This window comes from Halopseudomonas sp. T1L2 (assembly GCF_055397385.1).
On record NZ_AP040865.1, the window covers coordinates 958553 to 1418009 of the forward strand.

A 459457-nucleotide genomic window follows, 5' to 3' on the forward strand; every position below is an offset into this window, starting at 1 on the left:
TGCCGTCCAATCCGACCCGCCCGCGCCTGATCCCGATCGTAGCTGCCTGATTGAGGTGTCCCGCCGCCGAGGTGTTGAGCTCTCGGCAGCGGGGGGCCTCAGCTCGCGCTCTGACTCTGGCTCTGATTGAGTTCCTGCTGGGCAAAGTAGGTCTGGCTGATTGCCGCGTGCAGGTCGTCGAAATCGATCTGGATTTCATCGACAAAGGCGTGCAACTGATCCGGTTCTGCAGCCAGCAGCGTTACGTCCGGCTTGCTCAGGTCCTGCCGGCAGGTTTCGACTTCCTTCAGTGCCAGTTCATGACGTGGCAAACCTTGCAGCGCTTCTGCCAGACGGTCCATGCAGCAGGCGACGCTGCGCGGGAATAGCTGGTCCTGCAGCAGAAAACTGAGCACGTCCGGCCCGCGGATACGCAGGCGTACATGCTGGCGGTACATCTGGTAGCCAGTCAGTGACTTGAGCACACTCATCCACTGCAAGGTCTCGAAGGGCTTGAGGTCTTCTGCGCTGCGCGGCAGCAGATTGGCCGAGCGCACATCAATGATGCGGGTGGTCATATCTGCCCGTTCGAGCTGTCGTCCGACGATCAGAAAGGAGCGCACCGGCGTATAGCTGAGCGTACCTTCAATGAGACCATTGACGGTCTGACAGCTGCGGATCACCCGGCCCAAAAATGCATCGCGCCGGCGCGGAGTGATACCTGAGCCAACCTGCTCCTTAACGCTCAGGTACAGCTGGTTGACCTCTTCCCAAATCTCCCGCGGGATGACGTCGCGGGTGGTGCGCAGGTTCTCCCGCGCGGCGGCCAGCGAGCTGAGGATCGAGCCGGGGTAGCGACGGTCGCCACACATGAACGACAGCACGCTGGCTTCGTCACGGGTGGGGTAGAACTCGTCGAACAATTCGTCATTGCCGGTAATGGCGATGATTTCGGACCAGCCGAGCTTGGTTGCGCGCGGCAGGTCCAGCAACAGGTGGCTGTTCACACTCAGCAGGCGAGCGGTATCTTCGGCGCGCTCCAGATAGCGGGCCATCCAGTAAACGTTTTCGGCAACTCGTGAAAGCATTGGTCAGTTCCCCGCCAGGTCTACGATCCAGGTGTCCTTGCTGCCGCCGCCCTGAGAGGAGTTGACGACCAGCGATCCCTTGGTAAGTGCGACCCGGGTCAGGCCGCCGGTGGTAACCCAGGTAGACTCCCCGGACAGGATGAACGGCCGCAGGTCGACGTGACGTGGCTCCATCTGGTTGTTGCCGCACAGGGTCGGCGAGGTCGAAAGACTGAGGGTTGGCTGCGCCATGTAGTTGCGCGGGTCTGCCTTGATCAGCTCGGCAAATTTGTCGCGTTCCTTCTTGCTGGCGTGCGGGCCGATCAGCATGCCGTAGCCGCCGGACTCGTTGGCGGGCTTGACCACCAGCTTGTCGAGGTTGTCGAGCACGTATTTGCGGTCGTCCTCGAACATGCACAGGTAGCTGGGTACATTCGGCAGCAGCGGCTGCTCGCCGAGGTAGTACTCGATGATCTTGGGCACGAAGGCGTAGATCACCTTGTCATCGGCCACGCCGGCGCCCGGCGCATTGGCCAGTGCCACGTTGCCCTTGCGCCAGGCGCGCATCAGGCCGTGCACGCCGAGCATGGACTCGGGGTTGAACACCTCGGGGTCGATGAACATGTCGTCGACCCGGCGGTAGATCACGTCGACCCGGGCCAGCCCGTCGATGCGGCGCATGTAGACGCAGTCGTCGTCGCCAACCACTAGATCCGTGCCCTCAACCAGCTGCACGCCCATCTGCTGGGCAAGGTAGGAGTGCTCGTAGTAGGCGGAGTTGTATATGCCGGGGGTCAGAATGACGATGCACGGGTCGTCGCCGGGACGGGGCGAGAGTGACGCGAGCATGTCGTACAACTGCGCGGTGTAGTCGTCGACCGGCTGAATCTGGCCGGTGGCGAACAGGTCGGGCATCACGCGCTTGGTGACGTTGCGGTTCTCGAGCATGTACGACACACCAGACGGCACACGCAAGTTGTCTTCCAGCACGTAGAGGGTGCCGTCCTTGTCGCGCACCAGGTCCGAGCCGCAGATATGTGCCCAGACGTTATGCGGCGTGGAGATGCCGACGCACTGCGGACGGAAGTTGACCGACTGGGCCAGCACTTCGCGCGGCACCACGCCGTCCCTGACGATCTTCTGGTCGTGGTAAAGGTCGTCGATAAACATGTTGAGCGCCTGTACCCGCTGCTTGAGTCCGGCGTCGGTCTTTTGCCATTCGGCCAGCGAGATGATGCGCGGCACGATGTCGAAGGGCCAGGCCCGGTCGATCATGTTGCCTTCGGTGTAGACAGTGAAGGTGATGCCCATCAGCTGGATGGCAACTTCGGCCGCCGTCTTGTGTTCGCTCAGCTCGCGGGCATCGAGGTTGGCGAGGTATTGGCACAGCAGTTCCGCCTCCGGTCGCGGCTGCCCTGGTGCCTTTATCAGTTCATCGTAGAAGCCTTTGGATGTGTAATCGTCCCAGTTTACTTTGCTCATTCAGCTACTCTGTCCGCCAGGGGAAGGGATACTCTGCAACTTGCAATTGCCATACCAGATGCACCGGATCAGGGCATGAGGCGCTGGGTGCACTCGAATAATTGTCACCCAACCGTGTTAACAAAATAGGACGCTCGCCGATTGGCACAGCCATTGCTTCGTTGATCGGCTGGATGGATTGACCGCATACATTGATGAGATAACGGAACATGACTATTCGCGTTGCACTCCGGCATGAAACCCACTACGAGTTCGACAAGCCGATTTCGGTTGCGCCCCATCTCATCCGCTTGCGTCCCGCACCGCACTGCCGCACGCCAGTTGATGCCTACAGCCTCAAGGTTAGCGGAGGTGAGTACTTCATCAACTGGCAGCAGGACCCGTTCGGCAACCATGTGGCGCGCCTTGTGTTTCCTGAAAAGATGACCAGCCTCTCTATTGAGGTGGAGCTGATCGCACCGATGACGGTGATCAATCCCTTTGATTTTTTTGTCGAGGAATACGCCGAGCAGTTCCCTTTCGACTACAGGGACGAGCTGAAAAAAGAGCTGGCGCCCTATCTGGAAACGCCAAAAGCGGGCCCGAAACTGGCTGACTGGATCGGCAAGGTTGACCGTGAAGAACGCTCGATTACGGATTTCCTGGTCTCGCTGAATCAGCGTCTGGCCAATGAAATTCAGTACATGATCCGGATGGAACCCGGCGTACAGACCCCGGAACAGACACTCACGCTGGGCAGCGGTTCGTGCCGTGACTCGGCCTGGCTGCTGGTGCATATCTGCCGTCATCTGGGGCTGGCAGCGCGCTTTGTTTCAGGCTATCTGATTCAACTGACGGCCGACGTCAAGGCGCTTGACGGTCCGTCCGGTACCGAAACCGATTTCACAGACCTGCACGCCTGGACCGAGGTGTTTGTGCCTGGAGCAGGCTGGATCGGGCTGGATCCAACCTCGGGCCTGTTGGCTGGCGAAGGGCATCTGCCGCTGGCCGCCACGGCAGAGCCTGCCAGCGCCGCGCCCATTAGCGGTGCAACCGAGCCCTGCGAGGTGACGTTTTCCTTCGATATGAGCGTCACCAGGGTGCACGAAGATCCCCGTGTAACCAAACCGTACACTGAAGATCAGTGGGCAGAGATTCTCGCGCTGGGTGAACAGGTAGATGCGCAGTTGCAGGCGCTGGACGTACGTTTGACCATGGGCGGCGAGCCAACCTTTGTCTCCATTGATGATATGGATGCACCAGAATGGACCATTGCTGCCCAGGGGCCAACCAAAAGAGGGCTTTCCGAGACCTTGCTACGGCGTCTGCGCCCGCATTTTGCGCCCCAGTCGCTTATTCATTATCAACAGGGAAAATGGTATCCGGGTGAGCCGCTGCCGCGATGGGCGCTGGCGTGTTACTGGCGCCGCGACGGTAAGCCCATGTGGCAGGACGACCGCTGGCTGGCCGACATGGATCGGGACTACGGCGTGGACGATGCCAAGGCGCTGCAGTTTGCGCAGGCGCTGACACGGCGCCTTGGCGTCTCGGACTCGCATCTGATCCCCTGTTTCGAGGATGCCTACTATTACCTCTGGCTGGAGCGCACGCAACCGATTGACGTCGATTTGCGCGGCGAAGACCTCAAGGACGATGACAACCGTCTGCGCCTGGCGCGGTTGCTGGAGCGCGGCCTGGATGCGACGGTCGGCTACACGCTGCCATTGGCGGCGACGCAGGGCGGCTGGCTTAGCGGCAGTTGGCCGTTGCGTCGCGAGCAGCTCTATCTGGTGCCCGGCGATTCACCGATGGGCCTGCGGTTGCCGCTGTCGGCGCTGCCGATCGCCCGCCGCGAGGAGCCGCAGCCGACGTCACTGTTCGAGGAGCAGGCGCCGCTGGCAGATCTGCATGGCGAAGTGGCCAGCCGCTACAGTGCAATGTTCGCCGACGGGGAGGGTTCGCTTCACCACGTTGCAGCCGGACAGGACTGGCAGGAACAGCGGCCGGAGCTGATCGACTGCGGCGTTATCGGCACCGCGCTGTGCATTGAGCCGCGTGACGGCAAGCTGTTTGTCTTCATGCCGCCACTGGCTCGGCTGGAGTCCTACCTGGAGCTGCTGGCTTCTGTTGAACACACCGCCGCCGAGCTGAATCTGCCGGTCTGCATCGAAGGCTACGCCCCCCCATCGGATAACCGCATCGAGAAATTCATGATCACTCCGGACCCAGGGGTGATTGAGGTGAACATCATGCCCGCGGCCAGCTGGCCTGAGCTGGTGCGCAATACCGAGACTCTCTACGAGGAAGCACGACTGACGCGGCTCGGTACCGAGAAGTTCATGCTCGATGGCCGCCACACCGGCACCGGGGGCGGCAACCACGTTACCCTCGGTGGTCGCACGCCTGCCGAGTCACCTTTCCTGCGCCGGCCGGACCTGCTGGCGAGCATGCTGACCTTCTGGCAGCACCATCCGAGCCTGTCTTACCTGTTTTCCGGCACGTTTATCGGCCCGACCAGTCAGGCACCACGGATTGACGAAGCCCGGCATGAGGCGCTGTATGAACTGGAGATTGCGCTGGCACAGATGCCGTCCGGCGAGGTGCCGCAGCCCTGGCTGGTTGACCGCCTGGTACGCAACCTGCTGACCGATATCACCGGCAACACCCACCGCGCCGAGTTCTGTGTTGACAAGCTGTATTCGCCCGACAGCGCGACCGGTCGGCTCGGGCTGCTGGAGTTGCGCGGGTTTGAAATGCCGCCGCATGCGCGCATGAGTCTGATGCAGCAGTTGCTGATTCGAGCGCTGGTCGCCCGCTTTTATGCCGAGCCTTACCGCCAGCCGCTGGCGCGTTGGGGCACAGCGCTGCATGACAAATGGATGATGCCGCATTATCTGTGGCGTGATCTGTGCGATGTACTGCGCGACCTGCGTGCCCACGGGTTCGATTTCCGTGACGAGTGGTTCGCGCCGTTTCTGGAGTTCCGCTTCCCGCATGCGGGTGAGGTCCAATACGGAGATACCCGCATCGAGCTGCGCCAGGCGATCGAACCCTGGCACGTGCTGGGGGAGGAGGTTGCCGGTGGTGGCACCGCCCGTTATGTGGATTCCTCGGTCGAACGGCTGGAGGTCAAGGTGCATGACTTCAATCCGGCTCGCTATCAGCTGACCTGCAACGGCTTCAAGGTGCCACTGCAGGCAACCGGCGTGCCGGGCGAACTGGTAGCCGCGGTGCGTTACCGCGCCTGGCAGCCACCGTCCGCGCTGCATCCGATGATCAGTGTCCAGGCGCCGCTGGTGTTTGACTTGATCGACAACTGGAACGGCCGCTCGGTTGGAGGCTGCACCTACCATGTGGTGCATCCGGCTGGCCGCAATTACGAGCATTTCCCGGTTAACGCCAATGAGGCTGAGGCGCGGCGCATGGCGCGGTTCTGGAGCTATGGTCATAGTCAGGGCAAGGCAGGGGAGGTGCGGCAGGCGCCGGGGCAGGAGTACCCCCATACCCTGGATTTGCGCCGCGCTGTCGTTGGCAGCTCTGGTTTATAATCGTCAGTCACCCAGCACACTCGGCTGACCTCAGCCTGAACCAGGAACCGCTCCATGCAACACCTCGCCAATCTGGACCCCGCAGTCAATGCCATTCTCGGGGACTATCCAGGGCATGACGGACATGACGAGTTGCTGAGCGACAACCAGCAGCCGCGTGCTCACTGGCAAGGCGTGCTGGATGATATTGTCCAGCTCGGGCCCGACGTGCTGGCTGCTCGCTCGGAAGAAGCGCAGAACCTGCTGCATGAAAACGGCGTCACCTTCAATCCTTACGAGGACGATCCGGGTCAGTTGCGGTCCTGGCAACTCGATTGCGTGCCCTGGGTCATTCCCACTCAGGAATGGGATGTGCTGGAGGCCGGGCTGAAACAACGCAGTCGCCTGCTGGAGCATATTCTTGACGACCTCTATGGTGCCCGGCGAATCATCAGTGAAGGCCTCTTGCCCCCCGAGTTGATCTACACCCATCCCGGGTTTCTGTTTTCCGCCGCCGACGATCCGCCGCAGGTGGAGCGACCGCTATTGATTTTCCACGGTACCGACATTATCCGAGATAGTCTGGGGCAGTGGCAGGTCCTGGCTGACTGGACCCAATCGCCGGGTGGCGCGGGTTACGCGCTGGAGAACCGCATCACATTGGCCCGCGCGCTGCCCAGTCTCTACCGCGATGCGCCGATCAAACGGCTGGCGGGCTTTCTGCAGGCTCAGCATCGCTGCCTGGCCAGCCTGGCCAGCACACACCGAGAGCAGCCGAATATCGTTCTGCTGTCGCCAGGCCCGGGTAGCCCCGGTTACTTTGAGCATGCCTGGCTGGCCAATTACATGAATTTCTCGCTGGTCGAGGGCGATGACCTGGTGGTGCGCGACGGCCAGGTTTCCATGCGCACCCTGGGTGGCCTGAAGCAGGTGGATGTCATCCTGCGGCAGATCAACGATCCGTGGTGTGACCCGCTTGAGCTGCGCCCCGACTCGTTGCTGGGGGTGCCGGGGCTGTTGCAGGCCGCACGCTGCGGTAACGTGCATATCGCCAACGCATTGGGTGCCGGCATTTTGGAGCATCCCGGCCTGCTGGCCTTTCTGCCGAGCCTGTGCCGTGAGCTGCTGGGGGAAGAGCTGCTGCTGCCATGCCGGGAAACCCTGTGGTGCGGAGATCCGGCCGCACTGGCGCAGGTACGCGCTGAACTCGATGGTTGGGTTCTGCGTGATATCAGCAAGCCGGGGCGACTCTATCGCGCTGACCAGATGGGGCTTGAGGCGTTGCGTGACCTGCGCATCAGCATGGAGCGCCATCCGTATCTGTTTACCGCCCAGCGACACATCGCACCTGCGGTAGCGCCGGGGTTCAATCCGCAGACCAAGACCTTCGAGCGCCAGAGCGCCACGCTGAGATTCTTCAGTCTGGTAGAGCCTGATGATCTGACCAAGCCGGTCAATGAACGCAATTATCGGGTGATGCCAGGTGGCCTTGCCTGGGTCGGGGAGCCAGGCGCGCCGCTGATGAAAAGCCGCCTGGTAAAGGATGTCTGGGTCACAGCACCGGTGCCGCAGCCGCACATCAGTCTGCTGAGGCAGGCGCTGGGTCCGATTGTCGTGACCCGTGATGGCAAGGACTTGCCTTGCCGTGTTGCCGAGAGTCTGTTCTGGATGGGGCGCTATGGCGAGCGGCTGGATATTCGCGGCCGTCTGCTGCGCGAAGCGCTCGCCCGGCTGCTGCAGGATGACCGGCAGGAGAGTGGCTCGCAACTGATGCCGGACCTGTTGCGGGCGCTGGATATTGCCGTCGATCCGGAAGCCTTTGCGGACGAAAGCCTGCCTGCCAACAGCCGCTTTCCGCGTGAATATATCGTAACGCGTGATCGTCTGCTGCAGTTGTTTGCTGATGACCTGCCCGACGGGTTGCCTGCCATCTTTGCCCACTTTGTGCGCAATAGCCGGGCGGTGCGCGATCATTTGGGCGACGACACCTGGCGCGCGATCAACAGCTTGCGGCAGCATTTTAATAGTATGTCGCGAACGCGAGGTGTCGTGGTAGGGCAGCGCCATCTGGAAGCGATGGTGCTGGATCTTGCTGCATTCTTCGGCCTGTGCAACGAAACCATGCCGCATCACTACGGCTGGCGTTTCCTCGACATTGGCCGCTTTATCGAGCGCACACTCGGGTCTCTGGAGCTGCTGAAGCTGGCCCTGCTGGATGCCGATGAACCGGGTATTCCGCTTTGGGAGGTGGTGCTGGCCACGACCGACAACCTGACGGTGTACCGGCGTCGCTATCGCTCGCAGTTGCACCCGCTGGCCATTCTCGACCTGCTGCTGTTTGATGAAACCAATCCGCGCTCGGTCGGCTACATGCTCAAGCGTCTGGGTCGACAGATTGCCAAGCTGCCCTCACCGGGTAGCTCGCCCTATCGCAATCTGGAGCAGCGGCTGATCATTCAGGCGACCAGTTGCCTGCACCTGGTCGATATTGAGACCCTGACCGACCTGGAAGGCTCGCCCGCTGCGCGGGAGGCCTTGAGCAACCTGCTGGATCAGTTGATAGAACCTATGTCTGAATTGTCCAACGCGCTCTCGCATAGCCACTTTAGTCATGTTGAAGCTCCCCGCCAGCTGGTAAGTATGCACTACACCGGCCAGCCCTGAATCGAGGTCTCCACGTTGAGATATCTGTTGCGGCATACCACGCATTATCAGTACAGCGGCGCTGTGACGCTAAGTCACAACGAGGCGCGCATCCTGCCCCGGGTATTGCCCTGGCAGGACTGCAGCAACACCCAACTGGTAATCACGCCTATCCCTGATCGGATGAGGGAGCGCATCGACTTCTTCGGCAATCGGGTGGTGTACTTCTCGATCGAGTCGCTGCACGAAAGCCTTGATGTAACGGTCACCAGTGAAATTGTTACCCATCCCAGGGCCAGCGCCGATATCTTTTCCAGTATCAGCTGGGAGCAGGCGGCCGAGGAGCTGAGACACGATCCGCGACAAACCAATCGCGATGCTCTGGATGCCCGCCTGTATGTGCTTGACTCACCGTTTATTTTTCAGAGTCCGGGATTGGCCGATTATGCACGCAGCAGCTTTACCCCGGGGCGCAATCTGGTCGATGCCGTACTGGAGCTGAATCAGCGCATCTTCAGTGAGTTCACCTATGATCCGGAGTTCACCACACTGGCAACGCCGCTTCAGGATGTGCTGGCAAGCAAGCGCGGTGTCTGTCAGGACTTTGCCCATTTGGGCATAGGTTGTCTGCGTTCCCTGGGGCTCGCAGCCAGGTATGTCAGCGGCTATATGGAAACGTTGCCGCCGCCTGGGCAGCAGAAGCTGCTGGGAGCCGATGCCACGCATGCCTGGCTGGCGGTATTTGTGCCCGGCTGGGGCTGGCTGGAGCTGGATCCGACCAACGGCTGCGTACCGGATGAGCGCTATATCATTCTCGGCTGGGGCCGGGATTTTGCGGATGTTACGCCGCTCAAGGGGGTCATGACCGGGGGCGGCGACCACAGCCTCAGTGTGGCGGTGGATGTATTGCCGCAAGAGGAGGGTGCGCAAGGTCAGGTGAGAGATCTTGTCTGACGTGCAACCGGCGACTTGATGTCCTGACTGGCTCTGCCAGATAACAAAAAACCGGCCAAAGCCGGTTTTTTGTTAGGTGCGGCTTGGTGCTTGCCGCTGCAGCGCTTGCGCGTTACATGTTCGGGTAGTTCGGGCCACCCGTGCCTTCCGGCGCGATCCAGTTGATGTTCTGGGACGGATCCTTGATGTCGCAGGTCTTGCAGTGTACGCAGTTCTGCGCATTGATCTGGAAGCGCTTGCTGCCATCGTCATTGCTGACAACTTCGTATACGCCAGCCGGGCAGTAACGCTGTGCCGGCTCGTCGTACAGGGGCAGGTTTTTCTCCAGCGGAATGCTCGGGTCTTTCAGCGTCAGGTGGATCGGCTGGTCTTCTTCATGGTTGGTGTTGGACATGAAGACCGAAGACAGCTTGTCGAAGCTCAGTACGCCATCCGGCTTCGGATAGTCGATCTTGGTCGCTTCGGAGGCTTTCTTCAGGCAGGCGTAATCCGGCTTGGTGTCGTGCAGGGTGACCGGAATCTTGCCACCGAACCAGTTCTGATCGATGTAGTTGAACGCACCACCGAACAGCGGGCCGAACTTGTGGATTGCCGGGCCGAAGTTACGCGCTGCGAACAGCTCTTCGTACAGCCAGCTGGACTTGAAGCTATCAACATAGTTGGTCAGCTCGTCACCGCCTTCGCGGCCAGCCTGCAGGGCCTCGACGATAGCGTCAGCCGCCAGCATGCCCGATTTCATGGCAGTGTGGCTGCCCTTGATCTTGGCGAAGTTCAGGGTCCCGAGGTCACAACCGATCAGAGCACCGCCCGGGAAGACCATCTTCGGCAGCGAGTTGATGCCGCCCTTGCAGATGGCGCGTGCACCGTAGGCAACGCGCTTGCCGCCTTCCAGGTACTGCTTGATGACCGGGTGATGCTTGTAGCGCTGGAATTCGTCGAACGGCGACAGGTGCGGGTTCGAGTAGGACAGATCGATGATCAGGCCAACGACTACCTGGTTGTTTTCCAGGTGATACAGGAAGGAACCACCGGTGTTTTCGGTACCGACGATGTCCAGCGGCCAGCCGGCGGTATGCACAACCAGACCTTGCTGGTGCTTGGCCGGATCGATGTCCCAGATTTCCTTGATGCCGATACCGTAATGCTGGGCGTCGGCTTCGGAATCCAGGTTGAAACGCTTGATCAGTTGCTTGCCGATGTGGCCGCGGCAGCCTTCTGCGAACAGGGTGTACTTGGCGCGCAGTTCCATGCCGGGGGTGTAGAACCCGTCTTTCGGGTTGCCTTCACGGTCAACGCCCAGGTCGCCGGTCAGGATGCCGCGAACAACGCCGTTCTCATCGATCAGGGCTTCCTGGGCAGCAAAGCCCGGATATACCTCTACGCCCAGGCCTTCGGCCTGTTCGGCCAGCCAGCGGCACAGGTTGCCGAGGGAGATAATATAGTTGCCATGGTTGTGCATGGTCTTGGGAACGAGCATGTCAGGCAGCTTGGTTGCCTTCTCTTCGCTGGTGAGCATATAGATGTCATCGCGAACGACGGCGGTGTTCAGCGGAGCGCCAAGCTCTTTCCAATCGGGGAACAGTTCTTCCAGGGCGCGCGGCTCGAATACGGCACCGGAGAGAATGTGGGCGCCGACTTCGGAACCTTTCTCTACGACACAGACGCTGATTTCCTGACCGGCTTCAGCAGCCTGTTTCTTGATTCGACATGCAGCTGCCAGGCCAGAGGGGCCGGCACCTACGATGACAACGTCAAACTCCATGAATTCGCGTTCCACTATCTCTCTCCTAACTCTAGGCCCGTCACATGTATCGATTCTTTGTTGATCTGCCATGATCGATTAAGCCGCGGAGTATAACAGCCCGTGTTTTGCGCTCCAACGCTAAGATGGCGTTTTGATCGTTTATTAGACCTTTAGTCGAATTGCTCCTATTGACCACCTGTGCGTGGAAAGTCATGATAGAGAGCTTTTGAACGTCGGGCTCCATCTGGTCTGATCGTGAACGATCCTCTTTTTATAGTCACGATTATGGCCGGCCCTGTTTTGGCTACACATTGAATGAGGCAATCATGAAGGTACTTGTAGCGGTTAAGCGGGTCGTTGACTACAACGTCAAGGTTCGCGTCAAGGCGGACAACTCCGGTGTTGACCTGGCCAACGTCAAGATGTCGATGAACCCCTTCTGCGAAATCGCCGTAGAAGAAGCAGTACGTCTGAAAGAAAAAGGCGTTGCTACCGAGATCGTCGCTGTCACTGTCGGCCCGACCGCCGCCCAGGAACAACTGCGTACCGCGCTGGCACTGGGTGCTGACCGCGCCGTTCTGGTCGAGTCCGCCGACGAGCTGAACTCGCTGGCCATCGCCAAGGCGTTGAAAGCCGTTGTCGACAAGGAGCAGCCGCAGCTGGTCATCCTCGGCAAGCAGGCAATCGACTCCGACAACAACCAGACCGGCCAGATGCTGGCTGCGCTGTCCGGCTACGCTCAGGGCACCTTCGCCTCTGAAGTGGCTGTTGAAGGCGACAGCGTCAAGGTCACCCGCGAAATCGACGGCGGTCTGCAGACCGTTGCACTGAAGCTGCCGGCCATCGTTACCACTGACCTGCGTCTGAACGAGCCGCGCTACGCGTCGCTGCCGAACATCATGAAGGCCAAGAAGAAGCCGCTGGAAGTCGTCAAGCCGGAAGATCTGGGCGTGAGCACCGCATCGACCGTGACCACCCTGAAGGTTGAAGCCCCGGCTGCCCGCAGCGCTGGCATCAAGGTCAAGAGCGTTGACGAGCTGGTCGACAAACTCAAGAACGAAGCCAAGGTGATCTGAACATGAGCATTCTGGTTATTGCTGAACACAACAACGCCGAGCTGAACGCGGCGACCCTGAACACCGTTGCAGCCGCCAAGGCCATCGGTGGCGACATCGACGTTCTGGTTGCCGGCGCAGGCTGTGCCGCTGTTGCCGACGCTGCTGCCAAGGTCGCTGGCGTCAACAAGGTCCTGCTGGCTGACAACGCTGCCTACGCGAACCTGCTGCCGGAAAACGTTTCCCTGCTGATCGCTGAACTGGGCAAGGGTTACAGCCACATTCTGGCTCCGGCCAGCACCAACGGCAAAAACTACCTGCCGCGCGTTGCTGCCCTGCTGGACGTTGATCAGATCTCCGAGATCATCGGCGTTGAAAGCGCTGACACCTTCAAGCGTCCGATCTACGCCGGCAACGCGATTGCCACCGTGCAATCCAATGCTGCGATCAAGGTCATCACCGTTCGCTCCACCGGTTTCGACGCCGTTGCAGCCGAAGGCGGCAGCGCTGCGGTTGAAGCGGTTGCTTCTGCCCACGACGCTGGCGTTTCCAGCTTCGTTGGTGAAGAGCTGGCCAAGTCCGACCGTCCGGAACTGGCTGGTGCCAAGATCGTCATCTCCGGTGGTCGCGGCATGCAGAACGGCGACAACTTCGAGATGCTGTACAAGGTCGCCGACAAGCTGGGCGCTGCTGTGGGTGCCTCGCGCGCCGCGGTTGACGCAGGCTTCGTACCGAACGACATGCAGGTGGGTCAGACCGGTAAGATCGTTGCGCCGCAGCTGTACGTTGCGGTCGGCATCTCCGGTGCCATCCAGCACCTGGCCGGTATGAAAGACTCCAAGGTGATCGTTGCGATCAACAAGGACGAAGAAGCGCCGATCTTCCAGGTGGCCGATTACGGCCTGGTTGCCGACCTGTTCGAGGCGGTACCGGAGCTGGAAGGTAAGCTCTAAGCCGACGGCCTGGAGCCAGCGGCAAGCTTCAAGCCGCAAGCTGCAAGAAAACCCCGGACTCGCGAGAGCCGGGGTTTTTTGTTGTCTGCTCGTTGTGAGTGGAGCATTTTTGCGTAGATACCGTCTTCCCGATCAGAGCGCTTGCACACTGGCCGGGAAGACGGTATCTACGACAGTGGAAACGACTCTAGGCGCTTGCCGTTCTCGTCTACCTCAAGTGCCCAGCCGGCCTTGTCCCAGTCGCCGAGTACAATGCGCTGCGCGGGCTTGCCATCGATCATCAGGTCGTGGATTGCCGGGCGGTGGGTGTGGCCGTGGATCAGGGTGAGCACGCCTTTGGCGCGCATGGTGTGGGCTACTGCGCCGAGGTTGACGTCGGTAATGTCGGCGGATTTCATTTGTGTGCGTGCCTGACTTTCGTCGCGTAGCTTGCGACCCAGCTTGTGGCGTGTGCCTTGCGGCAGGTTGCGCAGCACAAAGCGGCTGACCGGGTTGCGAAGCCAGCGGCGCATACGCATATAGCCAAGATCGTCGGTGCAGAGGCTGTCGCCGTGCATCAGCAGCACTCGCTCGCCATTAAGCTCGACGGTTGTAGGATCTTTAAGCAGGGTGCAGTTTGCTGCGCGGCAAAAACGGCTGCCGAGCAGGAAGTCCCGGTTGCCGTGCATCAGGTATACCTTGGTGCCATGCTTGGTCAGGCGGGCGAGGGCGTCGGCGACCTCGCGCCCGAGTTCGTCGATGGTGTCGTCACCCAGCCAGACTTCAAAAAAGTCACCCAGGATGTAAAGGGCATCGAATTGCGCGGCGCGGGTTTCGAGCAGACGCAAAAACGCCCGGGTAATATCCGGGCGTTTTGCTTCCAGATGCAGATCCGAAATAAACAGATATCGCATCGGCGGCGTGGTCTCAGTCGACCAGTTCGGCGCGCTCGATGATCACGTCCTCGGCCGGCACGTCCTGGTGGCCGGCACGGGAAGTGGTGCGCACCGCCTTGATTTTCTCAACCACATCCATGCCGTCGGTGACCTTGCCGAATACCGCGTAACCCCAGCCGTGCATGGTGGGCGCGGAGAAGTTCAGAAAATCATTGTCCGCTACGTTGATGAAGAACTGGGCGCTGGCGGAGTGCGGATCAGGGGTGCGGGCCATGGCGACGGTGCCGATCTTGTTGGCGACGCCGTTATCGGCTTCGTTCTTGATCGGGTCGCGGGTGTCTTTCTGCTGCATGCCGGGCTCGAAACCGCCGCCCTGGATCATGAAGTTGCTGATCACGCGATGGAAGATGGTGCCGTCGTAGTGGCCGTCGCGGACATATTGCTTGAAGTTCTCAACGGTCACCGGCGCCTTGTCGGCAAACAGTTCAAGGGTGATGACGCCATAGTTGGTGTGCAGTTTGACCATCGGATATTCCTCGGGCAGTCGAACAGGTTGGGTGTGATGCTGCCTGCATTGCTGCATTCAGGCACCTGCGAGTTTCGGGTATGATACGGGTTTTGGTCATGATGGCCTAGGGACGCGCGACTATTGCGATAGTCCGGGCTCCCGAGTAATCCCTGATGCCGAGCGCATCACCTGAGCGAGTTTTGCCGACCTTATGAACAAACCCGACGCCACGCCCCCAAGCCACTTTCTGCGCCAGATCGTCCAGGCTGATCTGGACAGCGGCAAGCACAGCAACATTGTTACCCGCTTTCCGCCGGAGCCCAACGGTTACCTGCACATTGGTCACGCCAAGTCGATCTGTCTTAACTTCGGTCTGGCCAGGGAGTTTGGCGGTGTCTGTCACCTGCGTTTTGACGACACCAACCCCGCGAAGGAAGAGCAGGAATACATTGATGCGATCAAGGCCGACGTCGAGTGGCTTGGCTTTGAATGGGGCGGCGATGTGCGCTACGCCTCCGATTACTTCGATCAGCTGCACGCCTGGGCCATCGAGCTGATCAAGGCAGGCAAGGCCTATGTTTGCGAGCTGACACCAGAGCAGGCGCGCGAGTACCGCGGCAGCCTGACCGAGCCGGGCAAGAACAGCCCGTTCCGCGAGCGCAGCGTTGAGGAAAACCTGGATCAGTTCCAGCGCATGACCGCCGGCGAGTTTGCCGACGGCGCAAAGGTGCTGCGTGCGAAGATCGACATGGCGGCGCCGAACATGAACCTGCGCGATCCGATTCTCTATCGTATCCGTCACGCCCATCACCACCAGACCGGTGACAAGTGGTGCGTGTACCCGAGCTACGACTTTACCCATGGCCAGTCGGATGCCATCGAGGGCATTACCCACTCGATTTGCACCCTGGAATTTGAAGATCACCGCCCGCTGTACGAGTGGTTCCTGGACAATCTGCCGGTGCCTGCGCATCCGCGTCAGTACGAATTTGCCCGCCTGAACCTGAACTACACCGTGACCAGCAAGCGCAAGCTCAAGCAACTGGTTGACGAGAAGCACGTGGATGGCTGGGATGATCCGCGGATGTCCACGCTGAGCGCTTTCCGTCGCCGCGGCTACACGCCGGCGGCGATTCGCGAGTTCTGCGAGCGCATTGGCGTAACCCGCTCTGATGGCGTGGTCGACATGGGCGTACTCGAGTTCTGTATCCGTGACGACCTGGATGCCAACGCGCCGCGTGCCATGTGCGTGCTCAAGCCGCTGAAAGTCACCATCACCAACTACCCGGAAGGTCAGACCGAAGAGCTGCGCCTGCCGCGTCACCCGAAGCAGGATATGGGCGAACGCGTGCTGCCGTTCGAGCGCGAGATCTACATTGATCGTGAAGACTTCATGATTGATCCGCCCAAGGGTTACAAGCGCCTGGAACCGGGCGGTGAAGTGCGTCTGCGTGGCAGCTACGTGATTCGCGCTAACGAAGCGGTAACTGATGCTGACGGCAACATCGTCGAGCTGTTGTGCAGCTACGATCCGGATACCCTCGGCAAGAACCCGGAAGGCCGCAAGGTCAAAGGCGTTATCCACTGGGTGCCGGCGAGCAGCAGCATCGAGTGCGAAGTGCGCCTGTATGACCGCCTGTTCAATGCCGCAAATCCGGACAAGGGCGAAGAGGGCACCACCTTCCTCGACAATATCAATCCGAATTCCCTGCAGGTACTGACCGGCTGCCGCGCCGAGCCGTCGCTGGCTGAGGCCACACTGGATGATCGCTTCCAGTTTGAACGTGAGGGCTACTTCTGCGTCGATTCGCGTGATTCTCGCCCCGATGCCATGGTCTTCAACCGCACTGTCACCCTGCGTGACTCCTGGGGGGGCTGATGGCGCTGGCACTCTACAATACCCTGACCAAGTCCAAGGAAGCGTTCAAGCCGCTGGTCGACAATCAGGTACGCATGTATGTCTGCGGCATGACCGTGTATGACTTCTGCCATATCGGTCATGCGCGCGTGATGGTTGCGTTTGACGTGGTGGCGCGCTGGTTCCGCCACCGAGGTTATGACCTGACCTACGTGCGCAACATCACCGACATCGACGACAAGATCATCAAGCGCGCCAATGAGAACGGTGAGACCTTTCAGCAACTGACCGAGCGCATGATTGCAGCAATGCATGAAGACGAAGCCCGTCTCAATGTGCTGCGCCCGGACCAGGAGCCGCGCGCCAGTCAGCATATCGATGGCATGTTTGCCATGATTCAGACGCTGATCGACAAGGGCTATGCCTACGCACCGGGTAACGGCGACGTGTATTACCGCGTCGGCAAGTTCGAAGGTTACGGCAAGTTGTCGCGCCGCAAGATCGAAGACCTGAAAATCGGCGCGCGCATCGAGGTTGACGAAGCCAAGCAGGATCCGCTGGACTTCGTGCTGTGGAAAGCCGCCAAGCCGGGTGAACCGAGCTGGAGTTCGCCCTGGGGCGAGGGTCGGCCGGGCTGGCACATCGAGTGCTCGGTGATGTCGACCTGTTGCCTGGGCAATACCTTTGACATCCACGGCGGTGGCCCGGATCTGGTATTTCCGCACCACGAGAACGAGATTGCTCAGAGCGAGGCAGCGACCGGCGAGTTGTACGCCGCCGCCTGGATGCACGCAGGTGCCGTTCGGGTTGACGGCGAGAAGATGTCCAAGAGTCTGGGCAACTTCTTCACCATTCGCGAGGTGCTGGAAAAGTACCATCCAGAGGTGGTTCGCTACCTGCTGGTTTCCAGCCATTACCGCAGCGCCATCAACTACTCCGAAGACAACCTCAAGGAAGCCAAGGGCGCGTTGGAGCGGTTCTACATCGCGCTCAAGGGGCTGCCCGAGGCGGCGCCTGCCGGCGGTGACGCTTTTGCCGAGCGGTTTGCTGCTGCAATGGATGACGACTTCAACACCCCGGAAGCCTGCGCCGTGCTGTTTGACATGGTGCGCGAGGTGAATCGGCTGAAGGACGCTGATGTTGCCGCAGCGGCCGGGTTGGCCGCGCGCTTGCGTCAGTTGGCCGAGGTGCTGGGCGTTCTGCAGCTGGATGCCGACGCCTTCCTGCAGGCCGGCGCCGCCGGCAAGGTCGACGCTGCAGAGGTCGAAGCCTTGATTGCGGCGCGCCTGCAGGCGCGTGCCGACAAGAACTGGGCCGAGTCCGATCGTATTCGCGACCAACTGACCGCCATGGGCGTCGTGCTGGAAGACGGCAAGGGTGGGACCACCTGGCGGCTGGCTGAGTGATGCCGCACGACATGACAAACCTCCGGGGCCGCGTGGCTCTGGTCACCGGCGCCGGCAGTGCTGACGGTATCGGTTTCGCTATCGCCCGCATGTTTCATGATGCGGGAGCGACGGTTGTGTTGACCTCGACGACCAACCGCATTTTTCAGCGGCAGAACGAGCTGGATCCGGAGCGGTTGCGGAGTTTGGCGGTGGTGGCTGATCTGACTCACCCGGAGCAGGCAGCGGAGTTGGTTGAACAGGTCATGGATCGCTTTGGGCGCGTTGATATTCTGGTTAACAACGCCGGCATGTCGCAGTCGGGGATTGAGGAGCCGATTGGTGATCTGTTTCACCGGATGGCATTTCAGCACTGGCAACGCGAGATAGATCTGAACCTGAATACCTGCGTACATGTCAGCCAGCCGGTGCTCAGACACATGCTGGCTGCCGGTTTTGGTCGGGTGATCAATATTGCCTCGGTGACCGGGCCACTGGTGACCTTTCCGGGTACCGCCGGCTACAGTGCTGCCAAATCGGCGATGGTCGGCCTGACCCGCTCGATTGCACACGAGGTGGCCGGGCAGGGCATCACGGTCAATGCCATCGCACCTGGCTGGATTCATACCCCCTCAAGCCTGCCTGCCGAACTGGAAGCGGGGCGTCATACACCCATCGGGCGACCCGGGCGGCCGGACGAAGTCGCACGGGTGGCGTTGTTCCTTGCCAGTGAGGGCTGCAGCTACATGACCGGTCAGATGCTGGTGGTGGATGGCGGTAATTCACTGCAGGAAATAAAAGGCTGAGTCACGGCTCGAGTTGCCTCGAGCCGTGACTGGGCTCAAGACCAGATGTCGTGGTCGATCTTGTGTTTCAGTTCCGGATACTCTTCTGCCTTGAAGTGCGGCACCAGGCCTTCCTTGCGCTGGGCGAGGTAGTCCTTGGTCAGCTTGGCGACGGTCCCTGACAGCAGCACGATACCGATCAGGTTAATGGTTGCCATCAACCCCATGGAGGCGTCGGCCGCATTGAATACCGTGCCTACCGCCTGATAGGCACCCCAGACCACCATCGCCAGTGCGGCGCAGCGCAGCGACAGCATACCCAGCTTGCCGCCGAGCCCCAGATAGATCATCGCGTTCTCCGCATAGGAGTAGTTGGCGACGATTGAGGTGAAGGCAAAGAACAGGATTGCAAAGGCAATAAAATAGCTTCCGGCACCGCCGATATGACTTTCCAGCGCCAACTGTGTGAGTTGCGTGCCGGTCACACCATTGCCGGGCTCCAGCACACCGGACAGCAGAATCATCACAGCGGTGGCAGTACAGATTACCAGAGTGTCGATAAAAACGCCGGTTGCCTGCACGAAGCCCTGGGAAGAGGGGTGGTGGGGTGTGGGTGTGGCCGTCGCGGCCACGTTCGGCGCCGATCCCATGCCCGCCTCATTGGAGAACAGGCCGCGCTTGATGCCGTTAAGCATGGCTGCAGTTACCGATCCGGCGACCCCGCCAGTGGCTTCTTCGAGGCCAAAGGCGCTCTTCACGATAGTCGCCAGCACCCCCGGGACGTCGCTGTAGTTCATGGCAAGCACCACCAACGCCATCAGTACGTAAACAGCCGCCATGAAGGGCACCACGAATTCCGCGAAGCGGGCGATGGACCGCAGGCCGCCAAAAATCACCAGGGCCGCGACCGCGGCGACAGCGATACCGACCATCAGCTTGTTGAAGCCGAAGGCGCCCTCCATCGCATCAGCAATAGAGTTGGCCTGAACGGCATTGAACACCAGGCCGAAGGAAAGGATCAGACAAACGGAAAAAATGCTGCCGGCCCATGGCGCTTTAAGTCCCTTTGCCAGATAGAAAGCCGGCCCCCCGCGATATTGCCCTTCACCGTCACGGACCTTGTAGAGCTGGGCCAGGGTACTTTCTGCGTAAGCGGTAGCCATGCCCACCAGTGCAACCATCCACATCCAGAAAATGGCTCCGGCTCCACCGAGATAGAGAGCTACCGCCACGCCAGCGATATTGCCGGTGCCAACCCGCGATGCAAGGCTGGTACACAGTGCCTGAAACGGTGAGATACCGGACTTGTCACTCTCACGAGCACCGAGCAGAGAGCGAACCATCTCGCCAAAGTGCAGAAACTGCAAGGCACCCAGACGTATGGTGAAAAAGACACCAACGGCGAGCAGGCCGTAGATCAGAATGTAACCCCAGAAAATCGTGTTGAGCCCGTCTATCAAGGCATTCATGACGTCCCCCGCTGTCGGTTGGCATGCGTGCAGAAACAGAATGTTACGTCTTACTGTAGCGTCTTGGCAGCTCATCGCCAGTTGAAAATGAGTGTTGTCAAATCGTCCGAATGGGTCGAAGATAGCCCGATCACGTTGATGTTGATGCAAAACCGATAACAACAATGCAGCGCATTAAGAGGTGAGCCATGACTGCCGTTACTCCGGATGATTTGACGATCAGCCCTCGTCGTATCGAATTCGAACTCCCTGATCCTCTGCCGCGGTACTGGCATGGCGGCGACCCATTCAAAACCCATTTCTTCAATGCCATGTCGTTGCTGTTCCCTGATGGCGAACGCTTTTTTATCGACTCGGTGCGCTACTTCCGCGACCGCGTTAAGGACCCCAGGCAGCAGCAATTGATAAAGGGTTTTATCGGTCAGGAAGGGCATCACAGCCGTGAACACATCGAATACAACCGCCGCCTTGAGGCGCAGGGATATGACGTTACTGCGCTGACCGAGCCGGTGCGACGCCGTATCCGCTATGCCAACGCCCACTTTTCCCCTGAACGCCGGCTCGCGGCCACGGTTGCCATGGAACACTTCACTGCCATCATGGCGGACGCGGTGTTGCGTGAAATGCGCTGGTTTGACGGCGCTATTGAGCCGATGCGGCAGGTCTGGCGGTGGCACGCCCTGGAGGAAACCGAGCACAAGGCGGTCGCATTTGATCTCTACATGCAGGTATCCGGTGACCGGGCCCAACTGCGCAGGGCCATGCGCTTGTCGACGTTCTTCTTCCTGCGTGATGTGACTCGAGGTGTCTGGCATATGATGCGCCGCGACGGGCGACTCACCGATGTGGGCAGCTGGTATCGGGGCATGCGCTGGTTATGGGGCCGTAACGGTTTCTTTTCAGGGCTCTGGTCGGCCTACCGGGACTTCTATCGTGAGGACTTTCATCCCTGGCAGCATGACAATTACCGGCTGATGCAAGAGACTCAGCATGAGTTTGATGCGATCAATATGCTTGGAACAAAGCCCTGAATCGTCTCGGTACTGATGCGCTTTCTGCTGCAAACTGTTGTATGCTTCGCGGGATTTTTTCCCAGGAGTGACCATGGCTATCAGTTTGTATGTTGCTAAAGAAACCCGGCGCCACGAAAAACGTGTCGCGCTGGTGCCTGCGGTCGTTGCCAAGTTGCAGAAGCTTGGCATCGAGCCTTGTGTCGAACCCGGTGCTGGTTTGCTGGCCCGGATTCCCGACAATGACTTCACTCAGGCCGGTGCGGCCGTGGCCCCGGCTCCGGCCGAGACCCGGCTGTTCTTCCGAGTGCAGCCACCGTCGCTGGAAGACATTCAGGAAATGCCGGAAGGCTCCATTCTGTGCTGCTTCATCTATGCACAGCGCGAGCCCGAAATCGTAAAAGCACTGCGTGACAAGCGTATTACCTGCTTTGCGATGGAGCTGATTCCGCGTATTACCCGCGCCCAGGCAATGGACGCGCTGTCTTCCCAGGCTGCTCTGGCTGGCTACTACGCTGCGCTGATGGCTGGTACTCACCTGCACCGCATTCTGCCGATGATGACCACAGCGGTGGGCTCCCTGCGTCCGGCCAAGATTCTGGTCATGGGCGCCGGTGTGGCCGGCCTCCAGGCGCTGGCAACCGCCAAGCGCCTCGGTGCTATGATCGAAGGCTACGACGTACGTCCTGAAGTCCGTGAACAGGTACAGTCGGTTGGCGGCAAGTTCGTCGACACCGGTGTATCTGCGGTAGGCGAGGGCGGTTACGCCCGTGAGCTGACGGCTGAAGAGCAGAAACAGGTCAATGATGTGCTGACCCGTCACGTTCAGCAGGCCGATGCAATCATCACCACTGCGTCCATCCCCGGCAAGCCAAGCCCCAAGATTCTGACCGAAGAGCAGATCATGGGCATGAAGAGCGGCTCGGTGATCATCGACCTCGCAGCGGAAGGCGGTGGCAACACCCCGCTGACTCAGCCTGGTGACACTGTGGAAGTTGGTCCGGTAACCATCGTTGCACCACTGAACATCGCCAGTCACCTCGCTGAGCATGCTTCTGAACTCTATTCCCGCAACCTGCTGGCTCTGGTTGGCCTGATGGTCAAGGACGGCGAGCTGTCGCTGGATTGGGAAGATGAGGTGCTGGCTCGCTCGGTACTGACCCACGACGGTGAAATCCGCAATGACGCAGCGCGCGCCGCTGTCGAACAGTTGGCCTGAGGACGGTTTGATGGAAATGACAACTACCATTACAGGCTTCGTTGCCCTGTATATCTTTTTGCTGGCCGCGTTTACCGGCTACGAAATCATCGGCCGGGTTCCGGCCATTCTGCACACCCCGCTGATGTCCGGCTCCAACTTCATCCACGGTATCGTGGTGGTGGGTGCCATGTGGGCCCTGCTGAACGCAGGCTCCACCCTTGAGCAGGTGATCGGTTTTGTTGGTGTTCTGCTGGGCGCAGGCAACGCGGCGGGTGGCTATGTGGTCACCGAGCGGATGCTTGAAATGTTCAAGCCGACCAATAAAGCCTCTGGTGCGGACAAGGAGTAAGTAGACCATGTTCAGTACGTTTTTGATTGACGCGGCCTACTTTGTCGCAGCATTTCTGTTTCTGTACGGCCTCAAGCGCATGGCCAGCCCGGTTACCGCGCGTTCGGGTATCGTTGTCGCCGGTGGCGGCATGGTGCTGGCGGTTGCTGCCGCCTTCCTGTACGGCTTTGACGTCAGCGCACGCGCCGAGCCGTATCTGACCACCAACGTGATCCTGCTGGTAATTGCGCTGGGTCTGGGTATCGGCTGGGCGTGGATTAGCGGCAAGCGTGTTGCCATGACCGATATGCCGCAGATGGTTGCCCTCTATAACGGCATGGGTGGCGGTGCTGCTGCCGCGATTGCTGCCACCGAGCTGCTGTCCGGCAACGCGCTGGCGCACGGCCCGGTTGTGACCGTGCTGGCAATCCTCGGCGGTCTGATTGGTGCGGTTGCACTGTCCGGCTCGCTGATTGCCTGGGCCAAGCTCGATGGCCGCATGAACAAGGCCTGGCGCCTGCCCAAGCACCAGTACGTCAACGCTGCACTGCTGTGTGGTGCACTGTTCATCGGTGCGGTTGTCACCGTCATGGCGGTTGTGGGGGCTGAAGAAACGCCGATTCTGCTGATTCTGGTGTTCTTTGCCGTTGCGCTGGCACTGGGCGTGCTGCTGACCACCCCGATCGGTGGTGCAGACATGCCGGTCGTGATCTCCCTGTACAACGCCTTCACCGGTCTGGCGGTTGCCTTTGAAGGGTTTGTACTGCAAAACCCGGCGATGATCATTGCCGGTACTGTGGTAGGTTCCGCTGGTACGCTGCTGACTCTGATGATGGCCAAGGCGATGAACCGCCAGGTCAGCAACATCATCTTCAGCGACTTCGGTGGTGAAGACGACGGTTCCGACGGTGAAATCCAGGGCACCATGAAGGCCTGTGACGCATCCGATGCGGCGATTTCCATGTTCTACGCGAACAAGGTCATCATCGTTCCGGGTTACGGTCTGGCGGTTGCTCAGGCGCAGCACAAGCTGTACGAATTCGTCAAACTGCTGCAGAAGCAGGGCGTTGAAGTCAGCTTCGCGATTCACCCGGTAGCCGGCCGTATGCCGGGTCACATGAACGTACTGCTGGCTGAAGCCGGTGTACCGTACGACATCATCCATGACCTGGAAGACATCAACGAAGAGTTTGCACAGGCCGATGTTGCCATCGTTCTGGGCGCCAACGACGTCGTCAACCCGGCCGCCCGTACCCGCAAGTCCAGCCCGATCTACGGCATGCCGATCCTCAACGTGGATCAGGCGCGTCAGGCCTACGTGGTCAAGCGTGGTCAGGGCAAGGGCTACTCCGGTGTCGAGAACGAACTGTTCTTCCTCGACAACACCTCGATGGTGTATGGCGATGCCCAGAAGGTGATGGTGCAGATGATCGAAGCGGTCAAGTCGCTCGGTTAATCGACTCCTATGCGGTAAGCGAAGCCCCTGTTCGAAAGAACAGGGGCTTTTTTGTGTTTGCTCGAGGACTGCGGGGGTAACCGTTTCCTTCGGTTTAGCGTTTTATTCATGCGCTGTTGCTAAGTCAGCCTTTCGCCTTCACGGCGAGCCAAGGGGGGCTGCTTGCCCAGCCCCCCTTGGCGATCCCCCCGGGCACCCGGCTACGCGGCCCTTCGGGTTCGCTGCGTTGCTCGGTCTGGCGGGGGCCGGCAGAACTCGTCGCTACGCTCCTCAAACAGGCTGCCGTCCTTTTTCCCGCCAGCCCTGCGCTACTCGCCCGCGTAAACGGGACGAACCCCAGTGCACACTCGATCCTCTGCGCATGCGGTTAATTGCCTCGAAAAGTCCCTTCTCGAATTTACCTTGATAATCCGCAAAGAGCCTTTTATGCGCCTGCGTGCGGAGTATGCTGAGCTATCTTGTAATACCAATAACCTAGGAGACTGTAATGAAACGAACGTTGACAACGCTGGTGTTGAGCGGTCTGGCCGGTATGGTACAGGCGGACATGACGGTGCAGACGGTGCCTTACGAAATCGACGGCCAGTCCTATGAAGGGTTGCTGGTCTTTGATGAGGCGGTCACCACGCCGCGCCCGGGGGTGCTGATGGTGCCCAACTGGATGGGGGTCACCGAGGCCGCGGCCGAGAAGGCGGCCAAGGTGGCCGGTTCTGAATATGTGGTGTTTGTAGCAGACATGTATGGCCGTGATATCCGTCCGCAGAATGCGGACGAAGCGGCTGCTGCGGCCACCACGGTCCGCAACGATCGGCCGATGATGCGGGCGCGAGCCAATGCCGCCCTGGATGTACTGCGTGCCCAACAGGGGGCGGTCCCGCTGGATATTGATAATCTGGCGGCCATCGGCTTCTGTTTTGGCGGCGGAACGGTACTTGAGCTTGCGCGTTCCGGTACGGAAATTCGCGGCGTCGTCTCCTTCCACGGTAACCTGGATACTCCCAACCCTGAGGACGCCAAGGCTATTCGCATGCCGGTTCTGGTTCTTCACGGTGCGGATGATCCCTTCGTGCCGGATCAGCAGGTTGCCGATTTCAGTGCGGAAATGCGTGCTGCCAATGTTGACTGGCAGTTGATCAGCTATGGTGGTGCTGTCCATTCGTTCAGCGACCCCTACGCGGCGATGCCGGGGAAGGCTGAGTACAATCCGGTTGTTGCCAAGCGTGCTTTCTCGGCCATGAAGCAATTCTTTGCTGAGGTGATGGACTGAAACGGGCAGCAGCGGAGTGCGTTCGCTACCGTTGCTGCTGTGTCTGGTTGGCGGATAAGCTGCGGCACGTTCGCTTCATCGACAACAGTGATGGTGACACCTTGGTCACCCGCCAGCCGCTCTGGCTGGCATAATCAGAGCAGGCCCACCGTCGGGTGAGCCAAATAAGAAGAACAATCAACAATACTGGAGATGGGTATGTCGCAACCTGAACAACCTGGTTGGCGCTGGGGGCCGTTTACCTTCCGCTTGCCGTTCTATCACTCCAAGCTGTGCTGGCCGGAGTTCTTTCAGGGCCTGCTGATCGCAGCCGCAACAGGCCTGTCGCTGGTCCCGCTGATGACCGGCTTTTTCGGTCTGAGCTTCGAAGAGGCCGTCGCCGTCTCGCTTATTCATTCGATTCTGATCACCTCGTCGATCATCGTCTTCGGCGAACCTTACGCACCGGGCTGGATTACGCCGGCCCTGCCGCTGGTACTTGCCTTTGTGCTTGGTGGCTACGAAACCCCGGATGAGCGCTTCCAGGCGATGACTGCATTATCTCTGGATTTTGCGCTGTTGCTGTTTTTGCTGGGTATCACCGGGCTTGGCAAACGTTTCATGCTCTGGCTACCCGACACGCTGAAAGCGGGGATCATCCTTGGTGCCGCTATCGCTGCGCTGAAAAGGGTGTTGGTCGATGACGCTGATCGTTTTCTGCTGCAACAGCCGATCGCAACGACCATCGCCTGCGCGGTTTGCCTGATCTTTGCTTTCAGCCTGCCCATGGCCAAACTGAAAGAAAAATACCGTTTCTTCGCGCTGCTTGGCGCACTCGGCCTGCTGCCAGGCTTTGTGCTGGCGGGCATTATCGGCCCGATGGTGGGTGAGGTGAGCTACGACATTCAGTGGGGCATCCTGATTCCGCCGCTGGGCGATGCCTGGGCCAAAGTGTCGCCGTTTGCCATTGGCTGGCCAAGCATGGAGATGTTCATTCAGGGTATGCCGCTGGCCCTGATCACCTACGTGATCCTGTTCGGCGATCTGGTGACCGGTAACGAAGTCATTCGTGAAGGCCTGCAAAATCGCCAGGATGAGCACATCGACATCAACCCGACCCGCTCGCACATCTCGCTGGCCATTCGTAACGCGCTTATGGGGATCAGCGCGCCGTTCTTCCCGACCCAGGGGGCACTGTGGACCGGCGTGCACGTGATCATCATGCAGCGCTGGAAACAGGGCAAGGAAGCGATGGGCAGCCTGCACAGCGGTCTGGCGTCCTATTACCTGATGGGTCTTCCGATCCTGTTCTTCCTGCTGCCGCTGCTGACCGGGCTGAAGCCGCTGCTTGGGATTGCGCTGTCGCTGACGCTGGTATTGACCGGGTTTGCCTGCGCCTATATCGCCATGGCGATTCCCAAGAACAACACCTCCCGCGGCGCGGTGGTGTTGATCGGTGCCGCACTGGCGTTCTTCGAGCCCTGGATAGGCCTGCTGATCGGTATCGCAACCACATTGCTGCTGGTCGGCTGGGACCGTAACCCGGACCCGATTCCGCACGAGGACTGAGCGCAGCTACGCCGCCCTACATGCGGTACACTTCTAGGGCCTGAACGCGGTTGCGTTCAGGCCCTTTGTGTTTTCAGCCTTTTTTTCTGCCGAGAGTTGCCGTGCGCCCACGCTCCGACAGCCAGTACGCCGGTGGCCCGGTCAACTGGCGCATCATCTTTGATCTGTTGCCCTATCTGCGCGAGTTTCGCGGACGAGTGGTGTTGGCCATGCTCTGCATGCTGGTTGCCAAGCTGGCCGGCGTGGCGGTGCCCTGGTTGCTCAAGCTGATTGTTGATCACTTTGAAAGCGCCGCTGACGCACTGGTACTGGTGCCCGCAGCGTTATTGCTGTTCTACGGTGTGCTGCGTTTCTCGTCGGTATTTTTCGGTGAACTGCGCGATGCGGTCTTTGCACGTGTTGCCGAGCGGGCGATGCGGCGCATCTCACTGCAGGTGTTTGAGCATCTGCACCGGCTTGACCTCGGTTTTCATCTGTCGCGGCGCACCGGCGGTCTGGCCCGTGACATCGAACGAGGTACGTCAGGCATCAGCTTTCTGTTGCGCTTTATGGTGTTCAACATTCTGCCAACGCTGATCGAGATTGGCCTGATCAGTGTGATTCTGCTGGCCAACTTCAGCGCGGTGTACGCGGCGGCCGTGCTGGTGGCGGTGCTGCTGTATGGCAGTTTCTCCATCTGGTGCACCGAGTGGCGCAACCGCTTCGTGCGCGAAAGCAATCAGATGGACAACCGCTCCAATACCCGCGCCATCGATAGCCTGCTGAATTTCGAAACGGTCAAATACTTCGGCAACGAGGCGTTTGAAGCCAGCGAGTACGACCGCAACCTGCAGGACTGGGAAGCGGCTCGGATGAAGAACCGCCTGTCGCTGGTGGCACTCAACTCGGGGCAGGCGCTGATTATCGCGGGGGCTGTCACCTTGATGATGGTGCTGGCGGCGCGCGAGGTCAGCGCCGGCAGCATGACCGTTGGTGAGCTGGTGATGATCAATGCCTACATGATTCAGCTGTTCATTCCGCTCAACTTCCTCGGTTTCGTCTACCGTGAGATCCGCGAGGCATTGACCAACATCGAGCGGCTGTTCACGCTGCTGCGCGCGCCGCTCAAGGTAGTGGACGCTGACAATGCCAAGGCGCTGCAACTGCATGGAGCATCAGTTCGGTTTCATGATGTGCACTATCGCTACGATCAGGGGCGTGAGGTGCTGAAAGGCATTACTCTCGATATCCCGGCGGGACAGACCCTGGCGATTGTCGGTGCCAGCGGTGCGGGTAAATCCACGCTGGCGCGGCTGCTGTTCCGTTTCTACGACGTAGACAGCGGCAGCATCAGCATCGACGGTCAGGACATTCGCAGCGTGACCCAGGATAGTTTGCGCCGCGCCATCGGCGTGGTGCCCCAGGACACGGTGCTGTTCAATGCCAGCATCGGCTACAACGTTGCTTATGGCGCACCGGGTGCCAGCGAGGACGAAATCTGGCGAGTGCTGGAGTTGGCGCAGTTGGATATCTTCGTGCGCAGCCTGCCGCAGAAACTGGATACCCCGGTGGGTGAACGTGGCCTGAAGCTCTCCGGCGGCGAAAAGCAGCGTATTGCCATCGCCCGCGTACTGCTCAAGAACCCGCCGATTCTGATTCTGGATGAAGCCACGGCATCGCTCGATACCCACGCTGAACGCCGCATTCTCGACGCCCTCAACCTGGTTGCCGAGCGTCGTACCACCCTGGCCATCGCCCACCGTCTCTCGACGATCGTCCACGCCGACAACATTGCAGTGATTGACCAGGGCGAGGTAGTGGAGCAGGGCACCCACGCCCAACTGCTGGCCAGGCAGGGTGCCTACGCACGGCTGTGGGCGGATCAGCAACGGGAGAGCGCAACTGCCTAGCCTACGATTGTGGAGTGTCATGTCATCGTAGTGGTCAGATAACTGGCCGATCTCTTAGTTCGTGTCGCCTAGATGATTCTGATATGTCGGTAAGTTAAATGGTTTGATATTTCCCATACCGGAATTAGAATAAAAAAACATCTGGGTAGCGCATGCTTGGTCGATGGTCGGTTATACCCTCTCACTGTCACCGTCACTGATCGGTTTCATGCGCCACCTGGATTTTTTTTTGATTTCATCTTGCTGGTATGAGCAGTCAAGACAGGGCATGGCTAGTTTTTAACAAAAAGTGATGGCTGAACATTATATTTTGAGGTGCTGGCAAAATCGCGATGATTTCGTCTGGCTGCGTCCAGACTGTAATAGACAGGGCAGTTGCTCCACAGCTGCGCTCTGCTGATTCCAAACTGTCCCTCCAGGTGACGAACAAATTCCGACTCCAGTGATGATGTGCTCTCATCTCTGGCCACAAAAAACACATCTGTCATATAGCGCCGTGGCGGAGAAGTTAAAACATTAATCTCATCTGCAATGCAGTAAATATATTTTAGGTCCTCTGCATGTGTGTAGGCGTTTATGGTGCTGGTAAAAACAAATACTAGTATGGCGATCGCAGTTTTTTTCATCATGTAACCTGATCTTTTTTGGGGTTTTGGGGGGCGGCGTATCAGTTGAACCCGGGAGATACATATATGCTTCTTCTGGGAATGTTGGCGCCTGTACCATTGTTACTTGGTGTATTGGAGCCGCTAGTTATTCTTTGCTCGCGTAATGTGTAATGAGTGGATACCTCGCAGTACCAAAGCTCTTCCATTTCATCGTCGATTGACTCGCAGTCGCAGGAGTTCGTGTTTTGATAGGAAACATTGTTAGGAACCCGCATTCTGGAGTTACTTCTGGCTTCGCTGCAGGCTTCTGCTCGGGATTCCGCTTCTGCGGCCCCAATACTCACCGCAGCTTCAATTGAGGCAAACGGCGCCAAGGTTATAAAAAGGACGAATAGTCGGGAACAGCTACGAATCATGTGTCATTCCCTTGAGATGGTTTTGGCGACAGAGTTAATTGAGATTAGCGTTAACTGGCCATCAGCCCAATAACTCAAAAAGACTAGCCCTCGTGATTTGGCAACCAGCGTCAACTGTGCTGGCTGAGACAGGAAGAATGATGTTTAAGTCCAGCTGACTATCTTGTTTACGGCTTGCTATCCGCTACTGAAGGGCAAATAACTGCCTTTCACGTCAAATCCGTTACCTTCCAATTCACCACCTGAATCTCCCTTGCCGCTGCTCGACAAAGCGGCCAACAATAGGCTTCACGCGGATAACAACAAGGAGGAGCAATGAGCAGTGTAATCGAGCGGTGGCATAAGGTTGTCGAGGCACAGGACCCGAGCGGGCTGGCGGATCTGCTGGCTGATGAGGTGGTGTTTCATTCGCCGGTGGTGCATACCCCGCAGGTTGGCAAGCCGATCACAACGCTGTATCTCTCCGCGGCGTTCAAGACATTGAACGAGCCCGGGCATTTCAAGTATTTGCGTGAAGTCGTTGATGGCAACAACGCGGTACTGGAATTTCAGACCGAGATTGACGGCATTACCATCAATGGCATCGACATGATCCAGTGGAATGACGAAGGCAAGATCGTTGACTTCAAGGTCATGGTCCGCCCACTTAAGGCGGTCAATGCGATTCACGCAGCCATGGGTCGCATGCTTGACGCGATCAAGCCCGCCAAAGCCTGATATACCGTGGACAAGGCCGCCGGGGATCTCTGGCCGGCCTTGATTGCCAGGTCTTGCGCTCCACAGTCATTGACCGATTATGGATGCGCCTGACCGACCGCATGTCTAAAAGGCGTGCCCTGCCGGCACCCAAAGGCACCCATGCGGTGCGCCAGCGGTGCCTGACACCGAAAAGTCCCGCCCAGGCCAGAATGCAGAGCGCGGCGAACAGCCACAGTCCAAGCTGATAGTCGCCACTGTGTTGCTTGATGGCTCCCAGGCCTGCGGCCAGGATAAAACCGCCAACGCCGCCGGCCATTCCTATCAATCCGGTCATCACACCCATTTCACGCGAAAAGCGTTGGGGTACCAGCTGAAACACAGCACCGTTACCCATCCCCAAACCCAGCATTGCGATAACAAACAGGCTCAGGGCTGCCCATGCATCGGACAGGTTGAGGCCAACGATAGCGATACAGCCAGAGGCAATCGCATACATCATCAGCAAAGCTCGAATGCCGCCAACGCGGTCGGCCAGCATACCGCCAACTGGCCGCATCAGGCTGCCGACCATCACGCAGGCCGCTGTGTAATAACCGGCGCGAACCGGATCAAGGTCGTATTCGTCGCTGAAGTACCCGGGTAGCGCACTGGCCAGGCCGATGAAGCCGCCGAAGGTAATGCTGTAGAAGAACATGAACCATGCACTGTCGACATCGCGCAGCGCCCGGGCGTAGTCGATCAGCGCGGCAGGCGCAGGACGGCTGGGCGCATTGCGTGCCAGCAGCAAAAACACAAGCAGGGTGATACTCAGCGGGATAAGCGCCAGCCCGAACACGTTCTGCCAGCCGAACAGATAGGCCAGCCCCGGTGCAAAAAGCGCGGCCAGGACTGTCCCGGAATTGCCGGCACCGGCTATGCCCAGGGCTGTTCCCTGGTGCTCGGGCGGATACCATTGTGACGCCAGCGGAAGGGCAACGGCAAAGGACGCGCCCGCAAAGCCTAGCCCCAACCCCAGCAGCAGCGTTTGTTCGTAGCTGTCGATACCAAGCAGCCAGGCGATCGACAGCGAGAGTATGACGATCAACTGGCCGATGACACCTGCCAGTTTCGGTGACAGGCGATCTGCCAAGAAGCCGAGCAGCAGCCGCAGGAGCGCGCCGGATAGAATCGAGGTGGCAACCATGATGCCCCGTTGCTGCGCGTCAAGCGCCAGATCGGTAGCGATTTGCACCGCCATTGGACCCAGCAGGTACCAGACCATGAAGCTGATATCAAGGTAGAGAAACGCTGAAAACAGCGTGGGGGTGTGGCCTGATTTCCAGAACGAGGTACTCATTCGATAGTCCTGTCGGTACTGCTAAGCGCTTTTAACTGTCTGTTGGCTGGTGTTCACACAGGCAAAAGCGCCTTTGCCAAGCCATCGCAATTGCGAGCCGGCAAAAACGCTATGTTGGAGGCTGGCAGCCCATATCGCACAGCAATATCGACGCAGATTCTGTGCCAGATGGGCTGGAGTATTAGCGGATAATCATCACGGACCGTTTTGACTGTTGCACGACGCGCAGTGCGTTGGTGCCAAGCAGGTAGTCTTCAAGCCGCTTGCGCTTGTGGGAAGCCATGACGATCAGATCAACATCCAGCTTGCGCGCGACTCGGAGGATAGCCTCATAGGCCTTGCCGTCGGCGACGATGCGCTGCACTTTAACGCCTTTGGGCACGTGCTCGGCAACAAAGGTCTTAAGCCCGTCACTGATGGTTTTCTTGGCCTGTTCGGCAAATTCGCGCGGAAAGAAGCCGCCGACCAGAGGCATGCCGAAGTCGGGAACAACGGTCACGATGTGCAAGGATGCCTGATAGGTCTGGCACAGGTTCAGAGCGGTTGGCAGCGCCTTTTCCCATGATTGCTTGTGGTTGAGGTCGATGGGCAACAGTATCTTGTCGTACATGATCATTTCCTTACGCATGGGCGCCGGCGGGGCGCCGACGCCATTGCAGTCCGAATACCAGCAGGAATACCCCAACGGCCGGAATCCACATCCATTCCTTGGCCCAGCGATCTACCGGAGCCAGAATTTCGACGATCTCCTGGTCGAACTCAAAGCCCAGATCCGCTGCGGGACTGCCATAGGTCACCATATCAACGATTGTCCGGTCGCCATCTTCCATAAGTAGCAAGCCCAGTTTGTCCAGGCGTTCAGCGCCATTGGCCCCTTCGGGAACCGGGACCAGCACAAAGAAAGTCCGTGGCTGGCCGATGTCATCTTCCCCGGCGACCTGAACACGCAGGTTGCTGCCCTTATCAAGTCGCTCAAGGGATTGCTCCAGCTGCGCGGGCGGAATTGAACGATAGGGGTCATGAACGATATCCATCCAGAAGCCCGGACGGAACAGCGTGAAGGCGACCAGCAGCAACAGCAGGCTTTCATACCATCGGCTCTTGACGACCAGCCAGCCCTGGGTGGCCGCTGCGAAGATCAGCATCGCGATGGTGGCCACCACGAAAATGATGATGCCGTGCAGCAGGTCCACGTCGATCAGCAGCAGATCAGTGTTGAAGATGAACAGGAAGGGCAGTGCGGCTGTGCGCAGGCTGTAATAGAAGGCCTGAAACCCGGTTCGGATAGGGTCGCCACCCGATACCGCAGCTGCAGCAAAGGAAGCCAGACCAACTGGCGGCGTCACATCGGCCATGATGCCGAAATAGAACACGAACAGATGCACTGTGATCAGGGGCACCAGCAGGCCGCTTTCCTGCCCCAGGGTCACGATGACCGGTGCCAGCAGGGCCGAAACTACGATGTAGTTGGCGGTAGTCGGCAGGCCCATACCAAGGATCAGGCTGAGCACCGCGGTCAGCATCAGCATCAGCATCAGGTTGCCCATTGACAGGATTTCGACCAGGTCAGCGAGCACCAGGCCAACGCCGGTTTGCGAGACCGCACCGACGATAATTCCTGCGGTCGCGGTGGCGATGCCGATACCAATCATGTTGCGCGCACCGGCTACCAGCCCCTGCCAGAGCTCTTCAAAGCCTTGACGTAGCGCGCTGCCGGTATCGCCATCTCCACGAAACGCCGCCATCAGCGGGCGTTGGGTGAGCATGATCACGATCATCAGGATCGTTGCCCAAAATGCCGACAACCCGGGGGAGAGGTGCTCAACCATCAGGCACCAGATCAGCACGATCACCGGCAGGATGAAATGCAACCCGGACATCACCGTCGGACGGGTCTGCGGCAGGTGAACCACCGGGGAGTTGGGGTCGTCCAGCTCCAGTTCCGGGTAGCGTGAACCGATTTTCAGCAGCCCGATATAAACGATGGCAAGGGCACCAGCGATCACCCACCCGGCGGCATCACCCAGCGCGGGCTTGAGCCAGCCCAGACCGTAATAGACCGCGAACGACAGTGCCATCAACAGCAGCAGGCCAGTGAGAAAGCCAATGATCTTGCGTAGCAGCGGACGGGGTGGATTGCTGCTCTGCAGGCCCTGCATGCCGGCCTTGACCGCTTCCAGATGAACGATATAAATCAGTGCGATATAGGAAATCAGCGCCGGCAAAAAGGCATGCTTGATGACGTCGACATAGGAAATGCCGACGTACTCGACCATCAGGAAGGCGGCAGCGCCCATCACCGGGGGCATGATCTGGCCGTTGACCGAGGAGGCAACCTCAACCGCGCCGGCCTTTTCCGCCGAGAACCCGACCCGTTTCATCATCGGGATGGTGAAGGTGCCGGTGGTAACAGTGTTGGCGATGGAGGAGCCCGAGATCAGGCCGGTCATGCCGGAGGCGACCACAGCAGCTTTAGCCGGTCCGCCTCGGTAATGCCCAAGCAGCGAGAAGGCAACCTTGATGAAGTAGTTGCCGGCGCCGGCCTTATCGAGCAGTGAACCAAACAGCACGAACAGGAAGACGAAGCTGGTCGATACGCCCAATGCAATGCCGAATACGCCCTGTGCGGTGAGCCACTGGTGGTTGGTCAGCGCTTCCAGGCTGACGCCACGGTGTGCGAGGATGCCGGGCATATAGGGGCCGGCCACCGAATAGATGATGAAGACCAGCGCAACGATCATCAGCGGCGGGCCGAGCGCTCTGCGCGTAGCTTCGAGCAGCAGGATCAGCCCCGTCACGGCAACCACGACATCCTGGGTTGTCGGCCTGCCGGGGCGCTCTGCCAGCTCGGCATAAAACAGATAAAGATACGCGGCGCAGAAAGCGGCGATCAGCGCCAGAATCCAGTCAATAGCCGGCACATACTCTCGCGGCGAGCGTTTGAACGCGGGGTAGGCCATAAAGCCGAGAAACACCGCAAAAGCCAGGTGTATCGAGCGCGCCTCGGTACTGTTGAATACACCAAAGCCGACCAGAAAAGGCAGCGGCGAGGCGATCCACAACTGGAACAGCGACCATATCGCTGCAATGCCCATCAGCAGATTTTTGGCCAGGCCGGTGGGCTTGCGGGCACCGGTATCACTGGTGGCGACCAGATCTTCCAGTTCAGTGTTGAGGTCGGTGGCGTCGCTTGGTTGGCTCATGGCTGCGCGCTTCTCCTGTGCATTTTGATTATGGTGCGGCAGTTGTCCTGCCGGTGCAGCATGCCTGTGGGCGCCGCGATAGGAACGAGATCTCGTGGACCCGCGTCCGGGGCTGCCGAAATGGCGGCAGCAAGGTAAATCGGGTAACCGAAAACAGCCGGGCCACCCCTGAGGATGGCCCGTTTGGTGTTACATCCAGCCGCGTTCCTTGTAGTAGCGGATGGCGCCTTCGTGCAGCGGTGCCGAGAGACCGTCCTTGATCATTTCCTCTTCCTTCAGGGTGGCAAAGGCCGGGTGCAGGCGCTTGAAGCGGTCGAAGTTCTCGAATACCGCCTTCACTGTCTGGTAGACAGTCTCGTCATCGGTAGCAGTAGAGGCTACCAGCGTTGCACGAACGCCGAAGGTCTCGGTGTCGGCGTCATTGCCACGATACAGGCCGCCCGGAATGATCGCCTTGGCGTAGTAGGGGCGCTCGCTGATCAACTGATCGATTTCCGGCCCGGATACCGATACCAGGTTGGCGTCGACAGTGGTGGTGGCCTCCTGAATGGAGCCGTTCGGATGACCGACGACATAAACCATGGCGTCGATGTTGTTGTCACCGAGTGCTGCTGCCTGCTCGGCTGCATCGAGCGCAGAGGCCAGGGCAAAGTCGTCAACTGTCCAGCCCAGCGCCTGCATAACAACGTCCATGGTATCGCGCTGACCGGAGCCCGGATTGCCGATGTTGACGCGCTTGCCCTTGAGGTCCTTAACGCCGGCGATGTTGGCGTCGTTGCGGGCTACGATAGTGAGCGGCTCACCATGCAGGGCGAACAGGGCACGCATGTCACTGAAGGGGCCTTCGGATTCAAAGCTCTGAATGCCTTCATAGGATTTGTACTGAATGTCCGATTGCACCACGCCCATGTTCATCTCGCCGCCACGGATAGCGTTGACGTTGGCGACCGAACCACCGCTGGAGGGAGCGTTGCAACGAATGCCGTGTTCGGCTGAATTGCGGTTGAGAAGGCGGCAGACCGATTGACCGACGACGTAATAAACACCGGTCTGACCACCGGTACCGATGGTGACAAAGGTTTCGGCTGCCGCGGTTGTTGCACCCAGTGAAGCGTATCCGATTGTGGCTGAGAACAGCAGGGCAAGCGATTTGCGCATCATGTGATGTAGCTCCTTTTTCTGATTGTCTGTGGCGACTGCAAGACAACAGCCCGCCAGCGTGCGAGGCCCGATCCTGTAACAGGGCCGAACACATTCACCTGTTCAGTGTAGTGGATGATTTGAAATCCATTAGGACCTTAACCGCAGCGCCGCGGTCGGGCAACCCTGATGGGGAAACGAGAACCCGGCCTGAAGCCGGGTTTTACGTGCGGATTACTCTACGGGTGGCCAGCCACCCATCTCGCGCCAGCGATTGACAATGGTGCAAAACAGGTCTGCTGTCTTCTCGGTGTCATAACGCGCCGAATGGGCCTCGCGGCCGTCGAAGTCGATACCGGCAGCGCTGCAGGCTTTCGCCAGCACTGTCTGACCGTAAGCCAGGCCGCCCAGCGTCGCAGTATCGAAGCAGGAGAACGGATGAAACGGATTACGCTTGATCTGTGTGCGCTCGACTGCGGCGTTGAGAAAGCCCAGATCGAAGAAAGCGTTGTGCCCAACCAGAACGGCTCGCTTGCAGCCGGCAGATTTAACGGCCTTTCGGATGTGCTTGAAAATCTCGGTCAATGCATGCTCTTCGCTAACCGCCTGGCGCAGCGGGTGATCCAGCTTGATGCCGGTAAACTCCAGTGCCGCCTGTTCAATGTTGGCACCCTCGAAGGGCTCGACACGAAAGAAGGTCGTGTGGTCCGGGTAGACCATGCCTTCTTCATCCATGTTGATGGTGGTGGCTGCGATTTCCAGAAGCGCATCGGTCGCTGCATTGAAACCGCCGGTTTCAACATCAATGACCACCGGGAGAAAGCCCCGGAAACGATAGGCCAGAGGGGATTTGGCCTTGCCGCTTGGCAAGACATCCTGTTCTTCACCTTCGAAGTCGAACTCGCTCACGAAATATCCTTTGCTGTGTCGATGTGGAAGGTCAGACCAGGCGCCAGCGAATCTGTTCGCCGGCACGCAGTGGAACAATACATTGATCGCCGAAGGGCAATTGATCGGCCACGGTCCAGCTGTCGCGTTCTAGGGTGATGGTGTCGGTGTTGCGTGGCAGACCGTAAAAATCGGGGCCGTGGAGGCTGGCAAAACCTTCCAGTTTCTCCAGGGCACCGAGTTCATCGAAGGCCTCTGCATACAGCTCAATGGCCGCGTGAGCGGTATAGCATCCGGCACAGCCACAGGCGGCTTCCTTGGCATGGCGGGCATGGGGAGCCGAATCGGTGCCGAGGAAGAATTTGCTGGAGCCGGATACGACTGCATCACACAGCGCCTGCTGGTGAGTCTGACGCTTGAGTACCGGCAGGCAGAACAGGTGCGGACGGATGCCGCCAACCAGCATGTGGTTGCGGTTAAACAGCAGGTGGTGCGCAGTAATGGTTGCGCCAACGTTGGCTGGAGCCTGATTGACAAAGCTCACCGCATCAGCGGTGGTAATGTGCTCGAACACCACACGCAGGGCCGGGAAGCGGTCCACCAGTTTGACAAGCTGCTGGTCGATAAAGGCTTTCTCACGGTCAAAAATATCGACCTCGGCATGGGTGACCTCACCATGTACCAGCAGCAGCATGCCGACCTCGGCCATTGCTTCCAGCGCCGGATAGATGTTCTCCAGCGCGGTAACGCCAGACTGCGAGTTCGTCGTGGCACCGGCCGGATAAAGCTTGGCGGCAACCACCAGGCCACTGGCGTGCGCCTGACGCACAATCTCCGGAGAGGTTTTGTCGGTCAGGTACAGGACCATTAGCGGTTCAAAACGGGAGCCGGCCGGGCGTGCAGCCAAAATGCGTTCGCGGTACCCGGCGGCTTCCTCAGCGTCACGTACCGGGGGTACCAGGTTCGGCATGATGATGGCGCGGCCGAAGGCGCGAGCTGCATCCGGTACGGTGTGCTGCAGTACTGCGCCATCGCGCAGGTGAATATGCCAGTCGTCCGGGCGAATTAGCGTCAGGCGGTCGGTCATGCGTGGGGTTCCAGTCCAGATCAATGGCGCAATGCTAACCCAATCAACCCGGCTTTGACACTCCGAGGGCGCCTGTGCGCAAGGTTAGCCGGCAGATCAGTCGCTATGGGTGCGCCGTGCAGGGCCAGAATTCCGATTGAGGTGACGCCCGGCATTTTTTTGATTTGCAGGATAAAGTTTTTCCCGCACGCGCCGATGACACAGGCAATAGAAGCAGGCGCCCCGGTTTTCAGGGGGCGGCAATCGGAGAACCGTGTGACACGAATCCCTCTGGTCGTTCTGGCAGCGCTAGCGTTTTCTGCCGAGGCAATGACCTTTCAGACCCGCATGGAAGACGTGCAATGGCAGGTCGAAGGGGATCAGTTTGCCTGCCGATTGACTCAGTCAGTCGCAGGATACGGTGAGGCGAGCTTTGTGCGGCGTGCCGGAGAGCATCCGCAATTCGAATTGAAAGCCTGGGATAACCCGATGCGCCCCGGCCCGGCCCAGGTATTCAACGATCCGCCCCCCTGGCGCCCGGGGACGGCCGCCCAGCCGGTCGGGCAAATTGTGGTAGGCGCGGGTACCTATACCATGATGGCGCCCTATGAGCAGGCTGGCCGCATGCTCGCCGGACTGGCCTCGGGCCTGCAGCCAACCATCATGCGTGGCAGCCAGGTAGGGGGCGATCCAGTCAGGGTGGTGGTTTCCAGTGTGGGCTATCAAAAGGCGCGGCTGGACTTTCAACAGTGCATCAGCGGCCTGCTGCCGATCAGTGCGTCGCAGGCAGCCCAGAGCATCATCAGCTTTGGTGCCGGAGGCAGCAATCTGAGCGCCGACGCCAAAACCAGGCTCGACGCCATCCTGCAGTACATAAATGCCGATGAAAGCCTCAGTGGTATCATTCTCGACGGCCACTCGGATAATCAGGGCAACCGCCTGGACAACCGGGAACTGTCGCGCCAGCGCGCACTTGCCGTGCGGGACTACCTGACCGAGCAGGGCGTTGACGAAAACCTGTTTACAATGCGTTTTCACGGCGACAGCTATCCGGTTGCCAGTAATCGCACCGCCGAAGGTCGTGCAGCCAATCGGCGGGTAATGGTGCGGCTGCAGCACGACTGACGCGCAGCCCTTGGATCTGCTTTGCTCAATCGGCACAAGACCCGAAAGTCGAAGACCTCTCCCCTGTGAATCCTGCTGCTCTGGCGCTAGAATAGACGCTTTCGCCCATTCCCTATGGGGTGGCGGTTCAGTCTTGCTTAAGGGAGCATGTAATGGCAGAAGTCAACAAAGTCGTCCTGGCCTATTCCGGCGGTCTGGATACCTCGGTCATCCTCAAATGGCTGCAGGAAACCTACAACTGCGAAGTGGTCACCTTCACCGCCGACCTCGGTCAGGGTGAGGAAGTGGAACCTGCACGCGCCAAGGCTCAGGCCATGGGCGTAAAGGAAATCTACATCGACGACCTGCGTGAAGAGTTTGTCCGCGACTTCGTGTTCCCGATGTTCCGTGCCAACACCGTCTATGAAGGCGAGTACCTGCTGGGTACCTCTATCGCCCGTCCGCTGATTGCCAAGCGGCTTATCGAAATTGCCAACGAAACCGGTGGTGACGCCATCTCCCACGGCGCTACCGGCAAAGGCAACGATCAGGTTCGTTTCGAGCTGGGTGCCTACGCGCTCAAGCCTGGCGTGAAAGTGATTGCTCCCTGGCGCGAATGGGATCTGCTGTCCCGCGAAAAATTGATGGATTATGCCGAGAAACACGGCATTCCGATCGAGCGCCATGGCAAGAAGAAGTCTCCCTACTCGATGGATGCCAACCTGCTGCACATCTCCTATGAAGGTGGCGTGCTGGAAGATACCTGGACCGAGCACGAGGAAGACATGTGGCGTTGGACTGTTTCCCCGGAGAACGCACCGGACCAGGCCACCTACATCGAACTGACCTACCGCAAGGGCGACATCGTCGCGATCGATGGCAAGGACATGACCCCGGCTGAGGTCCTGACCTACCTTAACAAGGTCGGTGGTGCCAATGGTATTGGTCGCCTGGATATCGTTGAGAACCGCTTCGTCGGCATGAAGTCCCGTGGCTGCTACGAGACCCCCGGCGGCACCATCATGCTGAAGGGCCACCGCGCTATCGAGTCCATCACGCTGGACCGTGAAGTTGCGCACCTGAAAGACAGCCTGATGCCGAAGTATGCCGAGCTGATCTACAACGGTTTCTGGTGGAGCCCCGAGCGTGTGATGCTGCAACAGATGATCGATGCGTCCCAGTTGAACGTAAACGGTGTGGTTCGCCTGAAGCTGTACAAGGGCAACATCATGGTTGTTGGTCGCAAGTCTGATGACTCTCTGTTCGACGCCAACATCGCTACATTTGAGGACGACGCCGGTGCTTACGACCAGGCCGACGCCGCCGGCTTCATCAAACTGAACGCGTTGCGCATGCGCATCGCAGCCGGTAAAGGTCGCAAGCTGATCTGATCAGCATTCATTGTGACGACAAAACGCCCGGCGGAAGCAATTTCGCCGGGCGTTTTCGTTTATATGTTGCTAGCAGTGGTGGTAAACCGGTAGCTTTGGCTGCATCGACACGCAAGGGTAGCGATCATGCGAATTCTGCACACCATGCTCCGGGTCGGAGATCTTGAAAAGTCCGTGGCCTTCTACACCGAGGTACTGGGTATGACCCTGTTAAGGCGCAAGGACTATCCAGAAGGACGCTTTACCAACGTGTTTGTCGGCTACGGAAACGAGGCGGACCACGCCGTGCTGGAACTGACCTGGAACTGGGACACCTCTTCCTACGATCTCGGATCCGGATACGGGCACATCGCGATTGAAGTTCAGGATGTCTATCTTGCCTGCGAGCAGATTCGGCAGGCTGGAGGCAAGATCGTGCGCGAGGCCGGGCCAATGAAACACGGTACTCGGGTACTGGCCTTCGTTGAAGACCCGGATGGTTACCGAATTGAACTTTTGTCTGCCGTGGCATGAACTCGGAAGCTGATCTGGCTTTCGGGGAGGAGTGAGAATGGGGGCGGTGCTTGCAGCGATAGTGGTGTTAGTGCTGGTCGGATGGGGCGTCAGCGTCCACTACAGGCGTCGCCGTGAGCGCAAGGCCCTACTCTCGGTCCTTGCCCAGATTCGTGTGCTGCGCCAGCTTGTCGAGCAGGTGCAACGTCACCGGGGACTCAGCTACGGGGTCATGTCCGGTGAGCGGAGCCTTGAAGCACGGCGCTGGTCGGTCCACCAGCAGGTCAATCAGTTGTTTGAAACCTGTCAACTCTATCAGCCCTCCCTCCACTGGCACGGCAGCTGGCACGATGCACTGGCGTGCTGGACTCAGCTCGAGGAGGGCAGGGAGGAGCAGGATCCGGAGTCGATGCTTCTCATCCACAACGAGATGATACGTAATCTGCTGGCAACGGTGCAGGGCTTGGCTGAACGCCATGATCTGGTATGCCTCGGCCGGCTTGCGCCGCAGGCCGACGGTCTGTGGCTGGAGTTATTGCGTAACACCGAGATCGTTGGTCAATCCCGGGCGATAGGTACCGGGATTGCCGCCAATCGCCAGAATCAGGCGGGCGCGCGGGCGAAGCTGGCGGCGCTGGCGGCGCAGCTTCGTGAGCAGTGCTATGCCGTGCTGGCACGGTTGGCCTCGGATCCGGAGCTGCGCTCATTGGTCGACCATCCGGTCAGGGCGGCGGAGGATGCGCTCGATGTACTGCTCGAACGCATCAGCGCTCTGCTTGACAGCCCTGAGCCGGGAATTGACTCAGCTGGCTACTTTCAGACGGCCACGCAGGCCTTGAGCGCGCAGTTATTACTGGTAGACATGCTACTTGCCCGGCTTGAAAGGCGAGCGCTCAGTTCCGACTGATACCGCGAATCTGGGCTGCCATATCGGCTGCATACAGATCGGTCATCCCGGCAATAAAATCCACTACCCGAAGATAGCTGCGATAGGGCGGCCAGTCCGCCTGCGGTATCGTGTGGCCCAGCAGATCGAGAATGCGTTGGTGCTTGAAGCTGAGGTTCTGACCGGCATGCAGCTCGTTGACTGCGCCGCAGAAGGCATCCAGCAGTGTTTCCAGTGTGCTGTAGGCGCCGATTTCGTGCAGCGTCTTGCGTTTGTCCTGGAAGATGCGCTTGCGTGCCATCTGCTTGGCGTCGAGTACGCAGCGCCGGGCCGCGCCATGCATGTGCTCGACCAGATCACCCTCCAGATCGCCCGCCAACAGCGCTGGTTGCTGCTCAATGAAGGCCTCCGCAGCAGCGTTGACCAGATGTTCTATCGCCTTGCCGCGCAGAATGGCCAGCCGGCGGCGCTGGGAGTCCTGGGGGCCGAGTAGCCGATAGGTTTCCGGCAGGTCGTCACCGACCAGATCGAGCAGAACTTGCTCAACTTCAGCGTAGGCAAGCAAATCCATTTCCAGCCCGTCTTCCAGGTCAATCAGGCCATAGCAGATATCGTCAGCGGCCTCGACCAGATACACCATGGGGTGGCGACTGAAGCGCTGATCTCCCTGGGCGGGTAGCCCGAGCTTTTCGGCAATCTGCTTGAGCAGCGGGTATTCGGCCTGATAACAGCCGAACTTGTTTTTCTTGTAGCCAAGCGTATCGGCATGCCGTGCCGTCCAGGGATACTTGAGATAGGCGCCCAGGGTTGCGTAGGTCAGGCGCATGCCGCCTTCGGCCTGGTGGTATTCGATCTGGGTCAGCACCCTGAATCCCTGGGCGTTGCCTTCGAAGTGCAGGAAGTCATTGCGCTCGGCATCACTCAAGGCATCGAGCAGACCTTGGTCGGCAGCTTGCCTGAACCAGTGGCGTATGGCGTCTTCGCCGGAATGGCCATAGGGCGGGTTGCCAATGTCATGGGCCAGACACGCGGCCTGAACGATGACACCCAGATCTGCAGGCTGGCACCATTCCGGCAACTGCCCGCGCAGCATCTCGCCGACCCGCATGCCGAGCGACCTGCCCACACAGCCAACTTCAAGGCTATGGGTCAGGCGGGTATGGATATGATCGTTGCTGGAGACCGGATGAACCTGGGTTTTCTTGCCTAGCCGGCGGAAAGCCCCGGAGAAGATGACGCGGTCGTGGTCCTTGTGGAAGGGGGTGCGGCCCAATTCCTCATCGCTGGTGAAGGTTTTACCCAGCCGCTCGCGGCACAGTAGTGTTTCCCAATCCATAGAACTCTCCATAGGCAGTGCCCTGAGTATGTTGGATGGCGGCATCGCTGCCAAGCGTGGTCGGCAGAGAAGGGCAAACAGGGTAGAATGCCGGCTTTTCAGTTTCTGTGTGCAGCCAATGATTCAGCTCAATCTTTACGGCACCGTGGGGTGCCACCTGTGTGATGCCGCTCTTGCCGAGCTGGCGCCGCTGATGACGGATGTGCAGGTCAATCAGGTAGATATCGTCGACAGCAACGAGCTGATGGAACGCTACCAGCTGCGCATTCCTGTGCTGCAGCGCGTAGATAGCGGCGCCGAACTGGATTGGCCGTTCGATCTGGCCAGCCTGATGGCCTGGCTGGGTGACAGTCTGCGTGAGGAGGGCTGAGCGATGGCGATGCGTGTTGAGCCGTTCTGGAAGCGCAAAACCCTGGAGCAGCTGGATCAGGACGAGTGGGAGTCGCTGTGCGATGGCTGCGGTCTGTGCTGCCTGCAGAAGCTGGAAGATGAAGACGAACCGCAGGCGATTTACTACACCCGCATTGCCTGCAAGCTGCTCGACCTCAAGACCTGCCGCTGCAGCGATTACCCGAACCGTCGCCAATTCGTGCCAGACTGCATTCAGCTGACGCCGGGCAAGGCGCAGGATTTTGCCTGGTTGCCACCCAGTTGCGGCTATCGCCTGGTAGCCGAAGGTGAGGACCTGCCGCCGTGGCACCATCTGGTGTGCGGTGATCGCAATGCCGTTCATAAAGCGGGAATCTCCCAGTCCGGTCAGATGCTGGCTGAGGGCAGCGTGCCGGACGACGACTGGGAAGAGCACATCATTTTCCGCGTCGGCTAGTTGTCGACCTCAAATTCACGCAACTTGGTATACAGGTAGCGTACCTGGTCGTATTCGAACGGACTGTCCAGCGCGCCATAGCGGAAGGGTGTCTGGTAACGCAGATCAATCGCCCAAATGCCCCAGGTCGCCTGATAGTCGTTCATAACGTCCCGGCTGTGCATGTAGTTGACGTAATCCTCCAGCACCCAGTCTGCGGTTCGTCCGGTACCGTCGCGCAGGCTGGATGGCCCCAAAAACGGAAGAACCAGATAGGGGCCCGGTGGCACGCCCCAGACGCCGAGTGTCTGGCCGAAGTCTTCCTTCTGCCGGGGCAGTCCCATTTTTCCGGCTACATCAAATATCCCGGCCAGCCCGAAAATACTGTTGAACAGCAGGCGAGCGGTGGTCTGCCCGCTGCGCTTGAACTTACCCTGCAATAAGCTGTTTCCGAGATTAGGAATCTCACCCAGGTTATTGAAAATATTGGATACGCCAGTTCGAACTGGCCGCGGAGTGGCCCATGCATAGGTGCGTACAACGGGCAAATACACATAGCGATCGAATTGTGCGTTGAAACGATAGATGCGGCGGTTCAAGCCCTCGATTGGATCCTGCACGTTGAGTGCACGCAGGCTGGAGCGTTCAAACTGGTAGCGATTTTCGCTTTCATCGATGTCCAGCTCCAGCAGCGGGTCACTGTACAGCGGCACTGTGTCGACCGGCTCGGCGGCGAGCGTTGGCGCGCTGATCAGGCAGGCCAGCAGGGGCAGATTGAGTAACGCCTTCATTGCGAGCCTCCCTGTAGAAACTGCAGATACCGTCGGGCTACCGGCGCATAGTCCAGATTGCCCCCGTGACCACCCGAGGGGTACAGAAAGGCGCGCTCGCCAAAGGTCTGCGCAAGGAAATGGTAATCGTCGCGGGTCAGAATCAGCTCACTGGCGTTACTGACCACGGCAATCTTCGCATTGCCGTGCAGAAACGCGCTCAGGTGTCTGAGGCTGGCCTGTTCCGCCATCTGTTGCAGGTCGCCGTCGGCGTTGCGGCTTTGCCAGGCCGGCAGCAATTGGGTTTCGACATAACAGCTGAAATCGCAGAACAGCGCGCGGCGAAGATAGGGTGTGAGTGATGTGCTGACCTTCAGACGTTGATCAGCCGGAGCATAGCGCCCGCCGCCATTGATCAGGTCGCTCATGAAGTTCAGATCGGCGGCTGCGAAACGAAATACGGCGCCAATCAGCATGGCCAGCTCCGCATCGGTCAGGGCTTGCGGTGAACTCTGAATTTCCTCGAAGAGACTGGCCTGAATATCGCTGTTGCCGCGGCTGGCAAAGTGACGGGACAGTTTCTGAAAGATATGTTCGTAAAAACTGTCGTTGTCGCTGACGCCGGCAATACGGGTATAGGACAGCGCATCCAGCCGCCGAATCGAGGCATACAGATCCACTGGCGGGTTGAGCAGCAATACCCGCTGAAAATCGAACTGGCCCAGGTGCTCGTCCAGCTCGGCGACGAAGGCCGCATGCAGTGCGCCCAGGCTGAAACCGGCAAGTCGGTAGCTGGTGATTTCCAGATCGAGTTCATTGCGCGCCTTTGCCAGGGCCATGCTCATGGCGGTATGCAGATCCCGCGCATCGTCTGCAGCAATGCCCGGCATGCCGCTTCGCGAGGCGGCGGCAATAAAGTCGTGATTGGTAGGCGAGGACAGTACGATGACATGCATGCCAGCCTGCCAAAATAGCCGTTTGAGGTAATCCATGCGGCTGCTGTCGTAGCCGGAGCCGGTGCCGGCAATCAGAAAGATCAGCGGGGCGGGCTTATCGTGCCAGGCTACTCGATAGTGCAGATCGCGATACTGGGACAGTGCCGGCGGCAGGTGGCGCTCGGGCAGCACGCGAACCTTGAGGTCGACCTGCTGTACGTCTACTTCCGGGGGGACTGCAGCCTGCAGCCGTTCAGGAGTGCCTGCAACGGTTGCCATAAAGGGGTTGGACACCGGGTAGGCATAGGGCTCGGCTTGCACCGACAGAGGCAGGCAGGCAAGCAGGGCAGTGCAAAGGGCACGAATTCCGGGAAAGCGTAGCAAGCGGGTTCTCTTCCTGAGGGATTCAGGAGATTTAACCGCAAATCGGGGATAAAGTTCCGCTTTTTTCGGCTCAGACAGAAAGCGGAATCGGCAAGCGCGCCCGGCGAACATGCCGGCGGCGCTCCAGCCGATTCCAGAGTTTTTCGTGAAAGTAGAACGCCACGGTATTGATGGCCGGCTCGATCAACGCGACCGCACCACCGATCATGATGCTGCCGGTCAGCAGGTACACCACACCGAAGGCGATGGAAAAGTGCATGCAGGCGAAGGTGATGGTCTTGGTCATGGCGGTATCCCTGAACACGCTTAACAAGAATCATTAGTAGTGTTGTCAGGGTAGTCAGGGCCAAGCGATTAATGAATCGAATTTGTTTAATTGCGCTGATAGATATGAGCGATAGCTCTTGGCGAAAAAAAGCGCAGGGCAGGGCCTGCGCTTTCAGGGATGTCAATCAAAATCGAAGTCGCTAAGCTCCCTTTGCAGACGTCGCTCTTCCAGATAGTTGTCGATCAAGCGGCGCTTGGTCAGGCTACTTTTGGAAATGGGTGCGCTGTCGGTATCGGGGGTGTCATCGTCTTCGATGAACTCGTCGTCGTCCAGTTCGATATCTGATTTGGCTTGGCTCATGACTCAACTCCACGCTGAACATGTCATTTGCGCACCTTATAAACGCAGATACGAATTTGCGGAAATAGATTTTTTCAATTGAATTTGACGAAGAAACGCAGTGTGTTTTCACAGCGTTTACGGAGGCGGGATCGCGCTTGGGATTCAGTCGGATGTCTTGTGCTTGTAGTCGCACAAATCCTCTATACGACAGCTGCCGCACTGCGGCGTTCGCGCCTTGCAGACATAGCGACCGTGCAGGATCAGCCAGTGATGGGCGTCTACCAGAAACTCCTTGGGCACGTGCTTGAGAAGCTTCTTTTCGACCTCAAGCACGTTCTTGCCAGGTGCAATGCCGGTGCGATTGCTGACGCGGAAAATATGCGTGTCCACCGCCATGGTCGGCTGGCCAAAAGCGGTGTTGAGCACCACGTTGGCGGTCTTGCGGCCGACGCCAGGCAGGGCTTCGAGTGCCTCGCGTGTCTGCGGCACCTGGCTGTCGTGCTCTTCGATCAGAATCTTGCAGGCGGCAATGACGTTGCGGGCTTTGCTGTTGTACAGGCCGATGGTCTTGATGTACTCGCTCAGGCCATCGACACCCAATGCATAGATGGCTTCCGGAGTATTGGCGACCGGGAACAGTTTGTCGGTCGCCTTGTTGACGCCAACGTCGGTCGCCTGCGCCGAAAGTGTTACCGCCACCAGCAACTCGAACGGCGTGCTGAATTTCAGCTCGGTAGTCGGATGAGGATTATCCTCGCGCAGCCGGCGGAAGATTTCGTAGCGCTTTTCCTTGTTCATCGCGTCGCCTGTTTCAGCTGATGGTGCCGGTGACACGCACCCGCTTGCTGCCTGCCGCGGCCGGTTTGGCTTCACGAGCTGCGGCGCGTTCCTTGACCTTGGCGTCGATCAGATTCTTCAGGGCGATCAGCAGGCCCATGAAGACGAACGCACCGGGCGGCAGGATGACGAACAGCACGTCCTTGTAGTTGGGGAATACCACCAGCTTCCAATCTGCGGCAGTCGGGCCGAGCAGCAGGTCCATGCCAGCAACCAGCGTGCCGTGGCCGACCAGCTCGCGCAGGCCGCCCAGCACGATTAGCACCAGGGTAAAGCCCAGGCCCATCATGAAACCGTCGACCAGCGAGGGCAGCAGCGGATTCTTCGAGGCGAAAGCGTCGGCACGACCAAGGATCACGCAGTTGGTGACGATCAACGGGATAAAAATGCCGAGGATCTGGTACAGCTCATAGGTAAAGGCCTGCATCAGCAGTTCGATACAGGTGGTCAGCGCGGCGATGATCATGACGAAGGCGGGCAGGCGCACAGCGTCGGTCACGGCGCTGCGAATCAGCGACACGGCAAGGTTGGAGCCGGCCAGCACCAGGATGGTCGCCAGACCCAGACCAAGTGCGTTGACCACCGAGCTGCTGACACCCAGCAGCGGGCAGAGACCGAGCAGTTGAACCAGACCGGGGTTGTTGTGCCAAAGACCGTCAGCGGTGATCTCGGAGAGCGTCTTGGTCGCCATGGATTACTCCTCGTCCAGCTGCAGAAGGCTGGCCCGGTGTGCGTCGAAATAGGTAAGTGCCTGATAGACCGCCTTGACGACGGCCCGCGGGGTAATGGTTGCGCCGGTAAACTGGTCAAACTCGCCGCCATCCTTCTTTACCGCCCATTGTTCGGGCACCGGCATGCTCAGACTCTTGCCGTTGAAGTCCAGCACCCACTGGCTTTTTGCGGTCTCAATCTTGTCTCCCAGACCGGGGGTTTCACGGTGATTGACACTGCGCACCCCGGCGATACTGCCATCGGCATTGATGCCGACCAGCAGGTCAATGCGGCCACTGTAGCCGTCAGGGGCGACGACCGGCAGGATCACGGCGCTGACTGCGCCGTCGTTGCGTGCGCGGTAGGCATCTTTCGCGGCGGTCAGACTCAGGTACTGACGGTCGTCGATGGCAAAATTGTCGGCCAGTAGATCGTTGTCGTGCCGGTCGTGGGGGATGATCTCGTTCAGCGCGCTGAGCTGAACCCGGCGCTGGGCTTCGTCAATGCGCTCCGCTGTGCCTTGCTGGGTGACCGCAATCATGCCCACGGTCGCCATGGCGAACAGGCCCAGAATCAGGCTGTTGCGCAGGATCGAGCTGCTGGTACTGGTAGGATTTTCCATGGCTCAGTCCGTCTTGCCCATACCGCGTTTGGCCTTGCTGTGGCCATAGGTGCGCGGCGTGCTGTAGTAGTCAATGGTCGGTGCAGCCAGATTCATCAGCAACACCGCAAACGCCACCGCGTCGGGGTAGCCGCCCCAGGCGCGAATCACGTAGACCAGAATACCCACGCCGGCACCGAAGATCAGGCGACCTTGCTTGCTGGTGGCACCGGAAACCGGATCGGTGATGATGAAGAAAGCGCCGAGCATGGTGGCACCGCTGAACAGATGGAACAGCGGCGAGCCGTTTGAGTCCGATCCGCTGCCATTCCAGAACAGCAGGCTCATCACCGCCAGTGCCGCCAGCATGCCAACCGGAGCATGCCAGCTGTAAATACGCTTGTAGAGCAGCACCAGCCCACCGAGCAGGTAGGCAAGGTTGACCCACTCCCAGCCGTAACCGGCAAACTGGCCGAACGCAGGGCTGGCGGCCTGCAACTCGGTCATGGTCAGACTGTTGTTGGTCTTGACCACATCCAGCGCGGTAGCCAGCGTCCAGCCGTCGATCTCGCTGCTGACCGGCAGGAAGATTCTGCTCAGGGCGTCCAGTAGACCAAGGGTGGCGTGAACGTCGGGCACCACTGCTTCAATGCCGCGCCAGGCCGGCCAGCTGGTCATCTCTACCGGGAAGGAGATCAGCACTACCACGTAGCCCAGCATCGCCGGGTTGAACGGGTTCTGACCCAGGCCGCCATAGAGCTGCTTGCCAAAAACGATCGCGAAACTGACCGCAATCAGGGTTAGCCACCAGGGAGCATAGGGCGGCAGCGCCAAGGCCAGCAGCCAGGCGGTTACCAGCGCACTGCCGTCACGCAGGTAAAACCCGATCGGTCGCTTGCGAATCGCCAGGACGAGTGATTCGACCAGCAGGGCGACTGCGCTGGCGTAGAGGATGTTGATCAGGGTGCCGAAACCGTAGAACCAGGTCAGCACCAGGATGCCGGGCAGCGTCGCACCCAGTACCCAGAGCATGATGGTCTGGGTGTGGTTGTTGCCCTTGGCGTGTGGCGAAGTCATGCGAACCAGCGCCATCAGTTGGTCTCCTTGCTGGCCATATAGTCGGCGAAGGCCTTGGCGGCGATGTCGAGCGCTGCCCGGCGGGTGGCCAGTTCCTGTTCAGCGGCTGCGGTATCAGCCCCCGCTTCGGTCGCGTCTTTGAGCTCACGTTCGGCGCGCTTGAAGTCGGCCTTGGTGGTGGCCAGATTGGTTTTCAGCTCACGCAGTTGCTCATCAACGGGCTTCTTGTCGACACGCTGGCGTTCTGGAGGCGGAATGGGGCTGCTGTTTTCCGCTTCATGCAGTGCTTTCTCAGCCGCACTGAGTGCCTGCTGCCGGGCAGCGAGCTGCGCTTGCAGGTCAGCATCCTCCGGCGACTCTGCGAGCGCGCGTTCGGTCTTCCTGGTGGCGGCGCGGGCCATGGCCAGATCGAGTTTGGCTTGCTTGAGCTTCTCATCGACCGGCTTATTTGCCGCCACAGTCGCCGGTACGCGTGCTTCGGCTGCCTCTGCCTGCTCGCGCAATTTGGCAATTTCGGCTTGCTGTTCGTCGCTGGGGCTGTCGCCAGCCGCACGTTCGGCCTTTTTGAGCGCGGCGCGCAGCATGGCGGCTTCGATCTTCAGTTTCTTGGCGTCGTCTTCACCGGCTGCCTGTGGCGCAGGCGCGGCTGGCTGGCTGCTGACTTCACCCTGAGCTTTGTCGAAGGCGTCCTGGGCGTCACGTGCCGCTTGCTCCAGTTGCGGGATCTGCGCTTGAAGATCGGCGTTATCCGGGTTGGCAGTCAGCTGCTTCTGGGCCTTCTTCAGCGCCATTTGCGCTGTTGCGGCAGCGATTTTCAACTGCTTCTGCTCCGGCGTGAGACCGCCGGCTTTAGGCGCAGGGGCGTCAGCTGCGGGGGCGGCCGTGCCAGCCTCGGCCTGTTTGGCCGCTTCTGCTTCTTTGGCGGCCTTGAGGCGGGCGGCTTTTTCGGCACGGGCGATACGGTCGCGTTCCTTCTGCTCGGCCTCGCGCTGCAGGCGTTCCTGGCGGTGCTCGAAGCGTTGACGTGAGTGGTCGGCCTTGTGCTGCTGAAGGTCGAGTGCGCGAATCTCTGACTTGGCCGCGCGGTAGTACTGCACCAGCGGAATACTGCTGGGGCAGACGTATGAGCAGGCGCCGCATTCGATACAGTCAAACAGGTTCTGGCGCTTGAGCTGGTCGTAGTCCTTGCCCAGGGCAAAGAAGTGCAGCTGTTGCGGCAGCAGGCTGGCCGGACAGGCTTCAGCACACAAGCCACAGCGGATGCACGGCTGGGCGGGTGGCGGTGGCGGCAGTTCAGCCTTGCTGCCGGCCAGCAGGCAGTTGGTGGTCTTGACGATGGGCGCGTCCATGCTCTGCAGGGTAAAGCCCATCATCGGCCCGCCCATGACCAGTCGATAGAGTTTTTCGGGCTGCAGGCCGGCAAAGGTCAGCAGGTCACGTATCGGCGTACCGATCAGCGCTTCAACATTGGTCGGGTGGCTCAGGGCATCGCCGGTCAGAGTGGTGATGCGCTTGATCAGTGGCTGGCCCAGAACTACCGCGTCGTGGATCGCCAGCAAGGTGCCGACGTTCTGGCAGACCATGCCGAGATCGGCTGGCAGGCCGCCACTGGGTACTTCCTTGCCGGTCAGGATCTGGATCAGCTGCTTTTCACCGCCGGACGGGTACTTAGTGGGAAAGACCACGACCTGCATGGGGCGCTCGCCAACGGCGGCGCGCATGGCTTCGATCGCCTCGGGCTTGTTGTCCTCGATGCCGATCAGAACCTGCTCCGGGCGCAGGATGTGCATCAGCACTTCGATGCCGCTGACGATCTGCTCGGCGCGGTAACGCATGGCGCTGTCGTCAGCGGTGATGTAGGGCTCGCACTCGGTGCCGTTGATAATCAGCGTGTGGATCTTCTGCTCGGGGCGTGCCTTGAGCTTTACGGCGGTCGGGAACCCGGCGCCGCCCAGGCCGCTGATACCCGCCGCGCGGATGATGTCGAGCAGCGCAGCGGGCTCAAGTGCCCGGAAGTCGCTGATCGGGTCCAGTTCGCACCAGCGGTCTTCGCCATCGGCTTCAATACGGATGGCCCATTCTTCGAGACCGGATGCGTGCGGGTAAGGGGCCGGCCCGATGGCGGTCACAGTACCGGAGGTGGGCGCATGCAGCGGGCAACTGACAAAGCCGCTGGCCTCTGCGATCAACTGGCCCTTGAGTACCTTCTCGCCAACGGCGACGCAGGGCTCGGCGCGGGCGCCAATGTGCTGCTGTAGCGGCACGATCAGCTCGCGCGGCAGCGGCGGGGTTTCGATGCCATGGCCGAGCGATTGCAGCTTGTTTTCTTGCGGGTGAATGCCGCCGGGGATGTCCCAGATTCGAATAGGGCTGGCTGCGGTCATCAGGCGGCCCCTCGGCTGGCGTCGGTAGCAATCAGGGCTGAACTGGGCAGTGGAAAATCCCACTTCCAGTTCTGCGGTGTGGTCGGCAGAGGCAGCATGTCGATACAGTCAACCGGGCAGGGTTCTACACAAAGGTCGCAGCCGGTGCACTCGTCAACAATCACGGTGTGCATCTGTTTGGCTGCGCCAAGAATGGCATCGACCGGGCAGGCCTGAATGCACTTGGTGCAGCCGATGCATTCGGCCTCGCGGATATAGGCAACCATGCGCGGCTTTTCTTCGCCGTGCTCGGCGTCCAGCGGCAGCGCCTCGACATCAAGCAGGTCAGCCAGCGCCTGAATGGTGGATTCGCCGCCGGGCGGGCACTTGTTGATCGGCTCGCCGTTGGCAATGCCTTCGGCGTAGGGGCGGCAACCCGGGTGGCCGCATTGGCCGCATTGGGTTTGTGGCAGCAGGTTGTTGATCTGGTCAACGATGGGGTCGCCGTCAACCTTGAAGCGAACGGCGGCAAAGCCGAGCACGGCACCGAAAATCAGCGCCAGCCCCAGCAGGACGACAATGGCAGTAATGATCATCGACATGCTTACAACCTTATCAAGCCGGTGAAGCCCATGAATGCCAGCGACATCAGGCCCGCGGTGATCATGCCGATGGCGGCACCGCGGAACGGCGTCGGGACGTCGGCAATGGCGATGCGCTCACGCAAACCGGCGAACAGGATCAGGATCAGCGAGAAGCCGATAGCCGCGCCCAGGCCGTAGGTAGCGGATTTCATGAAGGTCTGTTCGGCGCGGTTGGTGTTCAGCAGGGCGACGCCCAGTACCGCGCAGTTGGTGGTAATCAGCGGCAGGAAGATTCCCAGCACCCGGTACAGCAGCGGGCTGGTCTTGTGTACCACCATCTCGGTGAACTGCACGACTACGGCGATCACCAGGATAAACGAAATGGTACGCAGGAACTGCAGATCCAGTGGCACCAGAATGTACTGGAAGGTCAGATAACTGAGGATCGAGGCCAGCGTGAGCACGAAGGTGGTCGCGGCGGACATGCCGATCGCGGTTTCCAGCTTCCCGGAAACACCCATGAACGGACACAGCCCGAGGAACTGCACCAGAACGAAGTTATTGACCAGTATGGTACTGACCAGAATAAGGGCAAATTCAGCCATGTAACCCAACCCCATGTGTGGTCCGGCGTGGTGCAGCTCTTCTGGCTGCTCGGCCGGTCCCGGCTAATCGGGCGGCACAGCCGCCCGGCGATTGCTCTACCGCTTACTTGACCCGCTGGCCCGGCTTGGCGCCCTGATCCGGGCTGAGCAGGAAGATCTCTTCACCGCCCGGGCCTGCCGCCAGTACCATGCCTTCGGAAACGCCGAACTTCATCTTGCGCGGTGCCAGGTTGGCAACATAGAGGGTCAGGCGGCCTTCCAGCTTGCTCGGATCCGGGTAGGCGCTCTTGATGCCGGAGAATACGTTGCGTTTGGCATCGCCGATATCAAGGCTCAGGCGCAGTAGTTTGTCGGCACCTTCAACGAACTCGCACTTCTCGATCAACGCCACGCGCAGGTCGACGGCGGCAAAGGCGTCGAAGTTGATTTCCTCGGCCAGCGGCTCCTTGACCAGCTCGCCGTTACCCGCCGGGGCTGTGCTCTCGGCTGCGGCCAGATCTTCCCTGGAGGCATCGATCATGGCGTCGATCTTCGCCGGCTCGATACGGGCCAGCAGCGGCTTGAACGCGTTCAGCTGATGGTTGGTCAGCAGCGCCTTGTGATCGTCCCAGCGCAGTGGCGCAACATTGAGGAATGCCTCTGCGTCGGCCGCCAGCGTCGGCAACACCGGCTTGAGGAAGATCACCAGCTGGCGGAACAGGTTGATGCCCAGGGCGCAGATGGCCTGGACCTCGTCTTGTTTGCCTTCCTGCTTGTTCAATGCCCACGGTGCCTTGTCGGCAATCCAGGCGTTAGCCTTGTCGGCCAGCGCCATGATTTCGCGCATGGCGCGGGAGAAGTCACGCTTCTCGTAGGCGTCGGCGATGCTCGGTGCTGCGTCGACAAAGGCGCTGCTCAGCTCCGGAGCCGGGTTGGCCTCGACCATGACGCCGCCGTTGCCCTTGTGGATGAAGCCGGCGCAGCGGCTGGCGATGTTGACTACCTTGCCGACCAGGTCCGAGTTGACCTTCTGCACGAAGTCTTCCAGGTTCAGGTCGAGGTCTTCCACGCCACGGCCGAGTTTCGCCGCGTAGTAGTAGCGCAGATACTCGGGGTTCAGATGATCCAGATAGGTGCGCGCCTTGATAAAGGTGCCGCGCGACTTGGACATCTTCTGGCCGTTGACCGTCAGGTAGCCGTGTACGTTGACCGCAGTCGGCTTGCGGAAGCCTGCACCTTCCAGCATCGCCGGCCAGAACAGGGTGTGGAAGTTGACGATATCCTTGCCGATGAAGTGGTACAGCTCGGCGCTGGAGTCCGCATTCCAGAAACCATCGAAGCTCAGCTCGGGGCGGCGGCTGCAGAGGTTCTTGAAGCTGGCCATGTAACCGATTGGTGCGTCCAGCCAGACGTAGAAGTACTTGCCGGGCTCGCCTGGAATCTCGAAGCCGAAGTAGGGCGCGTCACGGCTGATGTCCCATTCCTGCAGGCCGCTGTCGAGCCATTCGGCGATCTTGTTGGCGACCGCGTCCTGCAGGGCACCGCTGCGGGTCCACTGCTTGAGCATGTCGGTGAAGTCCTGCAGGCGGAAGAAGAAATGCTTAGAGTCCTTCAGTACCGGGGTAGCGCCGGAAATGGCCGAGCGCGGGTCTTTCAGTTCGGTCGGCTCGTAGGTGGCGCCGCATTTTTCGCAGTTGTCGCCGTACTGATCCTCGGCCGCACACTTGGGACAGGTGCCCTTGATGAACCGGTCAGCCAGGAACATGCCCTTTTCCGGATCGTAGTACTGGGTCACCGAGCGGGTGCTGATGTGGCCAGCCTCTTTCAGGCGGGTGTAAATCAGCTCGGACAGCTCCCGATTCTCCTCCGAGTGGGTGGAGTAGAAGTTGTCGAAGTTGACCAGAAAGTCCGCGAAGTCGGCCGAGTGCTCGGCGTGGACGTTGGCGATCAGCTGTTCGGAGGTGATGCCTTCCTTCTCGGCGCGCAGCATGATGGCAGAGCCATGCGCGTCGTCAGCACAGACGTATACGGCCTGGTGACCGCGCAGCTTCTGGAAGCGAACCCAAATGTCGGTCTGAATGTACTCCAGCATGTGCCCAAGGTGGATTGAGCCGTTGGCATAGGGCAGGGCGCTGGTAACGAGGATCTGACGAGTCGCGGCGATATCGGACATGGGCGTTTGGGATACTTTGCGGTTGAACGTGAAAGGGCTGGGATGATAGCAGAAGGGGCGCAGTGAAGGGAGTCTCGACACGAACCCGGCAGCGCCTGTGCAGACTGCTGCGCCGTAATTTGCCGTTGCAACTGTATCTTGCCGAGACGATTGGCGCCGGCGTATAAGGTCGGCCTGCAAGGAGGCACCATGTCAAATACACCCGCTTCACCTTCTCCCGAGTATCCACGGGCTGGCCGCCGCGAGTGGCTCGGCCTTGCGGTACTTGTGCTTCCCACGTTGCTGCTGGCACTGGATATGACAGTGCTGCATCTGGCGGCTCCCCACCTGAGTGCCGATCTGGAGCCGTCCAGCTCCGAGCTGCTATGGATCCTCGATATTTACGGTTTCATGGTGGCAGGTTTCCTGATCACCATGGGAACACTGGGTGACCGGATCGGCCGGCGTCGCCTGTTGCTCATTGGCGCCACGGCGTTCGGGCTGGCCTCCCTGGCTGCAGCCTTTGCCCATAGTTCAATGATGCTGATCGCCACCCGTGCGCTGCTCGGTGTTGCCGGGGCGACGCTGATGCCATCAACCCTTGCCCTCATTCGCAACATGTTTCACGTCGAGCACGAACGCACCCTGGCGATAACCATCTGGATGACCGGCTTTATTGTCGGCAGTGCTATCGGCCCGCTGGTTGGGGGCGTCATGCTGGCGTTCTTCTGGTGGGGCTCGGTGTTTCTGCTGGCTGTACCGGTAATGGTGCTGTTGCTGCTGGTCGGTCCCTGGCTGTTGCCGGAGTTTCGTGACGAGCAGGCCGGGCGTCTGGATCTGACCAGCGCGTTGCTGTGCATCTGTGCGGTGTTGTTGTTGATTTTTGGCATCAAGGACAGCGCCCGTGATGGACTCAATCTGCTGGCCAGCAGCGCTCTGCTGGCCGGTTTGCTGGTTGGCACCCTGTTTGTTCGCCGTCAGCGTCGGCTTGCCGAGCCGATGTTCGACCTCGCGCTGTTTCGTCAACCCGCGTTCAGTGTGTCCGTCGCGGCAATGATGCTGTGCATTCTGGCGTTGTCCGGGGCCTGGCTGCTGATTTTCCAGTATCTGCAGGGGGCACTGGGCATGACGCCGCTGCAGGCAGGGCTGGTCATGCTGCCGTCGGCGCTGTTGCAGACCGCAGCATCCCTGCTGGTGCCGCGCATGGCCCGCTGGCTTGCTCCGCGGGTGCTGATCAGTGGTGGCTTGCTGGTTGCTGTTGCCGGGTTTGTTGCGTTGCTGCTGATCGGCCGCTATCCCGGGCCGGGACTGATGGTGCTGGCCACGGTGTTACTGGGCATCGGCATCATGCCGATGATGATTCTGGGGACCGATCTGGTGATCGGCTCGGCACCACCGGAGAAAACCGGCGCGGCTGCAGCAACCTCCGAAACCGCAACCGAGATGGGCATGGCGCTGGGTATCGCGGTGATCGGCAGCATTGGTGCGGCCGTATATCGTTACCGCATGCTGGAGTTGATGCCGCCTGGATTGAGCGACCACCAGCTTGAAGTCGCCAGCGATACGGTTGGCGGCGCGCTCGGGCTGGCCTCCCATTTGCCGGACGCGCTGGCCGCGGCGGTCATGTCTGCCGTGCAGGTCAGCTTCACCCAGGCACTGCAGACCAACGCATTGATAGGCGCCGTGGTAATGCTGGGCGCTGCGTGGTTGACGGGGCGTTATCTCGCGGCAGTAAGGCCCGGTCACTGAGCCTGTTGCGCAGGTAGCTGCGCAACAGGCCGGTGGAAATTGCCCAATTTCAGGATTGGAGCGCGGCCCTGATTCGAGAACCGTTGTGAGGTTTGCTTCATAAGGTAATGATATAAATCGATTTAAATTACCTGGCGTGACTTTTGTAGGTGTTCCTGAACCCGGCATCTCCGGGATCACTGACACACGCAAGGAGCACAGATGCCAACCCCAGCCTATCTCACCATTGAAGGCACCAAGCAGGGCCTGATCACCGCTGGCACGTTCACTGAAGATTCGGTCGGTAACATTTTTCAGGAAGGGCACGAAGATCAGGTGCTGGTGCAGGGCTTCAATCATCAGGTCATTATTCCGCGCGACCCGCAGTCGGGTCAGCCGACGGGGCAACGGGTGCACAAACCGCTGATGATTACCAAGGTGTTCGACAAGTCCTCACCGCTTATTTTCAGCGCCCTTACCTCGGGTGAACGGCTGTCTCGCTGCCGTCTAGAGTGGTATCGCACCTCGGCTACCGGCACCCAGGAGCACTATTTCACCATCGAACTGCAGGATGCAATCATCGTGGATGTGCAGTCGCACATGCCTAACTGCCAGGATCCGAGCAAAGCCCACTTCACTCACCTTGAGGATGTTTATTTCACCTATCGCAAGATTGTCTGGACCCATGAGGTGTCCGGTACGTCGGGGTCGGACGACTGGCGTAGCCCTCTCGCGGCGTGAATCCAGGCTGCCGCCTCTTCTGAAACGGGGGAGGCGGTATTGGCGAGACAAACTCCCATCTTGTCTGCCTTCTGTGACGCTGGCAGTATCCGTTGCAGGAAGAATGAACAATAAACCCGGGAGCCCCAATGAAATCTGCCTCAGCCTATCGCCTGTATGGTGCCTCGCATTCGCTGTATACCGGCAAGGCCCGTTGTTATCTGCGTAACCAGGGGCTGCCCTATATCGAGGTGCCAACCTGGCATCCCGACTTCGCAAACCGCATCCTGCCGCAAATAGGCAGAGGCATTATCCCGGTGCTGGAAACGCCTGATGGCGCGGTGATTCAGGACACCATTGATATCATCGATCATCTGGAGGCGCAGGGCGTGCCATGGCCGGCCTACCCGCAAACACCGCTGCAGCGCATTGTTGCGATTATCATCGAGTACTACGGTGGTCAGGCGATGCTCAAGCATGCGATGCACTATCGCTGGTCCTATCGGGCAGAGCAGGAGGCATTCCTGCGTTGTGCCTTTACGCTCGGTTCCGGGCCGAAAATGGCCGAGCAGATCATGGGGCGGATGAACTCATACCTGCCAAGACTGGGCGTCAACGCCGAAAGCATTCCGTTGATTGAAGCGTCGTTTCTGCAGCTGCTTGATCGCCTGGAGCAGCACTTTGCCGAATGGCCGTATCTGCTGGGCACACAACCGTCGATCGCCGATTACGGCCTGATCGGGCCTATGTTTGCGCACCTTGGCCGTGATCCGGTGCCGCTGGCCATCATGCAGCAGCGCGCTCCCAGAGTTCATCGCTGGGTCGAACGCATGACGGCGCCGGGGCTCGATGTCGTCGAGTATGCGCAAGCCGAACCGGGGTTTCCCGCCGGTGATGCATTACCGCCCACTCTGATCCCGGTGCTTGAACATATTGCCGAGGACATCTTCCCTGAGCTGACCGACAAACTGGCATACCTTGACGCCTGGGTTGCCGAACTGAAACCGGCCAGTGGCACGCCGGTGACGGAGAAGCCGCAGATCCGGCAAGTCGGCATGGTGCAAACCTGCTTTCGCGGGGCGCCGATAGAGGTCGGTGTAGAGCCATATCTGCTGTATGTACTGCAACGCGCGTCCGATACCTTGCGGGCACTGCCCTTAGCCGAACGCGGCGCTGTTCAGGCGCAGCTGGCGGAGCTGGGGCTGGCAGATGCGGTGAGTCTTGGTCGCACCTGGAGGGTAGGGCGGCGACGTAATATCGAGGTTTGGGAAGTGCCAGCGACAGTCTAGTGTGCTGTCGCCAGCCGATTGCGCACGCCGCGCAGTCGGCGCGGCTCGGGGTTTGCTTCGCGCCATTCCAGATAGGCGCTATCCAGCGCCTCGGCGATTTCCTCAGCCTGCGGATTGCGCTTTGAAATCACGTATACCAGTGGCCATTCATCCAGTTGATCACAGCGCGCACCATGCAGTGGATAGTCAGCCAGTGCTTCCTGCATTGGGTGGCCATAGCTGATCAGGTATTGAGCGCGGCCGCGCAGCAGAATTTCCATCGCTGCGGTGTGGTCCGGAGCAACAATCGGGTGGTAATGGTTTTCAGAGATCACCCGGTTGAGCTGCTCGCGATAGGTGTAACCGCGAATCAGCACCAGATCGTGGTTGGCAAGGTCCTGGTAGTGGCTGATCCGCGGCGTGCCCTGCAGTGCGAATGCGCAGAGTTTTACTCGCACCCCCAGAGAGCTGGATTCAACAGTGAAGTCCTGCAGGGCAGGCACCTGCGGTGAGCCGGGCCATAAGTCAATGTCGCCAGTGTCCAGGCTGCGGTAGATCCGATTGATCGGATAGGACTTCCAATCCACCCGATACCCGCTTGCCGCGGCCAACTCGTTGGTCAGCTCAATGATTGACCCCCGAGCATGCCCCTGTTCGTCGGTGTAGGCAATCGGCGGGAATTGGATGTAACCCGCTGTCAGTACCGGCAAGTCCTGGTCATTAGCAATGGCAGAGGTCGTAGGAGCGAGCAGCAGACTGGCAACAGCAATACGCATCCACAGACCGGGCGTTTTATGCATGTTCATTTTTATTGTCTTTTGTTGTCACAAACGCGCAGGTGTTGATGAAAGGTAACCAGTGAGGGCGCCACAGTCCAGTGATTAGCCCGAATGGGTTAGACGGCAGGCAGGGGGACATTGATAGCCCGGCAGTGTGAGCGCACCACCGGGCGTGCAGTCAGACAAGCGGCTTTACCGAGTCGAGGATAGAACTGAGGTACGGCTTGTTGGCGTCGATTTCAGCGCGACTCAGGCCGTTCATCTCGTAGGGGAACACCAGCCAGTCTTCGGTGGTGTGCAGGCAAAAGTCAGGTTGCAAGTCTGTTTTTGCGGCGCCGGCACGCTTATAAAGCGTTGCAATGCGGGTGTCGATTGGCATGTTGCGCTTGAGCTGGCCTTTCAGCTTGCCGATTACGGCTTGAACGCTGTGCCCGGTACCAAATGCATCATCAACGATCAGCAGGCGGTCTTCCCTGTTCAGGTTGTCGAGCAGATAGTGGGTGCCATGTACGCGGATTTCCGCTTCCGGTGCGGCGACCATCGCGTCGTAATGGTCCATGCCGCGGTAGGAGGTGCGCAGCGCAATGTGGTCGGTTTTTACCCCGAGCGTCTGCAGGCATTCCTGTACGTAGATGCCGACGGTGCTGCCACCGCGCCAGAGGCCAACGATGAAGTTGGGGCGAAAGCCGCTCTCAAATACCTGGACGCCCAGGCGAAAGGCGTCTTCGATGAGCTGGTTTTCATCAAGGAAACGGCGATTGCGCGGCCTTTGTTGCGTGGAATTGGATTGGTTCATGGCTTGCAAGGCGGCTCCCTCTGGTGTGATCATGTCGCGATTCTGGAGAAGCTTACGGTCTTATGGCTGAGAAACAATACCTTAGTGCACAAAGTCTGCTCGAAGACGCGTTCAGTCTGGCCGCGCAGATCCTCAATTCCGGCTTTCGTCCGACCTTCATGATAGCGGTCTGGCGAGGTGGCGTGCCTATGGGTATCGCTGTCCAGGAGTTCCTCGACTATCACGGCGTTCATACCGACAACATCGCGATTCGCACATCGTCCTATCATGGCATTGATCAGCAGAGCAAAGAGGTCCGGGTTCACGGCCTCAACTACCTGGTCAAGCATGTGACCCACGAGGATTCTTTGCTGATCGTTGATGACTTGTTTGATACCGGGCGCTCGCTCGAAGCGATAATCAACGAGCTGCGTAACAAGGCACGCTTGAACACGCCCAATGATATCCGTGTTGCTGTTCCGTACTACAAACCCAGCCGCAATGAGCTGGACTGGGAGCCGCATTACTATCTGCACAGCACTGACGCCTGGCTCAAGTACCCGCACTCGCTGGAAGGCTTGAGTGCTGAAGAGATCAAGACTAACCGTCCTGCCCTGTACGAAATTCTCCAGCCGCATCTGTCCTCGCTCTGAGGAACCTGTAACCAGCCGTCGCCGGCCCCATGGCGGCGCGGCTGATACATAGCCCAAAACATCTTCTTATTGCCTGTCTCCGGGTGCCGCGTAGCCCGGTGGCACGGTTTTGCCTGACCTTTTGCTCTATCTTGTATACATTGCGTATAACTTTTGGTAGCTTCTGTGTGTAGTGGCACTAGCACTCCCTGCCAAGACGCTCACCTAAAAATTCATCGTAGTGCTTTGTAATTGTTAATTTTTCCGCAATTTAATCGATTCCTGCCTATTTCTCATCCGCAGAGCCGTCTTGCATGTTTAACAGAAAACTTAAATATTTGTACAAGATTCAGAGCCGCGATCTGGCAGAGCAAAAAGCGCAAATCAGCGCATTGAAAACCCACATGGCTTGCCTTGAATGCACGCCGGATGGCCAGATTATTGATGCAAATACGGCAATGCTGACGTTACTGGGCTACTCCCGCGAACGTTTAATTGGTCAGTCACACGACCATTTGTGCGACGCCAAGGAGCGGTCTGACGGCGCGAGGCATGCGTTCTGGACTGCTCTGGCACAGGGCAGGTCCTGCGCCGGGACCTACCGTCGACTGGGTGTCCGAGGCCAGCCCCTCTGGCTCGAAGCCACCTATGTTCCGGTGCCGGATGCGAGCGGCACAATCAGCAAGATCGTTATTCTGGCAAGTGATGTGACGGCCGAACACGCAGCCCGACTGGAGCAGAGGGCGTTATTGACTGCGCTGGACAAGTCACTGGCGGTGATCGAATTTTCCCCAAATGGCGAGATCATCACCGCCAACCGCAACTTCCTGTCGGCAGTGGGTTATTCGCTGCAACAGATCATTGGAAAGCACCACCGGATGTTCTGCAATGAGGAGTTTATTCGTCAGCATCCGGAGTTCTGGGCGGAACTGGGGCGTGGCGAGTTCAAGTCGGGGCAGTTTGACCGGCTGGACAGTCAGGGTCGGACTATCTGGCTGGAAGCGACCTACAACCCCATTGTGGATGACCAGGGTAATGTCCTGAAGGTGGTCAAGTTTGCCACCGATATCACCGACAGGATCGAGCAGACTCAGGCCGTACGTCAGGCAGCAGAGGTTGCGAACAGTACCTCCGAGGAAACAGCCGCCATCGCGCAGCAGGGCATGGCATCGCTGCAGGCGGCGGTTGATACCTCGGCACGCATCGCCGCTCAGATGGCAGACGCCAGCGAGTTGATTGCGCACCTCAATGCGCAGTCCAAAAATATCGAAGAGATCGTGGCAACCATTTCGGCCATTGCCGACCAGACCAATCTCCTTGCGCTGAATGCCGCAATCGAGGCAGCTCGCGCTGGTGAGCAGGGGCGTGGTTTTGCGGTTGTGGCTGATGAAGTGCGTCAGCTGGCTGCGCGTACGAGCAAGTCCACTGCGGAAATTGCCGAGGTTGTTCAGCGTAATCGTGATCTGACTCGCAAGGTAACCGACACGATCGGCTCGGCAAGTATGACCGCAGAGGAAGGAAACGGGCGCATACAACAGGTCAGCTCAATCATGCAGGAAATCCGTCAGGGCGCCGAAAACGTCTGTCATACGACATCGGGCTTGTTAAACGCCCCTTAAGGATGGTCTGAAGTAGTTGTGTATTTCTGGCTGACTTCAGCCCCTGCCGATTTTAAAAGCGGCAAATCGATCAAAAACGCTCAGATCACCCGCTTATTTCTGTGTTTTTAGCCGCCGCGAGCACCTCGCGGCAGCCATTTTCCACATTACAGGCGCACCTCTCCTGCATTCGCCAGTAAATGTCGGCGCGCCATCCACAGGTTCGACAGAGCGAACAGTGTCACCAGTTGCGCCGTGTTTTTGGCCAAGCCGCGAAAGCGCACCTTGGTGTAACCGAACTGGCGCTTGATTACCCGGAACGGATGCTCGACCTTGGCGCGCACCTGAGCCTTGGCCTTTTCAATCTTGCGCTTGGCTTTGTACAGCACGCTGCGCTTATCGAGTTTTTTGTAGGTGCTGCGGCGTGCCGCCACCTGCCAGATAACTTCACGTCCTTCATGCTCGGGCCGCTTTTCGACACCGGTGTAGCCTGCATCTGTAGTGGTCTAATGAAACCGGACACCAACTAGGCGACAATACTCGCCATTGAGAGGTGTTCGATGACAAGAAAGCGACGTACTTTTACCCCTGAATTCAAACAGGAAGCAGCCAGCCTGGTGCTGGACCAAGGCTACAGCATTACTCAAGCCAGCCTATCGTTGGGTGTGGTTGAAAGTGTCCTGCGCAAATGGGTCAAACAGCTCACTGAGGAGCGGCAGGGTGTAACCCCTAAAGGCAAAGCCATGACGCCAGAGCAGCAGCGAATTCAGGAGTTGGAAGAGCGTTGCCGGCGGTTGGAGATGGAGAAGACCATCCTAAAAAAGGCTACCGCTCTCTTGATGTCGGACGACTGGAAACGTACACGCTGATTGACCAGTTGAGAGAGCAAGCCCCGGTTGACATGGTGTGCGCAGCCTTTGATATCAATCGTTCCTGTTATTACGAACACCGCCAGAAGGTCCAGCGTGTGGATGCTGAGCGTGTAGCCCTGAGGGCCCAGGTTAACGAGCTGTTCAACAAAAGCCGCAGCTCCGCAGGTAGCCGTACCATACAGGGTTTACTGAACGACCAGGGAGTCGGCATCGGTCGCTTCAAGGTGCGCCGGCTGATGAGCGAGCTGGGCTTGGTCTGCAAGCAGCCGGGGCCTCACGCGTACAAACGAGCAACAGTGGAGCGGCTGGATATCCCTAACCGACTGGATCGGGAGTTTGATGTGGCACAGCCTGATCAGGTTTGGTGTGGTGATATCACTTACATCTGGACGGGGCAGCGCTGGAGCTATCTGGCGGTAGTACTGGATCTGTATGCCCGTCGGGTGGTCGGCTGGGCTATGTCTGATACCGCCGATGCAGATCTGGTTGTTCAGGCTCTGGATCATGCCTGGGAACAGCGTGGGCGCCCCCACGGGGTTATGTTCCATTCGGATCAAGGGTCGCAGTATGCGAGTCGCAAGTTCCGGCAAAGGCTCTGGCGTTACCGCCTGGTACAGAGCATGAGCCGTCGTGGAAATTGCTGGGACAACGCCCCCATGGAGCGTCTGTTCCGCAGCCTGAAAACGGAATGGATACCGCCGATGGGCTACCACAGCCTGGCCGCTGCCCGGAAGGATATCAGCAGCTACCTGATGGGATATTACAATCAGGAGCGGCCCCATGCCTTCAATGGGGGGATCGCACCGGTAGTGGCAGAAGAAAAACTTAAAACAGTGTCCGGGATCAGTTGACCACTACAATCGGCGCAGACCACGTTTTCGTCGCCATGCAGCAATTTGTCCACCTGGGTGACATCCGCCACATTGGCCGCCGTGCCCACTACGCTGTGCACCAGACCCGATTCGTCATCGGCGCCGATGTGGGCCTTCATGCCAAAATAATACTGGTTTCCCTTCTTGGTCTGGTGCATTTCCGGGTCGCGCTTGCCGTCCTTGTTCTTGGTCGAACTGGGCGCATTGATCAGCGTTGCATCGACGATGGTGCCCTGGCGCAGCGACAGGCCGCGGTCGCCCAGATAGCCATTGATGACAGCGAGGATGCCGGCCGCCAGCTCGTGTTTCTCCAGCAAGCGGCGGAAGTTGAGAATGGTGGTTTCGTCGGGGATGCGCTCCAGGTTCAGCCCGGCAAACTGGCGCAGGATCGTGGTTTCGTACAGCGCTTCCTCCATCGCTGGATCGCTGTAGCCGAACCAGTTCTGCAGCAGATGCACACGCAGCATCGCCATCAACGGGTAGGCCGGACGGCCACCTTCACCCTTCGGATAATGTGGCTCGATCAAAGCAATCAAGCCCTTCCACGGCACCACCCGGTCCATCTCGATCAGGAACAACTCCTTGCGGGTTTGCTTGCGCTTGCCAGCGTACTCGGCGTCGGCGAAGGTCATCTGCTTCATCGGGAAACTCGGTGGGTGGGGTCGCGGTATTTTGCCAAATCAGAAAGTCTTTTTCAGAGTTTCCTTAATAGCCATCCCGACAGGCCTGGCGCCGCAGTAGCAAGGTTACTGATAAAGGCGCGAACGCACAGCTCTATCCGTGTCCGGTCTTGAAGTGACCGATAAGGCGTTCCAGTTGCTGCGCCGAGTCAGTCAGCTTTCGGGTGTTGAGCGCGGTGTCCTGCAGCTCGCTCAGCACCTTGTCGCCCAAGTTACTGAGCTGGCTCAGGCTTGCTGAGATCTCGGTACTGGTCCTTGATTGCTGTTCGGCAGCAGCAGCCACCTGGCTGGTCATATCGGTGATGGTATCGACCGATACAGCAATGGATTTCAGCGCAGAACGCGAGTTCTCGACCTGTTGTTGCATGTTTTCGGACTGCCGGTGACTGCTCTGCATAGAGCTGACGGCTTTGGCGGTGACGGCCTGCAATGAGTCGATGATGCTGCGAATCTCGTCGGTTGATGCCTGTGTTCTGCTGGCGAGCGTGCGCACCTCGTCTGCTACCACGGCAAAGCCCCGTCCCTGTTCACCAGCGCGTGCCGCCTCGATTGCCGCGTTCAGGGCCAGCAAGTTGGTTTGTTCTGCAACGGAGCGTATCACTTCAAGCACCGAGTCAATGGTATTCGATTGCGCGCTCAATTCATCCACGGCCGCACCGGCCTGGGCGAGATCGCCGGCAAGCATGCGCATGCTCTGCGAGGTGGTATCTGCTGTGCGTTGACTGTCCGCGGCGTGGCCGCTGGCTTGTCTGGCAGCCTCTGCGGAGTCAGACATGCGCTGAGCGACCTCGTCGGAGGTGGCGCTCATTTCCTCAACCGCCGATGCAATGGTGTCAAGTTCGCTGTTCTGCTGGTTATAAGAGGCCTCCGCCTTGCCCATTGCAAGGCCAACTTCATTAGCGATACGACGGTTGTTTGCTACCACCTCACGGAATTCGTCTATGACCTGCGCCAGCTTATCGGTAAAGGCATTGAACCCTGCCGCCAGTTCGCTGATTTCATCAAAGCCGCTGGCGTCCAGGCGGCGTGACAAGTCTCCGTCGCCGGTTGCAATGTCGTTCATTGCCGCCACTGCCTGGGCGAGTGGGCGGTTGACACTCAGGGCGATCAGGAGATTGATACCCACCAGCAACATCAGACCCAGCGCTGCAACCATAAGTTTGGGCAGCATATCGGCCCAGAAGGTCTCACTGATATCGTCAAGATAGATGCCCGACCCAAGGATCCAGCCCCAGGGTTCAAAGCCGGCGACGTAGGAGATTTTCGGTACTGGATCAGTAACGCCGGGTTTGGGCCACATATAGTCGACAAAGCCGGCTGATTGCGTGTTCACCACCGCAACCATTTCCCGAAACAGGTATTTTCCATCGGGGTCCTGGATGTCGGCGACGCTGTTACCTACCAGCTGCGTGCTGAAGGGATGCATGATCATCCGCAGGTCATCGGAATGTATCCAGAAATACTCATTGCCGTCGTAACGCATCCCTTGCAGAACGGCGGCGGCCTGCTGCTGCGCCTGTTGTTCGGTCAGCTCGCCGCCCAGTTGCCGTTGATGGAAATACTGGAGGACGCCCAGCCCGGACTCAACAAGGTGCTGGGTTTTTATTGCCCGACCATCAAGCAGCGTCTTGTGGTAGTCAACTGCGAAGGCCGTCACCAGCCCGAGCACTATGATCAACACCAGCAAGGTCACAGTAACCAGGCGTTGAAGTATGGAGAAACGGCGAAGCAGGTTCATAGCCAAAGCCCCCGGCGAGATGCGATTGGCACAACGGTGACGTTCAGGTGTGGCTTAACGATATTGCTTTCGTTTCTGTCAGCGTAGCAGTTGCCGGAGGAAACAGGGCAACGGAGTGGTGGGAAGGGCTAAAGCACTGGAAGGTGTGGTTGCCCGGTGTCAGCGCAGGTTGGGAAAGGAGCAGCAAAGGGCTGGCCAGCGACATCGGCCGTGCCTGCGCGGTTAATTGCTTTTCTCAATAAATCAAATAGATCTAATTCGTTTTTGGTATCGTGCGATATGACTCATGATGCCTCCCATGTTCGAAACAGCAAGCAAAGGAGCTACACCATGAGCATGATCAAACGCATCATCAGCCGTCGTGATTCAGTCCGTCCTGTTCAGGTTGCGCAAGCGCATCCGAACTTCTGGATGTACCAGTAACGGCATCAGGCCGCGCCGGACGCATCCAGTTCGGCGAGGGCCTCGGGGTTACTCTTGAAAGCCTTGGCGAAGACCTCGCGGTTGCGCGCCATGTAGATACTGATTTCTTCAGCCAGCTGCTCTCCCAGTTGCGGAACGGCACGCTGCAGTACCTCGCCCAGATTTTCGGCCAGCTCCAGCATCTTGTCATGACGGTCGGCTTGGGCTTTATCCATGAACAGTTGCTCCGGGTCTCTGCTGCTGCGATAAACAATTTCAACGGCCATGCGCACCTCTGGCTTGTTGGCGAGTGGAGTGACCGGCGTGGCCGGTTTTGCTGCTCATTCTACTGTATGTGCGTACAGTGTAAAGACCCATATATCTCCCATTAACAAACGCGCCTGTAGCCCGAGCGAGCCAGCTTGCACAAAGCGCTGCTCTGAGCACGCGATGGTGTTGGCAACACGTGAAGGTCCGGCGCTTCAGTAACTCCGGATAATGGCAGTCAGGCGGTCAGGACAGATCAGTCTGCCCGAAGATACCGGTTTTTCCGGGCATTGATGACGATCAGGCATACCCAGTAGCCGGTGCTTACCAGAGCCGGCAGGTATAGCCAGGCTGGATCGTCTATCGGGATCAGGCCCATGGCGGCCAGGGCTATGGCAATCAGGGCAACAAGGTGCAGCGGTCCAGGTACGAACAGACTGCTGTTGAGAATGCGCTCTTCCAGCTTTGTCAGGTTGTCACAATTGTTGGCAATACCGGCAGCGGCGAAAAACAGTACCAGACTACCGAACAGCATCATCAGATTGACCAACAGCGGGATCAGCACGTGCGCTCCTTGCAGACGGGGGAATGTACCTGTGCAGCATGACCCGAATTGCCTCGGCAGTTAAGCCAGTTTGTCCCGAAACATGAAGTAGACCGCAGCCAGCAGGCATAGACCTGCCCACAGGTAATCGAGTTTCAGCGGTTCCTTCAGATACATGACCGAGAAGGGGACGAACACCGAGAGGGTGATGACTTCCTGAATAATCTTCAACTGACCGACCGACAGCGCGGTATAACCGATGCGATTGGCGGGCACCTGCAGCAGGTACTCGAACAGGGCAATACCCCAACTGATCAGGGCCGCGATGATCCAGGGCTTGTTATTGAGTTCCTTGAGGTGGGCATACCAGGCGAATGTCATGAAAATATTGCTGCACACCAGCAGCGAAATGGAGATCAGCACAGGATGCATGACCGGCGCTCCGACAAGTAGGGATAGGCGGGCGCAGGCAGCGCCGAGTTGAATGCCGCGGCATATTCGCGCCTGGCAGGCGCCTTGGCAAGTCTGCGTCAACGTATCGGCTGTTGCTACCGCAGGTTACACCGTGCCATCGGCCGTGGCAGATATCTCACTGCGGCATGGCAGCCGGTGCGGAATCTCGCGCTGCCGTCCGTGCCAGCAATTGGTCTGCCGCTTCTTTGGCCGCATCGGCGTAGGGGATCAGCAACAGATCCACGCCAGCCTTTGCCAACACCTTGCTGTCGTGTCTAGCGGAACTGGCTATGGCCACCTGGCCACGATAGTTGCTCTGTTTCAGGCCATGCAACAGCATCAGGTTGACGCTGCGTTCACGGACAGTGCTCACAACCCAACTGGTGCTGCCCAGCGGCAGGGTGGCGATAAACTCCGGATCTTCAGCGTCGCCGTAACGCACCTGATAACCGTCACGCACATGCTGCTGAACCGCTGCTGGGTCAAAATCCACAGCGAGCAGCCTGCAGCCGCGGCGCCGAAGGTTATCAGCCAGCGCGGCACCGTAGCGCCCAAGACCAATCAAAAGCACGTCGACAGTATCCTGCTCGTCGGGCAAACCATCGCGCTCGCGGTAAGGTACCTTTCGTTCAAAAATTGATAACCAGGGCGCCAAACGCTCATATATCGCGTGGGAGTACAGAATCATATAAGTGGAGACGCTGATGGTAATCAAGCCGACCAGCGTTATCAGCCCGACAGTTTCCTGTTGCAAATGCCCAAGGCTGTAGCCAAGCGCCGCGAGAATCAATGAAAATTCACTGATCTGGGCGACTGTCAGCCCGGCAAGAAAGCCGGTCCGTTTGCGATACCCCATTGCGCCCATGATGATCATGACGATTATCGGGTTGCCAATCAGCACGAACAGCGAAAACACCACTGATGCGCCGATCTGCCCGCCGAGCATGCCGAGGTCCAGTGCAGCGCCCAGTTCAATGAAGAAGAACAGCAGCAAAAAATCCCTCAAGCTGACCAGTCTCGCCGCTATCTGTTCGCGAAATGCAGTAGAGGCGATCGATACACCGGCGAGGAAGGCGCCCACCTCTTTGCTGAACCCCAGCACGTCGCCTGCCACCGCGCCCAGCACCGCCCAGGCGATGGCAAACAGCATCAACAGTTCGGACGAGTGGGCCAGGCGTTGCAGCAGCGCGGGCAGCACATAGCGCATCAGCAAGGCGACCACGGCCAGCATTGCCATCCCCTTGAGCATAACCTGCAGCGCTTCCCAGCCAAGGCTTACCTGACTATCGGCCTTGCCGAATGCGGTAAGACCGATCATGACAAGCACCACCACGATATCCTGGACAATCAGAAAGCCGACCGCGATGCGGCCGTGCAAGGCATCAATCTCGCGCTTGTCGGAGAGCAACTTGACGATAATGATGGTGCTGGAAAAAGTCAGCGCTACCGCAACATAGATAGCCGCCACGTGCGACAGACCGAGCAGCAGGGCAAGCAGGTACCCTACAACAGAGGTAAAGACAACCTGACCGAGACCAGAAGCGAGTGCTACCGGCCCGACGGTTCGAATGATATGCAGGTCCAGTTTGAGGCCGACCACAAACAGCAGCAGGGCGATGCCGAGGCGGGCGAACAGCTCGATCTCGCTGCTCTGGGCAAACAGTTCCAGCCCGGAAGGGCCGACCAGAATGCCAACCGCAATGAAGGCGACGATCAGCGGCTGGCGCAGCAGTTGCGCCAGGGCGCCGCCGAGAACAGACAACCCCAGCAGAATGCCGATCTGTACGAAAATATTTCCGTCCATGCCTTACTCCCTGACTCCCTGATGCGGGCTGCCGACGCTGCTTTAAACAGCGTGCAGGCTAACCGGTCCGACGATGCTGTTGCCGATCAATATACTCGGCGCCGCGCCGGCAATGACTGATCGGGAGCAGTTTTACCGGGGCAGGGCGGAGCACGTCGCGGGGAATTTGCAACAGCACATTTCCGGTAGTGCCACCTGAACACTCACTTCGGGCGGGAAGCGAGACAGTCGCCACGCTGAATGCATCAGTGAGAGCACTCGGTAGGGCTAGCGCATTTCGAACAGCTCCTGGTGAAACCGTGCGCCAGGCAAGCCCTGACTGACAAAGTCGCGGCGCAGCGTTTGGCCGAACTCCGTCGGCCCACAGAACCAGACACTGGCCTGGCGCCATTCGGGAACCACGGTCCTGATCTGCTCCGCCGTAAGGTGCCCATCGCGGGAGGACAGGCGCAGATGCAGGCGGACACCGGCCGCAGCGGCATCCGCAGTGAGTTTGTCGAGTGCCATTTGGTCAACATCGCGGGTCACATGAAAGAAATCGACGTTATGCTCGCCGCCCTGCTGCGCGAGGGAGTGCATACGTGCGATGAAAGGCGTGACGCCAATACCCGCGCCGATCCACACCTGTCGCGGTGCCGGATCGGAAAAGTCGAAACAGCCGTAAGGCCCTTCAACGCTCACCCGCATGCCAACCTTGAGCCAGGTCTTTAGCTGCGAGGTCCAGTCGCCAAGCGCCTTTACCACGAAGGTGACTGTTGGCCTTGACGGGTTCCAGGCCGAGGCAATGGTATAAGGATGGGCGCCTTCACCGCTCTTGGACGTAACAAAGGCAAACTGCCCCGGAGCATGTCCGTGCCATCCTTCGCGCAGCGCGATCCTGGCTTCGATAACGTCCAGGCCCGGATAATGCGTCAGCTCCTCAATCTGCCCCACGACACGGTTACCCCTGCCCACGCGTCCGGTTATCACCATAATGGCCGAGACGCTGCCGGCGATCAGCAGTATGAGTGTCAACCAGCCAACCGGTTGGGTCCAGTAACTGAATTTCACGAGTATCAGGCTGTGCCAGGCCAGCGCCAGATAGCCAACCGCCAGCCAGTTATGGGTCTTCTTGAACCATCGGTAAGGGAACGTCTTGATGAGCGCCAGAATGATCAGGATGGCGGCCGCATAGAACGCCCATTCGCCGATCGACTCGGCCAGTCCGCGCTGGTCACGGAACCACTGTTCAATGGCAGGCAACACCTGTGCGGCGCCATCCTTCTTGCGCTCGGGGCGGGTTAGCCAGCCCCAGCCAACCATCCATTTGGTGCCCTTGGCAAACCACCAGTGCGCGGTGCTGGCGATCAGAGCACCAATGCCGAGCCATTTATGCAGGCGATACATCTTGTCGAGGCCGTTCAGATGGCGCTCCAGCCAGCGTGGGCGGGTAGCCAGAACCATTGCAACGCTCATCATCGCGATACCCAGCAGGCCGGAATACTGAACGAACACGCTGCGAAAGGTGAAATAGCCAAACGGGTCAGGCATCAGCGTGTCCGCGGCCAGCCAGGCTGCGGTAATGAGAGCCAGCAGGAACAAGAGCACAAGTTTGATTCGGTTCATCAGTTGGTCCAGCTTGATTGTCGACTCAAGGCGATCAAACAGTCTTCGGCGGTTGCCCTGATTGGTAGCCTGATAATGTAACGATCTAGTCTGACGTGCGCGACGGCGTGTCCGCGAAACAGACTCGATTTCGGCCGGCGTGCTTGGCTTGATAAAGTGCTTCGTCGGCACGTGACAAGCCTGATTGAATGCTGTCGTGGGCGGTATCCAGCTGCGTCACGCCCAGGCTGAGCGTGACATGCAGCGGAGCGTCAGTTCCAATGTCAAACCGGCTGCGTTCGACCTCCGAACGAATGCGCTCCGCGCACTGCAGAGCCTGATTGAGGTCAGCATCCGGCAGCAGGATGACAAACTCCTCGCCACCAAAGCGTACCGGCAGATCGCGGTTGCGACTGCAGGTTTTCAGAATCCGGGCGATGTGTTCGATCACCTTGTCGCCAGCCGCGTGGCCCCAGGTGTCGTTGACGGCCTTGAAATGATCGATATCGGCCATCACCATGGCCACAGGCTGCTGTTGAGCACGACACTGATTCAGCAGGGCCTCCGCCGTTGCAGCGAAATACCGGCGATTATGCAGCCGGGTCAGCGGATCCGTCGCGGCCTGACGTTTCAGCTCATCCTGCGAGGCGCGAATGCGCTCAAGTATCCTGATGCGGTGGGAAATAATGAACGCCAGCATCAGTGCTTCCAGCACGATACCAATGCCTACGCCATGACTGGCGACATAGTTCGGCTCAATCAGTCCCTTGTAGAACAGCACCGCCAGTGTGTTGAACAACACGAACAGCAGGTGTCCCAGAAGAAAATACTTGGCCAGCGGGTTGCCCTTGCGAAGCAGAGAGATACTGACCGACAGCGTGACGATCATCATCACCAGCGCCACGCTGCTGGCCGGCTTCAGCGCGGCGGAAATGTCAAACAACCCCCAGATGAACATGCCACACAGCGGTACCAGAACGAACTGCAGGCAGCGGTGCTCAAGCGGATAGTGCTGGCGAGTCTCAAAGATGGCCATCATGAACAGCAACAGGAAGATGGGCATGGTGATCAGCGACAGATTGAGCATAAACACAGCCTGACCATAGAGATCGAACAGGCTGGCAACCAGACCATATGACAGGGCAATCCAGACCAGACCGGAGATCAGGTAGCAGGAGTAGTAAATGTTTTCGATCTTGCTGGTGGCGAAGTAAAGCAGCAGATTGTAAAACACCAGCGCGAGCATCATTCCGACCATAAGGGCAATGTCGTTTGAGACGCCCACCAGCGCTCGTCGGGAATGCTCAAGGTCGTATATGTTCAGCGCAAACCATTGGTGCGAATAGGCGTGGCTGCGCACATATAGCGTCGTGCTGCTTGCCGCGGGCAGTGTGAGCTGATAGATGGCACTGCCGCGGAACATCAGCCCGGTATCTGCAGGCTGATCAAGGTTGAGCTTTTCACTGCGCACCAGCGTGCCATCACGTTCTTCATAAAACCGAATGGATTGCACATGGTAGGCATGGGGTAAATGCAGATTGAGATCTAACGTCTGGCTTGCCCGGTTTTCAAGCGACAGGCGATACCAGGCAACGCGTGCATTGGTGCCAAGGGACGTGCTACTGGCGGTTTCACTGAAGGTTTTGCCGCGGACCTCGGGATAATCCAGATTCTGCGAATCGTCGATGTAGTAGTCGATGCGGAAGTCGGTCAAATTGACCGGCAGTGCTTCGATTACGATTCGTGCCTCGGCAAAGCAAGCGAAGCAGCTCAGCAGCAGCCAGAAAACCATCTGCCGGGTACGAGTGAAAAGCACTAGGTCCGTCCTTGGTAAATGCCGGCGTATTGTGCCGCCTTTGCGCGAAATACTAACCCACAGCAGCGCTGTTACCAATGGCTCCGGCCGCAGGCGGCAGCGAAAATCGCAACAAGACGCGGAAGGGGCTTGTTGTCAGTCGGTGGCGCCATTGTGTTCGACAGCGCTGCCTGGCGAGAGAATTATTGGCGTTACGCGCGGGCTCTTGCCCATAAAGAAAGGATTGGGGCGAGCCTTGCCGGTCAGTTTCCACAACAGCATCCGCAACAGCAACTTGCGCATGTATACCTGGCCTGGCGCGGTCTTGACACTGTCTCTGGGGATCTCTGCCGTGGCACCCTTGAGGTTGACTCGTGCGCGCACGGGTCCGATCTTTTGCTCGGCAAAGGGGTCACTGATAAAACTGTGAATCAACCCGACCAGTGGAACCCCGGGTCCTAGCGTATTGCCGATTGGCGTGTTGCAGCAGCCAGCATACCAGCGGTACAGCCCCTTGGCGCTAAGACGCAGGCAGCGGATCTGGTCATGCCCCTGATGAATCTGCAGCCTCGCTGGCGGCAACTGATAAATATCCGTGCCGCCCTGGGCGTCCAGCACGCGCTCGGCAGCATTGAGTGCATGGGCAAATGCCTGACAGTCCCGGCAGTAACAGACCACACGGGTACCATCGACAGGGTAGACCCGAATTGCGCGGCCCCTGACGGTACCGCATTGACACTGTAGCGCCAGGTTATCCATAGGCCTTATTCCTCTGTTGTAAGCGCTACCCGCAGACCTGCCTGTCTAAACAAGCTGGGCGGCTTCTGTGATTTGGGCCTGAGCCCTAAGATATCGGGTCGCCTCGTTACCGGGCAGCGGCTTGCTGAACAGGTAGCCCTGAAACAGGTCACAGTCCATGGCTGCCAGAATCTGTTTTTGCTCTATGGTTTCTACGCCTTCGGCCACGACCGACAATCCGAGCTTGTGCGCCAGAGCAATAATGCCCGCACACAGATCAGCCTCACGAGGGTCAGTAGCAATCTGCTGGATGAAGCTGCGATCGAGTTTGATCCGGTTTACCGGTAAACGCTTGAGGTAGGCCATCGATGAATAACCTGTTCCAAAGTCATCAATCGAGAGAGTGATGCCCAGATTGCGCAGCCGCTGCAGGTGAACGATGGCCTCTTCCGGATCGTTGAGCATCATCGATTCGGTCACTTCCATGTGGATCATGTCCGCACCGATACGGTACCGCTCCGGGAATCCAGCCACACGATCGACCAGGGTCCTCTCGACCAGTTGTGCAGGAGGCAGATTTACCGCAATCGAGATTGCCAGCCCCTCGCGCGCCCAATTGGCAACCTGCTCGCATGCTCGATCAATAACCCAGTCTCCGATCTGAACAATCAAACCAAGTTGTTCGGCCAGCGGAATAAACCGGTCAGGTGCCATCATGCCGTAGCCAGGACGATCCCAGCGAATCAGTGCCTCTACACCGACGGTCTGACCATTGCGGGCCGATATTTTGGGCTGGTAGTAAAGTTCAAACTGATTGGCCGCGAGCGCCGCACGCAGGTCCCGCTCCAGATCCAGTCGCTCACTGACCGCAGCTCCCAGCGAGGATGAATACAAGCACCAGCGATCCCGGCCCAGCTCCTTGGCGTGATACATGGCCGATTCGGCGTTTGCCAGCAGCGCCTGAGCGTGATCAGCGTCTTCGGGATACAGGCTGACGCCCAGACTCGCCGTCAGGTGAAAGGGTTGGTTATTGAGCACATAGGGCATGCCGATCAGTAGCCGAATACGCTCGGCCATTGAGGCTGCGTCGCCGGCTCCGGCGGCCAGGTTCGGCAGGACCACGACAAAGGTGTTGCCCACCAGACGGGCCGGGTGTCCATTCAGCCAATTGGCCGTCTCCAGACGCTGTGCTGTCTGCCGCAGAATGTCGTCGCCGGCAGCGTGGCCAAGGGTGTTGTTCAGGTATTTGAACTGGTCCAGATTGAGCATGATCACGGCCAGGGTATTTGCGCGCTGGTCGGCAGCACTGATCTTGCGGTTCAAAATGTCTTCAAGTGCATCGCGATTGAACAGTCCGGTCAGCGGATCGATGGTTTTGGCCAGGGCGATATCCTGGCGCAACGTCAGCAATTCCGTGATGTCCGATGAAAAGCCTATCAATGCATTGGGGTGTCCCGGCAGACTGATTGGCATCTTGACCGACCAGAAGTGCCTGGCAGCGCCACTGGGGTCAAGCAACACTTCCTCTCTGGCCTGGCGTTGTTGCGAGTCGAGCACCCGGCGATCGAGCTTCATCAGCCGTTCGGCGACTTCAGGTCCGTGAATATCGATATCGTTCAAATCGATTACATCGTCGTTATTCTGCCCCTAGAGCGAGGAAACCTGCTGATTGGCATACAAGTAGGTGCCATCCGCTCCCTTGACATAAATATAGGCGTCGACGTTGGACAGAATGGTGTTTAGCAGTCGGTTGTGACGGATGGCGTCGGAGGTGTTGGCGTAGATATTGTCGAGTTCCGATGAAATGCCACTGAGCCCGATAATGTTGTTGCTGGCGTCGCGGATCGGAACCTTGATGGTCCAGAACGACCGCGGCCTGCTTTCATGCAGGAGAAGCATTTGCTCCTCCTCGTGAACTTCAGCCCCGTATTCGATTACATGGCGATCATTGCGAACCAGGCCCGCCGACAGAGATATATCCATGAAGGTGCTATCGTCATGACCCAAAATGTCTTCCAGGGGGCGCTGGTAAAGATCGCATACCGCCTTGTTGACATACAGGTATCGGCCGCTGCGGTCCTTGGCGTAAACATAGGCACCCACTGCATCGAACAGGGAGTGCAGCTTTATGGTGGTATCTTCACCAAGGCCAGATTCCGTTTCCAATCAAAATGGTTCAGGCCCCACGCCATATCAATATCCGGCTGGAGGAAATACCCTGCTGGCCTGGCGCCGCATGCATTGGCATAAAGCAGTTGACCATGATCAGTTTGTCGGTCATAGGTGCATATTAGAATGTACCAGTGACAGTCAGATAAAATGTCACGAGCAAACGTAGGGACCGGTCACAAGGGGGCTGATTTGCAGAGCAAGGATCGGATTGAGCGTAACGCACATGCATTGGCCAGTGTTGACCGCGGGGCGTTTGTCCTCGGTGATGGGGAGCATCGGGTATCCGGCAGGGGAATTCCGCCGGAAAAAACGGTCGCGCAGATTCTTGAGATATGTCATCTCGGCCCGGATGCCAGGGTACTGCATCTGGGCTCGGGTTCTGGCTATCTCACTGCGGTGCTGGCCATGCTGGCCAAAGAGGTCATAGCAGTTGAGCGGCTGCAGAAACTGGCGGACTTTTCTCGCCAGACGCTTGCTGCCCAGGGGCTGACGAACGTAACAATCCGTTGCGCCGATGCCAGCCTGGGGGCTGCGGATCTGGCCCCATTCGACCTGATCGTAGTTTCCACACCCAAGATTACCACTCGAGAACCGCTCTGGGACCAACTGGCATTACGCGGCGAATTCATCTGCGTCGAGATCGGTGACGCCTCACGCCAGATGCTGGTGAAATACATCAATCGCGGCAACAAGCGCATAGCGCGCAGCGAACATGGCTATGTCGAGTTTGTTACCAACGGCGATGACATTTACGTCGAACTGGGCTTTGTGTCGCCAGACATGCTGCGCGAGGCGCGAGCCCAGGCCGCCCGCAATCGTACCCTGTTGGTTGACGAGATCAGCCGCCTGCAGAATCTGGACGCGCAAAAACTGTATAGAGCGCTGTCGGAACGCTATGGCCTGCCACTGCTCAGTGCCAGTGAGGTCATGGCCCGGATTGATCCGCAACTGCATGCCAACATCTCACGCGCCTACCTGAGTCACGAGCACATCATTCCAATCAAGTCCGATGGCAAGACGGTAATAGTGGCTTGCCGTGACCCTAATGCGTCGATGGATGAAGTCCAGCAACTGTTCCCGGGGCTGAAGATTGACCGGGTTCTGGTCACGCCGGTTGATTACCGGCGCATCTGGGGAGCGCTTGAGCGCGGTGGCAAGACCCTCGACCGTATCGACGAAACGACAGTAAAGGGCGGCGACAGCGACCTGCTCGTCTCCCAAGGTGAGAACAGCGAAGCCAAACTGGTCAATCTGTATGAGGCATTACTGCTGGACGCCGTTGCAGACCGGGCCAGTGATATCCATCTGGAGCGATATGGCGCTGATATTCGTGTGCGGCTGCGTGTCGACGGCGAGTTGCGCGACCTTAATCACTACTACATCACGCCGACCGAGTATGCCGGGCTGATCAACGTGATCAAACTGCGCTCCGAGCTGAACATCGCCGAGCGGCGACTGCCGCAGGGCGGGCGTTCCCAGGCGCGGGTAGGTGACGCGCGCTTCGATCTGCGCGTTCAGGTTCAGCCGTCGCTGCATGGCGAGCACGTTGTAATCCGTCTGCTGCCACAGAACTCCTCGCTGATCAGCATCGAGAAACTGGGGATGCAGGAGCATATCGCCAACGCGTATCGCCGCCTGCTGCGTAACCCTGCCGGCCTGGTGCTGGTAGTCGGCCCGACCGGTTCGGGCAAGACCACGACCCTCAATGCCGGCCTGCAGTTGCTGGCTGAGGATACGACGCGCAAGGTAATCACGGTTGAGGATCCGATCGAGTACTCCATCGACCGCATTCAGCAAACCCGGGTACGCCCTGACATCGGCTTCAATTTCGCTGACGCCATGCGCTCGTTCGTGCGCCAGGACCCGGACGTCATTCTGGTCGGCGAGATTCGCGACCATGAAACCGCGCTTGAAGCTATTCGTGCATCCCAGACTGGCCACGTGGTGCTGTCGACCCTTCACTGTAACGACGCGGTAGATGCGGTGCAGCGCCTGTTCGATCTCAACGTCCATCCGAACTCGCTGGCCAGTGAGCTGCTGGCGGTTATTGCCCAACGACTGGCCAAACGGGTTTGCGAGCACTGCAAGATCGAGGATGACCCTGACCCGGAGATTCTCAAGGAGCTGTTTCCGAAGGCAATCCCCCGGAGTTTTCGCTGCTATCGCGGCAAGGGATGTCCACAGTGCAATGGCACCGGCACCCGTGGCCGGGTCGGGGTTATCGAGTATTTGCAGTTCAACGGTGAGTTGCGCAATGCGGTATCTCGCCATACGCCGGTCGGCGAATTGCGTGCGCTGGCCCTCGATTCGGGCCTGTACACGATGCGTGACAGCGCCCTGGATCACGTTATCCAGGGCAATATTCCGCTCAGCGAGTTGCCGCGTATCCTGCCACAGGAACGCATGGCACCGGAAAAACGCGGTCAATGGAAGGCCTGAGGAGAATGGACATGAAAGACAAGGCTATCCAGCGGCCGGCCGCCGAAGACCGCTTTCACGATCAATTGGTCATGCTGCAGCAGGAGGATCACGGGCCGGTCCCACCAGGCTGGCTGCTGTCGCCAACCGCCATCGAGCACTTTGTGCTCGGCAACGAGGCACTGGGTATCGAGCGCAAGTTTGTTGCGCCGCGCGAGATGGTCAGTCGGGTAATCGTGTCACTGGCCACCAACCGGGGCGCCATGCTGATCGGTGAGCCGGGTACCGCCAAGTCCTGGCTGTCGGAGCTGATCGCCTGCGGTGTCTCTGGCCAATCACGGCTGACCATTCAGGGCGGCACCATTTCCCACTATCGACAACTGATCTACGACTGGAATACCAGCTTGCTGGATAAGCTCGGGCCGTGTCGCGAGGCGCTGATTCCCGGCCCGCTGTTTATCGGTATGGAGCAGGGCAAGCTGGTTCGCTTCGAGGAGCTGGCCCGCTGCCCGCAGCTGGTTCAGGATGCACTGCTGTCGATTCTGTCCGAGCGTCAGCTGCAGATTCCTGAACTACAGGGCGAGGATGGCGTGCTCTATGCCCGGGAAGGGTTTAACGTCATTGCAACTTCAAACTCGCTGGACCGTGGCCTGTTTGATATGAGTGCGGCGCTCAAGCGCCGGCTGAACTTTGAAACCATTGAGCCGATTGACGATATCGACGCAGAAATGGATATCGTGCTGCGCGAGGCAACCATGCTGGCGCGCCAGTCGGGTGTAGATATGGCACCTGACCATTCCATTGTGGAGATGCTGGTTACCATCTTTCATGAACTGCGCAGTGGTCAGACGCTGAGCGGGCGCAGTACCGACCGGCTTGCGGCGGCGGTCATGTCAACGGCAGAAGCGGTAGCGGTAGCGCATGCGCTGATGGTCTACGCCTGGTACTACCGGGACGGCAAGATGGCGCCGGAAGACCTGTTGCACTTCATGATCGGTGCGGCGCTGAAAGACAACCCGCAGGATCGGCGCCGGGTCGGCCATTACTTCGATACCGAGGTCAGCAGCAAACCCGGCGAACATTGGCAGCAACTGTACCGGCACCGCCAGCTGCTAGCGTAATATCTTGGGCCACTACGCCGCAGGCAGGTGCAAAGCAGGCCTGCGGCGTAAGTGATCCTTCAGGCCAGCTGCGCCCAGAGGTCATACTCGTCGGCGTCGGTGACTACAACGCTGACGATATCGCCCGGCTTGAGGTCTTCGTCGGTGTCCAGGTACACGTTACCGTCGATCTCCGGCGCATCGGCCATCGAGCGGCCGATAGGGCCTTCGTCGTCAACTTCATCGATGATGACCTGTATGGTCTTGCCGATCTTCTGCTGCAAGCGTGCAGAGGAGATCGCCTGCTGGTGCGCCATGAAACGCTCCCAGCGATCCTGCTGCACATCCTCCGGAATCGCTTCCAGCCCCAGATCATTTGCCGGCGCGCCTTCGACCGGGGAGTACTTGAAGCAGCCAACGCGATCGAGCTGCGCTTCGGTCAGCCAGTCCAGCAGGTACTGGAAGTCTTCCTCGGTTTCGCCCGGGAAGCCAACGATAAAGGTTGAGCGGATAGTCAGCTCGGGGCAGATCTCGCGCCATTTCTTGATCCGCGCGAGGGTCTTGTCTTCAAATGCCGGGCGCTTCATGGCCTTGAGCACGGTCGGGCTGGCGTGCTGGAACGGGATGTCCAGATACGGCAGGATTTTGCCCTCGGCCATCAGCGGGATCAGCTCATCCACGTGCGGGTACGGGTAGACGTAGTGCAGACGCACCCAGATACCCAGTTCACTGAGCGCTTCGCACATTTCGGTCATGCGCGACTTGACCGGGCGACCGTTCCAGAAGCCGGTGCGGTACTTGATGTCGACACCATAGGCGCTGGTGTCCTGGGAGATGACCAGCACCTCCTTGACACCGGCGTTGGCCAGACGCTCGGCTTCGCTCAGCACTTCACCCACCGGACGGCTGACCAGCTTGCCGCGCATGGATGGGATGATGCAGAAGCTGCAGCTGTGGTTGCAGCCCTCGGAAATCTTCAGGTAGGCATAATGGCGGGGAGTCAGCTTGACGCCCTGTGGCGGTACCAGGTCGATCAGCGGATTGTGATCCTGTTTCGGTGGCACGACTTCATGCACCGCATTGACTACCTGCTCATACTGCTGAGGACCGGTGACGGCGAGCACACTCGGGTGCACGTCACGGATCGCGCTTTCTTCGACGCCCATGCAACCGGTGACGATAACGCGACCGTTCTCGGCGATGGCCTCGCCAATAGCGTCCAGCGATTCGGCCTTGGCGGTATCGATAAAACCGCAGGTGTTGACCACCACCACATCAGCGTCTTCGTAGGTGGGGACCACCTGATAACCTTCGGTGCGCAGCTGGGTCAGAATGCGCTCGGAATCGACCAATGCCTTCGGGCAGCCGAGTGAAACAAAGCCAACTTTGGGGGCGTTGGACGGGGTGGACATCAGGGACCTCACGGAAAACGTTGGCAGTAACTGCCTGTCGTTGGAAACCGCGTAGTTTATCCGCCCGAAAGTTAGGCTGCCAGCCTTGCGTTGATCTCAACCTGCTATAGCCGACGGGCTGCTTGGCGGCAGCTTCACTACCGCGACAGAGTTGGCCGGGCAATGTGCTGTGGCCTGCTCCCGTGGATCAAAGGGCCGGTGCTGGAGCAGCTTGGCAGGGTGCCGGGAGTCCTTGGTAAGGGGCATAGCATGAGCCCGCCGCGTCGACCCTCCAGCCTGGGGCGATTTTGCTGGAGGGCCTGGTGGAGCTATTTAGCGCGATCACCATCGTGACTCAGCGCTCGATGATCTCCTCGACATCCTGCTGCTGCATCTGCCGATCGCGATCGGTCGCATCTTCAAATTCGATCATGCCGGTTTCGTCGTCAATCTCCGGCTTGTCTTCAGCTTCCATGATCTGGCCATCAGTAGTGCGAACCAGATAGTCATTACCGCAACCGGCAAGAATGAACAGGCCCAGCAGGCCAAGGGTAAGCACTTTCCAGTGTTTCATCGGTGGTTCCTCCTTCAGTAAACACATTGGCTGTGACCGGGGGAGGTGCGAGGGGTTCAGAATGAACCTGGAGGCTGTGACCTGGATCACGGCGCCAGAACGGCGCCGCTTGCTGGAAAACGTCAGACGGCCTGCTGACGCTGAAGTTGGCGACGAATGAAATCGATCGTCGTGTCCGGCTGGGTGATTGGCAGCATGTGCCCACCGTCGATTAGCTCCAGCTCCACGATCGACAACCGGTCGGCCAGAGCCTGCCCCTGTTCCTGCGGGTCAAGAATGCGGTCGTGGCGGCCATACAGCACCCCGATGGGAAGACTCAGATCGTCATAGCGCATCTGCATCAGCGGCATCACACTTTCCAGCGCGTTCATATCGCTCGAGGCTGCGATGAAGTGGCTGGGACGCAGGCCGAGCAGGCCGCCACCGCGGATCGGGAAGTCCGCAGGAACGGCTTCGGGACCGAACACAATATCCATGACCTGCTCGCGTTTGCGGATGGACAAGGGCACGGCAAGCGTCCAGCCGACCAGCGCGCGCAGCCAGGGCTGGCGTATCGAAAACGCCGCAAAGGCAGCCGAAACCTTGCTTGGCATGTGGGTCAGCGGTGCGACCAGCGCCAGACCACTTACCTTGTCGGGATGACGCAGCGCCGTTGCCAGCGAAACAGCACCTCCCAGCGAGTGACCGACCAGCAAGGGCTTGCCCAGATGCAGCGCATCGATAACCCCGGCTACCACATCGGCCTGCACCGCAAGCGAGGCGGACGAGCGGGCAGGGCGGATCGAATAGCCACTACCCGGACGGTCAATGGCGATCACCCGGTGCGTTTTGGCCAGCTCGCTGATGACCCCATAACCGAAGTTTTGCGCCACGCCGCTGAGCCCGTGGATCAGCAAAATGGAGTCGGGACCACTGCCTTGCTCGATGTAATGGATCCGATTTCCCATCACGGTAATGAAACTGCCTTCTGGCGGCATCCCCAGCTCTACGCGCTTGGCAATGAACAGGGTGTAGAGGTACAGCCCGGCAATCCCCAGCAACAGCACGATCAGCACAATACTGAACAGATAATTCACGTTGATCTCCTCGTATGATCCGTCACGCGTCGCTGTCGGCCAGCCCTGGCAGCAGGCGCCAGTAGTTGACCGGCATAAGACGCTCCAGCCATGACAGGATGCGGGCGTCGTTACCAACAATAACCCGTGGCTTGTTGCGCTCGATGCCCCTGAGAATAATTTGTGCCGCCTTGGGCGGTGGCATGCGCAGCAGTCGGTTGGCACGCGCCAGTTTCCTCTGCTTCTCTGCGTCACTTTCACTGTCAGGAGAGCGGGCACTGGTCGCGATAGCAGTGGCGACGCCTCCCGGGTGCACCACGGTGACGCCAACATTGGTGTTGGTCAGCTCCAGTCTCAAGGCGTTGGAGAATCCGCGTACCGCAAACTTGCTCGCACAGTACGCGGTCTGGCCGGCGGGGGTAATGAGCCCGAACAGGCTGGAGATATTCACGATACGTGCCTCAGGCCGCTGTCGGAGCAGCGGCAGAAATGCCCGGCACAGGGTTACTACCGCGTCAAAATTGATCGACATCAGCCAGTCGAAGTTCTCCTCGCTGACCTGATCGAAGGTGCCGCCCAGGGCGACGCCGGCGTTATTGATCAGCAGATCAACACTGCCATGCTCTGCAACGACCGCTGACGGTAATGCGGCAACGGCTGACCGGTCCGATACATCTGTCGGATGCTCGCTGACCCTGGCACCAAGCGCCCGAGCCTGTGTCGCGGTTTCCGCCAGCGAATCGGGGTTGAGGTCCACGAGTGCCAGATGGCAACCACTACGGGCCAGCGCCACTGCCAGAGCCCGGCCGATGCCGCTGCCGGCGCCTGTCAGTACTGCTACACAATCCTTGATCTGCATGTTGTCTGTTTTCCTTGTTATTGAAACTGCATCACGCCGTCGTCGATACGGCCGTACTGAATGGTCAGCTTGTCTTTCAGGTAGCTCTGATGCACCTGCCAGGGCGCACGATCCCCCTGTTTGGGCAGCACATTGGCAGCGCGCTGAACGTAACCGGAAGTGAAGTCCAGGAAGGGTTGCTCCTGCACCGACGGGTCGCGGCGGACAACGGCGGTACGGTAGTGGTGCTTGTCCATATAGCGCAGCAGGCGGCAGGCGTAGTTGGCAGTCAGCTCGGCTTTCAGCGTCCAGGAAGCATTGGTGTAGCCAAAGGTCACTATCATATTGGGTACGTCACTGAGCATCATGCCCTTGTAGGACATGCGTTCATTGAAGCGCATCGGCTGCCCGTCAACACACACAGTCACATCGCCAAGGGCGTTCACCTTGAGCCCGGTCGCAGTCACGATGATGTCGGCCTCCAGCTCTTCACCAGAACTCAGGCGGATGCCATTCTCGGTGAAGCTGTCGATGGTATCGGTCACGACGCTGGCGCGACCGGCGCGCACGTCGCGGAACAGGTCGCCATCGGGTACCGCGCAGACACGTTGATCCCACGGCTTGTAATCCGGGGTGAAGTGCTTCATGTCGACGTCGCCAATCTGCGTCTTCACCATATGCAATACGCGCTCCTTGAACTGCTCAGGGCGATTGCGCGCAATCCGGTAGAAGAACTGGGTGAGGAACACGTTTTTCCAGCGGGTCAGCGAATGGGCCGCCTGCAGTGGCAGCCATTTCTGCAGCGTCTGAGCAACACCGTCGCGCTGCGGCCGGGCAACCACATAACTGGGAGTGCGCTGCAGCATGGTAACGTGTGCCGCAGTTCTGGTCATGGCCGGAACCAGCGTGACCGCGGTGGCACCACTACCGATAACCACCACACGCTTGCCAGTGTAATCAAGGTCTTCAGGCCAGAACTGCGGATGAATGATCTGCCCCTTGAATGCCCCTTCGTTTGGAAATGCAGGGCGGTAGCCTTCGTCGTAGCTGTAATAGCCGGAGCAAGAGAACAGGAAACGTGCCTGGTAATGCTCCTCTTGCTCATTACCCTCTGCGTCGGTAAGCAACGCGACCACATCCCACCGCCCATGTTCGCTGGACCAGTTGGCGGATACCACGCGACGCTGGAAGCGAATGTTATGAATGGCGCCCGAGTCTTCGGCAATTTCCTCGATATAGCGCTTGATGTCCGCGCCGTCGGCGATGGACTTGCGGTTGGCCCAGGGCTTGTAACTGTAGCTGAGGGTATACATGTCCGAATCGGAGCGGATGCCAGGGTAGCGGAACAGATCCCAGGTTCCGCCGATCGCCGCGCGGCGCTCCAGTATCAGATAGCGCTTGTCGGGGCATTGACTGCTCAGTGCATGTGCGGCGCCGATGCCCGACAGGCCCGCGCCGATGATAAGAACATCCAGTGGTACAGGTTCAAATGCATATTGTTCTTGTGTCATTGTGGTATCCCGTCACGTGGGTAGTGGTGACAATCTAGATTGTCATATACTCTTTGGCAATCTCCGTTGTCAGAATTCACCGAATGAATACAGCTACCTCAGTCAAACGCCGCTATCGTGGCTCCTCAACCGAAGAGCGCAGGGCGCAGCGCCGGCAGCAATTGATCGACGCCGCAACACGTATTTACGGCGAACACGGATACCGGCACTCCGGCGTCAAGCAGGTTTGTGACGCCGCAGGGTTGACCCAGCGCTATTTTTACGAGTCCTTCGGGCACAGTGACGAGTTGCTGATTGCCTGCTATGAACAGACCGCACGCAAGGTCCGCGAGCTGAATATGGCTGCAGCCGAAGCTGCCGGAGATGACCGTTCGGCCCGCAGCCGTGCAATGCTGCAGGCGTACTTCACCTATCTGAGGGATCATCCCCAGGAGGCACGCCTGTTACTGGTCGACATTCGGGGCATTAGCCCGTCAGTCGACGAAGCCATAGACCGCTCCCTCAGAGCCAGTAGCCAGGATATGACCCGCGCACTGGCACAGCCCGGTCAGCACTTCGACGAGATGCTGCAGGCCGGTATTCTTGGCGGGGTGATTCATATTGCTCTGTACTGGATGGAAAGCGGCTACCGGCATTCGGTGGAAGCGGTCACCGAGACAGCACTCAAGCTGGGAGCATCGCTGCTGGAGTAGGGTTCGCCGGTTTTGCGCACCCGAGGCGAAGGTGTCAACTTGAAAAGCTCCGCAATGCGCCGACAGCATTCCGGCCAGGGCAAGCGAAGCATCTGACTCTATCTTCTCATGCAGCCATCTGCCGAAAGTATCGGTACTGGCTGGGACACCGCGGAGACGCTGCTCTTACTCCGTCCCACAGGCTGACGCAGAGTTGTCGTAGGCCGGTAAGCCAACGATTTCTCCGCCAGGGCAGTATCGGAGTTCGGACAGATATTCTTCCGTATGCCCTGAGATTCTGCAAAATAAAAAAAACCCCGCACGAGGCGGGGTTTTTTACGAGGCAGCTATCAGAGCTGAGCGACCGGGATGGACGCAGCGGCTTTCTGGTAGGACTCGATTTCGTTGAAGTTCATGTAGCGGTATACGTCGGCAGCCATGCTGTCGATCTGCGCGGCGTATTCCATGTACTCTTCAACAGTCGGCAGTTTGCCCAGGATCGATGCAACCGAGGCCAGCTCGGCGGACGCCAGGAACACATCTGCACCATCACCCAGACGGTTCGGGAAGTTCCGTGTGGAGGTGGAAACAACGGTCGACTTGGCAGCAACACGTGCCTGGTTACCCATGCACAGCGAGCAGCCCGGCATTTCCATGCGCGCACCGGCCTTGCCGTAGATGCCGTAATAGCCTTCTTCGGTCAGCTGGTACTGGTCCATCTTGGTCGGCGGAGCCAGCCACAGACGGGTCGGGATAGCGCCCTTGTTCTTCTCGAGCAGCTTGCCGGCAGCGCGGAAGTGGCCGATGTTGGTCATGCAGGAACCGATGAAGACTTCATCGATTTTCTGGCCGGCAACCTCAGACAGCAGACGGGCATCGTCCGGGTCGTTCGGTGCACACAGTACCGGCTCCTTGATGTCGGCCAGATCGATTTCGATCACGGCGGCATACTCGGCGTCAGCATCGGCAGCCATCAGGCTCGGGTTGGCCAGCCACTCTTCCATTGCCTTGGCGCGACGCTCCAGGGTACGCGGATCCTGATAGCCGTTGGCAATCATCCAGCGCAGCAGGACGATGTTGGACTTCAGGTACTCGGCAACCGACTCTTCGCTCAGCTTGATGGTACAGCCGGCAGCAGAGCGCTCGGCAGACGCATCAGACAACTCGAACGCTTGCTCGGCAGTCAGGTGATCCAAGCCTTCGATCTCGAGAATACGGCCGGAGAAGATGTTCTTCTTGCCTTTCTTCTCGACAGTCAGCAGGCCTTGCTGAATGGCGTAGTAGGGGATGGCATGAACCAGGTCACGCAGGGTGATACCAGGCTGCATCTTGCCCTTGAAGCGAACCAGAATGGATTCCGGCATGTCCAGCGGCATTACGCCGGTGGCTGCTGCGAAGGCGACCAGACCGGAGCCGGCCGGGAAGGAGATGCCCATCGGGAAACGGGTGTGAGAGTCACCACCGGTACCAACGGTATCAGGCAGCAGCATGCGGTTCAGCCAGCTGTGGATGATGCCGTCACCCGGACGCAGCGCAACACCACCACGGTTGTGGATGAAGTCGGGCAGGGTGTGGTGAGTGGTTACGTCGATCGGCTTCGGATACGCCGCGGTGTGACAGAACGACTGCATGACCAGATCGGCAGAGAAGCCCAGGCACGCCAGGTCCTTCAGCTCGTCACGGGTCATCGGGCCAGTGGTGTCCTGGGAACCGACGGTGGTCATCTTCGGCTCGCAGTAGGTGCCGGGGCGAATGCCTTCAACGCCACAGGCCTTACCGACCATCTTCTGTGCCAGGGTGTAACCCTTGCCAGTGTCAGCCGGCTGATCGGGCTTGCGGAACAGGTCGGAAGCACCCAGGCCCAGTTCAGCACGGGCCTTTTCGGTCAGGCCGCGACCGATGATCAGCGGGATACGGCCGCCAGCGCGGACTTCATCCAGCAGTACCTGAGTCTTCAGCTCGAAGGTGGTGATGACGTCGTCAGTACCGTGCTTGCAAACCTTGCCTTCGTACGGGTAAACGTCGATGACGTCGCCCATGTTCAGGTTGGTGCAATCGAATTCGATCGGCAGCGCGCCGGCGTCTTCCATGGTGTTGTAGAAGATCGGAGCGATCTTGGTGCCGAAGCAGAAACCACCGCCGCGCTTGTTCGGCACGTAGGGGATGTCGTCACCGAAGAACCACAGCACGGAGTTGGTGGCGGACTTGCGAGAAGAACCGGTACCCACAACGTCGCCGACGTAGGCAACCGGGAAGCCTTTGGCTTTGGCTTCTTCGATCTGCTTCAGCGGGCCAACAACGCCCGGCTCGGTCGGCTCGATACCGTCACGGGCCATTTTCAGCATGGCCAGAGCGTGCAGCGGGATGTCGGGGCGGGACCAGGCATCCGGAGCCGGGGACAGGTCGTCGGTGTTGGTTTCGCCCGGCACCTTGAATACGGTGAGGGAAATCTTTTCGGCCACAGCAGGCTTGTTGACAAACCATTCGCCGTCAGCCCAGGACTGCAGTACCGCCTTGGCGTGAACGTTGCCAGCCTTGGCTTTTTCGGCAACGTCGTGGAAGGCGTCAAACATCAGCAGGGTGTGCTTGAGTTGTTCGGCAGCAGTGGCGGCCAGTGCTGCGTCGTCCAGCAGCTCCACCAGAGTGGCGATGTTGTAACCGCCCTGCATGGTGCCCAGCAGCTCAACTGCGCGCTCTTTGGTCAGCAGCGGCGAGGTGGCTTCGCCCTTGGCGATAGCGGAGAGGAAACCGGCCTTGACGTAGGCGGCTTCGTCTACGCCCGGCGGGACGCGATTGGTGAGCAGGTCAAGCAGAAACTCTTCTTCACCTGCCGGCGGGTTTTTCAGCAGATCAACCAGACCTGCAGTTTGTTCGGCGTTCAGCGGCTGAGGAACGACGCCCTGAGCAGCGCGCTCTTCAACGTGTTTGCGATAGGCTTCAAGCACAGTTATTACCCTCATCAGTCTGTTCCGATCGTGTCGGAACGGTCATCCTCTCGGACTCCGGGAAGCACTGAATAAGCATCTTGGACAAGGGAGTTATTCAGTGCTTCCCTAAAGTGTGGCGACAATAAGACTGCGACAGACGTCTACCCGTTCTGGTGGGGGGCAACCTGGGGTAACTGGTGGCAGATACGTAACGGGTTGCGGGCTGACGCCTGAAACACAGCCCTAACGGCGGGCCGATTCTACAGGATGCCGAACGTAAAGTTAAGTTGCAGCGCAGCTGTATCCCCACTGAGTCAATCAGCTGTTCCGGGTAGGGCCGGTCCTTTATCATGCGCATTTTAAGCGTTGGCAACTCGAGTCTATGGCGGATCAACCTCTTTACTACGAGAAAACACCCTGTATCGGTCTGTGTTCGACGGTATACGGCGATCAGGTGTGCCGGGGCTGCAAGCGATTCAGCCATGAGATTGTGGCCTGGAATCGATACGATGTGGCGGCGCGCAAGGCCGTCTGGCAGCGTCTTGAGCAGCTCCTTGATCAGGTTGTCTGGGCGCGGCTCGAGCTGGTCTCTACGCTTGAGCTGGATCAGGCGCTGGAGTGCTCCAGAGTGGCAGTGGATGCGGCGATGCCGCTCGGCGTCAAGGTGCAGCGTTGGCTGGCACGGGCGGGAGATCTGCCGCTTCAAACGGCTGGACTGAGACTGCGGGACCGGTGGGAAGGGCTCTCAACCCGGCAGCTCCGAGATGAGATAGATCAAACGTTTCTCGTCTTGTCGCAGGCCTATTACGACCGGCGTATGCCGCCGGTCGCATGATGCAGGGCTACTTTTCCAGCAACGCTTCCAGGTGCGCCAGAGTGTCTTCCGGCTTGAGCACCAGAATATCGCTGTCGAGCTGATCCAGCACCACTTCGGCAGTGTTGCCGATGAGCGCACCAGCCAGCCCCTTGCGGGCGATGGTGCCAATCACCGTAACGCTGGCACCCAGCTGGCCAGCAACCTGGGGGATGAGGAAGTCGGCCGGACCTTCTGCAATATGCAGGTGCGCCGAATCGATGCCGTACTGCGTTGTGTATTGGCCGGCCTTTTCCAGGTAGTCGGCGGCGATACGCTCCTTCAACTGGTAATCCGGATCTGCAGACGACAACATCGGGGCAGGGTGAGCGCTGACCAGATGCAGTTGGCCGCCGACCATCTCGGCAATGTCCGCTGCGTGACTGACGATGGTGTCGTGCAGCACGTGGTGCTGGTCGTCGTGATTACCGACATCGACCGCCGCCAGCACGTTGCCCTTCATCCAGCTGTCACCATTCTTGACCATCAGAACGGGGGCAGGGCAGTAGCGCAGAAGCTTCCAGTCATCCGGGGTCAGCAGCGCCTTGCGCAGCGGATTGTCGGGGCGGTGCTGCTTGACCACCAGATCGCAGCCCTCACGGGTAACCGCGCGACAAATGGTGTCGGTGAGGTTGTTGTGCCAGTCCTGGGTAACACTGCAGCGAATGCCCTTGGCATCCTGTTCCACTCGCAGGCGTGCCAGCAGATCGCTGTAGTCCTGGCGGTCCTCACAGACCAAAAGATGCAGTTCGCATTCAATAAAACCAGCGATGAGGCTGGCACGGGTCAGCGCAACCTGCTCCTGCTGGGATGGGTCGATAACTACTAGAATGCGTTTGACGGCTTGCATGCGGTTCTCCCTGTCTTGATTTTTTTAACGCGTTTGAACGTTGACTTAAATGTAGCCGCTTTTCACCTGGCTTGTGTTGATCCAAGTCTATTCGGGCTGCTGATAGAGTCTCTCAGCAGGTATACTGCCGGGCGTTAAGAACTGACCTGTGACGGACACCATGCTGCCCGAAGAATTGCTCGCGTTTCTGCCTTGCCGAACCCCGGATGCCTGGATCGAACAGGCACTTAACCATCCCGAAGAGCTGCTGATCGACCACGCCAACTGTGAGAAGAAGGCCGCCTCAACTGCGTTGATGCTGATGTTTCGCTACGTCGACAAACCGGATCTGCTGCAAAAAATGTCCCGACTTGCGCGTGAGGAGTTGCGCCATTTCGAGCAGGTTACCAGCATCATGAACAAGCGCGGCATCAGCTATCGAGGGCTGTCTGCCAGCCAATATGCCCAGCGTCTGCGCCAGCACGTGCGCACTACCGAGCCAGGCAGGCTGGTCGATACCCTGATTGTCGGTGCGTTTATCGAGGCGCGGTCCTGTGAACGCTTTGCCAAGCTGGCACCGCATCTGGATGAGGAGCTGGGTGATTTCTATCGTTCGCTGCTCAAGTCGGAGGCCCGCCACTATCAGGACTACCTGCGCCTGGCGAAAAACTACGCCGGCGAACCTATTGACGAACATATTGCCCGCTTTGCCGCGGTTGAGCGTGACGCCATTTTCGCTGATGATGCCGACTTTCGGTTCCACAGTGGTGTTGCAGCCTGATCACCGAACTCAGATTGCGACGAAGAGTCTGTCGTGGTACCACATCCATTTCGGAGCAAGGGAATGAGCATGTCGAGGTTGTCGAGCCTGCAGCAATTTACCCGTCTATGTGCGCTTGGCGCCGGATTGCTGATTGGCGGTGATACGCTGGCAGCAGTCGAGAACAGCTGCGAGCGCATCGTCGCTACTGGCAATCCCGACTACCCCCCACTGGTTTGGGCGCCCGAAGGTGAAAAGGCGCTGACCGGTGTCGCCATTGAAATGTTGCAACTGGCGCTCAAAGACTCGGGGATCCGCATCGAAGTACTGGACCTGGGGTCCCGAGCCAAGGCGCTGGAGGCGGTCGAGGCAGGGCAGGTTGACGTGATGGCTGGCCTGTACCTGTCGCGCGAGCGATTGCAGACCCTGGATTTCGTCTACCCGGCGATCATCGATGTGCCAAGCGTCATCTTCGTCCGGCGCGGCGCGGCGTTCCCCTACAGCGGCTGGCAAGACCTTCAGGGCCGCCGCGGGGCTGCGCAGCAGGGCAGCCGTTTCGGCCTGTCCTTCGACACCTATGCAGCAGATAATCTCGCGCTGGAGCGGTTGAGTACCGGTGAGGCGGCGTTGCGCAAGCTGCTGGACGGCAAGCTCGACTATGTAGTGCTTGAGCGTTATCAGGGGCTGGCTCTGGCCCAGCAGATGGGCGTTGATGCGCAGCTCGATACCCTTGAAGGCTCCTTTATCAACGCGCCGCTTTACCTCGCGGTCTCCCACAACTCGGTGTGCAATTCACCAGCTCTGCGCTCTGCACTGGCCCTGGGCATGCAGGAGCTGGCTCAGCGAAACGAGGCGGGCAGGCTGCTCGACAAGTATCGCCAGCTCTGGGCAGCCCCGTTTCGGCCGGCGACCGAAGCTGCGGACATACCTGTCGCGGAATAACCTCCGGGCCGCCCGCACACAGATGCTTGACGGCTGATCTGTACTGGTCAACTGTATTGTATCTGTAGCTTTTGCAGCGGCAGTGCTGCGAGTTAGTCTTCGCGCTCAGTCACCACTCTGTCGGAGGAAGCCAGCATGACCAGTCTGCTCTATCAAAAAATTGCGCGGCAGCTGGCAGAAGACATCCAGAAGGGCGTATACCGTCCCGGCGAACGAGTCCCCTCGGTACGCAAGCTGAGCACCCAGAAGGGTGTCAGCCACGCCACGGTGCTGCAGGCCTATGCAACCCTTGAGGATCAGGGGCTGATCCATGCTCGCCCACAATCCGGATACTACGTTCATCAGACTCCGGCACTGACCGCACCAACCCCTCAGATTGCCAGGGTTGAAGCGCCCTATGCGGTGACGCGCAGTAGCATCATTACCGAGATTCTGTCGCAGGCGCGTCGTGAAGGCGCCATTCCGCTTGGAGCGGCAGTACCGTCGAGTGAATACCTCCCACTGCGGGCGCTGCACCAGCAAATGAGCAAGGTGACGCGCTTCCACAGCCAGAAGGCCTTCAGCTACACCTTCAGTCCCGGATTTGAGCCGCTGCGGCGCCAGGTGGCCATACGCATGCGCGATGCCGGAGCGATGGTAGATCCGGCCAACGTCGTCATTACCAATGGTTGTGTGGAGGCGCTGCAACTGTCTTTGCGTGCAGTCACTCGGCCAGGCGATCTGATTGCAACCGAGTCCCCCAGTTATTACGGTCTGGTGCAACTGTGCCAGCTACTGGACCTTAAGGTCGTCGAGATCCCTACCGACCCCGACAGCGGACTAAGTCTGGAAGCGCTGCAACGTGCTCTGGACAAGTGGCCGATCAAGGCTCTGGTGATGACCGCAAGAGCGGGCAATCCGATGGGGGCTACCATGCCGGAGGCGCGCCAGCGCAAGCTGGTGGCAATGATGGCGCAGCGTCAGCTCACTATTATTGAAGATGACATCTATGGCGAGCTGATGTTTGATCATGGCCAGTCCAAGGCACTCAAGGCTTATGACTGCTCGGACACCGTGATTTACTGCTCCAGTTTCTCCAAGACCATTTCACCCGGAGTGCGCACCGGCTGGCTGGTTACGCGGCGCTATCAGGAGGCCATTGAGCAGCTGCAGACTTTTACTACGCTGTCGGCTTGCAGTGTCAGCCAGATGGCGGTTGCGGCCTATCTTGAGAACGGCGGTTACGACCGGCACCTGAGGCATATTCGTCAGGAATATTGCAAAAACCTTAGCCAGTTCCAGCTTGCGGTCCAGCAATATTTCCCCGAGGGTACTCAGATCACCAGGCCAAAGGGTGGCTTCATTCTCTGGGTCAGCCTGCCGGGCGGCGTAGACACGCTGACGCTGTTTAACCGTGCAATGGCCCACAACATCAGCATCGCCCCGGGAGTGGTCTTTAGCAACTCCGACCAGTTCAACCACTGCCTGCGCCTGAACTGCGGCATCCCATGGAATCGGGCGACAGAGCAGGCGGTCATGACGCTTGGCGTACTGGCACGTCAGTTGATTCTTGAAACAGAACAGTCCCGAGCAGAGAGTCCAATAAAAATAGCAATTTAAATCAAACAGTTAATGCATGTATTTAAAGTAAAAAAGCCTGCATGCGCAGGCTTTTCAGACTGCTGACGAACCCCGCATTTTCGCGGGGTTTCGTTTTTCTGGGACGCTTGCAATGATTTTCCCTGTGTTGACTGATTCAGCCTGCGAAGGCCCCAATTCCCTCCGAGTAGCTGCACTTTTGGCTTCGCAGCCAAGTGCCGCGTCTTATCCCGGATTGTAGGCGTAAAAGCATCGCCAGCAGGCGGGCAATCTTCTTCATGTTTTGGCAGGCGGCTGCCAGCAGGCACTGTTTCATTACCTTGCGCACTCCACGGAATCGGGCATAACGGTGCCCGTGCAGCTCCTTGGCGTCCGCAAAGCTGCGCTCAACGGTTTCCTTGCGCCTGGCATAGATGCGCTTGCCTTCAGGGGTAAGACGGTTCTGGTTAATCCGCTCCTTGGCGTCCTCCCAGACATGCCGCACGACAACCTTGACGTGGCTTCGACTGCGAGTGCATTGGTCTCGTAATGGACACTCTCGGCATTGCTGCGGGTCGGACTTGTACTCGCGATAACCGGCCCGATTAGTCGTGCTGTACGGCAGGAACTGATTGTTTGGGCACAGGTAACCGTCACGCTCTGCATCGTAGGTGAACTGGCGTTTATAGAAGTAACCTTGCTTGTGATTGGGGCGGCGGTAGCCAATCACGCCGAAGAGGTCTCGCTCCTCTAGCCCTTTGCAGATCGCTGCCGTGAAGTAGCCAGCATCCAGAGCAACGGCCAGCGGTGTCAGAGAAAAGCGCTCGCATTGGCGGTCCAGTCGTTCAAGGTAAGGTCGGCTGTCATGCACATTGCCGGGGGTAACAAAGGTGTCCGTGATAATGGCGTGTTTGCCGTCTACCGTGCGGTGGTCGAGATAGAAAAAACCTTGCGGCTTGTTGTCCCGCGTCATGAATCCGCTCTCAGGATCAGTGGTGCTGACCTTGGTTTCCTTGAACTCAGGCTCGCTGGCTTTGGGCTTTAGCGGTTGCTTGCCGTGCGCTTGGCGATCAGCGTCGATGGCCGCATTGAGCTCGGCCAGATAATCAACAGGACGCTGCTCAACCTGATGCACGCTGAAACGCTGCTTGTTGGCACTGGCTTTGAGGTGCGTGCTGTCGGTGTGCAATACCTCGCCACCAATCAGGCCCTTCTGCATCGCTTGCTCGACAATCCCATCAAAGATGACTTGCTCGATATCTGTATCGGCAAAGCGACGGCGGCGGTTCTGGCTCAGGGTCGAAGCATCGGGCACCTTGTCAGTCAGACTCAGATCCAGAAACCAGCGATAGGCAACGTTAACCTGAATCTCGCGCATCAACTGTCGTTCACTGCGCACGCCAAACAAGTATCCAATAAACAGCATCTTGAACAGCATAACCGGGTCAATCGCCGGACGACCGTTGTCAGCGCAATACAGGTGCTGCGTGGCAGGCCGAATAAACTCGAAATCGATATGGCGGGCGATCTTGCGCAGCAGATGATCGGCGGGCACCAGCTCTTCGAGGGTGACCATCTCCAGCGCGTGCTGTTTGGGTGAAGGGGGTTTGAGCATCGGGTTGGCCTGCAGTAAACGACAACCCATTAAACAAAAGCCCCCGCCTTTCGGCTAGGGGCTTTGTCAGCAGTCTGAAAAGCCTGCATGCGCAGGCTTTTTTGGTTCTGTCTGACGCTATTGGGCAGTGGCAGCGCTGGCACTTTCACGCAGCTTTTGGTGTTCCCGGGTCAGCTTCTGCGACAGTTCGATGATCTGCTCGCGCATCCAGCGGTTGGCGGGATCCTGATCAGTGCTCTCGTGCCAGAACAGGTGGGTTTCGATGGCAGGCACATCATCGATTGGCAGCGTCGTCCAGTGAAGGTTATGTCGCTGCGCGAACCGCTCATGTACCGTCATGATCAGGTCCGTTGACTCAAGCACCAGTGGCGCCATCTGATAATGCTGCGAACGCATGACAACGCGGCGCTGAATACCCATTTTGCCCAGGGCAAGATCCACATGACCCAGGCCGTTGCGACGGCTGGAGATATGTATGTGTGACTGGGCAAGATAATCGTCCAGAGTGATCTTGTCTTTCTTGGCCAGCGGATGCCCCTTGCGCATCACGCAGACATGGCGATCTTCGAACAACTTGACGTGACGAACCTGAGTATCAGTATTCAGCGGCGCATCAATGGCAAAATCCAGTCGCCCGGCGGCCAGCTCCTTGGTGGTTTCGCGGCGCTTGATCAGGAAACTGTCAATGTTGATGTTGGGCGCAGACCGGCGAATGCGAGAGGCCAGATGCGGCAGAATGACCGCCTCGGTGAGGTCCGTCATGCTGATGCGATAGGTTTTGGTTGCCTGCTCGGGAACGAAACTGCGACTTTCCTGCACCGACACCCGCAGCAGCTGAAGGGCGTTGCGAACAGGCGTGATGATATTTTGCGCCATTGGCGTCGGCACCATGCCCTGGGCCGTGCGCACGAACAGCGGATCGTTGAAGGTCTCGCGCAATCGAGCCAGCGCGTTACTGACCGCAGGTTGAGTGATGCCGACGATCTGGCCAGCCCTTGTCAGATTGGCTTCGGTGTAGATCGCGTCAAAGACAATGAACAGATTCAGGTCGACCTTACTGAGGTTCATCGCAACTTCCTTTAGTTAAATGACTCACGTCGAGACAAGGCAGTTCAGCACAAGGGCCAAGTATATATCGCTTATGAATGTTAATACACGGCAAAAATAGGTTAGATAAATCCATTAGCGTCATCTAGCATTTTGATCGTCGATACCAAACCAACCAAAGGCAACCACTATGGATTTCGGATACTCCCCCAAGGTTAAAGAGCTGCGCGAGCGCGTAGACAGCTTCATGCAGGAGCATGTGTTCCCGGCTGAACCCATCTTTCACCAGCAGGTAGCGGAAGGCGACCGCTGGCAGCCCACTGCCATCGTTGAGGAGCTGAAAGTCAAGGCGCGCGCAGCCGGACTGTGGAACCTGTTCCTGCCGGAGTCCGACCTTGGGGCAGGCCTCACCAACCTGGAATACGCACCGCTGGCCGAACTGATGGGCCGTTCCGGCCTGGCGTCTGAAGCCTTTAACTGCAGCGCTCCCGATACCGGCAACATGGAAACCATCGTTCGCTACGGTTCCGAAGAGCACAAGGAAAAGTGGCTCAAGCCCCTGCTGGCCGGTGAGATCCGCTCCTGCTTCGGTATGACCGAGCCGGGCGTTGCTTCCTCTGATGCCACCAACATGCAAGCCAATGCGCGCCGCGAAGGTGACGAGTGGGTCATCAACGGCCGCAAATGGTGGACTTCCGGTGCTTGCGACCCGCGCTGCAAGATCATGATCTTCATGGGTCTGACCAACCCTGATGCGCCGCGTCACCAGCAGCACTCCATGATTCTGGTGCCGATGGACTCCCCCGGCCTGAAAGTAATCCGCCCATTGCCAGTGTTTGGTTACGACGATGCGCCGCACGGTCATGCCGAAGTAGTGCTGGAAAACGTCCGCGTACCATACTCCAACGTACTGCTGGGCGAGGGTCGCGGTTTCGAGATCGCTCAAGGTCGCCTCGGCCCGGGCCGCATCCACCACTGCATGCGTTCCATTGGTGCGGCAGAGCGTGCGCTCGAGCTGATGTGCAAGCGTTCCGTCGAGCGTGAAGCCTTTGGCAAGCGCCTGGCTCAACTGGGTGGCAACATCGACCTGATCGCCCAATCGCGCATCGAGATCAATCAGGCTCGCCTGCTGACCCTGAACGCCGCTTACATGATGGATACCGTAGGCAACAAGGTCGCCAAGAGCGAAATCGCTCAGATCAAGGTGGTAGCACCGAACGTTGCGCTGAACGTCATTGATCGCGCCATTCAGATGCATGGCGGTGCGGGTGTTTCAGACGACTTCCCGCTGGCTCACATGTATGCCATGCAGCGCACGCTGCGCCTGGCAGACGGTCCGGACGAAGTTCACCGTGCAGCGATCGGCAAACTGGAAGTCGGCAAGTACATGCCGCGCTAAGCTTCCGGCTGTTAAAAAACCCGCTCTCGCAGCGGGTTTTTTAATGTCGGCTGATGCCTCACGGGGCACTATGGCGAATTGACCTGCGTGAGTCGGAAGCCGGTCGGGCATCGGGGTCTGATTTGGCGGGCGCAACAACGCACACCCGATTTGCTCGGATGAGACAGAGTCTGGGTGGCGTTGCGATCAGCCGGGCGAGGGCAGGGAGGCCCGGCAGGGGACTGCGACTATCAGCGGGCGCGGTAGGTAATGCGACCTTTGGTCAGGTCGTAGGGGGTCAGTTCAACGCGTACCTTGTCGCCAGTCAGGATGCGAATATAGTTCTTGCGCATCTTGCCTGAAATGTGGGCAGTCACGACATGGCCGTTTTCCAGTTCAACGCGGAACATGGTGTTCGGCAGGGTGTCGATGATGGTGCCTTCCATTTCAATGCTGTCTTCTTTTGCCATTAAGCAACGACCTCTCGGGGTGGATTCTGGGTGGGCTATTGGTTGGTTACCCACAAAAAAGGTGGCCAATTGTGCCTGAAAACCGCACTTGAGCCAAGTTTGGCTGGATATTTTTACTGTTTATGTCGTTTCAGGTCAGGCGAACCCATTGCTGATTCACCAGCATCTCGAGTGGTCGGTACTCGGTTTTATAGTTCATCTTTCGGCAATTTCGGATCCAGTAGCCGAGATAAACCGCTGCGAGCCCTTGTCTGCGAGTCTCCTCGACCTGCCAGAGGATGGCATAACGGCCGAGACTGCGACGGGTTTCATCCGGCTCAAAGAAGGTGTAGACGGCCGATAATCCGTTATTCAGTTGATCGGTAACCGCTACAGCCAGCAAGCGATCCTCTTGATCCCGGAACGCATAAAAGCGGCAGAACTCCCAATTCTTGGCAAGAAAGGAGGCGAACTGATCCTTACTGGGGGGATACATGTCGCCATCTGCATGACGCGCGCAAATGTAGCGCTCGTATAGCGCGTAGATCTCGTCGGTCAGCTCAGGCTTGAGCTCGAATACCTGCAAGTCACGATTTCGCTTGAGTATTCGCTTCTGGGCCGAGGTGGGAGTGAAGGCATCGACAGGAATACGCGCAGGAATGCAGGCGTTGCAGTCCTTGCAATGCGGACGATAGAGATGATCGCCGCTGCGCCGAAACCCGAGATCAGAGAGCTGGCTGTATGTTTCCAGGTTGATCGGCTGCTGCGGATCAAGGAACAACGTCGTCGCCCGCTGATCCGGCAGATAGCTGCAAGGATGAGGGTGCGTGGCGTAAAACTTGAGTTGCGACAGGTCGGTCATGGGGTCTTCCCGGACAGCACTGGCCCGAGTATACGGCGAGCCTCGCGCGGGTTCAAAGCGCGTGCTGTCGCCATGCGTCTGCTGCATCTGGAGGGCACAGCCTTGCCAGCTCATGCAAAAAGGCTGCTCGCGGCATGCTTTCGGCCCCCAGACTGAACAGGTGGTCCGTTGGCATCTGACAGTCGATCAACTCAAAGCCCCATTGCCCGAGTTGTTCAACCAGCGTTATGAACCCCAGCTTGGACGCATTGCTCGCTCGGCTGAACATGGATTCACCAAAAAACACCTTGCCCAGCGCAACGCCATACAAGCCACCAACCAAAAGACCGTCCTGCCAGACTTCTACCGAGTGGGCGATGCCCGCACGATGCAGATCGATGTAGGCCTGCTGCATCTGCGGAGTGATCCAGGTGCCGTCGGCGTAGTGCCGGGGCTCCGCGCAGGCGCGAATGACGGAGGAGAAGTCCTGGTCGAGGGTGACCCGCATACGCTGCTGGCTGATCAGCTTGCGCATGCTGCGCGAGACATGCAGGCCGTCCGGCCGCAGAACCGTTCTGGGATCAGGGCACCACCACAGGATCGGCTGGCCAGGGGCGTACCACGGGAAGATTCCATGCCGGTAGGCGGTGATCAGGCGTGGAACCGATAAATCGCCGCCGGCAGCCAGCAACCCGTTTGGTTCTTCCATCGCATGATCGGCAGACGGAAAGGCAAGGTCCTTTGCAGTTAACCAGGTCAGGTGCGCCATACGTGCTCCAGGTCGGCTTCAGTAATTCAAATGGTTTATCAGATTCGGGTTATAAGCTATTGTCCTGAATGAATAAAGCAGTACGCCGGGGCGGAACATTCAGAGCGCCTGACTGTCTGCTGTCCGATCAATGTGCCACGCGGTTATGAAATCGGCCTGATCAAGCCTTACAATACCCGCCTGAATCCAAATGGAAGCGTTGTTTTGAAGGAAACTGCAGCCCAGAAAATGTCGATGCCGTGGCGTGAGCAGCTGGCGTTGCGCCTGCGTGAGGGCGCCTTGCTGGCCATGATAGCCCTGTGCCTCTACCTGTGCATGGCGTTGTTTACCTTCGAGCCCAGCGATCCGGGCTGGACCCGCAGCAGCGGCAGTGCCGACGTACAGAATGCAGGGGGCGCCATGGGGGCCTGGATCGCCGACGTGCTGTTGCTGTCGCTCGGCTACCTGGCATTTCTGTTCCCGCTCATCGTCGCAGTAAAGGTGTACCAGATGTTCCGTCGGCGCCATGAGCCCATGATCTGGAACGGCTGGCTGTTTTCCTGGCGGCTGATCGGCTTTGTGCTGACGCTGTTTGCCGGTACGGCGCTGGCAGCGCTGCATGGCTCTCCGGGTGCCCACTTCCCCGAAGGCGCAGGCGCGGGAGGTGTGTTGGGCCAACTGTTGCGCGACCTGACTTACCCTGCGCTCAACATGCAGGGCAGCACCTTGCTGTATCTGACCCTGTTTCTGTTCGGGCTGACCGTTTTCACCAACCTGTCGTGGCTGCGGGTTATGGATATTACCGGGCGGCTGACGCTGGACCTGTTTGATCTGCTCAAGCGCGCCTGGGCCGGGTGGCGGGGCCGACGCGCGGCATCGTCTGTTGCGGTTGCTCCGGCGCGCGAGCCGCGCCCGGCACCCGGACCGCGCAAGGAGCCCTCATTCAGCGCGGAGGAACAGAAACGGGCGGACGCATCACGTGCTCAGCGCCAGGAAGCGCTGGCCAGGCATGTGGCGGCGCAGGAAAACCGCACTCCGCCGGAAATTGTCCCGCTGGATACCAAGCCGGTGGAGGCCAGCGTTCGCACCCAGAAGGAAAAACAGGTCCGCCTGTTTACCGACACAGCCGCCCCGGACTCATTGCCGCCCATTTCGCTGCTGGACCCGGCCAGCAAGAAAACCAAGGGCTTCTCTGCAGAGTCGCTGGAAGGGATGTCTCGCCTGCTTGAGATCAAGCTCAAGGACTTTGGCGTCGACGCGCAGGTTGAGAAGGTACAACCCGGACCGGTCATTACCCGGTTTGAAATTCAGCCTGCCCCGGGCGTGAAGGTCAGCAAGATTTCCAACCTGGCCAAGGATCTGGCTCGCTCGCTTGCCGTCATCAGTGTGCGTGTGGTTGAGGTCATTCCGGGCAAGACCACGGTGGGTATCGAGATTCCCAATGAGGATCGCGAGATCGTTCGCTTGTCCGAAGTGCTGGAAACCCGCGAGTTCGACGAAGCCCAGTCCCCGGTCACCCTGGCCCTTGGGCACGATATCGGCGGTCATCCGGTGATGGCGGACCTTGCCAAAATGCCCCACCTGCTGGTCGCAGGTACCACGGGCTCAGGTAAATCGGTTGGCGTTAACGCCATGCTGCTGAGCATCCTGTTCAAGGCCACGCCCTCGGAAGTGCGTCTGATCATGGTTGACCCAAAGATGCTCGAGCTGTCCATCTACGAGGGGATTCCGCACCTGCTGGCACCGGTCGTGACCGATATGAAGGAGGCCTCCAACGCGCTGCGCTGGTGTGTCGCCGAGATGGAGCGTCGCTACAAGCTGATGGCCGCAATGGGCGTGCGCAACCTGGCCGGGTTCAACCGCAAGGTTAAAGACGCGGCCAAGGCTGGCACACCGCTGACCGATCCGCTGTATCGCCGCGAAAGCATGGATGACCTGCCGCCGGAACTTGAGGCGCTGCCGGTGATCGTAGTGGTAATCGACGAATTTGCCGACATGATGATGATCGTCGGCAAGAAGGTCGAGGAACTGATTGCGCGTATTGCCCAAAAGGCGCGTGCTGCCGGCATTCACCTGATTCTGGCAACGCAGCGCCCATCGGTGGACGTGATCACCGGTCTTATCAAGGCAAATATTCCGACCCGTATGGCCTTCCAGGTATCCAGCAAGATCGACTCGCGCACCATCCTGGATCAGGGTGGGGCAGAGCAACTGCTGGGGCACGGTGACATGCTCTACATGCCTCCCGGCACCAGCCTGCCTGTGCGGGTGCACGGCGCCTTTGTCTCCGATGATGAGGTCCATCGCCTGGTAGATGCGTGGAAACAGCGTGGCGAGCCGGATTACATCCAGGACATTCTGGACGGTGCCGACGACTCCGCAACCAGCGGCAGCTATGATGGCGGCAGCGGCGGCGACGACAGCGAGGAGGACGCGCTGTACGACGAAGCCGTGCGCTTCGTTACCGAAAGCCGTCGGGCGTCCATCTCGGCAGTACAGCGCAAGCTCAAGATTGGCTATAACCGCGCCGCGCGCATGATCGAAGCCATGGAAATGGCCGGCGTGGTTACCTCAATGAATACCAATGGCTCGCGCGAGGTCATCGCACCGCCGCCGATCCGCGACTGAGTGGAGAAACGCACTATTATGTTGAATTTTCTGTCTGGCTGGCGTTGGCTGGGGCTGTGTGCGGCGCTGCTCGGTACGCCGGCACTGGCGCAGGACGATGCAGACGCAGCAGCGCAGCGCCTGAACGAGCTGCTCTCGGCAGCCAATACCCTGACCGCCAACTTTTCCCAGATGACGCTCAGCTCCAACGGCTCCAATTTGCAGGAAACCAGCGGCCAGGTCACCCTGCAGCGTCCCGGCAAGTTCCGCTGGCATACCGATCCGCCGCTGGAGCAGGTGCTGGTCTCCGACGGCCAACAGGTTTGGCTGTATGACCCGGACCTCATGCAGGTCACTATTCAGAAGCTGGATCAGCGCCTGACCCACACGCCGGCACTGCTGCTGTCGGGCGATGTCAGCACCCTCACGGACAATTTCAGCATCCGCTGGACCCAGGGTGGCAGCGTGGATGACTTTGTGCTGACGCCCAAGGCCAGTGACACCATGTTTGAGACTCTGAGGCTGTCTTTCCGTGACGGACTGATCAACGACATGCAGCTCAATGACCCGATAGGCCAGCGCACCAATATCCTGTTCCAGAACGTTGCGCTGAATGCACCGGTAGCCGGGTCACAGTTCACCTTCGAGGTACCGGACGGAGTCGACGTCATCAGTGAATAACCGCGGCCTGTTTGCGCCGCCGGCGCCGCGCGAGCCGCTGGCAGCGCGAATGCGTCCGCGCACGCTCGATGAATACGCTGGCCAGGAGCATCTGCTCGGGGCCGGTCGCCCGCTGCGCACCGCGCTTGAGCAGGGCGCTCTGCACTCGATGATCTTCTGGGGCCCGCCGGGCGTCGGCAAAACGACCCTGGCACGGCTGATCGCCACCGTGAGTGACGCCCACTTTGAGACCCTGTCTGCCGTACTGGCCGGGGTAAAGGACATTCGCCAGGCGGTGGACATTGCCCGCCAGAACTACGCCGCCAATGGCCGCCGAACTATCCTGTTTGTCGATGAGGTCCATCGTTTCAACAAGGCCCAGCAAGACGCCTTCCTGCCGTATGTTGAAGACGGTACGCTGTTGTTTATTGGCGCCACCACGGAAAACCCCTCTTTTGAACTGAATAATGCGCTGCTGTCCCGTGCCCGGGTGTATGTGCTCAAGGGGCTTGATGAAGACGCGCTGGGTGGTCTGCTTGATCGCGCCCTGACAGACAGCGAGCGTGGGCTCGGCGCACTGCAACTGCAATTGGCGCCGCAGGCCCGGCAGCTGCTGCTGGATGCATCCGATGGAGACGCCCGCCGATTGCTGAACCTGCTGGAGATCGCTGCCGATCTGGTGGAGCAGGGCGGCGTGATTGAAGCCGATCTGCTTGGCGAGCTGCTGAGTGATACCCGCCGCCGTTTCGACAAGGGCGGCGAAGCCTTTTATGATCAGATTTCCGCGCTGCACAAGTCGGTGCGAGGTTCCAATCCGGATGCCGCACTGTACTGGTTCGCGCGTATGCTCGATGGCGGCTGTGATCCCCTGTATATCGCCCGTCGCGTCGTGCGCATGGCCAGCGAGGACATTGGCAACGCCGACCCGCGCGCATTGACGCTGTGCCTCAACGCCTGGGATGTCCAGGAGCGCCTTGGCAGCCCGGAAGGCGAGCTGGCGGTGGCCCAGGCCATCACCTATCTGGCTTGTGCGCCGAAGAGCAACGCGGTGTATAACGCATTCAACACCGCCGTGCGTGATGTTGCCGGCCAGGGGTCGCTGGACGTGCCGATGCATTTACGTAATGCGCCGACCAAGCTGATGAAAGACCTGGGTTACAACGAGGGCTATCGCTACGCCCACGACGAGCCCGAAGCCTATGCCGCCGGTGAAGACTATTTCCCCGAGGCGCTTGAGCCTCGCCGCTATTACCAGCCGGTCCCGCGCGGACTTGAACTGAAAATCGCCCAGAAGCTGCAGCACTTGCGATCACTGGATGCGGCGAGCAGCAGGCAACGGAGGAAGGATGATTAAGCTGTATCTGGCTGTCATGCTGGGCGGCTCGCTGGGAGCGGCGGCACGTTATGGTGTGGCGCAGTGGTCAGCTGCCCACTGGCCCAAGTTGTTCCCGTTACCGACCTTGATCGTGAATCTGCTCGGATGCCTGCTGATCGGTGTACTATACGGCCTTTGGCTGGATCGCCCGGACCTGTCCCCCATGCTGCGCCAAACGCTGGTAGTGGGGTTCCTTGGTGCCTTTACCACCTTCTCGACCTTCTCGCTGGATACCCTCCGGATGCTGGAGAACGGTGAAGGTCTGCTGGCTCTGGCTTACATTCTGCTCAGTGTGTGCGTTGGTTTGTTCGCCACCTGGGCCGGCCTGTCGCTCGCGCGCTGACCGGCTGCCACCTGAAACTGTTGAAGATGATGACCCATGCTTGACGCAAAACTCGTTCGTACCCAACCGCAACTGCTCGCCGAGCGCCTTGCCACCCGCGGCTATGAGCTGGACCTCGCTCAGCTCGAGGCGCTGGAGTCCCGGCGCAAGGACGTTCAGACCCGCACCGAAAGTCTGCAGGCCGAACGCAACAGTCGCTCCAAGTCGATCGGGCAGGCCAAGGCGCGTGGCGAAGATATTCAGCCGCTGCTGGCTGACGTCGACCGCATGGGCAACGAGTTGGCTCAAGCCAAACAGGAGCTCGAGGCAATCCAGGTCGAGCTGGACGCCATGCTGCTGAGCATGCCCAACCTGCCGGCCGAGACAGTCCCGGTAGGCAAGGATGAAAACGAGAATGTCGAAGTGCGCCGCTGGGGAACGCCGCGTGCATTCGACTTCGAGGCCAAGGACCACGTCGCACTGGGCGAGCAGCACGGCTACCTGGATTTTGAAACGGCCGCCAAATTGTCTGGTGCCCGCTTTGCCCTGATGCGCGGCCCGATTGCCCGTCTGCACCGCGCGCTGGCCCAGTTCATGCTGGATCTGCATGTTAACGAGCATGGTTACGAAGAGGCCTACACACCGTATCTGGTGCAGGCCGAAGCCCTGCAAGGCACCGGTCAGCTGCCCAAGTTCGAAGAAGACCTGTTCAAGATCAAGCGCGGTGAAGACCAGCGCGACCTGTACCTGATCCCGACTGCCGAGGTCTCGCTGACCAATATCGTCAGCCAGAGCATCGTTGCCGCCGAGGAGCTGCCGATCAGGCTGACCGCACACACCCCCTGTTTCCGCAGTGAGGCCGGTTCCGCCGGTCGCGATACCCGCGGCATGATTCGTCAGCATCAGTTCGACAAGGTCGAGATGGTGCAGATCGTTCGCCCGGAAGACTCTGCTGCCGCGCTGGAAGAGCTCACAGGTCACGCTGAAGACGTACTCAAGCGTCTGGAGCTGCCGTACCGCACCATGGCCCTGTGCACCGGCGACATGGGCTTCAGCGCCCAGCAGACTTACGATCTTGAGGTATGGATTCCGAGTCAGGGCAAGTATCGCGAGATCTCCTCCTGCTCCAACTGTGGCGATTTCCAGGCCCGTCGCATGCAGGCGCGCTGGCGCAATCCGGAAACCGGCAAGCCGGAACTGGTGCATACCCTTAATGGCTCGGGGCTTGCGGTGGGCCGCACCCTGGTGGCCGTGCTGGAAAACTACCAGCAGGCAGATGGCAGCATTGAAGTGCCGCAGGCCCTGCGCAGCTACATGGGCGGACTGGAGCGCATCGGCTAAGCCGACGACTCCAGCCTCACCAACAGCGGGAGCCAATGGCTCCCGCTTTGCCTTTTAATGATGTATGCCGAGGAAGCGAGCATGGAATTCCTGCCCCTGTTTCATAATCTGACCGGCCGCCGCGTGCTGGTTGTTGGCGGTGGTGAAATTGCCCTGCGCAAGGCTCGCTTGCTCAGCGAAGCGGGTGCTGCGCTGTATGTGGTGGCGCCCGAGGTCGAGCCGGCGCTGCGCGAGCTGGTTGCCGGCAGCAATGGCTCGATACGTGAGGGTGGCTATCAGCCATCGGATCTGGACGCAGCCGTGCTGGCAATTGCCGCGACGGATGACGAAGCACTCAACGCCCGGGTGTCGGCAGATGCTCAGGCGCTGCGTATTCCGGTCAACGCAGTGGATGCCCCGCACCTGTGCACCGTGATCTTCCCGGCAATCGTCGACCGCTCGCCGCTGCTGATTGCGATCTCCAGCGGCAGTCACGCTCCTGTGCTGGCTCGCTTGTCCCGCGCCCGAATCGAGACTCTGTTCCCCGCTGCCTACGGTCGACTGGCCCAGTTGGCCAAACGCTTCCGCCAGCAGGTCAAGGAGGCATTGCCGACCATCAACCAGCGCCGCGCGTTCTGGGAAAACATCTTCCAGGGCGAGGTGGCAGAGCGCGTGTTTGCCGGGCAGGACGACGAGGCCGCGCAACTGCTGGAGGCCGAGCTGAGCGGTCAGCAGGGACAGGTGTATCGTGGCGAGGTATATCTGGTCGGCGCCGGCCCGGGCGACCCGGACCTGCTGACGTTCCGCGCTCTGCGGCTGATGCAGCAAGCCGACGTGGTACTGCATGATCGCCTGGTAGCACCGGCCATCATCGATCTGTGTCGTCGTGATGCCGACCGTATCTATGTCGGCAAGGCGCGCAGCGATCACGCTGTGCCGCAGGGAGAGATCAATCAGTTGCTGGTGCGACTGGCGAAGGAGGGCAAGCGCGTGCTGCGCCTCAAGGGCGGTGATCCGTTCATCTTCGGTCGCGGCGGCGAGGAGATCGAGGAGCTGGCAGCCCATGGCGTGCCATTTCAGGTCGTGCCGGGCATCACCGCAGCCAATGGTTGCTCGGCCTATGCCGGTATTCCGCTGACCCATCGCGATTACGCCCAGTCGGTGCGCTTCGTCACCGGACACCTGAAAGACGGCACCACCAATCTGCCCTGGAGTGAGCTGGTAGCCACTGGCCAGACGCTGGTGTTCTATATGGGGCTGGTCGGCCTGCCGGATATCTGCAGCCAGCTGATTGCCCATGGCCGCAGCGCCCAGACGCCCATCGCACTGGTTCAGCAGGGCACCACGAGCAATCAGAAGGTCCTGATCGGCACCCTGGCCGATATGCCCGAACGGGTTGCCGGCGAAACGATCAAGCCACCAACGCTGCTGATAGTCGGCGAAGTGGTATCGCTGCACGACAAGCTTAAATGGTTCAGGGCCGATGCATTGCCACCGGTGCAGGGTGTGCTGGGTACGGAACAAGGCTAAAACGCCAAATGCCGGACAGGCGCCGCCGGCGCTCTGGCGTCGGGTAAGCAATTAGGGCAGGGTTTACCCTCTGTTTCAGGAGTACATCATGACCGATTCTGCCAACCTTACCCCGTCAGAAGACCTGGAAGCCGACGCGCTGCCGGAAGAGCTGTCTCAGGCCGTTTACGGCTTCTTCAATCGGATTCCGTTCAATCGCCTGCTTGGAATCGAAATTGACGAAGTGCGACGCGACTGCGTAGCGATGAGTCTGGCGATGCGACCAGATCTGGTCGGCAACTTTACCCAGGGCATCCTCCACGGCGGTGCCATTTCCTCATTGATCGATGTCTGTGGCGGCGCCATGGCGCTGATCGGAGCCTTTGATCGTCACGCCCACCTCACTGTCCAGGAACGAATGGTGCGCCTGTCGAAGCTGGGCACTATCGACTTGCGTGTCGATTATCTGCGTCCGGGGCGCGGAAAACAGTTTGTTTGTACCTCAACCCTGTTGCGCTCGGGCAATAAGGTCGGGGTGGTACGCTCGGAGTTGCATGCCGACGACGGTACCCTGATTGCCGTCGGCACCGGCACCTATCTTTGCGGGTAACAGCCAGGACGTGGCTCAGGCGACCGGCTTGCCGGTCACCGAGGCGCGCTCCGACAGTTCAATCCAGACCCCATCCGGGTCGCGGATAAAGGCAATACGTGCGGTGCTGCCAAGGGTCACCGGTTCACGGGCTCCACTGGCACCATTGGCCAAAGCCCGCGCGTAGGCGAGATCACAGTCAAACACCTGCAGGGTCAGGTAGCGCAGCCCAAGCGCGGCAAGCGCCTGCTGATCGTCCGACGCGGGCGTATCTCCCTGTTCAAGCAGAATCCGTGCATCTGCGCAGCGAAGCATACCCGGGGCAAGCAGATCGCAGCCCAGCACGTCGGTGTAAAACCGTTGACTGCGATCAAGCTCAGCTACCCGCAGGCGCACTGCCAGCCCGGTAATGCCGTCGGTTCCGGCAGGCAGCAACGTGATGCGGTTGCCATCCGGGTCCTTCAGGGCGCGCTTTTGTGTCAGCCCGTCAATGCCAACCAGCATTTCGATGATGGGCATGGCAGCGGGTGAGGGCAGAGGGTCACGTGCGTCATTAAGTTTCAATACCGCTTCGCCAGCAGAGTAGCGGTGCTGAAGAATGCCACCACCCAGTTTCAGCGTATGGTCAAAGGGCAAGCCAACCTGCTCGCTCCAGAAGCGCTGCTGTGCATCGCGCTGATTGGTAAACAGACCGACATCAAAAAAGGCTTTGGCCAGACTCACGTCATTCTCCTTGGCAGACACGGGTGCCAACCCTAGCTCGCATCCCTTCCGGCTAGCGAGATGAAATCACACCCGGAATCGGCCACCATCGCTGCCGGTGATGGTGGCATCAGCGCCGACGGCGTTTCAGCAGCCAGCGCGCAGCCATTGCCACCAGCAACAGCAGAACCAGACCGGCCAATGCCAGAGCAACACGGTTCTTGGCAATAAACTGTTCACGGCCGTTACGCTTGACCTGTTCCCAGGCGCGATAGTCGGGCGGTACTTCGATCACCCCGTAGCGTTCGACGTAGTCGCGATAGGCCTGATAAAGCTCGGACACGATCTCTGGGTGCTGCTGCGCCAGATTGTGTCGCTCCAGCGGATCATTGGCGGTATCGAACAGCTGCGGCCCGATACGCGCCGGGATGGCGTTGGTGCTTGAGGTAACCAGTTTGTAATTGCCACGCCAGACGGCGATTCCACCAGCCAGTTCGTAGACGGTCGTGCGGCTGGCGTCGTGAACCTGTTCCTGCCGGCCTTCGAGCAGGGCGCGCATGCTTTCACCCATGATCGGATGAACAGGCCTGCCCCGGTAGCGCTCGCCGGGGGGCGTGACACCGGCAATGTCGAGCAGCGTTGGGGTGATGTCGGTCACATAGCCAAAGCTGTTGGTTCGAGTGCCGGCGGCGACTCGACCCGGCTGACTGACGATCAACGGCACGCGCATCCCACCGCTAAACGGCGACCCCTTGTAAGAGTAGAACGGAGTATTGGACGCATAGGCCCAGCCCGGGCCGTATTCGCTGTAGCTGCCGGGCGCGCCGAGCGCATCGATATCCGTGTCATAGCGCAGGCGGTAAAACAGCGGGGCGACCTCACGCAATACGGTCGACTCTCCCCCGTTATCGCTCATGAACAGGATCAGGGTATTGTCGTACTGACCGGTGTCCTTGAGATAGCTGAGCACCTTGCCGACGCTGGTATCCATCGCTTCAGCCATGCCGGCAAAGACCGCCATTTGCCGTGCCCGATATGCCTTCTCTTCATCACTCAGGCTGGCCCAGTCAATATGGCGACGAGCATAGAAGGTGCCCCAATCGTCGGTAACAGCGTTCTCACCGGTATCCGGCAACAACCCGCTCGCCAACTGGCGCTGGTAGCGCTGCTGGCGAATTGCATCCCAGCCCTGATCGTAGATATCGGCATAGCGCTGAACATAGTCTTCAGGAACCTGGTGGGGGGCATGCACGGCCTGAAACGCCAGATAGCCGAAGAACGGCTTGCCGTCCGTACGACCACTGTCGATGTAGTCGATCAGCTTGTCGGCATAGGTGAACGAGGAATAAAAGCCCTCGGGAAGGTTCACCGGTTTGCCGTCCTCAATCCAGGTGGCGCTGCCGCCCGGTAGATAATGCTTGGCCTCCCAGTTGTCTGCACCGCTTTCCATCAGTGCAAAGGAGCGCGTGAAGCCGCGCGCAACCGGCTGACTCTGCGGGCGGTCGCCCAAATGCCACTTGCCGGCCATGTAGGTGTTGTAACCTGCATCTTGCAGCAGGGTTGGCAAGGTCACAACGCTGTCGTTCAACCAGGTTTCGTAGCCCGGCTGACCTTTCTGGTTGTCCGCCATGATCTCCTTCATGTTACCCATGCCGACCAGGTGATTGGTCACGCCAGTCATCAGCATTGACCGGGTTGGCGAGCAGGTTGCGGCCACGTGAAAGTTGGTGAACTGGACCCCGCTGGCAGCCAGTTGGTCGATGTTGGGCGTGTGGATTTCCCCGCCGTACGCCCCCAGATCGCTGAAACCGAGATCATCGGCGACAATCAACAGAATGTTGGGACGCGAGTCCGCGCCGGCGGTATTGAGCGGCAGCAGGATACTCAAGCCAAGGGCTGGAAGCAGGCGAAGGAGCGGGCGGTGCATGATAAAGTCCCTGTTTTTGTGGTTATGTGCAACCGAGTATAGGGAGCGCTATCGCGGGCGCTGCGGCCGAGTGTAGCCAAACGACTGTCCCTAGCAGCCAATCCTGGCGCCGGGCAGCGCCTCGTTAATCGGGAACCTTATGGCCGCCGGGCTGTTTATAGACAAGTTTGGACGGACTTTGCAGCAAGGGGGACGGGCGAGTGCACGTGCATTATCTGCAACATGTGGAATTCGAAGGGCTGGGCCTGATCGAACAATGGCTGACCGCTCACGGTCATACGCTAAGCGGCAGCAGGCTGTATGCCGGTGACGCACTCCCCGAGCTCGAGTTGGTTGACCTGCTGATCATCATGGGAGGCCCCATGAGCGTGAACGACGAGCAGGCCCTGCCGTGGCTGCGGGAAGAAAAGGCGTTCATTCGACGTGCGCTGACCGCCGACAAGGCGATGCTGGGTATTTGTCTCGGTGCACAACTGATTGCCGCAGCGCTGGGCCAGCCGGTGTATGCCAATGCAGAACGCGAAATTGGCTGGTTCAGGGTAACGGGCAATACCCATCATAACGGCGCGGCCTTTCACTTCCCCGGTCAATTCCACGCACTGCACTGGCATGCTGAAACCTTTGATCTGCCTCCGGGCGCCATTTTGCTTGCGTCCAGCGATGCCTGCGAAAACCAGGCTTTCCAGCTGGGGCGTTCGGTTATCGGCCTGCAATTTCATCTGGAAGCCGATCGCGCATTGCTTGAACGCTTTGTCACCGCTGACGCACAGGCACTTTCTCCGGAACGCTGGGTCCAAACTGCCGGGCAGATTCTCAGTGTGGATGATATGACCCTGACCCGCAGCGCAGCACTGCTGGATCACGTACTGACCTATCTGACGGAGGTTGTATGAAACACCGCATTCACGGATTGCTTGCCCTTACCGGGCTGGCGCTGCTGGGGGGCTGTGTTCAACTCCCGGATGGCATTGAGCCGGTAACGCCGTTTCAGGCTGACCGATACCTCGGGCACTGGTATGAAATCGCGCGGCTGGATCACCGTTTTGAACGCGGGCTGAGTCAGGTCAGTGCCGAGTACTCGCGTGCAGATAGCAACGAGATCAAGGTAATCAACCGCGGCTGTGATGCACAAAGCGGATCCTGGAACCAGGCTGAGGGTCGTGCCCGCTTTGTCGACGACCCGAATACCGGGTTCCTGAAAGTATCATTCTTTGGGCCGTTTTACGGCACTTATGCCATCTTCGAGCTGGATCCCGAATATCAATATGCCTTTGTTTCCGGCCCCAATCGCGACTACCTTTGGTTCTTGTCGCGTGACCCCGAACCGGACGCAGCACTGCGCCAGCAGTTCGTGAAGCGGGCTGCGGAGCTTGGCTTTGCGGTCGACGAACTTATCTGGGTCAAGCAGGGCGACAGCCGCTGCAGCTAGACGTGTTCGAAAATATGCACGGTCTCGTAGCCTTTCGCGGCGGCACAGGATACTCTTTGGCTCCAAGAATAATTACAGGCTGAGGCCGTTGCGTGCTTGATCTGACGACGTTGATGCTGGTGCTGGCGCTAACCACGGCCACAGCGGTGATTTGCCTGCTGGTTGCCGCCGCACTGAATCCCAGGGTTCCGTCCATTCGCTTCTGGGCGATTGGCCTCAGCATGGTCGTTTTCGGGGCTCTTTTACAGTCGGCACGCGCCTACATACCGATCTGGTTCAGCGCCATCGTCATTACCCAGGGCTACTTTGTACTGTGGTGGGGAGCGCGCTGCCACCAGCAGGGGTGGGCTGCCCCCCATTTCTGGCCAACCATGGCGACTCTGCTAGCTCTGCAGGGTGCAGCCTTCTTCCTGCTCAGGGATTCCCTTCGTTTCAGCATCATGACCCACAGCGCGATTGTAGTCGTGGTCGCCGGTCTCATGGTCTACGAAATTATCCGGGTACGACCAAGACCCCGTACCCTGACCTACGCCTGGTGCGCCATCTGGCTTGTTCATGCAGGCCTGTATCTGCGTCGTCTCATGCTGTACGGGCTTGATCCAGCGTATGCAAACGTCACCACCTTTGAGCAAGGCGAATCGGTCGAAGCGCTGAATTACCTTGAAGGCATCGTATTCATCTATGCCTTCACCATGATTTGCATCATGTTCCTGCTGCGCAGCCTTCAGGACGAACTCAAGACTCAGGCCATGCACGACCCGCTGACCAACCTGTTCAACCGCAGGGCTTTTGAACAGGCGGCACTGCGGCATCTGGAAGGTAACCGCAGGACAGGGGAGAGCGCAGCGCTGCTGTTGCTTGACTTGGACGGTTTCAAGGCAATCAACGACCGCCATGGCCATGCCGCAGGCGATGCAGTGCTGGCCCGATTTGCAGAGTTATTGCAGGACTCTTCACAGACACGGGACCTGATCTGCCGTTTTGGCGGAGAAGAATTTCTCTTGATGGTGGACAACACGGATATGAACAAGGCAAGACAGCTTGCCGAACGGATTCGCGAAACCTGGCAACGTCAGCAGGTTCAGGTAGGCAGGCTGACGCTGAGCAATACCGTATCAATCGGGCTGACGCCGGTTCCGGCGGATTCCACATTGTCCCTGCACGAGCTGGTCGAACGAGCCGATCAGGCGCTGTACCAGGCCAAGCAGAGCGGGCGCAACCGCTGCTGCAGCTGGCCACTCACCGCTGACAACGCTGCCTGCCGAGAAGGCGAACAACGGAGTTTTGTTCAACTCGGCTCTCCGGAATAACCCAACAGGCATTGCCCCGGGCAATCTGCCCGCACCATTTTTCTTCATCATGTATTGCGTTTCCGAACTCTGTTCAATAGAGTGCTTTGCACAAGAATAAAACAAGCTGGATATGATGTATGCCGCCTTCACGCGAGGAAGCGGCGCAGGCCCTGCGCGAGATCAGCAATGTGCAGGCGCGTGTCGCCGGATTTCAGGACTATCGATTTGAAGCAAGCCAACTGATTCTCTGGGGGCTGCTCAATATCATCGGCTGCGTCGGCAGCGCTCTGTTCGCTGGCTACCTGCTTCCAATCTGGCTGGGTGTGGTGGTTGTCGGCCTGCTGCTCGGTGTATTCATGGCGGTCCACAGCGCCCCCCGAGTTCCCGGCGTAATCTGGCGCTATCTGCTGGTTATTCTCTCCATTTTGCTGTTTGACGTCATTCTGCACGTCATTTTCTGGCCTGTGTCTCCGCGCCAGGGCAGCATGATCGTCCCCCTGTTTGTTGCCACCATTTACATCGTTCGAGGCGCACAGTCACGGCCCCGTTACATCGCCGTTGGCGCCTTGCTGGCGGTGCTCAGCATGCTCAGCTTCCTGTTTGCAGGTGATGGCTACTGGTACTGGCTTGCACTCAGCTGGGGCGGCACCTTTGTGGTCTCGGGCCTCTGGCTGAGGAGGTGCTGATGCAGTCGCCAAACGACCTCATCCATCAGCCTGTGCGGCTCAAGATCATGGCCGCGCTCAACACGCTGGCATCCGATCAATGGCTGGAGTTTGTCTCGCTCAGGTCCATCGTCGATACCACCGATGGCAATCTTGGCGCACATCTCAATACCCTTGAAGCTGCCGAATACGTTCGAATCAAGAAGGATTTTGCAGGAAAGAAGCCGCGCACGCGGGTCTGCCTGAGCGCCAAGGGGCGTGTTGCATTCGGTCAGTATGTCGCCGAACTGCACGCCATTCTGGCGCCCCAGAACCTGGACACCTGATTCGGCATCGCACCTGACTCACTCATAACATCAACAATCTGGAGTTGGCATGCACACTCGTTCGTTTATCTCGACCTCGGCCCGCTGGCAACAGCGTCTGCGTACCCTGTCATTGCTGGTGCTGCTTGTCGCCGGTGGCGGCGCAACCGGGTTGGTACTGGCCCAGGCCGATAACCAGCCGCCTGACGCAACCGCAGCCAGCGCCGCAACAGCCGCTGTCAGTGAAACGGTACCGGCGATTCAGGCAGCAGCACCAGAAGCCCAGCCGGCAGTCGCGCACACCTCATTTGGCGTGCGTGAGATGTACCTGCAAGCCGATCCGCTGGTTAAATCGGTCATGATCCTGCTGGTGTTCTGTTCCGTGCTGACCTGGGCTGTGCTGCTCGAAAAGCTGTTCGTCTTCAGTGCGGCCAAACGCCGCAATAATCAGTTCCTCAAGGCCTATCGTGGCGGTCAGGCTGATCAGCTCGGAGAGCAGCTTGAGCGCAGCGCCATGGGTCGGATGTGGAAGGTGGCCCAGGCCGAACTGAGTCACTACCGCACGCTGCCCGCCGAGGGCAACGATGCCGACCGGCTCAACCGTCTGCTGCAACGCATTGCGCTGACCGCCGGCATTGTTCAGGAGCGCGATCTGGCCAGGATGGGAACCATGATGGGCGTACTGGCGACCATCGGCGCCACGGCTCCCTTTATCGGCCTGTTCGGTACCGTATGGGGGATCCTCAACAGCTTCGCCAGTATCGCCACCCTTAAATCTGCCAGCCTGGCCGTCGTTGCGCCCGGTATCGCTGAAGCACTGCTGGCAACGGCGCTGGGGCTGTTTGCAGCAATTCCCGCGGTGATGATCTTCAACAAGTTTGCCCGTGACATTAACGGCTTTGTCGGTTCGCTGGACAATTTCTCGGCAGAGATGATCGCCGGCGTCTCACGTCAGCTGGATGAAGGTCGCTGATATGGGCATCCAGCTGAACTCCGGGCCGCTGGTGAAGCGGCACAACTACCAGCAGAACGCCGAGATGAACATCACACCCTTTGTCGATGTGATGCTGGTTTTGCTGATTATCTTCATGGTCGCAGCGCCTCTGGCGACGGTGGACGTCCCGGTTGATTTGCCAAGCAACGCCGCAACACCGAATCCGCCACCGGACGAGCCGGTTTATGTCAGCGTGCAGGCCGACGGCATGCTGTTCGTGCAAGAGCAGCCGGTAGTACTGGTCGACCTTGCCGCCGGTGTCAACCAGCTGACCGGCGGGGATGTGCGAACGCGCCTGTTTCTGCGTGGTGACAAGGCGGTGGAATACGGAACCCTCATGCAGGTCATGAATACATTGCAGAAGGCCGGATACGGACAGATCAGTCTGGTCGCCTCGGAAGAACTGGAGCCCTGATGAGCGCCTACCGAGAACGCAGTAGCTGGCCGTTCCGGATACTGGTGGCAATCGTTGCCCTGGGCCTGCATATCGGACTGCTGGCGTGGTTGCAGAGCGCGGAGTTCCGCCACCAGGCACTGCCGGCCGGCCCGGATGTGGTGGCTGTTGATCTTTACGTGCCACCGCCGCCGGAGCCAGAACCTGAACCCGAGCCGGAACCCGAGCCCGAGCCACCAGCCCCCGAGCCGGAGCCGCAACCCGAGCCGCCAAAACCGACCGTTCGCAGGCCGCCCCCGGCGCCCGCAACACCGCCGACGCCCCGCGGCCCGCCGGTTCACAGCTTTGGTGCCAATCAGCAATGGGCAGCACCACCGACGCCGCCACCGGCAGCCACCAGCACACGCGGGAGAATGGCACCGTCCGGCTATGCCAACACGGTTAAGGGGCGAGTAACGGCCAACCTGCAGCGGCCCGAGGGCGCTGTTTACAAGCCGCCGCCAGGCTATCGGGGCGACCCCAACGACTTCAAGCGGCAATGCTACATCCCCTACGAAATCACGGTGGATGGTGCAGGCCAGATGGTCGGGTTCGAGATCGACCCCTGTGGCGATGCATTGCTGGATCAGGCTGCGCGTGAGGCCATCAGGCGTTCGGGTCCGTTTCCTCCACCACCCGCTGGCGGAGAAGGGCGCTACACCATTTACGGCACAGCCATCTTTTTGGACTGAATACGGAGTACTGGCATGTTTACCCCCACGCGTATTGTGTTGGTCTCAAGTGTGATCTTGCTGACGGCCTGTGCCAGTGCACCGGTGCCGCCGAAACCCAAACCGGATCTGACACCCCGCCTGTCAGCTTTGCCGGATGCCGGAAGGGCAGGCTTTGATTGCAGCGGTGCCTTGCCGGAAGTGCATCGGCAGATCTGCGCCAGCGACAGCCTGGCGGCCCGGGATCGGCAGTTGACCGAGTTGCTGCACCAGCGTGTAAACGCACTGGATCTTCCCGGTGCGCTGCTGCTGGAGGCCAATCATCGTCAGTGGCAACTGTCGCGTGCCGGAGCCTGTGGCCTGGGAACCGAGGCTGGCACCGCATTGCAACCAGATGCGACAGCGCAAGCGTGCCTGGACGCCCTGTATCGCCAGCGCATCAATGAGCTGCGTAACTGGCCAGCGCCACCTCAGGTTACGTCATCACAGCGCCATGCCTGGTCCACCTATGCCGAGTTCAGAGTGGCTGAGGAGCTCAGGCCCGGATTCTGCGGCGCCATCGGCGCGGCCCTTAACCGCTCGTTGGCAGCAAACGGCGAAGCAGACATTACCGTACTGTCCGGCGCCACCTTGCTGGCCGGCAGCCGCAATGGGGATCGCGAAGCCAGCGTCGGCGGCCACCGTTACCGGGTGGAACTCTACAACCCGGGTCTGTACGCCGGCTACCAGCAACGGGCACGGGGGCTGCTGATTGATGACCGGGTCGTCATGGATCATCGGACCATGCCCGCCTGGATTGCCAAGCAACCGGGTTACGGCGGTCGGGCCAACGCATCCTCGTCACAAACCGGGGATTACGGTAGCATCGACTTGTTCAGCTATCAGGGCGAGCCGCTGGCACTGGTCAATGAAACCTGGGGCTTCTACTCGCCGGCTGCGCGTGGTGAGTCGGCCTATGCCGGCGTTTACGCACTGGGTGGTGATATCAAGCCACTGTGCCTGTTCCAGAGCTATCTCACACCGCCGCGTACAGACAACCTGCGCGGATTACCCACCTACGCACAGCTCAACAGTGCGCTCGAGCAACTCGCAGATGACCCGCTGCCGGGCTATGCCCAGAGCGAACGCCGCGACCTGTTTCAGCGCTGGAAAGAGCGTCAGTGGACCCTTCTCAATCTGCCGTTGCTGGGTGTTGACGAATACCAGCGCAGTGGTCGCCAGGGCGCCATCGCTGCCCGCAACGATGCCGCAATGGAGAAGTTCTTCCTCTGGTCCGAGCGTAATATCGGCAACAAGCAACGCTACCGTCGGTTGATGCCGATGCTGGCTCCGGCGCATCAGGAGCTGCAGGCGATGTTTGTCGGTCAGGGACTGACGGCAGCAGAGGCCGGCATCGCCGCCGACCTGCTGTTCCACGAGACCTTTGCCCGCAGCATGGAGAACTTGGAACTGCCGGAGCAGGCGCCTGCGCTGCCAGCGGAACCTTTTGCACGCTATCAGGCGCGTTATGCGATCGCCCCTCAACCCGGCGCGCTTGAGCAAGGCAGGCAGTTTGCCACGCTGCACAGCGTCGTACTCAATGGTGCGCCGCTGAATGTGGTGTCCGATTTTATTGCCTATGAAACCGAGATGCTGGGCGAAAATCGGGGGATCGGTCCTGATGGTGACACCGCACTGATGGCTGCCGTTGCGACCCCGGATGCTGTATCGCTGTTGCTGCAGCGCGGATTTGACGTTAATGCACGCAACCAGTGGGGGCGAACCGCGCTGATGGCTGCAGCCCAGAACGGGCAGAGTGAATCGGTACGCAGATTGCTGGCAGCCGGGGCCGACCTGTATGCCGAAACACGCGCTGTAGAAAATGCCGGTGTTGGTGGTCCGGATCGACAAGAAGCGGCCACCGGTCGACAGACCGCATTGCTACTCGCCGCAGCCAGCGGCGACGAGGCGACCATCAGAGCGCTGATGGATGCCGGTGCCATGCGTCAGGCCTGGCGTGGTTACGACCAGGCCATCTGCCGGGCAGTATCAACCAACGAATCGCTGACAACCGTTCAGCGCGATAGCTTCAAGGCTTCCGAACTGTGCGCCTCGACTTACGCACCCCTGCCTGTCAGTGCCCAGAAGCCGATTGATATACGCGCCGGCGATGAACTGATTATCCGTGAAGACGGTCAGAGTTATCCGATCCAGCTGATTCGTCGACCTGCAATGACATTGTTCGGTAGACCGACTGAAATGCCGCCGGCGGATCTGACCGAAGACATCGGCCCTATGGCGATCAACGTTGCCACGACTGCAACCCGGCGTGCGAAGGTCCGGGTGACTGGACCGCTGAATCTGCTGTTCGACGATCTTGGCGGCAATTCGCCTGATCTGCTGCGCTTCCAGGTCAGTTTCCCTGTCAGCGGCTCGCCGGTACCTCAAGCGGGATATCGTGTCTCGCAACAACCGGAGCAGCAGGTATTGAGCCTGGATTTCGACCCGCAGCGTCATCAGGTCGAGGCTGCATGGCGGGCGCTCTACAGCGCGGCCTATACTCAGGGTCTGAATCCGGCCAAAACCGGCTATGTCGTGATCGATAACCGAGGCGTGCGCCGCGTCAGTTACCAACTGGTTGTAAGCGATCAGTACGAGGAGCAAAACCCCTAGCCGTGGGCCGGTACAGGGCAGGGCGGCTACATTGAACGGGATACCTTCATGTTACGACTGTTCTGCCTGATGATCACAGCCTGTCTGATGACAGGCTGTGCGACTGCCGGCATGTCTCACAGCGAGCTGCCGACCTATTATCTGCCCGCGGACACATCAACCAAGCTGGGTCGCTATCTGGCAAAGCAACGCTCTACGGACCCGACGCAGTCCGGATTCATCCTCCTGCATGACGGTGCAGATGCACTCGCTGCGCGGATTCGGCTGATTGACATGGCCGAGCACAGCCTGGATATCCAGTACTACATCTATAACACCGATATTACCGGAGGGCTGATCACTGAGCGGCTGATGGCCGCGGCTGATCGCGGTGTACGAGTACGTCTGCTGATAGATGACGTCGGTGCCAACGTCGATGATGTCGGTATTGCTACCGTGGGCCTGCATCCCAATATCGACGTGCGCCTGTACAACCCGGTCAGCCTGCGCAGCAACTGGATGAAGCTGCTGGGCAAGGTAATCGAGTTCGGCCGCATCAACTACCGCATGCACAACAAGCTGATGGTTGCCGATAGCACAGCGCTGATCACCGGCGGGCGCAATATCGGTGATGAGTACTTTTCTCTAACCGATATCGACTTTCAGGACGTCGATGTCATCGCCATCGGCCCGATCGCCGAAAGCGCAGCTGACAGTTTTGACAACTACTGGAACAGCGGTATCGCCATACCGATCACAATGATGACTGGCGAGCGCACGGCAGAGGAACTTGCCGGAATGCGCGCAAAGCTCGGATCAGCGACGCGCCAGGCTGCGCGCAATCCCTACATAAGGGCGGTTGCAGAGTCGCGTTTCCTCAGTGATCTCGGTGGCAACGCCCTCTCATGGCATTGGGGCCAAGCGAGCTGGCTTTACGATGACCCGTCCAAGTCAGATCCCCGCGGCGACGGCAAGGAGATTGCCTACCTTGGCGGCAGCCTGATCGAGCCGATCAGGCAAACCGAAGAGGAGCTGCTGCTGACGTCCGCCTATTTTATCCCACGCACAGGCGGAGAACGGCTGCTTCTGGGGCTGGTTGAGCGTGGCGTTGATGTCTCGGTACTGACCAACTCGCTGGCAACCACAGATGTACTGGCGGTACACAGTGGTTACGTCAAATCGCGTCGTCCGCTGCTCGAAGGTGGCGTCAGGCTCTGGGAGCTGAGACCGATTGCCGGACAGCAGGAAAGGGCCAGCCCATTCCTGGGTGAATCACTTGCCAGCCTGCACGCGAAAACCTTTGTGTTTGACCGCCAGGCAACTTTTATTGGCTCGGTGAACCTGGATCCGCGATCCATCAAAATCAATACCGAGGCAGGCGTCTACATCGAGAATCCCGAGTTGGCGCAGGAGATGGTCGAGCTGTTCGAGCGCTGGACCTCGGACGACTACGCCTTCAGGGTCGAACTGGATCGCCGGGGTGATCTGCGCTGGAGGGCCGAGGGACGAACCTGGGAAGCCGAACCTGATGCCAGCCGATTCCGTCGATTCATGAGCTGGAGCCTGGGCTGGCTGCCCTTGTCCGGACAGCTATAAGCAAGTCATGCGAGACCTGACAGCCAGCGCCGGGCAGCAGCAAGGTACAGACCTGCACAGCGCTTTACCTCGCTGGCATCACAGTGCTCTACCGCCCGATGCAGGGATTCCAGCGGGTCGGCAACCGGCGCAGCTGGAGAACCAAGTTGCAACAGATCGCTCTCCAGCTGATAACTGAGGTCCTCCAGGAGGCTGAGCGCGCTCTGGTCCAGCGGCTGCTCCAGCAATTGCTGTAGTGACAGGGTGTGCGCCTGGAGCTGCAAGACAGCAGGGTGACCGCTCGCGCCGGAAATCGTACCGGCGCCGGCCAGAGCTCCGGGCGCCATCATGCTGACCGTCAGACTTACTGGAACCAGATACATTTTCATGGCAAATCTCGCAAATGATATTCAATCTCATTTGGATTCTAGCCGGAATTTCCATGAAAGCAATAGCGCTGCAGCAGTTTCCTTGATTTAGAGCAAGGGGCTGAGGAAGAACATAAGGCGTTCCAGCACACGCGCCCCACGCGAACGCTGCCGCCATTGCGCCAATTCAAGCTCAACGCTATCCGATATATAGCCGTCCAGCAGGCGTTTGATGACAGCGCAACCTTCTGGCGAAAAAAGCGGGACTGTGAGTTCAAAGTTGAGTTGGAGGCTGCGGATGTCCAGATTCACGCTGCCAACCAGCGCAAGCTGGCCATCCATCAGCATTGCCTTGGTGTGAAGCAGCCCGCCGCGAAACAGATAAATTGATCCACCTGCTTCGAGAAAACGCTCATAGTAAGCGCGGCTGGCCCAGCCAACCAGATGCGAGTCATTGCGCTCGGGTACCAGCACCTTGACCCGCACACCACGCCGCGCAGCCTGGCAGAGCGCGTCAAATATCGCCTCTGATGGTACGAAGTAGGGCGTACTGATGGTGATACTTTCATTGGCGCGATAGATGCTGGACAGTACCGCCTGGGTGATCAGATCTTCGCCCATGCCCGGACCTGACGGCAGAATGGACAGCCATTTATAGCAGGTTGGCGGGCTGGGCGGCGCAGGGGCCAGACGACGGATACCGGTCTCGACCTCCCAGTCCCAGGCAAATACCTTGTCCAGACCTCGTGCTGCAGGGCCATCCAGCCGCAGCATGATATCGACCCACTGTCCTACATTGGCCTCCTTCTTGAAATGCGATGGGTCAGCCATATTCATCGAGCCGGTATAGGCAATATGCCCGTCGATGACAACCAGCTTGCGGTGCAGACGCAGGTCGACGCGCTGCGCCAGTGCCCGCCAGAGTCGCACCGGCAGGGCCGGCACCACTTCGATTCCGGCATCGATGAAACGCTTGCGCCAGCGCGAGCGAAAGAAAGGGCGACTGCCGGCGTGATCGATCAGCAGGGAAACCTGAACTCCGCGTCCGGCGGCGTCGATCAGCGCTTCGCTCAAGGTGTCGATGCGCCCTCCGGGAAACCAGATATAGGTTTCCAGGTGAATACTGCTTTTGGCCTCACGCACATCCTGACACAGGCGATCGAAGATCTGCTCGGGCGTCTCCAGCAAGTCCATTTGCTGGTAGCCCAGCGCGCCAATGCCGAGGCGTGTCTCGATCAGTTGGCGAATCCCCTGCACCAGCTGCCCGCCGGGCAAGGGGGCCTTTTGGGTTTTGAAGTCCTCTGCAATGCTGGCGAGAAAGGGTTCCAGCATCGCCTCGGCCCGACGCGCACGTTGACGGCCAAGGTTGAGTTCACCCAGCATCAGATAGAGCAGGGCGCCCACAAACGGCAGGATATAGATAACCAGCAGCCAGGATAGCGTCACGCTGACCGGATTGCGGCGGCCAATGACCCGAAAGGTGACCACGGCGGTAAAAAGCCAGTAGAGTACCGCCAGGGCGATGCCGATGATGTGTTCGATGTAGCTCATGCGGATTGAACAGAGTACCTGTCCAGACGTCCAATGCAGCAATCTAGCAGGATTTACCCGCACCGTTAAGAACAAGCCGCCGCGAGATCTTCACCGCATGTTGCCATTTTCCTTTGTTGACCGCCTGCGTTATCTGGTCGAACGTCAGTTCATCAAGGGCGCGCACTATCAGTTGCTGGTGGTCGCTGCCTTCATTGCCCTTATCTCCCTGATTGGCGGCTGGCTGGTCTGGCCAACCGGCGGGGAGGCCAGTCTTGCTGACTCGGTCTGGTGGGCATTTCTGCGGCTGACGGATCCGGGTTATCTCGGCGATGACGAGGGCACCTGGCGGCGCATCGTTTCCACGGTATTGACGCTCAGCGGCTATGTTGTCTTTCTCGGCGCGCTGGTGGCGATCATGACGCGCTGGCTGATTGCGATGATGGTGAAGCTTGAACAGGGACTCACGCCTGTCACCGTCAGCGGCCACATTGTCATCCTCGGTTGGACCAACCGCACCATCCCGCTCGTACAGGAGATCCTGGACGTTAATGGTGGGATTCAGCGCCTGCTCAAGGCGCGCCTGACCAAACGCCTTCGTCTGGTCATTTTGGCTGAGGACGTTACGGCAGAGCATGTCCATGAGCTGCGCGCAGTCCCGCTGATTCGCAAGCACATGGGCAACATCATTCTGCGCTCGGGCACCGCCCTGCAGCCTGAAGACCTGGATCGCGCCGCCTGCCTGCAAGCGGCGGTCGTCCTTATTCCCGGACGCAATCAGACCGCCGGCTCACTGGTCGGCAGCGATGTGGAGGCTATCAAGGCACTGCTTACCTTGCAGGCGCAGGCCCACCAGCGCGGAGTAACGCCACCCTACGTCGTTGCCGAGGTTGATGACAGTCGCAAGATGGCGGTCATGCAGCGCGCCTACTCCGGCCCGCTGGAGGTGCTCGCCAGCGAGGCTCTGGTCAGTCGCCTGTTTGCTCAATCGATCATTCATCCCGGGCTGCCGGAGGTGTTTGGCGAAGTGATGACGGTGCATGAGGGTAACGAGTTTTATATCCGGTCTACCGATAACTGCGTAGGACAGACCCTGGCCGACATAGGCAGCCGTACACCTGATGCCATCGTGTGCGGCCTCATGCGCCCGGATGGCGATCGCTGGCGAACCTGGCTGAACGCACCGACTGGAGAAACGATCAGGAGCGGAGACAAGCTGGTGATGCTGGCTCGCGCCTACGAGCATGCTGCGCCACAGGGGGAACAGGTCGAAGTCAGCATGCGCCCGTTGCAACGTCCGGCATCCGGTCCGTCACGTCCAGTCAGCACGGGTGGCATGCGCAGACTGCTGGTGCTCGGCTGGAACCGGCGTGTCCCGGCGTTGATCCACGAGCTTGCAGGGTATCGGGAGTATCGCTTCGATGTGCACAATGTTGCCGTGGTCAACGCAGACGAGCGGGCCGGCATGATCAGCAGCTACAGCCCAGCGACAGCCCGTGTCGACTGCCAGTTTACAGAGGCGGATTACATGGTCGAAGGGGCGCTGGATCAGTTGATGACGCAGCGTTTCGACAGCATCATCCTGGTGTCGTCCGATCGTCTGGACAGTGGAGAGGAAGCGGATGCCCGCGCCATGGTCGGTTATCTGATTGTCGACGAGCTGCTGCGCCAGCGTGCCATCCGTCCGCAGATTCTGCTCGAGTTGAGCGACCCGGCCAACGAAAGCCTGGTTGTGCGCAAGCGCGGCGAGACTATCGTCAGCCCCATGATTCTGAGTCACCTGATGGCACAGATAGCACAGCGCCGTGAGCTCGGGCTGATGTTCGAGGAGTTGCTGACCACCGGTGGCCCGGAGCTGGTGTTCCTCGATCCGCGGCATTATCCGATGCAGAGTGTTACCACCTTCGCTGACCTTGAAGCGATCGTCGCACTGCACGGGGATACTGCGCTGGGCGTGTTTCGCCTCAAGGCCGATGAGCAGGGCAGACGGCTGCAGCTGAATCCGCAGCGTGACAAGCCTCTGCGGCTGGCCGAAGGCGACCAGCTGGTAGTTTTGACCACCTTGCCCCCAGGCGACCTGGCAGGCCGCTGAACACCTGACGGCTAGAGGCAGTTTTCCGGTTTGGGCAGTCCGGCGATCTTGCTGCCCAACTTTGCCGGGCTGCCTGGAAACAGCGTCAGCAAATACATACTGTTGCCCTTGTCCTTACCCAGTTCCTGGCCAACAAACTTGACCAGCGGACGCATCGCCGGTGAGAGCTGAAAGGTCTGGTAAAAGCGGCGCAGCAGAAGGATGACTTCCATATGCGCGGGGGTCAGCTCAATACCTTCGCGCAGGGCCAGTTCATGTGCGACGGCTTCGGACCAATCGCCAAGCGATACCAGGAAGCCTTCCTTGTCGATCGCAATGTCGCGGCCATCTGCATGGATAGTCTGTGTCACCAGCTCAGTACCTTGTCATACCGGGTGCATAGCTCGACCATACCCGGATAGTCGATCAGACTCACTCGCTGCGGCAGGTCATCTATCGCCAGGCCGCGGGCCAGAACGTCGGACTCCAGAGCAAACAACCTGATGCTGGCCGGTAACAATTGCATGGCGTTAACCGCGCTGGTGCGAGGCAGCAGCGCATAGACAGCATCCTCGATCAGCAGCAACCCTTGCTCCGGCCCGATAACCCGCAGGCTGGTGGCAAAATGGGTGTCATCCTGGGAGGCATGGCGCAGCAGGTGCAGAAGTGTTGACCTCATAAGGCTACCACCTGGTCGTGATGCTCCAGCAAGGTCGCGATCTCGGCACTGTCAACGGCCTTGCAGTTGATGATGAATCGCCCCGGCTGCAGGCCGCGCTCGGCAAGCGAATGCTGGCACACGAACAGGTCTTCCACACCAAACATCGGTAAGGCCTGAAGGTTGGATGCAACCGGCTTTTGCTCAATCAGTGTGGACTCTTGCCCCGGCAGCAACTGCAGAACGCCGGCGTCCATGAACAACATGCTCACCGGCACGCCGAAAGCCGCAGCAGCAAGTGCCAGGTCCAATGCTTCCCGGGCGGCGATCGATGTCGGCGGCTGGCGACTGATGACCAGCAGGCTTTTCAGATCAGGTTCCAAAGGTCACCGCCCGGTCTGCCGTCTGCAGCGCATCGACCCATTGCCCCAACCCGGAAAGAACCCAGGGTTCTCCGGTATTCGCCGTTGGCCGCTCCCAGCGATCTGCTTCGGCGGCATCCAGTATCCCTCGACGCAGGGCGGCGGCGATGCAGACGACTGCATCGAGGCCATTCTCGTTGATAAAGGCCTTCCAGCGCCGCGCCAGATCGCACTCGTCCTGCGGCTGCACGCCTAGCGTGGAAGCAAGGTGTACCGCGTCACGGTAAAAAAACAGTCGACTGATCTGGTGGCCGCCGGCCAACACAGCCTCGGCAAACATCAGAGCACTGCGTGCGGCAGGATCCTGCGGACCAGCCAGCAAGGCAATCGCAAACTTCATGGTTTCACGCTCATAAACAAAATGGCCCGCCTTGAAGGCGGGCCATTGAGTATAACGCAGCGGGTTTGTTCAGTCGTCGCTGAAGATACCCAGCAACTGCAGCAGACTGAGGAACAGGTTGTAAATCGAGACGAACAGGGTAATGGTCGCCATGATGTAATTATCTTCACCACCATGAATGATGGAGCTGGTCTGATACAGGATGACCGCCGAAGAGAACAGGACGAACCCGGCGGAAATCGCCAGTTGCAGACCGCTGATCTGGATAAAGAAACTGGCAACCACTGCGCACATCAGAACGATACAGCCCGCCATGATGAAGCCTGACAGGAAACTGAAGTCCTTGCGGCTGAGGATCGCGTAGGCGGACAGGCCAAAGAAGACCACCGCAGTCATGCCCAGTGCCATGGATACCAGCTGGCCGCCATTCGGCAACGACAGATAGGCGTTCAGAATTGGACCAAGGGTATAGCCAAGGAAGCCGGTAAAGGCAAAGGTGCTGACCAGTCCCCAGCCGGAGTTACGCAGTTTGGTAGTCAGAAAGAGCAGGCCGTAGAAGCCGACCAGAGTCACAATGATGCCGGGGTACGGCAAATTGAGGCTCATGGACACGAAGGCCACCACGGCGCTGAACGCCAGCGTCATGGCCAGCAGCGAATAGGTGTTGCGGAACAGCTTGCTGACTTCCGCTTCGCTGACGCCAGCATGTTGAAGGGTCGTATTGTGTTCCTGCATGTTCATGTACAGCTCCTGTATCGGAAATCGAAAATCCGTTGGTAGACCCTGATCATACGGCTTGATCACAGCAAATCAAGCCGCCGAAAGCGTCCAACTATTACCATTCATGTGAAAATCGCCACAAACGGGGTATCCCTCACTTTGCCCTGGCGCGGTTCATGACGGCGTCCAGCATGCTCAGCAGTTTCTTTTCATCAACCGGCTTGTCGAGCCAGGCCAGGAACTCGTCAACCTGACTGTGCATCAGTCGTTGTCCCTCGTCGCAGTAGGCGGAAACAACCAGAATCGGCATGTGTGCCAGCGCTGCCTGCGCCCGAACCTCACGAATCAGGTTGAGGCCATGTCCGTCCTGCAAGCGTAAATCCGTCACCATTGCGTCGTAGTGCGTTTCCTGCAGTTGCTGTTGAGCGCCTTTCAACGTAACACTGGTTGTTGGCAGATAGCCGGCCTTTCGCAGTACCAGTGCAATGAAGTCTGCGATCATCGGGTCATCATCAACCACCAGAACGCTGGGTGTCTGCACCTGCGCAGTCGCCTCGGCCTGCGCCTCAGCCTGCGCCTCAATCGGCAAGCTCAACCAGAACGTGGCGCCGTTCGGTGGCTCAGAGTCAAAACCGACGCAGCCATCCATTTGCGCCATCAACTCTCGCGAGATGGCGAGCCCCAGGCCAGTACCTTCTTGTTTGCGCTTGTCTGAACCATCAGCCTGGGCGAACTTTGCAAACACCTGATCCCGGAACTCGGCCGGAATGCCTTCACCCTGATCGGTAACGCTTACCCGCACGGTATCCTGATCGGTTACTACATCGATCACGACCTGCGAACCCTGCGGAGAGAACTTGATGGCGTTGGACAGATAGATGTTCAGCACCTGGTGCAATCTCATGCTGTCGACCCGAACCAAAATGTCATGGCAGCCATGGGACACCAGATTTACTCCACGGCTTTGGGCATAGGCCTGATTGGCTGCAAGAGCCTCGTCTATCAGTTCTTTCAAACTGCAAGTGCGAAGCTCGAACTTCATTTTGCCTGCAGCGAGCTTCTCCATATCCAGCAGGTCGTTGATCAGGTGGTTCAGGCGCTGGCTATTGCTCTCTGCAATTTCCAGCATTTTACGCATGGGCGCAGGCACCTCACCGAGCGAGCCGCTGTTGACGATCGCCAGCGCACCAGAAATGGAGGTAAGCGGGGTACGCAGTTCGTGACTGACGGTGGAAACGAACTGGCTTTTCATCTGCTCGACCCGCTTCTGCTCGGTCATGTCCAGCATTGTTCCACTTGCGCGTACAGCCAAGCCGCTTTCATCTCTCTGGATCGCGCCACGGAGCAGGACCGGAACTCGATGGCCAGCTTGATGACTCAGTGAAGTTTCAATCGAGAACGCCGATTGGTCCGACTGCAATGCCTCACGCAACAGCTTTATCAGTTTGTGCCGCTCTTCCGGAGCCACCAGAGCCTGCCAGCGATGCAGCGACTGAAAATCGGAGGTAGGAGGGTAGCCGAGCATTTCCCAGGCGCGCTGGGAGGCAATGAAGCGCATGTCATTCAGATAGATATCCCACCAGCCATCATTACTGCCCTTGAGCACAAGGCGCTGGCGCTCCTCGCTTTGACGCAGCGCGGCATTACTGCTGCGCAGTTGCTGGGTCATTGCGTGAGCCAATAGCTCCGCCTGATCGCGGCGCAGGACGAGGAGGGTAGCCATCAGAAACAGCAACAGACTGATACCCAGCCCGGCAAAAGGTACCCAGCCACTGTTGTTGTAACGATCATCAAACTCGGGCGTACTCTCAAACTCCAATTGCCAGTCGCGCCCGTAGAGGCTCAGCTGCACGGTACGCGTCAGAGCGGGAGAGGTGGTCGTATCGTCGATATCGGAGAACAGGGTCGGGTTGTCGAGCCCGGCGGCGGTGTCGATCAGCCGGTAGCCAACCCCCGGCGTCAACGATCCGAGAATACCGGCGAGCAGGTCACCCATACGATACGGGCTGTAAACGAAGCCCCTCAATGCCGCCAGCCGCTCTTCGGTTGTCGAGACCGGCAAACCGCCATAATAGACCGGCACATACATCAGAATCCCGGCCTGAACGACGCCGTGGGTTTCCTGCAACAGCTTGACCGGCCCGGTTACCCAGGACTTCCCCGATTCTGCTGCTGCCTGCATGGCAGCCTGACGGGTGGGTTCGGAATACATGTCGTAGCCGAACGCGGCGAGATTCCGGCCCTCGAACGGCTCGAGGTACACGATAGAGGTATAAAGAGGGCGTTCCCCCTCAGGGTGAACGCGGAAGTCGGGAAAGCCCTCGGCACGAACTTGCCGTTCGAATGGCTCAAGCAGGCCGGGGCGTATGGCCTGAGCAAAACCCACCCCGAGAATACCCGGGTAATTGTCCGCCAGCTGGAGACGTTCGACCAGTATGCGCCACTTGTAGCGGTCGACCTCACCGGCAGCATCAAACAAGCCCGCGCCACCGAGCAGAATCTGCTCGTGATCAATCATGCGCTTATGTATCGCTGAGGTGATGTCGTCGGTAATCAGGACAAACTCACGATGCGCCGCACGCTCCTCACGGTCGACCAGATAGGACCAGATAAACAGGGTCGCAAGTACACCAATCCCGAGAACTAGCCACGACAGCGCATTCTGACGGCTGAAAGCAGCATTTGAGACGCCAACACGGGCTTGTTGTTGCTTGAGTTCAGTCATCCATGTATCCGGTGAAGAGTGGGACTCGCCCAATTTGGCTGTGCAAAGCATAATGGGTTAGATTCCTGCCTGCATAGCGTCAGGTCAGCCAAACCGCCTGAGACAAACCTTTCGGCAACATAGTCGCCACAAAGCGTGATAAATCGGCGCCTTTTTATTGGCGCCACACAACTTCCAAGAGTAGGTTATCACCTGAACCTCATCAGAGCGTTCAGCGTGACGGCATGTGCGCAAAATCAGCTCGCGGGTGCATTCACGCGCCCCCGCTAACCAGCAGCCTGGAGCTGCAGATCGGGAAACATTGACCATGGAAACGGCAGCTATAGAAAAAGGTGAAGGGGAGGCATTCTCTCTGCGCATGCGTGAACGCCAACACCGGCGACTGCGTCTGGTATCACATCTGGTCATCCTGATCTTGCTTGCAGTCGAAACTCGCGCGCTGTTGACTGGCGAATACGTCGCAGCAGCCCTGGTAGCGATCATCTTGAGCAGTATCCTGCTGACTCTCAGACTCAACGCAAAACCCGGCCCGGATTACGCTGCAGCCTTCGCACTGGTATCGCTTACCGCGCTGCTGGGATACTCGATGTGGTCCAACCAGGGCCTCTACAGCGGCGCGCTCATCGCCTTTCCGACCATCCTTGTCATTGCCGGCCTGATTACATCAGAACGTCTGTTCTGGGGCCTGCTGACGCTAATGCTGATCACCGTGGCGGTGATCAGCATAGCTGCAGCCCTCGGTTATCACTCTTTTCACCCCTTGCCGATGGGGCTCCAGCGCTGGATGGTGGTGAGCAGCATTCTGCTGCTGTCAGCCGGCACCATAGTCTGGCTGATGAGAGAGATGCGCTGTATGCAGCGCTCGCTGGAATCGGAGGTAAAGCGGCTGCGCTGCTCCCAGGCCAAGCTTACCCATCTGGCAGGCCACGACGCCCTGACCGGACTGAGCAACCGGGCATCGTTCAACAGTCACGTTGCACGGATGATCGAAATGGCCGGCCAGCGTAAAGGCTGCATTGCGGTGCTTTATCTGGACATCGACAACTTCAAGACCATCAGCGACTCACTTGGCCACTCAGCGGGGGACGAGCTGATACAGGCAATAGCCTCGCGCCTCCGGCAGGTAGTGCGGGATGCCGATGCCCTCAGCCGGCACGGCGCAGACGAGTTTGTCTCGGCGAGTGGGTACTCGGCCAAGCCTGTCAAGAAGCGGCACGCTGGCAGACCGAGGGGCTTAAAGGTCTGGGCGTATCAGTCAATCTGTCGGCGGTACAGCTGCGGCGGAACAACCTTGAGTCGGTTGTGGCCGACGCGCTGGCCAGCACCGGTCTGGGCGCAGCAATGCTGGAACTGGAGCTGACTGAATCCATGCTGCTGGAGAAGTCGGATCAATTCCTGCAGCTGCTGCGCAGCCTCAAGCAGATGGGCGTAAAGCTCGCCATTGACGACTTTGGCACCGGATATTCGAATCTGTCGTATCTGCAGCGCTTTCAGGTCGACCGGCTCAAGATCGACAAATCCTTTGTCAGTCATATTGGTAGCAACGAACAAAACCGCGCCATCGTTACAGCAGTGATCCAGATGGCGCACAGCCTCAAGCTGGAAGTAACTGCCGAGGGGATTGAGCATCAACTGGTGCAACGCATCCTCACGTCGCTGGGTTGTGATCATGCGCAGGGCTATCTGTTTTCAAGACCCGTGGAAGCGGACCGGTTTCTCGAATTTGCCAAGGCTCACAGCAGCATCGCCTAGGTTGGACGCCTGGAAGATTCGATGCTGGCAGTACTGGTAGCGCTCGCAATCATCACTTCGCATAATATATATTATGTTAAATAGCGTATTACGATTAACGCGTAATGAACGCGCTGGTCAGAATGCCCGCCACCCGCACCACTGTGCTCGACTTGTTCCGCGACCGACTTACCGAGCAACCAAACACAGATCGCCCTCTGGCGGCGTTGCAGTTTGAGCTTGCAGCAGCCTCCTGACTAGCACGATATTCTCCTGATTGTCGGGCTCATCGCGCATCGCAATGACCAGCGGCTCTTCGAATAGCATCCTGGCAACCCGCACATCATCTATTCCATGTCTGATAGCCAGATACTCCATCACTGTCGGGTCCGACACAGCCAGATGGAATCGCCCCATGCTCAACATCTTCAGCAATGACAGCTCACTGCTGGCTCCACGGTCAATGCTGTCAGGAAAACGCTGCAGCAATGATTGAAATCGCTCCGGATAGATGTAGCTTTTAACAATACCGATACGGTGGCTGGCAAAAGCCTCATCAATCTCGTCAACCTGGACATCGCTATCGGCCATCGCCATCAGCGCCAGATGTGATGGCGTTACCTCGCCTGAGGAAACGAAGCCATCTCCCACCTCTATCGGCCAGGCAGGGAAAAAACCGAGATAGCCTGGCTGATGCGCGATCTGCTGGGCCCGCCGCCAGGGATAAAACTCGACCTGCAGGTCAATGTTGCACTGGCCGAGAATGGTTCGCAGATGCTGGATGGCATTACCGCCATGGACCATAGAGGACCCGGTATAAGGCTCCCAATCAAGTGCGGTGATTTTAAGCGCGCGTTGCACCGCCGCCCGCTCATCTGCGGCGAGCACCGGTGATGAGGCCGTGACTGCCAGAATCAGCGGAATATAAAGCCAGGTGCGCAGGTTCAAGCGATAGCTCCAATATCAGCCGCTTACCAATATCTGCAGCATAGCAGCAGATGCGATATCAAGGATGGCTGGCCAACGCGTCTCGCAACCAGTTCCCGGCTGGCCCCAAGGGTCGCTTGCGAGACCAGACAACCTCCAGCGCCTGGAATCTTGGCCAGTCTGGCAGCGTCAACTCGACCAGCTTGTCGGCGGCATAGGCATCAACGAGCCACCGTGGCAGTACCGCCCAGCCAAAACCCATAACCGCAAGATCCAGCAAAATAAGATAGTTGGGGGCAGACCAGCTGCGAATCTGGCTGACTGGCTGCCACTCCGGCCCCTGGGCAGATCCGCTCAAGGTATTCAATCCAAGGTGTCGCCACTGCGCGAGCTGGCTCGATTCAATGTCCCCCTGCTGCACCAGCGGGTGCCCGGGGCTTGCATAAACGGCGAACTCGGCCCGTTCGGCGACCGGCGCGCGGCCTATTTCCGGCAGGAGCTGGCCCTCAACCGGCAACAGTCCCAACGTGGCACGGCCACTGCTTATGAGGCTGATAATGTCGGCATTTTCGGCAAATATGCATTCGAACTCCAGCTCTGGAAAGCGTTCGGCCAGCTGCATGATCCGACTCTTGAAATGCTCCGACTGATAGGCATCGGACAGTACCAGCGTCAGCCGTGACTCCAGCCCGCCGGCCAGCGCACTGGCAGTACGCTGCAGTCGGTCAGACGCCGACAGCACTTCCTCTACCCTGCCCAGTAAAGCCTGCCCTGCAGCGGACAGGACGGGCGACTTTCCGGTTCTGTCAAACAGGATCAGCCCCAGATCAATCTCCAGCCGTTAAATCGCTTCGCTGACAGTTGACTGGCTTTTGCCCAATTGGCGCGCGGCGGCACTGAAACTGCCAAGGCTGGCAGCGTGGGCGAAGGCTTCGAGTGATTCAGGAGACAGCTTCATATCGGATTCACCGATGGATTCTAACTTCGTCCATCAGGTTAAACCTATGAGAATGCATCTGTCGAATAACCGGAGAGTTTTCATGACCGCGAATGTTGCCGATGGTGGAATGTCTCTGCGCGAGCGCATGCTCCACGCAGGACTCTTTGAGCTGATTGCAGTCATGGTGTTTGCACCGCTGATAACCTGGGTAACGGGCAAGCCGCTGCACCAGGGCGGCGCGTTGACGCTGACGCTTTCATGCATCGCGATGTTGTGGAATATGGTATTTACCGCCGCGTTTCAACGCATCGAGCGCCAGCGCGGCTGGCGCCGAACCCTGAGGGTCCGGCTTCTGCATGCCGGCCTGTTTGAATGCGGCCTGGTAGTGGTGATGGTCCCGGTCATCGCACTTTGGCTGCAGGTCAGGCTGATGGAGGCGTTGCTGCTGGATATTGGCCTCATTCTGCTATTTCTGCCATACACCCTGGTGTTCAACTGGCTGTACGACCGGGCCAGAGCGCGGGTTTTGTCAGGCCGGCTCGGGCGCCTCAGCAGCCCATGAACCAAATGGGTCGCCAAGGGCCGCCCAATATGCCGGCTGTAGCTGCATTTCAGCATCGGACAACAGGCAACTGTCCAGATCCTGCCGCAACTGGCCGGCGTCCAGGCCTTGACCAATGAACACCAGCTCCTGTCGGCAGTCGCCGCTTTCTGGCCGCCATTGCTGCATGATCTCCTTGAGCAAGTCTGGATCGGTCGGCCAATGCTCGCGATCAACAAACCGCCACCAGCGTCCCGCCAGCCCATGCCGCATCAAGCTGCCCGCCTGGGACCAGCTGCCCGCCAGAGTCCACTTGCTGGCCAGCCAGAACAGCCCCTTGGAGCGCAGCAGCCTGCCGTTGCGCCACGGACTGCTTATGAAGCTGTAAAAACGTTGCGGATGAAACGGGCGGTTCGCTCGGTACACGGTAGAGCCAATACCGTATTCCTCCGTTTCCGGAATGTGCTCGCCGCGCAGTTCCTGCAGCCAACCCGGCGCTTCGGCAGCCCGCTCGAAATTGAACAGGCCGGTATTGAGTACCTCGCGCAACGGGACGTTACCCATCACCATTGGCAGGATGTTCGCGTGTCGGTTGAGGTTACGCAGGATAGACGTCAGCTCCGCGAGCGCGTCTCGGCTGATCAGATCACTCTTGCTGATCAGGATGACATCAGCGAACTCGACCTGCTCGACCAGCAGGTCGGTAATCGAACGCTCGTCGTCCTCACCCAGGGTTTCGCCGCGGCTGGCGAGACTGGCGGACTGTTCATAGTCGTTCAGGAAGTTGACCCCATCGACGACCGTAACCATCGTATCGAGTCGGGCCATATCAGCCAGAGCGGTGCCCTCCCCATCCCTGAAGGTAAAGGTCTCTGCGACCGGCAGCGGCTCGGATATGCCGGTGGACTCGATCAGCAGGTAGTCATATCGCCCCTCTTTCGCCAGCCGGCCGACTTCCTCCAGCAGGTCCTCACGCAGGGTGCAGCAGATACAGCCGTTGCTCATCTCAACCAGCCGTTCCTCCGCCCGATTCAGGGTGACATCCCGCTGGACCTCGCTGGCATCGATATTGATTTCACTCATGTCGTTGACGATCACCGCAACGCGCAGGCCGTCACGGTTTTTTAGAATGGCGTTAAGCAAGGTACTTTTTCCAGCACCCAGGAAGCCGGACAGGACAGTGACAGGTAGGTTTTCAGGCATGACGTTAATCTCGGATTTTAACATTGGTTATAACATAACATTTAATTCAAAAAAGTCACGCACCAGTCAGCCTGGGCATCAAGGCGTTGAATACGTCAGCATGTACTATGACGGTCGTGCTTGATTGTCTAGCCGATTAGGCGGTATTCAAGCCGCATGCCCTACTCTATATAAGGAAGAACAATGTACTGCCTGGACGATATCCGCTTCGAACAACAACAGATCAGCGGACTGAGCACCCGCATAGCTCGGGTGGGAACCGGCCCGGTTGCACTGTTTATTCACGGCTGGCCTGAGTGCTGGTACTCCTGGCGACAGCAGATGGTAGCGCTGGCCAATGCGGGCTACACCGCGGTCGCCCCTGACATGCCCGGCTTCGGCGAAACCGAGGCGCTAGCGCAAATTGATGATTACAACGTCACCCGCATTGCCGGCTTTATGCAGGAGCTGGTCGCGCACTACAGCCCGGACGCGCCGGTATTGTTGATCGGCCACGACTGGGGCGCGATCAACAGCTGGCAGTTTGTGCAGTTGCATCCGGAATGCGTCGAAAGGCTGATCATCATGAGCGTCCCGCTGCGCCCGGTTGCTGATGTACCGCCAATCGAGTTTTTGCGCGGCTATTTCAAAGATCAGTTCTTCTATCAGATCTACTTTCAGGACCCGGGTGTTGCCGAAGCCGAGTTTGACGCTGACCCGGAAGGCATTTTGCGCGCACTCTACTGCTCACCGGAGACCCCGCGCCACCCTCCTCTGCTGGGCAAGTCGCTTTCCGAAGGCGGTGGCTGGATCGACCGGCTCGGCGTACCGAAGGAGCAGCCAGCCTGGCTGAGCGACGAGATGCTCGCTTACTGTCTGAATGCCTATCGGCATAGTGGGTTTGCCGGCGGTATCAACTACTACCGCAATCTGGATGAGAACTGGCGCCGCTTGCTGCCATTGCGTGAGAGCAAGATAACCTGCCCGGTGCTATTTATTGCCGGAGAGGCCGACAGCGTTATTCAGGGCGCCGATGAGCCCGCGTTGCGTGCGATGATGGGAAAACGTATACCCAGCCTGCAGATTGAGTTGCTGCCGAAGATTGGCCACTGGCTTCAGAATGAGGCGCCCGAGGCTGTGAATGAGGCGATGCTGCGCTTTCTCCAGCAGCCTTAAGGCGGGGAAATGCGCCTGAGCATTAAGCTCAGGCGCATTCAATCAAAGACCGGCAAACAGCGTTGGCGATGGCATGACCCGAAAGTCGATCGACATCATCAGGCTCAGCGCCGTAATGGCGATGATCGAGAAGCCGAACAGTTTGCGTGCCCACACGCGGTCGTCTACTTCCTCGCGGTAGCCGGACAGCGCGATCAGCAGCCACCAGATGCTGACCAGCAGCGCGATGACCAGATAGCCGTAACCGGCAAAGCCAGACAACGTCAGCATCAGCGCCGCGGCCGCAAAGGCCAGGATGTACCGGACGATGTGCTGTTTGGTCACCCGAATGCCTTCTTTCACCGGCAGCACCGGAATGCCAGCTGCGCTGTAGTCATCAAAGCGGAAGATGGCAATCGCGTACGAGTGCGGCATCTGCCACAGACAGAAGATCAGCAGCAACAGCGCTGCCCCGGTATCGAACTGACCGGTCACGGCGCAGTAGCCCACCACCGGCGGCATGGCGCCTGACAGGCTGCCGACCAGCGTGCCGTAGACCGAACGGCGCTTCATCCAGAGGCTGTACACGCCCACATAGATAAAGAAGCCGAAGGCCGCCAGCGCCGTGGCCACCGGCGTGGTGTACCACCACAGCAGGCCAAAGCCTGCCAGGCCAAGTACCACACCGTGCGTCAATGCCGCCAGGACCGAAATCTGCCCGGTGACCAGCACCCTGCCCCGCGTGCGCTGCATATGCCGATCAATGTCGCGGTCGATGCAGTTGTTCATCACGCAGCCGCTGGCAACCACCAGCGACAACCCGGTCACGGTAGCCAGCAGCAGACCGAGATCGATCTGCCCCTGAGCGGCGAGGAAGTATCCCCCCGCCACCGCAATCAGGTTGCCAAAGATGATGCCGGGCTTGGTGACCAGCAGGTAGCGTTTGAGTTTCACTGGAACATCCAGGGCATCATCAGCATGTCGGCATTGACCATGATCCAGATGGCCAGACCAACCAGCATGACGATGATCAGTACGGTGAACAGGAAGGCCACCAGATTCCAGCGGCCCTCGGACGAGGTGTTCATGTGCAGGAAGCACACCAGGTGCACCACGACCTGAATCACACCCATGGTCAGCATGCTGATCAGGTTGACGCTCTGGCTGAACTGCCCGCTCATCACCATCCCGAACGGGATGGCAGTGAGGATCACGGACAGGATGAAACCGATAGCGTAAGAGCCGTAGCTGCCGTGGCCGGCGCCGGCGTCGGAATGCGCTTGACTCATCAGATAGTCCCCATCAGATAGACAATGGTGAACACGCAGATCCAGACGATGTCCAGGAAGTGCCAGAACAGGCTCAGGCACATCAGGCGTGTGTTGGTGCGGTCGGTCAGACCGCGCTTGCTGACTTGCAGCATCATGATGACCATCCACACCAGGCCGGCCGTCACGTGCAGACCGTGCATGCCGACCAGGGTGAAGAAGGACGACAGGAAGGCGCTCTTGTCCGGGCCAAAGCCTTCAGCGATCAGGTGATGGAACTCGTTGAGTTCCATCCCGATGAAGCCTGCGCCCAGCACAAAGGTCGCCGCCAGCCAGGCCAGCGTCTGGCCCTTGAAGCCGCGGTGCGCCGCAATCATGGCAAAGCCGTAGGTGCAGCTACTGACCAGCAGCAGCGCGGTTTCACCCAGCACATAGGGCAGCTCGAAGATGTCCCTGCCGCTGGGGCCACCGGCCGTGTGGTTGACCAGCACGGCGTAGGTGGCGAACACACAGGCGAACAGAATGCAGTCGGTCATCAGGTACAGCCAGAAGCCGAATACAGTGTTGCCGCCGGTGTCGTGGTGCTCGTGGTCGTCATGCGCCACGGCGTGGTTGGAGTGCATTACAGTGCTCGACATGTCAGATCTGCTCCGCAACGGGTTGAGTGTTCAGCGCCTGACGCGGCGCCTCAAAGTTGGCGTGATGCAGGTTCTCGATGCGCTCTACTTCGTCAGGCTGCACGTAGTAGTCGACGTCTTCGTTGTAGCTGCGCGCGATGAAGGTAGCGATCATGCCGATGAAGCTCACGGCCCCCAGCCACCAGATGTGCCAGACCAGCGCGAAACCGAATACCGCGCCCAGCAGACCGATGATCAGGCCGGCCGAGGTGTTCTTCGGCATGTGGATCGGCGCGTAATGATCGGGGCGCAGGTAGGCTTCGCCACGCTCTTTCATGTCCTGGAAGGCATCCAGTGCACGCACGCTCGGCGTAACGGCGAAGTTGTAGAACGGCGGCGGCGAACTGGTCGACCATTCCAGGGTACGACCGCCCCACGGGTCACCGGTCACGTCACGCAGCGATTCACGGTTGCGCAGACTGACCACCAGCTGTGCCAGCTGGAACAGAATGCCGCACAGAATCAGGCCGGCACCGAAGAAGGCAACGATCAGGTAAGGCTGCCACATCGGGTTGTCGTAATGATTCAGGCGACGGGTCATCCCCATGAAGCCGAGGATGTAGAGCGGCATAAAGGCCACGAAGAAGCCGGTGATCCAGCACCAGAAGGCCCCCTTGCCCAGACGCTCATCCAGTTTGAAACCGAAAGCCTTCGGGAACCAGAAGGTAAAGCCGGCCAAATAACCGAATACCGCACCACCGATGATGGTGTTGTGGAAGTGAGCGATCAAAAACAGGCTGTTGTGCAGCACGTAGTCCGCGCCCGGTACGGCCAGCAGAACGCCGGTCATGCCGCCCACGGTGAAGGTCACCATAAAGCCCAGGGTCCACAGCACCGGCGTGGTGAACTGCACGCGGCCGCGAAACATGGTGAACAACCAGTTGAACAGCTTCACCCCGGTTGGCACCGAAATGATCATGGTGGCCACGCCGAAGAACGCGTTGACGTTGGCACCCGAGCCCATGGTGAAGAAGTGATGCAGCCAGACCACGAAGCCCAGTACGGTGATCGCTCCGCTGGCCCAGATCATCGAGGTGTAGCCGAACAGTTTCTTGCCGGAGAAGGTCGAAATCACCTCAGAGAAGATACCGAACGCCGGCAGGATGAGGATGTACACCTCGGGGTGACCCCAGGCCCAGAACAGGTTGATGTACATCATGGCGTTACCGCCAAGCTCGTTGGTGAAAAAGTGCATGTCCAGATAACGGTCCAGACTCAGCAGCGCCAGGGTGGCGGTCAAAATCGGGAAGGACGCAATGATCAGGATGTTGGTGAAGGTGCAGGTCCAGGTGAACACCGGCATCTTCATCAGCGTCATGCCGGGTGCGCGCATCTTGAACACGGTCACCAGGAAGTTGACGCCGGTAAGCAGCGTCCCTAACCCCGATAACTGCAGCGCCCAGATGTAATAGTCGACCCCCACGCCCGGGCTGTAGCCCAGCTCGGCCAGCGGCGGGTAGGCAACCCAACCGGTGCGGGCGAACTCCCCTACCCCCAGCGACACGTTGACCAGAATCGCACCGGCCACGAACAGCCAGAAGCTCAACGAGTTGAGGAACGGGAAGGCAACGTCACGGGCGCCAATCTGCAGCGGCACCGCAATGTTCATCAGACCAACCATGAACGGCATGGCCATGAAGATGATCATGATTACGCCGTGTGCGGTGAAGATCTGGTCGTAGTGCTCGGGCGGCAGGTAGCCCTGCGAAGCGCCTTCGGCAATCGCCAGCTGGCCGCGCATCATGATGGCGTCGGCAAAACCGCGCAGCAGCATGATCAGGGCAACCAGGATGTACATCACACCGATTTTCTTGTGGTCAACCGAAGTCAGCCACTCGGTCCACAGGTAGCCCCACTTGCGGTAGTAGGTGATCGCGCCAAAGATCCCCAGGCCGGCAATCGCAACGACCGCCAGGGTGATCATGATAATGGGCTCGTGGAACGGCACGGCCTCGAGTGTCAGCTTGCCAAACATCAGTGGGTCTCCTCGGCAGCGTTCATGGGCATGCCAGCCATTTCTGCGCCTGCATGTGCCTCATGGCCTGCGTGACCCGCGTGGTCTTCGTGGCCGGCCGCGTGCTTACCGCCGTTGTGGTATTGCATGAGGATGGTGTCGTACAGGATCGGGCTGACGCTGCCGTAGTAGCGGACCGGATCGGCCTTGCTCGGCGCTGCCAGCGTCGGGTAGCTATCCAGGTCCAGCGTCTCGGTATTGGCTTTGACTTGGCTAACCCAGTCGTTGAAGCTCTGCTCATCGGTGGCGATGGCCTGAAACTTCATGTCGGAGAAGCCTTCGCCACTCAGGTTGGCGGAGAAACCGTCGTAGCTGCCTTCATGGTTGGCGATCAGATGCAGCTTGGTCTGCATCCCAGCCATCGAGTAGATCTGACTGCCCAGCGCCGGGATGAAGAAGGAATTCATCGCCGATTGGGAGGTAATCTTGAAGTTGACGGGGGTGTCGACCGGGAAGGCCAGTTCGTTGACGGTGGCGATGCCCTGCTCTGGGTAGATGAACAGCCATTTCCAGTCCAGCGATACCACCTGCACTTCAATCGGCTTTACGTCCGAGTCGAGCGGGCGGTATGGGTCCAGCTCATGGGTGGTCTTCCAGGTGATGGTGCCGAGGATGGCGACGATCACGCAGGGAATGATCCAGACCACCAGTTCAATCGCGGTGGAGTGGGACCAGTTGGGTCGATAGGTCGCCTTGGTGTTGCTTGCGCGGTACTTCCAGGCAAACACCAGGGTCAACACGATGACCGGAATTACCACGATCAGCATCAGCAGCGTGGCGGTGATGATCAGCGACTTTTCGTCGACGCCGACCTGCCCTTTCGGGTCCAGCAACACCATCTTGCAGCCGCCGAGCATCAGCAGCGGCAACCAGGCGAGCCGTTTCAGGATTGAAGTTATCTGCTTCGGGTTCATGTTGCAGCCTTAGTCGTTGAACAGGCCCTCGCGCCCGACAGGGAACGAGGTGCAACAGGCCCCAGTGATGTGCACCCACCAGCCGACCAATAGCCCACGCAACAGCACCCCGTGACGCTCCCGCATGAGCGTGTCAGGTGCTGCCGTGTGGTTTTTATGGGTCAGCGTAATGTCTTTGTGCAGACTGAGACGGCGTACAGCATCAATCGCCAAACTGGCCGCGGGAGCGGCGCCTTCCGTGGGGAACCAGAGCGACGCCTGGAACCTGTTGCGGAAAGTATTACAAAGTATTTCCGGAAGCCGCGCAATTGTAACAAGTAGTGACACAGGTCAATGCAGCACTTCATATTTGCGACTAAAGCATTCGCTGAAGACAAATGAGAAATGCTCGCAAGTCACGCATGGCGCGGGGTTCAAGCCTCAAGCGAGGTCCCCGCAACAGCTGTTGCAGGGGTGCGGCAATGTGCCGCGCTGGAAGACAGGTAAGCGCAGTGAGTGGCGTGCGGCGACAGGCCGCAGCACGGTTGCTGGAAAAAATGTGTCGAAGGCGTACCATCACGGCACTAACGCGAGGTGCTCAACATGACTCAATCCACGCCAGCTTATGGCACAGCAGATGCGTCCTATCAGGCCGCAGGCGAAATCGACGGCATACGTCGGCTGGTCGATGATTTCTACCAGGAGATGGACAGCTGGGAGGGGGCACAGGAACTGCGCGCTCTGCACGCGCCTGACCTGGCATCGGCTCGGGCCAAGTTGAGCGCATTTCTGTCAGGCTGGCTGGGCGGCCCGCGACTGTTTCAGCAGCAGTATGGCGGCATCAGCATTCCCGCCTTTCACGCCAAATGGGATGTAGGCCCGGAGCTGCGTGACCAGTGGCTGGAGTGCATGGCGCGGGCGATAGCAAAGCAGCCCTACTCTCCCGCATTTGCCAGCTATCTGCTGGAGCAACTGCGCGTGCCGGCCAACCGGGTGGTGCAGGCCAGTCAGGCGATGCGTCAGGCGCAGCAATAGCCGCTAGAGCGGCTTTTCCCAGAACATTGCCCGGCCCATTTCCGGCACCAACTGGTAACCCTCAAAGCCCAAACCCCGGTAGGAACGCTGTGCCGCCTTGTTGCCCTCCAGCACTTCCAGGGTGAGCTTGCAGCAACCTCGCTGGCGGGCAATGTCTTCGACCTGAGTCAGCATCTGCCTAGCAATGCCCTGCCCTCGCCAACGGCGTGACACAATCACGTCGTGGATATTGATGAGCGGCTTGCCCTTGAACGTGGAAAACCCCTCGAAGCAGTTGACCAGGCCAACATACTGGCCGTCGGCAACCGCGAGCACAAACAGGTAGTCCGTCCGTGAGGACAGCTTGCCCGGTAGTGATTCGAGCAACTCAGGGGCAAGCGCCGCAGCGCCACCCATAGGGTCAAGCGCATATTCAGCGAGCAACGACTTCAACGCCGTAGCATGTACTTCGTCGCCAAGATCGCCGACGATCACTTCCAAAGTCATTGCGTTGCATCCTTGTTCTGAAGCTGTTGCTGCAGTGTCAACAGGGTTTGGTTGGCAGGGGTCAAATCAAGCCCTTCGGCAATTAGCGCCAGGGCAGCGTCGCGCTGATCGGCACTGTCGAGCGCGACGGCCAGCACGTATCGATAGTGGGCATTCTGCGGGTCAAGCACAACTGCGCGGCGCAGCTCGATCAGGGCGTCGGCCATATTCTTGCTGCGCACCTTGAGCAGTCCCAGGCTGAAATGCAACGGGGCAGCCTCCGGCAACGCTTCCAACCCCTTGTTAAGCAGTGTTTCGGCCATAGGGTCGCGCATCGACGCGCGATACAGATCGGCCAGATTGATGTAGGCACCGATGAAATAGGGATCAAGCTCTAAGGCCCGCGCGTAGGCATCTTCCGCCAGCGCAAGCTGGTTACGCGCCTGATAGTACAGGCCGATGTTCAACTGTGCCGAAGGGTCATCGGCGATGGCTTGTTGCGCTTTGAGGTATTGCTGCTGCGCCTGGCGCAACTTTTCGATGTCATCACCCTGCATCTGCTCTGGCGGAATATCCAGCAACTGCGCGGCCGCCTGCAGCCTGACCACGCGTTCAGGCGCATCCAGCAGCGGGCTGGCAAGCTGCCAGCGGGTGACCGGCGGGTAACTGCCAATCGCCTCCAGCGCGCCCAGGCGAATCACCGGGTCCTTCGCACGCAGGGCAACAAACAGCGATTGGGCCACCTCCGGCCCCGGCCAGGCCTGCAGCAAACTGGCGGCCGTCGCGCGGGCGATCGCTGGCTGGCCTTCGTCGGCCAACAGCGTCAGCAGATCCTGCTGGGCGCCAACAGAGCCTGCTCGGCCCGCTGCCAGTGTGCGCGCATACTGCTGCAGCCCCTGCGGCACATGGCCATACCAGTGTTCGACGTGCTCTGCTGCCCACTCGGGGGGTTCGTCGCTGTGACACTGATTACAGGCGTTGGGCACGCCGAGGCTGACGCTCAGATCGGGGCGCGGGATACGCAGGCTGTGATCGCGCCGAGGATCCACTTCCATGTAGGTGGTGGTCGGCATATGGCAGTCCACGCAGGCGCTGCCCTGCACGCTGCTGTGAAAGTGGTGCTTCGGCGTCTGGTACTGGTCGGCCTGGTGACACTGCAGGCAGACACCATCGCCAGGGACCCTGAGCTCCAGCGAGTGCGGGTTGTGACAGTCACTGCAGGTCACGCCGGCCTGATACATTTTGCTCTGCAGGAACGAGCTATGCACAAACACCTCATCCTGAATCTGACCGTCCGGGTGATACAGCCCCTGATCAAGGGTTGCGAGCAGATAATTTTCCACCAGCAAACCGGCATCCTGCCGGTCATCAAACAGTTGCGCACGGCGGGAGTGGCAGGCAGCGCAGGCTTGAATTTCCTTCTCGCTGTCGCGCGGCTTGCTGCGGCTGGGCGTACCGTTGTCATCGTGCTGCCAAGTGACACCTTCGCGCTCATCAAAGCGCACCGCAAGCCCAAGGGTCGCGGCCATATCTGGATAAGCGTCAGGAGCAGCGGCCCACTTCAGGTGGTCTGAAGCCGGTCCGTGGCACGCCTCGCAGGACACGTCGATCTCGGCCCAGCGAGTGTCATAACGGTTGGTTGCGGCATTGAAGTTGCGTTCCAGATTGGTCGAGTGGCATTCGGCGCACATCAGGTTCCAGTTGAACTGACGCCCACTCCAGTGCAGCGCCTTGACCGGGTCGTCGCCATTGACATCAGGGTTGAGCTGGAACCAGCGCTGGCCACCCTCCCCAGCCGGCCGTGCATCCCAGGCAACACTGAACGCCTGATAACGGCCGCCCGGCATCGCCAGCAGATACTGCTGCAGCGGATAGACCCCAAAGGTGTACTCGGCAACATAGACCTGCTGGCGGCCATCCGGACCGAGTGTATTGACCAGAAACTGGCCGTCACGCTGGAAGAAGGTACTGGTTACGCCGCCGTAGCTGAAGCTGGCGTTATTGAAATCGCCAAGCACGGTATCGGCATTTGCTTCCTGCATGGCCTGATCGTGGTGCGACCCGACAAAGTCGGCGCTCTGCTCGACATGACAGGCGATACAGCTCTGACGGCCAACATAGTGCCGACTGCCGGCTGTGGTAACGTCAACGAAGGGCACATTTTGCTGCTCGGCGGTCAGAGCAGGCGCCTGCAAAGGGGGCTCGGCTTCCCCGGCAGTAAACCACCAGACAGCGACGGCCGAGAGAACAAGAACCAGCGGAAGCAGCAGGCGCCACAGCGGCGGTTCAGGGGCAAGGTGTCGGGCAGAGTGAGTCTTGTTACTGTCCATCGTCTGGCAACATCCCTATTGCAACAATGCGTCTTGCGGGCAACTCCGGTCGATGCAACGGTCTGACCCCGACAGCCTCAAGAGCCAATCTGTACCCAACCCTGATCCTCAATCCGGTTGCGACCCGTGCTTTTGGCTCGATAGGTTGCGATATCAGCGGTATTGAGCAGCAAATCCAGGCTGGCTTCACCGTTTTGCGACGCTGTAACCCCAAAACTGCAAGTAACCTGAATGGTCTCCTTACCGTGGCTCAACCTCAGCGCTTCGATCTTCGCTCTCAAGCGCTCCGCAAGCTCCCTCGCCTCATCCAGCCCCGTCGCCGGCAGAAGAATCGCAAACTCCTCTCCTCCGAGCCGAGCCGCAGCGTCAGCGGCCCGTGTATGCTGCTTCAGCACGCCGGCAAGCGCACGCAGAACAGCGTCACCGCCAGCATGGCCAAAACGATCATTGATTTGCTTGAAGTGATCGGCATCCAGCGAAATAAGCGCCACCGGGTGCCGTTGCCTGCGCGCCTGCTCAAGCGCCGCGTTGCCCAAAGCAAACAACGCTCGTCTGTTGGCCAGCCCAGTCAAGGCGTCCTCATTGGCGAGTTGTTCTGCCTGGCGCTGCGCTTGTGTGAGCTGGTCCTGCAAGTCCTTGATGTCGGAAATGTCGGTTGCGATTACGATTCTGACAAGACGCCCGTCCGGCCAGCGGGTTGCCTGATCACGGCACTGATACCAGCGGCCCGTGAGGGTGTTGCGGAATTCCCAGCGATGGACGCCGATTGGCACACCCTGTTCATCAACCAGCAATGGGTTGGTGCAAAATGCGCACGGCCCTGTCTGGCCCTTCTGCAGTACCTGCCAACATTTTCGCGCACCCGGCTCTCCCCATTTTTCACGCCCGTAGGCGTTGAGAAACAGAAGCTCGTGGGTATCCATATCGGCGACATAGACCAGCGCATCAAGACTGTCGAGCACGGTCTCGATGGCAAGCCTGTCCACATTCTGGTTGTCTGGCATTTTTTTTGTCTGCGGAGCTCCGGCCGGCAACGTCACCTGCACACTGTTGGCGGTGTTGCCATGAGTACGCGAATCGCGTCTGCTGGTCAGACTGTGTGCAATCCGATTATGCGGCAGCTTACGTGGTCTGGCCAATCTGTGACATCATCTTGCAGTTAAACATCTATCCCACTTTATTTGTCGCCAGGGGTGTCCGGTGCCATGCATCGGGCTGAGAACACGCCAAGCCCAGGCTGGCCAAACCCTGGAACCTGATCCGGATCATACCGGCGGAGGAAGCGCGACATGTTGTACCTGACGATTGCAGCCCTGGCTGCGGTTCTGCTTTTGTTTGTCTGGGTTGGTCTGCGAACCCGCCGAAACGAGGCTCTCGACGACTTTATTACGGCGCGCAATAGCCAGAACCGCTGGGCCATTGGCCTATCGTTTCTGGCCTCAGGCATGGGTGGCTGGATCCTCTTTGCTCCACCGGAAGTCGGCGTACTGGTCGGTCCCCTTGGTCTGGCCGGGTATGCGCTGGGCGCCGCCCTGCCCTTTATCGTGTTTGCCCTGTGTGGGCCCGCTATTCGTCGAAGACTGCCGGCAGGGCGAAGTATTGGCGAGTTCGCCGAGCACTGCTATGGCGGCGGCGTACGCCGCTGGGTCGGATTGATATCACTGTTGTACATGGCCTGTTTTCTGGTCGCGGAATTGACCGCCATCGGCGCCATTACCGCGATGCTGTCCGACATCAATGGCAGCCTGATTGTCATCGGCGTTGCCGTAACCACGCTGATCTATACGGCCTGGGGCGGTCTGCGGGCCAGCATGACAACCGACCGCTGGCAGGGATGGCTGCTGATTGCGCTGATGTTGCTGGTCGGCGGCGTTGCTGCGACGCGGCTGCCCGCCTTCAGCCCGGATACGGCGCTTCCCGGCATACCCGCGTCGGCCGCGCTCGGCGTTGCGCTAACCCTTGTCATTGCCGTCACTGCAGCCAACCTGTTCCATCAAGGCTACTGGCAGCGGCTCTGGGCCGCGCAGGACGAAAAGGCACTGGGCCAGGGCGCGCTGATCGGCGGTGTGGCGACCATTCTGGTTGTCGCGCTGGTTGGCGGCCTCGGTATCATGACGGTCATGAGCGGTGCAGATGTTGGCTCCCCACCCATTCCGTTCTTCGCGATGCTGCGTGATGCCCCCGGCTGGCTGGCGCTGCCGGCGCTGGTGCTGGCAATCACCCTGGTTGCCTCCTCGGTCGATACCTTGCAGAACGCTATCGTGTCGCTGGCGGTCACAGAGCGAAAAGGACTGAGTCTTGCCGCTGCTCGCTGGTTTACCTTTGTTCTGATGATTCCGGTGGTGATTATCGCCCTGCAGGGCATCTCGGTTCTGCGGCTGTTTCTGATTGCCGATCTGCTTTGCGCCACTGCGGTTGTGCCGGTCCTGCTAGGCCTGTGGCAACGGATGTCACCGGCAGCTGCGATAGCGGGTGCACTGGCAGGGCTGGTCGGCGCAGTGCTGCCCGGCTGGATTGCAACTGGCAGCGCGCTTCAGGGGCTGCTGCTTGCCAGCTTCCCGGACACCGTTCCGACCCTGCCGCCGTTTCTCGGTGCCCTGGCTGCCTCGGCACTGGTCAGTGTACTTTTCGCCCTCTTGCTGCCTGCCAGAAAGCCCGAACTCGCCGGCTAATCAACCGCGCAGCCGTGCCGCACGGCTGCGCACCTGCCTCCCTCTTTGGCACTAAATGCCGATTAATTTGCCGTTTTGAACCAGCCAGCCATGGGGCCTGGCTGGCAGTCTATAGTCGTCCGTACGCACCAAAAATAAAAAGAGAACAAGACGATGACCAATGAGCACTTCGATGTGCTGATTATCGGTGCCGGCCTCTCCGGTATCGGTACGGCTGTGCACATATCACAGGAATGCCCCGGCAAACGATTGGCAATCCTCGAACGCCGCCAGCGCGTTGGCGGTACATGGGACCTGTTCAGCTATCCCGGAATACGCTCCGATTCTGACATGTTCAGCTTCGGTTACGATTTCAGGCCGTGGAATGACCTGAATACACTCGCCGACGGCCAATCCATTCGTAGCTATATCAGTGAAACCGCCAGCGAGTATGGCGTCGACAAACTGATCCGCTTCGGGATCGAAACCGAGCAGGCTCAGTGGTGCAGCGAGCAGCAGCAATGGATCGTCAGCGCCCGGGATCTGGATACCGGTCTGGCCCGCCACTTCAGTTGCGACTTCCTTATCAGTTGCACCGGTTACTACGATCACAAAACCGGCTATCTGCCCGACTTTCCGGGCGTGGAGCAATTCCAGGGGCAATGCATTCACCCCCAGCACTGGCCGGCCGATCTCGACTATCGGGACAAGAGGGTCGTTGTCATCGGCAGCGGCGCCACTGCTGTCACAGTCGTGCCCGCCATGGCCGATCAGGCAGCCCACGTCACGATGCTGCAGCGCTCTCCATCCTACGTGATGACCGTACCGGCACGTGACAAGTTGACCGAAGTTCTGCGCAAGATCATGCCCGAGCGGTGGGCCAATGATCTGGCACGCAAGCGCAACATCCTGATCCAGCGCTGGCTGTTCAAGGCCGCCAAACGGTGGCCGGAGCGTATGCGCAGCTATCTGCTCAGACAGGTCGCCAAACAGTTGGATGATCAGGCCAACATGAAACACTTCACTCCCAGCTATATGCCCTGGGACCAGCGCCTGTGTGCGGTGCCGGACGGTGATCTGTTCAAGGCCATCAACAGCGGCAAGGCATCGGTGGTGACAGACCGCATTGACCGCTTTACCGAGCACGGCATCAGACTCGCCTCCGGCAAGGAGCTGGAAGCCGACATTGTCATCACCGCCACCGGACTGAAGCTGCAACTGCTGGGGGGCACGCAGCTTCTGATCGACGGCAAGCCGTTCGATCTGCAGCAGCAGATGACCTACAAGGGCGTGTTGCTGCAGAACGTACCGAATATGGCGTGGATTTTCGGTTATACCAACGCGCCCTGGACGCTGAAAGCCGATATTGCCGCGCGCTACGTCTGCCGATTGATCAACCACCTGCAGGCAACAGGAATGCAAGTGGTTACACCTCGGGACCATCAGGGCTGCGCAATTGCGGACATGTCGGTCATGGGCGCACTGGAGTCGGGCTACGTGCAGCGGGCGAATGCGATTCTGCCCCGCCAGGGTCGGAGCCTGCCATGGCGTCTGCTCAATGCCTATGAACAAGATCGTGTGATGTTGCTCGACGAGGTGCTTGAGGACGACAACCTCGAATTCCTGCCGCGCAACTCAGAATCCGGTAACAAGACAGCAGGCAGCAACAGCCGGGCAGCATAACAATGGGGATAATGCTTTGAACAACTCAATACAAAACCTGACAGTACTGGGCGCCGGCGTACTGGGCGGCCAGATCGCCTGGCACAGCGCATACAAGGGCAAACAGGTTGTGGTCTATGACCTGTTCGATGAAGGGCTGGAGCGCTGCAAGATCGCACATCAGCAGTATGCAGCCATTTACCAGAAAGACCTTGGCGCCACTGACGAGCAAATTGAACAGACTCGCGCCCGCTTGCGTTACAGCACTGATCTGGCAGATGCGGTCGGGGCTGCCGATCTGGTGATTGAAGCCGTGCCCGAGATTCCCGAGGTCAAGTCACAGGTCTATCGTGACATGGCTCCCCTGCTGCCCGCCGAGTGCCTCATTGCCACCAACTCATCAACGCTGCTGCCGAGCCAGTTTGCCGAGGATACCGGGCGGCCTGCCAACTACTGCGCGCTGCACTTCGCCAACCTGATCTGGTCGATCAACCTTGCCGAGATCATGGCTCACGCAGGGACAGGCGAGCATACCCTGCGCAGCATCACGCGCTTTGCCATTGAAATAGGGATGATTCCGGTGCCGGTACGCAAACCGCAGAACGGCTATGTCATCAACTCGCTGCTGGTGCCACTGCTCTCGGCCGCACAAACCCTGGTAACCAACGGCGTTGCCACACCGGAAACCGTCGACCGAACCTACATGGTGATGAACCGCGGAGCGAGCATGGGCCCGTTTGGCGTGATCGACGTCGTCGGCATGAAGACCGTCTACGACATCACCCAGTATTGGGGAAGCCTTAATCAAGACGAGCAGGCGCTCAAGAACGCGGATTACATCAAGCGCCACTTTCTCGATCAGGGCAAGCTAGGACTACAGACCGGCAGTGGCTACTATCAGTATCCAAACCCGGCCTACGCTGATCCGGACTTCCTCGTCGAGCCGGGGCTGGAGGTCATCGATGAGATCGTCAGGCTGACGCTTCCCTCATAAGCATTTCGGTGGCGAGGCCGTCTGGCCAAGCCACCAGGCCGTTATTGAGTTTGAACCTCGGTTTGGCAGGGTTTATCCGGATCAAAGACCAGCAACACGATCAGGGCCAACAGCGGCATTGCGCCGCCCAGCAGGGAGGCCACGAGCCAACCGCCGCTGACATAGGCCCACGCCCCCGCGGCGGAACCCACCGCTCCGCCAACAAAGAATGTCGCCATATAAATGGCATTCAATCGGCTGCGCTCGGCTTCACCCAGTGCGTAAATCGCACGCTGGCCAAGCACGACGTTACCGGATACTCCGAGATCAAGCAGCACCGCAGCGGCAACGAGTAACAGCAGTGACAGCGCTGAGCCGGGCGCGACGATATGCGTCATGGCAAAGGCAACCATCACGCAAAGCATCGCGCTGATCGTAGCCACACGGGTCAGCCCACGATCTGCCAGCCTGCCGGCAACAGGCGCAGATACCACGCCAGCGACGCCTGCCAGCGCGAACAGTGCTATACCTGACTGCGACATATCAAAGTCAGGCCCCGCCAGCAGCAGCGGAGTGGTTGTCCAGAACAGGCTGAAGGCGCCAAACATCATCGCCTGATAAAGCGCCCGACGCTGCAGTATCGGAGTATGTGCCGCCAGCGTTGCCATCGAGCGCAGCAGCGCCAGATACCCCATGCTGGCGGTCGGAATACGGCGCGGAATGAGGCGATGCATCACCAGTACCAGCAACACCATCAGAGCGGCCGAGATGAAGAACATCCAGCGCCAGGATGACAGATCGGCAACAAAGCTCGATATCGGTCGGGCCAGCATGATGCCGAACATCAGTCCGCCCATCACATTACCGACCACCTGCCCGCGTCGTTCCGGCGAAGCAAGGTGGGCCGCCAGCGGGACAATAATCTGCACCGCAACCGCGCCAATGCCGATTATCAGCGAACACAACAAAAACTCGAGTGCACTCTCGGATAACGCCGTACCAACCAGAGCCAAAGCCAGCAGCAACACCATTGCGCTGATCAGCGCCCGGTTTTCCAGACGATCGGCCAAAGGCACTACCAGCAGCAGGCCGACGACATAACCGATCTGGGTCAGCGTCACTATCAGGCCGCTAGCTTCAGGGCTCATGCCCAGCGACGCGCTGATGGGCCCCACTAAAGGCTGGGAATAATACAGGTTGGCGACGATAAGGCCGCAGCAGGCAGCCAGGAAGAACATCAGTCCACTGGCAATACCGCGGGTGTTGTCGGATAGGTCTGGCATGGCAACTCTCAATACCTGGGTGTGCAGGGGGAGCCATACTACGCCTATTTATTCGTATTTTGTCGAACTAAAGTCACGGACGTCGTGAACAGACTGTTGCAGCAATCAAACAACGCTCATTCATTAAGCAATTTGAGCATGCTGGCGCGCTGCTCATCGCTGAGCGCTTGCTGCTTCATTGCCTTGGCAAGACTGGCATAGGCCGTACTTAATGCAGAGGAAAGGCTGGCGAGCTGGCTGCGCAGCCCATCCATCAGGGTGCTGCGCTCCTCGTCCGGTAGCCCCTGCTGACGCGCCAACTCAGTGATTTGCTGCTGTACCTCGGCAATCTGCTGTTTGAGTTCGCGAATGTGCTTGAGCAGCCGCTTGATGACTTCAGGCAAATCACTGTCGTCGATATCCTGATTGCTGCTGCTTTTCAACGCCTTTTCAGCCCGCTCCGACAGCGCGACCTTGACGCTTTCTGCAATTTCCCGATTGCTTTGCGGCACAGCCTCCGGCGACCGCTCCGTAACGCCGCCCGTCCCGTTACTGCGGGTAGCAGGATCAGTCCAGGTGAGATCGCCGATACGCATGATTGCGCCCCTCGCAGTGATGGATATCCATTCATATCGGTCGTTTATCGAAGGACTTTAGCTACCACTGGCTTTGACCGGCGCGACAAGCTTCCCTATATTGTCCGCCGCCGCAGCCACTGCGGCATCGTTCTCGGGGCGGGGTGAAACTCCCCACCGGCGGTAACGGAGCCTGGCTCCGAAGCCCGCGAGCGCTCTGAAATGCAGAGGTCAGCAGATCTGGTGAGATGCCAGAGCCGACGGTTACAGTCCGGACAGGAGAGAACGCGACAGCACCCGCGTCGACGCGAGTTGACGTGGCGCTGCCCGTTCGCCCTGATTCAATCTCACAGGATTTATCCATGAATCAGAGCAAGACGATGACCCAATTCCTACCTTCGCAACAGCGCATTGCCTTCATTCACGCGTCCTGGCACACCGACATCGTACTGCGTTGTCTGGACGGATTCCGCGAGGAAATGGCAACGCGGGGCTACCATCCGGAACAGATTGATGTGATCGCCGTTCCCGGTGCCTACGAAATCCCCCTGCAAGCCAAGCTGCTGGCCAAAACCGGGCGCTACGGCGCGATCGCCTGTTCGGGGCTGGTGGTCGATGGCGGTATCTACCGCCACGACTTTGTCGCCAACGCAGTAATCAGCGGCCTGATGCAGGTTCAACTGGAAACCGAAGTGCCGGTACTGACCGCGGTCCTGACGCCTCACCACTTCCACGAACACGCCGAGCACCAGAGCTACTATCGCACTCATTTTGTTACCAAGGGCAAAGAGCTCGCTGCCGCTGCCGACAGGGCCATGGCGCTGCGCTGGCAGGTACTGAACAGCTGAACACCGGTCACACCGCCGGTGGCGTCAGCTGCCGGCAATCCTGAATCCGACCTGAAGAACCACCTGAAAATGCGCGACCTGATCGTTCGCAATATGGCCGCGGGTTTCCTTCACTTCAAACCACTCCATGTAGCGAATGGTCTTTGCGCACTCTGCAATCGCTACCCGAATGGCATCATCGATACTGTTTGGGGACGAGCCGACAACTTCCACCTTCTTGTAGACATGATGGTTGGACATGATTTACCTCCGCCTTCTTGTCATGGGTGCCCCCCCAGTATGGCAAAGGGTTGCCGGTCTCGCCCGCCAAGTCCCGCTGCATTGCAATATGCTGTCATCCGCATATAATCACAAATGCAAATCACTATCATTATTTGATTGATCGCAATCCAAAGGGAGCTTTACATGGCCGTGCGTTTTCCTCTGCAGGCGCTTGCGCTGGCAATTTCGACTACTTTCCTTCTAACCGCATGCAGCGACGACAAGCAAACCAGCGCTCCAGAAGCGAGCGCACCTGAAGCGCCGGTCGCTGAACAATCTCCTGCAAGTGCTACTGAATCTCCAGCCGTTGCCCCTGCCGCCATAGTCAATCATTACGCAGACCTGGCGCTGGCAACCTTCGAGGACGCACTGACAACCGCGAAAGCGCTGGACGCGGCCACCGACGCCCTGATTGCCGAGCCTACCGAAGAGAACCTGGCTGCCGCGCGGGCGGCCTGGTTGCAGTCGCGCGTCCCCTACCAGCAATCTGAGGTTTTCCGCTTCAGCAACGCCGTGGTTGACGATTGGGAAGGTCAGCTGAATGCATGGCCACTGGACGAGGGTCTGATCGACTACGTCAAGGCAGACGATTATCAGCATGCTCTGGGTAACGAAGGCGCCAACGCCAACATCATTGCCAGCACAGAGCTTAACGTCGGCGGTGAAACCCTGGACTTGACGACGATCACACCGGACTTGCTTGCCAGCCTGAACGAGGTTGGCGGTTCTGAGGCCAATGTTGCTACCGGCTACCACGCTATCGAGTTCCTGCTCTGGGGCCAGGATTTGAACGGCTTTGGCGCAGGCGCCGGCGAGCGCAAGGCAACCGATTACGCAACCGGAGAGGCCTGCACAAACGGCAACTGTGACCGCCGCGCAGCCTACCTCGATGCGGTCACCGATCTGCTTGTATCCGATCTGAGCTGGATGGTGGATCAATGGAAACCCGGAGTTGACAGTAACTACCGTGCCGAACTGACAGCACTGGAGCCTACAGCTGTCTATCAGAAAATGCTGTTCGGCATGGGCTCGCTGTCACTGGGTGAGCTGGCCGGTGAGCGCATGAAGGTCGCATTGGAAGCCAACTCCTATGAGGACGAGCACGACTGTTTCAGTGACAACACCCATAACTCCCACTACTACAACGCGCTCGGCATTCAGAATGTCTATACCGGCAACTACAAGCGGGTGGACGGTACCGAGCTGAGCGGCGCATCGCTGGCTGACCTGGTTGGCGAGATCAAACCTGAACTGAATCAGCAGCTGATCGGCCAGCTGGACGCCAGCGTTGCGGCACTGGGTCACATGAAGGAGATCGCCGAGGCAGCGGAAAACCCGGTTGCCTTTGATATGATGATTGCACCCGAAAACACCCAAGGTGCAGAGATTATCAACAACGCCATTAGTGCTCTGGTCGAACAAACCGGTTCGATTGAGCAGGTAGCGGCTGTTGTTGGCGTAGACGCTCTCGAACCCGACGATGCCGGCCACCAGTTCTGATTTGGCGTAGCTTCGGAGCCCGGCGGCTGGCCCGCCGGGCGTCCTGACAGAAACGATCCCTGCTGATACTTACTCCAGGCACAGTGAAACGCAATCCATGCTTCATTCTTTTCTGCGTGCCAGCGCCCTACTGGTACCTGCGGTACTCTTCTCCAACCTGATCCAGGCCACTGAAGCCCCCTACCCAATTCAGGACACCCCGCTCACCGGCGGTGCCGGCAGTGTTAGTCAACACGACCAGAACGCTTACTCGCTGCCGCTGGCAAACATGTCGATGACCAGGCGTTTGGACTTCAGCGTAGGCAACAGTTTTTTCCGCAACCCCTGGGTTGTTGCTCCGGCGAGCACCGATGCCCGCGACGGCCTCGGGCCGCTGTTCAACACCAACTCATGTCAGGGTTGCCACCTCAAGGATGGGCGTGGGCACGCACCCGCGTCCATCGATATGCCCTCGGTTTCGTTGTTCCTGCGCCTCTCCGTTCCGGCGGACCCGGCACAGGATGCAGACCTGCTGCGCGAACATGGCCTCAAACCTGCACCCGTGTATGGCGGCCAGCTGCAAACTTCAGCCATTCCCGGCATGAAGCCGGAAGCAGATATGATCGTTGAGTGGCAATCCGTCACCCAGACGCTTGGAGACGGCACAGAGATCGTCATGCGCAAGCCGGTTTACCATATCGAAAACCCCAACTACGGCCCGCTGCCGGACAACCTTCTGACCTCACCCAGGGTGGCATCGCCCATGATCGGGCTGGGCCTGGTCGAGGCGATTCCCGAGTCCGCCCTGCTGGCAAACGAAGATCCGAACGACGCTGACAGCGACGGTATTTCTGGACGCGCCAACCGGGTCTGGGACCGTACCAGCAAACAGACGGTTGTCGGCCGGTTTGGCTGGAAGGCCGGGCAACCCTCCATCCTGCAGCAAAGCATGGACGCCTTTGCCGGTGATATGGGTCTGACCTCCACCGTCGCCCCATCCACCGATTGCACCTCAGAGCAGGAATGCGAACGCTTCCCCGATGGCGGCCAGCCCGAGGTAACCGACAAAGTCGCCAGTTTTATCGAGTTTTACGCCAGCAGTCTGGCTGTCCCGACCCGCCGGGACATGGACGATCCGATCGTGAAGCAGGGTGCAAAACTGTTCAATGACCTGACATGCGCCGCCTGCCATACCCCAAGCCACACCACCGGTCAGGTCACGCGGCCGGAACTGAGCAACCAGATCATCTGGCCCTACTCCGACTTTCTTCTGCATGACATGGGGCCGGGGCTGGCAGATGGACGCCCGGAATTTCTCGCCGATGGTAACGAGTGGCGCACACCGCCGCTGTGGGGGCTTGGCCTGACCAAGGTGGTCAACCCGCAGGCCGGCTTTCTGCACGATGGCCGGGCGGAGACCATTGAACACGCTATTCTCTGGCACGACGGCGAGGCGCGCGCAGCCGCCGACGGCTACCGTCAACTGCCAAAGAATGAGCGTGACGCCTTGATTCGCTTCCTCAACTCCCTGTGAGGCAACACATGACCTTGACCCTTTCCCGGTTACTTCTGGCCACCACTGCCACCCTGGGCATTAGCGTCGCAGCGCAGGCGCAGGACACCTCCGCCCGAGCAGCCTGGCATGCCCAGATTGGGCATGGCTACCAACAGCTGGCAAGCCAGACTGAACAATTCGCCCAACGGGCAGACACATACTGCGCCGCGCCCGGCAGCGACGACCTCAATGAGGTCAAGGCCGCATGGAGCAGCGCCTTTGCAGCGTGGCAGTCGGTTCGCTTCGTGGATTTTGGCCCTATTGAGCAGAACACTCGTGCCTGGAAGTTCCAATTCTGGCCCGACCCCAAAAATCTGACCGCGAACAAGGCCCGCTACTGGCTCAAGCCCGAGCGTGGTGAAATTACCGAACAGGCGCTTGCCCGCGACAGCGTTGCCATCCAGGGCTTTCCGGCCGCCGAGTATCTGCTGTTCGATGCCCAGGTAGCCGATGGCGAGCAAGCGCTGCCAGATGCGCGCTCCTGTCAGTTACTGACGGCAATCGCGCACAACCTGCAAACCAACGCGAGCGGCCTCAGCAGTGACTGGCAACAGTTGCAGGCACGTTATCTGCAGGTCGCGGACTATGACAACGGCACCCTGACTGCAGCCATGCACGCCCTGGAGATCATGGCCGACTGGCGTCTGGCAGCGCCCCTGGGGGCACGAGGCAACGGCAAGCCCAATCCCTACCTGGCAGACGCCTGGCGCTCGGGGCAATCACTGGACATGATCCAGGCGTCACTGCAGGGGTTGGCCGATTATTTCGTTCCCGGGCTGAATGCCCTGATGGCCGAGAATGATGCCCTGCCTCTGGCCGAACAATTCAGTGCTCAATTGAACCGAACCCTGGCCCGATTCGACACTCTGCCTGCCGATATCACACCGCTGCTTGAAAGCGAGGAAGGTATCGCCAGTCTCAACGCGCTGCTGGCCGACGTCCGTACGACCGGCCAACTGTTGACCGGGCCGATCGCGGCCGAACTCAATGTGGTGCGCGGATTCAACTCCAGCGATGGAGACTGATCGATGCTTGATCGACGCCGCTTTCTCAAAGCGTCCCTGGCAGCCGGCTCATTCGCAGCACTGACAGCCTGCAGCACGCGCTGGCCGTCAAACAATGCGCCGCCGCTGACCCTGGTCAGTGCCGTAGACGATGAAGCCGGGCAGCACTATATCGGCGCCGTCGATGCTGCCGGCCAGGCTCGCTTGCAGATACCTGTTCCAGAGCGCTGTCACGGCGGATGTGCGCAGCCACACGGAGATCATGTCGTCGTTTTTGCCCGCCGGCCCGGACGACTGATGCATGTACTCAACACGCGCCGGGGCGAGCTGGAGCGCACCATTGAGGCAGGCGACGGCTACCACTACTACGGCCATGGTGTGTATAGCCAGGATGCACGTTACCTCTATGTCACCATGAACAATTACCACACCTCTGCGGGTCTGGTACGAGTCTACGATGCGTTTGACGGCTACAGCGCCGTAGCCGACTACGACCTCGCCGGCATCGGGCCGCACGAACTGCGCCTGCATCCCGATGGCGTTACGCTGGTTGTCGCCCTTGGCGGTATCGAAACCCACCCGGACTACGACCGCATCAAGCTGAACCTCGACCGAATGGCGCCCGCGCTGATACTGATGGACCGGCGAACCGGCGAAATCAGCGCACGCTACACCCCCTCACATCATCAACTCAGCTGCCGACATCTGGATGTGAGCCCTGATGGTATCGTCATCGCCGGCTATCAGTATGAAGGGCCGGAATGGGAGTCGCCCCCGCTGGTCGCACGCCTCGACACGGCCACCGGCGTCTTCAGCGAACTGGATTGGCCAGTAGAGGAACTGCTGCCACTCAGGAACTATACCGCCAGCATCGCAATCAGTCGGCAAAGCCCCTATGCCGTTGTCACGGCCCCTCTCGGTGGCCTGGCGCTGATCATTGACTACCACTCGGGCAAGGTCATTCAGCGCATACCGGTGACGGACGTTGCAGGTGCCCTGCCCCACGGCAAGAACGGATTTATCGTGTCTTCAGGGATGGGGGGGGTGTATCAGCTTTCGGCAGACAGCGATCAGGCACTGTTGCGTGGAACCTATCCCATGCGTTGGGACAATCACCTCACGCCGGGGCAGTACCTGGCAAGTTGACCAGAAGAAACCCGGTCGCCACCGCTCAGCGGCTGGCGACCATTTTGGATATACATTGCCGGGACTCCTCCGGCAGGTCGATAAAGTGCATACCGGTCCAGAACTGCTCGCCGTTGATGCTGACACGGTTCCACAGGCTTTCAGCATCAAGCAGAAATTCATTCACGCCATTAAGGGTCATCGGCAGATTGACCTGAAGAGAAAAGGCCCGGTTCAGATCAACCGGACGATTGCTGAGCAGCATCAGGCCCTCCTCATGAAGGTCTACCACACGACCAAGGTGGTCTCCGGTATCCAGGTCAAAAACCTCCAGACTGCTGCTCATCTGATGCCGTTCCAATCGCCTTCGCTCTGTCATGTCGTACTCAACTTCTCAGGGGAGACTGCCGGTGACAAGGTCACTTCAGCAAGCCCAGTTTGCGGGAAAAAAATAGTGGCGAAAAGCTATATCGACACCCATTTTATCTAACCAATCCACATTTCCATCATTGTTCCTGAAGAAGCCACCAGCGGCGCATTGTCACTTCATGCAACCTGCTGTTTCGGGGTATTGTTCTGATACCACACCCGTATACCAAGGAATCTGACATGCGATTCAATCGTTTCTCCTTGCTCCTGATCGGCTGCGCAATGGCCCAATTGGTAAATGCCCACGAGTTTGAAGCCGGATCGTTACACATTGACCACCCCTGGTCGCGCGCTCTGCCGCCTGTTGCACCAACCGGAGCCGCTTACCTGCAGATCAGCAATCAGGGAGAGCAAAGTGACGCGCTTCTGGGTGCCGATACCCCGGCCGCAGAAAAAGTGGAGATTCATGAACACGTCCACGCTGACGGACTGATGAAAATGCGGCGTGTTGATCGTCTGGAGCTTGCCCCCGGTCAGACCGTTCTCTTCAAGCCCGGCTCGTACCACCTGATGCTGTTCAATCTGAAGCAACCCTTGCAGGCAGGCGAGCAGTTTCCGTTAACCCTGCACTTTGATCGGGCCGGCGACGTACAAGTAATCGTGAATGTACAGGCAGAGGATGAGCCAGCATCCTCGAACGCCGACTCGGGTCACATGCATCACTGATCGGGGCGATCGCGATCAAGCAGATGAAACCGCGGCAGCTCCAGGTGCCAGCGGATGGCAGCCAGCCTGATCGTCAGCACCAGAGCAATGCAGATGGCGATGCCGAGGTCTTCGCGCAATCCCAATGACTGCAGGCCGATATAAGCCAGGGAACCGACAATACACGCAGTGGCGTATATTTCCTTTTGAAAGATCAGCGGGATTTCATTACAGATGATATCCCGCATGACCCCACCTGCGACCCCGGTCATTACCCCCATGATCACGGCAGCACTGACCGGCACGCCATAATTTAGCGCGACCTGAGTACCTATCACGGTAAATACTGCCAGGCCGAATGCATCTGCAACCAGCAGCCCCGTTTCATTGATGGGCCGGGTCAGTCGGACCCAGATCACCGTGCCGACAGCTGCCAGCGTGGCAACAAGGATGTATACGTCGTCGCGAATCCAGCTTACCGGGTGATTACCGAGTATGGCGTCACGCAGAGTGCCACCACCCAGGGCAGTGATGATCGCAATGACCAGCACGCCAAACAGATCCATCGACTTGCGCCCGGCCATCAGCGCGCCCGTAATGGCAAATACCGCTACACCAAACAGATCGAAGACGTAGAACCAGCTCATTCAGGCAGCACTCCGAAGTGGCCCTGATCAATCCTCTCGACTGGGAGTTCTCATGGTCACAAACTCCTCGGCTGCTGTGGGATGAATACCCAGCGTGGCATCGAACACCGCCTTGGTTGCGCCTGCCTTGATCGCGACCGCCAGCCCCTGCACGATCTCGCCCGCCTCGGGCCCGACCATATGCACCCCGAGCACCCGATCGGTGTCCTTGTCGACCACCAGTTTCATCAGACTCTGCTCGCTGCGGCCAGCCAGAGTGTTGCGCATGGCACGAAAACGGCTTTCATAGATACGCAGACGATGCCCATCGGCACGGGCTTGCTCTTCCGATAGACCAAGCGTCGCGATATTGGGAATGCAGAACACCGCAGTCGGAATGTCGTTATAGTCAACCGGTACATACTCCTCCGGCCGATACAACCGACGCGCCAGCGCCATGCCTTCCGCCAACGCCACCGGTGTTAACTGCACGGTGCCGGTCACATCCCCAATCGCCAGCACCGCCGGGTCGGTAGTCTGGTAGTGCTCATCCACCCGAATGTTGCCTTTATCGTCCAGCTCAACACCCGTGTGCTCCAGCCCCAGATCATCGGTGTGCGCGCGCCGCCCCGTGGCATAGAGCACCAGATCCGTTTCCATCTGCTCACCACTGGCGAGGGTCACGCTCAGTGACTGATCAGCATTACGCTCAATGCGGGCGACGTCGCCGTTGAACCGCAGCCTGACTCCCTTCTCGGCGAGCACAGAGGCCATGTGTTCCCGCACGCTGCGATCAAAGCCGCGCAGGAACAGCTCCCCACGATAGAGCTGGGTAGTTTCGCAACCAAGACCATGGAAAATGCCGGCAAACTCGATGGCAATATAGCCACCCCCAACGACCAGCACCCGTTTTGGCAGCTCATCGAGGAAGAACACCTCGTTGGAACTGATAACGTGCTCGTTGCCCGGGAAGTCCGGCACGTGCGGCCACCCTCCTGTTGCAATCAGAACACGCTCGGCACTGTAACGCCGACCATCTACCTCTACGTGATGCGAGTCGATGAATCTTGCCCGTCCTTCAATCAACTGCACGCCAGCGGATAGCAACAGGTTGCGGTAGATGCCGTTCAACCGACTGATCTCGGCATTCTTGTTGGCGACCAGACGCGGCCAATCGAAACCGGGGGCAGCAACATCCCAGCCATACCCGGCCGCGTCGGCAATGTCCTCGGCAAAATGTGCCGCATAGGAAAACAGCTTCTTCGGCACGCAGCCTACGTTGACGCAGGTCCCGCCCAGATAGCGATCCTCGGCTACAGCCACCCTGGCTCCGAATCCTGCTGCCATTCGACTGGCACGCACACCGCCGGAGCCGGCGCCAATAACGAAGAGATCAAAATCATACTGGGACATGGGCTGTATTCCTGCCTGGACTTGAGTAATTGCTCAAGCATACCCCAAAACAGGCATTGGCTCAGACTACCTTGCGCAGCAGTGGCGCAGGCGCGTCCACCGGCAAGCGGCCGACACCAAGATGACGAAAGCCGTGCGCTCCGACCACTGCCGGATCGTACTGGTTTCGGCCATCAATGATGACAGGTGCACGCATGAGTTGGGCCATGAGTGCGAAATCCGGCTGCCGAAACTGCTTCCACTCGGTCAACAGCGCCAACGCATCAGCTTGGTTTAGCGCGACATAGGGGTCGGAGAACAATTGCAGCTGACCCCTTGCAATAGCTGCCGGATAGGCTCGGGCGATGTTGTCACCGGCTACCGGATCAAACGCCTTCACCATCGTACCGGCGGCCAGCAACTCATCAATCAACTCGCGACTGGGCGCATCGCGAATATCATCAGTGCCAGGTTTGAACGACAGCCCCCAAACAGCGACGGTACAACCGGTCAAACGCTCACCATAGACCTTGCGCAACATGCGCAGCGGCCAGCCCTTCTGCGCCTGGTTTCGCTGTTCAACAGCGGTCAGAATCGGCAACTCCGTATCATGCTCCCGCGCCATGTGCAGCAGCGCGCGGATGTCCTTCGGGAAGCACGATCCGCCATAGCCACAACCGGCATAAATGAAATGGTGGCCGATACGCGGATCAGCACCAATCCCCTTGCGCACCTCCTCTACGTCGACACCAAGCAGCTCGCACAGGCTGGCCACTTCATTGATAAACGAAATCTTGGTCGCCAGGAAGGTATTGGCCACGTACTTGGTCATTTCCGCCGCACGCCGCGGCATGCAAAGAATGCGGTCATGGTTGCGGACAAACGGCTCATACAGTTGGCGCATGGTTCGCTCGGCGCCGGCATCCTCGGTACCGAGGATAATCCGGTCAGGACGCATGAAGTCGTCGATGGCGGCCCCCTCCTTGAGAAACTCCGGATTACTCACCACACGATGCTGCCAGCCCAACCCTCGGCGCTGGCAAAGCTGGTCTAGAATCGCTTGCACCCGGCAGGCCGTGCCAACCGGCGCCGTTGATTTGCAGACAACGATGGACGGGCTGTCCAGGAGCGCCCCGAGCTGCGCTGCCACCCCAAGAATTTGGGATATGTCGGCAGAGCCGTCCAGCGCCGGAGGTGTGCCAACCGCAATGAAGACAACGTCACTGTGGCTGAGCCCTGGGCCCAGTTGAGGGTGAAACGTCAGCCGTCCCGCACGCTGATTGGTCTGCAGCAACCCTTCTATTCCGGGTTCGTAGATCGGTGATACTCCACGCTGAAGCGCCGCAATACGCTCCTCATCAGCATCCACGCACGCAACCCGATTACCCATTTCGGCAAAACAGGCAGCCGTCACCAAACCAACATAGCCGCATCCAATAACCGTGATCTGCATGCCCGTCTCCTCAATGATGTGCAACGAGGATTGCGCCATGACGGCGTGACAGACGGATTACTCCAAGGTTAAGCCTTGATGACGTGCCAGCATTGTTACCACGACACGCCCTACCCCCATGGCAACGCGCAGGCTACAATCGGTGCAGGACACTCCACCAGCGGCAGACCCCATGAAAGGCACTACGCCGGAAAATTCGCACTGGATCGTGCAACTCAATTACCGCAATCGTACCGGCTCGTTCGCACTGCTGTTCGCGGCCATCGGAGTTCACTTTGCAGGGCTTGAGCATGGATGGCTCGCCTGGACACTGCTTGCTCTCCAGTTCCTGCTGTATCCACACCTGATGTACCTGCGAGCAAGGCGCTCTGACGCTCCCCTGGCAACAGAGCTGAATAGTCTGTTATGTGATTCTGTGCTGTTTGGAGTCTGGATAGGCTGGCTTGGCTTCCCCCTGTGGCTGAGCTACACCATGCTAATGGGCGTCACCATTAACCTTATGGTGTTTCGCGGGCCCAGAGGGCTATTGCAGTCGCTCTTCGCGCTAGCTTGCGGTATCGCCTTCTCGGCCTGGCTGCAGCCTTTGCACCTCACGCTGTACAGCAACTGGATATCCAACCTCCTCTGCATCACCGGTCTGAGTCTTTATCTGATGATGGTCGGTAACGTGGCATTTACGCGAAATCAGCGCATCCGCGAAGCACGCGATCAACTGCACGAAAGCCAGGAGACGTTGCAGCAGGTCAACCGGGCACTCCAGCAGCAACTGCAGGAGAACACCGAGTTGCAGAACCAGCTGCGCGAGCTCGCCGACCGGGACCCGCTCACCGGCACATACAACCGCCGCTACTTCGACGTCACCATTGCAAGAGAGTTGAGCTACTGCAGACGCCACGGAACCTCCCTGGCACTAAGTCTGATCGACATCGATCACTTCAAATCAGTCAACGACACCTACGGTCACCAGGCTGGCGATCAACTACTGATATCACTGGCTGACCTGCTCAAACGCAACTCTCGCGGCAGTGACATTATTTGCCGGTTTGGCGGGGAGGAATTTTTAATTGCACTGCCGGACACCGACTGTGCCACCGCAGCAGCTCGTGCCGAGGAATATGCCAGAGGGTTTTCCGACGCCGGCGCTCGGTGGCAAGGCCAGCAGATCAGCGCAACCTTGTCCGCCGGTGTCGCGAGCTTTCCCGAGCAGGCTGAGGATGCAGACAAATTGCTCAGGTGCGCAGATATCGCACTCTATCAGGCCAAAAAAAGCGGGCGTAACCGAGTGGTTGCCTATAGCGGGGAAATGCGCTTGCAGATCCCTGCGACCGATTAGAGCGCAACGCTTCGGGGAATATAGTAGAAAACCAGAGCCAGCATGCAGAGCGCACCACCCCAGATCAACGCCATGCCGGTCGGCGTTTGTGAGCGAGAGAAGCCGCCACCGATAAGCAGGACCCCCAACGTAAAGATGGCTACCGTGACCCAGAACTGTTCACCGCTCATGCACGCTCTCCTGCGTTGATTTGTTGGAAGTATATCGCAGGACAAACCCTGGCAATCCTGATTCACATCAGCTCACAGGAGGTTGTGCAAGCGCAATCTTGCGGAGAGCGCAAAGCGTGAAACGCAATGCGCTGAGAAAGGCCTTGGCAACGGGGGTAAAGCAGAGTGGCTAGCGTGCAAATGACCGATTAACTCGAACATGCGCAGATGAACACTCACGCAAACGAATCGACAAAGGGGCGCAATAGCGAGAACAGACAAGGAGGACAAACCATCAAGGACCGCAACCGGCTTGCAGATCAGAAGAGGCTTTTACGTATCATACAAGCCCGCATGGAAACTGGTGCCCGGAGCCGGGGTCGAACCGGCACGACCTAAAGGTCGAGGGATTTTAAGTCCCTTGCGTCTACCAATTTCGCCATCCGGGCGAAAGAAAAGTTGGAGGCCGAGGTCGGAATCGAACCGGCGTACACGGATTTGCAATCCGCTGCATGACCACTCTGCCACCCGGCCTCAAAAGAGATAAGCTGCGCTGTGGATGACGTCAGCGCAACAAAAACTGGAGCGGGAAACGAGACTCGAACTCGCGACCCCGACCTTGGCAAGGTCGTGCTCTACCAACTGAGCTATTCCCGCTTAAAAACCTTTACTACTTGACCATCTGGTCGCGAGACCTCGCGAAGCTACGCGCCCCGCCCCGCCCTCGGAAGGTCGTGCCCTAACATCTGAGCTGATCCCGCTAAATGCCTTGCAATGCCTTAACGCTTGCTGTCTGAGGTTGCCAGACTGCTCACTGCATCGGACGGCGCTCATTCTATCCATCTGCGCCGGCCTGTCAAGTTATTGATTCAAAAAAAGTTATTTGGAGGAATTTTGATCACTGTCCGGGCGCAGATGGGGCCATGCCGCGATCAGATAGACCACCATGGACCACAAGGTCAGCACCGCCGACATCGCCAGCAATATGTAGCCCACAATAACCCACAGCCTAAGCTCCGGGGGGTTGGCCAGCAACACAACCAGCGCCACCATCTGCAGCGCTGTTTTGTACTTCCCGAGCTTGGACACCGCGACATGGGCTCGCGCGCCCATTTCCGCCATCCACTCACGCAATGCAGAAATCACCAGTTCACGACCGATGATGATGGCGGCCGGAGCGGTAACCCAGAAGTTGGCATGGTGCTGAACCAGCAGGACCAACGCGATAACTACCATGAGCTTGTCAGCAACCGGGTCCAGAAAAGCCCCAAATGGTGTGCTTTGCTGCAGTTTTCGCGCGAGATAGCCATCCAGCCAATCGGTCACGCTGGCCATGGTAAAGACCAGTGCTGCCGCCAGGTAGCTCCAGTGAAACGGCATGTAAAACAGCAGGATAAAAATGGGTATCAGCGCGACCCGGAGCAGGGTCAGGATATTTGGAATGTTCATGGGTTCCGCAGCCTTGGACGAAAGGCCATTCTAATCGCTATGCAGAACAGCATAAATCTGTTCTGCGAGTTTTTTACTGATCCCCGGTACTTTGGCAATTTCGGCTGCGCTGGCGCGCTTCAACTCCTGAAGACCGCCGAAATGTTTAAGCAGCTCTCGTCTGCGCTTGGGGCCGACGCCCGCGATACCTTCAAGACTGGAACTGGTTCTGGCCTTACCCCGCCGTTGGCGGTGGCCAGTGATCGCAAAACGGTGCGCCTCGTCACGAATATGCTGGATCAGGTGCAGCGCAGGCGAGTGACCGGGCAATACCAGTTCATTGTCCGGGGTGTTGAGGAACAGGGTTTCCATGCCTGCCTTGCGCGTTACACCCTTGGCAACGCCAACCAGCGTCAGATCATGGATAGCCAGCTCCTGCAGCACATCACGCGCCATGTTCATCTGGCCCTTGCCGCCATCGACCAGCAGGATATCCGGCATCTTGCCCTCACCGTCCTTGATCCGCGAGAAACGGCGCATCAGAGCCTGATGCATTGCCGCATAGTCGTCGCCTGCGGTAACACCTTCGATATTGAAGCGGCGGTAGTCGCTCTTGATCGGCCCCTCGGGCCCAAACACCACACAGGAAGCGACCGTCGCCTCTCCGCTGGAGTGGCTGATGTCGTAGCACTCCAGCCGCGTCGGCATGTCGTCAAGCTGCAGCGCCTGCTGCAAGGCTTCAAATCGCTGCTGGACATGCTGACGGTTGCTCAGGAGGCTGGCCAGTGACTGCTCGGCATTACTGCTTGCCAACTCCTGCCAACGTCGCCGAGTACCACGTACCCGCGGACTGATGCTGACGTTGAAGCCGCGCGCCTCGCTCAACGCACGGGTAATGACAGCAAAGTCCTCGTGCTCGGCGTTAACGATAATTTCCGCCGGCACCTCGCGCTCGGCACTGCCCAGGTAATACTGCGGCAAAAACGCGGCGATCACCTCACCAGGCTGCTGCTCGATCGGTACCCGCGGGAAGTGGTTCTTGCTGCCAAGCACTCGACCGTTTCGCACCATGATGACGTGCACACAGGCGCCCCCCGGGGCGACCGCTGCGGCAACAATATCGGCGCTCCCCTGCTCGGTGTCGATGCTCTGCTGATCCTGCACCCGGCGCAGCAAGGCGATCTGGTCACGCAATTCAGCGGCCCGCTCAAAATCCAGTGCGGTGGCTGCCTTCTCCATCGCCGCGGTCAGCTCGTCGTTGAGCGCGTTGCTGCGTCCTTCCAGAAACATGACCGAATGGCGCACGTCCTCGGCATACTCCGCCGCATCGACCAGCCCAACGCACGGTGCCTTGCAACGTTTGATCTGATACTGCAGGCAGGGCCGCGTGCGGTTACGGTAATAACTGTCCTCGCATTGACGCACAAGAAAGGTTTTTTGCAGCAGGTTTAGGCTCTCGCGAATGGCACCGGCGCTCGGATACGGGCCGAAATAACGGCCCTTGGCGCGCTTGCTGCCACGGTGCAGGCCCAGCCGAGGGAAGTCATCGTTACTGGAGAGAAACACGTAAGGGTAGGATTTGTCGTCCCGCAGCAGAATATTGTAAGGCGGACGGTTAGCCTTGATCAGGCTCTGTTCCAGCAACAGCGCTTCGGTTTCATTACCTGTGATCGTGGTATCGATCTGCTGAATGCGGGCGACCAGCGCTTCGGTCTTGGGGCTGAGCCCGGTCTTGCGAAAATAGCTGGACAGGCGCTTTTTCAGATTGCCGGCCTTGCCGACATACAGAAGTTCGCCGTCGGCATCGAACATGCGATACACGCCGGGCTTGCTGCTGGCCGAGGCCAGAAAGGCCTTGGCATCGAATACGGGTGAGCTGCTCACTGTCGGGACGGATCAACCATGCCGTGGCGCACCGCCAGCAGGGTCAGCTCGACATCACTGGTGATGCCCAGCTTCTCGAAAATGCGATAGCGATAGGTGTTGACGGTTTTCGGACTGAGGCACAGCTTGTCGGAAATGCTTTGCACCTTCTCGCAATTGACAATCATCAAGGCGATCTGGATCTCGCGCTCGGAAAGGCAATCAAAGGGCGAATTGCCGCCCGGGTTGAACTGCTTCAGGGCAAGTTGTTGCGCAATATCGGGGCTGATGTAGCGCAGTCCGGCGTGAACCTGGCGTATTGCCGTCACCATTTCGTCCAGCGCTGCCCCCTTGGTAACGTAACCTGCTGCCCCAGCCTGCATCAGACGCGTCGGAAAGGGCTCTTCGTCGCAAACGGTTACGGCAATCACCTTTATGTGCTTGTCATGCTGGACCAGCTTGCGGGTAGCTTCAAGGCCACCGATACCCGGCATGCGCACGTCCATCAGAATGACGTCAGGCTTAAGCTCGCGGGCGCGAACCACGGCAGTCTCTCCGCTATCGGCCTCGCCTATGACAGACAGGCCCGGGACATCGCTCAGCATGCGACTGATGCCTGTGCGCACCAGGTCGTGGTCATCGACTACCAGTACCTTGATCAAGTCCTACCCCTTGAACAAACCGAACCGAGCTATCCCACCGGGAGCGGAGGCAGCATCCCGACACGCAGCCTTACTATAATGGGCGACCGCACCATCCTGCCCGACAGGGAAATGCTCTGTCAGGCAATGATCAGCGTGTTTTAGGCGCAACGATACCAAAACGACCAGCCAGATGAAATCACTTGTCCAGCTGCGCGAACTGCCGGTACCTGTCCAATGACTCAGCTACCATGGTCTGATGGACGTTATGGGTACTGCACGCAACACTGGCTGCAAACAACAGGCGCATAGCCCATGAACCAAAACGACAAGTTTACCCAGGCCGGCAAAACAGCGGTCATGCAGAACATTCAGGGCATCATCGGCTTTCTGCTTGGCTACCCGCCCTTTAATCTGATGGAGCAGGGTCATCTGGCTTGGCTGGTGGAGCACGCCCAGCTGCGTTTTTTTGCCGCTGGCGACCCCATTCTCCAGCCCCAGGATGGCCCCGTTCAACACTTCTTCATCGTCAAGCAGGGTTTGATTCGCGGTGAACGCGTAATCTCCGGCAACGACGAGCCCGATACCACATTTGAAATCGGTACCGGCGAGTGCTTTCCACTGGCAGCCCTTCTGGGGGAGCGGGCTACGCGCACCCTCCATCGCGCCGCAGAGGACAGTTTCTGTCTGACGATCAACCGTGACGACTTCGTTACCCTGTTCAGCCAGTCAATGCCGTTCAGGGACTTCGCCCTGCGCGGTGTCAGCAGCCTGCTTGAACATGTGAATCAGCAGGCCCAGAAACAGGCGAGTGAAACCCTCGGCGCGCATTACTCCCTGGACACCAGGCTGGACAGTCTGGTTGGGCGCGAACCCGTCTGCTGCTCACCGGAAACCAGTATCCGCAATGCGGTCAAGCAGATGCATGAAGCCGGCGTCGGCAGTATCGTCATCATTGATCCGCAGCAGACGCCGGCGGGTATTTTCACCCTGCGTGATCTGCGGGCGCTGATCGCCAATGATGCGGCCGACCTGAGCAACAGCATCGCGACCGTGATGACCCCGCGTCCAACCGCCCTGGCCTCCTCTGCCAGCGCGTTCGATGCAGCCATCGCGATGACCCGACGGCATATCGCGCACATCTGCCTGGTCGATAATGGCAAGCTGGTTGGCGTCGTTTCCGAGAGAGACCTGTTTTCGCTGCAACGGGTCAACCTGGTGCACCTGGCCCGCACGCTGCGTCAGGCCGAAAGCATCCAGCGGCTGCGTGACTTGCGCAGCGACATTCACCAGTTGGTCGACAGCATGCTGGCACACGGCGCATCCTCCGGGCAGATCACCCGCATCATCACCCTGTTCAACGATCACACGGTGTGTCGTGTCATCGAACTCAGCCTGGAGGAACACGGCGATCCGGGCATCCCGTTCAGTTGGCTGTGCTTTGGCAGCGAAGGACGCCAGGAGCAGACCCTGCATACCGATCAGGATAACGGCATGCTGTTCAGCGCAGCATCAGGCGCAGAGGCCGATGCGCACCGCGAACGTCTGCTGCCGCTGGCCCGCCATATCAATAATGCACTCGCCGAATGCGGCTTTACCCTGTGCAAGGGCAACATCATGGCCAGCAATCCGGAGCTGTGTCTGTCCGCCCAGGAATGGCGGGACAAGTTTTCACGTCTGGTACGCAGCACCACGCCGGCCAACCTCCTTAGCTCTTCGATTTATTTCGATTTCCGGGTCGTATGGGGCGATAAACGCGGCCCGGAACAGCTCTTTGCCGAAGTCTTGCGCCAGATCGGCGGCAACACGCTGTTCCAACAGCAGATGGCGCAAAACGCCCTGCTCAACCGGCCACCTATTGGCCGCCTGCGTGACTTTGTAGTGGCGCGCAGCGGCGCCGAGAAAGACACGCTGGATACCAAGGTGCAGGGGTTGAGTCCCTTTGTGGATGGCGCCCGACTGCTGGCACTGGCCAATGGTATCAGCGTCACAAACACCCTTGAGCGCCTGCAGCAACTGCGCGAACGCAGGGTGCTCGACCCCCAGGATGCCGACGCCTATATCGAGGGCTATCAGTTCATTCAGTTGATACGGATGCAGCAGCACCAGCAGCAGGAACGCGATGGCAAGACATTCAGCAACCGGCTGGACCCGGACACGCTCAACCAGCTCGACCGTCGCATTCTTCGTGAATCGTTCCGCCAGGCCAAGCGGCTGCAGGCCAGTCTGGCCTTGAGGTATAACCTGTGAACCCTCTCTCCTGGCTGGGCATTCGCCGCCGCGGGCTATCGCCAGCACAGCAGCAGCGGCTCGACGCACTGCCTGCCCCGCAACCACTGGATGATACCCCGCTGGATGATTGTCGCTTTGTGGTGGTGGATCTGGAGACCAGCGGGCTGAACGTCAACCGCGACCGTATTCTGTCGGTCGGCGCAGTGGTGATCGAACATGGCCTGATTGACCTGGGCAGCCAGTACGAATGCACCCTCTACCAGGAAAACCACCGTGTTACCGAGTCGGTACTGATTCACGGCATCGCCCCCAGTGCGGTGGCAGACGGCGTAGCGCCTGCTGACGCCCTGCTAGACTTCATGGACTTTGCCGGCACCTGCATCTTCGTGGCCTTCCATGCCGCCTTCGACCATCGCATGCTGCAGCGCGGCCTGCGTGACGAGCTGGGCCACCGGTTGCGACACCGCTTTGTTGATGTTGCCGAGCTGGCCCCCATGCTCTGCCCTGCCGGGGGGCGCAGGCAAAGCCTCGACGAGTGGCAACAGCACTTCAAGGTCGTCAATCAGCAACGTCATCATGCTGCTGCTGATGCACTGGCAACGGCCGAGTTGATGCTGATTCTGTTGTCACTGGCACGCCGGGAAAAACTTGAAACCCTGGCAGACCTGGATTCCCGCCTGCGTCACTGGCGCCGCTTGCGACAGGCTCGAATCGGCGCGATGTAGCGCGACAACCGGTATTTTGCGCCACCAAAACCGCTTTTATCGACAAGCAGCTCTGGCAAATGGCACTGATTCTTGATAGCGTGCGCGCCCTCACCGAATCACCCATCCCTATCCGGAGCATTCCATGAACAGACACGCCTGGCTGAAGTCATCTGTTGCCTTGGCCGTCACCCTCGCCGCCAGCAGCGTCAGCGCCAATGGCCTGAGCATCAACGAACAAAGCGCCAGCGGCATGGGAACTGGATTTGCAGGACGCTCATCCGCCGCCGAAGACGCCAGCACCCTGTTTGGTAACCCGGCCGGCATGTCCAGGCTGGACAGAACCGAGGTCAGTGGTGGCTTTGCTACCATTTTCGCTTCTACCGATATTGATGACGCTCAGGGTTTCGCCTCGGGCACCAATAAGGGCGACATGGTTCCGACGGCAACCATTCCGTTCGCCTACCTGGTAACCCCGCTGAACGACCACTGGCACGCCGGCATCGGCGTTTACGCCCCCTTCGGCGTGATCAGCGATTATGAGAAAGGCTTCCAGGGACGCTCGCATGGTCTGTATAGCATGGTTCAGGTCGTTACCCTGCAGCCCACTCTGAGCTACCAGGTCAACGACCGTGTATCCGTCGGCTTTGGCCCGACCATCAACCGTATCAGTGGCAAATTGACCAGCCAACCGCTTGCGGCGCTGGGCAGCGATGCCAAAGTCAACATCAAGGGTGATGACACCGGCTACGGCTTCAACGCTGGGGTGCTGGTGCAGGTTACCGATCAGGTGCGCTGGGGCCTGACTTACCACTCGGCCATCGACTTCGGCCTCGAAGGCCGCACTCGGTTCAGCGGCTTCAACCCGCAAATCGGGCCTGACGGCAGCTACGACGCCGCGCTGGACATCACCATGCCCGAATCGATCGACACCTCCATCACCTGGGAACTGGATGACCGTTGGACCGTTTACGCCGGCAGCACCTGGACCCGCTGGAGCCGTCTGGACAAGATCGTGGTTGAGAACAGCGGTTTGCTGGCACCCTACCAGCCTAACTTCGGCAGCATTGAAGAACAAATGAAGTGGGACGACATCGTCTCCTGGGCGGTTGGTGCATCCTACCAACTGAACCCGCAATGGGTTCTGCGTGCCGGCTTCACGTCCGATCCGTCACCAACCAACGACACCCACCGCACCGTGCGTATCCCGGTATCGGACCGCAAGGTCTTCTCGGTAGGCGCCGGCTGGGATGTTACATCAGACCTGACGCTGGATATCGCGTACTCCTACCTGCGTGAAGCCAAGGGTGAGATCAACACCGCGGACTACACCGCCGAGTTCCGCAACCAGGCACACGGCCTGGCAACTCAGGCCACCTGGCGCTTCTGATCGACAGGCAATAAAAAACGCCCCGCATCATGCGGGGCGTTTTTGTTTCAGTGCTGCTGATCAGTGATCAACCGCAGCGCCTGCTCCACGCGGGATACGAATATCCTCGATCAGGTGCTGGATCTTCTCCGGCGGCGCCTTGGTTACGGATGCAACCAGTACTGCAGCGACGAAGTTGAAGATCATACCCAGGGTACCGATACCTTCCGGAGAAATACCGAACCACCAGTCGTCTGCGGTCGCAGTCGGGTTGATGAACTTGTAGTAGACGATATAGCTGAAGGTGAAGGTCAGACCGACAATCATCCCCGCGATAGCGCCTTCCTTGTTCATCTTCTTCGAGAAAATACCCATGACGATGACCGGGAAGAACGAGGCCGCCGCCAGGCCGAACGCGAAGGCGACCACCTGCGCCACGAAGGCCGGTGGGTAGATCCCGAACAGACCGGCAATGGCGATGGCAACACCCGCCGCAACCCGGGCAGCAAGCAGCTCCTGCTTCTCGGTAATGTTTGGCGCCATGTTGCTCTTGAGCAGGTCATGGGAGACCGAGGTTGAAATCACCAGCAGCAGACCTGCTGCAGTAGACAGCGCCGCAGCCAGACCACCCGCAGCAATCAGCGCAACCACCCAACCGGGCAGATCGGCAATTTCCGGGTTGGCCAGAACCATGATGTCGCGGTCCACGTACAGCTCGGTGGCAGCAGCAGTCGGCTCGTTGCTGATCAGACGCTCACCGTTGGCACCACGCTCATCAGTAAACTTCGGCGCACCAACGAACGGCGCGCCCGGGCCGTACTGAATCACGCCATCGTTGTTCTTGTCCTGCCACGCGATCAGACCGGCATTTTCCCAGGTCTTGAGCCAGGTCGGCACCTGTTCGTAAGCGACGTTCGGCACCGAGGTCAGCAGATTGGTGCGAGCAAACGCAGCAACCGCCGGCGCAGTGGTGTAGAGAATCGCGATGAACAACAGAGCGTAACCGGCCGATTTACGGGCATCACGCACGGTCGGTGTGGTGAAGAAACGAACGATAACGTGGGGCAGACCGGCAGTACCAACCATCAGCGCCATGGTGATGAAGAACACGTCAATGGTCGACTTGGACCCGTCAGTGTATGCCCCAAAACCCAGCTCAGCGCCCAGACCGTTCAGGCGTTCCAGTACCGATTGCCCGGTTCCGGTAACCTCGCTGCCAAAGCCCAGTTGCGGGATCGGGTTGCCGGTAATCAGCATGGAGATGTAAATGGCGGGAACCATGTAGGCGAAGATCATCACGCAGTATTGCGCCACCTGGGTATAGGTGATGCCCTTCATGCCGCCGAGAACGGCGTAGAAGAACACGATGGCCATGCCGATCACGACGCCGGTGTTGATATCCACTTCCAGGTAACGGGAGAACACGATGCCAACACCGCGCATCTGGCCTGCCACGTAGGTAAAGGAAATGAAGATCACACAGATCACCGCCACCACCCGCGCGGTTTGTGAGTAGTACCGCTCGCCAACAAACTCCGGCACGGTAAACTTGCCGAACTTGCGCAGGTAGGGTGCCAGACACATAGCCAGCAGCACATAGCCACCGGTCCAGCCCATCAGGTAGACCGAGCCATCGAAGCCGGTGAAGGAAATGATACCGGCCATGGAGATGAAGGATGCCGCAGACATCCAGTCAGCCCCGGTAGCCATACCGTTGGCAATCGGGTGCACGCCCTTGCTCGCCACATAGTACTCGCTGGTGCTGCCCGCACGAGACCAGATGGCAATGGCGATATACAGCGCGAAGGTCGCGCCGACGAACAGATAGATCAGAGTTTGGGTATCCATCGCAGGGATCCTGTTCTTATTCTTCGTGGAAGTCGTACTTGCGATCGAGCTGGTTCATCTTCCAGACGTACACGAAGATGAGCACCACGAAGGCGTAGATGGAACCCTGCTGGGCAAACCAGAACCCCAGCGGGAAGCCGAAGAACTGGATGGCGTTGAGCTGGTCTACGAACAGCACGCCGGCACCGAAGGAAACCACAAACCAGACGACCAGCAGGGTCAGCATGAGTTTGAGGTTTTCACGCCAGTAACCGCGCGCTGCCTCTTCTTTTGACATGGACATTAGCGTCTCCATTGTTGTTGTTATTACGCCAGTAACGGTAGCACCGGGATGCGCTGGTGAAGAGTAAGACTTTGGTAGAACGGACGTTCAGGATCGCAAAACAAAACCTTGAAAACACATAAACTTATAAATATAAAGCACTGATTTTTATTGTATTTAATAAATAAAGAAATAAAAATGACCAACTTATTAGACTAAAGACACGCCCTGGGCAGTAAGCCTTGAATACACGGAAAACGCCCACACTGGCAGACATCGTCTAGAGTGAAGGAACACCACTGGAGCGGAGACAGCCATGAAACACGTTGCTTTGTTGCTCACCAGCCTGTTTCTTTCGGCTCAGGCCATGGCGTTGTCGCTGTCCGACCTTACCCAACAGGACACCGCAACCGCCATGAAGGAGGCGCTGACCCAAGGCGCGCAGCTGGCCGTCAGCGAACTTGGCAAGCCCGGCGGGTTCAGCAACAACCCGGATGTGCGCATCGAACTGCCCGGCAAGTTGGGTAGCGCTGCACGCACGCTGAAAATGATGGGAATGGGGAACCAGATCATCGCGCTGGAAAACAGCATGAATCAGGCCGCAGAGGCCGCGGTGCCCCAGGCGCAATCCATTCTGGTTAACGCCATCAGCCGGATGAGCCTGACAGACGCCAAGAGTGTCCTCACCGGCGGTAACGACTCGGCAACCCAGTATCTCGAACGCAGCAGCCGGGAAGAAATTCGCGCCCTGTTCCTTCCGGTGGTAAAGCAGGCCACCGACCAGGTTGGCGTAGCCCAGCAATACAACGCATTTGCCTCTCAGGCAGCAGGGTTTGGCGTTGTCGACGCCAACGCGACCAGCGTCGAGACCTACGTCACCGAAAAGGCGCTGGACGGCCTGTTCGAGATGATTGCCCAACAGGAAGCAACTATTCGCAGCAACCCGGCAGCGGCAGCCACCAGCATGGCACGCAAGGTATTCGGCGCTCTGTAATGCGCGGCAGCCGGGCGTCATACCCGATTGCCGCTTGTCCTATTCGGTAATCACGCACATGGCCTTCAGCTTGACGAATCTGCTGCCGGCAATGCCCTACCCGATAATGGATACGCAGACCGTAAAAGCTCCGTTCAATATCAGACCCGGCCACCAAGATGGCCTGCCAACCGCTGCATCGCAGCAGTGGTCATTTCGTAAGTGAACTCATTACTGGCAATCGGGTGTGAGGCGGTCCGAACAACGGTCAGCTCAACCGCTGGATTGATATGTATCAGTTGCCCATGCACCCCCATGGCTTCATACACGCCATCGGCGTTGTGACTGATCCACCACTGGTTGTGATAGGAATAGCCGTTCATGCCACGCCGGCCGAAATCGGCAAAGGCTTTACGATCGGCGCCGCGCTGCAAATCCTCAATGATTGCGGCGGGAATGATCTGCTGGCCGTTCCACTTTCCGCCGTTGCGCATCATCTCGCCGAACCGGGCGAGATCTCGCAAAGTCGCATTCAGCCCCGCACCAGCCCACTCGGTACCCGTCGGGTCGAGCAGCAACAGCGCGTCCTCCTCTGCCCCCAGTTTGCTCCAGATGCGCTCACCAATATGGGTCGCCACATCCTTGCCGCTGGCGCGGCGAATCAGCCAGCCCAGAACCTCGGTGTGAACCGTGCGATACGCGAAATAACGGCCGTGCTCGCGGGCTGCACCGATGGTCGGCAGGTAATCATAGAGACGGGTTGGCCCGGTCCATTGCGGTGACTGGGTAATGCCCGCGGCCAGGCCGTAGTACTTCACATCCGAGGTGCCGTCAGCGTAGACCTCGGAGTACTTGATGTCCGCTGTCATATCCAGCACCTGCTGAACGCTGGCACCACGCCAACCGGAACTGGCCAGTTCAGGAATCAGGTCAGTCACCTGGGCGTTCGGATCCATAACGTCCTCGGCGATCAGCATCGCCGCCACCAGACCGGTGAACGACTTGGTCACCGACCAGAGCATGTGCGGGCTGAGCGGATCGGGCTGATTGGGATACTGCTCATAGATCACCTTGCCGCGGTGCAGAATGATGCAGGCGTCCGCATAGCTGCACGAAAGAAACTCGCTAAAGTCGATTTCGCTGCCGTCATTCAATGTGATACTGAGCGCGTCGATCTGAGCGGTCAGATCGGCACCGCGAGGCAACTCACTGGTAGCACCACTGCCACGCCTGATCTGACGTGAGGGCACAAGCTCGCGCATATGCTGGAACGCCCAGCGCAGCTTCGGGTACTCGACCAGGTAGTTTTCGCGGGTAACCAGCTTCTCGGGGGCCGGCGGAAAGCCCTCCATGAAACCCAGCAGCTCATAGCGAACGGTATCCGGAGCGGGGAGATCGGGTGCCACATCGGCAGCGGCATGCAGGCGACGCCCCATACCCGGTTGAAAACCATGAAAGTGTGTCATTGGGCTGTCCTGTTTTTGTTGTTTGAGCAGCCCCTCACGTTAGGAGGTCGGTGTCAGTGCAGCAAGCATCCCCTGCTGAACACTATGTTCCATCATTCAGACATTGAACGTTGGCGGCCAGTGTGACTTGAATTCACCCACGCAGATGCGCACAATGCTGGACATTCAACCAGTATCCAATTCAAGCCATGCCCGCTTTGCTCGCGACCGACTTCTACTACCTGCGCAACTTCGAATTTGTTCTGGAGTGGGTGGGTGCGCGCTATGACGATCTGCTGAATGAGCAGGAGCGCCGGTTTGTTCAGCATTTTCCGACTCTGCCCGAGCGCTCACGGGCGCTGCTGGTGCGCTTGATCATGCGCAAGGGCGATCATTTCCGGGTCAGCCGGCTGTGCTATGACGAGATCGGCGATATTGAGTCCGCGGCGCAGCCTCTGCTGGAGCTGAGCTGGTTGTCCGCTGAAGACCCCATCGATGTATCCAGCCTCGCCAGGCTGCTGCTCAAGACGGAATTAGCGTCACTGGATCTGGGGGTTGAACAGGCCGGCAAGCTGGGCAAGCAGACGCTGATCGATGCATTGCTGGCCGGCAATCACGCACCAAGGCCCTGGCACGCCTGGCCAGGCATCCCGACAGACAATGTCTTGAGCCTGCAGATCAGCGATCTGTGCGACCGTTTAAGGTTGCTGTTTTTCGGCAATCTGGCGCAGGACTGGAGCGAGTTCGTGCTGACCGAACTCGGCCTCCAGCAGTACGAGTCGGTGCCGTTTCCGGCCCATTCGCGCAGTTTTCATCAGCCAGGCGATGTTGACCAGTACCTCTATCTCAGGCGCTGCCGGGAGGAGCTTGAGGCCGGCGGCGACGCCATGACGATTGTCGACCAGCTCTCGCATTTCACTACCAGCAACCCCTGGATCGAACGCCGGCATCAGCGTTTGCGCTTTCAGCTTGGCCAGCAGTTGGAACGCGAGCAGCAACTGGAGCAGGCGCTGGCACTCTACCTCCAGTGCAGCCACAGCGAGGCACGCCAGCGGGCAATCAGGCTGCACGAACGGCTGGAGCAATACAAACAGGCCTACGCGCTGGCAACCACGGCTCACGCGGCGCCGCACACTGCGAGCGAGCAGCAGTTGGTCGAGCGGGCACTGAAGCGGCTGGGGCGCAAACTCCAGCAACCGGTGCCCAAGCCCGTGCCGGAGCCCGAAACGAAAACCACGCAACTGATACTGCCGGGGCCGGACCCGCAGGGTGTTGAGCTGGCTGTTGCCGCCCATCTGGCTGCGCCGGATGCACCGGTGTTCTACGTCGAGAATGCGTTGATCGGCAGTCTGTTTGGCCTGCTCTGCTGGGAGGCGATTTTTGCGCCCCTGCCCGGCGCCTTCTTCCACCCGTTCCAGAGCGGGCCAGCCGATCTGTACGACGCCGACTTTGCCGACCGTCGCGCCGCGCTGTTCGATGCCGCGCTGGCCCGGCTGGACGATGGCAGTTACCGCGAGCATATTCGCGGCATCTGGCAGCAGAAACAGGGGCTGCAGTCGCCCTTTGTGTTCTGGGGGCTGCTCGATGAGACACTGCTGGAACTGGCTTTGCAGTGCATCCCTGCCCGCCACCTGCGGCTCTGGTGTGAACGCATGCTCAGAGACATCCGCGTCAACCGCGCCGGCATGCCCGACCTGATCCAGTTCTGGCCCGCCGAGCAGCGCTATTGCATGGTCGAGGTCAAAGGGCCCGGCGATCGCCTGCAAGACAACCAGCGCCGCTGGCTGGCGTTCTGTGCCGAGCACGCGATGCCGGTTGAGGTAGTACATGTGCAGTGGGAGACGCCGTGAGCTACCAAGTTGCCGTGCGCGCGCTGTGCGAATTTACCGCCAAACAGGGCGACCTGGACCTGCGCTTTACCCCTGCGCCCACCGCGCAGGAAGGCATCGCCGGACACCAGACCGTGGTCTCACGCCGCGGCGCAGGCTACCTCAGCGAGCTGACGCTCGCAGGCAGCTATCCCGGCTTGCTGGTAGCAGGACGGGCCGACGGCTATGACCCCGAGCAAAATCTGCTGGAAGAGATCAAGACCCACCGCGGCGACATCAGCCGCATCCCGGACAACCATCGGGTGCTGCACTGGGCGCAGGCCAAGGTCTACGGCTGGCTACTGTGTGCCGAGCTGGAATTGGAAGAGGTCGATCTGGCGGTGGTTTACTTCAACGTGGTCACCCAAAAGGAAACCGTCTTTCGTGAGACGTTTGCCGCCGACGCGCTACGCCAGTTCTTCGCCCAGCAGTGCGACCGCTTCATCGCCTGGGCCCGGCAGGAAACCCATCACCGTGGTGCCCGCGACCAGCAGCTGCAGCAACTGACCTTCCCCTACCCCAGTTTCCGTGCCGGCCAGCGCCAACTGGCCAAGGCGGTTTACCGCGCGGCGCGTGACGGCAAGACGCTGATGACCCAGGCTACCACCGGCATCGGCAAGACACTCGGCACCCTGTTCCCGCAGCTCAAGGCGATGCCGGAACAGCAGGTGGATCGGCTGTTTTTTCTCACTGCCAAGACGCCCGGTCGTCAGCTCGCGCTAGACGCCCTGCAAAGCCTGCGCGCGCACAGCGAGACACCACTGAACCTGCGCGTACTGGAGCACATCGCCCGCGACAAGGCCTGCGAGCACCCGGACAAGGCCTGCCACGGAGAATCCTGCCCGCTCGCCGAAGGCTTCTACGACCGCTTGCCGGCCGCCCGTGCCGAGGCCGTTGCCGAACACTGGCTCGATCAGACCGCCGTGCGCCGCATCGCCATGAAACACCGTATCTGCCCCTACTACCTCAGCCAGGAGCTGTGCCGCTGGTCTGATCTGGTGGTAGGCGACTACAACTACTATTTCGACATGACCGCCCTGCTCTACGGGCTGACAGTCCTCAATGACTGGCGCGTCACCGTACTGGTCGATGAAGCCCACAACCTGATTGATCGGGCCCGCGGCATGTATACCGCTGAACTGGATCAGGGCGTATTCAACACCCTGCGTAAACAGGCCCCGGCGACGCTGAAAGCACCGCTGGACCGGGTCGCCCGGCACTGGAATGCATTGCACCGCGATCAGACCGAGGACTATCAGATCTACCCGGCGATTGCCGACCTGTTCATTCTCAGCCTGCAGAAAGCCGTCAGCGCCATTACCGAACATCTGACAGACCAGCCCGATGGCAATGCCAACGCGCTGATTCTGTTCTACTTCGACGCCATGCTGTTCTGTCGTCTGGCCGAAGCCTACGGTCCGCACTCACTGTTCGACATCACCCGCCATGCCGGCGCCAGTGGCCGCCGCACCCTGTCGACCCTGTGTCTGCGCAACATGGTGCCGGCTCCGTTCCTGCAGCAGCGCTTCACCACCGCCCATAGCACCACGCTGTTTTCTGCGACCCTGAGCCCGGCCCATTACTACCGGGATCTGCTCGGGCTGCCCGAGGACAGCCAGTGGCTTGAAGTCGAGTCGCCGTTCCATGCCGATCAGCTCAGCGTCTCGGTCATCCGCAACCTGTCTACCCGCTATCAGCACCGCACTGCCAGCCTGCAACCGATCAGCGAACTGATGGCCGAGCAGTTTGCCCGCCAGCCCGGCAACTATCTGGCCTTCTTCAGCAGCTACGCCTACCTCGAACAGGTCGTGGAGAAGTTCCAGCACCTGTACCCGGATATCCCGGTCTGGACTCAGTCGCGCAGTATGAATGAGGGGGAGCGCAGCGCCTTCCTGGCGCGTTTCCATGAGCACGGCCAAGGCATCGGCTTCGCCGTGCTCGGCGGGGCCTTTGGCGAGGGCATCGACCTGCCGGGGCGTCGTTTGATCGGCGCCTTTATCGCGACCCTCGGGCTACCGCAGATCAACCCGGTCAACGAAGAAATGCGCGAGCGGCTGGAGGTCATGTTCAACGGCAGCGCTGGCAGCGGATACGAATACGCCTACCTGTATCCAGGGCTACAAAAGGTAGTGCAGGCGGCCGGACGAGTCATTCGTACAACGGAGGATCAGGGCGTGGTCTATCTGCTCGACGACCGCTTCGGCCAGCGTACGGTGCGCGAGCTGCTGCCGCGCTGGTGGAGGATCGGCACCCGCAGCCTCACATTGAACAAGATGAGTTAGAAAAAACCTCTAATTAATTGATTTAAATTTAAATACGGAAGAAATATCAGGCCATCATTCCCCCTTTAATTCGCCCGCACTGTCATGCCATTGCCACCAACGTAGCGGATTGAACGCGACACAGATGCAAGGTAACCGAGGCAGCCGCAGAGGTGTAAAAGTTGCAATTTTCTGCTCAAATCGGGTTTTCCATGGCAGGAGCCCGAGCCAATGCAGGCAAAACTTGAACAACGATCCTTTCTGCTGATGCTGGTCGTTGTAACCTTGCTGTTTCTCTATCTGCTCAAACCCTTTTTCGGCGCCGTCTTCTGGGCATGCGTGATCGCATTGCTGTTCCACCCATTGCAGCTGCGCTTGAGCAAGCGCTGGAGCGGCCGGGACAACATGGCAGCCCTGGCGACCCTGACGGTGTGCATGGCGTTGTGCATCCTGCCAGCGGTATTCGTTATCACCTCGTTTGTTCAGGAAGGCCATGCCCTTTATGAACGGGTACAGACCGGCAAGCTGGACCCGGCAGCGATCATGGAAAAGCTGAAGACCAGCTTCCCGTTGGTCGAAAGCCTGTTTCACCGTCTCAACATTGACCTGGAAGGCGTCAAGGCCCTTGCCACCAACGCCGCCGTTACCTCAAGCCGCTTCCTCGCCCAGAACGCGTTCCAGCTGGGCCAGGGCACATTGAGCTTTTTCGCCAGTCTGGCGCTGATGCTCTATCTGGCATTCTTCCTGCTGCGCGACGGTCCAGAGCTGGTACGCATGCTGGTTCGTGCCCTGCCGCTGGGTGACGAGCGCGAATACCAGCTATTCGGGAAGTTTGCCGAGGTCACCCGGGCGACGGTCAAGGGCAACCTCGTGGTCGCCGCAGTTCAGGGCGCACTGGGCGGGCTGATCTTCTGGGCTTTGGGCATCCCCGGTGCGCTGCTCTGGGGTGTGGTAATGATGATGTTGTCGCTGATCCCGGTGGTCGGCGCCAGCCTGATCTGGGGCCCCGTCGCGATCTATCTGTTGGCAATCGGGCACTGGACCCAGGGCATTATCCTGATCGCCTTCGGCGCGCTGGTAATCGGCCTGGTCGACAACCTGCTGCGCCCGCTGCTGGTTGGCCGTGATACCAAGCTGCCGGACTATCTGGTGCTGTTGTCTACCCTCGGCGGCTTCGCCCTGTTCGGCATCAACGGCTTTGTCATCGGGCCCTTGATTGCAGCGCTGTTTATTGCCTTCTGGCAGATCTTTGCCGAGGAGTTCAACCCGCTGGCCGATGCACCGGCACAGAAGCCGGCGCCGCAGGCCGATGACCCGCAGTAGCGGGAGCTCACTCGCTTCCGGTCGCCGTTCGGAACGGGCACTAGCTGCCCGTCTGAACGGGCGTCCATGGCACCACCCGATTACGCCCCTGCGCTTTGGCAAGGTAAAGCGCCCGATCCGCAAGATTGAACCAGTTATCAACATCGTGCAGACCATCAAAAAAGTCGCAGTAGCCGATGCTGACGGTAATGCCGATTTCGATGTCGTCGTCGAGCTGGATGCAGCACGCCTGCAGCGATAGCCGAAATCGCTCCAGCACATCGAGCGCATTTGTTTCTGACGTCTGGGTCAGCAACACCGCAAACTCCTCTCCCCCTACCCGCGCATGCACATCCGACCGCCGAACCGCATCGGATAGTGTCTGGGCAAATACCTGCAGAACCCTGTCTCCCGCCTGATGACCGAATTTATCGTTTACAGACTTGAAAAAATCGACATCCATGACCGCCAGCGAGACCTGCTGGCCATAGCGCAATGCCTGCTCGAACAGACTGTCGGCCATGCTGAAAAACAATTTGCGATTGGCCAGTCCTGTGAGGGCATCATGGGTTGCCTCACGCAACAGCGCAGCTTCGGCTAAATCGCGCTGCTCTTCCAGCTGGCGGGCGCGGATCATGGTGCCCAGCACGCTCGCGAACGGTGCCAGCAACTCAATCTGTTCGCCGCTGTAACCACCCTCCCGGTTGCCAACCGCAATCATCCCCACAGCCTCACCATTGAATCGCAGCGGAATGCCCAGGAAATTATCAATCGACGGATGCCCGGACGGCTGCCCCCGACTGGCCGGATGACGGCTGACCATATCGGTGCAGACCACTGTATTGTGGGTTACCACATGGCCAAACAGATTGTTGAGCGAGTGAAAGCGCAGGGACTGCCCCTCGGCCCGGTGGGAGGCATACCAGGCGCGACTGGCGTCATCCCAGCTGATATTGGAGATGCTGGGCACCTCCAGATACTGCGAACCGTCTTCGCTGTTACGCAGAATGCCGATAAAGCCGACCTGACTGTCCGTTATTGCCAGCAGCGGCTCAAACAATCGGTCGCAGGCCGCCACCAGACTCTGATCCACCAGAAAGGCCTGCTGAACCTCGGCCGCCAACGACATCAATTGCTGCTGGCGCAGATCCAATAGCTCAAGTCGTCTCAGTTCAGTCACATCCCGAATACTGCCGCACAGCCGTGCATACACCCCCTGTTCCTCCGCTGGCAGTGATGCTGCTGCAACCACGATCCAGCGGTAATTATCCCCACCGACGCTGACGCGCAGTTCTACTTCGTGAATTTCGCTGGTAGAGCGACTGAACGATCTGCTTCGCACCAGATCAATCAGTCGCTGCCGATCACCCTCATGCACCCGCGCCAGGCATGCGTCCAGTGACAGCTCGCAGGCATGTGCGCCCACCCCCAGCCACTGCGCAAGACGCTCGCACAGGGCTATGAACGAATCACCCGGATACCATTCCCACACCCCTATGCAGGCGGTTTCCAGTGCGGTCAGCAGACGCTGACCAGCTTCGTGCTCGGCGCGCTCTCCGTGCTTCAGTGGGGTAACGTCCTGCAAGTGCACCCGCACCAGTCCGGGCCCCGGACGCACACCGTCGAATGACAGCAGTATCCAGCGCTCGCCAATCAGAAAGATCATCTGGCGACGTCTGTTGCGACCTTTCGACAACTGGATAAGCAGCTCATCAAGACGCCGGGCAGACAGCGGTGAAACCAGCAGACCGAGCCCGGCCCCCTGCGTGATCCGCATCGCGGTGTCAGGCCCGACGACCGCATCCAGCGCGCCATCCCACTCGGCGAGCGAATAAGGTGAGGCAAGGTGGATGACCACCTCGGCGTCGTGGCGCAATTCTTCCTTGTTGCCGCTCATGTGCCTGGCCATTGCACACATCCCTCATTGACTCAAATCCGCTCTTTACAACGAGTCGGTGCACACACTGATCTCCGCGTCAGCACTGCTTGCGGAGGTCAAACTCGCTATGCCCTGGAATTATATTGCAGTTTCTTGAAGCATAGTTTTGATCAGTGATGGCGCAAGGCCGCTTGGATCAAGAGATGCCCCAGGTCTATGCGGAATGCGCGCCAGCCGTATAATGGCCACCTTGTTCAGGGTAACGGGCAGGTCAATGACAGAGCTGCAGCAATCAGGCAACGTGATAACAGCGCCAGCGGTCATACTCAACCGCGCACGCCTGCGCCCGCCGCCGTTACCCAAAGCCATGCTTGAACGCGACGCACTGATCCAGCGCCTGAGCGCATCAGGCAACCGTCTGACCCTGCTGACCAGCCCCCTCGGTTACGGCAAGACGACACTGATGGCAACCTGCGCCATCAACATGGACGAAGACTGGGGCTGGCTGCGATGCTGCAGCGCAGACAACCAGCCAGCGGTGTTTCTGCAGCATCTCGCTGCCCTGTTCGGCCTGCTGCCGTCGTCCCCTGAACAGGAGCAGACACTCGGCACCGCGTTGTTCAATGCACTCGAGGCCCGTTCCCGGCCTTTCACCCTGTTTCTCGATGACCTTCATCTGCTGCGCTCGTCCGGCACCCGACGGCTGCTTAATGAGCTGATTGGCTTCGCCGCACCCCAGCTAAGGATCGTCGCGGCAAGCGAAGGACTACCCGAACTGGAAATAGCGCACCTGCGCCGGGACCAGCAATTACAGCTGATCGGCACCAGTGAGCTGTCGCTCGACAACACCCAGATCGCACAACTGGCAAGTAAACGCGGCGCCCTGCTGGATAACGACAGCATCTACCAGCTGCGCACCAGCAGCGAAGGTTGGATCAGCGGCGTGCTGCTTGCGCTGGCAGCACGCGCCGACAACGCAGACGCCAGCGAATATATCGCCGACTACCTCAGCCAATCGCTGCTGCAGGGTCTGCCGCCCAAAATACAGTACTTTCTTCAGCAGACAGCGGTGGTCAGTGGGTTCAACCCGGAGCTGGCCGCCCTGCTAAGCGGGCACGAGCAGCCTGAGCGTTCCCTGCGCTGGCTAACTCGCCACGACCTGTTCATTCAGCCCAACCCCGATGATGTGCTGACCCACCGCTACCACCCCGCCCTGCGCAGCGCCTGCCTTCGTCACCTGCAACGCCGCGACTCAGCGTCACTGCGTGCTCTGCATCTGCAGGCTGCCGACTGGCTGCTGCAGCATCGCTGCTATGGCGAGGCGGTCTACCAGCTGGGGCGCGGCGGCGATTACAACCGCTTGCTGGCCGAGGTCGAACAGCACAGTTTTGACCTGCTGCGCGAGGGCAAGGTCGACTCCATCGTCGACTTCCTGATGGACTTGCCCGACCGTGACACCGATCACCTGACATTGGCGATCACCGAAGCGAGCACCGTAATCGCCACCAATGATATCGAGCGTGCGCGCCACTGCCTGCTGCTCCTGCAACGCCTGGTGCGTGAGGCGCAGGTACCCGCCGATCGCCCCGAGCGGCTGTTCCAGACCATTGCCTTTTTGCGCAGCAGACTTGCCGTACTGGGCGGCAACTACCGGCATGGTCTGCGTCTGACCGACAGCTGCATGCGTCACTGGCCCCAGCGCACTGCCGCCAGCGCTGTGCTGCTCTACAACCGCGCCAGTTGCCTGCTGGCGCTCGGCGACCTGGATTGCGCCGAGCAGGCGGCCCATGAGGCACTGGAGCAACTGACCCAGTTCGCCTTCCGCGGCTACACCCACAACCTGCACCTGCTGCTGACCCAGATCGATCTTGCCCGCGGCGATACCCTGCAGGCTGACCAGCGCCTGGAGAGCATGCTGCAGCACGACCCGGCAGCCACTTCCAACACCTTCTACGACCTGTTCCTCAACATTGGCCAGGCGCTGGTCCAGATGCAGCAAGGCAAATTCGAGGCAGCGCGCCAGCAGCTGGCCCAGGCCGAGGCAGCCGCGCTGGAGGTGGTGCACAGCGCAGCCCTGCCCTGGGTATTGCATCATCAGGCCTGTCTGTACGACGCCTGGGGTCAGCCCGAGCAGGCAATCAAGCTCTGGGATGAGTCGCGCAGACTGGCCTGGCAATACCGCTTGTACGGTATCTATCGCATTGCCGGCGCCTGGCGGGTGCGGCTGGCGGTGCGTCAGCAGAACGAGCCCGCCATTGCCCAGTGGCTGGATGAATGGGCCTGGTGTGAAGAGCACTACGGCGAGGCACTGCACTACGAAGAACGCCTGGCCCACGGCTGGGTGCTCTGCCATCAGGGGGAGACTCGAACGGCGCAGGCGCTAGCCCACCAGCTGCAGGAGCAGGCAAGCGCACAGGGCAACCGACTGCTCGCGTTGCAGGTGCATCTGCTCAACGCTCGGATCGCCCGAAACGGGCATCAGCATGCCGAACTGTACTCGGCGCTGGAGCAGGCTTTGCAGCTGAGCCTTGGCCACCGCTTGGGCCAGCTGCTTCAGCACGAAGGCACGGAACTGCGCAACGAGCTGCGTCAGTTGCTGTCACCTGCCTTCCGGCGCCAGCAAGGCTTGCCCGACCTGCCGACCAGCAAGCAACTGCTCAATCCACTGCAGGCCCTGCTTGCTGACGCCGATCCGCAGCAAACCCTGATCGATCCCTTGACCCGACGTGAGCAGGACGTGTTGCAGCGGATCGCCCGCGGCCAGGGAAATCAGCAGATTGCCGAGGGTCTCAACGTCAGCCTCAGCACGGTCAAGACCCACATCAACAACCTGTTCCGCAAACTCGGAGCCACCGAGCGGCAGCAGGCCATTCAGATTGCCCGCACACTGAATTTGCTGACCTGAATCTCCACCCGTCTCCACCCAAAATTCAACCTGCAAATCCACCCGTGGTTTGACGCAAACCCGCGTCCAGCTTGTTACAACGTCTGCCTGTGATCCACCCTGCCGACGAGGCCATCATGTCCGACAAACTGCTGAACGAACGCGAGCTGAATTTCCAGCTGTACGAAATGCTCGACACCGAGGCGCTGCTGCAACGCCCGCGCTACGCCGAGCACGACCGCGCCGTCTTCGACGCCACGCTGGAGACCGCCCGCGGCATCGCTGCCGAATTTCTTGCTCCGCACAACCAGAAAGGCGATGCCAACGAGCCGACCTTCGACGGCGAAAAGGTCACCCTGATTCCGGAAACCAAAGCCGCCTGGGATGCTCTGGCCGAAGCCGGCTTCCACGCCGCGCACCACGACGCCGAAGACGGCGGCCTGCAGCTGCCGGAAGTCATCCTGCGCAGCTGCGTTGCGTATTTCAGCGCCGCCAACATTTCTACTTCCGGCTACTCCTTCCTGACCATCGGCTCCGCCAACCTGGTCAAGAGCTTCGCCAGCGATGCGCTGCGCGAGCGTTTCCTGCCGCCGATGCTGGACGGCCGCTACAGCGGAACCATGGCCCTGACCGAGCCGGGTCAGGGCTCTGCCCTCGGCGACATCCGCACCACCGCGCGCCCGGCAGCAGATGGCAGCTACCGCGTATTCGGCCAGAAGATGTTCATCTCCGGCGGCGACCACGAGCTGACCGACAATATCGTACACATGGTGCTGGCTCGTATCGAAGGCGCACCGGCTGGCGTCAAGGGCATCTCACTGTTCCTGGTACCCAAGGTGTTGGTCAACGAGGATGGCAGCCTGGGCGCGCGAAATGACGTCGCATTGGCCGGTCTGCTGCATAAGATGGGTTACCGCAACACCACCTCCACCGTACTGAGCTTCGGTGAGCAGGACGGTGCGGTCGGCTATCTGGTCGGCGAGGCCAACAAGGGCCTGTCGTATATGTTCCAGATGATGAACGAAGCCCGTATCGGTGTTGCCCTCGGCGCCTCGGTTCTGGCGTATCAGAGCTACATTCACGCCCTGGACTACGCCCGCGAGCGCCCGCAAGGTCGCCTGCCGGGCAGCAAGGACCCGCTGTCGACGCAGGTACGCATCGTTCAGCACGCCGACGTGCGCCGCATGTTGCTGCAGCAGAAAGTCTATGCCGAGGGCAGCCTGAGCCTGTGCCTGTACGCCAGCAGCCTGTTCGAGGACTCGCACACCGCGCCGACCGAGGCCGAGCGTGAAGACGCAAACGAACTGCTCGATCTGCTGATTCCGATGGTCAAATCCTACCCGTCCAAGTACGGCGTGATCGCCTCCGATCTGGGCATCCAGATCCTCGGCGGCTCCGGCTACATTCGCGAATACCCGCTGGAACAGTACTACCGCGACAACCGCCTGAACCCGATCCACGAAGGCACCGAAGGCATCCATGGCCTCGACCTGCTGGGCCGTAAGCTGAGCCAGCGCGGCGGCAAGGGCTACCGCCTGTTCCTCGCCGCAGCGCGCGCCAGCGTTGCCGAAGGCGGCACCAGCAAGCAGTGCGCTGGCATGGCTGCGGCGCTGAACGACGCGGTTGGCATTCTGGACCAGGTGAGCAGCGATCTGCTGCAACAGGTCGCTGCTGACGTCGACCTAGGTCTGGCCAACGCCACCGCCTACCTCGACCTGTTTGGTCGCGTGGTTGTCGGCTGGATCTGGCTGCGTCAGGCACTGGTGGCCGAACGCGCGCTGGAGGCTGGCGCAGAAGGCAGCGAGGCCGACTTCTACCAGGGCAAGCTGCACGCTGCGCGCTACTTCATGGACTGGGAACTGGCCAGCCTCGCCAGCCAGGCTCGCCTGCTGAGCACCGGCAACCGCCTGACCTACGACATGCAGGACGCCTGGTTCTGAGTTTGGGCCTCAGGGCCTGAAATCGGAAAGGTTGCGGGCGGCTCCACGCCGCCGCCCGCGCCATCTGCTTTTCCCTCCTACACTCCCTCCCCTGTACCTCATCAAGCACAGAGTCCCCCAAGACGGTATCTTGTATGCAACCGGACGATCACATTCATGCAGCGAAACAAGCTCACCCACGTCGAATGCCCCATTGCCCGCAGCCTGGATCAGGTTCGCGAGTGGTGGAGTATTTTGCCGATGCGTGACGCCCTGCAAGGGCTGCGCCGGTTCGACCAGTTCTCTCAGAGTTTAGGCATTGCACCGAACATGCTGACCCGCCGTCTCAGCGCACTGGTCGAGGCCGGGATGCTGGAACGGGTGCCTTACAGCCAGCGGCCACTGCGCTACTAGAGCGTGCCGACGGCCAAGGGGGAAGATTTTGCCTTCGTTGACTGGGGCAATCGCCACTATGCCGCTGAGGGCGAAAGCGTGCAGGTGGCGGATCGTGACATCGGCAGGCGCTTGCAGTTGGCCTTTACCGACCCGGAGGATGGCCGCGTGCTCGCGCCGCAACAGTGCACACTGCAGCCGGGGCCGGCCGCCAGCGACGCGATGCGCGAGCGGCTTGGCTGTAAGCACGCTCGCCCAGTGTTGACCACCTGATTCAGTGCCCGCAGGCCTGATACCACTCCACACCGTGGGCATCGCGCTGCATTTCGACCTGGCCCTGCGCAATCAGGCAGTTGAGGTTGGCGCGGCTTTCACCGGTCGCCAGCGCCAGCACGATGCCGTCATCCATGCCAATCGGCCGACCAAACAGACACTCGAAAATATCGACACTGCGGCGGGGTTCGCGCAGTTCGGCATGCAGCCGCTCCAGCAGGCGCTGCTGACTGTCTACCAGATCATTGATTCGCGCGTGCAGGCCGCGGAAGCAATCGTTGTGGGAGGGCAGCACCAGCACGCGGTCCCTGACCCTGTCGCGAATCCGGCGCATTGAGACCATCCACTCGCCCAGCGGGTCGCCATCCGGCTCGCGGGCCTGCACCGATACGTTGGATGAAATCAGCGGCAATACCTGATCGCCGGAGATGAATAACCCAAGCTCGGCGCAATACAGGCAGGCATGCTCGGCGGTATGGCCCTGACCGACGATCACCTGCCAGTCGTGCTCGCCAATGCTCAGAACGTCGCCGTCACCGATACGGCGGAAGCGCTCGGGCAACGGGTGCACCATGCTGGAGATACCGCCGTAGTTGTCGCGCCAGTAAGCAAGCGCGCTGTCATTCCAGCCGGCACGACGGTAGAACGCCAGCTCCACCTCGGGGGCTTCCCGGCCCTGCAGCCGCGCCGCGTTGCAGGCGTGATATTCGATATGCGGCATCCACAGCTCGCAGCCAAAACGCTCGACCAGCCAGCCGGCCAGACCGGCATGATCGGCATGGCGGTGAGTACAAATCACGCGCGTCACCGGCAGGCCACCCAATACCTCATCAAACAGCTGTTCCCAGACGGCCATCGCCTGCTTTGTCCAGACGCCGGTATCGACCAGCGTCCAGCCATCTCGGTCACGCAGCGCCCAAAGGTTCACGTGATCCAGCCTGAACGGCAGCGGCATGCGAATCCACAGCACGCCCGGCTGCACCTCCAGCGTCGCGCCCAGTGCGGGTGTGGTAAGCGGATAAATCAGACCGTCTGTAGCCATAGCGTTACTGCTTCTTGATCAGGAGTGAGTGAGGAGTGGGTCAGCTGGGCTTGTCTTCCAGCAGCCGCCTGGGATGCATGCCGTTGACCATGCCCATGAACGGCGGGTGGATCGAATATCCCAGCATCCGCTGAATATGCGGACTGCATTCGCGGGCGCGCGGCAGCGGAACAGACAGGCTGAAGTTCTCCTGCTGACGTACCCAGGGCTCGCAGTACTGCGCGGTCACGGCAAGACGCGGTGCGGCGCTCTGGTTGGCGCCACCGCCATGCCAGAGGGTGCCGAGAAACAGCACCATCGAACCCTTGGGCATGATCACCGGGATCGACCTGGCGCAGTCGTCGGGCGTTGGCGCATGACCGTCCCAGGTATGGCTGCCGGGGATCACCACGGTTGCGCCGTTGTCGGCGGTAAAGTCGTCCATCGCGATAATGGTCGCCGCGCCGAAATGCGGACGTGGACGCGGCACCGGGTAGAAGGCATCGTCGTGATGCAGCGGTTGCGCCTGCTCGCCGGGCAGAATGTTGATCACCTGCAACTGCGACAGCAGATAATTCGGCGCCAGTACTCGATCCAGCAACCCCAGCACCAGCGGATGTTCCACCAGCGGGTTGCAGGCCAGGGTCTTGGTAATCACCGCGTAGAGCCGCTGGGTCAGCGTGCCCTCGAAATCGTTGCGCCCGCAGTGCGCGGGCAACAGGCTGCGCAACTCGGCGCTGATCTGCTCGACCTGTGCCTCGGGGACAATTCGCTCCAGAATCACATAGCCGTCGCGCAACAGTGCTGAATGCAGCCGCTCAAGCTCGGCGGCATCGACCGCCTCCTGACTGCCGGCAGTCGACTGGTAAGCCTTGGCGTAGCCGCTTTTAAGGTACTCACTGTCACCGGATAACACACGCTGACTCATGCCCGCCCCCTGTTGTCGTTGTTGGCCGACGCGCAGATGCGAGGCACCTGTCGGCATCGGTGGACGTGAACGATGCGATGACCGCGCCAAGCGCAGCGCGGCGATACCCCATTGTAGAGAGGCTGGCTCCCCTGATAAGGGGCACAAGGCGGACGATCCTGCCAATTACCGGACTGGTCAGTCTGCTGTTGAGGGGCTATTCAGAGAACAAATGATTGGGGCGCTACCGGCGGGCAGCGCCCCAGGGGGCACCAATCGCTCAGTTGCCGCGATAGGTTGAGAACCCATAGGGGCTGAGCAGCAGCGGGATGTGGTAATGGGGTACAGAGGCATCCACCTCGAAGATCACCGGCACTTCCGGGAAGAAGGTCTTGGCCTGCTGCTTCGCAAACCAGTCACCGGTTTTGAAGGTCACGCGGTAGGTGCCGTCCGTGAGCGTCTGATCGTCCGGATACAGCCCGGTAATGCGGCCCTGTGCGTTGGTCACACCTTCGCTGAGTGCCTGCCATTGCTCACCCTGCAGACGCTCCAGCGTTACCTGAACGTCCGGTGACGGCAAGCCGCTCTCAAGATTGAGTACGTGCACGCTGAGCGGGTTGTTCGCGGCGGCGGCCAGGCTGCTCATGGTTGCCAGCAGCACAGCGCCAGCGGTAACAAGGATACGATTCATCAACATAACTCCAGACAGTGAGATAAATGCGCGTTATTGCGCCGGGAATACCTGTGAAATAGCGCTCTGGGCGCAGGCCTGATCGGTTTCGGCGCCGCCAGCACCGGCCACGCCCACCGCGCCGATGACTGCGCCGTCGACCAGCACGGGCACACCCCCACCCAGCAGCAACAGCTCATCAAGGGTCGTGAGGTTGGCAGCATCAGCATTACTTCGGGCTCGCTCGGCGAGCAGCAGCGTTGGTGTCTTGGTCGACAGCGCGGTAAAGGCCTTGCGCTGGGCAGCAACGGTGTTGTGCGGACCTACGTTGTCGTCACGCTGCAGGCTGACCAGTTGGCCGGACCGGTCGACCACGGCCACCACAGCGGTTCGCTGCCGGGCGTGGCAGGCCGCGAGCGTGGCATCGGCCAGTTGATTGGCCAGTGACAGCGTGAGGTCGGGGCGGCTGGCAATGGCAACGGTGTCGGCCTGCACGGCACCGGCGCCAAGGCCGACGGCCAGCGCAAGGACTGGTTTGGATATGTGCATCTGCGGAATCTCCTGGGTTGCTCAAGCACAGCCGCATGCTGCAGCGCCCAGGCCATCGGTAGCATTGCCGGCAGATTACGCTTTTGTAATGGGCATCCGGCGCGCTTGGCTCTACTCTGTCAGCCTGAACGAGGAGAACACGATGCGCATTCTGGTGGCAGAAGATGAACCCAAGGCAGCCGAGTACCTGCAACGCGGACTGAGCGAGTCCGGCTTTCAGGTCGACATCGCGCTCAACGGCCTTGATGCGCGCCATCTGATGGAAGAAGACCGTTTTGATCTGGTGATACTCGACGTCATGCTGCCCGGTATGGACGGCTGGCAGTTGCTGCGTCTGATCCGCAGCCGCGCCGACACGCCAGTGCTGTTCCTGACCGCCCGCGACAGCGTTGAGGACCGGGTAAAGGGTCTGGAATTGGGGGCCGACGACTATCTGGTCAAACCGTTCTCCTACGCCGAACTGCTGGCCCGCGTGCGCAGCCTGCTGCGCCGGGCACCCCTGCGTGAGGTCGAGTTCTACCGGCTGGCGGACCTGCAGGTCGACCTTCTGCGGCGACAGGTACACCGCCAGGGCCAGCGCATTCATCTGACCAACCGCGAATTTGCACTGTTGCAGTTGCTGGTCAGCCACCCCGGTGAAGTCATGTCGCGCAGCCGCATCGCCTCGGAGGTCTGGAATATCAATTTCGAGAGCGACACCAATGTGGTTGACGTTGCCGTGCGCCGTCTGCGCGCCAAGCTTGATGACCCGTTTGATCTCAAGCTGATTCACACCGTACGCGGCATGGGTTACAAGCTGGACGAGGCCCCATGAACCGTTGGCGGCGCTCACTCAGCCTGCGCCTTGCGCTGGCCTTCGCACTGGTCAGCCTGCTGGTGCTCGGGGGCATCGGTCTGTATCTGTACCGCTCGCTGCAGCAGGAAATTGCCTGGCGCGATGACCAGACCCTGCTCGGACGGCTCGACCGCATGGCGAACCTGCTGCGCGACGCAGCGGATATACAGGCGTTGCGTGCACGACCCGAGCTGTACGCCAACATGCTCGGCAATACCGAACATTTCCTTTGGGTGCTCGATAGCAGCGGCACGGTACTGATCAGCATCAATCCCCGCGAACTGCCATTACCGGATCTGCACGCCGGCCCGGAGCCGCATTTTCACGAGGGCTCGGGTGAGCCATCCTATCGACTGGTTACCCAGCAAAGCCGTATCCACGGCCAGACGCTGACGCTGGTGGCCGGGCATCTGCTCAGCGAGCGCGAGAACATGCTGGCGGCCTACCGCAACAATCTGGTCATCGCCCTGCTCTGCGCGGGCCTGCTCAGCTTTGTGCTTGCCGCCCTGATCAGCCGTCGCGGTCTGCGCCCGCTGCGCCAACTCGCGGCACAGGCCGCCGAGCTGGATGCCGCTCGGCTGCACACCCGCCTGCACACCGGCAGTACCTACGCCGAACTCGATGGGCTTGAGCACAACCTGAATCAGGCGCTGACACGTATCGACGCTGCCTATCAACAGCTGATGCGCTTCTCGGCCGATCTGGCCCACGAGATGCGAACCCCGCTGAACAACCTGATAGGCCAGACCCAGCAGGTGCTGAGCAAGGCCCGTTCGGTCAACCGCTATGAGCAGGTGCTGGAGTCCAACCTGGAGGAGTTTGAACGCCTGGCGAGAATGATCGATAGCCTGCTGTTTCTGGCCCGCAGTGAGCACCCGACCACCGCAGTGCAACGTCAAACGGTCGATCTGCACGATCTGACTGCACGGCTGTGCGACTACTTCGAGGACATGGCCGAGGAGCACGGTCTGAGGCTGCAAAACCACTGTCAGGGAAGCCTGCAGGCCGACCCGGAGATGCTGACCAGGGCCCTTGCCAACCTGATTGCCAACGCCATCCGTCACGCCGATACCGGCAGCGACATTACCATCAGCAGCGCCCACAGCGAAGGCCAGTGTGTGCTTGCGGTAACCAACCGGGGCGCCCACATTGAACAGCCCCATCTGGCCCACCTGTTCGACCGCTTTTATCGGGCTGACCCTTCGCGCAGCGCGCCGGGCAGCACCGGCGGGCTGGGGCTGGCCATAGTGCAGGCAATCATGCGCCAGCATGGTGGCTACGCCAGCGTCACCAACGAGGACGACGGCGTACGGTTTGAACTGGTGTTCCCGCACACCACAACATGACAACACTGTAATCCCCGGGTCATCCGGCGGTTCCCGGCGGTGCCCTATCGTGGCCAGGCAATGCGGTGACGGTCACCGCGCACAGCCCGGAGAGAATCCCCGATGAAATACCTGATTGCCCTGACCTTGTCTGCCCTGTTCATGACCACCCTGTCTGCCCACGCCGAAGATGGCAGCGAACGTCTGCGCCAGATGCACGCCAAGCACCTCGAACGCCAGTAAGCCCTGTCGTTGCCACTCCCGACCGTCAGCCTCGCTGACGGTCACCCCGCTCCTCGCTTTCAGCTCGCTGCCAGGCCGTTGTACAACCTCGCCTCTACGGCTTTCCTGCCTTCACGCCATCCCCGGTAAAACAACCATCGCGCGGGTTTGTGCCGATAAAGGTACAGGTAAAAGTTATTCAAATACTGTACATCACAAATATTACGTATAGGATTTGTCGTTAGCGCCCGGTGCTCGTCCGGCCACGCCCTGGTGCGTTGGCGTAGTTAACGGTATCAGGCAATCTTGACCCGAATACGAGGTGGAACATGAAACGGCTTCTGGTGCTTTTTTGCTGTCTGTGGCTTGCCAGCTGCGGCAGCGTCACGGTGCAGGATTATGCAGGCGAACAACCGAAACTGGATCTGATCAGCTTCTTCGACCGGCCCGTCGAGGCCTGGGGCATCTTCCAGGACCGCAGCGGTCAGGTCATCAAGCGCTTCCATGTCGACATCACCAGCCAACGCGACGGCGATCGCCTGATTCTCGATGAGCGCTTTCTCTACAGCGACGGCACCACCCAGCAGCGGGTCTGGACCCTGACCCCGGATGGCACCGACCGCTGGCGCGGTACCGCCGATGACGTGGTCGGCGAAGCCATCGGTGAACTGGCGGGTAACGCCCTGCGTTGGCAATACCAGCTCAACCTGCCGGTCGACGACACTACCTATGTGGTGACCTTTGACGACTGGATGTACCTGATGGACGAAGATACCCTGATCAACCGATCAAGCATGCTGAAGTTCGGCGTCGAGCTGGGCCAGGTAACCCTGTTCTTCCGTCGCCAGAACTGATGACAGCGCTTAAATCATTCGGCAACGGGTATCGCGCACTGGTCATCGGCGCCAGCGGCGCGCTGGGTCAGGCCTTCTGTGATGCGCTTGAAGCTGATCCGGGGTGTGCGCTGGTGACGCGCTTGAGCCGCAACAGCGCGCCCCCGCTGGATTTGGAAGATGCAGCCTCCATTCCCCGGGCTGCTGAGGCCGTTGCACAGCACGCGCCGTACCACCTGATCATCGTCAGCAGCGGCTTGCTCCATCGCCCGGGCATCCGGCCGGAAAAGAGCCTGTCAGCACTGGATGCAGACGCCCTGCAGGCGGTTTTTCAGGTCAATACGCTGGGGCCGGCGCTGTTGCTGCGCGATTTCCTGCCGCTGCTGGATCCTCAGGGCGCCATGGCCTTGCTCTCTGCCAAAGTCGGCAGCATTGGTGATAACCGGCTGGGTGGCTGGTATGCCTATCGCGCGTCCAAGGCGGCGTTGAACATGCTGATCAAAACCGCCTCCATCGAGCTGGCTCGACGTGCGCCCAGGGCGCGGCTGCTGAGTCTGCATCCGGGCACCGTCCAGTCAGCGCTGTCCCAGCCGTTTCGTGGCGCCGCTGCAGCGCGTCCCGCCGCACAGGCGGCCCGGGAGCTGCTGGCCGTTATCGACAACGGCACGCCAGCCGATAGCGGCGGTTTTTTCACTTACAACGGCGAGCGCATCGAGTGGTAACCGGCAGTCGAGGGCTGCTGCATGGCTGGAGAGTCGGGTTTGCTGCGCACCTCCCTCTCGCTAGCCCTGGCGCACAGCCCCACCGCCACTGTCCTTGACCTTGTAGAGGGCATCGTCGGCCAGCTGCAGCAGCGCATAGCGATCAGGACAGTCCTGCGCCTGCTCGGGAATGCGACTTGCCAAACCGACGCTGGCTCTGACCTGAACCCCATCAGCGCAAACAAGGTGCAGACGATTAACCTCGTCAACGATTTTTCGCGCAACTGTCTCGGCCCCGGCGGCATCGGTATCCGGCATCACCAGCACGAATTCGTCGCCGCCAAAGCGCGCCGCCATATCTGTTTCCCGGCGCGCGCACGCCGCCAGCACTGCGCCGACTTTCACCAGTGCCTGATCTCCTTCAAGATGGCCCAGGCTGTCATTGAAAGACTTGAAGTTGTCCAGATCGATGATCAGCACGCTGATGGGGCTGATCGCACGCCGGGCACGACGCCACGCCTTGGCCAGGAAGGTCTGAAAACCGCGGCGGTTGGCCAGTGCGGTCAGAGGGTCGTGGTGAGCTGAGTGTTCGGCTGCCTGCTCGCTCAGCTTGCGACGGGTGATATTGTGATGACTGAGGACGACGTAAACCTTGCCTGAAAAAAGGGTACGTGCGCCCCTGAGAATGAACCACTGTTTCGCTTCAGGGGTATGGCACGGATATTCGTGATAGAAGGTCTCCGCGCGACCGGATATCAGATCTTCCAGTGCATCCGCGACGGATGAGGCATCGGCGTCTCCACAACGGATGGCCGAACGGCAGACACTGAGATAATTCTGCCCAGTCCAGTCAAACTCCGGAGCCACGCCATTGGACTGTGCCACAGTGCGCCAGGTGTGATTAACAAAAACGATTACGCCCAGTTCATTAAGCACGGCAATCTGGTCTTCCAGACCGTCCAGTACCGCACGAAAGAAGCCGTCAGTGGCACCTTCGCCTGCATTCCCTACTCGCTCGACTACTACTTCAGCGGCCATTATTCACCCCTAGAAACCGGCGAGTGCGCGTAACGCGAACCCAACCGGGCAAGCATATCAGCAACCCTGTTCTCCCGGGCATTTATGAATACGCCATTATCAGCCCCAGCTCTTCGCACAAGCGCCGCGCAAAGATCCGCTGACGCAGCCAAAGGCGTATAATGCCGAGCTTTCCGCCACCACAGACACGCTGCTCCAATGCCCCGAATTACCGAGAACCTCAACGACTGCGCTGCCCGGTTGCGCGCCGGCCAACTGGTCGCGATGCCCACCGAAACGGTCTACGGACTCGCCGCTGATGCCCGTCAGGACACGGCGGTGCAACAGGTATTCGCACTCAAGGGCCGCCCTGGCAACAATCCGTTAATCGTGCATCTGGAAAACGCCGCACAGGCCACTGAGTGGGCATCTGTCGTACCGACTGCAGCCAAAGAGCTGATGGCCGCGTGCTGGCCGGGACCGCTGACACTGGTCCTGCCCGCACGCGACGAGGTATCACGTCTGGTCACCGCCGGCCAGGACAGCGTCGCCCTGCGGGTTCCGGCTCATCCCACAGCACGGGCGCTGCTGAGCGCATTTGGCGGTGCTCTGGTTGCGCCGTCGGCCAACCGTTACATGTCCATCAGCCCGACCTGTGCAGCCCATGTGGCGCAGCAGTTTGCCGGCAGTGACCTGCTGATTCTCGACGGAGGAAGCTGCCAGGTAGGTCTGGAATCGACCATTGTCAGCGTTCTTCCGGGTGATAGCCCCCGCCTGCTGCGCACCGGCATGCTGGGCCAGTCTGCACTGGAAGCTGTTCTGGGTCAGCCGCTGGCAGACCGGGACGGTGGCCCTCGTGCACCGGGTCAGCACCACCGGCACTATGCACCGACAACCATCACGCTGACGTTCCGGGAGACGCCAACTGAAGCGCTTGGGTCGGCGGATTGTGGCTGGCTATGGTGCACAAACGCGCAACCCACCCATGGCCCGGCACTGGACCTCGGCGCAGATCCCCACGTTTATGCAGCCAACCTGTATGCAGCACTCTATGAGCTGGACGCGCTTGACCTGACGCGCCTGTATATTCAATTGCCGCCGTCGGACGCGGCCTGGGCTGCAGTGCACGACCGACTGGCGCGTGCCAGCCAGCGCCTGTACTGAGTGGCTATTACGGCAGAACTGGCGTATCGGATGGTATCTCGGCAAAACGGCTGAATGCCTGCGCGGCGGGAGACGGGTTCTTGGTTCGCCAGCGCACCAGGTACCAGCGATTCGGAATCGGAAACCCCTCCACCTCAAGCTCGACGAGATTGCCAGGCGCGGTATGAATAAGGGTATGGCGTGACAGAATGGCGATGCCCAACCCTGCGGCGACAGACTCCTTGATCGCCTCATTACTTTCGATCGTCATCTGCGGACGCACAGTCCAGCCAAAACGGGCAAAGTGCTCCTCGATAGCCAGCCTTGTGCCCGATCCGGGTTCTCGGCTGAGGAAGGGCTCATCAACAAGCTGCTCCCAGCGCAGGCGTTTGCCGGCATACCGATGCCCTGCAGGCGCAATAACTACCAGCGGGTTGTCAGCGAGGGGAATGACATCCAGATCAAGGTGTCTGGGTGGCTGGCTGAACACATACAGATCATCCAGATTGCGTTCGAGGCGGCGAATCACCTCGGAGCGGTTGGCGATATTCAACTCCACCTCGACCTGGGGATACTGACGGCAGAACGGTCCCAGCAGGCGCGGTACCAGATACTTTGCCGTGGTAACGGCGCCCAGACGCAACTGGCCTGCAGTCAGGCCGTTAAGGTGGGCCAGGCGCATATCCAGGTGATCCAGCGCGGCAAAAATCTGCCGGGCGCCAGCCTGCACTTCTTTACCGGCATCGGTCAGATGCAGGCGCTTGCCAATCTGCTCGAACAGCTTCAAACCGAGCGATTGTTCCAGTTTGGCAATCTGTGTCGATACCGACGGCTGGGCCAGATGCAGCACGCGTGCCGCCTCCGTTACGCTGAGACGCTCGGCAACCACCAAAAAGGTTTCCAGCTGTCTGAAGGTCGTTTGGCGCGTGTGGAAATGCTGTCTTTTCATAGCTTTTTGACTATGGTTTCCTGTCAAATAATCTATTTTTTACTATAGCCATTACTGTTCAAACTGCATGCAAGATCCCTGCAAGGAGACCTTGCTCATGAACATCACTTTCGCCCGTCCAGCGCATCAAGCGGCCCAATCTCCGGCGCATTGCGTCGCTTTCCTGACCTGCCACGACAAGGCGCATCTGGTCTCCGATGCCCTGGCTCCGCTGGGTCTGGATGTCCAGCCGATCAGCAGCTACGACACCGATAATTTCGGCACCTTCAGCCGGGAAATACCACGCCAGGGCAGTGCCCACGACACCGCACTTCGCAAGGCAAAACTGGCTTGTTCTCTGGCAGCAACGCGCTACGGTCTGGGCAGCGAAGGCAGCTTCGGCCCCGATCCGCATCTTGGCTGGATGCCATGGAATTACGAGATCCTTTGCCTGTGGGACAACGAACGCCAGTATGCCGTCTACGTCATGGCCAGCTCGGGGGCTACCAATTATGCGCAGGGCGAGATCGACAGCCTGCAGGCCGCAGAATCCTTCATGCAAAGGACCCGCTTCCCTTCACATGCACTGATTCTCGGGCGACCGGATGAACCCTGGTTCCAGAAAGGCATCCGCGACCGCGACTGGTTGCTGGACAAGATCGCTACCCTGCTCACTCAGCACCCAGCGGTCTGGCTCGAAACCGACATGCGGGCCCACCTCAACCCCCTGCGCCAGCAGATGATCCGCGAGGCAGGCGAGCAACTGGCAAAACAGCTGGGCAGTCTTTGTCCTCGCTGCAGTGCGCCGGGCTACGCCATCGCACGCAGCGAGCCTGGCCTGTCATGTGCCGATTGCGACCTGAGCACTCCCCTGGCGGCGGCCTATATCTGGGAATGCCCCGCGTGCGAGTACCAGGAACGCATCGCTACCAACCAACTCGCCGACCCCGGGCACTGCGAACGCTGCAATCCGTGACGACAATGGCCGACCGGCGCTCGGCCATACCCTTCCTGCATAAGCTGCAGCCAACATCATGTCGCACCCGGACAGATAACCAACTGCCCGAATTCCAGGCGCGCTGCACCGCTTGGCGGTACAGCGCGACCACCCACTCTATTCAAACCCGGGCAGCGGCTGCCAGCCCCCGGCCGTGCGACGCTCCAGCCGCAGCGGCGTGCCATCCATGCGCAGCAATTCAAGCCAGCCATTGTGGACGAGGTCACGCACCGCCTGATGAGTGGAGATCACCTCATCGATCATCGCCCGGGGCGCTTCAATCACGGCCTGCAGCCGCAGCGGCCGATGCATCCACTGCTTGCCATCGTGCAGCGATTGTTTGGCGAGGCCGATCCGCAGATCGCCGCCGTTCCCCTCGAACACGCCGATATGCCCCCCCACCACGTTGTGAAGCAGCTTGTTGCCACTGCCGAACCGCAGGTTGTCCGTAGTGGACGTGAAGTACTGAAGGTTGATCCAGTGGGCTACCACCATCGGCGCGGTCATGATCAGCTCCAGCACCCCGCCGCCTTCGTCCTGACGCCAGTCATAGTCATGCAAAAAGGCACGCCCCTGCAGATCGATACCACGGGTTCTGGAACGCGGCGCGGCAATAAATGCCGCATTGCCGGCCAGCCCCCACTCCGGCCGGGTCTGGGCCCAGTCGCGCGCACGCCGGCGCAGGCGGCTCAACAACCTGTCAGGCTGGTCCTGCAGTGCTTCCATTCCAAGTCCGGCGGCTCGCTGCTGACGCACCTTGGCTGTGGCCGTATCCAGCGCCTGACGCAATTGCTGCCAATTGGCCTGAAGGGCCGCCGGAATCGCCTCAGGATCGAAAATCCGAATTTCGTCCGTGGTTGTATTGTGCAACCCGGCCAGAGCATGAAACTGGGGTGGCAGGTCGACGCCCCGCTCGCGCAGCTGTGCCTGCACAGCCGGTTCGTTGAACAGTCTGGCCAGCAGACGCGCATTGACCTCGCCGCTTTGCCCGCAACAGGCGCCGCAATCCAGGCCCGCTGCCTGCGGGTTGTTACTGCTCTGACTGCCGTGTCCGAGTAACACAACCAGTGCCGGCACCGCTCCGTAAATCCCCATGGCCTTGAGAATACGCTCGGCCAGATCACCCTTCTGCGCTGCTGTCATGGCCGGTAGCTGCGGTGCCAGCTGGGCCCACTCGCGCAGCTGCAGGGCGCTGCGGTGCGGCTCAACGTCGTTGCCTGTTATCCCGAAGGTACGCCCCAGCAAGGCACCGGCGTATCCCAGTCCGATACTCTCAACCAGGGTAAAGGTTGAAGCGGGCAGTCGTTCGAACAGTCGCCAGCGGTCCCGGCGGGTCAAACGGCTCTGACGCAGCAGGGTCAGACGCTGATCCCTTGCCGCATCGCCACTGCTGTCACTGACCTGGAGCTGAGGCGCCAGCAGACCGGGTAGCTGCGGGCGTGTCGCTCCTGTTCCCAGCGGCGTGTAAGCAATCGGCAGCCCGAAAAAGCCGGCAAAGCCCGCCGTTTCGATTGCCGGACAGGTCTGCTCCAGCGCCCGCCGCATCGGCTCGGAACGCACGTCGATACAGAAGAACAGCTTGGCTACCGGAACCTCGGGCGTCGCTGACGGCTGCGTCTGACACAGCCGGTTATGCAACTGCTCCTGCCACGACAGTTCCTCGGCCCGCTGCCACAACTGCAAAGCGCGCCAGGCAGCCGATGGCGGCTGGTGCAGACGGGCCTGCCAGTCCGCACGCCACTGTTGCCAACGGCTGCCGTTGCCGCGCTGACGATCATCGACCAACGACTCCCAGGCCGCGCGGATTGCCAGCAGCGCCATGACGGAGTGATCGTCCTCCCCCTGCAATCGGGCCTGCCAGCGCAGATAGGCACACCAGGACGCCCAGCCCAGACTGCGCAACAGCAAACAATCGAACCACAGGTGCCACTCATCCGGCTTGAGCCCAAGACGCTCCACCGCAAACGCCAGCGCGGCAAGCGGTTCGCAAGGCAGCTCTTCAATACGCTGATGCAGTTGCGGGCAGGCACTGAGCACACTCAATCCCCTGTCCTCCAGCATGCTGGCGCGCCAGGCCTGGTAAAGACCGGCGCTTTCGCCTGGCCGCCAGTCTGCCTGTTCGTGGTCGAACCAGGCCGCACAGCACTGACCAATCTGCTGATTGATCAGTACCGGCCATCCCGGCAGCGTAATACCGGGATCGGCCATATCCTCCAGCAGCGGCAGCCCGTTGAGGTCGGCCGGCGACTCATCCAGCGCCCGCAACAATTGCTCGACGCTGAGTGATCCCCCCTGCTCGGTTTGCGCTTGCAGAAGATGACGTTCGGCAATGACCCCGTCATGCCAGGCCCTGCGGTAGTCGTCGGGCTTGAGGGTCAGGCTGATACCTGCGCGCTGCCAGAGCTGCTCGGCGACGCTATGCCACGCCTGCTCCCTGCGCTCCCAAAGCGGGTTGACGGCGATCATGCGGTCCAGCGGCCAGGTCGGCGCTATCTTCGCACAAGACTGACGAACGGCATCGTGCAGTGCGTCCCGGTCGAGGCCGGTGAAGGATTCAAACGCGGTCATTGGCGATCTCCATGAGTCGGGGCAACAGGGTGCAGCGGGCGCGGAGGCCATACCCGGAAGGTCAGGCGGGTGAAGTGTTCATCAAGGGAGAAACCGGCGAATGCCAGCGGATACAGACGCTTGGCCAAAGCACCCGCAGGATTGGCCAGAATCTGGGCCTGAATCAGATACAACGTCAGAAACAGCGCAACGGCGAAGATGTTCAATGCGGCAGGGGCCGGGCTCAACTGCTGCGCCAGTATCCATCCGGCGATCTCATGCCAGAGCAGATAAGTGCCAAGCAGCAGGCAAAACATCAGCAGGCCGTACCCGAGTTGGCCGCGACGCAGGCACCAGGGTGCGAGACCAACGGCCAGGATGGCCAACGCTACCAGGGGCAATTGATGTCCCGGCAACAGGTTCGTCACGAACGCCTGCAGTGCAATCAGCACGCCGCCAGCCAACACAATGGCCACAAGCAGGCTGCTCAGCGCTGGAACCGGAACTTTCGGATGCAGCGCGTGATGACGCGCATGAGCTACCGTTTCTCCGGCTGCCAGGAAGGCATAGGCTTTATAGAGCGAGTGGGCCAGCAAGTGCACCAGCGCCAGTTCCCACAGCCCAAGCCCGCATTCGAGCAGCATCAGCCCCATCTGCGCACAGGTGGACCAGGCCAGGCGTACCTTGATGCTTACCCGCGTCATCATGACCAGTGCCGCCAGCATTGCGGTTAAACCGCCGACCACTACCAGCAGGGTCTGCGCCGGTACCGTTACGGAAAACAGCGGTGCGAAGCGCAGCAGAAGAAAACCACCCAGATTGACTACGCCTGCATGCAGCAGAGCTGATACTGGCGTCGGCGCCTCCATTACCTGAATCAGCCAGCCATGCACCGGCAGCTGTGCCGACTTGAGAATCACCGCCATGGCAAGCAGCAAAGCGGCCAACTGCATGTCCCAGCCTGGCTGACCATCGGCCTGCAAGCGCACGTCAAGCACCTGCAGGATGACGGCGATATTGCTGTCGCCCGCTGCTCGCACAAGCAGAACAGTCGCCATCAGCATGCAAATATCGGCAAGCCGGCTGGCGAGAAATTTCTTGTGCGCGACCACAATTGCCTGTGGCCGATCGCGATAGCAGGTCAACAACTGATGCAGGCACAGACTGGACAGGATCCAGGCACCCACCAGCACATAAAGGTCGGTGCTGGTCACCACTGTAGCTACGCAGGCCAGGGTCCCCAGCAACGAGAGTACGTAGCGTCGCTGCCCTGCCTCACCCTCCAGGTAGCGATGGGAATACTCGACGATCACCATGGCCAGCAGACCAATCAGACCTGCCATCAATAACCCCAGGCGATCATTGCGTAGCCCTTCAGAGGCTGCCTCAAATCCGCCCATGACGACAAACAGCAGGGCCAGAAAAGCCGCAACGCGTGCAGGCAACCATAAAGCCCGCACGGAGCGTGCGAGGACAACCGGCAGCAGCGCCGCCGCATAGATCATCGGCAGCAACTGAAGCAGGGAAATGGACAAACTCGGCATGAAAGGCACTCCGCAACAACGTGACTGGCCAAGTGTCGGGGAGTGCTTGAAATAATAAAAATAGATAGATAAGAATGGATTATTAACTTAAAGAGAATGAACTTGATGCGTCGACTGAATTTCCACCACCTGCACTACTTTTGGGCCGTCGCCAAAGAAGGCAATCTGACACGTGCTGCCGAAAGCCTGCATGTATCCCAGTCAGCCCTGTCGACCCAGATCCGCGCGCTGGAAGATCAGTTGGGCCATGCACTCTTCCTGCGCGCCGGGCGGAGCCTGCAGCTCACCGAAGCAGGCCAGCTGGTGCTTGATTACGCCGAAAACATCTTTGCCCTTGGCAGCGAACTGCAAACCACACTGCAAAGCAGCCGGCAGGCCAGCAGGATATTGCGTATTGGTGCGGTGGCTACGCTGTCGCGGAACTTCCAGGAAAACCTGCTGCGACCCTTTCTCGGTCGTGACGATCTGCGCATCACGCTGGAATCCGGCAGCATCGATGACCTGCTCGAGCGCCTCACCGTGCATAAACTGGACGTCGTGCTTACCAACAAGGCGGTGAGCACAGATAGCCATCGCAACTGGCAATGTCGCCGGCTCGCCCGTCAGGCAGTGTGCCTGATCGGCCCGCCCCGCAAGCATGCAACCCCGTTTGATCTGCAGCGCGATCTGCAACGGGTGCGCTTGATCGTTCCAGGCCCCAGCAGCGATGTGCGCAGCCAATTCGAGGTGTACTGCAACAGCAACGGCCTCAAACCGACCATATGTGCAGAAGTGGATGACATGGCCATGCTGCGCCTGCTTGCCAGGGATTCCGGTGACGTTGCCCTGCTGCCGGCGGTCGTCGTGCAGGACGAACTGCGCAGCGGCGCGCTGCAACTCTACGCCGAGGTACCCGACGTTGCCGAGCAATTCTTTGCGGTCACCCTGGAGCGCCAATTCAGGCTGCGTATCCTGGACGAGCTGCTCCAGCAGGCAGCGCAGGAAGCGTGACCGGCCAAGGCTCTCCCATGCTCAGAAACACAAGAACCCGGCAAAGTCCCGCCCGGCTTCAGCAAAGTCGGGCGGGCGGCAGCTAATTGTGGCCACCGCGGCATCTCAGGCTGCGAGTCAGAACAAGCCGGACATACTCCGGCGCTAGAATACAGTGCTGATCAGATAGGTCGTGTAGGCCACATAGGCTGTCATTAACGCAGCCCCTTCCACACGGTTGATACGCCCGGCGCTACGAAACCCGTAGCCGATCACAAACAGCGATACGGTCAGCGCAATCATCACCAGCATGTCTCGGTTGAATACCTCCGGCCCGACAGACAATGGATGAATCATGCCTGCGATGCCAACCACAGCCAGGGTATTGAAGAGATTTGAGCCCAGAATGTTGCCGAGGGCGATATCGTGCTCGCCTTTGCGGGCCGCGATAACCGAAGACGCCAGCTCAGGCAGCGACGTGCCCACCGCAACAATTGTCAGGCCGATTATCAGGTCGCTCACGCCAAACACGTGCGCGATCTCGACGGCCCCCCAAACCAGGATCCGGGAGCTGACAATCAGCAGTACCAACCCCAGAATCAGCCAGTAAACCGCGCGGCGAATTGGCATGACGCTCTGGTCCAGCTCCTGCTGCATTTCGCTTCCCAGCGCGTCACTCTGCTTGCGCAGCCCCTGCCAGATGGTCCAGGCCATCAAGCCGGCAAACACGCACAGCAATATGACGGCGTCGAGTCGGGAGATATGACCATCCCATAACTGCCATGCAGCCAGCGCAGTCACCGCCGTCAGAATCGGCAACTCCTTGCGAAGCACCTGCGAATGGACGGCAATAGGACTGATCAATGCGGTCACACCGAGGATCAGGGCGATATTGGTTATGTTTGAGCCATACGCGTTGCCCAGTGCGATCCCCGGGTTTCCCTGGGAGGCAGCCAGCGCCGATACCACCATCTCAGGGGCCGATGTACCGAACCCCACGATCACCATGCCGATCAGAAGCGGCGGCATACCGAAATGGCGAGCGGTTGAAGCCGATCCTTCGACGAAACGATCAGCACTCCAGACAAGAAGAACCAAACCCAGAACAACAGCAATGATTGCCAGCGTCATATAGACATTTAACTCGCTGAGAAAATAGAGGGTTATCGACAACGAACAAAACTGCAGATCCTGCCAGCGTGCCACGTGCCTGCATCATCCGGCACACGAACGCCCGCTGGTCCACGCCAAGCTATCAGAAGACAGGAACAAATCACATACAGCGCCACCCATACCGTATCGAAATAACGGATAGGCAGATCTGGATACAACAAAGCCCCTGTATACGGGGCTTCAGGACGGAAGATGGCAAAGGTGGCAGAGGAACAGACCGGGTAATTCGGTGCACGATGCCCCCCACTGCGCGGCCGCCATGGCAGAGTAATAACGCTCCTCGCCTGCAACACGGAGTCGATCGTGCCAGATATCTCAGCGCGAACTCTCGTGAAAAACAAAAAACCCGGCACGAGGCCGGGTTCTTTGATTGTATGGCGGAGGGACAGTCCGTAGCTTTAGGCTCTCATCACATCTCGCACAATCCAAAATATAGACACAATCCATTGTTTTAAAACGATATTTATTAACACATCGTCTTTTGACGTCTCACCGCTTCCAGCGCTAAAGTATGGGCCAGAGTATGGGCCAGCAACGCCGTACCACATTAACGTCAGGAGTCCCCTTTGGGTAATCTCACAGCTAAAACCATTGAAAAGCTCGTCAAGGATGGCACCTCGAAAATGCACAACGACGGTGACGGTCTATACCTTCGTGTCAAATCACCGGGAAGCGCCAGCTGGCTGTACAGATACCGCACCAATGGCAAACTCCGTGATATGGGACTCGGGGCTTACCCTGCCGTCACACTCGCCGAAGCCCGAGATCTAGCGACAGATGCGCGCAAGCTCGCCAAGACAGGAACCGACCCGCTAGAAGCCCGCAAGCGTTCGCGGGCTGAGCTCGAAGCAGAACAACGCCGCGCTGCGGCCCTTGCAACCACGTTTGAAAGCGTCGCCCAGGATTACATTGACTCTCAAAGGGCTGGCTGGAAAAACGCCAAGCACGCCAGCCAGTGGAGCAATACGCTCGCAACCTATGCCTTTCCGGTAATTGGTAATTTGCCGCCCAACGAGATTACAACCGAGCATCTGCTCAAGATTCTCAGACCAATATGGACCCGAGTGCCAGAAACGGCATCGCGGGTACGAAACCGTATTGAGTTGGTTCTGGATGCAGCGAAGGCTGTTGGGCTCCGTGAAGGGGAAAACCCAGCCAGATGGCGAGGACACCTAGACAAGCTGTTCCCAAAACGCAGCAAAGTAAGCAAAGTGGTTCATCACCCTGCTCTACCTTGGCAAGAGGCTCCTGCGTTTATTGCCGAGCTCCGAAAACACAACAGCCTGTCGCATAGAGCATTGGAAATGACAATCCTAACTTGCTGCCGCACCAGCGAGGTACTCGAGGCCAGGTGGGATGAACTCGACCTCAATGAAGGTATTTGGACCATACCTGAGGAGCGAATGAAGGCAGGGAAATCTCACCGAGTCCCACTAACATGAATCACACCGGGTTTCGTGGAGGCCTCAACTCTTGAGAGAATGAGGCATGAAGAAATCCAATAGCTACTCCCCTGAAGTCCGTGAACGTGCTGTGCGCATGGTTCTGGAGAACTTGAAGGACTACCCATCCGAGTGGGCAGCCATCGAATCCATTGCACCCAAGATTGGTTGTGTTCCGCAGACACTGCATGGCTGGGTGCGCAAACACCAGACCGACAACGGCCAGCGACCCGGTCAGACGACTGAGGAACGGGATCGTATCAAGGCCTTGGAGCGCGAGAACCGTGAGCTGCGTAAAGCGAACGAGATCCTCCGCCTGGCCAGTGCTTATTTTGCCCAGGCGGAGCTCGACCGCCGCAACAAACCCTGAACGCCTTCGTTGACGAGTACCGTGACCGTTACGGGGTCGAGTCGATCTGCCGCGTGGTGCAGATCGCTCCGTCCGGTTACTACCTGCATGCAGCACGTGCTCGACAGCCTGAGCGGCGAAGCACTCGCGCCCAACAGGATGATCTGCTGTGTGAGGACATCAAGCGTGTATGGGAGGACAACATGCAGTGCTACGGCGTCGTGAAAGTCTGGAAGCAACTCAGGCGCGACAAGGTGCACGTTGCCCGTTGTACCGTTGCGCGGCTGATGCGCCGCTTGGGATTGCAGGGCGTCCGGCGCGGCCAGGTAGTTCGTACCACGGTGCCTGATGGCAAAGCCGTCTGTCCGCTCGACAAGGTTCAGCGCCAGTTCAATGCTGACCGTCCCAATCAGCTTTGGGTTTCAGACTTTACATACGTATCAACGTGGCAGGGCTGGCTCTATGTAGCTTTTGTTATCGATGTTTTCGCACGACGCATCGTCGGCTGGCGTGTGAGCAACAGCATGAAAACGGAATTCGTGCTCGATGCCCTGGAGCAAGCACTCTACGCCCGGCAGCCAAGCCACACGGACAGTCTGATCCACCATAGCGATAGGGGTAGTCAGTACGTCTCTATTCGTTATACGGAGCGTCTCGCTGAGGCTGGAATAGAGCCCTCTGTTGGTAGCAAAGGAGACAGCTACGACAACGCCTTGGCGGAAACCATCAATGGCTTGTACAAAGCGGAATTGATTTACCGGCAGTCCTGGCGGAGCCGCGAAGCCGTCGAAATCGCCACCTTGAAGTGGGTTCACTGGTACAACCACCAACGGCTACTGAGCTCGATTGGATATATACCGCCGGCAGAAGCTGAGGCAAACTTCTACCAGCAACACACCGGTCAGGCCATGGCCGCCTGACTTAAACGAAATGGTCTCCATGAAACCCGGTGTGATTCAACAAGCCCCCTGCGATCCTTGCTAGAAAGCTTGAACCGAATCGATGACAGCCCATTTCTGTTTCCTGGCCAGAAAGAGGGACAATCTCTTTCCAACATGTCCATGCTGATGACACTCAGGCGAATGGGCTACAAGCACATCACCGTACATGGCTTCAGATCCACATTCCGGGATTGGGCGGCCGAAAACACATCTCATCCCCGCGATGTCTGTGAGCAGGCTTTGGCTCACACGCTAGAAAGCTCAGTGGAGTCGGCGTATCGGCGCGGTGACATGTTCGAGAAACGGCGAAAGCTGATGGAGGACTGGGCGCAGTATCTTGAGCAATAGAGCCCAAGCCACCCGAAGGTAATATACGGTGATAGCATCAGCATACCGTGCATCCAGCACAAGGTGATCAGCAGCGTGACATTCTTGACGAGCTCTAAAATCATGTAGTCATCCAATGGCACGGTTGGGGCATATAAAGAACATAAGATTGCATAGTAGCAATTTACTGGCTCGAAAGAGTCGCTCTGGCTAATCGATGCCCCCCATACAGCGGTCGCCCTCACCACACGGAAAGCTTTATTTCGCAGCAGACGATTTATCTATACCTCAGGTTGAAATTCTAAAAATGGATACACCTAGAGTAAGGATGTGCAAATTTCATTTGCCACTGCACATGGATGCTTCGTCGAAAAGTGAAAGATTGATGTTGCAGGCAAACAGACTGCTTTTGGACGACGCCAGCCCGTTCGCACTCTGTTAGCACTACTGCAAAGCATCCATTCGATCCAAAAAAATCTCAACCACACATTACCGCAATGACATCAGCACCAAGGAGGATCTCCCAATGTCATTGCAGTGCCCTCGCTGTCATTCCCCCAAAGTCGCTTCTTTCCATCACGCCATGAAGGCCGCCGCGGCCATCGGCGCTGTCGGTGGCCTCGCACGAGGCGTTAGCGCTACTCTGGCAGGCGGCAAAGCCGGCGCAGCGCTCGGCGTAATTGCCAGCCCTGTCGGTATAACCCTGGGCTCGGTATCCGGCGCCATTCTCGGAGGTCTGGCCGGAGGCGTCAGCGGCTGTGCGCTCGGTGCCCAGCTCGGTGAGTCGCTCGACCGTCACGTCCTGGCTCACAACCTCTGCCTGCTCTGCGGTCACCGCTTCAACCTGCCGGCCTGATCCGGCCACCGCTCTCTTCTTCCTTACCCATCACTGATTGCCGGTGCTGCGCTCTGCGCGGCGCTTTATGCCGGCCTGCATCCAAAGGAAATTCGTCATGGCACATCAAATCGAACAAATGGCCTACGTCGGCGCTACTCCGTGGCACGGCTTGGGCAACAACCTGCCGCAGAAGCAGCCCATCGAAGTCTGGCAACGCGAAGCCGGCATGGATTGGCAGATCCTGGAAAGCCCCGTGCACTTTAAGTCGGACGCCATCGGCCACCTGGGCGCGATTCATTCGTTCCCGGAGCAGAAAGTGCTATATCGCTCGGACATCAAGGCCCCGCTTTCGGTGGTCTCCAAGCGTTATCACACCGTCCAGCCTCGCGAGGTGCTGGAGTTCTACCGTGATCTGACCGAGGTCTCCGGCTACGAGCTGGAAACCGCTGGCGTGCTCAAGGGCGGCCGTAAGTTCTGGGCGCTGGCACGAACCGGCCAAGGCGCTGCGCTCAAGGGCAACGACCAGGTGAATGGCTACCTGCTGCTGGCCACTTCCTGCGACGGCACTCTGGCCACCACCGCAACGCCCACCACCATTCGCGTGGTCTGCAACAACACGTTGACCATCGCCCTGGACGGCACCAGCCGTGCGATCAAGGTGCCGCACAGCACTCGATTCGATGGCGATCTAGCAGCCTGTTGAAATTCGCCGCGATGATTACGTCCACTGCTTCTGGCAGCAGCGGTCGCGCTCGTTTACTTCCCGTTTAGGGCGCCAATCGATGGAAATAGCCCGATTTGGCGTGCTCCAGGCGCACCTTCCCCGTCAACGCGCTCATGCCATTGAGCCTGTAGCCAGCAGCTTCGGCAGGCGCACCAGGTTGCTTGCCGCCATGGCCAGCTGGAACAGCGCGTCGACACGCTCAAGTCCGCGTTGCTTCACCTGGCGCAGGCCTGCCGCCGCCTTGAGCCAGCCGAAGTGGGTTTCGATCCAGGCGCGAATCTTCAGGCTCAGTCCATAGCCAGCATGGCGCGTGGTACGGCCGTCGATGGCGCTACGCCGGCCACTGGTGTTCTGTGCCACATGCGGTGTCACGCCGAGTGCCCGACAGGCGGCCACGAAGTCTGCCGTATCGTAGGCCTTGTCCGCAGCCAAGGTGCGGCGACGGCGACCACCCAGCTTGCTCAGCATCGCCAGCGCGGCTTCGCGTTCGCCACGGCCACCGGCCAGAGTCACATGAGCACTGCGCACCAGGCCACTGCGGTGTTCCATCAGCACATGCCCCATGTAACTCAGCTGCGCGCCGGTGTTGTGGCTCTTTCGGTACAGCCGGGCATCCGGATCGCTGGTCGAGGCGTGGGTGTCGTTGCTGCGCTTGTGCCCCTTGAAGTCCGGCGGGGCATTGCGTGGTCCGGGGCCTTGATCGTCTGGAGAGTCGTCCTTGGGCCGGAAACTCTTCTGAGAGGCCCAGGCTTGCAGCAATGTGCCGTCGACTGAGAAGTGCTCATCCGAGATCAGCCCCTGCTTCTCTGCCAGGCGCACCACCTCGCTCAGAAATTCGGTGGCCACGGCCTGGGCATTGAGACGGTCACGGTTCTTCGAGAAGACCGAGTGATCCCACACCGGATCATCGATGGCCAAGCCGACGAACCAGCGGAACAGCAGGTTGTAGCCCAGTTGCTCCATGAGCATCCGCTCGCTGCGCAGCGAGTAGAACAACTGCAGCAACTGTGCCCGCATCAGCTTCTCGGGGGCGATCGAGGCGCGACCGGTGTCGGCATACAAGGTGTCAAACAGGGCGCTCATCCGCTGCAGAGCGGTGTCTGCCAGCTTGCGGATGGCGCGCAGGGGGTGAGTCGCTGGCACGAAGTCATCGAGCTTGGCGACAGTGAACAAGGATTCCTGAGTGATATCGGCGCCACGCATGGAAATCGGGGTTCCCGGCAGATTGGAGCCGATATCGTAAACCTTACACTGCAAAGTCAGACAGACCGTAGGCGAATTTCAACAGGCTGCTAGTGAAGAAGCAGCTCGGCATCGCCGTCTCGCAATGGGATGAGTTTATGTACCGCATGCGCCACCTGGCTGAACGCAAAGTGCAGTGGCATGAGGCACTGGGCTTCTTTATGAACGTGATGTGCGAGACCAGCCCGACCGGTCCGCTTCCTGAACAGCTGCCGAACGAGCGCGCTCTGCGCAAAGTTCAGGAGCTGTACGAAGGCCGTGGCCGGGGCAGCCAGCTGGACTCAGCACGCGGCACTGCCTTGGGCCTGCTCAATGCCGTGACCGAGTACGTCGATCACGAACGCCGGGCGCGCAGCATTGAGTATCGATTGGACTCTGCCTGGTTCGGCCAGGGCGCGCAGATCAAGCAACGCGCGCTGGACGCAGCACTGCAGCTCGCCGCTTAAGCTGATGCGGCATAAACACAACCCCTGATCGTCACAAGGGTGATCAGGGGTTGTTCAGCTGCTCTGCATTGAATGATCGCCCTTAATCAGGGGTAGATCAAGCAGTCGTGTCACCAGCCGCCATTTCGATCACGGCAATGGCAGCCGGGCGTTCGCGTTCAAATTGTTCCGGTCTGGATGATGAGGCCGACTAACGTCTCGGATGGCGCGTGACATACGAGCGCTGTGACTCCTGCAGGGGCGACTCAACAGCCTGACCGGACGGCGAGCATCAGCCCTTCTCACGTATTCGTCATGTCAGCTTTGACACTGCGCACGCGACGGCACCCGACCGAGGCTGTGTGGAAACGCAATCGCAATGAATGCGAGCAGGTAGATTTCCGTCGGATGCGATAGGCGCGAGGATTTCCGGCCGAATGGGCGTGATCTGCGTCTGCAGGGCATCCTGCGAAACAGCACCCCAGCAGCGCTAAGCCATTTCCACCCGGTTTCGCCCCGATTGTTTGGCGCGGTACAGTGCAGCATCTGCGCGGGCCAGCCACGCATCCACCGATTCATCACGGCTGTACAGCGCCAAGCCAAAGCTGGCGGTGATTGCGATGGGAATACCGCCATCGTTTGGGGTTTGGCTATTTGCAATGGCTAGGCGCAGGCGTTCGGCCATGGTTTGGGCGTTTGGCAGCTCGGTGTTCTCCAAGGCCACCACGAACTCTTCACCGCCGAGCCGACCTAAAAAGTCACCCTTGCGCAGCAACTGGCGTATCGTGTTGGTGAAAGTTTTCAGTACCTCATCGCCCGCAGCGTGCCCATAGGTGTCGTTGACTTTCTTGAAAAAATCAATATCGCCCATCAACACGCAAGGTGGCATCTTTTGGTGTTCGACCATGTCTTGCAGACGCTCCATGATGGATCGACGGTTGAGTGCGCCGGTCAATGGATCAGTCGTGGCAAGCCGTGTCAAACGCTCCTCTCGGTCCACTGCGTCCCCTACGTCGGCAATCGTAACGATGGCTTTGCGCGCTTCACCCTCACCAAACGGACTCACACGCATGCTTACATTCAAGATTTCGCCAGACTTCGCCAGCAGTCGGTCACGATCATTGCGGTAACGCTGTCCTGTTTGAAGCGCCTGCAGCGTCGGACAGGGCCCGGAGTGCAGATCCTCCCCGTTCCGTATGTGGGTTCTTTCATGCAAGTTCGCACCAACCAACTCGTCGGTCTTCCAGCCCAATAGGCGTTCGGATTCAGGGTTAATCCAGCAGACGCGGCACTGATGGTCGACCATCAACAGGGCAAGGTCAGCTTCGCTAGTGATGAGTTCTAGCTGGGCGTTCGTCTCTCTAAGTCCACGCCGTAGTTCGCGCGCGTTCCAGCGGGACAACAGCCACAACACCAACAGCGGAACGGTGAAAGTCGACATTACCACCAGTTGCGTGGCCCACGTCTTAACTGCCGAAGCGGTCAAGTGTCCGCAGGCTTGACCGGCAGAGCGCTGAGCTACCAGCCAGCGCGGTGCCGGCCATTGCTGCTGCTTGAATTGGTACCAAGCGTAATAGTGGCATTCCCCACGATACTCAAATTGACCTGACGAACTGGCCTGGATTTTTTCCCACAGCGCGGGCTCTTGTGTGGATAGCAGAGCGTCCGGGGCATCAGGCTTTGCCGAAAACAGCAAGTCCTTCTCACCACCGCCCATGATCCAGCCGCCGCTGCTGTTGAGCACCACCGGTTGCGCCACCGCCGTTGGCAGTACCCTGCGCAACTGTTTTTCCAGTTCATCCGCATTGGCATTCAGCACCACCATGCCCGCAGGGCTGCCGTTGACCATGACCTTGGCCACCGAACGCAGCATGGGGCGGAAGGGGCGCTCGATCTGTCCGTATTCAATGTTCAGATCAATTTCCGAGAGATAGACGCCGCCAGCCGTGAGTGCCAAGCCTCTCTGAACGTAATCACGGTCAGATTTGTTTTGTAGCTCTGTGACCAGTTGAGGAGGCCCACCTCGGTGATTCACCCGAATCCGCTCCATGCCCTGCTGATCGATGTAGCGCAGTTGATCCAGAGAGGGACGCAGCGAAGCAAGAATCCGCAGAGCGTCCTGCGCGCGCGCCAGTGTTTCTGCCGAGGGGTTTTCAAGATACATGCGCAGGATGGGGGACTGCGCAATGAATTCTGCATCCAGTGCCAACCGTTCCAGATAGCCGTCAGCCCGCATATGCATCAACGACAGATTGCGATCAACCGTGGTTTCATGCGTCTCACGAGTGACCTTGTTGATGTCGTACTGGCGCAAGCCGAGACCCAGTCCCAGCAAAAGCACCAACGCTAACGAATAGAAGGCGAGAGTGGCAAATTTTCGTTTGCGCATGAACGTTGTCTTTCCGTAGATTTTGAGGCCTCACACAGGGCGTGTCCGAATTTTTGTGTAAACGGTTCGGACTTCAATTGACGCAGATACGGTCTCCGAAGTAAATGGTAAATCGGTTCAGCGCGGCCTTCCAATCCCGAATCGGCATGCTCCACTTCTGGCTGATGTTGCGCAAGGCCAGGTAAAACAGCTTGGTCAGTGCCTCATCGCTGGGCAACGAACCACGGTTCTTGCTCAGCTTGCGCAGACCCATGTTGACCGACTCGATGGCGTTGGTGGTGTAGATGACCTTGCGGATTTCTGGCGGGTAGTCAAAAAACGGTGTCAGCCGGCTCCAGTTCCTGCGCCAAGACTGGCCAATGGGCTGATAGTCTGCGTCCCACTTGGCCTCAAACTCGCCCAGGCGCAGTTCAGCCTCCTGGGCAGTGGCCGATTGGTAGATGCGCTTGAGGTCGGCGGCCACTTCTTTACGGCGTTTCCAGCACACGTAGTTCAGGCTGTGGCGCACCATGTGCACGATGCACAACTGCACCACCGCCTTGGGGAACACCGCCTCAATGGCCTCAGGAAAGCCCTTAAGCCCATCGACGCAGGCAATGAAGATGTCCTGCACACCGCGGTTGCGCAGTTCGGTGACGACCTGCAGCCAGAACTTGGCCCCCTCGGTCTGGGCCAGCCACAGGCCCAGCAACTCCTTCTCGCCCGCCATGGTGATGCCAATGGCCAGGTACACCGCCTTGACCCGCACCGCACCCTCGCGCACTTTTACATGGATGCAGTCGAGGTAAACGATGGGGTAGATTGGCTCCAGGGGTCGGGCCTGCCAGGCCTTGACCTCATCGGCCACGGCATCGGTCACCGAGGAAATCAGACTGGGTGAGACTTCGGTGCCATACATCTCTTCGAGGTGGGCCTGTATCTCGCGCACCGTCATGCCACGGGCGTACAGCGAGATGATTTTGTCGTCAAAGCCGGCCCAGCGGGTCTGGTGCTTGGGGATGAGCTGCGGCTCAAAGCTGCCGTGCCGGTCGCGGGGTACCTCGATGGGCAGTTCGCCGAAATCGCCCTTGAGGGTCTTCCTGCTCTTGCCGTTGCGGGTGTTGCCTGCGGGGTTGGCCACTGCTTCGTTGCGTTCATGGCCCAGGTGCTCAGTCAGCTCAGCGTCCAGGGCTCGCTCTACCAGCAGCTTGGTCAGTTGCTTGAGTAGGCCGTTCTCGCCGATGAGGTCTTCGGGCCTCTTGTAGTTGGCCAGCAGGCCAGACAGCAGTTCTTCGGGTACGTCGTGTTTTGTAGTGTTCATGGTGCTTACGGACGGGCCGACGCAAGTCGGCGGGGAATTATCCGTTTACACAAAATTCTGCACACCCTCGGAAGTGATGCAGGCACTCATCAAGAGCGCGGCCCTTACTGATCCCTGGATGATTCCGTTCATATACCGACTGGTAATACTGCCGGCAGCCCTCTCCCTTTTCAGTCATCCTACATCGCTCGCATCATCCTTAGGCTTCCAGTCTGAGCTTAAACTATCGGCAGGCCAAGACGCCATGGCGCATGACTTAATTGAACAGCAGCTCATCCCGCACCTCGCGCTCCGGCAAGGGCGAGCCACTAAACCGCACCAGAAATTGAAACAATGTTGTCAGTATCGGCCCCTGATTTCCTGCTTGCTTTTCCATTCAAATAAATTTCAACCCTACATAACTCCCACGAGCCAACCCCAAGCCAGTCCGCTCAACTGGCCTGTCTCGTGAGGAGTTCTCTATGTCTCGATCCTGTCCTCGCTGTCGCTCGCCGCGTGTGGTGTTCTGCAACTACGGCAAGCGTATAGGCGGCACCGTAGGCACCGTGGCCGGTGCATTCAGTGGTGCCGCTGCAAGTTCTGCATCCGGAGCCGCAGCCGGGTTACGTATTGGCATGCAGGTCGGTGCGTCTGGTGGCCCTGCTGGCATTGGTGCCGGCGCGGTGCTTGGCGCTATCACCGGTGCCTTGGCTGGCTGCATTGCAGGGCTACGGCTGGGCAAAGTGGTGGATGAGCAGTTGCTCTGCCGCTTTCGCTGCCTGGACTGCCACGCGCATTTCTGAGCCCCACCCTTCCCTCTGACCTGTCTCTTTTCGTCTCTTTCCCATTGTCTTTGACCGCCTGGGCTCTATGGCTCGGGCGGCTTATGCCGTTTTGGAGGTTTCCATGGCACACCAAGTTGAAACTATGGCCTACGTTGGCACCACACCCTGGCATGGCCTGGGTAGCAAACTGTCCCGTCATCAGCCGCTGGAGGTCTGGCAACATGAAGCCGGCATGAACTGGCACATTGAAGAGTCCCCGGTGCGTTTTCTGTCGGACTCGGCTGCGCACCTGGGCAGCATCCATACCTTCCCGGAGCAGAAGGTGCTCTACCGTTCGGACACCAAGGCCCCGCTGTCGGTAGTCTCTCAGCGCTACAAGGTGGTTCAGCCGTTTGACGTGCTGGAGTTCTACCGGGATCTGACCGAGTACGCCGGCTTTGAGCTGGAGACTGCCGGCGTACTCAAGGGTGGCCGCAAGTTCTGGGCGCTCGCCCGTACCGGTCAGGCCTCAGTGCTCAAAGGCAATGACCTGGTCAACGGCTACCTGCTGTTGGCCACGTCCTGCGATGGCACGCTGTCGACCGTGGCGACTCCCACGACCGTGCGGGTAGTCTGCAACAACACCCTAGCCATCGCGGTGGACGGCGCAGCCGAGTCAATCAAGGTGCCCCACAACACCGAGTTCAACGCCAAGGCGGTCAAACGCCAGCTGGGTATCTCGGTCGCTCAGTGGGATGACTTCATGTACCGCATGAAGCATTTGTCCCAGCGCAAGGTGAACACCGGTGAAGCGCTTGGCTACTTCCTGCGGGTGATCTGCGACACCGAGCAGGACGTGGAGGATCGCCGCGAGCTCACCCAGCACCGCGCCCTGCAGAAAGTGCAGGATCTGTACGCTGGCAAAGGACGTGGCTCTCAACTGGTATCAGCACAGGACACCGCGTGGGGTTTGCTGAATGCGGTGACCGAGTACGTCGATCACGAGAAACGTGCTCGCAGTATTGATCACCGACTGGACTCAGCCTGGTTTGGTCAAGGTGCCACCCTGAAGCAGAAAGCCCTGGATCACGCCCTGGAGCTGATCGCCTGATTTTCCCGTACGGGTTTTCCGTTTCCCTCAATTCCCTTTTCTACTTACTCGCCTGAGCCCGATCAGTGTCTTCTGGTCGGGCTTTTGTGCGTCTGGAGTTTGCTTATGAATACGCATCAAACCACACCGGCCACTGGCCCCAACAAAGCAGGCCGTGGCGTCCTGCGCCTGGTCAGCACCAAAGACCTCTCCCGTAACGACTGGCTGGACGTGCGCAAACGCGGTATCGGCAGTTCGGATGCAGCAGCCGCTATCGGTCTCAACCCCTACAAATCCCAGCTAGAGCTTTGGTTGGAGAAAACCAACCGTGACGTTGGCCTGGCTAAACCCAATCCGGATGACGACACCACCCCGGTGTTCTGGGGCGTGGTGCTGGAGCCGGTTGTCGCTTCCCAGTACCAACGCCGTACCGGCAACAAGGTACGCAAGGTCAATGCCGTACTGCAGCACCCTGACGAGCCCTGGATGCTGGCCAACATCGACCGCGAAGTCGTTGGCAGCAACGAGGTCCAGATCCTCGAATGCAAAACGGCTGGTCTGAATGGTGCCCGCCTGTGGCGTGACGGGGTACCCAAGTACATCGAGGTGCAGGTCATGCATCAGTTGGCTGTCACCGGTAAGCAGGCGGCGGATGTGGCTGTGTTGCTCGGCGGTCAGCAACTGGAGGTCTATCGCATCGAGCGTGACGAGGCGTTGATTAAGCAGTTGATCGCGCTGGAGCGGCAGTTCTGGCATTACGTTGAGACCGACACCCCGCCACCGGCAGATGGCTCAGAGTCCGCCGAAGCAGCGCTGCGTCTGCTCTACCCGGCTGACGATGGTGAGCAATTGGACTTCACCGAGGACGCCGCGTTGTCACATGCGTTCGATGAGCTGAAGCAGGTTCGGGGCTCTTTGACCAGCTTGGGCAAGCGCGAAGCCGAGCTCAAGCAGTCTCTGCAACAGGCCATGGGCAGTGCCAGCAAGGCGCTCTTTGCCAGCGGCAGCATCAGCTGGAAGAAGTCCAAGGACGGTACCGGTATCGACCTCGACGCCCTGTTCAAGGACCACCCTGCCCTCAAGGCGCAGTACCAGATCAGCAAGCCCGGTAGTCGGCGCTTTCTGGTCAGTTGATTTGTTTTATCTCCCATCACACCCCTTCAGGCCGACTGCCGCTATGGCGTCGGCCTTTTTGTTTCTGACAGGAGCATTCCCATGATCAAAGGCCTGGCAATCACCCCGCCCGTGCTCGGGCGTATCTCCATCGGTAAGGTGGTCGAGAAGAACGGCAAGCGACTGCCGGAGAAGGACGACCAGTTCACCATTACCTCTCAAGTCCAGACCCGTGATGGCTGGCTGGTTCACCCGCTTGATGAGCTGCTGCGCAAGGAGCAAGGCGGCAAGATCCGCAGCATTCCGGTGCGCCTGCTGTTCAACGACCCGGAGCTCAACTTCCGCGCTGAGTACAGTCTGTTTGACCGCACCAGTGGTCGACCGCTCTGTGTCGGTAACGGGGAGTCGTGCAAGCGCTCAACGGCAGAAGGCATTCAAAACCTGCCCTGCCCTTCACCGGATGGCTGTCCGCTAGCACCCGGAGGCAACTGCAAACCTTACGGTCGTTTGAACGTCGCCATTGGTGATGACGATCCGCTGGGGAGCTTTGTATTTCGTACTACCGGCTACAACAGCATCCGTACCCTGTCAGCGCGACTGAGTTACCTGCAGGCCTTGTCTGTAGATCGGCTGGCGTGCCTGCCGCTGGAGCTTCGTCTGCGAGGCAAGTCGACCCGCCAGAGTCACGGTGCACCGATCTACTACGTGGATCTGACCCTGCGTAGTGGCCTGAGCCTGGAAGAAGCCCTCTCGCAGGCGCGCCAGCTGGATCAATCACGGCGCGATGCGGGCTTTGATCAACAAGCACTGGACGCAGCCGCACGTATGGGGCTGGTCAATGGTGCTTTTGAAGAAAGCGAAGAAGACTCGCATCTGGTCCTTGAGGAGTTCTATCCAGAGCAATCGGTGGCTGAGTCAGCGCCAGCAACCACCACGCAAAAGCCCACGCCGCCCTACAGCAGCCGTCGGAGCCGAAACGGTATGCCGACCCTGCACGACCTGATTCTCGAACGTACCCACAACCTGCAACAAGCCAATCCACCCGCCAGCGCCTGAGCGGGTGGGTTTTCCTGTATCCGGAGATCACCATGAGCAAGCAAAAAACGTCGTCGGCGCTGGTGCCGACAGCGGGCATTGAGCTGTCCGAAACCGAAGTCCTGAGCTGGGCCCAGTCGATTCTGGAAGCCCGCTTTCATCGCAGCAACTACCTGACTAGCCCGAACCTGGTCCGTGACTACCTTGTGTCCCAACTGGCCCACGAGGAGCGAGAGGTGTTCGGCATCATCCTGCTGGACAGCCAGCATGGGGTGCTGCGGTTTGAGCGGCTGTTCTACGGCACCATCGACAGCGCCAGCGTCTATCCCCGAGAAGTCGTCAAAGCGGTACTCAATGCCAATGCCGCCGCCGTCATTCTCGCCCACAACCACCCAAGCGGTGTGCCTGAGCCCAGCCAGGCCGACCGCACCCTGACCACCCGCCTGCAAACCGCCCTGCAAACCATCGATGTACGTATGCTCGATCACCTGGTGATTGGTGGCACGACAGCGGTGAGTTTTGCTGAGCGCGGGTTGATCTGAACGCAGCCGTAAAGGAGATCCAGCAATGATGAAGACCTGCACCATCTGCAACAGCGCCACACTGGTTCATCGGCAGAACCTGCGCACCCTGGTCGTGATGGCCGGGGTGCTGGATGTGCTGTTGCGTACTCATGTTGAGCGCCAGCAGGACGCGCCGACCAACCACGTGCCATGGGAGCAGCTAGGAAAGCTGGTGGCACTGCTGGCAGAGCCAGCACCCTTGCTGACAGAAGGCACGGCTCAAGGCGAGGCACTGGCCGACAACGTGGCAAAGCACTGGCTGGGCACCTTCGACAGCCTGTGCCTGAACTGCGGATTCTTGCTGATGGATGAGCCCGACGACCCAGCGCCGGGGTGATGCCCGGTTATTTGGTTTTCAGGCGCTCTGTCAGCTGCGCCACCAGACGCAAGACCAGCTCCCGGTCAGAGGTGTCCAGCGGCTCCAGCATGCTGCGCAGGTTACGCACCTGATCGTCGACGTGCGGGCTCCCCTCTGTCAGCAGATCCACCGCTTCACAACCAAATAGCGCAGCCAACTCATAAAGGCGGGCAACCGATGGCATGGCAATGCCCCGCTCCATCCGCGAGACCGCCTCAATGCCGATACCCAACTTGCCGGCAACACCGTCCTGTGTCATCCCCGCATCACTGCGCTTTTGCGCAATCGCCCGACCGATGCTCGCGGTCAGGGCATTTTTTGGTTTGGCCATACCCCCTCCTATCCGACCTGAATGGTTGGGCATCGACCGATTGACATGAAGGACTTGAAGCGATGAGAATCAACTCCACAGGTAGATTTGACGCCAATTTCTACGCTTTGACTCCACTAATTAGAAAAGGAAAGGACGCCATGAAGCACTCTCTCCGCGCCAGCGCGCTGCTCAGCGTACTGGCTTTCACCAGTATTCCCGCCACGGCAGCCGAGTGGACCAGCGGCTACGGCATGGGCACGACCGAGTACACGGTCACCGATGAATCCGGGAACGAGCTGTACATCGCCTGCCCTGGCAGCGACGGTGAATATGTCCATGCCTACGCCAAGATCCACGGGCAGTCCTACAGCTCGAAGAACGATCCCGGTTTCAACGTCATCCTCGATGGCACCGAGTACGGCAACCCGTTCGACACCATGTGCCGCATCTGCGGTCAGGCTTTCCCGAGCTTCTGGGAGCACCTGCGAACAGCCCAAACCCTGCAGATCAGCCAGGACGGGCAAACCGTCACGCTGCCCACGACCGGCATCGACGTACTCAAGCCGCTCAACCACCCGGGAAACACCTGCCAGTCAGCCTGGTGATCAGGTGCACCTATTCCAATAACGCTCAAAAGGAGCCCGCTGTATGGAACAGAACAACCTCGACCGACGAGATCCCCAGAACGACGAGGACGATTACATCGACGACACCTTGCCAGTCCCAGTCAAAGTGCTCGGCTGGGCGCTGGCAGCCTTTGCCTTCGCCATCTTCGCTGTAACGTTCAACAACTCCGGCATGGTGCTGCGTGCTGGCTTTTTCGCCAAAGCCTTCGCGGTATTGGTAGGCACCTTGCTCGGCTGGGGTGGCGCCCTGCTGGGCGATGCCATCTGCCGCTTTGCGCGCCCGTCTGCCGTGTTCACAACCGGCGGTTTTTTCAGCCTGGTGTTCACCAAGCTGTTTTGGATCGCGGGTCCTCAGCTGATCGGCATGGGTATTGGCGTGATGCTGGGCATGTCCCAAGTCCTGTCCCGCATATAAGGAGCAAGGATGTGAAAAATAAACTACTGGCGGTATTGGCGCTGAGCGCACTGGCAGCGGGCTGCTCTAGCCCTGAAGACAAGATGCGTGGTGAATTCTTGTCAGGCTGTGCTCAAGGTGGTGCAGATAAAGAGGTATGTGGCTGCGTATTTGATAAGGTGATCGAGGAATTCGATATTTCCTACCTGGAACGCGTAAAGCGTACTGGTGTTCCGAGCCAAGAGTTCATCCAATTCAACGTGGAAGCCACCTTGCAGTGCAGCGGGGTCTACTGAACGAGAACACCCCAGCGGCCTGCGGGCCTGGCTGGGGTGTTTTTCTTTTTTGGGTAACGAACTACACAAGCGAAGCCTACCGCAACCAGCTATGACTCATCTTTACCATTGCAGTCAACGCTGGAGCGGAGGCTGCAGCAGATTTCTGTGTCCGGCACTCCTGATCGAGCAATGGAACAAATCTAGCAGTGGGCCAGCAGGCTGCCAAAACAAATCAAGCTACGAAAAAACAGCTTGAGACGGGCTGAGAAATTGAAACTGATTTCAAAGTGCTGCTAGCTGCATTCAGTGTTCGTCTCTGAATGCTTGGGCCAGCCGGGCAAGATGCCGCATTATCTTCGCTTCTCGCGCCTTTGCATGGGCATGCGGATATAACACACCAAGAATGCAGTACCTGTTTTCCTCAAGCTCACCACGAACGTAAACCAGCGCCGCGTCACGCTTCCTATCACAGGTTCGATCATATTGAGGCACATTCCTGGGGAACGTGTCCGGCGGCAGTTTCAAGTGAATGTGCATCAAGTGAGCCCGATATGCGGCGTAGGGCTCAACGTACGGGGCATCCCGCCCGAAGGTGGAAGGTAGGACGCCAGTCTCGATATAGGAAACAAAGTCCGCCATCAAATCTTCCGCCAACGAGGGAAAGTCTTTCAACGGCTCAGCGAAGAACTCATTAAAGGTGTCTGGGTGATACTCGACGATAACCGCCGACATCAAGCATTCGCCAGCTCGATCAGGCGCTGCGTGGAGCGCTCTGCCAAGGCCCGCATTGCGGAAGTACCCGCTCTTGCTTCGACGACATTCGGGATTGTGTGGGCCTGGCGAACCAGGCCGTAGAGCTCAGCCACCCTAGCACGCCCCTTAGCGATCGCCCTTCGCATCTCCATGTGGAGAGGGAGCAATTCTTCAGGCACTGAAGCGCTCTTGAGCCCGACCTCAACGCCGCGCAGACTATTGAGCAGGTCAGCTAAGGGCTGAATGCCGTCAGCCTCAAACTCGAGGCGAACATCATTTTTCAGCGATGCTTTGATAATGGCAGAGAACGTCTCTTCCATGCTCTTGGCATCTGCAATGGTTTTGTGAATCTCGTCGGCTAGGCGAAGAATTTCCTGGCTACATTCGTGCCGCGCCATCGGCTCAGCTGAACGGTCCGTGGAAGCCATTGCAGAGTCGTAGCCAGCCAAAAGCCCCAGTGCAGCTGTAATGACTGCTGGTATCGCATTGCTCATTGTCTGCCCTCCTGGTGACTTGTTCATGGTTACCCCTCTTTACCATAGGTATAGACGAGAAACAGAGGCTATTTACTAAACAGTAAAATCGCTGCGCAATTATGAGTATTGCCAGCGGTAATAACAACCACCGGTTGTAGGACCAAGGACGATCCTGGCGAGATTACCCTTTCCCGCGTCTAGACCGAGACTCAAGACGCTAGCAGGAAACCAACCTCCGCGCTGAAACAAATTAGCGCTTGAGCAGAGAGCCATAGCCGTAATACTGTATTTATATCCAGCTTATTGGTTCTCGGTATGTCAAACGCCACCTTTATCGCCACGCTCACACCCTCGACCAGCCTAATCAGCCATTTCGATACCTCGGTGCCGGCCGGCTTTCCCAGCCCTGCGCTCGACCACATGGAACAGAAGCTGTCTCTCGACACGCTGCTGGATGTGCATGCGCCACACACGTACCTGGTCAGGGTGTCAGGAAACAGCATGACGGGAGCCGGTATTCATGACGGGGACGTGCTAGTGGTCAGTCGTGCGCTGAATGCAGGTCATGGCGACATTGTGGTCGCGGCAGTGAATGGAGAAGTGTTCGTCAAACGCCTGCATCGCCAGCGCCATCAAATCATCCTGCTATCGGAAAACCCCGATTACGCCCCCCGCTACATTCTCGAGGGCGATGAACTGCTGATCTGGGGCGTGGTGCGCAACAGCATTCGCTGGTACAGCACCAGTGACAAGGCATGAATAAGAGCTACGCACTGATCGACTGCAACTCTTCTATGCCAGCTGTGAACGGGTATTTCGCCCTGACCTGGCCCGAACGCCTATTGTGGTGCTGAGCAACAACGATGGCTGCGTGATCGCTCGCAGCGCCGATGCAAAGCCCTACGTTGCCATGGGTGAGCCGTTTTTCAAGATAAAGGATACATTGCAGCAGTACGGCATCCTAGCATTCAGCAGCAACTATGCACTCTATGGTGACATGAGCGAACGCGTCATGAGCCTGCTGGAGTCGCGTTTGCCAACGGTTGAGGTCTACTCCATTGACGAGGCGTTTGCGGATCTGACCGGCCTACCAGAGCCATTGCTCCAAGTTGGACACGACGTGCGCGCGGATGTGCTGCAGAAGACTGGTATCCCGGTCGGTGTAGGTATCGCGGCTACCAAAACCCTTGCCAAACTCGCCAATGCAGCAGCCAAGCGCTGGCAACGCCAGACTGGTGGGGTCGTGGATATACGTGATCCACACAGGCGCGACCGCTTGCTGCAAGTCATGGCTGTGGGCGAAGTCTGGGGGATCGGGCGCCGGCTGCATGCGCATCTGGTGGATATGGGCATCAAGACAGCGTGGGATCTCGCCAAAGCTGATCCCCGTCTGCTGCGCAAGCGCTTCAGCGTGGTAGTGGAAAAGACAGCTCGCGAGCTTTTCGGTGTCGCCTGCTGTTCAACGATCCGGAGCTCAACTTTCGCGCCGAATACAGTCTGTTTGACCGCACCAGTGGTAGACCGCTCTGTGTCGGTAACGGGGAGTCGTGCAAACGCTCAACGGCAGAAGGCATTCAATCGCTGCCCTGCCCATCGCCTGACGGTTGCCCCTTGGCACCCGGTGGCAACTGCAAGCCGTATGGCCGGTTGAACGTCGCTATTGGTGATGACGATCCACTGGGCAGCTTTGTGTTTCGAACCACCGGCTACAACAGCATCCGCACCCTATCGGCCCGGTTGAGCTATCTGCAGGCCTTGTCCGGAGATCGGCTGGCGTGTCTGCCGCTGGAACTGCGCCTGCGTGGCAAGTCGACCCGCCAGAGTCACGGTGCACCGATCTACTACGTGGATCTGACCCTGCGTAGTGGCCTGAGCCTGGAAGAAGCCCTCTCGCAGGCGCGCCAGCTGGATCAATCACGGCGCGATGCGGGCTTTGATCAACAAGCACTGGACGCAGCCGCACGTATGGGGCTGGTCAATGGTGCTTTTGAAGAAAGCGAAGAAGACTCGCATCTGGTCCTTGAGGAGTTCTATCCAGAGCAATCGGTGGCTGAGTCAGCGCCAGCAACCACCACGCAAAAGCCCACGCCGCCCTACAGCAGCCGTCGGAGCCGAAACGGTATGCCGACCCTGCACGACCTGATTCTCGAACGTACCCACAACCTGCAACAAGCCAATCCACCCGCCAGCGCCTGAGCGGGTGGGTTTTCCTGTATCCGGAGATCACCATGAGCAAGCAAAAAACGTCGTCGGCGCTGGTGCCGACAGCGGGCATTGAGCTGTCCGAAACCGAAGTCCTGAGCTGGGCCCAGTCGATTCTGGAAGCCCGCTTTCATCGCAGCAACTACCTGACTAGCCCGAACCTGGTCCGTGACTACCTTGTGTCCCAACTGGCCCACGAGGAGCGAGAGGTGTTCGGCATCATCCTGCTGGACAGCCAGCATGGGGTGCTGCGGTTTGAGCGGCTGTTCTACGGCACCATCGACAGCGCCAGCGTCTATCCCCGAGAAGTCGTCAAAGCGGTACTCAATGCCAATGCCGCCGCCGTCATTCTCGCCCACAACCACCCAAGCGGTGTGCCTGAGCCCAGCCAGGCCGACCGCACCCTGACCACCCGCCTGCAAACCGCCCTGCAAACCATCGATGTACGTATGCTCGATCACCTGGTGATTGGTGGCACGACAGCGGTGAGTTTTGCTGAGCGCGGGTTGATCTGAACGCAGCCGTAAAGGAGATCCAGCAATGATGAAGACCTGCACCATCTGCAACAGCGCCACACTGGTTCATCGGCAGAACCTGCGCACCCTGGTCGTGATGGCCGGGGTGCTGGATGTGCTGTTGCGTACTCATGTTGAGCGCCAGCAGGACGCGCCGACCAACCACGTGCCATGGGAGCAGCTAGGAAAGCTGGTGGCACTGCTGGCAGAGCCAGCACCCTTGCTGACAGAAGGCACGGCTCAAGGCGAGGCACTGGCCGACAACGTGGCAAAGCACTGGCTGGGCACCTTCGACAGCCTGTGCCTGAACTGCGGATTCTTGCTGATGGATGAGCCCGACGACCCAGCGCCGGGGTGATGCCCGGTTATTTGGTTTTCAGGCGCTCTGTCAGCTGCGCCACCAGACGCAAGACCAGCTCCCGGTCAGAGGTGTCCAGCGGCTCCAGCATGCTGCGCAGGTTACGCACCTGATCGTCGACGTGCGGGCTCCCCTCTGTCAGCAGATCCACCGCTTCACAACCAAATAGCGCAGCCAACTCATAAAGGCGGGCAACCGATGGCATGGCAATGCCCCGCTCCATCCGCGAGACCGCCTCAATGCCGATACCCAACTTGCCGGCAACACCGTCCTGCGTCATCCCCGCATCACTGCGCTTTTGCGCGATCGCCCGACCGATGCTCGCGGTCAGGGCGTTTTTTGGTTTGGCCATACCCCCTCCTATCCGACCTGAATGGTTGGGCATCGACCGATTGACATGAAGGACTTGAAACGATGAGAATCAACTCCACAGGTAGATTTGACGCCAATTTCTACGCTTTGACTCCACTCATTAGAAAAGGAAAGGACGCCATGAAGCACTCTCTCCGCGCCAGCGCGCTGCTCAGCGTACTGGCTCTCACCAGTATTCCCGCCACGGCAGCCGAGTGGACCAGCGGGTTCGGCATGGGCACGACCGAGTACACGGTCACCGATGAGTCCGGTAACGAGCTGTACATCGCCTGCCCTGGCAGCGACGGTGAATATGTCCATGCCTACGCCAAGATCCAGGGGCAGTCCTACAGCTCGAAGAACGATCCCGGTTTCAACGTCATCCTCGATGGCACCGAGTACGGCAACCCGTTCGACACCATGTGCCGTATCTGCGGTCAGGCATTCCCAAGCTTCTGGGAGCACCTGCGCACCGCCCAAACGCTGCAGATCAGCCAGGACGGGCAAACCGTCACGCTGCCCACGACTGGCATCGACGTACTCAAGCCGCTCAACCACCCGGGAAACACCTGCCAGTCCGCCTGGTGATCAGGCGCCTATTCCAATAACGCTCACAAGGAGCCCGCTGTATGGAACAGAACAACCTCGACCGACGAGATCCCCAGGACGACGAAGACGATTACATCGACGACACCTTGCCGGTCCCCGTCAAAGTGCTCGGCTGGGCGCTGGCAGCCTTTGCCTTCGCCATCTTCATGGTGACGTTCAACAACTCTGGCATGGTGCTGCGTGCTGGCTTTTTCGCCAAAGCCTTCGCGGTGCTGGTGGGTACTCTGCTCGGTTGGGGCGGTGCCCTGCTGGGTGATGCCATCTGCCGCTTTGCGCGCCCGTCTGCCGTGTTCACCACTGGCGGTTTCTTCAGCCTGGTATTCACCAAGCTGTTCTGGATCGCGGGTCCACAGGTCATCGGCCTAGTCATCGGCGTAGCGCTGGGCGTGTCCCAGGTACTGTCCCGCATATAAGGAGCAAGGATGTGAAAAATAAACTACTGGCGGTATTGGCGCTGAGCGTGCTGGCAGCGGGCTGTTCTAGCCCGGAAGACAAGATGCGCGGGCAGTTCTTGTCAGGCTGTGCGCAGAGCGGTGCGGATCGCGAGTTCTGCAACTGCGTTTTCGAACAGGTCTTGCTGAAATTCGACGTTCCTTACCTGGAACGCATGAACCGTACCGGCGTTGTAAGCGATGAGTTCGTTCAAGCCAACGTGGAAGCGGGTCTGTGGTGTAATCGGATCTACTGAGCAAAAACACCCCAGCGGCCTGCCGGCCTGGCTGGGGTGTTTTTTTTTGTCTATCTCTGAATCTGCGTCCAGTGATCACAGGTAAGTCATTCGATAAGACCAAGCCACCTCATAAGCGACGCAGGGGACCTGATATCAGATTGCACAATAGTCGAGCATGCTGACGGATCATTAACTAGATTTCACTTGTAACCGTGCGCCTTTCGTTGCATCGTCAGTAGCGCGCCACGATGGCGCAATGAAATTATTTTGACATCACGTAGGAGATGGACCAATGAAAGTGAACCTCCCCCTCTCCAACGTCGAGCGAAGCTTTGACGCATCACAACGCCTAATCTCTGCAACGGATACGCACGGCAAAATCATCTATTCCAACGATGACTTCGAAAGCATCAGTGGATTTACCCGGGCTGAACTGATTGGCAGCCCCCACAACATCGTTCGGCATCCAGAAATGCCACCGGCGGTATACACCCACATGTGGCAGTGCCTGCAGGCTGGCAAAAGCTGGATGGGGATTGTCAAAAACCGCTGCAAAAACGGTGACCACTACTGGGTGGAAGCCTATGTGACACCGATCCTGGAAAATAGTCAGATCATTGGTTACGAGTCTGTTAGGACCAAACCCAGCCTTGAGAGAGTACGCCGGGCAAGTGAGCTTTACGCCAGGATGAACAAAGGCCAAGTGGCCACGAGCACTCTGCGAAACATACGTGACCTTTCAAAGCGACAGGTATTACCAACTACTATAGGCGTCCTCGGCGGTATAGCTGCCTGGCTGGCACTTGATGCACCGATAGCAGGCATCCTCACCGCCGTTACAGCCATTATCTCAGGCATCGCTAGCCAGAAACGGCTGGAGCGCAGAGTTAACGATGCGCTCACTGAAGCGCCAAATGCCTTCGATAGCGAGCTAGCAGCTCAGGCTTTCACAAACGATGACGGTGTTACTGCACGGCTGCGGATGGTACTGATCAGCGAGTCTGCGCGTATCCGAACGGCGCTGACCCGCCTAACAGACTACGCCGAACAAACCAGTGAAGGTGCAGCCGATGCACAGGTGCTTGCCAGTACAACGCGCCAGGCCCTGGCAGAGCAACGCGCTGAAACCGATATGGCCGCTACGGCGATGAATCAAATGGCAGCCTCAATCAACGAGGTTACGTCCAACATTCACAATACCGCAGACGAAGCGAAAAACGCATCCGAGTTGATGAATCAAGGCGCAGCAGTTGCAGAAACAACCCTTGAGGTCATTAGGGCCCTGTCTGTAACCGTTGACCATGTCACCTCTGCTGTCGAGGCCCTCGCTGAGGAGACTGACCATATCAACACAGCGGCCAACCTTATTCAGTCACTTGCTGACCAGACCAACCTGCTGGCGCTGAATGCTGCGATTGAAGCCGCCAGGGCGGGAGAACAAGGCCGTGGCTTCGCGGTGGTGGCCGACGAAGTACGCTCTCTTGCCAAAAAAACCAGAGCCTCGACCGAGTCGATCCACAGCGTCATCTCGTCGTTGCGCCATAGCGCCAAGAACGCTGTAGAGATTGCGCGCAAAGGTAATGACGACGCAGAACAAGGGGTGCGTTATGTCAGTGAAACCAAGCAGGCATTGGAAGGCATCAAGGAAGCCATGGAGCGTATTGCAGCCATGAGCCAGCAAATGGCATCGGCTGCAGAACAACAGTCGCATGTTGCTGAAGACATATCACGCCAGATTACACATATCGCCACCGCTTCAGACCAAAGCTTGGAGATGGCTTCCAAGACCAGCGACCGAGGTAAAGACCTGGAAATAATTGCCGCAGATCTGCACAACTTGACGGAGCGTTTCAATGCCTGAGAACACCATCGTTGCATCTGAGGCGGTACAGGGCATGGACGTCAATGAACTACGAACGGCCTTCAGTCTGCAGAATGCCCTTTTGGACGCCGCCGTTGATGGAATCATCGTGATCAGTAGCAAGGGCATTATTCAGATGTTCAATCGCGGAGCTGAAAGTCTGTTTGGCTACAAGGCTGAAGAGGTCATCGGCCGCAACGTCTCCTACCTCATGCCTGCGCCTTTCGCTAAAGAGCATGATCTCTACATGGCCAACTACCATGCCAGTGGCACACACAAAATCATTGGAATTGGTCGCGATGTCGAGGGTAAAAAGCGCAATGGAGACGTATTCCCGATGCACCTGTCTGTCGGTCAGGCAGAAACGCCCCTTGGCAGAATGTATATTGGCATCTGCCATGACCTGACCAATTACAAGAATGCCTTGCTGAAACTGCACTCGGCGGAACAGCGTTACCGGGAGATTGTTGAAAGTCAGACAGAGCTAATCATGCGACTTGATAGCAATATGCGCCTCACCTTCGTGAACCCTGCAATGTGCCAGTACTTCCACTGTGATAAGGGCCACTCGCTTCTGGGGACCAGCCTGATTGAGCACGTGCACGAGGATGACCGCATAGTGCTGACACGACAACTGCCAAACCTTACAGAGAACCCGGCACTGGAAACTCTACGAGTACGTATGCGTCGTCCCGACGGCGATACTCGCTGGGTTGAATGGCGGGTCCGTCCGGCTAGCGACAAGGACAAACTCGATTCTTGGGAACTGCAGGGGTTCGGTGTAGACATCACGGAAAAATTACAAGCCAAAGAACAGGTTGCGTTTTTGGTCAGCCATGATCAGCTTACCGGTTTATTGAATCGCAGAGGCCTCAAGGTCGCGCTAGATGAGCGCCTGAATCAGGGAGCCGACAAGTGCTCTATTCTTTCTATAAACCTCGACCGGTTCGATTTGATCAACGAAACCCAAAACTACGCCACTGGCGATACGATACTCAAAATGGCCGCAGAGCGAATCAGAAGCTCAGTTGCCAACCAGGATGTCTGTGCGCGACTGACGGCGGATGACTTCATGGTCATGCTTGAGGGTGTATCCACCGCCAAGGATGTGCACTCAATTGCTAACCGCTTGCAGCGGCGCTTGGCCGAGCCCTACCGCATCGAGGACAGAGAGTTTCACCTGACCGCCTGCATAGGAATCAGCATTTACCCTGAAAACGGTATTACTACCGAAAAATTAACCAGGGGAGCGCAAGCAGCACTACGGGAGGCCAAATCCAGAGGCAGACAGGAGCTCGCGTTCTTCTCTGAAGCACTGGAGCAGAGGCAAAAGTCGGATGCAGAACTTGAACTGGGCATTCGTCAGGCGCTGGACCATGGTCTCTTCGAACTGGTTTATCAACCAAAGTACCGCTTGATCGACAATACGCTTCAGGGATTTGAAGTGCTGCTACGCTGGTTCCACCCGGATTGGGGCCCTGTTAGCCCAGCCCGCTTCGTCCCGTTTGCGGAGCAACATGGGCTTATTGACCGTATAGGGCGCTGGGTGCTTGAAAGCGCTGCCAAACAATGGAGTTCCTGGACTCGTGCAGGGCTTATCGTGCCTCAGATGGCAATTAACATTTCCACCAAACAGCTGGAAGCAACGGACTTCAAAGCTCACCTGTTAGGAACCTTGGAAAAACACGACGTCCCCGCTGCAGCGATTGAGCTCGAAATAACGGAGGGAGCAGCCCTGAGTCAGACAGATCAGCAAATTGCCCTGATCGCGGACCTTCGACATGTAGGGTTCAGCATCGCTATCGATGACTTCGGCACTGGCTATTCATCACTCAGCCAGCTATCGAGCGTGCCTGCGACGACCCTGAAGATTGACCGTGCCTTTGTGAACAAGATTATGCCCGGAGCAACAAAGGAACCTGTTATTGAGGCAGTTATCGCACTCGGGCACTCCCTTGGCATGCAGATCGTGGCAGAAGGGGTGGAAACGCAAGCTCAACGTGAGTTCCTCCACCAGCATGGCTGCGATATTGCGCAGGGATTTCTGTACTCAAGGCCTCTGCCGGCAGCGAAGATGAAAGAACTGCTCTTCAATCAGACCACGGTTAATGCGGTGCCTCCAAGCTGACGCACACACAGAGTTGGGCTGCATCGTGATTTACCAAGTGCAGCCCTACGCTGATTCGAATAGTCAAAACCGGGAGACACCAGGCGCTCATATTGGAGAGCAGCCCGATACCACCATCTAACTCCCGAAAGTCCAGCCCTTTCACCTCACCAAGCTACAGTGGAGAGAGGAAGGCTGAATGCAATATTTTCTGAGGTCCGATCAAGTCACAGCCTGATTGACCACAGTGTTCTGCTGTTGATTGAGTGGGTGAGCCGCCATGAGCCAGAAGTCCTCCTATCAGTTGAAAATCTCGTCAAACGCTCTGGTCCTGGAGCAACTTACCCGTCCCCTACTGAGATTGCTCAGCCAAGTGACCGGAATGGAGTCTGCCTATCTGACCATCATCGATAGCGATCGTGGTCGCCAGTATGTGCAGTATGCGTTGAATGAAGATTCGATGATCATCCCTGAGGGGCTGAGCGTGCCTTGGGAAGATACATTGTGCACACGGGCTATCGACGAAAACCGTTTCTACTCAGACAACGTCTCTGAATATTGGGGCGACTCGGAAGCAGCCACAGCACTCGGCATCAAGACGTATGTAAGCATTCCTATCCGCTCAAAAACAGGGACGCTTCTCGGTACAGTCTGCGCCGCTAGCAGCCGGCAGATTCCTGCGAAGCCTGACGTAGAGGCATTGCTGCCCTTACTATCCGAGCTGCTGACCTACGCACTGGAACGAGAGCGCCTGATCGATGAATTGAGAGAAAGAAACGCCGCGCTAGCGAATTTTGCGTATTCCGGCGAACGTGACCGGTCATTCCGGGGATCGTGACCGATTTGCGCACGGCCTTCACGCTGGAACGGGTTTTGTACTCTGAGCGGTCACGATGGGTCAACCAGCACCGTGTTTTGAGCGTTGGCCTTTCTCAGTGATTCCCCCTTCAGATTGAGTCGATGGGCTCCGTGCAGCAGTCGGTCCAAGATGGCGTCGGCGAGCGTGGCGGAGCCGATGTAGTCGTGCCAGTGTTCGGTAGGTAGCTGGCTAGCAATGAGGGTTGAGCCTCGTTCGTGGCGATCCTCAATCACTTCCATCAGATCCTGTCGTTGCTGGGCATTGATCTTCTGCATACCCCAGTCATCAAGGATCAGCAGGTCGGTTTTCAACAACTGCGTCATCAGGCGGGCGTAGCTGCCATCACCGTGGGCGATCCGTACTTGCTCGAACAGCCGCGGCACCCGCAGGTAACGGACGGACAGTCCTTGGCGACAGGCTTGATTGCCGAGGGCGCAGGCCAGCCAGGTCTTGCCGCAGCCGGTGGGGCCGGTGATGCACAGGTTCAGCGATTGCCTGATCCAGTCACAGCTAGCCAGGCCCGCCATGCGCGAGCGCTCCAGACCGCGCGGGTGCCGGTAGTCGATGTCTTCGATGCAGGCTGGCACGCGCAAGCGGGCAGCCTTGAGCAGGCGGTCCAGCCGACGGTTTTCCCGGTGCAGCACTTCCCGGTCCACCAGCAGAGCCAGGCGCTCCTCGAACGCCAGATCGTGGGTCTCGGGCTGAGCCCGCTGTTGTTCCAGGGCGTCACACATGCCCGTCAGCTTGAGTTGGCGCAGCGTGTTGAGTGTGGTGTGGGTCAGCATAGATCTCTCCGGTATCAGTGGTAGTAATGCGGGCCGCGAACGTTGGTATGCGCAGGCAGGTCGGTCAGATCACGCTCTTCCTCAGCCAGTGGCAGGGGGAGCTGATCAAGTCCTTGTTTCAGGATTGAGGTGATGCTCTGGTAGCTGGCCGAGTTGATCGACAGCGCCCGAGCGCAGGCCTGCTCAAGGCGTTCACGGCTGTAACGCCGACTGAGGTTCAGCAACCCCAGACAGGCGCGATAGCCATGCTCAGGATGGGGGCGATCCTTGAGCTGGCCCTGCACCACCTGCAGGGATGCGGGACCGATGTCTTTGGCCCAATTGAGGAAGCGCTCCGGAGACCAGTCCTTGTGGGCCTGGTGCGCTTTGGGCATATGCTCGGTCAGGGTGACGAAGCGGCTCTTCCCGTGGCGGGGGTGCAAGGCAACGCGCTGGCCCTTGTGCATAACCTCCAGAGCGGTATCCGTTAGCCGCACGTCCAGCACCAGCCCCACCAGGGCGTGGGGCACGCTGTACAGCCGCTTGTCGATCTCAATGTGGTAGTCGATGCCCGGTCGAGCCTTGCGCCACTCGGCGTAGGTATAGGGCGTTGCTGGGAGCGGCCGCAGGGCTGGTCGGTCAATCGCGTCGTACAGGCTTTGACGGGTCTCGACCCGGCCTTGGAACGGGCGCTGGTTCAGTGCGGGTAGCAACGCAGCAATGGCGGTATTCAGTTCAGCCAGGGAGAAGAACGTCTGATGCCGTAAGCGGGCCAGGATCCAGCGCTCGACCAACAGCACCGACGTCTCGGCCTTCGCCTTGTCCTTGGGTTTGTAGGGCCGCGCAGGCAACACCGCTGTCTGGTAATGGCGGGCCAGCTCAGCGTAGGTCTCGTTGATCGTCGGGCTGTAGCGGTCCGCCTTGGTCACTGCTGCCTTGAGGTTGTCCGGAACCAGCAGTTCCGGTACCCCGCCGAAGAAGTTGAGCATCCTCTGGTGGGAGGCGACCCAGTCTGGAAGGCTCTGGCTCCAAGTGGCCTCGGCGAAGGTGTAACTGGAGGCGCCCAACACTGCCACAAAGACTTGTGCCTTGCGCACTTCACCGGTAGAGCGATTCACCACAGGCACGGTCGGGCCGCAGTAGTCGATAAAGATCTTCTCACCGGCACGGTGGACCTGGCGCATGCTACGGCGCTGCCGGCCACGCCAGAGCCGGTAGTGATGGCAGTGCTGGCTGTAGCGGTAGGCCTTGTCTCCGTGGCGCTCCACGTACTCGGCCCAGAGTAGTTGCAGGGTCACGCCTTTGGTCTTGAGTTCCTGGTGGACCTGGAAGTAATCAGGCTCTGCAAAGCGTGACGGGGGCGTCTTGCCCGGGAACAACAGCGCGTGCAGCCGGGCCTCGTCTAGGCCCTTCGGTAGTGGCCAAGTAACACCCTGGACTTGGGCCAGGCTGATGTATTTGCCGACCACGCCCTTGGAAAGGCCGCAAGCACGGGCAATGCGCTCGTGACTCAGACCGGCTTCGTACTTGAGGCGTAATATCTCGATGATCTGTCGCATGGAAATCCTCGCAGCCGGCATCCGCTCTTCCTCGAAAAAAAGGAAGGGGTATGCTGGATAAAGTTCAAGAATTCCAGTGCGTTGGCTGTGATTCCGGAGGAACGTGACCGATGATTCCGGCATCGTGACCGACGATTCCGGGCAAGCACCCAAAATCGGTCACGATGAAACGGAATAAGCGGTCACGATAGCCCAGAACAGGCGGTCACGTTCAAACGGAATGAGCGGTCACGATGGGCCGGAATATGCAAATTTGGCGTTGACCGACTCATTGACTGGCCTGCCAAATCACCGAGCCCTCCAAAGCGACCTGGAGCATCTGCTGGCATTGGCTGCCAGAGAACACAAATATGCGCTTTTGAGCGTTATCGATCTGGACGACTTCAAGCAGGTGAATGACACCTACGGACATCTCGCCGGAGATCACCTACTGAAAACGGTCGCGGAGAACCTTCAAAACAGTCTCAGGAGCAGCGATATCGTAGGGCGTGCCGGAGGAGACGAGTTCATCGTCATGGCATTGGGGCCAGCAATGAACCAGAACGACGTGGACAACGAAGTCCGTTCGGCATGCGAGGCCCTGCAGAACCGGCTCACATCGGCAACGCAAGGCCCCTTTACACTGGAGGACGGGGAGCGTATCCCCTATCCCGGAGCGAGCGTTGGCGTTGTAGCACTTACGCCGGACAGTACATCCGTTACCGAAGCGCTGGAGCAGGCAGATAGGGAGATGTACCGAGTAAAACACGCTCGTAGAGATCTGCTCACGGGTAGCACTGCAAACCCGTAGCAGATACCTGCATCGATCAGGGCCTGGAACAGCGCCACCCCATTCACTCGCGCTTGGCCATCACGCATAATTACTCGCTCCCCCCAAAAAGCCATTTGGACCTACCCACGTGACACTTCATCAACAGGTTCTGCTTGTTTACCCCGCTTCCCACGAAGCGCGGATGCCGGATATTCGCGCCTTTGCGGCAGAGCGCGGGATTTTGCTCCACGAATTTAACAAGGAGCGCTTTCTGACTGAGCCGGAACGAAGCCTGCAAAACGCCGAGCATGTTGTTGTCGTTGTTGAAGATGAGGACATCAGCGAGTACGTCAATCTGGCTAAACGCCTGAGTTTCTCGTTAGGCATCATACCGGCCAACCCTGGAAGCCGCCTGCACCGCTGGTTCGGCCTACCCTCGAAGCGCGATGAGGCTCTGGCACTGGCTTTTTCCATCAGTTCTAGTGCGTTGGATGTGGTGCGCTGCAATAACGAAATCGTGCTGGGCATGATGATGCTGGGTGCAACCCCATTTCTGGACCAGCGCAGCAAGAGATACCAGAACCGGAGGATCTCACCCTGGCAACATCTGCTGTACTGGCTGGCCCTGATCTGGAGCAGCCTGCGCAACCTGCTGGAAATCAAGCCGTTCCCGATTACCCTGACGACAGGCAAGGACGTCGTCCTGAAGACAGCCATCACAGGACTGGTCTCAATCGAGAATGAATTCAACAGCGCAGCAGCCAAGCTGATCAATACCAGTATCTCAGCGCAAGATCGCAAAATCTCGACCATCGTTATCGCGCCAAAGTCGGTGGTCGAGTATGTCGCCTTCCTGTTGATGGCCGTCATCAAAGGCGAGAAAGGAGTAAAACGCCTGCCAGCGGCAGTCAGCTACATAAAGAGCCAATACCTCAAACTGGAATCGCCACGGCCTTTCACATACTACATTGACGGCCGTAAGCGGCATGCTGACTCTGTAGAGCTGGAGCTGTATCCAGAAGCTGTACGCATCAATACAGGCCAGATCCTTCAAGCTAACCAGCCAAGCAGACAGGAAAGCAAAGACACGATGAGGGTCGATAACCTGCCGACCAATGAGAGTCGCTTGCAGATGATCGAACGCCACCTGCCATTGTTCACCCGAGCCCTGGAGGAGGATTTCAAGGACCTGTTCTTGCTACTGCGGGAAAACGCCCAAGCTCGCGCACATTACATCGCCCTGATGATTCTTAGCGTGGTAGTGGCAAGCTTCGGGCTCTTCCTCTCCAGCGCAGCGGTGATCATCGGGGCCATGGTACTGGCACCGTTGATGGCACCGATCATCTCACTGGCAATGGGGCTGCTACGCGGTGACCGCACCCTGCTCGATCGCTCACTACTGACCATCGGCATTGGGGTGCTGCTTGCTCTCGGAACAGCATCGCTGATTGCCCTACTTATACCCATTGATCGAATCACTCCCGAAATGTCTGGACGATTGCACCCCAACCTTCTGGATCTGGGAGTGGCAATCGCGTCCGGTATTGCCGGCGGCTATGCGCATGCGCGCGAAAATGTCATGAAAAGCCTGCCAGGGGTGGCAATTGCCGTTGCGCTGGTCCCACCACTGTCGGTCGCGGGCATCGGTATCGGCTGGTGGCAGTGGGAAGTTTTTAGCGGCGCACTGCTGTTGTTTATAACGAACCTGGTCGGCATTGCCCTAAGTGCCGCATTGACCTTTCTGGTACTGGGCTATGCACCACTGATACGCGCAAAGCGTGGGCTGGTAATTTCGACGGCGCTGTTACTCGTGGTATCGATTCCTCTGACATTGGCCTTTATCGACATGAACCGCCATTGGCAATTCGAGCGAGACTTGAGTCGCAATGGCCTGCTGATCAACAACAAGCCCATCAATTTTGGTAATTTGCAGATCAACCGTCAGGGCGGTAGCTTGCTGGTCCGCGGCGACCTTATCTCTGAGGAGTGGCTCCATCGCAGCGATCTTGAACGACTGCGTATTCAACTGGAAGATAAATGGGGGTTGCCGGTCTCACTGGAATTGGGCGCTCGCCTGAGTGTAGGAGACAAATCGAGTAGTCAATGAGCACGTAAGCACCACCACAGCGAACAAAGTGGGCTGAGATACGTGCTGATTGACTAATTAGCAGCCAGCCCCGGCTCACTCTCGCGCAGGATGTTGCTCGCTTGCTCTAGCCGCGGCCGAGAATGTAGCCTCAAGCCGATCCACGTATCCCGCTGCCAATCTGCATTCAGCAGTTCGGCATCCAAATTCAGTACGGCGTGAGCCCGCACAAACAAAACCTGCCCTCTCAACGCCCGACTCTGAGTGCTATTTAGCGCAGAAGACGCGAGCAGGAAGCCAACCGCCGCGCTGAAACAAATTAGCGCTTGAGCAGACGTCCAAAGCCGTAATACTGTATTTATATACAGTTACCAGGTTTCAGAATGTCAAACGCCACCTTCATCGCCACGCTCACACCATCAACCCACCTGATCAGTCGGTTCGACGCTTCGGTGCCGGCCGGCTTTCCCAGCCCTGCGCTCGACCACATGGAACAGAAGCTGTCTCTAGACACGCTGCTGGATGTGCATGCGCCACATACGTACCTGGTCCGGGTGTCAGGCAACAGCATGACTGGAGCCGGTATTCATGACGGGGACGTGCTGGTGGTCAGTCGTGCCCTGAATGCAGGTCATGGCGACATTGTGGTCGCAGCTGTGAATGGGGAGGTGTTCGTCAAACGCCTGCACCGCCAGCGCCATCAAATCATCCTGCTATCGGAAAACCCCGATTACGCCCCCCGCTACATTCTTGAGGGCGATGAACTGCTGATCTGGGGCGTGGTGCGCAACAGCATTCGCTGGTACAGCACCAGTGACAAGGCATGAATAAGAGCTACGCACTGATCGACTGCAACTCATCCGGACCCTTACTAACCGTTAGTACTGATTTTATTCTTACAATTCAATTCTTTACTGTTAGTAACTATTTATAGATTTTTCGAGTTCCGTATTCTACTGAATCCAGCCAATGGCAAGGATCTGCATGGCGCCACTCGAAATACTGCTTCCTTCATCGGCAGCAGTCGATGAAGGAAGCCGGCTGCGGCAGGCAGAAACCGGCCAGAAGCAGCCAATTCATTAGCTGAATAATCTAATTTGCCCCCCTTTTCACGGCGTCCTGAATGTTGCTTGGGTGCTTCACGTGTCGCCAGGAACGCGCTGCGGTTCTATTCCGGCATACCACATGCTGCGGGCTGATTTCAGCCGAGCGCGAAGCCAGACAGCACTCTGGGCATGTCAGCCCGGAGACCTATGTCCGGCGATCTACTGGGAATTGAGTCGATAAAGGCTTGGATGGCTGGGCAGTCCAGGCTTGACCGTGCATAGCGACAGCCATTGCCAGCCGCCCGATAGTTATTCTGCGGCTCATCGTGATCTCCTTTCGAGCGTTTCCTCTTGCGGCGTGCCTGCGTTGTGATAAGCTAGTAACTGATTACTTACTTCTGGAAGCGCAAGTGATGAGCGGACACCCTAAGCATCTACCAGCCGATGAGCGGCGTGTGGCCACCATCGAGGCAGTCGTCGACCTGGCTGCCGAACGGAATCCCAGCGACATCACAACCACTGCCATCGCGCAGCGCATGGGGCTAACCCAGGGCGCACTGTTTCGTCACTTCCCGAATAAGGACGCCATACTGCAGGCGGTGATGTCCTGGGTCACGGAGCGCCTGCTGGCTCGGGTGGACAAGGCCGCAGAAGGCGCTACGTCGCCGCTCGCAGCCCTTGAGGCGATCTTCAAGACGCACATTGACTTCGTGGCCGAACACCCGGGTGTGCCGAGGATGCTCTTCGGAGAATTGCAGCGACCGGGAGAGTCTCTACCCAAGAAAATGGTGCAGACATTGACCCGTCAATATGGCGAGCGGTTGCGTCGACTGCTCGAAGCCGGCAAGGCGCGAGGCGAGCTGTATTCAGAACTGGATGTGGACGCGGCCGCCGTCTTGTTCATCGGCACAATTCAAGGGCTGGTAATGCAGTCATTGCTTGCGGGCGATGTAGCGCGCATCCGCCGTGACGCAGCGGGCGTGTTCGCCATCTACCGCCGCGGTATCAGCCAACCGGAGGCCGGGCGATGAAGACCAACGGTTTTTCCAACAAAGCCAGACGTACGATCATCGTTGCAGCCCTCTTCGCGATTGCCGGCGGTTTCGCATTCTTCTGGCTGCAGCGCGCCGGTACTGCTGACAGTCAGTTGCTCTTGTATGGCAACGTCGACATCCGCGAGGTGCAACTGGCCTTCCGTCAGCCCGGGCGCGTGATGCAAATGGCTTTCGAAGAGGGCGATACCGTTCGCGCCGGCGAACGCATGGCGACGCTTGACGCGCAACCCTATCGGGAAGCCCTTGCGGCGGCGCAGGCCCAGGTACAGGTGGCGAAGGCGGAACTGGTCAAGCTGCGCCGCGGCCTGCGGCCGCAGGAGATCACCCAGGCGCGCGAGGCCCTAAGGCAGGCACAGGCGCTCGCCACCGAGACCGAGCGCAATTTCCAGCGCCAGAGTGGCCTGCTGGCATCGGGCGCCAGCAGCCAGCGTACGGTCGATGCCGCCCGCACGGCACGAGACCAGGCAGCCGCTGGCGTCGAAGCAGCCAAGGCGGCCCTGTCGCAAGCATCCGAAGGCTTTCGCAAGGAAGACATCGCCGCGGCAGAGGCTCGCCTTGCGGCTGCGCAGGCTGCCGTAGCGCAAGCCACAACAGCCCTGGCGGACACCGAATTGATGGCGCCCAGTAGCGGAACCGTCATCGCACGGGTGCGTGAGCCCGGCAGCATGGTTGCAAGCCAGAACGCGGTCTATAGCCTGAGTCTGGACAAGCCGGTTTACGTGCGCGCCTACGTGGGCGAGTCGGACTTGGGGCGCATCGCACCCGGCACTGTGGTGCGCGTCAAAAGCGATTCATCGGAGAAGGTCTATCGCGGCCAGATCGGCTTCATCTCGCCACGCGCCGAATTCACCCCCAAGACGGTGGAGACGACGGATTTGCGCACGGATCTGGTGTACCGCCTGCGCATCGTCATCGACGCTGCCGACAGCGACGGTGCCTTGCGGCAGGGTATGCCGGTGACGATCGAGGTCGATGCGAAAGCCAGTACTATTATCCCGGCGGGGGAGCGTTGAAATGCAGGCACGCCCCGCCATCGCCGCCGCGCCTGCTGATGCGGGCGAAGACGCAGCCGTCGTCATCGAAGGCGTGGACAAGCATTTCGGCGACGTAAAAGCCCTGCGGGGCTTGAACGCGCGCATCCACTATGGGCGGCTGACGGGGCTGGTCGGCCCCGACGGCGCCGGCAAGACGACGCTGATGCGGATTCTGACCGGCCTCTTGGTGCCGAACGCCGGCCACGTCACCTTGGCCGGCTATGACGTGGTGAAGAACAACGACGCCATTCACGTCGCCAGCGGCTACATGCCGCAACGCTTTGGTCTGTACGAAGACCTGTCGGTGATGGAGAACATGCGCCTGTATGCGCAGTTGCGCGGCATGGATGCCGATCGCAACGCCGATCTGTTTGCCGAGCTGTTGGAGTTCACGCGGCTAGGCCCCTTTACCAAGCGCTTGGCCGGCAAGCTCTCCGGCGGCATGAAGCAGAAGCTGGGCCTTGCCTGTGCGCTGATGGCGCGGCCCAAGGTGCTGCTGCTGGACGAGCCCGGCGTGGGTGTCGACCCGGTCAGCCGCCAGGATTTGTGGCGCATGGTGCAGGCGCTGACCGATGAGGGCATGGCCGTGGTCTGGTCCACCGCCTATCTCGACGAGGCCGAGCGCTGCGAGAGCGTGCTGTTGCTGAACCAGGGGCAGCTCCTGTTCGATGGTCCGCCGCAAGCACTGACCGCGCAGCTCGAAGGCCGCAGCTTCCGTCTGGAAGACGTCGGTGCTGAGCGTCGGAAGGTTCTGACCGAGGCACTCGACCTGCCCAGCGTGAGCGATGGCGTGATCCAGGGCGCCGGCGTACGCGTGGTGTTGCGCGAGGGCGCAGACACGGGACAGGTCCAAGCTCTTTCCGATCAGGCGCAGGTGCGGCTGGTGCAGGTGCCTGCGCGCTTCGAAGACGCCTTCATCGATCTGCTCGGTGGCGGCCCCGGCGGCACTTCGACGCTGGCCGAGCGTCTGTCGCCGGTTGAGCTGGGTTCCGACATTGCCGTGTCGTGCCGAAACCTCACCAAGCGCTTCGGCGAGTTCACCGCCACCGACAACGTCAGCTTCGAGGTTCAAAAGGGCGAAATCTTCGGCCTGCTCGGCCCCAACGGCGCCGGCAAGTCCACCACCTTCAAGATGCTGTGCGGCCTGTTAAAACCCTCTGCTGGCGAAGCGCATGTGGTGGGCCATGATCTGCGCCGCGCCACCGGCGCAGCCAAGAGCCGGCTCGGCTACATGGCGCAGAAGTTTTCGCTTTATGGACTGCTGTCGGTGCAACAGAACTTGGAGTTCTCGGCCGGGGTGTACCAGCTGGACGGGAGCACGCGGCGCGAGCGCATCGCCGAGATGATCGAAACCTTCGATTTGGGCAACTGGCTGTCAGCCACGCCCGATTCCCTGCCGCTGGGACATAAGCAGCGCCTGGCCTTGGCCTGCTCGCTCATGCACAGGCCCCCGGTGCTGTTTCTGGATGAACCCACTTCAGGGGTGGATCCCATCACCCGGCGCGAATTCTGGACCCACATCAATGGGCTGGCCCGCAAGGGCGTGACCATCATGGTCACCACCCATTTCATGGACGAGGCCGAATACTGCGATCGTGTGGCCATACTGTCGCGTGCGCAACTGATTGCGCTGGATACGCCCGACGCGCTCAAGCGTTCGGCGATCAGCCCAGAACGGCCAGACCCGACGATGGAGGACGCCTTCATTCATCTGGTGGAGTCGTCAGACCACGCGCTGGAGGCCGCCACATGAGCGGCACCACAAAGAACAAAGACGGGAATGGACCACTGCAGACCGACCTGCGCCATTTTGATTTGCGGCGCTTAATGGCCTTGGTCACCAAGGAAAGCTACCAGGCGCTGCGCGACCCCTCGACGCTTCTGATCGCGTTCGTGCTGCCGGTGGTGTTGTTGCTGTTGTTCGCCTATGCGGTGTCGCTGGATGCGAAGGATGTCCGCGTCGGAGTGGTGCTGGAGTCGCAGGGGGCGTCGGCCCAGGCGCTGGCGGCAGCCTTTTCCGCCACCGACTATCTCGATGCGAGCTTTGCCCATGATCGCCGGGAGGTGGCCGACAAGCTGGTGTCCGGCGAGTTGCGCGGCTATGTGGTCATCCCGCAGGATTTCGAGCAGCGCCTGGCCCAGCGTGGCAGCGAGCCGCTGGTACAGATCATCACCGATGGCTCTTACCCCAATACGGCCAATTATGTCGAAAATTACGCCCGCGGCGTGGTGCAGTCCTGGCGTGCCGGGCTGGACGTTGCAGCACCGGAGCAGTCCATCGTGCTGGAGCCGCGCTACTGGTTCAACCCCGAACTGGAAAGCCGCCGCGCACTGATTCCCGGCGCCATCGCCATCGTCATGACCATCATCGGCACCATGCTGACTGCACTGGTGGTGGCGCGCGAATGGGAGCGCGGCACCATGGAGGCGGTGCTGTCCACGCCCGCCTCGGTGGCCGAAATCCTGATCGGCAAGCTGCTGCCGTATTTCGTGCTCGGCATGCTATCCACACTGGGTGCGGCGGCGCTGGCGGTGTTCGTGTTCGGCGTGCCGATGCGAGGCTCGCTGGCGGCGCTGCTACTGCTGTCGGCGGTATTCATGGTACCGGCGCTGGGTCAGGGTCTGCTGATTTCCTCATTGGCACGCAACCAGTTCCTGGCCGCGCAGATCGCGCTGTTCACGGGTTTTCTGCCGGCTTTCATGCTGTCGGGCTTTCTATATGAGATCGACGCGATGCCCGCGCCAATCCAGGCCATCACCCGGCTGGTTCCGGCGCGTTACTTCGTCGATTCGCTGAAGACGGTGTTCCTGGCCGGCGACATCTGGGCCGTGTTCCTGCCCAACCTTGCGGCCATGGCGGCGATCGGGGTGCTGTTCTTCGTGATCGCCAAGCGCGCCACGCGCAAGAACCTGGAGTGACGCGATGTTGACTTCCGCATTCTCGTTCACCCGCCTGCGCGCCCAGTTCATCAAGGAAGTGCTCAGCGTCCTGCGCGACCCGCGCAGCCGCATGGTGGTGTTCGTGCCGCCGATCCTGCAGTTGCTGGTGTTCGCCTTTGCTGCGACGCTGGAAGTGCGCAACGTCGATATCGCCGTCTACGATCAGGATGCGGGGCGCTGGTCGCACGAGTTGGAACAGCGCCTGGACAGCGCGCGCTTCATCACCCACGTCCGGCATGTCGACAGCCAGCAGCAGCTGCACGAGCTGATCGACCGTGGCGAGGTGATCGCCGCGCTCGCCATCCCGGTGGATTTCTCGCGCTCCATCGCTGCCGGCGAAAGTGGCCGCGCCCAGGTACTGGTCGATGGCCGGCGCAGCAACTCGGGGCAGATCACCGTGGCCTATCTGTCTACCATCGCCGCTGATGTCGGCGCTGAGGTCGTGCCCGACGCCCAGGCACCGACGCCAGTGGTCGTGCGCCACTGGTTCAACCCGAATCTGGTCTACCGCTGGTTCATCGTGCCCGGCCTCACGGGCATCCTGGCGCTGTTCAGCGCGCTGCTCATCACCTCGCTGTCGATTGCACGCGAACGCGAGCTTGGCACCTTCGACCAATTGCTGGTGTCGCCCACTTCAACGCCGGAAATCATCATTTCCAAATCACTGCCGGCACTCGCAATTGGCACCGTGCTGGGCCTGTTCATGATCAGCGCAGGCGTATTCCTGTTCGGCATCCCGTTTACTGGCTCGTTTGCACTTCTGCTCGCCAGCCTGGTGCTGTTCATCCTGTCGGTGGTCGGCATCGGCCTGATGATTTCCGCGGTCAGCATGACCCAGCAGCAGGCCATCCTGGGTGCGTTCGCCATCGGCGTGCCGGCGGTGCTGATGTCCGGCTTTGCGACGCCTGTGGAAAACATGCCTGTCGTCCTGCAATGGCTGGCCCAGGCCATTCCGCTAACCCACTTCCTCATCATCGTCGAAGGCAGCTTTCTCAAGGCTATGCCGCCCGGTGACATTCTCGCCAGCCTGTGGCCGCTGGCGGTCATCGCCCTTGCCACGCTGACGATGGCCACCGTATTCGTCCGAGGACGCCTGCAATGAAATCCAAGACCCGCACTCCCTTTCTTCGCGCAACCGTCACCGGCCTGACCCCAGGGCGCGTGCGTCCGCTCGCGCTGGCCCTGTCCTGCGTGCTGCTGACTGCCTGTGCGACCGTGGGCCCCGACTACCGCGAGCCGCCGCCGGTCGACGTCGGCAGCGGCTGGACCTTGCCGTTGGCAAGCGAATCCCAGTCCGCAGACTTGAGCCACTGGTGGTCTGCACTGGACGATCCGATCCTCGACCGCCTGATGGCCACGGCGCTGGCACAGAACCTGGATCTGCGCCAGGCTGCGGCACGCATCGATGAGGCACGCGCCCTGCGCGATCGCGTGGCCGGCGAGGCATTGCCCACCGTCGGCGCTGGCACGAGCGTCAACCGGCGCCGTCAAAGCGAGAACGGCCCCTTGCCCATCGGCTCCATCCCCGGTCTTGACGCCACGCAGACCATCTACGATGCGGGCTTCGACGCGGCCTGGGAAGCCGATTTGTTTGGGGCCAAGCGGCGCGCCATGGAAGGCGCCAGCGCCCGCCTGGAGGCGACCGAAGCCGAGGCACAGGGCGTACGCATGCGCATCGTGGCCGAGGTCGCGCGCACCTGGTTCACCGCCGCCGGCGCCCGCTACGAGTTGCACACACAACAGGCCACGCTAGATACGCTGCAGCAGACCTTGGAATTGGTGCGCCTGCGGCATGCGCTGGGCGACGCGTCGGCCGCCGACGTGGAGGCGGCGTACGCCCAATGGACAGCAGCCAACGCGCTTATCCCGGATATCCAGGCGCGCCAGCGCGCCGCGGTGCTCAGCCTGGGCGTGCTGCTGGGCGCACCGCCGGAGCGGGAGCTGGCACTGCTTGATGGCCCCTTGACGCCGAGCACGCTGCGGGCGCTGCCGGTGGGCGAGCGCGCAGATATGCTGCGCCGACGCCCTGACGTGCTGGCTGCGGAACGTCGCCTGGCAGCGAATTCTGCCGACATCGGCGTGGCCACAGCCGAGTTGTTCCCCAAACTCTCCATCGGTGTCGGCGGCGGGTTCCAGGCGCTCAGTACGGGCAATTGGTTCGATGCATCCAGCTCGCGTTTTTCCATCCTGCCGCTGATTTCCTGGCGCCTGTTCGACGGTGGCCGCGTGCGAGCCGAAATTCGGGCACGCGAGGCAGCCGAGCGGCAGGCTGCGCTGGCCTACGAGCAGGCGGTGCTGGCGGCGCTGGGCGATGCCGAGCGCGCGCTGGGCGACTATCACGGCGGGCTGGACACACTGGAGCGCCGCGGCATGGCACTGGATGCCACGCGCGTGAGCTACGGCCACGCCAAGGCCCGCTACGCCGCGGGCGACATCGCCCTGGTCGAACTGCTGGCAGCCCAGCGCAGCCTGCACGAGGCCGAAACCGCAGCCGCGCGGGCGCATACCAACGCCGCCGTGCAATTGGTGGCGCTGTACAAGGCCCTTGGGGGTGGCTGGGGCGAGTCCATGGCTGTGCAGCAGCAAGTCAGCTGGCTCGCCACGGTGCCCGAGGATGGCTAAGCGCTGCGTTGGCTGGATTGTTTAGCGAATGGGCGATGAACATCTCAAGGATTTCGCGCCTCTCCACCATGCGCGAGTTGTCAACGTAGCGCCTTGCGTACGAAGACATCGAGCTTCCCAAGCCTGGATGCTTCTTGCACGAACATAGCAACCGTTCGTCAGACCCAAAGTCTTCATCAACAACATCAACGGAGAAACTCGTGAGTCAGCCCTTAAAACTAGGATCGTTCTTCGCCGTCTCGCTTTCCGTGATTTTGGCACCTTCGCCACGTCACTTGGTGCGCAGTCCGTAGAGACGGCAAAGCCAATGGGGCTTCGGACCATAATGAAAAGACTTGACCATGATATGCAAGCCGTCACGGGCGCGATCTCCAAAGAAGATTGGTCATTGGTTGCCGAGTTGGCACCAAGAATTGCCAAGCATGCCGAGCCACCTATTTCGGAAAAGATGCGCATTCTCGCCTGGCTTGGAGCAGAAGCCGGAAAGTTTCGAGGCTTTGATGGAAGGGTGCATGATGCCGCGACTGCCATGGGTGAAGCTGCTAAGCGGAGTGACGGCCAAGCAGTCATCGTGGCCTTCGCCAAAACACAGCAAAGCTGCCTAGCCTGCCACCAAAGTTTCCGTCCCTCGTTCGTTAAACATTTCTATGGGGAGCAGTAGCATGGGCGCACCTGTGCGGTCTGTAATAGCTTCGAGCCGGCGACGTGAGCCGCTATCCTCTGGCCGATCCCGGCCGGCGGACAGCGCATAATTGGCGGAGCCATTGGAGCATTATCAGTAGCGGGTTTAGAGCATGACTGCTGTCGGGATTACGTCAGAGTATGCACGGGACCAGATCGACCACCTTGGAGTCGCTCTGCTTTGCCTGTAGAACTCGGTTCTCGGCTATCAAAACCTCGTTGATAGAGGCGAGGCGGGCGACCTTGGCGCGCAGTTCCTCTATCTCCTTGCGAAGCGCGCGATTCTTCTCACGCTCCGCACGGAGATCTTGGTGCTTCACATCGCGTTGGGCGCGACTAGAGCGCCCCTGAGCATCGCGGATCGCCTCGGCGATTATGGGGTAGTGGTTGTGGATCAGCGCTGTCGAAACGCCCGCCTCGCGCGCCACAGCGGCGATAGTGACCTTGGTTTCCCCGGTATGTGCCCGACCACGCTGGATGCGGGCGAGCGCGAGTTGCAAATCCCGCTCGCGGGCGTCCGAGGGCTTGCGTATGGTCGTCATGCTACGTTCGCCTCCGGGTCGTATCCAAGCTGCACAAGCACGTCACGGCAGCGCCCCAGGTCGCGCAAGATGCGCTGGCGGCCACCGTCACCAATGTCGTTGCAATCCAGCAACCCCTTCAGGTTGTCGTAGAGACGCTGGTATATGCCAACGTGGCCGCGCCCAATCACGGCGTTGTTGCAGTCGCCGCAGCGCGTCCGCTCCAGGGTGTTGCCGACGCAACGGTCGTCGCTGGCGGTACACCAGGCGTGGCCATTGCTGCGGATCGTGGTGCTTTCGGCAATTGAGGTCACCATCGAGGCATGGCTCTTGAAGATGGCAAGGTTCGCCGGATCGCGCCGCCAGCGTTTGATCGAGCGACCGTAGCCTCCGGCCAGCGGTTCGTCCCCCATCCAGGTGTCAACGACGCCGAACTTGATGTCTTCGAGTTCTGCTTGGATGTCGTTGTACAACTCGATGTCGAGGTGCTGGCCCCAGTCCTGGTCCATGGCGTAGCCCAGCGTCATGTCCATGGACCAGTGCGCATAGTGCTCGCGCAGGTAGCGCAGGTCGCCGAACTGGCTGTGCGCCGCGTAGTTGGCGAATTTGCGGCGGAATTGATGGCTGGCGAGGTTCCAGTCCAGCCCGCCGCCCTGCGCGAACGCCTTGAGGGCATCGTTCCATGCGATGCCCGACAGGGTGCGAACCTGATTACCCTTTGCAGGGCTCACCCCGAGAAAGAGCGCATGCTGATGCTTATGCGCCTTGGCGATTTCTGGGTCGCGCGGGTTGACCCTTCGCCGCTCGGCGATCTCGGCGGCGATCATGGCCTGATACGGCTCGGCCCAGCGCTCCATCAGGCGTAACACGTGCACGGCGACCTCGGGGATCATCCAGTCGTGGACCCCAGTGTCGGTCTTATCCGACCTGGAACGCAGCCAGTGATAGATCGTGCCCTCGTCGTCCTCGGTGCGGTGGTGCGCACCCGACCGAACGTTGGCCAGTTCGTGGTTGCGGCAACCGGAGGTGCTGGCCAGCACGATGTAGCAGGCGGTTCGTAGATCAAGGATCGCCTGGTTGAACGCCCTCAGGCCGCCTTCCCAACCCAAAGCGGTGAGGTGGCGGTTTTTAGCCTCTATGACTGTTCTAGTAACCTGTCTTCTTCGCTCTGTGGCGACGGCATTGAGGGTGTCGCGCAAATCGAGTAGGGCCTTACCGTGCTGAACCTGCTCATAGGCCCTCTCGAACAGGGTGCAGAACACCTCATCCGGCATCAGAGGTGTTTTGCCGCCCTGCTTGCGGACCGCCCAGCTGCCGGCCATCGCATTCGCCGAGGTATCGGGCCAAGGATGCTGAGGGATCGGGTCGTGGGTGTACTGGCTCAGTTCATGAAGCGCCTCGACCGCCATGAAGCGACGCTCAAGGGCGCTCTGGGACAGCGGCTTGCCCCGGCTTCGGCGCGTCTGCCGGTGCGCTCGACACTCGGTAACGTAGTTCGCGCAAACCATGGGAGTCACCGCGCCGAAGTAGCTGAGTTTGAGCGCGTTTAGATGCCGTAGGAAGGGCAGCGCATTCTCAAAAAAATTGCGCAAAGTGCTCGCTTTGGGCCGCTTCTGCCCCGCGCGACCGCGCCGCAGGTAGCGGTACAGCAGGGCCTTCATCACCTCCTTAAACGCAGCGGGCACGCGACTGAAGTCTTGGTGCCGCAAGTTGTCTGGCACGTTGTTGGTAAAGCCGTCCAACTGCCAAATGTCGTCGCCATAGCGGCTGAGGATGACCCAGTGTCCATCGACTTGGATGGCGCTCACGATGAGCGCGTCGCGGTCGCTCTCGGGCAGCCCGCGTACATCCCCCGGCCGTGACTCGATGCTCGCCCAAGGCAGCATGACCACGTTGTTGTCGCTCATGCAAAGATCTCCAACTTCTCCACCACATCGGACGACCAGAACGGGTGCGGCTCGCGGTGCGCACGCTCTCGGGCAGCTTCGACGGCCGCCGGCTTGAAGGTCCCGCGTCGCAGCCCCTCTGCCACGATATAGTCGTCAATCAATCGAGGAATGTGCGCGTATTCCCGCGTCCAGCGCCGCTTATCCATGCGCGTACGCTCCGCGAATACGCGGAAGTAGAAGCTGAATAGGCGGTGCAAATCTTCCCCCGTCACCGCGTAATGCTTGCAGCGCAGACAGTTGAGGAACGAGAAACACGCTGTCCCTTCACGTTTCGGTGCGTACTGGCCGTTCACCGGGTCGCCACAGCGCCCCATTGGGGTGGTCTGGTAGGTCGCGCCGATGGTGCGGGTCAGTAGCTCTTGAACCAGTATCTCGCCCATAAATCGCCAGTTGCGCCTCGCGTCTCCGCTAGGTGCCAAATAATTTCGCTCGGCCACCTGGGGCGTGTTGCCAAGCGCGATGGCCGTGGTCACCAGGTCGCCCGCTAGTAACTCGAAAATTCGGTTGGCGAACGTTTTGCGTAGGCGAGAGACGTTGATGCGTAGCGGCTGGCCGTCGATATCGGTGAGCGCGTGGTCGGCCACGAGTTTCTTGATCGCCAACTTCAACGTCCCATCATTCAGTGCAATGACGCTGCCGCGCCCTGGGCCGCGGTGCACGCGATACAGCCACACACGCTCCTTGAGGTCGTCCGAGGCCTCCGCACGCAGCGGTTCGCTGTGGGCAAGGACGCGCCGAATCAGGCGCTCGACATTGGTCTTGACGGTTGGCGTGGACTCCAACAGGTGTGCAGCCGTGCTCTCGGCGCGCAGCGCCACCTTGTGGCTGGTGTGCCCACGGCGCTTCCAAAGGACCAGGAATACGCTATTATCCTTGGGATGAGCGCGCAGGCAATCGCGCTCCATCTCCAGCAGCGGCGTGGAATTGCGCCCGGTGTGCAGCGCTACGGTCAGCAGGGCATAAGCCAACAACTCGCCGGTTACCGGGGCGTCGTCGTGCCAGATCGGCATGACCGCTTGCCTGAGCGCGGTGGTGAACGCCTGCCGCTGACGCTTCGGCAGCGGCGTTTCGCCTTTACTCTTTCCGCTGCTGTTCGGGAACGGGTTTGGTGGAAAAGTCGCATCGTCCCCTGTGGTGACCAGAGAAATTAGCCCACGCTGGCCCAACGCGTGAAGGACGGACTTCGTGCTGGTGTAGTGGCTCCTCTGGCTAAGGGTGGTTATGCCCAGTCCGGCGAGGTGGCCAAGAAACCCGTCAATTACGGCGCGATCAATGTCGTCCAGGGTCAGCCCGCGCCTGAGCGCGGTTGCGCGCAGCACTATGTAGTTGAGGAAGTGACGTAAACCACCTTTACAGATGCTCGCTACGGAACTGGCCTCGAGCCCGCCGTCCTGCCGGGCCAGGAAGCGCTCAATCTGCCGCTGGCAGGCGTAGGTGATCGGATCGATGCCCGTGCCGTACCAGGGTGCGAAGTCGAAGCCCCGGGAGCGCGTGGCATTGCGCCCGAAGGCGACCGTAGTCGTGGCCGGCGGAATCGCCTCGGGGAGAACGACGACACGACCCGCCGAGTCGCGGCTGTGTTCGACCTGCGGGACGCTGAGGTCGGTCCTGTTGAATACCTTACGTTTGCCCATCAGACCGATCCCAACCCTTCGTTCAACTCATCGTCGTAGGCCAGCACCGCGTCGTCGGCCAGTTCGTTGACCAGGTGCAGGTACACCATCGTCGTCTGGATCGAGCTATGGCCGAGCTGCCGCTGCAAGAACACCAGCGGCTCCACGCTGCCTCGGTTGCGCTGAAGCGCGACCAGGGTATGGGTGGCGTAGGTGTGGCGCAGCATGTGCGTATGGACTCTGATACCGGCCCGCTTGCCGGTTTCCCGGACGATACGCTCAATGCGCTTGCCATCATCGGCGAAGGGTTCACCAAACTGGTTCAGGAACAGCGGCTCGTGCTGGGTGCGGTTCAATGAGGCCCGCTCACCGCGAACCTGCACTACGTAGCGATGCAAATCGGCGAGGAAGCGGCGACTTATGTAGATGTCGCGCGGCTTGCTGCCCTTGGTGCGCATGCCATGGCCATCGTGAGGATCGAGGTGAATCCGGATGTTGCGCTCGCGCCTACCGGCTTTATCCGGATCGAAGATGTAGGCAAGCGGGAAAGAGGCGATTTCCTCCAGGCGCATGACCTTGACTGGCGTGACGTGGACCGTGGCGAGGCCAAGAGTGTCGTAGCGGCCTACCGGGACTACTGCCTGGTGGAGTGCAAGTTGGCCCCATCAACAACCCGTCAACGGCTGCACTATGTGTGCAAGTTCTACGAGTATGCACAGCAGCAGGGATGGGTGAGCAGGCTGCCGTTTGGCTATGAGGAACGGACGGTCAAACGTGCCCCCGGCTTCCTTGCCCACGTCGATGCCAGCGGCGGCAAGGCCATGGTGAACGACATCATGCCGCGCAAGCATCGGGCGCTGCCGAAGTTTCTGAGCATGGATGAAATCAAGGCGTTGCTGGCGACGCAGGAAAATCCGCATCACCGAATGATGATTCGGCTCGGACTTCAGACTGGACTGCGCCGGGAGGAAACTGAAAAAGTCGTATAGCGCACGCCCCGAGCTTGGCCATGACTTCCGTGACCCAATAGCTCCACGCAACAGGTAGTGGCGAAAGAATTCATTGGCGGGGACGCAACTGTCCAGCGTGTCCCAAAGCAGGATCGGAAAGCCTGGATAAGGACGACCGGCAATCACCAAATCCTCGGTAGCCCACACAAGCTCCATCAACCTACCCCCAGCCTCTGACCTATCCCTATTGCTGCTAAAGCTATTTTTAAATCATTGTTTATAAAGCTACTTAATTTCTAACCTTTAGCAAGCCCCTGAACAACTCCTTCTATGCCAGCTGTGAACGGGTATTTCGCCCTGACCTGGCCCGAACGCCTATTGTGGTGCTGAGCAACAACGATGGCTGCGTGATCGCTCGAAGCGCCGACGCAAAGCCCTACGTTGCCATGGGTGAGCCGTTCTTCAAAATAAAGGATACATTGCAGCAACACGGCATCCTGGCCTTCAGCAGCAACTACGCTCTCTATGGTGACATGAGCGAGCGTGTCATGAGCCTGCTGGAGTCGCGGCTGCCGGCAGTTGAGGTGTACTCCATTGATGAGGCGTTTGCTGACCTGACCGGCCTGCCGGAACCGTTGCTCCAACTTGGACACGATGTCCGCGCCGAAGTACTGCAGAAGACTGGTATCCCGGTCGGTGTAGGTATCGCCCCCACTAAGACGCTCGCCAAACTCGCCAATGCCGCAGCAAAACGCTGGCAAAGACAGACTGGTGGGGTGGTAGATATACGGGAGCCGCATAGGCGTGATCGCTTGCTGCAGGTCATGGCTGTGGGTGAGGTCTGGGGAATCGGTCGCCGACTGCAGGCGCATCTGGCGGATATGGGCATCAAGACAGCGTGGGATCTCGCCAAAGCTGATCCCCGTCTGCTGCGCAAGCGCTTCAGCGTGGTAGTGGAAAAGACAGCTCGCGAGCTTTTCGGTGTCGCCTGCCTGGAAATGGAGCCTCAAGCACCAGCTAAACGAGAAATCTGCTGCAGCCGTTCCTTCGGTCATCGTGTCCACGCGCTGGATGAACTGCGGGAGGCCGTAGCCACTTACGCCACCCGAGCTGGAGAGAAACTCCGTCAGCAGCAGTCCCTCTGCAGCTTGCTGCACGTGGGCATCCGAACCGGCCTATTCAACACCAATGAGGAGCGCGTATCTCTGAGCGTGACTTGCCATCTGCCCTACCCAACAGATGATACCCGCCTGCTGGTTAAATCAGCCATCGCCGGCCTGGATCAGATCTACAAGGCAGGCCCAGCCTACGCCAAGGCATCCGTCATGCTCATGGACCTGTGCCAACGCCATGAATACACCCCTGACCTGTTCGCACCAACTCAGCCAACAGGTACCGACCAGTTGATGCAGGCGATGGATCAGATAAACCAACGCTGGGGAAAAGGCACTATCCGCCCTGGACGTGTTCCCACCAAGTCAGAATGGCAAATGCAACGCCAGCTCCTGAGCCCTGCATTCACCACCAGGCTTGATCAACTATGGACGGTACGGGCTGGCAGCTAGCGTATGCATCCCGTCCGATACGTTCTGGCACCAGCAGGCTTGATCCTGAGGTGCTGCCCTTTGTCCTTCACCAGGTAGGTCATCAGCTCCATGACTGCGTAGCGTCCTTTCTCATCACTGCGCTGAAACATGCCAGTGCCTCTATCCTCATCGCTACCGCCCCTTTTTACCCATTCCATGCCGCTGTCATGCCAGTACCCTCGACCCTTGGTAATCGCTTCCCATAGCTCACCGATACGCTCCGCTACGTGAAACTGACGAAAACGCTCTGACCCATTGAAGAAGAATGCTGCATGGATGTGAAACCCCCGATCCTCGCCCTGCTCTACCCGAAAGATGTAGCCCACCAGATGGTCAAAGGCGGGATGGGTCCTGCGAGCCCTGACCAGCTCGTTCATGTCAGCAAACACCTGCTCGACAGTGAGTCGCTGTCTAGCGGATTCCCGGTAGTAGAAGTTCAGCCTCAGCACCAACGTCCTGGCGTAACGAGCCATCACCTTGTTGACTAGCTCTCGCACCTCCTCACTCTGCCGCTTGGCCTGGTATCGACGGTCTGCACACCTGCGCTTGTACCGTTCACGCTTACTCAACTCACGGATACGATCTAGCAGCAGGTTCATGGTCTCTGGTTCTGACAGGTAGCTACCGCCAGCCTCGGGATCAGGGCATGTATATCGGTGCTCGTCGTACTCTAGCCTAATGTCTTGGCAAGCGTCGTAGAACAGTTCAAGGTTCTCGCTGTAGTCGTAATCCACTCGACCATCGAACAGAGCGAGCATTTGACTGAGGTAGTCCAGATCCGCCCCTAGCATCGTCTTGCGGTATGGCCTGTCTGGACGTGATTGTGGGATGTAGGCCGATTCACCTCTGCGTAGAGCATCGTCTACTAGCTGATCGATCTTGAAGCTGACTTCTGCTTGGGAAATGGTGGGTGTGTAGTCGTTGAATGTGTAGTGCATGGTATGTCTCCTGTTGAGGTACATACCACTGGTCACTTGTGTATTTTTTAACCTGATCCCTCTGTAGTAGCGGGTTGATCTCTTGGGTGTCTCTGTCCTGTATAGGGTGCTGTATTGGCATCGGATTTATTAGTATTGGTGATTAGATAATCAGAGCCTATAGGGTATATAAATAAATCCCGATTCAAGCTGCCGGCTGATGCCCAGCGTGGCAAGGACTTCCAGGAGAAACATTACGGCGAGGATTGGCAAAAAGCACTGGACGACCGCTGTAAGGTTAGCTGATGTGAAGGTGAGACCATCAAAACGGCATAGGAGCACCACGACCTTGCGCCGTGGTACTCCGGTTAGGTCAGGTCATACTTCTGATTTCGTGCTTCGATTCGCTGAGATATCCACTCACCCACTTCTGCCTCGATCCAGCCACAGCTTCGCGGCCCGAGCTCGATTGCCCTCGGAAATTGCTTCTTGGTCATGAGGCGGTAGATAGTCGCGCGCGACAACCCTGTCACAGCCAGGACCGTCGGAAGTCTGATGATTTTCATGATGCACCCTCTGAATGGCTCAGAGGATGGGCGCGCTAGGTAATTTATTACGTTTTGTAGCCAGTCACTCGCTTGGAGGGCGGGGACAACAAGCCGGCGCGGAGCCGTATCTCACAGTCAAATTCTTGCTCTTGAGCTAAGGGGAGTACATCACATTCGCCCTTTTTGTATGCACTAACCATCGTACAGTCTGTACACCCACCTGGTGCCTTGCTCAACAATACCGTGATCACTTCATTGAAGACGTTTTTCTTGACAGGCAGGAAGCACAGGCTCAATCCCTTGAAGGACGCAGTTTCCAGCAGCATCAAGCGGTCACGCGAATCGTTCGCTATCTTAATAATGACGCCTGAAAAATGGGCAAGAACCCTGAGCCATTCGACACTATCCCGAACATCCCCAGTACTGGGCACATGCTGAAGCTCAGACTTGAGAAGCCCGCTCAGATATGAAGTGGTCTCCACATCATGGGTAACCACTTCGAACCCACTTGACATCAGCAATTGGGCCGCGCCCCGATAAAAAATCTCGCGCAAGGCAGACATCGCACTGGGCCCTGCCCTGACCAAATAGCGAAGAACACCCTCAGGCGTAGCGTAGTTTTTAAAAGCCAGCTCAGGGCGCTTCAGGAGCGCGTGGGAGCGTTTACGCACACGCCTGACATCCTGTTCCAGCAAATCAAACGGACCTCGTGGCGGATCACCTGGCCAGAAAGAAATAAAGACCGCGTTATGCGCAATCCCCGCGTAGCCGGGATGATTCAGGTTCAGGTAGTAGCTGCTGGATCGCTTTGAGGTCTGGAAAATGGAACTGCTACATCCCGGCAACACGCAACGAATGAGTCCAAGAGCCACTAGACGCTGGATGCGGTGCTTTAGGCTATTAGCATCAAACCCCGTAAGGGCCTGGAGATCTTTGCTATCAAGACCAGACACATAACCAAACTCGTCGGCATGAGCCAGCAAGACGCCGAGAAGAACTCGATTGAGGAAACTCAACCGACCCTTTGGAGTGATCGGGGACACCCTCTTGTCGGAATCTGGCGACGATGCTCGCTCCCTTTGGGCAGGCAAGCCAGTCACCTCGACCAGAAACTCGGCTCCTGAAAACAACACCATCCGACGCTCAACGTGATTCCCGAGCGGCATCAAGCCTGATTGCAAATCAGCTAGCACCTGCGGCGATAACCTGTGCACTGAGCTAATGCCTTTTCCTTCCGGCAGTCTGACCTTCAAAACCTCCACAAGGTCGTGAACGACCAACTCACGCACCCCTGACCGAACATCACGCGCCTGCATTCGCAGACGCTTCGTGAGCCCCTGGATCGTGAGCTGGTCGTCAGCTAGCGGCTGTCCCTGCTCACTCAGAGCAAAGAACTCGAACATGAATATGGCCTTCGGTGAAAGGCTCGGCGAAATAGATTTTCTCATCAGTTCAGTATCGAAGGTTGGGCGCGCACTGGCAAGTAGCTGATTTTTACATACTGTATAATTTCACACTCTGTGACAGTAACATAACGCGTAACGAACATGTGTTTAAATAAAGACTGTCAACTAATTCGCCGTGGGGAGAGACCAGTAATGGGAGAAATACCAACCAGTCTTAAGTGGCTGCACAGTCAAGAGACCGAACTGAAGTGGGTGCTTCAATACATCGAAAAGACAGCATCAACAGAGCTGCGCAGAAGGTTCGAACACGAGCAAACTGATCGAGAACGCAACAGGTACCAAAATATCATCGCCGGCATTCACGCCATGGAAAGCACACAGGCAGGGCCGGCATATATCAGCCGCCTGAGGAACGCTCTCAGGCAGCGCAAGTACCGCACTGCCAGCAACGGCCGGAAAGCCTATACGTTCGCCCTATCCACCGAACTGGGAAGACGCCTGGATCAGCTCGCAAAAGGAGCTGGGTGGCGAAAGGGGGAGGTCGTTGAAGATATGATGGGTGAGCACGCTCGCCTTCAAGCTGAGCATCGGAGGACCATCGCCCTGCTCGGCCAACGCCAAAAAACTGATCTCGCTAATGCCGAAACAATCAGTCTCACCTGGCAAGAGCGCTACAAAGAAGCGATGAAACAGATTGAGCAGCTTGCCTACGAGGTAGCGAGACTTAGCCTACCCCAGAAATCATCGTCACCTAGTGACGTGGAAACGGAAGATGACCTGGTTAGCAAGGCAGCAAAGATAATCCTCAAAAAAGCAAAGCGAGCGATCGAAGAGGAGACGAAGCTGCTGGCATTCAGTTCGGGCATTGCGCCCGCAACCTTTGATCGATCCGAGCCACTCGATAGCCTTCCTATCGCCAACGAGCAGGAGCAGGAGCAGGAGCAGGAGCAGGAGCAGGAGCAGGAGCAGGAGCAGGAGCAGCCGAAGTATGGGCCAGAGTATGGGCCAGCAGCCCCTGAAAACAACAAAGCCCCGTAGAACGGGACTTTGAGGTCGAATAGTGGCGGAGGGACAGGGATTCGAACCCTGGGAAGGCTTTCACCTTCGCCGGTTTTCAAGACCGGTGCATTCAACCGCTCTGCCATCCCTCCACGGCCGGCAATGTTACTGGAAATCCCTGCTGAGTCAATGGGGTAGACGCACAGAGTTCAGATAATTCCATTGCCCGCCCGGCGCTTACAGCGCTGCCAGTGCGGCTTCGTAGTCTGGCTCCTGGCCAATTTCGCTGACCAGCTCGCTGTACAGTACGTTGTCGTCTTCATCCAGAACCACAACAGCGCGCGCGGTCAGGCCGGCCAGCGGACCATTTTCGATGTCGACGCCGTAGTTGCGGATAAACTCGCGACCACGCAGGGTGGACAGGTTGATGACGTTGTCCAGACCTTCGGCGCCGCAGAAACGCGCCTGCGCAAACGGCAGGTCAGCTGAGATGCACAGCACAACGGTGTTTTCCAGGCTGCTGACCTTGGCGTTGAAGGTGCGGATGGAGGTGGCGCAAACCGGGGTGTCGACGCTGGGGAAGATGTTGAGAATCTTGCGCTTGCCGGTCAGGCTGGACAGGCTGACGTCGGACAGGTCCTTGGCAACCAGCGTAAAGGCCGGAGCCTTGTCGCCCTTGACCGGGAAGGTGCCGCCGATGGAGATGGGATTACCGCGCAGAGTAACGCTGGACATAATGACTCCTTCAATGTGCCGTGGCACAGCATGGGTGTTCAAATGAACGGGCCGCTGAGCGCCACCCGCCCGGAAATCAGAAGTCGATACGATAGAAGAAATCCAGCGAGCTGGCAAAGCCGCTGACCGCTTCAAGGTATAACCGTCGTGACAGCTCATAGCGCAGCGCCAGATTGTTGGACGGCTCAAACACGCCCACACCATAGCGCACACTGAGCTTGTCGGTGAGACTGCCGCTGGCAACGACCTGGGTATCAACGCCCTGCCCTTCGGACTCGACAACAAAATCCTCCAGCCCCAGAGCGTCACCGATATGCCGGGTGATTGGCGCCGCGCCTGCAAGCCCAAGACCCAGAGCTGCCTGCCCCAGCATGTTGCTGTCCCCTTCCTGCCCCAATGGACGCCCCAGCATCAGATATGCCATGGCTTCCTGCTGTGACATGCCGGGCTCCGAGAATACCCGAGTGGTGGGCGCCCGGGCGTTACCAGTCACGCGCAGGCCGGCGATGACGTCGTCCACCCGGCGAATCGCTTCGATATTCAGATAGGGCTGACTGAGTGGCCCGGAGAACAGCAACAGTGCGCGACGCAGCCTGAGGTCCTGACCCAGGCGACGGAACTCGCCATCCAGTATCTGCAGATCACCATTGGCATTCAGGTTTTCCTGCACTTCCAGCTGACCTTTCAGACGACCCTTGAGGCCGAAGGCATTGAGCCTGAGCTGATCACCAATGATCAACCTGACCCTGGCGGTAATACCCAGCTCCTCGGTGACGGCGGGCGCTTGCTGGCCAACAATAACCGTATCAGGTGAAACCCGCACCGCGCTGGCTGGCAACTCGCGCACCACAATATCCCCCTCCGGAACCGCCAGCTCGCCGCCAACATGCAGATTGCCGCCACTCAGGCTGATGTCGAGCGCAGGAGCCACCAGCACGCGGGCATAGGGCTCAACGGTGACCGGCAGATCGTGCCCGTTCAACTGCAGGGCAACGTCCAGCGGTGCCCAGCCGACGGTCCCTTGCAGTGCCCCTTCGCCCTTCTCACCGCTGCGCCAGCGCCCGTCGATATTCAGCCGTTGCCCATCAATGGCTATGTCGGCCTCAAGCTGCTCCAGACTGATGGGCAGGTTCGGCCCGCTTACCAGCCCATCGCGCAGTGTCAGCAGACCAGTCGCCACCGGAGCGCGCAACACGCCGGACAGTTGGCCGTCACCATTGAGGGTCGCCCGCAATTGCTCGACATTCGGCAGGAAGGGGCGCAGAAAGTCGAGCTTCAGACCTTCTAGCTGATAGCGACCGCTCAACTGCTGGTTGCCCGCAGGGTCGCGCACGTCAGCGCCGATCGCCAGCCGGCCGATCACATCGCTGCGCAATTCGAATTGTGCAGTGGCAGTTTTTGCTTGCAGTTCGCTGGTCAGCTGCAGACGCTGGTAAGGAAAGGCCAGGGTCTCACGGCCATCATCAACGGTAATAACGCCGTCGTCCGAACCCAACCGAATATCCGCCACGGGCGCTCTGCCCGCGTTCTGCTGCAGCGTAAGCTGGCCGTCAAGCAGGCCCTCCCAGTCAAAGTCCTCCGGCAGCCAGGCGGCAAGATCCGCCAGATTGAACGCGCTCAACTCAACGTCCAGCTGGCGATCCGGCATCAGCGTCTGCTCGCCTCTGAAACAGAGCTCTGCATCGGACTGACGCCAGCAGTGCCCGGCCAGCTGAAGCCGCCCTGCGGCCAGTTGGTAGCGAAGCGCTGCTGGTGTTGCCTGCAACAGCTCAAGATGCTCGAAACGCAGCACACCCCGGCTCAACTCCCCCCGCCAGGCGACATCCGACAGGCTGCCCGACACTGACAGTTCAGCCTCGGCGACGCCGCCCAGCAGGCGTAGCTGCAACTCATGCCCGGCCCGCTCGCCACTCGCGGTCAGTTGCAGGTTGCCGAGCGCAGTATCAGCGCTGCGCAGTTGATCCGCCGACAGGTTCAGGGACAGCGGCAGGCGCTCGCTCAAGGTAGTGTCAGCCTGTACGGCAAGCCTGTCGACACGAAGGTCGTCATAGCCCAGCTGCTCGCCATTGACGGCTACCGTGATCTGCGGAGCATCACGACTGCCGGCAAGCTGCAACTCGCCCTTGGCCATGCCTCTCAGACCGGGCCAAAGTGTTTTCATCTCGTTGAGCTGCAGACTCAGCTGGCCATTGACCTCAGGGCCCCACTGTCCCTGGCCGGCTATCCGGTTGCTGCCCTGCGATAGACGCAGCCCGGAGATCGACCACACCTCCGCACGCTTGTTCAGGGCGCCGGCAAATTGCAGCGGCTCATTTCGCACCTCGCCCTGCACGCTCCAGTCTGACGCCAGTTGCAGCTGCTGGTTCTCAAGGGTGCCAGTGCTATTCAGTTGGCCGTTCAAGCGCCCTGGCAAGGCGGCAACAAAGATACCCGGGTCGATACCATCCAGCTCGAACCGACCGTTCCACCTGAGCACGGGCTGCAACCCCAGCTGCAGAGTCCCGGTAGCGTTGCCTGCAGCCGTCGACAGACTGAGCGGACTGATCTGCAGAGCCTGCTGATCCCCGCTGACCTGCGCCCCAACCATGACCTGCTGCCCGGCGACTCCGGTCAGCTCGCCGTCCAGCCGGGCATCAATTTTCCCCGAGCGCAGGCTGGCGGCAGCAGCCAACTGCTGAAGTACCACCTCGCCGGTGTCGACCGGGTAAAGCGATTGCCAGGGAAACCGGTCCAGCGCCAGCTTGACGTCTGCCTCAAGTTCATCGCGCCAGTTCGCTGTGCCGCTGAGGGAGAGTTGACGGGCCGGCTCGTCGGCAACCGCCAGCACCAGCGCCAGTTGATCGATACCGACGGTTGTCGCCAGTGCGCTCAGGGTCAGGTCAACCTCGCCGTTCGCGGCGGGCAAGCGGGCATCGGCCTGCAGCGCGTAACCGTTTTCCAGGCTGCCCTCCAGCTCAAGCGTGAGCCCCTGAAGCGTCAGCGTCTCCGGAAAGCTGCGCAGCGGCAGGAAGTCCTCGCCACGCCAGTGCAAGCGGACCGGATAACCTGCCTCAAACAGGTTTGCCTCGAGATTCAACTGACCCGCGAGATAGCCACGGCTATCGGCCTGCAACTGCAACTCACGCAGATCGCCGCCCGCCCTGAGCCGCATACGCCAGTCACGCTCATCGACCGCAGGCAGCGTCAGCTCCGCATTCAGCTCAAGCGGCCAGTCATCCTGCATCCGCACATACCCGTCCAGTCGCCAGCGCAGATCCGGCCCTTGACCGCTGAACGTCTGCACGACCAATTTGTCATCGCGTGCAAAGGCAACCAGGTCGAGATCCCGCAACAAGGCCGTCTCGCCATCCAGCGACAGGGTGCCCAGATGGAGCCGACCGACCTCCAGCGCGACAGGCAGCTGCACCTCGGGCAGGGTCAGAACGGACGCCCCCTCGGTCGCTTCACTGGCACGGGTTATGATGCTGACCTTGTCTGCAGACAGACTATCAATACACAGCGTCGCACCGAACAGGCAGGAGGGGCTCCATTGCATTGCCAGCCGATCAATGCCGATGTCGAGGCTATCGTCCTGCCAGCGCACGCTGCCGAACGACCAGCCACGCCAGAGGTTGCCCTGCTCGAAGGCCAGTGACAACTGTGGCAGCTGGTTGTCTGCCTGCTCGAACAGCCAGCGGTTTACCGAGTCACTGGCCAGCAGCAGGCCCAGCAGCAACGGCAGCGCCAGCAGGATAACCAGCCCGCGCAGCAAGGCCTTAAGCAGAAAGCGCATCACAACTCAGGCCCCATCGAAAAGTGAATCTTGAAACCCACGTCCGGGTCCGACAGTGAGCGTGCCAGATCGAAGCGGATGGGACCGATGGGCGACGCCCAGCGGATGCCGACACCCACGCTGGTTTTCAGCGGATCTGTCAGCGAATCGACCGCGTTGCCGTGGTCGACAAAGGTTGCCGCGCGCCAATTGTGGATGAACTCATACTGGTACTCGGCGCTGGAAGCCATCAGATAGCGCGCACCAATGGTTTCACCGGTGCTGTCGACCGGCGACAGGCTCTGGTAGTCATAGCCGCGAATGCTCTGGTCACCGCCGGCAAAAAATCGCAGTGACGGCGGGATACTGGCAAAGTCGTTGGTAGCAACAGCCCCAAGCGCGATCCGGCCCAGAAAGCGATGCCGCTCAAATGCCGTATGGAGCCCCTTGAGCTGGCCCATGACACGGGCGAAGTCCACGGTCGACAGCACCCCCTCCTTGGCCCCCTGAACATCCAGTAACATGCTGTAGCCGCTCTGCGGGTCCATCCCGCCGGTGGAGTGCGTGCGCTGCAGCACCAGACTGGGAATCAGCATGGTGGCGGTTCCGCTGTCATCACCTAGCGAGAAGACCTCCTGCTGCAAGCGCAGGCCGACACTGCGCTGCCAGCCGCTTTCAAGACGCTTGTTGACCTCGGCACCGAGCGCAAAGCTGTGGGTCTGAACGTCGTCAATATCTTCCTTCTGCCAGCCGACGAAATAGCGCAGCTGGTGGGTGATCGGGTCATCCAGCGGCACCTGGTAGAAGGCACTGAGCTCCTGACGCGGCAGCGACAGCTCCATGCTGGCCCCGCGACTGTGGCCCTGCGGGTTGATCCAGTGCTGGTCCCAGGTCATTCGCGCCCGGGCGCCGACATCCGTGGAATAACCGCCACCAAAGCCGAGCGAGTTGGGATCACGCTCGGTGATTTCCACCTCGACCGGTACCTGCTCGCCAACCGCCCGGTCGGCCGGGGCGGTCACCAGCACGCCCCTGAAGTAACCGCTGGAGAGCAAATCCTGATTCAGCTTGCCGACCAGATCCGCGTCATAAGGTGCGCCGGCCTCGAAGGGCACCATGCGCGCCAGCAGGTCGTCACTGAACTGGGTTTCGGAAAAGTGAACAGGCCCGAAGCTGTAACGCGGGCCAGTGTCGTAACGGATATCGACGTCTGCCTTGCCCTGCTCTGGGTCGACGCGAAGCTCGCGCTTGAGGTACTGCCCCTTGAAGTAACCGTAGCGCAGTGCACGATTGCTTATGCGTGTCTTGAGTGTTTCGTATTGCCCATGATTGAGCACCTGCCCTTCGCGCAGCAGATCACTGACACCCAGCGCAAAGGCCGGCGTTGAAGCACCAGCGCCGAGCACCTGAACATCCACCCGGTCCAGCCGCACCGGCTCGCCCGATTCGACGCGCACATTCAGCACGGGGTCGTCTTCGGGGCCGCTGATAGTCAACTCGTTACGGGTCTGATAGTAGCCCAGCGCCTGGGCTGCGAGTGTTGCCTGCTGATCGAGATAACGTAACTGGCGCGCCATTTCGGCATGGCTGTCGGCTTCAACCGGACCGATATAGGCTTCGATATTTTCACGCAGGGCCCTTTTTGCAGGCTCGACTGTGACCTTGACCCCGGCCTGCGCTGCAGACACGGCAAAGACAAGAGACAACAGTGAAAAGGCGCGACGCATGAGCTCCATCCCGGCAGGTTTTCGCAACCCGAATGCTAACATGCCAGGCCTATTGGCGGGTCCCAAATCCGCTCTGTTTAGGCTACCCTAGCGGCCACTGACTGCTCTGAAACCGAGCAGCCGATTACCGACTTGCCAGGACACGCCCATGAAGATCGTCTCGTTCAACATCAATGGCCTGCGGGCTCGACCGCACCAATTGCAGGAACTGGTGAGCCGCCACAACCCGGATGTCATCGGGCTGCAGGAAACCAAGGTTGACGATCCGCAGTTTCCGCTGGCCGATGTCGAAGCGCTGGGTTACCACGTTGCCTTTCACGGCCAGAAGGGGCACTACGGTGTTGCCCTGCTGACCCGCCAGAAACCGCTGTGGGTGCGCAAGGGGTTTCCAACTGATCAAGATGATGCCCAGCGCCGGATGATCAGCGCCGCCATCCCCTGCGCCGATGGCGAGCCACTGATTGTGCTCAATGGCTACTTCCCGCAAGGGGAAAGCCGCGATCATCCAGTCAAGTTTCCGGCCAAGGAGAAGTTCTACGCCGATCTGCAGAGCCACCTGGAGGGCGAGTTCACGCCGGATCAACGCATTGCCATCATCGGCGACATGAACATTTCCGATACCGACGCCGATATCGGCATTGGCCCGGACAACGCCAAGCGTTGGCTGCGTACCGGCAAATGCAGCTTCCTGCCGGAAGAGCGCGACTGGATGGCGCGCCTCAAGGGCTGGGGGCTGATCGACACCTTCCGCCACCTGAATCCCGAGTCGGATCGCTACAGCTGGTTCGACTATCGCAGCCGCGGCTTTGAAGACACGCCCAAGCGCGGCTTGCGCATTGATATGGTGCTGGCAAGCCGGGCGCTGGCCGAGCACTGCGTGGAAAGCGACATCGACTACGACATACGCGGCATGGAAAAACCCTCCGACCACGCACCAATCTGGGCTCGCTTCAGCGTCTGATCGAGACAAAAAAAGACCGGCACATGCCGGTCTCAGACTGCTGACGAACCCCGCATTTTCGCGGGGTTTCGTTTTTCTGGGACGCTTGCAATGATTTTCCCTGTGTTGACTGATTCAGCCTGCGAAGGCCCCAATTCCCTCCGAGTAGCTGCACTTTTGGCTTCGTAGCCAAGTGCCGCGTCTTATCCCGGACCGCAGGCGTAAAAGCACTGCCAGCAGGCGGGCAATCTTCTTCATGTTTTGGCAGGCGGCTGCCAGCAGGCACTGTTTCATTACCTTGCGCAGACCACGGAACCGGGCATAACGGTGCCCGTGCAGCTCCTTGGCGTCCGCAAAGCTGCGCTCGACGGTTTCTTTGCGCCTGGCATAGATACGCTTGCCTTCAGGGCTAAGACGATTCTGGTTAATCCGCTCCTTGGCGTCCTCCCAGACATGCCGCACGACAACCTTGACGTGGTTTCGACTGCGAGTGCATTGGTCTCGTAATGGACAATCTCGGCATTGCTGCGGGTCGGACTTGTACTCGCGATAACCGGCCCGGTTAGTCGTGCTGTAGGGCAGGAACTGATTGTTTGGGCACAGGTAACCGTCACGTTCTGCATCGTAGGTGAACTGACGTTTATAGAAGTAACCTTGCTTGTGATTGGGGCGTCGATAGCCCATCACGCCGAAGATGTCTCGTTCCTCCAGCCCCTTGCAGATCGCTGGCGTGAAGTAGCCGGCGTCCAGGGCAACGGCCAGCGGTGTCAGAGAAAAGCGCTCGCATTGGCGGTCCAGTCGTTCAAGGTAAGGTCGGCTGTCATGCACATTGCCGGGGGTAACAAAGGTATCGGTGATAATGCTGTGCTTCCCATCTACCGTGCGGTGATCAAGATAGAAGAAACCTTGCGGCTTGTTATCCCGCGTCATGAATCCACTATCAGGGTCGGTGGTGCTGACCTTGGTTTCCTTTACCTCGGGATCACTGTCTTTGGGCTTTAGCGGTTGCTTGCCGTGCGCTTGGCGGTCGGCATCGATTGCCGCATTAAGCTCGGCCAGATAATCAACAGGACGCTGCTCAACCTGATGCACAGCGAACCGCTGCTTGTTGGCGCTGGCCTTGAGGTGCGTGCTGTCGGTGTGTAATACCTCGCCCCCAATCAGGCCCTTGTGCAGCGCTTGCTCGACAATCCCATCAAAGATGACTTGCTCGATATCCGTATCGGCAAAGCGACGGCGACGGTTCTGACTCAGGGTCGAAGCATCGGGCACCTTGTCAGTCAGACTCAGATCCAGAAACCAGCGATAGGCAACGTTAACCTGAATCTCGCGCATCAACTGTCGTTCACTGCGCACGCCAAACAAGTATCCAATAAACAGCATCTTGAACAGCATAACCGGGTCAATCGCCGGACGACCGTTGTCAGCGCAATACAGGTGCTGCGTGGCAGGCCGAATAAACTCGAAATCGATATGACGGGCTATCTTGCGCAGCAGATGATCGGCGGGCACCAGCTCTTCGAGGGTGACCATCTCCAGCGCGTGCTGTTTGGGTGAAGGGGGTTTGAGCATCGGGTTGGCCTGCAGTAAACGACAACCCATTAAACAAAAGCCCCCGCCTTTCGGCTAGGGGCTTTGTCAGCAGTCTGAGACCGGCACATGCCGGTCTTTTTCATAGCGGATGCCTTCAGGCGACTTCCGCCTCCGGCACCTCGATTTCCAGCTCGCCGTCGCGCAGCGTGACATGCACCGTACCGCCCTGCTCGGCCAGTTCGCCAAACAGAATCTGCTCGGCCAGCGGACGCTTGATCTTGTCCTGAATCAAACGTGCCATCGGCCGCGCGCCCATCAGCGGGTCATAGCCATGCTCGGCCAGCCAGTTGCGGGCATCTTCGTCCACATCCAGCAGTACGTGCTTGTCTTCCAGCTGGGCCTGCAGTTCGGTGAGGAACTTGTCGACCACGAACTTGATACTTTCGTGGGTCAGGCGGCCAAACTGGATGATGGCATCCAGACGGTTACGAAACTCCGGTGTAAAGGCTTTCTTGATGATCTCCATGCCATCGGTGCTGTGATCCTGCTTGGTAAAGCCGATCGAGGCGCGCGACATGGTTTCGGCACCGGCGTTGGTGGTCATCACGATGATCACATTGCGGAAATCCGCCTTGCGCCCGTTGTTGTCGGTCAAGGTGCCGTGGTCCATCACCTGCAAAAGCAGGTTGAAGACTTCAGGATGCGCCTTCTCGATTTCATCAAGCAGCAATACGCAATGCGGGCTCTTGGTAACCGCCTCGGTCAGCAAACCGCCCTGGTCGAACCCGACATAGCCCGGAGGCGCGCCGATCAGACGGGAAACGGTATGCCGCTCCATGTACTCGGACATGTCAAAGCGCAGCAGTTCTACCCCAAGGCTCTTTGCCAGCTGACGGGTGACCTCGGTCTTGCCCACGCCGGTTGGACCAGCAAACAGGAAGGACCCGATCGGCTTGTCCGCCGACTTGAGCCCTGCCCGCGACAGCTTGATCGCGGTCGCCAGAGCATCGATAGCGCTGTCCTGACCGAATACCACCAGCTTGAGGTCGCGCTCCAGATTCTTGAGCAGCTCCTTGTCATTGGAAGACACATGCTTGGGTGGAATCCGCGCGATCTTGGCAACAATCGCCTCGACCTCGGCAACGTCGATGAACTCCGGACGATTTTCCGGCAGCTGCAGGCGCTGATAGGCGCCAGCCTCGTCGATAACGTCAATCGCCTTGTCCGGCATGTGGCGGTCATTGATATAGCGACTGGCTAATTCAGCTGCCGCTTTCAACGCCTCATCGGTATAGCGAATACCGTGGTGCTCCTCGAAGCGGCTCTTGAGCCCCTTGAGAATCTGAATGGTGTCAGTGACCGACGGCTCGACCACGTCAACTTTCTGGAAGCGGCGCGCCAGCGCACGATCCTTCTCGAAAATGCCGCGAAATTCCTGGAACGTGGTCGACCCGATGCAGCGAATCTCACCGGACGACAGCAGCGGCTTGAGCAGGTTTGAGGCATCCATCACGCCACCTGAAGCGGCGCCAGCACCGATGATGGTGTGGATTTCATCGATAAACAAAATCGCATGCGGGCGTTTTTTCAGCGCTTTGAGCAGCGCCTTAAAACGCTTCTCAAAGTCACCGCGATATTTGGTACCGGCCAACAGCGCCCCCAAGTCCAGCGAGTAGACCACTGCTTCGGAAAGCGTATCCGGCACTTCGCCGTCAACGATACGCTTGGCGAGCCCCTCGGCGATGGCCGTCTTGCCGACACCTGCCTCACCAACCAGCAGCGGGTTATTCTTGCGGCGACGCATGAGAATCTGCGCAACGCGCTCGACTTCGGAGGCACGCCCAACCAGCGGATCGATCCGGCCCTTGCGCGCCATCTCATTCAGATTGCTGGCGTACGCCTCCAGCGGATTGCTGGCGGTAGCGCCCTCTGCAGTTTCTTCATCCATGGACTCCTGCTCGTCACCGAGCTGCTCGGCATCACTCTGGACCTTGGAAATGCCGTGCGAGATGAAGTTGACGATGTCGATACGCGCAATCTGCTGCTGCTTGAGGAAAAACACAGCCTGACTTTCCTGCTCGCTGAAAATCGCGACCAGAACGTTTGCTCCGCTCACCTCGCCCTTACCGGAGCTCTGCACGTGGAATACCGCGCGCTGCAGCACGCGCTGAAAGCCCAGCGTTGGCTGGGTCTCACGCTCCTGATCCTGCTTCGGGATCAGCGGCGTGGTGGAGTCAATAAATTCGGTTAGCTCTCGCCGCAGGCGTTCCAGATCCGCACCACAGGCGTTGAGCACTTCGATCGCGGCCTGGTTGTCCAGCAGCGCCAGCAACAGGTGTTCAACGGTCATGAATTCATGCCGTTTGTTGCGCGCATCCTTGAACGCCAGGTTCAGGGTGATCTCGAGATCTCTATTGAGCATGTTGCCACCTCGTATGCGATGCAATTCGCCTTGTTACGCTTCCCGTTCAATCTGACACATCAACGGGTGCTGGCATTCCCTCGCGTAGTCGTTGACGTCCGCGGCCTTGGTTTCGGCTATATCCCGGGTATAGATGCCGCAGACCGCTCTACCTTCAGTATGCACCTTGAGCATGATCTGTGTGGCACTTTCCCGGTTATGGGCAAAAAAACGCTCCAGAACCTCCACAACAAAATCCATCGGTGTGTAGTCATCGTTCAGCATGATGACCTTATAGCGGGACGGGGGCTTGAGCTGAGGCTTGCTGGTCTCAACCGCCAGGCCGTGATCATCCTCATGTTCGGGCTCACCCGACCCGTGATTTAAGGTTAGTTGAAAATCTGTCATTGAAAACATTTGCCGTATCACCGCTGGAAGCCAGAAAAGATGCCGCTCATCGCAAAACTGCGTACTGGTACACAGCTTACTTTGGGGGCTGCTTGACTTGCCCCGATTCGATGTTAAAAGTGTAATAGTGCTTGACTGACCAGTCACCATTTACATCCCGAACACCCAGTTGGTCAGCAAGAACCACACCACTCACATGATGTGACAAGCTATCAGAGGGACGTAGTATGGAGAACGGTAAGGTCAAATGGTTCAACAATGCCAAGGGCTACGGATTTATCGTAGCGAACGGGCGGGACGAAGACCTCTTTGCGCACTATTCCGCCATCCACATGGACGGCTACAAAACGCTCAAGGCCGGTCAGCCGGTTCAGTTTGACATTATCCAGGGCCCCAAGGGCTTGCACGCCATCAACATCCAGTCCACCGTTGAGCAACCTAGCAAGAAACAGGTGGAAAATGAAGGCGCAACGAGCCTCATGCATGACTGAGTGACCATTCAGATCACGCAAACAACAAAGCCGGCTTTCGCCGGCTTTGTTGTTTTCAGCCAATGCGGATCGCTCAACACGACCCGCATCTTTGCGCTTACATGGCGCCGATGACGTCGTCACCAAACTCGGAGCACTTGCGCAGCTTCGCACCGTCCATCAGACGCTCGAAGTCGTAAGTCACTGTCTTGTTGGCGATGGCACCGTTAACGCCCTTGATGATCAGGTCGGCCGCTTCAACCCAACCCATGTGGCGGAGCATCATTTCAGCAGACAGGATCACCGAACCCGGGTTGACCTTGTCCTGACCAGCGTACTTCGGCGCAGTACCGTGGGTCGCTTCGAACATGGCAACGGAGTCGGACAGGTTGGCACCCGGAGCAATACCGATACCGCCTACTTCAGCGGCCAGCGCGTCGGACAGGTAGTCACCGTTCAGGTTCAGGGTAGCGATAACGTCGTACTCGGCCGGACGCAGCAGGATCTGCTGCAGCATGGCGTCAGCGATGACGTCCTTGACTACGATGTTCTTACCGGTGTTCGGGTTCTTGAACTGCATCCACGGACCGCCGTCCAGCAGCTCGGCACCGAATTCATCGCGAGCAACTTCGTAACCCCAGTCCTTGAAGGCACCTTCGGTGAACTTCATGATGTTGCCCTTGTGAACCAGGGTCAGGGAGTCACGGTCGTTGTCGACGGTGTATTGCAGAGCCTGGCGAACCAGACGCTTGGTGCCTGCTTCGGAAACCGGCTTGATACCGATACCGCACATGTCGGTGAAGCGGATCTTCTTGACGCCCATTTCTTCGGTCAGGAACTTGATGATCTTTTCAGCTTCCGGGCTGCCGGCCTTCCACTCGACACCGGCGTAGATGTCTTCGGAGTTCTCGCGGAAGATGACCATGTCAACATCACCCGGCTTCTTGACCGGGCTCGGCACACCTTCGAACCAGCGAACAGGACGCTGGCAGACATAGAGGTCGAGTTCCTGACGCAGGGCAACGTTCAGGGAGCGGATACCACCACCTACCGGAGTAGTCAGCGGGCCTTTGATGGAAACAACATACTCTTTGATGGCGTCCAGCGTTTCAGCCGGCAGCCAGGTGTCCTGATCATAGACTTGAGTGGCTTTCTCGCCCGCATAGACTTCCATCCAGGAAATCTTGCGCTTGCCGGCGTACGCTTTTTCAACAGCAGCGTCGACGACCTTGATCATGACAGGGGAAATATCGAAACCGATGCCGTCACCCTCGATGAAGGGGATGATCGGGTTGTCGGGTACGTTCAGGGAAAGGTCGGCGTTAACGGTAATTTTGTCGCCGCTGGCCGGCACCTTGATCTTTTGGTATCCCATCTTTGACTCCGTTTATGTTGTCGTTGCCACAGGCGATGCTGGCAGGCGGGTAACCCCCAACATCCCATGAATACGGATTTTCAGCCGCGCTATTGTTGTAGTTTTCCTACAGAATGTCACGCACTTTTGTCTACAATCTCGTGACCTGCCGCCCTCCACCGCCATTTGAGCTATCAATGAGGGATGATCAGTCGACAATATGTAGTAACACTACAACCACACTACAAAACACGACCACTCAGAATCCTAGCCGTTTTCCTCCGCTTTACCAAAGCCGGCAGCGGAGGTTCACCGAATCGGTGGTTTGCGCTACCCTAACGCACCTGCCAAGGAGCCGCGATGCGATTTCTACCCCACGTCACCGTCGCCACCATTATCGAACATCAGTCGCGTTTTTTGATGGTCGAGGAAAAGCGCGATGGGCGCATTGTCCTGAATCAACCCGCTGGCCACCTTGAGGCCGACGAAACCCTGCTCCAGGCCGCCCTGAGGGAAACCCTGGAAGAAACGGGCTGGCACGTCGAGCTTACCACTGTCGTCGGCATCTATCTGTTCCAGGCGGCCAACGGCGAGACCTATCAGCGCGTTTGTTTCAGTGCCAAGCCTATCAGTCATGACGCCGGACGAACGCTGGACGAAGGTATTATTCGCGCGCGCTGGATGTCGCTCGACGAACTTGTCGACAATACTGAACATCTGCGCAGCCATCTGGTTCTGGGCTGCGTGCAGGATTATCTGAATAAACCGCACTATTCACTGGATTTGATTCGCTGACATGTCTAACCAGCCAAGCACGCCCAACTCCGAAACTCGCGTCATCGTCGGCATGTCCGGCGGTGTCGACTCGTCCGTTTCAGCCGCACTGCTGCTGGAACAGGGCTATCAGGTCGAAGGCCTGTTCATGAAAAACTGGGACGAAGACGACGGCACCGAGTACTGCACTGCGATGGAAGACCTGGCAGACGCCCAGGCTGTAAGCGACAAACTGGGCATCAAGCTGCATACCGCCAACTTTGCCGCAGAGTACTGGGATAACGTCTTCGAGCACTTCCTGGAAGAATACAAGGCCGGCCGCACTCCCAACCCGGACATCCTCTGCAACCGCGAGATCAAGTTCAAGGCGTTTCTGGACTATGCCCTGTCGCTGGGCGCCGACCTGATCGCAACCGGTCATTACGTGCGCCGTGCAGAGCGCGATGGTCAGACCGTTCTGCTGCGCGGGATCGACAACAACAAGGACCAGAGCTACTTCCTGCATGCCGTCGGTGCCGAGCAGATTGCCCGCACCCTGTTCCCGGTTGGCGAACTGGAAAAGCCCGAAGTGCGTCGCATCGCCGAACGCTACGAGCTGGCCACCGCCCGCAAGAAAGACTCGACGGGCATCTGCTTTATCGGCGAGCGCCGCTTCAGCGACTTCCTCAAGCAATATCTGCCAGCGCAGCCGGGCGATATCGAAACCACCGACGGCACTGTGATCGGTCGGCATCACGGGTTGATGTACCACACCATCGGCCAGCGTCAGGGACTGGGCATTGGCGGCCTTCAGGGTGCCAGTGATGAACCCTGGTACGTGCTGCGCAAGGATCTGACCAACAACGTGCTGATTGTCGGCCAGGGCAACAACCACCCATGGCTGTTCTCCGACGCCCTCACCTGCTCCTCAATCTACTGGGTAAACCCGATCGAGATCACCGAACCTCTGCGCCTGACTGCCAAGGTCCGCTACCGGCAGGCCGACCAGGCCTGCACGCTGGAGAAGACCCAAGACGGCTATCTGGTTCGCTTTGACGAACCACAACGCGCGGTAACGCCCGGCCAGTCGCTGGTCTTGTACAGCGGCGACATCTGCCTGGGTGGTGGCGTGATCGAGACCGCCATTGCCAACGGAGAAGCACCTTGAGCCGCGCCACCGATCAGGTCATTGCGTTAGGCGCCACCTTTGAGGCCGGCATTCAGGTCGACCGCCTGGCGCGCAGCGGAAAGCTGGCTGAGGGCCCGGGCTCCTGCCTGGTAGCCAGCATCCTCAAGCGCTCACCGGATAACGTCATTGATGTCTACGGCGGCAGCCCGCACCAGATTCGCAGCGGCCTGCAAGCACTGGAGGCCATGCTCGAGCGCGATACCGGAGCCCTCCAGCGCGATGCCCTGCGCTACGTCATGAACCTGCTCTCCCTTGAGCGTCAGCTGGCCAAGCGCGAGGACATGTTGCAGGTACTCGGCCAGCGTATTGCCCAGGCCGAAAACCAGGTCGAGCACTTTGGCCTGCTGCACGACAACGTCATGGCGTCGCTCGGAAGCACCTACCAGGACACCATCAGCACGCTGCGCCTGCGCATTCAGGTCCATGGTGACATGCGTTTTTTGCAGCAGCCGGAGGTCGCCAACCGGGTGCGCACGCTGCTGCTGGCCGGCATTCGCTCTGCGACGCTCTGGCGCCAGGTTGGCGGCCATCGCTGGCAGTTGCTGTTTCAACGCAAGAAGCTGCTGGACGCCACTCGCGCGGTGCTGCGTGGTTGAACTGGTCCGCCAGGACCAGCCCCGCGCCGGCGCCATGCTGCTGGCGCTGTCGGCTCTGCTGTTCGCCTGCATGGGGGTGCTGATCCGCGAAGTGTCAGAGGGCGTCAATAACGAAACCGTCGTCTTCGCCCGCAACCTGATAGGCGTACTGTTCTTCATCCCCATCATTCTGGTGCGCGGCTTTGGCCCTTTTCGTACCAGCCGCCTTGGTAACCACTTCCTGCGTACCTTCTATGGCCTGGGGGCGATGTACTGCTTCTTCTACGCCATTGCCCATCTGCCGCTGGCCGATGCCATGGTGTTCACCTACGCAGCACCGGTCTTTACTCCCGTACTGGCCTGGTGGTGGCTGAAGGAAAGCCTGACCGGGCGCATGCTGCTGGCGGTGTCCATCGGCTTCGCTGGCGTTATCCTGGTCGCCAAGCCCAGCGGCGCGCTGTTTGACCCCAAGGCCCTCGCCGGCGTCGCCGCCAGCCTGCTTGCGGCCTGCGCATTCGTCTCCATCAGGGCGATGAGCAACAGTGAACCTGCGACCCGTATCGTGTTTTATTTTTCGACGTTTTCGGCGCTGCTGTCCGCCATCCCGATGACCTGGGCCTGGCAACCGCTGACGCTGAAACAAGTCGGCCTGCTGATTGCTGTCGGGCTGGTTGCGACCGTCAGCCAGTTGGTGATGTCCAAGGCCTACGCCCTCGCTCCGCCCGGCAAAATCGGGCCATTGAGCTACCTGGCTATCGTGTTTTCCGGTCTGTTTGCCTGGGCACTGTGGGGTGAGGTGCCGGGCTGGTCATCATGGGCCGGTGCCGGCCTGATCTTCGCCGCCAGCCTGATCAGCGTGTATCTGCCCTCCAAGTCGGGCAAAACCCGCCCGGCTGGTGTATGATTTGGCCCTTTTCCGCCAGCAGCTCGACGAGAGAACTATGCAACTTTCTTCCCTGACCGCCGTATCCCCGGTTGATGGCCGCTATGGCAGCAAGACCGCCAGCCTGCGTTCTATTTTCAGCGAATATGGTCTGATTCGCTTCCGTGTACAGGTCGAAGTGCGCTGGCTGCAGTGCCTCGCCGCTCACCCGGGCATCAGCGAAGTCGCCCCCTTCTCCGCCGAAGCCAATGCGATCCTGAATCGCCTGGCTGAAGACTTCGACATGGCCCACGCCGAACGCGTCAAGGAGTTTGAGCGCACCACCAACCACGACGTGAAAGCCGTTGAGTACCTGCTCAAGGAGCAGGCCAAGCAGCTTCCGGAGCTGGAAAAAGTCAGCGAATTCATTCACTTCGCCTGCACTTCTGAGGACATCAACAACCTGTCCCACGCACTGATGCTGCGTGCCGGCCGCGATGAAGTGCTGCTGCCGCTGATGCGCCAGATTGCCGCCGCCATTCGCGCCCTGGCCGTTGAGCATGCCGCCGTACCGATGCTGTCGCGCACCCACGGCCAGCCTGCCTCCCCGACCACGCTCGGCAAGGAACTGGCCAACGTGGTTTACCGTCTGGAGCGCCAGATCGCCCAAATCGAGAGCATCCCGCTGCTGGGCAAGATCAATGGTGCCGTCGGCAACTACAACGCTCATCTGTCGGCTTACCCCGAGCTGGACTGGGAAGCCAACGCCAAGCAATTCATCGAGCAGACGCTGGGCCTGCAGTTCAACCCCTATACCACCCAGATCGAGCCGCACGATTACATCGCCGAGCTGTTCGACGCGGTCGCTCGCTTCAACACCATCCTGATCGACTTCGACCGCGACATCTGGGGCTACATCTCGCTGGGCTACTTCAAGCAGAAGACCGTTGCCGGCGAAATCGGCTCCTCGACCATGCCGCACAAGGTCAACCCGATCGACTTCGAAAACTCCGAAGGCAACCTGGGCATCGCCAACGCCATCATGCAGCATCTGGCAAGCAAACTGCCGATCTCCCGCTGGCAGCGCGACCTGACCGACTCGACCGTACTGCGTAACCTGGGCGTCGGCTTTGCCCACAGCGTCATCGCCTATGAATCGTCACTCAAGGGCATCGGCAAGCTGGAGCTGAACGAGGCCCGCCTGGCTGAGGATCTGAACAACTGCTGGGAAGTCCTGGCCGAGCCGATTCAGACCGTCATGCGCCGTTTCGGCGTTGAAAACGCCTATGAAAAACTCAAGGACCTGACCCGCGGCAAAGGCATTACCCCCGACGCCCTGCTAGCCTTCGTTGATAGCCTGGAGATTCCGGAGCAAGCCAAGGTCGAGCTCAAGGCGATGACCCCGGCCAGCTACATCGGCAATGCCGTGGCACAAGCAAAACGCATCTGATCTGCCAGCCCCGTGGGGGCCGGCAAACCTTCCCCAGCGCCCGGATTGACCGGGCGTTGTCTATTCTGGAGCCAGAATGATGACAACTGAATTCGACTCGCTGTTTGGTGACATTGGCGTAGAACGCTTCCTCGCCGAGTATTGGCAACGCAAACCGCTGCTGATCCGCCAGGCCTTCCCCAACTTTGAAAGCCCCATTGAGCCAAACGAACTTGCTGGCCTGTCGCTGGAAGAGGAAGTTGAGTCCAGGCTGATCATCAAGGACGGTGCTCACCCGTGGGAACTGCAGCGCGGCCCCTTCCCTGATGACACCTACTCCAGGCTGCCTGAACGGGATTGGACACTGCTGGTCCAGGCCGTGGATCAGTTCGTTCCGGAGGTCGCGGACCTGCTCGACCGGTTCCGCTTCCTGCCGACCTGGCGGATTGACGACATCATGATCAGCTACGCCGCACCCGGCGGTGGCGTGGGCCCGCACTACGACAACTACGATGTGTTCCTGCTGCAAGGGTACGGCAAGCGCCGCTGGCGGGTTGGTCAGCACTGCACCGTCGACAGTCCGCTGCTCGACCACCCGGATCTGCGCATCCTCGCCGACTTCGACTGCCAGGACGAGTGGGTGCTGGAACCCGGTGACATGCTCTATATTCCCCCGGGGATTGCCCACGACGGCATCGCCGAAACCGACTGCATGACTATCTCCGTCGGCTTCCGCGCCCCGAGCCATCAGGAAGTGCTGGTGCACTTCACGGATTATCTTGCCCACCTGCTCAGTGACGACGAGCGCTACACCGATGCTGGTATCAGCCAGCCCCAGGACCCGGCCGCCATCGATCAGGCAGCGATCGACCGCTTGCAACAAAGCGTACTGGAACTGGTCTCAGATAAAGAGGCACTGGCAACCTGGTTCGGTCGACACATGACCGAAGCAAAGTATCCGGAGCTGGCCCAGGCCTATGCTGGAGAGCCGGAACCATTGATGGACGCGCTCAATGACGGCATTGGCCTGTGCACCAACCCGGCAGTCCGCCTGGCTTACTGGCAGGCCAACGATGGCAGCCTGCGACTGTTTGCCAACGGCGAACACTGCGTCGTTGGCAGCTCGCTGCTTCCGCTGGTTCAGCTAATCTGTAATCAGCGTTCACTGCCGGCCGAGTTACTGCTCGGCTGGACCAGCGAGGAAGACGCCCAGGAGCTGCTTGAACAGCTGGTGGAGAAAGGCTTTTTGCTAATGGAGAGGCAGGATGAGTGATGTCGTCGTGACAACCGTTGACTGGCAGGCAGGCAAGGCCCTGCGCGACATTCGTCAACGGGTATTCATCGATGAGCAACAGGTCCCGGAAGACCTGGAGTGGGACGCGCAGGATGAAGGCGCAACCCACTTCCTGCTGCTGCGTGCCGGCCACCCGGTCGGCACCGGCAGACTGCTGAAGGACGGCCATATTGGCCGTATCGCCATTTTGCCGCAACACCGGGGCCTTGGCCTCGGCGAGCGCCTGATGCGGGCCATCATGGCGCACGCCATCGACAAGGGCATGCACACGCTGCTCCTGTCAGCGCAAACCCACGCCGTTCCCTTTTATCAGCGCCTGGGCTTTGAAGTCTGCTCGGACATCTATCTTGATGCCGGCATCGAACATCAGGACATGCGCTGGAGCGATGACACACAGAAATCCGACCACCTGCCCCACATCGAGTTTGTGTCGCCGGGTCGCTTCACCATCCACAATCCAGACGAAGAGCCCCCAGCGAAACCGGACTACAGCGATCCGGATATGATCCCGATCACCGAGCAGAACGCGCAGGAGCAACTGATCGAACTGCTTGACGGCTGCCTGCAGAGCGTGCGCATCTTCGCTCCCGAGCAGGCGCTGTGGCTGTTCAACCGCAAGGCCATACTGCAGGCCTGCGAGCGTCTGATTGCCCGCAATCCCAAGGCACGCATTCAGGTCTTGCTGCAGGAAGTCAGTAACGACTTCCTCAGCGGTCATACCCTGCTGAGCCTTGCCCGTCGCTTCCCGAGCCTCTGCCAGGTACGCAAGCAGCATCCTGACCTGCCCAGACAAAGCTATGCGCAGGCCATGATTGACCAACAGGGGTTTCTGATGCTGCCCGTAGCACGCCAGCGCGAGGGCTTTGTCCGCCAGACGTCGCGGGATCAGGTCAAGCGCTGGAGCGATACCTTTGATGAGCGCTGGAACAGCAGCCAGACCGATCCGGCCATCAGGAGTTTTCTGCTATGAAACATCGCATCCTGGCAACCTTGCTCTGCCTGCTTTGTCTGGCAGCCAGCCCGCTGCAGGCGGCCCCCACGACCGAGATCGTTCCGCTGGGATACAACCTTGCGGAAAACCTCATCCCTGCCCTGCAGCCGATGCTGCAATCCAATGAGCGCGTTTCGGCCTACGGCAACCAGCTCCTGATAAGAGCCGAGCCAAATCGCATCAGCGAGATCAAAGCGCTGATCGCCCAGCTGGACAAGCAACCCTCCCGCCTGCTGATCAGCGTTGCCAGCAGCGGCAGCAGCAGTGGCAGCCAGCGCGGTTACCGCGTCGACGGCAGTGCAGATACCGGACCGGTCGAGATCATTGTCGGCCAGCCGGATGGCAACGGTAATACCGCCCGTATCATCAACCGTCGCACCACAGGCGCTAACGACGGTGTACGCCAGATCACCGCCAATGAAGGCTACCCGGTTCTGATTCAGGGCGGCCAGAGCGTACCGATCACAACCACGACCACCAACGTCTACGGCCAGCTTGTTCAACAGACCCAGTACCGCGACGTGACGCAGGGCTTCTATGCCACCGTTCGCCTCAGCGGCGACCTCGCGACCATCACCATCAGCGCCAACAATAATCGGCTCAATCCGCAGCACAGCGGCGTAATAGACGTGCAGCAAGCCGATACCGTAGTCACCGCTCGGCTGGGAGAGTGGGTATCCATTGGCGGAATCGACGAGTCGAACGGTGGCAATGACAGTGACCTCGGCCGCCGGATCAGCACCCAGCGAGTGGAGAGCGGAACGCTGCGCCTGAAAGTAGACCGACTTGACTGATGCGTCACGCCCTGAACCTTGTAGTGCCGATTAAAAATCACTACAAACGGCATTGACTTATCAGGTTCGAAGTCCCATCATTGCGTCGCTCCCGCTAGCCAGAGACCTCAAGGTCTCCGCTTCGCACCCATACCAACGGTTCGATGCGTGTCTTTACAGCCCACAAGGCCGAATGACGAGGTGGCGACTGGAACCAAGTTGTCCTGAGGGACGGGGAAGCAATTAAAGCTGAACAGTTTACGCCAGCAGGCAAACGCCATTATCGATGGCTTAGCGCTCGCAAGACTGTCACCTCCTCTCCTCTTGGCACCATGCCAGTCTCCTCCTTTTCATACTGTCCTTTGAGCGTAACCGCAGCAGCGGAGCATTGGGTCGACAAATCGTGCTGAACCTAACGCAAACTTTGAAGGATTGACCATGTCAGCTTATCAAAACGACATCAAAGCAGCTGCCGAGCTGAAAGAAAAAGCAGGTAGTGGCTGGAGCGCTATCAACCCTGAGTCCGTCGCTCGCATGCGCGCGCAGAACCGTTTCAAGACCGGTCTGGACGTCGCCAAGTACACCGCGGCCATCATGCGCAAAGACATGGCTGAGTACGACGCCGACTCTTCTGTCTACACCCAGTCCCTGGGTTGCTGGCACGGCTTCATCGGTCAGCAGAAGCTGATCTCCATCAAGAAGCACCTGAAGACCACCAACAAGCGCTACCTGTACCTGTCCGGCTGGATGGTTGCTGCCCTGCGTTCCGAGTTCGGCCCGCTGCCTGACCAGTCCATGCACGAGAAGACTTCCGTTGCCGCTCTGATCGAAGAGCTGTACACCTTCCTGCGTCAAGCTGATGCCCGTGAACTGGACCTGCTGTTCACCGCTCTGGACGCTGCTCGCGAAGCTGGCGACCAGGCCAAGGCTGCTGAAATCCAGTCCCAGATCGACAACTACGAAACTCACGTAGTGCCGATCATCGCCGACATCGACGCTGGTTTCGGTAACGCCGAAGCGACCTACCTGCTGGCCAAGAAGATGATCGAAGCTGGTGCCTGCTGCATCCAGATCGAAAACCAGGTTTCCGACGAGAAGCAGTGCGGTCACCAGGACGGCAAAGTAACCGTTCCGCACTCCGACTTCCTCGCCAAGATCAACGCTGTTCGCTACGCCTTCCTCGAGCTGGGCGTTGACGACGGTGTCATCGTTGCCCGTACCGACTCCCTGGGCGCCGGCCTGACCAAGCAGATCGCCGTCACCAACGAGCCGGGCGACCTGGGCGACCAGTACAACAGCTTCCTGGACGGTGACTACATCACCAGCGCTGACGACATCCAGAACGGCGACGTTGTAATCAAGTCCAATGGCAAACTGCTCAAGCCCAAGCGTCTGGCTTCCGGCCTGTTCCAGTTCCGCAAGGACACCGGTGTTGACCGCGTTGTTCTGGACTGTATCACCAGCCTGCAAAACGGTGCCGACCTGCTGTGGATCGAAACCGAGAAGCCGCACGTTGGTCAGATCGCCGAAATGGTTAACCGTATCCGCGAAGTCGTACCGAACGCCAAGCTGGTTTACAACAACAGCCCGTCCTTCAACTGGACTCTGAACTTCCGCCAGCAGGTATTCGATGCCATGGTTGAAGAAGGCAAGGACGTTTCTGCATACGACCGCGCCAAGCTGATGAGCGTTGAGTACGATGAGACCGAACTGGCTCAACTGGCTGACGAGAAGATCCGTACCTTCCAGGCCGATGCGTCCCGTGAAGCAGGTATCTTCCACCACCTGATCACCCTGCCGACTTACCACACTGCTGCGCTGTCCACCGACAACCTGGCAAAAGGCTACTTCGACAAGGAAGGCATGCTGGCTTACGTCAAGGGCGTTCAGCGTCAGGAAATCCGTCAGGGTATCGCCTGCGTCAAGCACCAGAACATGGCTGGCTCCGACATCGGCGACAACCATAAAGAGTACTTCGCTGGTGAAGCTGCTCTGAAAGCCGGCGGTAAAGACAACACCATGAACCAGTTCGGCTGATAGGCCACTGATTCAGAGTCGCAAGACTCCGGTGTGAGAAAGGGGCTGCCATGGGCAGCCCCTTTTTTCTATCAAGCAGCAACCCTCTCAGGTAGAATGCGCACCACTTCTGCCCTATGGTTCACGCAACAAGGCTTTATCAGTTATGGCACGTCTGCAACTCGACTTTCCCGAGAACCAGTTTTACTTCACCACGCAGCTCACAGTTCGTATCACCGACATCAACGGCGCCAACCACCTGGCCAATGATTCGATGATCTCGATGATCTCCGAGGCCAGAGCGCGGTTTCTGTATCAGTTCGGTATCGAAGAAGTGAGCGAGAAAGGCGTTGGCATTATCGTTACCGACCTTGCCACCACCTATCTTCGTGAAGCCTTCGCCCGCGACGCACTGATTTTTGAAGTCGGCCTGATGGACCTGAACAAGTACGGCGGCGACATCATCTTTCGCATCAGCAAGGCCAGCAACGGCGAACTCGTTGCACTGGCAAAATCCGGTTTTGTGTTTTTCCATTTTGCGACCGGCAAGGTTCGTCCAATGCCGGAAGATTTCCGTCTGCGCTTCCCCGGCGTCAATTCAATCGAACCGGAAAGCAGCGAAACCTGATATTTCAGACAATAAAAAACCCGGCCGATGGCCGGGTTTTTTGCTCCCTGGAAAGTGAATTACTTCACTTCAACCTGGGCTTCAACTTCAGCTTCAACGCGGCGGTTCATCGAACGACCTTCGTCAGTGCTGTTGTCTGCGATCGGACGGGCTTCACCGTAACCGACAGAGCTGACGCGAGAGCCATCAACACCTTCGCTGATCAGTGCTTCGCGGACCGCATTGGCGCGACGCTCGGACAGGTTCTGGTTGTAGGCATCGCTACCGACGGAGTCAGTGTGACCTTCAACGGTAGTAGTAACCGACGGATAGGTCTTCATGAACTCGGCCAGGCTCTGAATATCCTGACGGTATTCAGGACGGATGGTGTCCTTGTCGAAGTCGAACAGCACATCAAGCTCAACACGAACAGATTGCATCTCGGGAGCCGGAGCAGGAGCCGGAGCCACTACCGGAGCAGGCGCCGGAGCCGGCTCGGCAACCGGTGCGGACTTGGCACCGAAGTTGATACCCAGGCCTACACCTGCCTGCCATTCGGTATTGCCGTGGTCAAAACCGTAAAGCGCATCAACGCCAGCCTTGACGAAGAAGTTTTCGTTCAGGTAGTTCTTGATACCGACACCGGCCATGGCCATGGTAGTGCGATCATCAGTGTTGTCGCTGTCAGCCTTGAGCTCCTGGTGAGCCAGACCGGCAGAGATATAGGGGAGGACATTGCCGGTACCGAAGTGGTAAACCGCTTCGATCTGAGCCAGCTTGCCGTCGACATCTTCATTGGCGACGTCATCGACTTCCAGGTTCCGGTACTTACCCAGACCAGCGTTGAGCAGTACGTTCTCGGTGACGAAATAGCCAATGCTGCCACCCACCAGGGTGCCATCGTTCAGACCATACATGCTGTCGGTGAAGTAACGGTCAGCAAAGGCTTCAACCTCGACCGACCCGGCTTTGCCGGCAGCCATGGCAGAAAAGCTGGACGCAGCAATAGCAGCACCAACAACGAGACCCACAGTGTTTTTCAATTTCATCTTTGAATCCCCATCAAATCCATTAAGACGTTAAGCTTGCGCAAAACTCCGCGACAGTATAACTGAATCCTGCTAACAACTATACAAGCCCTATATAAAAGGACTGTCAATCTGGTTTCGCAGTTTTTCCAGCGCGCGTTTATAACGCATTTTAGTCGCGCTCAATCCCATGTGCATAATGTCTGCAATTTCCTGAAATTCCAGCTCCGCTACAAAGCGCAACACCAGAATTTCCCGGTCAATGGGATTGACGTGGACCAGAAGACTGTTCAGCCCCTTTGAAGCCTGCGGCTGCAGCTCCTGTTCCTGCGCCTCTCCCTGAGGGTCGAGGCTGAGTGCATCAAGCAGGCGGCGCTTGCGTTTCTCTTTACGATACTGCGTTATGCACTCGTTATAAGTAATGCTATATAGCCATGTTTTAAACTTGGCCTTGCCTTCAAACTGCTTCAGTCCGTGCAAAACCTTCAGCATTACTTCCTGACAAACGTCATCCGCGTCCCGCTCGTTACCTAAATACCGAACACAAACATTAAACAAAGTTCGCTGATAGCGCCGCATCAGCTCCTCATAGGCTGTCGTAGTGTGAATAAGCTCACTCTTTGCCCTGAGCACCAGCTCCTCATCATCGAGGTCGGCCGGATTGTAGTGGCGGCGTGGACGGCTGAGACTGACCAAGGTAGTAATGTCTTCCGTATGACTAAAGCGGCGCTCAGCGCCGCACCGGCTCATCAATCAGCAAGCGATTGGCCAGAGAGACAAGCTCGCCATCGTCACTGAGAATCTGCGTCTTGACGGTGCCTATTTCCTCCACCACACCCTCGACGCCAGCGACCTTGATCCGATCACCCGGCTGATAGAGTTCACGCACGTAGATACCCGCAATGATCTGAGCGACCACCTGACGACTGCCCAGCCCGAGTGCCAGAGCGGCCGCACCGCCGAAACAGACCAGCACGATAGCGATCACCAGATTCAGAAGCGCGGTTTCGATCTGCAACTGACCGATCGCCAGTGATACCGTGATGATGACCAGCAGCCCTTGGACAAAGCGACCAAGCCCGGACGCATACTCCATGCCCATGCTTTCGGCCGTGCCGCGCACAACGCCGTTTACCAGATGGGAGAGCAACAGACCACCAAGCAGAATGAGCGCCGCGCCGACAACCTTGGGCAGATAAAGCGTGATGGCGTCCAACGTAGAAGACACCCGCGCAAGACCGAGCGACTCCGATGCCGACACGACAAAGGTCAGCAGAATGAACCAATAGGCTATCTTGCCGGTAAGCGCGGACACCGAACTGTTGATGCCAACCCGGGCAAGCATCTTGTTTACACCGGTGCCGCTCATCAGTCGATCCAGACCGACCTTGGCCAGTCCTTTGCTCAACACCGCGTCGACAACCTTGGCCACGACAAGGCCAAGCAGCACGATAATCAGCGCCGCAATCAGATCGGGAATAAACGAGGCAACCTTGCTCCACAGCGTGGTCATGGCCGCAACGAAGCTTTGACTCCAGACATCGAATTCCATGGCTAAGCTCTCTTGACTACAGGTCGGAAGGGGTTGAGTTGTCAGCTTGGCGACGACTGGGCTTGAGGTTACGCACACCACGCGCGCCTCCCTCGGTCAGCACCCAGCCCCAGCGGGCTACCAGTCCAAGCAGGTCGAATACCGCGCCGTGAATGTGCGCCCGGTGCAGAACCCGATCCAGTCGCTGATCGTCGGAGCGTTCTGCATCGCCGGCGCTTTCGTCGCGCATCATTGCGCGCAGCTGGCTTTCAAGCGAATCGTCGTTGGACATGACTCTATTCTCCTGCAGGGATGAAGCCGTGACGGAAATACGGCCCCCAGATGCAACAAGGGGGAGGTGTTGCCACCCTCCCCCTTGCCCGATACCACCAGGGCCGACGTTACTCGGGCATGGTCAACGCGACAGGCGAGACAATGATGCCGTTGTTATCGGCGTAGACGAACTCACCCGGGCGGAAGGTCACGCCAGCAAAGGTGACGACGACGTTCAGATCGCCGATACCACGCTTGTCGGTCTTCATCGGGTGACTGGCCAGCGCCTGGATTCCAAGCGGCGTTTGCGCCAGTACGTCAACGTCACGCACACAGCCGTATACGATGATGCCTTCCCAGCCGTTCTTGGCCGCTTTCTCGGCCAGCATGTCACCCAGCAGAGCGCGGCGCATGGAACCGCCACCATCAACCACCATCACCTTGCCGGTGCCGTCCTGATCGACCTGTTCCTTGACGATCGAGTTGTCTTCGTGACACTTCACGGTGACGATCTGACCACCGAAGGAATCGTGGCCACCGAAGTTGCTGAACATCGGCTCGACCACGGCCACATCGGGATAGGCATCACACAGATCCGGCGTTACATAGTGCTGCATGGCATTCTCCTTGAACTTGAAGGTACTGATGCTTACTTGTCATTCTCGGCAAGGAAGAACCAGGTGTCCATCACCGAATCCGGGTTCAGAGACACGCTCTCGATACCCTGCTCCATCAGCCAGCGCGCGAGATCCGGATGATCGGACGGACCCTGACCACAAATACCGATGTACTTGTTGGCAGCACGGCAGGCCGAGATAGCGTAGCTCAGCAGCTTTTTGACTGCAGCATTACGCTCATCGAACAGATGCGCAATGATGCCGGAGTCACGGTCCAGACCCAAAGTCAGCTGAGTCAGATCGTTGGACCCAATGGAGAATCCGTCGAAGTGCTCCAGGAACTCGTCGGCCAGCAGCGCGTTGGCAGGCAGCTCACACATCATGATCAGACGCAGACCGTTTTCACCGCGTTTCAGGCCGTTTTCACCCAGCAGTTCCACAACCTGCTTGGCTTCGCCAACGGTACGCACGAACGGAATCATGATCTCGACGTTGGTCAACCCCATTTCGTCGCGTACACGCTTCATTGCACGGCATTCCAGCTCGAAGCAGTCACGGAAGGAATCACTGATGTAACGCGAGGCGCCACGGAAGCCCAGCATCGGGTTTTCTTCTTCCGGCTCGTACAGCTTGCCGCCGATCAGGTTGGCATATTCGTTAGACTTGAAGTCCGACATGCGCACGATGACCTTCTTCGGCCAGAACGCCGCAGCCAGCGTGCTGATGCCTTCAACCAACTTGTCGACGTAGAAATCGACCGGCGAACCGTAACCGGCAACACGCTTCTGCACGCTGTCCTTGACGTCAACCGGCAGGCTGTCGAAGTTCAACAGTGCCTTGGGGTGAACGCCGATCATGCGGTTGATGATGAATTCCAGACGCGCCAGTCCCACGCCCTCGTTGGGCAGGTTGGCGAAGTCGAAGGCGCGGTCGGGGTTGCCGACGTTCATCATGATCTTGAACGGCAGCGGCGGCATCGCATCAACGCTGTTGGTCTTGATGTCGAAGGACAGCTGGCCTGCGTAGATCAGACCGGTATCGCCCTCGGCGCAGGAAACAGTCACTTCCTGGCCATCCTTCAGCTCAGTGGTCGCGTTGCCGCAACCGACAACAGCCGGAATCCCCAGTTCGCGAGCAATAATCGCCGCGTGGCAGGTACGTCCACCACGGTTGGTGACGATCGCGCTGGCGCGCTTCATGATCGGCTCCCAGTCCGGGTCGGTCATATCGGAGACCAGAACGTCACCCGGCTGGACCTTGTCCATTTCGGCAACGTCGTTGACGATGCGCACGCGGCCGGCACCAATACGCTGGCCGATGGCACGACCTTCAACCAGCACAGTGCCCTTCTCTTTCAGCAGGTAACGCTCCATGACGTTGGCGCTGCTGCGGCTCTTAACGGTTTCCGGACGCGCCTGAACGATATAGAGCTTGCCGTCGTCGCCGTCTTTGGCCCACTCGATGTCCATCGGACGACCGTAGTGCTGCTCGATGATGACGGCCTGCTTGGCCAGGTTTACGACTTCTTCCTCGGACAGACAGAAGCGGCTGCGCTCAGCCAGATCAACGTCGACAGTCTTGACCGACCGACCGGCCTTGGCTTCGTCGCCGTAGACCATCTTGATCGCTTTGCTGCCCAGATTACGACGCAGAATCGACGGGCGACCAGCAGCCAGAGTGGGCTTGTGCACATAGAACTCGTCAGGGTTAACCGCACCCTGCACCACGGTTTCGCCCAGACCGTATGCGCCGGTGATAAACACGACGTCACGGAAACCGGATTCGGTGTCCAGGGTAAACATCACACCGGCAGTGCCGGTTTCGGAGCGCACCATGCGCTGCACACCCGCTGACAGGGCAACCAGTTTGTGGTCGAAGCCCTGGTGTACGCGGTAGGCGATGGCGCGATCGTTGAACAGCGACGCGAACACTTCCTTGGCAGCGTGAATGACGTTATCCACACCACGAATGTTCAGGAAGGTTTCCTGCTGACCGGCGAAAGAGGCATCAGGCAAGTCTTCCGCCGTAGCCGAGGAACGCACGGCAACGGCCAGATTGGGGTTACCGTCGGACAGTTTGGCAAAGGCTTCGCGAATTGCCTTATCCAGCGCCGGCGGGAAGTCGGCGTCCATAACCCACTGACGAATCTGCGCACCGGTTTCGGCCAGAGCGTTAACGTCATCGACGTCGAGCTTGTCCAGTGCAGCGTGAATGCGATCATTGAGACCACTTTGCTCGAGAAACTCCCGATACGCATCTGCAGTGGTTGCAAAGCCACCGGGAACCGTCACGCCGGCGTTGGCCAGATTGCTGATCATTTCGCCAAGGGAGGCGTTCTTGCCGCCAACGCGCTCGACGTCATTGACACCCAGCTGCTCGAAGGACACTACGTACTCTAACAAGGTGATCTCTCCGTCAATCTATTAATTAAGTCTGTGCGGCGGCGGGAGCATACTGGTCTGCCCGCTGCAAATGCGCCACAATGCCGATCTTTGGGGGCTGCTCCGACATATATGCGGGCTACCCGGTAACCGAGACACGACATCTTAAGGCTTCGTGAATGAAACGCACCGCTTTTTTCATTTCTGATGGTACCGGCATCACCGCCGAGACGCTTGGTCAAAGCCTGCTGGCACAGTTCGAGAACATCCAGTTCACCAAGCTGCTGCGCCCGTACGTCGATACCGTGGAAAAAGCGCGTGACATGGTACAACAAATCAATGCTGCTGCCGAGAAAGATGCAGCGCGGCCGATCATTTTCGATACCGTGGTCAACAGCGAGATTCGTCAGGAGCTGGCCAAATCCAATGGCTACATGATCGATATTTTCTCGACCTTCCTGGCGCCGCTGGAACAGGAACTGGGTGACGGCTCGTCCTACTCGGTAGGCAAGACCCACTCGATCCAGCACAACAGCCATTACAAAGACCGTATTGACGCGGTGCACTTCGCCATGGACAACGACGATGGTGCGCGCACACACCACTACGCCCAGGCCGATATCATCCTGGTTGGTGTCTCCCGCTGCGGCAAGACGCCAAGCTGTCTGTACATGGCGTTGCAATACGGTATTCGCGCCGCCAACTACCCCCTGACTGAGGACGACATGGAGCGCCTGCAGCTGCCCAAGGCGCTCAAGCAGAACAAGAGCAAGCTGTTCGGCCTGACCATCGACCCAGACCGTCTGGCCAGCATCCGCAACGAACGCCGCCCCAACAGCCGCTATTCCAGCTACCCGCAGTGCGAATTTGAAGTACGGGAAGTGGAGAACCTGTTCCGCAAGGAGAACATTCCCTTCCTTAACTCAACGCACTACTCGGTAGAAGAGATTTCAGCGAAGATCCTGATGCAGATGGGCATTGAGCGCCGTCTTAAGTAAGGCTTCCAACCTGTTGATCTAATTAGATTAAAAGAAGGCTATCGCGGGCACCGGATGGCCTTTTCTGTTGCTACCGAACGCAAGAGCCAGGCTCTGCCAGCTGCCCAGCCAGATCGCCAGCCAGAGACGGCGCCCCCCTCATTCCAGGGCATTCTGGCGGTAGCCAGCTGCGACAGACATTACCGGGAAGCGTTTGGATATCAGCAGCAACTGAACGATCAATGGTACTGCGGGTCACAATGCATGAAACTTCCGGACACAAGGAACCAACACATGGATCTGATTCGCGTACTGATCGCCATTTTGCTGCCACCGCTGGGCGTGTTTTTGCAGGTGGGTTTCGGTGGCGCCTTTTGGCTTAACATCCTGCTCACCCTGCTCGGTTACATTCCCGGCATCGTTCACGCAGTCTGGATTATCGCCAAACGCTGATTAGCGTCCGCCAGCATCAAGCACGGCCTCGTTCGCGGCTGCCAGCCAGCCGCGAATCGAGAAGTCATAGCTCTTGACTGCCGGATTGAGCACCTTGCTGAACCGGCGATAATTCACCGCAGGCCGACCGGCCGCAAGATAGCCCAGGTAATCCTCAGCCATTGACCGATCGAACAGAGCAAACATGCTCTTTTCCATCTCCAGGCCTTCGCTGTCGGCAAAATCCACACCATTTTCGTAGTCGTACAACACTACCAGCGCCCAGGCTGCGGCAAGATGATGGCCGCCGACCACGACCTGCACCTCGCCATCAAGCAATGCTCGGGTTGCCTGCTCAGTCATGTTGACAGTCGACACCACAAGATCACGCCCGACCGTACGACCGAGACTGCGTGCACCTTCAATAGCGCCGTAGGCCATAAGATCATTACCGGTCCATACCAGTCGCGTTTGCGGATAGCGCTCAAGCAAAATGGGGGTCTGATAACGGGCATTGTCCCGCCGCCATTCACCGTAGACATTCTGACGCAAGCGAACCTCGGCAAACTCGGCGACCGCTCTCCGCATTCCACGAGTCCGCCGGCGAGAGCTGTCAGTCGACTTGTCACCCGATATGGCAATCATCTCCAACCGCTGCGACCTGCTCGCCGGAAACTGCTGCAACCCCTGCAGGATCAAGGATCTGGCACTGAGGTAGCCGGCTTCCTCTGCATCAGGCACCAGGCTGCCTAGCCAGTGTTTCAGCCGATCGCGGGGATAGCCAAGCATTTCACGTTCGCTCTCCAGCACACCGTTATACGCAGCAAATACCCGGATGCCCGCTTGCTCGGCGATCTGCAACTGCCCCGGCAGGACCTGCTTTTCCGCCGACACCAGCAGGTAGTCCGGGCGCTGGCCTGACGGCCGCCAGGACACATCCCTGGCCAAACCGAGCTGGGCCAGGTGGTCGCGTTCGGCGTGCAGAACCTCCAGCTCAACCCCCAGACTCGTCGCCGCGTGCTGCAGACCTTCGATCGCATCCATCCAGAATGGCTCATTGGATTTGCCCGGACTGATAAACACCACCTGCATTGCCGAAGCGGGAGTTGCGAACAGACAGACAAGCAGCAGGTACAGCGCCCCCAGACGACTTCGCCTTGGAGAATGCTGACAACGAAAGACACCAGGAAAAAGAGGAAACATCATGCAACGACCATATACCTGCTTGACCAAGGCTTGCGGATGACACTCGCCGACTAACCCGCTAGTCTCAGCGGTCTGAACCTGACGGCGCGCATGGTATCAGAGCGCCCGGCCTGATGCAGCGCCGGAAGTCGGATATCCGAGGAGAGCAAGAGAATGAAAAACCTGATCGCTGGCGGTCTGCTGCTGGTGAGCAGCCTGTCTCAGGCTGCCGATATCGATGTATACCGCGATCCCTCATGCGGCTGCTGCCACGCCTGGATCGAACATCTTGAGGAAAATGGCCTTGAGGTCAACGACCACGTCACCTCTGAGGTCGTTGCGATGAAACAGAGCCTGGGAGTCGACCCGGCCCTGCGCTCGTGCCATACGGCGATTTACAAGGGCGTCTTCATTGAAGGGCATGTCCCGGCCAGCGACATTCTGGCTCTTGAAGATGACAGCACCATAAAGGGCCTTGCCGTACCGGGCATGCCGATCGGCTCGCCCGGAATGGAAATGGGCGAGCACCACCAGGCCTACCAGGTCATTGCCGTCGAGGCTGACGGCAGCCAACGGGTATATAGCCAGCACTAGGCAGCTAGCGCGCCTCGTCGACCTCTTCGATAAAAGGGCCGAACCAGCTGTCGGCCCTTCGACGCGCTGCTGTTCTGACGTCACCGTCTATATACATTGCAACCATTGCCAACGCACTGGCAAACATACCCAGATCGTCGGTAAAGCCCAGCAACGGGGTGAAATCAGGAATCGCGTCCAGAGGCGCGATAAAGTACGCCAGACAACTGACAATGACCGCCTTGGCCCAGGCTGGCGTTTCAGGACGGCGCGCCGCGTAGTAGAGGCACAGCGCCTTTTCGACTACCTCACGCCCGGCCAACCGGGCATGGGATGCGAGCTTGCGCCAAAAGGCGCCATCAGAATACGTTGTTCTCATGGAGATACCTCCAGACAGAGCATGCCAGTCAATAGTAGAGAGACAGGAGGAGCACTGCAACCGGGCGACACTCAAGGCGCTGCGATCACGATCTGGTCACGCCCTGCGTCCTTTGCGGCGTAAAGACACGCATCAGCCTCATGCAGCCAGGACTCGCGCTCCGGGTGACCATTGAGCATGCAACCGCCAATGGAAACAGTCACAGCCTGCCCGTCCGGCCGCCTCAAAACCTCGCGGACGCACTGCTGAATCTTGGTTGCAACGCCATTAAGGCCTTCACGGGTAACATTGGGAACCAGCAAGACAAACTCCTCACCACCCAGCCGGAACAGGCGATCAGATGGGCGGCAGGCCGCGTCGACCAGTTGCACGAAACGCACCAGCACATCATCGCCGACAGCATGTCCAAACTGGTCGTTTATCTGCTTGAAATGATCAAGATCGAGCACCAGCAGGCCAAAACGTATGTCGTATCGCCTGCTGTCGGCAACAGCGATATCCAGCTCCTTGTTCATGGTTCGCCGGTTGCCGATGCCAGTCAACGGATCCTCAGTCGCAAGCTGCGAAAGCTCACGCCGCTGAGCGCGACCACGAGACGCGAACACAAACGCAAATATGCTGGATAGTTCATAGGTGACAATAAACGAACCCATCTGGTAATGGCTGGCAAATACCTCTTGCGGATTCAGCCAGCCATACAGACAAACCGCAAGCAGGGTTACCTGCGTCACCATTACACTCTGACGCGGCGGCACCACAAAGAAATTGAACAGGATTAGCACATACATCCAGAACAGGCCGTTGGTACCCAGCTTGATGCTGACCAGAAAGGCTCCGATGGAGTAGATTGCGGCGAGAAACTGCCCGGGACGAACGGTATTGCCGGTACGCCAGGCATAGGATACGGCGAGCACAGTGCCCACCACGAGGAAACTGTCGGTAAAGCCGACCAGCCAGTTGCGCTGGCCAAGCCGATACACCGCGTACGGTGTCACGCCCAATACGGCGAGACTCCCGACCAGCGTAATGATCGACAGCTGAAAGTCATCCTTCAGTCTGGACCAGAAGGCGCTCATTCAGAATGCTCTTGCGTTGTTATTGTTGTTTGCTGGCGCACCAGGCAGCGCGCTCAGAAAGTCAGAATGTGACCATAACTGCTACCACTGTTCAGTACAACTGCTGCGAAATCAGATGCGGCAGCCTTTAGGCCGCCGCAGCCTGAATACGCTGTACCATGGCCCGCAGGCCGTTACCACGAGTGACGCTCAGGTGCTTGAGCAGGTTGAGCCGTGAGAAGTAATCCTCGATATCGAATGCTCTGATCTCTTCTGCCCGCTTGCCATTGTAGGCCGCCAGAACAACAGCAAGCAGCCCCTTGACGATAAAGGCATCACTATCGGCATCGAAATACAGCCTGTCACCATCGCGGTGGCCGACCAGCCAGACCTGACTCTGGCAGCCGCGCACCAGGTTTTCATCGGTTCGCTGGCTTGCATCAAGCTCCGGCAATTCCTTGCCCAGATCAATGATGTACTTGTAGCGGTCTTCCCAGCTATCGAAGAACGACAGAGTATCAACGATATCTTCACTGGTGATTTCCGTACCAAATCGACTCATGTGTTGCCGTCCTCAGAAAAACATGCCGGTTTCGAGCTGTGCCTCTTCGCTCATCATGTGCCGTTGCCAAGGCGGATCGAACACCAGGTCAACCTTGACGTGCTCGACATTGGGCACCCGCTTTACCCTGTATTCAACATCGCCAACCAGCACCGGCCCCATACCGCAGCCGGGGGCAGTCAGGGTCATCTGAATGGTCACCTTGTGCTCGGACTGGTCAATAGCAACGTTGTAGATCAGGCCGAGATTGACCAGATCAACCGGAATCTCCGGATCATAAACGGTTTTAAGGGCCTCCCAGACCTGCTCTTCGCGGATCTGGTCGTCGGTCGGCTCGGGGAACGACAGCAGCTCGGGTTCAAGACCCAACGCCTCGGCATCAGTACCATCGACCCGGACCATCTGACCGTTGTAGGTCACTGTGTAATTGCCGCCCAGCGCCTGGGTAATGGTTACGAAGGTGTCTTTCGGGATGGTCAGGGGTGTTCCATCGGGAACTCGGCGTGCCGGGCAATCGGCCCGGGCTACCACCATGCGACGTTCCATCGGGTTTCCTCAAAAATAAACGCGCCCAACCGGGCGCGCGGTAGACAGGAGCGAGATCAGTTCACGCTGAAGCTTTCGCCACAGCCACACTCGTCCTTGACGTTCGGATTGATGAACTTGATCTGTTGGTTGATGCCCTCGCGCACCAGATCAATCTCGGTGCCCGACAGCACCTGGATACTGTCGCTGTCGACCAGCAACTCGACCTGATCATCAAGCTGGTAGTGCAAATCGCTATCGCGCCCCTGCTCCACCAGATCAATGGCATACATAAAGCCGGTGCAGCCGCTCTTCTTCACGCTCAGACGCACCGCCTTGCCCTGCTGCCCGTTCAGTTGCCGACGAAAATGCGCCAGCGCAGCCGGGGTAACGGTCACCGCCTGTTGTTTGGGATCAAAGGATTCAACGCTCATCTGCAGCACTCCTAAATCAGAAACTGCCGTACTTTTTCCAGCGCCTCGAACAACCGGTCCACATCGGCTCTGGTGTTGTAGAACGCCAAGCTGGCCCGCACAGTACCCGGAATACCAAACTGCTCCATGATCGGCTGCGCGCAATGATTGCCGGTTCGCACCGCAACGCCCTGCTGATCCAGCAACATACCCACGTCATTGGGGTGCGCGCCCTCCAGCAGAAAGCTCATGACGCTGGTCTTGTGCGCGGAGGTGCCAACCAGGCGAATACCGGGCGTTGCCCGTGCACGCTCTTCGGCATAGGTCAGCAGCGCCTGCTCGTGGGCGGCGGCGCCGACACGATCAAGCTGATTGAGGTAGTCGATCGCCGCGCCAAAAGCGATCACGCCGGCAATATCCGGGGTACCCGCTTCAAACTTGTAGGGAAGCTGGTTGAAGGTAGTGCCGGCAAAGCTGACGGTTTCGATCATTTCACCGCCGCCCTGGTAAGGCGGCATGGCTTCGAGCAACGCACGCTTGCCGTACAGCACACCCAGACCGGTCGGGCCGAACAGTTTATGCGCGGAGAAAACATAAAAATCACAATCCAGCGCCTGCACATCGACTGGCCAGTGACTGACGGCTTGCGCCCCGTCAATCAGCACCAGCGCGCCGGCAGCATGGGCCAGACGCACTATATCGGCAACCGGGTTAACAGTGCCGAGGGCGTTGGACACATGGCCACAGGCAACCAGCCTGACACGCTCGTCCAGCATCGACTCCAGCGCTGCCATATCCAGCGTGCCGTCAGCATCCACCGGAATCGGCTCAACGCTGGCACCCTTCTCCGCCGCTATAAGCTGCCAGGGCACGATATTGGAGTGGTGCTCCATCGCCGACACCAGCACGCGGTCACCGGCCTGCAAATTGGCCCGCCCCCAACTGGACGCCACCAGATTGATGCTCTCGGTGGTGCCTCGGGTCCAGATTACCTGGCGCGCCTCGGGTGCGTTGATAAACGCGGCAACCTTGGCCCGTGCGGCCTCGAACTTCTGTGTCGCCCGATCTGCCAGCGCGTGAGCACCGCGATGAACGTTGCTGTTGTCCTGCTCGTAGTAGTCGACCAGCGCCTGAATCACCGCGCGCGGCTTCTGCGTGGTCGCGGCGTTATCGAGATACACCAGCGGGTGGCCGTTGACCTCCTGATTCAGGATCGGAAAGTCGGCACGCACGCGCTCGGCGTCGAACGGCAACGGTTTGGCCAGGTCATTCATAACCGATCTGCCCTACCATCTCGCTTGGCTGGCCGAACAGCGACACCAGACGCGGACGCAGATAATCCTGCACCGCCTGCTCCGGCACCTGGTTTAGCAGCTCATTGATAAAGCCAAAGCTCAGCATGGTGATGGCATCCGCCTTGGTTACGCCGCGGCTCTGCAGGTAATAAAGCGAGGTTTCGTCCAGCTGACTGATGGTCGCGCCGTGGGCGCAACGTACGTCGTCGGCGTAGATTTCCAGCTCGGGCTTGGTATTGATCTCGGCCGTGCGGGACGTGAGCAGGTTCTTGTTACTCAGTTCGGCCAGCGTTTTCTGCGCCTGCGGATGAATATGAATCCGGCCATTGAATACCGCCTTGGCCGAGTCACCAATAATCCCGCGGAATACCTCATTGCTGGTGCAATGCGGCACGCAATGCTCAACATTGGTGTGATAGTCGATCACCTGGCGGTTGCGCGGCAAGTAGACGCCGTTCAGCTCCAGATGTGCCCCCTCGCCCAGCATGTTGACCTGATAGTCAATGCGCTTGAGGCGGCTGCCCTGGGCCAGGGTGAAGCCGTGGAAGCGGGCATCGCGCTGCAGGTTCACGTGAACACCGCCAACGTGCAGCAGATCTTCCTGTTCCAGGTTGATGCGGTAATGCTGCACCTGCGCATTATTACCGACCACGACCTCAGTGAGACTGTTGACGAAGCCGTTCTGGCTGACGCTATCGGAAGCGTAATGTTCGATCAGCTCGGCCTCGGCATTGTCTTCCAGCACCACCAGCACGCGCTGGCTGGCCGCGACCGGATTCGCCTGCGCAGTGGAGACGTTGACGATATAGACCGGTTTTTCCAGCTTGTGACCCCGAGCAACGTGCAGCAGCACGCCATCTGCAGCCCAGGCATTACTCAGGGCGGCAAACATATGACGCTCGCTGTCGACGACCTTGCCCAGATGCTGCTGAATCAATGCCTGCTGTTCGGTATTGGCATCGGCGAAACGCACGACGCCGGCTGGCAAGGCACTGGAGCGCGCGGCGTTGAAGCGACCGTTGACAAAAACCAGACGGATAGCGTCCAGCTCGATCTGCTCTACGGCGTCCAGCGCGACGTCATCAGACTCACTGCTCCAACCAAGCTGTTCGCATTGCTGCAGCGGAGCCAGAGAAATGTACTTCCAGTGTTCGGTCTTGCGGCCAGGCCAGGCTGCAGCTGCCCAGGTGCTGGCACCCTGCTGGCGCAGCGCTGCGAGCCATGCCGGCGTCTGCTGCTCGGCGGCAAGCTCCAAGGCCGTCTGTTGAAAATCAGTCATGGGTCAGACCACCTCGTTTTCGAGCCAACCGTAACCCTTGGCTTCCAGCTCCAGCGCCAGGCTCTTGTCGCCGGATTTGACGATGCGACCGCCGGCCAGGACGTGAACGTAATCGGGCACGATGTAATCCAGCAGACGTTGATAGTGCGTCACCACCAGGAAGCTGCGCTTGCCGTCACGCATTGCATTGACGCCATCGGCAACCACCTGCAGGGCATCGATATCCAGGCCGGAGTCGGTCTCGTCGAGAATGCACAGATCCGGTTCCAGCAGCATCATCTGCATGATCTCGTTGCGCTTCTTCTCACCGCCGGAAAACCCTTCGTTCACACCGCGCTTCAGGAAACTGGCGTCCAGGTTGACTCGCTTGCAGGTTTCGCGCGCCAGCTTGAGGAAGTCAACCGAGGAGATTTCGTCCAGCCCCTGATGCTTGCGCTTGGCATCAACAGCCGCCTTGAGAAATTCCATGTTGCTGACGCCAGGGATCTCCACCGGATACTGGAACGCAAGGAACAGGCCTTCGCGTGCACGCTCTTCGGTTTCCATTTCCAGCAGGTCGTGCCCCTTGAAGGTCACGCTGCCGGCTGTGGCTTCGTAACCGGGCCGGCCGGAAAGCACGTTGCCCATAGTGCTCTTGCCCGAACCGTTGGGCCCCATGATGGCGTGAACTTCGCCCGGTTTGACCTCGATGGACAGCCCTTTAAGGATATCCTTCTCTTCAACTTTCGCGTGCAAGTCTTTGATATTTAGCATCATTTATGCCTGATAAATTACTTTAACCGTTTCGAGCTGCGCCAGCCGGCGATCAACCCACAGAACCTTCGAGACTGACTTCAAGCAGCTTGCCGGCTTCCACCGCAAACTCCATGGGCAGCTCCTTGAACACCTCGCGGCAGAAGCCGTTGACGATCATCGAGACCGCCTTTTCGGCATCGAGGCCACGCTGCTGGCACAGGAACAACTGGTCATCGCTGACCTTTGAGGTTGTTGCCTCGTGCTCCACAACGGCGCTTGGGTTCTTGCTTTCGATATACGGGAAGGTATGCGCGCCGCAGCGATCACCAATCAGCAGCGAGTCACACTGGGTATAATTTCGCGCACCATCAGCACCCGGGTTAATACGCACCAGGCCGCGATAGGCACTGTCGCTGCGGCCGGCAGAAATACCTTTGGCAACAATCGTCGAGCGGGTATTCTTGCCAAGATGGATCATCTTGGTACCGGTATCGGCCTGCTGGAAATTGTTGGTCAGGGCTACCGAGTAGAATTCGCCAACGCTGTTGTCGCCCTTGAGGATGCAGCTGGGGTACTTCCAGGTGACGGCAGAGCCGGTTTCAACCTGAGTCCAAGAAATCTTCGCGTTGGTGTGGGCCACGCCCCGCTTGGTCACGAAGTTGTAGATCCCGCCCTTGCCTTCTGCGTTACCCGGATACCAGTTCTGAACGGTGGAGTACTTGATCTGCGCGTTATCCAGCGCAACCAGCTCGACAACCGCCGCGTGCAGCTGGTTCTCGTCACGCATCGGCGCGGTACAGCCTTCCAGGTAGCTGACGTAGGAGCCCTCATCCGCAACGATAAGGGTGCGCTCGAACTGCCCGGTGTTCATCTCATTGATGCGGAAATAGGTCGACAGCTCCATCGGGCAGCGAACGCCCTTGGGGATATAGACGAAGGAACCGTCGGAGAATACGGCTGAGTTCAGCGCAGCGTAGAAGTTGTCCTTCTGCGGCACGACGCTGCCCAGATACTGCTTGATCAGCTCCGGGTACTTGTGCACTGCCTCGCTGATCGGGCAGAAAATAACGCCCGCTTCCAGTAGCTTCTCCCGGAAGGTGGTAACGACCGAAACCGAGTCAAAGACTGCGTCAACGGCAACACCCGCCAGCATCTCCTGCTCGTGCAGTGGAATACCCAGCTTTTCGTAGGTGGCCAGCAGCTCCGGGTCTACTTCATCGAGACTCTTGGGCTTGCTGTCCATGCTCTTGGGCGCGGAATAGTAGGAGACCGCCTGGAAGTCGATTTCCGGGTAATGCACATGGGCCCAGGTTGGCTCTTCCATCTCCTGCCAGGAGCGGAACGCCTTGAGCCGCCATTCGAGCAGCCACTCAGGCTCGCCTTTCTTGGCAGAAATGAACCGGATAACGTCTTCATTCAGTCCAGGAGGCAGGGTTTCGGACTCGATGGACGAATGGAACCCCGCCGCGTAGTCCTTCCTGATCAGGCTTTCGACTTCTTCAGTCACGGTATCACCTCAATCTTGCAACCTGCGCCAGAAGCGAGGCCGCTACTTCTTGATTCAGGCACGCATCCGCCCGCGGGCGCTGCGTGCATGGAGAGTTCTGTGACTCTTTAGATAATGCGCTCAAGCGCGCTGACTGTGCTGCGTACTTTGGATACACAATGATCCTGGCGCGAACTGACGCGCTGGATGTCTTCGCGTGACACCAGATCTGCCAGACTGATCTCGTCCAGAAACTGTCGCAGCCTTGCACTCAGATCGGACCAGAGATGATGCGTCAGACACACTGCGCCATCCTGACAGTCGCCCTTTCCAAGGCAACGGGTGGCATCCATCGAGTCGTTCACGGCCTCGACAATCTGCGCAACACTGATGGCTGCAGCCCCACCCGCCAGTCGGTAACCGCCGCCGGGGCCACGAACACTCTCGACCAGCTTGCCACGACGCAACTTGGCAAACAGCTGTTCAAGGTAGGAGATGGAGACGCCCTGACGCATGGAAATGTCTGCCAGCGTGATGGGCCCCTGGTCCTCGTGCAACGCCAGATCCAGCATGGCTGTGACGGCGTAACGACCTTTGGTGGTCAATCGCATAGACGCTCTCGAGCGGATGAATTCACCGCGCCACTATGCAATATCCAAGCAATTCAGTCAAGTATTCGAGAGGTATAAGCCGCCGCATTATAAAGGGATGCGTTCTGTATCGAAAGACGACAACACGGCGTCACTTACACTGCTTCACAAGAAATCTGCTGAAGCGCCGCCAGCGACAATGCTATGGTGGGGTGTTTATGCACTACACCAATAACAAGGAGCCATGCAGAATGAGCCATTACCAGCAGTTCTACATCAACGGCAACTGGGTTGCGCCCAAAGGCACTCAAACCCTGGACGTCATCAACCCCGCCACCGAAGAAGCCGTTGCCACTATCGCCCTCGGCAATAAGGAAGACGTGGATCTCGCCGTTGCTGCCGCCAAGGCCGCATTTGAAAGCTACTCCCAGACTACTCGCGAAGAGCGCATTGCCCTGCTCGAGCGCGTCATCGAGGTTTTCAAGAAGCGCATGGGTGATGTTGCCACTGCCATCTCCCAGGAAATGGGCGCGCCGGCCAAGCTGGCCAAGGTTGCGCAGGCTCCCTCAGGGCTGGGCCACTTTGTTACCGCGCTTGCCGCACTCAAGGAATTCGAATTCGAAGAAACCATTGGCACTACCCTGGTAACCAAGGAGCCGATCGGTGTCTGCGGCCTGATCACCCCCTGGAACTGGCCGATGAACCAACTGACCTGCAAGGTCGCACCGGCGCTGGCTACCGGCTGCACCATGGTGCTCAAGCCTTCCGAGGTTGCGCCGCTGTCGGCACTGGTCCTTGCCGAGATCCTGGACGAAGCCGGCGTACCGGCGGGCGTGTTCAACCTGGTCAACGGTGACGGCCCGACCGTCGGCGCGGCCATGTCGGCTCACCCGGATATCGACATGATGTCATTCACCGGCTCCACTGCGGCAGGCCGCCAGGTCATGACCAACGGCGCACAAACTATCAAGCGAGTCGCGCTGGAGCTGGGCGGCAAGTCGGCCAACATCCTGCTCGACGACGTCAATTTCGAGAAGATGGTCGCCCACGGCGTCATGTCCTGCATGAACAACAGTGGCCAGTCCTGCAACGCACCCACGCGCATGCTGGTACCCAATAGCCGCATGGATGAGGTCGCAGCCATTGCCCAGGCCGTTGTCGCCAAGGTCAAGGCCGGCGACCCGAACGCTGAAGACACCGTCATCGGCCCGGTTGTATCCAAGGCCCAGTGGACCAAGATTCAGGACCTGATCACTGCCGGCATAGAAGAAGGTGCCAAGGTCATCGCTGGCGGCCCGGGCCGTCCGGAAGGTCTGGATAAGGGTTACTACGTCAAGCCGACCATCTTCAGCCATGTAAACAACGAAATGACCATCGCCCGCGAAGAGATCTTCGGTCCGGTGCTGTCGATCATCGGCTACGAAGACGAAGACGATGCAGTACGCATTGCCAACGACACCCGCTACGGTCTGTCCGGCTATGTGTCTTCCGGCGATCTGGACCGGGCTCGCAAGGTTGCCCGCCGCATCCGTACCGGCATGGTCCACCTCAATGGTGCCCAGCTTGACCCGCGTGCCCCGTTCGGTGGCTACAAGGAGTCGGGTAACGGCCGTGAATGGGGCCATTACGGTTTCGAGGACTTCCTTGAAGTGAAATCGATCTTCGGTTACCACCAGGCCTGATATTCCCGGGCCGAAAACAAAAACCCCTCCGCCCACCAGGGCAAAGGGGTTTTTTATTTCCTGCATCACAGCGGGGCGCAAACACCCCGCTGTGACAGAGTCTAGCGACTCAACTCAACCAGCAGCGCGTTGAGACGACGGACATAGGCCGCCGGATCATTGAGCGACTCGCCGGCAGCCAGAGCGGCCTGATCAAACAGAATTCGACTCAGATCAGCGAAGCGCTCCTCGTCCTGCTCGGCGTCCAGACGGTCAAGCAGCGGGTGCGAAGGGTTGATCTCCAGGATCGGCTTGCTGTCCGGCGCCTTCTGCCCGGTGGCTTCCAGAATGCGCCGCATTTGCAGGCCCATGTCGTCCTCATTGATCACCAGCACTGCCGGCGAGTCGGTCAGGCGATGGGAGACGCGCACCTCTTGCAGGTCATCCTTGAGCACCTCCTGGATACGCTTGACCAGATCGGCCTTCTCTTGCGCAGCCTTCTCCTGCTCCTGCTTATCTTCTTCAGCCTCGAGCTTGCCAAGATCTAGGTCGCCACGCGCGACATCGACAAACTGCTTGCCCTTGTACTCGTTCAAGTGGCTCATCAGCCACTCGTCAATGCGATCAGTCAGCAGCAGCACCTCGATGCCTTTCTTGCGGAAGATCTCCAGGTGCGGGCTGTTCTTGACCTGTGCATAGCGCTCGCCAGTCAGATAGTAGATCTTGTCCTGCCCCTCTACCATGCGCTCGATATAGGTATCCAGGCTGACCACTTCGCTGTCATCGCTCTGGGTGGTTGAGGCAAAGCGCAGCAAACCAGCGATTTTCTCACGGTTGGCGAAATCCTCAGCCGGGCCTTCCTTCATCACGCTGCCAAAGGCCTTCCAGAAAGTTGCGTACTGCTCAGGCTCCTTCTTCGCCATCTTCTCCAGCATATCGAGCACGCGCTTGGTCAGCGCTGACTTCATGCTGTCGATGGCCGGATCTTTTTGCAGAATTTCGCGTGATACGTTCAGCGACAGGTCATTGGAGTCGACCACACCCTTGATGAAGCGCAGATACAGCGGCAGGAACTGCTCTGCGTCATCCATGATAAACACCCGCTGCACGTACAGCTTCAGCCCACGCGGAGCCTCACGCTGATACAGATCGAACGGCGCACGACCCGGCACATACAGCAGACTGGTGTACTCCAGCTTGCCCTCGACCTTGTTGTGACTCCAGCTCAACGGATCTTCGAAGTCATGGGCAACGTGCTTGTAGAACGCCTTGTACTCATCATCCGACACCTCGGTGCGCGGACGGGTCCAGAGCGCGCTGGCGCGGTTGACGCTTTCCCACTCGAGTTCGGCAGGCGCATCATTTTCGTCGCCAAAATGCTGCTTGAGCAGCTCAATCGGCAGGGAAATATGATCGGAATACTTGGTAATCACATTGCGCAGACGGAAGCCGTCGGCGAATTCCTTCTCGGCTGCCTTCAGGTGCAGAACGATGCGGGTGCCGCGCTCGGGCTTTTCGATAGTGGCGATGCTGAACTCACCTTCACCGGCCGACTCCCAGTGCACCCCCTCCTCTGCCGCCAGCCCCGCACGGCGGGTAAACACCTCGACCTTGTCAGCGACGATAAAGGCACTGTAGAAACCGACACCAAACTGGCCAATCAGTTGAGAGTCCTTCTTCTGATCACCGGTCAACTGCTGCATAAAGGCCGCAGTACCCGACTTGGCGATGGTCCCCAGGTGATCGATGACCTCCTGACGCGACATACCGATGCCGTTGTCTTCAATAGTCAGGGTATTGGCTGCCGAATCAGCGCTGATACGAATACGCAGGTCGGGCTGATCTTCGAGCAGCGCGGGAGCGGCAATAGCCTCGAATCGCAACTTGTCTGCGGCATCCGATGCGTTGGAAATCAGCTCTCGCAGGAAGATTTCCTTGTTCGAGTACATCGAATGAATCATGAGGTGCAGTAGCTGCTTGACCTCAGTCTGGAAGCCGAGTGTTTCCTTATGAGCGTCCACGGTCATAACGAAGTGTCTCCATTGATGCTGTTCATGGCGAGCCGGCCAGTCCGGCGATGCATCAAGAGATGGGGACAATCCGATTATTTTCAAGGCCCTGCGGAAAGTTTAGCGGGCCTGTCAGCGCGTGGGGCGCGACTCGATTCGTGCGACATCCTCGGGATGGAACTGAAAGTCGACCTGATTGGCACCCTGAGGGAGCGCCAAAACGATTCGCCGGTCATCGGTAACCGCCTTTAGTACCCCCTCGAACTCCCGTCCACCGGTCGTCAGCACCCGGGCAGGCCTGCCGACGAAACCAGCCGGATTCTCAAGCAGTGTCTGCAGACTCAGCTCCTGCCAACCGACTGGCTGCATCGGCATCGGAGCAGGCTCGACCTTGACCGGCTCTGGCTGGCCGGAGGTCTTGCCCAGCCATTCCGGGCGCTCATCAAGCAGACTATGGCCGCCAAGGCGAGTAGCATAGGCCGCAGGAAGGTGCAGGTGGACGGTCATATCAGCCTGTTTTGCCCCGGCCGGCGCAAGCGAGATACTCAGGCTGTAGCCGGACGAAATCCGCTGAAGGCCCGGCGCAGAGAGCGCGCCGGTATACCATTGAATCACCAGCTCGGGCCACGGACCATCGTCACCGGGCAACAGGTCGATGGCAGTTCCCTGCAGTAGCGAGGGTGCCTGATCAAAACGCACAACCAGCGAGCGCAGCGTTCGATTGCCGGTGGCCGTTTCGGCGAACACCAGTTGATCACCCCGCCAGTAGACCTGATCGGGCAGGAACGGTTGCCCCATCAGCGTTCCGCTGAGGGCCATGTCGGTCGGAGAAGCAGACCAGTTGCCACTGAACAATCGCTCGAAGCGCTCGGGCTCATCGCGATAGAGCAGCGCCACCCCCGCCGTGAACGACACAAGGGCCAACACCATCAACACCCTTGGCAGCACCGGGTAACCGCGCCCGCGCACCAGCGGCGTCACCACCGGCACCAGGGTTGCCAGCATTAGCGGCCCCGGGCCAAGGCCCAGGCTGGCAAACACCAGCCAGGCCCAGGAAACGGCCAGCACTACCACTCCACCCAGAATCAATAAGGCTTCCATGTCGCCCGAATCGCTCCCGATTATGTGTCTAGTCCAGCTTGAAGTGCGCCCGCGCAGTGGCGATGGGTTCACTGGAGTGCGTTTGCCAGGCAGTAATCGCGACGTTGCCGACCCGCCTGCCCTGCCGCCAGACCTGGCAGGTAGCATAAGTATCACGGTACAAGCCGGCACGCAGGTAATCCACCGAAAAATCGATGATTTTAGGAAACACTTCACTGTTCATGAACATCATCAGATGGAGCATTGCAGACTGCTCCATAAAGCCGGCAATCACGCCCCCATGAAGCGCCGGAAGAACCGGGTTGCCGATGTTAATGTCCTGACGGGGAAGCGTGAAGAACGCTTCGTTGCCCAAACGCGTTACCTGCATGCCGATCATGCGGGCGTAGGGAATCAGCTCGACCAGCGCACTGTAGTCACCGGTCTCGTGGGAACGAGTAATTATCTGCTGCACCTGCTGCTCACTCAAACTCATGCGTCCCCCTGATCGATCCGCTTGCCAAGATCTGCCGGATCGACGGCCTTGCCCATCCGCATGAAGGTACCAACAACATGGGCAATCGGCTGTTCGCGGTCATCCTGATAGGCAATACCCCGGGTAAAAATAACTGTCGGAGTCACCCGATAGCATTCGGCAAAACCGAAAATCGGCTTGCCCGGTTCCGCCGGATGCATGTAGTCAATCCGCAGATCCAGGGTCGGACAGATTTCAAATTCGGGCAGATAACAGACGGTAGAAATACCGCAACAGGTATCCATGAGCGTTGTAATGGCACCGCCGTGAATAACACCGGTTACCGGGTTTCCTACTATCTGATCACTGTAGGGAAGACGCAGCACCAGGCCATCCTCATCAGCCCGCTCCACCGTCATCTGCAAATGCTGGCAGTGGCGCAGTACGGACAGAAAATTGCGCGCGCGCAGTTCTATTTCACTCATCGACAATACGACCCCGGGATGAATACTCGATAAAGCCGAGCATAGTACCCAGAACGTGAACTAGACTCCATAAGTTGGTCTCGGATTGAACTTTGGCGCACACCGACAGCACTAACCCGTTGAATCCACTGATCTGCAGGAGAGTTCAGATGAATAGCAAAGGGTATGTTGCCGCGGCGCTGGCGTTGACTGCCAGTCTTTGGCTGACGGGTTGCCAGCAGGAGCCCGAGGACAAGCTTGAGGATGCGAAGCAGGAAATGTCTGACGCGGTAGACAGCGTGGGTGACGCTGTCGAAAGCACAGGCGAGGCCATAGAGCAGAAAGCCCAAGAAGCACAATAAGAAGGGGCAAGGGTACTGCCCTGACTATCAAGGAGAGAAGCAATGAAGAAAGTAGCTGCCGCAGTGATGTTGATGGCGAGCGTAGGCCTGATGGCCGGTTGCCAGGAGAGCCCGGAAGACAAGATGGAGGACGCACGCGAGTCCATGTCTGATGCCGTAGACAGCATGCAGGAGGCCGCAGGTGATGTAGCCGACGCCACCGAGCAGAAAGCGCATGAAATGACCGGTAACGAGCCGACCGCCGGCGAGGTGCTGGAACAGAAGGTTGAAGCAGCCGGTGAGCAGGTTGAGCAAGCCTACGACGCGACCAGGGAAAACGTCGAGCAGGCGTACGACGCGACCAAGGACAATGTTGAGCAGGCGTACGATGCATCCGCCGACTACATTGAGGAAAAGGCAGACGCAGTTCAGGATGCGGCTACCGACTCCAAAAACGAGATGGAGAAAGCCATGGAGGAGTAACAACTCTGTGGTGCAGGCATGCCTCCCGGCATGCCTGCCTACCCCGCCCTCAGGCCAGCGCGGGCACCAGCAGAAGGCCCAGACAGCAGACAAAGCCTACGATCCAGACCAGACTGCGCAACGTCGCCTGATTCATGAGATACAGTGCACTGTAGACAATCCTGCAGGCAATAAAAAGCAGGCACAGCAGATTGGCAAGGCTGCCAGCGGTTCCCGTTACCTGTACTACCAGCACCCCTGCCGCAAACAGCGGAAACGCCTCAATCATATTCTGATGAGACGCCAGCGCACGTGCACCCCAGCCGGTCAATGCCGCCTGCTGAGCACGCGGATGCGCGTTGTCATACCCCTTGCCCGAACGCCCCTGCGCAATGGCAACCGGGACTTTGGTAAACACCAGCAGTAACGCTGCGACAAACAAACACCACAGAGGCACACTCATTCCGTTTTCTCCATTTGTGCGGACGGGGGTATCGGCGCCGGGCTGAACATCATGATATGCAGCACGTCCGAATGAAACTCACGGCGATACAGTACCACCACCACACCGGCAACGGTCAAAATGAAGAGCAGCGGATTGATGAACCAGGTAAGCGTTCCCAGAGCAAAGTAGTAGGAACGAAGACCAAGGTTGAATTCATTGCCTGCCATGGACAGCACCCGGGCCATGCGCTCGGCGTAGGCATTGCGCTCTGCCTCGGTGACATTCTTCTCGCCCAGCAGTGGCGCTGAGCCCAGCAGCACCGAGGCAAAGTTGTACTGGCGCATACCCCAGGAGAAGGTAAAAAACGCATAGACAAAGATCGCCGTCAGTACCAGAAGCTTGAGCTCGAATATCTCGCGCCCAACCTGGGCAACAAAGGGCAGTTCGTGCAACAGCACAACAGCCTTGTCTGACGCCCCGATAACAGTAATCAGACCCGCGAGTATCAGCAGGGTACTGGACGCGAAAAATGACGTGTTTCGCTCCAGATTACCAATCACGCTGGCATCAGCCATGCGTTGCTCACGCATCAGCAGACGGTTCATCCAGTCTCGACGATACAGGTGCAGCACAGTAGCCAGACACGCGGTGTCGCGGCCCTTGCGCAACGCATAGTAGGTGTAGCCAACCCAGCAGAGCAAAAACCAGCTGATCGCCAGCAGATTGATCCAAAGACTTCCCGCATCCGGAATCGACAGCATTACCTCTCCTCAGATACCACCGCTAATACCTGCAATAGAGCGGCATCACCGCCCCGCCTGTTGCTGATGCAGACTGCCGTGGCGCAGATACTCGACGAGTATAGCGGCCAACAGGGTTACAGCGACCGGCAACAACCAGCCAAGACTCTGATCCGACAGCGGCAATGCATCGATCCAGGCGCCCGCACTGCTGATCAGACCGGCCGCCTTCAAACCGTCAATCACACCAAACACCAAGGTGACCAGCATGACCGGGCGCATCAGATTCTGCGGACGCGCCATCCCTGCACACAGCAGACTCATGCAAACCAGCGCGATCGCCAGCGGGTACAGACCAACCAGCACAGGGATGGACACACTGATCAGGCTGTCCAGCCCCTGATTGGCAACCGCCATGCTGAACAGGCCAAACACCCAGACAACGGCCCGATAACTGAGCGGCAGCAAGCGACTGAAATACTCGCCGCAGGCTGTCAGCAAGCCAACGGCCGTTGTCAGGCACGCCAGAATAATTACCAGGGCCAACAGCGCACTGCCTGCAACACCAAAACGGTGCTGAACATAGGACGCCAGAATCTGCCCGCCATTGACGCCCTCACCGACCAGTGCGCCACTGGTCGCGCCCAGATAAAACAGAGCCAGATACACCATCGACAAGCCGGCAGCGGCAATAACGGCAGCCAGCACGGTATAACGGGTAATCAGACGCGTCTCGCTGACCTGGCGGTCACGAATCGCCGTGGTAATTACGATACCGAACACCAGAGCACCGAGCGTGTCCATGGTCAGATAGCCCTGCAAAAACCCCTGAATCAGTGGCGCAGAGCGATACTGCTCGGAGGGTGCGTGCATTTGACCAGCGGGAAAAAGGAGCGCGGCAACCCCCAGCATCAGCAAGCCCAGCAGCAGTACCGGAGTGATGTACTTACCGATGCGATCAACCAGTTGACCCGGCTTCAGAGCGAGAAAGATGACGACCGAGAAGTACACGATCGAATAGCCGAGCAAGGCCTGCCAACCATCCTGGACAAAAGGCACCACACCGATCTGATAGGAGACGACAGCAGTCCGCGGCGTAGCAAACAACGGCCCGATCGCGAGATACACGAGAACGCTCAGCAGCACACCGGCCACGCGCCCAAGGGGGCCGGTGAGCTGAGCCAGACCACCTCCAACCCGAGCCAGTGCAATCAGCGTCAACAGCGGCAGGCCAACAGCGGTAATCAGAAAACCAAAGGCCGTTGGCCAGATATTTTCGCCGGCAGCGAGGCCCGCACCGGGCGGAAAGATTACGTTGCCCGCACCGAGAAACAGTGCAAAGGTCATGAAGCCGAGGGCGAGTACATCAATGGGTGTAAGTTGTTTGGTCATAGATTTGAGTTTGACTGTTCGTTGTACGAGTGACTGATCCCTGTACCCTCGAATCTGAATTTAAGCCCAGGACGCTACCGACAACCGTCGGCAGACCAGATAGTCGTGGGAATCCGAAACCGGTCAAAAACCAGGTCCCGTATGTTTTTGGCGGCGAATTCTACCCTGTTCTGCACTACTGCATCGAACAAACCTGCCGGGCGGTAATCGCTGGCCTCGCAACCATCCAGCGTCTGAGCCGGGCCGAGCGTACCGCCGATCTGCCAGCCGCCCTGCTCGTCTTCAAACCAGATTCGGCCAAAGGGTGGCTGCTCTGTGAACTCGCGTCCCAGTACAACAAAAGCGGACTGGCCGGTGACCTCCAGTTGCAAGGCCCAAATCAGACACGCGTTGTTATCAGCTACCTGAGCACTGCAGCCGGCCAGCAGCGGTTCATCACCCAACCTTTCCAGCAGCGCAGAAGGTACAGTGCTCGTACGGGGGAACACCGGTAGCGAAGCAACCTGCTCATGCAACCGGCTGCGATTTTCGCGCATGCGCCCAAGCATCTGCAGAGCCATGGCCGAGCGGCGCGCCGCCCCGCTATCGCTCTCACTCGCCTCGCGGGCAAGCGACGTCAGCGCCGCCACACCGTAGTTGCCACCTTGCCAGGCCAGAAAGTTGACCAACGCCTGATCGTCTCCGCCCGACACATCCAGTCGCGCCACCTGACTGTTTACGCTCAAACGTCTTGGATCAAGCGGGCCTCCGAGTAGCAACAGTATCGCGAGCACCGTGACTACCGCAGCAACAACATTGGTCGCGGGCATCAGCGAGCCTGGATAACGGCCGCGCAGCGCGACAAGTGCATCCAGTACGTAACCGCCCACAAGCAACCCGACAATCAACGTAACCACCATTGCCCAGACACGCTCCGGCGTCAGACCGTACTGACTGATACGCAAACTGAGCGAATAACCGGCCACTGCCACCATCGGCAGCAACACCAGCTTGCCCAGCGCCGTTAACGCGCGCATCGCGCGCCCTCCAGCCACCGGCTCGGCGCCGCCTCGCGACGCCAGGTTGAGCAGTAGCAGGCTGAGCACCACAAACCACAGCAACAGACTGGCAGCACGACCGGTGGAGAGCAGTCGCTCGATGCCCTGTACGCCCCAGCTGCCGACGAACCCGATCCCCAGCAGCGCAGCCAAGGGATACAACCAACCGCAAAGCTGCCTCGCACGCAGATAAATAAAGTCGGCTACCCGATTTATGCGAACAACTACCGACACTGCGTGGGCGAACACCAGCGTACTCAGAGGTATTGAAAACCACGCTTGCTCAATCAGATCCGCGAGAAAGGTCAACGCCACCAGCTTGAACAATCCGGCAGCAGACGCCAGGACGCCCCAGAACAGCGCAAGAACCAGCGCAGCCTGCGCAAGAATCAGCGCGTTACGCAGTAAGGCGTCAACCCAACGAGCGTAATCTACTCGCCAGCGATCACGCGATATGAGTGCCAGTGCGGGAACCAGCAGGAACGCCGCCACAAAAAAGATCAAGGCAGGCCCAAGGTAGTCCCCTACCTGCGACGGCGACCAACCGGCAGCAGTCTCGGCATGTCGACGCAAGCTGCCGGTCGTAAGGCCCTGATGCAGACCAACCAGTGCGGCAGCCAGCGCTACGCCAATACTCAGCAGCCAGCGCCGCACCGCAATCGCCTCACTGGCGCAGTAAAAACTCAGCGGCAGAAAGACCATTACCATGAACAGCGGGATATAGGCGGCAGCATGGGTTGCCGGCCAGACATGCAACTCGGCCGACTGGTATAACCCGTATGCGAGCATGGCCTGCAGCGCCCCTGCCATAAGATGCAGAACGCTAATCCGGTCAAATACCTTCATGTGACTCATATCCTGCGACCCATGTGCCCCGGCACACAGCGATGTGGGAAAGCATGGCAGATAAAACAAAACCCCGCCGAAGCGGGGTTCTGTCACTACCGTTGACCAATGAAAATTACTTCATGGTCCAGCCAGTCAGTTCAGCCAGCGCTGCGCCGATGTCGGCCAGCGAGCGAACAGTTTTCACGCCAGCGTCTTCCAGAGCAGCAAACTTCTCGTCTGCAGTACCCTTGCCGCCGGAGATGATCGCACCAGCGTGACCCATACGCTTGCCTGCCGGAGCAGTAACACCAGCGATGTAGGATACAACCGGCTTGGTGACGTTGGCCTTGATGAACGCAGCCGCTTCTTCTTCAGCGCTACCGCCGATCTCACCGATCATGACGATCGCTTCGGTCTTCGGATCTTCCTGGAACATCTTCAGGATGTCGATGAAGTTGGAGCCCGGGATCGGGTCGCCACCGATACCGACGCAAGTGGACTGACCGAAGCCGGCGTCAGTAGTCTGCTTGACCGCTTCATAGGTCAGGGTACCGGAACGGGAAACGATACCGACTTTGCCCGGCAGGTGGATGTGACCCGGCATGATACCGATCTTGCACTCGCCGGGGGTGATGACACCCGGGCAGTTCGGGCCGATCAGGCGCACGCCCAGCTCGTCACACTTGACCTTGGCGTCCAGCATGTCGAGAGTCGGGATGCCTTCGGTGATGCAGACAATCAGCTTGATGCCGCTGTTGGCCGCTTCAAGGATGGAGTCCTTGCAGAACGGAGCCGGAACGTAGATCACGCTGGCTTCGGCGCCAGTTGCCTCAACAGCTTCAGCAACGGTGTTGAACACCGGTAGGCCCAGGTGAGTAGTGCCACCTTTGCCCGGAGTAACGCCACCAACCATCTTGGTGCCGTAGGCAATCGCCTGCTCGGAGTGGAAAGTACCCTGCGAGCCGGTGAAGCCCTGGCAGATGACCTTGGTGTCTTTGTTGATCAGGATGCTCATTATTTACCCTCCGCGGCCTTGACGACTTGCTGGGCAGCGTCGGTCAGACTGGTTGCAGCGATGATGTTCAGGCCACTCTCGGCCAATACCTTGGCGCCGAGATCGGCGTTGTTGCCTTCCAGACGAACAACAACCGGTACCTTGACGCCTACTTCTTTAACGGCGCCGATGATGCCTTCAGCAATCATGTCGCAGCGTACGATACCGCCGAAGATGTTAACCAGAACCGCTTGTACGTTGGAGTCGGACAGGATGATCTTGAACGCTTCGGTAACGCGCTCTTTGGTCGCGCCGCCGCCCACGTCCAGGAAGTTGGCAGGCTTGCCGCCGTGCAGGTTGACGATGTCCATGGTACCCATGGCCAGACCGGCGCCGTTGACCATGCAGCCGATGTTGCCTTCCAGAGCAACGTAGTTCAGTTCGAACTTGGCAGCGTGGGCTTCACGCGGATCGTCCTGGGACGGATCGTGCATGGCGCGCAGCTTGGGCTGACGGTACATGGCGTTGCCGTCGATGTTGATCTTGGCGTCCAGGCAATGCAGGTTGCCGTCTTCCTTGATCACCAGCGGATTGATTTCCAGCAGCGCCAGGTCGTAGTCGGCGAACAGCTTGCCAAGGCCTACGAAAATGTTGGTGAACTGCTTGATCTGGTCGCCTTCGAGGCCCAGCTTGAATGCCAGCTCACGGCCCTGATAGGGCTGCGGGCCAACCAGCGGGTCGATGGTAGCTTTCAGGATCTTCTCAGGCGTCTCTTCCGCAACCTTCTCGATCTCGACACCACCTTCGGTGGAGGCCATGAAGACGATACGGCGAGTGGAACGATCAACTACCGCGCCCAGGTACAGTTCCTTGGCGATGTCGGTGCAGGACTCAACCAGAATCTTGCTGACCGGCTGACCATTGGCATCAGTCTGGTAAGTAACCAGACGCTGACCCAGCCACTTCTCGGCGAAGGCTTTTGCATCTTCCTTGCTCTTGACCAGCTTTACACCGCCGGCTTTACCGCGGCCACCAGCGTGAACCTGAGCCTTGACGACCCACATATCGCCGCCAATCTTGTCACAGGCTTCAGCCGCTTCTTCCGGAGTGTCGACAGCAAAACCCTTGGATACTGGAAGGCCGTATTCAGCGAACAGCTGCTTCCCCTGATATTCGTGAAGATTCATGCTTTTCTACCGTTTTGATCGTGTAGGAATTACGTTTTATAGCCACTGTCCTAGGGGACCGTAACCACCAATGCCGTTCTGCCGGAGACCTGCTGACCCGCACATGTCTCATCCTTTACATGCCCTGCTGCCTGCACTCGCCCTTTTCGACGGGCTCGTGACGGGCAAACCGGCATCCGGCAACACGGCTGACCACCCTATCGTGGCCTGGCCGATTGCTCGGCCAAAGTTGTCCTTTAAGCTGCGCTGTTGACCCGACTGTCGCACTGCGACCGCCGGGTCAGCGCGCTATATTAACGCTTCTTGCGGTTGGCGACATGAATTGCGTGGCCATTTACCGCCAGTGCCGCTTCATGCAGCGCCTCGGACAGCGTCGGGTGCGAGAAGACCATCATGCCCAGATCTTCTGCGCTGGTACCGAATTCCATCGCGATGGCGCCCTGCTGAACGAGTTCGGCAGCGCTAGGGCCAATAACGTGAACACCCAATACGCGGTCTGTCTTGGCATCGGCAATCATCTTGACGAAGCCGCCGGTGTCGTTGGCAGCAACCGCACGGCCACTGGCAGCGAACGGGAATACGCCGACGTTGAACTCGACGCCTTCAGCCTTGAGCTGCTTCTCGTTCTTGCCGACCCATGCGATTTCCGGGTGGGTGTAAATAACAGACGGGATCAGGTCGTAGTTCATCGCGGCCTTGTGCCCGGCGATGCGCTCGGCAACCATTACGCCCTCTTCCGACGACTTGTGGGCCAGCATCGGGCCGCGAACCATGTCACCGACGGCGTATACGCCCGGCACGCTGGTGGCGCAGTAGTCATCAACATACACCATGCCACGCTCGTCCAGATCGACACCACAATCGGAGGCCAGCAGGTTTTCGGTGTAAGGACGGCGGCCAACGGCCACAATCAGCTTGTCAAAGGTCAGCTGCTGCTCGCCTTCGCTGTCGGTAAACGACACGGTGACCTGCTTGCGCTTGATCTCGGTACCGGTAACGCGCGCGCCGAGGCGAACCTGCAGACCCTGCTTGGTGAAGGTCTTCAGGGCTTCCTTGGCAACCTGCTCATCGGCCAGGCTCAGGAAGGAATCCAGTGCTTCGAATACGACCACTTCAGCGCCCAGACGGCGCCATACCGAACCCAGTTCCAGACCGATCACACCGGCGCCGATAACGCCCAGTTTTTTCGGTACAGAGGTGAAGTCCAGAGCACCGGTGGAATCGACGATAATATCGTCGGTCAGCGGTGCCGGCGGAATGTTGATCGGCACGGAGCCGGAGGCCAGAATCACGTTCTCAGCATCCAGTACAGTCACGGTACCATCGGGGGCGGTGACTTCAACCTTCTTGCCGGCCAGCAGCTTGCCGTGACCTTCAATGCTGGTGACACCGTTGGCCTTGAACAGGGTCGCAACGCCACCGCTGAACTGCTTGACGATCTTGTCCTTGCGCTCGACCATCGCCGGAACATCCATGCTGATGCCCTTGACGTCGATGCCGTGGACCTTGTAGCCCTCTTTGGCTTCGTAGTACTTCCAGCTGCTGTCCAGCAGTGCCTTGGACGGGATACAGCCAACATTCAGGCATGTGCCACCAAGGGCGTTCTTGCCGTCCTTGCCGACGTATTTCTCGATACAGGCGGTCTTCAGACCCAGCTGCGCGGCACGGATGGCGGCAACGTAGCCGCCAGGGCCCGCGCCAATGACTACCACATCGTATTTCTGACTCATGAGCAAATCCTCTGTTGGCAGCAGAACTCAAAACGGAGCCCGGCACTGGGTGCCGGGCGAGTAATCTGCTGCTAAAAACCCGTAGTACCGATCAAACGTCCAGCAGCAGACGAGCCGGGTCTTCCAGCAGGTCCTTGATGGCAACCAGGAAGCTCACCGCTTCCTTGCCGTCGATCAGGCGGTGGTCGTAGGACAGTGCCAGATACATCATCGGCAGGATGACAACCTGACCGTTGACCGCCATCGGCCGCTCCTGGATCTTGTGCATGCCCAGAATAGCTGCCTGCGGCGGGTTGACGATCGGAGTGGATACCAGCGAACCGAATACACCACCGTTGGAGATAGTGAAGGTGCCGCCGGTCATCTCTTCCATGGTCAGCTTGCCGTCGCGAGCCTTGCGGCCGTAATCGGCGATGGTGCCTTCGATGTCTGCCAGGCCCATGTGCTCGGTGTTGCGCAGAATCGGCACAACAAGACCGCGGTCACTGGATACGGCAACGCCAATATCCTGATAGCCGTGGTAGACAATGTCGTTGCCGTCAATGGAGGCGTTGACCGCCGGGAAGCGCTTGAGTGCTTCGGTAGCCGCCTTGACGAAGAAGGACATGAAGCCCAGACGCACGCCGTTGTGCTTCTTCTCGAACAGGTCCTTGTACTTGCTGCGCAGGTCCATGACCGGCTTCATGTTGACCTCGTTGAAGGTAGTCAGCATGGCCATGTTGGACTGGGCATCAACCAGACGCTCGGCGATACGCGCACGCAGGCGGGTCATCGGCACGCGTTTCTCGGTCCGATCGCCTTCAGGCAGCGCAACAGCGGCAGCCGGCGCTGCCGGTGCAGCAGGCTTGGCAGCCGGAGCGTTCTTCTTCGCCTCAACAGCGTTCAGCACGTCTTCCTTGGTGACGCGACCGCCCTTGCCGGTACCGGATATCTCGGACGCGACCAGACCGTTTTCCTCAGCCAGCTTGCGGGCAGCCGGCGACAGCATCGGCTCCTCACCAGTTGTTTCGGCAGCAGCCGGTGCCGCCTCGGCCTTGGCCTCAGCCGGCTTGGCAGCCGGCGCTGCAGCAGCCTCACCGTCTTTCAGCACGCCCAGGACTTCGCCACTCAGTACGGTGTCGCCTTCGGCCTTGGCAATGTCGCCCATGACGCCGTCAGCTTCCGCCAGCACTTCCATAACGACCTTGTCGGTCTCGATATCTACCAGCAGCTCATCGCGTTTTACCGCATCACCCGGTTGCTTGTGCCACGTGGCAACAGTGCCGTCAGCCACCGATTCCGGAAAAGTTGGGGCTTTGATTTCAATAGCCATTGTCGATCCTTATTAATCTCTGTTGTCTGACGTAGCTCAGACGGTAAAGGCGTCTTGCAGGAGCTTTTCCTGCTGTTCAGCGTGCATGGAAGGATGGCCGCAGGCCGGCGCGGCAGAAGCCTCACGTCCAGCGTAGTCCAGATACAGATTCTTGGTCTTGTGCTGAGACAGTACGCGACGCATGTGATGCTGGCTGCAGTACCAGGCGCCCTGGTTCATCGGCTCTTCCTGACACCAGACAACCTTCTTCAGGTTCTTGTAGGGTGCCAGCACATCGGCCAGATCGTCCTCAGGGAACGGATACAGCTGTTCGATACGAATAACCGCAACGTTGTCCAGCTCCTCATTGCGACGCTTTTCCAGCAGGTCATAGTAGACCTTGCCGCTACACATAACGACGCGATCAACCTTCTTCGGATCGATGGCATCGATCTCCGGAATCACGGTCTGGAAGGAGCCTTCGGCCAGTTCTTCCAGAGTCGAGGTCGCCAGCTTGTGGCGCAGCAGCGACTTGGGAGTCAGGGCAATCAGCGGCTTGCGCAGCGGACGAATCACCTGGCGGCGCAGCATGTGGTAGACCTGAGCCGGAGTAGACGGCACGCACACCTGAATGTTGTGCTCGGCACACAGTTGCAGGAAGCGCTCGAGACGGGCGGACGAGTGCTCCGGACCCTGCCCTTCGTAGCCGTGCGGCAGCAGCATGGTCAGACCACACAGACGTCCCCACTTGTGCTCGCCGCTGGTGATGAACTGGTCGACGACCACCTGGGCACCATTGAAGAAGTCACCGAACTGGGCTTCCCAGATAACCAGCGCATTGGGCGTGGTTGTTGCGTAACCGTATTCAAACGCCAGTACGGCCTCCTCCGACAGGAAGGAGTCGTAGATATCGAAACGCGGCTGGTTGTCGCTCAGCTTGCGCAGCGGAACATAGGCACGGCCATCGTTTTGACTGTGCAGCACAGCGTGACGGTGCGAGAAGGTGCCGCGACCCACGTCCTGGCCAGTGATGCGCACAGGATGCCCTTCGTGCAGCAACGTGGCGTAAGCCATGGTTTCGGCGAAGCCCCAGTTCAGCGCCAGAGCACCGGCAGCCATCTTGCGACGGTCTTCGATGATCTTGCCAACCTGACGCTGCAGCACCAGGCCGTCCGGCAGATCGGTCAAGCGGTTGGCCAGCTCCTGCAGGGTCTTCAGGTCAAAACTGGTGTCGTGACGCGCAGTCCACTTGTGATTCAGGTACGGCGTCCAGTCAACGAACGAACTGCTGTCCGGCTCCTTGACCAGGCTCTTGACCACGTGGTCACCGTTATCCAGCGCGTTGCGGTACTCCTCGAAGTAATCCTGAACGTCTTCCTTGCTCAGCACGCCTTCGGCAACCAGGCGCTCCGCGTAGATTTCGCGGGTTGTCGGGTGCTTGGTGATGACTTCATACATCAGCGGCTGGGTACCGGAGGGCTCGTCGGCTTCGTTGTGGCCGCGACGGCGGTAGCAGACCATATCGATGACGACGTCACGCTTGAACTGCATGCGGTAGTCAACGGCCAGCTGGGTTACAAACAGAACCGCTTCCGGATCATCGCCATTGACGTGGAAGATCGGCGCCTGAATCATCTTGGCAACGTCGGTGCAGTACTCGGTGGAACGCGCATCGTCCTGACGGCTGGTGGTGAAGCCAACCTGGTTGTTGATGACGATGTGGATGGTGCCACCAGTCTTGTAGGCTCGGGTCTGGGACATCTGGAATGTCTCCATGACCACACCCTGACCGGCAAAGGCTGCATCACCGTGAATGCTGATCGGCAGCACCTTGTCGCCAGTCACGTCGAGGCGACGGTCCTGACGGGCGCGTACGGACCCCTCGACCACCGGAGAAACAATCTCCAGGTGAGACGGGTTGAAGGCCAGCGCCAAATGGACTTCGCCACCGGAGGTCATGACGTTGGACGAGAAGCCCTGGTGGTACTTGACGTCACCGGAGCCCATGTCGACCTTCTTCTTGCCTTCGAACTCGTCGAACAGGTCGCGGGGGTTCTTGCCGAGGGTGTTGACCAGCACGTTCAATCGGCCGCGGTGTGCCATGCCGAGCACAACTTCCTGGGTGCCGTAGGAGCCTGCACGCTGAATGATTTCATCCAGCATGGGAATGAGGCTCTCACCCCCTTCCACACCAAAACGCTTGGTACCCGGATACTTGGTACCCAGATACTTCTCCAGACCTTCAGCAGCAGTCAGACGCTCGAGCAGGTGACGCTTGGTATCAGCGCCCAGCTGGGGCTTGCCGCGCACGCTTTCGATACGCTGCTGGAACCAGCGGCGCTGGGTGGAATCCACGATGTGCATGTACTCGGCCCCGAAGGTCGAGCAATAGGTCGATTTCAGCGCATCCAGAATTTCACGCAGGGTCGCCTCATCCTTGCCGATCTGCAGCTCACCGGTGCGGAACACCGTGTCCAGATCAGCATTGGTCAGGCCGTAATCGGCCAGAGTCAGGTCGGCGATTTCTTCGCGCTTCCAAAGGCCCAGGGGATCAAGAGTGGAAGCCTGATGGCCACGCATCCGGAAAGCCTGGATCAGACGCAGAACATCGATCTGCTTTTTCTCGTGCTCGCTACTGACTGCGCCGCCGCTGACAGCCTGCGGACGACGATTGCTCTTGGCGAGCTGAAGGAAGTGGTCGCGAATTGCGGAGTGGGGAACGTCCGAACCGGCGTGACCGTTTACCTGGGGCAGCTTTTGGAAATAGCTTCGCCACTCTTCGGAAACACTGTTCGGATCTTGCAGGTAGAGCTCATAAAGCTCTTCAACATAGGACGCATTCCCACCGTCAAGGTGAGAGGTGCTCCACAGCTGCTGCATTACGCTGTCTGGCATGCTTGGTCACCCTCTATAAGGGGACACCACCTGGCGCTAAGACCATTAATTGGCGAGTCATTCAATGACTCAGCCATCCGCGCGAAACTGCTGGCGTTGACTAGTGGCAGTGTCGCTGCCTCCAATCCTGCCGCCACCTATCCCGTTTAACGGAAAATTGCCGGCCCCGACAGATAGTTCGGGTGTTACCCGAGTGCCCCTGCTGGTTTAGGTACATACAAACCGCTGCTTTTTGGGCTGCGGTTCGTTAAAAAACTGACCGGCTCCCTATGGCAGGAGCCGGTACAGGCCAACTTAATGCAATTTAAGCCGATCAGGTACCGCTTTGCAGCAGCATGTTGCGGATGTGACCAATGGCACGGGTCGGGTTGAGACCCTTCGGGCACACATTCACGCAGTTCATGATGCCGCGGCAGCGGAATACACTGAACGGATCATCCAGGGAAGCCAGACGCTCGTCGGTCTTTTCATCGCGACTATCCGCCAGGAAGCGGTAAGCCTGCAGCAGACCAGCCGGGCCGATAAACTTGTCCGGGTTCCACCAGAAGGAAGGACAGGAAGTCGAACAGCAAGCACAGAGAATACACTCGTACAGGCCATCCAGTTTTTCCCGCTCTTCGGGTGACTGCAGGCGCTCGATAGCGGGCGCCGGCGTGTCGTTTTGCAGATACGGCTGCACTTTTTCGTACTGCTTGTAGAAGATGCTCATATCTACAACCAAGTCACGAATTACCGGCAAACCAGGCAACGGACGCAGAACAAGCTTGTTGTTCTTGACCACGGAAGACAGCGGAGTGATACACGCCAGGCCGTTTTTGCCGTTGATATTCATGCCATCAGAGCCGCACACACCTTCACGACAGGAACGGCGGTAGGAAAAACCTACATCCTGTTCCTTGATCAGGGCCAGTACGTCAAGAACCATGATGTCCTTGCCGCCGGTATCAACCTGAAAATCCTGCATGTGAGGAGCGTTGTCGCTCTCGGGGTTGTAACGATAAACACTAACTTGCAACATATCGATCACCCTTAGTAAGTACGCACTTTAGGCTCAAATGCCGGAACAGTCTTGGGCGCGAAGTTAACCGCACGCTTGTTCAGCTGCTTGGTTTCAGGCATGTACAGGCTGTGGCACAGCCAGTTCACGTCATCGCGCTCCTCGAAGTCTTCACGCGCATGGGCACCGCGGCTTTCCTTGCGGGCTTCAGCTGCGATCGCAGTGGCTTCGGCCACTTCCAGCAGGTTCTGCAGTTCCAGCGCTTCAATACGTGCGGTGTTGAATGCCTGGCTCTTGTCTTCGATCTTGACGTTGGCGATGCGCTCACGCAGATCGGCCAGCTGGGCAATACCCTTCTGCATGTATTCGCCAGTACGGAATACACCGAAGTAGTTCTGCATGCAGTTCTGCAGTTCCTTACGCAGCGGAGCAACATCTTCGCCGGTATTACGCTCGTTCAGACCGGACAGGCGCGCCAGGGAGGCGTCGATGTCGGACTCAGAGGCACCACGGTGCTCGATACCTTCCTTCAGCGCAGACTCCAGGTGCAGACCGGCAGCACGACCGAAGACCACCAGGTCCAGCAGCGAGTTGCCGCCCAGACGGTTGGCGCCGTGTACGGATACGCAGGCCACTTCACCAACAGCGAACAGACCTTCAACAATCTTGTCGTTGCCGTTGGCATCCTGGGTAATCGCCTGACCATGAATATTGGTAGCGATACCACCCATCATGTAGTGACAGGTCGGAACAACCGGGATCGGCGCAGTGACCGGATCAACGTGGGCGAAGGTCTTGGACAGTTCGCAGATACCGGGCAGACGGCTGTGCAGCACTTCCTCGCCCAGGTGATCCAGCTTGAGCATGACGTGGTCGCCATCCGGACCACAGCCGTTACCGGCCAGAATTTCCTTGACCATGGAGCGCGCAACCACGTCGCGGCCAGCCAGGTCTTTCGCGTTCGGAGCATAACGCTCCATGAAACGCTCACCGTGCTTGTTGATCAGGTAGCCACCTTCACCACGGCAACCCTCGGTAACCAGGGTACCGGCACCGGCGATACCGGTCGGGTGGAACTGCCACATTTCGATGTCCTGCACCGGCACGCCAGCACGCAGAGCCATGCCAACGCCGTCGCCAGTATTGATCAGGGCGTTGGTGGTAGAGGCATAGATGCGACCTGCACCGCCAGTCGCCAGCACGGTAGCCTTGGCACGGATATAGACGGTTTCGCCGGTTTCAATGCAGATGGCGATAACACCAACGACAGCACCGTCCTGGTTCTTGACCAGATCCACGGCATACCACTCGTTCAGGAACGAGGTGTTGTGCTTGACGTTGTTCTGATACAGGGTGTGCAGCAGTGCGTGACCGGTACGGTCGGCTGCAGCACAGGTACGGGCAGCCTGAGTCGGGTTATCGGGACCCTTGGACTGACCACCGAACGGACGCTGATAGATGCGCCCGGTTTCGGTACGGGAGAACGGCAGACCCATGTGCTCAAGCTCGAAGACCGCTTCCGGGCCAACGGAACACATGTACTCGATTGCGTCCTGGTCACCGATGTAGTCGGAGCCCTTGACGGTGTCGTACATGTGCCAGCGCCAATCGTCATTCGGATCGGCAGAGGCGATGGCGCAGGTGATGCCACCCTGGGCCGAAACGGTGTGCGAGCGAGTCGGGAATACCTTGGTTACAACAGCGGTCTTGTGACCACCCTGAGCCAGCTGCAGTGCAGCGCGCATGCCGGCACCACCACCACCCACGATGATGGCATCAAAAGTCAGTGTGCGAATGTTAGACATTTAGTTACCCCAGAGAATCTGCACGCCCCAGACGAAAATCACGAACATGACCAGACCGCAGACCGCCTGGAACAGGAAGCGGACAACGGTGGCAGATTTGCCAAGGGCCATGGGAGTCAGGTAGTCGGTCGAGATGGTCCACATCCCAACCCACGCATGCACACTCAGCGAAACCAGTGTCAGCAGGCTGAAGATGCGCATCCAGCTCTGGGAAAACAGACCATGCCAATCAGCAAAGGTCAGCCCCGGATTGCAAATCAGGTAGCCAAGCAAAAACAGCACATAAGCAGCCAGCACTACAGCGGAGACGCGCTGCGCCATCCAGTCATAGAGACCGCTGCGAGACAGGTTGGTGACATTCGTTACCATATCCACACCCCCAGAAGAACAATCACGATGGCAGAAACCACGATTACTACCTGCGAACCAAGCTTGCCGCTTTCCAGCCCTTCACCAATCCCCGCATCCATTACCAGATGACGCACACCGGCAATGAGGTGGTAGAGAAGCGCGGACAGAACGCCCCAGATGACCAGCTTGGCCAGTGGGTTCTGCAGGCAGCTCTTGATCTGCTCAAAGCCGCTCTCGGAGGTGAGAGAGGTGTCGAGCATCCAGAGAAGCCCAGCGATGGCGACAAACAGGATCACGCCAGAAATGCGATGCAGAATTGACGTGTATGCGGTTACAGGAAGCTTGATAGTCCTGAGGTCGAGGTTGACGGGTCGTTTGCTATTCACGGCTATATTCACACTCAGGGCCCTGTGGACAGGGCTGGATTATAGGAAGATGCACTGTGACACCTTTAATGACCCGCCCCAGCAGCCTCTGGCGAAGCCCTGCGGGTCACTTTGCCGGTCAAGGAGTATAGTGACTTAGACCGTTGATTACAACGGAACAACCGGCGGGAAACGCTCTGTTTCCGCGGTGCCAAGTCTAGCCAGGCGACAATAAAAGCTTGCAATTAAACCTTTTAATTGCCCTCATTTCCTTTCACTATCCGCACAATTGACAAACCGATTTATCACCTTATAGTGATGCGGGCCCTGCGTGGGGGGTCACCTTTTCGATACAGCAAAACAGGAGGCCATCAATGGCTGACAAAAAGGCGCAGTTGATCATCGAGGGCGCGGCCCCCATCGAGCTGCCAGTCTATTCCGGGACCATGGGCCCCGACGTTGTGGACGTACGCGGCTTGACCGCCCAAGGCGTATTCACCTTCGACCCTGGCTTTATGGCCACCTCGTCCTGTGAATCCAAGATCACCTACATCGACGGTGACAACGGTGTGCTCCTGCACCGCGGCTATCCGATCGATCAGTTGGCCGAGAAATCCGACTTCCTGGAAACCTGCTTCCTGCTGCTCAAGGGCGAACTGCCCAGCGCAGAAGAGAAGACCAAGTTCGACAACACCATCAAGAACCACACGATGGTTCACGAGCAGCTAAAGAACTTCTTCAACGGCTTCCGTCGCGACGCGCACCCGATGGCCATCATGTGTGGCGTTGTCGGCGCCCTCTCCGCCTTCTACCACGACTCGCTGGATATCAACGATCCGCATCATCGCGAAATTTCCGCGATTCGCCTGATCGCCAAGATGCCGACTCTGGCCGCGATGGTCTACAAGTACTCCATGGGCCAGCCCATGATGTACCCGCGCAACGACCTGAGCTACTCCGAAAACTTCCTGCACATGATGTTCAACACACCCTGTGAAGAGAAGAAGATCAGCCCGGTACTGGCCAAGGCAATGGATCGTATCTTTGTCCTGCACGCCGACCACGAGCAGAACGCATCCACCTCCACCGTCCGCCTGGCCGGCTCTACCGGCGCCAACCCGTTCGCCTGTATCGCATCAGGCATTGCCGCCCTGTGGGGGCCGGCTCACGGTGGTGCCAACGAAGGCGTCCTGCGTATGCTGGACGAGATCGGTGACGTATCAAACATCGAGAAATTCGTTGCCAAGGCAAAGGACAAGGACGATCCGTTCAAGCTGATGGGCTTCGGCCACCGCGTTTACAAGAACTTCGACCCGCGCGCCAAGGTCATGAAGCAGACCTGCGACGAAGTGCTCGCCGAACTGGGCATCAACGACCCGCAGCTGGAACTGGCCATGAAACTGGAGCAGATTGCCCTCAGCGACCCCTATTTCAAAGAGCGCAACCTGTACCCGAACGTCGACTTCTACTCAGGCATCATCCTGAAGGCAATCGGCATTCCGACCGAAATGTTCACCGTTATCTTTGCCACTGGCCGTACTCCGGGCTGGATTGCGCACTGGAACGAGATGATCAGCGGTCCGTACAAGATTGGCCGTCCGCGCCAGCTGTACACCGGCCCAACCCAGCGCGACTACCCTTCCAAGTAATTGCGCCGAGAGTGAAAAAATCCCCGCCATGTGCGGGGATTTTTTTTGCACGCATCAAACTGTTCAGCTCACATGGCACCTGACTGTATGGCTTGCCCGGCGGGCTTTCGTGATTGGATAGACCGCTACCCAAACACACGAGATACCTGCCAATGCCCCTGAGTGACCTGCTCCGCGCGCTCGCCGTGATCCTGTTGTGGGGCCTTAACTTCGTTGTTATCAAGCTAGGGCTCGACAGCCTGCCGCCGATGCTACTTGGCGCCATGCGCTTCACGCTTGCAGCCATTCCGGCCGTATTTTTCATACCCCGACCACGCATCCCCCTGCGCTGGCTAATAGCCTACGGGATGACCATTTCCTTCGGGCAGTTCGCATTCCTGTTCAGCGCCATGACCAGCGGCATGCCGGCAGGCATGGCCTCTCTGGTGCTGCAGTCGCAAGCATTTTTCACCCTGATGCTGGCAGCAGCGCTACTAGGCGAAAAGGCCCGCATCCACAACCTGGCCGGCCTTCTGGTCGCCGCGACCGGGCTGCTGCTGATCGGCCTGCAAAGCGGCTCGAGCATGACAACGCTGGGCCTGATCCTGACGCTGTGTGCAGCCCTGATGTGGGCCTGCGGCAACATCATTACCAAGCAGGTTGGACAGGTTAACCTGACCAGTCTGGTGGTATGGGGCAGCCTTATCCCGCCAATACCGTTCATGGCAATGTCATTCTGGCTCGAAGGTCCGCGACAGATTCACCAGGCGTTGTCAGAGGTCAGCGGGACCGCCATTTTTGCCCTGTTTTATCTGGCATTCGGAGCCACGCTGATTGGCTACGGCCTCTGGAGCCGACTGCTGTCCCGTTACCCGGCGGGCCGGGTTGCGCCCTTCTCGATGCTCGTTCCGGTGGTAGGCCTCAGCTCATCAAGCCTTATTCTCGGCGAAAAGCTCAATGAGATGCAGATTCTGGGCGCGCTACTGATCATGCTGGGACTCGCAGTGAACGTATTCGGTGGCGCTCTACGTCGTCGCGGCAGAGCCTGCAGCAAGGCTAGGCTGCGCCTGTCTCGGACTCCAGCCAACCAATAATCCGCAGAGCGTCAGCCCGCGTGCTGCCGCAAACACTTTCTTCCGGCAAGAATCCCGCACAGACCGCAGGGCGCTCAGGCGAGCCGAAGATCGCACAGCGCATATCAGACAGCAGCTGCACACAGGGCACGCCAGCGGGCTTGCCGCCAGGCATGCCGGGAATCGGCGAGGTAATGGACGGCGCCGTACAACAGGCGCCGCACTCTGCACGACAGTCCATCAATCACCCTTCTGCAGACGGGCGATCAGACTGGATGTATCCCAGCGCCCGCCGCCCATCGCCTGGACATCAGCATAGAACTGGTCAACCAGCGCCGTAACCGGCAGCTGCGCACCGTTGCGCCGGGCCTCATCCAGCACGATGGCGAAGTCCTTGCGCATCCAGTCAACCGCAAAGCCGAAATCAAATTCGCCATCAAGCATGGTTCGGTAGCGATTCTCCATCTGCCAGGACTGCGCAGCGCCCTTGCTGATCACCGACACCACGGCATCGCCATCCAGCCCGGCACGCTGAGCGAAATGCATTGCTTCGGCCAACCCCTGGAGCAAGCCACCGATGCATATCTGGTTCACCATCTTGGTCAACTGACCACTGCCCGCCTCACCCATATGCCGGAGCATCTTCGAATAACAATGCAGAATCGGTCTCGCCAGGTCGAATACCGATTCATCACCACCAGCCATGATCGTCAGCTGCCCCTTCTCCGCCCCCGCCTGGCCACCGGAAACAGGCGCATCCAGAAAGCCTACACCGAGTTGCGCAGCGGCCTGCGCCAGCTCGCGGGCCACGCCGGCCGATGCCGTGGTGTGATCCACTACCACCTGCCCCTTGTGCGAGCCGGCAAATACACCCAGCTCGCCACACACAACAGCTCGCAGATCATCATCGTTGCCAACGCACAGCAGCACAAAATCCTGCCCTCGCGCGGCAGAGGCAGGCGTGTCGGCAAAACGGCCACCATACTCCTGCACCCAGCGCGCCGCCTTCTCGGCAGTACGGTTATAAACCGTAACCTGATGCCCCGCGCGCTGCAGATGCCCCGCCATGGGGTAGCCCATGACACCCAGACCGATAAATGCAACATTTGCCATAGCACACCTCTTTGTTGTCAGACGCCAACGACCGCCCAGCCCTACAGTCGAACCTGCATAACCCCAATTGCCCGCCAGATCAGCCCTCGGCATAATGAGCGCCCTTTCATCTGCAGGAGTATTGCGCGTGTTCCAGGTAAATCAGTATTTCGATGGTCAGGTTGCCTCTATCGCCTTCAAGCAACCCGAAGGCGCAGCCACTGTCGGCGTAATGGCTCCAGGCGAGTACGAGTTCGGCACCACCCAACTGGAAATCATGCACGTCATCAACGGCGCGCTGACCGTCAAGCTGCCCGGCAGCGACGAATGGACCACCTACAACGCTGGCGATCAGTTCACTGTGCCGGCCAACAGTCGCTTCAACCTGAAGGTCGAGCGCGATACCGCCTACCTGTGCGAGTACCGCTGAGCGCCTGCCCGGCGCCCTGCGCCGGGCCTTCTCAGAACCCTTCCGGGGCCTGCGTCATACCTTTGCGATAACCCTCGATAAAGGCCTCGGGCATACGCTTTGGGCGACCGGAAGACAACTCGATACAGACAAATGTGGTACGCGCACGGAGCAAGGTGACCCCGTCACTTTTGCGCACCAACTGAAAGTGCCGCGTCATTCGCAGCTTGCGATCCCAGGTAAAGATCCAGGTCGCCATCTCCAGCTCGTCACCCTCGTATGCCGACGCCAGGTAATCGATCTCGTGGCGCAGTACCGCCATCGCCCGATCCAGCTCACGATACTCCGCCAGCCCCAACCCCAACGACTTGGAATGCTCCCAGGCACAGCGCTCAAGCCAGCGCACATACACTGCATTATTGGCGTGCCCAAGCTCGTCGATATTTTCGGACACGACCTTGATAGGCTGAACAAAAGGGGTTGGCAGATCCCAATTCACTGACATGCATCTCCTTGCGACGTGGTTGCTGGCTGAATGAGCGATGGTACTACAAAGACACCAGCCAAGCCGCACACCTGCATGCAAAGCACGCCAACCTGGATTAGTCTGGAGGCACTGCCAACATCAGGGACGCACCATGTTCAAACAGCTCAACTTCCCGATCCTCGTCATCCATCCCGCCATCGGACAGAACAACGTTGCAGGCCGCCAACTGGCCGCGCTGCTCGAGGCTCTGGGCAATGAAGGCTTTGAGGTACTGGGTGCAGAGCAGCTGGAAGAAGGCCGACTGATTGCCGAGGCACATCGCGGGCTAGCCTGCATCCTCTTCACGCCCGAGGCACTCAGCAAAATAAACGACGTTGAGGCGCTGTTTGATGCTGCGCACAGCCGCTCTCCCGAGCTGCCGATCATGGCAATTACCACCCGCCAGACCATCGACCCCGAGCAACTCGGCGCCCTGCGCGAACTGCACCAGATACGCGGAATCATTTATCTGTTTGAAGACACTCTGCCCTTTATTGCCGGGCAAATTGCGCGTACCGCCCGCAGCTATCTGGCTCAGCTTCTTCCACCCTTTTTCAAGGCCCTGCTCGAGTACAGCAGCCGTGCCAGCTACTCCTGGCACTCACCCGGCCACGGCGGTGGCGTCGCCTTTCGCAAGAGCCCGGTCGGCCGTGCCTTCCATGACTTCTTCGGCGAAAACACCCTGCGTTCGGATCTCTCGGTCTCGGTACCGGGGCTCGGTTCACTGCTTGACCATACCGGCCCGGTTGCCGACGCCGAACACAACACCGCCCGCGTCTTCGGCGCAGATCATGCCTTCTATGTGGTCAACGGCACCTCCACATCGAACAAGATCATCTGGCACGCCTACGTTACCCGTGACGACCTGGTACTGGTTGACCGCAACTGCCACAAGTCGATTCTGCACGCGATCATCATGACTGGCGCCATCCCCATCTATCTGACCGGCTCGCGTAACGACTACGGCATCATCGGCCCGATAGCCCGCCAGAGTTTCAGCAGCGAGCACCTGTCTCACCTGATCAGCAACCACCCCCTGCTGCAGAACCGCACAGACAGCGCCCGCATTCGCCTTGCGGTCCTGACCAACTCGACCTACGACGGCCTGTGCTACAACACCGACATGGTCGCCGAGCAACTGCGCGAGCGCGTTGACGTGCTGCACTTCGATGAGGCGTGGTACGGCTACGCAGCCTTTCACCCCTTCTATCAGGGCCGGCACGGCATGAGCCATAGCCAGCCGAGCCGAACCGGCCACCCCCTTATGTTCGCCACCCAGTCGCCACACAAGGTACTGGCCGCACTGTCCCAGGCGTCCATCATCCTGGCACGCGACAGCGCAGATCAGCAGCTCGACCACGAGCGCTTCAATGAGGCCTACATGATGCACACCTCGACCTCGCCCCATTACGGCATGATTGCGTCGATCGACGTTGCCACCGGCATGATGGCCGGCCCGGCCGGCGAGTCGCTGGTTCAGGAAACCCTGGACGAGGCACTCTCCTTCCGTCGCGCCATGCAGCAGACCGCCGAACAGCTGGCCGATGAGGAATGGTGGTTCGATGTCTGGGAACCAGAGGAGGCACTGGGCGCAGAACAGCTGCAAGCGGAGAACTGGACACTCGGTAACAATGCCGACTGGCATGGCTTTGGCGCCATGGCCGAGGACTATGCGCTGCTCGACCCAATCAAGGTCACCCTGCTCACTCCAGGTATCGAAGAGAAGGGACGGCTTGGCAAAAGCGGCATCCCGGCAGCGATTGTCACCCGCTTCCTTGCCGGTCGCGGCCTGGTCGTGGAGAAGACCGGTCTATATTCCTTTCTCATTCTGTTTTCGCTGGGGATAACCAAGGGCAAATGGAGCACGCTGCTGTCGGAGCTGCGCGAATTCAAGCGCCTGTACGATCAGAACGCACCGCTGGAAAGCACACTGCCCGAGATCGCCCGCCAGCCACAATACGCTGGGCTTGGTCTGCGCGACCTGTGTCAGCAGTTGCACCAATGCTACAAACAGCATGCCCTGGTGCACCTGCAGCGCGCGATGTACACCGAGCTGCCCGAGATGGCACTGCGCCCGGCAGATGCCTATGAGCAAATGGTCAGAGGCAAGGTTGAAGCCGTCCCGGTAAGCGCCCTCAGTGGCCGACTCAGCGCCGTGATGCTGGTGCCTTACCCGCCCGGAATCCCCGTCATCATGCCGGGAGAACGCTTTCCGACGGATAACACCATCGCCGCCTACCTGGCCACTGCAATCGACCTGGAAACCCGCTTCCCCGGCTTTGGCAACGACATTCACGGCCTGCGTCAGGACCTGATAGAAGGCGAACGCTACTGGCGGGTAGATTGCCTGGTCGAGGAATAACAGATAAAAAAAAAGGCCGGCGAATTCGCCGGCCCTTCTAAATGGTGGAGCTAAGCGGGATCGAACCGCTGACCTCCTGCATGCCATGCAGGCGCTCTCCCAGCTGAGCTATAGCCCCAGGTCTTGCGACCCTGACACACTCACATGTGCCGGTAAAAATGGCGTCCCCTAGGGGACTCGAACCCCTGTTACCGCCGTGAAAGGGCGGTGTCCTAGGCCACTAGACGAAGGGGACGCAATCCCTTCTCTGAACAGGCTGGAATCTGTTCAGCAGTGTATAAAACAGGTCAACGCGAACGTTGACCAAAAAAACTTGGTGGAGCTAAGCGGGATCGAACCGCTGACCTCCTGCATGCCATGCAGGCGCTCTCCCAGCTGAGCTATAGCCCCGTCTCAAGGACGGGGCGAATATTAAGAGCGAAGCCCAAGGGTGTCAACAGAAATTTACGCAAAACAGCAACTTATCTAAAACAAAGCCTCAAGCTGGAAGCTGTAAGCCGCAAGCTGATTGGGGTGGCGGCGAATCGCGGCGCGAGGCTCGAACCCCGCGCCGCTTTTGCTTTTGCTTTTGCTTTCAGCTTCTAGCTTCTAGCTTCTAGCTTCTAGCTTGCAGCTTGCAGCTGGAGGCTAGATAGCCTCCAGCTCCTTCTGCCACGCCTTGTTCTCTTTCTTCGAGGTGCCGCCCAGCAGTTCGACGGTTTGACGCAGACGGTAGCGGGTAAGGTCCGGGCCCAGATGTGCCATGGCGTCCAGTACCGAGACCGAGCTGGCCTGGCCGGTGATCGCCGGGAACAGCAGCGGCATCAAATCACGCAGCTTCAGTTCCATATAGGCTGCGACAGCCTGAATGACACCGGTGATGTTGTCCTTGTCCCAGTCGCGCAGCGCTTCAAGCTTCCAGAGCAACAACTGCAGCGCCTTGCGCACGCCGTCGGCGTCCAGCTTTTTGTGCACAAACAGCTCAGGTGAGGGATCAACCTTGCCGGCCATAAAGAAGCCCAGCAGGTTCGGCAGATCACTGAAGGTTTCCACCCGGGTCTGCGCCAGCGAGATCATCGGCTTGAGGTACGCCGGATTCAGCGCCCACTGCTGCACTGCTGCGGCAAACTGGTCTTGCGACAACTCACGAATCCACTGCCCGTTCAACCACGACAGCTTGTCGATATCGAAAATAGGCCCACCCAGCGAGACACGCTGAATGTTGAAGTGCTCGACCATTTCAGCGAGGGTGAATTTCTCCCGCTCATCCGGCATCGACCAGCCCATGCGGCCGAGGTAGTTCAGCAGCGCCTCGGGCAGGTAACCCATGCGCTCGTAGAAGGTGATACTGGTCGGGTTCTTGCGTTTGGACAACTTGCTCTTGTCCGGGTTGCGCAGCAGCGGCATGTGGCACAACTGTGGCATCTCCCAGCCAAAATACTGGTACAACAGGATGTGCTTTGGCGCCGAGTTGATCCACTCCTCGCCGCGCAGGACGTGGGTAATACCCATCAGGTGATCGTCTACCACGTTGGCCAGGTGGTAGGTCGGCAGCCCATCGGCCTTCATCAGCACCTGCATGTCCACCTGTTCCCACGGGATATCGATCTCGCCGCGCAACATGTCCTGCACCTTGCAGATGCCATCGGCCGGGACCTTCATGCGCACAACGTGCGACTCACCGGCAGCAACCCGCGCACTGACTTCTTCGGTGCTCAGGCTGAGGCAGTGGCCGTCATAGCCGGGCGTCTGCTTGTTCGCCATCTGCTCGGCCCGTAGCGCATCGAGACGCTCGCTGGAGCAGAAGCAGCGGAAGGCATGGCCCTTCTCGATCAGCGCTTCACTGTGCTCGTGATAGATCGCGCTGCGCTCGCTCTGACGATAGGGGCCGTGCGGGCCGCCAACATCAGGCCCCTCATCCCACTCAAGTCCCAGCCAGCGCAGCGAATCGAGAATCTGCTTCTCGGAGGCGGCGCTGGATCGGACCTGGTCGGTATCCTCGATACGCAGAATGAACTGACCACCGTGCTGGCGGGCAAAACACTGGTTGAACAGTGCAATGTAAGCGGTGCCAACGTGAGGATCACCGGTAGGGGAAGGTGCGATGCGGGTACGAACAGTCATGAACTCTCTCGATCAGGTGACCCGGACAATCCGGGACGAACTACACAATGGGGCGAATTTTATCAGGGCTCAGCCCTCAACCTCTATATAACTAGACGATCGCAATTGCAGTCGCTCAACCACAAAGTCGATAAACGCCTTCACCTTCATGGCCTGGAAGCGACGCGATGGATAGAGCGCGTACAATTCCCCGGAGGGCAGTTCGGCCTGCTCCAGCACACGCACCAGGGTACCTTCCTCGACACAGGACTCGGCAATAAACGCCGGCACGTTGATGATACCGACCCCGGCCAGCGCCGCCTCGCGCGCGAAGGTAATGTTGTTGACTACCAGTACCGGCGAGATGGGCACGCTAATCGCCGGCTGATCGAACCGCCACTTGCGCGCACCATCGGCCAACGCGTGAATGCAGCGATGATGAGTCAGTTCGGACGCCTCGGCCGGCATGCCGCAACGCTTGATGTAGTCCGGGCTGGCGTACAACTGCCGGGGGCTGGTCATCAGTCGCCGGGCGACCAGGCTGGAGTCCTGTGGCCGCCCGAGGTGGATCACCACATCAACGCCCTCCTCGACCGGGTCGACAGCACGCGTGGTCAGCTCGACCTCAACCTGAATGGCCGGATAGCAGCGCATGAACTCACCGACGACACCTCCGAGAAACAGCTGCCCGAATTCGATGGGCGAGCTGACGCGCAACAGGCCCGTGGGCTCGCGCTGCAGTTGCATGATGGCCTGCTCGGCTTCGGAGAACTCCTGCATGATCTGGCGACAACGTTCGTAGTAGGCCTGCCCTACTTCGGTGAGCCGCAACTTGCGCGTCGTACGGTTGAGCAGGCGCACGCCCAGGCGCTCTTCAAGCTGGGCAATACGGCGGCTGACCGTTGATTTCTGCATACCCAAGGTCGTCGCAGCGCTGGTAAAACTGTGGCACTCCACAACCCGCGTGAAGATCAACGCATCATCCAAACCCATGCTTACTGTTCCCTCGCTGCAACAAAGTTTCCAGATTCTAGCGCCTCCGGCACCCTGCGGAACAGTGTTAGAGTGCAGGCAGAAAAATAATCGAGAAATTGTATGTCAGCCCGAGTTAGAGCACGCCTGTTCGTTTTCCTTCTCCTCTGCGCAATCGCCGGTCTGGTCGCCGTCGGACACTGGTGGCTGGTAGGCCGTTTCTACGAAGAAACCGACAACGCCTACGTTCAGGGCGATATCACCCTGGTATCCAGTCGCCTCTCTGCACAGGTGACAGAGGTACTGGTGGATGACAACCAGGCCGTTGTACCGGGCGACCTGCTGGTCCGGCTTGATCCCCGCGACTTCGAAATTGCCCTGGCGCAAGCGACCGCCAACCTGGCGACCCGCAGCGCCGAGAAGCAACAGGCGCAATCACGGCTACGACAGCAGGACAGCTTGATAGCGGCAGCCGAGGCCAACGTTGAAGCCTCTCAAGCCGAGCAGCGGCGCGTTGAGCTCGACATCAAGCGCATCACACCACTGCGCCAGTCTGGCTATGCCTCCGAAGAACAGCTCAGCAACTACCGGGCGCAGCTGGAAGTGGCTCGAGCGCAGGTCAGCAAGGCACGGGCAGAGCTGCAGACACAAACACTGGCCAAGGATACCCTTGCCGCCGACATCGCCCGCCTGGACGCCCAGATTCAGGCAGCCGAGGCGGCAGTCGGGCAGGCCCGCCTGGACCTTGAACGTACCGAAATTCGCGCCCCGGTCGCCGGCCGAATCGGTCAGCGTAATGTGCGCATCGGCCAGAACGTCTCTCCCGGCAGCAATTTGCTTGCAGTGGTTCCGGATACCGAACTGTGGATCAAGGCCAATTTCAAGGAAACCCAGATCAGCCGTATGCACGAAGGGCTGAGGGCCGAACTGGTATTCGACACCTTTCCCGATCAGCCAGTGACCGGCACCTTACAGAGCCTTTTCCCCGCCTCGGGCGCCCAATTCAGTCTGCTCCCGCCGGACAACGCTACCGGCAACTTCACCAAGGTGGTTCAGCGCATCCCGGTCAAGCTGGTGGTCGATGAAGACAATCCGCTGGCTGGCCTGATCCGACCCGGCATGTCGGTGCACGTGAAGGTCGATCTGCGTGACTAACGCCGGCTCCGCCCACGACATACCACCACCGGGCAGGCGCGACTGGATCGCCCTGCTCAGCGCCATTCTCGGCGCCTTCATGGCGATTCTGGACATTCAGATCATCAACTCGTCGCTGAAGGATATTCAGGGCGCGCTGTCGGCCACCATCGAAGAAGGCTCCTGGATTTCTACCTCCTACCTGGTGGCAGAGATCATCATCATCCCCCTCGCGGCCTGGTTGACTACCATTTTTTCACCACGCCGCTTTGCGGTAACCATCTCGGCCATCTTCGTCATCGCGTCGCTGCTGTGTTCGATGGCCTGGAGCCTGGAAAGCATGATCGTGTTTCGTGCGCTGCAAGGCCTTGCCGGCGGCGCGCTGATCCCGTTTGCCTTTACCCTGATTCTGATCAAGCTGCCGCCCTCCTCGCGCCCCAAGGGCATGGCACTGTTTGCCATTACCGCCACCTTTGCTCCATCAATCGGCCCCACCATCGGTGGCTGGCTGACCGAACATTTTGGCTGGGAATACATTTTCTACATCAACATCGTCCCCGGCATTCTGATGGCCGCCGGGCTGATGTACGGGCTGGACAAGTCGCAACCACGCTGGGATCTGCTGCGCCAGGGCGATTACATGGGCATTGTTACCATGGCGGTCGGCCTGGGTTGCCTGCAGGTGTTTCTGGAAGAAGGCCATCGCAAGGACTGGCTGGAGTCCAATCTGATGCTGGCACTGGCGGTCATCAGCTTTGTCAGTCTGATCAGCTTCGTCATCATTCAGCTCACCAGAGAAAACCCTCTGGTCAATCTGCGCCTGCTAAAGGATCGCAACTTTCTGTTCGGCAGCCTGGCCAATATCGGTCTGGGGGTCGGCCTGTACGGCACCGTATTCGTATTGCCGGTCTACCTGGCCCAGATTCAGCAGTACAACGCGCTGCAGATCGGTCAGGTCATCATGTGGATGGGTATCCCCCAGTTGCTGATCATTCCGCTGGTACCGATCCTCATGCGCTTTATCGATGCGCGGCTGATCTGCGCGACCGGGTTCTTTCTGTTCGCCTTTGCCAGCTTCTACAGCGGCAGCCTGAGCCTGGATTTTGCCGGCGATCAGTTTATCGCCATCCAGATCTTCCGCGCCTTCGGACAACCCATGGTCCTGGTGCCCATGTCGATCATCGCTACCGCCATGATTGCGCCTTCGCAGGCCGGCTCTGCCTCCAGTCTGTACAATATTCTGCGCAACCTTGGCGGCGCTATCGGCATCGCCGCGCTGGCGACCATTCTCGACAGCCGCGCCAAATACTATTTCGACTTCCTGCGTGAGCATATAACCCCGGGCAATCCGGCATTCGAAGAACGCATGCACCTGCTCACCGGCCAGCTGGGCAATGAGCAGAGCGCACTGCAACTGCTGAGCAACCAGGTGCATCAGCAGGCCGCCATCATGGCCTACAACGATGCCTTCCATCTGATTGCCCTGATGCTCGGCTGCTCGATGATCTTCGTATTACTGTGCAAACCATTGCCAAAAGCGCCACCACAAGGTGGCGCGGCAGAGACCGAACCCGCACACCCCTGACTGTCGTTTTTTTTGATCACCCTATAGCAATAGAGCATCCCAAGCGTTAGGATCGGCGCATATTGTCAAATATTTTCAACAAACATTTGCACAGGTGCCCCCATGGCCGAGACCCGACACACCACTTCCTACTACGCAGCCTCAGCCAACCCCGCGCCCGAGCGCCCCGCCCTGCAAGGCAGCCATGAAACCGACGTCTGCATCGTCGGTGCCGGTTTCACCGGTATCTCTGCCGCCCTGCACCTGGCGGAACAGGGCTTCAAGGTCACCGTACTGGAAGCAGTCAAGGTCGGCTTTGGCGCATCCGGTCGTAACGGTGGCCAGATCGTCAACAGCTACAGCCGCGACATCGACGTTATCGAGCGCACCCTGGGCGCTCAGCAGGCACGATTGCTAGGCGATATGGCCTTTGAAGGCGGACGCATCATTCGCGAGCGCGTAGCCCAGTACAACATCCAGTGTGACCTGAAAGACGGCGGCGTCTTTGCCGCGTTCAACAGCAAGCACATGAAGCACCTTGAGGCTCAAAAGCAGCTTTGGGAGCGCTACGGCCACACCCAGCTCGAGATGCTGGACAGCAAGCGCATCCGCGAGGTAGTCAATACCGATATCTATGTCGGCGGCATGCTCGATATGAGCGGCGGCCACATTCACCCGTTGAACCTGGTGCTGGGCGAGGCAGCCGCCTTCGAATCACTGGGCGGCGTCATTCACGAGCTGTCGCCGGTGACCCGTATCGACCAGGGCGAGCATCCCGTCGTGCATACCGCGCAGGGGCAGGTAAAAGCCCGTTATGTGATCGTCGCCGGCAACGCTTATCTGGGCGACCTGCTGCCGCAACTGGCGGCCAAGTCCATGCCTTGCGGTACCCAGGTGGTTACCACAGAGCCGCTGTCGGACGAGCTGGCCGCATCGCTGCTGCCGCAGGACTATTGTGTAGAGGATTGTGCCTATCTGCTCGACTACTACCGTCTCTCCGGCGACAAGCGCCTCATCTTTGGCGGCGGGGTTGTCTACGGTGCCCGTGACCCGAGCAACATCGAGGCGCTGATTCGTCCCAACCTGATCAAGACCTTCCCGCAGCTCAAGGACGTGAAGATCGACTATGCCTGGACCGGCAACTTCCTGCTGACCCTGTCACGCCTGCCGCAGATGGGTCGCATTGGCAACAACATCTACTACTCGCAAGGCTGCAGTGGCCACGGAGTTACCTTTACCCACGTTGCCGGGCGGGTGCTCGCAGAGGTCCTGCGCGGCCAGGCAGAGCGCTTCGACGCCTTTGCCGCGCTGCCGCATTACCCCTTCCCGGGCGGCAGACTGTTCCGCATTCCGTTCACCGCGATTGGTGCCTGGTACTACCAGATGCGCGACAAGCTGGGCATCTGATAAGTCGTGAACCAGGTCACAGCTGCACTGGCATAGTGGAACCCGCAGGCATTGCATGGGTCGATTATAGGGAGCGCGTCTTGCGCACCAGCAGAAGCCACCTATCGTGGTTAACAGCTTCCAAGCAGGGAAGCCACAACAAATCGAGGTATGTCCGATGACTTTCATGCGAACAACAAAGCGTTACCTGTCCATCCTGCTCACCGCCCTGTTCATGCTGACGTCACTGGCCAGCATTCAGGCCCAGGCCGCGATGGTCGGCACTGGTGAGGCCATTGCCCAGCAGCAACTGACCGTGGACCGTGCCGAACTCAAAAGCATGCTCGATGATCAGGCCGTTCAGGACAAGCTGGCCAGCATGGGTGTAACACCCGACCAGGTTGAAAAGCGCATCGACAGCCTGACCGCCGCCGAGCTTGCCCAGTTCAACAGCCAGCTGGATGAAGCACCCGCAGGTGCCGGTGTTGTTGGCATCATCGTGCTATTTCTGGTCATCTTCATCATCACCGACATGCTCTGCGCAACCAACGTCTACAGCTTCGTCAACTGCGTAAACTGACATCATGATCAGGGCTATTCGCCTGGCCCTGGCACTTGGGCTGACAGCACTGCTGTCAGCCTGTGCCGGGCTAACCCCTACCCCACAGCAAAACCTCCCGGACAACCTCCCGGCCAATCGGCTGCTGACCAATCTGCCGTTTCATGCCCAGGATGAGTATCAGTGCGGCCCTGCAGCGCTGTCGATGCTGCTTGGTCAGCGTAACATCGACATTGCACCGGAGCAGCTCACCGACCGTGTCTACTTGCCCGAGCGCCAGGGCAGCCTGCAAGTAGAAATGATTGCGGCCGCCCGAGAACAGGGTCTGCTGGTCTATCCGCTCGCGCCTGAACTGGGCGCCATTCTGCGCGAAATCGATGCCGGCAATGCAGTGCTGGTCATGCAGAATCTGGCCTTCGACTGGTACCCGCAATGGCACTACGCAGTGGTGGTTGGCTATGATCTCAACACCCGGGATCTAATCCTTCACTCTGGCCTGAACGCGCGCCAGCGCGAATCCTTTGCACTATTCCTGCGCACCTGGCAACGCGCGAACAGTTGGGCCGTCGTCGCAGTTCCGGCAGACAGGATACCGGCGACAGCCGAGCCTTTGCCCTACCTGAAAGCTGCAGCGGACCTCGAACAGGTTGGTCAGACCACCAGTGCCGAGGCAGCCTATCGGCAGGCCAGCGAGCGCTGGAGCGATCAGCCGGCGCCACTGCTCGGCCTCGGCAATATCGCCTGGAGCAGCGGGCGCCATAGCGAAGCGCTGGAGCACTTCAGCGAACTGGTGCGGCGTTTCCCCGACTACCAGGCAGGCTGGAACAATCTGGCAACCGGCATGGAAGAACTGGGCTGCACAGAGGCCGCAGAACAGGTTCGTGCCTGCGTCGCAAACCATTCGCAAAACGGCATACATGTTGGCGCTGACGCCGCTTGTACGATCCCGGTCTGTCGATGACCATAGAGCCTCCCCCAGGTGAGGCTCCAATCCTGATGCTGTCATCCTGCGATATTCAAACCCTGATCCGGGAAGGCGTGCCACATGCCGACGACCTCGACTTGCAGGTCATCAGCAGCGATAGCACAACGGCGGTCGCCTGCGTCCCGTTCAACACCCGGCTGATCCGCCCCGGCGGCACACTATCCGGACCAACCATGATGGCACTGGCAGACGCCGCCATGTATGCGCTGATTCTTGCCGGGCCGGGCCGGGTCGCCAGGAGATGGCTGTCACCAGCAACCTGAACATCCACTTTCTGGCACGCCCCGCGCCACTTGACCTCTACGCCAGAGCAACCTGGATGAAGCGCGGCGAACGCCAGGCGGTCTGCGCAGTTGATCTGTACAGCGCGGGCGACGAACACAATCTGGTGGCGCATGCCACCGGCACCTATGCCCTGGCCCGCCAGATACCTTGAGCCTGCCGGCGGTCCTGCGCCAGTTTTTACCGCTACTGCGCAGGCCTTTGCGCACCATGGTGACAACCCCGTCACAACGGCATCCACCGTGAGTCACAGACAGAACCCAAGCTGTTGATTTAACTGATTTATATAGTTCAGGAACAGAGATTGCTGAAGTGACCCCAAGCGCGATTCAGGACGATTCGCGCCGGACCCGCAACGGATTTGCCATGCCCAGAACACCACCACAGTACCGTCTTGCTACCCTGCTGCTGCTCTGCCTGCTCGGCGGCTGCAGCGGTAATCTGCGTTTTGACGATGAGCAATACCGCCCACTCGACACGCCAACAGAGTCGCGATCCATGGAGCGTGGCGCATGGAATTGACGCTGGATGTGATTCATCCACCACGCCGCGAGGATGAGCCCGCGCGCTGCCGTACCTTCAGAGCAGCCGGCGGCATCATCGGCCGGGCCAGCCACTGTGACTGGGTGCTGGACGACCCGTCTCGCATTCTGTCCGGCCAGCATGCCGAGATCCGCTTTGACCAGCAACGCTACCAGTTGGTCGATCTGAGCAGCAACGGCATTACCCGCAAGCATGACAGCCAAAAGCTGCCGCACGGTACGCCGGTAGACATCGAGCACGGCCACATCTATCGCATGGGTGAACTTGAGGTCAGAGCCAGACTGCAAGCCGTCCCCGTGGCTCCGCAGGGCCTTATTCCGGACGACGCCTTTCTCGAACTGGGCGGCAGCGACGCCGACTGCCACACCGACGACCTGCTCGACGCGCTGTTACCCGCCAACGAGCCAAAGTCCAGTATCGTCGCGCCCGCCCTACTGGCAACCGAGGACGATCACCACCGCATAGAGTCGGAGCATGTCCGCTTGCCGCGGCGGGCAATATTGTCAGACTACAGGCCGCCTGAAGACGACCCACTGGCCGAACAGATCTGCCAGCGCCTGGGGCTGGACCTCAACAACCGCGACAACCTCGCCGAGCAGGCGCTGCAAGCCGCATCCCTGCTAAGAGTTCTGCTGGGCGAGCTGCAACTCAGCCTGCGCGCAGCGCAGCAGCTGGACGAGACTCTGGGTCTCAGGGGCCACCCCCATCCCGGCCTCCAGCACGATACGCCCCAGGAACTGCTTGAGCACCTGTTACAGCATGAGCCAGACGCCACCGGCTTGCTGCGCAGCGGCTGTCACCGACTGCGCGCCCAGATATTGGCAATGCAACAGGCCAACCGCCAATGCACCGAGCGTCTGACGCAACTGCTCGCACCTCACCACCTGGTCGGATCGATGGGCCCACTGCGCAGTGACAGCGCCCGCTGGCGCGCGCTGTGTGAAGTCTATGCCCGGCGGCCGGAGCAGCTGCAGCAGCTATTCAGCGATGCGTTCAATCGCACCTATCAGGATCAGGCACGCCTTCTGGGCGCGTTTCACCAACATCTCGGATAACCCCATGCCCTTTGCCCGTTTTCTTGTCAGTCTCACAGCCTGCGCGCTGCTCGGTGCCTGCAGCCAGCTGTCACCCTACTCTGATCTGACCAAACTCGATCTGACCCTGAATGCATCGGACCAACTCAATCCGGACCTGAACGGCAGGCCCTCTCCGCTGGTACTGCAACTGGTTGAACTCAGCCACGCCACCGCTTTCGAGCAAGCCGACTACTTCGATTTGCAGCAACGTCCGGCAGCGATGCTGGCACCGGACCTGCTGGCTATGGAAGAGATGGAGCTGCGCCCGGGCGAGCAGCGCACACTGAAACTGGCCCTGCAACCGGACACCCGTCATCTCGGGCTGGTGGCCAGCTATCGCGACCTGGCCGGTGCCCGCTGGCGTCTGACCCTGGACCTGGCCCCGCGCAAGCGCAACGCCGTTCGAGTGCAGCTCGACAGCAACGGGCTGCACCCGCCAGTCAGCAATGGAGCACCCTGACATGCAGGCACTGAAGATCGTCTGGCAGGAGGGCATGCTGCTGCGCCCCCAGCACTTCCAGGGGCAGGACCGATACCACGAACAGCAATTGGCGCTGCGCATCAAAGGCCTGCTCGCAGACGCGTGGGGCTTTCACAGCCTCAAGATCGACGAAGCCTTTCTGCCAATGGGGAAACTGGTCATCAGCCAGGCCAGCGGACTGCTGCCGGATGGCACGCTGTTTCAACTGGACAGCGACCCGACACCACTTGCGCTGGATATCCCCGCTAACCAGACCGACACCGACATTTATCTGACCCTGCCACTGCAGGCCGCTGAACCCACAGGGGCTGCGCCCCCTGAACGCGACAACGCCATGGCCCGGTTCGCGACCATCACGCAGCCGTTGAACGAGAGTAACGGACACGCCGAAACAGAGAGCCCGCTGCTCTGCGCCAGACCGAATCTTCAACTGCAACTGGACGCTGACGCACAGTCGCCCGGGTTGGTCCGCCTGAGGGTCTGTACGGTCCGCGACAGCAGTGCCGACGGAGGCGTCAGGCTGGACGAGCGTTTTCCGGCAACCTTTATTCACTGTCAGCCCAGCCCCTTTCTCGGACGCTGCCTGCAGGAGGTAATCAGCCTGCTGCAACAGCGCGCCGAGGTATTGGCAGAACGAATGCTCGCCCGTGGCCAGGCCGCCGGGGCAGAGATCGGGGATCTGCTGACCCTGCAGTTGATCAACCGCCATGAGGCAATCCTCCGGCACCACCAGCACAGGACCCAGACACCCGCCGCCGAGCTGTACAGCATTCTGCTGTCATTGCAGGCAGAACTGGCTACATTCTGCTCCGACAGTCGGCGGCCACCGCCGGAGCTGCAATATCAGCATATCGATCAAAGCCGGAGTTTCGACGCCCTGATGCGGGTCCTGCGGCAACGTCTGTCCAGCGTGCTGGAACAGCACAGTGTCGAGTTACCGCTGCAGCAGCGTCAATATGGTGTACAAGTCGCGCCCATCAACGACCCCGACCTCATTGACGGGGCACGCTTTGTACTCGCCGCAACGGCAGCCTGCAGCAGCGAGGAACTGCGCAGCCGTTTGCCCAACCACCTCAAGGTCGGCGCCGTCGAACATATTCGTCAGCTGGTCAACCTGCACCTGCCCGGCATCCGCCTGCAGCCACTGCCCGTCGCGCCCAGACAGCTTCCCTTCCGCCGGGACCACTGCTATTTCGCGCTGACACCCGGCAGCGATGAACGCGCACAGCTATCACGCTCCGGCGGCATTGCCTTCCACGCCGCCGGCGATCTGCCCGAACTGAAACTGGCCCTGTGGGCTATCAGAGACTGACTTGCATGTACAACGGCGACTACCCTGACGACGATCGCACTGTCATCCTGTCCGGCAGCATGGCCGGGCACACTCCATACTCGCTGACCGACCATGCGGCATCCGCGGCGTGCATCGCACCGCGAACAGACGATGATCTGTGCCGCACCACTGACGTGCAGCCCAACCCGCTGCTCGCCGCCGCAGCGCCACTGCTGTCCGAACTGGTCGCCCTGCGCACCGGCAGCGGCGAGCGCGAGCCAATCGACGTCCTGCGCGTCACCCTGGAAGCCGGCATACGGCAATTTGACCAGCAGTGCAGACACCTCGAGGTTGCGCCTGCCAGCAGGCAGGCTGCCCGCTACGTGCTCTGCACAGCCCTGGACGAAGCCATTCTCACTACCCGCTGGGGCAACAACAGCAACTGGTCAAGCCACAGTCTTCTCAGCGCCTTCCACCAGGAAACCTTTGGTGGAGAGAAGTTCTTTCTGTTGCTCACCCGCCTGTCACAGGACATGGCCCGGCATCTCGACTTGCTCGAATTGATGCTGGCCTGCCTCTGCCTCGGTTTTGAAGGTCGCTACCGGCTGCAACTGCGCGGCCAGCAAGAACTGGAACACATTCGCAGCCGCTTGCACGCCGCGCTGCAGCAATACCGCAGCCCGCCGGATATGCACCTGGGCTCACAGATCGCCCACCCTGAGCCGTGCCCCCCGGTGAGGCCGGTGCCTGGCTGGGTGACAGCGGTTGCCACCGCCTGCTGTCTGGCAATCCTGTTCCAGGGGTTCAACCATTATCTGGAGCAACACCGCAACGCCGCGCTGGAGCCTTACCTGACCAGCAGCGCGGGCATCAGCGCACAACCGGGAGTCAAACGATGAAGGCCCTTTATCAACGGGTAGCCTCCTATCTGCGCAAACCTGCCGGCTGGTCTCTGCTGATACTGCTGATCCTCGCTGCCTTGATCTGGGGGCTCGGCCCGAACATCGCCTTCAACGGCAAGACCATACTGGCCGGCCCCGGCAGCCGCCTGCTGGCTGGTACGATACTGCTCTCGCCCTGGCTGGTCTGGCAGTTGCTCGATCAGCTCAAGCAAAGGCGAGCAAACGGCGAGCAAGCCGCCAGCAACGCAGCAACCCTGCAGGCCCGCGTCGCCCTGGAACAACGCTACAGATTGAGTCGCCACCTGCTGGCAGAGCACGGGGTAAGCCAACGCCAGCAACGTCGGCAACCCTGGTATCTGCTGCTCGGCCCGGAGAACTCGGGCAAGAAGCGCCTGTTTGCAAGCGCAGAGTTAAGCGGATACTGCACAACTGTCACTACTCCCCATGGGCCCCATGGGATCAGCCCGGCAGAGTGGCACAGCCTCAGCCACTGTAGTTGGCTTCAAGCGGGTGGCAGTTGCCTGCCGCCCGCAGATCAGGAGCCACCTTCACCAGCCTGGACAGCACTGCTGGGGCTATTGCGTCAGCGTCGGGCACCAGCGCTCAATGCCATCGCGCTGATGCTGCCAATGGACCTGCTGACCACGCAGAACACCCTTGAGCTCGACCAACTGGCACGCCGGTACAGGCTTGCACTGAGCACGTTGCGCAAGGCACTGGGACTGGATCTGCCGATTTACCTGCTGCTGAGCAAGGCCGATCTGCTGCCCGGCATCATTGAGTTATGCCAGCAACTGACACCGGAGCAGCGTCTGCAGCCACTGGGCGTGACGCTGCCGGGTGCACCGGACCCGGCACAGGCCAGCACCGGTGCCCTTGGCCCACTGCTGGCTCAGCTGAATCGTCAAATCCTCTGTCGAACCCAACAGGAGTCGGACAGCCTGCGCCGCGGCCGTCTTTACGATCTTCCCTATCAACTGGCGAAACTGGAAGGGTCGCTTCGTCAGTTCCTCAACCAGGCATTTGCCAGCAACAGCTACCAGCATGGCAGTCGAGTGCATGGAATCTATCTGACGATCGCTGCCAGCGAACACGACGTTCTGGTCCCCGGCTCGCTGCCGCGCCCTTCGGTTCAAGGCGCCTTCAGCAGGCGACTGCTGGAAAATCCCCTTGCCGGGCGGCCTGATGGCGTCACGGTTGCAGACGAGCAGCGCACGCGACAACGCACCAGGCAACGGGTCACGGTCGGTCTCGCCGCAGCCTGTGTGACACTGTCTGCAACTGGCTGGGCTTGGCGCTACGGGCACGAGGCCGAGCAGCTGCAGCAACTTGCCGAGCTTGGCCGACACGTCGTCCAGGATGCTGCCGCGGTCCAGGCACACAGCCGAATCGAACCCTTGCTTCAGCAGCTCGATACCCGCTACGCAGCAACGCTGATACCCCAGCCGGCGTCGATGCCTGCCGGCCTCCAGCTCCTGAGTCTTGAGCAGTCCGAGGCGACTCTGCCGGTAGTCGAAAAGGCCTATGCAGATGCACTGCGCACCTTCCTGCTGCCACTGGTAATGCGTCAGCTGGAATACCGTCTGAGCACCGACCTTGAAGACCGCCAGCAGTTGATCGGGCACCTGCGCGCCTACCTGATGCTGGGTCTGCCGGAGCGTCTGGACAGCGCCTACCTTGAGGACTGGATGCACACGGAGTGGACGCGCCGCTACCCCAGACAACCCGCGGTCAGAGAGAGCCTGGAGGCCCATCTAAGCCGCCTGCTTGCCTCCGCTCCAATGCCCCAGACGCTTGATGAGTCTCTGGTAGCCAGCGCCAGGGAGATCATGCGGCAAGAGCCCCTGCCCCGGCTTTGCTACCGATTGCTCCGGGAACGGTCCAGATCCCTCCCCGACTACCGCCTCGATGCCCGCCTTGGACGCCACCACCGGTTACTGACATCCGAACCGGTCGACATTCCCGGGTTCTACATCAATACCGGCTATGAACGCCTGATCAAAACCAGAGGTCCGGCGCTGATTCATGACTTGCTGGCCGACGACTGGGTACTGGGCCTCGCCGAACCGGTTAACAGGCAAACCGAGCAGGCCCTGATGGCAGACGTGGAGAGCATCTACTTTCAGGATTACACCTCGCATTGGAATCGCGCTCTGGCCAGCCTCCGCCTGCAACCACAGTCCGGCGCTAGCGCGGATCAGCTGGCGGCGCTCTCGTCCGGGCACTCCCCCCTGCTGGCGCTGCTACAGGAGATCAGGCTGCATACTCGACTGATAACAGCTGACGACCCAACACCCAGCGCAGGCAAGCTGGCCATGCAACAGCACTTCAGCCACCTTCACCGCCTGCTTGATGACGATGCCATGCCCGCTCCGGAATTGGCTGGCGCATTGCAAAGCATCGGTCAATTGCAACACCAGCTCGCCCAGCTCAGCGAAAGCAGCGCCCGCGGACTGCTTGCCTACAAGATGGCCAGCGCACGCATGCAGCGCCAACGCGATGCAATCGGCGCGACCCGCGACAGCGCAGCTCAGCTGCCGCCGCCGCTGCAGCTATGGGTGAAGCAGCTTGCCGACCAGAGTTGGCGAACCGTGCTGAGCGCAGCGGCCGAGTATCTTAACGGCCAGTATCGCAGCCAGGTGTATCGCCCATACCGGGACGCAATCGCCGACTACTACCCCTTCAATCCGGCCAGTCAGCGGGAAGTGGAGCTAGGCGACTTTCAGCGTTTCTTCCAGCAGGAGGGCACTATTCAAGGCTTTACCGACCAGTATCTGGAGCCATTTTTGATCAGCACGGACGCAGGCTACCGGCTGCGACTGCTGGACGGGCGGGCATTGCCCATATCCGCAAGGCTGCTGACACAACTGAACCGGGCCAGGACCATTCACGACAGTTTTTTTGCCAGCAATCCGCTCGAGCCGGGCATCGGGTTTCGCCTGGAACCCTACTCACTTGATGCCAGCCTCAGCCGCGCCAGCTTTTATTACGGGAGCCATCAGCTGGAATATCGCCACGGCCCCATCATTCCCAAGGCATTCACCTGGCCGGCAAGCCTGGACGACAGCCGCATCAGCTTGACCCTGGAGGATCTGGGAGGCCGGCGAATGACCCTGCACGGCCAGCAGGGTACCTGGTCGCTGTTTCGCCTGCTTGAGCAACTGACACTCGAGCAGGAGGAACAACGCGACGCGCTTCAGCTGCGGGCCAATATCGGCGGCATGCGTGCCCGCTATCTGCTGCACAGTCAACGCTCTCCAAACCCGTTCCAGCCCGGCCTGCTGGCGGGCTTCAACCTCCCGGCCCGCCTGCAATGAACTGGTCAAGCTGCTCTCAAACCGATCCAGGCAATCAGCGTCGACACAATGAAGATGCCATTCTGGCCCTTCAGGACTACGGGCTCTGGGCGGTCGCTGACGGTATGGGCGGTCACCGCAACGGCGCACTCGCCAGCCGCCTGATAATCGACACACTGGGCGCACTTGAGCTGACTGGAAATATCGACCAGAACCAGCGTCGGGTGCGTCAGGCCCTGCAGCAGGTCAACCGCAGGCTGACGCAAGACATGACCCAGGTGCAGGGCCAGCCAGCCGGTCCAGTCGGCAGCACCGTGGTTATCCTTCTGGCAAGTGCAAACCGGGCGCTCTGCCTGTGGGCAGGTGACAGTCGCTGTTATCTCTGGCGCCAGCAAACACTTCACCAACTGACCCGCGACCACTCGCTGTTGCAGCAACTGATAGACCGGGGCGCTGTAACCAGCACCGAGGCCGCCTCACACCCTGGTGCCCACGTACTGACCCGAGCAGTCGGCGCGCATGACCATCTGAAACTGGACAGTGTGACGTTCATGATTCAACCGGGTGATACCTTGCTGCTGTGCAGTGACGGCCTGTATCGGGAGCTGAGCCCCGCGCAACTGTCCTCGATCCTTGGACGCCGGGACAGCCGCAGCGGCGCGGCGCAGCTGGTAAGCCTGGCATTGCGGGGGCCGGCCCGCGACAACCTGAGCGCGGTCGTTGTCAGAATCGGTGCAGGAGCAAGCTGATGCCCTCCAGGACGCCTTCGGTTGCGCCAGCCGCCTTACCCGAACTGCTGGGTAACCGATACCGTATTGAGCGCCTGCTTGGGGTGGGAGGCATGGGTGCGGTCTATCAGGTGCGTGACCTGCTGCGCGAGCAATTCAACGACCCCCGACCCAGTGTGGCACTGAAGGCCCTGAACGATCAATTTGCCGCCCATGCCGATGCCAACGCTCTGCTTTACGCGGAATATGCCCTCACCTGCCGCCTGCACCATCCGAATGTGATCCGCCCCTACAGCTACCACATCGACCCGGCGAGCGGTCGGGCATTCATGACGCTTGAGTTGCTTGAGGGCCCTGCGCTGGATCAGATCATCGCCGACCATCCCGACGGGATGGCCTGGCCGGCGCTGCAACCCCTCGCAGTCGGCCTGCTGTCTGCCCTTGCCTATGCACACGACGCCGGCGTGCTGCACGGTGATCTGAAGCCGGGCAATATCATCCTGAGCACCGCCGGCCTGCGTCTGTTTGATTTCGGGCTGGGACGAGGCTGTCGGGGTCCCCTGCAGCGATTACCCCGGCTCAGCCGACGTCTGGCCGCCTGGACACCACGTTACGCTGCGCTGGAGCTGCTCGATGGCGAAGAGTTGACCGCGGCCGCTGATCTGTATGCGGTCGCCTGTGTCCTGTATGAGTTGGCCAGCGGGCACCACCCCTTCAGCCGCCTGACGGCGCGCCAGGCAATGCGCATGCAGCAAGAAACCGGTTTACAGAAACCACATGGCATACCAAAACCGGTATGGCGTGAACTGCGCACGGCACTGGCCTTTGATCCGGCAGCGCGGATCAGCAGCGTGGCTGCGCTGTTGGAAGCATTCAGAAAGGGAAGCAAAACAGGGTGGCCACCGGCGGTCCGGCGGCGATGGCAGCCGGCGGCGGGACCGCCGGCTGCATCAGATCAGAGCGCCAGGTCGCGGTTGGACGCTGCGATGAAGGCCTTTTTCAGGTCCTCGTAGGTATGCACCGCCGGGAACTGGGGAAACTCGCGAATCACGTTTTCCGGCGCATGGAACAGGATGCCGGCATGCGCTTCCGAGAGCATGGTGGTGTCGTTGTACGAATCGCCTGCGGCAATGATGCGGTAGTACAGGCTCTTGAGCGCAATCACCGACTGACGCTTGGGATCCTTCTGACGCAACTGGTAGTCAACGACCCGGTCGGTTTCGTCGGTAATCAGGCGGTGACACAGTAGCGTCGGGAAACCGAGCTGGCGCATCAACGGCTGGGAAAACTCGTAGAAGGTGTCCGACAGAATAACCACCTGGAAACGCTCGCGCAGCCAGTCGACAAACTCGACGGCGCCATCAAGCGGTTTGAGGGTCGCAATGACTTCCTGAATATCCGACAGTTTGAGGCCGTGCTTGTCGAGAATGGACAGGCGCTGCTTCATCAGCACGTCATAGTCGGGAATGTCACGGGTGGTTGCCTTGAGCTCCTCAATGCCGGTTTTCTCGGCAAAGGCAATCCAGATTTCAGGGACCAGCACCCCTTCCAGGTCAAGGCAAGCGATTTCCACACGACACTCCTGAGATTCACATTTGAGACTGGCGCACAATCTACCGGCAAGCGGGTCTCGGCGCAATCACAAGGCGGCTGGAGCCTGCTGTTCTAAGTCGAAAATCGCATAAAAGTATAACCAAATAAAAGAGGATGGACTAAGGCGGCCTTTGCTAGACTGCCGATCACAGAACGGTGGCACACCGATCCACCGCCGGATTGAGAGCCTGATTTCCATGAGTACCTTCGACATCGATCAACTGGCTGTCGACTACGCCAGCAAATCCCCTCAACAGATTCTGGAGCTGGCATTCGCCAACTTCGACAACCTCTGGCTGTCGTTCAGCGGCGCCGACGACATCGTCGTGCTGGACATGGCCTGGAAACTCAACCCGAACGTCAAGGTATTTACCCTCGACACCGGCCGCCTGCACGCCGAGACCTATCGGTTTCTGGAGCAGGTGCGCAAGCATTACGGGATCCAGCTTGAGGTGTTGTCGCCCGACCACCAGCAGCTTGAAGCCTATGTGCGCGAAAAAGGCCTGTTCGACTTCTACGAGAGCGGTCATGGCGAATGCTGTGGCGTGCGCAAGATTGCGCCGCTGCGCCGCAAACTGGCCAGCGTCGATGCCTGGATCACCGGGCAGCGCAAGGATCAGAGCCCGACCCGGGCAGATGTTCCAGTGGTGCAGCTGGACGGCGGGTTCTCGACCCCGACGCACTCACTGATCAAATTCAATCCGCTGGCCAATTACACCAGCGAGGACGTCTGGAACTACATCCGCATGCTGGAGATTCCCTACAACCCGCTGCACGAGCGTGGTTTTATCAGCATCGGCTGCGAGCCCTGCACCCGCCCTGTATTGCCGAACCAGCACGAGCGTGAAGGTCGCTGGTGGTGGGAAGAGGCAACGAAAAAGGAATGCGGCCTGCACGGCAGCAACCTGATCGCCAAGTCCTGAAACTGAAAAAGCCGGCGCACCTCTATACGCCGGCCTTCTTCTCTCCCCCAGCAGCCGCTAGACGTCAGTGAACCGGCAGTTCCACCCCATCAAATAATGCTTCCAGCTCGAGCTTGCTGCTGCACTGCAGCGCCCGATCAATCATCTCGCGGGTCAGATGCGGCGCGAACGCCTCAATAAATTCATACATGTAGCCACGCAGGAAGGTGCCGCGACGAAAGCCGATCTTGGTGATGCTGGACTCGAACAGGCGACTGGCATCGATCACCTCCAGGTCGGGATCCATCTCGGGGTCGACAGCCATGTGAGCGACAATACCGACGCCCAGGCCGAGCCGCACATAGGTCTTGATCACATCCGCATCGGCGGCGGTGAACACGACCTTCGGTGACAGGCCACGGTTACTGAACGCGTCATCCAGCTTCGAGCGCCCGGTAAACCCGAAGACATAGGTAACCAGCGGCCAGTCGGCCAATGCTTCCAGGGTCAGCTCTGCGCCACTGGCCAGCGGGTGCCCCTTGGGCACGATAACGCAGCGGTTCCAGCGATAGCACGGCATCATCACCAGATCGGAAAACAGCTCCAGTGCTTCGGTGGCGATGGCAAAGTCGGCCGTTCCATCGACCGTCATCTCGCAAATTTGCATCGGTGTGCCCTGATGCATGTGCAGCGACACATCCGGGTAGTTCTTGATGAATTTCTGAATGATTGGCGGCAACGCATAACGTGCCTGGGTGTGGGTGGTTGCCAGTGTCAGCGTGCCCTTGCGCTCGTTGCTGAACTCCTGGGCAATCTGCTTGATGCTGTCGACCTTGCGCAGAATCTCGCCGGCAGTGGCAATGATGCGCTCTCCGGCCGGTGTGATGCGGGTCAGGTGCTTGCCACTGCGGGAAAAGACCTCGACACCCAGCTCATCCTCCAGCAGCCTGATCTGCTTGCTGATGCCCGGTTGCGAGGTATACAGACTCTGGGCAGTCGCCGATACGTTCAGCTCATGATGGGCTACTTCCCAGATGTAACGCAGTTGCTGCAATTTCATGATTGTCTTCCCCTTGCGAGCCGCAGCACCACGCCTTCCAAGGCAGGGATCAAAGGCACGCTTATAACCAGATAGGCCGTTATGCCTGCTAGCTTAGTCCATAAACTCCTGCTCGCATACGGCCTCTCGCGGGACTGGCCGACCGACGGCCGATTGAGTGGCTCAGGTCACACTGAATGCGGGGATTTGAGATTGCTGATGCCGTGCGGCACGTGCCCGGTGGGGACCACATCGACAGCGCGTCGACAATGTCCCTCCTGGTCATCAAAGAACAGGTCGGCGCCGAACGCCTGAAGAAAGCTGGACTTGTCCAAGCCGCCGAGGAACAAGGATTCGTCAAGCCGGATGTTCCATTCGCGCAGGGTACGAATCACCCGCTCATGGGCAGGCGCACTGCGCGCGGTGAACAATGCCGTCCGGATCGGGCACTGTTCGCCAGCAAACTCGGTCTGGATCCGGTTGAGCGCGGCAAGAAACGGCTTGAACGGTCCACCGCCAAGCGGCTCGCGCGCCGCCGCCTGCTCGCTGGCCTGAAAGGCAGCCAATCCCTCTTTCTGAAACACCTGCTCGGATTCATCGGAGAACAGCACTGCATCCCCATCAAAGGCAATGCGCAGCTCATCACGTTGCTCACGGGCCCGCTTGGCGGGAAAGATGGTGGCGGCGGCAAATCCCGCCTCCAGCGTTGCGCGCACATCCTCGGCATGGGTCGACAGAAACAGCTGGCAGCCGAAGGCGGGAATATAGGTGAAGGGGCTGCGCCCGCCGGCGAAGGCCGCGCGGGTGATGCCAAGCCCGTAATGCTGAATCGAATTGAACACCCGCAGTCCGGTATCGGCACTGTTGCGCGATATCAGTACGACCTCGACCCGGCTGTCGCCCTCAAGCAAGTTATTGATACGCAACAACTTCTGCACCAGCGGAAAGGCCTCTCCCGGTTCCAGCGGAATGTCTTCCCGGGCAATCTGGTACTGCCGATAGGCCTCCAGCCCTTCCTGCTCAAAAACCTGATGACTTTCGTCCAGGTCAAACAGCGCTCTGGAGGAGATGGCGATGACCAGTTTGTCTCCGAGCAGGGTGGGCATGGGGCGTCCTTATTGGTTACTGAGATAGCGGGCCTGGAGGAATTTAAGCTGATCCAACATTGCCTCTATTTTCGGCAGGCTGCAACCAGCTTCCTTGCCCAGGCGCAGCAACTCACCGTACAACGCGTCCAGCTCCATGGGGCGCTTGTGCAGCCAGTCGTGGTACATGCTCGGATAATAATCGGGCATGATCTCGGTGCCCTTGAACATGTAGCCGATCACGCCGTCGGGAATGTCGATGCCACGGGCCCGAGCCGCCGCAATGACCTCTTCCATCATCTCGGTGATCAACTTGCGACTGGCGGGGTTGCCCACCAGCTCCTGGGTGCCGGCATTGAGTACCACAGAGATACCGTTGAATGGCGCATTCCAGACCAGCTTCTGCCAGCGCGCCTCGTCAACACCGGGCAACAGCCGCGTCGGAATATTGCCGGATTCAAGCAGCGCTGCGCCCTCCTTCAACAGTGCCTGCTGCTCTTCCTTGGATACAGCGGGGCCGGAGTGGTAACCCAGGTCGATCATGCCATTGGACTGGTGCTTGACCAGACCTGGGCCTTCACGGAACAGGCAGACGTAGCACAGACCGCCGATCAGGTGCATGCTGTCCGGCAGCAACGGTCGCAGATGATCTTCGTTGTTCAGGCCGTTTTGCAGCAGAACCACCTTGGCATCCGGCTTGCCGGCGGCTGCAATGATGTCACCCAGGTTGTCTGCTGTGGACTTGGCACCCACCAGCAGCCAATCGCACTTCGGCATATCCGCTGCATCCTGGTAGGCCTGTACCGGGTGAATATGCAATTCGGGATTGACCAGGCTGTTGATGGTGATGCCCTTCTCCTTGACCGCCTGGTATTCGCTGCGCAGCAGAAAGTGCACGTCGTTTCCGCCATTGACCAGCATGGCGCCATAGAAACCGCCGATTGCACCGGTGCCAATAATCCCGATCTTCAGATCACTCTGACTCATACAACCCTCATCTGGATGATGTATTTATTGGTATGCAGGCATGTTAATCCGCTCGCGCCGGGCGAGACAGTCAATAACACGACAAACCTGCGGCCAAATGCCCCATCATTCACATCGCGGTTGAGCACGGGCAAGCGGCCGGGCTTTGACCCGCCGATCTCCGCCGGCCACTCAGCGTGCAGCACGAAAGGCCAATTTATATTGTTTTTCAGGGCAATAGAGCCTGGGCGGGGTAGCCTAAGCCGGCAAGCTTGATTAAGCTGTGTAGCACTCAAAAAGCGCCGCATTGCCGCGGCGAGCACCACATTCCGGGATGACTGATGGCCGATTTACCTATTGATGACCTGAACATAACCTCCAATGAGATTCTGATTACGCCTGAACAGCTCAAGGCTCAGATTCCGCTTAGCGAAGCCGCACAGGCGACCGTGGTGCAAAGCCGCCAGGTCATTCGCGACATTCTCGACGGCAAGGACCATCGCCTGTTTATTGTCATCGGCCCCTGCTCCATCCACGACGTCAACGCCGCCAAGGACTACGCCGCACGCCTCAAGGAGCTGGCGGCGGAAGTAGGCGACACCCTGTATCTGGTCATGCGCGTCTACTTCGAAAAGCCGCGCACAACCGTGGGCTGGAAGGGATTGATCAACGACCCCTACCTGGATGACTCCTTCAAGATTCAGGACGGCCTGAAGATTGGTCGCCAGTTGCTGCGCGACCTGACCGAAATGGGGCTGCCAACCGCAACCGAAGCGCTTGATCCGATTTCGCCGCAATACCTTCAGGATCTCATCTCCTGGTCTGCCATCGGGGCCCGCACCACCGAATCACAGACCCACCGGGAAATGTCCTCTGGTCTGTCCTCGGCCGTAGGTTTCAAGAACGGCACCGACGGCGGACTGGCAGTGGCGATCAACGCGCTGCAATCGGTATCCAGCCCGCACCGTTTCCTCGGCATCAATCAGCAGGGCCAGGTCTCGATCGTGACCACCAAGGGCAACCCCTATGGTCACGTCGTCTTGCGCGGCGGTAACGGTAAGCCGAACTACGACTCGGTCAGCGTAGCGCTGTGCGAGAAGGATCTGGAGAAGGCCGGTATCAGCAAGAACATCATGGTCGACTGCAGCCACGCCAACTCCAACAAGGATCCGGGCTTGCAGCCGCTGGTGATGGATAACGTGGCCAACCAGATCCTGGAAGGCAATGACTCCATCATCGGCCTGATGGTTGAGAGCAATATTGGCTGGGGTAACCAGTCGATTCCGAAGGACCTGTCCCAACTGCAATACGGCGTGTCCGTGACCGATGCCTGCATTGACTGGGCCACCACGGTGCAAAGCGTGCGTTCCATGCGCGACAAGCTCAAGGATGTACTGCCGCGCCGCGCGCGCCTGAAGCAGGACTGAGGTCCTCAGCCATAAAAAAACCGGCCAATGGCCGGTTTTTTTATGGCGATATGACTGAGCACCTAACTGACCGCTGCCGCATTGCGATCCATATAGCGTTCAACGTATGAGCAGGACGGGATCACCGTATAACCATGCTCCTGCGCGTATGTCAGCGCATGGGCAGTCAGGCGGGCAGCCAACCCCTTGCCACGAAGACTGTCCGGAACGAAGGTCCGATAGATATCCAGCGTGTTCTTGCCCAAGTCCATATAGGCCAGATATGCCCGCATACCGTCCAATGTAATATAGAACTGCTTGCCGTCCTGATCGTGCTGGATGGTCGCATTCATATTCATTGTCTGTCTCCCAGGCAGAAAGCGTCGAGCGAAGAGTTATCCACTATAGACCGAGATCGGGCGGAATGTTTCCCCGCCCGTCTCAAAAAGTGAACTACCCCGCCGAAACCATCCCCATTCCCAGCGACATCAGCAGGGCAATGGATGCCAGACAGGCAATGACCGGCACTGCCACCGTCACCACAAAGATGTCGCGATAGGCTTCCTTGTGGGTAATACCCATGATCATGAAGGTCGCAATCACCGCGCCACAGTGCGGCAGCGAATCCAGCCCGCCAGCGGCGATGGCAGCGATACGGTGCAGGATCTCGGGGTCAACACCCATCTCGATGTAATGCGGCCCGAGCGACTGCATAAAGATCTGCAGGCCACCGGACGACGAGCCGACAATCGCCGAGACCACACTGACCGAGGCAAACACCGACAGCAAAGGCGGTAAATCGACATTCAGGATCCAGTTAGCAAACTGGGCGAACCCGGCAGTCTGGGTCACCACACCGCCAAAACCGATCACCGCCGCGGTATTGAGCAACGGCATGATGGAATCATCAGCGCCCTGACCGAATGCCTGCGCCGCCTTGCGACGCAAGCCCGGAAACAGCAGTACGCAGGTCAGCGAACCAAGAATGAGCGAGATACTGGGCCAGATGATCGGCTGCGCTGCACTGAACAACAGAACGCGAGCGACGATACTGTCGCTTTCAGTCCAGTCAGCCAGACCCAGAATAGCGCGTGGCAGCATGATCGAGCCCAGCACCACTACCATGGGAATCAACGCCATCCACCATACCGGCGCATCATTCGGATCACCGATAAGCTGCTCCATGCGACGGTCCTGGGCATTTTCGACAAACCCTTCGCCGCGGGCCTGGGCGCGTTTCCACTGGCTTTCCACATACCACATACCAAGACCAGCCATAATCAGCGCAGCAAAGATGCCGATCCAGCCTCCGGCAAACAGGTCGGTACCCAGCGCACTGGCAGAAATCACGTTATGAATGGACGGCGTTCCCGGCAGCGCGGTCATGGTGAAGGTGCCCGCGCCAACCGAGGTCGCAGCCGCCCAAAGCCGCTTGGGCAGGTTGGCTTCACGCATCAGGGTGATACCCAGCGGATACATGGTGAACACCACCACAAACACCACAACACCGCCGTAGGTCAGCAAGGCGCAGACGATCATGCCAACCAGCAGCGTATGACGCACACCCAGCGCGCGAGTGATCGATAACGCGATACTCTTGGCCGCCTGACTGGTCGCCATCACCTTGCCGAAAATAGCGCCACAGAGGAACAGCAAAAAGAACTTCCCGGCAAAGGTAAACGCACCCAGCGGGCCAAACGGGAAGAACTCCAGAAAGGTTTGCGAGATCAGCATATTGTTGGTCAGCGCGACCACCAATGCGCAGACCAGAGACGCAATAAAGATATTGATCCCTCGCAAGGCCAGATAAATAAGTAACGTCACGCCGGCGAGAAGACCGAGATTTCCGAGCATTGTTTTTATCCTTGTAGTTGACTGCGCTGGCTACATTACCCCAGCGCAGATTCACTACAAAGCCTTTAGCGCCGGAATCAGAGCGCTTTATTGTTGTGTATTGGTAACAGAATTATCGGTTGCCTACTTCCAACCCACGATGCAACTGCTACTATTACTGGCGCTATCAGGAACGTACAGCCGAAGACCGATGGAACTTCGAGCCACTTGTTCGGTCTTGGGCTGTGCGTTCTTGAAGCAAGACTTTTTACACAAGGGGAAAGTTATGAAAACTGCACTGAAAGTATCCGCCGTAGCTCTGGCCGCTCTGCTGGCCGCCGGCTGCAGCAACAGCATGGAAAAGGAACTGAGCGCTCGCGTTGCCGCTAACGAAAACGCTACTGCCAGTGCCCAAGCCCGTGCTGACGAAGCTTACCGCAAGGCCGAAGAAGCTCTGGCTGCCGCTCAGCGCGCACAGCAGACTGCTGACGAAGCCAACGAGCGCGCCCTGCGCATGCTCGAGAAAGCCAGCCAGAAGTAAGGCCAGCTTTGCCGATCCGGATCACATGGTCCGGATCGGTTGTCCAATTACGCCCGGAATACCGCTCTCGGCGTAAACCAGATCGCGAATCGCCGTCCAGTCCAGCCGAAACCCCCGCACCTTCTCCTGCTGCTCTTCCAGCAACGCCTGAATCGCCGCCTGCTTGTCCAGTGTTGAAGGCATGCCATGTTCATCCAGGGCGGTATGTACCTCCAGGTACAGCAAGCCATCCTTGACGCCCAGCTTATAAGGCTGGTTGACAATGGTTACCGGCGTGCCGACCGGCACCTGCGGAAACAGCTCGGTGATATCCTCGTTACGCATCCGGAAACAGCCATGACTGACCCGCGTTCCGATACCGAACTTCTTGTTGGTGCCATGGATCACATAACCACTGAGCGCCAGATTCATCTTGAACGGGCCCATCGGGTTATTCGGCCCCGGCGGCACTACTGACGGCAACGGGTCACCATTGGCAGCGTGCTCCTCCAGGATGGATTTGGGTGGATACCAGGAGGGGTTGGCTTCCTTGCGCAGAATGCGCGTTTCACCAATCGGCGAGGACCAGCCTTCGCGGCCGATACCAACCGGGTAGCTGGAAACCAGTTCACCGCCCTTGTGGAAGTAATACATGCGAAATTCGGGGAGATTGATGACCACACCTTCGCGCGGCCCGACCGGAAGGATGTGCTGGCCCGGGAGGATGATTTCGACTCCCTCGCCGGGCAACCAGGGGTCGATACCCGGGTTCGCCGCGGTCATCTCCAGATATCCGAAACCCCGCGCACTGCCAAGGTCGGCAAAAGTATCCTCATAGAGCGCCTGATAGCGGGTGACCTCGCCAATCAGATCCTGATCCGCCGACAACAACGGGTAGTCGTTTGCCTGGGCCGCACCAAGACCCAGCCCGGTAAACAGCAGCGCCGCGGTGATTCTGCCCAGTCGAGAACACACGCTCAACATTCCTTCAGCTCCCACTTAGCATCATATTCAAGTCAAACTGCTGCATTTGTCCGCTATCGCCATTATTGCGCGCAGCGACAGGACGACGCCCTGCCACCCTCGCCTGCTCGGCCAGATCAACACAGGTCGGACACAGGTTACGCAGATCCGCACGCGTCAACTCACGGTAGATCGGCGACGACGGCAACAGGTCTCCACACAGGGTACGCTCGCGCGGTACGTCGAGCCGCAGATTGATATCAACCAGGTGAACATGCCAGGGATCTTCCACAAACAAATCCCGCTGCTCATCCTGCTCCACCAGACACCAGCGTCTGGCCATCCAGGACACACTCAATTCAGGGCTCCACCTTAATCGTTTATCGCAGCAGGCTGCTGCGTCAGAACCCATTCACGTATTACCGGCCAGGCATTATCGAGAATACCCGGCTGCCCCTGCGCGTTCGGATGAATGCCATCGGCCTGCATCAGTTCACCGCGATCAGCCACGCCTTCGAGCAGGAACGGCACCAGCGGCACCTGCTGTCGATCGGCAATCTGCCGGTACACCTGCTCAAAGGCTTGCGTATAGCGAACACCATAATTGGGCGGGATTCGCATACCCAGCAGTATGACGTCAGCGCCGGCCGCACGCGACTGTTCAACCATGGCAGTAAGATTCTGTTGCATATTATCCGGCGGCAGGCCGCGAAGGCCATCATTACCACCCAGCTCGAGGATGACCAGGTCCGGCGCATGCTGCCCCAACAGCGCTGGCAAGCGAGCCAGACCACCGGCGGTGGTATCTCCGCTGACAGAGGCATTATGGACCGGCAAAGGGTAATTTTCCGTCTCCAGCCGCCGCTCCAGCAGGGCAACCCAGCCCTCACCAATTTCCAGACCGAAAGCGGCGCTGATACTATCACCGACAATCAGGATCCCCTGAGCTGCCGCAGGAAAGGAGAGCAGATACAGCAGTACCGCTCCCAACCAGTTTCTCAAGCCATTCATCAGGTCCGTACACCATGTCCGATGCCGTTGTAATCGCTCGCCACCTTAGCAAAGTCGTGACCAGCTCGGAAGCGCCGCTGCAGATCCTCGACGACGTCTCACTCAGTATCGAACGCAGCAGCAGCCTGGCCATTGTCGGCGCTTCGGGATCGGGCAAGTCAACCCTGCTCAGCCTGCTGGCCGGTCTGGACCTGCCAAGCAGTGGTCAGGTCATACTCGCCGGCGAAGACCTCACGGCACTCAACGAAGACCAGCGCGCGACACTGCGCGGCCGTGAGGTAGGCTTCGTCTTTCAATCCTTTCAGCTGCTGGACAGCCTCACCGCGCTGGAAAATGTCATGCTGCCACTGGAGCTGGCCGGGCGATCCGACGTACGGGAACGCGCCGGCGAACTGCTGCAGCGGGTCGGACTCGAAGCCCGGCGCCAGCACTACCCCCAGCAACTCTCTGGTGGCGAACAGCAACGGGTAGCCATCGCCCGCGCCTTTGCCAGCGAACCCAGCATCCTGTTTGCCGACGAGCCAACCGGCAACCTGGACGCAGCCACCGGCGAGCGCATCAGCGACCTGCTGTTTGCACTCAATCGCGAGCGCGGCACCACCCTGGTGCTGGTAACGCATGACGCGCAGCTGGCCGACCGCTGCCAGCACGCAGTACGCATGCAGGCGGGCCGCCTGCTTGGAGACGATGCATGAACCGACCGCCGCTGGCCCGACTGGCCTGGCGCCTGTTGCGCAGGGAATGGCGGGCGGGCGAACTGACCGTGCTGCTGGGTGCCCTGCTTATCGCGGTGACCATCAGCACCGCCATCAGTCTGTTTACCCAACGGCTTGAGCGCAGCATGACCGATCGCGCCGCAGAGTTTCTGGGCGCCGATCTGGTTGTCTCCTCGCGTAGCCCCTTGCCGGACAGTTACGCAGAGCAGGCGGCAGTCAATGACCTGATGCTCAGTCGTCAGCTCGAGTTTTCCAGCGTCATGGCCAGCGACTCGGCAATGCAGCTATCCAGTGTCAAGGCGGTTGACGCGGCGTATCCCTTGCGCGGCGAGTTACGTATCAGCCGTTCCGCTTTTGCCGAGGAAACAGCAACCCGCGCCATACCGGCCGCCGGTGAAATCTGGGTGGAACCACGCTTGCTGAACCAGCTGGGAGTTCAGGTCGGCGACAGCCTGGAGGTTGGCTATGCGACGCTGCGAATTAGCGCTGTACTGACCCATGAACCTGACCGTGCAAGCGACTTCTACAGTCTCACCCCGCGGGTGCTGATGAACCTCGATGACCTTGACGCGACCGGCGTGGTCCAGCCCGGCAGCCGGGTAACCTATCGCTTGCTGTTGAGCGGCGAACGCCAGGCACTGGAGCGTTACCGTAACTGGATAGACCCGCTGCTGGCGGTAAACCAGCGACTCAGCGGCGTGGAAGACGGAAACCGCCAGGTTGGCAATGCGCTAACGCGGGCCAATCAGTTCCTAGGCCTTGCCAGTATTGCGGCCATTATTTTGGCTGGGGTTGCCGTGGCACTGTCATCCGGGCGTTTTGCGTTTCGTCATTTCGACAGTAGCGCCCTGCTGCGCTGTATGGGACTGCAACGCCGGCAGGTGCTCACCCTGTTCACCCTGCAACTACTGTATATCGGGATCATTGCCACCGTGGCCGGCCTCGCCCTGGGGCTTGTCGTGCAGTGGGGCCTGATGCAGCTGCTCGCCGATCTGCTGCCGCCACGGTTGCCGGAGCCGGGCATCTTGCCGCTGCTGGTTGGCGCGGCTACCGGTTTCAGCGCACTGCTCGGATTTGCCCTGCCGCCGCTGCTGCGACTTGGCAACGTCGCGCCTTTGCGGGTGCTGCGCCGCGACCTCGAACCGATGCCTGTCAGCAGCTGGCTGATCTATGGGCTCGCCCTCGCCGTCCTCAGCCTGCTGATGTGGCAGCTCACCGGCGATCTGACCATCACCCTGGCCATGCTGTTCGGCGGAGCACTCGCTGCATTGCTGCTCGGGCTGCTCGCCTGGCTGCTGCTGCGCGCGGTCGCCGGCAAGCTGCGCGAGGCCAGCCTGGCCTGGCGGTTGGGCAGCGGTGAACTGCTCAAGCGCCCAACGGCCGCCGCCACGCAGATGCTGTCATTCGGTCTGATTTTCATGTGCATGCTGGTTGTCCTGATCCTGCGGACCGAGCTGCTCAGCACCTGGCAGAATCAATTACCGGACGACGCTCCCAACCACTTCGTACTGAACGTACTGCCAGCTGAACAACAGGCGTTCAGCCAGGCACTGGAGGACATCGGTGCACGCAGCGCCCCGCTCTACCCGGTCACGCCAGGACGTCTGGTCAGCATCAACGGCGAGCCTGTGCGCACCGAGGTAAGCAAGGAGGATGGCAATCGCGATCGCGGAACCCGGGCCATCAACCGTGACCTCAGCCTGACCTGGGCAGCCGAGCTGCCAGCAGACAATCAACTGCGCGAAGGCCAGTGGTGGCCAGCAGTCGCAGCCCCTGCTCCATCCGCCATGGCCCGTGTGTCCATCGAGGCCGAGCTGGCCGACAGCCTTGGTGTCACCCTTGGCGACCGGCTGGGATTCGTCATTGAAGGCAGGACTCTGGACGCCGAGGTCAGCAGCGTCCGCAGCGTCGAATGGGACAACTTCACGCCCAACTTCTACATGATCTTCGCCCCGGGGGACCTTGACGGCTTCCCCGCGACCCTGCTGACCAGTTTCTATTTGCCGGCCGAGCAACGCGGTGCCCTGCGGGAGCTGAACCGTCAGTTCCCGGCAATGACGCTGCTGGAAGTCGGCCCCTTGCTGGCCCAGATTCGCGACATTCTCAGGCAGGTCACGCTGGCAGTGGAATATGTCCTGCTGTTTGTTCTGCTCGCCGGGATGACAGTGCTGTTTGCCGCCCTGCAGGCTACCCTTGACGAACGGCTGTATCAGGGCGCATTGCTGCGCACACTGGGGGCCGGGCGAGCGCTGCTGCGCCGCGCAAGCTGGATGGAGTTTTTGCTTCTGGGGCTGATGTCCGGCCTGATGGCAGTGGTGGCCGCAGAGCTGGCCACCTGGGCGCTGTATCGATTTGCGCTGAATCTGGATTGGGCACCGCATTTGCTGTTTTGGCTGCTGACACCCTCGGCAGCGGCCTTGCTGATCGGTTGCGCGGGCGTCTGGGGGACCAGGGCGGTGCTCCAGCAAAGCCCCATGCGCCTGATCAACCGCGGCGCCTGAGCAGCCCCGAATGCAGCCGTCGATCAACACCGGAATATCCGGTTCGGCAGCTGCTCGGGTTTCTTGACGCATGGCCGCCGCACTTGATCGACGTCAACCTCACCTCGCAGCAAAGCGTCTAGAATGGATTTCAGCGGCCTGGCAACAGCAGCCAGCCGCCCCCAGCACAAGGAACCGTCATGCCAAAACCTCCTCGCCATCTCGTTCGGGCCCTGATCGCCGCAGCCGTGCTCGCCGGCATTGCTCTGGTTACCTGGCTGGAGCTGCAGCCTGACGGCTACGGTGATGGCTTTGCCAGCGGTAACGGCCGGATTGAGGCGACCGAGATCAACATCGCGACCAAGCTCGGTGGACGTATTGCCCGGATCCTGGTCGACGAAGGGGATTTCGTCGAACCCGGACAGCTGCTGGCCGAAATGGATACCAGCGTACTGCAGGCGCAACTGCTGCAGGCCGAGGCACAGGCTCGGCAGGCCGAGAACGCTATCCAGACAGCCCGCGCCCAGGTTGGCCTGCGCGAAAGCGAGCGCTCTGCCGCAGAGGCGTTGTTGCTGCAGCGCCAGGCTGAACACAATGCAGCGCGCAAGCGCCATGAGCGCATCAGTGTACTGGTCCAGCGCAGCGCCGCCTCGCGCCAGCAGCTGGACGATGCCCTGGCGGCCATGCAGAGCGCCGAGGCAGCCGTTGCATCGGCGCGGGCCCAGATCCACGCAACCGAGGCCGGCATTGCCGCGGCGCGCTCGCAGGTAATCGAAGCCGAATCAGCGCTGGATGCTACTCGCGCAGCGGTAGAGCGCATCGCTGCAGATATCAACGACAGCAAGCTGACCGCCGATCGCAAGGCAAGGGTGCAGTTTCGTACCGTTCAGCCCGGTGAGGTACTTGGCGCAGGTGGCCGGGTTTTGAATCTGGTGGATCTGACCGATGTCTACATGACTTTCTTTCTGCCCGAACGGCTGGCGGGTCGCGTCGCGATGGGCTCCGATGCGCGGATCATTATCGATGCTGCGCCGCAGTATGTGATTCCGGCCACGGTCAGCTACGTCTCCAGCGTGGCCCAGTTCACCCCCAAATCGGTGGAAACGGAGCAGGAGCGGGAAAAAATGATGTTCCGCATTCGCGCACGTATCGACCCGGCGCTGCTGGAGCAGCATATCGAACAGGTCAAGACCGGCCTGCCCGGCGTCGCCTGGCTGAAACTGGATGCCAGTGCCGAGTGGCCCGACGCACTCAGCGTTAACGTCGGCAACTGAACATGAGCCAGCCGCAGCCGGTCGCCCAACTGCGCGATATCAGCCTGCATTACAAGCACGTCGCTGCCCTGGACAAGGTCACCCTTGACCTGCCGGCGGGCTGTATGGTCGGTCTGATTGGCCCGGATGGCGTTGGCAAATCCAGCCTGCTGGCACTGGTCGCCGGCGCGCGTCGCCTGCAACAGGGCGAGTTGCAGGTCCTGGGTGGGGACATGCGCAGCGCCAGCCACCGCAGTCACGTGTGCCCGCGTATCGCCTTCATGCCCCAGGGGCTGGGCAAGAACCTGTATCCGACCCTCAGCGTGGCCGAGAACCTCGAATTCTTTGGCCGGCTGTTCAATCAGGGTGAAGCCGAGCGCAAGCAGCGCATCCAGCAGTTACTGGCCAGCACCGGCATGAGCCGGTTTGCCGATCGCCCGGCCGGCAAGCTCTCCGGCGGCATGAAGCAAAAGCTGGGGCTGTGCTGCGCGCTGATCCATGACCCTGACCTGCTGGTCCTGGACGAGCCCACTACCGGTGTCGACCCCCTGTCACGCAGCCAGTTCTGGGAGCTTATTCGACGCATCCGTGCCGGCAGGCCGCAGATGAGCGTGCTGATCGCCAGTGCCTATATGGATGAGGCCCAGGGCTTTGACTGGCTGGTTGCAATGGATGCCGGCAAGGTACTTGCAACCGGCACGCCACAGCAGATTCTCGCCGACACCAACAGCAGCAGCCTCGAGCAGGCCTTCGTTGCGCTGCTGCCAGAGGAAAAACGCCGTCAGCACAGGCAGTTGCAGATACCGCCGCGCACGATGCATACCGGTATTGCCATCGAGGCTCACGACCTGACCTGCCGCTTCGGCGATTTCGTCGCGGTCGACAAGGTGAATTTCCGCATTGAGCGTGGGGAAATCTTCGGCTTTCTCGGTTCCAACGGCTGTGGCAAGTCGACCACAATGAAAATGCTCACCGGCCTGCTGCCCTTCAGCGAGGGCGAAGCCTGGTTGCTGGGCAAGCCGGTTGACCCGACCGACATGGCCATCCGCATGCGGGTTGGCTACATGTCCCAGTCATTTTCGTTGTACAGCGAACTGACGGTGCGCCAGAACCTGGCGCTGCACGCCAAGCTGTTTCAGCTCCCCGCCGAGCAAAGCGCCGAGCGGATTGATGAACTGCTTACGCAGTTCAATCTGCAGGCAGTTGCTGACAGCTTGCCGCTGTCCCTGCCACTGGGGGTGCGTCAACGCCTTTCGCTCGCGGTGGCGGTGATTCATAAACCGGAGGTGCTGATTCTCGACGAGCCCACCTCGGGGGTGGACCCGATCGCCCGGGATCTGTTCTGGAGCCTGCTGGTCAGGCTGTCGCGGGAGGACGGCGTTACCATCTTCATCTCGACTCACTTCATGAACGAGGCCGAGCGTTGCGACCGGATGTCGTTAATGCACGCCGGCAAGGTACTGGTCAGCGGTGCACCCGATGATCTGCGGCAGCAGCGGGGCAAGGCAACGCTGGAGGACGCGTTCATCGACTGGTTGCGCGAGGCCAGTGGTCAGCAAGAGCAGGTGCCTGACGCTGCTGCACTGTCATCCTCAGTCGCTCAGCCTGACACCGAAAAGCGCCCTCCCCGTTTCAGTTTGCGCCGAATGCTCAGCTATACCCGCCGGGAGGCGATGGAACTCAAGCGCGATCCGTTGCGTGCGCTGCTCGCACTGGCCGGCTCGGTTCTGCTGATGGTGATCATGGGGTACGGCATCAACATGGATGTGGACGACCTGACCTTCGCCGTACTGGACCGGGACCAGACCACCTACAGCCAGGCCTACGCGCTGGAGCTGGCCGGTTCCGGCTATTTTATTGAGCGCCCGCCACTGCACAGCCATGCCGAGCTGGAGCAACGCATGCGAGCCGGCGACATCAGCCTGGCCCTGGAAATCCCCCCGGGCTTCGGACGCGACCTGCTGCGCGGCGATTTCCCGCAGGTTGCCTACTGGGTCGACGGTGCCATGCCGGTGCGGGCCGATACCCTGCGTGGCTATGCCCAGGGCATTCATTTGAACTACCTGCGTTCACTGGCAAGCCGTCAACCCACACCCATCGCGGTCAGCCTGGTGAACGTGGAAACGCGCTATCGCTACAACCCCGATGTGAAGAGCCTGCCCGCGATGGTGCCGGCGGTAATTCCGATTCTGCTGATGATGATTCCGGCCATGCTCACCGCGTTGGCAGTGGTGCGCGAAAAGGAGCTGGGCTCCATCACCAATTTCTATGTAACCCCGGTAACCCGGCTCGAGTTCCTGCTCGGCAAGCAGCTGCCCTACGTGGTACTCGGCTTCATCAATTTCATCGCATTGCTGCTGCTCGCGGTGCTGGCTTTCGACGTCCCGATCAAGGGCAGCCTGCCGAGCCTGCTGCTCGGCGGCCTGCTGTATATCGTGTGCGCGACCGGCCTCGGGTTGCTGGTCTCCTCGCTGCTGAAAAGCCAGATCGCTGCCATCTTCGGTACCGCCATCGCCACGCTGATTCCGGCGGTCCAGTTCTCCGGCATGATGCATCCGGTGTCTGCAATGGAGGGGCTCGGCGCGATGATCGGGCAGCTGTATCCCACCACCCACTTCCTGATCATTTCCCGCGGCGTGTTTTCCAAGGCATTGGGGTTCAGCGACCTCTATTTCTACTTCATCCCCCTGCTACTGGCGATACCGGTACTGACGCTGGCCAGCGTCGCGGGACTGAAAAAGCAGGAACAGTGACATGCGCCGAGCGTTGAGTAACGTACTGCAGCTGGGAGTAAAGGAGCTGCGCAGCCTCGCCCGGGACCCGGCGATGGTCATACTGATCATCTACGCATTCAGCATGGCCATCTACTCCTCCGCCACGGCGATGCCGGAAACGCCAAACCGGGCAACCATAGCGGTGGTAGACGAGGATCGCTCGCAGGTTTCCAGCCGGCTGATCGACGCTTTCCAGCTGCCCTACTTCATGCCCCCGACCCTGATCAACCACCGCCAGATGGATCGGGGCATGGACAGCGGGCTCTACACCTTCACCCTGAACATTCCTCCGGACTTTCAGCGTGACCTGCTGGCCGGACAGCAACCGACGATCCAGCTCAATGTCGATGCCACCCAGATCAGCCAGGCGTTCAGTGGCGCCGGCCACATTCAGCAGATCATCCAGAACGAAACCACCGCCTTCGTGCAGGGCTATAGCGGCGCGGCAGCCCTGCCTCTGGAAGCGGTGGTACGCATGGCCTACAACCCGAACCTGGAGGCCAGCTGGTTCGGCTCGATAAGCGAAGTCATCAACCAGATTACGATGCTGTCGATCATCCTCACGGGTGCGGCGCTGATTCGTGAGCGCGAACACGGCACCATCGAGCACCTTCTGGTCATGCCGGTGACGCCGCTGGAAATCATGCTGGCAAAGGTATGGGCCATGGGCCTGGTGGTACTGATCGCCTGCGCACTGTCGCTGCTTCTGGTGGTACAGGACTGGCTGGGCGTACCCATTCAGGGCGCAGTCAGCCTGTTTCTGGCCGGCACCGCGCTGCACCTTTTTGCAACCACATCGATGGGGATTTTCCTTGGTACCGTGGCGCGCTCCATGCCGCAGCTCGGGCTGCTGATCATTCTGGTGCTGATCCCGCTGGAAATCCTCTCCGGAGCGGTAACGCCGCGCGAGAGCATGCCGGTCGTGGTGCAGACCATCATGTCGCTGGCTCCGACCACGCACTTTGTTCAACTGGCACAGGGCGTTCTGCTCAGAGGCGCCGGCATCGGCATTATCTGGCCGCAGCTGCTGGCCCTGGCTGCCATCGGGCTGGTGTTCTTCTATGCGGCGTTACGCCGGCTGCGCACTACCCTGCAGTAATCCGGCTGCACGCTAGCGGCCCTCAGGCTGGTAGCAAATATCCGTGATCTCCCAGCTTTTTTCGGATTCCGGCGTGCGCACAACCACTTCATCGCCAACCACCTTGCCAAGACACGCCCTGACGATCGGCGCGTTGACCGACACATAGTCCTTGCGGCGATAGATTTCGTCAGGGCCGACAATTCTGAAACGCAGGGTGTTGTCGTCCTCATCGACCAGTTCGACCCAGGCCCCGAAGAAGGCACGCCCCTCCTGCACCGGGCTGTATTCAACCACCCGCAGCTTGTCGAGACGATTGCGCAGAAACCGTACCCGACGGTCGATTTCGCGCAGCCGTTTCTTGTTGTACTGATAATCGGCGTTCTCGGAGCGGTCTCCCAGACTGGCAGCCCACTGCACCAGTCGGGTGACCTCCGGACGTTCCTTGCGCCACAGAGTATCGAGCTCCTCTTTAAGCGCAGCATGACCTTCCGGCGTAATGACGTTGGTATCCATGATGTCCTGTATCGGGGTTTGGCGGCGACCATGCACGCGGGTTACCGGTTATTTTCGGTGCAGGCGCGGGCTTCTGTCGATGCCTGCCTACTCGCGTGCCTGCGCCTCCCCGCTATCACCCTTTTCTGTCTTTTCTCCCTTTTCTGCGTTGCGACGAGCCGCAGACTCGGGCTCGGTCTCCAGGTAAATCAGTGTCCAGTCCGCTGCCGGCTCGAACGGCTGAGCCAGCGAGAACACCCGTACCCGGCGCTCAGGCGTCAGGGCCAGCAAGGCGATACGCCCCTTGCCCGCCTCCTGCTGCCACTGACTGAAGCCGAAGTCCTCGGTGAGCGTCGTTGCCTTGAAGCGCGCCCCCTGACTGACCAGACTGGAGAGCTTGCTGAAGGTCAGCCCCTCGGGGCCGAGCGGCGCGCCCTCGTGCCTCGACGATATCTGCAGGCGCTCACTGGCACCGCTGCGCTCATTGCGTACGGTGTAGATACGGTGGGCTGCAAAGTCGCGACGAAAATGCTGGTTCAGCAGCGCGTTGCGTTCGCGCTCCGGCGTCATGGTCAGCAGGGTACCCAGCCCGGTAAGATCAAGGATGCTGTCGACCTGTGCCGACAGGGGATTACCGCGCAGGGTGCGCAGTCCCTTCATCCGTGCCTGGCTGATCGACTCCCAATGGGTGTCGACCACCAGCAGCGGCACTTCCAGCTTCTGCAACACCTCACCCAGTGCCCGAGCTACCGCATTGGCACCAATCATGAGTACCCCGCGACGCTCAGGCTCGGTAACCCCGAGCAGGCGCGCAACGGTTCGCGCAGTCGCGCTCTGAAACACCACCGTGCCGATAATCACGGCAAAGGTCAGCGCACTGACCAGCGCCGCATCCTCATAACCGGCCTGCTCCAGACGCAGGGCAAACAGTGCCGAGACCGCCGCAGCGACAATCCCGCGCGGGCCGATCCAGGCAATCAACGCCCGCTCTCGCCAATTAAGCTCGCTGCCCAGGCTGCTTATCCAGACCGCCAGCGGCCTTGCAACGAACTGGATCACCAGCAGCAGGGCCAGTGCCGGCAGGCCCAGGGCAAGCAGTGCATCCAGATCCAGTCGCGCCGCCAGCAGGATAAACAGCCCGGAAATCAGCAGCACCGACAGATGCTCCTTGAACACCAGGATCTCTTCGATATCCACACCGCGAGCATTGGCCAGCCAGATACCCATCACCGTCACAGCCAGCAAACCGGATTCATGGGCCAGCTCGTTGGCCAGCGTGAAGGTCACCAGCACCAGAGTCAGCGAGGCCAGCACCTCAAGGTATTCGGGAATCCAGCGCCGACGCATGGCGGTCGCCATCAGCGCACCACCAGCCACCCCGGCGACCGTGCCGTAGCACACTACCTTGAAGAAGATCAGCGAACCGGCCAGCAAGCCGCTGTCACCCGCGCTCTGGGCAGCAATCCATTCGTAGACCAGTACCGCCAGCAGCGCACCGATCGGATCAATCAGGATGCCTTCCCAACGCAACACACGCGAGATTCGCTGGGTTGCACGCAGGGTACGCAGCATCGGCACAATCACCGTGGGCCCGGTTACCACCACAAGCGCACCGAACAACGCAGACAGACCGGGATCCAGGCCAATCAGCCAGTGGCAGGCAACACTGATAACCCCCCAGGTCACCAGCGCACCCAGAGTAACCAGCCTGCGCACCACGGTACCGGTTTCCTTGAGCTGTTCGAACTTCAGCGTCAGGCTGCCTTCAAACAGGATCAGGGCGACACACAGCGACACCAGCGGAAACAGCAGCTCACCAAGGAAGTCATCTGGCGACAATAGCCCTGCGACCGGCCCAAGCAGGATGCCCGCCAACAGCAGAAACAGAATCGCCGGCAGACGCAGGCGCCAGGCCCCAAGCTGGCAAACCAGACTGACCAGCGCTACCCCGGAGAAAATCAGTGCCGGAGTAATCAGATGTTGCATCTCGCTCACGTTAACGTCCCTGCTGCGGTGTATCGGCGGTCAACCCGTCACGTTGGTGGGGCGCAAGCAGATCCGGCCCCATGCCCAGCGCGACAATCCGGTTGGGATTGATGGTCGGGTGACTGTAGTAGTAATGCTGCTTGATATGACTGAAATCCACCGTGTCCGCAATCCCCGGGTACTGATACAGCTCACGCAGATACCCCAGCAGATTCGGGTAGTCCTCGATGCGCCGCAGATTGCACTTGAAGTGTCCGTGATAGACCGGATCAAAGCGCACCAGCGTGGTAAACAGGCGCCAATCGGCCAGGGTCAGCCGGCTGCCGGTCAGATAACGGCGCTCACCAAGAAGCGCCTCCAGCCAGTCAAGCGCGGAAAACAGCTCACGGCAAGCCTGTTCGTAGACCTGCTGATCGGTCGCAAACCCGGCCTTGTACACCCCGTTGTTGATCTCACTGTAGACCCGCTCGTTGATCCGCTCGATCTCGTCCTGAAGCGCTGCCGGATAATAGTCGTCACGGTTACCGGTCAGCGCATCAAACGCGCTGTTGAAGATACGGATAATCTCGGCGGACTCGTTGTTGACGATCGTCTCCTCACGCCGATCCCAGAGCACGGGAACGGTCACGCGCCCGGTGTAGTTCGCCCGGGCATGGGTATACAGCTGGTGCATGCAGCGATAACCGTAGAGCGGCTCGGGCTCGGCAAACTCCCAGCCCTGCTCCAGCATGTGCGGATGCACGACTGTGACATCGATATGTTCCTCGAGCCCCTTCAGCCGCCGCATGATCAGCGTGCGATGCGCCCACGGACATGCCAGCGAGACATAGAGATGGTAGCGGCCTGAATCCGGCGCAAAGCGCGTATCGGCAGCAACCCACTCGCGAAACCCGGCATCCTCGCGCTTGAAGGCGCCGCCATTACTGTCGGTGTCATACCACTGATCGACCCACTGGCCTTCAACGAGACGTCCCATTCGGTACTCCTTGATCCTGTCAGTTGGCCTCCAAGCCTGACATCTTGTGCCGCCGCTGAACAGGTCAGACAAATGGCACGGGCAATTTTTTCATAAAGCGCGTATACTACGCGGCTATCTCTTCCCTAAGGTTCACTTCCCGTATGTCCGAAACCGCTCCGGCCCGGCAATTTGCCGATCTCGGCCTGCCCGCTCATCTCCTCGAGGCTCTCAACAGCCTTGGCTACGAAACTCCCTCCCCTATCCAGGCTGAAGCCATCCCGACGCTTCTGGCCGGCAAGGATCTGCTCGGTCTGGCACAGACCGGTACCGGCAAGACTGCAGCCTTCGCGCTGCCCGTACTCGCTGGCATTGATGTCAGCCTGCGCGCCACTCAGGCGCTGATTCTGACCCCAACCCGCGAGCTCGCTCTGCAGGTTGCAGAGGCGTTCCAACGCTACGCCCAGAACATGCGCGGCTTTACCGTTCTCGCCCTGTATGGCGGCTCGGCTTTCGCCCCCCAGTTCAAGGCACTTGAGCGCGGCGCGCATGTTGTTGTCGCCACGCCGGGCCGACTGACCGATCACCTGCGCCGCGGAAGCCTGAAGCTGCAGGAGCTGCGCTACCTGGCACTCGACGAAGCCGACGAGATGCTCAAGATGGGCTTCGCCGACGATCTGGAAGCGGTCTTTGAAGCGGTTCCAGACACCACCCAGAAGGCACTGTTCTCCGCAACCATGCCGCCGGGTGTGCGCAATGTCGCGCGCAACCACATGAAAGAGCCTGCCGAAATCCGCCTGCACAGTGGCGCCAGCAGCAGTCTCGAGACCATTACCCAGAAAGTCTGGGAAGTCTCCAACCACCACAAACTGGACGCCATGACCCGCCTGCTCGAAGTCGAGCCGGTTGAAGCCATGATTGTCTTCGTGCGCACCAAGACTGCCAGTCTTGAGCTGGCCGAGCGCCTTGAAGCGCGTGGCTTCGCTGCGGCAGCACTGAACGGCGACCTGACCCAGCAGCTGCGCGAGCAAGTGGTCGATCGCCTCAAGCGCGGCCTGCTCGACATCGTCGTGGCTACCGACGTGGCAGCCCGCGGACTGGACGTCGAGCGCATCACCCACGTGCTCAACTACGATCTGCCGCACGACAGCGAAAGCTATGTACACCGTATCGGTCGTACCGGTCGCGCCGGTCGTCAGGGCACGGCGATTCTGTTCGCAACCCCGCGCGAGCGTCGTCTGCTGCACGTACTCGAGCGCGCTACCGGCCAGAAAATCGAGCCGCAGGCCCTGCCGACTGCCGATGCGGTACGCAGTGGTCGCCTGAACAAGCTGGCATCACGCCTGAACGACGCCCGCGAGAACGCCACCGCCCTGCACCAGCAGCTGGTCAGCGATCTGCAGGAACTCACTAGCCTGGATGCCACCGAACTGGCCGCCGCGCTACTGACCCTGCTGCCGAGCGCCAAAGCCCTGCTGGAGCCGGTTGCCGACCTGCCGAGCGCGCCGCCGCGCCGTGAGCGCGAAGAGTTTGACCGCGACGCCGGCCTGACCCGCTACAAGGTTCAAGGCGGTCGCAAGACCGGCCTGATGCCCAAGCCGCTGGTCGACGTGCTGGTCAAGGTAGGAGGCCTGCAGCGTCAGCAGATCGGCCACATCAAGCTGTTCAACGAGCACACTGGTGTGTTCCTGCCGACGCTCGACCAGTCGGTACTGAACCGCCTGGCCGGCGCCGAAATCAACGGCGTGACCCTGCAGATCAAGGCCTGGCCGCTGCCTGAAGGTGAATTGCCGCCACGTGACCGCGCGCCCCGAGGCAAGCCGCCTCGCCGTGAGTTCGCCGGCAAGCCCAAAGGCCCGCGCAAGGCCTGAGGGACGCACTGCAGATGGAATGGGTCGACATCGGTGTCAACCTGACGGACAAAGCCTTCGACAGCGACCGTGACGCGGTACTGGAGCGGGCCCGTCAGGCCGGTGTCAGCCAGCAGTTGCTGACCATGACCTCGCTGGAGCAGGCAGAACACCTGCTTGCTCTGTGCGCGGATCATCCTGAACACCTCTTCACCACCGCCGGCGTGCATCCGCACGAGGCGCGTCACTGGACTGCAGACAGCAGCCGTCAGTTACTTGAACTGAACCAACAGCCTGCCGTTCGCGCCATTGGCGAATGCGGCCTCGATTACAACCGCGACTTCTCACCGCGCCCGGACCAGTTGCGCGCACTGGAAGAGCAGCTCGCAATAGCCGTGGAGACCCGGCTGCCGGTCTTTCTCCATGAACGCGAAGCCAGCGACACGCTGATCAACGTTCTGCGTGATTATCGCGACCAGCTCAGCGGTGCCGTGGTGCACTGCTTTACCGCTGACCGCAAGGCACTGTACGCCTACCTCGACCTTGATCTGCATATCGGCATCACCGGCTGGATTTGCGACGAGCGCCGCGGAACCGACCTGCAGATGCTGGCCAGGGATATCCCCGACAACCGGCTGCTGCTGGAAACCGATGCCCCCTGGTTACTGCCACGGACGCTTGATCCCAAGCCGAAGAACCGGCGCAACGAGCCTGCGTTTTTGCCGGAAGTCGCACAGATGGTTGCCAGCTGCCGGCAGCAGCCGCTGGACCAGCTCAGTCAACACACCAGCGAGAACGCCCGGCGTCTGTTCCGGCTGCCAGCCCCTCGGCAATAGTCTATATTGGCTGCATCACCGCATTGGACGCAGCCAAGGACTCGCATGCCAGATACGAAACGGACCGCTCGCAGCCGACATTCCATTTTCCTTCTGCTGGGCATGCTGCCCATGCTGCTCCTTGGTATTTCCCTGAGTCTGTTTCACTACCAGCAGCTCGACAAACTGATTCGCACCGACGGAGACGCCCTCTTCCAGCGTATCGTCGATCAGGTCAGTGGCGAGCTTGAAAACATCTATCATCCGCCCATGCAGGCGCTGAATATCATGGCCCTGAGCAAGCTGGTGACCACCACCAACCTGTCGGAACGGCTGGACTACCTGCCGATGATGGCACAGGTGCTCAGCGACAACGTGCAGCTCAACTCCGTCTACATCGGCTGGCAAGGCGGCGACTATCTGATGTTGCGCCCGCTTGGAAATCGGTTAAGCCTGCAACGCTTCAGCGCGCCGCGACAGGCCCGCTGGATGGCCTGGCACATCGGCAGCTCAGCAACCACCCGGCAGAACAGCTACCTGTTCCTGAACGAAAACCTGCAGATCATCGAGGCACGCATGGCCCCGGACGAGGGTTATAACCCCCGCGAGCGCCCCTGGTATGCCGCGGCCAGCGCAGCCAATCAGCGCCTTATCACTACGCCCTACCTGTTTTTCTCCACCCGCGAATTCGGCACCACCTTGGCACGAGCAAGCAACGACCTTGCTGTGCTGGGGGCCGACCTGACCCTGGACAGGCTCTCAGAAGCCCTGCGCCAGCAACGCATGACACCTTCATCAGAGCTCATTCTGTATACCTCCGATGGCGTTGTCGTAGCCTATCAGGACCCTAACCGCCTGCTGCACACCACCCAGGGCAGCAACTCGCTGGAGCCCCGCAGATTCAATGAACTGGGCAGCACTCTGCTGGCGACCCTGGCTCAGGACGGCTACGAGCAGGAGCGCCAGACAATCAAGGAGCTGGAGGGCCAGCGCTGGGTCATTCAGCAGCAGAGAATCAACATCCTCGGAACGCCGGACGTTTACCTTGCCGTGCTGATACCCGAAGCCGAACTGCTGTCCGAGGCGTATCGGTTACGCACGCTCGGACTCTGGCTGTCCCTGGCGATCAGTCTGTTGCTGCTGCCACTCAGCTGGCTGCTGTGGCGCAGGCTGCTGGGGTTGCAGCAGGCCGACCGTTGATCTAACAAATTACTTTAACCTCTTGGCCCAAATCATTATTTAAGTGATGATGCGAGAAAACGGCAACTGACGAACAGACAGCTCTGTCGTCAGCAATCCACAGGCTACGGAGCTGGATACCATGTCCAACCTTTTCACGCGCACCCTGCTCTGCCTGATCCCCACGATCAGCCTCATTGCCACCCCACTGCAGGCCGCCGACAGCGGCACCATTCCCGCCCGCGTCAACAGCGCCCTGCAGGCCGCCAAAATCCCGTCCGATGCCCTGTCACTGGCCGTCATCCCGCTTGAAAACCAGGGCATGGCCCAGTTCATCAATGCCGACCAGCCAGTCAACCCGGCGTCAACCATGAAGCTGGTAACCACCTACGCTGCGCTGGAGCTGCTGGGGCCCACCTATCAGTGGAACAGCGACCTGCTGGTAGACGGTCCGGTCGTCGATGGCACCCTGCAGGGCGATCTGATTTTCCGCAGTGGTGGCGATCCCAAGCTGACGCTGGAACGCATGTGGCTGATGCTGCGTGATCTGAAGGCGGCGGGCATTCGCACGATCAACGGCGATCTGGTCCTGCAACCGGCCGACATGCGCTTCCCCGCCGACATCCCGCCGTTCATTGATGATAGCGGCAACCAGAACCGTCCATTTCTGGTCGAGCCCGATCCGTTGCTGACCAACCTGAAGGTATTTGTGCTCAGCAGCTATGCCGAACGCGGCGGCGTGCGCATCAACCTTGAGCCGGCGCTCCCCGAGGTCAAGGTGGTCAACCAGATTGCCCTGCTACCGGCGCCCAACCGCAGCTGTCCGGCACCCAACGTCGCCTACAGCATTCAGGACAGCGGCCACGAGGCCGTGATTACCCTCACCGGCAACCTGCACGAGGGGTGCATGGCCCAGCGCTATCTGACAGCCCTGACCGCGACCACCTACACCGCCAGCACCCTGCGCACGCTGTGGGCCGAAATGGGCGGCAGCATCCTCGGCGGCAACCAGATCGGTCGTGCGCCGGCAAGCGCCCGCCTGGTCTCGCGCAGCACCTCGCCCGACCTGGTTGAAGTGGTCCGCGACATCAACAAATGGAGTAACAACACCATGGCGCGGCAGCTGTTCCTGACCATCGGCCGGGAACATCGCATTGCTGCCGACCGTGACGATCACAAGGCCGCCGTACGGGTCATCAACGCCTGGCTGAACGACAAGGGGATTCGCGCCAACACGCTGGTCATGGAAAACGGCTCCGGCCTCTCACGCATGGAACGCATGACCGCCCGCGAAATGGCGCAGCTGCTCGCGCAAGCCTGGCAAAGCCCCTACAGCGCCGAGTTCATCGCATCCATGCCGCTGGCCGCCATGGACGGCACCATGCGCCGCCGCCTGCGCAATACGCCGGTTGCCGGCCAGGCCCACATCAAGACCGGCTCACTTCGTAACGTCAAGGCCATCGCCGGCATTACCCGCGATGCCAACGGCCAGAGCTGGGCGGTGACCGCCATCGTCAACCACGCCGCCGCCGGCGCCAGTGGGCAGGCGCTGGATCTGGTGCTGCAGGATGTCTACCGCCGGGCACCGACCGACATCGCCAGCGCCAGCAGCCGCTAGAGTGGTAAAGCTCATCGCCCTCAGGGGCGATGAGTGAATTTCCAGGTCCGATGAATCCGGCTGTTACGCTGGAAATCGCGATCCAGTGTCTCGGCCGAGATATCGGTTACCAGATACCGAGCCTCCACCGCAGGATCCATGCGGAAACGCCGGAAGTTATTGGAGAAATACAGTACCCCGCCCGGCGCCAGGCGCTTCATCGCCAGCTCCAGCAAGCGCGCATGATCGCGCTGCACGTCAAATACCCCTTCCAGCTTTTTCGAGTTCGAGAAGGTAGGCGGGTCGATAAAGATCAGGTCGAATTGCTGATCCCCTGCCTGCTCCAGCCACGCCATCACATCAGAGCGCACCAGCTTGTGCAGGTCAGACAGGCCATTGAGCGACAGATTGCGCCGCGCCCAGTCCAGATAGGTATTGGACAGATCCACACTGGTGGTTGAGCGGGCACCGGCTGCTGCCGCATGCACGGTGGCGGTTGCGGTGTAGCAGAACAGGTTGAGGAAACGCTTGCCCTTGGCCTCGGCGGCGATACGCAGACGGATCGGGCGGTGATCAAGGAACAGCCCGGTGTCCAGATAGTCGGTCAGGTTGACCAGCAGACGCACCTGTCCTTCACGCACCTCGAAGAACTCTCCCTGCTGAGCCATGCGCTGATACTGCTGCTTGCCGGACTGACGCTGGCGCTGCTTCAGGGCGATATGCTCGGGTGGCACACCCAGCACCTGCGGCAGCGCCGCCATGACGTCCTGCAGGCGCGCCTGCGCCTTGTCTTCATCAATCGACTGCGGCGGCGCATATTCCTGAACGTGCACCCGATCGCCATACAGATCAACCGCTACGGCGAATTCCGGCATGTCGGCATCGTAGACCCGGTAGCACTCGATGCCCTGCTGACGCGCCCACTTGCCGAGGTTCTTGAGGTTCTTTTTCAGCCGGTTGGCAAACATTTGCGCCGACTCACTGAGGCGGGCGGCTTCGACCGGCGCCGCTGCACCTGCCGGAGTATCGGCTGCCTTGGTGACAAAGCGTTCCGATTGCAGATCCATCAGCAACAACTTGCACGGCAGCGCGCCATTAAACAGGTTGTATTGCTTGTGACTGCGAATCCCCATGCGCTTGCCCAGATCCGCATTGCCGGTAAAGATCGCCGCCTGCCAGCCCTGACACTGCTGACGCAGCACCTCACCCAGCTTCTGGTAGAGATACACCAGACTTGCGGTCGTTCCCAGGCGCTCGCCATAGGGCGGGTTGCAGACCACCAGACCCTTCTGCCCGCGATCCGGGTTTGGCGCGAAGGTCGCCAGCTCACCCTGGAACACCTTGACCCACTCCCCCACGCCGGCACGTTGAATATTGTTGCGAACCGGCTGCAGCAGACGGGGGTCGGCCTCATAGCCGCGAATCCACAGCGGCGGACGCGCCAGCCCGCGCTCGGCACGCTCGCGGGCCTCGGCCAGCACCTTTTGCCAGAGCACAGGTACGTGCTGCTGCCAGCGGCTGAAGCCCCAGTGCTCGCGCTGCAGGTTGGGGGCAACATCGGCCGCCATCAACGCCGCTTCCACCAGAAAAGTACCCGAACCGCACATCGGATCGGTCAGCGCACCGCCAGCCTCGGCCAGCGCCGGCCAGCCCGCACGGATCAGAATGGCCGCCGCCAGGTTCTCCTTGAGCGGCGCCGCACCCTGCTGAAGACGGTAGCCGCGCTGGTGCAGACTGGCACCAGACAGGTCCAGCGCCAGCTGAACCTCGCCACGGTGACAATGGGCGTTGATGCGCAGATCCGGCCGTACCTTGTCGACGCCGGGCCGGGTACCGTCAGGGCGACGCAGCTGGTCGACGATCGCATCCTTGACCTTGAGCGCACCGAAGTGCGTGTTGTCTACCCCCGCCAGAGTGCCGGTAAAATCAATCGCCAGGGTGCCATCCACCGCCAGGTGATCGCGCCAGTCGATAAGCTGCACGCCGGCATACAGGTCCTCGGCCGTGCCAGCCAAAAAGCGCTTGAGCACCAGCAGTACCCGGTTGCCCAGGCGCGACCACAGACACAGGCGGTAACCGAGTTCGATATCGCCCTGCACTGAGACACCGGCAACGGTTTCCTTGGCAGCATCGGCGCCCAATGCGAGCACTTCATCGCGCAGCAGACCCTCCACACCCTTCGGACAGGTAACAAAAAATTCAAGGATCTCGCGCATGTCGTTGATTTCCGGAATACGATGACGTTTATATTTCAGTGACAGCTAACCAGCTGCCTCAGGTATGCCAAATCGGTCTTTGTAGCGGTGACGACCGATAGGGTACAACAGGGTATGACTTGAGCGGTGACCCTATTAGAAGCCGGGTCCAATACACCTTTTTCGACCGGCTTCCCTGCAGCGTAGACAAACACTGGCTACGCGCTACCTTGGAACGGATCGACGGTTCGACTGTTCCACAATGTCATACCACACGAGGACGCTACCCTATGAGAAGACTCAAGCGTGATCCGATGGAACGAGCATTTCAGCGTGGTTACCAGCACGGAGTGAGCGGCAAATCCCAAGACACCTGCCCTTTCAACAATCCCTCTACCAGACAGAATTGGATCAATGGTTGGCGTGAAGGCCGCGCGGACCGTTGGGATGGCTTTACCGGTATTTCCGGCGTGCACCGACTCAACGAGATGCATGCCGTAGGCTAGACTCCCAGTCAGTCAACTCATCTTTCCCAAGGGCGCTTGCCCATAGCGCCGGGCCTCTGGAAGGCCCACCCAGCCCCCGCTCTGCGGGGGCTTCCATTTTCACCGGGGCATGACCGCAATGGCATCCGCACATTCACGAATCAATTCCGGCCCACGATAGATAAACCCGCTGTAAAGCTGGACCAGGCTGGCTCCGGCGGCGATCTTGTCGGCTGCATCGGCACCACTGAAGATACCGCCCACGCCAATGATCGGCATCTGCCCTTTCAGCTCGGCGGCCAGCAGGCGGATTACCTCGGTCGACATATCGGTCAGCGGCGCACCGGACAAGCCACCAGCCTCACTGGCATAAGGTGAATCGGCTACCGCACTGCGATCCAGCGTGGTGTTGGTCGCGATCACGGCATCCATTCCCTCTGCCAGTAGCGTTGCACCAACCAGGGCCACCTCATCAGCGGTCATGTCCGGCGCAATCTTGATGGCAATCGGCACATAACGGCCACGCTCCTCGGCCAGCACCTTTTGGCACTGCTTGATCTGGCCAAGCAACACCTTCAGGGTCTCGCCGTATTGCAGGGTACGCAGACCGGGAGTATTGGGTGACGACAGGTTGACGGTGACGTAACTGGCACGGTCATAGACCTTGCGCAGACAGTAGAGATAATCGTCAACGGCGTTCTCGACGGGCGTCACCGCGTTCTTGCCGATATTGATACCCAGCACACCCTGGTAGCGCACACCGGCCAGACGCTCCAGCATGGCATCAACGCCTTCGTTGTTGAATCCGAAGCGGTTGATGATTGCCAGTTGCTCGGGCAGACGGAACAGGCGCGGCTTGGGGTTGCCTGGTTGCGGCCGCGGCGTGACCGTACCGACCTCCAGAAAGCCGAAGCCCATTGCTGCCATGCCGTCGACGGCAACCGCGTTCTTGTCCAGTCCGGCAGCCAGCCCGACCGGGTTGTCAAAGGTCAGCCCCATCACCTCTACCGGTTGAGCCGGTACCGGGCGCACCAGCTTCTCGGCCAGTCGCAGCCGCCCGGCGGCGCCGATCATGTCCAGTGCAAGGTCGTGGGAGGTTTCCGCGGGCAGGCGGAACATCAGCGAGCGAAGCAGATCGTACATGGCGGGCATCCAGGGGCAGAAAATCAGGCTGCAGAGTATACCTGAATCAGGCGCCCAGGCTCAGCCGGCCAGACGCTCCAGCTTGAGCAATTTGCCGTCATCGGTAAATTGCATGAGAAAACTGCCGTAAACCCCCTGATGGGTCAGGAAGGGCCGCAGGTGATGGGCCGGCAAACTCACACGCCGGCCATCACGGCTGTACATCAACACCCGCTCGGCGCGGCCCTGATACCAGGCCAGGTAGCGCTCGGCGGGTAACGCCAGATCGATTATCAGTTGCTGCATTCATTGTCCTGAGAGGTGAGACGGGCATGCTGGGCCAAATCCAGCAACTCGCGCATCGCCACCGCCACTATGGGGTAATCACCGGCACCGGCGCTCCTGAGTTCACCCAGCATGGCCTGCCAGCGCAGCACCATCGACTGATTGCGATCGACCCATTCAGCCACCAGTGCCTCCACCGGTGTTGACGCATCGCCGCCCTGCAGAGCAGCAACGGTCATGCTGCGTGCCTGCCAGTCGAGATCATCCCGATAGCTTTCACGCGCCAGCGCCTGCCAGTGGTTATCCACCTGCAAGCCGGCCACCTGTTGACTGAACCAGGGAAGTTGAAGCTGGGAGCCGAGCGCGAAAAATACCTGCGCAACGCGCTCGGCATTCTGCCCGGTTGCATCGGCGGCTTCAACAATGCCAAGCAGCGTGTAGGCATGGCCGGTTCCGGCGACCACCCGAGCGATGGCTTCGGGCACTCCTTCATCGACGTAGTGCTGATAGCGATCATCCCAGAGCTGCCGCACATCCCCTTCCAGCAACTGATCGAAGCGTTCTGCCAGTGTTCGCACGCAAGGCCCGAAGTGTGCCACCTCGCGCTCGGGTGACAGCTCGCTGCGCCGGTTACGAATAAACCAGCGGCTTGCCCGGCGACCAAGTCGCATCAGCTCTTCCATCAGCTCAAGCTGTACCTCTGCCGAAACCTGGTAATCCAGCGCCTCGATACCGGCAAAATGCGTCTGCAGCTCGAACACGTCGCGGGCAACAACCCAGGCCCGGGCGATATCGGCAGCAGCGGCACCGGTCGACTGTTCCAGCCGTCGCAGAAAGGTGATCCCCATATGGTTGACCAGATTATTGGCCAGCTGGGTGGCGACGATCTCGCGGCGCAGACGATGGCGACCCAGCGCGTCGCGCCAGGATTTGAGCAGCACCGGCGGGAAGGCGGTTTCAAGCTCGCGCGCAAGGTATGCATCTTCGGGTACGTCTGAGGCAACCAGCGCCTCCTTGAGATCCGCCTTGGAGTAGGAGATCAGCACCGACAGCTCGGCGCGGGTCAGCCCCTTGCCGCTGGCCTTGCGCTCGGCCAGCTGGTCGTCTTCGGGCAGGAACTCCAGGGCACGATTGAGCTTGCCGCTGCCTTCCATCGCGCTGATGAACCGCTGGTATTCCCCCATGGTCTGCGCGGCCTGGCGCTGGGCCAGGCTGATGGCCTGGGTCTGCTTGTAGTTGTTGCCCAGCACCAGCTCGGCTACCGAGTCGGTCATGCTGGCCAGCAGCCTGTTGCGCTGTTTGGCGGTCATGTCCTGGGCGGCGACCACTTCGTTGAGCAAAATCTTGATATTGACCTCGTGGTCGGAGCAGTCAACGCCGCCGGCATTGTCGATAAAGTCGGTGTTGAGCGCGCCGCCATGGAGGCAGTATTCGATTCGCCCCAACTGGGTCAGCCCCAGGTTGCCGCCCTCACCCACGACCCGGCAACGCAGGTCACGCCCGTTGACCCGCAGCGCATCGTTGGCCTTGTCTCCGACATCGGCGTGGGTCTCGCTGCTGGCTTTCACATAGGTACCAATGCCGCCATTCCAGATCAGGTCAACCGGCGCCTTGAGCAGTTGCTGAATCAACTCGGTCGGGGTCAGCCGTTCGGCACTGATCGCAAAGCGTTCACGCATCTGCGGCGTTAGGGTGATCTGCTTGAGGCTGCGAGAAAATACCCCGCCGCCTTCGGAAATCAGGTCGCGATCATAGTCTGCCCAACTCGAGCGAGGCAGGCTGAACAGGCGCTCACGCTCGGCAAAGCTGCGCTCGGGATCCGGCTCCGGGTCGATAAAGATATGCTGGTGATTGAATGCCGCCACCAGCTTGAGCGTGCGCGACTGCAGCAGGCCGTTGCCGAAGACGTCGCCGGCCATATCTCCGATGCCGATCACGCTGATCGGATCGGTCTGCACATTGATGCCCAGTTCCCGGAAGTGCCGCTGCACCGACACCCAGGCACCGCGGGCGGTAATACCCATTTTCTTGTGGTCATAGCCCGCCGAGCCGCCGGAGGCGAAGGCATCACCGAGCCAGAAACCGTAGCCGGCGGCGATCTCGTTGGCTATATCCGAGAAAGTTGCCGTGCCCTTGTCTGCCGCCACCACCAGGTACGGATCATCGGCGTCGTGACGAACCACGTTGGGCGGCGGCACCACCTTGCCGTCGGCCAGGTTGTCGGTAATATCCAGCAGACCCTGAATGAACAGCCGGTAGCAGGCGATCGCCTCCTGTTGGACCTCGTCGCGCGTGCCACCCGAAGGCAGCCGGCGCGGAACGAATCCACCCTTGGCACCAACCGGCACGATGACCGCATTCTTGACCTGCTGCGCCTTCACCAGCCCGAGCACCTCGGTACGGTAGTCCTCCTCCCGATCCGACCAGCGCAGACCGCCGCGGGCGACCTTGCCGCCACGCAGGTGAACCCCTTCCACCCGCGGCGAATAAACAAAGATTTCGAACATCGGACGGGGCAGCGGCAACTCGGGAATCGCCGAGGGATCAAACTTGAGACTGAGGTAATCCTTGCTCTGGCCGTTGGCGTCCGGCTGGTAGAAGTTGGTGCGCAGGGTTGCCTTGATCAGGTCCAGGTAGCGGCGCAGGATACGGTCTTCATTTAGCACGGCGACCTCGTCCAGCGCACCAAGAACGGCCCGCTCAAGCTTCTGCTGCATTTCGCCAAGGTCCTCGGCACTCAGCTTGCGGGCCAGATAAAAGCGGGTGCGGAACAGGCGCACCAGTTCGCGTGCAATGTCGGCATGGGCAACCAGGGTACTGGCAATATAGGGCAGTTCGAAGCCCAGGCGGATCTGTTTCAGGTAGCGGGCATAGGCACGCAACAGGGCCACATCACGCCAGGGCAGGCCCGCCAGCAATACCAGACGATTGAACCCGTCATTCTCTGCCTGACCGGACCAGACGGCCTTGAACGCGTCACGAAACAGTTCGTTGGCTTCCTGGATGTCCAGGGTTGCGCCGCCGACGAAGGTAAACTCGAAGTCGTGAATCCAGAAAGCGGTGCCATCGGCCTGGGTAATGCGGAAGGGAAACTCGCCAAGCACCCGCAGCCCCAGATTCTCAAGCACCGGGATCACGTCCGACAGCGGCAGAGAATCGCTGAGATGATACAGCTTGCAGTGCAGAATGCCCTGCTGCTGGGCCAGAGGCTGATAGAAGCTCATCGCCAGCGGCGACTCGGGCGTCAGCTCCAGCAGCGTTTGCAGGTCGACGACACCGGTCGCCGGGGTAAAACGATCACTGTAGCCCGGCGGGAAGCCGTCCCCGAGATGGGCCAGCACGTCAGTGGCACGCGCCTCCCCCATGCTTTCCAGCAGCCGGTCACGAAACTCGTCCTGCCAGTTGCGGCAGGCGCGCACCACTTCCTGTTCAATTTTCACGGGGTCGATATCCGGATTTTTGGTCGGGTCAACGCGCAGAATAAACTGGGTACGCGCCAGAATGGATTCGGAAAAATAGGTCCAGAACTCGCTTTCGCTCGCCTGCAGCCGCTCCATCAGCACCGTCTGAATCTTCAGGCGGATATCGGTCGAGTAGACATCGCGTGGCACGAACGCCAGGGCGTAATAGAAGCGCCCGTAATTGCCGCGCCGCAGGAACAGGCGTATCTGGTTGCGCTCCTGCATCTGCACGATATTGAGCGAGGTTTGGGCCAGTTCGTCGACCGACATCTGAAACAGGTCATCGCGCGGCAGCACCTGCAGCACCTGCTCCAGTTCCTTGGCCAGATGACTGCGCGGCAGAAACCCGGAGACAGAACGCACGTGCGCGACCTTGCGGCGCACGTGGGGGATATTGTCGACCAGCGCCGAATACACCCGCGAGGTGTAGAGCCCCATGAAACGGTGTTCCTGAACGACCCGACCGTCCGAATCGACCTCACGTACCGAGACATAGTCCGGGTAGGCCGGTCTGTGCACCCGGCTGAGCTGCGATGCCTTGGCGAACGACAGCAGCAGCGGCGCCTGCAGGTAACGGATCACCTGCTCCGGCAAATCCTGCACACTTTCGTCTCGCGGATTCAGTGCCAGTGCGCCCAGGCTCGCTCCGGTGCGCAGACCCAGCTGCTGTTGCGGCAACCCCTCATTGATCGCGAAGCACTCATAGCCGAGGAAGGTGAAGTGGTCATCCAGCAGCCACTCGAGAAACGCCACCGCCTCGGTGCGCTCTTCCCTTGCGAAATACTGGCGCTTGCGGCTGCCCAGCATGGCGATCAGTTCAAGTACCCGCTCGCGCATGGCCGGAAAGTCCTTTACCGTCGCCCGGACGTTGCTCAATGCTTCGAGCAGACCATCTTGCACGGTGCGCAAATCCGCGTTGGTGGTCGCGCGGTCGATCTCGACATACATTACCGACTCGGCACGACCGCCCTTCGCCTCGCTGCCGCCCGGCAGCAGTTGAACAAGCTTGCCGCCCTCGTCGCGCACCACCGTCATGATGCTGTTATAGAGGTTGTGAATCGCATAGCCCTGACGGTTGAGCTCCATGCGCACCGAGTCGACCAGAAACGGCAGGTCGCGGTGCACCACTTCCACCACCGTATGGGTGCTCTGCCAGCCATGCTGCTGGGTATCGGGGTTGAACACGCGCAGCTTTACCTCACCCCCGGGCAGGTTCTGCAGGAAGCGCCAGGCAGAAAGGGTGCAGCCGAGCAGGTCATGATCCTGACGCGAGGCCAGTTCGGCGTGGGAGGCGATGCCGAAGAAGTTGTTGCAGAACAGGCCGATGCTGTCACGGTCGGCCTTGCCGACCAGCGCGCGCAAACGCTCGGTCAATGAATCGATAAATGCCTGCTTGGAGCTGGCCATGATCAACGCCATCTTGCCGACCTCCCGAATCGCGGGGTGTATCTGAGGCGTCTGGCAGATCGGTGCCCGAGGGCCGCAACCTGCTACGCCGGATTAATTGTGATCAGAGGATAGTCTAGACCAAAGGGATTTCGTTAAAGTGACGTACACTGACGCCAGCCAGTGAACCAGGACAACGGATAACACATGACCCATCGGGAATCCCTGCTGCAGTTGAAGGCCTTTATGGGCCAGCACATTTTCGGCCAGGAGCATCTGATCGATCGCATGCTGATCAGCCTGCTCGCCGGCGGCCACGTGCTGGTCGAAGGTGCGCCCGGTCTGGCCAAGACCAAGGCGATCAAGGCCCTGTCCGAAGGCATCGAAGCGGATTTTCATCGAATCCAGTTCACCCCGGATCTGCTGCCGGCCGACATCACCGGCACCGAGGTATACCACCCGGAAACCACCACCTTCAGTTTCCAGCAAGGGCCAATTTTTCATCACCTGGTACTGGCTGACGAAATCAACCGTGCTCCGGCCAAGGTCCAGTCGGCGCTGCTTGAGGCAATGGCCGAGCGTCAGGTCAGCATCGGTCGCCAGACCTACGCCTTGCCCGAGCTGTTCATGGTGATGGCGACCCAGAACCCGATTGAGCAGGAAGGCACCTACCCGCTCCCTGAGGCACAGCTTGACCGCTTTCTGATGCACGTGCGGATCGGCTTTCCGGATGCGGCGCTGGAGCGTCAGATCCTGCAACTGGCCCGCGGCGAAGCGCGCGGCGACGAACCGAAAATGGCCGAGCGCATCACCCAGCAAAGCATTCTGGCCGCCCGCCAGGAGGTACTGGACCTGTTTATGGCCGAGGCGGTGGAGGAATACCTCATCCAGCTGGTGATGGCGACCCGACGCCCTGACCAGTACAACCCGCAGTTGGCCGAATGGCTCGAAATGGGTGCCAGTCCGCGCGGCACCATCGCCCTTGATCGCTGCGCCCGCGCCCACGCCTGGCTGGCCGGCCGTGATTTCGTTAGTCCGGAGGATGTGCAGGCAATTGCCCACGATGTGCTGCGTCACCGGGTTCTGCTGAGCTTTGAAGCCGAAGCAGCCGGCATCGACAGTGACCAGGCGATCAACCTGCTTATCGACTCGGTCCCTGTTGTCTGAACCATGACGGTCAACCTTGATCCGGCCCTGCACACCAGCCTCGACGCATTGCTGGCGACACGCCGACATTGCCACGAGCTGCCCCTGTTCACCCGCCCGGTACGCAGCGGCCGGCAGACCGGTCAGCAAAACTCGCGCCTGCGTGGCCGAGGGGTCGACTTTGATCAGGTTCGCGCCTACCTGCCGGGCGATGACATTCGCAACATCGACTGGCGGGTAACCGCACGCAGCCAGAAGGTGCACACCAAGGTATTCAATGAAGAACGCGAACGCCCGGTGTTCCTGATCGGCGAGCAGAGCCCCCGGCTGTTCTTCGGCAGCCAGCGCTGCCTCAAATCGGTACTGGCCGCAGAAACCTGCGCCCTGATCGCCTGGACGGCACTGGCACACCACGATCGAGTTGGTGGCATGGTGTTTGGCCCCGGACAATGCCACGAGGTACGTCCACGGCGCGACCGCAAGGCTCTGCTCCAACTGTTGCAGCTGCTGGTTCAGGCCAATCACCTGCTGACACCTGAACCTTCGGAACCGCTTGAGCCGGCTTCCGAGGCGCTCAATCTGGCGCTACGCCATAGTCGGGAAATCATTCGTCCGGGCAGCATCCTGTACATCGTCTGTGATCACGCTGCCATCGATGGTCTGAACCAGAGCCTGCTGGTGCCGCTGGCCGGTCACAACGACCTGATCCTGCTGCCGGTATTTGATCCGCTCGACAGCGAGCTACCCGCCAACGGTGCACTGGATTTTGTCCAGGGAGAACAACGGCTGACCCTCAACAGCGGCGACACCTCGCTGCGTGAAGCCTACACCGCCCAGTTCCAGTCCCAGCGCCAGGCCTGGCTCAGACTCGCTCGCCGCCTGCGCTGCAGTCTGCTGCCGCTGGACACCCGGTCACCCGCCCACGAGCAACTGCGCGACAACTTCGGCAGCCTGCCAAAGGCGCCGCAGACATGACCAGCCCGCTGGAAGGCAGCCTGCTGCTGCCCGCCCTGCCGCCCCCGATCAGCTGGTGGCCCCCGGCGCCGGGCTGGATCGCGCTCGCCCTGCTGCTGTTGCTGCTGGTCATCCTCTCACCACTGGCGATACTGCTGAACCGGCGCCGGCAACGCAGGCGGCTCAAGGCCCAGCGCATTCTTTGGGAAATTGCCGACGACCTCTCGGATCACGACTGGCTGGCCGCACTCAACACCCAGCTCAAGCGCCATCTGAAAAGCCGCGGCGAGGTTGCCGCTACCCGGCTGTATGGCAACGCCTGGGTCAGCTACCTGTGCCAGCACTACCCCAAGCCGCGGGCCGACGTGCTGGCACCACTTGGTGGCACCCTGTACCAGGCCGATGCCCACCTCAGTGTTGCTGATCGCCGCGTCCTGCAACGCGAGCTGCTGCGCTGGATAAGGCACAATCATGTTTGAACTGGCCTGGCCCGCGAGTCTTCTGCTGCTGCCGCTGCCCTGGCTGCTGCGCTGGGTGCTGCCGCCGGCAAAACGGCCAGAGGCCGCGCTGCAGATCGCCTTTCTGGCACGTCTGCAGAGGCTGAATGCCGCCCAACTCTCCGCTGCGGGCACCCATCGACGCTCCGCACCGCTCATTCTGATCTGGCTGCTGCTGGTGCTGGCGGCGGCTCGCCCGCAACTGCTCGGCGCCCCCTTGCCGCCCCCGAGCAGCGGCCGCGACATGATGCTGGCGGTGGATCTGTCAGCCAGCATGGACACCCGTGACATGCGCCTGGATGACCAGCCCAGCGACCGACTCAGCGTGGTCAAGCACTGGCTTGATGCGCTGATCGAACAGCGCACCGGTGACCGCATCGGTCTGATCCTGTTCGGTACCCGCGCCTACGTGCAGTCCCCGCTGACATACGATTTGCACAGCGTCCGGCAATGGCTGGATGAAGCCTTTATCGGCCTGGCCGGGCGCGATACCGCCATTGGCGATGCCATTGGCCTGGCCATCAAGCGCCTGATGGAACAGCCAACCAACAGCCGGGTGTTGCTGCTGGTAACCGATGGCGCCAATACCGCCGGCAGCATATCGCCGATTCAGGCCGCAAGACTTGCCGCTGACGAGCATATTCGGATCTTCACCATCGGCGTCGGCGCTGAAAGTCAGGGCAACACGGATCTGATGAGTCTGCTCGAGGGCAATGCCGATCCGGCCAGCGATCTGGATGAACCAACCCTGCAGGAAATCGCCAAGATTACCGACGGCGCCTACTTCAGAGTGCGCGACAGCGCCTCGCTGGCGAGCGCCGTCGAGCGCATCGAGCAGCTTGAACCCAGCCTGCGCAGTGGCCCGGCGACTCGCCAGGCACTGCCGCTTTACCATTGGCCGCTGGCCATCGCGCTACTGATCAGCCTGTTGTGGAGCAGCCCCTCGCTGCGCCGGAGGCTGCATGCCGACTGAACCCATGCTGCCCTTCACCTTTTTGCGCCCGCTCTGGTTGCTCGGCATAGTGCCAATCCTGGCGTTGTGCTGGTACCTGTACCGCCATCGCCGTCAACGCTCGGGCTGGGACAGTCTGCTGCCGACGGCGATGCGCAAGGCGCTGGTAGAGGGTCAGCCGGGCCGGCATTACATCGGCCGCTATCTGCTGCTGGCCGCCGTCTGGACACTGGGTCTGATCGCCCTCGCCGGCCCGGCCTGGGAGTCAACCGACAGCGTACAACGTGAAGACAGCAGCAGCCTGATCCTGGTGCTGCAGGTGTCGCGCAGCATGCTGTCCAATGACCTGCAGCCGACGCGGCTGGAGCGCGCCAAACGCAAGATTCGCGACATTCTGGAGCGTTACCCCGACCGCCGGGCAGCGCTTGTTGCCTACGCCGGCAGTGCTCACCTGGTCGCACCGCTGACTCGAGATCACCGCACGCTGATCAATCTGCTCGACGCCCTGCATCCCGACATCATGCCGGTTCGGGGCCAGCAGGCCGACCAGGCCCTGTTGCTGGCCGCCAGCCTGCGCAATGAACAAGGTGACAGCGCCACTCAGGTATTGTTGCTGACCAGCGGTATCGAGGACCTTGACCGCGCTCGTCTTGAACTGGCCGCCGAGCGCTTGGGCGACAGTCTGCAGGTCATTGGCATCGGAACTGCCGATGGCGCACCGGTACCACTGGCAGAGGGCGGCTTCATGCGCGACGACAAGGGGCGCATCCTGCTGCCACGTCTGAATGAACCCGAGTTGGCCGAGTTCGCCTACTCGCATGGCGGACGCTACGCCCGCATGAGTCTGGATGACAGTGATATGACCCAACTGCTCAACAGCGAGCAGGCAGCGCAACAGGCGAGCGCCGAACAACGTCAGCGCAGCGACCAGGGCCACTGGCTTGTGCTGCTTCTACTGCCACTGGTGGCCCTGGGCGCACGCCGTGGCTGGCTGCTGCTGATGTTCTGCGCCATCTGGCTGCCACCGCCGGCCTCTGCAATGAGCTGGGCCGATCTGTGGTTACGACCCGACCAGCAGGCCGCAGCCATGATGGCCGAAGGACGGGCAGCGGACGCGGCAGCACGCTTCGAAGACCCGCAGTGGCGAGCCCATGCCCTGCTTGAGAGCGGCGACTACGCCGGAGCGGCAGAGGTCTGGGGCACGCTGGCCGAGCAACAGCCGGACAATGCGGAACTGCATTTCAGCCACGGTACCGCCCTGGCGCTCGCTGGCGACTACCCCGCCGCGCTCGCGGCCTTCGAACAGACACTGACACGGGCACCCGACCATACCGCAGCACGTCACAACCGCGAGCGGGTAGAAGCCTATCTGGCAGAACAGAAAACCGAACAGACCGCACCCGACGGGACAGAGTCTGCGCCGCAACCCGAAACCGGCGCTGGCAGCGGCAATCGCAGCAGCGACACCGAAGACGGTGCCGGCGTATCGAACGCCAGCGCAGCCGATGCCGACAAACCCGGCGCCCAGACCGGTATATCCGCAAGCTCCGCCAGCAGCTCCGCGAACAATGCCGAAAGCACGGGCAGCAGCAGTGAACCAGCGGTTGCCGGGGAACTGATCGACAGTCCGGAGCTGGAGAACGGCGACAGCACCGTCATGGGCGGCGGTGCCGGCGGTCGGCGACAGATCGAACAGCGCCAGGCTGTGCAACAATGGCTGCGGGACATACCCGATAACCCTGCTGAGCTGCTGCGTCGCAAGTTCCTGTATCAGCACCTGCAACAAAACGACGGACGCCCTCGATGATGCGCCAGCTGCTTTTCACCCTGCTACTGCTAACCATCGGTCTGCCCGCTTTCGCGGCTTTGCAGGCAAGTGTGGATCGCACCCAGTTGATCGAAGGGCAACCGTTGGAACTGACCCTGGAAAGCACTCTGGCAAAGCGCGATGATGCGCCGGACCTGACTCCGCTGGAGCAACACTTCAGGATCGAATCCAGCCGCAAGCTCAATCTGGTCAGTACCATCAACGGACGCAGCCTGCCGGTGACCCGCTGGATCGTGCGCCTGATGCCGCTGCGCACCGGCTTTGTGGTGATTCCTCCGCTGCAACTGGCCGATGAGCGCAGCGAGCCGGTTACCCTGCGCGTGCTGAGCGCCGAGCAGGCTCGCGATATCAGTCCATCCGACATTGCGCCGATCTTCATCGACAGTGAATTGGATACCCGCACGCCCTATGTTCAGGCCCAGGTGCTGCTGACCCTGCGTATCTACCATTCGGTCTCGCTGTACGACGACTCGACCCTCAGCGGGCTGGAAATACCCGATGCCCGCGTTGAGACGCTCGGCGCGCCCAAAACCTACGAGCAGGAGATCAACGGCGTCGTCCACGGTGTCATTGAGGTCCGCTATGCCATCTATCCGCAGCACAGCGGCACACTGGACATTCCCTCCCAACTGTTCAGCGCCACCGCGGTGCCGCCGCGCGCCTCCGAAGGCCAACCCGGAACCCATAACGCCCGCTTTATTCAGCTGCGATCGCCGAGCCAGCAACTGACCGTCAAACCCATCCCCGACACCTACCCTGCAGGCGTTCCCTGGCTTCCCGCCAGACAGGTCAGGCTGAGCCAGAACTGGCAGCCTGACCCAAGTACCGAGCTGACCCGCGGAGAGCCGCTGACAAGAACCCTGTCGATCCAGGCGGACGGGCTAACCGCAACCCAGTTGCCTGAACTCAACACCCTGACCAATGACCAAGACGAGCTGCGCCAATATAGCGACCAGCCCCAGCTGGAGAACCAACTGTCGAGCAACGGCATACTGGGGCTGCGCCAGGAAAGCTCGGCGGTGGTGGCGCGTCACGCAGGACGTTTCACCGTGCCGGCGATCCGTGTGCAATGGTGGAACACCACCACCGACCAGCTGGAAGTGTCCGAGCTCGACGCCGTAACCCTGACGGTTCGCGGCAACAGCAGCTTTAACGACACCAGTGCCCCCTACCCCAGCCAACCCGCCGGCGAGTTGCCACTGCTCTGGCCGTGGCAGCTTGCTACCGCATTGCTGCTGGCGGCACTGGGCTGGGCGCTGCTGCAGCTGCGCACCGCCCGACGTGCCCTGATCGCCCTCGATGAGCTGGGCGAAGATACGGTCAATCTCGAAGCCGATCAGGCCGGGAATCCGCTGGCCGACCTGCAAACAGCCTGTCGTCACAACCAGCCTGCCGAGGCCCGCAAGGCATTGGAGCACTGGGCCAAGCAGCAGGAAAGCGACCTCATCGCCCTCAGCCACGCCCACCCCATCCTTGCCGACGCGCTGGATGACCTGAACGGCTGCCTGTTTGGCCAGACCGAGCACGCCTGGCGCGGCAAACCCCTCTGGCGCGCCGTTCGCAAGGTAACCCAAGCCCGCCAGCGCGAGGCCGAAGCGCTGGGTGAAAATGCAATAGAGCCGTTATATCCGGATGTGTAACGCAGACAAACCTTGGTTTGTCGTATCGACGCCCAACAAGGTCTGCCTTGGCAGATCATCGAATCTCATTAACTGAGCCTCCCTACTGTCGGTCCAATACGGCACCGATGGTCGAGTGTGCATCGGGGTTAGTCCCGTTTACGCGGGCGAGTAGCGCAGGGCTGGCGGGAAGAAGGACGGCAGCCTGTTTGAGGAGCGTAGCGACGAGTTCTGCCGGCCCCTGCCAGACCGAGCAACGCAGCGAACCCGCAGGGCCGCGTAGCCGGGTGCCCGGGGGGGATTGCTAAGGGGGGCCGGGCAAGCGGTCCCCCTTGGCTCGCCAGGAAAGGCGAAAAATGAGGATCGCGGCAACTCGGCAAACAGCTCTGCTACTCGAATTATCTCTTCCCAGTGACAGCATTACCCCTGCCCTCCCCGGACCGCTGAGCAACGACCTCCAACAGATGCGTTTATCTCGAAACTCAGCGTTGAACCGCCCCCCACAAAAAAACCGCCCGAAGGCGGTTTTTGTGCAGCTCAAACTACTCAGCTACGCAGCTTCTCCGGACGGATCAGGAAGCGAGCCAGTGCCGGCAGCAGCCAGAGTGCGCCGAACATGTTCCACAGGAACATGAAGGTCAGCAGGATACCCATGTCGGCCTGGAACTTGATCGCGGAGAAAATCCAGGTCGCCACACCAATGGCCAGGGTGAAGCCGGTGAAGGTCACGGCCTTACCCGTGGTCTTCAGGGTTTCATAGTAGGCCTCCTGCAGCGGCAGGCCCTGACGCAGATAGGTTTCCAGACGGCTGTAGATATAGATGCCGTAGTCGACACCGATACCCACACCGAGCGCAATTACCGGCAACGTTGCCACCTTCACGCCGATGCCCAGGAATGCCATCAGGGCGTTGGCCAGAACCGAGGTCAGGGCCAGCGGGATGATGATACACAGCACCGCGCGGGTCGAACGGAAGGTAATCAGACACATGAGGATGACCACCGCGTATACGGTGAGCAGCATCTTGGTCTGGGACGCTTCGATCACGACGTTGGTCGCCGCTTCGATACCGGCATTACCGGCAGCCAGCAGGAACTGCATGTCCTCGGTGTTGTACTCGGCAGCGAACGCTTCCACTTCTGCGGTCGCCCGCTTCAGGGTGTCTGCCTTGTGATCGTCCAGGAAGATCATGACCGGAGCCAGCGAGCAGGCCGAGTTGAACATGCCCGACGGCGCACGGCTGATGGCGTTGTTCAGGTTGTCCTGGTTACGCGACAGGGTTTGCCACTTCAGGTTGCCCTCGTTGTTACCCATGATCACCTGTTTGGCTACCGTCACCAGCGATACCGCCGACTGGACGCCTTCCAGGTTGTTCATCCGCCATTCCAGCTGATCGATGGCCTCCATGGTCTCGTAGGCCGAGCACATCTCGTCTGGCGTCTTGACCATGACCACCAGAATGTCGGAGCTGGTGGAATAGTTTTCGATGATGAACTGGTTATCCAGGTTGTAGCGCGAGTCGGCACGCAGCTCCGGAGCACCCGGATCCAGGTCGCCGATGGCCACGTTCTTGCCGTGATAGATACCAAAGCCGAAGGCGATGATGGCCAGCACGACCGAAATCGGCGCGACCGTCGGATGAGCAAACTTGGCAACACCGAGCCACAGGCCTTGCGGACGGTTGGCCATGTTACGGTTGCGCTCGACCGCCTTGCGGCTGATACCGATGTAGGACATCAGGATCGGCAGCAGCATCAGGTTGGTCAGGATGATCACACCCACACCCACGGACGCTGCGATACCCAGCTCACGGATGACCTCGATCTCGATCAGCAGCAGGGTTACGAAGCCGACCGCATCTGAAATCAGTGCAACGATGCCCGGGATGTACAGTGCACGGAACGCGCGACGGGCAGCGGTCTGGCTGTCATCGGCGTTGGTGTACTCGATCGCCATGCCATTGATGATCTGCACACCGTGGGAAATACCGATGGCAAATACCAGGAACGGAACCAGAATCGAGTACGGGTCCAGACCAAAGCCCAGGGTACGCAGCAAGCCAAGCTGCCAGACCACCGCGATAACCGAGCACACCAGTGTGGTGATCGAGCTTTTCAGGCAGCGGGTGAACATCATCAGCAGAACAAAGGTGATCAGCAGCGCGGCACCGAAGAACATCACCACCTTGATGATGCCGTCGATCAGGTCACCAACCTTCTTGGCAAAGCCGACAATGTGAATCTGGATGTTCGGGTTCTCGCCCTGAAACTCGCTGCGGATCTTCTCTTCCAGCTGACGGGAGAAATCGCCGTAGTCGAGCTGAATCAGTTCGCCCTGATTCTCCGGGTTGGGATACGCTTCCTGCAGCGGGATGTCGATGATGGTGGACTTGAAGTTGTTCGCCACCAGACGACCGATTTCACCGGACTTGAGCACGTTTTCGCGCAGCTCTTCCAGGTCGGCCTCGCTCAGATAGGCCGGACGATTGGCAACCGGACCACCATCGAAACCGTATTCGGTCACCTCGGTCCAGCGCACGTTCGGCGTCCACAGCGAGCGCAGGTTGGAGCGGTCAACACCGGGCAGGAAGAACACCTCGTCGTTGATCCGCTTGAGGGTCTCCATGTACTCGGTACTGAAGATGTCGCCATCCTTGATCTCGACAGCGATGCGAATCGAGTTGCCGAGGTTCGGCAGATCGTTCTCGTGCGCGATCATGTTGGCAATGTAGGGATGCTTGAGAGGAATCATCTTCTCGAAGCTGGTATCGGGCTTGACCTGCGCAGCCTGATAACCGAAGAACACGGTCAGCAGCGCGAACAGCAGAAGAACAACAATCCGATTGTTGAAGATCAAGCGTTCCACAAAGGGAGCGCTCGTTTCCTGATGAAGCTTGGACATCCAGACTCTCCTGGCAGCTGTTTGTTATTGGTTTTCGGGCAGGCCGTTGGCTGCCGCCTTGACCACGCCTTGCTGGCCGACCAGCACCAGCTCGCCGTCTGGCAGGCGCTTGGCTGTTGCCAGGGCAACGCGGTCCGGACGAACCGCAACATTGAAGGTCTTGCCATGATCGGTGCTGGTCACTACCACGCCACCGGCGCCAACAACCGACAGCGAACCGTCAGCAGACAGGTTGCCACCCAGCAGGGTTGCTTCCAGCGGGCCGTTGTTCGGGGTGTGCAGCTCGACCTGCTCCCAGCTTTCGCCGAAATCAGCCGAGCGGTACATGTTGCCGCGCAGACCCCAGACTACGACCTGGCCTTCAAGACCGGTACCGGCGGTACCGAACCAGGTACCGTCATAGGGCGACGTCTGCAGGGTTTCCCAGCTGTCACCAAAGTCGGGGGAACGGTACATGGTGCCCATCTCGCCAACCAGGAACAGGCCGGTGCCTTGCACGGCGGTCACCGCGTTGTAGTGGAAGCCATCGGGGTTATCGATGTCGAAAGACAGGTCTTCCCAGGTCTTGCCCGCGTCATCGGTGCGCAGGTAAGTACCATAGGCACCGAAGGCAAAACCGGTGTTGGCATCACGGAACCAGACGTCCATCAGCGGGCGCTCAAGCAGGCCCGGGCCATCCGGATCGGCCGCTTCATCCAGGGCGGGGTCACGGTACTGCAGCTCCCAGCTGGCACCGGCATCACTGGAATGCAGGATCACGCCATCGTGGCCGACTGCCCAGCCGTTATTGGCATCGGCGAAATACACCGCCGTCAGCAGTTGGCGGACCGGAGACGCAGCCTGAGTCCAGCTTGCCCCCTGATCATCCGAATAGACAATATGGCCACGGCTGCCCACGGCCACCAGACGATCGCCGGCAGACGCGACATCCAGCAGCAGAGAGTGACTGGCCAGATCAGACATGATCGCCGGCTTGGGTGCTTCAGCAACGGTATCGGCAGCCAGAGCGGGTGTGATTGATGCGGTCATCAGTACAGCGCCCAGGCCAGCGGCCTTGAGCACACGTGCAGCAAAGGATTGCTTGCGGAACTGCGCCCGCTGGCCGATGGCAAAGGCCAGTTGAGTCGTTTGAGTGCGCCAACGAGTGGGCTCGCGCATACACCATTCCCCCTTATTGTTATCCATCTTTCCGTTATTGAACGGGACTGCCCATGGTAACGAGCACGGGGAGGCGGCGCCAACGGCTCACGGTTATCTTTTGTTAATCACGTTATCAATGCAGAAGCCCGCATTTTCACTGCAATATTTCGTCACACAGTTTATTGAATGCATGATGTATTGGTGCAGGCTGGCGAATAATCCGTGGCACAGGCGATTGAAAGCAGGCGCCAAGACATAAAAAAACCCGCCGGTTGGCGGGTTTCTTTACAGCAGTCAGCTATCAATGAGACAGCTTGCTACCGCTGGACTTCCGTACCTTCTCCGGGTTGATCAAGAAGCGCGCCAGTGCCGGCAGCAGCAGCATCGCACCGATCATGTTGACCAGGAACATGAAGGTCAGCATCAGACCCATGTCAGCCTGGAACTTGATTGCAGAGAAGATCCAGGTCGCGACACCGATCGCCAGACACAGACCGGTAAACAGTACCGCCTTACCAGTGGAGCGCAGGGTCTCGTAATAGGCCTCCTGCAGCGGCATGCCTTGACGCAGGAAGCTCTCCAGACGGCTGTAGATATAGATACCGTAGTCCACACCGATACCCACGCCCAGTGCGATAACCGGCAGCGTTGCCACCTTCATGCCGATGCCGAGGAAGGCCATCAGCGCGTTACCCAGCACCGAGGTCAGGATCAGCGGCAGGACGATACAGATGGTCGCCGGCAGCGAACGGAAGGTGATCATGCACATCACACCTACCCAGATGTACACCAGCACCAGAATCAGCAGTTCGGAGCTGGAGATGATCTCGTTGGTTGCCGCCTCGATACCGGCGTTACCGGCCGCCAGCTTGAACTCCATGTCATCGGTGTTGTACTCGGCTGCGAACTCTTCGACGGCCGCCGTGGCGCGCTTGAGGGTGTCAGCCTTGTGGTCATCCAGGAAGACCATGACCGGAGCCAGCGAACAGGCCGCGTTGAACATGCCCGACGGCGCACGGCTAATGGCGTTGTTCAGCACATCCTGGTTACGCGACAGCCCCTGCCACTTCAGGTTGCCCTCGTTGGAGCCCATGATCACCTGCTTGGCGACGGTTACCAGAGACACAGCCGACTGCACGCCTTCCAGGTTCTGCATCTTCCACTGCAGCTGATCGATCGCTTCCATGGTTTCGTAGGCAGAGCACTTCTCCGGCGGAGTCGCAACCATGACAACCAGAATGTCGGAGCTGGTGGTGTAGTTCTGGATGATGAAATCGTTGTCCTTGTTGTAGCGCGAATCCGGACGCAGCTCCGGCGCACCGGCATCCAGGTCACCGACCTTGATGTTGTTCTTCTGGTAAACGAAGCAGGTAGTACCGGCGACCAGAGCAACGATGACCATCCAGGGCGCCACATTCGGATGAGCGACGTTGGACAGGAAGCGCCAGAACGGGTGCTCGCGAACCGCATCGCGCTTGGAGCGTTCAACCGCCTTCTTGCTGATGCCCAGATAGGAAATGGTGACCGGCAGCATGATCAGGTTGGTAAACACGATCACCGCAACACCGATGGATGCACCGATTGCCAGTTCGTGGATCACGTCGATCTTGATGACCAAAAGGGTAATAAAGCCTACCGCGTCAGCCAGAATCGCGATCATGCCCGGTAGGAACAGCTGACGGAAGGTCAGACGTGCCGCCACCAGCGCGTTATCCGCCCCACCGGACTGCAGGGCAATACCGTTGATTTTCTGCACCCCGTGGGAAATACCGATGGCGAAGATCAGGAACGGCACCAGCATCGAATACGGGTCCAGACCAAAACCGACCAGGTTGATCAGACCCAGCTGCCAGATCACCGCAATCACGGTGGTCACCAGCACCGATACGGTACTGCGAATACACCAGGTAAACATGTACAGCAGAACGAAGGTAATGACGAACGCAATGCCGAAGAAGCCGACAACGCCGATCAGACCATCGATCAGATCACCCACCTTTTTGGCGAAACCGACAATGTGAATCTTGATGTTCGGGTTTTCGGACTGGAAGCGATCACGAATCTTCTCTTCCAGCAGGTGCGAGAACTGCTTGTAGTCCAGACGCAACAGCTCGCTCTGGTTGTCCGGATTGGGATAGAACTCCTGCAGCGGCACCTCGATGATGCTCGACTTGAAGTTGTTCGCGACCAGTCGACCGATCTCACCGGATTTCAGGACATTGGCACGCAGCTCTTCCAGATCCTCCTCGTTGGTGTAGGACGGATGGTTGGTTACCGGGCCACCGTCGAAACCGTACTCGGTTACCTCGGTCCAGCGCACGTTCGGCGTCCACAGCGAACGCAGGTTCGAACGGTCTACACCGGGCAGGAAGAAGACTTCGTCGTTGATCTGCTTGAGCGTCTCCATGTACTCGGTGCTGAAAATATCACCGTCTTCGATGGCGACCGCAATGCGGATCGAGTTGCCGAGGTTGGCCAGATCATTCTGGTGCTCAAGCATGTTGACGATATAGGGATGTTCCAGCGGGATCATCTTGGCAAAGCTGGTGTCGGGTCGCACCTGCAGCGCCTGATACCCCAGAAACAGGGACACGAGAGAGAAAATAATCACCACGGCAAGGCGGTTATTAAATACCAACCGCTCCATGAATGGTGCGTTACTCTGGTCAAAAGACATCCAGATTCTCCTGGCTTGTAATTATTATCAGTGAGCTTTCAAGGCGCTTGCCGGCATGGTGGCGACACCATGTTGACCGACCAGCAGCAGTTCGCCGTCACCCAGCGCCTTGGCAGAAGCCAGTGCGATACGGTCAGGACGGGTCATCACGTCAAAGCTGTTGCCGCCATCAGTACTGCTCAGCACAACGCCGCCAGCACCGACGACCACCAGCTTGCCGTCACCGGACAGACCACCACCCAGCAGGGTCGCTTCCAGCGGACCGTTGTTCGGCGTCAGCAGCTCGACCTGCTCCCAAGTGTCACCGAAGTCGGTGGAGCGGAACATGTTGCCACGCAGGCCCCAGACCAGAACCACGTTGTCGCTGCTGGTACCGGAAGCGCCAAACCAGGAGCCGTCATAGGGCAGATCGGTCAGGGTTTCCCAGGTATCACCGAAGTCCGGCGAGCGGTACAGGGTGCCCATTTCGCCAGCCAGCATCAGGCCGGCGCCCTTGACGGCGGTGATCGCGTTGTAATGGAAGCCATCGGGATTATCGATGTCGTAGGAGCGGTCTTCCCAGGTTTTGCCGCCATCATCGGTACGCAGGAAGGTGCCGTAGGCACCAATTGCAAAACCGGTATTGGCATTCTTGAACCAGACATCCATCAGCGGACGCTCAAGCAAGCTCGGGCCTTCCGGATCAATCGGTTGATCCAGCTCGGGATCGCGGTATTGCATCTCCCAGTTTGCTCCGGCATCACTGGTATGCAGGATCAGCGAATCGTGCCCCACCACCCAGCCGTTCTTGTCGTCGGCAAAGTAGACGGCTGTCAGCAGCTGACGGACAGGGACGTTCGCCTGTGTCCAGGTCTTGCCCTGATCATCGGAATAAACGATGTGACCACGGCTGCCAACAGCAACCAGGCGATCACCGGCGACGGCCGCATCGACCAGCAGGGTATGGGCTGCCAGATCCGACTTGATTGCAGGTTGAACGCTTTCCTCGGCGACATCAGCGGCATGGGCTGATGCGGCGCCCAGTGCCATCATGCCGGATAGCATCACGGCCTGTGTCAACGCACTGAGAGAAAAGCCTTTCTTAAGATAGTTGCCCGACGCGTTCAGGTCTGTCCGGGCCACGAATGGAGCGCGCCAATTGCACGGCTTACGCATACACCACCCCTCTTTGTTTTTATAGGTGCTTCTGCTCCGCTACGGGAACACGTTTTATTATCAACCCGGACCGCACCCCACACAGGCGCCCCCGAATCAGTTATCCCTCCAGCGGACAAGGCATATTAGAGGCCCGCAAGGCGCTGCACAAATACCTCTCGGTAATTTTTTATTAAAATTTCGGCCTTGCGTGTGCTGAGTAACTCATTTATCGAGGCCGACTTCAAGACCCGCGCCCAACACGGGCGCGGGCTCGCCGGGTCAAGCCAGCGACTTGCTGACCACCTCATAGACATCAGGCGACAACGGGCTTTGCGCCATGATGCGCGCCAGCTCCGCCTTCATCAGCTCCTGGCGCTTGGGCTCGAACTTGCGCCAGCGGCTGAGTGGCGTTACCAGCCGCGAGGCAATCTGCGGATTACTGCGATCCAGTTCAATGATCCGGTCAGCCAGAAACGCATAGCCACTGCCGTCCAGCGCATGGAAATTGATCAGGTTCTGGTTGGCAAAGGCGCCGATCAGCGCACGCACCTTGTTCGGGTTACGCATGGTGAACAGCGGGTGCTCCATAAGCTTGCGCACGCGCTCCAGCGCGCCGGGCTGGCTGGCTGCAGCCTGAATGCTGAACCACTGGTCCATGACCAGAGGGTACTCCGCCCAGCGCTCGGCGAACTCGGCCAGCGCCGCTTCACGCTGCTGCTCGAACGGCGAATTGACCAGCGCCACCAGCGCGGCCTGGCGGTCAGTCATATTGGTCGCCTCGACAAACTGGCGCACGCACCAGCCCACCACCTGCTGCTCACCCGTCAGCATCAGATAGCTCAGCAGGCTGTTTTTCAGGCTGCGCGCCGCCATGGCATCGGCCTTGGCGCTGAACGCCCCCGACCCGGCCGCGGCCAGAATCTGATAACGCGCAGACATCTCGTCACGCAGTGCCTCGGCCAGTGCCCGGCGCAACCACTCGCGGGTGTAGTGGATGGCATCCACGTCGGCAACCTCGGCCAGCTCGATCAGATAGGCTTCGGAGGGCAGACGGATGATTTCCGCGACCATGGCAGCATCCAGCTCGGCGTCGGCAATCACGCTGCGCATGACCTCGACCAGCCGCTGATCCAGGTTCAGCGGACGACCGGCACGATGAATCTCGACCAGCCCCTGCAGCACGTCAACCGCCAGTCCCTGCGCCGCTTCCCAGCGGTTGAAGCCGTCCGGGTCATGCTTGGCAAGAAACACCCGATCATCGCGGCTGTACGGGTAGCTGAGCTTGACCGGCGCGGAGAAGCCGCGCAGCAGCGACGGCAGCGGGCAGTTCGGTACATTCTCGAACACCAGCGTCTGCTCTGCTTCGGTAATCGACACCACCGCCTCGTTGCCAAGGGCCTTGCCCTCCAGCTGCAACGGAATTTCGTTGCCGTCACGATCCAGCAGCGCCATGCGTACCGGGATCACCTGCGGTTGTTTCTCGGGCTGACCCGGCGTCGGCGGGCAGACCTGGCTGAAATGCAGGCGATACTCGCGACTGGCCGCGTCGTACTCGCTGCGCACATTCAGGCGCGGGGTGCCGGCCTGGCTGTACCAGCGCTTGAACTGGGTAAAGTCGGCACCGTTGGCGTCTTCCAGCGCCTTGATAAAGTCGTCGCAGGTGACCGCCTGACCATCGTGGCGCTCGAAATACAGGTCCGTGCCCTTGCGGAAGCCCTCTTCGCCCAACAGGGTGTGCAGCATGCGCACCACTTCGGCGCCCTTCTCGTACACGGTCAGGGTGTAGAAGTTGGATATCTCGATAAAGGAGTCCGGGCGTACCGGATGCGCCATCGGGCCGGCGTCCTCGGCGAACTGGTTGGCCCGCAGGAAGGTGACATCCTCGATGCGCTTGACCGTGCGCGAGTTCATGTCGGCAGAAAACTCCGAGTCGCGGAAGACGGTAAAGCCCTCCTTGAGCGACAGCTGGAACCAGTCGCGGCAAGTCACCCGATTGCCCGACCAGTTGTGGAAGTACTCGTGCGCCACCACCGCTTCAACCCGCTGGAAGGCCATATCAGTGGCCGTGTCCTGGTGGGCCAGCACACAGCTGGAGTTGAAGATATTGAGGCCCTTGTTCTCCATCGCGCCCATGTTGAAGTCGTTGACCGCGACGATCATGAAGATGTCCAGATCGTACTCGCGGCCATAGACCTCTTCGTCCCAGCGCATGGAGCGCTTGAGGCTGTCCATCGCGTGGTCGCACTGGGTGCGGTTTTCCGGCTCGACGTAGATGCGTAGGTCAATGGTACGCCCGCTCATGGTGGTGAAGCTGTCCTGCAGCAGACACAGGTCACCGGCGACCAGCGCAAACAGGTAGGCCGGCTTCGGGAACGGGTCTTCCCAGCTGACCCAGTGGCGCCCGCCTTCGTGCTCGCCCGAGGCAATCGGGTTGCCGTTCGACAGCAGCACCGGATAGCGCTCGCGCTCGGCGATCACCGTGGTGGTGAACCGGCTCATCACATCCGGGCGATCGAGGTAGTAGGTAATCTTGCGAAAGCCTTCGGCCTCGCACTGGGTGCAGAACATGCTGCCAGACTTGTACAGCCCTTCCAGCGCAGTGTTGTTCTGCGGCTCGATACGGGTAGTTAGGGCCAGTTCGAATTGCGCGCGGGACGGTTGCAGGGTCAGGCTGTCACTGTCGACCTGGTAGGCGCCCTCGCCCAGCTCCTGCTCGTCCAGTACCACCTTTTGCAGCTCCAGTTGCTGGCCGTCCAGCACCAGCGGCGGCAAGGCGGTCTCGGCATGGCGTTCGGTATTCAGGCGCAGGGCCAGACGGCTGTGCACCAATGCATGATCTTCAAACAGCTCGAAGGTCAGCTGGGTCTCGTCGATCCAGTAATCCGGCGCCTTGTAATCCTTGAGGTATATCGTCTTTGGTTGTTCGGTACGCATGTTCAGGCTCCGCTGCGGCCGGACCGGCCGCTGAATTCATGTTCGGCCGCCCCGCTGCAGGGCGGCCCTGCCGAAATGGCTCAACTGGCGCTGAAGGCCAACTGATAGGCTGTGTACTTGCGAATATTGATGACTGCGGTGTCGAGCAGCAGATACTGCCCCTTGATGCCGAGCAGAGTGCCTTCCAGCACCGGCTCCTTGTCCAGGTTGGCCGACTGCGGCTTGGCAACGTACTGCTCGACCGGATAACGAATCTCCAGCGCCTCGGCCTGCGGCAATAGCTGCACGGCCTGCAGCCCGAATCGCGCCTGCAGCTCGGCTATGCCGGCCTCGGCATTATCGAGCAGGCGATCACGCTCGGCGCACAGGTCCAGCGGCTCGGGGTCGCCCTTGAGCAGGGCACGCCAGTTGGTCTTGTCTGCCACCTGCTGACGCAGCAAGTCTTCCACCAGACCGGATTGCTGGCGGGTAGCGACGCGCAGGATAGGCAACGCCTGACTGGCCCCCTGATCGACCCAGCGGGTCGGCACCTGAGAGGCCCGGGTAATGCCCACCTTCAGGCCCGAGGAATTGGCCAGATAAACGATATGGTCGGTCATGCAGAACTGCTCGCCCCAGGCCGGCTCACGACAGGTACCCTGGTCGTAATGGCACTTTTCCGGGCTCATGATGCAGCTGTCGCACTGCGCCAGCTTGGTAAAGCAGGGGTAGCAGTAACCCTGATTAAAGCTCTTCTTGGTCTTGCGGCCGCAGTGCACACAGTGAATCGGCCCCATGGCCTCCAGCCGTATGGTCTTGCCCAGCAGGCCGTTCAGCGGCACCCGCTCCTCACCAATGGGCAGACTGTAATCGACCGGAGCGTCGGCTGTATCGAGCAGACCGATCATCTTGCTGACGTTGCCTTCGAACTGCAAAAGACTCAATGCAGGGTCTCCGAACCGGTCGAAAACAGGATGTTCGGCACCTCTTTCTGCTGCGACTTGCAGCTCTGCGGCCCCATGTAACCGGTACGCTCCTCTTCCGGCAGGTTGTCCTGTTCCCAGGCAATCATCGCCTGAAGGCACAGCTCCTTCTGCTCTTGCGTCAGCTTGCGGCCATCCGGCCACTTGCCGATCTCCACAGCGAGCTTGAGGCTCTGATAAATATCAGGGGTGATGTTGCGCAGCATATCGATGAAAGTGGTCATCGCGCCTCCCGCTGGAATGATGAAAAACCGCTATTGTACTCGCTCACCGCAGCCGCTGCAGCGTTCCGGCCACGGCGCCAATGGCGCACCCGGCAACAAAGCCGCTGACATGCGCCGCGTTTGCAATGGCACCAAAGCCCAGCAGCGTGATCAGCCCGGTCATGCACAGCACCAGCCACGCCAGCATCATGATGACCACGCCGCGTGGCAGATCAAAAAACACGTTGGGCGCGAGCTTCTGGTAAACCCAACAGTAGCCCAGCAGGCCATAGAGCACGCCGGAGAGCCCGCCAAACAGGCTGCTGCCACTCCACAGCCACTGGGCGGTGTTGGAAAGCACGCCGATAAGCAGCGTCAGCCCGAGCAGCCAGAACCCGCCGGAGCGCATCTCGATACGCCGACCCAGCTCCCAGTACCAGAGTGCATTGAACGCCAGATGCATTACACCGAAGTGCAGGAAGATCGGTGTAATCAACCGCCACCACTGGGCCATGTCGGGCTGCGCCGCCAGGTAGCCGGAGTCTTCCAGCGGCGTAAAGGTAAACATCACAATGCCACGCGCGTCGCCGCCAAGGCCGGTCAGCAATGCCACCACAGCGGTAAGCGCCAGTACCGCCAGGGTAACCGGTATCAACCGATGTGCCCGGCGCCAGAACTGCACTGCCTGGCTGGACGGGCGCTGCGGCGCCGGGCTGTCCGCAAGCGCTTGCGGCCCCTGCGCGTAGGCGGCGCGAACAATCTGGGCGGCCGCTTCGTCGACCACCCAGACCACCTGCATGCCACCCTCTTCCACCACTCGGTGTACCACGCCATGACTGCGCAGAAAACGCACCAGCGGCGACAGGTCCTCATCGAGCTGACAGGTCAACGCCTTGAGCATGAAACACCTCAATCGAGCCTGGGAACGTCGACCCAGACAAAGTGGTCGCGATCCAGATGGCGCTCGCCGTCCCACCGATAGGCCACCAGCTTGCCGTACTTGACCGCGCTGTAATCCAGGCAGGCCAGATTGGAGCGAATCGGATGCGGCCGCCCCTGCTGCCAGTAATGACCCACAAACAGCATCGGCTGTTCCGGACCATAGATCAGCAACTCGGCGCGCTGATCCTCGCTGAGCGGTCTGGCGGCAATCTCGGTGGGCAGCGCATCAGGTTGAAATACCACGTCGCCGTAGGTCAGCGGCGCTTCTTCCCAGAACTTGGTCCGGAAAAAGGCGCGGGTAAAGCCGTCCTTGCCGGTCATGGTCATGCCGTGCGGCAAGCGCATGTCGGTGCCACGCAGCAGTCGGTCAAAGGTCTGGGCGGCAAAGCTGCCCCGCTCCACCGAGGCTTCGATGAACTCGCGATCCACCCGCCCATCCGGATACTGCTCACGCAGCGGCTGTATCAGCCGGGCGTCCCAGCAGGCATGCACCATACGGAACAGACCAAAATCGAGAAACAGCGGTAGCTGGCCGAACCAGCCGACAAAGTCGCGCCACTCCTGCGGCCAGTTTGCAAACTGCTCCAGGGTGTCGCCGATCTGACGCAGGTGGCGCTCGTTGTGCTCACGCAGATACTCGCGGCCACTGCCGGCCGGTGCGCGGGTTTCCCAGCACAGGGCATTGAACTCATGGTTGCCCATGATGCACTGCGCTTCACCCGCCTCGACCATGCCATGGACCAGATGCAATGCCTCGCGAATACGCGGACCACGGTCAATAATGTCGCCAAGAAACAGCGCCTTGCGCTGCGGGTGGCGCCAGACGCCGGCCTGCACCCGATAGCCCATCAGCTCGAGCAGGCGCTCCAGCGTATGCGCACAACCGTGCACATCGCCAATGATGTCGTAACCCTGATTCTCGACCATCCGTAGCCTACTGCTCAGTCAGCCGGCTGGACCAGCCGAGCTTGCTGCGACAGATCGCGTAGAAGTTGTGATCCAGCGGATGCAGCAGACGCAGCTTCTGCGGCTTCTTGCGGATGGTAATGCTGTCACCGGGCGCACAGGAGATGTGCACCTGGCCATCACAGCTGACCTGCGGATAGATACCGCTCTGCTTGGAGATAATGATCTTGAGTTCGCTGTTGCCATCGACCACGATCGGTCGGCTCGACAGCGTGTGCGGGAACATCGGCACCAGCACCACAGCATCCAGCTTCGGATGCATGATCGGGCCACCGGCCGACAGCGCATAGGCGGTAGATCCGGTCGGGGTGGCGACAATCAGGCCATCGGATTTCTGGCTGTAGACAAACTGGCCGTCCACATACAGCTCAAACTCGATCATCCGCGCCGACTTGCCCGGATGCAGCAGCACATCGTTCAGCGCCTCGCTGGTACCCAGCTGCTCCTCGCCGCGACGCACGAAGGCGTCCAGCAGAAAGCGGGTCTCGACCATGTACTGGCCGGCCAGCACATCGCCAACCTTCTGTTCCAGTTCGTCCGGCGGAATATCGGTCAGAAAGCCGAGGCCGCCACGGTTAACCCCCAGCACCGGAATGTTGTAGCGGCACAGCGCCCGGGCCGCGCCAAGCAAGCTGCCGTCACCGCCCACCACGATCACCAGATCGCAGATCTCCCCCATCATCTTGCGCGAACAAACCTGCTGCTGATGACCGGGGAGCAGATCCGCCACCGCATCCTCCAGGATTACCGTATGCCCGGTATCGAGCAGAAAGCGCTTGAGGCGTTTGAGGGTATCGACCACCCGCCCGCTGCCGAGGCGTCCGATGAGACCGATATTGCGGAACTGATCCATACCACCTCTTTGCGTTCGTGTCAGAGATGCCCGAGACTGAGCGGACGAGCGCCGATTATTCCGCAGCCAGCCTGGGCTGGCAAATACGAGAGGTTTCATGCTGCCCGTCTTTGCACACGCCAACGTCCGCGACATGGCCTGGATTGCCTTCAGCCCGCCCCTGCTCAACGACCGGCTGCTGCCCATGCGCGACCCGCTGCAAGGCAGCGCATGGCGGGACGATCCCGAGCAATTGCTGCACGCCCTACAGACCCTGGACCAGGCCCCTGCTGCGCTCGACGCGCTGCTCGGCGAATCACCGGACCGTCGTCTGGGCACTTATTACGAACACCTCTGGCATGCCCTGCTCAGCCTTGCTCCCGACACCCGCATCCTGGCCCACAATCTGGCCCTGCGTGACGGCGCGCACACCTATGGCGAACTGGACCTGATCATTGAGGCGGCCGATGGCGCCGTGGTTCACCTCGAACTGGCGATCAAGTTTTATCTCGCCAGACCCGAGCTGCATTCAACTGACAGCGCTGTCAGTGATCCTGCCATCTGGTGGGGCGTGGATCCGCGCGACAATCTGGCCAGCAAACTGCAGCGGCTGCGTGAACACCAGCTGCCGCTGGCGGCGCGACTACCGGAACTGGCGACGGCCCATCGCGCGCTGCCCCTGCCGGACTGCTCGGCCGCCTGGCTGCAGGGAGGGCTGTTTCAGCACCTGCTTCGGCAGGTACCTCCGGTAGAGGGTCAGCAACCGCTCGCCGCACCGCTGCACTGGTGTCATCAACATGAGTTGAAATCGCTGGCCCCCACGCATCGCTGGCAACCCATGGCTCACAAGGCGTGGTTGATGCCGCCTCAGCCAGAAGACGGAGCAGATCTGGACGTACATCAGATGGGCAGAATAAGCGAGCGCGCAGGAGAGCGCCGCGCCGTGATGTTCTGTACTGCGGACCAGCCACCACTGGCAAGCGAACGACTGCTATGTGTAGGTAATAACTGGCCGAACGGCTGAACCCGCCCTGGCGCTGCGGAGGTTATTCGTGATCGCTTGCGGTCCGATTTTGCACCTTGCCCAGCTCACGCTTGAGGGCAGCGTTGATCCGCTGCTGCTCAGCCAGTTCCTGCTTGATGTCCAGCAACTCGCCCTGAACAATCTCGAGATGATCAGCGTGGATGCCTTTGAGCTCGACCAGTGCCTGATCCTTCTCGATGGCCATGGCCTTGATTCGCGTAGTCAGCGTATCGATCTGCTGGCGCAGGTCGCGTACTTCCCGCGCATGCTGTTCACGTAGTTGCTGAAGCTCGCCTGCACCACTCGGTGCCACAGGTCGCGTGGACGTCAACGGGATGAGGTCATCCACATCATTGACCTGCCCGCCACCGTACCAGGTGTCTTCGGCCGCCATGTGCAGGCGCTCGGGCGCGATGTAGCGAATCGCCTCCTCATCCTCGCCAAGAATACCCAGTGCGTTGTTGGCAACAGCTTCCTTGACCAGCGCCAGATCATTGCTGTTGCCGCGCGTGCCCGGCTTCCACAGCATTGCCCGATACTGCGGCTGCTTGTTGAACCCGAGACAGACCAGCCGAATCGGGCCGCCGCCCATATCCGGGCCGCGATCACCGCGCTCGGCGATTTGCCGCAGCGGCAGGTTCCACAGGCGATTGACGTAGCCATCGAGGTCAAAGTCGATATTGAAGAACACCGCAGCGCGCACGTGCAGCCGGGTATTGATCTGCAGAAACACCGCCTGCACGGTTTCATCGGCGTGCTCGGGTGCTGCCACCAGACCATCCAGCAATGCCTCGAACTCGGGGAACAGCATCTCCTTGCAGATGCCCCGCTCCGAAAAGAACATGACCGCCTCGGTCAACAGCGGCTTTGTTGGCGTATTCATGACCTTTTCTCCTTGCCCCGAGCATCAATGTGCGCCTTTTTCAGGGCGAATGCACCCCGCGATTTCTCAGGCAACAAGTGTAGGCAAAAGGTTCATTCAGGTGTGTGATCGACTTGGCAAGCGATCGGCAGGCTCGGCGCTGTTGAAGGGAAAAAGCGGACATCCGTCGCAGAACGGATGCAAACGGCAGCGCCCGATAACCGGGCGCTGCGCACGGATTACGTCAGACCGATCAGAGCGCGGCCGCCAGACGCGAGCCCTGATCGATGGCACGCTTGGCATCCAGCTCGGCCGCCACGTCGGCGCCACCGATCAGATGAACGGTCTTGCCGGCGGCAACCAGGCCATCCTGCAACTCGCGCAGCGGCTCCTGACCGGCACAGAGGATAATGGTGTCAACCGGCAGCACCTTCGGCTCCCCGTTTTCGCCAATGCGGATATGCAGGCCCTCGTCGTCAATCTTCAGATAGTTGACCGAGTTGAGCATCTGCACCTGCTTGCTCTTCAGGCCCGCACGGTGAATCCAGCCGGTGGTTTTGCCCAGCCCATTGCCGACCTTGCTGTTCTTGCGCTGCAGCAGGTAGACCTCACGGGCCGGCGGATGCGGTTGCGGGGTAATGCCGGCAATGCCGCCACGCGCCTTCAGCTCCGGATCAATACCCCATTCCTTCCAGAACAGGTCGATATCCTGGCTTGGGCTGATGCCCTGGTGGGTGATCATCTCCGAAACGTCAAAGCCGATACCGCCGGCGCCGATCACGGCGACCTTATGGCCAACCGGCTTGCGCTGCAGGATGGCATCCAGATAGCTGATCACCTTGGGATGGTCGATACCGGGAATATCCGGTGTGCGCGGCACGATACCGGTGGCGAGAATGACTTCGTCAAACTCCGTCAGATCGCTCGCATCAACACGGCGGTTAAGCTCCAGCTTGACGCCGGTCTTCTCGATCCGCTTGCCGAAGTAACGCAGGGTCTCGTAGAACTCTTCCTTGCCCGGGATAAGCTTGGCGATGTTGAACTGACCGCCGATCTTGTCGGCCGAATCAAACAGGGTGACCTGATGGCCGCGCTCGGCAGCCACGGTGGCAGCGGCCAGACCGGCCGGGCCTGCACCCACTACCGCAATGTTCTTCACCTGGGTGGTCGGGATAAAGTTCAGCTCGGTCTCGTGGCAGGCTCGCGGGTTGACCAGACAGCTGGTCAGCTTGCCGCCAAAGGTGTGGTCCAGGCAGGCCTGATTGCAGCCGATACAGGTATTGATCTCGTCGGCACGGCCAGCAGCAGCCTTGTTGACGAACTCGGGGTCCGCCAGGAACGGGCGCGCCATGGAGATCATGTCAGCCGCGCCGTCAGCCAGCAGTTGATCGGCCAGTTCCGGGGTATTGATGCGGTTGGTGGTGACCAGCGGGATCGAGACCTCGCCCTTGAGCTTGGCGGTCACCTTGGCGAAGGCACCACGCGGCACCTTGGTGGCGATGGTCGGAATCCGCGCTTCATGCCAGCCGATCCCGGTGTTGATGATGGTCGCACCGGCCTTCTCAATCGCCTTGGCGAGCATGACGATCTCATCCCAGGTGCTGCCGCCCTCGACCAGATCGAGCATCGACAGGCGATAGATGATGATGAATTCCGGGCCGACCGCCTCGCGTACGCGGCGCACGATCTCGACCGGCAGGCGCATGCGGTTCTCGTAGCTGCCGCCCCAGCGGTCGGTACGCTTGTTGACGTGGGCAACCAGAAACTGGTTGATGAAGTAGCCTTCCGAGCCCATGACTTCGACGCCGTCATAACCCGCTTCCTTGGCCAGTGCGGCGCAGCGGGCAAAGTCGGCAATCTGCCTTTCGATCCCTTCCTCGTCCAGCTCCTTGGGGGTGAACGGGTTGATCGGCGCCTGTACCGCACTGGCAGAGACCTGCTTGGGGCTGTAGGCGTAACGGCCTGCGTGCAGAATCTGCATGCAGATCTTGCCGCCTTCGGCGTGCACAGCGTCAGTGATCACCTTGTGCTGGGCCGCTTCTTCCGGCGTGGTCATCTTGGCCGCGCCATGGGCAACGCAGCCCTCCTCGTTCGGACCAATACCACCGGTAACGATAAGGCCGGCACCCCCACGGGCGCGCTCGGCAAAGTAGGCCGCCTGGCGGTTGAAACCGTTCGGACGTTCTTCCAGACCGGTATGCATTGACCCCATCAGGGTACGGTTGCGCAGCGTGGTAAAGCCCAGGTCCAGCGGGGCCAGCAGGTGCGGATACAGAGATTGTTCGCTCATCGGTTACTCCGGCATCATCAGGATCGGCGCGGCGGATACCTGTCCGGCGCCTCGTTGTGGAGCCAACAATAGGCCCAGCCGGGTGCTTACTCAATAACCCGAAGTGACACTTTCATAACCCTGAATTACACTGGCGTGCGACCTTCCACAGCGACCCCCACACGCCATGAAACTCGGTGATATCTCCGTTGGTTATCTGCTCAGCCTGCGCGAGGTCGTACAGCAACTCGGCCACGACCCGGCGCCACTGTTGAGCCGTTTCAGAATCACCGACGAGCTGCTCGCCCAGCCCCACGCCCGCATCAGCATTCCCCGTTTCATGCGCCTGGGTAACGCGGCCATTCGCTATACACGCGAGCCCGCCATCGGCCTGTTGATGGGCCAGTCCAGCCGCATCAGCCACCTCGGCCTGACCGGCATGGCAGCGCAATGCGCCCCGACCCTGCGTGCCGCCTTCAGCACCATGATCGAGTTCGAGCTGCTGGGTAGCCAGAATTACCGCGGCCACTCCAGCTTCGAGCCGCCGGCGGTGCGCTTTTACTCGATCAGCCCGTACAACATGTTCAACCTGTTCGTGGTGGACTCGGCGCTGGCGGCGCGGGCCCGGATCGGCCGTGATCTGACCGGCGGGAGGGCGCAGCTGCGCGAGGTACACATCGAGTTTCCGGCGCCGCCCTATGCCGCCCGCTATGAAGCGGTATTCGGCTGTCCTGTGCATTTCGAGCAGTCACACAACCAGATTGTCTGGGAGCCGCGTAGCCTCGACCTGCCGTTGGAGCAAAGCGCCGCCGCCACCCACGCCGATCTGCGCGAGCTGTGCCGGCAGCGCCTGAGCGAACTGACCCGCCATAGGGGACTGCGTGAGCGGGTCGAGGCTCTGGTTGCGCCTCAGCTGGACGGCCAGCCGCCAACGCTGGCAGAGGTTGCCACAGCGCTCGGACTACCCGCCTGGACCCTGCGACGGCGGCTCCAGCAGGAGGCCGGAACAGGCTATCAGAACATCATTGACGACATGCGCCGCGACCTCGCGGTGACCTACATCCGCGATACCGAAATGGCGTTGGGGGAGATTTCCTTCCTGCTGGGGTTCTCATCGCCGGAGGCCTTTCAGCGCGCCTTCAAGCGCTGGACAGGCGCTGCGCCCGGCAGTTACCGCAAGGCGATCTTTGCAGAAAGTAAAGCAGAGGAATATTTAAAACAATGACTTGGAAGACACTTGGAGAAATGACGCGAAGAGCAGTTACAGCTCTTCGGCATCTTCCACGTCGTCGTCCCACTGTTGGGACTGCAGTTCGATCAACTCTTCAATGTAATCACTCATGTGATTTTCCTTCTTTGCGTGTCTGTTGTAGTAACGACCCTAGCGGCCGCAGATGACAGTCAAATGAAGGTTAACCACAGAGGTTCCCCGAGGAATTGATCTGCATCAGCCAGGCAACACAGCTAGCGCCACCAGCAACGCCGCCTCCAGCACTTCCACCAACGCGCCTGCGGTATCACCGGTGGTGCCGCCGATCCGCGTACGCAGGCGCTGACGCCAGAACAATGTCAGCAAAGTCGCTACCAGCAGCGCCAGCAACCCGCTCCAGCCAAACAGCAGCACCAGCACGGCATGCAGTACCAGTACCTGCAACAGGCGCGCCCGCGGCATGTGCTCGACCAGTTGTGCGCCCATGCCCTGCGGGCGCACGTACGGTGTGCAGAGCAGCAGCCCCGCCAACGCACCTCGCGCAACCCAGGGCACCAGCAACAAGCCGAGCCAGGTACCTGACTGCAGCAGACTGACTAGCGCCGCCCACTTCACCAGCAACACCAGCACCAGCGCAACTACGCCGACAGGTCCGCATGCCGGGTCTTTCATGATCGCCAGGGTACGCTCGACACTCCCCATGCCGCCGACCCAGGCGTCTGCGGTATCCGCCAGGCCATCCAGATGCAGTCCACCGCTGAACCAGACCCAGAACACCAGCAGCAGCGCTGCCTTGAGCGGAGCGTCAAGGTCGCCCAGCAATGCAGCCAACAGCAGCAGCGCCAACCCGAGCAACACGCCCACCGTCGGGTACCACAGCACGGAGCGCCCCAACTCCCGTGCAGTGGGAGCGCGCCACAGGCGAACCGGAATGCGACTGAGCAACTGCAGCGCCAGGCCAAAGGCAATCACGACCGCAGCTCCTCGACAGCACCGCCCGCGTAGTGCAGCCGATGCAGCGCGCCGTGCTCAACTTCAACCTGCAACAGCTGGCTCGGCGGCAAACCACGTGCCGCCGCCAGCAGCAATCGCATCACTCCACCGTGGGTGACCAGCAGGATCGTCTGCTCAGCGTATTCCCGTTCCAGCTGCGCCAACGCTGCCCAGACACGCTCGGAAAATCGCACCATCGGCTCGCCATCAGGCGGCGTAAAACCATAGGGGTCGTTCCAGAATGCGGCTAACGCATCGGCCTGATCGACCATCAGATCGCGTGGATGACGCCCTTCCCACTGACCGAAGTGAAGCTCGCGCAGGCCGTCCGCATACTTCAAAGGCAGTCGGTCACGCAGGCTCAGCTGCAGCGCAAACTGGGCGCAGCGGCGCAGCGGGGAGCTGACGATGCGCTGCCACCGGGGCTGCGCCGGCGACGCCGACCACATCTGCTGCCAACCCTGCTCGGTCAGGTCGTCATCCAGACTGCCGCGCAGGCCGCCACCCAACTCGGTCTCGCCGTGGCGCAGTAACAGCAGACTCAAACTCATTTGAAGCTCCCCGACACCGCGGCTTCGGCGAAGGTCGCCATTTCATTGTGCAGCCGACAGGCCGCCTGCAGCAGGGGCACCGCCAGTGCCGCACCGCTCGCCTCCCCCAGCCGCAGGTCCAGCGCCAGCAAAGGCTCGGCGTCCAGCGCCTGCAACAGCAAGCGATGGCCTGGCTCGGCACCACGATGGCTGTAGAACAGCCAGCTGCGCACATCGGCATTCATACGCACCGCGCACAGCGCGGCAGCAGTGCTGATGTAACCATCCACCAGCACCGGCAACCCGTTCTGCGCAGCGGCGATATAGGCACCGGCCAGCGCCGCGACTTCCAGCCCGCCAACCCGGCGCAGGGTCTCCAGCGCATCATTGGCATGGGGACGGTGATGGGCGACCGCGCGCTCGATGATCTTGGTCTTGTGCCGCAAGCCGAGCGCCGTGAGCCCGGTACCCAGGCCCACCAGCTCGCTCACCGGCTGATCCAGCAGCAAGGCCGACAGCGCACAGGCGCTGCTGGTATTACCGATGCCCATCTCGCCGCCGATAAAGAGCTCGGCACCGTCCTCAACAGCACGCTGAACGGCCTCCTGACCAGCACTCAGCGCAGCATCGCACTGGGCGGCAGTCATCGCCGCGCCATGCAGAAAACTCTCCGTGCCCGCCGCTATACCGAGGTGGCGCACACCCGGCAGCGGCGCAATCTCGTGCGCCAACCCCAGATCAACGAGCTCCAGAGGCGCCCCCAGATGCCGCGCCAACACGCTGATGGCCGCACCGCCGCGGGCAAAGTTGGCCAGCATCTGTCCGGTCACCTCCTGCGGGAAGGCCGATACTCCCTCCGTCGCAATGCCGTGATCAGCCGCAAAAATAGTGATCCAGATACGCTCCAGCCGCGGCGCAGCACAGCGCTGCAGGCTGGCCAGTGTGGCCGCGATTTGCTCCAGTCGCCCAAGCGAGCCGGCCGGTTTAGTGAGTTGCGCCTCTCTCGCCAGCGCCTGCGCCAGCCGCCCTCTATCCACCGGCTGCGCCGGCTGCTGCCACCAGACACTCACAACGGCTCTCCTTTCAACACCTGCGGCAGGCCCGCGACGCAAAACACCACTCGCTCGCAGTCGGCCGCCAGCGCCTGATGCAGCCAGCCGGCCTCATCGACAAAACGGCGGGTCAACTCGCCCATCGGCACCACACCCAGACCGGTTTCGTTGCTCACCAGCAGCAACCGCCCCGGCAGCGCAGGCAGCGTCTCCAGCAGCGCGCTGCGTTCACGAACCCAGGCTTGCGGGTCGCCGACCAGCAGCAGGTTGCTCAGCCACAGCGTCAGGCAGTCGACCAGCAGGCAGCGGTCTTCACGGGCCTGCTCCCGGAGCACCCGCGCCAGCGCGAGCGGCTCCTCGAACAGTGCCCAATGGGCCGGGCGCTGGTCGCGGTGGCGTTCGATGCGCTCGCGCATCTCCGCATCGCGCGGCTGGCAGGTGGCGATATACACCACGTCCAACCCGCTTTCAGTTGCCCGCCGCTCGGCATATCGGCTCTTGCCGGAGCGCGCACCACCGAGTATCAACTCAGCCATGGGCCACCCCGCACAGCTCGCGCAGGGCAGCGGTATCCAGATGCTGTTCGACCAGATCGGCGAGCCGATCCAGGTCGCGTTCGCGCATGGCGGCGTAGTCCACACCCTGTGCCGCCCGCAGCCCCGCCCAGCCAAGCAGCGCCTGCTGCGCCGCCGGCGACTCGAACAACCCGTGCAGATAGGTGCCAGCCACCTGCCCGTCGTCACTCAGGGCTCCGTCGGCCCGGTCGTCATCCAGCAGCACCAGTGGATTCTCCAGCGCCTCGCCCTCGCTGATGCCGGCGTGAATTTCGTAGCCGCTGACCTCGGCGTGATCGAGACGCAGACGTCCGATTACGTTGCGCAACTGTTTTTGCGCGCGCAGCTCGGTGGCCATTGCCAGCAGCCCAAGACCCGGTTCGGCGCCAGCCACCCCTTCGAGCCCCAGCGGATCGTCAATCAGACTACCGAGCATCTGAAACCCGCCACAGATACCCAGCAGCCGGCCGCCGTAGCGCAGATGGCGGGCGATATCCCGATCCCAGCCCTGCGCACGCAGATGCTGTAGATCCGCCCGTACGCTCTTGGAGCCGGGCAGAATGATCAGGTCAGCCGCCGGCAGCCTCTGCCCGGCCGGAATGAACTGCAGGTCAACCTGCGGATGCAGGCGCAACGGGTCAAAGTCGGTGTGATTGCTGATGCGCGGCAACACCGGCACGACTACACGCAGCGCATCGGCGGCGCCGCCGACCTGACGGGTCTCGACCGCGTCTTCAGCTTCCAGATGCAGGTCGTGCAGATACGGCAACACGCCGAGCACCGGTTTGCCGGTGTACTGCTCCAGCCACCGCAGCCCCGGTTCCAGCAGCGCGATGTCGCCACGGAAACGGTTGATGACAAAGCCCCTTACCCGGGCCTGCTCTGATTCGGACAGCAGCGCCAGCGTGCCAGCCAGGTGCGCGAATACCCCGCCCTTGTCGATGTCGGCAACGATGATCACCGGGCAATCAACCGCCTCGGCAAAGCCCATATTGGCGATATCGCCTTCACGCAGATTGATCTCGGCCGGCGAACCGGCGCCTTCCACCATCACGACCTGCGCCCACTCGCAAAGGCGACTGTGGGCTGCCAGCACCGCCTGCATCGCGGTCGGCTTGTAGGCGTGGTAGCTCACCGCATCCATGCTGCCGATCGGGTGGCCGTTGATGATTACCTGCGCGCCCACGTCGGTATTGGGCTTGAGCAGAATCGGGTTCATGTCGGTGTGGGTCGGCAGCCGCGCGGCCTGCGCCTGCACCGCCTGCGCCCGGCCAATCTCGCCGCCATTGGCAGTAACTGCGGCATTCAGCGCCATGTTCTGCGGTTTGAACGGCACCACCACCACGTTCTGGCGAACCAGCCAGCGGCACAAGGCGCTGACCAGCGTACTTTTGCCGGCATCGGAGGTGGTGCCCTGCACCATCAGCGTCGTCATTTGCGTTGTCTCATGCTTGTATTCAGGGCCTGTTCAAGTCGCTCCCAGTCACGCTGGTGATGGGGCAGGCCAAAACGCAGTCCGTTGAGGGCCGGAAACAGGCGCACCAACACGCCCTGCCGGGCCAGATTCAAATAAATCCGTTCAGCACGCTCAGATTCGCGCCACTGGAACAGGGCGCAGCCCGCGCCACCGCTCAGACCCGCCCGGGCCAACAGCGCATCGAGTCGCTCGCTGGCAGCTCTCAGCCGATATCGCCAAAGCTGCTGGGTGCCGGCATCCAACAACGCGGCAAGGCCAACCGCCCGCGCGGGCCCGCTCACGGCCCAGGGACCAAGCTGCCGCTCCAACTCGTTGAGCAGCGCTGGCTGGGCCAAGGCAAAGCCCAGCCGCACGCCGGCCAAACCAAAAAACTTGCCCAAAGAACGCAGCACGATCAGTCCAGCACGGTCGGTATACCCACCAAGGCTGTGCTCGGGGGTAACATCCATAAAGGCTTCATCGACCACCAGCCAGCCGGCGCGGGCGGCCAACTCGGCATGCCAGCCAAGCAGCTGTTCAGCGTCCAGTCGCCGGCCGGTGGGATTATTGGGGTTCACGACCACCAGCACGTCGAGCTCACCGAGCAGTTGCGGCAGCTCCGCCTGCGTAACGCCGCGCACCGCGTGGCCGGCCCGGCGCCAGGCCTCGGTGTGTTCGGCGTAGGTCGGCTCCAGCACCCCTACCCGGCTGTTTGCCCGCAGGAGCGGCAACGCCTGAATGGCCGCCTGCGAGCCGGCCACCGGCAGCGCGGCAGGTGCGCCGTAATAGTCACCGGCCACGCCTGACAGGTTATCGTCGGTTTCGGGCAGGCGCTGCCAGATGGATTGCGGCAGCGCCGGTATCGGCCAGGCAAAGGGCGAGATGCCGGTCGACAGGTCAAGCCACTGCTCTACCGGCCGCTTGAAGCGCCGGGCGGCTTCACGCAAACGCCCTCCGTGTTCAAGCATGGCTCAGCCCCCAGACCAATACGATCACCAGCACCCAAAGCAGCACGCTGCGGCGCACCAGCGTCAGCGCACGATCGATGTCGGCTGCGCCGGCGCGGGGGCCTTCACCCAGCAGAGGGCGCTCTTCAAGGCGGCCGTGGTATATCGCCGGGCCGCCCAACTCACACTCCAGCGCGCCGGCGCCCGCGGCCATCACCGGCCCGGCGTTGGGGCTGTCCCACAGCGGGGCCTGCCTGCGCCAGCAGCGCCAGGCCAACCGGGCGTTACCGCACAGCGCGTAGCTCAAGGCCACCAACCGGGCAGGAATAAAATTGAGCAGATCATCCAGCCGCGCAGCAACGCGGCCGAACAGCAAGAAGCGGGGTGAGCGATACCCCCACATGGCGTCGAGGGTATTGGCCAGTCGGTACAGCACAACGCCCGGGGCGCCGGCCACAGCGAACCAGAACAGCGCCGCGAACACCGCGTCACTGCCGTTCTCCAGCACCGACTCGACAGTGGCCCGGGCAACACCCTCCTCGTCCAGCTCGCGGGTGTCGCGGCTGACCATGCGCCCGACCAGCTCACGCGCTCGCGGCAAATCCCCGCGCTCCAGCGCCTGCGCAACAGGTCGTGCATGGGCGCCCAGGCTTTCCCAGCCTATGGCGGCATACAGGCAGACCAGCGACACCAGCCAGCCGATCAGCGGCTGCGCCGCCAGCCACCAGATCAGCACCACCGGCGGCACCACGGCCAGCACCCAGGCCAGCGCACCGCGGGCGATACTGCCGCCAGCCGCCGTATTCAAACGTCGCTCAAGCCCGGCAGCAAGGTTGCCAAAGCCCACCAGCGGATGATGCCGACGCGGCTCTCCGAATAGCGCATCCAGCGCGACCCCGGCCACCACCAGCGGTCCAAGCAGACTCATGACTGCGCCCATTGGCGAATCAGCGCAGCGAGCTGATCCAGCCCGTCGGTCAGCGCGCCGATCCCCGGCTGCAGAATGTCGGCCGACTTGATCTCGAACAGCTGCGCCTGCGCCACCGCCGGAACCTGATTCCAGCCGTCTCGCTCGACCACCTGTTCCGGACGAAAGCGCTTGCCGCACCAGGAGCCGATGATGATATCGGGCGCACGCCGCACCACCTCAAGCGGGTCAGCAATGATCCGCTGCTTCGCCCGTGGCAGTGCGGCCAGATCACTGAAACAGTCGTCGCCACCGGCCAGGGTGATCAGTTCGCTGACCCAGCCGATGCCACTGATCAGCGGCTCATTCCACTCCTCGAAATACACCCGCGGGCGACGCGGCAGTGCCGCTGCCTGCGCGGCAACCGCCGCCATGCGCCCTTCCAGCTCCTGAACCAGCGCTGCGGCGCGATCTGCAACGCCTACCAGCGCCCCCAGCGTGCTGATCATTGCCAAAATGCCGGCAATACTGCGCTGGTTGAACAGGTGAACTTCCAGCCCTGCCCGCGCCAGGTCGGCAACCATGTCTGCCTGCAGGTCGCAGTAACCCAGCACCAGATCCGGCTGCAGAGCGAGAATCTCATCGTGCTCGGCGCTGGTGAACGCGCCGATCTTGGGTTTTTCCTTGCGCGCCTGCGGGGGCCGCACGGTAAATCCGGAAATGCCGACAATGCGCTGCTGTTCACCGAGCGCATAGAGCACTTCGCAGGTTTCAGTCGACAGGCAAACGATACGTTGCGGCCCGAACGCGCTCATCAGCGCCCCTCCCATTGATCGGTAAACAGCATGTCTGCCAGCGGTCGGGCCTCGGTCCAGTGCTCCTGCTCCAGCATGGGCCGGCTGTAGAACGCGTCGACCGGGCCCAGACAGAGCACCGCGACCGGGCGCGCACCCGTCGGCAACGCCAGCAGGTCGGCCAGCGCCTGCGGATCAAACAGCGAGACCCAGCCCAGCCCCAGCCCCAGCCCCTCTGCCCGCGCCGCCAGCCAGAGGTTCTGGATGGCGCAGGCAACCGAGGCCAGATCCATGTCCGGCATGGTCCTGCGACCAAACACATGCGCCTCGCGCCCCGGTGGCAACGCCGCGACCAGCAGTTCAGCGCAGCTCAGCACCCCTTCGACCTTGAGCCGCATGAACTCGTCCTCCCGCTCGCCCAGGGCACGCGCCGTCTCCAGCCGTTCCTGCTCGACCAACTGATGGATCGACTCGCGCAGCGCCTGACGGGTAATACGCACAAAGCGCCACGGCTGCATCAGGCCGACACTCGGGGCCTGATGCGCGGCCTGCAGCAACCGCAGCAGTTGCTCCTCCGGTACCTCGCCCGCAGCAAAGTGGCGCATGTCGCGGCGCTCGCGAATGGCCCGGTACACCGCGTCACGCTCCAGCGGGTCAAAGGCGTGCCGGGTCATGGCCGGAACAGCGCCGCCGCAGCCTGCGGATTGCTCGGCAGGTAGAAATGGATGTAGGACGCCGTCAGTCGGCCGTCACGAAACACCGCTTCGCTGGTGCGCCGGTAGTTAGGGCATTCGCCCTGTGCCAGCGGCTCCAGCCGGGTATCCAGCAGCGAGTGATGGAATGTGTGGCCGCGCAGCGAGCCCTCGGGCAAGCGCACCTCCTGCAGCGCCAGTGCGGCAAGGCGCAACTGCATCACCGCCTTGCCCGGCAGCAGGCCGGCCATGCGGTGCTGCTCGCCATCACGATCAATCAGGGCATCGAACAGATAGAGCATGCCGCCACACTCGGCGACCAGCGGCTTGCCAGCAGCATGATGGGCATGCAGCGCCTGCGCCATCGCCTCATTGCCAGCCAGCGTTTCACCATGCAGCTCGGGATAGCCGCCGGGCAGATACACACTGTCCACCTCCGGCAGTGCCCTGTCGGCCAGCGGCGAGAAGAAGATCAGCTCGGCGCCCATTGCCTGCAACAACGCCAGATTGGCCTGATAGACAAAGGCAAAGGCCTGATCGCGCGCTACGCCGATACGCACGCCCGCCAGCAAAGGCTGCAGCGCTTCGGCACTCGGCGCCGGGAAGCTCACCGGTTCCGGCAGGGGTGCACCACTGCTCTGCTCCAGCGCATCGGCCGCGGCATCCAGCCGTGCCAGCAGGTCCGGCAGCTCTGCCGCCTGCACCAGACCGAGATGCCGGCTGGGCAGTTCCATATCTGTCGACCTGGGCAGGCCGCCATACCAGTGCAGGCTGTCTGGCAGGCTGTCGCGCAGAATCTCGCCATGACGCACGCTGCCGAGCTTGTTGCCCAACACCCCGGCAAAGCCAAGGTCGGGCTGGAAGTTCGCCAGCCCCCAGGCCATTGCCGCGAAGGTTTGCGCCATACCGGAACCGTCGATCACGCCCAGCACCGGCACTCCAAACTGGCGCGCCAGATCAGCTGCCGACGGCGTACCGTCGAACAGCCCCATCACCCCCTCGATCAGGATCAGGTCTGCTTCTGCAGCAGCCTCCCAGAGCAGCCGACGAGACTGTTCCAAGCCGACCATCCACAGATCCAGCTGATACACCGGTGCACCGCTGGCGGCCTGCAGAATCATCGGATCGAGAAAATCCGGGCCGCATTTGAACACCCGCACCTTGCGGCCCTGACGGCTATGCAGACGCGCCAGTGCGGCGGTTACCGTGGTCTTGCCCTGCCCCGAAGCCGGTGCGGCGATCAACATCGCCGGACACATGCGCACGTTCAAAACTCCACCCCCTTCTGCGCCTTGATACCCGCCTTGAAGGCGTGTTTGGTCATGCCCATTTCCGTCACGGTATCGGCTGCTTCAACCAGCGCCGGTGGCGCACCGCGTCCGGTGACTACCACATGCTGATGCGCCGGTCGCGCCTGAATATCGGCAATCACCTGATCGAGCTGCAGGTAGCCGTACTTCAGGGCAATGTTCAGTTCGTCCAGCAACACCAGCGCAACGTCCGGGTCACGCATCAGTTCGACCGCCACCGCCCAGGCCGCCTCGGCCTTGGCGATGTCGTCCTGCCGGTCCTGGGTTTCCCAAGTGAAACCGGCACCCATGACGTGATAACGCACCTCATCGGGAAAGCGCCGGAAGAAGGTTTCCTCACCGGTGCTGCGTGCGCCCTTGATGAACTGCACAATACCCACCCGCAGGCCATGCCCCAGCGCCCGCGCGGCCATGCCGAAACCGGAGCTACTCTTGCCCTTGCCGTTGCCGGTCAGCACTAGCAGCACACCACGCTCATCAGGTGCCTGGGCGATCTTCTGATCGACCACTTCCTTCTTGCGCTGCATGCGCTCGCGGTGGCGCTGATCCCGTTCGGCAGACTCACTCATGCGCGCTGGCTCGAATGACCCAGCAGCGCAGCGGCGCTGCGCACACCCACGTAGAGCACGGCGGCGACAGCAACGTACGCGGCCATAGTGCTCAAGTAGGACGGGTAGTAATGGGCCAAGCGCTCGATCATGCCGGCGAAGGTCGGTTCGGCGTAGCGGCCGGAGAACCAGTAGAAGCCGCCGCTGGTGAAGACCTGACAGACCAGCGCACTGAGCATCATGGTCGGTACCAGCACCAGCAGCGACGAGGCCTGGTCACGGTGCCAGCTAGCGTACATCCGGCCGCCGAACCAGAGTGCGGCGTAACCGGGCAGCAGCGCCCAGTAGGCGATAGTCATACAGTGGTGACCGGCATTTACCCAGCCGACCGTCATCACGTCCACTACAAAAGCGACTGCAAAGAACAGCGGGTAGGCCCAAACCGGGCGCAGCAGCACGCCGACCAGGAAGAACACCGCCCAGGAGGCGCTTGGCAGGTTGAGCTGCGGGAAGTGGCTACCGCGCGTCATGATCATCAGCGCCAGCAGCAGCGCGCCAACCACCAGTTGGGTATGTTTCGAGGTTTTCAGCACAGCCTTTCTCCTTTGCGGTTTATCCAAACGTCAGTGCCGGGCATAGCCCGGCTTTCTAATCGCAGCGCCAACGCAAGCGGTGACGCCAGTCAAACGACGCAATTACAGCGGCTGGTAGCGCAGGGTCAGATACCCTGCCCGGCCCGGCTGCGTGTAGGTCGCGGCAGTTTCGTACTCGTTGTCGAACAGGTTGCTGACCCGCGCCTGCACTCGCCAGGCATGGCTCAGCCAATACTCGGCGCGCAATTCAACGGTGTTGTAGCCATGCAGGTCATTGGTATTGGTGGCGTTGTCCCAACGGCGACCCTCAGCGTGAACGCTTGCGCCCAGGCCGATGCGGCCGAAGCGACGGTCGACATCCAGATTGAAAATTTGCTCCGGTACGCGGCGCAGCAGCAGGTCATCATTGGCGCTGCTGGAACGGTTCTCCGGATCCTGCAGGGTCAAGTTGGCCTGCCAGTTCCAGCCCAGTTGTTGGGTCAAGACTTCCAGTTCCAGACCAGTGATACGGGCCTTGTCGACGTTTTCGGCCATCGACACACCGCCCACCCGGACGCTGGCAATCATGTCGTCGATGTCATTGCGGAAGGCATTGGCCGACCAACTGCCCCAGCGGTGCTGACCGCGCAGACCGACTTCGACGTTGCGCGAGGTTTCCGCCTGGATATCCGGATTGCCGTAACCCGGGAAGTACAACTGGTTGAAGGTCGGCGCGCTGAAGGCCGTGCCATAGCTGGAGGTCAGGCTGATGCTGTCGGTCAGCGCATAGCCGTAACCGACACTGCCGGTGGTGTGCTCACCGTAAGCCTCGTTGTCGTCGTGGCGCAGCCCCAGCTGCCATTCGTGACGGCCGGCGTGCAGCAGGTACTGGGCAAACAGGCCGTGGTTGTAGCGGCTGTCCTCGGGGTAATCGACGCTGCTGCTGATGCTGTCTTGCTGCCAGTCGTAACCGACGGTGAGCAACTGGTTTTCGCTCAGGGCAAAATCGTTCTGCCAGCTGGCGGTATCGCGGCGGGTGTCGTAGCGGGAATCAAATGTGCTGCCCTTGAAGTTCTCGTTCTGATCTTCACTGCGACCGGCCTGCAGCGTTACATCCCAGAACGACAGTGGCGCAAATCGCGCGCGCGCGCCGTAGGCCTTGAGCACGCTGTCGGCATTGGCCTTGTTGCCGGAGTCATAGTCGTTGTGCGACTCGACCTGCAGCAGGTTGGCATCAAGCAACAAACCGTTGGCAAACCGATAGCCGCCGGACAGGCTGGCCGACAGCTCGCGGTAGCCGTCGTGGTCCACTTCCCGCGACGGGCGCGCATCATAGCCTTCGGTATCCAGACTGCTGACGCCCAGGTTGAACCAGGCGTTGTCATCCCCACCGGACAGACCCGCAGTACCGGCGCGATGCTGGCGACTGCCGACGGTGGTCGAGAAGTACGGAGTCAGGCCGTCACCGCCCTTGCGGGTAAAGATTTGCACTACGCCACCAATGGCTTCGGAGCCGTACAGGCTTGAGCGCGGGCCACGGACAATCTCGATCCGTTCAATCTGCTCAACCGGCAGATTCTGTAGCGCCGCCACACCCGAAGTCGCGGAGCCGACGCGAACACCGTCGATCATCACCAGTACGTGTTTGTCGTTGCTGCCGCGAATCTGCAGCGAGGTGCTCTTGCCCGGTCCGCCGTTGTTGATCAGGTTGACCGCGGTCGCCCGGCGCAACAGCTCTTCAGCGGTGTTGACCTGCAACCGCTCTATATCGGTCCGCTCGAAAACGGTCGTGGCGGCAATACTGCTGGCCTGGCTGGTGCGAGTGGCGGTGACAACATCACTGCCGAGATCCAGGGTGCTGGCGAAAGAAAGGGAAGAAAGGCCAATAAGGCCCAGCGCCAGAGGGGCGCGCGCAAAGATAGTCATGCTGCTTGGCTGCTCCGTCGTACCGACCCGTACGACATTGTCTGATCGGGACAGGCTGGAGCGGCAGGAACACGGCATGCACAAAAGGAAGGACGCCGTACACCTACAGCGCCCACCGCACTGTCGTGAATAGCATCAGGCCGGTCTCCGGGCTTGCGACTGGACGTGAGTCCGACTACCTGAGCCTTCCCATGCATTCAGCACAGTGGCGTATTTCAGGTGTCTCGCCATGTTGGCGGACGTCGCTTACCGTTGCGGGGGCAGCGCCGGAATTGTCTGATCTGGCAGACTCACCGGCTTCCCAGTTTCACCCTCCTCGAGATGGAGGGCACCTGAAGCGCGGCAGAGAGTAGTGGCCACCTCCCGCCCTGTCAAGCTCAGGCTCGGCATACCCCCGGCGCCTCCTACCAAGCGACCGTCGGATGCACCACGCTTTCAGCACAACAGTTTCCCCGACACTCAATTAGGCCTATAACTGGTCGAGCGTCCCCACCTTGCCCAGGAGGAAGACATGTTTGAACCGGGCCACCTGCATATCAACCGTATGCGCCTGCTACCCAGCGATAGCGGGTTCAGCATCGACATTCACTACACCATCGCGGACCAGTGCCGTGCAGTCGAGTTCAGCGTCGATGGCACGATTAACGATGCCGAGGTGCACGAACACTTTTCGCTGCCACGCGATACGGCGTTCAACTTCGCCAGCAATATCGATCATATTCTGCGCCGCCACGGGGTGTTGACGCCAGAGTTCATGTCACTGAAAGCGCACCATGAATATGACGCCATGTTCGAAGATATCCGCGCGCGGCTGCATGCCTGGAACGGCGAGCCAATTGACCCCGGCCATCTGGGCTAGCACCGAGGAGACCGAAAAACAGGCACAAAAAAACCCCAGTTCTTGCGAACTGGGGCTTCTTGAATAATGGCGCAGCGGACGGGACTCGAACCCGCGACCCCCGGCGTGACAGGCCGGTATTCTAACCAACTGAACTACCGCTGCGCATCGTTCTTCCGAACGCCGTAAATCGCCTTGAAGTCGATCAACTTGTCCGTCGGAACTGGCGCGCATTCTATAGATTCCACCAACCGAGTCAAGCACTTGCAGACGATTTATTGAAAATTTCTTCAGTGTGCCCGTTCGGCACTCAGTTAATCTGCATTGCCGCCTTTTCCGCCCCCGGGGTTGCCGGTCGCAACCACAGCCGACAGACCGCCGGAACCACCAGCAATGTCAGTACGGTGGACGCGAGCAGCCCCGAAATAATCGCCCAGGCCATCGGCGGCCAGAGTGTCGAACTGGAGAATGCCAACGGCAGCAGCCCAGCGATGGTGGTGGCGGTGGTCAGCAAAATCGGACGGGTTCGACGCATCACGGCATCCGACACCGACTGATCGATCGCCCTGCCCTGCGCCAGTCCCTGATCGACCACATCGATCAGCACAATCGCGTTGTTGACCACAATACCGACCAGGGCAATCACCCCAAGCAACGACTGGAAGCCAAACGGCACACCGGAGAACACCAGCCCCGGCAACACCCCGGCACTGGCCAACGGGACCGTGAGCAAAACAATGCCAAGACGTTTGAACGAATTGAACTGCAGCAACAGGAAGAACAACAGCAGCAGGATACCGATCGGTGCCGTGGTAAAGAGCGCACGGTTGGCGTCGCCAGACCCTTCGCTGTCACCGCCGATTTCCAGCCGGGTCCCTGCCGGCAGCGCGGCATCCGCCAGCCGCGCCTGCAAGCCACCCAGCACCTGACTGAAACTGAAACCCTGCTCCAGCCCCGCAGTAACGGTCAGCACTCGCACGCCATCACGCTGCCGGATACTCGCCGGCTGCCAGGCCGGCACCACCCTCGCAACCGCGGTCAGCGGCACCGCCTGCCCTGCGGCATTGAAAACGTTCGCGGACAACAAACGTTGCAACGATTGCTGACTGCCCTCATGGGTGCGCAGCAGAATCGGGATCGGGTCCAGCTCCTGACGGTACTGTTCCACCGTCGTCCCCAGACTCTGGCGGAACAGCGCCTGGGCAACGTCCGCGCGGCTGAGACCAAAGCGCTGCGCCTGGGCATCATCCACCTCAATCTTGACCGTTGGTACGCCGAGGTCGATATCGTGACGCACGTCTACCGCGCCGGGAACCTGCTTGAGTACGGCAAACAGCTGCTCGGCGGCGGCAATGCGCTGACGATCATCGTGGTGATAGACCCGCAGCTCGACCGGCGCCTCGCGCGGCGGCCCCTGACCCAGAGTGGTAGCTACCACATCCAGCTCCGGCCACTGCGTAGACACGCGCTCACGCACCCAATGCTGCAGCGAGGGGGTATCTCCCAGCGCACTGGTGTTGACCACCAGCCGGGCACGGTTCGGCGCCTTCGGATAGCGGTTGAGGTTGTAATAGAAACTCGGGCCGGTAGCACCCACGAAGCGATGCACCGACAGTACACCCGGCTGCGCCATCAATTCCCCTTCCAGCAGGGCCGCCACCTCGGTGGTATAGCGCTGATCCGTCCCCTCCGGCATGAACAGCTCGACCACCAGTTGCGGCCGGTCGGCATTGGGGAAGAATTGCAGCTTGACCAGCGGAGCCAGCGCCAGACTCAGTGCAACCACCCCGGCGCCCAGCAGCAGCATGCGCTTCGGCGCGCGCTCACTGAGCCGCGCCAGAGCTGACGAAAAGGCTTCCATCCGCGGGTTCATGCGCGTCGCAGCCGGCTTGAGAAAGTGCCCTGACAGCATCGGCGCGACACTGATCGCCAGCAGATAACTGACGATCAGCGTGAGCATGATCATGACCGGAATCCCGCGGGTAAAATCTGCCGTTCCGCCCTTCGACAGCAGCATCGGCGTAAAGGCTGCCAGCGTGGTGGCGGTAGACGCGCCCAGTGGACCGGCCAACTCGCGCACCGCACCAAAGGCCGCCTGCCAGCGGGCCTCGCCGGCATTCAGGCGATCCTGAATGTTCTCGACCATGACAATCGCATTGTCGATCAGGATACCCAGCGAGATGACCATCCCGATCACCGCGATCTGGTGCAGGATGCCGCCACCGAGGTCGTAGAGCCCAAGACTGATGAGCGCCACCAGCGGCAGCATGGCTGCCACCAGAATTCCCATCCGCCAGCCCATCCCCAGGAGCACCACAGCGACGATGATCAGCACACTGCTGAGCAGGTTCTGCTCCAGCCCCTCCAGCCGCTCCTTGACCTGATCGGGCTGAAAGAACATTTCGTCGACCTGCAGCGGCGCAAACTCCGGGCGCAAGGTATCCAGCCGCGCACGCAACTGCTCGCCAAAGCGGATAGCGTCGACCTGCCCCCGCTCCAGAATCAGCCCGACCAGAACGCTCTGATCACCATCAAACCAGGCCCGCTCGCCAATCGGCTCGACCGGACCACGCCAGATATCAGCGATGGCTGCGAGCGGCACGCTGCCGCCGTTCGGCAGCGGAATCTGGGTCGCCTTGAGTGCGTCCAGATCAACAAATTCACTGTTGGGCAGCACTCCGAGCCGCTGCGAACCCACCACAACAAAGCCGCCGGGAATAACCTGATTACGCTGCGCCAGCACGCTCGACAGCGCCTGCGGCGACAAACCGAGCCGGCGCAGCTCGGCATCGTGCAGCGCGATGGTGATCTGCTCCTCGGTATCGCCATACAGTTCAACCCGCGCCAGCCCCGGCAGATCCATCAATTGGCGCTTCAGGCGCTCGGCCTCATCACTCAGGCGCACCACCGATGCATCGCCACGCACTGCCAACACCACCGCAGGAATATCCAGCAGCCGGTCATCCAGCTCGATGCTGCGCACCCCGGCGGGAAACGACAGCTCCGCGCGCGTCATTGCCTGACGTACACGATCCCAGGCCGCATCGGTGTCGTAGATATTGTCATCCAGCATGACGGATACCAGCGCGACGCCGGTGCGAGCGGTAGCCTTGATGAAATCGACTTCCGATACCTGCGACAGCTCATCGGACAAGGGCTCCAGCACCAGACGCTCGACCGACTCGGCCACCGCGCCGGGGTAAATCACCGTGATCAAACCCGCCCGATACGGAAAGCTGGGGTCTTCCTGTCGCGCCATGGTCAGGTAGGACGCAACACCCAGCAGCGCCAGCATCACCACCACCATACCCAGCAGACGAGGACGCAACACGCGGCGCAGGTTCATGGCAGCAACTCCACGCTGTCGCCGTCAGCCAATCGGCTGAGGCCGGCGTAGACCACCTGATCACCGGCAGCCAATGCGCCCTCACCAATCAGCGCTCGCTCCCCCTCAAAGCCGGCAACCGCGATGCCAACCCGCTCTACCCGCTCCCCTGCCAGGCGAAACACCGACAGCCCCTCAGCCGAGCGCATCACCGCAGCCAGGGGAACGCTCAGGCCATCCTTGCGCACCGGTTGCAGACCAACCTCCAGTGCCTCCCCGGCCATGACCTGCGCATCCAGGCTGACCACCAGCGGATACAGCACCGAGCCAATCGACGCACCGCGACCGATCTCTGCCAGCCTCCCCTCCAGCTGCACATCACGAAGCACCGACCACACCGGCACCACCTGACCGACCTCAAGCCCCTGCAGCAACTCTGCCGGCACCAGCACTTCTACCTCGGCACCGCCGCTCGCCGCCATCTGCAACACCGGCTGACCTGCGGCGACAAACTCGCCGGGCTCGACCAGCAAGTCTTCGATGGTGCCGTCGAAAGGCGCGCGCATACGGGTTTCACTGTTCAGCCGTTCACTCTGCTGCAAACTTGCCCGGGCGCTCCGAACACCGGCCTGCAGCGCCTCCAGCCGCGCCGCCTGCTGCTCCTGATCGGCCTTCGAAAGTGCGCCCCGCTGGAACAGCTGCTCGGTACGCTGCAGATCTCTGCGCGCCTGCGCTGCCTGCACCTGCAGCTCGGCCAGCCGCGCCCGGGCTGCATCACGCGCCGGCTCGAGCTGAGGGTTATACAACGTCGCCAGAACGTCGCCGGCGGCAACGGCCTGCCCAAGCTGCAACGGTCGGCTCGCCAGCGTGCCGCCAACCTGAAAGGTCAGACTGGCGCGCTGCCGGGCCCGGGCGCTGCCAGCGAAATGCAGCATCTCTGCCTGATCGGCTGCGGCGACCTCCGCGACCCTGACCGGCACGAGCTCCTGCGCAGCCACAACCGGTCCGTCCACACCCTCTGCGCGACAACCCGCCAGCGCCAGACCCGCTATCAACGCTGAAGACAGCGCCAAGAAATGACCACACCGCCCTTGCCAACCTGATGCACAGACCATCATCCTGCTCCCGGAAAGAAAACCTGATTAACACTCTGTCAGAGATTGACACATTGTCAACAAATGACAGACTGTTTTTTACTACCGCAATCGAGAGAGCCGATGAGCGCCAACGAACGCAGAGAACGGGAAAAGCAGGAACGCCGGGAAAGCATTCTCGACAGTGCCGAACAGTGCTTCTTCAGCAAGGGTTACGAACGCACCGCAATGGATGAGATCGCCCGCGGCGCACAGCTCAGCCGCGCCCTCCTGTATGTCTATTTCAAGGACAAGGCGGCGATCATGCGAGGGCTTATGCTGCGCGCCGGACAGCAGTTGCTCACGCGCTTTCAGGCCGCACAGACAGCCGGCGGCAGCGGCCTGGAGCAGTTGCAGCGTATCGGCTGGAGTTATTACCAGTTCAGCGTTGAGGCGCCGGACTACTTCGACCTGCTGACCGATGCCAGCACCTTTTCTCATCTGGTCGACAGCGATGAGCAGCTGCAGGAGTTGGCCAGTTGCTACGACCAGTCGATGGCCTGCATGATCCAGTCACTCACCGATGGTGTCGCCGACGGCAGTCTGCACCCTGAGCGCGTGGCAGACCCCGTGTTGACGGCCTGCTACCTGCGTGGTGCGCTGCATGGCGTGATCCTGCAGACACGCCAGCCAGACCCCTGTGAGCAGCCACAAATGCCCGCCGAGCAGCTGATTGGCTACACCCTGCAGATGCTCAACCATTCCATGCGTGCCTGAACCCCGGGCTTGTTATCCGCAGTGGCTGCGCCCATGATGGGTCAGGTATTTATCCCAAGGAGAATCCCATGCCCTGGTATGGATGGCTTTTCATGGTGCTGGCGTTGGGCAGCATAATCGGCAGCCTGCTTTTGCTGCGCGACAACGCCGGCAGCAACCGTGTCAGCCCGGAGACACTGGCCAAGGTCAAGGCCCGCGAAGCGCAGCTCAAGGCTGAGGAAGCCGAGGAAGAAAAGCGCTGAACAACGCGGTAGACTATGCCGCTGATACGCCAGACTTCAACCAGGCGCCGCCGCGGCGCCGCATCTACACGACGCTGACAAACCATGGTCAATTCACTACAAGCTCAACTGCTCAAGGCCGGACTGGTCGACGAGAAGAAACTCAAGCAGGCGCAACGCGCCAAGAAGAAGGAAGCCAAGGCCCAGCCGGCTGGTGACGCTGGCCCCAGCGCTGCGCAAAAAGCCCGCGAACAAAAGGCCGAACGTGACCGCGAACTGAACCAGCAGCGCCAGGCCGAAGCCGCACGCAAGGCGGCCGAAGCCCAGGCCAAGCAGATGATCGAACAGAACGTGGTCGATCGCACCGGTGGCGAAACGCCCTATCAGTTCGTCAGCAAGAACAAGATCAAGAAGATCCACGTTACCGAGGACCAGTTCGGCCTGCTCAGCCGCGGTCGCCTGGGCATTACCCGGCTGTCAGGCGGCTTCGTGCTGATCCCCCTGGACATCGCCGAAAAAGTCCGCGAGCGCGCCCCCCACTGGCCTGTCCATGTTGCAGAAGTGAAGAAAGAAACGCCTGCAGAGGACGATCCGTACGCAGGATACGAAATCCCCGACGATCTGATGTGGTAAAGCAAATCGGCCGCCCAAGGGCGGCCGATTTGTTCAGGCGTCTACTTCCCCAGCCGGAGTCATCGGCTCGTTACCCGCCCCCTTCTCCTCACGATCGTGCTGTCGCTGACGCTCCTGATCGTAATCGGCCTCGGAACAACTGGGCTTGTGCATAAAGGTCTTTGAAACGTCGATCAGCCCCACATGCTCAATGGTGCGGCGGCCAATCAGCACCGGATAGTTCATGTCACCCCGGTCACGCAGGGAAAACTGCTCCTCGTAAACCCGGTCGCCCATGCAGATCGACATCTTGACCACCGGCCGGCGATCAGACCCACCCGCACCGCGCACCAGAATGCGGCGAAACACCGGGCGCTCAAAGTGCATGGTGACCATCTCGTCGGTGTCTGCATCACGCACCGGCACATCGTAGCGGACCCATTCGCGGCCCATGTGCTCGAACTCCTCGATATTGACCGCATGCATCGACGAGGTCAGTGCGCCGGAATCCACCTTGATCTTGACCGCCGTGTATTCAGGCAGAATGAGGCCCTTCTCGATCCACCCGACGACTCTGGGTCCGAACCGAACCGGCTCATCCGCCGCCGACACACCCGTTCCGGCCATGGCACACCACAGACCAACCGATAACGCTGCCACTTTCACTACTGACCGCATGAGATACCCTTACCTTGGTTGACCACCAGCCTTGCAGCCGGCGAAACAGAGCGTGCGACACCGCGCACCTTATAAGCAAAGATCACAAAAACAGATAACCCCTTGCAAGCCCGGCTCGCTTGCAGTCAAATCGCCAGCACGGATGACGGGAAAATACCGCTCAGGTTTTGACGTATTCAACCGATAACCTTAAGGCCACTGCGAACAGGATTCGTTGCCGGCACCACTAAAAAATAATAGACACAAGCACAAGGCGTGCGGAGGTTTCATGAAGCTGTTGCGCAACATTCGAATCAGTCAGCGAGTTTGGCTGATCATGATTATTGCCCTGGCCAGCACCCTGATGACAGAAGGGCTTTCGCTGTCCAACCTGCATCGGGAAATCCGCGACGGCGAAATCGTCAAGGCAACCCATCTGGTCGAGGTTGCGCATGATCTCATGGCCTTCTATCACCAGAAAGAGCTCAACGGCGAACTGACTGGTGAGCAGGCCCGCAAGGAAGCCCTTAGTGCACTGGCTGCGCTGCGCTATGACGGGAACGAATATTACTGGGTAAATGACATGAACAACATCATGATCATGCACCCGCTTGCTCCCCAGACAGTCGGCACCGACCTCTCAACCATGCGCAACCAGGAAGGCGTCAATGTTATCGCCGAAATGGTACGCAAGGCACGCAGCGAAGGCACCGCAAGCTTCCAGTACTCCTGGCCCAAACCGGGCGAGGAGGAAGGTTCACAGAAGATCGCTGCATTCAAGCATTTCAAGCCCTGGGACTACATGGTGGGCACAGGCATCTATGTTGACGCCATGCAGGCCAAATTCCGCGACGCGCTGATCAATTCACTGGTTGTCAGCGTCCTGGTGATTCTGGTCATGTTCATGCTGCTGTTTGTCATCGGCCGGAGCATTTCCCAGCCGCTGGACAAGATCGTCAACGCCATGCGCGGCATTGCCAGTGGCGAGGCCGACCTGACCCGCCGCCTGGACGACGACGCCCGCGATGAACTGTCGCAGATCGCCAGTTACTTCAACCGCTTCAACCGCAACCTGGCCGACATCATTGGCCAACTGGGTGACAGCGCACGTCAACTGATCAGCTCCAGCCAGCAGCTGGACCAGATCAGCAACAACAGCCTGCGCGACATGAGCCGCCAGTCAGAACGCATGGAGCTGATGGCCACCGCCATCAACGAAATCACCTACGGCGTTCAGGACGTAGCCCAAAACGCCAACGCCGCCGCCCAGGAGGTAGAAAACGCCAACCAGGGCGCAGCCAACGGCCGCCAGCAGGTCGAACAGACCATCCATGAGATTCGCTTGCTGTCCGACAGCGTCAATACCGCCGTCCAGCATATGGAAACCCTGTCCAGCGATGCCCATGAAATCACCTCGGTACTGGATGTGATCCGCAACATCGCCGAGCAGACCAACCTGCTGGCACTCAACGCAGCCATTGAGGCGGCACGCGCCGGCGAGATGGGTCGTGGCTTTGCCGTGGTGGCCGATGAAGTGCGCAATCTGGCCCAGCGCACCCAGCAGTCGACCGAAGAAATTCACAATATGATCAGCAAGCTGCAGACCAATACCCAGACGGTCGTCGGCGTGATCAATGAAAGCAGCCGCCACTCTCAGGCGAGCGTAGACCAGGTGAACGAAGCCGGCGCGGCACTCGAACAGATTGCCCAGTCGATGCAGCAACTGGTCGCACTCAACGCCTCGATTGCCAGCGCAACCACCCAGCAGTCAACCGTGGTCGAAGACGTCAATCGCAACGTCACCGAAGCGGCGGAACTAGCCCGCGAGACCACCGACGGCGCCCGCGAAACCGCGCAGGCCGGTCAACATCTCGCCAGCCTGGGCCGGCAGATCGATGAGCTGGTGCGCCGCTTCAGAATCTGATTGGACTGCTGCAGCGAAAAGCCCAGCCCGGATTCCCGGGCTGGGCTTTTTTGTGATTCATCGAGTCAGCCCGTGGGAATGCGACAAGGGCGTATTCCAGGGCAGTTAACCGAATACTCGAATGATCGAGTGTGCACCGGGGTTCGTCCCGTTTACGCGGGCGAGTAGCGCAGGATTGGCAGGATAAAGGACGGCAGCCTGTCTGAGGAGCGTAGCGACGAGTTCTGCCGGCCCCTGCCAAGCCGAGCAACGCAGCGAACCCGCAGGGCCGCGTAGCCGGGTGCCCGGGGGATCGCCAAAGGGGGCTGGGCAAGCAGCCCCCCTTGGCTCGCCGTGAAGGCGAAATGGGGACTCGGTGGCAGCACCATGCTGAACAAATCAAACATCTGCTTGCGCGCCGCCTACCCCCTCGCATATCGCATCAGGAAACAGCACGACAGTTCTTGCCCCTGGCATTCCGCCAAGAACCACAAAAAAGCCCTGCCCGGTTTCCCGAGCAGGGCTTTTTTGCACCTCAATGCGTTACAGCACCATCACCGCAATCCAGCCGAAAATGATCAGCGGCAGGTTGTAGTGGATAAAGGTCGGCACCACGGTGTCCCAGATGTGGTTGTGCTGCCCATCCACGTTCAGACCCGCAGTCGGGCCGAGGGTCGAGTCAGACGCGGGGGAACCGGCATCACCCAGCGCCGCAGCAGTGCCGACCAGAGCAACAATCGCCGCCGGGCTGAAGCCCAGCTGCATTGCCAGCGGTACATAGATTGCCGCGATGATCGGAATGGTCGAGAACGACGAACCGATACCCATGGTAATCAGCAACCCGACCAGCAACATCAGCAGCGCCGCCAGCGCACGATTATCGCCAATCACTGCCGCAGAGCTGTCGACCAGTGTCCCGATGGCGCCGGTAGCCCGCATTACTTCGGCAAAGCCGGCGGCGGCAATCATGATAAAGCCGATCATGGCCATCATCTTCATGCCTTCGGTGAAGACACCGTCAGCCTCACGCCAGCGCACAACTCCCGACACCGAGAAAATCACGAAGCCGGCGAGCGCGCCCATGATCATCGAATCCAGCCACAGCTGAATGACAAAGGCTGCGACCACGGCGGCGAGCGCAACCAGCAGCGACATCGGGTTGTAACGGCTTTCCGTACGCTCTACCTCGCTGATCCGCTGTTCATCGTAGGCACGCGGCTTGCGATAACTGATAAAGACCGCCACCAGCAGACCGAACAACATGCCCAGCGCCGGCAGTGCCATGGCATGCATGACATTGACACCGTCCACCACAACGCCGCTTTCGGCAACATTGGCCAGCAGAATGTCATTGAGGAAAATGCCGCCAAAACCGACCGGCAGGAACATGTAGGGGGTAATCAAGCCAAAGGTCAGCGCACAGGCTACCGCGCGACGATCCAGTTGCAAGCGCGCCATCACGAACAGCAACGGCGGCACCAGCAACGGGATAAAGGCAATGTGGATAGGCAGGATATTCTGTGACGATATTGCCACCCCCAACAGCACCAGCAACAGCATCAGCTTGAGTACCGTGCCGCTGCCCTCTCGGCGGCTGTCTACCAGTCGCAGCCCCTTATCGGCCAGCGCGTGCGCCAGACCCGACTTGGCGATTGCCACGGCAAAGGCACCCAGCAAGGCATAACTCAGAGCAATATTTGCGCCCTTGCCCAGTCCTGATTGGAAGGTGCTCAGCGTCGTTTCCAGACCAAGCCCACCCAGCAGGCCACCGGTCAAGGCGCCGAAGATCAGCGCGACTACCACGTGCACCCGGCACAGGCTCAGTATCAGCATCACGGCAACAGCCGCTACCACTGCGTTCATTGCACACTCCCCATGTTTTTTCTGCCGCCCTTTACGGCCACCACATACCGACGCCAGAAGGCAGGCGCCCCAAAGGTCGCGTACTCTGCCCCACTGCCCCGACGCTGTCAAAAAGCACTGACCAAAGGCGGCCCGGCAGTCATATCGGGTACAGTAACCCTCCAACTTTGTAATAGAGGCCCGCCATGCATCACATCGTCATTGTCGCCGGCAGCAGCCGGGTTGATAGCCAAACCGCCAAAGTCGCCGGATTCATTGGCAACCGCCTGATTCGAGCGCACGATCTGGAAGCAGACGCGGTATCCATCATTGATCTGGGTCGCTCCCCTCTCCCGCTATGGCCGGCGGACGAAAGTGGCCCTTGGGAAGAATACGAGGCTCGCCTCAGTCGGGCAGACGCCGTCATCATCCTCGCCCCGGAGTGGCATGGCATGGCGTGCCCGGCGATCAAGAACTTCTTCCTTTATGCAAGCAAGGCGCAATTGGCGCACAAGCCGGCCATGCTAGGCGGCATTTCTGCCGGGGTTGGCGGCGCCTTTCCGATCAGCGAATTGCGCGCCTCCAGTTACAAGAATTGCCGCCTTTGCTACATCCCCGAGCATCTCATCGTGCGCGATGTTAACCACGTCATGAACGGCGAAGAACCCGAATCTGCAGCCGATGAGCGCCTGCGTCAGCGACTGGATTACAACCTCGATGTGCTGCTGCATTACACCCGGGCCCTGGCCGGCATGCGTCCACTGATTGACATGAGCAACCCCGCTTTTGCCAACGGCATGTCCTGATCAGGGCTCGCATTAGACTAAAGTACAGGTCGCCAGCCTGGCGGCCTGCAGGGCCTGACACAGAGCCGCCGCCGCCACTTCATCACGTCAATTTCAAGACACTCGCATGACAGTTCGACGATGGTCGTAAGGTCATGCGTGCGGTCGCGTGCTTTATTTCCCTCGGCGTAACCCATGCCACACTTCACATCAGGAGAATAACAATGAAGCATGTGACTCCCCTTGCACTTGCCGTTACCGCGGCGATCGCCTGCAGCAGTGCCCAGGCTGCGGGATTCGCAGACGATGCCACCGCGTCACTGCAGCTGCGCAACTTCTATTTCAATCGCGATTTCAGAGATCCCGGCGCACAGTCCAAGGCGGAGGAATGGGCCCAGGGCTTCATCTTCAAGGCAGAATCCGGCTATACGCCGGGCCCGCTGGGCCTGGGTGTCGACGTCTACGCCGGCCTTGGCATCAAGCTCGATTCCGATGATGAGCGTGCCGGTTCCGGACTGCTGGCCAATGCCTATGGTGACGAAGGCGCAGACAGCTACAGCGAGGCGACGGCCGCAATCAAGGCCCGCCTGTCCAACTCGGTACTCAAGGTTGGCGGCCTGATGCCAAAACTGCCGATTGCCAGTTCGGGCGACTCGCGTCTGCTGCCCCAGAGCTTCAGCGGCGCCAGCCTGGCCATCAACGAAATCGAGAATCTCGATATACAGGCCGGCCAGTTGCGCGAGGTGAACTACCGCAACAGCAGCAACCGGGAGGACATCCGCTCCACCGTTGGCGGCGCATCCGATCGCTTCAACTACCTTGGCGGCTGCTACGCCTTCAACAGCAAGAACACCACCATTGGCCTCTGGCGCGCGGAGCTTCAGGACGTCTACAACCAGAACCTGGTCAATCTGATTCACACCCAGCCAGTGGGAGACTGGAAGCTCGGCGTCAATCTGGCCTGGTTCGACAGCGGCGATGATGGTAATCAGCCGCTCAAGATCGATCATCAACTGACTTCGCTGACACTGTCCGCGGCAACCGGCCCCCACACCTTCCGCGTTGGCTATCAGGACAGCGACGGCGATACCGCCTTCCCGTATCTGGCGGAAACCGATCCGTACATCGTCAACTATGTGCAGATTCTCGATTTCGCCCGGGCCGACGAACAGTCCTGGCAAGCGCGCTACGATCTCAACTTTGCCGCGCTCGGCATCCCCGGCCTGAACGCCTTTGCCCGTTATGTTACCGGCGACAACTTCGACGTTGGTGGTACCGAGGGTAAGGAATGGGAGCGCGATATCGATGTCAGTTACACCGTTCAGAGCGGCACGTTCAAAAACCTCGCGCTGCGCTGGCGTAATGCGATGGTCCGCTCCGACGCCACCCGGGATATCGACGAGAACCGCCTGATTCTGAGCTACAGCATTGCCCTGAAGTAATCCTGCTCCATCCAGGCCCCCCACACGATTGCCTGGAATTTAGCCGCTGCGCCACCCCCGATTGGTCGCAGCGGTTTTTTTTGTTCCTCGCGCATCCAGGGCGTTAACGCAGGGACGTGACGCGAGTGCAGTTAATCGGGAGCCTTAGCATTCGCTCGTATTCACCCGTAAGCAACGGTCAGCGGAGCGGACGCTGCGCCGCAGGGTAGAGGCAGCCAACGGCGTCTCAGGCGAGTACTCCGACATTCCATGATTAACCATAAAAAAAGGCGCCGAAGCGCCTTTTTTCACATAACCCTGATCGCCCGCTCAGTAGCGCTCGATCTCGGCTTCATTACGCAGTTGCTGCTGGGCGGCTGCAAAGTCCTGCTGTCCTGACTGCCCGGCGACAAACAGCGCGAAGGGATCAGAACCGGCGTCCGTGGACTGCACATCTTCGGCAACCGAGACGCCCTTGAGCGCAACCAGCCAGTAACCACCGGCAGCACGCTTGAAGCTGGCGTAGGCAGGCTGATCACCATCCGGCTTGGGCATCGCGAACACGTTGCGCAGAAGTGCCTGATCAATCTGGTTCTCGCCGCGTGTCACAGCTTCATGCTGCTGCCACTCGAGTCCCTGCTGTTCGGCAACCGCTTCGATGCTCAGGGCATCTGCACGCAACTGCTCGATCAACTGTTCTGCCTTCGCCGCCGCAGCCTGCTCGGCCTTGGTGGTGGCAAGTCGTGCACGGATATCATCACGAACATCTGCCAGCGGGCGCTGCTCCGGCGTCAGGTGCTGCTTCACGCGTACAACTGCAACGGTATCGGCATCCAGCTCGATCAGATCGCTGTTGAAGCCGTTGTTCAGCACGTCATCGCTGAACGCCGCATTCATGACCTTCGGGTTCGCTGCCAGACCCTCGCCACCCAGACGCTCGACCGGACCGATGGTCTCGATGGTCAAACCCAGTGCCGCTGCCGGCTCGCTCAGATCGGACGCTTCGTGGGCCAGGTTGGCCAACTGCTGGGACGCTTCCACGAATCGACGCTCAACCTGCTCGACTTTCAGCTCCTGCACCAGTTGATCACGCATCGACTCCAGAGACGGTACCTCCGGCGCCTTGAGATCAGTCAGCTTGATCAGCTGAAAGCCGTAGCTGGTGCGAACCGGCTCGGACACCTGATCCGCCTGCAGGGCGAACAGCGCATCGTCAAAGGCCTGGTCAAAGCTGCCCTTGACGATATAGCCCAGATCGCCACCATCACGGGAGCTGCCGGTGTCATCAGACATCTCTTCGGCAACCTTGGCAAAATCCTCACCGGCTGCAATACGTGCGGCAGCCTCGTCGATGCGGGCCTTGGCAGCGGCTTCATCGTCACCAACCTCAACCAGAATGTGCGAGGCACGACGCTGCTCGGCCAGGTTGCCGATTTCGCGCTCATACAGCTGCTGAACGGCCTCTTCATCCACCTCGACCTGGTCGAAGAAGTCCTTGCGTGCCAGGGTCAGGGTATCCAGCACCACGCGCTCGGGGGTCATGAACTGCTGCGCGTTGGCGGTGTAGAACGCCTCAACTTCGGCATCGCTGACGTCGGCATCGATCTCACCCAGCGGGACGGCCAGCATGGCGAAATCGCGCGTCTGGTTTTCCAGGTTGCTGAGCTGGCGCACCTCGACCGGCGTGGCAAACGCAGTAGCTTCGTAGCCGTTACGGAACTGGGTGATCAACAGCTGCTGGCGCACCAGATCACGGAAGGCCATCCGTGAGGGCATACCCATGTTGCGGATCACGATATCAAAGCGGTTGGCGTCAAACTTGCCATCAACCTGAAAATCCGGTGTGCTCAGAATGAGCTGATCGATCATCTGCTCGGAGATTTCGAAGCCGGCTTCCCGGGCGCCCTGAATCAGCACGGAACGCTCGATCATGCTGTCCAGCACGGTGCTGCGCAGAAAGGCTTCGTCGATCATGCTGGGATCAAACTGCCCACCCATCTGCTGAAGTTGCTGCATCAGCTGGCGACGCTGCAGGCTGACCGCCTCTTCCAGCTCAAGCTTGGTAATCGGCTCTCCGTTAACCTCGGCTGCTTCATCGGCCTTGCTGCTGAAGCGGTTGATGGATTCCCACCCTGTCAGCGCAAAAATCAGCACGATGATGCCGACGATCACCTTGGCGACCCAGCTCTGTGCATTGTCCCTCATTTTTTGCAGCATCATGCCCCCAAAGCATCTACAAAGTACGACCCTAAGGCTATCTGCCTCCGGAATGGTTCCGGCGTCGTTTTTTTATTTGTCCAACAAACAAAAAAGGCGCATCACATTGATGCGCCTTTCTGCTAACTGTCGGGACCGGCTGGAGACACCATCACTGGCAGCCTGGTTACCGCCCCCGAAACACATCCGAAACGTGCCGAATGTGTCACATCAGATCAGGGACGCGATCAGTTAACGGCGTCCTTCAGAGCCTTGCCAGCCTTGAAGCTGGGGATCTTGGCAGCGCTGATCTCGATCGGCTGGCCGGTCTGCGGGTTGCGACCAGTGCGAGCTGCACGCTCTTTCACTGCGAACGTACCGAAACCTACCAGAACAACCGAATCACCGTCTTTCAGAGCACCAGTGATGGAGTCGATGACGGCGTCCAGAGCACGACCGGCAGCAGCTTTCGGAATATCGGCAGATGCGGCGATAGCATCAATCAGTTCAGACTTGTTCACTCTAAGTCCCCTTATCTAGTTCAATGAGTAGTTAGTCATTATGTAAGCTTTTGGTCTTAGCAAAGCTGTGGCCAGTCAGCATACCTGCTTAGGTCGAAGCCGCTTTATAGCAAGCGGTCAAAAACCGTGTCAAGGAGTGCCATCGGCACTCTGGACGGGTCAGTGAAAGCATCCACAGCGGAATCCATCACCCACCAAACTCTGACGATCCTATCAGTGAGTACTGATGCGTCCCTTTTCATCAGTCTCGCGATTGTCATCCTTTGCCACCATCTCTTCAACCCCTTCTTTCAAGGGCTCCGGCGCGTATTGCAGCGCAATAGCCAACACTTCGTCAATCCATTTCACCGGTTTGATCTCGATATCCTGACGGATCTTCTCCGGAATTTCCTTCAGATCACGTACGTTGTCGTGCGGAATGATCACGGTACGGATACCTCCGCGGTGCGCCGCAAGCAGTTTTTCCTTCAGCCCGCCGATCGGCAGAACCTGCCCGCGCAGCGCGATTTCGCCGGTCATCGCGACATCTGCGCGCACCGGAATCCCGGTCAACGCCGACACCAGCGCGGTGCACATGCCGATACCGGCACTCGGACCATCCTTGGGCGTTGCCCCTTCCGGCACGTGGATGTGAATGTCGTTCTTCTCGTGAAAATCAGCCGCGATACCGAGGCTCGCAGCGCGACTGCGCACCACAGTCAGGGCCGCACTGATCGACTCCTGCATCACGTCACCGAGCGAACCGGTCTTGATCTGGCGGCCCTTGCCGGGCACCACAACCGCTTCCAGACTGAGCAGTTCCCCGCCCACCTGGGTCCAGGCCAGGCCCGTTACCTGACCAACCTGATCACTCTCCTCGGCCAGACCGTACTTGAACTTGCGTACGCCCAGATAATGCTCAAGCAGCGCCTCGTCCAGCACCACCGGCTTGGGCTTGCGCTCGGCAGACTGTTCCTTGACGACCTTGCGACAGACCTTGGCAATCTGGCGCTCCAGGCCACGCACGCCCGCTTCACGGGTGTAGTAGCGGATAAGGTCGCGCAGCGATTCCTGGGTGAAGGTCAGCTCGCCCTTTTTCAGCCCGTTGTTCTTGGTCTGCTTGGGCACCAGATAACGCTGGGCAATGTTGATCTTCTCGTCTTCGGTGTAACCCGGAATGCGGATGATCTCCATCCGGTCCAGCAGCGGCGCCGGGATGTTCATCGAGTTGGAAGTACAGATGAACATCACATCCGAGAGATCGTAATCCACCTCCAGATAATGATCGTTGAAGGCGTGATTTTGCTCGGGATCAAGTACTTCCAGCAGCGCTGAAGACGGATCGCCGCGCATGTCCTGCCCCATCTTGTCGATTTCATCGAGCAGGAACAGCGGGTTCTTGACCCCGGCCTTGGTCATTTTCTGAATCAGCTTGCCCGGCATGGAACCAATGTAAGTGCGGCGGTGACCACGAATCTCGGCCTCGTCACGCACGCCACCCAGGGCCATGCGCACAAACTCGCGATTGGTTGCACGCGCCAGCGACTCGCCCAATGACGTCTTGCCGACGCCCGGAGGGCCCACCAGACACAGGACGGGCCCTTTCAGCTTGCGTACCCGCTTCTGCACCGCCAAATACTCGAGAATGCGCTCCTTGACCTCTTCCAGGCCATAGTGATCCTCTTCGAGCACCTTCTCGGCGCGCTGGATGTCGTGCTTGACCTTGGTCGCCTTCTTCCACGGCACCGCGGTCAGCCAGTCAATGTAGGAGCGCACAACCGTGGCCTCAGCCGACATGGGTGACATCATCTTCAGCTTGTTCAGCTCGGCATTGGCCTTGGCCAGCGCCTCTTCACTCATGCCTGCCTCGTCAATCTTGCGACGCAGATCATCAAACTCGCTGTGGCCATCCTCGAGATTACCCATCTCTTTCTGGATAGCCTTCATCTGCTCGTTCAGATAGTACTCGCGCTGACTGCGCTCCATCTGCTTCTTGACCCGGCCACGGATACGCTTCTCGACCTGCAGCAGGTCGATTTCGCCGTCCAGAACACCAAGCACGTGCTCAACCCGGTCACGCAGCGGCAGAATTTCAAGAATCTTCTGTTTTTCATCCAGCTTGAGCGACAGGTGCGCTGCCATGGTGTCAACCAGACGACCAGGTTCTTCAATACTGGACAGCGAAGATACAACCTCGGCCGGTACTTTCTTGCCGAGCTGCACAAACTGCTCAAACTGACTCATCAGGCTGCGCACCAGCACCTCGGCCTCGCGCTCATCCAGCGCCGAGTCATCCAGCAACTCGACCTCGGCACGCTGATAGCTGCCAATATCGTCGAGTTCGGTAATACGGGCCCGGCGTTCACCCTCAACCAGCACCTTCACCGTGCCGTCAGGCAGCTTGAGCAGCTGCAGGATGGTCGCCAGGGTGCCCATCTCGTAAAGGCCGTCGCGGCCCGGATCGTCATCACCCGGGTCCCGCTGGGCAACCAGCAGCACTTGCTTGTTGGCCGACATGGCGGCGTCGAGCGCCTGAATGGATTTGTCACGCCCGACAAACAGCGGGATGACCATATGCGGATAAACCACCACGTCACGCAGTGGCAGGAGCGGGAATTCGCTAGAAGTCGTCATGGCAGAGGCTCGCTCGATGAAGGGTACCCTGCAATGCGGCACCGATACGTGTAGATGTCATGGATTCAACATGGGGGCTGCTGCGGAAAATTACAAGCGCGGAAACGGCATCAATGACAATCCGGTTGCAGAACCGCAACCCGAAAACAACAACGCCGCCCGAGGGCGGCGCTGCAGCATCGACGATCAGTCTTCCGGCACGGCCTTGGGCGGCTGTTCCGGTGTTTCGTAGATCAGCAACGGCTTGGCGTCGCCGCTGATGACGTTTTCATCGATGACCACCTTGCTGACGTTTTCAGCAGAGGGGATTTCATACATGGTTTCCAGCAGCACGCTCTCCAGAATGGAGCGCAGGCCACGGGCGCCAGTCTTGCGTTCCAGCGCACGGGAGGCGATTGCCTTCAGCGCATCGTTACGGAACTCCAGCTCAACACCTTCCATGTCGAACAGGCGCGCATACTGTTTGGTCAGCGCGTTCTTCGGCTCTGTCAGAATCTGGATCAATGCCTCTTCATCCAGCTCGTTCAGCGTTGCGATGACCGGCAGACGGCCGACGAATTCCGGAATCAGACCGAAACGCACCAGATCGTCCGGCTCGACATCCTTCAGGGTATCACCGACCTTCTTGCCGCCATCTTTACTGCGAACAGTGGCATTGAAGCCGATCCCGCTCTTCTCGGAACGGTCACGAATGACCTTCTCCAAACCGGCAAACGCGCCCCCACAGATGAACAGGATATTGCGGGTGTCGACCTGCAAAAACTCCTGCTGCGGATGCTTGCGTCCACCTTGCGGCGGAACGGACGCAACAGTACCTTCGATCAGCTTCAGCAGCGCTTGCTGAACACCTTCACCCGACACGTCACGCGTGATGGACGGGTTATCGGACTTGCGCGAAATCTTGTCGATTTCGTCGATGTAGACAATACCCATCTGGGCCTTCTCGACATCGTAATCGCACTTCTGCAGCAGTTTCTGAATGATGTTTTCAACATCTTCACCAACGTAGCCGGCTTCAGTCAGTGTCGTGGCGTCGGCAATGGTGAACGGCACGTTCAACAGGCGTGCGAGCGTCTCGGCCAGCAGCGTCTTGCCGGAACCGGTCGGGCCGATGAGCAGAATGTTGCTCTTGCCCAGCTCGACATCATCCTTGCCCTGGCGCTGATTCAGCCGCTTGTAGTGGTTGTAGACCGCAACAGACAACACTTTCTTGGCTCGCTGCTGACCAATCACGTACTGGTCCAGAATCGAGCAGATTTCGACCGGCGTCGGCAGCTTCTGCTGACTGCTCTCGGTCTGACTTTCCTGTACTTCCTCGCGAATGATGTCGTTGCACAGGTCAACGCACTCATCGCAGATAAACACGGAGGGGCCGGCAATCAGCTTGCGCACTTCATGCTGGCTCTTGCCGCAGAAGGAGCAATACAGCAACTTGCCGTTGTCGTCGCCCTTCCCAGTCATATCGGTCATCGAAAACCCCTACTCTTGAATCGCTCTCGAATACAAAGATGGGGGCATTGGCCCCACTTTGCAAGTGCGATCCGATCAACTTGCACCGGCCACACGGCCCCGCGCCAGCCTCAGGGAGGGACACGGAGCACAGGGCAAGCCGGCGTTAAACAGCGTTTACTCGGCGCCGGCGCGCGACTCCAGAACCTGGTCGATGAGACCGTACTCGACCGCCTCGGCACCACTCATGAAGCGATCACGATCGGTATCGCGGGCAATCACGTCCAGCGGCTGACCGGTATGGTCCGCCAGCACCTTGTTCAGGCGCTCGCGAATGAACAGGATCTCGCGGGCATGGATCTCGATGTCAGACGCCTGACCCTGGAAACCGCCCAGCGGCTGGTGAATCATCATCCGCGCGTGCGGCAGGCAGAAGCGCTTGCCGGCAGCGCCGCCAGCCAGCAACAGTGCACCCATGCTGCACGCCTGACCAATGCACAGGGTGCTGACGTTCGGCTTGATGAACTGCATGGTGTCGTAGATCGCCATGCCAGCCGTCACGGAACCGCCCGGAGAGTTGATATACAGATGGATGTCCTTGTCGGGGTTTTCCGATTCAAGGAACAGCAGCTGCGCCACGACCAGGTTGGCCATGTAATCTTCCACCTGACCCACGAGGAAGATGACGCGCTCTTTCAGCAGCCGCGAATAAATGTCATAGGAACGTTCGCCCCGAGCAGACTGCTCGATCACCATCGGGACCAGACCGCCTGCGGCCTTCACGTCTGGGGGCAACTGCATAAAGCTGTTTTGGGTCATGGATTCCTGTCACTCCGAATGTGCTAGTCGCAAAAACACACAAGCCAGCCCGAAGGCTGGCTTGCGTTGACGGAAAGCGGCAGCGAATTACTCGTCTGCTTTAGCTTCCTCGGCCTCACCAGCTTCAACCTGAGCAGGTTGTGCCGGCTTCACGGCCTCTTCATAAGCGACTTTCTTATCAGTCACTTGCGCCTTCTGCAGCACAGTATCCACGACTTGTTCTTCCAGCACAACCGACTGGATTTCACCCAGCTGCTGCTCATTCTGGTAGTACCAGTTAACGACCTGCTCCGGCTCCTGGTAAGCAGAGGCCAGCTCTTCAACCATGGCGCGAACGCGATCGTTGTCCGGCTTGATGTCGTTTTGCTTGACCACTTCAGCCACGATCAGACCCAGGCTGACGCGACGCTTGGCCTGCTCTTCGAACAGCTCGGCCGGCAGCTGGCTGGCCTGGATGTTGGCGCCGCCAAACTGCTGAACAGCCTGCTCGCGCAGACGATCGATCTCGTTGCTGATCAGCGCCTTCGGCACCTCAACGGTGTTGGTCTTCAGCAGACCGTCCATGACCTGGCCCTTGACCTTGGTCTTGATCGCCTGACGCAGCTCACGCTCCATGTTCTTGCGAACTTCGGCGCGGAAGCCTTCCAGACCACCTTCGTTCACACCGAACTGGGTGAAGAACTCGTCGTTCAGTTCCGGCAGAGCCGGCGCAGCAACGGCTTGAACGGTCGTTTCGAACTCGGCGGCCTTACCGGCCAGATCCAGGTTCTGATAATCCTCAGGGAAGGTGACCTTCAGGGTCAGGCTGTCGCCTGCCTTGGCACCGACCAGGCCTTCTTCAAAGCCCGGAATCATGCGGCCGGAACCCAGAACCAGATTGGTGCCATTGGCAGTGCCGCCCTGGAATGCTTCGCCGTCGATCTTGCCGACGAAGTCGATAGTGACCTGATCACCGTTCTCGGCAGCACGCTCAACCGCTTCAAAGCGGGTGTTCTGCTTGCGCAGGGTTTCCAGCATGGTGTCGACATCAGCTTCGGTCACTTCGGACTCGGGACGTTCAACGCTGATAGCCTCGAAACCGGCCAGAGTGACTTCCGGGTAGACTTCGAAGGTCGCAACGTATTCGAAATCCTTGCCCGCTTCCATGCTCTTGGGCTCAACGCTCGGCGCACCGGCCGGGTTCAGCTTTTCCTGCATGATGGCTTCGTAGAAAGAGGACTGGATCACTTCGCCGATAACTTCCTGATGAGCGGAAGCACCGAAGCGCTTGCGGATAACGCTCATCGGCACCTTGCCAGGACGGAAACCATCAACGCGGGCGCGCTTGGCGGTCTGCTGCAGACGCTTGTTGACCTCGTTTTCAATACGATCGGCAGGAATGCCTACGGTCATACGGCGCTCGAGGCCGGAAGTGGTTTCAACCGAAACTTGCATGGATAGTCCTCGTTCAACAGACAAAGAAAATGGTTATTGGTAGATTCCAAAGGGACGACATTCTAGTCGCTTGAATGGCAGAAGTCATCACCGCAACGACAAAGCGCCAAACAACGCCTGCCCACTCACCATCAAGGCCCCATTTCCGAAAAAACGGACCGCTCGCTAGCCTTGCTCAAGCGACCCGCCTCACGGCATCGAACCCTCGCAAGGAGACCTGCGCAATGGACGCCCTCGCAACCCCGCTCACAACCATGGCCCTGCTTGCCTGTGCTTACGGCACTCACGAAAAACCCAAGCAGGGAATAAAAGCAGCCAAAAAGAAGTGAGCGAAATCCGCGAACGCCAGAAACCAAAAAACCGCCCTTGCGAGGCGGTTTTTGCTGAAGCCATCGGACATGCATCAATCCGACTAAAAGATGGTGCGGACGGGGAGACTCGAACTCCCACACCTCGCGGCGCCAGAACCTAAATCTGGTGTGTCTACCAATTTCACCACGTCCGCTTTGCAGCGCTTCAAACGAAAACGCCAGGCAGAGCCTGGCATTTTCTTGAATAAGTGGGGTGGACGATGGGGATCGAACCCACGACAACAGGAGTCACAATCCTGTGCTCTACCAACTGAGCTACGCCCACCACTACATGCTTCTCGACCACACAGCCTTGCCTTAATGGCACGCCCGGCAGGACTCGAACCTGCGACCATCCGCTTAGAAGGCGGATGCTCTATCCAGCTGAGCTACGGGCGCCCTGTGCATTCTTTCGCCCGTTAGGACTGAGATTCCGAATCAACTTGTGACGCCGATCCGGTGCTGCCTGGTCGCCTTCCAAACCGGTGTCGCTGTGTTTGTGAAGCGGGGCGAATAATACTTAGCGACGCCCACCACGTCAACGCTCAGAACAAAAAAATTTAATCACATGAGGAAGTTATCCTGATTCCCTGCACTGACCATCAATAGCCGTATGACAATTCAGCACAGTCTTCGGGGTTTTCCGACAACCTGCCCTGCTCGCCCTTTTTCCGCGGGGTCCGGCATGCCACAATAGCGCCACTTTTTTCTGCGTCAGGAACCCCATGAACGCCCAACTCATTGATGGCAAGCAGATTGCCGCCAACCTCCGCAAGGAAATCGCCAGTAAAGTTGCCGAACGCAAGCAAAACGGCCTGCGTCTGCCGGGCCTCGCTGTCATTCTGGTCGGCAGTGACCCGGCCTCCCAGGTCTATGTTTCGCACAAGCGCAAGGATTGCGAAGAAGTCGGGTTCCTGTCCCGTTCGCATGACCTGCCGGCGACCACCAGCCAGCAGGAGCTGCTCGACCTGATCGACCACCTGAACGACGATCCGGAAATCGACGGCATTCTGGTTCAGTTGCCCCTGCCGGCCCACCTGGAGGCCTCGCAGCTACTGGAGCGCATCCGCCCCGACAAGGATGTGGACGGCTTCCACCCCTATAACATCGGCCGCCTGGCCCAGCGCATGCCACTGCTGCGCCCCTGCACGCCAATGGGTATCGTGCGCCTGCTCAAGAGCACTGGTGCCGACCTGTACGGCATGGACGCAACCGTCGTTGGCGCCTCCAATATCGTCGGCCGACCCATGGCGCTGGAGCTGCTGCTGGCTGGCTGCACCACTACTGTGACTCACCGCTTTACCAAGAATCTGGAAGACCACATTCGCCGCTCCGACCTGGTGGTGGTTGCCGCCGGCAAGCCCGGACTGGTAAAGGGCGAATGGATCAAACCGGGCGCGATCGTGATTGATGTGGGTATCAACCGCATGGACGACGGCCGCCTGGTTGGCGACGTGGAGTTCGGCCCGGCCGCCGAGCGCGCCAGCTGGATCACGCCGGTGCCGGGCGGCGTAGGCCCGATGACCCGTGCCTGCCTGCTGGAAAATACCCTGCACGCCTGCGAGCATCTGCACAGCTAGGCAGACTGCTGCCGCAGACATAAAAACGCCCGGCCAGTGCCGGGCGTCTTTGTTTTCGCGCAGACGGTCAGAGCGAACCGGTCATGCCGCCATCCACCGGCAAATTGATGCCGTTGATATAGGCAGCCGCTGGCGAGGCGAGAAAGCCAACGGCATTGGCAAACTCGGCCGGCTCGGCAAAACGTCCTGCCGGTACGCTGGCCGCCATAGCCTTGGCAACCTGCTCTGCCGACCGCTCGCTGCGTGCAGCAGTGTTGGCAATCAGGCTGTCCAGTCTGGGGGTTTGTGTCAGCCCGGGCAGCACGTTATTGACGGTAATGCCATCGGCGCCCAGCTCCGACGCCAGCGTTTTGGCCCAGTTGGCAACAGCAGCCCGCACCGTGTTGGATACACCCAGATTGGCCAGCGGTTGCTTGACCGAAGTGGACAGCACATTGAGGATGCGCCCGTAACCGGCGCTGCGCATCCCCGGCAGCAGATGCCTAAGGATGACCTGGGCATGCACCATGTGCTGCGTAAGTGCAGCGGCATAGGCGTCGGGTTCTGCGTCACTGGCACGCCCGGGCGCCGGGCCACCGGTGTTGTTGAGCCAGATATGAATGGCTCCGCCCTGCTCCAGCTCGTTGACCAGCGCGCGTGTCAGCGCCGCGCGATCGTGGGCGTCAACCGCCAGTACGCTGTGGCGCTGACCGTGCCCGGTTGCCAGGCTATCGCGTACCGACTGCAACTTGTCGAGCGAACGGGCCAGCAATACCACCTCTGCGCCCTGCTCGGCCAATTGACGGGCGCAGGCCTCGCCCAGCCCCTGACTTGCACCACAGACCAGCGCGCGCCGGCCCGACAGATTCAGATTCATGCAATTGCTCCACCGCGTTACCAGAGTCGAACGAGCCTAGCACGCGGCGGAGTTCAGCACATCAGAACGCGTCGCCGGGTACCCGGACGCTGCCTTCCATCAGGATCCGCGCGCTGCGGCTCATGATGGCTTTGGTGACGACCCACTGACCGTCGACCTGTTTGGCTTCGGCACCAACGCGCAGCGATCCGGACGGATGACCAAAGCGCACGGCTTCGCGTTCGCCACCACCGGCAGCCAGATTGACCAGCGTACCGGGGATCGCCGCCGCAGTGCCGATGGCGACCGCGCAGGTGCCCATCATGGCGTGGTGCAGTTTGCCCATGGACAGGGCGCGCACCAGCAGATCAACATCCGACGCCTCGATCTGCTTGCCACTGGAAGCCTGATAGGTCTTGGGCGGCGAGACGAAGGCAATCTTTGGCGTGTGCTGACGCTTGGCGGCTTCTTCCGGCGTTTTGATCAACCCCATACGCAGCGCACCAGCGATACGAATCTGCTCGAAACGCGCCAGCTGAGCCGGATCACTGTTGATGTCTTCGCGCAGCTCGGTGCCCTGGTAGCCGATGTCTTCGGCATTGACGAACACGGTCGGGATACCCGCGGTGATCATGGTCGCCTTGAAGGTACCGACACCGGGCACTTCGAGGTCGTCGACCAGATTGCCGGTGGGGAACATCGAGCCGCCCTCTTCGCCATCGTCGGACGGATCAAGGAACTCCAGCACTATTTCAGCCGCCGGGAAGGTCACGCCATCCAGCTCGAAATCACCGGTTTCCTGCACTTCACCGTTGGTGATCGGCACATGGGCGATGATGGTCTTCTGGATATTGGCTTGCCAGATGCGGACCACGCAGATGCCGTTATCCGGAATCCGCGCAGGATCTACCAGGCCGGCATGAATGGCAAAGGCGCCTGCTGCAGTCGACAGGTTGCCGCAGTTGCCGCTCCAGTCCACAAACGCGCTGTCGATCGAGACCTGACCGTACAGGTAATCGACGTCGTGCTCGGGCTGGCTGCTTTTCGACAGAATCACGCACTTGGAGGTCGACGAGGTGGCGCCGCCCATGCCGTCGATGTGCGCACTGTACGGATCGGGGCTGCCGATCACGCGCATGAACAGGTTGTCACGCGCCTCACCCGGCACCTGGCAGCGCTCGGGCAAATCCTGCAGACGGAAGAACACGCCTTTACTGGTACCGCCACGAATGTAGGTTGCGGGAATTTTGACTTGGGCTGCATGAGCCATGAAAACGTCTCCTGAAAAGAACACCGGGGCGCAAGCGCCCCGGTACTGGATCAACCTTGCTCTGACTCAAGGAAGTCCTTGGCGAAGCGCTGCAGCACCCCACCCGCCTTGTACACGCTGACATCGGCAGCGGTATCCAGACGGCAGGTGACCGGCACCTCTACCACCTCACCATTGCGGCGATTGATCACCAGGGTCAGATCGCAGCGCGGCGATACCTCACCCTTGATGTCATAGGTCTCGGTACCGTCCAGGCCCAGCGTCAGGCGGGTAGTACCCGGCTTGAACTCGACCGGCAGCACGCCCATGCCAACCAGGTTGGTACGGTGAATGCGCTCGAAGCCTTCGGCCACGATCACTTCAACACCGGCCAGACGCACGCCCTTGGCCGCCCAGTCACGGGACGAGCCCTGACCGTAGTCGGCACCGGCAACGATGATCAGGTTCTGCTTGCGGTTCATGTAGGTTTCGATCGCTTCCCACATGCGCATGACCTGGCCTTCCGGCTCAACGCGGGCCAGCGAGCCCTTCTTGACCTGACCATCCACCACGGCCATTTCGTTGACCAGTTGCGGGTTGGCGAAGGTCGCGCGCTGCGCGGTCAGGTGGTCACCACGGTGTGTCGCGTAGGAGTTGAAGTCCTCTTCCGGCAGGCCCATCTTGTGCAGGTACTCACCCGCCGCCGAGTCCATCAGAATCGCGTTGGACGGCGACAGGTGATCGGTGGTGATATTGTCCGGCAGGATCGCCAGCGGACGCATGCCCTTGAGCGTGCGCTCACCAGCCAGTGCGCCTTCCCAGTAGGGCGGACGACGGATATAGGTCGACATCGGGCGCCAGTCGTACAGCGGGCTTTCTGCTTCCTGCACGCTGCCCAGATCGAACATCGGGATGTAGATCTGGCGGAACTGCTCCGGCTTGACGCTGGAGGCCACGATGGCGTCGATCTCTTCGTCGCTCGGCCACAGGTCTTTCAGGGTGACCGGATTGCCGGCCTTGTCGGTGCCCAGCACGTCCTGCTCGATGTCGAAACGCACGGTACCGGCGATGGCGTAAGCCACAACCAGCGGCGGCGACGCCAGGAACGCCTGTTTGGCGTACGGGTGGATACGGCCGTCGAAGTTACGGTTACCGGACAGCACCGCAGTGGCGTACAGGTCACGGTCGATGATTTCCTGCTGGATCTTCGGATCCAGCGCACCGGACATACCGTTACAGGTGGTGCAGGCGTAGGCAACGATGCCGAAGCCCAGCTTCTCCAGCTCCGGCAGCAGACCGGCCTCTTCCAGGTACAGCTTGGCAACCTTGGAACCCGGCGCGAAGGAGGTTTTCACCCACGGCTTGCGGACCAGACCCAGGTCGTTGGCTTTCTTGGCCAGCAGACCGGCGGCCACGACGTTGCGCGGGTTGGAGGTGTTGGTGCAACTGGTGATGGCGGCGATGATCACCGCGCCATCGGGCATCAGGCCCTGGGCTTCTTCACCCTTGCCGGCTTCCCACTTGGCTTCGTCGGAAATGCCACGCTCGGCCAGTGCCGAGGTCGGCAGGCGACGGTGCGGGTTTGACGGGCCAGCCATGTTACGCACGACGGTGCCCAGATCGAAGCGCAGCACGCGCTCGTACTCGGCGGTCTTGAGCGCATCGCTCCACAGACCCAGCTCCTTGGCATAGGTCTCGACCAGTGCCACCTGCTCGGGCTCGCGACCGGTCAGCTTGAGGTAATCAATGGTCTGGCCGTCGATGTAGAACATCGAGGCAGTGGCACCGTACTCGGGGCACATGTTGGAGATCGTGGCACGGTCGCCGATGGTCAGGCTGTCTGCACCTTCGCCAAAGAACTCGACGTAGGCACCAACCACCCGCTCCTGGCGCAGGAACTCGGTCAGCGCCAGAACGATGTCGGTCGCGGTGATACCCGGCTGACGCTTGCCGGTCAGCTCGACACCGACGATATCGGGCAGGCGCATCATCGACGGGTGACCCAACATCACGGTTTCGGCTTCCAGCCCCCCCACACCGATAGCGATCACGCCCAGGGCGTCAACGTGCGGAGTGTGCGAGTCAGTACCGACACAGGTGTCGGGGAAGGCCACGCCTTCACGCGCCTGAATCACCGGGCTCATCTTCTCCAGGTTGATCTGGTGCATGATGCCGTTACCGGCCGGGATCACGTCGACGTTCTTGAACGCGGTCTTGGTCCACTCGATAAAGTGGAAGCGGTCTTCGTTGCGACGATCTTCGATGGCGCGGTTCTTCTCGAACGCATCCGGGTCGAAACCGGGCGCTTCAACGGCCAGGGAGTGGTCAACGATCAGCTGGGTCGGTACCACCGGGTTGACCTTGGACGGGTCACCACCCTTCTCGGCGATGGCGTCACGCAGACCGGCCAGATCGACCAGTGCGGTTTGACCGAGAATGTCGTGACAGACAACGCGGGCCGGATACCAGGGGAAGTCCAGATCGCGCTTGCGGTAAACCAGCTGCTCCAGCGATGCGGTCAGGTCCGCCGGATCGCAGCGACGTACCAGCTGCTCGGCCAGCACGCGAGAGGTATAAGGCAGCTTGGCCCAGGCACCGGCCTGGATCGCTTCAACTGCCTCTTTGGCGTCGAAGTAATCCAGCTGGGTACCCGGCAGGGCTTTGCGGAATTGGGTGTTCATCTTACTTGCGATCCTTGAGTGCCACGAACGGCACATCTTCTGGGCCAACGTAGTTGGCGCTCGGACGAATAATCTTGCCGTCGATACGCTGCTCGATCACGTGACTGGACCAGCCGGCGGTACGGGCAATCACGAACAGCGGGGTGAACATCGCGGTGGGCACGCCCATCATGTGGTAGCTCACGGCGCTGAACCAGTCGAGGTTCGGGAACATCTTCTTGATTTCCCACATCACGCTTTCCAGACGCTCGGCGATGTCATACATCTTGGTGTTGTTCTGCTCGGCAGACAGCTGGCGAGCCACTTCCTTGATCACCTTGTTGCGCGGGTCGGAGACGGTGTAAACCGGGTGACCGAAGCCAATGACCACTTCCTTCTTCTCGACGCGGGCACGGATGTCGGCCTCAGCCTCATCCGGGTTGTCGTAGCGCTTCTGGATCTCGAAGGCGACTTCGTTAGCGCCGCCGTGCTTCGGACCACGCAGTGCGCCAATCGCACCGGCGATGCAGGAATGCATGTCGGAGCCGGTACCGGCGATCACACGGCTGGTAAAGGTAGAGGCGTTGAACTCATGCTCGGCGTACAGGTTGAGGCTGGTGTGCATCGCGCGCACCCAGGACTCACGAGGCTTCTCACCGTGCAGCAGGTGCAGGAAGTGACCGCCGATGGAGTCGTCATCGGTCTCAACGTCGATGCGCTTGCCGTTGTGGCTGAAGTGGTACCAGTACAGCAGCATGGAGCCAAAAGAAGCCATCAGCTTATCGGCAATATCACGCGCACCCGGGTGGTTGTGATCGTCCTTCTCGGGGGACACACAGCCCAGAACGGAGACACCGGTACGCATCACATCCATTGGGTGGGCAGACGGCGGCAGTTGCTCGAGGGCAGCCATGACCGCAGCCGGCAGGCCGCGCAGGGCTTTCAGCTTGGCCTTGTAGCCGGTCAGCTCAGCGATGGTCGGCAGCTTGCCGTGGACCAGCAGGTGGGCGATTTCTTCGAACTCGCAGGTGGTGGCGACATCCAGGATATCGTAGCCACGGTAGTGCAGATCGTTACCGCTGCGGCCGACGGTGCACAGCGCGGTGTTGCCGGCAGCCGTGCCGCTCAGGGCAACAGACTTCTTCGGCTTGAAAGTCGGGGTCTCGGTGTTGGACGTCATGCGTTGGTCTCCTCACGGATCGTTCTTATAGATGAATGACGGCCCCGCCTGCGCGGGGCCAATACCGGGATTTACTTCTTGCCGGCAGCAAACAGGGCGTCAAGCTTCTGCTCGAACGCGTGGTAACCGATGCGGTCGTACAGCTCGGCACGGGTCTGCATGGTGTCGATCACGTTCTGCTGATGGCCTTCGGTACGAATGGCGTTGTAAACATTCTCGGCAGCCTTGTTGGCAGCGCGGAAGGCAGACAGCGGGTACAGCTGAATGGCAACGCCAACCGAGGCCAGCTCTTCACGGGTGAACAGCGGCGTCGCACCAAACTCGGTGATGTTGGCCAGGATCGGCACGTTCAGCTCTTTAACGAAACGCTCGTAGGTGGGCAGATCATAGGCGGCTTCAGCGAAGATGCCGTCAGCACCGGCCTCAACATAGGCCTTGCAGCGTTCGATCGCCGCATCCACACCTTCAGCCTGAATGGCGTCGGTGCGGGCAATCAGGAAGAAGTCCGGATCGGTCCTGGCGTCGACTGCCGCCTTGATGCGGTTGACCATCTCCTCAGTAGAGACAATTTCCTTGCCCGGGCGGTGACCACAGCGCTTGGCACCAACCTGGTCTTCGATATGGGCAGCAGCAGCGCCGGCCTTGATCAGACTTTTGACGGTACGCTCGATGTTGAACGCGCTCGGGCCAAAGCCGGTGTCGATATCGACCAGCAGCGGCAGGTCGCAGACGTCAGTGATGCGACGCACGTCGATCAGCACGTCTTCCAGAGTATTGATACCCAGATCCGGCAGACCCAGGGAGCCGGCAGCGACACCGCCACCTGACAGGTAGATAGCCTGGAAACCGGCACGCTTGGCCAGCAGCGCGTGGTTGGCATTGATCGCACCAATAACCTGCAGCGGACTTTCGGCAGCAAGTGCTTCGCGGAAACGTTTACCCGGGGTTTTCGACATCAGACTGTTCCTCCTGAGGAAGTGACAGCATCGCCCTGCTCCTGCAGTCGACGCTCGATGTTGCGGCGTGATGCGCTGATATGACGGCGCATCAGCATTTCCGCCAGCTCGCCATCGCGGTCGGCGATGGCCTGAATAATATTGTGGTGTTCGGCAAAGGCCTGCTTCGGCCGTTTGGGGGTGGTCGAGAAGCGGTAGCGGTACATGCGCACCAGTTGATAGAGCTCATCGCAGAGCATGTGACTCAGGGTGCGGTTCTTGCTGCCCTGCACGATCAGATAGTGGATATCCAGATCGCCTTCCTGCTGATAGTAGGACTTGTTGGCCTTGAGCCCGCTATGTTGCTCATGCATGGCAAGCACATCGCGCAGCGCGGCAATCTCGTCATCGGTCATGTTCTGCGCGGCCAGTCGGCAGGCCATGCCCTCCAGCGCTTCACGCACGTGATACAGCTCAATCAGCTCAGCGTAGTCGAGTGATACGACCCGCACCCCGGCATGGGGAATGCGCACAACCAGACGACGCCCCTCAAGCCGGCGAATCGCCTCACGCAACGGCCCGCGACCAATACCAAAGGTCGTGGACAGATACTGTTCGCTGATACGGGTGCCCGGGGCAATCTCGCCCTTTACGATCGCCGCCTGGATACGCTCGAACGCTCCATCTGACAGCGTTTGTGCAGGCCCCTCAAGGGTCGCCTCAGTCAATTGTCTACAATCCTGTTTGCCAAGTTGAAAACGGATTGAATTTTGCGCCCCAAAACAACGGATTGTCAACAATCCGCAAAGTTATCCGGGTTGAACTATGCTCAATTGACGGTTTCGTCGGAATCCTGCCAACAATCCGACGGAACCCGAGGCTTTAATAAAGGTCTGCCAGAGGCCGCAAAAAAAGGGGGCCGGGGGTATCTACGAGCGGCCGTGCGCGCATGCTAAGATGCCGCCAGCCTGCCGCGCCTGCCGGAGTGCCATACAGACAGGCCGCCCTACAACAGTTGTTGAGATAACTATGCAATCAATAAATCTGCACCTGAAGATCCTGATCGCCACGCTGGTTGCCCTCGGCGTACTCATTACCGGTTACCAGATCTATGTCCTTGATATTCCGGTTACCGAGGATGAAACCGACGATATCTGGAGCCTCGATGCGAAAGTAGAGTTTCGCGCTGCTCCCGGCACACCGATCAAGGCGCAGTTTTTCATTCCGCCGCTCGATCAGGAGTACGTCAGCCTGAATGAGAGCTTTATCTCCAACAACTACGGCGTGAGCATCAACAACCAGAAGGGCAACCGTCGGGTTACCTGGTCCTCGCGCCGTGCCAGCGGCACCCAGACTCTCTACTACCGTCTGGTGCTGACCAAGCGCTACAGCGAAGAGCAGGCCAAGGCCGCGCCGCCGCCAACACCGCAACCGGTCCAGCTGGAAGGGCCGGAACAGGTCGCAGCTGACGCGCTGATCAACCCGATTCGCCAGCACTCGGCGGATATCGAGACCTTCATCAGCGAAACCATTCGCCGCGTCAACGACATCACCGACGATAACGTCAAGCTGCTGCTGGCCGGTGGCACCAGCGCAATGGACAAGGCCCGGGTCATCGATCTGCTGCTGTCCAACGCGCGCATCCCGCTGGAGCTGGTACACACCATCCGCCTGGAAAACACCGAAGCGCAGACGCCTGAACTCTGGCTGCGCAGCTACAACGGCGAGCGCTGGCTGTATTTCCACCCGGAAACCGGGCAACAGGGTATTCCCGATAACCGCCTGGTCTGGTGGACCGGCAGTGATCCGCTGCTGGCCCTGGAAGGCGGTCGTCAGGCTAACGTGACCCTTACTGTCAGCAACAGTGAGATGAACGCACTGCGTCTGGCCAAGCTGACCACCCAGAACAGCGCATCGGCGCTGCTCGAATACTCGCTGTATGGCCTGCCGCTGCAATCCCAGCGGGTTTATCAAGTCATGATCATGATCCCGGTCGGCGTGCTGGTGATTCTGATTCTGCGCAACCTGATCGGCATGCAGACACTGGGCACATTCACGCCGGTGCTGATCGCCCTCGCCTTCCGTGAAACCGAGCTGGGCTGGGGTATCGCGCTGTTTACCCTGATCACCGCCCTGGGCCTGTCGCTGCGCTCCTATCTTGAACACCTCAAGCTGCAGATGCTGCCGCGCCTGTCCGTGGTACTGACCTTCGTGGTGCTGGTCATCGCTGCAATCAGTCTGTTCAGCCACAAGCTGGGGCTGGAAAAGGCACTGGCCGTGTCGCTGTTCCCGATGGTGATTCTGACCATGACCATCGAGCGCCTGTCCATCACCTGGGAAGAGCGCGGTGGTGCGCAGTCTCTGAAGGCAGCCGTAGGCACCCTGATTGCCGCGACGCTGGCGCATCTGCTGATGACCATTCCGGAGCTGACCTACTTCGTCTTCACCTTCCCGGCTGTGCTGCTGATTCTGGTGGCTTTCATGCTGGCAATGGGTCGCTACCGCGGTTACCGCCTCACCGAGCTGATGCGCTTCAAGGCGCTGATCAAGAGCTGAGGAGCCGACATGTTTTTCTGGAAAACCTGGAAAGCGCTATCCGACGCCGGTGTGATGGGCATCAACCGGCGTAACGCCGATTACGTGCTCAAGTACAACAAGCGGCATCTGTACCCGGTGGTGGACGACAAGATCCTGACCAAGGAGCGCGCCATCGCCGCCGGCATTCACGTGCCGGAGCTGTACGGCATCATCGAAACCGAGAAAGACTTCGACAAGTTCGACAGTATCGTTGCCAATCATCGCGACTTCGTGATCAAACCGGCGCAGGGCGCAGGCGGCGACGGCATCATCGTCATCGCCGACCGCTTCGAGGGCATGTACAAGACCGTCGGCGGCAAGATCA

397 protein-coding genes, 11 tRNA genes, 13 pseudogenes, 3 riboswitches and 1 other annotated feature (2 of these 425 cut by a window edge) are annotated in these 459457 nt (G+C 59.8%); of the genes and pseudogenes, 193 read left to right on the plus strand and 228 right to left on the minus strand.

All coding sequences use genetic code 11. The features are described 5' to 3' along the window. Nucleotides 1-50, plus strand: partial view of a YkgJ family cysteine cluster protein gene (locus tag ACZ5WQ_RS04520; RefSeq protein WP_088277872.1) — the 3' portion only. 328 nt of this gene lie to the left of the window's left edge; only the last 50 of its 378 coding nucleotides appear in the window; its start codon lies beyond the left edge, outside the window; its stop codon occupies nucleotides 48-50. A 48-nt stretch (nucleotides 51-98) separates the two neighbouring features. On the opposite strand, the gene ACZ5WQ_RS04525 is transcribed toward ACZ5WQ_RS04520, so the two are convergent. Further along, a complete protein-coding gene (locus ACZ5WQ_RS04525) occupies nucleotides 99-1067 on the minus strand; it encodes an alpha-E domain-containing protein (RefSeq protein WP_104738401.1) in 969 nt (322 codons plus the stop codon). 3 nt (nucleotides 1068-1070) lie between these two features. Beyond that, the gene (locus ACZ5WQ_RS04530) at nucleotides 1071-2528 is read right to left on the minus strand and encodes a circularly permuted type 2 ATP-grasp protein (RefSeq protein ID WP_464383242.1); all 1458 of its coding nucleotides are present in this window, start codon (nucleotides 2526-2528) and stop codon (nucleotides 1071-1073) included. Nucleotides 2529-2737: 209 nt separating this feature from the next. On the opposite strand from ACZ5WQ_RS04530, the gene ACZ5WQ_RS04535 reads away from it, so the two are divergent. From ACZ5WQ_RS04535 to ACZ5WQ_RS04545, 3 genes are read left to right on the plus strand one after another with little or no spacing between them, the layout of a single operon-like run. Continuing rightward, nucleotides 2738-6055 carry a transglutaminase family protein gene (locus ACZ5WQ_RS04535; RefSeq protein ID WP_464383243.1) on the plus strand — a complete coding sequence of 1106 codons (3318 nt, stop codon included), beginning with the start codon at nucleotides 2738-2740 and terminating at the stop codon, nucleotides 6053-6055. Between the two features lie 54 nt (nucleotides 6056-6109). Next, nucleotides 6110-8698 (plus strand): circularly permuted type 2 ATP-grasp protein, encoded by a 2589-nt coding sequence (locus ACZ5WQ_RS04540; RefSeq protein ID WP_088277880.1) that lies wholly within the window; start codon nucleotides 6110-6112, stop codon nucleotides 8696-8698. A 27-nt stretch (nucleotides 8699-8725) separates the two neighbouring features. Next, nucleotides 8726-9631 carry a transglutaminase family protein gene (locus tag ACZ5WQ_RS04545; protein ID WP_464383244.1) on the plus strand — a complete coding sequence of 302 codons (906 nt, stop codon included), beginning with the start codon at nucleotides 8726-8728 and terminating at the stop codon, nucleotides 9629-9631. A gap of 112 nt (nucleotides 9632-9743) precedes the next feature. On the opposite strand, the gene ACZ5WQ_RS04550 is transcribed toward ACZ5WQ_RS04545, so the two are convergent. Beyond that, nucleotides 9744-11408, minus strand: coding sequence for an electron transfer flavoprotein-ubiquinone oxidoreductase (locus ACZ5WQ_RS04550; protein ID WP_088277884.1), 1665 nt, complete (start codon nucleotides 11406-11408; stop codon nucleotides 9744-9746). A 293-nt stretch (nucleotides 11409-11701) separates the two neighbouring features. Between ACZ5WQ_RS04550 and ACZ5WQ_RS04555 the strand changes: the two genes are divergently transcribed. Both ACZ5WQ_RS04555 and ACZ5WQ_RS04560 read left to right on the plus strand, forming a co-directional pair. Continuing rightward, nucleotides 11702-12451, plus strand: coding sequence for an electron transfer flavoprotein subunit beta/FixA family protein (locus ACZ5WQ_RS04555; RefSeq protein WP_464383245.1), 750 nt, complete (start codon nucleotides 11702-11704; stop codon nucleotides 12449-12451). Nucleotides 12452-12453: 2 nt separating this feature from the next. Then, entirely contained in the window at nucleotides 12454-13383 is a 930-nt protein-coding gene (locus tag ACZ5WQ_RS04560) for an electron transfer flavoprotein subunit alpha/FixB family protein (protein ID WP_228245924.1), read from the plus strand. A gap of 167 nt (nucleotides 13384-13550) precedes the next feature. Here ACZ5WQ_RS04560 and ACZ5WQ_RS04565 read toward each other — a convergent pair whose 3' ends face one another. Further along, nucleotides 13551-14276, minus strand: a complete 726-nt coding sequence (locus ACZ5WQ_RS04565; RefSeq protein ID WP_338213216.1) for a UDP-2,3-diacylglucosamine diphosphatase — start codon at nucleotides 14274-14276, stop codon at nucleotides 13551-13553. 13 nt (nucleotides 14277-14289) lie between these two features. Next, nucleotides 14290-14784: a peptidylprolyl isomerase gene (locus tag ACZ5WQ_RS04570; protein WP_088274318.1), complete on the minus strand. Its 495-nt coding sequence runs from the start codon at nucleotides 14782-14784 to the stop codon at nucleotides 14290-14292. A gap of 193 nt (nucleotides 14785-14977) precedes the next feature. On the opposite strand from ACZ5WQ_RS04570, the gene ACZ5WQ_RS04575 reads away from it, so the two are divergent. The 3 genes from ACZ5WQ_RS04575 to ACZ5WQ_RS04585 are packed head-to-tail and all read left to right on the plus strand — an operon-like array spanning nucleotide 14978 to nucleotide 18815. Next, complete coding sequence (locus ACZ5WQ_RS04575) at nucleotides 14978-16645, plus strand: glutamine--tRNA ligase/YqeY domain fusion protein (protein WP_464383246.1); 1668 nt, start codon at nucleotides 14978-14980, stop codon at nucleotides 16643-16645. After that, nucleotides 16645-18030 carry a cysteine--tRNA ligase gene (gene cysS, locus ACZ5WQ_RS04580; protein WP_464383247.1) on the plus strand — a complete coding sequence of 462 codons (1386 nt, stop codon included), beginning with the start codon at nucleotides 16645-16647 and terminating at the stop codon, nucleotides 18028-18030. The genes ACZ5WQ_RS04575 and cysS overlap by 1 nt, the downstream gene beginning before the upstream one ends. An 11-nt stretch (nucleotides 18031-18041) precedes the next feature. Next, nucleotides 18042-18815 (plus strand): SDR family NAD(P)-dependent oxidoreductase, encoded by a 774-nt coding sequence (locus tag ACZ5WQ_RS04585; protein WP_464383248.1) that lies wholly within the window; start codon nucleotides 18042-18044, stop codon nucleotides 18813-18815. A gap of 35 nt (nucleotides 18816-18850) precedes the next feature. Here ACZ5WQ_RS04585 and ACZ5WQ_RS04590 read toward each other — a convergent pair whose 3' ends face one another. Next, nucleotides 18851-20263, minus strand: a complete 1413-nt coding sequence (locus tag ACZ5WQ_RS04590; protein ID WP_464383249.1) for an alanine/glycine:cation symporter family protein — start codon at nucleotides 20261-20263, stop codon at nucleotides 18851-18853. 188 nt (nucleotides 20264-20451) lie between these two features. Between ACZ5WQ_RS04590 and ACZ5WQ_RS04595 the strand changes: the two genes are divergently transcribed. From ACZ5WQ_RS04595 to ACZ5WQ_RS04625, 7 genes are all read left to right on the plus strand, one after another. Beyond that, nucleotides 20452-21294 (plus strand): metal-dependent hydrolase, encoded by an 843-nt coding sequence (locus tag ACZ5WQ_RS04595; protein WP_269687391.1) that lies wholly within the window; start codon nucleotides 20452-20454, stop codon nucleotides 21292-21294. A 73-nt stretch (nucleotides 21295-21367) separates the two neighbouring features. Further along, a complete protein-coding gene (locus ACZ5WQ_RS04600; protein ID WP_088274313.1) occupies nucleotides 21368-22492 on the plus strand; it encodes an NAD(P) transhydrogenase subunit alpha in 1125 nt (374 codons plus the stop codon). A 10-nt stretch (nucleotides 22493-22502) separates the two neighbouring features. Continuing rightward, nucleotides 22503-22823, plus strand: a complete 321-nt coding sequence (locus tag ACZ5WQ_RS04605; protein WP_172409641.1) for an NAD(P) transhydrogenase subunit alpha part 2 — start codon at nucleotides 22503-22505, stop codon at nucleotides 22821-22823. 7 nt (nucleotides 22824-22830) lie between these two features. Further along, nucleotides 22831-24258, plus strand: coding sequence for an NAD(P)(+) transhydrogenase (Re/Si-specific) subunit beta (locus tag ACZ5WQ_RS04610; protein WP_088274312.1), 1428 nt, complete (start codon nucleotides 22831-22833; stop codon nucleotides 24256-24258). 487 nt (nucleotides 24259-24745) lie between these two features. Next, on the plus strand, nucleotides 24746-25525 hold the full coding sequence (locus ACZ5WQ_RS04615; RefSeq protein WP_464383250.1) for a dienelactone hydrolase family protein: 780 nt from the start codon (nucleotides 24746-24748) through the stop codon (nucleotides 25523-25525). Between the two features lie 198 nt (nucleotides 25526-25723). Then, entirely contained in the window at nucleotides 25724-27073 is a 1350-nt protein-coding gene (locus ACZ5WQ_RS04620) for a hypothetical protein (RefSeq protein ID WP_269687389.1), read from the plus strand. A 101-nt stretch (nucleotides 27074-27174) separates the two neighbouring features. Further along, nucleotides 27175-28962 (plus strand): ABCB family ABC transporter ATP-binding protein/permease, encoded by a 1788-nt coding sequence (locus ACZ5WQ_RS04625; protein ID WP_464383251.1) that lies wholly within the window; start codon nucleotides 27175-27177, stop codon nucleotides 28960-28962. 272 nt (nucleotides 28963-29234) lie between these two features. Here ACZ5WQ_RS04625 and ACZ5WQ_RS04630 read toward each other — a convergent pair whose 3' ends face one another. Then, complete coding sequence (locus tag ACZ5WQ_RS04630; protein WP_464383252.1) at nucleotides 29235-29591, minus strand: hypothetical protein; 357 nt, start codon at nucleotides 29589-29591, stop codon at nucleotides 29235-29237. A 710-nt stretch (nucleotides 29592-30301) separates the two neighbouring features. On the opposite strand from ACZ5WQ_RS04630, the gene ACZ5WQ_RS04635 reads away from it, so the two are divergent. After that, the gene (locus ACZ5WQ_RS04635) at nucleotides 30302-30703 is read left to right on the plus strand and encodes a nuclear transport factor 2 family protein (protein WP_464383253.1); all 402 of its coding nucleotides are present in this window, start codon (nucleotides 30302-30304) and stop codon (nucleotides 30701-30703) included. Between the two features lie 109 nt (nucleotides 30704-30812). Here the strand turns inward: ACZ5WQ_RS04635 and ACZ5WQ_RS04640 are convergent. From ACZ5WQ_RS04640 to pyrC, 6 genes and pseudogenes are all read right to left on the minus strand, one after another. Beyond that, nucleotides 30813-32021, minus strand: a pseudogene (locus ACZ5WQ_RS04640) (nitrate/nitrite transporter); the annotation flags it as partial. A gap of 181 nt (nucleotides 32022-32202) precedes the next feature. Beyond that, nucleotides 32203-32631 carry a universal stress protein gene (locus ACZ5WQ_RS04645; protein WP_233049614.1) on the minus strand — a complete coding sequence of 143 codons (429 nt, stop codon included), beginning with the start codon at nucleotides 32629-32631 and terminating at the stop codon, nucleotides 32203-32205. A gap of 10 nt (nucleotides 32632-32641) precedes the next feature. After that, entirely contained in the window at nucleotides 32642-35224 is a 2583-nt protein-coding gene (locus tag ACZ5WQ_RS04650; protein ID WP_464383254.1) for a TRAP transporter permease, read from the minus strand. A 189-nt stretch (nucleotides 35225-35413) separates the two neighbouring features. Then, complete coding sequence (locus ACZ5WQ_RS04655) at nucleotides 35414-36385, minus strand: TAXI family TRAP transporter solute-binding subunit (protein WP_285677063.1); 972 nt, start codon at nucleotides 36383-36385, stop codon at nucleotides 35414-35416. A gap of 213 nt (nucleotides 36386-36598) precedes the next feature. Next, a complete protein-coding gene (gene rnt / locus ACZ5WQ_RS04660) occupies nucleotides 36599-37234 on the minus strand; it encodes a ribonuclease T (protein ID WP_412779064.1) in 636 nt (211 codons plus the stop codon). Between the two features lie 70 nt (nucleotides 37235-37304). Then, on the minus strand, nucleotides 37305-38339 hold the full coding sequence (pyrC, locus tag ACZ5WQ_RS04665) for a dihydroorotase (RefSeq protein ID WP_233049617.1): 1035 nt from the start codon (nucleotides 38337-38339) through the stop codon (nucleotides 37305-37307). 255 nt (nucleotides 38340-38594) lie between these two features. On the opposite strand from pyrC, the gene ACZ5WQ_RS04670 reads away from it, so the two are divergent. The 4 genes from ACZ5WQ_RS04670 (at nucleotide 38595) to ACZ5WQ_RS04685 (ending at nucleotide 42212) form a co-directional block, all read left to right on the plus strand. Beyond that, nucleotides 38595-39443 (plus strand): flagellar protein MotY, encoded by an 849-nt coding sequence (locus tag ACZ5WQ_RS04670; protein WP_464383255.1) that lies wholly within the window; start codon nucleotides 38595-38597, stop codon nucleotides 39441-39443. Nucleotides 39444-39595: 152 nt separating this feature from the next. Further along, nucleotides 39596-40813, plus strand: coding sequence for an argininosuccinate synthase (locus ACZ5WQ_RS04675; protein WP_088274300.1), 1218 nt, complete (start codon nucleotides 39596-39598; stop codon nucleotides 40811-40813). A gap of 126 nt (nucleotides 40814-40939) precedes the next feature. After that, complete coding sequence (gloA, locus tag ACZ5WQ_RS04680; protein WP_228244990.1) at nucleotides 40940-41326, plus strand: lactoylglutathione lyase; 387 nt, start codon at nucleotides 40940-40942, stop codon at nucleotides 41324-41326. 37 nt (nucleotides 41327-41363) lie between these two features. Beyond that, nucleotides 41364-42212, plus strand: a complete 849-nt coding sequence (locus ACZ5WQ_RS04685) for a nitrate- and nitrite sensing domain-containing protein (RefSeq protein ID WP_335600899.1) — start codon at nucleotides 41364-41366, stop codon at nucleotides 42210-42212. On the opposite strand, the gene ACZ5WQ_RS04690 is transcribed toward ACZ5WQ_RS04685, so the two are convergent. After that, a complete protein-coding gene (locus ACZ5WQ_RS04690) occupies nucleotides 42199-43527 on the minus strand; it encodes a deoxyguanosinetriphosphate triphosphohydrolase (protein WP_464383256.1) in 1329 nt (442 codons plus the stop codon). The genes ACZ5WQ_RS04685 and ACZ5WQ_RS04690 overlap by 14 nt on opposite strands. 118 nt (nucleotides 43528-43645) lie before the next feature. Here ACZ5WQ_RS04690 and ACZ5WQ_RS04695 point away from each other — a divergent pair, with 118 nt between their 5' ends. After that, complete coding sequence (locus tag ACZ5WQ_RS04695; RefSeq protein WP_335600901.1) at nucleotides 43646-43897, plus strand: glutaredoxin family protein; 252 nt, start codon at nucleotides 43646-43648, stop codon at nucleotides 43895-43897. A gap of 3 nt (nucleotides 43898-43900) precedes the next feature. After that, on the plus strand, nucleotides 43901-44353 hold the full coding sequence (locus ACZ5WQ_RS04700; RefSeq protein WP_464383257.1) for a YcgN family cysteine cluster protein: 453 nt from the start codon (nucleotides 43901-43903) through the stop codon (nucleotides 44351-44353). On the opposite strand, the gene ACZ5WQ_RS04705 is transcribed toward ACZ5WQ_RS04700, so the two are convergent. The 12 genes from ACZ5WQ_RS04705 to metG all read right to left on the minus strand — a co-directional run bounded on the left by ACZ5WQ_RS04705 (nucleotide 44350) and on the right by metG (nucleotide 55952). Then, entirely contained in the window at nucleotides 44350-45123 is a 774-nt protein-coding gene (locus tag ACZ5WQ_RS04705; protein ID WP_233049621.1) for an MlaA family lipoprotein, read from the minus strand. The two genes, ACZ5WQ_RS04700 and ACZ5WQ_RS04705, sit on opposite strands and share 4 nt — an antisense overlap. Next, the gene (locus ACZ5WQ_RS04710) at nucleotides 45120-46421 is read right to left on the minus strand and encodes a serine/threonine protein kinase (protein WP_338213224.1); all 1302 of its coding nucleotides are present in this window, start codon (nucleotides 46419-46421) and stop codon (nucleotides 45120-45122) included. The genes ACZ5WQ_RS04705 and ACZ5WQ_RS04710 overlap by 4 nt, the downstream gene beginning before the upstream one ends. A gap of 70 nt (nucleotides 46422-46491) precedes the next feature. Next, a complete protein-coding gene (locus tag ACZ5WQ_RS04715; RefSeq protein ID WP_233049623.1) occupies nucleotides 46492-46707 on the minus strand; it encodes a DUF2061 domain-containing protein in 216 nt (71 codons plus the stop codon). Nucleotides 46708-46869: 162 nt separating this feature from the next. After that, nucleotides 46870-47049, minus strand: a complete 180-nt coding sequence (locus ACZ5WQ_RS04720) for a PA3496 family putative envelope integrity protein (RefSeq protein WP_088274291.1) — start codon at nucleotides 47047-47049, stop codon at nucleotides 46870-46872. A gap of 144 nt (nucleotides 47050-47193) precedes the next feature. Continuing rightward, nucleotides 47194-47829, minus strand: coding sequence for an endonuclease III (nth, locus tag ACZ5WQ_RS04725; protein WP_228244982.1), 636 nt, complete (start codon nucleotides 47827-47829; stop codon nucleotides 47194-47196). Nucleotides 47830-47842: 13 nt separating this feature from the next. Then, nucleotides 47843-48559, minus strand: a complete 717-nt coding sequence (locus ACZ5WQ_RS04730; RefSeq protein WP_464383258.1) for an electron transport complex subunit E — start codon at nucleotides 48557-48559, stop codon at nucleotides 47843-47845. Nucleotides 48560-48562: 3 nt separating this feature from the next. Beyond that, a complete protein-coding gene (gene rsxG, locus ACZ5WQ_RS04735) occupies nucleotides 48563-49201 on the minus strand; it encodes an electron transport complex subunit RsxG (protein WP_228244980.1) in 639 nt (212 codons plus the stop codon). Between the two features lie 3 nt (nucleotides 49202-49204). Continuing rightward, nucleotides 49205-50272 carry an electron transport complex subunit RsxD gene (gene rsxD / locus ACZ5WQ_RS04740; RefSeq protein ID WP_464383259.1) on the minus strand — a complete coding sequence of 356 codons (1068 nt, stop codon included), beginning with the start codon at nucleotides 50270-50272 and terminating at the stop codon, nucleotides 49205-49207. Then, a complete protein-coding gene (gene rsxC, locus ACZ5WQ_RS04745; protein ID WP_464383260.1) occupies nucleotides 50272-52641 on the minus strand; it encodes an electron transport complex subunit RsxC in 2370 nt (789 codons plus the stop codon). Before rsxC ends, rsxD begins: the two co-directional genes overlap by 1 nt. Next, nucleotides 52641-53222, minus strand: coding sequence for an electron transport complex subunit RsxB (gene rsxB, locus ACZ5WQ_RS04750; RefSeq protein WP_233049628.1), 582 nt, complete (start codon nucleotides 53220-53222; stop codon nucleotides 52641-52643). The genes rsxC and rsxB overlap by 1 nt, the downstream gene beginning before the upstream one ends. A 2-nt stretch (nucleotides 53223-53224) precedes the next feature. Continuing rightward, complete coding sequence (gene rsxA, locus ACZ5WQ_RS04755; RefSeq protein ID WP_088274347.1) at nucleotides 53225-53809, minus strand: electron transport complex subunit RsxA; 585 nt, start codon at nucleotides 53807-53809, stop codon at nucleotides 53225-53227. A gap of 103 nt (nucleotides 53810-53912) precedes the next feature. Beyond that, the gene (gene metG, locus ACZ5WQ_RS04760; protein WP_233049868.1) at nucleotides 53913-55952 is read right to left on the minus strand and encodes a methionine--tRNA ligase; all 2040 of its coding nucleotides are present in this window, start codon (nucleotides 55950-55952) and stop codon (nucleotides 53913-53915) included. Between the two features lie 198 nt (nucleotides 55953-56150). Here metG and ACZ5WQ_RS04765 point away from each other — a divergent pair, with 198 nt between their 5' ends. The 3 genes from ACZ5WQ_RS04765 to ACZ5WQ_RS04775 all read left to right on the plus strand — a co-directional run bounded on the left by ACZ5WQ_RS04765 (nucleotide 56151) and on the right by ACZ5WQ_RS04775 (nucleotide 59677). Further along, complete coding sequence (locus tag ACZ5WQ_RS04765) at nucleotides 56151-57689, plus strand: MFS transporter (RefSeq protein WP_335600905.1); 1539 nt, start codon at nucleotides 56151-56153, stop codon at nucleotides 57687-57689. 201 nt (nucleotides 57690-57890) lie between these two features. Next, a complete protein-coding gene (locus tag ACZ5WQ_RS04770; protein ID WP_088274283.1) occupies nucleotides 57891-58409 on the plus strand; it encodes an Hcp family type VI secretion system effector in 519 nt (172 codons plus the stop codon). A gap of 128 nt (nucleotides 58410-58537) precedes the next feature. Then, nucleotides 58538-59677, plus strand: a complete 1140-nt coding sequence (locus ACZ5WQ_RS04775) for a glutathione S-transferase family protein (RefSeq protein ID WP_464383261.1) — start codon at nucleotides 58538-58540, stop codon at nucleotides 59675-59677. Here the strand turns inward: ACZ5WQ_RS04775 and ACZ5WQ_RS04780 are convergent. Both ACZ5WQ_RS04780 and ACZ5WQ_RS04785 read right to left on the minus strand, forming a co-directional pair. Beyond that, nucleotides 59674-60462 (minus strand): substrate-binding periplasmic protein, encoded by a 789-nt coding sequence (locus ACZ5WQ_RS04780; RefSeq protein ID WP_233049632.1) that lies wholly within the window; start codon nucleotides 60460-60462, stop codon nucleotides 59674-59676. The genes ACZ5WQ_RS04775 and ACZ5WQ_RS04780 overlap by 4 nt on opposite strands. 151 nt (nucleotides 60463-60613) lie before the next feature. Further along, nucleotides 60614-61231 carry a phosphoribosyltransferase gene (locus tag ACZ5WQ_RS04785; RefSeq protein WP_228244974.1) on the minus strand — a complete coding sequence of 206 codons (618 nt, stop codon included), beginning with the start codon at nucleotides 61229-61231 and terminating at the stop codon, nucleotides 60614-60616. Nucleotides 61232-61293: 62 nt separating this feature from the next. Here ACZ5WQ_RS04785 and ACZ5WQ_RS04790 point away from each other — a divergent pair, with 62 nt between their 5' ends. The 3 genes and pseudogenes from ACZ5WQ_RS04790 to ACZ5WQ_RS04800 all read left to right on the plus strand — a co-directional run. After that, entirely contained in the window at nucleotides 61294-61863 is a 570-nt protein-coding gene (locus tag ACZ5WQ_RS04790) for a phosphoribosyltransferase (protein WP_464383262.1), read from the plus strand. Between the two features lie 437 nt (nucleotides 61864-62300). Beyond that, nucleotides 62301-62879, plus strand: a pseudogene (locus ACZ5WQ_RS04795) (PAS domain-containing protein); the annotation flags it as partial. Nucleotides 62880-63107: 228 nt separating this feature from the next. Further along, nucleotides 63108-63461, plus strand: a pseudogene (locus tag ACZ5WQ_RS04800) (methyl-accepting chemotaxis protein); the annotation flags it as partial. Nucleotides 63462-63607: 146 nt separating this feature from the next. On the opposite strand, the pseudogene ACZ5WQ_RS04805 reads toward ACZ5WQ_RS04800, so the two are convergent. Beyond that, nucleotides 63608-63937: pseudogene (locus ACZ5WQ_RS04805) on the minus strand (transposase); the annotation flags it as partial. 63 nt (nucleotides 63938-64000) lie between these two features. Between ACZ5WQ_RS04805 and ACZ5WQ_RS04810 the strand changes: the two are divergent. Beyond that, nucleotides 64001-65163, plus strand: a protein-coding gene (locus ACZ5WQ_RS04810) for an IS3 family transposase (protein WP_464383047.1) whose coding sequence is annotated in 2 segments (ribosomal slippage) — nucleotides 64001-64256 and nucleotides 64256-65163 — 1164 coding nt in all. Because the reading frame shifts where the segments join, the coding sequence is not laid out codon by codon here. Between the two features lie 8 nt (nucleotides 65164-65171). On the opposite strand, the pseudogene ACZ5WQ_RS04815 reads toward ACZ5WQ_RS04810, so the two are convergent. The 11 genes and pseudogenes from ACZ5WQ_RS04815 to ACZ5WQ_RS04865 all read right to left on the minus strand — a co-directional run. Further along, a pseudogene (locus tag ACZ5WQ_RS04815) lies at nucleotides 65172-65825 on the minus strand (IS5-like element IS1384 family transposase); the annotation flags it as partial. Between the two features lie 133 nt (nucleotides 65826-65958). Continuing rightward, on the minus strand, nucleotides 65959-67602 hold the full coding sequence (locus ACZ5WQ_RS04820; protein WP_464383263.1) for a methyl-accepting chemotaxis protein: 1644 nt from the start codon (nucleotides 67600-67602) through the stop codon (nucleotides 65959-65961). A gap of 428 nt (nucleotides 67603-68030) precedes the next feature. After that, entirely contained in the window at nucleotides 68031-68291 is a 261-nt protein-coding gene (locus ACZ5WQ_RS04825) for a YebG family protein (RefSeq protein WP_088274276.1), read from the minus strand. 236 nt (nucleotides 68292-68527) lie between these two features. Continuing rightward, nucleotides 68528-68836, minus strand: coding sequence for a hypothetical protein (locus ACZ5WQ_RS04830; RefSeq protein ID WP_088274275.1), 309 nt, complete (start codon nucleotides 68834-68836; stop codon nucleotides 68528-68530). A gap of 60 nt (nucleotides 68837-68896) precedes the next feature. Then, complete coding sequence (locus ACZ5WQ_RS04835) at nucleotides 68897-69247, minus strand: DMT family protein (RefSeq protein ID WP_088274274.1); 351 nt, start codon at nucleotides 69245-69247, stop codon at nucleotides 68897-68899. 157 nt (nucleotides 69248-69404) lie between these two features. Then, on the minus strand, nucleotides 69405-71072 hold the full coding sequence (locus ACZ5WQ_RS04840) for a cation:proton antiporter (RefSeq protein WP_464383264.1): 1668 nt from the start codon (nucleotides 71070-71072) through the stop codon (nucleotides 69405-69407). A 267-nt stretch (nucleotides 71073-71339) separates the two neighbouring features. After that, nucleotides 71340-72848, minus strand: coding sequence for a ferredoxin reductase family protein (locus tag ACZ5WQ_RS04845; RefSeq protein ID WP_464383265.1), 1509 nt, complete (start codon nucleotides 72846-72848; stop codon nucleotides 71340-71342). Next, nucleotides 72763-74472 carry a sensor domain-containing diguanylate cyclase gene (locus ACZ5WQ_RS04850; protein ID WP_464383266.1) on the minus strand — a complete coding sequence of 570 codons (1710 nt, stop codon included), beginning with the start codon at nucleotides 74470-74472 and terminating at the stop codon, nucleotides 72763-72765. Before ACZ5WQ_RS04850 ends, ACZ5WQ_RS04845 begins: the two co-directional genes overlap by 86 nt. 135 nt (nucleotides 74473-74607) lie before the next feature. Continuing rightward, nucleotides 74608-75210 (minus strand): DUF6151 family protein, encoded by a 603-nt coding sequence (locus tag ACZ5WQ_RS04855; protein ID WP_464383267.1) that lies wholly within the window; start codon nucleotides 75208-75210, stop codon nucleotides 74608-74610. A 45-nt stretch (nucleotides 75211-75255) separates the two neighbouring features. Then, a complete protein-coding gene (locus tag ACZ5WQ_RS04860; protein WP_464383268.1) occupies nucleotides 75256-76809 on the minus strand; it encodes a putative bifunctional diguanylate cyclase/phosphodiesterase in 1554 nt (517 codons plus the stop codon). A 27-nt stretch (nucleotides 76810-76836) separates the two neighbouring features. Continuing rightward, nucleotides 76837-77355, minus strand: a complete 519-nt coding sequence (locus ACZ5WQ_RS04865) for a PAS domain-containing protein (protein WP_464383269.1) — start codon at nucleotides 77353-77355, stop codon at nucleotides 76837-76839. Between the two features lie 153 nt (nucleotides 77356-77508). Here ACZ5WQ_RS04865 and ACZ5WQ_RS04870 point away from each other — a divergent pair, with 153 nt between their 5' ends. Both ACZ5WQ_RS04870 and ACZ5WQ_RS04875 read left to right on the plus strand, forming a co-directional pair. Beyond that, complete coding sequence (locus tag ACZ5WQ_RS04870) at nucleotides 77509-79800, plus strand: ATPase, T2SS/T4P/T4SS family (RefSeq protein ID WP_464383270.1); 2292 nt, start codon at nucleotides 77509-77511, stop codon at nucleotides 79798-79800. An 11-nt stretch (nucleotides 79801-79811) separates the two neighbouring features. After that, nucleotides 79812-80900: an ATP-binding protein gene (locus tag ACZ5WQ_RS04875; RefSeq protein ID WP_200818413.1), complete on the plus strand. Its 1089-nt coding sequence runs from the start codon at nucleotides 79812-79814 to the stop codon at nucleotides 80898-80900. 59 nt (nucleotides 80901-80959) lie between these two features. On the opposite strand, the gene rimO is transcribed toward ACZ5WQ_RS04875, so the two are convergent. The 5 genes from rimO to ACZ5WQ_RS04900 all read right to left on the minus strand — a co-directional run bounded on the left by rimO (nucleotide 80960) and on the right by ACZ5WQ_RS04900 (nucleotide 86248). Beyond that, on the minus strand, nucleotides 80960-82291 hold the full coding sequence (gene rimO / locus ACZ5WQ_RS04880; protein ID WP_464383271.1) for a 30S ribosomal protein S12 methylthiotransferase RimO: 1332 nt from the start codon (nucleotides 82289-82291) through the stop codon (nucleotides 80960-80962). Between the two features lie 334 nt (nucleotides 82292-82625). Beyond that, nucleotides 82626-82844 (minus strand): YgdI/YgdR family lipoprotein, encoded by a 219-nt coding sequence (locus ACZ5WQ_RS04885; protein WP_088274265.1) that lies wholly within the window; start codon nucleotides 82842-82844, stop codon nucleotides 82626-82628. Nucleotides 82845-82966: 122 nt separating this feature from the next. Continuing rightward, on the minus strand, nucleotides 82967-83920 hold the full coding sequence (locus ACZ5WQ_RS04890; RefSeq protein ID WP_464383272.1) for an alpha/beta fold hydrolase: 954 nt from the start codon (nucleotides 83918-83920) through the stop codon (nucleotides 82967-82969). A 22-nt stretch (nucleotides 83921-83942) separates the two neighbouring features. Continuing rightward, entirely contained in the window at nucleotides 83943-84758 is an 816-nt protein-coding gene (locus ACZ5WQ_RS04895) for an SDR family NAD(P)-dependent oxidoreductase (protein WP_088274263.1), read from the minus strand. Between the two features lie 17 nt (nucleotides 84759-84775). Then, entirely contained in the window at nucleotides 84776-86248 is a 1473-nt protein-coding gene (locus tag ACZ5WQ_RS04900; protein ID WP_464383273.1) for a flavin-containing monooxygenase, read from the minus strand. Between the two features lie 83 nt (nucleotides 86249-86331). Here ACZ5WQ_RS04900 and ACZ5WQ_RS04905 point away from each other — a divergent pair, with 83 nt between their 5' ends. Then, on the plus strand, nucleotides 86332-86940 hold the full coding sequence (locus tag ACZ5WQ_RS04905) for a TetR/AcrR family transcriptional regulator (RefSeq protein ID WP_088274261.1): 609 nt from the start codon (nucleotides 86332-86334) through the stop codon (nucleotides 86938-86940). Nucleotides 86941-87269: 329 nt separating this feature from the next. Here the strand turns inward: ACZ5WQ_RS04905 and acnB are convergent, their stop codons facing one another. Continuing rightward, complete coding sequence (gene acnB / locus ACZ5WQ_RS04910) at nucleotides 87270-89864, minus strand: bifunctional aconitate hydratase 2/2-methylisocitrate dehydratase (RefSeq protein WP_464383620.1); 2595 nt, start codon at nucleotides 89862-89864, stop codon at nucleotides 87270-87272. A 364-nt stretch (nucleotides 89865-90228) separates the two neighbouring features. On the opposite strand from acnB, the gene ACZ5WQ_RS04915 reads away from it, so the two are divergent. Continuing rightward, nucleotides 90229-90681, plus strand: a complete 453-nt coding sequence (locus tag ACZ5WQ_RS04915; RefSeq protein WP_233049644.1) for a DUF1289 domain-containing protein — start codon at nucleotides 90229-90231, stop codon at nucleotides 90679-90681. 7 nt (nucleotides 90682-90688) lie between these two features. Here ACZ5WQ_RS04915 and ACZ5WQ_RS04920 read toward each other — a convergent pair whose 3' ends face one another. Then, entirely contained in the window at nucleotides 90689-91549 is an 861-nt protein-coding gene (locus ACZ5WQ_RS04920) for a universal stress protein (RefSeq protein ID WP_088274258.1), read from the minus strand. Nucleotides 91550-91709: 160 nt separating this feature from the next. Between ACZ5WQ_RS04920 and ACZ5WQ_RS04925 the strand changes: the two genes are divergently transcribed. From ACZ5WQ_RS04925 to ACZ5WQ_RS04935, 3 genes are all read left to right on the plus strand, one after another. Then, on the plus strand, nucleotides 91710-92309 hold the full coding sequence (locus tag ACZ5WQ_RS04925; protein WP_088274345.1) for a MiaE family protein: 600 nt from the start codon (nucleotides 91710-91712) through the stop codon (nucleotides 92307-92309). A gap of 69 nt (nucleotides 92310-92378) precedes the next feature. Further along, a complete protein-coding gene (locus tag ACZ5WQ_RS04930) occupies nucleotides 92379-93230 on the plus strand; it encodes a substrate-binding periplasmic protein (protein ID WP_228244917.1) in 852 nt (283 codons plus the stop codon). Between the two features lie 135 nt (nucleotides 93231-93365). Then, the gene (locus ACZ5WQ_RS04935) at nucleotides 93366-94829 is read left to right on the plus strand and encodes an aminotransferase-like domain-containing protein (RefSeq protein WP_464383274.1); all 1464 of its coding nucleotides are present in this window, start codon (nucleotides 93366-93368) and stop codon (nucleotides 94827-94829) included. Nucleotides 94830-94965: 136 nt separating this feature from the next. Here ACZ5WQ_RS04935 and ACZ5WQ_RS04940 read toward each other — a convergent pair whose 3' ends face one another. Both ACZ5WQ_RS04940 and ACZ5WQ_RS04945 read right to left on the minus strand, forming a co-directional pair. After that, entirely contained in the window at nucleotides 94966-96402 is a 1437-nt protein-coding gene (locus tag ACZ5WQ_RS04940) for an IS1182 family transposase (protein WP_464383621.1), read from the minus strand. 117 nt (nucleotides 96403-96519) lie between these two features. After that, nucleotides 96520-97470 (minus strand): LysR family transcriptional regulator, encoded by a 951-nt coding sequence (locus ACZ5WQ_RS04945; protein ID WP_228244915.1) that lies wholly within the window; start codon nucleotides 97468-97470, stop codon nucleotides 96520-96522. A gap of 169 nt (nucleotides 97471-97639) precedes the next feature. Between ACZ5WQ_RS04945 and ACZ5WQ_RS04950 the strand changes: the two genes are divergently transcribed. Next, entirely contained in the window at nucleotides 97640-98848 is a 1209-nt protein-coding gene (locus ACZ5WQ_RS04950; RefSeq protein WP_088274254.1) for an acyl-CoA dehydrogenase, read from the plus strand. 230 nt (nucleotides 98849-99078) lie between these two features. Here the strand turns inward: ACZ5WQ_RS04950 and infA are convergent, their stop codons facing one another. The 3 genes from infA to aat all read right to left on the minus strand — a co-directional run bounded on the left by infA (nucleotide 99079) and on the right by aat (nucleotide 100886). After that, nucleotides 99079-99297, minus strand: a complete 219-nt coding sequence (gene infA / locus ACZ5WQ_RS04955; RefSeq protein ID WP_080050557.1) for a translation initiation factor IF-1 — start codon at nucleotides 99295-99297, stop codon at nucleotides 99079-99081. A gap of 130 nt (nucleotides 99298-99427) precedes the next feature. After that, nucleotides 99428-100138, minus strand: coding sequence for an arginyltransferase (locus tag ACZ5WQ_RS04960; protein WP_088274253.1), 711 nt, complete (start codon nucleotides 100136-100138; stop codon nucleotides 99428-99430). Nucleotides 100139-100190: 52 nt separating this feature from the next. Further along, on the minus strand, nucleotides 100191-100886 hold the full coding sequence (gene aat, locus ACZ5WQ_RS04965) for a leucyl/phenylalanyl-tRNA--protein transferase (RefSeq protein WP_464383275.1): 696 nt from the start codon (nucleotides 100884-100886) through the stop codon (nucleotides 100191-100193). A gap of 204 nt (nucleotides 100887-101090) precedes the next feature. On the opposite strand from aat, the gene ACZ5WQ_RS04970 reads away from it, so the two are divergent. The 7 genes from ACZ5WQ_RS04970 (at nucleotide 101091) to ACZ5WQ_RS05000 (ending at nucleotide 109268) form a co-directional block, all read left to right on the plus strand. Further along, nucleotides 101091-103493: a DNA translocase FtsK gene (locus ACZ5WQ_RS04970; RefSeq protein ID WP_432649117.1), complete on the plus strand. Its 2403-nt coding sequence runs from the start codon at nucleotides 101091-101093 to the stop codon at nucleotides 103491-103493. A gap of 18 nt (nucleotides 103494-103511) precedes the next feature. Further along, nucleotides 103512-104153 carry an outer membrane lipoprotein periplasmic chaperone LolA gene (gene lolA, locus ACZ5WQ_RS04975; RefSeq protein WP_269687357.1) on the plus strand — a complete coding sequence of 214 codons (642 nt, stop codon included), beginning with the start codon at nucleotides 103512-103514 and terminating at the stop codon, nucleotides 104151-104153. 49 nt (nucleotides 104154-104202) lie between these two features. Continuing rightward, the gene (locus ACZ5WQ_RS04980) at nucleotides 104203-105486 is read left to right on the plus strand and encodes a replication-associated recombination protein A (protein ID WP_285677160.1); all 1284 of its coding nucleotides are present in this window, start codon (nucleotides 104203-104205) and stop codon (nucleotides 105484-105486) included. Then, complete coding sequence (gene crcB, locus ACZ5WQ_RS04985) at nucleotides 105479-105850, plus strand: fluoride efflux transporter CrcB (RefSeq protein WP_088274249.1); 372 nt, start codon at nucleotides 105479-105481, stop codon at nucleotides 105848-105850. Before ACZ5WQ_RS04980 ends, crcB begins: the two co-directional genes overlap by 8 nt. A gap of 36 nt (nucleotides 105851-105886) precedes the next feature. After that, complete coding sequence (serS, locus tag ACZ5WQ_RS04990) at nucleotides 105887-107170, plus strand: serine--tRNA ligase (protein ID WP_228244912.1); 1284 nt, start codon at nucleotides 105887-105889, stop codon at nucleotides 107168-107170. Nucleotides 107171-107251: 81 nt separating this feature from the next. After that, entirely contained in the window at nucleotides 107252-108679 is a 1428-nt protein-coding gene (gene cysG, locus ACZ5WQ_RS04995) for a siroheme synthase CysG (protein ID WP_285677087.1), read from the plus strand. 88 nt (nucleotides 108680-108767) lie between these two features. Beyond that, the gene (locus ACZ5WQ_RS05000; RefSeq protein ID WP_228244910.1) at nucleotides 108768-109268 is read left to right on the plus strand and encodes a thioesterase family protein; all 501 of its coding nucleotides are present in this window, start codon (nucleotides 108768-108770) and stop codon (nucleotides 109266-109268) included. A gap of 15 nt (nucleotides 109269-109283) precedes the next feature. Here the strand turns inward: ACZ5WQ_RS05000 and ACZ5WQ_RS05005 are convergent, their stop codons facing one another. Together ACZ5WQ_RS05005 and ACZ5WQ_RS05010 are read right to left on the minus strand one after the other, a co-directional pair. Continuing rightward, nucleotides 109284-109970 (minus strand): VOC family protein, encoded by a 687-nt coding sequence (locus ACZ5WQ_RS05005; RefSeq protein ID WP_285677088.1) that lies wholly within the window; start codon nucleotides 109968-109970, stop codon nucleotides 109284-109286. Nucleotides 109971-110079: 109 nt separating this feature from the next. Beyond that, entirely contained in the window at nucleotides 110080-111876 is a 1797-nt protein-coding gene (locus tag ACZ5WQ_RS05010; protein ID WP_464383276.1) for an arylsulfatase, read from the minus strand. 206 nt (nucleotides 111877-112082) lie between these two features. On the opposite strand from ACZ5WQ_RS05010, the gene ACZ5WQ_RS05015 reads away from it, so the two are divergent. From ACZ5WQ_RS05015 to ACZ5WQ_RS05060, 10 genes are all read left to right on the plus strand, one after another. Continuing rightward, entirely contained in the window at nucleotides 112083-112769 is a 687-nt protein-coding gene (locus ACZ5WQ_RS05015; RefSeq protein WP_285677090.1) for a type 1 glutamine amidotransferase, read from the plus strand. Further along, entirely contained in the window at nucleotides 112766-113305 is a 540-nt protein-coding gene (locus tag ACZ5WQ_RS05020; protein WP_464383277.1) for a lipocalin family protein, read from the plus strand. The genes ACZ5WQ_RS05015 and ACZ5WQ_RS05020 overlap by 4 nt, the downstream gene beginning before the upstream one ends. A gap of 92 nt (nucleotides 113306-113397) precedes the next feature. After that, nucleotides 113398-114615, plus strand: coding sequence for a GGDEF domain-containing protein (locus tag ACZ5WQ_RS05025; protein WP_464383278.1), 1218 nt, complete (start codon nucleotides 113398-113400; stop codon nucleotides 114613-114615). 119 nt (nucleotides 114616-114734) lie between these two features. Beyond that, the gene (locus ACZ5WQ_RS05030) at nucleotides 114735-115283 is read left to right on the plus strand and encodes a hypothetical protein (protein WP_088274243.1); all 549 of its coding nucleotides are present in this window, start codon (nucleotides 114735-114737) and stop codon (nucleotides 115281-115283) included. Further along, nucleotides 115283-115588 carry a winged helix-turn-helix domain-containing protein gene (locus ACZ5WQ_RS05035; RefSeq protein ID WP_088274242.1) on the plus strand — a complete coding sequence of 102 codons (306 nt, stop codon included), beginning with the start codon at nucleotides 115283-115285 and terminating at the stop codon, nucleotides 115586-115588. Before ACZ5WQ_RS05030 ends, ACZ5WQ_RS05035 begins: the two co-directional genes overlap by 1 nt. A 49-nt stretch (nucleotides 115589-115637) precedes the next feature. Further along, on the plus strand, nucleotides 115638-116540 hold the full coding sequence (locus ACZ5WQ_RS05040; RefSeq protein WP_464383279.1) for a MotA/TolQ/ExbB proton channel family protein: 903 nt from the start codon (nucleotides 115638-115640) through the stop codon (nucleotides 116538-116540). Between the two features lies 1 nt (nucleotide 116541). Further along, nucleotides 116542-116976 (plus strand): TonB system transport protein ExbD, encoded by a 435-nt coding sequence (gene exbD / locus ACZ5WQ_RS05045; RefSeq protein WP_464383622.1) that lies wholly within the window; start codon nucleotides 116542-116544, stop codon nucleotides 116974-116976. Then, on the plus strand, nucleotides 116976-117686 hold the full coding sequence (locus ACZ5WQ_RS05050) for a TonB C-terminal domain-containing protein (RefSeq protein WP_464383280.1): 711 nt from the start codon (nucleotides 116976-116978) through the stop codon (nucleotides 117684-117686). The genes exbD and ACZ5WQ_RS05050 overlap by 1 nt, the downstream gene beginning before the upstream one ends. A 15-nt stretch (nucleotides 117687-117701) precedes the next feature. Further along, entirely contained in the window at nucleotides 117702-120317 is a 2616-nt protein-coding gene (locus tag ACZ5WQ_RS05055) for an ankyrin repeat domain-containing protein (protein WP_464383281.1), read from the plus strand. Nucleotides 120318-120365: 48 nt separating this feature from the next. Further along, a complete protein-coding gene (locus ACZ5WQ_RS05060) occupies nucleotides 120366-121892 on the plus strand; it encodes a phospholipase D-like domain-containing protein (protein ID WP_464383282.1) in 1527 nt (508 codons plus the stop codon). Between the two features lie 5 nt (nucleotides 121893-121897). On the opposite strand, the gene ACZ5WQ_RS05065 is transcribed toward ACZ5WQ_RS05060, so the two are convergent. After that, a complete protein-coding gene (locus tag ACZ5WQ_RS05065) occupies nucleotides 121898-122260 on the minus strand; it encodes a DUF6746 family protein (RefSeq protein ID WP_233049649.1) in 363 nt (120 codons plus the stop codon). A gap of 87 nt (nucleotides 122261-122347) precedes the next feature. Continuing rightward, nucleotides 122348-123790: a cardiolipin synthase gene (gene cls / locus ACZ5WQ_RS05070; RefSeq protein ID WP_228244900.1), complete on the minus strand. Its 1443-nt coding sequence runs from the start codon at nucleotides 123788-123790 to the stop codon at nucleotides 122348-122350. A 97-nt stretch (nucleotides 123791-123887) separates the two neighbouring features. Between cls and ACZ5WQ_RS05075 the strand changes: the two genes are divergently transcribed. Continuing rightward, nucleotides 123888-125861, plus strand: a complete 1974-nt coding sequence (locus tag ACZ5WQ_RS05075; RefSeq protein ID WP_464383283.1) for a CASTOR/POLLUX-related putative ion channel — start codon at nucleotides 123888-123890, stop codon at nucleotides 125859-125861. A gap of 11 nt (nucleotides 125862-125872) precedes the next feature. On the opposite strand, the gene ACZ5WQ_RS05080 is transcribed toward ACZ5WQ_RS05075, so the two are convergent. The 6 genes from ACZ5WQ_RS05080 to ACZ5WQ_RS05105 form a co-directional block, all read right to left on the minus strand. Further along, on the minus strand, nucleotides 125873-126211 hold the full coding sequence (locus tag ACZ5WQ_RS05080) for a TusE/DsrC/DsvC family sulfur relay protein (protein WP_228244898.1): 339 nt from the start codon (nucleotides 126209-126211) through the stop codon (nucleotides 125873-125875). Then, nucleotides 126208-126519 carry a sulfurtransferase complex subunit TusB gene (gene tusB, locus ACZ5WQ_RS05085; RefSeq protein WP_464383284.1) on the minus strand — a complete coding sequence of 104 codons (312 nt, stop codon included), beginning with the start codon at nucleotides 126517-126519 and terminating at the stop codon, nucleotides 126208-126210. The genes ACZ5WQ_RS05080 and tusB overlap by 4 nt, the downstream gene beginning before the upstream one ends. Further along, nucleotides 126516-126881 (minus strand): sulfurtransferase complex subunit TusC, encoded by a 366-nt coding sequence (gene tusC, locus ACZ5WQ_RS05090; protein WP_228244896.1) that lies wholly within the window; start codon nucleotides 126879-126881, stop codon nucleotides 126516-126518. Before tusC ends, tusB begins: the two co-directional genes overlap by 4 nt. After that, entirely contained in the window at nucleotides 126871-127260 is a 390-nt protein-coding gene (gene tusD, locus ACZ5WQ_RS05095; RefSeq protein WP_228244895.1) for a sulfurtransferase complex subunit TusD, read from the minus strand. Before tusD ends, tusC begins: the two co-directional genes overlap by 11 nt. A gap of 69 nt (nucleotides 127261-127329) precedes the next feature. Further along, nucleotides 127330-127995, minus strand: coding sequence for a Bax inhibitor-1/YccA family protein (locus ACZ5WQ_RS05100; RefSeq protein ID WP_228245055.1), 666 nt, complete (start codon nucleotides 127993-127995; stop codon nucleotides 127330-127332). Between the two features lie 139 nt (nucleotides 127996-128134). After that, complete coding sequence (locus ACZ5WQ_RS05105; protein WP_464383285.1) at nucleotides 128135-130705, minus strand: hybrid sensor histidine kinase/response regulator; 2571 nt, start codon at nucleotides 130703-130705, stop codon at nucleotides 128135-128137. Between the two features lie 853 nt (nucleotides 130706-131558). Here ACZ5WQ_RS05105 and ACZ5WQ_RS05110 point away from each other — a divergent pair. Together ACZ5WQ_RS05110 and ACZ5WQ_RS05115 are read left to right on the plus strand one after the other, a co-directional pair. Then, nucleotides 131559-131819: pseudogene (locus ACZ5WQ_RS05110) on the plus strand (diguanylate cyclase domain-containing protein); the annotation flags it as partial. Then, nucleotides 131717-132457: an EAL domain-containing protein gene (locus tag ACZ5WQ_RS05115; RefSeq protein ID WP_464383623.1), complete on the plus strand. Its 741-nt coding sequence runs from the start codon at nucleotides 131717-131719 to the stop codon at nucleotides 132455-132457. The pseudogene ACZ5WQ_RS05110 and the gene ACZ5WQ_RS05115, both read left to right, overlap by 103 nt. 168 nt (nucleotides 132458-132625) lie before the next feature. Here the strand turns inward: ACZ5WQ_RS05115 and ACZ5WQ_RS05120 are convergent, their stop codons facing one another. Both ACZ5WQ_RS05120 and ACZ5WQ_RS05125 read right to left on the minus strand, forming a co-directional pair. Then, nucleotides 132626-133384 (minus strand): hypothetical protein, encoded by a 759-nt coding sequence (locus ACZ5WQ_RS05120; RefSeq protein WP_464383286.1) that lies wholly within the window; start codon nucleotides 133382-133384, stop codon nucleotides 132626-132628. Nucleotides 133385-133442: 58 nt separating this feature from the next. Then, nucleotides 133443-134321, minus strand: a pseudogene (locus ACZ5WQ_RS05125) (LysR family transcriptional regulator). An 82-nt stretch (nucleotides 134322-134403) separates the two neighbouring features. Between ACZ5WQ_RS05125 and ACZ5WQ_RS05130 the strand changes: the two are divergent. Further along, entirely contained in the window at nucleotides 134404-134865 is a 462-nt protein-coding gene (locus tag ACZ5WQ_RS05130; protein WP_464383624.1) for a multidrug/biocide efflux PACE transporter, read from the plus strand. On the opposite strand, the gene zigA is transcribed toward ACZ5WQ_RS05130, so the two are convergent. Then, on the minus strand, nucleotides 134833-136047 hold the full coding sequence (gene zigA, locus ACZ5WQ_RS05135; protein ID WP_464383287.1) for a zinc metallochaperone GTPase ZigA: 1215 nt from the start codon (nucleotides 136045-136047) through the stop codon (nucleotides 134833-134835). The two genes, ACZ5WQ_RS05130 and zigA, sit on opposite strands and share 33 nt — an antisense overlap. A 183-nt stretch (nucleotides 136048-136230) precedes the next feature. On the opposite strand from zigA, the gene ACZ5WQ_RS05140 reads away from it, so the two are divergent. Then, the gene (locus tag ACZ5WQ_RS05140; protein ID WP_464383288.1) at nucleotides 136231-137202 is read left to right on the plus strand and encodes an alpha/beta fold hydrolase; all 972 of its coding nucleotides are present in this window, start codon (nucleotides 136231-136233) and stop codon (nucleotides 137200-137202) included. Between the two features lie 42 nt (nucleotides 137203-137244). On the opposite strand, the gene cyoE is transcribed toward ACZ5WQ_RS05140, so the two are convergent. The 5 genes from cyoE to cyoA are packed head-to-tail and all read right to left on the minus strand — an operon-like array spanning nucleotide 137245 to nucleotide 142054. After that, a complete protein-coding gene (gene cyoE, locus ACZ5WQ_RS05145; RefSeq protein WP_464383289.1) occupies nucleotides 137245-138135 on the minus strand; it encodes a heme o synthase in 891 nt (296 codons plus the stop codon). Further along, a complete protein-coding gene (gene cyoD, locus ACZ5WQ_RS05150) occupies nucleotides 138132-138473 on the minus strand; it encodes a cytochrome o ubiquinol oxidase subunit IV (protein ID WP_464383625.1) in 342 nt (113 codons plus the stop codon). Before cyoD ends, cyoE begins: the two co-directional genes overlap by 4 nt. Further along, entirely contained in the window at nucleotides 138470-139087 is a 618-nt protein-coding gene (locus tag ACZ5WQ_RS05155; protein WP_285677105.1) for a cytochrome o ubiquinol oxidase subunit III, read from the minus strand. Before ACZ5WQ_RS05155 ends, cyoD begins: the two co-directional genes overlap by 4 nt. A 1-nt stretch (nucleotide 139088) precedes the next feature. After that, nucleotides 139089-141101 carry a cytochrome o ubiquinol oxidase subunit I gene (gene cyoB, locus ACZ5WQ_RS05160; protein ID WP_285677106.1) on the minus strand — a complete coding sequence of 671 codons (2013 nt, stop codon included), beginning with the start codon at nucleotides 141099-141101 and terminating at the stop codon, nucleotides 139089-139091. Beyond that, nucleotides 141101-142054, minus strand: a complete 954-nt coding sequence (cyoA, locus tag ACZ5WQ_RS05165) for a ubiquinol oxidase subunit II (RefSeq protein ID WP_464383290.1) — start codon at nucleotides 142052-142054, stop codon at nucleotides 141101-141103. Before cyoA ends, cyoB begins: the two co-directional genes overlap by 1 nt. Nucleotides 142055-142636: 582 nt before the next feature. On the opposite strand from cyoA, the gene ACZ5WQ_RS05170 reads away from it, so the two are divergent. Then, nucleotides 142637-143068, plus strand: a complete 432-nt coding sequence (locus tag ACZ5WQ_RS05170) for a group II truncated hemoglobin (protein WP_088274219.1) — start codon at nucleotides 142637-142639, stop codon at nucleotides 143066-143068. Between the two features lie 3 nt (nucleotides 143069-143071). On the opposite strand, the gene ACZ5WQ_RS05175 is transcribed toward ACZ5WQ_RS05170, so the two are convergent. The 3 genes from ACZ5WQ_RS05175 to ACZ5WQ_RS05185 form a co-directional block, all read right to left on the minus strand. Then, entirely contained in the window at nucleotides 143072-143554 is a 483-nt protein-coding gene (locus ACZ5WQ_RS05175; protein ID WP_233049672.1) for a GNAT family N-acetyltransferase, read from the minus strand. Further along, nucleotides 143551-145863, minus strand: coding sequence for a multiheme c-type cytochrome (locus ACZ5WQ_RS05180; protein WP_464383291.1), 2313 nt, complete (start codon nucleotides 145861-145863; stop codon nucleotides 143551-143553). The genes ACZ5WQ_RS05175 and ACZ5WQ_RS05180 overlap by 4 nt, the downstream gene beginning before the upstream one ends. Before the next feature lie 77 nt (nucleotides 145864-145940). Continuing rightward, a complete protein-coding gene (locus tag ACZ5WQ_RS05185; protein ID WP_464383292.1) occupies nucleotides 145941-146867 on the minus strand; it encodes a GGDEF domain-containing protein in 927 nt (308 codons plus the stop codon). A gap of 175 nt (nucleotides 146868-147042) precedes the next feature. Next, nucleotides 147043-147163: riboswitch (TPP riboswitch) on the plus strand. Here ACZ5WQ_RS05185 and ACZ5WQ_RS05190 point away from each other — a divergent pair. The 3 genes from ACZ5WQ_RS05190 to ACZ5WQ_RS05200 all read left to right on the plus strand — a co-directional run bounded on the left by ACZ5WQ_RS05190 (nucleotide 147153) and on the right by ACZ5WQ_RS05200 (nucleotide 151170). Then, nucleotides 147153-148535, plus strand: a complete 1383-nt coding sequence (locus tag ACZ5WQ_RS05190) for a sodium:solute symporter family transporter (protein WP_464383293.1) — start codon at nucleotides 147153-147155, stop codon at nucleotides 148533-148535. (Overlaps the previous riboswitch by 11 nt.) 153 nt (nucleotides 148536-148688) lie before the next feature. Then, nucleotides 148689-150197, plus strand: coding sequence for a flavin-containing monooxygenase (locus ACZ5WQ_RS05195; RefSeq protein ID WP_464383294.1), 1509 nt, complete (start codon nucleotides 148689-148691; stop codon nucleotides 150195-150197). A gap of 16 nt (nucleotides 150198-150213) precedes the next feature. After that, a complete protein-coding gene (locus tag ACZ5WQ_RS05200) occupies nucleotides 150214-151170 on the plus strand; it encodes a 3-hydroxyacyl-CoA dehydrogenase (protein ID WP_233049677.1) in 957 nt (318 codons plus the stop codon). Nucleotides 151171-151211: 41 nt separating this feature from the next. Here the strand turns inward: ACZ5WQ_RS05200 and ACZ5WQ_RS05205 are convergent, their stop codons facing one another. Then, nucleotides 151212-152432, minus strand: a complete 1221-nt coding sequence (locus ACZ5WQ_RS05205) for an MFS transporter (RefSeq protein ID WP_233049678.1) — start codon at nucleotides 152430-152432, stop codon at nucleotides 151212-151214. A 116-nt stretch (nucleotides 152433-152548) separates the two neighbouring features. Further along, the gene (locus ACZ5WQ_RS05210; protein ID WP_233049679.1) at nucleotides 152549-153007 is read right to left on the minus strand and encodes a hypothetical protein; all 459 of its coding nucleotides are present in this window, start codon (nucleotides 153005-153007) and stop codon (nucleotides 152549-152551) included. A 125-nt stretch (nucleotides 153008-153132) separates the two neighbouring features. After that, nucleotides 153133-153277, plus strand: a riboswitch (FMN riboswitch). A gap of 71 nt (nucleotides 153278-153348) precedes the next feature. On the opposite strand from ACZ5WQ_RS05210, the gene ACZ5WQ_RS05215 reads away from it, so the two are divergent. Then, nucleotides 153349-153834, plus strand: coding sequence for a 6,7-dimethyl-8-ribityllumazine synthase (locus ACZ5WQ_RS05215; RefSeq protein ID WP_335599409.1), 486 nt, complete (start codon nucleotides 153349-153351; stop codon nucleotides 153832-153834). A gap of 24 nt (nucleotides 153835-153858) precedes the next feature. Here the strand turns inward: ACZ5WQ_RS05215 and ACZ5WQ_RS05220 are convergent, their stop codons facing one another. Next, nucleotides 153859-154074: a dodecin gene (locus ACZ5WQ_RS05220; RefSeq protein WP_228244876.1), complete on the minus strand. Its 216-nt coding sequence runs from the start codon at nucleotides 154072-154074 to the stop codon at nucleotides 153859-153861. A gap of 165 nt (nucleotides 154075-154239) precedes the next feature. Here ACZ5WQ_RS05220 and ACZ5WQ_RS05225 point away from each other — a divergent pair, with 165 nt between their 5' ends. From ACZ5WQ_RS05225 to ACZ5WQ_RS05235, 3 genes are all read left to right on the plus strand, one after another. Beyond that, a complete protein-coding gene (locus tag ACZ5WQ_RS05225; RefSeq protein WP_464383295.1) occupies nucleotides 154240-155595 on the plus strand; it encodes an imelysin family protein in 1356 nt (451 codons plus the stop codon). A gap of 97 nt (nucleotides 155596-155692) precedes the next feature. Further along, nucleotides 155693-157108, plus strand: a complete 1416-nt coding sequence (locus ACZ5WQ_RS05230; RefSeq protein WP_464383296.1) for a di-heme oxidoreductase family protein — start codon at nucleotides 155693-155695, stop codon at nucleotides 157106-157108. Nucleotides 157109-157116: 8 nt separating this feature from the next. Then, nucleotides 157117-158154, plus strand: coding sequence for an imelysin family protein (locus tag ACZ5WQ_RS05235; RefSeq protein WP_464383297.1), 1038 nt, complete (start codon nucleotides 157117-157119; stop codon nucleotides 158152-158154). 87 nt (nucleotides 158155-158241) lie between these two features. On the opposite strand, the gene ACZ5WQ_RS05240 is transcribed toward ACZ5WQ_RS05235, so the two are convergent. After that, on the minus strand, nucleotides 158242-158436 hold the full coding sequence (locus ACZ5WQ_RS05240) for a hypothetical protein (RefSeq protein ID WP_228245062.1): 195 nt from the start codon (nucleotides 158434-158436) through the stop codon (nucleotides 158242-158244). On the opposite strand from ACZ5WQ_RS05240, the gene ACZ5WQ_RS05245 reads away from it, so the two are divergent. Continuing rightward, the gene (locus ACZ5WQ_RS05245; RefSeq protein ID WP_464383626.1) at nucleotides 158344-159279 is read left to right on the plus strand and encodes a DUF1513 domain-containing protein; all 936 of its coding nucleotides are present in this window, start codon (nucleotides 158344-158346) and stop codon (nucleotides 159277-159279) included. The genes ACZ5WQ_RS05240 and ACZ5WQ_RS05245 overlap by 93 nt on opposite strands. A 25-nt stretch (nucleotides 159280-159304) precedes the next feature. On the opposite strand, the gene ACZ5WQ_RS05250 is transcribed toward ACZ5WQ_RS05245, so the two are convergent. Further along, nucleotides 159305-159604, minus strand: coding sequence for a hypothetical protein (locus ACZ5WQ_RS05250; protein ID WP_233049683.1), 300 nt, complete (start codon nucleotides 159602-159604; stop codon nucleotides 159305-159307). A gap of 263 nt (nucleotides 159605-159867) precedes the next feature. Here ACZ5WQ_RS05250 and ACZ5WQ_RS05255 point away from each other — a divergent pair, with 263 nt between their 5' ends. After that, complete coding sequence (locus ACZ5WQ_RS05255) at nucleotides 159868-160353, plus strand: copper chaperone PCu(A)C (RefSeq protein WP_464383298.1); 486 nt, start codon at nucleotides 159868-159870, stop codon at nucleotides 160351-160353. On the opposite strand, the gene ACZ5WQ_RS05260 is transcribed toward ACZ5WQ_RS05255, so the two are convergent. The 3 genes from ACZ5WQ_RS05260 to ACZ5WQ_RS05270 form a co-directional block, all read right to left on the minus strand. Then, nucleotides 160347-160979, minus strand: coding sequence for a trimeric intracellular cation channel family protein (locus ACZ5WQ_RS05260; RefSeq protein WP_464383299.1), 633 nt, complete (start codon nucleotides 160977-160979; stop codon nucleotides 160347-160349). The two genes, ACZ5WQ_RS05255 and ACZ5WQ_RS05260, sit on opposite strands and share 7 nt — an antisense overlap. 27 nt (nucleotides 160980-161006) lie before the next feature. Then, on the minus strand, nucleotides 161007-162371 hold the full coding sequence (gene gorA / locus ACZ5WQ_RS05265; RefSeq protein WP_269687326.1) for a glutathione-disulfide reductase: 1365 nt from the start codon (nucleotides 162369-162371) through the stop codon (nucleotides 161007-161009). Between the two features lie 61 nt (nucleotides 162372-162432). Next, nucleotides 162433-163803: a UDP-glucose dehydrogenase family protein gene (locus tag ACZ5WQ_RS05270; RefSeq protein WP_464383300.1), complete on the minus strand. Its 1371-nt coding sequence runs from the start codon at nucleotides 163801-163803 to the stop codon at nucleotides 162433-162435. Nucleotides 163804-163975: 172 nt separating this feature from the next. On the opposite strand from ACZ5WQ_RS05270, the gene ACZ5WQ_RS05275 reads away from it, so the two are divergent. After that, entirely contained in the window at nucleotides 163976-165136 is a 1161-nt protein-coding gene (locus ACZ5WQ_RS05275; protein WP_464383301.1) for a sensor domain-containing diguanylate cyclase, read from the plus strand. Here ACZ5WQ_RS05275 and ACZ5WQ_RS05280 read toward each other — a convergent pair. The 7 genes from ACZ5WQ_RS05280 to gacA form a co-directional block, all read right to left on the minus strand. Next, nucleotides 165133-165306 carry a hypothetical protein gene (locus ACZ5WQ_RS05280; protein WP_233049688.1) on the minus strand — a complete coding sequence of 58 codons (174 nt, stop codon included), beginning with the start codon at nucleotides 165304-165306 and terminating at the stop codon, nucleotides 165133-165135. The two genes, ACZ5WQ_RS05275 and ACZ5WQ_RS05280, sit on opposite strands and share 4 nt — an antisense overlap. Nucleotides 165307-165647: 341 nt before the next feature. Further along, nucleotides 165648-165734, minus strand: a tRNA-Leu gene (locus ACZ5WQ_RS05285). Nucleotides 165735-165745: 11 nt separating this feature from the next. After that, nucleotides 165746-165819: transfer RNA gene (locus tag ACZ5WQ_RS05290), tRNA-Cys, on the minus strand. A gap of 47 nt (nucleotides 165820-165866) precedes the next feature. After that, a tRNA-Gly gene (locus ACZ5WQ_RS05295) sits at nucleotides 165867-165942 on the minus strand. A 222-nt stretch (nucleotides 165943-166164) separates the two neighbouring features. After that, a complete protein-coding gene (gene pgsA, locus ACZ5WQ_RS05300; protein WP_464383302.1) occupies nucleotides 166165-166734 on the minus strand; it encodes a CDP-diacylglycerol--glycerol-3-phosphate 3-phosphatidyltransferase in 570 nt (189 codons plus the stop codon). 30 nt (nucleotides 166735-166764) lie between these two features. Beyond that, nucleotides 166765-168597 (minus strand): excinuclease ABC subunit UvrC, encoded by a 1833-nt coding sequence (uvrC, locus tag ACZ5WQ_RS05305; RefSeq protein WP_464383303.1) that lies wholly within the window; start codon nucleotides 168595-168597, stop codon nucleotides 166765-166767. Further along, on the minus strand, nucleotides 168594-169238 hold the full coding sequence (gene gacA, locus ACZ5WQ_RS05310) for a response regulator transcription factor GacA (protein WP_228244866.1): 645 nt from the start codon (nucleotides 169236-169238) through the stop codon (nucleotides 168594-168596). The genes uvrC and gacA overlap by 4 nt, the downstream gene beginning before the upstream one ends. A 294-nt stretch (nucleotides 169239-169532) precedes the next feature. Between gacA and ACZ5WQ_RS05315 the strand changes: the two genes are divergently transcribed. The 3 genes from ACZ5WQ_RS05315 to ACZ5WQ_RS05325 all read left to right on the plus strand — a co-directional run bounded on the left by ACZ5WQ_RS05315 (nucleotide 169533) and on the right by ACZ5WQ_RS05325 (nucleotide 173543). Continuing rightward, nucleotides 169533-171467, plus strand: coding sequence for a DUF294 nucleotidyltransferase-like domain-containing protein (locus tag ACZ5WQ_RS05315; RefSeq protein WP_464383304.1), 1935 nt, complete (start codon nucleotides 169533-169535; stop codon nucleotides 171465-171467). Next, nucleotides 171464-172174, plus strand: a complete 711-nt coding sequence (locus ACZ5WQ_RS05320) for a 3'-5' exonuclease (RefSeq protein WP_228244864.1) — start codon at nucleotides 171464-171466, stop codon at nucleotides 172172-172174. The genes ACZ5WQ_RS05315 and ACZ5WQ_RS05320 overlap by 4 nt, the downstream gene beginning before the upstream one ends. 124 nt (nucleotides 172175-172298) lie before the next feature. Next, entirely contained in the window at nucleotides 172299-173543 is a 1245-nt protein-coding gene (locus ACZ5WQ_RS05325; protein WP_338213264.1) for an OmpP1/FadL family transporter, read from the plus strand. A 60-nt stretch (nucleotides 173544-173603) separates the two neighbouring features. On the opposite strand, the gene ACZ5WQ_RS05330 is transcribed toward ACZ5WQ_RS05325, so the two are convergent. Both ACZ5WQ_RS05330 and ACZ5WQ_RS05335 read right to left on the minus strand, forming a co-directional pair. Further along, the gene (locus tag ACZ5WQ_RS05330; RefSeq protein WP_233049695.1) at nucleotides 173604-175370 is read right to left on the minus strand and encodes a sodium:solute symporter family protein; all 1767 of its coding nucleotides are present in this window, start codon (nucleotides 175368-175370) and stop codon (nucleotides 173604-173606) included. A 16-nt stretch (nucleotides 175371-175386) separates the two neighbouring features. Continuing rightward, complete coding sequence (locus tag ACZ5WQ_RS05335; RefSeq protein WP_088274190.1) at nucleotides 175387-175653, minus strand: DUF4212 domain-containing protein; 267 nt, start codon at nucleotides 175651-175653, stop codon at nucleotides 175387-175389. A gap of 295 nt (nucleotides 175654-175948) precedes the next feature. On the opposite strand from ACZ5WQ_RS05335, the gene ACZ5WQ_RS05340 reads away from it, so the two are divergent. Next, entirely contained in the window at nucleotides 175949-176626 is a 678-nt protein-coding gene (locus ACZ5WQ_RS05340; RefSeq protein WP_269687318.1) for a DUF4197 domain-containing protein, read from the plus strand. A gap of 140 nt (nucleotides 176627-176766) precedes the next feature. Here ACZ5WQ_RS05340 and ACZ5WQ_RS05345 read toward each other — a convergent pair whose 3' ends face one another. Continuing rightward, nucleotides 176767-178071, minus strand: coding sequence for a serine hydrolase domain-containing protein (locus ACZ5WQ_RS05345; protein ID WP_464383305.1), 1305 nt, complete (start codon nucleotides 178069-178071; stop codon nucleotides 176767-176769). Between the two features lie 188 nt (nucleotides 178072-178259). Between ACZ5WQ_RS05345 and ACZ5WQ_RS05350 the strand changes: the two genes are divergently transcribed. The 3 genes from ACZ5WQ_RS05350 to ACZ5WQ_RS05360 all read left to right on the plus strand — a co-directional run bounded on the left by ACZ5WQ_RS05350 (nucleotide 178260) and on the right by ACZ5WQ_RS05360 (nucleotide 183502). Further along, a complete protein-coding gene (locus ACZ5WQ_RS05350; RefSeq protein ID WP_464383306.1) occupies nucleotides 178260-179900 on the plus strand; it encodes a VRR-NUC domain-containing protein in 1641 nt (546 codons plus the stop codon). Continuing rightward, nucleotides 179897-182200: an ATP-dependent DNA helicase gene (locus tag ACZ5WQ_RS05355; RefSeq protein WP_464383307.1), complete on the plus strand. Its 2304-nt coding sequence runs from the start codon at nucleotides 179897-179899 to the stop codon at nucleotides 182198-182200. Before ACZ5WQ_RS05350 ends, ACZ5WQ_RS05355 begins: the two co-directional genes overlap by 4 nt. A gap of 210 nt (nucleotides 182201-182410) precedes the next feature. Next, nucleotides 182411-183502, plus strand: a complete 1092-nt coding sequence (locus ACZ5WQ_RS05360) for an AI-2E family transporter (RefSeq protein WP_464383308.1) — start codon at nucleotides 182411-182413, stop codon at nucleotides 183500-183502. A gap of 40 nt (nucleotides 183503-183542) precedes the next feature. Here the strand turns inward: ACZ5WQ_RS05360 and ACZ5WQ_RS05365 are convergent, their stop codons facing one another. Continuing rightward, complete coding sequence (locus tag ACZ5WQ_RS05365) at nucleotides 183543-185390, minus strand: sensor domain-containing diguanylate cyclase (protein WP_464383309.1); 1848 nt, start codon at nucleotides 185388-185390, stop codon at nucleotides 183543-183545. 244 nt (nucleotides 185391-185634) lie between these two features. Here ACZ5WQ_RS05365 and ACZ5WQ_RS05370 point away from each other — a divergent pair, with 244 nt between their 5' ends. From ACZ5WQ_RS05370 to ACZ5WQ_RS05380, 3 genes and pseudogenes are all read left to right on the plus strand, one after another. Next, nucleotides 185635-188265: a LuxR C-terminal-related transcriptional regulator gene (locus ACZ5WQ_RS05370; RefSeq protein WP_464383310.1), complete on the plus strand. Its 2631-nt coding sequence runs from the start codon at nucleotides 185635-185637 to the stop codon at nucleotides 188263-188265. A 116-nt stretch (nucleotides 188266-188381) separates the two neighbouring features. Further along, the gene (locus tag ACZ5WQ_RS05375; RefSeq protein WP_464383311.1) at nucleotides 188382-190184 is read left to right on the plus strand and encodes an acyl-CoA dehydrogenase; all 1803 of its coding nucleotides are present in this window, start codon (nucleotides 188382-188384) and stop codon (nucleotides 190182-190184) included. A gap of 156 nt (nucleotides 190185-190340) precedes the next feature. Then, a pseudogene (locus ACZ5WQ_RS05380) lies at nucleotides 190341-190829 on the plus strand (winged helix-turn-helix transcriptional regulator). Between the two features lies 1 nt (nucleotide 190830). Here the strand turns inward: ACZ5WQ_RS05380 and ACZ5WQ_RS05385 are convergent. The 4 genes from ACZ5WQ_RS05385 to ACZ5WQ_RS05400 all read right to left on the minus strand — a co-directional run bounded on the left by ACZ5WQ_RS05385 (nucleotide 190831) and on the right by ACZ5WQ_RS05400 (nucleotide 193976). Continuing rightward, nucleotides 190831-191871, minus strand: coding sequence for an MBL fold metallo-hydrolase (locus tag ACZ5WQ_RS05385; RefSeq protein ID WP_464383312.1), 1041 nt, complete (start codon nucleotides 191869-191871; stop codon nucleotides 190831-190833). 40 nt (nucleotides 191872-191911) lie between these two features. After that, the gene (locus ACZ5WQ_RS05390) at nucleotides 191912-192778 is read right to left on the minus strand and encodes a phytanoyl-CoA dioxygenase family protein (protein WP_269687302.1); all 867 of its coding nucleotides are present in this window, start codon (nucleotides 192776-192778) and stop codon (nucleotides 191912-191914) included. Nucleotides 192779-193037: 259 nt separating this feature from the next. Beyond that, entirely contained in the window at nucleotides 193038-193448 is a 411-nt protein-coding gene (gene uraH / locus ACZ5WQ_RS05395) for a hydroxyisourate hydrolase (protein ID WP_088274177.1), read from the minus strand. A 33-nt stretch (nucleotides 193449-193481) separates the two neighbouring features. Next, nucleotides 193482-193976 carry a GlcG/HbpS family heme-binding protein gene (locus tag ACZ5WQ_RS05400; RefSeq protein ID WP_228244832.1) on the minus strand — a complete coding sequence of 165 codons (495 nt, stop codon included), beginning with the start codon at nucleotides 193974-193976 and terminating at the stop codon, nucleotides 193482-193484. Nucleotides 193977-194118: 142 nt separating this feature from the next. Here ACZ5WQ_RS05400 and ACZ5WQ_RS05405 point away from each other — a divergent pair, with 142 nt between their 5' ends. From ACZ5WQ_RS05405 to ACZ5WQ_RS05420, 4 genes are all read left to right on the plus strand, one after another. Further along, on the plus strand, nucleotides 194119-194790 hold the full coding sequence (locus ACZ5WQ_RS05405; protein ID WP_228244831.1) for a heavy metal response regulator transcription factor: 672 nt from the start codon (nucleotides 194119-194121) through the stop codon (nucleotides 194788-194790). Continuing rightward, on the plus strand, nucleotides 194787-196157 hold the full coding sequence (locus ACZ5WQ_RS05410) for a heavy metal sensor histidine kinase (RefSeq protein WP_464383313.1): 1371 nt from the start codon (nucleotides 194787-194789) through the stop codon (nucleotides 196155-196157). The genes ACZ5WQ_RS05405 and ACZ5WQ_RS05410 overlap by 4 nt, the downstream gene beginning before the upstream one ends. A 530-nt stretch (nucleotides 196158-196687) precedes the next feature. Further along, nucleotides 196688-197212: a DUF3833 domain-containing protein gene (locus ACZ5WQ_RS05415; protein ID WP_233049717.1), complete on the plus strand. Its 525-nt coding sequence runs from the start codon at nucleotides 196688-196690 to the stop codon at nucleotides 197210-197212. Continuing rightward, the gene (locus ACZ5WQ_RS05420; protein ID WP_228244828.1) at nucleotides 197212-197913 is read left to right on the plus strand and encodes an SDR family NAD(P)-dependent oxidoreductase; all 702 of its coding nucleotides are present in this window, start codon (nucleotides 197212-197214) and stop codon (nucleotides 197911-197913) included. The genes ACZ5WQ_RS05415 and ACZ5WQ_RS05420 overlap by 1 nt, the downstream gene beginning before the upstream one ends. Nucleotides 197914-197973: 60 nt before the next feature. On the opposite strand, the gene ACZ5WQ_RS05425 is transcribed toward ACZ5WQ_RS05420, so the two are convergent. Next, the gene (locus ACZ5WQ_RS05425; protein ID WP_338213281.1) at nucleotides 197974-198930 is read right to left on the minus strand and encodes a sensor domain-containing diguanylate cyclase; all 957 of its coding nucleotides are present in this window, start codon (nucleotides 198928-198930) and stop codon (nucleotides 197974-197976) included. A 198-nt stretch (nucleotides 198931-199128) separates the two neighbouring features. Between ACZ5WQ_RS05425 and ACZ5WQ_RS05430 the strand changes: the two genes are divergently transcribed. Continuing rightward, nucleotides 199129-200073, plus strand: a complete 945-nt coding sequence (locus ACZ5WQ_RS05430) for an L-threonylcarbamoyladenylate synthase (RefSeq protein WP_464383314.1) — start codon at nucleotides 199129-199131, stop codon at nucleotides 200071-200073. A 7-nt stretch (nucleotides 200074-200080) separates the two neighbouring features. On the opposite strand, the gene ACZ5WQ_RS05435 is transcribed toward ACZ5WQ_RS05430, so the two are convergent. Beyond that, complete coding sequence (locus tag ACZ5WQ_RS05435; RefSeq protein ID WP_464383315.1) at nucleotides 200081-201001, minus strand: LysR family transcriptional regulator; 921 nt, start codon at nucleotides 200999-201001, stop codon at nucleotides 200081-200083. 97 nt (nucleotides 201002-201098) lie between these two features. Here ACZ5WQ_RS05435 and ACZ5WQ_RS05440 point away from each other — a divergent pair, with 97 nt between their 5' ends. Further along, complete coding sequence (locus ACZ5WQ_RS05440; protein WP_464383316.1) at nucleotides 201099-201956, plus strand: DUF6671 family protein; 858 nt, start codon at nucleotides 201099-201101, stop codon at nucleotides 201954-201956. Between the two features lie 138 nt (nucleotides 201957-202094). Here the strand turns inward: ACZ5WQ_RS05440 and ACZ5WQ_RS05445 are convergent, their stop codons facing one another. After that, nucleotides 202095-204545, minus strand: a complete 2451-nt coding sequence (locus ACZ5WQ_RS05445) for a YbcC family protein (RefSeq protein ID WP_464383317.1) — start codon at nucleotides 204543-204545, stop codon at nucleotides 202095-202097. Beyond that, on the minus strand, nucleotides 204542-206068 hold the full coding sequence (locus ACZ5WQ_RS05450) for an NADH-quinone oxidoreductase subunit L (RefSeq protein WP_464383318.1): 1527 nt from the start codon (nucleotides 206066-206068) through the stop codon (nucleotides 204542-204544). Before ACZ5WQ_RS05450 ends, ACZ5WQ_RS05445 begins: the two co-directional genes overlap by 4 nt. Before the next feature lie 105 nt (nucleotides 206069-206173). On the opposite strand from ACZ5WQ_RS05450, the gene ACZ5WQ_RS05455 reads away from it, so the two are divergent. Then, nucleotides 206174-207058 carry a LysR family transcriptional regulator gene (locus ACZ5WQ_RS05455; protein WP_228244821.1) on the plus strand — a complete coding sequence of 295 codons (885 nt, stop codon included), beginning with the start codon at nucleotides 206174-206176 and terminating at the stop codon, nucleotides 207056-207058. A gap of 144 nt (nucleotides 207059-207202) precedes the next feature. Here the strand turns inward: ACZ5WQ_RS05455 and ACZ5WQ_RS05460 are convergent, their stop codons facing one another. Next, nucleotides 207203-208168, minus strand: a complete 966-nt coding sequence (locus ACZ5WQ_RS05460; RefSeq protein WP_228245051.1) for a calcium/sodium antiporter — start codon at nucleotides 208166-208168, stop codon at nucleotides 207203-207205. Nucleotides 208169-208776: 608 nt separating this feature from the next. On the opposite strand from ACZ5WQ_RS05460, the gene ACZ5WQ_RS05465 reads away from it, so the two are divergent. From ACZ5WQ_RS05465 to ACZ5WQ_RS05480, 4 genes and pseudogenes are all read left to right on the plus strand, one after another. Then, entirely contained in the window at nucleotides 208777-209652 is an 876-nt protein-coding gene (locus tag ACZ5WQ_RS05465) for a tyrosine-type recombinase/integrase (RefSeq protein ID WP_464383319.1), read from the plus strand. Nucleotides 209653-209698: 46 nt separating this feature from the next. After that, nucleotides 209699-210921 (plus strand): IS3 family transposase gene (locus ACZ5WQ_RS05470; RefSeq protein ID WP_228246832.1). Its coding sequence is split into 2 segments (ribosomal slippage): nucleotides 209699-209984 and nucleotides 209984-210921, totalling 1224 coding nucleotides; the frame shifts between segments, so codons are not numbered across the junction. Further along, nucleotides 209977-210093: a sequence feature (AL1L pseudoknot), on the plus strand. (Overlaps the previous gene by 117 nt.) Nucleotides 210922-211795: 874 nt before the next feature. Then, the gene (locus ACZ5WQ_RS05475; protein WP_464383320.1) at nucleotides 211796-212125 is read left to right on the plus strand and encodes a hypothetical protein; all 330 of its coding nucleotides are present in this window, start codon (nucleotides 211796-211798) and stop codon (nucleotides 212123-212125) included. 97 nt (nucleotides 212126-212222) lie between these two features. Beyond that, nucleotides 212223-212789: pseudogene (locus tag ACZ5WQ_RS05480) on the plus strand (DUF932 domain-containing protein); the annotation flags it as partial. Between the two features lie 153 nt (nucleotides 212790-212942). On the opposite strand, the gene ACZ5WQ_RS05485 reads toward ACZ5WQ_RS05480, so the two are convergent. Continuing rightward, nucleotides 212943-214034 (minus strand): IS5 family transposase, encoded by a 1092-nt coding sequence (locus ACZ5WQ_RS05485; RefSeq protein ID WP_464383627.1) that lies wholly within the window; start codon nucleotides 214032-214034, stop codon nucleotides 212943-212945. Nucleotides 214035-214111: 77 nt separating this feature from the next. On the opposite strand from ACZ5WQ_RS05485, the pseudogene ACZ5WQ_RS05490 reads away from it, so the two are divergent. After that, a pseudogene (locus ACZ5WQ_RS05490) lies at nucleotides 214112-214519 on the plus strand (DUF932 domain-containing protein); the annotation flags it as partial. A gap of 469 nt (nucleotides 214520-214988) precedes the next feature. On the opposite strand, the gene ACZ5WQ_RS05495 reads toward ACZ5WQ_RS05490, so the two are convergent. Beyond that, a complete protein-coding gene (locus ACZ5WQ_RS05495) occupies nucleotides 214989-216887 on the minus strand; it encodes a diguanylate cyclase (protein WP_464383321.1) in 1899 nt (632 codons plus the stop codon). 73 nt (nucleotides 216888-216960) lie between these two features. Further along, the gene (locus ACZ5WQ_RS05500) at nucleotides 216961-218187 is read right to left on the minus strand and encodes an IS256 family transposase (protein ID WP_464383322.1); all 1227 of its coding nucleotides are present in this window, start codon (nucleotides 218185-218187) and stop codon (nucleotides 216961-216963) included. 461 nt (nucleotides 218188-218648) lie between these two features. Here ACZ5WQ_RS05500 and ACZ5WQ_RS05505 point away from each other — a divergent pair, with 461 nt between their 5' ends. The 6 genes from ACZ5WQ_RS05505 (at nucleotide 218649) to ACZ5WQ_RS05530 (ending at nucleotide 223068) form a co-directional block, all read left to right on the plus strand. Then, complete coding sequence (locus tag ACZ5WQ_RS05505) at nucleotides 218649-218969, plus strand: hypothetical protein (RefSeq protein ID WP_464383323.1); 321 nt, start codon at nucleotides 218649-218651, stop codon at nucleotides 218967-218969. Nucleotides 218970-219072: 103 nt separating this feature from the next. Next, the gene (locus tag ACZ5WQ_RS05510) at nucleotides 219073-220041 is read left to right on the plus strand and encodes a DUF932 domain-containing protein (protein ID WP_464383324.1); all 969 of its coding nucleotides are present in this window, start codon (nucleotides 219073-219075) and stop codon (nucleotides 220039-220041) included. Between the two features lie 105 nt (nucleotides 220042-220146). Further along, nucleotides 220147-221154 (plus strand): YqaJ viral recombinase family nuclease, encoded by a 1008-nt coding sequence (locus tag ACZ5WQ_RS05515; RefSeq protein ID WP_464383325.1) that lies wholly within the window; start codon nucleotides 220147-220149, stop codon nucleotides 221152-221154. 81 nt (nucleotides 221155-221235) lie between these two features. After that, complete coding sequence (locus tag ACZ5WQ_RS05520; RefSeq protein WP_464383326.1) at nucleotides 221236-222189, plus strand: recombination directionality factor; 954 nt, start codon at nucleotides 221236-221238, stop codon at nucleotides 222187-222189. A 32-nt stretch (nucleotides 222190-222221) separates the two neighbouring features. Then, the gene (gene radC, locus ACZ5WQ_RS05525; protein WP_464383327.1) at nucleotides 222222-222710 is read left to right on the plus strand and encodes a RadC family protein; all 489 of its coding nucleotides are present in this window, start codon (nucleotides 222222-222224) and stop codon (nucleotides 222708-222710) included. A 25-nt stretch (nucleotides 222711-222735) separates the two neighbouring features. Continuing rightward, the gene (locus tag ACZ5WQ_RS05530; protein WP_464383328.1) at nucleotides 222736-223068 is read left to right on the plus strand and encodes a hypothetical protein; all 333 of its coding nucleotides are present in this window, start codon (nucleotides 222736-222738) and stop codon (nucleotides 223066-223068) included. Nucleotides 223069-223075: 7 nt separating this feature from the next. Here the strand turns inward: ACZ5WQ_RS05530 and ACZ5WQ_RS05535 are convergent, their stop codons facing one another. Continuing rightward, on the minus strand, nucleotides 223076-223420 hold the full coding sequence (locus tag ACZ5WQ_RS05535; protein ID WP_464383329.1) for a helix-turn-helix domain-containing protein: 345 nt from the start codon (nucleotides 223418-223420) through the stop codon (nucleotides 223076-223078). Between the two features lie 140 nt (nucleotides 223421-223560). On the opposite strand from ACZ5WQ_RS05535, the gene ACZ5WQ_RS05540 reads away from it, so the two are divergent. The 3 genes from ACZ5WQ_RS05540 to ACZ5WQ_RS05550 are packed head-to-tail and all read left to right on the plus strand — an operon-like array spanning nucleotide 223561 to nucleotide 224718. Beyond that, a complete protein-coding gene (locus ACZ5WQ_RS05540) occupies nucleotides 223561-224007 on the plus strand; it encodes a hypothetical protein (RefSeq protein ID WP_341709063.1) in 447 nt (148 codons plus the stop codon). Between the two features lie 43 nt (nucleotides 224008-224050). Beyond that, a complete protein-coding gene (locus ACZ5WQ_RS05545; protein WP_335601002.1) occupies nucleotides 224051-224443 on the plus strand; it encodes a hypothetical protein in 393 nt (130 codons plus the stop codon). Between the two features lie 11 nt (nucleotides 224444-224454). After that, nucleotides 224455-224718, plus strand: a complete 264-nt coding sequence (locus tag ACZ5WQ_RS05550; RefSeq protein ID WP_228246473.1) for a hypothetical protein — start codon at nucleotides 224455-224457, stop codon at nucleotides 224716-224718. 285 nt (nucleotides 224719-225003) lie between these two features. On the opposite strand, the gene ACZ5WQ_RS05555 is transcribed toward ACZ5WQ_RS05550, so the two are convergent. Together ACZ5WQ_RS05555 and ACZ5WQ_RS05560 are read right to left on the minus strand one after the other, a co-directional pair. Then, nucleotides 225004-225432 (minus strand): type II toxin-antitoxin system YafO family toxin, encoded by a 429-nt coding sequence (locus ACZ5WQ_RS05555; RefSeq protein ID WP_228246476.1) that lies wholly within the window; start codon nucleotides 225430-225432, stop codon nucleotides 225004-225006. After that, nucleotides 225432-225947, minus strand: coding sequence for a hypothetical protein (locus ACZ5WQ_RS05560; protein WP_228246477.1), 516 nt, complete (start codon nucleotides 225945-225947; stop codon nucleotides 225432-225434). Before ACZ5WQ_RS05560 ends, ACZ5WQ_RS05555 begins: the two co-directional genes overlap by 1 nt. Before the next feature lie 297 nt (nucleotides 225948-226244). Between ACZ5WQ_RS05560 and ACZ5WQ_RS05565 the strand changes: the two genes are divergently transcribed. The 5 genes and pseudogenes from ACZ5WQ_RS05565 (at nucleotide 226245) to ACZ5WQ_RS05585 (ending at nucleotide 229004) form a co-directional block, all read left to right on the plus strand. Then, nucleotides 226245-226688 carry a LexA family protein gene (locus tag ACZ5WQ_RS05565; protein ID WP_464383330.1) on the plus strand — a complete coding sequence of 148 codons (444 nt, stop codon included), beginning with the start codon at nucleotides 226245-226247 and terminating at the stop codon, nucleotides 226686-226688. After that, nucleotides 226685-227385: pseudogene (locus tag ACZ5WQ_RS05570) on the plus strand (Y-family DNA polymerase); the annotation flags it as partial. The gene ACZ5WQ_RS05565 and the pseudogene ACZ5WQ_RS05570, both read left to right, overlap by 4 nt. Beyond that, nucleotides 227364-228125, plus strand: a pseudogene (locus ACZ5WQ_RS05575) (recombination directionality factor); the annotation flags it as partial. The pseudogenes ACZ5WQ_RS05570 and ACZ5WQ_RS05575, both read left to right, overlap by 22 nt. A 32-nt stretch (nucleotides 228126-228157) precedes the next feature. Then, nucleotides 228158-228646, plus strand: coding sequence for a RadC family protein (radC, locus tag ACZ5WQ_RS05580; RefSeq protein ID WP_464383327.1), 489 nt, complete (start codon nucleotides 228158-228160; stop codon nucleotides 228644-228646). Between the two features lie 25 nt (nucleotides 228647-228671). Next, nucleotides 228672-229004 (plus strand): hypothetical protein, encoded by a 333-nt coding sequence (locus tag ACZ5WQ_RS05585; RefSeq protein WP_464383328.1) that lies wholly within the window; start codon nucleotides 228672-228674, stop codon nucleotides 229002-229004. Nucleotides 229005-229011: 7 nt separating this feature from the next. Here ACZ5WQ_RS05585 and ACZ5WQ_RS05590 read toward each other — a convergent pair whose 3' ends face one another. Continuing rightward, nucleotides 229012-229356 carry a helix-turn-helix domain-containing protein gene (locus tag ACZ5WQ_RS05590; protein WP_464383329.1) on the minus strand — a complete coding sequence of 115 codons (345 nt, stop codon included), beginning with the start codon at nucleotides 229354-229356 and terminating at the stop codon, nucleotides 229012-229014. A 140-nt stretch (nucleotides 229357-229496) separates the two neighbouring features. Here ACZ5WQ_RS05590 and ACZ5WQ_RS05595 point away from each other — a divergent pair, with 140 nt between their 5' ends. From ACZ5WQ_RS05595 to ACZ5WQ_RS05620, 6 genes are all read left to right on the plus strand, one after another. Continuing rightward, a complete protein-coding gene (locus ACZ5WQ_RS05595; RefSeq protein ID WP_464383331.1) occupies nucleotides 229497-229943 on the plus strand; it encodes a hypothetical protein in 447 nt (148 codons plus the stop codon). 41 nt (nucleotides 229944-229984) lie between these two features. Beyond that, nucleotides 229985-230377 (plus strand): hypothetical protein, encoded by a 393-nt coding sequence (locus tag ACZ5WQ_RS05600; RefSeq protein WP_464383332.1) that lies wholly within the window; start codon nucleotides 229985-229987, stop codon nucleotides 230375-230377. A gap of 11 nt (nucleotides 230378-230388) precedes the next feature. Further along, nucleotides 230389-230652 carry a hypothetical protein gene (locus ACZ5WQ_RS05605; protein WP_464383333.1) on the plus strand — a complete coding sequence of 88 codons (264 nt, stop codon included), beginning with the start codon at nucleotides 230389-230391 and terminating at the stop codon, nucleotides 230650-230652. 274 nt (nucleotides 230653-230926) lie between these two features. Beyond that, complete coding sequence (locus ACZ5WQ_RS05610; protein ID WP_464383334.1) at nucleotides 230927-232495, plus strand: methyl-accepting chemotaxis protein; 1569 nt, start codon at nucleotides 230927-230929, stop codon at nucleotides 232493-232495. Beyond that, nucleotides 232488-234623, plus strand: a complete 2136-nt coding sequence (locus ACZ5WQ_RS05615; RefSeq protein ID WP_464383335.1) for a putative bifunctional diguanylate cyclase/phosphodiesterase — start codon at nucleotides 232488-232490, stop codon at nucleotides 234621-234623. The genes ACZ5WQ_RS05610 and ACZ5WQ_RS05615 overlap by 8 nt, the downstream gene beginning before the upstream one ends. A gap of 259 nt (nucleotides 234624-234882) precedes the next feature. Next, complete coding sequence (locus ACZ5WQ_RS05620; RefSeq protein ID WP_464383336.1) at nucleotides 234883-235440, plus strand: GAF domain-containing protein; 558 nt, start codon at nucleotides 234883-234885, stop codon at nucleotides 235438-235440. A gap of 50 nt (nucleotides 235441-235490) precedes the next feature. Here the strand turns inward: ACZ5WQ_RS05620 and istB are convergent, their stop codons facing one another. Both istB and istA read right to left on the minus strand, forming a co-directional pair. Beyond that, a complete protein-coding gene (gene istB / locus ACZ5WQ_RS05625; protein ID WP_464383337.1) occupies nucleotides 235491-236246 on the minus strand; it encodes an IS21-like element helper ATPase IstB in 756 nt (251 codons plus the stop codon). A gap of 14 nt (nucleotides 236247-236260) precedes the next feature. Beyond that, nucleotides 236261-237805, minus strand: coding sequence for an IS21 family transposase (istA, locus tag ACZ5WQ_RS05630; protein WP_464383338.1), 1545 nt, complete (start codon nucleotides 237803-237805; stop codon nucleotides 236261-236263). Between the two features lie 199 nt (nucleotides 237806-238004). On the opposite strand from istA, the gene ACZ5WQ_RS05635 reads away from it, so the two are divergent. From ACZ5WQ_RS05635 to ACZ5WQ_RS05680, 10 genes are all read left to right on the plus strand, one after another. After that, nucleotides 238005-238574: a GGDEF domain-containing protein gene (locus ACZ5WQ_RS05635; protein WP_464383339.1), complete on the plus strand. Its 570-nt coding sequence runs from the start codon at nucleotides 238005-238007 to the stop codon at nucleotides 238572-238574. 163 nt (nucleotides 238575-238737) lie between these two features. Further along, complete coding sequence (locus ACZ5WQ_RS05640) at nucleotides 238738-240642, plus strand: DUF389 domain-containing protein (protein WP_464383340.1); 1905 nt, start codon at nucleotides 238738-238740, stop codon at nucleotides 240640-240642. Between the two features lie 362 nt (nucleotides 240643-241004). Then, nucleotides 241005-241448, plus strand: a complete 444-nt coding sequence (locus tag ACZ5WQ_RS05645) for a LexA family protein (protein WP_464383341.1) — start codon at nucleotides 241005-241007, stop codon at nucleotides 241446-241448. A 632-nt stretch (nucleotides 241449-242080) separates the two neighbouring features. Beyond that, nucleotides 242081-242698 (plus strand): TetR/AcrR family transcriptional regulator, encoded by a 618-nt coding sequence (locus ACZ5WQ_RS05650; RefSeq protein ID WP_464383342.1) that lies wholly within the window; start codon nucleotides 242081-242083, stop codon nucleotides 242696-242698. Further along, on the plus strand, nucleotides 242695-243735 hold the full coding sequence (gene hlyD, locus ACZ5WQ_RS05655; protein ID WP_464383343.1) for a secretion protein HlyD: 1041 nt from the start codon (nucleotides 242695-242697) through the stop codon (nucleotides 243733-243735). The genes ACZ5WQ_RS05650 and hlyD overlap by 4 nt, the downstream gene beginning before the upstream one ends. A 1-nt stretch (nucleotide 243736) precedes the next feature. Further along, a complete protein-coding gene (locus tag ACZ5WQ_RS05660) occupies nucleotides 243737-245509 on the plus strand; it encodes an ATP-binding cassette domain-containing protein (RefSeq protein ID WP_464383344.1) in 1773 nt (590 codons plus the stop codon). Beyond that, on the plus strand, nucleotides 245506-246675 hold the full coding sequence (locus ACZ5WQ_RS05665) for an ABC transporter permease (protein ID WP_464383345.1): 1170 nt from the start codon (nucleotides 245506-245508) through the stop codon (nucleotides 246673-246675). Before ACZ5WQ_RS05660 ends, ACZ5WQ_RS05665 begins: the two co-directional genes overlap by 4 nt. 4 nt (nucleotides 246676-246679) lie before the next feature. Next, entirely contained in the window at nucleotides 246680-247798 is a 1119-nt protein-coding gene (locus ACZ5WQ_RS05670; protein ID WP_014819571.1) for an ABC transporter permease, read from the plus strand. After that, nucleotides 247795-249318, plus strand: coding sequence for an efflux transporter outer membrane subunit (locus ACZ5WQ_RS05675; protein WP_312727308.1), 1524 nt, complete (start codon nucleotides 247795-247797; stop codon nucleotides 249316-249318). The genes ACZ5WQ_RS05670 and ACZ5WQ_RS05675 overlap by 4 nt, the downstream gene beginning before the upstream one ends. 325 nt (nucleotides 249319-249643) lie before the next feature. Next, nucleotides 249644-249979 carry a cytochrome c gene (locus ACZ5WQ_RS05680; protein ID WP_464383346.1) on the plus strand — a complete coding sequence of 112 codons (336 nt, stop codon included), beginning with the start codon at nucleotides 249644-249646 and terminating at the stop codon, nucleotides 249977-249979. Between the two features lie 154 nt (nucleotides 249980-250133). Here the strand turns inward: ACZ5WQ_RS05680 and ACZ5WQ_RS05685 are convergent, their stop codons facing one another. Genes ACZ5WQ_RS05685 through ACZ5WQ_RS05700 form a run of 4 tightly spaced genes read right to left on the minus strand, consistent with a single transcriptional unit; the run spans nucleotide 250134 to nucleotide 254540 of the window. Continuing rightward, complete coding sequence (locus ACZ5WQ_RS05685; protein WP_370601989.1) at nucleotides 250134-250541, minus strand: TetR family transcriptional regulator; 408 nt, start codon at nucleotides 250539-250541, stop codon at nucleotides 250134-250136. Next, nucleotides 250538-252427, minus strand: coding sequence for a site-specific integrase (locus tag ACZ5WQ_RS05690; protein WP_464383347.1), 1890 nt, complete (start codon nucleotides 252425-252427; stop codon nucleotides 250538-250540). The genes ACZ5WQ_RS05685 and ACZ5WQ_RS05690 overlap by 4 nt, the downstream gene beginning before the upstream one ends. Next, on the minus strand, nucleotides 252424-254103 hold the full coding sequence (locus tag ACZ5WQ_RS05695; protein WP_370601991.1) for a hypothetical protein: 1680 nt from the start codon (nucleotides 254101-254103) through the stop codon (nucleotides 252424-252426). Before ACZ5WQ_RS05695 ends, ACZ5WQ_RS05690 begins: the two co-directional genes overlap by 4 nt. Then, the gene (locus ACZ5WQ_RS05700; protein ID WP_464383348.1) at nucleotides 254103-254540 is read right to left on the minus strand and encodes a tyrosine-type recombinase/integrase; all 438 of its coding nucleotides are present in this window, start codon (nucleotides 254538-254540) and stop codon (nucleotides 254103-254105) included. The genes ACZ5WQ_RS05695 and ACZ5WQ_RS05700 overlap by 1 nt, the downstream gene beginning before the upstream one ends. 3 nt (nucleotides 254541-254543) lie before the next feature. On the opposite strand from ACZ5WQ_RS05700, the gene ACZ5WQ_RS05705 reads away from it, so the two are divergent. Then, nucleotides 254544-255071, plus strand: a complete 528-nt coding sequence (locus ACZ5WQ_RS05705) for a hypothetical protein (RefSeq protein ID WP_464383349.1) — start codon at nucleotides 254544-254546, stop codon at nucleotides 255069-255071. 341 nt (nucleotides 255072-255412) lie between these two features. Further along, on the plus strand, nucleotides 255413-256597 hold the full coding sequence (gene umuC, locus ACZ5WQ_RS05710; protein WP_464383350.1) for a translesion error-prone DNA polymerase V subunit UmuC: 1185 nt from the start codon (nucleotides 255413-255415) through the stop codon (nucleotides 256595-256597). On the opposite strand, the gene ACZ5WQ_RS05715 is transcribed toward umuC, so the two are convergent. The 3 genes from ACZ5WQ_RS05715 to ACZ5WQ_RS05725 form a co-directional block, all read right to left on the minus strand. Further along, a complete protein-coding gene (locus ACZ5WQ_RS05715) occupies nucleotides 256594-257556 on the minus strand; it encodes a YagK/YfjJ domain-containing protein (RefSeq protein ID WP_464383351.1) in 963 nt (320 codons plus the stop codon). The two genes, umuC and ACZ5WQ_RS05715, sit on opposite strands and share 4 nt — an antisense overlap. Before the next feature lie 347 nt (nucleotides 257557-257903). Continuing rightward, nucleotides 257904-258101: an AlpA family transcriptional regulator gene (locus ACZ5WQ_RS05720; protein ID WP_464382904.1), complete on the minus strand. Its 198-nt coding sequence runs from the start codon at nucleotides 258099-258101 to the stop codon at nucleotides 257904-257906. 47 nt (nucleotides 258102-258148) lie between these two features. Continuing rightward, nucleotides 258149-259531, minus strand: coding sequence for a hypothetical protein (locus ACZ5WQ_RS05725; protein ID WP_464383352.1), 1383 nt, complete (start codon nucleotides 259529-259531; stop codon nucleotides 258149-258151). 150 nt (nucleotides 259532-259681) lie between these two features. On the opposite strand from ACZ5WQ_RS05725, the gene ACZ5WQ_RS05730 reads away from it, so the two are divergent. Then, nucleotides 259682-260527: a hypothetical protein gene (locus ACZ5WQ_RS05730; RefSeq protein ID WP_464383353.1), complete on the plus strand. Its 846-nt coding sequence runs from the start codon at nucleotides 259682-259684 to the stop codon at nucleotides 260525-260527. A 23-nt stretch (nucleotides 260528-260550) separates the two neighbouring features. On the opposite strand, the gene ACZ5WQ_RS05735 is transcribed toward ACZ5WQ_RS05730, so the two are convergent. From ACZ5WQ_RS05735 to ACZ5WQ_RS05750, 4 genes are all read right to left on the minus strand, one after another. Beyond that, nucleotides 260551-260640, minus strand: a tRNA-Ser gene (locus tag ACZ5WQ_RS05735). An 85-nt stretch (nucleotides 260641-260725) separates the two neighbouring features. After that, nucleotides 260726-261223, minus strand: a complete 498-nt coding sequence (tpx, locus tag ACZ5WQ_RS05740; protein ID WP_464383354.1) for a thiol peroxidase — start codon at nucleotides 261221-261223, stop codon at nucleotides 260726-260728. A 76-nt stretch (nucleotides 261224-261299) separates the two neighbouring features. After that, on the minus strand, nucleotides 261300-264995 hold the full coding sequence (locus ACZ5WQ_RS05745) for a translocation/assembly module TamB domain-containing protein (protein ID WP_464383355.1): 3696 nt from the start codon (nucleotides 264993-264995) through the stop codon (nucleotides 261300-261302). Then, nucleotides 264995-266701 carry an autotransporter assembly complex protein TamA gene (locus ACZ5WQ_RS05750; RefSeq protein ID WP_338213396.1) on the minus strand — a complete coding sequence of 569 codons (1707 nt, stop codon included), beginning with the start codon at nucleotides 266699-266701 and terminating at the stop codon, nucleotides 264995-264997. The genes ACZ5WQ_RS05745 and ACZ5WQ_RS05750 overlap by 1 nt, the downstream gene beginning before the upstream one ends. Before the next feature lie 148 nt (nucleotides 266702-266849). Here ACZ5WQ_RS05750 and xthA point away from each other — a divergent pair, with 148 nt between their 5' ends. Continuing rightward, on the plus strand, nucleotides 266850-267662 hold the full coding sequence (gene xthA, locus ACZ5WQ_RS05755; protein WP_228247535.1) for an exodeoxyribonuclease III: 813 nt from the start codon (nucleotides 266850-266852) through the stop codon (nucleotides 267660-267662). Between the two features lie 114 nt (nucleotides 267663-267776). On the opposite strand, the gene ACZ5WQ_RS05760 is transcribed toward xthA, so the two are convergent. From ACZ5WQ_RS05760 to clpS, 3 genes are all read right to left on the minus strand, one after another. Further along, complete coding sequence (locus ACZ5WQ_RS05760; protein ID WP_373315100.1) at nucleotides 267777-269213, minus strand: IS1182 family transposase; 1437 nt, start codon at nucleotides 269211-269213, stop codon at nucleotides 267777-267779. 115 nt (nucleotides 269214-269328) lie between these two features. Further along, a complete protein-coding gene (gene clpA, locus ACZ5WQ_RS05765; RefSeq protein ID WP_228247534.1) occupies nucleotides 269329-271596 on the minus strand; it encodes an ATP-dependent Clp protease ATP-binding subunit ClpA in 2268 nt (755 codons plus the stop codon). Between the two features lie 33 nt (nucleotides 271597-271629). Then, nucleotides 271630-271983: an ATP-dependent Clp protease adapter ClpS gene (gene clpS / locus ACZ5WQ_RS05770; RefSeq protein WP_373315075.1), complete on the minus strand. Its 354-nt coding sequence runs from the start codon at nucleotides 271981-271983 to the stop codon at nucleotides 271630-271632. A 227-nt stretch (nucleotides 271984-272210) separates the two neighbouring features. On the opposite strand from clpS, the gene cspD reads away from it, so the two are divergent. After that, on the plus strand, nucleotides 272211-272474 hold the full coding sequence (gene cspD, locus ACZ5WQ_RS05775) for a cold shock domain-containing protein CspD (protein WP_088274159.1): 264 nt from the start codon (nucleotides 272211-272213) through the stop codon (nucleotides 272472-272474). Between the two features lie 97 nt (nucleotides 272475-272571). Here cspD and icd read toward each other — a convergent pair whose 3' ends face one another. Continuing rightward, on the minus strand, nucleotides 272572-273828 hold the full coding sequence (gene icd / locus ACZ5WQ_RS05780) for an NADP-dependent isocitrate dehydrogenase (RefSeq protein WP_088274158.1): 1257 nt from the start codon (nucleotides 273826-273828) through the stop codon (nucleotides 272572-272574). A gap of 339 nt (nucleotides 273829-274167) precedes the next feature. Here icd and ACZ5WQ_RS05785 point away from each other — a divergent pair, with 339 nt between their 5' ends. The 10 genes from ACZ5WQ_RS05785 (at nucleotide 274168) to ACZ5WQ_RS05830 (ending at nucleotide 284317) form a co-directional block, all read left to right on the plus strand. Beyond that, nucleotides 274168-274602, plus strand: coding sequence for an NUDIX hydrolase (locus tag ACZ5WQ_RS05785; protein ID WP_088274157.1), 435 nt, complete (start codon nucleotides 274168-274170; stop codon nucleotides 274600-274602). A gap of 1 nt (nucleotide 274603) precedes the next feature. Then, complete coding sequence (gene mnmA / locus ACZ5WQ_RS05790) at nucleotides 274604-275728, plus strand: tRNA 2-thiouridine(34) synthase MnmA (RefSeq protein WP_338213397.1); 1125 nt, start codon at nucleotides 274604-274606, stop codon at nucleotides 275726-275728. After that, the gene (gene hflD, locus ACZ5WQ_RS05795) at nucleotides 275725-276345 is read left to right on the plus strand and encodes a high frequency lysogenization protein HflD (protein WP_088274155.1); all 621 of its coding nucleotides are present in this window, start codon (nucleotides 275725-275727) and stop codon (nucleotides 276343-276345) included. The genes mnmA and hflD overlap by 4 nt, the downstream gene beginning before the upstream one ends. 34 nt (nucleotides 276346-276379) lie before the next feature. Beyond that, the gene (locus ACZ5WQ_RS05800) at nucleotides 276380-277228 is read left to right on the plus strand and encodes a DMT family transporter (RefSeq protein WP_335599753.1); all 849 of its coding nucleotides are present in this window, start codon (nucleotides 276380-276382) and stop codon (nucleotides 277226-277228) included. A gap of 37 nt (nucleotides 277229-277265) precedes the next feature. Then, nucleotides 277266-278636 (plus strand): adenylosuccinate lyase, encoded by a 1371-nt coding sequence (gene purB / locus ACZ5WQ_RS05805; protein WP_228247529.1) that lies wholly within the window; start codon nucleotides 277266-277268, stop codon nucleotides 278634-278636. Nucleotides 278637-278715: 79 nt separating this feature from the next. Beyond that, the gene (locus tag ACZ5WQ_RS05810; RefSeq protein ID WP_373315103.1) at nucleotides 278716-279888 is read left to right on the plus strand and encodes a ribosomal protein uL16 3-hydroxylase; all 1173 of its coding nucleotides are present in this window, start codon (nucleotides 278716-278718) and stop codon (nucleotides 279886-279888) included. Continuing rightward, a complete protein-coding gene (locus ACZ5WQ_RS05815; protein ID WP_228247527.1) occupies nucleotides 279881-280879 on the plus strand; it encodes a GNAT family N-acetyltransferase in 999 nt (332 codons plus the stop codon). The genes ACZ5WQ_RS05810 and ACZ5WQ_RS05815 overlap by 8 nt, the downstream gene beginning before the upstream one ends. Next, nucleotides 280876-281694 carry a secretin N-terminal domain-containing protein gene (locus ACZ5WQ_RS05820; protein WP_269687288.1) on the plus strand — a complete coding sequence of 273 codons (819 nt, stop codon included), beginning with the start codon at nucleotides 280876-280878 and terminating at the stop codon, nucleotides 281692-281694. Before ACZ5WQ_RS05815 ends, ACZ5WQ_RS05820 begins: the two co-directional genes overlap by 4 nt. A gap of 417 nt (nucleotides 281695-282111) precedes the next feature. Next, nucleotides 282112-283710: an isocitrate lyase gene (locus tag ACZ5WQ_RS05825; RefSeq protein WP_228247525.1), complete on the plus strand. Its 1599-nt coding sequence runs from the start codon at nucleotides 282112-282114 to the stop codon at nucleotides 283708-283710. A 145-nt stretch (nucleotides 283711-283855) separates the two neighbouring features. Then, nucleotides 283856-284317 (plus strand): acyl-CoA thioesterase, encoded by a 462-nt coding sequence (locus ACZ5WQ_RS05830; RefSeq protein WP_233049733.1) that lies wholly within the window; start codon nucleotides 283856-283858, stop codon nucleotides 284315-284317. A gap of 59 nt (nucleotides 284318-284376) precedes the next feature. Here the strand turns inward: ACZ5WQ_RS05830 and ACZ5WQ_RS05835 are convergent, their stop codons facing one another. The 6 genes from ACZ5WQ_RS05835 to ppsA form a co-directional block, all read right to left on the minus strand. Further along, a complete protein-coding gene (locus ACZ5WQ_RS05835; protein WP_088274148.1) occupies nucleotides 284377-285345 on the minus strand; it encodes an OmpA family protein in 969 nt (322 codons plus the stop codon). 90 nt (nucleotides 285346-285435) lie between these two features. Beyond that, nucleotides 285436-286020, minus strand: coding sequence for an RNA polymerase sigma factor SigX (gene sigX / locus ACZ5WQ_RS05840; RefSeq protein WP_464383356.1), 585 nt, complete (start codon nucleotides 286018-286020; stop codon nucleotides 285436-285438). A gap of 34 nt (nucleotides 286021-286054) precedes the next feature. Then, nucleotides 286055-286876: a mechanosensitive ion channel family protein gene (locus ACZ5WQ_RS05845; RefSeq protein WP_228247522.1), complete on the minus strand. Its 822-nt coding sequence runs from the start codon at nucleotides 286874-286876 to the stop codon at nucleotides 286055-286057. 16 nt (nucleotides 286877-286892) lie between these two features. Continuing rightward, on the minus strand, nucleotides 286893-287147 hold the full coding sequence (locus ACZ5WQ_RS05850; protein WP_228247521.1) for a hypothetical protein: 255 nt from the start codon (nucleotides 287145-287147) through the stop codon (nucleotides 286893-286895). A 109-nt stretch (nucleotides 287148-287256) separates the two neighbouring features. Further along, entirely contained in the window at nucleotides 287257-287745 is a 489-nt protein-coding gene (rraA, locus tag ACZ5WQ_RS05855; protein WP_104738534.1) for a ribonuclease E activity regulator RraA, read from the minus strand. Between the two features lie 32 nt (nucleotides 287746-287777). Beyond that, nucleotides 287778-290147: a phosphoenolpyruvate synthase gene (gene ppsA, locus ACZ5WQ_RS05860; protein ID WP_228247519.1), complete on the minus strand. Its 2370-nt coding sequence runs from the start codon at nucleotides 290145-290147 to the stop codon at nucleotides 287778-287780. Nucleotides 290148-290305: 158 nt separating this feature from the next. Between ppsA and ppsR the strand changes: the two genes are divergently transcribed. Both ppsR and ACZ5WQ_RS05870 read left to right on the plus strand, forming a co-directional pair. Beyond that, nucleotides 290306-291124 (plus strand): posphoenolpyruvate synthetase regulatory kinase/phosphorylase PpsR, encoded by an 819-nt coding sequence (gene ppsR, locus ACZ5WQ_RS05865; RefSeq protein ID WP_088274142.1) that lies wholly within the window; start codon nucleotides 290306-290308, stop codon nucleotides 291122-291124. 273 nt (nucleotides 291125-291397) lie between these two features. After that, the gene (locus ACZ5WQ_RS05870; RefSeq protein ID WP_088274141.1) at nucleotides 291398-291556 is read left to right on the plus strand and encodes a YqaE/Pmp3 family membrane protein; all 159 of its coding nucleotides are present in this window, start codon (nucleotides 291398-291400) and stop codon (nucleotides 291554-291556) included. On the opposite strand, the gene ACZ5WQ_RS05875 is transcribed toward ACZ5WQ_RS05870, so the two are convergent. After that, nucleotides 291557-292579, minus strand: a complete 1023-nt coding sequence (locus tag ACZ5WQ_RS05875) for an ABC transporter substrate-binding protein (protein WP_464383357.1) — start codon at nucleotides 292577-292579, stop codon at nucleotides 291557-291559. 315 nt (nucleotides 292580-292894) lie between these two features. On the opposite strand from ACZ5WQ_RS05875, the gene ACZ5WQ_RS05880 reads away from it, so the two are divergent. Further along, nucleotides 292895-293314 (plus strand): DUF411 domain-containing protein, encoded by a 420-nt coding sequence (locus tag ACZ5WQ_RS05880; RefSeq protein ID WP_269687287.1) that lies wholly within the window; start codon nucleotides 292895-292897, stop codon nucleotides 293312-293314. Nucleotides 293315-293318: 4 nt separating this feature from the next. On the opposite strand, the gene ACZ5WQ_RS05885 is transcribed toward ACZ5WQ_RS05880, so the two are convergent. The 10 genes from ACZ5WQ_RS05885 to iscR form a co-directional block, all read right to left on the minus strand. Continuing rightward, a complete protein-coding gene (locus ACZ5WQ_RS05885) occupies nucleotides 293319-293672 on the minus strand; it encodes a YkvA family protein (RefSeq protein WP_228247151.1) in 354 nt (117 codons plus the stop codon). Nucleotides 293673-293743: 71 nt separating this feature from the next. Next, nucleotides 293744-294748, minus strand: coding sequence for a GGDEF domain-containing protein (locus tag ACZ5WQ_RS05890; protein WP_233049737.1), 1005 nt, complete (start codon nucleotides 294746-294748; stop codon nucleotides 293744-293746). Nucleotides 294749-294875: 127 nt separating this feature from the next. Next, entirely contained in the window at nucleotides 294876-295289 is a 414-nt protein-coding gene (locus ACZ5WQ_RS05895) for a SufE family protein (protein WP_228247153.1), read from the minus strand. A gap of 12 nt (nucleotides 295290-295301) precedes the next feature. Beyond that, nucleotides 295302-295835, minus strand: coding sequence for a putative Fe-S cluster assembly protein SufT (gene sufT, locus ACZ5WQ_RS05900; RefSeq protein ID WP_200818408.1), 534 nt, complete (start codon nucleotides 295833-295835; stop codon nucleotides 295302-295304). 56 nt (nucleotides 295836-295891) lie between these two features. Continuing rightward, nucleotides 295892-296248, minus strand: a complete 357-nt coding sequence (locus ACZ5WQ_RS05905) for a HesB/IscA family protein (protein WP_088274333.1) — start codon at nucleotides 296246-296248, stop codon at nucleotides 295892-295894. Between the two features lie 11 nt (nucleotides 296249-296259). Then, a complete protein-coding gene (locus ACZ5WQ_RS05910) occupies nucleotides 296260-297501 on the minus strand; it encodes an aminotransferase class V-fold PLP-dependent enzyme (protein ID WP_233049738.1) in 1242 nt (413 codons plus the stop codon). Then, complete coding sequence (gene sufD, locus ACZ5WQ_RS05915) at nucleotides 297494-298801, minus strand: Fe-S cluster assembly protein SufD (protein ID WP_233049739.1); 1308 nt, start codon at nucleotides 298799-298801, stop codon at nucleotides 297494-297496. The genes ACZ5WQ_RS05910 and sufD overlap by 8 nt, the downstream gene beginning before the upstream one ends. Nucleotides 298802-298804: 3 nt before the next feature. Next, a complete protein-coding gene (gene sufC, locus ACZ5WQ_RS05920) occupies nucleotides 298805-299554 on the minus strand; it encodes a Fe-S cluster assembly ATPase SufC (RefSeq protein WP_088274133.1) in 750 nt (249 codons plus the stop codon). Between the two features lie 52 nt (nucleotides 299555-299606). Continuing rightward, nucleotides 299607-301043, minus strand: a complete 1437-nt coding sequence (gene sufB, locus ACZ5WQ_RS05925) for a Fe-S cluster assembly protein SufB (protein ID WP_228247156.1) — start codon at nucleotides 301041-301043, stop codon at nucleotides 299607-299609. A gap of 107 nt (nucleotides 301044-301150) precedes the next feature. Beyond that, entirely contained in the window at nucleotides 301151-301633 is a 483-nt protein-coding gene (gene iscR, locus ACZ5WQ_RS05930) for a Fe-S cluster assembly transcriptional regulator IscR (RefSeq protein ID WP_228247157.1), read from the minus strand. A 230-nt stretch (nucleotides 301634-301863) separates the two neighbouring features. Here iscR and ACZ5WQ_RS05935 point away from each other — a divergent pair, with 230 nt between their 5' ends. Continuing rightward, nucleotides 301864-303294 carry an aldehyde dehydrogenase family protein gene (locus ACZ5WQ_RS05935; RefSeq protein ID WP_228247158.1) on the plus strand — a complete coding sequence of 477 codons (1431 nt, stop codon included), beginning with the start codon at nucleotides 301864-301866 and terminating at the stop codon, nucleotides 303292-303294. Nucleotides 303295-303395: 101 nt separating this feature from the next. Here the strand turns inward: ACZ5WQ_RS05935 and htpG are convergent, their stop codons facing one another. From htpG to ACZ5WQ_RS05955, 4 genes are all read right to left on the minus strand, one after another. Further along, on the minus strand, nucleotides 303396-305300 hold the full coding sequence (gene htpG, locus ACZ5WQ_RS05940) for a molecular chaperone HtpG (RefSeq protein ID WP_464383358.1): 1905 nt from the start codon (nucleotides 305298-305300) through the stop codon (nucleotides 303396-303398). Nucleotides 305301-305414: 114 nt separating this feature from the next. Next, the gene (locus tag ACZ5WQ_RS05945) at nucleotides 305415-306383 is read right to left on the minus strand and encodes a hypothetical protein (RefSeq protein WP_464383359.1); all 969 of its coding nucleotides are present in this window, start codon (nucleotides 306381-306383) and stop codon (nucleotides 305415-305417) included. Between the two features lie 28 nt (nucleotides 306384-306411). After that, nucleotides 306412-306852, minus strand: a complete 441-nt coding sequence (locus ACZ5WQ_RS05950) for a PaaI family thioesterase (protein WP_172409643.1) — start codon at nucleotides 306850-306852, stop codon at nucleotides 306412-306414. Between the two features lie 2 nt (nucleotides 306853-306854). Continuing rightward, nucleotides 306855-307322, minus strand: coding sequence for a PaaI family thioesterase (locus tag ACZ5WQ_RS05955; RefSeq protein WP_228247161.1), 468 nt, complete (start codon nucleotides 307320-307322; stop codon nucleotides 306855-306857). 149 nt (nucleotides 307323-307471) lie between these two features. Here ACZ5WQ_RS05955 and ACZ5WQ_RS05960 point away from each other — a divergent pair, with 149 nt between their 5' ends. Together ACZ5WQ_RS05960 and ACZ5WQ_RS05965 are read left to right on the plus strand one after the other, a co-directional pair. Next, nucleotides 307472-307663, plus strand: coding sequence for a hypothetical protein (locus ACZ5WQ_RS05960; RefSeq protein ID WP_233049742.1), 192 nt, complete (start codon nucleotides 307472-307474; stop codon nucleotides 307661-307663). A gap of 42 nt (nucleotides 307664-307705) precedes the next feature. Further along, the gene (locus ACZ5WQ_RS05965; protein ID WP_464383360.1) at nucleotides 307706-308125 is read left to right on the plus strand and encodes a hypothetical protein; all 420 of its coding nucleotides are present in this window, start codon (nucleotides 307706-307708) and stop codon (nucleotides 308123-308125) included. Nucleotides 308126-308174: 49 nt separating this feature from the next. Here ACZ5WQ_RS05965 and ACZ5WQ_RS05970 read toward each other — a convergent pair whose 3' ends face one another. The 13 genes from ACZ5WQ_RS05970 to sdhC form a co-directional block, all read right to left on the minus strand. Then, nucleotides 308175-308567: an MAPEG family protein gene (locus ACZ5WQ_RS05970; protein WP_228247164.1), complete on the minus strand. Its 393-nt coding sequence runs from the start codon at nucleotides 308565-308567 to the stop codon at nucleotides 308175-308177. Continuing rightward, the gene (locus ACZ5WQ_RS05975; protein WP_228247165.1) at nucleotides 308564-309310 is read right to left on the minus strand and encodes a DUF599 domain-containing protein; all 747 of its coding nucleotides are present in this window, start codon (nucleotides 309308-309310) and stop codon (nucleotides 308564-308566) included. Before ACZ5WQ_RS05975 ends, ACZ5WQ_RS05970 begins: the two co-directional genes overlap by 4 nt. 45 nt (nucleotides 309311-309355) lie before the next feature. Continuing rightward, the gene (brnQ, locus tag ACZ5WQ_RS05980) at nucleotides 309356-310681 is read right to left on the minus strand and encodes a branched-chain amino acid transport system II carrier protein (protein ID WP_228247166.1); all 1326 of its coding nucleotides are present in this window, start codon (nucleotides 310679-310681) and stop codon (nucleotides 309356-309358) included. Between the two features lie 74 nt (nucleotides 310682-310755). After that, entirely contained in the window at nucleotides 310756-312564 is a 1809-nt protein-coding gene (locus ACZ5WQ_RS05985; RefSeq protein WP_464383361.1) for a DUF4153 domain-containing protein, read from the minus strand. Between the two features lie 115 nt (nucleotides 312565-312679). Further along, on the minus strand, nucleotides 312680-313561 hold the full coding sequence (gene sucD, locus ACZ5WQ_RS05990; protein WP_088274120.1) for a succinate--CoA ligase subunit alpha: 882 nt from the start codon (nucleotides 313559-313561) through the stop codon (nucleotides 312680-312682). After that, nucleotides 313561-314727, minus strand: a complete 1167-nt coding sequence (sucC, locus tag ACZ5WQ_RS05995) for an ADP-forming succinate--CoA ligase subunit beta (protein WP_088274119.1) — start codon at nucleotides 314725-314727, stop codon at nucleotides 313561-313563. The genes sucD and sucC overlap by 1 nt, the downstream gene beginning before the upstream one ends. A 293-nt stretch (nucleotides 314728-315020) precedes the next feature. Then, nucleotides 315021-316457, minus strand: a complete 1437-nt coding sequence (lpdA, locus tag ACZ5WQ_RS06000; protein WP_088274118.1) for a dihydrolipoyl dehydrogenase — start codon at nucleotides 316455-316457, stop codon at nucleotides 315021-315023. A 91-nt stretch (nucleotides 316458-316548) separates the two neighbouring features. Beyond that, nucleotides 316549-317769: a 2-oxoglutarate dehydrogenase complex dihydrolipoyllysine-residue succinyltransferase gene (odhB, locus tag ACZ5WQ_RS06005; RefSeq protein ID WP_269687278.1), complete on the minus strand. Its 1221-nt coding sequence runs from the start codon at nucleotides 317767-317769 to the stop codon at nucleotides 316549-316551. A 36-nt stretch (nucleotides 317770-317805) separates the two neighbouring features. Then, a complete protein-coding gene (locus ACZ5WQ_RS06010) occupies nucleotides 317806-320643 on the minus strand; it encodes a 2-oxoglutarate dehydrogenase E1 component (protein WP_228247169.1) in 2838 nt (945 codons plus the stop codon). Between the two features lie 313 nt (nucleotides 320644-320956). Beyond that, nucleotides 320957-321661: a succinate dehydrogenase iron-sulfur subunit gene (locus tag ACZ5WQ_RS06015; RefSeq protein ID WP_088274115.1), complete on the minus strand. Its 705-nt coding sequence runs from the start codon at nucleotides 321659-321661 to the stop codon at nucleotides 320957-320959. Nucleotides 321662-321672: 11 nt separating this feature from the next. Then, nucleotides 321673-323445, minus strand: a complete 1773-nt coding sequence (gene sdhA / locus ACZ5WQ_RS06020) for a succinate dehydrogenase flavoprotein subunit (protein WP_269687276.1) — start codon at nucleotides 323443-323445, stop codon at nucleotides 321673-321675. Further along, nucleotides 323446-323814, minus strand: a complete 369-nt coding sequence (gene sdhD, locus ACZ5WQ_RS06025; protein ID WP_088274113.1) for a succinate dehydrogenase, hydrophobic membrane anchor protein — start codon at nucleotides 323812-323814, stop codon at nucleotides 323446-323448. Continuing rightward, nucleotides 323808-324194 carry a succinate dehydrogenase, cytochrome b556 subunit gene (gene sdhC, locus ACZ5WQ_RS06030; protein ID WP_464383362.1) on the minus strand — a complete coding sequence of 129 codons (387 nt, stop codon included), beginning with the start codon at nucleotides 324192-324194 and terminating at the stop codon, nucleotides 323808-323810. Before sdhC ends, sdhD begins: the two co-directional genes overlap by 7 nt. Before the next feature lie 341 nt (nucleotides 324195-324535). On the opposite strand from sdhC, the gene gltA reads away from it, so the two are divergent. Both gltA and ACZ5WQ_RS06040 read left to right on the plus strand, forming a co-directional pair. Beyond that, nucleotides 324536-325810, plus strand: a complete 1275-nt coding sequence (gene gltA, locus ACZ5WQ_RS06035; protein WP_464383363.1) for a citrate synthase — start codon at nucleotides 324536-324538, stop codon at nucleotides 325808-325810. Between the two features lie 152 nt (nucleotides 325811-325962). Continuing rightward, on the plus strand, nucleotides 325963-326883 hold the full coding sequence (locus tag ACZ5WQ_RS06040) for an EamA family transporter (RefSeq protein WP_464383364.1): 921 nt from the start codon (nucleotides 325963-325965) through the stop codon (nucleotides 326881-326883). On the opposite strand, the gene ACZ5WQ_RS06045 is transcribed toward ACZ5WQ_RS06040, so the two are convergent. Then, nucleotides 326846-327103 (minus strand): YkgJ family cysteine cluster protein, encoded by a 258-nt coding sequence (locus ACZ5WQ_RS06045; protein ID WP_233049749.1) that lies wholly within the window; start codon nucleotides 327101-327103, stop codon nucleotides 326846-326848. The two genes, ACZ5WQ_RS06040 and ACZ5WQ_RS06045, sit on opposite strands and share 38 nt — an antisense overlap. Next, a complete protein-coding gene (locus ACZ5WQ_RS06050; protein ID WP_228247174.1) occupies nucleotides 327103-327975 on the minus strand; it encodes an NAD(P)-dependent oxidoreductase in 873 nt (290 codons plus the stop codon). The genes ACZ5WQ_RS06045 and ACZ5WQ_RS06050 overlap by 1 nt, the downstream gene beginning before the upstream one ends. 127 nt (nucleotides 327976-328102) lie before the next feature. Between ACZ5WQ_RS06050 and ppnP the strand changes: the two genes are divergently transcribed. Then, nucleotides 328103-328384 (plus strand): pyrimidine/purine nucleoside phosphorylase, encoded by a 282-nt coding sequence (ppnP, locus tag ACZ5WQ_RS06055; RefSeq protein ID WP_464383365.1) that lies wholly within the window; start codon nucleotides 328103-328105, stop codon nucleotides 328382-328384. A gap of 31 nt (nucleotides 328385-328415) precedes the next feature. On the opposite strand, the gene ACZ5WQ_RS06060 is transcribed toward ppnP, so the two are convergent. Next, nucleotides 328416-328862, minus strand: a complete 447-nt coding sequence (locus ACZ5WQ_RS06060; RefSeq protein ID WP_464383628.1) for an acyl-CoA thioesterase — start codon at nucleotides 328860-328862, stop codon at nucleotides 328416-328418. Nucleotides 328863-329001: 139 nt separating this feature from the next. Here ACZ5WQ_RS06060 and ACZ5WQ_RS06065 point away from each other — a divergent pair, with 139 nt between their 5' ends. Next, a complete protein-coding gene (locus tag ACZ5WQ_RS06065; protein WP_464383366.1) occupies nucleotides 329002-331251 on the plus strand; it encodes an Orn/Lys/Arg family decarboxylase in 2250 nt (749 codons plus the stop codon). Between the two features lie 42 nt (nucleotides 331252-331293). Here the strand turns inward: ACZ5WQ_RS06065 and ACZ5WQ_RS06070 are convergent. The 5 genes from ACZ5WQ_RS06070 to ACZ5WQ_RS06090 form a co-directional block, all read right to left on the minus strand. Next, nucleotides 331294-331369 (minus strand) — tRNA-Ala (locus tag ACZ5WQ_RS06070). Nucleotides 331370-331410: 41 nt separating this feature from the next. Beyond that, nucleotides 331411-331486, minus strand: a tRNA-Glu gene (locus ACZ5WQ_RS06075). Nucleotides 331487-331565: 79 nt separating this feature from the next. Then, a tRNA-Ala gene (locus ACZ5WQ_RS06080) sits at nucleotides 331566-331641 on the minus strand. A 237-nt stretch (nucleotides 331642-331878) separates the two neighbouring features. Next, on the minus strand, nucleotides 331879-333354 hold the full coding sequence (gene gltX / locus ACZ5WQ_RS06085; protein WP_464383367.1) for a glutamate--tRNA ligase: 1476 nt from the start codon (nucleotides 333352-333354) through the stop codon (nucleotides 331879-331881). A 69-nt stretch (nucleotides 333355-333423) separates the two neighbouring features. Beyond that, entirely contained in the window at nucleotides 333424-334326 is a 903-nt protein-coding gene (locus tag ACZ5WQ_RS06090) for a LysR family transcriptional regulator (protein ID WP_228247177.1), read from the minus strand. A 102-nt stretch (nucleotides 334327-334428) separates the two neighbouring features. Between ACZ5WQ_RS06090 and ACZ5WQ_RS06095 the strand changes: the two genes are divergently transcribed. The 14 genes and pseudogenes from ACZ5WQ_RS06095 to ACZ5WQ_RS06160 all read left to right on the plus strand — a co-directional run bounded on the left by ACZ5WQ_RS06095 (nucleotide 334429) and on the right by ACZ5WQ_RS06160 (nucleotide 349527). After that, nucleotides 334429-335460: an HlyD family secretion protein gene (locus ACZ5WQ_RS06095; RefSeq protein ID WP_228247178.1), complete on the plus strand. Its 1032-nt coding sequence runs from the start codon at nucleotides 334429-334431 to the stop codon at nucleotides 335458-335460. After that, entirely contained in the window at nucleotides 335453-337024 is a 1572-nt protein-coding gene (locus tag ACZ5WQ_RS06100) for a DHA2 family efflux MFS transporter permease subunit (protein WP_228247179.1), read from the plus strand. The genes ACZ5WQ_RS06095 and ACZ5WQ_RS06100 overlap by 8 nt, the downstream gene beginning before the upstream one ends. A gap of 102 nt (nucleotides 337025-337126) precedes the next feature. Continuing rightward, nucleotides 337127-338410, plus strand: a complete 1284-nt coding sequence (locus ACZ5WQ_RS06105; RefSeq protein WP_228247180.1) for an NAD(P)/FAD-dependent oxidoreductase — start codon at nucleotides 337127-337129, stop codon at nucleotides 338408-338410. A 166-nt stretch (nucleotides 338411-338576) separates the two neighbouring features. Beyond that, nucleotides 338577-338969: a PA2779 family protein gene (locus ACZ5WQ_RS06110; protein ID WP_464383368.1), complete on the plus strand. Its 393-nt coding sequence runs from the start codon at nucleotides 338577-338579 to the stop codon at nucleotides 338967-338969. A 4-nt stretch (nucleotides 338970-338973) separates the two neighbouring features. Continuing rightward, a complete protein-coding gene (locus ACZ5WQ_RS06115; RefSeq protein ID WP_464383369.1) occupies nucleotides 338974-339909 on the plus strand; it encodes a PA2778 family cysteine peptidase in 936 nt (311 codons plus the stop codon). 38 nt (nucleotides 339910-339947) lie between these two features. Next, nucleotides 339948-340369 (plus strand): annotated as a pseudogene (locus tag ACZ5WQ_RS06120) (PaaI family thioesterase). Between the two features lie 212 nt (nucleotides 340370-340581). Then, nucleotides 340582-340737 carry a type VI secretion protein gene (locus tag ACZ5WQ_RS06125; RefSeq protein ID WP_464383370.1) on the plus strand — a complete coding sequence of 52 codons (156 nt, stop codon included), beginning with the start codon at nucleotides 340582-340584 and terminating at the stop codon, nucleotides 340735-340737. Then, the gene (locus ACZ5WQ_RS06130) at nucleotides 340728-341813 is read left to right on the plus strand and encodes a type VI secretion system-associated FHA domain protein (protein WP_464383371.1); all 1086 of its coding nucleotides are present in this window, start codon (nucleotides 340728-340730) and stop codon (nucleotides 341811-341813) included. Before ACZ5WQ_RS06125 ends, ACZ5WQ_RS06130 begins: the two co-directional genes overlap by 10 nt. 4 nt (nucleotides 341814-341817) lie before the next feature. Further along, nucleotides 341818-342294 (plus strand): type VI secretion system lipoprotein TssJ, encoded by a 477-nt coding sequence (gene tssJ, locus ACZ5WQ_RS06135; protein WP_233049756.1) that lies wholly within the window; start codon nucleotides 341818-341820, stop codon nucleotides 342292-342294. 1 nt (nucleotide 342295) lies between these two features. Continuing rightward, nucleotides 342296-343627: a type VI secretion system baseplate subunit TssK gene (tssK, locus tag ACZ5WQ_RS06140; protein ID WP_464383372.1), complete on the plus strand. Its 1332-nt coding sequence runs from the start codon at nucleotides 342296-342298 to the stop codon at nucleotides 343625-343627. Between the two features lie 5 nt (nucleotides 343628-343632). After that, nucleotides 343633-344487, plus strand: coding sequence for a type IVB secretion system protein IcmH/DotU (gene icmH, locus ACZ5WQ_RS06145; RefSeq protein ID WP_464383373.1), 855 nt, complete (start codon nucleotides 343633-343635; stop codon nucleotides 344485-344487). Further along, on the plus strand, nucleotides 344484-347807 hold the full coding sequence (tssM, locus tag ACZ5WQ_RS06150) for a type VI secretion system membrane subunit TssM (RefSeq protein WP_464383374.1): 3324 nt from the start codon (nucleotides 344484-344486) through the stop codon (nucleotides 347805-347807). The genes icmH and tssM overlap by 4 nt, the downstream gene beginning before the upstream one ends. Further along, complete coding sequence (locus ACZ5WQ_RS06155; protein WP_464383375.1) at nucleotides 347804-348535, plus strand: PP2C family protein-serine/threonine phosphatase; 732 nt, start codon at nucleotides 347804-347806, stop codon at nucleotides 348533-348535. Before tssM ends, ACZ5WQ_RS06155 begins: the two co-directional genes overlap by 4 nt. Beyond that, entirely contained in the window at nucleotides 348535-349527 is a 993-nt protein-coding gene (locus ACZ5WQ_RS06160) for a serine/threonine-protein kinase (RefSeq protein ID WP_285677406.1), read from the plus strand. Before ACZ5WQ_RS06155 ends, ACZ5WQ_RS06160 begins: the two co-directional genes overlap by 1 nt. On the opposite strand, the gene thrH is transcribed toward ACZ5WQ_RS06160, so the two are convergent. After that, nucleotides 349470-350087: a bifunctional phosphoserine phosphatase/homoserine phosphotransferase ThrH gene (gene thrH, locus ACZ5WQ_RS06165; protein ID WP_285677405.1), complete on the minus strand. Its 618-nt coding sequence runs from the start codon at nucleotides 350085-350087 to the stop codon at nucleotides 349470-349472. The two genes, ACZ5WQ_RS06160 and thrH, sit on opposite strands and share 58 nt — an antisense overlap. Nucleotides 350088-350304: 217 nt before the next feature. Between thrH and ACZ5WQ_RS06170 the strand changes: the two genes are divergently transcribed. Continuing rightward, complete coding sequence (locus tag ACZ5WQ_RS06170) at nucleotides 350305-351030, plus strand: phosphoadenylyl-sulfate reductase (protein ID WP_285677404.1); 726 nt, start codon at nucleotides 350305-350307, stop codon at nucleotides 351028-351030. A 64-nt stretch (nucleotides 351031-351094) separates the two neighbouring features. On the opposite strand, the gene cysB is transcribed toward ACZ5WQ_RS06170, so the two are convergent. From cysB to ACZ5WQ_RS06185, 3 genes are all read right to left on the minus strand, one after another. Next, nucleotides 351095-352069: an HTH-type transcriptional regulator CysB gene (gene cysB, locus ACZ5WQ_RS06175; RefSeq protein ID WP_088274089.1), complete on the minus strand. Its 975-nt coding sequence runs from the start codon at nucleotides 352067-352069 to the stop codon at nucleotides 351095-351097. Nucleotides 352070-352236: 167 nt separating this feature from the next. Beyond that, a complete protein-coding gene (locus ACZ5WQ_RS06180) occupies nucleotides 352237-353154 on the minus strand; it encodes a 5'-nucleotidase (RefSeq protein ID WP_088274088.1) in 918 nt (305 codons plus the stop codon). 9 nt (nucleotides 353155-353163) lie between these two features. Beyond that, on the minus strand, nucleotides 353164-354120 hold the full coding sequence (locus ACZ5WQ_RS06185) for a putative 2-dehydropantoate 2-reductase (RefSeq protein ID WP_228247193.1): 957 nt from the start codon (nucleotides 354118-354120) through the stop codon (nucleotides 353164-353166). A gap of 320 nt (nucleotides 354121-354440) precedes the next feature. On the opposite strand from ACZ5WQ_RS06185, the gene ACZ5WQ_RS06190 reads away from it, so the two are divergent. Continuing rightward, nucleotides 354441-355526, plus strand: coding sequence for a 3-deoxy-7-phosphoheptulonate synthase (locus ACZ5WQ_RS06190; protein WP_088274086.1), 1086 nt, complete (start codon nucleotides 354441-354443; stop codon nucleotides 355524-355526). A 62-nt stretch (nucleotides 355527-355588) separates the two neighbouring features. Here the strand turns inward: ACZ5WQ_RS06190 and ACZ5WQ_RS06195 are convergent, their stop codons facing one another. Beyond that, nucleotides 355589-355864, minus strand: a complete 276-nt coding sequence (locus ACZ5WQ_RS06195; protein WP_088274085.1) for a GNAT family N-acetyltransferase — start codon at nucleotides 355862-355864, stop codon at nucleotides 355589-355591. A 94-nt stretch (nucleotides 355865-355958) separates the two neighbouring features. Beyond that, on the minus strand, nucleotides 355959-357359 hold the full coding sequence (locus ACZ5WQ_RS06200; RefSeq protein WP_464383376.1) for a GntP family permease: 1401 nt from the start codon (nucleotides 357357-357359) through the stop codon (nucleotides 355959-355961). A 265-nt stretch (nucleotides 357360-357624) separates the two neighbouring features. Here ACZ5WQ_RS06200 and ACZ5WQ_RS06205 point away from each other — a divergent pair, with 265 nt between their 5' ends. Next, nucleotides 357625-357879 carry an Lpp/OprI family alanine-zipper lipoprotein gene (locus tag ACZ5WQ_RS06205; RefSeq protein WP_088274083.1) on the plus strand — a complete coding sequence of 85 codons (255 nt, stop codon included), beginning with the start codon at nucleotides 357625-357627 and terminating at the stop codon, nucleotides 357877-357879. Nucleotides 357880-357900: 21 nt separating this feature from the next. Here the strand turns inward: ACZ5WQ_RS06205 and ACZ5WQ_RS06210 are convergent, their stop codons facing one another. From ACZ5WQ_RS06210 to ACZ5WQ_RS06220, 3 genes are read right to left on the minus strand one after another with little or no spacing between them, the layout of a single operon-like run. Beyond that, a complete protein-coding gene (locus tag ACZ5WQ_RS06210; RefSeq protein WP_228246765.1) occupies nucleotides 357901-358833 on the minus strand; it encodes a L,D-transpeptidase family protein in 933 nt (310 codons plus the stop codon). Between the two features lie 13 nt (nucleotides 358834-358846). Then, nucleotides 358847-359179, minus strand: a complete 333-nt coding sequence (locus ACZ5WQ_RS06215; RefSeq protein WP_233049764.1) for a hypothetical protein — start codon at nucleotides 359177-359179, stop codon at nucleotides 358847-358849. Between the two features lie 14 nt (nucleotides 359180-359193). Then, complete coding sequence (locus tag ACZ5WQ_RS06220; protein ID WP_088274081.1) at nucleotides 359194-359832, minus strand: arylesterase; 639 nt, start codon at nucleotides 359830-359832, stop codon at nucleotides 359194-359196. Between the two features lie 14 nt (nucleotides 359833-359846). Between ACZ5WQ_RS06220 and ACZ5WQ_RS06225 the strand changes: the two genes are divergently transcribed. From ACZ5WQ_RS06225 to ACZ5WQ_RS06245, 5 genes are all read left to right on the plus strand, one after another. Beyond that, nucleotides 359847-360527, plus strand: coding sequence for an ABC transporter ATP-binding protein (locus tag ACZ5WQ_RS06225; protein WP_464383377.1), 681 nt, complete (start codon nucleotides 359847-359849; stop codon nucleotides 360525-360527). Further along, the gene (locus ACZ5WQ_RS06230) at nucleotides 360524-363049 is read left to right on the plus strand and encodes an ABC transporter permease (protein ID WP_464383378.1); all 2526 of its coding nucleotides are present in this window, start codon (nucleotides 360524-360526) and stop codon (nucleotides 363047-363049) included. The genes ACZ5WQ_RS06225 and ACZ5WQ_RS06230 overlap by 4 nt, the downstream gene beginning before the upstream one ends. A 179-nt stretch (nucleotides 363050-363228) precedes the next feature. Beyond that, nucleotides 363229-364302, plus strand: coding sequence for an HlyD family secretion protein (locus ACZ5WQ_RS06235; RefSeq protein ID WP_228246769.1), 1074 nt, complete (start codon nucleotides 363229-363231; stop codon nucleotides 364300-364302). A gap of 2 nt (nucleotides 364303-364304) precedes the next feature. Then, complete coding sequence (rbbA, locus tag ACZ5WQ_RS06240; protein ID WP_464383379.1) at nucleotides 364305-367034, plus strand: ribosome-associated ATPase/putative transporter RbbA; 2730 nt, start codon at nucleotides 364305-364307, stop codon at nucleotides 367032-367034. 1 nt (nucleotide 367035) lies between these two features. Beyond that, a complete protein-coding gene (locus ACZ5WQ_RS06245; RefSeq protein WP_464383380.1) occupies nucleotides 367036-368154 on the plus strand; it encodes an ABC transporter permease in 1119 nt (372 codons plus the stop codon). Nucleotides 368155-368166: 12 nt separating this feature from the next. Here the strand turns inward: ACZ5WQ_RS06245 and greB are convergent, their stop codons facing one another. The 3 genes from greB to ACZ5WQ_RS06260 form a co-directional block, all read right to left on the minus strand. Then, nucleotides 368167-368649 carry a transcription elongation factor GreB gene (gene greB / locus ACZ5WQ_RS06250; protein WP_464383381.1) on the minus strand — a complete coding sequence of 161 codons (483 nt, stop codon included), beginning with the start codon at nucleotides 368647-368649 and terminating at the stop codon, nucleotides 368167-368169. A gap of 87 nt (nucleotides 368650-368736) precedes the next feature. After that, nucleotides 368737-370623: a cation:proton antiporter gene (locus ACZ5WQ_RS06255; RefSeq protein ID WP_464383382.1), complete on the minus strand. Its 1887-nt coding sequence runs from the start codon at nucleotides 370621-370623 to the stop codon at nucleotides 368737-368739. A 1-nt stretch (nucleotide 370624) separates the two neighbouring features. Beyond that, nucleotides 370625-371590, minus strand: coding sequence for a glutathione S-transferase family protein (locus tag ACZ5WQ_RS06260; RefSeq protein WP_269687255.1), 966 nt, complete (start codon nucleotides 371588-371590; stop codon nucleotides 370625-370627). A gap of 143 nt (nucleotides 371591-371733) precedes the next feature. On the opposite strand from ACZ5WQ_RS06260, the gene ACZ5WQ_RS06265 reads away from it, so the two are divergent. The 4 genes from ACZ5WQ_RS06265 to dacB all read left to right on the plus strand — a co-directional run bounded on the left by ACZ5WQ_RS06265 (nucleotide 371734) and on the right by dacB (nucleotide 377031). Next, nucleotides 371734-373440, plus strand: a complete 1707-nt coding sequence (locus ACZ5WQ_RS06265; RefSeq protein WP_088274073.1) for a DEAD/DEAH box helicase — start codon at nucleotides 371734-371736, stop codon at nucleotides 373438-373440. A 14-nt stretch (nucleotides 373441-373454) separates the two neighbouring features. Beyond that, nucleotides 373455-374255, plus strand: a complete 801-nt coding sequence (locus tag ACZ5WQ_RS06270; RefSeq protein WP_464383383.1) for a TatD family hydrolase — start codon at nucleotides 373455-373457, stop codon at nucleotides 374253-374255. A 45-nt stretch (nucleotides 374256-374300) separates the two neighbouring features. Continuing rightward, the gene (locus tag ACZ5WQ_RS06275; protein WP_464383384.1) at nucleotides 374301-375434 is read left to right on the plus strand and encodes a PDC sensor domain-containing protein; all 1134 of its coding nucleotides are present in this window, start codon (nucleotides 374301-374303) and stop codon (nucleotides 375432-375434) included. Between the two features lie 121 nt (nucleotides 375435-375555). Continuing rightward, nucleotides 375556-377031, plus strand: a complete 1476-nt coding sequence (dacB, locus tag ACZ5WQ_RS06280) for a D-alanyl-D-alanine carboxypeptidase/D-alanyl-D-alanine endopeptidase (RefSeq protein WP_233049771.1) — start codon at nucleotides 375556-375558, stop codon at nucleotides 377029-377031. 20 nt (nucleotides 377032-377051) lie between these two features. Here the strand turns inward: dacB and rlmKL are convergent, their stop codons facing one another. Beyond that, complete coding sequence (gene rlmKL, locus ACZ5WQ_RS06285) at nucleotides 377052-379226, minus strand: bifunctional 23S rRNA (guanine(2069)-N(7))-methyltransferase RlmK/23S rRNA (guanine(2445)-N(2))-methyltransferase RlmL (protein ID WP_464383385.1); 2175 nt, start codon at nucleotides 379224-379226, stop codon at nucleotides 377052-377054. 269 nt (nucleotides 379227-379495) lie between these two features. Between rlmKL and rmf the strand changes: the two genes are divergently transcribed. Continuing rightward, on the plus strand, nucleotides 379496-379711 hold the full coding sequence (rmf, locus tag ACZ5WQ_RS06290) for a ribosome modulation factor (protein WP_088274068.1): 216 nt from the start codon (nucleotides 379496-379498) through the stop codon (nucleotides 379709-379711). A gap of 99 nt (nucleotides 379712-379810) precedes the next feature. Here the strand turns inward: rmf and ACZ5WQ_RS06295 are convergent, their stop codons facing one another. Genes ACZ5WQ_RS06295 through ACZ5WQ_RS06305 form a run of 3 tightly spaced genes read right to left on the minus strand, consistent with a single transcriptional unit; the run spans nucleotide 379811 to nucleotide 385977 of the window. Continuing rightward, the gene (locus ACZ5WQ_RS06295) at nucleotides 379811-380833 is read right to left on the minus strand and encodes a quinone-dependent dihydroorotate dehydrogenase (RefSeq protein ID WP_228246778.1); all 1023 of its coding nucleotides are present in this window, start codon (nucleotides 380831-380833) and stop codon (nucleotides 379811-379813) included. A 60-nt stretch (nucleotides 380834-380893) separates the two neighbouring features. Next, complete coding sequence (locus ACZ5WQ_RS06300; protein WP_088274066.1) at nucleotides 380894-381118, minus strand: DUF2835 domain-containing protein; 225 nt, start codon at nucleotides 381116-381118, stop codon at nucleotides 380894-380896. Next, on the minus strand, nucleotides 381106-385977 hold the full coding sequence (locus ACZ5WQ_RS06305) for an NAD-glutamate dehydrogenase (RefSeq protein ID WP_464383386.1): 4872 nt from the start codon (nucleotides 385975-385977) through the stop codon (nucleotides 381106-381108). Before ACZ5WQ_RS06305 ends, ACZ5WQ_RS06300 begins: the two co-directional genes overlap by 13 nt. A 174-nt stretch (nucleotides 385978-386151) precedes the next feature. Here ACZ5WQ_RS06305 and ACZ5WQ_RS06310 point away from each other — a divergent pair, with 174 nt between their 5' ends. The 6 genes from ACZ5WQ_RS06310 to ACZ5WQ_RS06335 are packed head-to-tail and all read left to right on the plus strand — an operon-like array spanning nucleotide 386152 to nucleotide 392961. Further along, nucleotides 386152-387111 (plus strand): AAA family ATPase, encoded by a 960-nt coding sequence (locus ACZ5WQ_RS06310; protein ID WP_228246780.1) that lies wholly within the window; start codon nucleotides 386152-386154, stop codon nucleotides 387109-387111. A gap of 3 nt (nucleotides 387112-387114) precedes the next feature. After that, nucleotides 387115-388065: a DUF58 domain-containing protein gene (locus ACZ5WQ_RS06315; RefSeq protein ID WP_228246781.1), complete on the plus strand. Its 951-nt coding sequence runs from the start codon at nucleotides 387115-387117 to the stop codon at nucleotides 388063-388065. Beyond that, nucleotides 388062-388523: a DUF4381 domain-containing protein gene (locus ACZ5WQ_RS06320; protein ID WP_228246782.1), complete on the plus strand. Its 462-nt coding sequence runs from the start codon at nucleotides 388062-388064 to the stop codon at nucleotides 388521-388523. Before ACZ5WQ_RS06315 ends, ACZ5WQ_RS06320 begins: the two co-directional genes overlap by 4 nt. Next, entirely contained in the window at nucleotides 388516-389514 is a 999-nt protein-coding gene (locus ACZ5WQ_RS06325; RefSeq protein ID WP_228246783.1) for a VWA domain-containing protein, read from the plus strand. Before ACZ5WQ_RS06320 ends, ACZ5WQ_RS06325 begins: the two co-directional genes overlap by 8 nt. Then, a complete protein-coding gene (locus tag ACZ5WQ_RS06330) occupies nucleotides 389504-391300 on the plus strand; it encodes a vWA domain-containing protein (protein ID WP_464383387.1) in 1797 nt (598 codons plus the stop codon). Before ACZ5WQ_RS06325 ends, ACZ5WQ_RS06330 begins: the two co-directional genes overlap by 11 nt. Next, on the plus strand, nucleotides 391297-392961 hold the full coding sequence (locus ACZ5WQ_RS06335; RefSeq protein WP_233049776.1) for a BatD family protein: 1665 nt from the start codon (nucleotides 391297-391299) through the stop codon (nucleotides 392959-392961). Before ACZ5WQ_RS06330 ends, ACZ5WQ_RS06335 begins: the two co-directional genes overlap by 4 nt. Nucleotides 392962-393486: 525 nt before the next feature. On the opposite strand, the gene ACZ5WQ_RS06340 is transcribed toward ACZ5WQ_RS06335, so the two are convergent. The 10 genes from ACZ5WQ_RS06340 to ACZ5WQ_RS06385 all read right to left on the minus strand — a co-directional run bounded on the left by ACZ5WQ_RS06340 (nucleotide 393487) and on the right by ACZ5WQ_RS06385 (nucleotide 407655). Continuing rightward, a complete protein-coding gene (locus tag ACZ5WQ_RS06340; RefSeq protein ID WP_464383388.1) occupies nucleotides 393487-395841 on the minus strand; it encodes an efflux RND transporter permease subunit in 2355 nt (784 codons plus the stop codon). A gap of 24 nt (nucleotides 395842-395865) precedes the next feature. Further along, complete coding sequence (locus tag ACZ5WQ_RS06345; protein ID WP_228246786.1) at nucleotides 395866-396999, minus strand: YCF48-related protein; 1134 nt, start codon at nucleotides 396997-396999, stop codon at nucleotides 395866-395868. A gap of 283 nt (nucleotides 397000-397282) precedes the next feature. After that, complete coding sequence (locus tag ACZ5WQ_RS06350) at nucleotides 397283-399658, minus strand: efflux RND transporter permease subunit (protein ID WP_088274056.1); 2376 nt, start codon at nucleotides 399656-399658, stop codon at nucleotides 397283-397285. Between the two features lie 27 nt (nucleotides 399659-399685). After that, on the minus strand, nucleotides 399686-400813 hold the full coding sequence (locus ACZ5WQ_RS06355) for a WD40/YVTN/BNR-like repeat-containing protein (protein ID WP_464383389.1): 1128 nt from the start codon (nucleotides 400811-400813) through the stop codon (nucleotides 399686-399688). A gap of 261 nt (nucleotides 400814-401074) precedes the next feature. Next, entirely contained in the window at nucleotides 401075-403729 is a 2655-nt protein-coding gene (gene pepN / locus ACZ5WQ_RS06360) for an aminopeptidase N (protein WP_464383390.1), read from the minus strand. Between the two features lie 80 nt (nucleotides 403730-403809). Beyond that, a complete protein-coding gene (locus tag ACZ5WQ_RS06365) occupies nucleotides 403810-404616 on the minus strand; it encodes a DUF2797 domain-containing protein (protein WP_228246830.1) in 807 nt (268 codons plus the stop codon). A 32-nt stretch (nucleotides 404617-404648) separates the two neighbouring features. Next, nucleotides 404649-404915, minus strand: coding sequence for a YeaC family protein (locus tag ACZ5WQ_RS06370; protein WP_228246789.1), 267 nt, complete (start codon nucleotides 404913-404915; stop codon nucleotides 404649-404651). A gap of 43 nt (nucleotides 404916-404958) precedes the next feature. After that, entirely contained in the window at nucleotides 404959-405795 is an 837-nt protein-coding gene (locus ACZ5WQ_RS06375) for a rhomboid family intramembrane serine protease (RefSeq protein ID WP_464383391.1), read from the minus strand. Nucleotides 405796-405803: 8 nt separating this feature from the next. Next, nucleotides 405804-406763 carry a metallophosphoesterase gene (locus ACZ5WQ_RS06380; RefSeq protein ID WP_269687245.1) on the minus strand — a complete coding sequence of 320 codons (960 nt, stop codon included), beginning with the start codon at nucleotides 406761-406763 and terminating at the stop codon, nucleotides 405804-405806. A 7-nt stretch (nucleotides 406764-406770) separates the two neighbouring features. Further along, entirely contained in the window at nucleotides 406771-407655 is an 885-nt protein-coding gene (locus ACZ5WQ_RS06385) for an NAD(+) kinase (RefSeq protein WP_464383392.1), read from the minus strand. Between the two features lie 97 nt (nucleotides 407656-407752). On the opposite strand from ACZ5WQ_RS06385, the gene ACZ5WQ_RS06390 reads away from it, so the two are divergent. Next, nucleotides 407753-408658 (plus strand): DUF1853 family protein, encoded by a 906-nt coding sequence (locus tag ACZ5WQ_RS06390; protein ID WP_464383393.1) that lies wholly within the window; start codon nucleotides 407753-407755, stop codon nucleotides 408656-408658. A gap of 22 nt (nucleotides 408659-408680) precedes the next feature. Here the strand turns inward: ACZ5WQ_RS06390 and ACZ5WQ_RS06395 are convergent, their stop codons facing one another. After that, entirely contained in the window at nucleotides 408681-409541 is an 861-nt protein-coding gene (locus ACZ5WQ_RS06395) for a hypothetical protein (RefSeq protein ID WP_228246793.1), read from the minus strand. 232 nt (nucleotides 409542-409773) lie between these two features. After that, on the minus strand, nucleotides 409774-411810 hold the full coding sequence (locus ACZ5WQ_RS06400) for an oxidoreductase (RefSeq protein WP_464383394.1): 2037 nt from the start codon (nucleotides 411808-411810) through the stop codon (nucleotides 409774-409776). Between the two features lie 166 nt (nucleotides 411811-411976). Between ACZ5WQ_RS06400 and ACZ5WQ_RS06405 the strand changes: the two genes are divergently transcribed. After that, on the plus strand, nucleotides 411977-413014 hold the full coding sequence (locus ACZ5WQ_RS06405; protein WP_464383395.1) for an AraC family transcriptional regulator: 1038 nt from the start codon (nucleotides 411977-411979) through the stop codon (nucleotides 413012-413014). Nucleotides 413015-413236: 222 nt separating this feature from the next. Here the strand turns inward: ACZ5WQ_RS06405 and ACZ5WQ_RS06410 are convergent, their stop codons facing one another. The 13 genes from ACZ5WQ_RS06410 to btuB form a co-directional block, all read right to left on the minus strand. Further along, nucleotides 413237-413971, minus strand: a complete 735-nt coding sequence (locus ACZ5WQ_RS06410) for an adenosylcobinamide-GDP ribazoletransferase (RefSeq protein WP_464383396.1) — start codon at nucleotides 413969-413971, stop codon at nucleotides 413237-413239. Further along, the gene (gene cobC, locus ACZ5WQ_RS06415; RefSeq protein ID WP_464383397.1) at nucleotides 413968-414543 is read right to left on the minus strand and encodes an alpha-ribazole phosphatase family protein; all 576 of its coding nucleotides are present in this window, start codon (nucleotides 414541-414543) and stop codon (nucleotides 413968-413970) included. The genes ACZ5WQ_RS06410 and cobC overlap by 4 nt, the downstream gene beginning before the upstream one ends. Then, nucleotides 414540-415592, minus strand: a complete 1053-nt coding sequence (cobT, locus tag ACZ5WQ_RS06420; protein WP_269687240.1) for a nicotinate-nucleotide--dimethylbenzimidazole phosphoribosyltransferase — start codon at nucleotides 415590-415592, stop codon at nucleotides 414540-414542. The genes cobC and cobT overlap by 4 nt, the downstream gene beginning before the upstream one ends. Beyond that, on the minus strand, nucleotides 415589-416110 hold the full coding sequence (cobU, locus tag ACZ5WQ_RS06425; RefSeq protein ID WP_464383398.1) for a bifunctional adenosylcobinamide kinase/adenosylcobinamide-phosphate guanylyltransferase: 522 nt from the start codon (nucleotides 416108-416110) through the stop codon (nucleotides 415589-415591). The genes cobT and cobU overlap by 4 nt, the downstream gene beginning before the upstream one ends. Beyond that, nucleotides 416103-417563 carry a cobyric acid synthase gene (locus tag ACZ5WQ_RS06430; RefSeq protein ID WP_464383399.1) on the minus strand — a complete coding sequence of 487 codons (1461 nt, stop codon included), beginning with the start codon at nucleotides 417561-417563 and terminating at the stop codon, nucleotides 416103-416105. Before ACZ5WQ_RS06430 ends, cobU begins: the two co-directional genes overlap by 8 nt. Continuing rightward, complete coding sequence (gene cobD / locus ACZ5WQ_RS06435) at nucleotides 417560-418552, minus strand: threonine-phosphate decarboxylase CobD (protein ID WP_464383400.1); 993 nt, start codon at nucleotides 418550-418552, stop codon at nucleotides 417560-417562. The genes ACZ5WQ_RS06430 and cobD overlap by 4 nt, the downstream gene beginning before the upstream one ends. Continuing rightward, a complete protein-coding gene (gene cbiB, locus ACZ5WQ_RS06440; RefSeq protein WP_464383401.1) occupies nucleotides 418545-419459 on the minus strand; it encodes an adenosylcobinamide-phosphate synthase CbiB in 915 nt (304 codons plus the stop codon). Before cbiB ends, cobD begins: the two co-directional genes overlap by 8 nt. After that, nucleotides 419456-420253, minus strand: coding sequence for a cobalamin-binding protein (locus ACZ5WQ_RS06445; RefSeq protein ID WP_464383402.1), 798 nt, complete (start codon nucleotides 420251-420253; stop codon nucleotides 419456-419458). Before ACZ5WQ_RS06445 ends, cbiB begins: the two co-directional genes overlap by 4 nt. After that, entirely contained in the window at nucleotides 420253-420906 is a 654-nt protein-coding gene (bluB, locus tag ACZ5WQ_RS06450) for a 5,6-dimethylbenzimidazole synthase (RefSeq protein ID WP_464383403.1), read from the minus strand. Before bluB ends, ACZ5WQ_RS06445 begins: the two co-directional genes overlap by 1 nt. Next, nucleotides 420903-422183, minus strand: coding sequence for a cobyrinate a,c-diamide synthase (locus ACZ5WQ_RS06455; RefSeq protein ID WP_464383629.1), 1281 nt, complete (start codon nucleotides 422181-422183; stop codon nucleotides 420903-420905). The genes bluB and ACZ5WQ_RS06455 overlap by 4 nt, the downstream gene beginning before the upstream one ends. 8 nt (nucleotides 422184-422191) lie before the next feature. Next, nucleotides 422192-422803, minus strand: a complete 612-nt coding sequence (gene cobO / locus ACZ5WQ_RS06460; protein ID WP_464383404.1) for a cob(I)yrinic acid a,c-diamide adenosyltransferase — start codon at nucleotides 422801-422803, stop codon at nucleotides 422192-422194. Then, nucleotides 422800-423318: a hypothetical protein gene (locus ACZ5WQ_RS06465; protein WP_464383630.1), complete on the minus strand. Its 519-nt coding sequence runs from the start codon at nucleotides 423316-423318 to the stop codon at nucleotides 422800-422802. Before ACZ5WQ_RS06465 ends, cobO begins: the two co-directional genes overlap by 4 nt. A gap of 159 nt (nucleotides 423319-423477) precedes the next feature. Next, nucleotides 423478-425280: a TonB-dependent vitamin B12 receptor gene (btuB, locus tag ACZ5WQ_RS06470; RefSeq protein WP_464383405.1), complete on the minus strand. Its 1803-nt coding sequence runs from the start codon at nucleotides 425278-425280 to the stop codon at nucleotides 423478-423480. A 121-nt stretch (nucleotides 425281-425401) separates the two neighbouring features. Next, nucleotides 425402-425631, minus strand: a riboswitch (cobalamin riboswitch). 160 nt (nucleotides 425632-425791) lie between these two features. On the opposite strand from btuB, the gene ACZ5WQ_RS06475 reads away from it, so the two are divergent. Beyond that, on the plus strand, nucleotides 425792-426139 hold the full coding sequence (locus tag ACZ5WQ_RS06475) for a DUF5064 family protein (protein ID WP_228246809.1): 348 nt from the start codon (nucleotides 425792-425794) through the stop codon (nucleotides 426137-426139). Between the two features lie 67 nt (nucleotides 426140-426206). Here ACZ5WQ_RS06475 and ACZ5WQ_RS06480 read toward each other — a convergent pair. From ACZ5WQ_RS06480 to ACZ5WQ_RS06490, 3 genes are all read right to left on the minus strand, one after another. Then, a tRNA-Asp gene (locus ACZ5WQ_RS06480) sits at nucleotides 426207-426283 on the minus strand. Nucleotides 426284-426428: 145 nt separating this feature from the next. After that, nucleotides 426429-429464, minus strand: a complete 3036-nt coding sequence (locus tag ACZ5WQ_RS06485; RefSeq protein ID WP_464383406.1) for an efflux RND transporter permease subunit — start codon at nucleotides 429462-429464, stop codon at nucleotides 426429-426431. After that, a complete protein-coding gene (locus ACZ5WQ_RS06490) occupies nucleotides 429461-430516 on the minus strand; it encodes an efflux RND transporter periplasmic adaptor subunit (RefSeq protein ID WP_335598677.1) in 1056 nt (351 codons plus the stop codon). The genes ACZ5WQ_RS06485 and ACZ5WQ_RS06490 overlap by 4 nt, the downstream gene beginning before the upstream one ends. Nucleotides 430517-430660: 144 nt before the next feature. Here ACZ5WQ_RS06490 and ACZ5WQ_RS06495 point away from each other — a divergent pair, with 144 nt between their 5' ends. From ACZ5WQ_RS06495 to ACZ5WQ_RS06505, 3 genes are all read left to right on the plus strand, one after another. Continuing rightward, on the plus strand, nucleotides 430661-431293 hold the full coding sequence (locus ACZ5WQ_RS06495) for a TetR/AcrR family transcriptional regulator (protein ID WP_233049798.1): 633 nt from the start codon (nucleotides 430661-430663) through the stop codon (nucleotides 431291-431293). Nucleotides 431294-431361: 68 nt separating this feature from the next. Then, entirely contained in the window at nucleotides 431362-431535 is a 174-nt protein-coding gene (locus ACZ5WQ_RS06500; protein ID WP_088274029.1) for a DUF2897 family protein, read from the plus strand. Between the two features lie 84 nt (nucleotides 431536-431619). Continuing rightward, on the plus strand, nucleotides 431620-432147 hold the full coding sequence (locus ACZ5WQ_RS06505; RefSeq protein ID WP_228246924.1) for a DUF2058 domain-containing protein: 528 nt from the start codon (nucleotides 431620-431622) through the stop codon (nucleotides 432145-432147). Between the two features lie 33 nt (nucleotides 432148-432180). Here ACZ5WQ_RS06505 and rloA3 read toward each other — a convergent pair whose 3' ends face one another. Beyond that, entirely contained in the window at nucleotides 432181-432804 is a 624-nt protein-coding gene (gene rloA3, locus ACZ5WQ_RS06510) for a retropepsin-like aspartic peptidase RloA3 (protein WP_464383407.1), read from the minus strand. A 268-nt stretch (nucleotides 432805-433072) separates the two neighbouring features. Between rloA3 and ACZ5WQ_RS06515 the strand changes: the two genes are divergently transcribed. After that, a complete protein-coding gene (locus tag ACZ5WQ_RS06515; protein ID WP_088274026.1) occupies nucleotides 433073-434707 on the plus strand; it encodes a methyl-accepting chemotaxis protein in 1635 nt (544 codons plus the stop codon). Nucleotides 434708-435229: 522 nt separating this feature from the next. On the opposite strand, the gene ACZ5WQ_RS06520 is transcribed toward ACZ5WQ_RS06515, so the two are convergent. Then, entirely contained in the window at nucleotides 435230-436549 is a 1320-nt protein-coding gene (locus ACZ5WQ_RS06520) for a Na+/H+ antiporter family protein (protein ID WP_228246923.1), read from the minus strand. Between the two features lie 185 nt (nucleotides 436550-436734). Between ACZ5WQ_RS06520 and ACZ5WQ_RS06525 the strand changes: the two genes are divergently transcribed. Both ACZ5WQ_RS06525 and ACZ5WQ_RS06530 read left to right on the plus strand, forming a co-directional pair. Further along, the gene (locus ACZ5WQ_RS06525) at nucleotides 436735-437334 is read left to right on the plus strand and encodes an NADPH-dependent FMN reductase (protein ID WP_338213452.1); all 600 of its coding nucleotides are present in this window, start codon (nucleotides 436735-436737) and stop codon (nucleotides 437332-437334) included. 203 nt (nucleotides 437335-437537) lie between these two features. After that, nucleotides 437538-438755, plus strand: a complete 1218-nt coding sequence (locus ACZ5WQ_RS06530) for an OprD family porin (RefSeq protein WP_464383408.1) — start codon at nucleotides 437538-437540, stop codon at nucleotides 438753-438755. Between the two features lie 309 nt (nucleotides 438756-439064). Here the strand turns inward: ACZ5WQ_RS06530 and ACZ5WQ_RS06535 are convergent, their stop codons facing one another. The 9 genes from ACZ5WQ_RS06535 to ACZ5WQ_RS06575 form a co-directional block, all read right to left on the minus strand. Then, nucleotides 439065-440939: a SurA N-terminal domain-containing protein gene (locus ACZ5WQ_RS06535; RefSeq protein WP_233049802.1), complete on the minus strand. Its 1875-nt coding sequence runs from the start codon at nucleotides 440937-440939 to the stop codon at nucleotides 439065-439067. A gap of 239 nt (nucleotides 440940-441178) precedes the next feature. After that, the gene (hupB, locus tag ACZ5WQ_RS06540; protein WP_088274022.1) at nucleotides 441179-441451 is read right to left on the minus strand and encodes a nucleoid-associated protein HU-beta; all 273 of its coding nucleotides are present in this window, start codon (nucleotides 441449-441451) and stop codon (nucleotides 441179-441181) included. 213 nt (nucleotides 441452-441664) lie between these two features. Beyond that, the gene (gene lon / locus ACZ5WQ_RS06545) at nucleotides 441665-444064 is read right to left on the minus strand and encodes an endopeptidase La (RefSeq protein ID WP_233049803.1); all 2400 of its coding nucleotides are present in this window, start codon (nucleotides 444062-444064) and stop codon (nucleotides 441665-441667) included. A 186-nt stretch (nucleotides 444065-444250) separates the two neighbouring features. Further along, a complete protein-coding gene (clpX, locus tag ACZ5WQ_RS06550) occupies nucleotides 444251-445534 on the minus strand; it encodes an ATP-dependent Clp protease ATP-binding subunit ClpX (RefSeq protein WP_088274020.1) in 1284 nt (427 codons plus the stop codon). A 156-nt stretch (nucleotides 445535-445690) separates the two neighbouring features. Beyond that, entirely contained in the window at nucleotides 445691-446332 is a 642-nt protein-coding gene (gene clpP, locus ACZ5WQ_RS06555) for an ATP-dependent Clp endopeptidase proteolytic subunit ClpP (RefSeq protein ID WP_088274019.1), read from the minus strand. Nucleotides 446333-446419: 87 nt separating this feature from the next. Beyond that, nucleotides 446420-447766: a trigger factor gene (gene tig / locus ACZ5WQ_RS06560; RefSeq protein WP_464383409.1), complete on the minus strand. Its 1347-nt coding sequence runs from the start codon at nucleotides 447764-447766 to the stop codon at nucleotides 446420-446422. Nucleotides 447767-448186: 420 nt separating this feature from the next. Next, a tRNA-Leu gene (locus ACZ5WQ_RS06565) sits at nucleotides 448187-448271 on the minus strand. Nucleotides 448272-448326: 55 nt separating this feature from the next. Continuing rightward, nucleotides 448327-448402: transfer RNA gene (locus ACZ5WQ_RS06570), tRNA-His, on the minus strand. Between the two features lie 36 nt (nucleotides 448403-448438). Further along, nucleotides 448439-448515 (minus strand) — tRNA-Arg (locus ACZ5WQ_RS06575). Between the two features lie 326 nt (nucleotides 448516-448841). Between ACZ5WQ_RS06575 and folD the strand changes: the two genes are divergently transcribed. Next, nucleotides 448842-449696, plus strand: a complete 855-nt coding sequence (gene folD / locus ACZ5WQ_RS06580) for a bifunctional methylenetetrahydrofolate dehydrogenase/methenyltetrahydrofolate cyclohydrolase FolD (protein ID WP_088274017.1) — start codon at nucleotides 448842-448844, stop codon at nucleotides 449694-449696. A 67-nt stretch (nucleotides 449697-449763) separates the two neighbouring features. On the opposite strand, the gene ACZ5WQ_RS06585 is transcribed toward folD, so the two are convergent. The 6 genes from ACZ5WQ_RS06585 to ACZ5WQ_RS06610 form a co-directional block, all read right to left on the minus strand. Next, nucleotides 449764-450552: an SDR family oxidoreductase gene (locus ACZ5WQ_RS06585; protein WP_464383410.1), complete on the minus strand. Its 789-nt coding sequence runs from the start codon at nucleotides 450550-450552 to the stop codon at nucleotides 449764-449766. A gap of 61 nt (nucleotides 450553-450613) precedes the next feature. Next, on the minus strand, nucleotides 450614-451801 hold the full coding sequence (prpF, locus tag ACZ5WQ_RS06590; protein WP_464383411.1) for a 2-methylaconitate cis-trans isomerase PrpF: 1188 nt from the start codon (nucleotides 451799-451801) through the stop codon (nucleotides 450614-450616). A gap of 50 nt (nucleotides 451802-451851) precedes the next feature. Further along, nucleotides 451852-454461, minus strand: a complete 2610-nt coding sequence (gene acnD / locus ACZ5WQ_RS06595) for a Fe/S-dependent 2-methylisocitrate dehydratase AcnD (RefSeq protein ID WP_464383412.1) — start codon at nucleotides 454459-454461, stop codon at nucleotides 451852-451854. Nucleotide 454462: 1 nt separating this feature from the next. Beyond that, a complete protein-coding gene (gene prpC, locus ACZ5WQ_RS06600) occupies nucleotides 454463-455620 on the minus strand; it encodes a bifunctional 2-methylcitrate synthase/citrate synthase (RefSeq protein ID WP_088274013.1) in 1158 nt (385 codons plus the stop codon). A 71-nt stretch (nucleotides 455621-455691) separates the two neighbouring features. Then, nucleotides 455692-456576, minus strand: a complete 885-nt coding sequence (gene prpB, locus ACZ5WQ_RS06605) for a methylisocitrate lyase (protein WP_228246913.1) — start codon at nucleotides 456574-456576, stop codon at nucleotides 455692-455694. Beyond that, nucleotides 456576-457283, minus strand: a complete 708-nt coding sequence (locus tag ACZ5WQ_RS06610) for a GntR family transcriptional regulator (protein ID WP_228246912.1) — start codon at nucleotides 457281-457283, stop codon at nucleotides 456576-456578. The genes prpB and ACZ5WQ_RS06610 overlap by 1 nt, the downstream gene beginning before the upstream one ends. Nucleotides 457284-457584: 301 nt before the next feature. Between ACZ5WQ_RS06610 and rloB the strand changes: the two genes are divergently transcribed. Together rloB and ACZ5WQ_RS06620 are read left to right on the plus strand one after the other, a co-directional pair. Then, on the plus strand, nucleotides 457585-459111 hold the full coding sequence (gene rloB, locus ACZ5WQ_RS06615) for an osmotic stress tolerance membrane protein RloB (RefSeq protein ID WP_228246911.1): 1527 nt from the start codon (nucleotides 457585-457587) through the stop codon (nucleotides 459109-459111). 9 nt (nucleotides 459112-459120) lie between these two features. After that, nucleotides 459121-459457: the beginning of an alpha-L-glutamate ligase-like protein gene (locus tag ACZ5WQ_RS06620; RefSeq protein ID WP_088274009.1), read on the plus strand. 677 nt of this gene lie beyond the right edge of the window; only the first 337 of its 1014 coding nucleotides appear in the window; the start codon lies at nucleotides 459121-459123; the stop codon falls past the right edge of the window.

Bases quoted from the DNA above. Each gene is read 5' to 3' on its own strand.
- ACZ5WQ_RS05330 (WP_233049695.1), bottom strand. From the start codon at position 175,370: ATGGATACCCAAACTCTGATCTATCTGTTCGTCGGCGCGACCTTCGCG.
- ACZ5WQ_RS04645 (WP_233049614.1), bottom strand. From the start codon at position 32,631: ATGTACGACAAGATACTGTTGCCCATCGACCTCAACCACAAGCAATCA.
- radC (WP_464383327.1), top strand. From the start codon at position 228,158: ATGAGCAAGCAAAAAACGTCGTCGGCGCTGGTGCCGACAGCGGGCATT.
- prpC (WP_088274013.1), bottom strand. From the start codon at position 455,620: ATGACGTCCAACACCGAGACCCCGACTTTCAAGCCGAAGAAGTCTGTT.
- ACZ5WQ_RS04790 (WP_464383262.1), top strand. From the start codon at position 61,294: ATGGCTGAGAAACAATACCTTAGTGCACAAAGTCTGCTCGAAGACGCG.
- pyrC (WP_233049617.1), bottom strand. From the start codon at position 38,339: ATGACCGACCGCCTGACGCTAATTCGCCCGGACGACTGGCATATTCAC.
- ACZ5WQ_RS05750 (WP_338213396.1), bottom strand. From the start codon at position 266,701: ATGCGTCGCGCCTTTTCACTGTTGTCTCTTGTCTTTGCCGTGTCTGCA.
- ACZ5WQ_RS05635 (WP_464383339.1), top strand. From the start codon at position 238,005: ATGAGCGGTCACGATGGGCCGGAATATGCAAATTTGGCGTTGACCGAC.
- ACZ5WQ_RS05215 (WP_335599409.1), top strand. From the start codon at position 153,349: ATGAATCAGAGCAAGACGATGACCCAATTCCTACCTTCGCAACAGCGC.
- ACZ5WQ_RS06065 (WP_464383366.1), top strand. From the start codon at position 329,002: ATGTTCAAACAGCTCAACTTCCCGATCCTCGTCATCCATCCCGCCATC.
- ACZ5WQ_RS04885 (WP_088274265.1), bottom strand. From the start codon at position 82,844: ATGAAACACTGGAAAGTGCTTACCCTTGGCCTGCTGGGCCTGTTCATT.
- ACZ5WQ_RS05700 (WP_464383348.1), bottom strand. From the start codon at position 254,540: ATGCGCACCAAGGGCAGCAAGCCGCGCGACATCTACATAAGTCGCCGC.
- ACZ5WQ_RS06455 (WP_464383629.1), bottom strand. From the start codon at position 422,183: ATGTGTCCGGCGATGTTGATCGCCGCACCGGCTTCGGGGCAGGGCAAG.
- ACZ5WQ_RS05180 (WP_464383291.1), bottom strand. From the start codon at position 145,863: ATGGACAGTAACAAGACTCACTCTGCCCGACACCTTGCCCCTGAACCG.
- exbD (WP_464383622.1), top strand. From the start codon at position 116,542: ATGGGCATCCAGCTGAACTCCGGGCCGCTGGTGAAGCGGCACAACTAC.
- ACZ5WQ_RS06430 (WP_464383399.1), bottom strand. From the start codon at position 417,563: ATGACGACGCTGATGGTGCAGGGCACCACCTCCGATGCCGGCAAAAGT.
- purB (WP_228247529.1), top strand. From the start codon at position 277,266: ATGCAACTTTCTTCCCTGACCGCCGTATCCCCGGTTGATGGCCGCTAT.
- ACZ5WQ_RS06375 (WP_464383391.1), bottom strand. From the start codon at position 405,795: ATGCTCAAGGCGTTGACCTGTCAGCTCGATGAGGACCTGTCGCCGCTG.
- ACZ5WQ_RS04690 (WP_464383256.1), bottom strand. From the start codon at position 43,527: ATGGATTGGGAAACACTACTGTGCCGCGAGCGGCTGGGTAAAACCTTC.
- ACZ5WQ_RS05560 (WP_228246477.1), bottom strand. From the start codon at position 225,947: ATGAGCAATGCGATACCAGCAGTCATTACAGCTGCACTGGGGCTTTTG.
- ACZ5WQ_RS05020 (WP_464383277.1), top strand. From the start codon at position 112,766: ATGAAACACCGCATTCACGGATTGCTTGCCCTTACCGGGCTGGCGCTG.
- ACZ5WQ_RS04705 (WP_233049621.1), bottom strand. From the start codon at position 45,123: ATGAAGGCGTTACTCAATCTGCCCCTGCTGGCCTGCCTGATCAGCGCG.
- ACZ5WQ_RS05540 (WP_341709063.1), top strand. From the start codon at position 223,561: ATGAAGCACTCTCTCCGCGCCAGCGCGCTGCTCAGCGTACTGGCTTTC.
- ACZ5WQ_RS05130 (WP_464383624.1), top strand. From the start codon at position 134,404: ATGACCGCGAATGTTGCCGATGGTGGAATGTCTCTGCGCGAGCGCATG.
- ACZ5WQ_RS04900 (WP_464383273.1), bottom strand. From the start codon at position 86,248: ATGACACAAGAACAATATGCATTTGAACCTGTACCACTGGATGTTCTT.
- ACZ5WQ_RS05075 (WP_464383283.1), top strand. From the start codon at position 123,888: ATGTTGCCATTTTCCTTTGTTGACCGCCTGCGTTATCTGGTCGAACGT.
- ACZ5WQ_RS05725 (WP_464383352.1), bottom strand. From the start codon at position 259,531: ATGAGAAAATCTATTTCGCCGAGCCTTTCACCGAAGGCCATATTCATG.
- ACZ5WQ_RS05350 (WP_464383306.1), top strand. From the start codon at position 178,260: ATGCCCGCTTTGCTCGCGACCGACTTCTACTACCTGCGCAACTTCGAA.
- ACZ5WQ_RS06465 (WP_464383630.1), bottom strand. From the start codon at position 423,318: ATGATCATGACGCGCGGTAGCCACTTCCCGCAGCTCAACCTGCCAAGC.
- ACZ5WQ_RS05410 (WP_464383313.1), top strand. From the start codon at position 194,787: ATGAACCGTTGGCGGCGCTCACTCAGCCTGCGCCTTGCGCTGGCCTTC.
- ACZ5WQ_RS05440 (WP_464383316.1), top strand. From the start codon at position 201,099: ATGAACATCACTTTCGCCCGTCCAGCGCATCAAGCGGCCCAATCTCCG.
- ACZ5WQ_RS04650 (WP_464383254.1), bottom strand. From the start codon at position 35,224: ATGAGCCAACCAAGCGACGCCACCGACCTCAACACTGAACTGGAAGAT.
- rsxG (WP_228244980.1), bottom strand. From the start codon at position 49,201: ATGGAAAATCCTACCAGTACCAGCAGCTCGATCCTGCGCAACAGCCTG.
- ACZ5WQ_RS05835 (WP_088274148.1), bottom strand. From the start codon at position 285,345: ATGAAATTGAAAAACACTGTGGGTCTCGTTGTTGGTGCTGCTATTGCT.
- ACZ5WQ_RS04530 (WP_464383242.1), bottom strand. From the start codon at position 2,528: ATGAGCAAAGTAAACTGGGACGATTACACATCCAAAGGCTTCTACGAT.
- ACZ5WQ_RS05610 (WP_464383334.1), top strand. From the start codon at position 230,927: ATGAAAGTGAACCTCCCCCTCTCCAACGTCGAGCGAAGCTTTGACGCA.
- cobC (WP_464383397.1), bottom strand. From the start codon at position 414,543: ATGAGTTTGAGTCTGCTGTTACTGCGCCACGGCGAGACCGAGTTGGGT.
- ACZ5WQ_RS05485 (WP_464383627.1), bottom strand. From the start codon at position 214,034: ATGCGTGGCGCCGATATCACTCAGGAATCCTTGTTCACTGTCGCCAAG.
- tssK (WP_464383372.1), top strand. From the start codon at position 342,296: ATGCAGGCACTGAAGATCGTCTGGCAGGAGGGCATGCTGCTGCGCCCC.
- ACZ5WQ_RS05055 (WP_464383281.1), top strand. From the start codon at position 117,702: ATGTTTACCCCCACGCGTATTGTGTTGGTCTCAAGTGTGATCTTGCTG.
- ACZ5WQ_RS04715 (WP_233049623.1), bottom strand. From the start codon at position 46,707: ATGACCAAGACCATCACCTTCGCCTGCATGCACTTTTCCATCGCCTTC.
- ACZ5WQ_RS04565 (WP_338213216.1), bottom strand. From the start codon at position 14,276: ATGCGATATCTGTTTATTTCGGATCTGCATCTGGAAGCAAAACGCCCG.
- ACZ5WQ_RS06350 (WP_088274056.1), bottom strand. From the start codon at position 399,658: ATGTCTTTTGACCAGAGTAACGCACCATTCATGGAGCGGTTGGTATTT.
- ACZ5WQ_RS05495 (WP_464383321.1), bottom strand. From the start codon at position 216,887: ATGCGCAAACGAAAATTTGCCACTCTCGCCTTCTATTCGTTAGCGTTG.
- prpF (WP_464383411.1), bottom strand. From the start codon at position 451,801: ATGGCTCATGCAGCCCAAGTCAAAATTCCCGCAACCTACATTCGTGGC.
- rimO (WP_464383271.1), bottom strand. From the start codon at position 82,291: ATGTCCACCCCGTCCAACGCCCCCAAAGTTGGCTTTGTTTCACTCGGC.
- ACZ5WQ_RS05175 (WP_233049672.1), bottom strand. From the start codon at position 143,554: ATGACTTTGGAAGTGATCGTCGGCGATCTTGGCGACGAAGTACATGCT.
- ACZ5WQ_RS05555 (WP_228246476.1), bottom strand. From the start codon at position 225,432: ATGTCGGCGGTTATCGTCGAGTATCACCCAGACACCTTTAATGAGTTC.
- ACZ5WQ_RS05385 (WP_464383312.1), bottom strand. From the start codon at position 191,871: ATGGCTACAGACGGTCTGATTTATCCGCTTACCACACCCGCACTGGGC.
- ACZ5WQ_RS06295 (WP_228246778.1), bottom strand. From the start codon at position 380,833: ATGTACGATCTGCTTCGCTCGCTGATGTTCCGCCTGCCCGCGGAAACC.
- ACZ5WQ_RS06530 (WP_464383408.1), top strand. From the start codon at position 437,538: ATGAAGCATGTGACTCCCCTTGCACTTGCCGTTACCGCGGCGATCGCC.
- ACZ5WQ_RS06370 (WP_228246789.1), bottom strand. From the start codon at position 404,915: ATGACCACTTTCATCGATATGCTGCGCAACATCACCCCTGATATTTAT.
- gltA (WP_464383363.1), top strand. From the start codon at position 324,536: ATGGCTGACAAAAAGGCGCAGTTGATCATCGAGGGCGCGGCCCCCATC.
- cbiB (WP_464383401.1), bottom strand. From the start codon at position 419,459: ATGAGTCTGCTTGGACCGCTGGTGGTGGCCGGGGTCGCGCTGGATGCG.
- ACZ5WQ_RS06535 (WP_233049802.1), bottom strand. From the start codon at position 440,939: ATGAGGGACAATGCACAGAGCTGGGTCGCCAAGGTGATCGTCGGCATC.
- cyoA (WP_464383290.1), bottom strand. From the start codon at position 142,054: ATGAACCCGAAGCAGATAACTTCAATCCTGAAACGGCTCGCCTGGTTG.
- ACZ5WQ_RS06270 (WP_464383383.1), top strand. From the start codon at position 373,455: ATGGAATGGGTCGACATCGGTGTCAACCTGACGGACAAAGCCTTCGAC.
- ACZ5WQ_RS05360 (WP_464383308.1), top strand. From the start codon at position 182,411: ATGCAGGCAAAACTTGAACAACGATCCTTTCTGCTGATGCTGGTCGTT.
- ACZ5WQ_RS06340 (WP_464383388.1), bottom strand. From the start codon at position 395,841: ATGTCCAAGCTTCATCAGGAAACGAGCGCTCCCTTTGTGGAACGCTTG.
- ACZ5WQ_RS04895 (WP_088274263.1), bottom strand. From the start codon at position 84,758: ATGCAGATCAAGGATTGTGTAGCAGTACTGACAGGCGCCGGCAGCGGC.
- ACZ5WQ_RS05035 (WP_088274242.1), top strand. From the start codon at position 115,283: ATGCAGTCGCCAAACGACCTCATCCATCAGCCTGTGCGGCTCAAGATC.
- ACZ5WQ_RS06335 (WP_233049776.1), top strand. From the start codon at position 391,297: ATGATGCGCCAGCTGCTTTTCACCCTGCTACTGCTAACCATCGGTCTG.
- ACZ5WQ_RS06345 (WP_228246786.1), bottom strand. From the start codon at position 396,999: ATGCGCGAGCCCACTCGTTGGCGCACTCAAACGACTCAACTGGCCTTT.
- ACZ5WQ_RS05685 (WP_370601989.1), bottom strand. From the start codon at position 250,541: ATGACGACCATACGCAAGCCCTCGGACGCCCGCGAGCGGGATTTGCAA.
- ACZ5WQ_RS06010 (WP_228247169.1), bottom strand. From the start codon at position 320,643: ATGCCAGACAGCGTAATGCAGCAGCTGTGGAGCACCTCTCACCTTGAC.
- rloA3 (WP_464383407.1), bottom strand. From the start codon at position 432,804: ATGCGGTCAGTAGTGAAAGTGGCAGCGTTATCGGTTGGTCTGTGGTGT.
- ACZ5WQ_RS05400 (WP_228244832.1), bottom strand. From the start codon at position 193,976: ATGCACATATCCAAACCAGTCCTTGCGCTGGCCGTCGGCCTTGGCGCC.
- iscR (WP_228247157.1), bottom strand. From the start codon at position 301,633: ATGCGATTGACCACCAAAGGTCGTTACGCCGTCACAGCCATGCTGGAT.
- lolA (WP_269687357.1), top strand. From the start codon at position 103,512: ATGTTGAATTTTCTGTCTGGCTGGCGTTGGCTGGGGCTGTGTGCGGCG.
- ACZ5WQ_RS05155 (WP_285677105.1), bottom strand. From the start codon at position 139,087: ATGTCGAGCACTGTAATGCACTCCAACCACGCCGTGGCGCATGACGAC.
- ACZ5WQ_RS04730 (WP_464383258.1), bottom strand. From the start codon at position 48,559: ATGGCGACCAAGACGCTCTCCGAGATCACCGCTGACGGTCTTTGGCAC.
- ACZ5WQ_RS05880 (WP_269687287.1), top strand. From the start codon at position 292,895: ATGAAAAACCTGATCGCTGGCGGTCTGCTGCTGGTGAGCAGCCTGTCT.
- ACZ5WQ_RS05705 (WP_464383349.1), top strand. From the start codon at position 254,544: ATGGCCATCGTGAGGATCGAGGTGAATCCGGATGTTGCGCTCGCGCCT.
- ACZ5WQ_RS06500 (WP_088274029.1), top strand. From the start codon at position 431,362: ATGCCCTGGTATGGATGGCTTTTCATGGTGCTGGCGTTGGGCAGCATA.
- ACZ5WQ_RS05275 (WP_464383301.1), top strand. From the start codon at position 163,976: ATGAAAGGCACTACGCCGGAAAATTCGCACTGGATCGTGCAACTCAAT.
- ACZ5WQ_RS04855 (WP_464383267.1), bottom strand. From the start codon at position 75,210: ATGGATAACCTGGCGCTACAGTGTCAATGCGGTACCGTCAGGGGCCGC.
- ACZ5WQ_RS05435 (WP_464383315.1), bottom strand. From the start codon at position 201,001: ATGAAAAGACAGCATTTCCACACGCGCCAAACGACCTTCAGACAGCTG.
- ACZ5WQ_RS05240 (WP_228245062.1), bottom strand. From the start codon at position 158,436: ATGCATCAGTCGTCCGGGCCGGCGGGCAAAAACGACGACATGATCTCC.
- ACZ5WQ_RS04950 (WP_088274254.1), top strand. From the start codon at position 97,640: ATGGATTTCGGATACTCCCCCAAGGTTAAAGAGCTGCGCGAGCGCGTA.
- ACZ5WQ_RS04610 (WP_088274312.1), top strand. From the start codon at position 22,831: ATGTTCAGTACGTTTTTGATTGACGCGGCCTACTTTGTCGCAGCATTT.
- ACZ5WQ_RS05335 (WP_088274190.1), bottom strand. From the start codon at position 175,653: ATGTCCATGTCAAAAGAAGAGGCAGCGCGCGGTTACTGGCGTGAAAAC.
- crcB (WP_088274249.1), top strand. From the start codon at position 105,479: ATGATTAAGCTGTATCTGGCTGTCATGCTGGGCGGCTCGCTGGGAGCG.
- ACZ5WQ_RS05680 (WP_464383346.1), top strand. From the start codon at position 249,644: ATGAAAAGACTTGACCATGATATGCAAGCCGTCACGGGCGCGATCTCC.
- ACZ5WQ_RS06090 (WP_228247177.1), bottom strand. From the start codon at position 334,326: ATGGGTTTGGATGATGCGTTGATCTTCACGCGGGTTGTGGAGTGCCAC.
- lon (WP_233049803.1), bottom strand. From the start codon at position 444,064: ATGACGACTTCTAGCGAATTCCCGCTCCTGCCACTGCGTGACGTGGTG.
- ACZ5WQ_RS06405 (WP_464383395.1), top strand. From the start codon at position 411,977: ATGAAACTCGGTGATATCTCCGTTGGTTATCTGCTCAGCCTGCGCGAG.
- ACZ5WQ_RS05010 (WP_464383276.1), bottom strand. From the start codon at position 111,876: ATGCACCGCCCGCTCCTTCGCCTGCTTCCAGCCCTTGGCTTGAGTATC.
- ACZ5WQ_RS05445 (WP_464383317.1), bottom strand. From the start codon at position 204,545: ATGACCGCGTTTGAATCCTTCACCGGCCTCGACCGGGACGCACTGCAC.
- ACZ5WQ_RS06155 (WP_464383375.1), top strand. From the start codon at position 347,804: ATGAACTGGTCAAGCTGCTCTCAAACCGATCCAGGCAATCAGCGTCGA.
- ACZ5WQ_RS05545 (WP_335601002.1), top strand. From the start codon at position 224,051: ATGGAACAGAACAACCTCGACCGACGAGATCCCCAGAACGACGAGGAC.
- ACZ5WQ_RS04875 (WP_200818413.1), top strand. From the start codon at position 79,812: ATGAAAGACAAGGCTATCCAGCGGCCGGCCGCCGAAGACCGCTTTCAC.
- ACZ5WQ_RS05875 (WP_464383357.1), bottom strand. From the start codon at position 292,579: ATGGATGCGATCGAAGGTCTGCAGCACGCGGCGACGAGTCTGGGGGTT.
- ACZ5WQ_RS06190 (WP_088274086.1), top strand. From the start codon at position 354,441: ATGGCCGATTTACCTATTGATGACCTGAACATAACCTCCAATGAGATT.
- ACZ5WQ_RS06390 (WP_464383393.1), top strand. From the start codon at position 407,753: ATGCTGCCCGTCTTTGCACACGCCAACGTCCGCGACATGGCCTGGATT.
- ACZ5WQ_RS05375 (WP_464383311.1), top strand. From the start codon at position 188,382: ATGTCCGACAAACTGCTGAACGAACGCGAGCTGAATTTCCAGCTGTAC.
- ACZ5WQ_RS06110 (WP_464383368.1), top strand. From the start codon at position 338,577: ATGCGAACAACAAAGCGTTACCTGTCCATCCTGCTCACCGCCCTGTTC.
- ACZ5WQ_RS06185 (WP_228247193.1), bottom strand. From the start codon at position 354,120: ATGAGTCAGAGTGATCTGAAGATCGGGATTATTGGCACCGGTGCAATC.
- ACZ5WQ_RS06275 (WP_464383384.1), top strand. From the start codon at position 374,301: ATGCCAGATACGAAACGGACCGCTCGCAGCCGACATTCCATTTTCCTT.
- prpB (WP_228246913.1), bottom strand. From the start codon at position 456,576: ATGTCGAAAACCCCGGGTAAACGTTTCCGCGAAGCACTTGCTGCCGAA.
- ACZ5WQ_RS05820 (WP_269687288.1), top strand. From the start codon at position 280,876: ATGAAACATCGCATCCTGGCAACCTTGCTCTGCCTGCTTTGTCTGGCA.
- ACZ5WQ_RS05695 (WP_370601991.1), bottom strand. From the start codon at position 254,103: ATGGGCAAACGTAAGGTATTCAACAGGACCGACCTCAGCGTCCCGCAG.
- tssM (WP_464383374.1), top strand. From the start codon at position 344,484: ATGAAGGCCCTTTATCAACGGGTAGCCTCCTATCTGCGCAAACCTGCC.
- ACZ5WQ_RS06260 (WP_269687255.1), bottom strand. From the start codon at position 371,590: ATGGGACGTCTCGTTGAAGGCCAGTGGGTCGATCAGTGGTATGACACC.
- ACZ5WQ_RS05660 (WP_464383344.1), top strand. From the start codon at position 243,737: ATGCAGGCACGCCCCGCCATCGCCGCCGCGCCTGCTGATGCGGGCGAA.
- odhB (WP_269687278.1), bottom strand. From the start codon at position 317,769: ATGGCTATTGAAATCAAAGCCCCAACTTTTCCGGAATCGGTGGCTGAC.
- ACZ5WQ_RS05455 (WP_228244821.1), top strand. From the start codon at position 206,174: ATGCGTCGACTGAATTTCCACCACCTGCACTACTTTTGGGCCGTCGCC.
- ACZ5WQ_RS05225 (WP_464383295.1), top strand. From the start codon at position 154,240: ATGGCCGTGCGTTTTCCTCTGCAGGCGCTTGCGCTGGCAATTTCGACT.
- ACZ5WQ_RS06170 (WP_285677404.1), top strand. From the start codon at position 350,305: ATGAGTACCTTCGACATCGATCAACTGGCTGTCGACTACGCCAGCAAA.
- ACZ5WQ_RS05935 (WP_228247158.1), top strand. From the start codon at position 301,864: ATGAGCCATTACCAGCAGTTCTACATCAACGGCAACTGGGTTGCGCCC.
- ACZ5WQ_RS05585 (WP_464383328.1), top strand. From the start codon at position 228,672: ATGATGAAGACCTGCACCATCTGCAACAGCGCCACACTGGTTCATCGG.
- ACZ5WQ_RS05195 (WP_464383294.1), top strand. From the start codon at position 148,689: ATGACCAATGAGCACTTCGATGTGCTGATTATCGGTGCCGGCCTCTCC.
- ACZ5WQ_RS05650 (WP_464383342.1), top strand. From the start codon at position 242,081: ATGAGCGGACACCCTAAGCATCTACCAGCCGATGAGCGGCGTGTGGCC.
- ACZ5WQ_RS06445 (WP_464383402.1), bottom strand. From the start codon at position 420,253: ATGAGCGCGTTCGGGCCGCAACGTATCGTTTGCCTGTCGACTGAAACC.
- ACZ5WQ_RS05450 (WP_464383318.1), bottom strand. From the start codon at position 206,068: ATGCCGAGTTTGTCCATTTCCCTGCTTCAGTTGCTGCCGATGATCTAT.
- tig (WP_464383409.1), bottom strand. From the start codon at position 447,766: ATGCAAGTTTCGGTTGAAACCACTTCCGGCCTCGAGCGCCGTATGACC.
- ACZ5WQ_RS05985 (WP_464383361.1), bottom strand. From the start codon at position 312,564: ATGAAGGTATTTGACCGGATTAGCGTTCTGCATCTTATGGCAGGGGCG.
- ACZ5WQ_RS04820 (WP_464383263.1), bottom strand. From the start codon at position 67,602: ATGAACCTGCTTCGCCGTTTCTCCATACTTCAACGCCTGGTTACTGTG.
- clpS (WP_373315075.1), bottom strand. From the start codon at position 271,983: ATGACAGATTTTCAACTAACCTTAAATCACGGGTCGGGTGAGCCCGAA.
- ACZ5WQ_RS05315 (WP_464383304.1), top strand. From the start codon at position 169,533: ATGAACCAAAACGACAAGTTTACCCAGGCCGGCAAAACAGCGGTCATG.
- serS (WP_228244912.1), top strand. From the start codon at position 105,887: ATGCTTGACGCAAAACTCGTTCGTACCCAACCGCAACTGCTCGCCGAG.
- ACZ5WQ_RS05220 (WP_228244876.1), bottom strand. From the start codon at position 154,074: ATGTCCAACCATCATGTCTACAAGAAGGTGGAAGTTGTCGGCTCGTCC.
- ACZ5WQ_RS06245 (WP_464383380.1), top strand. From the start codon at position 367,036: ATGCGCCGAGCGTTGAGTAACGTACTGCAGCTGGGAGTAAAGGAGCTG.
- rsxB (WP_233049628.1), bottom strand. From the start codon at position 53,222: ATGTCGATGATCATTACTGCCATTGTCGTCCTGCTGGGGCTGGCGCTG.
- ACZ5WQ_RS05500 (WP_464383322.1), bottom strand. From the start codon at position 218,187: ATGAACACTACAAAACACGACGTACCCGAAGAACTGCTGTCTGGCCTG.
- istB (WP_464383337.1), bottom strand. From the start codon at position 236,246: ATGCTGACCCACACCACACTCAACACGCTGCGCCAACTCAAGCTGACG.
- sucC (WP_088274119.1), bottom strand. From the start codon at position 314,727: ATGAATCTTCACGAATATCAGGGGAAGCAGCTGTTCGCTGAATACGGC.
- tpx (WP_464383354.1), bottom strand. From the start codon at position 261,223: ATGTCCAGCGTTACTCTGCGCGGTAATCCCATCTCCATCGGCGGCACC.
- ACZ5WQ_RS05565 (WP_464383330.1), top strand. From the start codon at position 226,245: ATGTCAAACGCCACCTTTATCGCCACGCTCACACCCTCGACCAGCCTA.
- ACZ5WQ_RS05730 (WP_464383353.1), top strand. From the start codon at position 259,682: ATGGGAGAAATACCAACCAGTCTTAAGTGGCTGCACAGTCAAGAGACC.
- ACZ5WQ_RS04945 (WP_228244915.1), bottom strand. From the start codon at position 97,470: ATGAACCTCAGTAAGGTCGACCTGAATCTGTTCATTGTCTTTGACGCG.
- ACZ5WQ_RS04675 (WP_088274300.1), top strand. From the start codon at position 39,596: ATGGCAGAAGTCAACAAAGTCGTCCTGGCCTATTCCGGCGGTCTGGAT.
- ACZ5WQ_RS04905 (WP_088274261.1), top strand. From the start codon at position 86,332: ATGAATACAGCTACCTCAGTCAAACGCCGCTATCGTGGCTCCTCAACC.
- ACZ5WQ_RS06325 (WP_228246783.1), top strand. From the start codon at position 388,516: ATGTTTGAACTGGCCTGGCCCGCGAGTCTTCTGCTGCTGCCGCTGCCC.
- ACZ5WQ_RS04695 (WP_335600901.1), top strand. From the start codon at position 43,646: ATGATTCAGCTCAATCTTTACGGCACCGTGGGGTGCCACCTGTGTGAT.
- ACZ5WQ_RS04980 (WP_285677160.1), top strand. From the start codon at position 104,203: ATGCGTCCGCGCACGCTCGATGAATACGCTGGCCAGGAGCATCTGCTC.
- ACZ5WQ_RS06395 (WP_228246793.1), bottom strand. From the start codon at position 409,541: ATGAATACGCCAACAAAGCCGCTGTTGACCGAGGCGGTCATGTTCTTT.
- ACZ5WQ_RS06475 (WP_228246809.1), top strand. From the start codon at position 425,792: ATGTTTGAACCGGGCCACCTGCATATCAACCGTATGCGCCTGCTACCC.
- ACZ5WQ_RS05850 (WP_228247521.1), bottom strand. From the start codon at position 287,147: ATGTCCAACGACGATTCGCTTGAAAGCCAGCTGCGCGCAATGATGCGC.
- ACZ5WQ_RS04960 (WP_088274253.1), bottom strand. From the start codon at position 100,138: ATGACCGACCTGTCGCAACTCAAGTTTTACGCCACGCACCCTCATCCT.
- ACZ5WQ_RS05815 (WP_228247527.1), top strand. From the start codon at position 279,881: ATGAGTGATGTCGTCGTGACAACCGTTGACTGGCAGGCAGGCAAGGCC.
- ACZ5WQ_RS04605 (WP_172409641.1), top strand. From the start codon at position 22,503: ATGGAAATGACAACTACCATTACAGGCTTCGTTGCCCTGTATATCTTT.
- clpX (WP_088274020.1), bottom strand. From the start codon at position 445,534: ATGACCGATATGACTGGGAAGGGCGACGACAACGGCAAGTTGCTGTAT.
- ACZ5WQ_RS05665 (WP_464383345.1), top strand. From the start codon at position 245,506: ATGAGCGGCACCACAAAGAACAAAGACGGGAATGGACCACTGCAGACC.
- sucD (WP_088274120.1), bottom strand. From the start codon at position 313,561: ATGAGCATCCTGATCAACAAAGACACCAAGGTCATCTGCCAGGGCTTC.
- ACZ5WQ_RS05390 (WP_269687302.1), bottom strand. From the start codon at position 192,778: ATGAGTCAGCGTGTGTTATCCGGTGACAGTGAGTACCTTAAAAGCGGC.
- gloA (WP_228244990.1), top strand. From the start codon at position 40,940: ATGCGAATTCTGCACACCATGCTCCGGGTCGGAGATCTTGAAAAGTCC.
- ACZ5WQ_RS04700 (WP_464383257.1), top strand. From the start codon at position 43,901: ATGGCGATGCGTGTTGAGCCGTTCTGGAAGCGCAAAACCCTGGAGCAG.
- ACZ5WQ_RS05690 (WP_464383347.1), bottom strand. From the start codon at position 252,427: ATGAGCGACAACAACGTGGTCATGCTGCCTTGGGCGAGCATCGAGTCA.
- hlyD (WP_464383343.1), top strand. From the start codon at position 242,695: ATGAAGACCAACGGTTTTTCCAACAAAGCCAGACGTACGATCATCGTT.
- rraA (WP_104738534.1), bottom strand. From the start codon at position 287,745: ATGCAGCACTATGTAACGCCGGATCTGTGTGATGCCTATCCCGATGTG.
- ACZ5WQ_RS05430 (WP_464383314.1), top strand. From the start codon at position 199,129: ATGCCCCGAATTACCGAGAACCTCAACGACTGCGCTGCCCGGTTGCGC.
- ACZ5WQ_RS04785 (WP_228244974.1), bottom strand. From the start codon at position 61,231: ATGAACCAATCCAATTCCACGCAACAAAGGCCGCGCAATCGCCGTTTC.
- ACZ5WQ_RS05965 (WP_464383360.1), top strand. From the start codon at position 307,706: ATGAAGAAAGTAGCTGCCGCAGTGATGTTGATGGCGAGCGTAGGCCTG.
- ACZ5WQ_RS05895 (WP_228247153.1), bottom strand. From the start codon at position 295,289: ATGAGTCGATTTGGTACGGAAATCACCAGTGAAGATATCGTTGATACT.
- ACZ5WQ_RS05190 (WP_464383293.1), top strand. From the start codon at position 147,153: ATGTTGTACCTGACGATTGCAGCCCTGGCTGCGGTTCTGCTTTTGTTT.
- ACZ5WQ_RS05970 (WP_228247164.1), bottom strand. From the start codon at position 308,567: ATGAGTGTGCCTCTGTGGTGTTTGTTTGTCGCAGCGTTACTGCTGGTG.
- ACZ5WQ_RS05185 (WP_464383292.1), bottom strand. From the start codon at position 146,867: ATGCCAGACAACCAGAATGTGGACAGGCTTGCCATCGAGACCGTGCTC.
- ACZ5WQ_RS04825 (WP_088274276.1), bottom strand. From the start codon at position 68,291: ATGGCCGTTGAAATTGTTTATCGCAGCAGCAGAGACCCGGAGCAACTG.
- clpA (WP_228247534.1), bottom strand. From the start codon at position 271,596: ATGCTCAATAGAGATCTCGAGATCACCCTGAACCTGGCGTTCAAGGAT.
- ACZ5WQ_RS06015 (WP_088274115.1), bottom strand. From the start codon at position 321,661: ATGTTGCAAGTTAGTGTTTATCGTTACAACCCCGAGAGCGACAACGCT.
- icmH (WP_464383373.1), top strand. From the start codon at position 343,633: ATGTACAACGGCGACTACCCTGACGACGATCGCACTGTCATCCTGTCC.
- ACZ5WQ_RS04780 (WP_233049632.1), bottom strand. From the start codon at position 60,462: ATGAACATGCATAAAACGCCCGGTCTGTGGATGCGTATTGCTGTTGCC.
- ACZ5WQ_RS05325 (WP_338213264.1), top strand. From the start codon at position 172,299: ATGAACAGACACGCCTGGCTGAAGTCATCTGTTGCCTTGGCCGTCACC.
- ACZ5WQ_RS05030 (WP_088274243.1), top strand. From the start codon at position 114,735: ATGCCGCCTTCACGCGAGGAAGCGGCGCAGGCCCTGCGCGAGATCAGC.
- ACZ5WQ_RS04840 (WP_464383264.1), bottom strand. From the start codon at position 71,072: ATGGACGGAAATATTTTCGTACAGATCGGCATTCTGCTGGGGTTGTCT.
- ACZ5WQ_RS05785 (WP_088274157.1), top strand. From the start codon at position 274,168: ATGCGATTTCTACCCCACGTCACCGTCGCCACCATTATCGAACATCAG.
- ACZ5WQ_RS05825 (WP_228247525.1), top strand. From the start codon at position 282,112: ATGTCAGCTTATCAAAACGACATCAAAGCAGCTGCCGAGCTGAAAGAA.
- ACZ5WQ_RS05960 (WP_233049742.1), top strand. From the start codon at position 307,472: ATGAATAGCAAAGGGTATGTTGCCGCGGCGCTGGCGTTGACTGCCAGT.
- ACZ5WQ_RS04590 (WP_464383249.1), bottom strand. From the start codon at position 20,263: ATGAATGCCTTGATAGACGGGCTCAACACGATTTTCTGGGGTTACATT.
- ACZ5WQ_RS05715 (WP_464383351.1), bottom strand. From the start codon at position 257,556: ATGCACTACACATTCAACGACTACACACCCACCATTTCCCAAGCAGAA.
- ACZ5WQ_RS04940 (WP_464383621.1), bottom strand. From the start codon at position 96,402: ATGCTCAAACCCCCTTCACCCAAACAGCACGCGCTGGAGATGGTCACC.
- ACZ5WQ_RS06265 (WP_088274073.1), top strand. From the start codon at position 371,734: ATGTCCGAAACCGCTCCGGCCCGGCAATTTGCCGATCTCGGCCTGCCC.
- ACZ5WQ_RS06525 (WP_338213452.1), top strand. From the start codon at position 436,735: ATGCATCACATCGTCATTGTCGCCGGCAGCAGCCGGGTTGATAGCCAA.
- ACZ5WQ_RS04615 (WP_464383250.1), top strand. From the start codon at position 24,746: ATGAAACGAACGTTGACAACGCTGGTGTTGAGCGGTCTGGCCGGTATG.
- ACZ5WQ_RS05810 (WP_373315103.1), top strand. From the start codon at position 278,716: ATGACAACTGAATTCGACTCGCTGTTTGGTGACATTGGCGTAGAACGC.
- ACZ5WQ_RS04685 (WP_335600899.1), top strand. From the start codon at position 41,364: ATGGGGGCGGTGCTTGCAGCGATAGTGGTGTTAGTGCTGGTCGGATGG.
- htpG (WP_464383358.1), bottom strand. From the start codon at position 305,300: ATGACCGTGGACGCTCATAAGGAAACACTCGGCTTCCAGACTGAGGTC.
- rlmKL (WP_464383385.1), bottom strand. From the start codon at position 379,226: ATGCGCGAGATCCTTGAATTTTTTGTTACCTGTCCGAAGGGTGTGGAG.
- ACZ5WQ_RS06515 (WP_088274026.1), top strand. From the start codon at position 433,073: ATGAAGCTGTTGCGCAACATTCGAATCAGTCAGCGAGTTTGGCTGATC.
- ACZ5WQ_RS06355 (WP_464383389.1), bottom strand. From the start codon at position 400,813: ATGCGTAAGCCGTGCAATTGGCGCGCTCCATTCGTGGCCCGGACAGAC.
- btuB (WP_464383405.1), bottom strand. From the start codon at position 425,280: ATGACTATCTTTGCGCGCGCCCCTCTGGCGCTGGGCCTTATTGGCCTT.
- ACZ5WQ_RS06495 (WP_233049798.1), top strand. From the start codon at position 430,661: ATGAGCGCCAACGAACGCAGAGAACGGGAAAAGCAGGAACGCCGGGAA.
- sdhD (WP_088274113.1), bottom strand. From the start codon at position 323,814: ATGGTAACGAATGTCACCAACCTGTCTCGCAGCGGTCTCTATGACTGG.
- ACZ5WQ_RS06205 (WP_088274083.1), top strand. From the start codon at position 357,625: ATGAAAACTGCACTGAAAGTATCCGCCGTAGCTCTGGCCGCTCTGCTG.
- ACZ5WQ_RS06305 (WP_464383386.1), bottom strand. From the start codon at position 385,977: ATGGCGTTGATCATGGCCAGCTCCAAGCAGGCATTTATCGATTCATTG.
- ACZ5WQ_RS06225 (WP_464383377.1), top strand. From the start codon at position 359,847: ATGTCCGATGCCGTTGTAATCGCTCGCCACCTTAGCAAAGTCGTGACC.
- ACZ5WQ_RS06115 (WP_464383369.1), top strand. From the start codon at position 338,974: ATGATCAGGGCTATTCGCCTGGCCCTGGCACTTGGGCTGACAGCACTG.
- icd (WP_088274158.1), bottom strand. From the start codon at position 273,828: ATGGGATACCAAAAGATCAAGGTGCCGGCCAGCGGCGACAAAATTACC.
- ACZ5WQ_RS04570 (WP_088274318.1), bottom strand. From the start codon at position 14,784: ATGGTCAAACTGCACACCAACTATGGCGTCATCACCCTTGAACTGTTT.
- ACZ5WQ_RS05830 (WP_233049733.1), top strand. From the start codon at position 283,856: ATGGCACGTCTGCAACTCGACTTTCCCGAGAACCAGTTTTACTTCACC.
- ACZ5WQ_RS04920 (WP_088274258.1), bottom strand. From the start codon at position 91,549: ATGCAAGCCGTCAAACGCATTCTAGTAGTTATCGACCCATCCCAGCAG.
- ACZ5WQ_RS05405 (WP_228244831.1), top strand. From the start codon at position 194,119: ATGCGCATTCTGGTGGCAGAAGATGAACCCAAGGCAGCCGAGTACCTG.
- ACZ5WQ_RS05170 (WP_088274219.1), top strand. From the start codon at position 142,637: ATGACTCAATCCACGCCAGCTTATGGCACAGCAGATGCGTCCTATCAG.
- pepN (WP_464383390.1), bottom strand. From the start codon at position 403,729: ATGCGTACCGAACAACCAAAGACGATATACCTCAAGGATTACAAGGCG.
- ACZ5WQ_RS05600 (WP_464383332.1), top strand. From the start codon at position 229,985: ATGGAACAGAACAACCTCGACCGACGAGATCCCCAGGACGACGAAGAC.
- ACZ5WQ_RS04540 (WP_088277880.1), top strand. From the start codon at position 6,110: ATGCAACACCTCGCCAATCTGGACCCCGCAGTCAATGCCATTCTCGGG.
- ACZ5WQ_RS05520 (WP_464383326.1), top strand. From the start codon at position 221,236: ATGATCAAAGGCCTGGCAATCACCCCGCCCGTGCTCGGGCGTATCTCC.
- ACZ5WQ_RS05040 (WP_464383279.1), top strand. From the start codon at position 115,638: ATGCACACTCGTTCGTTTATCTCGACCTCGGCCCGCTGGCAACAGCGT.
- ACZ5WQ_RS04925 (WP_088274345.1), top strand. From the start codon at position 91,710: ATGCTGCCCGAAGAATTGCTCGCGTTTCTGCCTTGCCGAACCCCGGAT.
- nth (WP_228244982.1), bottom strand. From the start codon at position 47,829: ATGAACAAGGAAAAGCGCTACGAAATCTTCCGCCGGCTGCGCGAGGAT.
- tssJ (WP_233049756.1), top strand. From the start codon at position 341,818: ATGCCCTTTGCCCGTTTTCTTGTCAGTCTCACAGCCTGCGCGCTGCTC.
- ACZ5WQ_RS05230 (WP_464383296.1), top strand. From the start codon at position 155,693: ATGCTTCATTCTTTTCTGCGTGCCAGCGCCCTACTGGTACCTGCGGTA.
- ACZ5WQ_RS05425 (WP_338213281.1), bottom strand. From the start codon at position 198,930: ATGGCCGCTGAAGTAGTAGTCGAGCGAGTAGGGAATGCAGGCGAAGGT.
- ACZ5WQ_RS04930 (WP_228244917.1), top strand. From the start codon at position 92,379: ATGTCGAGGTTGTCGAGCCTGCAGCAATTTACCCGTCTATGTGCGCTT.
- cysS (WP_464383247.1), top strand. From the start codon at position 16,645: ATGGCGCTGGCACTCTACAATACCCTGACCAAGTCCAAGGAAGCGTTC.
- ACZ5WQ_RS04765 (WP_335600905.1), top strand. From the start codon at position 56,151: ATGTCAAATACACCCGCTTCACCTTCTCCCGAGTATCCACGGGCTGGC.
- ACZ5WQ_RS05475 (WP_464383320.1), top strand. From the start codon at position 211,796: ATGTCATTGCAGTGCCCTCGCTGTCATTCCCCCAAAGTCGCTTCTTTC.
- ACZ5WQ_RS05890 (WP_233049737.1), bottom strand. From the start codon at position 294,748: ATGAGCGCCTTCTGGTCCAGACTGAAGGATGACTTTCAGCTGTCGATC.
- rsxC (WP_464383260.1), bottom strand. From the start codon at position 52,641: ATGACCGCAGCCAGCCCTATTCGAATCTGGGACATCCCCGGCGGCATT.
- rsxD (WP_464383259.1), bottom strand. From the start codon at position 50,272: ATGGCGCTGGTTCGCATGACTTCGCCACACGCCAAGGGCAACAACCAC.
- acnD (WP_464383412.1), bottom strand. From the start codon at position 454,461: ATGAACACCCAATTCCGCAAAGCCCTGCCGGGTACCCAGCTGGATTAC.
- ACZ5WQ_RS05365 (WP_464383309.1), bottom strand. From the start codon at position 185,390: ATGGCCAGGCACATGAGCGGCAACAAGGAAGAATTGCGCCACGACGCC.
- rmf (WP_088274068.1), top strand. From the start codon at position 379,496: ATGAGAAGACTCAAGCGTGATCCGATGGAACGAGCATTTCAGCGTGGT.
- ACZ5WQ_RS05235 (WP_464383297.1), top strand. From the start codon at position 157,117: ATGACCTTGACCCTTTCCCGGTTACTTCTGGCCACCACTGCCACCCTG.
- cspD (WP_088274159.1), top strand. From the start codon at position 272,211: ATGGAGAACGGTAAGGTCAAATGGTTCAACAATGCCAAGGGCTACGGA.
- ACZ5WQ_RS04560 (WP_228245924.1), top strand. From the start codon at position 12,454: ATGAGCATTCTGGTTATTGCTGAACACAACAACGCCGAGCTGAACGCG.
- ACZ5WQ_RS05590 (WP_464383329.1), bottom strand. From the start codon at position 229,356: ATGGCCAAACCAAAAAACGCCCTGACCGCGAGCATCGGTCGGGCGATC.
- sufD (WP_233049739.1), bottom strand. From the start codon at position 298,801: ATGACTGATTTTCAACAGACGGCCTTGGAGCTTGCCGCCGAGCAGCAG.
- ACZ5WQ_RS05620 (WP_464383336.1), top strand. From the start codon at position 234,883: ATGAGCCAGAAGTCCTCCTATCAGTTGAAAATCTCGTCAAACGCTCTG.
- ACZ5WQ_RS05595 (WP_464383331.1), top strand. From the start codon at position 229,497: ATGAAGCACTCTCTCCGCGCCAGCGCGCTGCTCAGCGTACTGGCTCTC.
- ACZ5WQ_RS05640 (WP_464383340.1), top strand. From the start codon at position 238,738: ATGCCGGATATTCGCGCCTTTGCGGCAGAGCGCGGGATTTTGCTCCAC.
- ACZ5WQ_RS05060 (WP_464383282.1), top strand. From the start codon at position 120,366: ATGTTACGACTGTTCTGCCTGATGATCACAGCCTGTCTGATGACAGGC.
- ACZ5WQ_RS06045 (WP_233049749.1), bottom strand. From the start codon at position 327,103: ATGGACTGTCGTGCAGAGTGCGGCGCCTGTTGTACGGCGCCGTCCATT.
- ACZ5WQ_RS04720 (WP_088274291.1), bottom strand. From the start codon at position 47,049: ATGAGCCAAGCCAAATCAGATATCGAACTGGACGACGACGAGTTCATC.
- ACZ5WQ_RS04775 (WP_464383261.1), top strand. From the start codon at position 58,538: ATGAAATCTGCCTCAGCCTATCGCCTGTATGGTGCCTCGCATTCGCTG.
- brnQ (WP_228247166.1), bottom strand. From the start codon at position 310,681: ATGACCAAACAACTTACACCCATTGATGTACTCGCCCTCGGCTTCATG.
- ACZ5WQ_RS04525 (WP_104738401.1), bottom strand. From the start codon at position 1,067: ATGCTTTCACGAGTTGCCGAAAACGTTTACTGGATGGCCCGCTATCTG.
- ACZ5WQ_RS05340 (WP_269687318.1), top strand. From the start codon at position 175,949: ATGAAACACGTTGCTTTGTTGCTCACCAGCCTGTTTCTTTCGGCTCAG.
- cobD (WP_464383400.1), bottom strand. From the start codon at position 418,552: ATGCTTGAACACGGAGGGCGTTTGCGTGAAGCCGCCCGGCGCTTCAAG.
- aat (WP_464383275.1), bottom strand. From the start codon at position 100,886: ATGGCGCACCTGACCTGGTTAACTGCAAAGGACCTTGCCTTTCCGTCT.
- ACZ5WQ_RS05510 (WP_464383324.1), top strand. From the start codon at position 219,073: ATGGCACACCAAGTTGAAACTATGGCCTACGTTGGCACCACACCCTGG.
- ACZ5WQ_RS05720 (WP_464382904.1), bottom strand. From the start codon at position 258,101: ATGAAAATCATCAGACTTCCGACGGTCCTGGCTGTGACAGGGTTGTCG.
- ACZ5WQ_RS04535 (WP_464383243.1), top strand. From the start codon at position 2,738: ATGACTATTCGCGTTGCACTCCGGCATGAAACCCACTACGAGTTCGAC.
- ACZ5WQ_RS04585 (WP_464383248.1), top strand. From the start codon at position 18,042: ATGACAAACCTCCGGGGCCGCGTGGCTCTGGTCACCGGCGCCGGCAGT.
- ACZ5WQ_RS06300 (WP_088274066.1), bottom strand. From the start codon at position 381,118: ATGCAGCAACTGATAATCGATCTGGCGTTACCCGCCGAGCGCTACCTG.
- ACZ5WQ_RS06235 (WP_228246769.1), top strand. From the start codon at position 363,229: ATGCCAAAACCTCCTCGCCATCTCGTTCGGGCCCTGATCGCCGCAGCC.
- ACZ5WQ_RS06105 (WP_228247180.1), top strand. From the start codon at position 337,127: ATGGCCGAGACCCGACACACCACTTCCTACTACGCAGCCTCAGCCAAC.
- ACZ5WQ_RS05205 (WP_233049678.1), bottom strand. From the start codon at position 152,432: ATGCCAGACCTATCCGACAACACCCGCGGTATTGCCAGTGGACTGATG.
- ACZ5WQ_RS06050 (WP_228247174.1), bottom strand. From the start codon at position 327,975: ATGGCAAATGTTGCATTTATCGGTCTGGGTGTCATGGGCTACCCCATG.
- ppsR (WP_088274142.1), top strand. From the start codon at position 290,306: ATGAAACGCACCGCTTTTTTCATTTCTGATGGTACCGGCATCACCGCC.
- mnmA (WP_338213397.1), top strand. From the start codon at position 274,604: ATGTCTAACCAGCCAAGCACGCCCAACTCCGAAACTCGCGTCATCGTC.
- cls (WP_228244900.1), bottom strand. From the start codon at position 123,790: ATGAGCTACATCGAACACATCATCGGCATCGCCCTGGCGGTACTCTAC.
- ACZ5WQ_RS06200 (WP_464383376.1), bottom strand. From the start codon at position 357,359: ATGCTCGGAAATCTCGGTCTTCTCGCCGGCGTGACGTTACTTATTTAT.
- ACZ5WQ_RS05670 (WP_014819571.1), top strand. From the start codon at position 246,680: ATGTTGACTTCCGCATTCTCGTTCACCCGCCTGCGCGCCCAGTTCATC.
- ACZ5WQ_RS05615 (WP_464383335.1), top strand. From the start codon at position 232,488: ATGCCTGAGAACACCATCGTTGCATCTGAGGCGGTACAGGGCATGGAC.
- ACZ5WQ_RS04630 (WP_464383252.1), bottom strand. From the start codon at position 29,591: ATGATGAAAAAAACTGCGATCGCCATACTAGTATTTGTTTTTACCAGC.
- ACZ5WQ_RS06585 (WP_464383410.1), bottom strand. From the start codon at position 450,552: ATGAATCTGAATCTGTCGGGCCGGCGCGCGCTGGTCTGTGGTGCAAGT.
- infA (WP_080050557.1), bottom strand. From the start codon at position 99,297: ATGGCAAAAGAAGACAGCATTGAAATGGAAGGCACCATCATCGACACC.
- lpdA (WP_088274118.1), bottom strand. From the start codon at position 316,457: ATGAGTCAGAAATACGATGTGGTAGTCATTGGCGCGGGCCCTGGCGGC.
- ACZ5WQ_RS06180 (WP_088274088.1), bottom strand. From the start codon at position 353,154: ATGCCCACCCTGCTCGGAGACAAACTGGTCATCGCCATCTCCTCCAGA.
- sufT (WP_200818408.1), bottom strand. From the start codon at position 295,835: ATGGAACGTCGCATGGTGGTAGCCCGGGCCGATTGCCCGGCACGCCGA.
- gorA (WP_269687326.1), bottom strand. From the start codon at position 162,371: ATGTCCCAGTATGATTTTGATCTCTTCGTTATTGGCGCCGGCTCCGGC.
- cysG (WP_285677087.1), top strand. From the start codon at position 107,252: ATGGAATTCCTGCCCCTGTTTCATAATCTGACCGGCCGCCGCGTGCTG.
- ACZ5WQ_RS05000 (WP_228244910.1), top strand. From the start codon at position 108,768: ATGACCGATTCTGCCAACCTTACCCCGTCAGAAGACCTGGAAGCCGAC.
- ACZ5WQ_RS05645 (WP_464383341.1), top strand. From the start codon at position 241,005: ATGTCAAACGCCACCTTCATCGCCACGCTCACACCATCAACCCACCTG.
- bluB (WP_464383403.1), bottom strand. From the start codon at position 420,906: ATGACCCGGCACGCCTTTGACCCGCTGGAGCGTGACGCGGTGTACCGG.
- ACZ5WQ_RS05745 (WP_464383355.1), bottom strand. From the start codon at position 264,995: ATGCGCTTTCTGCTTAAGGCCTTGCTGCGCGGGCTGGTTATCCTGCTG.
- ACZ5WQ_RS05420 (WP_228244828.1), top strand. From the start codon at position 197,212: ATGACAGCGCTTAAATCATTCGGCAACGGGTATCGCGCACTGGTCATC.
- ACZ5WQ_RS05210 (WP_233049679.1), bottom strand. From the start codon at position 153,007: ATGCGTATCGGCGATCTCACCTGGACTGATCCTGCTACCCGCAGTAAC.
- greB (WP_464383381.1), bottom strand. From the start codon at position 368,649: ATGGATACCAACGTCATTACGCCGGAAGGTCATGCTGCGCTTAAAGAG.
- ACZ5WQ_RS04595 (WP_269687391.1), top strand. From the start codon at position 20,452: ATGACTGCCGTTACTCCGGATGATTTGACGATCAGCCCTCGTCGTATC.
- ACZ5WQ_RS04555 (WP_464383245.1), top strand. From the start codon at position 11,702: ATGAAGGTACTTGTAGCGGTTAAGCGGGTCGTTGACTACAACGTCAAG.
- ACZ5WQ_RS06195 (WP_088274085.1), bottom strand. From the start codon at position 355,864: ATGAATATGAATGCGACCATCCAGCACGATCAGGACGGCAAGCAGTTC.
- dacB (WP_233049771.1), top strand. From the start codon at position 375,556: ATGTCCAACCTTTTCACGCGCACCCTGCTCTGCCTGATCCCCACGATC.
- ACZ5WQ_RS06310 (WP_228246780.1), top strand. From the start codon at position 386,152: ATGACCCATCGGGAATCCCTGCTGCAGTTGAAGGCCTTTATGGGCCAG.
- zigA (WP_464383287.1), bottom strand. From the start codon at position 136,047: ATGCCTGAAAACCTACCTGTCACTGTCCTGTCCGGCTTCCTGGGTGCT.
- ACZ5WQ_RS05415 (WP_233049717.1), top strand. From the start codon at position 196,688: ATGAAACGGCTTCTGGTGCTTTTTTGCTGTCTGTGGCTTGCCAGCTGC.
- ACZ5WQ_RS05505 (WP_464383323.1), top strand. From the start codon at position 218,649: ATGTCTCGATCCTGTCCTCGCTGTCGCTCGCCGCGTGTGGTGTTCTGC.
- cysB (WP_088274089.1), bottom strand. From the start codon at position 352,069: ATGAAATTGCAGCAACTGCGTTACATCTGGGAAGTAGCCCATCATGAG.
- ACZ5WQ_RS04575 (WP_464383246.1), top strand. From the start codon at position 14,978: ATGAACAAACCCGACGCCACGCCCCCAAGCCACTTTCTGCGCCAGATC.
- sdhA (WP_269687276.1), bottom strand. From the start codon at position 323,445: ATGTCTAACATTCGCACACTGACTTTTGATGCCATCATCGTGGGTGGT.
- ACZ5WQ_RS06315 (WP_228246781.1), top strand. From the start codon at position 387,115: ATGACGGTCAACCTTGATCCGGCCCTGCACACCAGCCTCGACGCATTG.
- ACZ5WQ_RS05105 (WP_464383285.1), bottom strand. From the start codon at position 130,705: ATGACTGAACTCAAGCAACAACAAGCCCGTGTTGGCGTCTCAAATGCT.
- sufC (WP_088274133.1), bottom strand. From the start codon at position 299,554: ATGCTAAATATCAAAGACTTGCACGCGAAAGTTGAAGAGAAGGATATC.
- ACZ5WQ_RS05760 (WP_373315100.1), bottom strand. From the start codon at position 269,213: ATGCTCAAACCCCCTTCACCCAAACAGCACGCGCTGGAGATGGTCACC.
- ACZ5WQ_RS04600 (WP_088274313.1), top strand. From the start codon at position 21,368: ATGGCTATCAGTTTGTATGTTGCTAAAGAAACCCGGCGCCACGAAAAA.
- radC (WP_464383327.1), top strand. From the start codon at position 222,222: ATGAGCAAGCAAAAAACGTCGTCGGCGCTGGTGCCGACAGCGGGCATT.
- uraH (WP_088274177.1), bottom strand. From the start codon at position 193,448: ATGAATCGTATCCTTGTTACCGCTGGCGCTGTGCTGCTGGCAACCATG.
- ACZ5WQ_RS05140 (WP_464383288.1), top strand. From the start codon at position 136,231: ATGTACTGCCTGGACGATATCCGCTTCGAACAACAACAGATCAGCGGA.
- ACZ5WQ_RS04870 (WP_464383270.1), top strand. From the start codon at position 77,509: ATGTCACGAGCAAACGTAGGGACCGGTCACAAGGGGGCTGATTTGCAG.
- ACZ5WQ_RS05270 (WP_464383300.1), bottom strand. From the start codon at position 163,803: ATGCAGATCACGGTTATTGGATGCGGCTATGTTGGTTTGGTGACGGCT.
- xthA (WP_228247535.1), top strand. From the start codon at position 266,850: ATGAAGATCGTCTCGTTCAACATCAATGGCCTGCGGGCTCGACCGCAC.
- ACZ5WQ_RS06505 (WP_228246924.1), top strand. From the start codon at position 431,620: ATGGTCAATTCACTACAAGCTCAACTGCTCAAGGCCGGACTGGTCGAC.
- ACZ5WQ_RS06380 (WP_269687245.1), bottom strand. From the start codon at position 406,763: ATGGTCGAGAATCAGGGTTACGACATCATTGGCGATGTGCACGGTTGT.
- rsxA (WP_088274347.1), bottom strand. From the start codon at position 53,809: ATGGCTGAATTTGCCCTTATTCTGGTCAGTACCATACTGGTCAATAAC.
- ACZ5WQ_RS05530 (WP_464383328.1), top strand. From the start codon at position 222,736: ATGATGAAGACCTGCACCATCTGCAACAGCGCCACACTGGTTCATCGG.
- cobO (WP_464383404.1), bottom strand. From the start codon at position 422,803: ATGAGTGAGTCTGCCGAACGGGATCAGCGCCACCGCGAGCGCATGCAG.
- ACZ5WQ_RS05885 (WP_228247151.1), bottom strand. From the start codon at position 293,672: ATGAGAACAACGTATTCTGATGGCGCCTTTTGGCGCAAGCTCGCATCC.
- ACZ5WQ_RS05280 (WP_233049688.1), bottom strand. From the start codon at position 165,306: ATGAGCGGTGAACAGTTCTGGGTCACGGTAGCCATCTTTACGTTGGGG.
- ACZ5WQ_RS05910 (WP_233049738.1), bottom strand. From the start codon at position 297,501: ATGAATGACCTGGCCAAACCGTTGCCGTTCGACGCCGAGCGCGTGCGT.
- ACZ5WQ_RS05975 (WP_228247165.1), bottom strand. From the start codon at position 309,310: ATGCTGTCGATTCCGGATGCGGGAAGTCTTTGGATCAATCTGCTGGCG.
- ACZ5WQ_RS05535 (WP_464383329.1), bottom strand. From the start codon at position 223,420: ATGGCCAAACCAAAAAATGCCCTGACCGCGAGCATCGGTCGGGCGATT.
- ACZ5WQ_RS06520 (WP_228246923.1), bottom strand. From the start codon at position 436,549: ATGAACGCAGTGGTAGCGGCTGTTGCCGTGATGCTGATACTGAGCCTG.
- ACZ5WQ_RS05460 (WP_228245051.1), bottom strand. From the start codon at position 208,168: ATGACGCTGGCAATCATTGCTGTTGTTCTGGGTTTGGTTCTTCTTGTC.
- folD (WP_088274017.1), top strand. From the start codon at position 448,842: ATGAACGCCCAACTCATTGATGGCAAGCAGATTGCCGCCAACCTCCGC.
- ACZ5WQ_RS04635 (WP_464383253.1), top strand. From the start codon at position 30,302: ATGAGCAGTGTAATCGAGCGGTGGCATAAGGTTGTCGAGGCACAGGAC.
- ACZ5WQ_RS06385 (WP_464383392.1), bottom strand. From the start codon at position 407,655: ATGGATCAGTTCCGCAATATCGGTCTCATCGGACGCCTCGGCAGCGGG.
- ACZ5WQ_RS05065 (WP_233049649.1), bottom strand. From the start codon at position 122,260: ATGAAAATGTATCTGGTTCCAGTAAGTCTGACGGTCAGCATGATGGCG.
- ACZ5WQ_RS04655 (WP_285677063.1), bottom strand. From the start codon at position 36,385: ATGATGCGCAAATCGCTTGCCCTGCTGTTCTCAGCCACAATCGGATAC.
- ACZ5WQ_RS06220 (WP_088274081.1), bottom strand. From the start codon at position 359,832: ATGAATGGCTTGAGAAACTGGTTGGGAGCGGTACTGCTGTATCTGCTC.
- ACZ5WQ_RS06330 (WP_464383387.1), top strand. From the start codon at position 389,504: ATGCCGACTGAACCCATGCTGCCCTTCACCTTTTTGCGCCCGCTCTGG.
- ACZ5WQ_RS05955 (WP_228247161.1), bottom strand. From the start codon at position 307,322: ATGAGTGAAATAGAACTGCGCGCGCGCAATTTTCTGTCCGTACTGCGC.
- ACZ5WQ_RS06125 (WP_464383370.1), top strand. From the start codon at position 340,582: ATGCCCAGAACACCACCACAGTACCGTCTTGCTACCCTGCTGCTGCTC.
- istA (WP_464383338.1), bottom strand. From the start codon at position 237,805: ATGCCGGCTGCGAGGATTTCCATGCGACAGATCATCGAGATATTACGC.
- ACZ5WQ_RS06160 (WP_285677406.1), top strand. From the start codon at position 348,535: ATGCCCTCCAGGACGCCTTCGGTTGCGCCAGCCGCCTTACCCGAACTG.
- ACZ5WQ_RS05870 (WP_088274141.1), top strand. From the start codon at position 291,398: ATGGATCTGATTCGCGTACTGATCGCCATTTTGCTGCCACCGCTGGGC.
- ACZ5WQ_RS04915 (WP_233049644.1), top strand. From the start codon at position 90,229: ATGGCGGATCAACCTCTTTACTACGAGAAAACACCCTGTATCGGTCTG.
- rloB (WP_228246911.1), top strand. From the start codon at position 457,585: ATGCAATCAATAAATCTGCACCTGAAGATCCTGATCGCCACGCTGGTT.
- ACZ5WQ_RS06320 (WP_228246782.1), top strand. From the start codon at position 388,062: ATGACCAGCCCGCTGGAAGGCAGCCTGCTGCTGCCCGCCCTGCCGCCC.
- ACZ5WQ_RS06400 (WP_464383394.1), bottom strand. From the start codon at position 411,810: ATGAGCGAACAATCTCTGTATCCGCACCTGCTGGCCCCGCTGGACCTG.
- ACZ5WQ_RS05845 (WP_228247522.1), bottom strand. From the start codon at position 286,876: ATGGAATTCGATGTCTGGAGTCAAAGCTTCGTTGCGGCCATGACCACG.
- ACZ5WQ_RS05675 (WP_312727308.1), top strand. From the start codon at position 247,795: ATGAAATCCAAGACCCGCACTCCCTTTCTTCGCGCAACCGTCACCGGC.
- ACZ5WQ_RS05515 (WP_464383325.1), top strand. From the start codon at position 220,147: ATGAATACGCATCAAACCACACCGGCCACTGGCCCCAACAAAGCAGGC.
- ACZ5WQ_RS05345 (WP_464383305.1), bottom strand. From the start codon at position 178,071: ATGACACACTTTCATGGTTTTCAACCGGGTATGGGGCGTCGCCTGCAT.
- clpP (WP_088274019.1), bottom strand. From the start codon at position 446,332: ATGACCCAAAACAGCTTTATGCAGTTGCCCCCAGACGTGAAGGCCGCA.
- tusB (WP_464383284.1), bottom strand. From the start codon at position 126,519: ATGAGGTCAACACTTCTGCACCTGCTGCGCCATGCCTCCCAGGATGAC.
- cobU (WP_464383398.1), bottom strand. From the start codon at position 416,110: ATGGCTGAGTTGATACTCGGTGGTGCGCGCTCCGGCAAGAGCCGATAT.
- ACZ5WQ_RS06130 (WP_464383371.1), top strand. From the start codon at position 340,728: ATGGAATTGACGCTGGATGTGATTCATCCACCACGCCGCGAGGATGAG.
- ACZ5WQ_RS04935 (WP_464383274.1), top strand. From the start codon at position 93,366: ATGACCAGTCTGCTCTATCAAAAAATTGCGCGGCAGCTGGCAGAAGAC.
- ACZ5WQ_RS05100 (WP_228245055.1), bottom strand. From the start codon at position 127,995: ATGCAGGAACACAATACGACCCTTCAACATGCTGGCGTCAGCGAAGCG.
- ACZ5WQ_RS04620 (WP_269687389.1), top strand. From the start codon at position 25,724: ATGTCGCAACCTGAACAACCTGGTTGGCGCTGGGGGCCGTTTACCTTC.
- ACZ5WQ_RS05945 (WP_464383359.1), bottom strand. From the start codon at position 306,383: ATGGAAGCCTTATTGATTCTGGGTGGAGTGGTAGTGCTGGCCGTTTCC.
- gltX (WP_464383367.1), bottom strand. From the start codon at position 333,354: ATGACTGTTCGTACCCGCATCGCACCTTCCCCTACCGGTGATCCTCAC.
- tusD (WP_228244895.1), bottom strand. From the start codon at position 127,260: ATGAAGTTTGCGATTGCCTTGCTGGCTGGTCCGCAGGATCCTGCCGCA.
- ACZ5WQ_RS05800 (WP_335599753.1), top strand. From the start codon at position 276,380: ATGCTGCTGGCGCTGTCGGCTCTGCTGTTCGCCTGCATGGGGGTGCTG.
- ACZ5WQ_RS05250 (WP_233049683.1), bottom strand. From the start codon at position 159,604: ATGAGCAGCAGTCTGGAGGTTTTTGACCTGGATACCGGAGACCACCTT.
- ACZ5WQ_RS05260 (WP_464383299.1), bottom strand. From the start codon at position 160,979: ATGAGCTGGTTCTACGTCTTCGATCTGTTTGGTGTAGCGGTATTTGCC.
- pgsA (WP_464383302.1), bottom strand. From the start codon at position 166,734: ATGAACATTCCAAATATCCTGACCCTGCTCCGGGTCGCGCTGATACCC.
- ACZ5WQ_RS06365 (WP_228246830.1), bottom strand. From the start codon at position 404,616: ATGATCGGTCTGCTCGATACAGCCGACGCTCCGGTCGATTACAGTCTG.
- ACZ5WQ_RS06485 (WP_464383406.1), bottom strand. From the start codon at position 429,464: ATGAACCTGCGCCGCGTGTTGCGTCCTCGTCTGCTGGGTATGGTGGTG.
- ACZ5WQ_RS05050 (WP_464383280.1), top strand. From the start codon at position 116,976: ATGAGCGCCTACCGAGAACGCAGTAGCTGGCCGTTCCGGATACTGGTG.
- ACZ5WQ_RS04835 (WP_088274274.1), bottom strand. From the start codon at position 69,247: ATGCATCCTGTGCTGATCTCCATTTCGCTGCTGGTGTGCAGCAATATT.
- cyoB (WP_285677106.1), bottom strand. From the start codon at position 141,101: ATGTTTGGCAAGCTGACACTCGAGGCCGTGCCGTTCCACGAGCCCATT.
- ACZ5WQ_RS06095 (WP_228247178.1), top strand. From the start codon at position 334,429: ATGTCAGCCCGAGTTAGAGCACGCCTGTTCGTTTTCCTTCTCCTCTGC.
- ACZ5WQ_RS04770 (WP_088274283.1), top strand. From the start codon at position 57,891: ATGCCAACCCCAGCCTATCTCACCATTGAAGGCACCAAGCAGGGCCTG.
- ACZ5WQ_RS05370 (WP_464383310.1), top strand. From the start codon at position 185,635: ATGACAGAGCTGCAGCAATCAGGCAACGTGATAACAGCGCCAGCGGTC.
- rbbA (WP_464383379.1), top strand. From the start codon at position 364,305: ATGAGCCAGCCGCAGCCGGTCGCCCAACTGCGCGATATCAGCCTGCAT.
- ACZ5WQ_RS06040 (WP_464383364.1), top strand. From the start codon at position 325,963: ATGCCCCTGAGTGACCTGCTCCGCGCGCTCGCCGTGATCCTGTTGTGG.
- ACZ5WQ_RS05905 (WP_088274333.1), bottom strand. From the start codon at position 296,248: ATGAGCGTTGAATCCTTTGATCCCAAACAACAGGCGGTGACCGTTACC.
- ACZ5WQ_RS06230 (WP_464383378.1), top strand. From the start codon at position 360,524: ATGAACCGACCGCCGCTGGCCCGACTGGCCTGGCGCCTGTTGCGCAGG.
- ACZ5WQ_RS05255 (WP_464383298.1), top strand. From the start codon at position 159,868: ATGCGATTCAATCGTTTCTCCTTGCTCCTGATCGGCTGCGCAATGGCC.